Genomic DNA, 451,278 nt, shown 5'->3' on the forward strand with positions numbered 1-451,278 from the left:
GCAAGGCCGATGCCGCAGCGAAGGCCTATGATGCGGCGACCGGCGCCTACAAGGCGCATCGCGCCGTGATCGACGACATCGTCAAGAAGACCACCGATGCCAACACTGCTACCGAGGCTGGCGCGACCGCGACGGTCGGAACGCTTTCCATGGCGGTGTGGGGCGTGTCGGCGCTGGTCGTGATCGTGATCTGCGCCGGCCTGCTCGGCGTGGCCTTCGGCGTGGTTCGCCCGATCGGCGCCATGACGTTGGCGATGCAGCGGCTCGCCGGCGGCGATCTGGCTGCCGCCATTCCGTCAGCGTCGCGCAAGGACGAGATCGGCGCGATGGCCAAGGCGGTGCAGGTATTCAAGGATCATGCCGAGCGCGTCACGGCGATGGAGGCCGACCAGGCGGCGCAGCGCGCCCGCGCCGAGCAGGAGCGCAAGGCGGCGTTCGCCCGCATGGCCGACGAATTCGAGGCCACCGTGGGCAGCGTGGTGGGCGCCGTATCCGCCGTTTCCGACGACATCGAGGCGGCCGCCGGCACGCTCGGCGAATCCGCCAGAACCACCCGCACGCTGTCGGAAAGCGTTGCTTCCGCCTCCGAGCATTCGTCGAGGAGCGTCGGCTCGGCGGCGGCGGCGTCCGAGGAGATGGCGGCTTCCGTCAACGAGATCGGCCGGCAGGTCGAGGAGGCCAACCGCATTGCGAATGCCGCAGTCGGCCAGGCGCAGCGCACCAACGAGCTGGTGACGGCGCTGTCGGGCGCTGCCGGGCGCATCGGCGAGGTCGTCAAGATGATCACGGCGGTTGCCGAGCAGACCAACCTGCTGGCGCTCAATGCCACCATCGAGGCGGCACGCGCGGGCGATGCGGGCCGCGGCTTTGCGGTGGTGGCCTCGGAGGTCAAGGCGTTGTCGGCGCAGACCGCGAAGGCCACCGACGAGATCGGCAGCCAGATCACGCAGATGCAGGCTGCGACCGCCGACTCCGTCGCCGCGATCAAGGAGATCGGCGAGACGATCGTGCGCATCTCGGAAATCTCCGCGACCATTGCCGCCGCCGTCGAGGAGCAGGGCGCGGCGACCCAGGAGATCGCGCGCAGCGTGCAGCAGGCCGCCAGCGGCAGCGACGAAGTGCGCGAAAGTATGCAGCAGGTCAACCGCGGCGCCGTCGAAACCGGCAGCGCCGCCGACAAGGTGCGCAGCGCGTCGGACGCGTTGAGCAGCGAGACCGGACGGCTGACCGGAGAGATCCAGCGCTTCGTGGCAACCATCCGCGCGGCGTGAGGCCGCTCACAGCGATGCAGACAGAGGAGCGCCGGAATGGATCGTGAGATTGAGTTCCGGTGTCCGTACCAGGGCGTCGACGTGCGGCAGGTGCTGCGGGCCGCGCGCCCGGACGAACCTGAAGACGGCTATCAGGCCGTGCCCTGTCCGGCCTGCACGCGGCTGCATTTCGTTCACCGCAAGACCGGCCGGCTGCTCGGGCAGAGACTGTAGCCGTTGCAAGCACCGGAGCGGCTCGTCACATGCGCGTCACTCTCGGAGATCGCGGCACGGCATGCGCGCCATGCAAAATTGATGCACGATGCGCACTATTTGATCTCGCATTGCAGCGAGCCAATACTTATTTCTAGAGAAGGAAGGAGATTCGACCCAAGGACAACACTCCACAAAGGAGATATCCATGGCGAATGTTCTTACCTCAACTGGGGCCTGGCTTTCTGCCCCGACCAAAAAGACCCCGTTTTTCGCACGATTGTTTCGTGCCCACCTCGAAGCCCGTCAGCGGCACGCCGACCGCGTGGTCGCGCATTATCTGGCAGTCCACGGCAACAAGTTCACCGACGATGCCGAGCGCGAGATCGAGCGCCTGCTGTTCAGAGCGGGGCGATGACGATGATCCTCATTCTCATGCAACTGGCAAAGCTCGCGCGCTTCGCGGGCGAAGTCTGGCGCGACGCCCAACGCCTGCGCCGCGCAACTAGCGGCCCGGCCGAGGAGTAGGGCGGTTCGCCGCCGAACAAGCCGTAGGGCGGATTAGCGCATCGCGCGTAATCCGCCCTTGCGGACGGCGGATTACGCTTTCGCTAATCCGCCCTACGGGGACGACAAGAGGGGACTACGCCTTCTTCACGAATTCCGATTTCAGGTTCATCGCGCCGATGCCGTCGATCTTGCAGGCGATGTTGTGGCCGTCGGTCCCTTCCGTGAGGCGGATGTTGCGGACCTTGGTGCCGCCCTTGACGACCGACGAGGAGCCTTTCACTTTCAGGTCCTTCATCACGATGACGCTGTCGCCGTCGGCAAGCGCGTTGCCGTGGGCGTCGCGCACGCCTGCCTCTTGCGAGGTCTCGGCGGGGCTGCCGGCCGTAGCGCTCCATTCGTGGCCGCATTCCGGGCAGACCCAGAGCGCGCCGTCCTGATAGGCGTGCTCCGAATTGCATTCCGGGCATTTCATCGTGTCGTCCATCGATCTCATCCTTGGGCGGGCGCATCGCGCCGCAGGTTCATGGTCAGGTCAAACACCGGACGCCGGCAGCGGGGTCCGGTAGCGAAGGGATGGCGCCAAGCCGGCCGTCAGCCGAACAGCGCGGCATAGATGACATAGAACCAGCCGAAGATGCCGTGGATGATCGCCCACAGGATCGAATGGTTCTTGGTGTAGGAGATCGCGATGGCGAGCGCGGAGCCGAAGCCCACGCCGTATTTTGCGCCCTCGACCTGCACCCCGTAATAGCGATTTCCGTTCATGGGCGATCCCCTCGGTAGCGGGCCGGCGCGGCCGATCCGGCGCAGGTGCTACGCCTTGCCGCGGCGTTCGGCAAGGCCGGGGGCGCGGGGCGGCGGATTACGCTGTCGCCGATCCGCCCCGCGCGCTAAGCTGGCCTTGGGAGCTGAACCGCGTTTTCCAAAGAGCGAGAGAGCCCATGATCCAGCCCTTGCCCGAACTGACGCCCGTCAACCCGCCCAACCTCCGCTCGCGCCTCGTGACGGCCTCGGCGATGCCCTGGCAGCCGACGCGATTTCCGGGGATCGAGATGAAGATCCTCTATTCCGACGACGAGGGGCGCTCCACCATCCTGTTCAAAATGGCGCCGGGCGCCGTGGTGCCGCTGCACGAGCACACCGCGCTGGAGCAGACCTACATGCTCGAGGGCTCGCTGGAGGACGACGAGGGCGCCTGCCGCGCCGGCGACTTCGTGTGGCGGCCGGGCGGCAACATCCATGTCGCGCATGCGCCCAACGGGGCGATGTTTCTCGCGATCTTCAACCGGCCGAACCGGTTCTTCGACGGGACGAAGTTCTTCACGGAGGCGCCGTCGCTGCAGCCGCCGGCCCGTGTCGCCACCTCGAATGTCGTCTGGTGTTGATGGCGGTGCGTGGGGCGTAGGGCGGATTAGCGCAACGCGCGTAATCCGCCGCTTGGTCGGGCCGCGGTGGCGGATTACGCTGCGCTAATCCGCCCTACGAGCCGCGAAATGCAGGAGCCGCCCCGATGATCATCGATTCCCAGGTCCATGCCTATGAGGCCAACACGCCGAAGCGGCCGTGGCACAGCGTGCCGAACTGGCCCGCGCACGTCACCGGCGACGAGATGGTGGCGGCGATGGACAGGGTCGGCGTCGACGGCGCGATCTTCATCTCGGCGTATTCGCTGTACCGCTATGACGCGAGCTACGCCGTCGAGGTGCAGCGCGCGCATCCTGGCCGGATGGCCATCGTCAAGCCGCTCGACGCCGACGACCCCGGCGTGGAGGAGGTCGTCGCCGAATGGAAGAAGGTGCCGGGCGCGGTCGGCATCCGCATCATGCTGACGAAAGAGTGGGGCTGGGAGGTCGGCCATCCCGGCCTCGACCGCATCGCGCGCGCCGCCGTGCGCTACGACCTGCCGCTCAACCTGCATTGCTGGGACAATCTCGACAACGGCATCGCGCTGATCGACCGCCATCCCGACACGCGCTTCATCCTCGACCATCTCGGCATCCAGCAACCGCGCGTCCCGCCCGCGCCGCCAGAGCCGTGGGCGGCCCTGCCGAAGGTGCTGGAACTGGCCAAGCGCCGGAACGCCGTGATCAAGGTCAGCGGCGCCTGCACGCTGTCGAAGGAGCCATATCCGTTTGCCGACATCTGGGACCCGCTGGCCCGCCTGTTCGACGCCTGGGGCTTCGACCGCTGCCTGTGGGGCACCGACTGGACCCGCGCGGCCGCGGTGGTCAACTACGAGCAGGGTGTCGAGCCGTTCCGCATGACGGACCGGCTGAGCGAGCCTGAGCGCGCCATGCTGATGGGCGGGGCGTGTGCGAAGGCGTATCGGTGGGAGCCGAAGAAGGGTTAGGGCGCGACCACTCTGAGGGAACGTTTGTTTCGCTGCGGCGTTCCACATGAGGAGGAACTCGCCATGAAACTACGAAGATTGATTATCGCCGCAGCCGTGCTGCTGATGCCGGCCGCCGCACTGGCGGCGCCGGGCATCGTCACCACCACGGTCAGCCTGAGGGCAGGGCCCGGTGAAGGCTTTCCGACCGTCGACCGCATTCCCGGCGGCGCCCGTGTCAACATCCACGGGTGCCTCAGAGGCACCGCCTGGTGCGATGTGAGCTGGACGGACGATCGTGGCTGGGTGTCGTCGCAATATCTTCAATATCTCTACCGCGACCGCTACGTCTATCTGCCCGACTATGTCGACGAGATCGACGTTCCAGTCGTGCCGTTCGTGCTGGCCTCGTACTGGTCGAGTTACTATGCGGGACGTCCCTGGTATCATCGCCGCGCTCACTGGAGCGGCTACTGGCGATCGCATGAGCGCTTCGCCACGCGGTTGACGATCAACCCTTCGGCGGCCCGGATCGGCCGCGCGGCGGCAGCGCGCGACGCTGCGCGCCCCGACGCCAAGGCGCGCGTTGGCATCGAGGACAGGTCGCGTGCCCGTGTCGAGGAGCGGACGCGCACCGGTGTGACGGAGCGGAACCGCGCCGGCGCGACGGAACGCGTGACGCGGGAGAAGGACATCGTGACGCGCCGGGCCCGCGAAGGGAACGAGCGCACGGCGGTGCAGCCCCGCATGACGCGTGAGAGCCCGAGAGCGGCCGTGCGCGAGCAGCCCATGGACCGGGCTCGCGTCCGCACGCAGACGCCGCCGACCATGGCCCGCGGCCATGACGAACCGCGTGCGGCCGCGCCGCGCATCGATCGCGCGACGCCCCGCATGACGCAGCCCAATGCGGCGCGCGGCGGCGGTGGCCCGCCGATGAACGCCCGCGCGCAGATGCCGGCCCCATCGGCCCCGCGCGCAGCAGCGCCCGCGATGCAGCAGCCGCAGGGCGGAGGCGCCAACGCCGCGCCGCGCGGTGGCGGCGGACCGGGCGGTGGCGGAGGCCACGGTCAGGACAGGCGCTAACGAACGAAAAAGCCCGGCCTTGAGCCGGGCTTTTTTGGCACGGACTGGATGCGCGGTCGCGGTCGTCAACTACGAGCAGGGGGACGATGCTGTCCTTCCGGGACAAAGTGTCGAAAACAACCCCATGCAAAGTAGAAGCGGAGACAAAGAATCCATTTCGGTAAATCAGATTTTGCTTTACGCGTCGGGCAAATCAGGTGTACATTGCTCAATTGCGGCGCTCCCGTCTCCAGTCGCGCAGGATGGGTAGAGCGCAAGTGAAACCCATCAATGCACAGGCGATATGAAGATGATGGGTTTCGCCTTCGGCTCTACCCATCCTACGGGCTGTCCGGGATCGTTGCCCACGAGATAACGGACGATGAGATCAGGTTCGATTGCGAGCATGCCGCTGCTTCGCCTCAGCGGCGATCCTCGCCGCCATGTCCGCGATCGACTTTGCCGGCCCCTTGTAGGGCAGGGAACCGAACACGTCCTTCGGGCGGGTGGTGACGTCGCCGCGCCCGGGCGACCGGGATCGCCCCGATGAGGCTTCGCTAGTGCTCGCTCGCGCATTCGCGGTCCTCACCGTGCGATATGTCACAGACTGGCGCTCAGCGCATGCTTGTAGCTATCTGGAACCCGGCCTGGGTTTTGCACTGATTTGGGGCATTACATGCGATGGACCGCCTTCATCCTTGCGATCTGGCTGACAGCTGGATTGAACAGTCAGAGTGCGGCTCAGAACCGGGTGGCATTGGTCATCGGCAACGCCAAATATCAAAACGTTCCAAGCCTTGCGAATCCGGCAAACGACGCTGACGCGATTTCTGCGCTCTTGAAAAGCGCTGGATTTCAGTCCGTTGAGAAGGTTGAAAATCTGGGGGTTGGCGGTATGAGGCGGGCAATCCGTGACTTCTCGGATCGCACACGCGATGCCGAGATCGCGGTGATCTACTATGCCGGCCACGGCATTGAAGCCGGCGGCGTCAACTACCTTGTCCCGGTTGATGCGATGTTGCGTCGTGATCTCGATGTTGAGGACGAAACTGTTCCTCTCGATCGGCTGCTGCAAGTGATGGAGCCAGCGAAGCGGCTTCGTCTCGTCATCCTCGACGCTTGTCGCGACAACCCTTTCGTCAAATCAATGGCGCGTACGATGGCAAGTCGTGCAATCGGTCGAGGCTTGGCCCGAGTTGAGCCGACTTCTTCGGACACTCTGATCGCCTTTGCCGCGAAGGCGGGCATGACCGCAGCTGACGGCAGCCAGGTTCATAGCCCATTTACCGCGGCGCTCTTGAAGCATTTGGTTATCCCGGAGCTGGACGTTCGGCTCGCCCTGGGGCGAGTACGCGATGACGTGTTGAAGACGACTTCCGGGAAGCAAGAGCCGTTTGTTTATGGGTCGCTGGGTGGCAGCATTGTTACCTTGGCATCCTTGTCGAAGGACGAGAGAATGGAATCCGCTCCGTCCATTACCGATTCTGACAGCCTGGCCGCCCGCGACTACGAGGCTACGGCCAGAGTCGGCACGGTGGACGCATGGGATGCCTTCCTGGCCAAGCACCCGAAGGGGCTCTACTCCGATCTTGCGCGTTCGCAAAAAGCAAAACTTGGTGTGCCAGCAGCGAAGCCGTCAACGACGGTCAAAGACGTTCCGGACCAAAAGCCGCGCAAGAAGGAAAAGCAAAATAATACGAAGAGCGCGTCAGGAGGTACAGAAGTCGAATGCTGTCTGGCCTGGTATCGGCGCCACTATCCGGGCCAGACGAATATCATAAATGCCTGCGCTGCGCGGGTGGCGACAAATACCACACCGGGCTTTAGCTATTGTTCGTTGAAGCGCGGGCCGTAGGTCTACCCGACCACGTGCGTTCCGGGGAGACGCTACGGCTTAGCCGAATTACGGTGACAGTGCACAAATTACCATCGGAGTTAAGTGCACTGTCACCGTAATTTTTCTGATCAATTGATTTCGCAAGTGACGTTGCGCGCCTGCATATTCCTGAAGCGGCCATTGACACCGAAGGTGGCTGCATAAGCCTCGATCTCGTGGTGCCCGGGCTTCAGCTGAAAACCAACGGTCGCACTGCAGCTTCGCTGACTTGCCCGCACCGTGATGGTCGCAGTATAGGTCGGGTAACTCCGTATCGATTGAAGCGTATTCTCATCAATGACCCGGTAGGTCACGTTGGGGTCGGATCACGAACGACCCTTCGAGTTAAGTGCACTGTGTCGCTGACCAGACCCCGGTCGACGGCGTCGCCGAAGACCTCGGCTCGTCCGGCGTGAGGTAGAGTTGCGCGGGCACTGACTGGACCCGCGCCGCCGCGGTCGTCAATTGCGAGCAGGCGGTGGCGCCTTTTCATCGCGCAGTCCATAACCGAAACCAACGAGTCGTCAAACTGGCCTGAAGCGAGCACTGCATGCTACCATTGCGCGGACACTCGGCATCATCTCGTCGAGTGCGTCAGTCGAGGTGGAGCAATCCGAATGGCGGAAGTCCCGGAAAACCGTCCGGCTGCAGGCGGCAAACTAGATGCCCAGAAAATCGAAGAATATTCCGCGGAAGTTCAGGTCGATTGGGACACGTCGAACTGGTTTCGCTGGACGCTGACTGGCCGGATATTACCTGAACGCAGTGAGGTGTATTTCCAACCACGTACGGCGAAAGGGATTTCCGCGGCAGGCCGCTTCCAAGTCGAAATTTCCGCGGACAATTCTGAGCTGTTGGCTTATGTCGTCAGTGACAGGAGCAATCTGAGCTTGTTTGAGTTGATCGATATCGTTCGGACAACGGCCTCGTTTCCAGTGAATTACATCGCTTTCAAAAACCGGGGCGTTTACGAGATCGTGCTCGACCGATGTACAAATGACAGCACGGGCGAAGAGCTAGATCTGCCGATATTCGAACCGTTGTTCGATTCGCTCGATCCGGGGCTGTGCTTCACGCCAGCAGACGGCATGAAGCCTTTCTCGATACCGTATGAGCATGCCAACCATCAGCTTGTAACTGCCGTTCAAGATCTAACACACGCAATACGGCAACCGCGGCGTACGTTTGAGCATTGCAGGATGGCCGTGGAGGTCATGAGAAGTTACTTCGACCCAACGGAGATCAAGAAGGCGGACGCTCGCAGCATCGAGGGCGAGAAGCGGTTATGTGAGGTCCTTAAGGTGGAGCGCAACAGCTTGCTTAGGCTCGACGCGGTTGCCGCACGCAGCAGGCACGGCAATTTGGTCGTGTCCATGGACTGGCCACTGCGCAAGCGAGCGCTTGAGCTTGTTTGGGAAATCACAGCTCGATTTGCGCACTATGTCGAACATAAGATTTCGCCTGAAAACTGGAAGCTACTAGACGTCGAGATCGAGACCTACAACGCAAAGAAGATCTAACGGAGTGGGCATGGCCGATGGGAGCGGGGCCTTTCGGCCATCCCTTTGCTCTTCGAGTAGGGCGGGTTAGCCGAAGGGGTAATCCGCCGCCGTCCACGCCTGAACTGCGGTGTCGGCGGATTACGCTTCGCTAGTCCGCCCTACGCGCTCACAGCCCCGATGGTCGTTTCAGGCGCCTTGCCGCGGCATCCTGCTTCAGAGTCAATGGATCGATGTTCTGAAAATGGCGATCGCGCCACTTGAGCCGTCCAAGTGTCTTTGCAGGAATCACTTCCAGACCGTGCAAATAATGCGCATCATCGTCTATGAACCCGATAATCTGAGCGTGGCTACCGGGATTTAGAGCGGCAATCTGAGGCATTCCGCCGGAATACTTGTCTTCGGTTGAGAATAGAGCATCACAAAAGCCGGAAAAGAATGCGCTGCTTCTCGCGCCGACATCCGATGCCGTCCAGCGGTCAATGTGTTTTTTCACGGATGATTCACCGCTGCCGAGCACGGCTATGAGGCCCGTTGTCGAGGGAATGGGCAAGGATGTGCTTTGCCATTTCTTTCGTTTGCAACTATATGAGACGTGCCAAACCGCAAAATGCCGCTCCGCGTTCTCGCCCATTCGCAGGGCGTGTAGAATTGAGAAGTCTTGGTCGGGTGTGTCGCGCCGCCGCTCAAAGGATTTCTTTAAGGACGTGCAGATTACCGCATGTTTCTGTTCGGCGTTCGCATTGCTTTCAAATAGGACCCCATTGTCTATGGCGGACACTATCTGGGCGAGAACCAAACTTGGAAAAACTACGTCGCCGCAATAGGCGAACATGTGAGGCTCAATCCGGCAGGCGAATACCTTTCGACCACCATCCCAGTAAGTCGTATGAGAGCCCCATGTGATGCGGCTATCACTAGTGAAATATATCGAGGTCGGTTGTGAGGCTTGACCCGCACGGTGCACGGCCCAAGAGACGAGCATAGTCATCCTAAAGACTCCGAAGTCGCGGTCTTATGGAGCTAATGGCGCGAAAGATCGCGAGAATGGTTTTCGGCATCGCTTGGACTTCTTAATTAGAAAGGGCGGCCGTCAGCCGCCCTTTCGTCATTCAATCAATGGTCGCGGCGTCTTCTTGTCAGCTACACCCCGTCGTGCTTCCGCACGTATCGCACTTCATGCAGGTCCCGTTCCGCACCAGGGTGAAATTCCCGCACTCCGAGCACATCTCGCCTTCGTAGCCCTTGGCCTTGGCCTCGGCGCGGCGTTCGGCCTTGGAGGGGGCGGCGGCTGCGGCGCTGCCGGCCTTGCTCCATTGCAGGGCTTCCAGCTTCTCGGTGGGCGAGAGGTCGTGGCTCGCTTCCTGCTTCAGCGCGACGGCGCCTTCGATGGTGTCGCTGACGCGGCTGCTTGCGCCGTGGGCCAGCGCGGTGACGCGGCCGCCGGAGGAGTCGCCGCCGTCGGTTGACGGCAGCGAGCCGCCGCGCATCACCACGAGGTTGTCGGTGCGGGAGCGGGTCAGGCCCTTGGACAAGTATTTCGTGGCCTGCTGTCCCCCGGTTTCCGGCTCCTTGCCTTCCTCGACGCCCTTGCCGAGCGCGTCGAAGCCGCTCTCGTTGGGATCGACATGGGCCAGATCAAAGCGGCTCATGTAGCTCACCGCGAGCTCGCGGAAGACGTAGTCGAGGATCGACGTCGCATATTTGATGCTGTCGTTGCCCTGCACGGGACCCGCCGGCTCGAAGCGGGTGAAGGTGAAGGCGTCGACATATTCTTCCAGCGGCACGCCGTATTGCAGGCCGAGCGACACGGCAATCGCGAAGTTGTTGATGAAGGAGCGCAGTGCCGCGCCTTCCTTGTGCATGTCGATGAAGATCTCGCCGAGACGGCCGTCGTCATATTCGCCGGTTCGCAAGTATACCTTGTGGCCGCCGACCACCGCCTTCTGGGTGTAGCCCTTGCGGCGGTCGGGCATGCGCTCGCGCTCGCGCATCACGACGATGCGCTCGACCAGCTTCTCGACCACCTTCTCGGAGAATTGCGCGGCGCGCGCCGCCGTCGGCTTCTCGAACAGCTGCTCCACCGCATCGTCCTCGTCCTCATCGTCGCTGATGAGCTGCGAGTTCAGCGGTTGGGAGAGCTTCGAGCCGTCGCGGTAGAGCGCGTTGGCCTTCAGCGCCAGCTTCCAGGACAGGAGGTAAGCGGACTTGCAGTCCTCGACCGTGGCGTCCATGGGCATGTTGATGGTCTTGGAGATTGCACCCGAAATGAAGGGCTGCGAGGCTGCCATCATGCGGATGTGGCTCTCGACCGACAGGTAGCGCTTGCCGATCTTGCCGCAGGGATTGGCGCAGTCGAACACCGGATAGTGCTCGGCCTTCAGGTGCGGGGCGCCTTCCACGGTCATCGCGCCGCAGATGTGCACGTTGGCCGCCTCGATCTCGCGCTTGGTGAAGCCGAGGCCTGCAAGCAGGTCGAAGCCGGGGGCGGCGATCGCCTCCGAGGAAATGCCGAGCTGGTCGCGGATGAAGTCCTCGCCAAAGGTCCACTTGTTGAAGGCGAACTTGATGTCGAAGGCGGTCGGCAGGGCCTTCTCGACCTTGGCGATCGCTTCGTCGGTGAAGCCCTTGGCCTTCAGCGTCGGGGCATTGATGCCCGGCGCGTTGGACAGCGAGCCGTGGCCGACGGCATAGGCCTCGATCTCGGCGATCTCGCTCTCGCGATAGCCGAGCGCGCGAAGTGCTGCGGGCACCGCCTGGTTGATGATCTTGAAGTAGCCGCCGCCGGCGAGCTTCTTGAATTTTACGAGCGCGAAATCAGGCTCGATGCCCGTGGTGTCGCAATCCATGACGAGGCCGATCGTGCCGGTGGGCGCGACGACGGTGGTCTGGGCGTTGCGGTAGCCTGAGGCTTCGCCGAGCGCGAGCGCCTGGTCCCACGCCGCGACCGCATGCGTGACGATGTCTCCTTGCGGGCACGAAGCGTGGTCGAGCGGGACGGGATTCACCGCAAGCGCTTCATAGCCGGACGAATGGCCGTGGGCGGCGCGGCGGTGGTTGCGGATCACGCGCAGCATGTGCTGGGCGTTCTTCTTGTAGCCGGGGAAGGTGCCGAGCTCGGCGGCCATTTCCGCCGAGGTCTTGTAGGAAATGCCGGTCATGACCGCGGTCAGTGCGCCGCAGAGTGCGCGGCCTTCCTTTGAGTCATAGGGCAGGCCCATGGTCATCAGGAGGCCGCCGATATTGGCGAAGCCGAGGCCGAGGGTGCGGAACTCGTAGGAGAGCTCGGCGATCGCCTTGGACGGGAACTGCGCCATCATGACGGAGATTTCCAGCACGATGGTCCAGAGCCGGCAGAGGTGCTCGTAGGACTCGATGTCGAAGCGCTTGGCGGCGACATCGTAGAACGTCAGCAGGTTCGCCGAGGCGAGGTTGCAGGCGGTGTCGTCCAGGAACATGTATTCCGAGCACGGATTGGAGGCGCGGATGTCGCCGGACGCCTTGCAGGTGTGCCAGTCGTTCATGGTGGTGTTGAAGTGCAGGCCCGGGTCGGCGGAGGCCCATGCGGCGTAGCCGATCTTTTCCCAGAGATCCCTGGCCTTCAGCGTCTTGGTGATCTTCTTCGTGGTGCGGCCGACCAGGTTCCAGTCGCCGTCGGTTTCCACGGCGCGCAGGAAATCGTCCTTCAGCGAGACCGAGTTGTTGGAATTCTGGCCGGAGACGGTGAGATAGGCTTCCGAATCCCAGTCGGTGTCGTAGGTGTCGAAGGAAATTTCCTTGTAGCCCTGCTTGGCGAACTGGATCACCCGCTTGATGTAATTGTCGGGCACGAGGCTGCGGCGCGCGAGCTTGATTTCGCGGCGCAGCGCCGGGTTCTTCTCGGGGTCGAAACAATCATCGCCACTGCCTTCGCAGTTGACGCAGGCCTTCATCACGGCCTTGAGGTGCTTCTGGTTGATCTTGGAACCGGTGACGAGCGCCGCGACCTTCTGCTCCTCCTTCACCTTCCAGTCGATATAGGTCTCGATGTCGGGGTGATCGATGTCGACCACGACCATCTTGGCCGCGCGGCGCGTGGTGCCGCCGCTCTTGATGGCGCCCGCGGCGCGGTCGCCAATCTTGAGGAAGCTCATCAGGCCGCTCGAGCGGCCGCCGCCGGACAGGCGCTCGCCTTCGCCGCGCAGGCGGGAGAAGTTGGAGCCGGTGCCGGAGCCGTATTTGAACAGGCGCGCCTCGCGCACCCAGAGATCCATGATGCCGCCCTCGTTGACGAGGTCATCGCCGACGCCCTGGATGAAGCAGGCATGCGGCTGCGGATGCTCATAGGCCGACTTCGACTTGGTCAGCTTGCCGGTGAAGGGATCGACGTAATGGTGGCCCTGGCCGGGGCCGTCGACGCCATAGGCCCAGTGCAGGCCGGTGTTGAACCATTGCGGCGAGTTCGGCGCGACCATCTGCTTGGCGAGCTGCCAGCGCAGCTCGTCATAAAAAGCCAGGGCGTCGTCTTCGCTGGAGAAGTACTTGCCCTTCCAGCCCCAATAGGTCCAGCAGCCGGCGAGGCGATCGAACACCTGCTTCGCCGAGGTCTCGCTGACGAAGCGCTCTTTCTCCGGCAAATTGGCCATCGCCTCGGTGTCGGGCACCGAGCGCCACAGGAAGGAGGGCACGCTCTCTTCCTCGACCTTCTTCAGGCGCGCGGCGACGCCGGCCTTGCGGAAATATTTCTGCGCCAGCACGTCGGAGGCGACCTGCGACCAGAAGGTGGGCACTTCCACATTCTCGGCGCGGAACACGACGGAGCCGTCGGGGTTGCGGATTTCGGATGTCGTCAGCCTGAAATCAATCCCGGCATAGGGTGACTGGCCGGCGGTGGTGTTGCGGCGTTCGATTCGCATTGGTCGTGCCCCGTCTCTTTTCTGAGGCCGAAACCGCAACCTGGCGGCGCCGGCCATTGTTGTCCTTGAGCGGACCTCCCTGACGACAGCGCCCGCTATCGCCTCGATGCCCGCAGCTAAGCCGGTGGATCCGGCCTGTTTCTCTCAACCGTCAAACCGGTGGTTTCACCGTGTCTGCCGGCGGCACGCCCCAACCCTCAAATCCCTGAGGTTCGGCCCGTGCATTCAACGCCCCAACGCCACTTCCGTCACTTCTGAGCCGTTGCCGGCTCCAGGCCGGTTTTCCGGCCCGTTTTGGCGCCCCGAAAAGCCTCCGGATTTTGGGCAGACGAGCCCTTCACCCGCTGCCTCGACCGGCCGGCGGAGTGGTCAATTCGGAACCCTTTTGGGAGCGACCGGCGGGGACCCAAACACACTCGCGCCGAACAGGTTGAAAGCTAGGCCAAGTCCGTTACGCCCGTCAAGGATTAGTATGGGTTCCTGAATCAAATACTAAATATGGTGGAAAGGGGGGATAAACAGGGGCCAGTGCCGCGCCCGTGATGGAGGCAAGTATCAGTGAGTCCTCAGGGATTCCCAAGGGAAAAAAATCTTCGTTCGGGGTGTCCACAAGGCTTGGCCCCGCAGTTCACAGGGGAACTATTTTTGAGCCGCTACGGATTGCGTTTTGGGGACTCAGGTAGCTTTGCGGAGATTCTACGGGCTGCCATGTCCGGCCATCCGTGGTGAGGCGGCAAAAGAGTCGGCATGTTGCCCTTCGTTTCCGGGAATCAGCCGATCTCCATGACAGAATCAAAACCGGCCGCGCGAGCGCGGATCGCGCCCGCAGGCCTCCTGTTCCTCGCCATCACCTCGGTGGGCTGGGGGTTCAACTGGCCGGTCACGAAATACCTCCTGGGCGAGCTGCCGCCGCTGACCTTGCGCGGCGTCACCGGCGTGATCGGCGCGCTGCTGCTGGCGGCGTTTGCGCTGATCCGGCGCGAGAGCCTAGCGGTCGGCGAGGGGCAGTGGCCGCGGCTGGTGATGGCGGCGATCCTCAACGTCACCGGCTGGATGGTGCTGATGGGGTTGGCGCTGCTGTGGCTGCCGGCGAGCGAAGCGGCGCTGATCGCCTACACCATGCCGGTGTGGGCGGCGATGCTGGCCTGGCCGGTGCTGGGCGAGCGGCCGACCGTGCTGCGCACGCTGGCGCTGGTGATGGCGTTCGCAGGGCTGGCCTCGATCCTCGGCGGCAACGGCCTGATTGCGAGCACCGCGAAGATGCCGGGCATCATCATGGCGCTCGGCGGGGCGATCGGTTTTGCGCTCGGCACGGTGCTGGCCAAGAAACTGCCGATCCAGCTGCCGCCGGTCACCGCGGCGGCCTGGCAGATCGGCATCGGCTGCTTCCCGATCGCGATCGTCGGCCTTGCGATCGAGACCACGCATCTCGACAAGCTGACGGCCACCGGATGGTGGCTGCTGTTCTATTCGACGGTGATCCAGTTCTGCATCGCCTATGTCAGCTGGTTTGCCGCGCTTTCGCGGCTGCCGGCTTCCGTCGCCGCCATCGGCACCATGGCGGTGCCTGTCATCGGCGTGGTCGCCTCGGCGATTGCGCTCGGTGAGCCGCTCGGCCCCGGCCAGATCGCAGCACTGGTGCTGACGCTCGCCGCCGTCGTGCTGGCGACGCGGAGTTGAGGGTTTCGATCGGGCTTGCCACGAACTCGTCATGCCCGGGCTTGTCCCGGGCATCCACGTTCTTTGTGCCGCGGGATAAGGTCGTGGATGGCCGGGACAGGCCCGGCCATGACGATGTGGGGATCACGCCGCCGTGCGGGCAGGGGACGAGCGGGCGGTCTCCTCCATCTGCTTGCGCAGGGCGACGACGTCGAGGTCGCCGGTCAATTCGACATCGTCGAAGCTGACGATCTGGTCCCTGGCGACCGCACGCTTCAGCTTCACCTGGTGGGCAAGGCCGATCGGCAGGCCGCCGAGCGCGAGGCTTCTTGTTGCGGGAATCGCGTTGGCCCACACCGCATAGCCGCCCTCGCCATCGAGCATCTCGCCCGGCTTGAGGTCGCGCTTGGCGGTCGCTACCGCATCGCCCCGGAACTCCTTCGAGCAGCCGGTCGGCTCGTTGCGCAGCACGGCGGACAGCACGCTGATCGAGGTTTCGAGCCCGATCATGTGGAACGGCCGCCACATCGAGGCGTATTGGCCCGAGGGGTCGGTGAGCAGGCCGTATTGGTGGAAACAGGCCTTGGTGTAGTCGCTGGTGGCCTTGAAGGTGACGAACACGCCGTAGCGGATATTGTTGAACACCTCGCGCCCGTCAGGCTCCTGGCTGGCGGCGATATCGACGAGGCCGCTCTTCGGCAACCGTCCGCCGTCGGCAACGGGGCGGAACACGCGGGCAAGATCGTGCAGTCCGGCCGGCGGGAAGGCGAGGCCGTCGTCCGGGCAGTCGAGACCGGTGGCGTTGGCGACCGCCGCCATCTCGATCGCCGCCTTGGTGCCGTCGGTGAAGGAATTGTACATTTTCGGATTGAAGTCGCCCTTGGCGACTTCCTCCTCCGACCAGCCGAAGAAGCCCCAGACCGTGTCCGGCGTCGAATAGCGGTAGCGCGGTTCGAAGTTCATGCCCTTGCCGGCCGAGGTGAGCTCGAAGCCGCAGGCCCGCGCCCAGTCGACCAGTTCGCAGATGATGGCGGGCTGATCGCCATAGGCCATCGAATAGACCACGCCCTTGCGGCGGGCCCGCTCGGCGAGCACGGGGCCGCAGAGCACGTCGGCCTCGACGTTCACCATCACCACGTGCTTGCCCGCCTCGATGGCGGCGAGCCCGTGGCGGATGCCGGCGATCGGATGGCCGGTCGCCTCGATGATGCACTCGATCTCCTCGCATGCCGCAAGCGCCTTCGCGTCGTCCAGCACGCAGGTGCGGCCGGTCTTGACGGCCTCGCCCAGCGAGGCCGCCGAATAGCGCTCCTGCGGCCAGCCGACCCGGGCGAGCGATGCGCGCGCGCGGCCGACATCCAGATCGGCAATGCCGACCACATGCAGGCCGTCGATGCGTTGCGCCTGCGCCAGGATCATCGAGCCGAATTTGCCGGCGCCGATCAATCCGACGCGTACCGGCCGGCCGCCCGCGGCGCGCTGCGCGAGCAAGGTGTGAAGATTCATGCTGATGTTCCTCCGGGGATTGCCGCGTTGGCCGGACGCTAGAAGCGCGGTGCGCGCAGCACCATCCAGAATTCCAGAGGGATCGTTTAGACGCGCTACAAGGTCCTGTCGCGTTCGCTGCGCCAGATGTCGCGCTCGTGCTTCAGCCAGGCGAGGAAGGTCTTCACCTTGCCGAGCCGCAGATGATCGGGCGGGCAGGTGACCCATTGGGTGGTCAGCGAAAGCGCGGGAGGATTGCGTACCGGACAGACCAGCCGGCCGGCCTTCAGCTCGGTGGACATCATCAGGTCGCTCTCCAGCGCAATGCCGAAGCCTGCAGTCGCAGCATCGATCGCCATATGGGTGCGATCGAACGACACGCGGCGCCAGCGCTCGGTCGGAGCGACCCCGGCCAGTTCGAACCAGTGCGGCCACTGCGCCTGCGACTTCACCGAATGGATCAGGCGAAAGCGCAAGAGCTCGGCCGCATCCAGACTGCCGGCGGCGGCGACCTGCGGCGCGCAGACCGGGCGAAACCGCTCCTCGACGAGGCCCTCGACGAACAGGCCGGGCCACTGGCCGGTGCCGTGCCGGATCTCGAGGTCGACATTCTCGCGCTGAAACGTCGTCGGCTCGTTGGTGCCGTCGAGACGAAGCTCGATGTCCGGATGGGCGTCGATGAAGGAGGCGAGGCGCGGCAGCAGCCATTTGGTGGCAAGGCTCGGACTGGCACGCACCGTCAAGGCGGTGACGGAGCGGAAGCCGCGAATGCGCTGGGTGGCTTCGGCGATGCCCTCGATCTCGGCCTGGATCATTTCGAAATACCGCTCGCCGGCTTCGGTCAGCACGACGTTGCGGCCCGACTTGCCGATCAGCGTGGCGCCCAGGCTCACTTCCAGCGACTGGATCTGCTGACTGACGGCGGAAGGCGTCACCCCCAGTTCGTCCGCGGCACGCGTGACGCTGCCGGTTCGGGCGACGGCGTGGAAGACGCCGATGGCACGAAGGGGGATGTGCATGGCGAACTGTTAAGTCAGCCTAAACCAAAGCGCAAGCTGACCGCATTGTCCTTCACGAACATCGTTCTGGCCTGCCAGGGAAGCCTCCGGCTTTGCCGGCGGATACTTACCGAATGATCGTCGTCAGTGAGGAATAGCGCTTGCCGTGTCTTGCGTCGCCGGGCGTGAACTGGGCAAAGGCGTCGCTGACGCGCGCCGCCGGCGTGGTATTGCCGGCGAAGCGGAACTCGTTCCTCGCGCTCAGCTGCGGTGCGTAGAAGCTGGCGCGGTAATAATCGTCGTCGAAACGCGCTTCGCCGACGCCGAAGCAGGCGTCGCAGACGACGATGAGCGCGCAGACCCCCGCAACCGCGGCCGCGATCTCCTTGAGAACTGACATGCTGATGCCCCCGATTTTTCGGGAAGCATGCCCGCGGGCCTGCCAAGGTCAGGTTTACGCATCCGCGGCACTTGCGGGCAGGGTTTGCCTGGTCTGAGCGGATTGCAGACAATTTTATCGATTTGAGCGTGGCGCGCTCTCTCATCTCCCTCTCCCCGTTCTTACGGGGAGAGGGCGGGGTGAGGGGCTTTCACCACGAGTGTGGAACGCGGATGGACCTGTACCCCCTCACCCGGATCGCATTTCATGCGATCCGACCTCTCCCCGCAGGCGGGGAGAGGTGACAGTTCAGCTCCCCAGCGCCTGCCGCACCATCTGCGCCAGCGGGGCCTTGCGATACGGCTTTTGCAGCAGCAGCACGCCGGGATCGAGGCGGCCGTGATGCATGATGGTGTTGTCGGTATAGCCTGACGTGTAGAGCACCTTCATGCCGGGCCGGATCTTCTCTGCTTCCTCGGCGAGCTGGCGGCCGCTCATGCCGCCGGGCATGACGACGTCGGTGAACAGCAGGTCGAAGGGCTCGCCGTTCTTCAGGCGGGTGAGCGCCGACGGGCCATCAGCGGCGGCAACCGCATGGTAGCCGAGCCCCGTCAGTTGCGCGGTGACGAAGTTGCGCACCAGCGCGTCGTCCTCGACCACCAATATCGTCTCGCGGCCGCCGGCCGCCGGCTCGACGCGGCTCGCCGCTTTCTCCACCGCGCCTTCCGCCGGCGGCAGATAGAGGCGGATGGTGGTGCCGGCGCCTTCCTCGCTGTCGATGCGGATATGGCCGCCCGATTGCGTGACGAAGCCGTAGACCATCGACAGCCCCAGGCCCGACCCCTTGCCGACCTCCTTGGTCGTGAAGAACGGTTCGAACACCCTGTCGCGCACATGCGCCGGCATGCCGGTGCCGGTGTCGCCGACCGCGATCATGACGTAGCGGGGAGGGCCGGCGGCGGCGGGAGAGTCGAGGCCGCTCTCTGCATGCGTGACCATCCGCGTCTCCAGCGTCAGCTTGCCGCCCGATGGCATGGCGTCGCGCGCGTTGATCGCCATGTTGAGCACGGAATTGGCGAGTTGCGAGGCGTCGAGATAGGCCGCCGGCAGGTTCGGATCCAGCACGGTGACGATCTCGATCTGCTCGCCGAGCGTCGGCCGCATCAGTTTGGCGACGTCGGCGATGGCCGCATTGACGTCGATGTTGCGCGGATGCAGTTGCTGGCGCCGTGCGAAGGCCAGCAGATGCTCGATCAGCTCGGTGCAGCGCTGCGCCGCCTGGTCGATCAGGGCGGCGGTGGCCTGCAATTCGGGCTGGTCGCGCAGCCCCGCCGCCAGCGTTTCGGTGGTGCCGGTGATGACGGTGAGCATGTTGTTGAAGTCGTGGGCGACGCCGCCGGTGAGTTTGCCGATGGCTTCCAGTTTCTGCGCCTGCTGCAGCTTGCGCTCGGTTTCGCGCGAGGCGGTGATGTCGTGATAGACCAGCGCCGCGCCGCTGATCGCGCCCGACGCATCGCGCAGGGGCCTGCCGCTGACGACGAGATGAGGCTCGCTGCCATCGGGACGGCGCACGACGAACTCCATGTCGTCGCAGTCCTCGCCGCGCAAGGCACGCGCGGCGGCCAGCTCCGAGTCCGGAAAGGGCGTTACGCCATCGGGCCGGAAGATCGCGCTCGCCAGTGCGCGGAGCTGGTGGACATTCATGCCGGGGCGATAGCGCAGCATCTGCTCGGCGGCCGGGTTCGACAGCAGCACCTCGCCGTGGCGGTCGATCACCAGCACCGCCTCGGCCATGCTGCGGAAGGTGCTTTGCATGACCGACGACGAGCGCTGCAATTCCGCGTGCGCGGCGACCAGATGCGCGGTGCGCTCGGCGACCGCTGCCTCGAGCGACTCGTTGGTGGCGCGGGTGGCGTCAAGCGATTCCGCAAGCTCGCGGCGTGAGCGGGCGGCCTCGCGGATCAGGAGGCCGGCCAGCAGCAGGATCAGCGCCACGCCGCAGAGGTCGACGGCCAGCAGGATGCGGCCGGTCATTCGAGACTCCGCCGATTCCCGCGCCAGCCGCGCCCGTTCCTGGGCCAGCGCCTTTTCGAAATTGGCGCCCATGGCCCGCGTGGTGCTGCGCCCTTCGGCTCTCTCGATCACCGCGGCAATTCCGGCGGCATCGCCAGCCGCCTTCAGCCGGATCAAATCCGCGCTGATGGCAATCCGCCGCTCGACGATCGGTTTCGTTTCCGCAAGAATCCGCGCCTGGTCCGGATCGGCCCTCGTGTTGTCGAGCAGGCCGGCAAAGGCGGGCGCGATGCCGTCGCTGGCTTCGCGGAACTCGCGTTCGAAAACCGGATCGCCCGACAGCACGAAGCCGCGTGCCGCGCTCTCGGCCCGCCGGATCAACAGCTGCAGCCCGGAAATCTCCCGCAGCACGATCATGGAATGATCTACGGACGCCGCATCTCGCCGCGACTTGGCGTCGAGCCCGATCGATGTGCCGGTAATGACCAGGAGGATCGCTAGGCCGATTCCGAGGATGAACCGCTGCGACAGGATCGCCTTCTCATTTTTGCTGGGGATGCGCATTCACCATCGGCTTTGAGAGGCAGTCGTTGACGGCAGCCAGCAGCGCCTTCGGCGTGAAGGGCTTGCGCAGGCAGCATGTCGCGCCGAGTTCCAGCGTCATGCGCAGGAAATCGGGGGAGGAGCTGTCGGCGCTGGCGAAGGCGTAGCCGGACATCGCGATCAAGGGAATGGCGGGCGCGCGCTCGTGGAACATGCGGATCGATTCGAAGCCGCGCATGTGCGGCATGAAGATGTCGACGATCATGACGTCGAACGTGCCGGATGCGAGTTCGCGCATTCCCGCCTCACCGCCGTCGGCAACGGTGACTTGCATGCCCTGCCGTTGCAGGCAGACCTCGATGGCCATCGAGACCATCGGATCGTCATCGACCACCAGAACGTGTGGCAATAAGGCGTCCTTCGGAACGAGCTCAACTGCGCGAAGACTCCGCTAAAGTCCTTGCTGGACCAGCTTGGACCACGAATCACATTTTTCAACCGAAAAAAGTTGAGGCAAGTTAGATCGCGATGTCTGCACGATGGGGTGCATTGGCTGTTTGCGGCGCAGCGATTTCACTGTAGCCATGCATGTCGCGAAACTACTCCAGCGCTTCCATCCGGAATCCCTGCCACCCATGAGTGTTGTTCCAAGAACGAGCCGCGTCCGCCTTTCGGCGCTTGGCCTCGTGCTGCTCGCGGTGACCTCGGTCGGCTGGGGCCTCAACTTTCCGATCATGAAGTATCTGCTGTCGGAATGGCCGCCGCTGTCCTCGCGCGGGCTGAGCGGCATGGTCGGCGCGGCTGCGCTGGCGCTGGTCGCCGTGGTGCAGCGTCAGCGGCTGCTGGTCCCGCGCAGGATGCGGTTGCGGCTGGTGCTGGTATCGCTGCTCACGATCAGCTCCTGGGTCGCCTTCATGGGGCTGGCGCTGGTGTGGCTCGATGCGCGCGAGGCCGCGGTGCTCGCGATCTCGATTCCCGTGTGGGTGGCGCTGCTGGCGTGGCCGGTTCTCGGGGAACGGCTGTCGCCGGTTCGTGCCGCGGCGCTGACGGTGGCGCTCGGCGGCATCTTCATCCTGATTGGCGGCAACAGCATCGACGCCAGCATTGGAAAGCTGCCGGGACTGCTGATGGCGCTCGCCGGCGCGATCTGCGTCGGGCTCGGTACCGTGCTGACCAAGCATTTTCCGCTGGAGATGCCGCCGACGTCGCTCGCGGCATGGCAGATCGGCATCGGATGCCTGCCGGTGGCGATCATCGGACTCCTGCTCGAACAGCCGAATCCTGCCGCGCTGTCGGCGACCGGCTGGGCGTCGTTGGTCTACCTGACGCTGATCCAGTTCTGCCTGTGCTACGTTTGCTGGTTCGCCGCCCTCGAACGCCTGCCGGCGGCCACCGCCTCGATCGGCACCTTGCTCGTCCCTGTGGTCGGCGTGCTCTCGGCTGCCGCGATTCTGCACGAGCCGTTCGGCATGCGCGAGTTCATCGCGCTGGCCGTCGCGCTCGGTGGCGTCGCACTGGCGCTGCGGGCCCAATAGAAAGAGCGGCGCATCGAAACGCGCCGCTCCAGCCTGCTTCGAAATCAGGCCCTACGGGCAGGGATAGCGCTGGCCGTCATAGCCGAGAAAGGTGCCTGAGGCCGGGTCATAGGACCGGTAACGCTGCCTGCAATAGGCCACGTCGTCACCGCCCGGCGCCACGGCGACCGCGCTGTCGTCATAATTGCCGTCGTCGTAGTAGCTGTAACCGTTGCCATAGTAGTAGGGGTCGCCGTAGTAGGCGTAGCTGTTTGCCGCGAGAGCGCCGCCGACCAGGGCCCCGGCGGCCACGCCGGGCCAAAAGCCTCCGTGCGGACGGTGACGCCAGCCGCCGTTCCAGCTGCCGGCATAACGGTGACCGGCGGCTGCACCGGCAAAGCGCGCGGCCGGTGCCGCAGCGATGGGTGGACGGGCAAACCCGGCGCCGCCCGAAAATCGCGGAGCGCCGCCGATGGCGCCTGCGCGGAAGCCTCCGCCGCCACCGCCGACATGCATGCCGCCGCCGCCGCCGCCGAAGCTGCGCATACCGCCGCCACCGCCAAATCCGCCACGTCCAGCAGCATGGCTTTCGACCGGCGCGGCCATCGGCAACACCAGCGCCAGCGCCGCAACCGCACTCATCACTTTCAGATTGATCATTTTCGGCTCCATCTCCGGGATACAGGCCAACCCCTGACGAGGGGAGACGTTCCCGAGCCCCGCACCATTCGTGCGTGATCGCGAACCTGTCAGAACGCAACTGTATGGGCGATGAACGGATTGCGCTGATTCTGCGGCATTTCGCGCCGATTGATGCCTGAACAAGCGGTAATGTGCCGGGTCTGCGGCTGGACAATTCAGCCTGCCGATGGCATCAGGGCGAGACCTCTTCGAACGGCGGCCCGGATCGGATGAAACAGTTTTTGCTGAAATGCTTCACCTGGTGGAGCAGCCAGACCTTTGGCACGCAGCTCTGGACCTGGCGGTTCGGCGAGCTGGTGGGCCAGGACGATCAGGGCAACCGCTACTACCGTACCCGTGGCGGCGCGATCGACCCGACGCTCGGTTTCGAGCGGCGCTGGGTGATCTACAACGGCTACGCCGAGGCTTCGCGCATTCCGCCGGAATGGCACGGCTGGATGCATCACACCGTCGATGTGCCGCCGACGCAGGAAAACTACGCCGCCCGCGAATGGCAGAAGCCGCACGTGCCGAACATGACCGGCACCGCGCAGGCCTATCGCCCCTCCGGCTCCACGCTCACCTCCGGCCGCCGGCCTGCTGCTACCGGCGACTACCAGCCCTGGACGCCGGGAAGCTGATCTGACCTTTATTTGAGCGACGGGCCCGGCCGCGACTCTTGCGCGCCACGATAGGTGTATCTACACTTATTTCATGGCCAGAACCGGCGAACCCGACACGACAGATTACATGGCCACCGCCGGCTGCTTCTGCATGACCTCGAGGGAGGCTGCGCGCAAGATCACGCGGCTCTACGATTCCCGGATGCAGGAATCGGGAGTTCGGATCACCCAGTTCACCATCCTGTCGCAGCTGATGCTGCGCGGCGAAATGCCGATCGGCAAGCTTGCCGGGCTCCTGGGGATGGAGCGCACGACGCTGACGCGCAATCTGGCGCCGTTGGAAGAGCAGAAATGGATCACGGTGCGATCCGGTGACGATCCGCGCGCGCGCCTGATCGCGATCACCGCGCCGGGCAGGGCGGCGGTGCGGCGCGCTTTTCCCTATTGGTCGAGCGCGCAAGCCCAGGTCGGAAAGCTGCTCGGCAGCGAGGGCCAGGCGGCCTTGAAGCTCTTGGGTTCCAGGAATTTGGGATGAGGCAAACGCCATCGTCGGCAGACGCTCGTTCAGGCAAATAGGTGTAATTACACGTAAGGAGATATCATGCTCGACTTCATCGGAACCATCGTCCTGGCCGCGGCGATCATCGTGAGCATCAATGCGCTCGCTGGCGCGATGCCGATCAGCACATCCCAACGTCTCGCCCTTTCGGTCGGCGCCGGTCTGTGGACGGGTCTTGCTGCCGCGCTTGCGGGCGCAAAGCTGTTCAGTGGAGCAAATCCGATCGGGCCGCCGATGATCGGTACGGTAATTGTGTTTCCGCTGGTCGCGACGGCCGCTGCCGCAGCGATCTCGCCGTCCGTGCGTGCTTTGCTGCAGGGAATGCCGATGCCCTTCCTGATCGGTCTGAACTTCTGGCGCGTAGCAGGAGGATTTTTCCTCCTCCTCGCGGCCGAGGGCAGGCTTGGCGGACCATTTCCGTACTCGGCGGGCTGGGGCGAGATCATTACCGGAGCGTTGGCTTTGCCAGTGGCCTGGCTTGCGTTGCGCGGGCAAGGCAGCGCGCTGGTCTGGACCTGGAATGCATTCGGCATGTTCGATCTTGTAGCCGCGGTTACGCTCGGAATTGTTTCCGCGAACGGCTCGCCGCTGCAGATCATTCACGCCGGGCAAGGCTCGGAGGCGGTGCAGATGCTGCCATGGTCGCTGATTCCGACCGTGCTGGTGCCGATGTTCCTGATCGTGCACGGCGTCATCTTCGCCCGCCTTGCGCGGGCGACTTTGCGGGCTGCAAGCTGAATCGTTGCTGCGCTGCAATTGCCTGTGAACAACGGTAACAGCGGGGACGCGCATCATCGCGCCGTTGCGCGACCGGCGTGAATGCGGCTCAATGGTCCCATCTTACGGAGGTGGGAAACCACCGCGTCGGATCGGGCTCCGGATCGCGACCGTCCCGATGAGCAGCGGCCCCCGAGTAGGACACGGCCGGGAGATAGGCCCCCGGTGCAGAGGTTCTGAAATCGCCCGCTAATGTGGGGCTATCGTGAGACAGGAAAGGCCGTCTGGGCAACCAGGCGGCCTTTTTCTTTTTCTTTTAGGTGTGCGGATCAGGCGTGCTGCGCGAGCCGCTCGGCGGCGCGCCGATAATTCTCCATGCGGCGCTGTCGTGTCGGCGCCATCCGCTCCTGCAGCAGCGCGAGGATCTCCGCCGGCGCCGTCTCGGGCGAGCCCGCATTGAACGGCGGGGCGGGGTTGTATTCGAGCCGGAGCTGAATCGCCTCTGCTGTCTTGCGGTCGACCATGATCGAAACCAGCGTCAGCGCGAAATCGATGCCGGCGGTGACGCCGCCGCCGGTGACGCGGTTGCGGTCGGTGCAGACGCGGCTGTTGGTCGGGATGGCGCCGAACGGCGCGAGCGCCTCCATCGCCGACCAGTGAGTGGTCGCGCGATAGCCCTTCAAGAGACCAGCGGCGCCGAGCACGAGCGAGCCCGTACATACCGAGGTAATGTATTTGGCGCCTTCCGCCTGTTTCTTCAGGAAGGCCAGCATCTCCTCGTCATTGACCATGTCGTCGGTGCCGACGCCGCCGGGCACGCAGATCACGTCGAGCTGCGGGCAGTCGGCGAAGCTGACGGTCGGCGTGATCGCCATCACCGAGTCGCTCGCGACCGGCTCGATGCGTTTCCAGATCAGGTGCACTTTCGCGCCGGGCACGCTGGAAAACACCTGCAGGGGACCGGTGAAGTCGAGTTGGGTGACGCGCGGGAACAGCACAATTCCGATTTGAAGGGACATCGTCGGCCTCCTGATTTCGCTTGACGGGGCGACCATCGCATGGTGCCCTTCTGTCCGAAATGGCATTTTTCCCTCATTTCAGGACATTGGCAGGATGGGGTCATGATCGGCGTTCTGATCTTTCCGGACTTCCAGTTGCTCGATGCGGCGGGCCCGATCTCCGTCTTCGAGATCGCCGCGCGCTTCGCCGGCGGCGTGCCGGCGATCCGTGCGATGGCGATCGAGCCCGGCGCGGTGCGCAGTTCCTCCGGCGTGGAAATGGTCGCGCGCAGCACGAGGCCTTCGGCCGCGATCACGACCCTGATCGTCGCGGGAGGCGAGGGCACCCGCGCCGCGGCGGCTTGTTCGAAGACGTTGTCGTTCGTGCGCGGCATGGCAAGGCGCGGCGTCCGCGTCGCCAGCGTCTGTTCCGGCGCCTATATCCTTGCCGAAGCCGGGCTGCTCGACGGCAAGCGCGCCACCACGCATTGGCAGCGCACGCGGCATTTTGTTGCGACCTATCCCTGGGTGAAGCTCGAGCCCGACCAGATCTTCGTGCGCGACGGCGACGTCTGGACCTCGGCGGGCATCACCGCCGGCATCGATCTGTCGCTGGCGATGGTGGCGGAGGATTTCGGCGAGGAGGTCGCGCAGAAGACCGCGCGGCAGCTCGTGCTCTATCACCGGCGCTCCGGCGGGCAGTCGCAATTCTCCTCGCTGCTGGAACTGAAGGCGCCGACTGGGCGCTTTGCGCCGCTGCTCGCCTGGGCGCGCGAAAACCTCGACGCGCCGCTGACGGTGGAGGACATGGCCGAGCGCGCCGGCATGAGCGCGCGGCATTTTTCCCGCGCCTTCATCGCGGAAACCGGCACCACGCCGTCGAAGGCGGTGGAGAAGCTGCGCATCGAGGTCGCCAAGGCGCGGGTGCAGTCGTCGAGCGAGGCGATCGAGCGCGTCGCTGAGACCACCGGCTTTCGCGATCCCGAACGGATGCGCCGCGCCTTCATCCGCGCCTTCGGCCAGCCGCCGCAATCGCTGCGGCGCGCGGCAAGGGCGGGGTAGCGGCGACGTCTTGGATCAAGCCGCTCCACTGCGCAGACTGGGCGCACGTGGCGACCGAAGGCGGCGGATTTTGGAGCGGCTCAGCCGAACCGAATGATCACCTTGGGTTACGTCGTTTCAGCATGCTGTCGCTCGAATTGCCAAATTCGTTCGAAGCCCATCAACCGACAGAACTCGTCAAAGGCGTACATGTCGCCCGCCCACGATCTGCTGGAGCCCTTGGATCGAATCTCCTCGTAGATCGAACGCAGGGCTGCACCGGCCGCCAGAAGACCGGACGTCGGGAAAATCGCTATCTTGAACCCAAGATCCTCAAGTTCATTCTTGTCCAGAACCGGCGTGCGCCCGCCCTCGACCATGTTGGCGACGAGCGGCACATCGAACGTCCGCCCGATCCTGGCCATCTCCTCTTCGCTCTCCGGCGATTCGATGAAGAGAATGTCTGCGCCAGCCTTCAAGAAAGCCTCGCCGCGGCGCAGCGCTTCATCAAGTCCGAGCGAGGTGCGAGCATCCGTGCGGGCGATGACGAGGAAATCCCGGGAGGAACGAGCCTGCGTCGCGACCTTGATGCGGTTTACTGCATCTGCAAGCCGGACCACGCGCCGGCCCGGCGTGTGGCCGCATTTCTTGGGGAATTCCTGATCCTCGATCTGAATTGCCTGCGCGCCCGCGGCTTCATAGCCGCGCACCGTGAAATCCACGTTCAGCAGCCCGCCATAGCCAGTGTCGCCGTCCGCGATCAGCGCGGTTTTCGTTCCCGTGGCGATCTGATGCACGCGACCGACCATTTCCGTGTAGCTGGCGAGGCCAGCATCCGGCAGGCCGAGATGGGAAGCCACCACGCCAAAGCCGGTCATGTAAAGCGCGTCGAAGCCCATGCCGTCGGCGATGCGCGCTGAAATCATGTCGAACACACCGGGCGCTGAAATCAGACCGGGTTGCTTGATACGGGCGGACAGCATTTTGTTCACGTCTTTTTCCCCTCCGCTCGCCCAGGCCGGAAGCGTCAGGCGTAGCGCTTGCAAGAAACCAATATTGGAACGAAGTCAGTCCAGCTTGATGCCGGCGGATTTGATCAGTTCCGGCCAGCGCTTCTGCTCGACCTTGAGCAGGTCGTCGAACTGCTTGGCCGAGCCGCCCACGACCGCGGCTGCCTGGGACTGGGAAATGGCTGCGCTCACTGCGGGCACTTCAAGCACCTTGTTGAAGATGGTGTTGATGCGACTGACCAGCGCGGGATCCATCCCGGCGGGCGCCACGATGCCATGCCACAGATCGATCGAGAACCCGGGAATTGATTGAGTGGCAGGCGGCGTATCCGCAAGCTCGGGAATCTGCTTGGCGGGAAAACCGGCCACTGCGCGCACCTTGCCTTCCTTGATAAAGGGCATGCTTGTGGAGACCGTGACCGCTGCAACGTCTGTGTCGCCGCGCAGCAGGGATGTCGTCATTTCTGCGCCAGAGCGATAGGGGACGTTGACCATCTCAACCCCCGCGCGGCTGTTGAGATAGGCCATGAACAAATGGGTCCAATTGCCGATACCCGCAGAGGCATAATTGAATTTGCCGGGCTGCTGCTTCGCTGCAGCAATCAAATCTCCAAGCGTCTTGTAGGGGAGCGTCGGCCGCATCAATACGACGGTTGGCAGGTTGGCGACATGGATGATCGGCGTAAAGGCCCTCTCGGGGTCGTACGACAGCTTTGACTGCAAGGCGTGAGCGGCGGCATTGGCCCCGATCTCGGCGAGCAAGAGCACGTAACCGTCAGGCTTTTCCAACGCGACTTGCGCTGCGGCAAGCGTGCCTCCGGCACCCGGCCGGTTCTCGACCACGAGCGGCTGGCCATTGGCAAATTGCTGAAAGCCGTTCGACAAGTTGCGCGCCAGCGTATCGGCAGCTCCGCCGGCGCCGACGGGAACGATCAGCTTTACGGGGCGGTCCGGCCATTTTGCTGCCGGCTGCGCAAAGCCTGGCGTTGTGATGACCAGGAGCGCGATCGCGATCAGAAATTGGAGTGAGCGAACAATCATCGGCATCGCAGCAACCCTGTTTCAGGCCATGTGGTTGGAACCAATCTAGAAGACTTCAGCAGGAAGGCACAAGATGCTGCGATTGCGCGCATTGGTGAATTCGAGGCCCGAGGAGACACCATGCGCGCCGATGCTGCGCGACCCGAATGATGAATGCATGCCCCCCGATGGCGATGGCCTGCTCATGCCGGCCATCGCCATCGCACGCACGATCAGTTGTGCTTCTTCACCCAGATGCGCGCGCTCTGGACGGTTTGCGCCGCGTGGATGCGAGCCCGCTCGATCGGCCCGACGTGGCCGTCGGCCTTGGCCTGGTTTTCCAGGTTCTGCACGCGGGCCTGTCCCTGCTGCAGCCTCTGGTACTCGTTGAAGGTCAGTTCGCCCGACACCGCGCCGTTGTAGATGCGGTGCGCCTGCGCATTCTGCCGCGCATTGATCAGGGGCGTTCCGGCGAAGCTGGATGCCGAGGTGACGGCAAGCACCAGCGAAGCGAGAAGTACGGTCTTCATGGCAAGTCTCCCTCTGCTCTGTCTTGCTGACGGCGACGACACCATTGTCGGCGTTCGATCAGCGAGTGTGTTCAGCATGAAGGAGAGGCACGCGGGAAACTGTGCGAGCGGTCACGATGGAACGCAAATCCGCGCGGAGTTACCAACGTTTAATGCAGATGAATAATCTTGACAGTTTCGAAAGGGAGGAACCCGCGCCCGCCGCAATCGCTTCGGCGCGCGGCGAAGGCGCCTGCCTTGCTATCGCTTCTTCTTCTCGATCTTGGTGACGGTGTCGACGCCGCCGGACTGGGCGGCGGTGTAGCTGACCTGGTCGCCCGCATGCAGGCTGTCGAGCGAAACGCCCTGCACCTTGTATTGCTTCACGGTGCTGCCGCCGCCGGTTGTGCCAACGGTGCCGTTGCGGGGCTGCTGGATCGCGATCGTGCCGTTGATGCGGTCGATCTGCGTGATCATCCCCGTCTTGGCGTCCTGCGCCGGGGCCGCCGAACCGATCGAGGCGAGAACCGCTACGGCAAGCAGGGGCTTGATGATCTTCATGGCGACCTCCCGGGCTGGGCGAGTCGAGGATAACACAAAACGGCGATATGGGTTCCCTGTTTCCTCAGCGCGGCGGGTCGGGGTGCCAGCCAAGCACGGCCAGCATCACGAAGAAGCCGGCGACATAGCCAATGACGACGGGCCAGCCGTGGCGGACCCAGCTGCCGACCGATTTGGCTTCGGGGTACATGTTCGCGAGGGCGACGCCGGCGGACGAGCCGAACCAGATCATCGAGCCGCCGAACCCGACGGCATAGGCGAGGTAGCCCCAGTCGTAGCCGCCTTGCTTCAGCGCCAGCGCGGTCAGCGGGATATTGTCGAACACGGCGGAGACGAAGCCGAGGCCGAGGGCGGTTTGCCAGGAGGCTGCGGGCAGCTTTTCCACCGGCATCATCGAGGCAGCCGTCACCAGCGCGAGCAGGAAGACCGTGCCCTTGAAGGTCTCCGGCATGATCTTCCAGTCCGGCCGGCGCATGCCGGCGGTCGCGAGGATGACCACCCAGACGGCGAGACCGAGCACGGGGAGCTTGTCGAGCAGGAACGGGAATTTCAGATTGGCCGTGATGTTCGCCGCGAGCGCGGCGATCAGCATGGCCGCGACGATCAGCACGCGCGTCCAGTCGATCCGCAGTCCCGAGGGCGGATTCTTCACGATGGGGGAGTATTTCTGCTGCTGCATCGAGGCCGGCACCGCGAAGATCAGCATCGCCACGACGGCAGCGACATAGGCCTCGACCACGCTCAGCGGGCTGACGCCGTCGATCCACATCATGGTCGTCGTGGTGTCGCCGACGACGCTGCCGGAACCGCCGGCATTCGATGCGGCGACGATGGCGGCGAGATAGCCGATATGGACCTTGCCGCGGAATACATGCCGCGCAACCGTGCCGCCGATCAGCGCGGCTGCGATATTGTCGAGGAAGCTCGAGAGCACGAAGACGAGGACGAGAAGCACGAGGCCGCCCTTCCAGTCATCCGGCAGCAGTTGCGGCATCTCGTCCGGGATCCGGCTTTCCTCGAAATGGCGCGAGAGGATGGCAAAGCCCATCAGCAGCAGGAACAGGTTCGCCAGGATGACCCACTCGTGCTCGAGATGCACGAGGAGGCCGCCGAAGCCAGGCCCGGATTTGAAGCCCGTGAAGCCGAGCTTGTAGGCGATGATCGCAACCAGCCCGACGAGTGCGACCGCCAGGGTGTGACGGTGGAAAACGGCGACGCCGAGCAGGGTCAGGCCGAACAGGATGAAGTCGACCGGAATTCCAAAGACAATCAAGGTAACCTCGGCGTGTGCAGTGGCGGGAGAGGCGACTTCAAGCCACTCTCGCAACTAGCCACGGCAGCTTCAACGCGGTCACATGCCGCAATCGGTTCGACCTTGTGCCATCAGCCCTGCCGCCATCAGCCCTGCGCCTTCAGCCAGGCGCTGATCTCGGTGGCGGCGATATTGGCCTGGTTGAGCAGCTTGCCCATGGTGAAGAAGCCGTGGAACTGGCCCGGGAAGAAACGGTAGGTCACGACCACGCCGGCCTGCTTCAGCCGGTCGGCGTATTCGTTGCCCTCGTCGCGCAGCGGATCGGCGCCTGCAACCAGCACATAGGCGGGCGGCAGTCCGGCGAGCGTCGCACGCGCGGGCGAGGCGCGCCAGTCGTTGCGGTCGGCATCGCCCATGTAATGGTCGATGAACCATTTGATCACGGAATGCGTCAGCAGCAGGCTCGTCTCGGGCTCGCTGTGCGAGGGATGGTTCATGGCGAAATCGGTGGCGGGATAGATCAGCAGCTGTCCCGCCAGCGCCGGCCCCGTTTCCCGCGCGGCAAGCGCGGTGACCGCGGCGAGGTTGCCGCCGGCGCTGTCGCCGCCGACGAAAATCCGCGCCGCATCGACGCCCAGCTCCTTTGCGTGTGCGGCGACCCATTTCGTCGCGGCGATGGCGTCTTCGGGCGCGGCCGGAAATCTATGCTCCGGCGCAAGGCGATAATCGACGGAGATAACGATCAGTTCGCCCTCATAAGCGAGCTGGCGGCACGCCACATCGTGGGAGTCGAGATCGCCGATCACAAAGCCGCCGCCGTGGAAGAATACGAGGCAAGGCGCGAGGCCCGACGTGTTGCGCAGCCGCTTCGGCGTGTAGATGCGTGCGGGAATCGAGCCGTGCGGGGCAGGGATCGAGAGCGGCTTTACCGATTCCAGTTCCGGCGGCTCGGGATTGGTGGCAAAGCGCGCGGCGAGATACATCTCGCGGGCCTGCGCCGGCGTCCCGCTCTCGTAGGGCGGGCGGTTCGCCTCCAGGAAGGCGTTATAGACGGCTGCGGCATCGGGATCGAGAACGACGGGCATGAATATCCTGCTGCGTTGAGGTTCTGCGGTTCCTTGTGTCAGGCCGCGGTGCGGCCGCCATCCACGGTGTAATGCGAGCCGGAAACGTAGCTTGCGTCGTCGGAAGCGAGGAAGGCGACGATGGCGGCAACCTCGGAAGCCTGGCCGAGACGGCGCGCCGGAATCCGTTCGACGATCTTGTCCTGCGGCGGCGGCTCGTTACCGCCGGCGCGGCCCTGCAGGATGGTGGACAGCATCCGGCTGTCGATCAGGCCGGGGCAAACGCAATTGACGCGGACGCCGGTGCCGGTGCATTCCCACGCTGCGCTCTTGGTGAGCCCGATCACGGCATGCTTGCTGGCGCTGTAGACGGCGATCTGCGGCGAGCCCATCAGGCCTGCGATCGAGGCGGTGTTGATGATGCTGCCCTTCTTGTTCTTCAGCATGGTCGGCAGCACGTGCTTCATGCCGAGGAACACGCCGACGACGTTGACGTCGAGCACCCTGCGAAAGCTCTCCAGCGGATAGTCGGTGATCGGGCGGACCTCGCCCTCGATGCCGGCATTGTTGAAGAAGATGTCGATGGTGCCGAACTTGTCGAGCGCGGCGTGGACGTATTCGGCGACTTCCTCCTCCCGCGTGACGTCGGCCGTGACCAGCAGCGGATCGGCAGAGGCGGGCAGATCCTTGATCGCGGCCTTCAGCTCGGCCTTCCTGCGGTCCACCGCGACGATGCTGGCGCCGCGCCCGGCGAGCAGCCGCATGGTGGCGCTGCCGATGACGCCGGCCGCGCCGGTAACGACGGCGACCTTGCCGTCCAGTCGGATACGATCAGCCATTCTGGCGTTTCCCCTTGCTGTTCCGGTTGCCCCGGACTTTTCCGCGCGGCGGGACCGCACATTTTCGAGTGGAAAGACTATTCCATGCGAGGCAGGGGCTGGCTAGTGCCGCCGATTTGAAGTCCCTGCAGCGCAAGCGGCGGCACCGGTGCCGGGGAAACCGCCCTTTCCCCGCCGTATTCGGCGTGTTAACCGGAAGCCGCGCGAGCGGCTGATAAAGGTACACTGTCGCCCGATTCGCCCCTTTGAAGCCGCGAGATGTTTCGGACCATTGCCCTGACCGGTTTTGCGGCCCTGATAGCCGCCTCGACAATCGCGGTTGCGCCTCCGGCGCGCGCGCAGATTGGCAATATTTTCTCCGATCCGCCGCTGCGGCCGCCCGGCTCCATTCCGCGCGGACAGCAGCAACAGCAATTGCCCGACGACGACGAGCAGGTGCCGGAATTGCCGCGCGGCCGCCTTTTGCCGAGCCGACCGGCAGCGCCCGGGCAGGGTGTGCCGCCGCCCGGTGCCGTGCAGTCGCAGCCGCTGGCGCCGCCGCCGGGTACCACCGTGGTTCCGCAAGGCCAGCAGCCCGGCATCGCGGTACAGCCGCCGCAGCCGGGCGCGGCACCGCAACCCGGTGTCGCCAATGCGCCGGCCGGCGGACCGAACCCGTTGCCGGGATTGCCGCCGGGCCAGCGCCAGCCCAAGGGCGTGCCGCAGATGCCGGCGAGCATCCAGCCTGGTGACGAGGTGGTAAGCGAGCCGCCCTCGACCAAGGTCACCAACAAGAAGGCGACCTTCTCCGGCCTCGACAAGATCACCGGGCGCATCATCAATTTCGACGAGGATATCGGCGAGACCGTGCAGTTCGGCGCGCTGCGGGTGAAGACCAGTGTGTGCTACACGCGGCCATCCACCGAAGCCGCCAACACCAATGCGTTCGTCGAGGTCGACGAGATCACGCTGCAGGGCGAGGTGAAACGGATTTTCTCCGGCTGGATGTATGCGGCAAGTCCCGGCCTGCACGGTGTCGAGCATTCCGTCTACGACATCTGGCTCACCGACTGTAAGGGGCCGGACCAGACCATCGTCAGCGCGCAGCCGGATCCGCCGAAGCCGCCGCCCCCGGCGCAGCAGAAGCGTCCGCCGCCGCAGAAGCAGGCCGCGCCCCGTCCGCTGCCGCCGCCGGGATATGGGCAACCGCCGCCACCGCCGCCGCCCCAGCAGCAGCCGGGCGGCCTGTTCGGCATCTTCCGCTAGGCAGTCGCCGCGGCCGTTCTCGTCGGGCGGTCCGGTCTAGTCGAACGAATCGCAAGACCCGCGACGGCTGCGCTGGAAACCGTCGGCTTCGAAATTGTAGACTTGGCAAAGCCGGGCATGGCGGACCTTTCCTTCTCCGGTCCTGTAAGTGACGAATATCGTGAACCAGAGCCGGATGTCGGACACCCGCTTGAGCTGGTCCAAATCCCCGTCACTCAGTGTTGGAAACTTCTGGCGGAAACACCACCAGACCGGCCCGGCCGCGACTTCGAACGGACTGGCAGCATCATCCTCCCCGCACGGGCGAAATCCACCTCTCACATGGGGGCCGATTTGTGTGGGGATGGAGCTAGTCCATTCGAACCAGAAATGCGTATTTCCGGCGCGTTCCATCCAGATGGTCGATCCCGAGTAGTTGATGAGCAATACGCGGCCAGTGATGGGTGCGCCCGCCCGCAACGGGGCGTCCAGACTGACCCTCGACAGTTCGATGGCTTTCTGCTTGCGGTCGTCGCGGATGACCTTCCAGACGGCATCGAACGTCGCAATGGCGCTGGCAAGCACGACGCCCCATACGATCAACGCCGCCCACCGCTGCTTGTCCCAGCGCCTCAAGGCTTCAATCCCGCATGTTTCTCGTCGCAACCAGCTCGAGCGCGCGCGCGCCGCTGATCGGCTCGGCCGGAGGCAGCCTCCGGAAATCCGCCGGTTCGCCGGCGATCGCGTGGTCGAGCAGCGTGCGATAGCGGCGGCGGGGGATTTCCACCGCGCCGAAGCTGCGCAAATGCTCCGTGACGTATTGCGTGTCAAGCAGCTCGAAGCCGCCCGCGATCAGCCGTGCCACCAGATGCACCAGCGCGACCTTCGAGGCGTCGCGCGCGCGATGAAACATGCTCTCGCCGAAGAAGGCCCGGCCGAGGCTGACGCCGTAGAGCCCGCCGGCGAGATCGCCGTCCTGCCAGACCTCGACGCTATGGCAATGGCCGAGCTCATGCAGGCCGAAATAGAGATCGCGGATGCGCTTGTTGATCCAGGTGTCGTCGCGGCCCGGCTGCGGTGCCGCGCAGCCGGCCATCACCGCCTTGAACGCGGTGTCGGCCGTCACGGTAAAGACGTCCGAGCGCACCGTGCGGGCAAGGCGCGAGGCGACGCGAAATCCGTCGAGCGGGATCACGCCGCGCATTTCCGGCTCGACCCAGAACAGGGTCGGGTCGTCGGCACTCTCGGCCATCGGGAAAATCCCGCAGGCGTAGGCGCGCAGCAGCACTTCGGGGGTGATTTCGGAGGAGGCGGAGTCGCGTGACGTCATGGTCCGCGCAAGATAGCAGGGCGCTGGCGGCCTGTGCTAGAGTTCCGCACATGCCATTGCTCATCCGCGTCCCCGACGTCGAGGAGCTGCCGGCGCTGTCGGAGCTTTGCATGCGATCGAAGGCGGTGTGGGGCTACGATGCGGCCTTCATGGAGGCATGCCGGGGCGAGCTGTCGCTCCATCCGCGTGACCTCGCATCCTCGCGGATCGCGATTGCCGCGCGCGGCGGCAACGTCCTCGGCGTCGCCCAGGTCAGGATGGCCGGCGACGAGGCCGATCTGGTGAAATTGTTCGTGGAGCCGGCCGCGATGCGCAGCGGCGTGGGCCAGGCGCTGTTCGCCTGGGCGGTGGATGCGGCGCGCGCATCGGGGGCTGCGCGAATGACCATCGAGGCCGATCCGGACGCGGCGCCGTTCTATCGCCGCCTCGGTGCGCGCGACGCCGGCCTCGTGCCCTCGGGCTCGATTGCCGGGCGCATGCTGCCGAAGCTGGTGCTGGCGCTCTAGATTCTTCATTTGACGCGTTTTCTTCACGCGAACCGGTACCCGCCCACATCAAGTGCGGGGCAGCCTTCGCTGGAAAACGCTTTGGCTGCCGATCAGCCCGCCGCCGCGCTTGCAGCCTTGTCGGGGGCCGCAACGGCTCGGCCGAACCGCAGCAGGATGCGAGTTCCCGCATGTGCCGGATCGCGCTCGACGCACGCCTCGAGCTTCGACGCCATGGCGCTGACGATGCGCTGGCCCATGCCGGTGGAGCGCGGATTGCTCCTGGCGGCAAGGCCCACTCCGTCGTCGGCGATCGACAGCGCGAGTTCGTCGCCTTCGGCTTTCAACTCGACATGGATGGGGCCGGGACCGTCGGGATAGGCGTATTTCACGGCATTCATCACCAGCTCGTTGACGATGATGCCGATGGCGACCGCGCGGTCGGGATCGATCTCGACCGGCTCCGCCTTCAGCGTCAGGCGCGACATCCGGTTGCCTTCAGCTGAGCGGCGCAGATCTTCCAGCAGCGAGTCGAGATACTGGTTGAGCAGCACGCTCTTGAGGTCGTGCGAGGTGTAGAGGCGCCGGTGCACCTGCGCGACGGCGGCGACGCGTCCCATCGCATTGGTGAGCGCGGCCTTGACGTCCTGCTGTGTCGTCGAGCTTGCCTGCAGATGCAGCAGCGAGGCGATGATCTGCAGGCTGTTGCCGACGCGGTGATTGACCTCGCGCAGCAGCATCTCGCGCTCGGCAGCGAGCGCCTCGAAACGGTCGCGCGCGGCGTGCACCTCCGCTTCCGCCTCGTCGCGGGCGCGCTGCAGCTCGGCCTGCCGGATCGCGCCATGGGCGGCGACCTGCAGCAGGGGAATGAAGTCGCCGCCGGTATCCTTGACGAGATAGTCGGCAGCGCCGGCCTTCAGCGCGGTGACGGCGATGGCGGAATCCTGCGATGCCGTGACGAACACGACCGGCGGGGCGCCCGCGATCTGCATGATCCGCTCCAGCGTCTCCAGGCCGTCGAGCCCGGGCATGTACTGGTCGAGCGCGATCACGTCGATGTCGCCTTGCGCGAGGCGCTCGAGCCCCTGGCTTCCGCCTGCGGCATGCACGACGGTGAAGCCGTGCCGCGTCAGGCCGCGGTCGACCAGCCGGGCCAGCGCCGGGTCGTCGTCGATATAGAGCAGGGTCGGCGTCGCAGATGTCATGAAACGGCTTCGGGGACCTTGATGACGGAGAAGAACAGGCCGAGCTGGCGGATGGCGTTGGCAAAGCTTTCGTAATTCACGGGCTTGGTGATGTAGACATTGCAGCCCAGTTCGTAGCAGCGCTTGATCTCGTGGGAGTCGTCGGTGGTGGTCAGCACCACGACCGGCGTCGATTTCAGGAACGCGTTTTCCTTGATGCGCCTGAGGATGTCGATGCCGGTCATGTCGGGCAGGTTGAGATCGAGCAGCACCAGCAGCGCCTGTCCCTTGCGCGCGCTGCCGGTTCCATCCTTGCCGAACAGGTAGTCGACGGCCGATGTACCGTCCGTGAACGGCAGGATCTCGTTGTTGACGCCGGATCGCCGGATATTGCGTTCGATCAGGCGAGCGTGGCCCTCGTCGTCCTCGACCATGATGATGCTGACGGGATTAGTCATTACCGGTGTTCCTGACGCTTGCGTTCCAGTTGATCGGCAGCGTGACGGTGAAGGTGCTGCCGCGATCGGGTTCCGAGGCGACCGACATGGTCCCGCCCAGCCGCCGCACCAATGCACGGACATGTGCAAGTCCTATGCCCTGGCCGGGCTTGTCCTGAATTCCGGCGCGGCGGAACAGGTCGAAGATGCGCTGATGATCCCTGGCCTCGATGCCGCGGCCGTTGTCGATGACGTCGATGACCGCAAAGCCGAGCCTGGTGCGGCCGCGGATTTCGATTTCGCCGGGCACGCCGGGCTTGAGATATTTCAGGGCGTTGTCGATCAGGTTGGAAAAGATCTGCTCCAGTGCGAGGCGGTCGCTGACGATGTCGGGCAGGGTGGCGATGCGAATCCTGGCTTCGGCCTCGGCAGCCTGGTGCGCCACCGTCGTGCCGATATTCTCGATCAGTTCGCGCATGTTGATGCGCTCCGGTGAAAATTCGCGGCGGCCTTCGCGGGTGAGGTTGAGGATCGCCGTGATCAGGCGGTCCATCCTGGCGATGGAGGACTTGATGAAGCCCAGCGCTTCGGAAAAGTCCTCGGAGAGCCGCTTGTCCGGACCTTCCAGCTCCGGCTCGGCATTGTCGGTGGCATCTTCCGGCATCGACGGCGCCAGCGCCGCCACGCGCCCGAGACGCGCGATGCGCCTGAAGATGTCGGCACGCAGTTCATCGAGCTCGCTGGTGAAGCCCATGATGTTGACCAGCGGCGAGCGCAGGTCGTGGCTGACGATATAGGCGAAGCGCTGGATTTCGTCGTTGGCCTCGCGCAGATCGGCGGTACGCTCGGCCACGATGGCTTCCAGATTGAGGTTGGTGTCGCGCAATCTTGCCTCGGCCTCGTCGCGGGCGCGCGAGGAGCGCCGCAGCAGAAAGATCGACATGCCGGCCAGCGCGATCACCATGCCCGAGCCCGCGATGGTGACGCTGGAAGCCAACACCTGGCTGCGGTCGGCGGCGAGGGAGCGCGTTGCGAGCAGCCTCTCCTCCTCGCTGCGCATGGCGGCGCCGAGGTCGCGGATGGTCGCGCTGGTGCCGCCGGCGGCTGCCTCGCTCACCAGGGCGGTGGCGGCGGCGAAATCGTTCTGCCGCGCGAGATTAAGCTCGCGCTTGAACTGCTCGAGCCGCGTCGCGATCGCGTCGCGCAGCTTCCTGGCATTGTCGGCCTGAGCGGGGTTGTCGCCGGTCAAGTGCGCGACCTTGTCGGCATAGGGGAGGATCTTGGCGACGGCGGCCTCGTGATCCCCGAGAAATTCCGACCCTCGAGTCAGCAGGAAGCCGCGCGCGGCGCTTTCGGCGCGGCGGATCTCCAGCAGCAGCGCGTTGAGCTGACTCTCTGCCTCGACGGTATGGGTGACCCAGCCGCTGTCGTCGCGGGCCTTGTTGACCAGCAGGACCGAGGCGATGCTGACGGCGACCAGCACCAGAAATCCCGCCGAAAGCAGGATAATCTGGCCAATAGCGCGGCGGCGCGAGGCATCATTGATGGCAGAAGACGCGGGCAAGCGGGATTGTTGGCCCCTTCGGTGAGTCCCGAAGGCACAACGCGCGGCTTCCCGATTGGTTCCATCGGGCCGGGAACTTGTTTGGGGGGATCAGCCGACCTGCGGCTCGCCGGCCAGATAATGTTCCAGCCAGTGGATGTGATAGTCGCCGTCGATGATCGACTTTTCCCGGACTAGAGCGCGGAACAGCGGCAGCGTGGTCTCGATGCCGTCGACCACCATCTCGTCGAGCGCGCGGCGCAGCCGCATCAGGCACTCCTGCCGGGTCTTGCCGTGCACGATCAGCTTGCCGACCAGCGAGTCGTAATAGGGCGGGATCACGTAGCCCTGATAAACAGCGGAATCGATCCGGACGCCCAGGCCTCCCGGTGGGTGGAACTGGTTGATCCGGCCCGGCGAGGGACGGAAGGTCTGCGGGTTCTCCGCATTGATGCGGCATTCGATGGCGTGGCCGATAATCTGGACGTCTTCCTGCTTGGCCGGAAGGTCGCCGCCCGCGGCGATGCGGATCTGCTCCAGCACCAGGTCGATGTCGGTGATGCTCTCCGTGACGGGATGCTCGACCTGGATGCGGGTGTTCATTTCGATGAAATAGAACTCGCCGTCCTCGTAGAGGAATTCGATGGTGCCGACGCCGAGATATTTCATGTCCCGCATCGCCTTGGCGCAGGTCTCGCCGATCTTTGCGCGCGCAGCGGCGGAGAGAACCGGCGAGGGGCCTTCCTCCCAGACCTTCTGGTGGCGGCGCTGCAGCGAGCAGTCGCGCTCGCCGAGATGGATGGCGCCGCCGCGGCCGTCGCCGAGAATCTGGATCTCGATGTGGCGCGGTTTCTGCAGGTATTTTTCCAGATAGACCGAGGCGTCGCCGAAGGCGGATTTTGCCTCGTTGGACGCGGTGGAAAGCGCCATCATCAGATCGTCGGCGGTGTGGGCGACCTTCATGCCGCGGCCGCCGCCGCCGGCTGCGGCCTTCACCAGCACCGGAAAGCCGATGGACTCGGCAACAGCCATGGCTTCGTCGTCGGGGCTGATGGCGCCGTCGGAGCCGGGCACCACGGGAATGCCAAGGCGCTTGGCGGTTTTCTTGGCCTCGATCTTGTCGCCCATCAGGCGGATGTGCTCGGCCTTGGGGCCGATGAATTCCAGATTGTGCTCGGCCAGAATTTCGGCGAAGCGCGCGTTCTCCGACAGGAAGCCGTAGCCGGGATGCACGGCGTCCGCCCCGGTGATCTCGCAAGCGGCAAGCAGCGCGGGGATGTTGAGGTAGCTGTCCTTGGACGGCGGCGGGCCGATGCAGACGCTTTCGTCGGCGAGCCGTACATGCATGGCATCCGCGTCGGCGGTGGAATGCACCGCGACCGTCGAAATGCCGAGTTCCTTGCAGGCCCGGAGCACGCGAAGCGCAATCTCGCCGCGATTGGCTATGAGGATTTTATCGAACATGCGGTCCCAAAGGGCGAGTAGCGAATAGCGAATAGCGATTGGGGAAGGAGCGAACCATTCGCAATTCGCTACTCCCTATTCGCTCACTCAATGATCATGAGCGGCTCGCCGAACTCGACCGGCTGGCCGTCCTCGATGAGAATTTGCGTCACCGTGCCGGCGCGCGGCGATGGGATCTGGTTCATCGTCTTCATCGCCTCGATGATCAGCAGGGTCTGTCCGGCCGAAACGCGGGTGCCGACCTCGACGAACGGTTTTGCGCCGGGCTCCGGCGACCAATAGGCCGTGCCGACCATCGGCGAGGGCACTGCACCCGGATGCTTGGCGAGGTCGGCGATGGCGGCGGGAGTGACGGCGGCCGACGCCGGTGCGGCGGCTGCGGCCGGCATATAGGCCGTCGGTACCGAGGTTGCCACGTTGATGTTGCGCGCGACGCGCACGCGCAGGCCCGCGCGTTCAATCTCGATCTCGGTGAGGCTGGTCTCATCCAGCAGCAACGCGAGCTCGCGGATGAGCGCGCTGTCGTCGTGTTTGGAGGATTTGTCGGCAGGCTGGCGCGCCATGATCTTGATCCGAAACTTTCTGTCTGGTGACGGCGGAGTGCGTCAGGCGTTTAGGGGTTTTTGGATTTGGCGCCGATCTTGGCGGCAAGTCCCGATATTGCGAGCCGGTAGCCTTCGATACCGAAGCCGGTCAGGCTGGCAAAGGCGGCCATGGCGGTGAAGGAATGGTGCCGAAAACTCTCTCGGGCGTGAACGTTGGTGATGTGAACCTCCACCGTCGGGATGTTCACGCCCTTGATCGCGTCGTGCAGCGCAATCGAAGTGTGCGAATAGGCGGCGGCGTTGATGACGATGCCAGCTGCCTTCTTATTGTGTGCTTCGTGGATGATGTCGACCAGCTCGCCCTCGTGGTTGGACTGGCGGCAATCGGCCTTCAGCCCGTATTGCGCGGCGGTCTCGGCGCACAGCCTTTCGACGTCGGCCAGCGTGAAGCTGCCGTACTTCTCCGGCTCACGGATTCCCAGCAGATTGAGGTTGGGACCGTTGAGCACATAGATTGTTTCGGAAGGGGCCTTGGCCATCAAAATCCCGGCAAGGTGGCGGTGGGTGGGCCGCGTTATAGGTAACTACGGGGCCAAGGGGAAGCCTCTAAGGCTGCCGGAAGGCCCATTTGGGGCCTCATCCACTTGCCGAAAAACCCGGCAAAAGCTGTGGAAATCGTTCAATTAACCAATGCCGGAGGATGGTTTCGGCCGGGCCCCGCGGGCAGGCAAAAGGGGCGGGCATTGCGGCCCGCCCCCGATGTCCCTCACGAGTGGTCGTCAGGCATCGATGATGGCCACGATCGCATACGTGTTGGGGTCGATGATGACGATCTCATCCCTGACGAGGATGAACTTGTATCCGCGCCATTGCGGGTAGATCGTCACGACTTCGGCCGGCAGCGTGTGGAACTCGACCGTCCGCGGCACACGGGTGCCGACGGAAATCGAGAAGTTCACATTCGTCACCGGCGCGACGCGCTGCGACTTGATCACCGTCGTGATCTGGGTGCGTTGCTCGGTGCTCAGCTTGGCGCCTGCGCCAGCCTGACCGGTGGTGCTGGTCTGCGATCCGCTCTTGGTTTCAGCGTTGGTGCGGTCGCGGTCCATCGTGCCGCTCTTGTCGTCACGACCCTGGGCGCTTGCCGGCGCGTTCTTGTCGCGGCCCATACGGTCCTCACGGCCCATGCGGTCCTCGCGGCCCTGCGGGGCAGCGCCGCTCTTGTCGGGCGCCTGGCCGACCGTGCTCTTCTCGCGGCCCTCACGGCCCTCGGCCTTCATGTCCTTGGGGGCGTTGCTGCCCTTGAGGTCTTCGGCCTGTCTGGCAGCGCCGGGCGCAGCCTTTTCGGACTGGCTCGACTTCGTGCCGGACGGCGGCGCGGACTCACGGTGCTGCGGCGCCGGCTGCGCGGCACCAGCGCCCGCCGGAGGCGCGCCCTGCTGCACGGTGGAACCGGCGCCACCTTCGCGGCTCATGCCGCCTGGGCCCTGCGCATTCGCAAGACCGGTGCCGGCGATCAGCGCGGCCGCAGCCACCGAAATCAAGAAGCGATTCGTCATAGATCATTCCTCCAGTGAGTTCATTGCCCGGGCCGACAACGAAGCGAGAGAAGGGATGTTCCGGAACATCCGCGGTTTCCGCGGATTTCTTTGGTGAACGTGCGATGAACCGCAATGCCTGGAAAGCGACGCAAAAAAAAGGGCCGGCGCAAAGGCCGGCCTTTCAGGTAATTCTCGCGCCAGGACGTCAGCAGGTCGCCTTGCCGCAGCGGGCGTTGTTGATCTTCTCGCGCAGGCTCTCGACGCCGACCGCGCCGATCACGACCTGCTTGCCGATCACGTAGCTCGGCGTGCCGTTCATGCCGAGCGATTCCGCGAGCTTGAGGTTTTCCTCGAGCGTGGCCTTCACCTCCGGGCTGCCGAGATCCTTCTCCAGCTTCGCGATGTCGAGGCCGGCTTCCTTGGCCGCAGCAAGCGCGCGCGCCTTGTCGGCGGCGCCGCGACCGGTGAGCAGCTTCTGATGGAAGTCGAGATATTTCTTGCCGGTCGGGTCCTGCATGCGCACGGCGACCGCGACTTGCGCGGCCTCGACCGAGCCCTGGCTCAGCACCGGAAATTCCTTCAGCACCACCTTCAGCTTCGGATCGGCCTTCATCAGCTCGAGCATGTCGGCCATGGCGCGCTTGCAGTAACCGCAATTGTAGTCGAAGAACTCGACGAAGGTTACGTCACCGTCCCGGTTGCCGACGGTCACGCCGCGCGGCGAGTTGAAGATGAGCTCTGCGTTCCTGGCGATGGAGGCCTGGTGCTTCTCGGCATCGGCGGCGGCCTGCCGCTTGGAGAGCTCGTTCATCGCCTCCTCGAGCACCTCCGGGTGCGCGATCAAATACTCGCGGACGATCTTCTCGATGTCCTTGCGCTGGACGTCGGAGAAGCTCTGTGCCGGCGCAGCCTGCGGCGCCGCGCAAAGGGCGAGTGCGAGCAGGGCGGGGGCGAGCAGGCGGAACGAGGGCATTTGCTATCCTTTTCCAGAAATTGGCGAGGGGGCGGGGAATCCCCTGTTACTCGATACGTACTAACCCCGGCAAAGTTTACGGCTAGTTGTTTCTTTGTCCCGGCAGCGGCCTGGCGCTCACAATATCGTCAGCCTTGACCCAGCCCGGGGTGCCGATGGCGAAGCGCGTCTTGGCACGCGAGGCGAGTTCGCGGGCGGTCTTGCTGTCGCCGCGCAGATAGGCGGCCTGCGCCGAAGCGAGATCGGCCTGGGCATAGTCTCCCTTGCGGCCGTAGGCCATGGCGAGCTGGGAGAAGCCGAGCGGGGCTTCGGTCTCGCGGGAGGTCGCCGCACGCAGGATGCTGATGGCCTCGTCGGTGTGGGCGTTGCTGTTGGAGGCCACCAGCGCCTGCCCGAGCAGCATCTCGATGAGGGGCGCGCTGTTGGAGAGCTGAACCGCGCGCCGCAGCGGCGCGATCGCCTCCGCCGGCCGGCCGCCCTCGAGCAGCGCCTGGCCGCGCAACTCGTAGAAGTAGGGGTTGTTGGGGTGCTCCTGGATCAGCGCGTCGATCTGGGTGATCGCCGAGCGCAGATCGCCGTGGCGGTAGGTCACGATGGCGCGGGCGTAGCGCGCCGGCAGGCTGCTGTTGGATGACACATAGCGGCGATAGACGGTGTCCGGCCGCTCCATGAAGGCGGAGATCTTGGCGCGCACCATGTCGTGGCGCAGCTGCAGCGCCGCATCGTCCTTCTTGTCCCAGTAGGGGCTGGAACGCGCCAGCTCCTCCAGCGCGGCGACGCGCTCGGCCGGCATCGGGTGCGACTGCAGATAGGGATCGGCGCCGCGCGAGGCGAACAGGCTGTCACTGGTGAAACGCTTGAACGTCTCGTACATGCCGCGAGACGACTGGCTGGTGGCGTTGAGATATTTCACGCCGGCGCGGTCGGCGTTTTCCTCCTGCTGGCGCTGGTAGGAAAGCAGGTTGCGCCGGATCATTTCCTGCGGCGCCTGGATCGCTGCAACACCCGCCTGGCTCATTCCGCTGCTGGGACCGCCGGAGCGGGCGCCCGCGACCAGCGCGCCGGCGCCGAGCAGCATCGCGATGATCATCTGGGTCTGCGCGTTGGCAAGCTGCTCGCGGATCTTTGCGAGATGGCCGCCCGCCAGATGGCCGGTCTCGTGCGCGAGCACGCCGATGATCTGGTTCGGCGTCTCCGACTGCATGATCGCGCCGGTATTGACGAAGATGCGGCGGCCGTCGGCGACGAAGGCGTTGAAGCTCGCCTGGTTGATGATCACCATCTGGATGTTCTGCTTCTCGAGGCCTGCGGCGCGCAGGATCGGACGCGTGTAGTCGCGCAAGAGCTGCTCGGCCTCGGTATCCCGGATCACCGGAAGCCCCTGCGCCGAGGCGGCCGTCGGCGCGAGCGCGATCGCCGCCGCGGTGGCGAACGCGATGATCCTGGCGGACCGGCTACGGGGCGCGATGGGGAGCATGGAACGATCGATATTGATTGGCTGTGGCCTTAAGAGGCGATATGTCCTTAGAAGCCGCCGAATAAGGCTAGTTCGGGGCGCCAAAGCCCCGTTTTCGGCATATGCCGGGGTCAGATAGCAGATATCCATGCTCGATGCGACACTTAGAGATTTGGCCGGACGCCTGCTGAAGGCTTCTGGCCGCAGCGAAGTTCCGCCCTTCATGGTGATGGATGTGATGGCGGCGGCGGCGCGGATCGAGGCCGCAGGCGGCCATGTCATTCATATGGAAGTCGGCCAGCCCGCAGCGCCCGCGCCGAGGACGGCGATTGCGGCGGCGCATGCCGCGCTGGATCAGGCGCGGATCGACTACACCTCCGCGCTCGGCATTCCCTCGCTGCGCGCGCGCATCGCGCGGCATTATCGCGAGACCTATGGCTGCGAGGTCGACGCCGAGCGGATCGTGGTCACCACCGGCTCCTCCGGCGGTTTCATCCTGGCGTTCCTTTCGATGTTCGAGCCCGGCGACCGCGTCGCCGTGACGGTGCCCGGCTATCCGCCATACCGCCACATCCTCACCGCGCTCGGTTGCGAGCCGGTGCTGATCGAGACCACGCATGAAACCCGCCATGCGCTGACGGGCGAGGCGCTGCTTGCCGCCCATCGCAAGACGCCGCTGAAGGGCGTGCTGGTCGCAAGTCCCGCCAATCCGACCGGCACCATGATGTCGCGCGAGGCGTTGACGAGCCTGATGCGCGCCGCCGACGGCGCGGGCATCCGTTTCATTTCGGACGAGATCTATCACGGGCTCGACTACGCCTTTCCCGCGGTGACGGCGGCCGCACTCTCGGCCGACGCGCTCGTGATCAATTCCTTCTCGAAATATTTCTGCATGACCGGCTGGCGGGTCGGCTGGATGGTGGTGCCCGACGTGCTGGTGCGGCCGATCGAGCGGCTGCAGCAGAATCTGTCGATCTCGGTGCCGACGTTGTCGCAGATCGCGGCCGAAGCAGCCTTCGACGGGCGTGAGGAGATGGAGGCGATCAAGCACGGCTACGAGGAGAACCGCCGTATCCTGATCGAGGGCCTGCCGCGCGCCGGGCTGAGCAAGTTCCTGCCGGCGGATGGCGCATTTTACCTCTATGCCGACGTCTCCGATTTTACCGCCGACAGTTTCGAGTTCGCCAAGGCGATGCTGGAAAAGGCCGGGGTCGCCGCCACGCCGGGCGTCGATTTCGATCCGATCCACGGCCGCGCTTTCATCCGCTTCTCCTACGCGCGTTCTGCCGAGGAGATGCGGGAGGCCGTGACGCGGATCGCGCGCTGGCTCGGCTGAATCCCCGCAAAGCCTCGGCTCGATCGCCTTCTCGATCCCAAAAGAAAAACCGCCCGGTTCGGCCGGGCGGTTTTTTGTTGTTCGTGGTTGCGGTGGCTTAAAGCGCGATGAGATTGGGATGAATCGTCATCGCGCTTTAGGTTGTCGTTTGAGCACGATCTTTTCGGAAAACCGCTTCACGCTTTTCCGGATCGTGCTCTAGCCGCCGCCGAAGCGGCGCGACCACCAGCCGGCCTTGCGCGGCTGGTCGCCTGCGGCGGGAGCGTCCTCCGCGGGCGCGCCGGCCGATGCCGCAGGCTCCGCAGCCGCCGGCATCGCAGGCGCGGCCTCGGGTGCGGGGCTCGACATGAAGCTCACCTTCTCGCGCACGGTTGAACGGCGCCGCGCGGCTCTTTCCTCTGCCGCCGTTTCCTCCGGCGCGGGGGCCGGGGCTGCTGCTGCGGTTCGCTGCGGCGGCTCCACCGGTTCGGGCTGGAACCTCTCCACGGGCTCGCTCTGCTGCGCAATCGGCGGCGCCGGCTCTGAACGGCCATCGAAATCGGCAACCGCCTCGGCTGCTTCGAGCGCCGGGGGCGGCGCGAGTTCGTCGGCGATGGAGCCCGCAAGACCTTCCTCGCGTCCACCGCGCCGGCGGCGGCCGCCGCGGCGTCCACGGCGGCGCGGCCTCCGGTCGCCATTCTGACCCTGCTCGGCGCCGGCAAAGGCCGACTGCTCGTCCGATTCCTCTTCCTCGGAGAATCCGTCGTCGGTGATGCCGCCTTCGGTCGGCTCGGTCATCGCCGCCTGCACCACCTCGGTTTCGTCGCGGGGCTGTGCGCCTTCGCGCGCCTCGCCGCGGCCACGCCGCCGTCGCCGGCGCCGGCGCCGCTGTCCGTCGCCTTCGGCTTCGGCCGCTGCGGGCTGTTCGTCGGCGAGCCCCTCGGTCTCTTCGGTCTCGATCTCCGACTCGGTCTCGATATCGAAGCCGTCGTCCTCGTCCTCGACGTCGTCATCCTGCTGCGAGGGGAAGCTTGCCGCCTGCGCTGCGAGCAACGCCTTGGCCGCCTCCAGCGTATGCACCTGCTCGCCGCGGTCGATGACGAAGGATTGCTGGCCGCTGACGGCGGGATCGGCAACGACCGAAAGCGAAACCTTGAAACTGCTTTCGAGATCGCGCAGATGTCCGCGCTTGTGGTTGAGGACGTAGAGGGCGACGTCGGTGCGGGTACGCACATTGAGATTGTGGGTCGCGCCCTTCATCAAGATCTCTTCGATGCCGCGCAGCAGCTGCAGGGCCACCGAGGAGACCGAACGAACATGGCCGGTGCCGCCGCACTGCGCGCAGGGCTCGGTCGAGGATTCCAGCACGCTGGCACGGATGCGCTGGCGCGACATTTCCAAGAGGCCGAAATGCGAGATGCGGCCGACCTGGATGCGCGCGCGATCCTGACGCAGGCAATCGGACAGCTTCCGCTCCACCGAGCGGTTGTTGCGCTTCTCGTCCATGTCGATGAAATCGATGACGATCAGGCCGGCAAGGTCGCGCAGCCGGAGTTGCCGCGCCACTTCCTCGGCGGCCTCCAGATTGGTCTTCAGCGCGGTATCCTCGATGTGATGCTCGCGCGTCGAGCGACCGGAGTTGACGTCGATCGAGACCAGCGCCTCGGTCTGGTTGATGACGATGTAGCCGCCGGAGCGCAACTGCACGGTCGGCGAGAACATCGCGTCGAGCTGGCTTTCGACGCCCATCCGCGAGAACAGCGGCTGGCCGTCGCGATACTGCTTCACGGACTTCACGTTGGACGGCATCAGCATCTTCATGAAGTCGCGCGCTTCGCGGTAGCCGCTTTCGCCGGCTACCATGATGTCGTCGATCTCCTTGTTGTAGAGGTCGCGCAGCGAGCGCTTGATCAGCGAGCCTTCCTCGTAGACGAGGGTGGGGGCCTGCGACTTCAGCGTCATGTCGCGCACGGTTTCCCACATGCGGATCAGATATTCGAAGTCGCGCTTGATCTCGGGCTTGGTGCGGGAGGCGCCTGCTGTGCGCAGGATGATCCCCATGCCCTCGGGCACGTCGAGATCCTGCACCACTTCCTTCAGCCGCGAACGGTCCTGTGCGGAGGTGATCTTGCGGCTGATGCCGCCGCCGCGGGCGGTGTTGGGCATCAGCACGGCATAGCGGCCGGCGAGCGAGAGGTAGGTCGTCAGCGCCGCGCCCTTGTTGCCGCGCTCTTCCTTGACCACCTGCACCAGCATCACCTGGCGGCGCTTGATGACTTCCTGGATCTTGTACTGGCGGCGCGGGCGGAACGGCCGCTCCGGAACTTCTTCCAACACGTCGTCGCCGCCGACGGATTCGACCAGTTCCTCCTCGGCGTCCTCGCCGTCGTCCTCGTCGTCCTCGCCGGGTTCTTCACCGGGTGCTGCCGGAACGAACTCGCCGTGATGCACTTCGGCGGCTTCGTCATAGGCGTGCACGCCGTCGCCGGCATGCGCAACGTTTTCCTGCGCCTGTTCTTCGGCAGCGCGTTCCGGCTCGTGAGCGATCTCGACGCCCGGCTCCGGCGCGGCGGCTGCGGCGGATTCCTCCACGGCTGCGACGACCGGATCGGGCTGCGCCGGCGCGGGCGCCTCGTCCGACGCGGGCGCGGGCTCGTCATGGGCATGTTCGTGACCGCGATGGTCGTTGCCGTCATGATCATGATGGTGCTCATGGTCATGTTGCTCGCCGTGAGCTTCGCGGGCATGCGCGTCGTATTCGGGCTGCTCGCCATACGGCACATAGCCCTCGAATGGCTGTGCTTCCGCAGGCGCATTGGGGCCGGCGCCCTCGACGATCTCGCTGCGGACGCGGTCGCCATTGCCGCGGCGGCGCGCATTGCGGTGGCGCGAGCGGCGGCGGTGCGAACGGTTTTCGTTCTCCTCCTCGGCCTCGCGATGGGCGCGCTCGTCGGCCTCGATCAGCGCCTGACGGTCGGCGACCGGGATCTGGTAGTAGTCGGGATGGATTTCGCTGAAGGCGAGGAAGCCGTGCCGGTTGCCGCCATATTCGATGAAGGCGGCCTGCAGCGAAGGCTCTACTCGGGTGACCTTGGCGAGATAGATGTTGCCGCGCAGTTGTTTGCGCTGGGCGGTCTCGAAATCAAACTCTTCGACTCGATTGCCGCGAACCACGACGACCCGGGTCTCCTCCGGGTGGGTGGCATCGATCAACATTTTGTTGGGCATCTTGGAACTCATGACGGCGGCGGGCGCGTTTCATGGCGTGCGCAAGCTGCGCTGGCCTTGGACGCGACGGTCCACCTGATTCGGGGGTGAGGGGAAGGCCAAATCGCAACCCGGGGCGCCGCGCCGAACGGGATCGCACGAAAGCGGGGCGCCGCGGCGCGTTCGCTTCGTGGATCGGGGTCGGCAACACAGTCTGGCGCATCAAGCGTCGGCCCGTCTAAAAATAGGGGCGGCGAGGGTGCCGCCTGGTAGCTTGCTTTCGGTCCGGCGCGGCGCAAGCGCCTTGCCGGCGAATCGTACATCGCACCCCGAGGGGCAGGATGTTCGGCTGTGCCGTATCAAAAACCGTCCCTGGAGCAGAAAAGTGGCCTTGGGACGGGCCGCCGCTCGGGCTCGAAACCGCCGCTCCTTGACAGCCGCGCGCGGCGCTGGCTCTGGAGGGATCGGAAAACGCTGGAAATCTCCGGATCTGGAGCTTCCGGCGCGGCACCGGGAGGCTGAACGCGACACAACCGGGAAATAGCCGTCAGCAGCGTTTACATACGTGGATTGGGCGTAAGGTGCAAGGGAGCGTGGAACGAGCGTCGCTGGCGCGCAACACTCCCCGCTTTTGTCAGCGGGAACTTTAAGGTCCGATTAACCCTGTGGTTTTATTGCGGTAAAGGAGTCTCCTCCGGAGGCAGTGAATCGTTGGCGAGCCGCGCAAATCACCATGTTTTGCTGGGTTCCGCGCTGTTGTGCGCCGCAGCATTGGTGTGCCTGCAACCGGTCGCGGTCCGGGCCGCCGAAGGCCCGGCACCCATGCCAGCGGCGGTCTCGAACTTCCCGATCGCCTCGGATGCGCGGCTGGCGGGTGATGCCAGGCAAACCCGTTTCGTCCTCGATCTGGACAAGCCGATCCAGCACCGCGCCTTCGTGCTCGCCGATCCCTATCGGGTGGTGATCGACGTTCCCCAGGTCAGCTTCCAGCTTCCGGCCGGTGTCGGCACCGCGGGGCGGGGACTGATCAAGGCGTTCCGCTACGGGCTCGTCATGCCCGGCGGTTCGCGGATTGTGTTCGACCTCACCGGCCCGGCAAAGATCGCCAATTCCTATGTGCTCGAGGCCGCCAACGGCCAGCCGCCGCGGCTGGTGCTTGAGCTTGTGGAAGTCGACCGCGCGGCATTCCTGCAGTCGCTCGCCCAGGAACCCCGCCCCGAATTGCGGCCCGCCATTGCCGACGCCAATGCGGCTGTGACGCCGGCCAAGCCGGCAGGGCCTCCCGACAATCGTGCTGTGATCGTGATCGATCCCGGCCATGGCGGCCCGGACAACGGCACGCAGGCCGGCGGCAGCGAGTTCATGGAGAAGAATCTCGTCCTGACCTTTGGGCTCGCGCTGCGCGATCGCATCGAGAAGTCAGGCAAGTACCGGGTGGTAATGACCCGCAGCGACGACACGTTCATCCCGCTCGACGAGCGCGTCCGTATCGCGCGCAGCCATTCGGCGGCACTGCTGGTGTCGATCCATGCGGATGCGCTGCCGCGCGGCGAGGGCGATGCGCAGGGCGCGACCATCTACACCTTGTCCGAAAAGGCCTCCGACGCGAAGGCGGAGCGGCTGGCGGAAGCGGAAAACCGCTCGGACGCGATCGGCGGGGTGACGATGAGCGAAGAGCCTGTCGTCGCCGACATCCTGATCGACCTGGCGCAGCGGGAAACCCGAACCTTTTCCAATCGTTTCGCGCGAATTTTGATGGGCGAGATGAAGACCACGGTCAGGATGCATCAGCATCCCCTGAAATCGGCCGGCTTCCGGGTGTTGAAGGCGCCCGACGTGCCGTCGGTGCTGGTCGAACTCGGCTATGTCTCCAACAAGGGAGACCGCGAGCATCTGGTGTCGGAAAGCTGGCGCAACCGCACCGTCGGGGCAATGTCGCAGGCGATCGATGCGTTCCTGGCTAAACGTTTGGTAAGCGCGGGTCCAACTGAAGGGGCGGCGGTGCGGCTGCCGGTTAAGCCCTAGTTTGGCCACAGCCGCGGCCAATAAAAAACCGCTGAGAGGCTTGCGGAATCGGTCAAATTTCCCCGCCGGACCATGTATTGTCAGTCCGCGAACAGGCCCAGTTGGCGCGCGGGTTCACGAATTGAAGGAAACGCCGGGAAAAGCGGCGCTCAAGGGTTAGACCAGAGGTTAGGACGGAATATCGATAATGCGATTGCTCGTGCGATTTCTGGGTTTCCTGTTCGCTGCCGGAACTGTCGTGTTCCTTGTTGGCGTTGCCGCCACCGCCGGCCTGATCTGGCATTTCTCCAAGGACTTGCCCGACTATTCGCAACTTCAGGATTACGAGCCGCCGGTGATGACGCGCATCCACGCGTCCGACGGTTCGCTGCTCGGCGAATATTCCAAGGAACGCCGGCTGTATCTGCCGATCCAGGCGGTTCCCAAGATGGTCATCAACGCGTTCCTCGCCGCCGAGGACAAGAATTTCTACGAGCATGGCGGCCTGGACTTCGCGGGCCTGGCGCGCGCGGCGATCCTCTACGCGCAGAACTTCGGCTCCAACCGCCGCCCGCAAGGCGCCTCGACGATTACCCAGCAGGTCGCCAAGAACTTCCTGCTCACCAACGAGGTGTCGTTCGCCCGCAAGATCAAGGAAGCGCTGCTGGCGATGCGCATCGAGCGGACCTATTCCAAGGACCGCATCCTCGAACTGTACCTCAACGAAATCTATCTCGGCCTCGGCGCCTACGGCATCGCAGCCGCCTCGCTGGTCTACTTCGACAAGTCGGTGAACGAGCTCACCGTTGCGGAAGCCTCGTATCTCGCGGCGCTGCCGAAGGCGCCCGCGGCGCTGCATCCGGTGCGCAACCGCGACCGCGCCATCGAGCGGCGCAATTACGTCGTCGATCGCCTGGTCGAAAACGGCTGGATCAAGCAGGCCGACGCCGACAAGGCACGCAAGGAAGGCCTCAACGTCACCTCCCGCTCCAATGCAGCGCATGTCTTCGCCGGTGAATATTTCGCCGAGGAAGTCCGCCGCGACATCTTCGAGCGTTATGGCGAGAAGAAGCTCTATGAAGGCGGCCTCTCGGTCCGCACCACGCTCGATCCCAAGCTGCAGGTGATGGCGCGCAAGACCATGGTCGCCGGCCTCGTCAATTTCGACGAGGCGACCGGCTATCGCGGCGCGGTGCAGAAGCTCGACATCTCCGGCGATTGGGGCGTGAAGCTCGCCGACGTCAAATCATTGTCCGACATCTCGCCCTGGCGGATGGCGGTGGTGCTGGAGACCAGCGATCAGTCGGCACGGGTCGGCTTCCAGCCGGGCCGCGAGCTCGGCGGCGCCGTGAGCAAGGTCCGGCAGACCGGTATCGTCACGCTCGAGGGCGTGAAATGGGCCAAGCCCGCATCGGGACCGAACCGCTTCAAGGCGCCCACCAATGTCGCTTCCGTGCTGCAGCCCGGCGACGTGATCTATCTCGATCCGCTGTTCGGCAAGGACGGCAAGGAGATCGAGGGGCAATACCGGCTGCGGCAGCTGCCGGAAGTCTCCGGCGCCATGGTGGTGATGGATCCCTTGACCGGCCGCGTGCTCGCGATGGTCGGCGGCTTCTCCTTCGACCAGAGCCAGTTCAACCGCGCCACGCAGGCCTACCGGCAGCCGGGCTCTTCCTTCAAGCCGCTGGTCTATTCCACTGCGCTGGACAACGGCTATACGCCGTCCACCGTCGTGGTCGACGCCCCCATCGAAATCGACCAGGGGCAGGGCGCCGGCGTGTGGCGTCCGGAAAACTATTCGACCGGCAAGTATTACGGTCCGGTGACGCTGCGCGTGGCGCTGCAGCGTTCGCTCAACACCGTGACGGTGCGGCTCGCGCAGGACATCGGCATGCCGTTGATCGGTGAATATTCAAAGCGCTTCGGCGTCTATGACGAGCTGCCCAACTACCTTTCCTATGCGCTCGGTGCCGGCGAAACCACGGTCATGCGCATGGTCACGGCCTATTCGATGTTTGCCAATGGCGGCCGGCGCGTGAAGTCGACATTGATCGACCGCATCCAGGACCGCTATGGTCACACTATCTTCAAGCACGACCAGCGCGAATGCCGCGGCTGCGATGCGCCGGGCGGCTGGAAGAACCAGCAGGAGCCGGCGCTGGTCGACCGCCGCGAGCAGGTGCTGGACGCGATGACCGCCTACCAGATCACCTCCATGATGGAAGGTGTGGTGCAGGCCGGTACCGCCACCATCCTCAAGGAAGTCGGCAAGCCGATCGCTGGCAAGACTGGCACCACCAACGACGAGAAGGACGCCTGGTTCATCGGTTTCTCGCCGGACATCGCGGTGGGCGTCTATGTCGGCTACGACAAGCCGCGGCACCTCGGCAAGGGCGCCACCGGCGGCCATCTGGCCGCTCCCATCGTGAAGGACTTCCTCAAGCTCGCGCTCGCCGACAAGCAGCCGATTCCGTTCAAGGTTCCCGCCGGCATCAAGCTGGTCCGCGTCGACGCCAAGAGCGGCATGCGTGCCGGCTCCTATGAAGGCCGCGGCACCCTGCTGGAGGCCTTCAAGCCGGGCACCGCGCCGCCGGATAATTACAGTGTGATCGGCGTGGCCGATGCCGACGCCAACCGGCCGCTGATGGCGCCGCCGGATGCCGGCAGCATCATGCGTCCGGGCACCGGCGGATTGTGGTAGCCGGTTGCATCGGGCGGCTTGCCCCGCTACATCCCGCCTGCATTGCTGGAAACGGCCGGGAGAATCATGCGCGCCGAAATCGAACGCCTCGTTGAAGAGATCAAGCAGTCGGTCGGGCTGCTGAGGAGGCATCTTTGACGTCGAGAAATCGACGGCCCGACTGGCCGAGCTGAACAAGCTCGCCGAAGACCCCAATCTCTGGAACGATCCCCAGAAGGCCCAGAGGCTGATGCAGGAGCGCACCTCGCTGGAGGATGCGCTGTCCGGCATCGGCAAGGTCGAGCGCGACCTCGACGACAATATCGAGATGATCGCGCTCGGCGAGGAGGAGAACGACGCAGGCGTCGTGACCGAGGCCGAGAAGGCGCTGAAGGAATTGAAGAAGGAAGTCGCCCGGCGCGAGCTGGAAGCGCTGCTGTCGGGCGAAGCCGACAAGTTCGATTCCTATGTGGAGGTTCACGCCGGCGCGGGCGGCACCGAGAGCCAGGACTGGGCGCAGATGCTGTTGCGCATGTACACGCGCTGGGCGGAGAACCACGGCTTCAAGGTCGAGTTTCTCGAGGAACAGCAGGGCGAAGAAGCCGGCATCAAGTCAGCCACCATCCAGATTTCGGGCCACAACGCCTATGGCTGGCTGAAGACGGAAGCCGGGGTCCACCGCCTGGTGCGCATCTCGCCGTTCGATTCCAACGCGCGTCGGCACACCTCGTTTTCCTCGGTGCAGGTTTTCCCCGTCATCGACGACTCCATCAAGATCGAGATCAAGGAGTCGGATGTGCGCACTGACACCATGCGCTCGGGCGGTGCGGGCGGCCAGCACGTCAACAAGACGGAATCGGCCGTGCGCTTGACGCACATCCCGACCGGCATTGCCGTCGTCTGCCAGGCCGGTCGCTCGCAGCACAAGAACCGGGCGCAGGCCTGGGACATGCTGCGCGCCCGCCTGTACGAGATCGAGCTGAAGAAGCGCGAGGAGCAGGCCGCCGCCGACCAGGCCGCCAAGACCGACATCGGCTGGGGCCACCAGATCCGCTCCTACGTGCTGCAGCCCTATCAGATGGTGAAGGATCTTCGCACGGGCGTGCAGACCTCCGACACCTCTGGCGTGCTCAACGGCGACCTCGACGAGTTCATGGCCGCGACGCTGGCGCAACGCGCCTTCGGCACCGGGCCCGGCTCGGTCGAGGACGTGGATTAGCCGATGGCGCACGTCGCCTTCATCGGGCTGGGGCGGATGGGCCACGGCATGGCCGGCCGCTATCTCGATGCAGGTTTCGAGGTTGCGGTGTGGAACCGCAGCAGGGCGAAGGCGGACGACCTGGTCGCGCGCGGTGCGCGATGGGCCGCTGCGCCGGCGGATGCGGCGCTCGGCGCCGACGCCGTCATCACCATGGTGGCCGATGACGAAGCTTCCCGCGCGGTGTGGCTCGGCAACGACGGCGCCGCCGCCGGCATGAAGGCGGGTACGCTCGCCATCGAATGCTCGACGGTGTCGCACGCCCACGCGCTCGAGATGGCGCGCGAGCTGCGCTCCCGCGGCCTCGTCTACATCGACTGCCCCGTCACCGGCCTGCCGGAGGCAGCGGCCTCGGGAAAACTGACGCTGCTGGTCGGCGCCGAGGCGGCGGACCTGGAGAAGGCGCGGCCGTATCTCGCACCGCTCTGCACCACCATCCGCCATTTCGGCGCGGTCGGCACCGGCACCGTGTTCAAGCTGATCAACAACCTGATGGGCGCGGTGCAGATCGCCAGCCTCGCCGAGGGCGTGGCGATTGCGGAACAGGCTGGCCTCGACATGAATCTGGTGGCGGAAGCGCTGTCGACCGGCGCGGTGGCAAGTCCGCAGGTGATCCGCCATTCCAGACGCATGGTGGCGCGCGATTTCTCCGGCGCGTCGTTCACGGCAGCGCTGCGCCACAAGGATGCGGCATATGCGGTGCGGCTTGCCGAGGAGCTGCTGCCCGGCGTACCCGTTAGTCGCGCCGCGCTCGTGGCCTATGAAGAGGCGAAGGCCTCCGCGCCCGACGACGACGAAGGCAAGATGATCGAGATCGTCTCGCGGCCGAAGCAGAGCTAGTTCGGTCCATTTCCTGCGCTGCCTGCGGCGCGTGTCCGACGCCGATCCCTTTGCGATGGAGAGCATTGGATACTGATCGGTCCGGACGCTTGTGCAGCGCATCATTTGCAACCGCTGTTGACGACCGCATCGCGCCGGGCGACCCTGTCATCGAGGTGTCATACAAGGCGCTGCGGTCGGAGCGATGTCAGGCCAGATTCCCGTCTACGATCTCGACCATATTCACGATTGTTCCGCGTCCGAGCTGCGCCTGCGCCTTGGCGGCAAGGGCGCCGGCCTTGTCGAGATGCGCCAGAAGCTCGGGCTTCCGGTGCCCCACGCCTTCGTTCTTTCGACCGCGCTATGCCGCCAGTATCTCACATCGGGCTGGCCCGACGGCCTCGACGAGGTGATCGACCGGAAGCTTGCGGCGCTCGAAAGCGCGACGTGGCAAGGCTTCGGCGACAGCGAACGGCCGCTGCTGGTCTCCGTCCGTTCGGGCGCGCCGGTGTCGATGCCGGGGATGATGGATACGATCCTCAATCTCGGCGCCAACGCCGTGACGATAGCAGGCCTTGCCGCGCGAACCGGCGACGAGCGCTTCGCGCTCGATACCTGGGCACGCTTCTGCCGGATGTATGCCGGAACAGTGCTCGGCGTTGGACGCGAAAAGCTCGGTGAGAACCTGCCGCGCGAGGCATCTGCAGCGGTGCTGCGCGCGGATATCGACCGGGTGCGAGACATTTGCGCGCGGGAGGGGACGCCGATCCCGGACAATGCGCGCACGCAACTGCGCGGCGCGATCGAGGCCGTATTCCGTTCGAGCCGTTCGGAGCGCGCGCGGGTGTATTGCGAGCGCGAGGGGCTTGGCGAGGAGATGCCGACCGCAGTCCTGGTGCAAGCCATGGCGTTCGGAAATCTCGGCGTGTCGTCAGGCACCGGCGTCGCTTTCTCGCGCAATCCGTCGACCGGCGGAAACGAAACCTACGGTGACTTTCTCGCCAATGCCCAAGGCGAGGATGTTGTCGCCGGCATTCGTGCGAGTCGCCCGCTTGCGGCAATGCGCGAGACCCTGCCGGAGGTTCATGACGAGCTCGGCGAGGTGTTGCGCCGAATCGAGCGGCATTATCGCGACCTCTGCGACGTCGAATTCACGGTGCAGGAGGGGCGGCTGCAGATCCTGCAGGTGCGGGCCGGCAAGCGCTCCGCAATTGCCGCAGCTCGGATCGCGATCGATCTTGCGAATGAGGGGCTGATCTCGCGCGAAGAGGCCGTGCGCCGAGTGTCCGCGGAACAGCTGCGGCAGCTCAAGTCGATGGCCAGGGTGCGCGACGGCGCAACCGCGATTGCCTCGGGCGTCGCTGCGTCTCCGGGCGTGGTGTCGGGCGTCATCTGTCTTGACCCGGATCGTGTCGCCGATCTCGCGGCAGGCGGCAGCAACGTCATCCTGGTCCGGCCGACGACGTCGCCCGAGGATGTGCACGGGATGGCGCAGGCGGCGGGCATCGTCACCGCAACCGGGGGCATGGTGAGTCATGCGGCGCTGGTTGCGCGCGGTTGGGGCATCGCCGCGGTCTGCGGCGTCGAAGCCCTGCAGTTGGCGCCTGCCTTGAGCATCGCGGGAAAGCGGCTGGAGGTGGGCGCGCGCCTGACCATCGATGGCACAGCCGGAAAGATCTATCTCGGAGAATGCGTGGAGGCAGGACATGGGGAGCCGCCTGAACTCGAGACCCTGCGGCGTTGGGCGGCGGAAGCCGGGCTTCCGTTGGGTGGAGAAGAAGACATAGGAGCGGCGCCGGGGACAGACGCGGCCGAGGACAGCGGGACTTGCGACATCGGCGGCTTTGCCGTCGTTCGAGCGCTGGCGCTGCTTGGCTTTGCGACGGCCGAGCGCGTTGCCATTGCACTGGCCACGTCACCGGACGCCGTCGACGGGGTGCTGAAATCCTTGCCGCAGACTTACATCAGCAAAGCGCCGCGCGGCCTTCATGTGACCCCCGAAGGGCGCGCGTGGTTGCAGGGGCAGCTCAAGGCGGAGCGTGACAGCATCGATCGACGCGCGGCCGAACGGCTCTACGGGAATTTCATGGCGCTGGACGCACGCTTCAAGCAGCTCGTTGCCGACTGGCAGATCAAGCTGATTGGCGGCAGGCAGGTTCCGAATGATCACACTGACGCCGCCTACGACGCCGCGATCCGCGCGCGGCTCGCCGACTTCCACCAGGCGACGCTCGCCCTCTTGCCTGACATCCTGACGCTGGTGCCTCGCCTGAGGCCATTTGCGACGCGCCTTGCGCATGCGGCAAGAGCCGTTGCCGCGGGCGACTGCACCATGATCGCAAGCCCGTTGAAGGACAGCTATCACACCGCCTGGTTCGAGCTGCATGAGGAGCTGATTCATCTGGCCGGCCGGGATCGCGCAATCGAGGAGGCGAGGTCGGGCGGGTAAGAAAGCCGGAACAGGTCACATGGCCGGCAACAACAAGAACGGGCCGGACGCAGAGCTCACAGGGGAGGACTTCAAATGACAAGCACGCATTGGCTCGTCGAAGGCAGGATCGACCCGCGTTGGCCGATCAACACGCGCGGCAATATCGGCGAGGTCTTTCCGGAGGTTCTGACGCCGCTGTCCTACACTCTCGGCGTGCTCTCGGCCGAAGCCGGCTGGCGCGATGCCTACCGGCAGATGGGCGTCCTGCAGCGCAATGACTTCAAGAACGACGATCCCGTCATCATCGGGCTCTACGCCGGCTACGGTTATCTGAACGTCTCCTATCTGCGCATGATCGGCGTAAGGGCGCCGGGCTCCTCGCCCGAGGCGATCGATGCCACGCTGTTCGGTGAAGGCAACCCGCCGCCCTATGTGCCGCGCAAGGGTGACAAGAGCCTGTTGTCCACGCTGAAAATCCTGCTCACGGTGATCAAGGCGCTCGGGACCAAGTCCGAGCCGCGGGTGGTCGGGGAGAGTTACCGGCTGGTTGCCGACTGGGAAGCGAAGTGCCCGCCGCTCGATGCTCCGGACGAAGCGCTCTTGGCCTATATGGCCGCGTTTCCGCCGGTGTTCCGCCAGATCTTCCGCAACCACATCATGTCGAGCTCGGTCGCCGCTATCGTCTCGGGAATTCTTGCCGACGCCGCCAAGGCCGCGGGTGAACCTGGCCTGGCGACCCATTTGATCGGCGCGGCCGGCGACGTGCTGTCGGCCTCCTACGCGCAGGAGCTTTACGAGATCGCAAAGCTTGTCCGCGCCAGTCCGGCACTGACGACCGCTTTCGATGCCGGCACGTCGGGATTGTACGACCGGCTGAAGCCGATGCCCGAGGCTGCCGCGTTCAACAGTCAATTCGCGGCGTTCCTCGACCGCCACGGCCATCGCGGCCCGAACGACTGGGAGCTGTCGTCGCGTACCTGGGAGAACACCCCGGAACTGGCGCTGGTCGCGATCGATCGCATGCGGCTCGCAGGGCATGACCTCACGCCGGCGCTGCGGCTGAAGGACATGGAGGCCCGGCAGCTGGCAGCGATCGAAAAAGTGCTGCCGCACGTCAAGTTCATGGACAAGGGCAACGTCAGGAAAGCCGTCAAGGCGCTGCCGTACTGGTCGCGGGCCCGTGAGGCGACGCGCGATCGTGCGGTGCGTACGGGCGCCACATTGAAGCGCGTGTTCCGCGAGCTGGTGCGGCGCGCCGCGCAAAGGGGCGGCATCGAGGACCCGCGCATGGTCGCGATGCTGGGCTTCCACGACGAATTGCCGGAGTACCTCAGGGATCCGCGCAGACTCGTGCCCGTCATCAGGGAGCGCTGGGCGCTGCGCGAGCGGTTTGCCGCGGTGACGCCGCCGTTCTTCATCAACTCGCAGGACGAGGTGCCGGGGATCGAGGAGATGGAAGCTGCGCAAGGCAAGGACAGGCCAAAGGCTGTCGTGGCCGGCGACGTACTGAAGGGCGACGGCGGCTCGGCCGGCGTCGCGCGCGGCCGCGCCCGCATCGTGCTCGATCCCTCCGATGCACGCGGCCTCAATCCCGGCGACATACTGGTGGCCCCGATGACCGATCCCGCCTGGACGCCGTTGTTCCTCCCGGCGGGTGCGGTGGTCGTCAATGTCGGCGCACTCATGAGCCACGCCGTCATCGTCTCGCGCGAGCTCGGCATTCCCTGCGTGGTAGCGGTCGCGGCCGCCACCGATCGGATCGCCGATGGCACGATGATCGAGGTCGACGGCACCGCCGGCACGGTGCGTGTGCTCGAAACGTCTGCTGCAAGGGAGCCCGCCGATGTCCGCTCAGCCGCGGCGAAGTAAAGCGGGTTAGACCGCGCAGTCTTGCCGCCGAAACAGCCGTCGGAAATCGGGTGGACACCGGCTGTTGCCCGGTCTAGCCGTGGGCGCGAGATCACTCGTTGGCAGGAAGAATGGCAGCCCGCGACGGCCGGATTGATGCGCGCGACTGGTCGCTGCTTGCCGCACTGTCGGTGCTGTGGGGCGGCTCGTTCTTCTTCAACGGCCTCGTGCTGCGCGAGCTGCCGCCATTGACGCTGGTGCTGCTGCGCGTGGCGCTCGCCGCCATCATCCTGCTGCCGCTGCTTTGCGCGCATCGGCTGCCGTTTCCGAGGGGGTGGGTGGGCTGGCGGCCGTTCTTCCTCGTCGCCCTGTTCAACAATGTGCTGCCGTTCTCGCTGATCGTTACCGCGCAGACCTGGATCCCCAGCGGGCTGGCCTCCATCCTCAACGCCACCACGCCGCTGTTCACGGTGCTGGTGATGGCGGCGGCCGGTGAAGAGAAGCTTTTCCTCCGGCGGGTTGCCGGCGTGATCGCAGGCCTCATCGGCGTGATCATCCTGCGCGGCAGCGGATTGGACTTCGAGAGCGGGCAGGGGCTCGGCATCCTGCTTTGCCTTGCCGCGGCCCTCTGCTACGGCATTTCAGCGCTGATCGCGCGGCGCAGTCTCTCGGATTCGCCGCCGCTGGCCACCGCGACATTCCAGCTGATGGCATCGAGCCTGATGATGGCGGTCGTTGCCGGCATTTTCGAGCAGCCGTGGCGATTGCCGATGCCTGGCGCGGTGACGTGGCTCGCCGTGTTCGGCCTGGCCGCGCTATCGACGGCGCTGGCCTATATCGTGTTCTTCCGGATTCTGCGGCGCTCCGGCGCCACCAACGTCATGCTGGTGACGCTGCTGGTGCCGGTCACCGCCATCCTGCTCGGCTCGCTTGTGCTCGGCGAGCACATCTCACCGCGTGAAATCATCGGCGCGCTGGTGATCGGCAGCGCGCTGCTCCTGATCGACGGGCGCGTGCTGAAATATTTCGGGCGTTAGAGAGCGTTTTCAGGCGACGTGGATACCGGTTCGCGTGAAGAAAACGCGTCAAATCAAGAATCTGAAGCCTGCGCCTTCCGCCACTCGGCGAGCCAGCTCGTGAACCGTCCGCTGTCGCGCTCGCCGCCATGCCAGGCGGCGTGTACCGTGCCGTCATCGGCGACCATCAGCACGGCATCGAGCCCCTTGGAGCGGCGCAGCGTATCGACGGCCTGTTGCGGGGACTGCGCGATCGGCCCGGCCACGTTGAACGACGTGTTGACCGACATCTCGACGCCGACGCGGCGTCCCATGGCCTTCAGATAGGCATGGATAAGAGGATCGTCGGCCTCGCGCACGATCTGGATGCGGCCGGTGCCGTCGGCGTGGATGACGGCAGGAATTTTTTCACGCGCGCCCGGCTTCGAATGCGCCGTCAGCACCATGTAATTATAGGCGTTGTAGTCGGCATCGGACGCGCCCGGCAGCAGTTCGAAATACTTCCGGGCTGCTTCCAGTGTCGCCATCGGCGCCAGCGGCCGGATCGCCTCGCGGTACTTGACGCGCTCGTTCAGCCGTTCGCGCGCGTCGGCGTCACAGGGGTTGGCGAGGATCGAGCGGTGGCCGAGCGCACGCGGCCCGGTTTCGGCCGCGCCCTGGTAGATCGCGACGACGCCGCTCTGCGACACCATGTAAGCCATCAGATCGGCGATGGCGTTGAGGCCTTCCGCGGTCGAGATGTCGCCGACGCGTTGCGAGGCGACGTCGTCGGCCTGAAGGGCGGCTGCGATATCCGCCCCGGTCGGCGGCGCGCCGCAGTAGAAGGCGTGGGTCATCGGCGCGCCGCGCGGGCTGCCGGCCAGATGGGCGAACTGCCAGGCCGCGCCGATGACGACGCCGGGATCGCCGGGCACCGGCGGCACCCACAGATGCAGCCGCACCTTGCGGCCCTGGTTCTTCTCGAACCACGCCTCGTCGAAATGTTCGAGCAGGCGCATGTTGCCGATGGCGTTCAGCGCGACGCCGCCGGTCAACACCAGTCGGTGTGCGCCGGTCAGGCGCAGCAGGTGATCGACGACGTGGATCATCGCGTCTTCCAGCACCAGCTGTGTTGCGGCGGCCTTGTCGAGGCGGTCCTGGGTGTCGGGGCGGTGCTTGATGTCCTCGACGCGCAGCATCGCGTCCGGATTCCACAACTGTTCGGGCTTGAGCGGCTCTCCGAGGATGTCGATCAGCGGACGCTTGTAGGGTTTGAACGAGGGATCGTAGTACCAGTTCGCCATGGCGCGATTGAGCGAGATCTCGCCATTGGCCCCGAGATGCAGCACGTGCTTCAGCCGCGAATAGTAGGGATTGCTGCCGCGGTCCATGTCGCCCCAGGCGGCGGCGCCCATGTAGCGGCCCTCGCTGGAGAGCCAGGTCCAGCCGCCCTGGGTCGACGACACCACGCTGTAGAACATGCCCAGTGAATCGAACATGCTGTCGTTGCAGTAGAGCTGGCGCATCTCGCCGTCCTTGACGGAGTAGAGCGAGACCGAGCCCGTGTCGCCGGTACCGTCGAGCACGGCGACCGCAACCGGCTCGCCGTCATCGGCAAAAGGCGAGGCGGCATACGAGAACCAGGCGTGATTGCCATGGTGCGGCATGCAGATCAGCGGCACCGGATCGGCGAGTCCGAGCTGCTTTGCCAGAATTCTCGGCGAACGCGTCATCTGGTCGAGCCGGCGGCGGTCGAACGCGGTCGCATCGGCGACGCGGACCAGCGCGAGGCTTTGCGGCGCTTCCTCGAACATGCTGCGCGCGAGCATTCCGCCCAGCGCAAAATAGTCCCAGCTGGTCAGCCACGCATCGATATCGGCGATGTCGCGTCCCATGCCGCGCAGGGTCGCGACCATCGCATCGATCGATTGTGCCGGATATTCGGTGGTGTGCTTGTTGCCGGAAAAGCGTTCTTCCTCATTGTTGAGGATCAGCCGCGGGCCATGGGCCTGCGTCACCTCCACCAGTGCGACGCCGGAATTGTGCGTGCCCGGGAGCCCGAGGCCCGCGAGGTACACCGTCTCGCCGCGCGCAAGCTTGCCGCGCACATGGGCAATGCGTTCGCTCGCGAAATCGGAGCCGAGTTCGTGGAAACCGATCTTGCCCATCGTCTTGCGCGTGAGCCAGCGGGCGAGGCGAAAGCTCGCGGCGCCCAGCCGGGGATGACGCGGTCCGACACGTAGTTTCTGCACTTCCAAGCGACCTGCCTCAAGTCCGTCCGCCGATGTCGGCGCATACTCACCACAATTGGCTGTCCGCAACAACTCGTTTCGTTGTGCGGAATATGCCCGTCCTTGCCAGTCCGCTCCCGGCTTGTCACACTTGGCAAAAAACAAGCGGGAGGAAAACATGCTGCTGCACCGGACCGGACTCATTGCCCTCGTGTCATTGGTTTCCGTGGCGATGGCCACGTCCGCGTACGCGCAGAAGAAATACGATCCCGGCGCCAGCGATGCCGAGATCCGGATCGGCAACATCATGCCCTACAGCGGGCCGGCATCCGCCTACGGAACCATCGGCAAGGCCCAGGCGGCCTATTTCAACAAGATCAATGCCGAGGGCGGCATCAACGGCCGCAAGATCAATTTCATCAGCTATGACGACGCCTATTCGCCGCCAAAGGCCGTCGAGCAGGCCCGCAAGCTGGTCGAGAGCGACGAGGTTCTGCTGGTGTTCCAGCCGCTCGGCACGCCGTCCAACTCGGCGATCCAGAAATACATGAACGCGAAGAAGGTGCCGCAGCTCTTCGTCGCAACCGGCGCCACCAAATTTGGCGATCCGCAGAATTTCCCCTGGACCATGGGCTGGCAGCCCAACTACCAGAGCGAGGGGCGCATCTACGCCGCCTATATCAAGAAGAATTATCCGAACGGCAGGATCGCGGCGCTCTGGCAGAACGACGACGCCGGCAGGGACCAGATGAAGGGCCTGCGCGACGGTCTCGGCGACAAGGCGAACATGATCATCGCCGACAAGTCCTACGAGGTCTCCGACCCCACCATCGACTCCCAGATCGTGGCGCTGAAGGACTCCGGCGCGGATATTCTGATGACCTGGGCCGCACCGAAGGGCGCCGCACAGGCGATCCGCAAAGTGGCGGAACTCGGCTGGAAGCCGGTCTATTTCATCGGCAACGTCTCGACGTCGGTTGCGACCGTGCTGAAGCCCGCGGGCCTGGAAAACGCCAGGGGCATCATCTCGACCGCCTACATCAAGGATCCGACCGACCCGACCTGGAAGGACGATCCCGGCATCAAGGCGTGGTCGGCCTTCATGGAGAAGTATTATCCCGAGGGCGACAGGACCAACAACAACAACGTCTATGGCTACGCGACGGCCCAGACCATGGTGCAGGTGCTCAAGCAATGCGGCGACGATCTCACGCGCGAGAACGTCATGCGGCAGGCAGCGAGCCTGAAGGATTTCAGCAGCGACGTGCTGCTGCCCGGCATCAGGATCAACACCGGCAAGGACGATTTCTTTCCGATCGAGCAGATGCAGCTGATGCGCTTCAACGGCACGAGCTGGGAGCTGTTCGGCGAGATCATCTCCGGCGAAGTCGGGCACTAGCGCGAGCAGGCTCCGATTTGCTATCAATAGTTTCCATTCATAGCCGCCGAGGAAGTCATGCTCCGTATCGCCATTGCAGCCGTGACCATCATTGCGTTCGCATTGCCCGCCTCAGCAGCTACCGTGAAGAAGAAAGGCGGCAACTGCTACAAGTTCGATCAGGCAGGGCGAAAGCTATACTATCCCTGCTCTCAAAAACCCTCGATGCAGGACGAGATCGCCGCGCAGCAGCGGATCAAGGCGAACCAGCCCTCAGGGCCGACCACGCAGCAGTGCCAGATGGTCAATGGCAACCTGGTCTGCAGGTAGCCGCCTCTGATTATCCCGGGATGTCCGGCTCGACGAGCAGCGCGAGCTGGGCGAGCGACTGTTGCCAGCCGAGATAGCAGGCTTCGACCGGAATCACCTTCGGCAGGTTGGCCTGCTCGATGTTGATTTCGGTTCCGCAGGAAACCGGCCTCAGCGTTACGGTGACCTCGATGACCCCGGGCAGGTTGGGATCGTCGAAGCGATCGGTATAGCGGATGCGCTCGTTCGGCACGATCTCGAGATATTCGCCGCCGAACGAATGGCCGTTGCCCGTCGTGAAATTGCTGAACGACATGCGGAACGTGCCGCCGACCTTGGCTTCCATGTGGTGGACCTTGCAGGTGAAGCCGTAGGGCGGCAGCCATTTGGCCATGGCGTCCGCATCGAGGAAGGCGCGAAACACCTTCTCCGGCCTGGTGGCGAGGACGCGATGCAGACGCACGGTATTGCCTTCGGACATGACGTTGTTTCTCCCTGACTGAGCGGAGTGTATCGCAGGATTTGTAAGCTTGGCTCAGTCCCTGCCACGAGGACGCCCGGCCATCTGCCGTGCCGACACCGGTCCGGAGAAATTTACAGCAGCGGCGTGCAGCCGGGTTCCGCTTCGGAACAGGATGAACGGGGGAGGCGCTAGCCCGAGCTCAGCCGCACGCCCGCGCGCAGGAATTTCTGCGGGTCGACGGCGTCGCCGTCGATGCGGGTTTCGTAGTGCAGATGCGGGCCCGTCGAGCGGCCGGTGGAGCCGACCTCGCCGATGACCTGGCCGATCTTGACGATCTCGCCGACCTTGACGTTGATCGCGGAGAGATGGCCGTAGCGGGTGGAGAGCCCGTTGCCGTGATCGATCTCGACCATGCGGCCGTAACCGCCTTGCCAGCCGGACGTAACGACCTTGCCGTTGGCGGTGGCGCGGACGGGATCGCCGGTGGCCGCGCGGAAGTCGAGGCCGGTGTGCATCGCCGGCCGCCCCAGGAAGGGATCGCTGCGCACGCCGAAGCCGGAGGTGAATTCGACCTCGCCGATGACGGGCTTGCGGTAGGGCACCAGCGCCAGCGTGCGGTTCAATTTCTCGACCTGCACCCGGGTGATGTTGATGCGATAGAGCTGGCGGTCGAAGGCACTGGCGTCGGCGGTGAGCTTTACGGGAACGAAGGGGCCGCCGACGGCGCTGCGCGGCGCTGCCGCTTCCAGCTGCGCCATGTCGAGGCCGAGATCGTTGATGACGCCGCGCATGCGTCGCGCCCTTGATTCCAGACTATCTTCAACGGCAGAGAGCGCCGCCATTTGCCGCCGCTCGACCTGGTCGAGCGATGTCTGCAGCTTGACCACAACATGGTCGACCCCCTGGACCTTGGCGAATTGATTGGGCTGCGGCGCCACCACCCGCGGCGCGCGCGACTCCAGCCGCGCCTCGCGATCGGGCGGGGCCACGAAGATCACGGTGTCGCTGATCGGCGACGGTTTTGGCGTGCCGGCCGGCGAATCCGTGGATGCGCCGCGGCCGGTGGGACGAACCGAGCCGGTGATCGAGGCATCCGGGATGGCGCCGAGCGCGCTGGCACGGGTTTCCAGCGCGGTCTGGCGGCGCATGATCTGGTCGAGTTTCTGGTCGAACTGTTCCTGGTCGAGCAATTGCCGGCTCGCGGTGCGGTCGACGCGGGCGCGCAGCTCGGCGATACGGTCCTCGTAGGCGTATTGCATCTCGGCCTGGCGCGCGATCAGGCGGGTGAGGACGTCGTCACGGAACGCGAAATAGGTGGCGGTCGCCGCCGACCACATGCCCAGCAAGGTGACCGTGCCGACCCCGATCCAGAACACCACCGGTCCGAAGCGAACCTGCTTGCCGGCGTGCGTGATGGTGTAGCCGGCTTGCTTTTGCGCCGCATGTTGCGATGGCGGGCGGCGAGAGGAGGTACGGCCGTGATCCTGCGGATGGTGGTGCGGCTGGTACTCGGAATGATGACCGGAACGATGCGACATCGGCACTCCCGCGCCGGTCGGACACAATTCCGTACGGCTCAAATGGCGGAGCCGATTTGAACCCTGTCATGGTTAATTTTCAGGAAATGGAACCCCTCGCGGCTAAAGCGCCCGCGCTGCCTCCAGCACTGCTTCGGCGTGCCCGTCGACCCTGACATTGCGCCAGACACGGGCGACCCGGCCGTCGGCGCCGATCAGAACCGTCGTGCGAATGATCCCCATGAACGTCCTGCCATACAGCGATTTTTCGCCCCAGGCCCCATACGCTGCCAGCATCTCATGCCGTTCATCCGAGATCAGAGGAATCCCAAGCTGATGCTTGTTTCGGAACGCCTCCTGCGCCTTCACGGGGTCGGCCGAGACACCCAGCACGGCCGTGCCGGCCGAGGCGAACTCGCCCCTCAACCGCGTAAAGTCGATCGCCTCCCTGGTGCAGCCGGGCGTGTCTGCGCGCGGGTAGAAGAAAACCGCCAGCTTTTGCCCGGCGAAGTCGGACAGCGAGACCGAATCGCCGCCGTCGCGCGGCAGGCGGAAGGCCGGCGCCGGGGCGCCATCGGCGAGCACCGCCCCGGAGGGCGGCGCCTTTAACGGTTTCGATGCGGCTGTCTGCGATCCTCGTTTCCGGGGTGGGGCGGCGGCTTTTTTCGCCTTGGTCGCCTTGGTCCCGACCGCTTTTGCAGCCCGCGATTTCGCAGCCTTTGGTGAGCGAACACTCGCCGGCTTTGCGGCGGCGGTCTTGCGTGAGGTGCTGGGGGATTTCTTGCGCGTTTTCTTGGACATACGCCTTCCTTTCGACGCTTTCGGCGGCTCAACCAATGAGGTATTGCGGGTCTTGCCCTGGGATTCCGGATTCGCGCCGGCTGCTGGGCAAGTCTGATGACCTCGGAGTATGGTTACAAGGATTTCGAAGCACCATCCGTCCGCCCGTTAAAGGACTCGTTGGGGCCGGCAACGGCTCATAGTAAGAACCGGGGATTGGCAGCGATGCCGGCACAGGAGCGCTCGATGGGGATCGACGGGCGCGCCCTTGGCGGCGAGCCAACCCGCAATCAGCGCCAGCACCGAGAGGCAATGGCAAGGAATTCGTCGCCCCAAGGACCCCAGGCTGGAGCATCCCAGGCTGGTGGGCCCCAGACCGGATCGTATCCCCCATCGCGGCAAGGGCAGCCTCAGCAATCGCGCCGGCGTGCCGATTCGCCGGCGCAATGGGACGAGGCCGGCTGGGATCCCGAGCATGACGAGGCGGCCGGTCACCGCGCGCGCAAACTGCTGTCGGGCTCGGGCTCGGGCATCCACCGCATCGGCGACCGTGTCGGCGCGATGCGGCGCTGGATGATCGGCGAGCGCTGGGTGAAGCGGCTGGCGGTCGCGGTCGCAGCCCTCGCCGTCATCTTCGTGGTCTGCTTCGGCGGGTTGTGGTGGCGGCTTGGCGCCGGACCGATCAACCTCGATATCGCCACGCCCTGGCTCGCTTCGGCGATCGAGGAAAACATCGGTCACGGCAATGCCGTCGAGATCGGCGGCACCCAGATCGAACGCGCCGGGCGCATCCGCATCGCCGTGCGCATCCGCGACATCATCGTGCGCGACCGCGACCGTGCCATCGTCGCGACCGCGCCGAAGGCGGAAGTCAAACTGTCCGGCACCGCGCTGATGATGGGGCGGCTGCGCGCCGAGAGCCTCAATCTGGTCGATGCCGAGCTTGCGATCCGCATCACGCCCGACGGACAGGTCTCGGTGTCGGCGGGCGATACCGCAAAACCGCTGGCGACCGGTGTCGCCTCCAAGAAGGAGGCGGGCCTGCCGGCCACATTCCCGCGCCAGATCCCGGTGACGCCGCCCGCGGCAGGCGCGCCTGCGGCCACGGCGGACAGCACCCAGACCGGTATTCTGGCCGGCCTCGACTGGCTCGACAGCCTCAGCCTCACAGGTCTCGACGGACAGAACCTCAACGAGATCGGTCTCAAGAACGGCAATCTCCTGGTCGACGACCAGCAGCGCGGCAACAAATGGTCGTTCGAGAACATCAGCCTGAGCCTGCGCCGGCCGAGCAGCGGCGGTGTCGCGCTCAGCCTCGGCGAAGAAGGCGCAAGGCCGTGGTCGCTGCGCGTGGTCGTGGGGCCGCCCGCCAATGGCGTGCGCGCGGTCGACATCAAGGCCGACAAGGTGCCGACCGCCAACATCTTCCTGGCGATGCGCGTCAAGGACCTCACCTACAGCGCGGACCTGCCGTTGTCGGGCGAGCTGAAGGGCGAACTCGGCCGCGACGGCGTGCCGACCTATTTCCGCGGCAAGATCACCGCCGGCGCCGGCCACATCATCGACAGCGACACGCCGGATTACCCGATGGCGATCGACTCGGCCGAGATGAATGTCGAGTGGGATTCCAACCGCCGCGTGCTGGTGGCGCCGTTCAAGATCGTCTCCGGCGCCAACCGCGTGACGCTGCTGGCGCATCTGGAGCCGCCGAACGGCAACGTCAATGACTGGCAGGCCGGGCTTTCCGGCGGCACCATCGTGCTGCCCGGCGCCGAGGGTGAGCAGCCCCTGGTCTTCAATCGCATCTCCGTCGGATTCCGATTCGATATCGACAGGAAGCGCGTGCTGCTGACGCAGGCCGACTTCAGCAATGGCGAGATCAGCATCGCCGGCACCGGCGTGGTGGACTATTCGGGCGAGCCGCGGCTGCAGCTCGGTTTTGCCGGAACGCCGATGTCGGCCTCCGCGCTGAAGCGGATGTGGCCGATCCTGATCGTGCCCGAGCTGCGCGAATGGGTGATCGAACGGATCGAGAAGGGTCAGCTGCAGCGCATCGACATCGCGCTGAATTCGCCGGTGCGCAATCTCTCGCGCAAGGGGCCGCCGATTCCGGACGAGGGGCTCTCGGTCAATATCCTCGCCTCGGGCGTCACGGTGCGCCCGGTGGACCAGATGCCGGCGGTGCGCGACGCCGACCTCAAGGCCAGGGTGACGGGCCGCACTGCGCTGGTGAACATCGCGCAGGGCATCGCCGACACTCCGGCCGGGCGCAAGATCAATTTCACCGACTTCAGCTTCGAAGTGCCGGACATGGCGCCGAAGCCGTCGCCGGCAAAGGTCAGGGTGCGTGTCGACGGCCCCATTCCCGCGGCGGCCGAAATCCTGGCTTCCGAACGGCTGAGCGATCTCGGGGGCACCCTGGTCGATCCCGGTTCGAGCAAGGGCAATTTCTCCGCCATCATCAACATGGGCCTGCCGGTCAAGAACGCGATCACCAAGGCCGACACGACCTACAGCGTGACCGCCGACCTCACCGGTTTTGCCGCCGACAAGCTGGTGATGAACCAGAAGCTGGAGGCCAACGCGCTGAAGATATCGGCCAGCAATGCCGGCTATCAGGTGAAGGGCGACGTCAGGATCAACGGACAGCAGGCCTCGCTCGACTATCGCAAGCCGGCGGAGGGCGACGCCGACGTCAGGCTGTCGGCAACGCTCGACGATGCGAGCCGCGCCCGGCTCGGACTCGATCTCGGAACCGCGGTGTCGGGCGCGTTGCCGGTCAAGCTGATCGGCAAGATCGGCAGCGGCGATCATGACAGCCGCCTCGGCGTCGAGGCCGACCTCACCGCGCTCAGGCTCGACAACATCCTGCCCGGCTGGGTCAAGGTGCCCGGCAGGTCCGGCAAGGCCACCTTCAACGTGGTGCAGAAGCAGTCTTCGACACGCTTCGAGGACATCGTGGTGGAGGGCGGCGGCGTCTCCATCAAGGGATCGATGGAAATCGACCAGAACGGCGAACTGCTCAACGCCAACTTCCCGGTCTATTCGCCGACCGACGGCGACCGCACCTCGCTGCGCGCCGAGCGCGGCCAGGATGGCGTGGTGAAGGCGACGATGCGCGGCGACGTGTTCGACGGCCGCGGCTTCCTCAAGTCCGCGGTCTCGGGCCGCGAGCCGGAAGCCAAGAACAAATCCAAGAGCATCGATTTCGACGTCGATCTCAAGCTCGGCGCAGTGCAGGGCTTCAACGGCGAAGCGGTGCGCAGCATCGATTGCAAGTTCTCGCGCCGCAACGGCGCGATCCGCAATTTTGCGCTGAACGGCAAGCTCGGGCGCGATACGCCCGTCACCGCCGACCTGCGCGGCCGCGCGCAGGGGCGCGAGGTGATCTATCTCGAGACCAACGACGCCGGCGCTTTCTTCCGCTTCACCGACACCTATTCCAAGATGGTCGGCGGCCAGCTCGCGCTCGCGCTGGAGCCGCCGACGTCGGATCCCGGTCCCCGGGAAGGCCTGATGAATGTCGTCAATTTCATGGTCAAGGGCGAGGCGGCGCTCGAGCGCGTGGCGGCGGGCGGGCCGCCGGGAACGCAGAGCGGGGTGTCGTTCTCGCGGCTGCGCGCGGAATTCACCCGCAACAGCGGCCAGCTTACCGTTCGCGAGGGCGTGGTGAAGGGGCCGGCGATCGGTGCGACCATCGAGGGCAGCATCGATTATGTCGGCAACACCGTGCGCATGAGCGGCACTTTCGTGCCGATGTACGGGCTCAACAACATGTTCGGCCAGATTCCGATCGTCGGCCTGTTCCTCGGCGGCGGCAGCAACGAAGGCCTGATCGGCGTCACCTATGAGGTCGTAGGCACCCCGGGCCAGCCGGTGCTGCGCGTCAACCCGATCTCGGCAATGGCGCCCGGTGTGCTGCGCAAGATCTTCGAGTTCAACACCGGCAAGCAGAACAACCCGGTGGAATTCCCGCCGAACAATTGAGCCGCGCGTCGCGCGTCTATGGCGCCGGCATTCGCCAGGAAAGCATCGCGCGCAAGGTGTGCACCGTGCCGCCGGCGCTCACGTTGGTCCAGCCGGGTGCCGTCAGGTTGGTGAGCGTCTCCAGATGGGTGCCGCGATATTCTGCGCGCGCCGAGATCGTGTCGGTGAAGTAGCGCTCGAAGCCGCCGCCGAAGGTGGCGCCGTGATACTGCGGCGTCGGACCGGTGCCGGTCACACCGAACAGATCGTACGATATGGCACGCAGCGTGACGCCGCTGTAGCCGCCGAGCGCATAGACCAGCGTGTTCGGCGCAACCAGGTAGCCGACGCGCCCGCCGGCGGTCCAACTCCAGTTGACGGCGGCAAGATCGCTCGAGATGCTGCCGGTGCCGGTAGCCGTCGCGGTGAACCTGACGCCGCCATTGGTGGCGGCGTCGACCAGGCCGAAGGCGCCGATCACCCATTGCGGGGCGACCTGGCGGTCATAGCCGATCATCAGGGTGCCGCCGACATCGGCGCCGCCGAGGCCCGAGCCGTTGAAATCCACCTGGCCTGCAGCGGTGCCGGAAAGATGCGGCGCGATAGCATCGCCGCCGATGCCGGCGCCGATGTAGAAACCGGTCCAGGAGGGCGTCGCCATCCGTGTCGTCGTTGCAGCAGGCGCTACCGTGCCGAACTGGCCGAAGCGGTAGGCGGCGCCGATCCGGACCAGGTGCTGCGAAAAATCGTTGGTCCAAACCGCGTTGTTGATGGGATCGACGGTCGTCCCGCTGCCGAGCGCGACATAGCGATACTCGCCGCGAAGCGAGACGTTGCTTGTCAGCCGATATTCGGCGCCTGCGCCGACGGTGTACCCGCGCAGGGTCTGCGCCGGCTGATCCAGGAAGACAAGTGCCGGGCCGCCGACCGGAATGATGGTCATCGACCAATTGTTCACCTTCATCTCGCTGTAGCCGGCCAGGCCATACAGCAGGATATCCGGCGCCACCAGAAAGCCGGCGCGACCGCCGACGGTCCAGCCGTGATCGAGGCTCGGCATCGTGCCGGAAGCGCTAAAGGCGTTGAGGGGCCAGTTGGCCGACAGCGTCGTCCGCTGGCGCGACCAGTCGTAGTCGGCGAAGACACCGAGCACGATCTTCTGCGACACCTGCAGATCGGCGCCGACGAATGCGGAAAGACCGAGATCGGCTCCCTGCAATCCATCGAAGGTCAAACCCGGGCCGCCGCCGACGAGGAGGGCGGTCGACCGGCCGGCGAGGAAGTCGAAGCCGGCGCCGGCACCGACGTAGAACTGCGTCCAGCTTGCCACCGGCGTGGCCGTCGGAGCCTTCACCGGCAACCTCGGCAAGTCCGCCGCCGCTACAGGGGTTGCAATCATCCCGGCCAGCAGCGCGCCTGCTTGCATAGTTCGCAATGGCGCGGCGGCGCGGCGTACCGCGGTCCGGCCCTCAGTCTTCTTCATTTCCCACCCCAACGCCCAGAACGGTCGGCAAATCGCAGCCAGCCGCAGAATCCACGCAAAGTTAGTACGAAACCGCAAGCAGAATGTCCTGAAGCAAGCCGCGCATATTCTGAAATTTTTCTGATATTTGGCTCGCAGCCGCGTGGAAAACCATTTGACTGTTGCTGCGTCCCCCGCGCTAGCGCCGCAGCGCCGGCACCACGAGGAACGGAAGCATGCCGAGGATGACGTTTACCAGCGCGAACACGATGACCGCGTTGTAACCGTGGGTGTAGTCGTGGATCAGGCCGCCCGACCACGAACCGAAGGCCGAGCCGAGGCCGCTGCCGATCGAGATCGTGCCGAAGATCGTTCCGACCCGCTTGCCCTGGAAGAATCTTAGCGCGGTCGCGGTGATCAGCGGGCCGCGCGAGCCGATCATGCTGCCGAAGCAGACGACGAAGGCAGTAAGCAGCCAGTAGTTCGGATGCCACTGCAGCAGCCACAGGAAGAAGATCCCGATAATCGAGATGGCATAGCTGAACAGCACCGACGGCCGCCGGCCGATGATGCCGTCGAGGGTGGAAACACCGACCATGCCGATCGTCAGCACCACGCCGGAAAAACCCCAGGCGGTTGCCGCCTGCAGCGGATGGAAACCGGCGTCGATCAGGAAGGCGACGATCTGCGCCGAGATCGCGTACATGCCGACCGCGGTGAAGAAGAAGGTGGAGAACAGCGCCCAGAAGGCGTGGTGGCGCATGGCGCTTGCCAGCGTCCAGCCGCTGTCGACGACCTCGGCCTGCGCCTTCTGCACGACCGTCGGCGAGCCCCGCGCGAACAGCCGCCACGGCAAGAGCAGCAGCGGCACCACGAGGCAGAGCACGACGATGCCGAACCACTGATAGGAGGAGCGCCAGCCGATGTGATCGATCAGGAGCTGCGAGGCCGGCAACAGCACCAGCACGCCGCCGCCCATGGCGGAATAGACGACCGCCATCGCGGTCGGCAGTCGCGGCCCGAACCAGCGGCCGAGCAGGATCGAGTTCGGCACGTTGCCGACCAGCGCGATGCCGAGCCCGACGCAGAGACCGACGGTGAGCTGGAACTGCCACAGCGCTTGCGCATGCGATGCGGCGAGGAACGCGCCGCCGAGCAGCAGGAGCCCGAGCGCATACACGGTGCGCGGCCCGGAACGGTCGAACAGGCGGCCGACCAGCGGCGCGGTAAGCCCGCTCATCAGCCAGGACAGCGAGTAGACCGAGACGACCTGCGCGCGGTCCCAGCCGAAATTCTCCGAGATGGGTATCAGGAAGACCGTGAAGCTCTCGCCAAGGCCGCGGCCGAGCACCGACAGCGCAAAGCACAGCGCCAGCACGTTCAGCGCCACGCGCGCCGGCTTCAGCGGCCTGGCCGCCACATCCTCCCCCGGCGCGTCCCTTTGCGCGTCCTTTGGCGTGTTCTGGTCCATTGCGCGTAAGGAAGCGCCTCTTCGCGCAGGAAGAGCAGGGGTCTGTTGCGAATACGCCTATGCAGCGCGGGCTAGGCGCGCAGCAGCACGTGCCGCTTCTTGCCGAGCGAAAGTTTTATCACGCCTTCGCCGGTCAGGTTGGCCGGCGACAGCGTCATCTTCTCGTCGGTGACGGCGACGTCGTTGACACGGAGCCCGCCGCCCTTGATCTGCCGCCGCGCCTCGCCATTGGAGGCGACGAGCCCCGCCTTCACGAAAGCGGCGAGCACGCCGACGCCGGCGTCGAGTTCGCCGCGCGGAATTTCCACCGTCGGCAGGTTTTCCGCAATCGCGCCTTCCTCGAAGGTCTGCCGCGCGGTCTCGGCGGCCTGGTTGGCGGCGTCGCGGCCGTGGAGCAGGGCGGTCGCTTCCGTCGCCAGCACCTTCTTGGCCTCGTTGATCTCGCCGCCTTTGAGCGCCGCAAGCTTGGCGATCTCGGCCATCGGCAGGATGGTGAAGAGCTTCAGGAACTTGACGACGTCGGCATCCTCGGTGTTGCGCCAGTATTGCCAGAAATCATAGGGCGAGAACTCGTCGGCGTTCAGCCACACCGCGCCCTTGGCAGTCTTGCCCATCTTGTCGCCGGAAGCGGTGGTCAAGAGCGGCGTGGTCAGCGCGAATAGTTGCGGCGTGCCCATGCGGCGGCCGAGATCGACGCCGTTGACGATGTTGCCCCACTGGTCCGAGCCGCCCATCTGCAGCCGGCAGCCGACCCGGCGCGACAGTTCGACGAAATCGTAGGCCTGGCAGACCATGTAGTTGAACTCGATGAAGCTCATTTCCTGCTCGCGCTCGAGGCGCAGCCGCACGGAGTCCATGGTCAGCATGCGGTTGACCGAGAAATGCCGGCCGACGTCGCGCAGCATCTCGATCCAGTTCAGTTTGGTCAGCCACTCCGCATTGTCGAGCATGACGGCGTCGGAATGCCCGTTGCCATAGCGCAGCACCTTTGCGAACACGCCCCGGATGGAAGACTTGTTGGCCTCGATCTCCGCGACCGAGCGCAGCGCCCGCGTCTCGTCCTTGCCGGAGGGGTCGCCGACCATGGTGGTGCCGCCGCCCATCAGCGTGATCGGCTTGTTGCCGCTCTGCTGCAGCCAGTGCAGCATCATCATGGTCAGGTAATTGCCGATGTGCAGCGAGCGCGCGGTGCAGTCATAGCCGACATAGGCGGTCGCCTCGCCTTTGGCGGCGAGCGCGTCCAGCCCCTCGAAATCGGAGCATTGATGGATGAAGCCCCGTTCCTGTAAAATGTTCAGGAAATCCGATTTAAATGCAGTCATGTGTCGGCGACTCTGATCACTCTATTTTCACGGTTTTTCTTCACGCTAATTGTAACGAAATGCGGCGCCCGTTGCGAACTTGCTGCCGATTCATCGTCCGCTGTGGCATTATAAGATGTGCTCCTTTGGCACAAGCCGTGCTTCCCGGGGTAGGGCTCGCGAGGCCAAAACAATGATGTTGACCGCACTCGGTCTAATGAGCGGCACCTCGCTGGACGGGGTGGATGTCGCCTTGATCGAAACCGACGGCAAGCGGGTCCAGTCCTTCGGGCCCTGCAGCTACCGGCCCTATACCGACCGCGAGCGCAGCCTGCTGCGCCAGGCGCTGACGGAGGCCGTCAACCTGCCGCAGCGCGACGCCCGGCCGGGCATCCTGCGCGAGGCGGAGGAGGTCGTCACCAAGGCGCATGCCGAAGCGGTTGCCGCCTTCACCGCACAGAACCGCATCAGCCGGGAGGAGATCGACATCGTCGGCTTCCACGGCCAGACCGTCCTGCACCGGCCGGAGAAGCGGATGACGGTGCAGATCGGCGATGCGGCGGCGCTGGCGAAGGCGATCCATATCCCCGTGATGCATGATTTCCGCGCCGCCGATGTCGCCGCCGGCGGGCAGGGCGCGCCCTTTGTTCCCGTCTATCACCGCGCGCTGGCGCAATCGCTGGAGCGCGAAGGGCCGATCGCGGTGGTCAATATCGGCGGCGTCTCCAACATCACTTATATCGACGGCACCGACACGCTGATTGCATGCGACACCGGCCCCGGCAATGCGCTGCTCGACGACCACATGTTCCGCAGCATGAACCAGCGCTTCGACAAGGATGGCGAGTTCGCCGCCAAAGGCAGTGTCGACGAGGCCTGGGTGGCGCGCGCGCTGCAAATGCCGTTCTTCAGCCTGAAACCGCCGAAATCGCTCGACCGCAACGATTTCGCCTGCCTTAAGGTCGCCGACAAGGCGCCGGCCGATGGTGCCGCCACGCTGACCGCGTTCACCGCGGCCGCCATCGCCCGCATCGTGCCGCTGCTGCCGAAGCCGCCGAAGAGCTGGATTGTCTGCGGCGGCGGCGCGCGCAACCGCACCATGGTGCGGATGCTGCGCGAGCGGCTGGCGCCGGCCACCGTCGAGGTGGCCGAGACGCTCGGCTGGTCGTCGGACGCGCTGGAGGCGCAGGCCTTCGGCTTCCTGGCGGCGCGGGGCCTGAAAGGCCTGCCGCTGAGCTACCCCGCCACTACCGGCGTACCCATGCCCATGACCGGCGGGGTGATCGCGCGACCGTGAACTGGATGCAGATGCATCTACCTTGACGGATATATGCGATTGCATGTAATTTTACATGCGACTGCATTCACCGTCGAGGAACTGCCATGGCCGCGCCACTCAAGCTGATCAGCCACAAGCTTTGCCCTTATGTGCAGCGCGCGGTGATCGCGCTGACCGAGAAGGGCGTCCCGTTCGAGCGGATCGACATCGATCTCGCCAGCAAGCCGGACTGGTTCCTGAAGATTTCCCCGCTCGGCAAGACGCCGGTGCTGGTTGTCGGGGACAAGGCGATCTTCGAATCCGCCGTGATCCTGGAATATCTGGAGGAGACGCAAGGCTCTCCCCTGCACCCCGCGGATGCGCTCGAGCGCGCCGAGCATCGCGGCTGGATCGAGTTCGGCTCGGCGGTGCTCAACGACATCGCCGGCTTCTATGCCGCGAAGGACGAGGCGACGTTCAAGGCCAAAGCGGCACAGCTCGAAGAGAAATTGGCCCGGCTGGAGGCGCGCGTCGCGGCCGCGCCGTGGTTCGACGGCGAAAAATTCTCGCTGGTCGACGCCGTGTTCGGCCCGGTGTTCCGCTATTTCGACGTGTTCGACGCCATCGGCGATTTCGGCATTCTGGCCGGCAAACAGAAGCTCGCGCAGTGGCGCAGGAACCTCGCCGCGCGGCCGTCGGTACGCGGCGCCGTCAGCGCCGACTATCCGGCGCTGCTGCGTGATTTCATCGATCGCCGCCAATCCTGGCTATCGCAATTGCAGGCCGGCAAGCGCAAGGCGGCCTGATCAGAGTTCTGCGGCCATCTTCGCCAGCGTCGCGATCGTGTTGATGTTGCGCGCCGTGCCGGCCTTGGCGGCGGGGATCACCAGCTTCGATTGCCCCATGCCATCGCCGTAATGCACGTAGATCTCGCGGCGGCCGAGCTTGATCTCCTCGTCTTTCTGGCCGCGCACGCCGGCAAGCGTATCCGTTGGCGGCTTGCCGTCGAGGAAGATCGCGACCGTGCGGTTGGGAGCGGCCTTCGGGAAAGGATTGTCGGCCGCTACCTGCGCCATCTCCTCGGCGCTGCGCACGAGCACGCCGACCGGCTTGCCGGCATAGGCTGCCAGCCGCTTCTCGATCGCTGCCTTGATCGCGGCTTCCGACTTGCGGCTTGTGAAGACGACATTGCCGCTGGCGATATAGGTGCGCACCGCGCCGAAGCCGAGTTCCTCGCACATCGCCTTCAATTCGCTCATCGGCAGCTTGCCGGTGCCGCCGACATTGACGGCACGCAGCAGCGCGACAAACGCCGGCATGATCAGCGAACGTTGGCGAGACGCATGTCGAGATAGCCGGTGACCGCTTCCATCAGCGGCTCCAGCTTGCCGTCGAAGAAGTGGTTGGCGCCGGGGATGACCTGCTGGTCGATCACGATGCCCTTTTGCGTCTTCAGCTTCTCGACCAGCGTGTTGACGTCCTTGGGCGGCACCACCGCGTCCTTTTCGCCATGCACGATCAGCCCGGAGGACGGGCAGGGCGCGAGGAAGGAGAAGTCATAGAGATTGGCCGGCGGCGCGATCGAGATGAAGCCTTCGACCTCGGGGCGGCGCATCAGGAGCTGCATGCCGATCCAGGCGCCGAAGGAGAAGCCCGCGACCCAGCAGGCGCGCGCCTCCGGATTGATCGCCTGTGCCCAGTCCAGCGCGGACGCCGCATCCGACAATTCGCCGGTGCCGTGGTCGAACGAGCCCTGGCTGCGGCCGACGCCGCGAAAATTGAAGCGCAGCACCGAAAAGCCGCGATGCGCAAAGGCGTAGTAGCACTGGTAGACGATCTGGTGATTCATCGTGCCGTGAAACTGCGGATGCGGATGCAGGATCATGGCGATGGGCGCGTTCTTCTGCTTCGCCGGATGGTAGCGGCCTTCGAGGCGGCCGGCAGGACCGGTGAAAATCACTTCAGGCATTGGGGTTCCTTGATTGATATCGATCAATCAACCGGTTGGAGCGCACTCCGTTCGCGCTGCGCGAATGAAACGGCTCGTGAAATGATGGCGGGCGTCGCCTGGCGGCGCGGGTGGTGGGCCGCGTTCTAACATGACGCAAGGGGCAAAAAGCAAGGAAATTGTGCAGCCTGGCGGGCGGGAAACCGCTTCATGAGCTGGCCGTAAGGGGCTGGAAAACCGTTGAAATTCCATTCGGCGCGGACGCCTTCACTCCCTCAGGCGGAGGCGGCTGGCCGATCGAGCGAAGCAACCGTGCTGCGGTAGCGGCGGCTGCCGAAAACCGTGTGTCCGGAATCGAACGTTAGTTCGAAATCGCCCGACGGCTTCGACTGCACGGCGGTGACGCGGTCGAGGTTGGCGAGCCTCGTGCGGTGGATGCGCGCGAGGTTGAAGCGGGAAAGATCGCTTTCCGCCGCCGCGAGCGTGCCGCGGATGAGGTGACTGGAGCCGTCGGCGAGGCTGTATTCGATGTAATTGCCGGCAGAGCTGATCCAGAGAATGTCGCGCGGCTCGATGCGGATGCTGCGCGCGCCGTCGCGCAGCCAGATGGTTTGCGGCGTGGACGGCGGGCTCGCCGCTGGTGGTGCCGCCACCACCTGCAGCGCGCGGTGTGCCTCGCGCCTTGCATCCATCAGCCACATGCCGCCGCCGATCAGGAAGCAGGTTACGACGTCCTTGCGGAACTCGTAGAGCACCGTCGCCAGCGAGAAGCGGAAGTCGTAGGCGCCATCAGCCAGGAACATGACGAGCTTGCGCAGCCACACCATCCCCGTGATGTGCACGGCCGAAAAGGCGATGATGGTGGCGGCAGCGAGCGCGACGCGGACGGCCAGCGCCGGCTCGCGGCGGATGCGCCTGACGATGGCGAGCAGGGCCGGCGTCAGCAAAATGATGACCGCGATGCTGGTCATGTCCCAGAGCAGGGGCGTCCTGGGGTCATAGACTCCGCCGCGGCGGGCGATGTCGTCGGCGGTCGACAGCGCGCCGACGATTCCGATCACGACCGCAACCGCTGCGACCGCTGCATAGATCAGGCGGTCCTCGCCGATCATCCCGCGCAGCCAACCGCTCGTCCCGGCGGGCCTCGTCTCATCCCGCGGTACCCGGTTCTGATCCCAAACCGGCTTTTCAGCAGGCCGATCGGGCGCATCCTTGACGTCGGTCATGAGATTTCAGCGCACTTTTTCGGAGCCGGCCATGATGCAGGAAAGCATAGCACAGCCGTCGGATGTCGCGCCCGCTCGCCGCGTCGATCTCGACTGGGTACGGATCGGCGCCTTCGGGCTATTGATCCTCTATCACGTCGGCATGTTCTACGTGCCTTGGAACTGGCACATCAAGAGCGTCCACGCCGTCACCGCGCTGGAACCCTTGATGCTGGCGCTCAATCCATGGCGGCTGGCGCTGCTGTTCCTCGTCTCCGGCGTCGCCACCCGTTTCATGTTGCGAAAGACCGCTGCGGGAGCGCTGTTGCGCTCGCGCTCTTCGCGGCTACTCATTCCCCTGGTCTTCGGCATGCTCGTGATCGTGCCGCCGCAAGCGTACATCCAGATCGTCGAGGCGCTCGGATATCCCGATGGATTCCTAGACTTCTATCTGAAGCATTACTTCGCCTTCGGCAAAGAGTTCTGCCCAAAACCCTGCATCATCCTGCCGACCTGGAACCATCTGTGGTTCGTGGCCTATCTCTGGGTCTACACCATGGCGCTGGGCCTTTTCGTCCTGGCCATTCCCGGTGCGACCGCATGGATCGAGCGTTGGCTGGCGCCGCTATTGTCAGGCGTATGGCTGCTGGTCGTGCCGTCGCTGCTGTTTGCGGTCTTTCGCCTGACACTGCTTCCGAATTTTCCCTCGACCCATGCCCTGTTCGGCGACTGGTACAATCACGCGCTGTTTGCCGGCGTGTTCCTGCTCGGCTTCCTGCTGGCGCATGCCGCCTCATTCTGGGAGGCGACCGAACGCCGGCGCTGGATCGCGCTCGTCCTCGCGGTCGCCTTCTACGCGCTCTGGCTGTCGCTGCGGCCGCTCAGCGGCAGCGGCATGCCGGTCCGGCTTCTGATCGGGATCGCCTACGGCTTCTATCAGTGGCTCTGTATCGTCGCGGTGCTCGGCTTTGCGCGGCGTTGGCTGACGCGAGACTCAGCGGCGCGGCGCTACCTGACCGATGCGATCTTTCCCTATTACATCGTGCACCAGACCGCGATCATCGTCATTGCCCATGCGCTGCGCGGCAGCGGGCTGTCGGCCGGGCTCGAGGCGGCCACTATCATCGGCGGCACCGCGGCGGCGTGCGTCGTCACTTTCGAGATCGTGCGCCGCGTGGGCTGGCTGAGGCCGCTGTTCGGATTGAGGCGTGAGGCGGCCGGACCGGCCATGCCGATGCGGGCGCGCGGACAGGCGGCGAATTAACGATTTCGCCGTGCGAGGCGTACCGGCGCCGCCCGAAAGCGCTATATGGCTGGCATGGCCGAGCGCATCTATCTCGACTGGAACGCGACCACGCCGCTGCGCCCCGAGGCGAAGGCGGCGATCGCGCATGCGTGGGACACCGGCGGCAATCCCTCCTCCGTCCATGCCGAGGGCCGCCAAGCGCGCCAGCTGGTGGAGGATGCGCGCGCGGCCGTCGCAGCCGCCGTCGGTGCCGAGGCGGCGAACGTGATCTTCACCTCCGGCGGCACCGAGGCCAATTCGCTGGCGCTGACGCCGGGCCTGCGACGAAACAAGGGGCCGGCGGTGGAACGGCTGCTAATTTCCGCGATCGAGCATGCTTCCGTGTTGTCGGGCGGACGCTTTGCGGCTGAGGCGACCGCCCGCATCGGAGTCACGCGCACCGGTGTCGTCGACCTCGACCGCCTGCGCGCCTTGCTCGACGGCCCGCCGGCGCTGGTCTCCATCATGCTCGCCAACAACGAGACCGGCGCGATCCAGCCAGTGGCGGAGGCGGCCGGGATGGTTCACGCCGCGGGCGGGCTGCTGCATGTCGACGCGATCCAGGCGCTCGGCAAGATTCCCTTCGATCTCGCCTCCATTGGAGCCGATCTGGTGTCGCTCTCCGCGCACAAGATCGGCGGTCCCAAGGGGGTGGGCGCGCTGGTGCTGGCCGAGGGCGTGGAGGGTCTGGCGCCGCTGCTGCGCGGCGGCGGTCAGGAGAAGGGCCGCCGTGCCGGCACCGAGGACGTCGCCGGGATCGCCGGTTTCGGGGCAGCCGCCAAGGCGGCGCTGGCTTGCCGCGAGCGCGATGCGGCCCGGATGGAAGGGCGCCGGGAGCGCCTTGAAGCCGGCCTCCAGGCCACGCCCGGTACTGTGGTCTTCGCCGAGGAAGTTCAGCGGTTGCCAAATACCGTTCTGTTTGCCGTTCCCGGGCTAAGAGCCGAAACGGCTGTCATCGGCTTCGACCTCGCCGGTATCGCGGTATCGTCAGGCTCGGCTTGCTCGTCCGGCAAGGTCCAGCCCTCGCATGTCGTGGAGGCCATGGGTTTCGGCCCGGAACTGGCCTTGGGAGCGGTGCGGCTCAGTCTGGGCTGGTCTACGACCGAGGCAGACGTCGGCAGGGCCCTGGAGGCTTGGCGAAAGCTCGCCGATAGCTTACTTAGAGGACGAAGAAACACGGCTTGAACTGTTCTAAGCCGGTTTCGTCGGTGCATCGCACCGGACATACGACCTTGATCCACCGCGGTCCTTGAAACCGCGAGCGGAGGATGGAATGCCAGCCGTACAAGAGACGGTCGACCGGGTACGCCGGATCGACGTCGACCAGTATCGATATGGGTTCGAGACGGTTATCGAATCCGAGAAGGCCCCGAAGGGCCTTTCCGAAGATACGGTCCGCTTCATCTCAGCCAAGAAGAACGAGCCGGCCTGGATGCTGGAATGGCGGCTCGAGGCCTATCGCCGCTGGCTGACCATGACCGAGCCGACCTGGGCCCGCGTCGATTACCCCAGGATCGACTACCAGGATCTCTACTATTACTCGGCGCCGAAGCCGAAGAAGCAGCTCTCCTCGATCGACGAGATCGATCCGGAGATCCTCAAGACCTACGAGAAGCTCGGCATTCCCCTGCGCGAGGTCGCGGTGCTGGAAGGCGTGGTAAAGCCGCAGGCCGAAGGCGAGGAGGCCGCTCCCGCGCGCTCGAAGATCGCGGTCGACGCGGTGTTCGACTCCGTTTCCGTCGCTACCACCTTCAAGGAAGAGCTGAAGAAGGCCGGCGTGATCTTCATGCCGATCTCGGAAGCGATCCGCGAGCATCCGGAACTGGTGCAGAAGTACCTGGGCTCGGTGGTGCCGACCTCCGACAACTACTTCGCCACGCTGAACTCGGCCGTGTTCTCCGACGGCTCGTTCGTCTACGTGCCGCCGGGCGTGCGCTGCCCGATGGAGCTATCCACTTACTTCCGCATCAACGAGCGCAACACCGGCCAGTTCGAGCGTACGCTGATCATCGCCGACAAGGGTTCTTACGTCAGCTATCTCGAAGGCTGCACCGCGCCGCAGCGCGACGAGAACCAGCTGCATGCCGCGGTCGTCGAATTAGTCGCGCACGATGACGCCGAGATCAAATATTCGACGGTGCAGAACTGGTATCCCGGCAATTCGGAAGGCGTCGGCGGCATCTACAATTTCGTCACCAAGCGCGGCGACTGCCGCGGCGTCAATTCGAAGATTTCCTGGACCCAGGTCGAGACGGGATCCGCCATCACCTGGAAATATCCGAGCTGCATCCTGCGCGGCGACAACTCCCGCGGCGAGTTCTACTCGATCGCGATTTCGAACGGCTACCAGCAGGTCGATAGCGGCACCAAGATGATCCACCTCGGCAAGAACACGACCTCCAGGATCATCTCCAAGGGCATCGCCGCCGGCAAGTCGCAGAACACCTATCGCGGCCTCGTCACGGCGCACCGCAAGGCCACCGGCGCGCGCAACTACACCGCCTGCGACTCGCTCCTGATCGGCGACAAATGCGGCGCGCACACCGTTCCTTACGTGGAAGCGAAGAATTCGTCAGCCACCTTCGAGCACGAGGCGACGACGTCGAAAATCTCCGAGGACGTGCTGTTCTACTGCATCCAGCGCGGTCTTTCGCAGGAAGAAGCCGTCGGCCTCGTCGTCAACGGCTTCGTCAAGGACGTGCTGCAACAGCTGCCGATGGAGTTCGCCGTCGAGGCGCAGAAGCTGATCTCGATCAGCCTTGAAGGTTCAGTGGGATAGGCCCTCATCCTGAGGAGGCCGCGCAAGCGGCCGTCTCGAAGGATGGGTGGAAGGATTTCTGGCTACGTCCTTCGAGACGCGCCTTCGGCGCTCCTCAGGACGAGGGAAACAACGGAAGAAGATGATGTCTCTGCTCGAAGTAAAGAACCTGCAAGTCCGTGTCGAGGATCGCGAAATCCTCCACGGGCTGTCGCTCACTGTCAATCCGGGCGAGGTGCACGCGATCATGGGGCCGAACGGCTCCGGCAAGTCGACGCTGTCGCATGTCATCGCCGGCAAGCCCGGCTATGAGGTGACCGGCGGCGAGATCCTGTTCAAGGGCGAGAACCTGCTGGAGATGGCGCCGGACGAGCGCGCCGCCAAGGGCGTGTTCCTGGCGTTCCAGTACCCGGTCGAAATTCCCGGTGTCGCTACCATGAACTTCCTGCGCACCGCGTTGAATGCGCAACGCAAGGCGCGCGGCGAGAGCGAGTATTCGACGCCGGACTTCCTGAAGAAGGTTCGCGAGGTCGCCAAGTCGCTGAACATCCCGCAGGACATGCTCAAGCGCGGCGTCAATGTCGGCTTCTCCGGCGGCGAGAAGAAGCGCAACGAGATTCTTCAGATGGCGCTGTTCGAGCCGAGCCTGTGCATCCTCGACGAGATGGATTCCGGCCTCGACATCGACGCGCTGCGCATTGCGGCTGACGGCGTCAACGCGCTGCGCTCGCCGGACCGTGCGATGGTCGTCATCACCCATTATCAGCGGCTGCTCAACTACATCGTCCCCGACTTCGTGCACGTGATGTCGAAGGGCAGGGTGGTGAAGAGCGGCGGCAAGGAACTGGCGCTGGAGCTGGAAGAGTCCGGCTACGCCCGGTTCGAGGACGCGGCGTAGGCGCCGGGTGGATTTGCGATGAACGTAGCTTTGGCAAAGACCGATACCGGAAGCGCGCTCGAGGCGGCTCTTGCGGCCGCGCGCGAACGGCTGCCGGCCGGCGGCAAGGTCGCCGACATCAGGCGGCAGGCGCTCGATGCCTATGAGCGCACCGGCCTGCCGCACCGCCGGATTGAGGATTGGAAATACACCGACCTTCGCGTGCTAATGCGCGAAGTGTTGCCGCTGGCGGCGGCACCCGATGCAGCGGTGCTGAAGCGGGCGGAGGCCGCGCTGAAGACTGCCGCGATTGAGGGCACTCGCCGGCTGGTGCTGGTAGATGGCGCGTTCGCACCGGGGCTTTCGGAGACGAATGGTCTCGAGAAGGGCGTCAGCATCCGTTCCCTGCGCGAGGCGCTGGACGGCGGCGACGGCGCGCTGCAAGCGCAACTGTTTTCGCTCGATACGTCTAATCCCATGGTGGCGCTGAACAGCGCCATGCTCACTGACGGCGTCGTGATCGAGATCGCCGATGGCACCGTGCTGTCGCGGCCGCTCCATGTCGTCCATATCGCCGCCGGCGCGGCCGCGTCGTCGATGTTCACCCGCTCGCTGCTGCGTCTCGGCAAGAACGCATCCGCTACGCTGGTCGAGAGCTATGTCGCGGCTGACGGCACGAGGACCTATCAGGCGCATGACTCGCTGGTGATCGCAATCGGCGACCATTCCCGGCTCGATCACGTCCGCCTGGTCGAGGATGCGGCCGACGCCGTCAACATCTCCTCCTCCGCCGTCACGCTCGGCGCGCACGCGCATTTCAATATCTTCGGCATGGCCTCGGGCGCGGCCGTCAGCCGTTACCAGGCGACTATTGCCTTTGCCGGCGAGGGCTCGCGGGTCGAGACCAACGGTGTCAACCTGCTCAGGGGCCGCCAGCACGCCGACACCACGCTGCTGATGGACCATGCGGTGCCGAATTGCGCGAGCCGCGAAGTGTTCCGCGCCGTGATCGACGACAGCGCGCATTCGGTGTTCCAGGGCCGCATCATCGTCCGTCCCGACGCCCAGAAGACCGACGCCAAGATGATGACGCGGGCGTTGCTGTTGTCCGACGACGCCGAGGCCGACAACAAGCCGGAGTTGGAGATCTTCGCCGACGACGTCACCTGCGGCCATGGCGCCACGTCCGGCGCGCTGGACGAGAGCCTGCTGTTCTATCTGCGCGCCCGCGGGCTGCCGGAGAAGGACGCGCAGGCGCTGTTGATCCAGGCCTTTGTTGGCGAAGCCATCGAATCCATCGCCAACGACGCCTTGCGCGATCTGGCGGAGGCAACCGCGGGACGCTGGCTGAGGGCGCGCGCATGACGTTGCATCCCGCGGTCGCCAACGGTTCCTACGACGTCGCCCGCGTCCGCGAGGATTTTCCGGCGCTGGCGCTGAAGGTCTATGGCAAGCAGCTCGTCTATCTCGACAACGCGGCTTCCGCGCAGAAGCCGACCGCCGTGCTCAAGCGCATGACGGACGCCTATGAGCGCGAATACGCCAATGTGCATCGCGGCCTGCATTACCTCGCTAATGCCGCGACCGAGGCCTATGAGGGCGGCCGCACCAAGGTGGCGAAGTTCCTCAATGCGCGGCGCAACGAGGAGATCGTCTTCACCCGCAACGCCACCGAGGCGATCAACCTGGTGGCGTCCTCCTGGGGAGAGCCCAATATCGGCGAGGGCGACGAGATCGTCATCTCGATCATGGAGCACCATTCCAACATCGTGCCCTGGCATTTCCTCAGGGAGCGCCACGGCGCCGTGATCAAATGGGCGCCGGTCGATGACGACGGCAATTTCCTGATCGAGGAGTTCGAGAAACTGCTGGGACCGCGGACAAAGCTGGTCGCGATCACGCAGATGTCGAACGCGCTCGGCACCATCGTCCCGGTCAAGGAGGTCGTGAAGCTCGCGCATGACCGCGGCATTCCGGTGCTGGTGGACGGCAGCCAGGCTGCCGTGCACCTGGCCGCCGACGTGCAGGACATCGACTGCGACTTCTACGTCTTCACTGGCCACAAGCTGTACGGCCCGACCGGCATCGGCGTGCTCTACGCCAAGCACGAGCACCTCGTCGCCATGCGGCCCTTCAACGGCGGTGGCGAGATGATCCGCGAGGTGGCGCAGGACTGGGTCACCTATGGCGATCCCCCGCACAAGTTCGAGGCGGGCACGCCGGCGATCGTGGAATCGATCGGCCTCGGAGCGGCCATCGACTACGTCAATTCGATCGGCAAGGAACGCATCGCCGCGCATGAGCACGGCCTGCTCACTTATGCCCAGGAGCGGTTGCGCGAGATCAACTCGCTGCGCCTGATCGGCACCGCCCGCGACAAGGGGCCGGTGATCTCGTTCGAGCTGAAGGGCGCGCATGCCCACGACGTCGCCACCGTGATCGACCGTCAGGGTGTGGCGGTGCGTGCCGGAACCCATTGCGTGATGCCGCTTTTAGAGCGGTTCAAAGTCACAGCCACCTGCCGCGCTTCCTTCGGCATGTATAATACCAAGGAAGAAGTCGACCATCTGGTGCAGGCGCTGATCAAGGCGCGGGAACTGTTCGCATGACCGACACGGCCGAAGTCAAGACCGTCTCCATGGAAACCCAATCGGCGCTGCCGCCGGAGGAGACCGAGCAGCTCAGCGGCGAGATCGTAGCCGCGCTGAAGACGGTGTTCGACCCCGAGATTCCCGCCGACATCTACGAACTCGGCCTGATCTACAAGGTCGACCTCAAGGAAGATCGCAGCGTCGACATCATGATGACGCTGACCACGCCGAACTGCCCGGCGGCCGGCGAGCTGCCGACCATGGTCGAGAACGCGGTCGCCAGCGTCCCCGGTGTCGGGATCGTCAACGTCAACCTGGTCTGGGATCCGCCGTGGACGCCGGACCGGATGAGCGACGAGGCCCGCCTCGTGCTCAACATGTGGTGAGCTTAGCGTTAGGGATCCGAGATTTTCATTGAATTGCCGCTGGAGCTGACCAAATGACCGATATGCCTATTGCACCAGCCAAGCCGAAGCCGCGCCCCCGCCCGCAGGTGATGCGGCTGACGGACGCCGCGGCTGCGCGCATCGGCGAACTGACGAAGCGCGCCGATTCCGAGATCGTCGGCCTGCGCGTCGGCGTCAAGAACGGCGGTTGCGCCGGCCAGTCCTACACCGTCGAATATGCCCACGAGATCCGTGCCACCGACGAGGTGGTCGAGGACAAGGGCGTGAAGATCCTGGTCGATCCCAAGGCCGTGCTGTTCCTGCTCGGCACCGAGATGGACTACAAGGCTGACAAGATGCAGGCCCAGTTCGTCTTCAACAATCCGAACCAGATATCCGCCTGCGGCTGCGGCGAGTCCGTGCAGCTCAAGCCGGCCAAGGTATAGTCTCTCATCGCTTACTGACCTCATCCTGAGGAGCCGCGCGCTTGCGCGGCGTCTCGAAGGATGGACGCGGGCGATTCGGGGCCTCATGGTTCGAGACGCGCAAGATGCGCTCCTCACCATGAGGGGCCAGTATCCAGCGTGAGGCCATCATGGACCGCGATTTCCTCATCGACCTCTTCGCCGATTTCGGCCCGGTGACGATCCGCCCGATGTTTTCCGGCTACGGCATTTCCGCCGACGGCACCAACTTTGCGCTGGCGCTGCGCGCTGGCCTCTATTTCCGTGCCGATGAGGCGACCATTCCGCAATACGAGGCGGAAGGCTCAACGCCGTTCCAGTACCAGACGCGCGCCAAAACGGTGACGGTGAATTCCTACTGGCAATTGCCGGCGCGGCTGTTCGACGACACCGAGGAGCTCGGCGAATGGGCGAGGGCAGCGCTGGCCGCCGCCCGGCGCGCCGCGGTGAAGAAGCGCCCGAAGGCGCGGAAGGGCGCGAAGAAGGTCGCCACGACGAAAAAGGCCGCACCCAGGAAGGCTGCGGCCAAGAAGACGACTTCAAAGAAGACGAAGCGGAATCGTTAGGCCACCTGGGTGTGGCTGCCTTGCGTCTCGGCGCTGTATTCCGGATCGACTTCGCAGATCACGCGGTTGCGGCCGTTGCGCTTGGCGGCGTAGAGGCAGGCGTCGGCGCGTTCGATCAGCGAGTCCGTGTCGTCGCCTTCCTTCAGCATGGAGACGCCGACGGAGATCGTGACGCGGCCGAGAATCTCGCCGGTCGACTTCTTCTTCAGTTCCTTGGCCATCACGGCGCGGCGGATGTGGTCGGCCACCGTGAGCGCCTGGCGCAGGCCGGTATTGGGCAGCACGACCGCGAATTCCTCGCCGCCGTAGCGGGCGGTGATGTCCTGGCCCTTGATGGTCTGCTTCAGCGACATGCCGACCAGGCGCAGCACCTGGTCGCCGGTGAGATGGCCGTAGGAATCGTTGAACGACTTGAAATGGTCGATGTCGAACATCAGCAGCGACAGCGGCTCGCCGCTTTCCAGCGCAGCCGCAACGGCGGCCTCGATCGAGCGGTCGAAATATTTGCGATTTCCCAGCCCGGTGAGCGGATCGGTCAGGCTCTCGGCGCGGATCGCTTCCAGGCTGTGCTGGAGGTTGCTGATCTCGCTCTTCGACAGCGACAGCCGGTCTTCCAGCGCCCGGTTGGTCTCGCGCATGTCGCGCGTCGACTTCACCAGCGATTCGACGATCGACTTGAGCTGCTCGCGATTCTGTACCGACAAAAGCTTCTGGTTGGCGCCGTCGAGGCTGGCGCCGTAGCTCGCCGACATGCCCAGCGCTTCCGTGATCAGCCTCATCACGTCGTCGATCTCGCCGATCACGCGCGCGCCGACCTTGTCGATGCGGTCGCTTGTCTTGAGCTGGGAGAGATAGGTTTCGTAGATTTGTTCGAGATCGCTCTCGGTGAGCTTGCCGTTGCGCGACAACGTCTCGTTGATGATCTTGTTGAGGGCGGCGTTATAGCCGGTCGCGTAGACGTACCAGATTTCGTAGTTGCGAGGGATCGCGGTCTGGCGGAGCGACTTGATCTGGCCGAGCGCAATTTCGGCGAAGGCAAGTGTGCGTTCGTGTTCGTCGAGCGGCTTGACCACCGTTCCGTCCCCAATAGCGCGCGGTGCCGCCCAAGAGCCAGCAGCAATTACTAAATTATCGACGCTACGCTAACGGAGGAGAATGAACGGCCGGTTAAAGGGGGAACCGGCCGTTGTGCGTTGCGATCAGACGCGCGCGCGCACGGGGCGCAGCAGGAAGGCGGGAAGATGCGAATGATCCGCAGGCTCGATTTCCTCGCGCGGACCGCGTTGCGGCTCGGGCCGGCCGATCGAAGGTACGCGTGAGGGGGAAGCAGCCGCCGGAGTTTGCGGCTCCTGCGCGGGATGACGTCCGCCCTTGCCGGCATGGCGCTCGCCGCGGGCGTGTCGCTCACCGCTCTTGCGTTCGCCGCCAGCACGTTCGCCGCCGCCAGCGCGCTCGCTGCCATGCTTCTCGCTGCCGGAACGTTCGCCGCGCTCGCGGCGCGGCTTGCGGCCGCCGCGCGCACCGTCGCGGCCATGCTCGCGCTTGCGGTGCTCGCGCGGATGATCGCCATCTTCGGCTGCGTCGGCGTGGACTTCGTAGTCGCCGTCGGCACGCGGAATGCTCTGGCCGATCAGCTTCTCGATCGCGGCCATCGACTTGGTATCGAGCGAGGTGACGATCGAGATTGCGGTGCCGGGGCGCCCGGCGCGGCCGGTGCGGCCGACACGGTGCACGTAGTCGTCGGGATGATGGGGGACGTCGAAATTGAAGACGTGGCTGACCATGGGAATGTCGAGGCCGCGGGCGGCGACGTCGGAGGCAACCAGCAGGGGAATCTCGCCCTTGCGGAATTGCTCGAGCGCTGCGGTGCGCGCCGACTGATCCATGTCGCCGTGCAGGGCGCCGACGGCGAAGCCGTGCTTCTGCAGCGACTTGTAGACGACGGCGACTTCGCGCTTGCGGTTGCAGAAGATGATCGCGTTCTGGAGGTCCTTGGCGTCGCGCAGCAGGCGGCGCAGGATGTCGCGCTTCTGGTGCGCTTCGCGACCGGCCGGCACCTGGGACTGTGTCACGGTGACCGCGGTGGTCGCGGGCTTGGAAACCTCGATCCGCGCCGGATTGTGCAGGAAGGTCTCGGTGATGCGGGAAATTTCCGGCGGCATCGTCGCGGTGAAGAACAGCGTCTGCCGCGTGAAAGGCACCAGCTTGCAGATGCGTTCGATGTCGGGAATGAAGCCCATGTCCAGCATGCGGTCGGCTTCGTCGATCACCAGCAGCTCGACGCCGGTGAGAAGCAGGCCGCCGCGCTCGGTGTGGTCGAGCAGCCGGCCGGGTGTTGCGATCAGCACGTCGACGCCGCGCGTCAGCTTGGAGTCCTGGTCGCCGAAGGAGACGCCGCCGATCAGGAGCGCGACGTTGAGCTTCTGCCCGGCGCCGTATTTGTCGAACTGTTCCTTGACCTGGGCTGCGAGCTCGCGGGTCGGCTCCACGATCAGGGTGCGCGGCATGCGCGCCCGGGCGCGGCCCTTTTCGAGGATGGTGAGCATCGGCAGGACGAAGGCAGCGGTCTTGCCGGTGCCGGTCTGGGCGATGCCGAGCACGTCACGCCGCGCGAGGACGTGGGGGATCGCCTGTTCCTGGATGGGGGTAGGGGTGGTGTAACCGGTGGCCGCAACAGCGGCGAGAACCTTGTCGGACAAACCGAGATTGGAAAAAGACATTGAGCCTCTGATCGACACCGCCGTTCGGAATCGAAAGTAAAAAGGCTGTCGCGTTCGACCCCGAAACGGCGTGCTTTTAAGGAAGCTCAGGGGCTCTGACTTACGCAGACGAGCGGCTAACCCAGGGAATCGTATTTCGACCGAGGGCCGCGTTGAGCCGGAACATAGGGTCCAAATGGCCAAAGTCAATCTGGGAACCGTCCCAATAGCGGAAAAACCTTAATGTTTTCGCACAAATAACCGGCTTTTCGTCATTTTGCCTTCAAACAACGGGAGGATCGGATGCCTGCTGGGGGTTGCCTGAACCTCGCATGGGCGTTCCGCGACTATCAGGCGTGAAGCCGATACGGTGGCGAAGGCGCAGGCCGCAGGCGGGGATTTTGCGATGAGATGGATGAACTGGAAGATCGCGGCTGCGCTGTGCATGGCGGCCTTGTGCATGATGCTGGCCGTGCCTGCGCAGGCGGCCAAGCGTGTCGCGCTCGTCATCGGCAACAACGATTACAGGAACGTGCCCAAGCTGCAGAAGGCGGTCAACGACGCCCGCACCATGGGCGATACGCTCAAGCAGCTCGGCTTTTCCGTGATGGTGGCGGAGAACCAGACGCGCCAGGCCTTCAGCCAGACGCTGCTGGCCTTCGACAAGGCGGTCGAGCCCGGCGACACCGCCTTCTTCTTCTATGCCGGCCACGGTTTCGAGATCGCCGGTCAGAATTTCCTGCTGCCGACCGACGTGCCCGCGGCGACCGAGGGGCAGGAAGAGCTGGTGCGCGATTCCTCCGTCCTCGCCGACCGCATCATCGAGCGGCTGCAGAACAAGAAGGCGCGCACCGCGATCCTGGTGTTCGACGCCTGCCGCAACAACCCGTTCGAACGCGCCGGCACCCGCGCTGTCGCCGGCGGCGGCGGGCTGGCGCCGATGACGCAATTGCCGGAAGGCGTGTTCTCGGTGTTTTCCGCAGGTCCCCGCCAGACCGCGCTCGACCGGCTGTCCAACGACGACGCCAATCCCAATTCGGTGTTCACCCGCATCTTCGCCAGGGAGCTGACGCAGCCCGGCGTCAACCTCGTGCAGGTGGCCCAGCGCACGCGCCGGCTGGTCAGCGAGTCCGCCGAGACCGTCCGCCACAAGCAGGTGCCGGTCTATTTCGACCAGATGGTCGACGACGTCTTCCTCAACGGTGCGGCGAAATCCGACCCGCCGCCGGCGGTCGCGGCAAAGCCCGCCGAGCCGGCCCAGCAGGTGGCGGCGCTGACCCAGGTGCAGCGCATTGCCCCGCAGAACGACTCCGTCAACGCGCCGATCGCCGCCTTCTCGCGCCACAATGGCGGCTGGACCGTGGTGTTCTCGATCGCCGATCCCACGCTCGGGATTTCCTGGCGGCTGGGCGATGCCGGCCAGTTCCGCGAAACCGGCTTCATCGACACGCTCGATCCGCGCACCCGCAAGCGCATGCCCAATCCCTCGATCGAGCTCACCGCCGACCAGCCGGCCGCCACGATCCAGGTGCGCTACGTCGACGCCTCCGGCGAGACGCAGGGCCCGTTCCCGATCCGCTTCGACCCTGAGGCTGCGCTGTTGCGCGACCAGCGCAAGATCCTCGACATGACCGCGACCAGCTGGCTGTCGTTCCGCGACTTCAACGGGCTGCTGGTCTACTACACGCATTTGATGTCGTACCGCTGCGCGATCCGCGAGGCCCGCATCGGCATCGACAGTGCGATGCCGGACAAGGTGCTGAAAATGCCGCCCTGCGATCCCAGGGACCCGAGCGCCATTCCGCACGACGCCAATCCGTATTTGAAGCTTGCGCCCACTACGAGGTCGGTCTCGGTGGAGTTGACCTACCGCGACGGCAGCGTGTCGGAGATCAAGACCTTCCGGCGCTGACGCATTTCCCGTCATTGCGAGCCACTGATGTCATTCCGGGGCGATGCGAAGCATCGAACCCGGAATCTCGAGATTCCGGGTCTGGTCCTTCGGACCATCCCGGAATGACGACGGATGGAATGTTCGTTTGCGCTCGCAAATGACGAATTTGCCATTCCGGCCTATGCTCCATGCCGGAGGTCGCCATGTCGCAATCGACGAAAGTCCGCTGTTGCGTCGTCGTCGGCGGCGCGTGACCGTCACGACATCACCGAGAACCCGCCATCGACGGGGATCGCGGTGCCCGTGACGAAATCGGAGGCGGGCGAGGCGAGGAACACGGCGATCCCGGCGAAGTCGTCGATGTGCCCCCAGCGTCCGGCCGGCGTTCGGCCGAGGACCCGTTCATGCAGCCCCGCCACCTGCTGACGAGCGCCTTTCGTCAGATCCGTATCGATCCAGCCGGGCAGGATGGCGTTGACCTGGATGTTGTCGGGCGCCCACGCGCAGGCGCAGGAGCGCGAGAACTGCACGATGCCGCCCTTGCTGGCGGCATAGGCCGGCGCATAGCTGCCGGCAAAGATCGACATCATCGATCCGATGTTGATGACCTTGCCGCGGCCCGATGCCTTCAGCGCCGGGTAGGCCGCCTTCGAGCACAGGAAGGCGCTGGTCAGGTTGGTGTTCATCACGGTGTGCCATTCCTCGAGCTCCAGCAAATGCGTCGGCTTGCGGATGCTGGTGCCGGCGTTGTTGACGAGGATGTCGATCCGGCCGAGCTCGTTGCCGACCCGCTCGATCATCGCGGCCACCGCCGCCTTGTCGGTGACGTCGGTTGCGACCGCAATCGTCCTGACGCCGCGCTTGCGCAATTCCTCGACGGCGCTCGTGGACTTCGCCTCGTTGCGTCCGACCACCGCGATATCGGCGCCGGCGTCCGCCAGCCCGCGCGCCATGCCCAGACCAATGCCGCCATTGCCGCCGGTCACGATCGCGACGCGGCCGGTGAGATCGAAGAGTTTGGTTGTCATGTGGTGCGTTCCCTTGCTTCGTCATGCCCGGGCTTGTCCCGGGCATCCACGTTCCTTGCCGCCAGTGAAGAAGAAAGACGTGGATGGCCGGGTCAAGCCCGGCCATGACGCGTGGAGGGAGAAATCACTTCTTGCCCTGCCAGATCAGGATCAGCCCGACCGCGGAGAGCAGGGCGCCGTATTCCGCCCATTGCAGGCTGCCGATCATGAAACTCGATGCCGGCCAGGCGATCGCACCGGTGCCCTGGCCGATCCAGAGCAGGCCGATGGCCAGTGCGAGAAGGCCGACGATCAGCAGCGCCTTGCGCATGGGTTTGCTCCCCTTGTCGGCCGTACGCCGCTCCCAAGTGCATTACGCCTTCGATCCGGCCGGCGTGCAATCGGTTTCCGGACTCCGCCTTGAAGGGCGCCGGCAGCGAATCATGAAAAAAGCCCCGGCGCGATGCCGGGGCTTTCAGGACTGCAAGTCCGGGAGAGATCAGTACTTCGCGACCACGGCCGCGCCGGGCCAGCCGAACTTGTAGGTCAGGCGCGCCCGCACGATGTCGAGCTTGCCCTTCATGTCCCGCGTTTCGGGGGTGACGATGCAGCAGCCGCCGAAGTAATCGTCGAAGTGGCGGCGCGTGTCGAGTTCGACGTGGCGGTATTCGAAGCCGAGGATCCAGTTCGATGTCAGGGCGTAGTCGACGCCGGCTCCCGCATACCAGCCGTCGTGGCGGAGGCCGGAGCGGCCAATCTCGAGACCGGTCCCGCGGTTGAATACCGACGTGTCGAGCTTCGCCGAAGCATATCCGCCGGTGCCATAGAGCAGCCACTGGCTGGCCGGTGTGAAGCCGATCCTGGCGCCGACGGTCCAGAGCTCGTCGATTCGGCCGCGGCACGAGATCGCAAGGGGGGCGAGTTGTTGCACGCAGCTGGCATTCGCTCCGGCGTTGACGGCGGGCCATTTGTTGTCGAGCGTGAGGCCGCTGTAGTCGCCCTCGATGCCCAGCACCAGCTGGTTCCACTGATACTGGAACCCGGCGATGCCGCTGACGATCAGGCTGTCGCCCGTGGCGTTATGGTGGTTGAGGTTGGGCGTCGTCACATAGTCGCCGGTCACCTCGGTGCGGGCCCAGCCGGCAGCCCCGCCGACATAGAAGCCGCTCCAGTTTGCGACCGCGACGGCAGGCGGCGGCGCCTTTGTGTAGGGGCGGGCGGGCAAGTCAGCTGCGAGCGCCGATCCAGTAACCGCAACGAGCGCCGAAATGGCGGCGACGATTTTCTTCACTTTCGATATTCCCAAACAGGAGGCCAATGAATCTCAACTACCATGATCGATCGGAACAAGCTGTTGCGCCGGCATCACACCCGACGACTGAAGCATTGGCGGTCCCCAACGCGTCGCGGCGAAGGCACGCATGAAACACGCATGAAAAAAGCCCCGGCCGAGGCCGGGGCTTTCAGAACTCAAGTCCGGGTGAGATCAGTACTTCGCGACGACCGGTCCGCCCCAGTTGAAGCGCCAGACCAATTCGCTGCGGACCGTGTGGACCCACTTCTCGGAATCATAGGACACGTTGGGCGCGGGAAAGCCGCCTATTACCAACCGGAGCGGCTGAGATTGTCGATCAAAGTGGGAAGCGCGGTACTCAGTTTTCCAATACAGACCTGGCAAGAATCCCAGCGCGTATTCGTAACCAGAACCGAGGAACCAACCTTTGTGCGTGGCGGCTTCGGTATAGACACCGTTCGGGGCGAACGGGGGCCCAAAGACGTTGGTGTAGTTGGTTCGATCAAAGTGAGCTTCGGTGTAGCCGCCGCTGAAATAGGTCAGCAACTGCGGGGTCACGAGCACGCCGATCCGGCCTCCGACCGCCCATTGTGAACTCAGCTTTTCGTTGCCGACGGCGACGAACCAGAGGTCGTTGCGCCGTCCGTTGATATCGGAAAAGTCATAGTCGGCGAATGCGCCCACGACCACGCCCCATGCACCGGTGCTGAATTGGTAATCGCAGCCGCCCTGCACGGTACCGAACCAGCCTTTGCCGCTGTTGCTGAAGGTGTCGGTGACCTGGACGCGCGGTGGGCCATCGATATAGCCGGTGTTCTCCTGGTACCAGAGACCATAACCGCCGCCGCCGCCGACATAGCAGCCAGTCCAATTGGCAACTGCAACAGGGACCGGAGCAGCCGGTCGAGCCTTGACGGGCATGTCAGCGGCAATTGCCTGGCCAGCGAGTGCACCGGTCAAGGTCAGTGCGAGCACAAATTGCTTCATGTTCAATCCTCGATGCCTTCCGCGCTTGACGGCGCACGAAGGGCGTTCCTGATTCCCAAGTTCCGATCGGGGAACTATACAGCGTACCATCTAAGATTGCTGTTGCGGTGAGGGCACATCTTCCTGAAATGAAAAAGCCCCGGCGCGAGGCCGGGGCTTTCAGGACTTCAAGTCCGGGAGAGGTCAGTTCAGCTCAGTACTTGGCGACAACCGCGCCACCGCCGAAGTTGAAGCGGTAGACCAGCTCGCTGCGGACCGTGTGCACCTACTTCTCGGAGTCGTAGGACTCACCGATGCGGAGGCCGTTAGCCACGATGAGGGTCGGCTGGGTCTGGCGGTCGAAGTGAGCAGCGCGGTATTCCGTCTTCCAGTACAGGCCGGGCAGGAAGCTCAGCGCGTACTCGTAGCCGGATCCGATGAACCAGCCCTTGAAGGTGGCGCCGTCGGTGTAGAGGCCGTTGGCGACGTTGAAGGGCGGGCCGAACGCGTTGGTCCAGTTGGTGCGGTCGAACTTGGCTTCAGCGTAACCGCCGGAGAGGTAGCTCAGCAGGTTCGGGGTGATCAGCACGCCGACGCGGCCGCCGACGGCCCACTGCGAGCTCAGCTTCTCGTTACCGACGGCACCTCGAATGATGTCGTTGCGCCTGCCGTTGATGTCGGCGAAGTCATAGTCGGCGAAGGCGCCAACCACGACGCCCCACGGGCCGGTCGAGAACTGATAGTCGCAGCCGCCCTGCACGGTGCCGAACCAGCCCTTGCCACCGTTGGAATAGGTGTCGGTGAACTGGGTGCGCGGCGGACCGTCGATGTAGCCGGTGTTCTCCTGGTACCAGAGGCCGTAGCCGCCGCCGCCGCCGACGTAGCAGCCGGTCCAGCTGGCAACCGCCACGGGGGCGACCACCGGAGCCTTGGTGATACGAGCAGGCATATCGGCAGCAATTGCCTGCCCTGCGAATGCCGCGGTCGCGGCCAGTGCGAGCGCCAATTTCTTCATGTTCAATCCCCCAAAGTTCAGCGTCGAATTCGAACGCCCGGAATCCAGTATCTCGACTATACGCAAGTCCACCCGAAATGCTGTTGCCGCCAGGACACATCTTCCAGAAATGAAAAAAGCCCCGGCGCGAGGCCGGGGCTTTCAGGACTTCAAGTCCGGGAGAGGTCAGTTCAGCTCAGTACTTGGCGACAACCGCGCCACCGCCGAAGTTGAAGCGGTAGACCAGCTCGCTGCGGACCGTGTGGACCCACTTCTCGGAGTCGTAGGACTCACCGAAGCGGAGACCGTTAGCCACGATGAGGGTCGGCTGGGTCTGGCGGTCGAAGTGAGCAGCGCGGTATTCCGTCTTCCAGTACAGGCCGGGCATGAAGCCCAGCGCATACTCGTAGCCCGAGCCGATGAACCAGCCCTTGAAGGTGGCGCCGTCGGTGTAGAGGCCGTTCGCGGCGCCCGGGAAGGGCGGTCCGAACGCGTTGGTCCAGTTGGTCCGGTCGAACTTGGCTTCGGCATAACCGCCGGACAGGTAGCTCAGCAGGTTCGGGGTGATCAGCACGCCGACGCGGCCGCCGACAGCCCACTGCGAGCTCAGCTTCTCGGTACCAACAGCAGCCCGCATGATGTCGTTGCGGCGGCCGTTGATGTCGGCGAAGTCATAGTCGGCGAAGGCGCCAACCACGATGCCCCATGCGCCGGTCGAGAACTGATAGTCGCAGCCGCCCTGCACGGTGCCGAACCAGCCCTTGCCACCGTTGGAATAGGTGTCGGTGACCTGGACGCGCGGCGGTCCGTCGAAGTAGCCGGTGTTCTCCTGGTACCAGAGGCCGTAGCCGCCGCCGCCGCCGACGTAGCAGCCGGTCCAGCTGGCAACCGCCACGGGGGCGACCACCGGAGCCTTGGTGATACGAGCAGGCATATCAGCAGCAATTGCCTGCCCTGCGAATGCCGCGGTCGCGGCCAGTGCGAGCGCCAATTTCTTCATGTTCAATCCCTCAATATATGCGTCGGACTCGACGACCAGGTGGAGTGCGTTTCGCACTGATTCCCCAAACTCAGTAGGGCGACTATACGCAGTTCGTTCCGAAAAGCTGTTGCGAGCGAGGCACAGTTGTCCGGAAACGAACCAACGCGCGGGGCCCCAAAGTCACAGCCTTTTTCGCGTCAAAAACGGCCTAAACGGCTCTTTTTGTTGTGGTTTCGAGGCGCTGGTGCCCCGGCGGTGCACCTTGGTGCCGCGCGGTCTTCGGTGCGCCCGGCCGGATATGTGTCTTCCAGACCGCGAATCCCCAGCGGCCTGCAGGCGGTTCTATCCGGGACGGATGTCGGTGCAGACAATGGGATTGGCTGTCGTTCGGTCGTCCTGCTGCAATTCGCTTTTGACGAATTCGTCAAATCGTAAACTCTTCCTTGCCGCGCAGGGCAAATCACTGGCGCTTGTCTGCCTGGCCCGCGCCGCCGTGAGGGACGTTTGCGCGATCGTCACGGAACGTCGCGTCGTGAGAATGGGAGTGCATGTGCCGTAGTGGAGCCGCAAACACCGCTGTCGTCCTGGCGCAGGCCGGGACCCACACGCCGCGGCGGAAATTGTTTAGCGCTATGGTTGTCGGCTTTTCCCTCAACAACATCGCCTTGTGGTTATGGGCCCCGGCCTGCGCCGGGGCGACAGCGAGATTGTTGCTCCGCCGTTGAATACTTCGCTCGCAAAGACGGCGGATTGAGCGCCGCCTCAGACGTCCAGCAGATCCTCGCTGGCAAACTCGGCCTTGTCGGAGATGAAGGCGAAGCGTGCCTCGGCCTTGGTGCCCATCAGCCGCTCCACCGAATCGGCGGTGCCCTCGCGGTCGTCGGCGAGCAGCACCACGCGCAGCAGCGTGCGCTTGGCCGGGTCCATGGTGGTTTCCTTCAATTGCGCAGGCATCATTTCGCCCAGGCCCTTGAAGCGGCTGACCTCGACCTTAGCGTTGGCGTTGAACTCGCTCTTCATCAGCGCATCCCTGTGCGCGTCGTTGCGGGCATAGACCGACTTGCTGCCATGGGTCAGCTTGTAGAGCGGCGGCACCGCCAGATAGAGATGGCCCTCGTCGATCAGCCGCGGCATCTGCCGGTAGAAGAAGGTGATCAGCAGCGAAGCGATGTGGGCGCCGTCGACGTCGGCGTCGGTCATGATGATGATGCGCGAGTAGCGCAGATCCTCCTCGCGATACTGCGCGAGCGTGCCGCAGCCGATCGCCTGCATGAGGTCGGCGAGCTGCGCGTTGGCGGTGAACTTGTCCTTGCTCGCGGAGGCGACGTTGAGGATTTTCCCCTTCAGCGGCAGGATCGCCTGGGTCTTGCGGTCCCGCGCCTGCTTGGCGCTGCCGCCGGCCGAGTCGCCTTCGACGATGAAGAGTTCGGAGCCTTCCTGGGCGCTGTTGGTGCAGTCGGAAAGTTTTCCCGGCAGGCGCAGCTTCTTCACCGCGGTCTTGCGCGAGATTTCCTTTTCGGCGCGGCGGCGCAGCCGCTCCTCGGCGCGCTCGACCACGAAATCTAGCAGCCTGTTGGCCTGCAGGGGATTGCCCGACAGCCAGTGGTCGAAGGGATCCTTGATCGCCTGTTCGACGATGCGCTGCGCCTCCGCCGTGGCAAGCCGGTCCTTGGTCTGGCCCTGGAATTCCGGCTCGCGCACGAACACGGACAGCATGACGGCTGCACCCACCATCACGTCTTCGGAGGTGATGGAGGCGGCGCGCTTGCCCTGGCCGACGCGCTCGGCATGGTCCTTCAGGCCGCGCAGCAGCGCGCTGCGCATGCCGGATTCATGGGTGCCGCCGTCGGGCGTCGGCACCGTGTTGCAGTAGGAGGAGAGGAAACCGTCGGCATCCGCAGTCCAGGCCACCGCCCATTCGCAGGCGCCATGTGCGCCGTTGCGGCCGGACTTGCCGGAGAAGATATCCGGATGGACCAGCGTGTCGGCGTGGATTGCGGCGGCGAGATAGTCCTTCAGGCCGCCGGGGAAATGGAAGGTGTCCTCGGCGGGAACGTCCTCGACGCCCTTCAAGAACTCGGCCGCGCATTTCCAGCGGATTTCGACGCCGCCGAACAGATAGGCCTTCGAGCGCGTCATCTTGAACAGGCGCTGCGGCTTGAAGGTCGCCTTCGCGCCGAAGATATCGGCGTCCGGCTTGAAGCGGATGCGGGTGCCGCGGCGGTTGTTGATCTTGCCGAGGTCTTCCAGCTTGCCCTTGGGATGGCCGCGCTCGAAGCTCATGCGATAGAGTTTCTGGCTGCGCGCGACTTCCACCTCGAGGCGGGAGGACAGCGCATTCACCACGGACACGCCGACGCCGTGCAGGCCGCCGGAGGTCTCGTAGACCTTGGAGTCGAATTTGCCGCCCGAATGCAGCGTGCACATGATGACTTCGAGCGCCGACTTCTTCGGGAATTTCGGATGGGGGTCGACGGGAATGCCGCGGCCGTTGTCGGTTACGCTCAGGAAGCCGTCGGCGGAGAGCTCCACCTCGATGAAGGTGGCGTGTCCTGCCAGCGCCTCGTCCATGGAATTGTCGATGACCTCAGCGAACAAATGATGCAGCGCCTTTTCGTCGGTGCCGCCGATATACATGCCGGGCCGGCGCCGGACCGGCTCCAGGCCCTCCAGCACCTCGATATCGCGCGCGGTGTAGCCGGCTTCGGCGCCGCCGCCGCGCGCGGCCACCTTGAGGTCGGCCTTGCCCTTTGGACTGCCCTTGGGCTCGGGGCCACCAAAAAGATCGTTTTCCTTGGCTTTCGCCGCTGATTTCAATGATTTAGGCATGATTCTTCATATTTTGCGCGCGGATGCGGCTCGCGAATCGGTTGCTCTGACTATGCCACGCTTGGGCTTAAAAAGTGACGGCTGGGGACGACGGGGCCGCTCACGGCCAGAGCCGGGCTTTGTGACTTGAAGTTGGGCAAGCCGCTGGCTTACCAAGGGAACCAGCGGGGCCTGAGGGCAATTTGAGAACATGGAAGATTTCGCGCACTCGGTGGCAAGTTTCGTGCGCGAGCATCAGCATTGGGCCGCCCCGATCGTGCTGGTGCTGGCCTTCGGCGAGTCGCTGGCCTTCATCTCGCTGCTGGTGCCCGCCTGGGGCGCGCTGGTGGCAATCGGCGCGCTGATCGGGGTTTCCGGCATCAACTTCTGGCCGATCTGGCTTGCGGGTGGCATCGGCGCGGCACTGGGCGACTGGCTCTCCTACTGGTTCGGTTACAAGTACAAGGAGCACGTCGCACAGATGTGGCCCTTGTCGAAATTTCCCGAGATCCTGCCGCGCGGCGAGGCCTTTGTGCGGGACTGGGGCGTGCCCAGCATCTTCATCGGCCGTTTCTTCGGACCGCTGCGCGCCTCGGTGCCGCTCGCGGCCGGCATTTTCGAGATGCCGTACTGGCCGTTCCAGATCGCCAATTTCGTTTCGGCGCTGCTGTGGTCGGCGGTGCTGCTACTGTTCGGCGACGTGATCGCCATCGTCATGCAGCTGATCTGGCGCAGCGTCTGAGGTGTCAATCCGGGTTCGATGCCGCGCATCGCCCCGAATGACGGCATTGTGAACTTGACCGCCGGGGAAACCGGCCTTATGACCCGCGCCCATGACCAACGGTCCGACCATCGCCATCGCTCGCCGCCGCCGCGCCATCGCGGTATGGGCGGACGTTCGCGTCTGAGATCGTCGCCCCTGCCGCCGGATCCTTCCCGCGGCTTTTCTCCTTGCAAAAAACGCGGTCTGATCTGGCGGCTCCTTCGTCCAAAGCAGGAGTTTTGAGATGTATACGCCGCCCATGTTCAAGCCCGATCGCGCCGCGAGCCTTGCATTCGCGGAAGCGCGTGGATTCGGCACGGCCTGTGCGTGGGACGGCAAGCGCCCGATCGCTTCAAGCCTGCCGTTCTATCTGAGCTACGCCGGTGACGACACGCCGACCGCGTTGTTCCATGTCGCCCGTAACAATCCGCTGATAAGAGCCGCGGATGGTATGACACCCTGGGTGCTCGCGATCATCGGCGCGGATGCCTATGTCACGCCGGACTGGTATGTCTCAGTGGACCAGGTGCCGACCTGGCTCTATCAGGCGGTGCACCTGACCGGGCCGGTGCGGACGTTGAGCGAGGCGGAACTGGCGGTGCAGATCGACACGCTCAGCGCCAAGTTCGAGAATCGGCTGCTTCCAAAGAAGCCGTGGACGTCAGCGAAGATGACGGCGGCACGGCTGGAAGCGTTGAAGAAGGGCATTGTTGGGCTTTCCATGCAGGTGGAGGATGTCGAGGGCAGCTTCAAGCTGAACCAGCAGAAGTCCGAGGCCGATTACGCCGCGGTCGCGAGCGGCCTTGCGGCGATGCCCGACCATGATTCGCAGACCATCGCGCAGCTGATGCGCGAGACGCGGCCGCAGGCCTTTGCAGCAACAACCAACGAAACCGCTTCGCTCGAAGGGAGCATGTGATGAGCCTCTCCGAAGTCAACCAGAAGACCGCAGGCGCGGTCAGGAAGCCCACCGTGTTCGTCGATGGCGGCTCCGGCACCACCGGTCTCGGCATCGCCGAACGGCTGAAGCTGCAGAACGACATCGCGGTGAAGAATATCGCCGATGACAAGCGCAAGGATCCGGCCGCCAAGCGGGCGTTGATGGGGGAGGTCGACCTCGTCATCCTCTGCCTGCCCGACGATGCCGCCAAGGAGACGGTTGCGCTGATCGACAGCATGGGCGCCAAGGGTCCGCGGGTGCTCGACGCCTCGACGGCGCACCGCGTCGCGCCCGACTGGGCTTACGGCTTTCCGGAGCTGACGCCCGACCAGGCCGACAAGATCCGCACCGCGAAAAAGGTCTCCAACCCCGGCTGCTATCCGACCGGGGCGGTGGCGTTGCTGCGGCCGCTGGTCGATGCCGGCCTGCTGCCGGCTGACTATCCCGTCACCATCAATGCGGTGAGCGGTTATTCCGGCGGCGGCAAGTCCATGATCGAGAGCTTCGAGAGCGGTGCCGCGCCATCCTTCGAGCTCTACGGCCTCGGCTTCGAGCACAAGCATCTGCCGGAGACGCAGCTCTACTCGAAACTGACGCGGCGGCCGATTTTCGTGCCGTCGGTCGGCAACTACCGACAGGGCATGCTGGTCTCGGTGCCGCTGCATCTCGATACGCTGCCGGGCAAGCCCAGCGCGGCCGACCTGCACGCGGCGCTGGAGAAACGCTACGCCGGCAGCGCCTATGTCTCGGTCATGCCGCTGCAAAGCGAGGCCACCAAGAGCGGACGGCTGGAGCCCGAAGCACTCAACGAGACCAACCGGCTCGAGCTCTATGTCTTCGCCAGCGAGAAGCACCGGCAGGCGGTGCTGGTCGCCCGGCTCGACAATCTCGGCAAGGGCGCCTCGGGCGCGGCTGTCCAGAACATGCGGCTGATGCTGGGCCTGCCGGACAAGTAGCGGAGTCGCGCCGGTGGACGACGACACACTGCAATTCTACCGGCAGAATGCCGAGGCCTACGCGAAGCGCGAGATCACCTCGCGCCACGCGCGGCTGACGAAGTTTCTGGCGCTGCTGCCGCCGGGCGCCGCCATCCTCGAACTCGGATGCGGCGCCGGCGGCGATTCCGCCGAAATGCTTGCGAGGGGATTCGACGTCACGCCGACGGACGGCTCGCCCGAGATGGCCGAGGTCGCCTCGCGTCGCCTTGGCCGGCCGGTCAAGACGCTGCTGTTCCACGACATCGACGCGAACGAGGCCTATCACGGCGTCTGGGCCAATGCGTGCCTGCTGCATGTGCCGCGGGATCAACTGGCGAACGTGCTTTCGTTGATTCACCGTGCGCTAAAGCCGGGCGGCGCCTTTTACGCCAGCTACAAATCCGGCGATGGCGACGGCCGCGATACGCTCAATCGCTACTACAATTATCCGACCGCGGACTGGCTGCGCGCCACTTACGCGCAGGCCGGCGATTGGACCGATCTGTCGATCGAGACCGGCGAGGTCAGGGGCTTTGATGATGCGATGGCCGAAATGCTGTTCGTCCTCGCCCGCAAGAGCCCCTGAGTGGTCACAGCACCTTGAAAATCGCCAACGCCAGCACGGCTTGCGCAAGGAAGCCGACGGTGAAGGCCAGCGTGCGGAACACCGGCAGGCCGAGCGCATAGACGATTAGGTGCGCGACGCGCGACCAGAAATAGACGGCGCAGGCCAGCGCCGTCCATTTGGTGGAATAGTCGAGCTGGGAGAGGATCAGCACCAGCGGCGCGAAGATGACGAGGTTCTCCACCGCATTGTCGTGCGCGAACATCAGCCGGTTCGCCCATTCGGATTGCGGCTTGTCGTTGCGCGAGGGATTGGCCATCGCGCCGGCGAGGCCGCGCACCTGACAGCGGTTGATGATGTAGGGGACCCACAGGATTCCGGTCAGGATCACCGTGCACGTCAGCCAGAACAATTCGCGCGTCATCGCTTCCCCCTCATTTCAATTTCGAGTCCCGACCCGGCGGGATGATCGCTTATAGCGGAGCGGATCGTGATGCGCTACGCGCGGACGCGGACATAGCTGCCGGGTGCGTCCTCGATCGGCGGCAGGACGTTGCCGACGGGCCGCGCCGGAACTCGCTCGGCGTCGATGCTCTCGAGCCATTGCAGCCAGTCCGGCCACCACGAGCCCTTGTGCTCCACGGCGCCCTTCATCCATTCGGCGACGGAAGCGGCCTTGATGTTGTCGTTGGTCCAGTACTGGTACTTGCCGCCCGCCGGCGGATTGACGACGCCGGCGATGTGGCCGGAGCCGGACAGCACGTACTTCACGGGACCGCCGAAGAATTGCGAGCCGTAGAGCACGGATTCCGCGGGCGCGATGTGGTCCTCGCGCGTGGCCAGATTGTAGACCGGCACCTTCACCTTGGAGAGGTCCAGAAGAGTGTCTTCGAGCACCATGCTGCCGGTCGACAGGCGGTTGTCGAGATAGCAGTTGCGCAAGTAGTAGGAATGGTTCGCCGCCGGCATCCGCGTTGCATCCGAATTCCAGTGCAGGAGGTCGAAGGCGGAGGGCGGCTGGCCCTTGAGGTAGTTGTTGACGACATAGGACCAGATCAGGTCATTCGAGCGCAGCATGTTGAAGGCCATCGCCATCCTGCTGCCTTCGAGCACGCCCGATTCCTCCATGTCGCGTTCCAGCGCGGAAATCTGGTCCTCGTCGACGAAGACGAGGAGATCGCCGGCATGGGTGAAGTCGACCTGCGCGGCAAAGAACGTCGCCGACGCGATACGCTGCTGCCGGTTTGCCGCCAGATAGGCCAGCGTCGAGGCCAGCATGGTGCCGCCGACACAGTAGCCGGCCGTGTGCACCTTCATCTCGCCCGTCACCTTCTCGATGACGTCGATCGCGGCGAGGGGACCCTCCTTCATGTAGTCGGCCCACGTCTTCTTCCCGAGTTCCTTGTCGGGATTGACCCAGGAGATCACGAACACGGTGATGCCCTGGTCGACGCACCACTTGATGTAGGATTTTTCCGGGCGCAGATCGAGTATGTAGAACTTGTTGATCCAGGGCGGCACGATCAGGAGCGGCGTGCGCAGCACCGTCTCGGTGGACGGTGAATACTGGATCAGCTGCATCAGGTCGTTCTGGTAGATCACCTTGCCCGGCGTCGTCGCCATGTTGACGCCGACCTCGAGATTGGCGGGATCGGACTGGCGGATGCGCAGCGTGCCGCGCCCGGTCTCGATGTCCTCGGCCAGCATCTTCATGCCGCGCACGAGATTGTCGCCCTTGGAAGCCAGGGTCTCGCGCAGCACTTCCGGGTTGGTCAGCACGAAATTGCTCGGCGACAGCGCATTGGTGATCTGCTGGACGTAGAATTCCGCCTTCTTGCGGGTATGCGGGTCGAGGCCTTCGGCGTCGCGCACGAGATCGTGCGCCCATTGCGTCGTGAGCAGGTAGAGTTGCATGACGAAGTCGAAGAACTGGTTCGACTTCCATTCCGGATCCTGGAAACGCTTGTCGCGCGGCGACGGCTCGGCCGCGGGCTTGACCTCTGCCTCGCCGGCCATGCGGCGCGCCGCCGAGCCCCAGAGATCGAGATAGGCCTTGCCCATCTTGTGCTGGAGGTCGCTCGCGCGGTCCTTGTCCGCCATCCAGTATTCGGCGACGGACGAGAACGTCTTGATCACCTCGGTAAGTTCGCTCGGCGGCTTGTCCTTCACCTCGCCGGTCTCGCGCGGCTTCAAATACGCCGCCAGTGCCTGGCCAGAACTCTCCATCGCGCGCGCGATGTTCATCGCGAACGCCTGAGCGTCGAATTTGGGCTCAGTCTTGTCTTGGGTACCGACATCATTCATTGCGCCAACTTACCGATTTCATTTCGCTTCGTCACCGCAGGGAACGACAATCGCATCTCATTGGATTAATTCTGCGATCACTGTTGTTGCGCTGCGTCAAAGTTTCCCGATTCCGACATAATGAAGCCTCACCCATAGCCTCTGTTGTCCCTGCCTTAATCGTTTCGGGCGACATTGGTTTGACCCGATGTGCTAGAAGTCGCTGCAAGGCTCGGGCCAGCGGGACGAGAAACGCGCGTGACTTGGGATTCCGCGGATGCCGGTGGGTAGGACGACCAGGCTGCTGACGATGGGGGCGCTGCTTGCGGCAACGCTCGCGGCGGGCGGCTGTTCGACGCAAATCGCCGACTTGCCGGCGGTTGGGCTGCCAGCCGATGCGCCGGCGCGCCCGAAGGAGGTTGGTGCTTACCTTCCGGTGCACGATCTGCCGCCGGACCGCGCGGAGGCCGCGATGAAGCCCGACGAGCAGAAGAAGATCCAGGCTGAGTTGCTCGCCGCCCGCGACCGCCAGGCCTCCTCGGGGGCGCCCCAGAGCCCGCCCGCCCGATAGGGCTGAAATTGCGCGATTTGCGCTGGCATCGCGGGACTTGCGTGCTAAAACGTTCCCATTCAACGGTTCGGTGGTTTAACCCGGCCTAAATCCTTGATTGGGCGCGCTTTTGCGCGGAATCGGGTTCCGCCATGCCGTCAGCCGTGCCGGCCGCCCCAGAGGGCGCTGGCACCCGGAGCTTGAGACCAATGGAAGAATTTTACCGCATCCGACGCCTGCCGCCTTACGTGTTCGAGAAGGTCAACCAGGCCAAGGCGGCTGCGCGCAATGCGGGGGCCGATATCATCGACATGGGCATGGGCAATCCGGACCTGCCGGCGCCGCCCCATGTGCTGGAGAAGCTGAAGGAGACCCTGGGCAAGCCGCGGACCGACCGCTATTCGGCCTCGCGCGGCATCAACGGGCTGCGCAAGGCGCAAGCGGCATACTATGCGCGTCGGTTTGGCGTGAAGCTCAACCCGGATACCCAGATCGTCGCCACGCTCGGCTCCAAGGAAGGTTTTGCCAACGTCGCGCAGGCGATCACCGCGCCGGGCGACGTCGTGCTGTGCCCGAACCCGAGCTATCCCATCCACATGTTCGGCTTCCTGATGGCGGGTGGCGTGATCCGCTCGGTGCCGTCGGAGCCGACGCCGCAATTCTTCGAGATGGTGGAGCGTGCGATCATCCACTCGATCCCGAAGCCGATCGCGCTGATCGTCTGCTATCCCTCGAATCCGACCGCCTATGTCGCCGATCTCGATTTCTATCGCGATCTCGTCGCCTTCGCGAAGAAGCACGACATCTTCATCCTGTCCGATCTCGCCTATGCGGAAGTATATTTCGACGAGAAGAACCCGCCGCCGTCGGTGCTGCAGGTTCCCGGCGCGATCGACGTCACCGTCGAATTCACCTCGATGTCGAAGACTTTCTCGATGGCGGGCTGGCGCATGGGCTTTGCCGTGGGCAACGAGCGCATCATCGCTGCACTGGCGCGGGTGAAATCCTATCTCGATTACGGTGCGTTCACGCCGGTCCAGGTGGCGGCGACCGCCGCGCTGAACGGGCCGGAGGATTGCATCCGCGAAATGCGCGAAACCTATCGCAAGCGCAGGGATGCGCTGGTCGAATCGTTCGGCCGGGCCGGCTGGGACATCCCGCCGCCGCAGGCCTCGATGTTCGCCTGGGCGCCGCTGCCCAAGGCGTTCCAGGGCGTCGGCAGCATGGAATTCGCGACCCTGATGGTGGAAAAGTCCGGCGTCGTGGTCTCGCCCGGCGTCGCCTTCGGCGAGCATGGCGAGGGCTATGTCCGCATCGCCATGGTGGAAAACGAGCAGCGAATCCGCCAGGCCGCGCGCGGTGTGCGCCGCTTCCTTGAAAGCGGCATTGAAACGTTGCACAACGTGGTTCCTCTCGCCAACCGGCGCTAATCCTACCGGCAGGTTTACACAGGTCATGGTCGCACCCCTGAAAGTGGGTATTGCGGGGCTCGGCACCGTTGGCGCCGAAGTCGTCCGCCTCATCGAAGAGCAGGGCCGGATGCTGTCGGCGCGCAGCGGTCGCAGCATCCGCGTCGTCGCGGTGACGGCGCGCTCGAAGGTCAAGAAGCGCGGCGTCGACCTGCGCGGCATCGACTGGGCGAAGAGCCCGCTGGCGCTCGCCACCGATCCCAGGATCGACTGCTTCGTCGAACTGATGGGCGGTTCCGGCGATCCCGCATTCGCCGCGGTCGAGGCGGCGCTGAAGGCCGGTAAATCCGTGGTGACGGCCAACAAGGCGCTGATCGCCAGGCACGGCGTCCGGCTGGCCAGGGCCGCCGAGAAGCACGGCGGCGCCCTGAACTACGAGGCGGCCGTCGCCGGCGGCATTCCGATCATCAAGACGTTGCGCGAAGGCCTTGCCGGAACCAGCGTCAACCGCGTCTACGGCATCCTCAACGGCACCTGCAATTACATCCTGAGCCGGATGGAGCAGGAGGGCCTGACCTTTGCCGAATGTCTGAAGGACGCCCAGCGGCTCGGCTATGCCGAAGCCAATCCGTCGTTCGACGTCGACGGCCACGACACCGCGCAGAAGCTCGCGATCCTGGCGAGTCTTGCCTTCGGCACCAAGGTGTCGCAGAGCGCGATCTATGTCGAAGGCATATCGTCGATCAAGCCGGAAGATTTGCGCGCGGCCGAGGAGCTTGGCTACCGCGTGAAACTGCTCGGCGTGGCCGTGCGTACCGCCAAGGGCATCGAGCAGCGCGTGCACCCGACCATGGTGCCGAAGACCTCGTCGATCGCCCAGGTGATGGGCGTCACCAATGCCGTGACCATCGACGGCGAGGGCGTCCCGCCGATCACGCTGGTGGGGCCCGGCGCCGGCGGTGCTGCGACGGCAGCGTCCGTGATCGCCGACATTGCCGACGTGGCGCGCGGCGTCCGCGCGACGCCGTTCGGCCGGCCGGTGGAAAAGCTGCGGGACACCAAGAAGGCGCCGATGGAGCGCCATGAAGGCGGCTACTACATCCGCCTGATGGCGCGCGACGTGGCAGGCACCGCGGCCAGGATCGCGACGCATCTCGCCAAGGAGAAGATTTCGCTGGAATCGATCGTGCAGCGGCATCCGGATGGCGTCGATCCCACGGGAGAAGCGAAGCCCGGGCCGATGCCGATCATCCTGATTACCTACGCCACCCATGAAGACGCCGTGCACCGTGCGCTCGCCGCCGTGCAGAAGGACAAGATCATCAGCGGCCGGCCGCAGGTGATCCGGATCGAGAAGAACTAGCGCCGCGAAACCTTTTCGCGCGCGGGGATTGTTGGCGCGGACCGGGTGGTCCGCCGGGGACTTTGAGGAGTAATGAGATGTCGACGCATATTTCCGTTCCGCCGCAGTTGCTGCTCGAGCGCATCCTGACGCTCGAGATCGTGCGCGTGACGGAGCGGGCGGCAGTGTCGGCCGCGCGGCTGCGCGGCCACGGCCAGGAAAAGGCGGCTGATCAGGCCGCCGTCGATGCAATGCGGCGCGAGCTCAACAAGCTGCCGATCGAAGGCACTGTGGTGATCGGCGAGGGCGAGCGCGACGAGGCGCCGATGCTGTTCATCGGCGAGAAGGTCGGTCTCAACGCCGGCCCGCAGGTCGATATTGCCGTCGATCCGCTCGAAGGCACCACGCTGTGCGCCAAGAACATGCCGGGTGCGATCGCCACCATGGCGATGGCCGACGGCGGCACGCTGCTGCACGCGCCCGACGTCTACATGGAAAAGATCGCGATCGGCCCCGGCTACGCCAGGAACACGATCGATCTGGACGCGCCGCCGGCCGAGAACATCCAGCGCCTTGCCAAGGCCAAGGGCGTGCCGGCTTCCGCCATCACCGCGCTGGTGCTCGACCGTCCGCGTCACGCCGAGATCATTTCCGCGGTCCGTTCCACAGGTGCCGCGGTGCGCCTGATCACCGACGGCGACGTCGCCGGCGTGATCCATACCGCCTCGCCCGACGAGACCGGTGTCGACATCTACATGGGTACCGGCGGTGCGCCCGAGGGCGTTTTGGCAGCCGCTGCGTTGCGCTGCATCGGCGGACAGATGCAGTGCCGGCTCATCCTCGATACGGGCGAGAAGCGCGAGCGCGCCGCCAAGATGGGCGTGACGGATCCCCGCATGGTCTACGGCATCGAGGACATGGTGAAGGGCGATTGCCTGTTTGCGGCGACCGGCGTCACCACGGGCTCGCTGCTGACGGGCGTCAAGTTCCGGAAGGACAACGTGATCGAGACCGAGACGGTGGTGATGCGCTCGGTCACCGGCACGGTGCGCTACATCAAGGCCGAGCACCGCGAGCTGGCAAAATTCCACCTCGACTGACGGAGGCGGCGATGACGGGCGAGATCATCGTCCGGCCGGTGCGAGCGGATGATCGCGCCGCCTGGGAGCCGCTCTGGCAGGGCTATCTCACCTTCTACAAATCCTCGCTCGCGCCCGAAGTGACGGACGCGACCTGGCGGCGCTTCTTCGACCCGATCGAGCCGCTCCATGCGCTGGTCGCAGAACGCGACGGCAAGCTCGTCGGCCTCACGCATTATCTGCTGCACCGTTCGACCTGGGCGCCGGTCTGCTATTGCTACCTCGAAGATCTCTTCGTCGAGCCGTCGCTGCGCGGCGGCGGCACGGGCCGCAAGTTGATTGCGGCGGTGGAGGCTGCCGCGCGCGCAGCCGGCGCAAGCCGCCTGTACTGGATGACGCACGAGAGCAACGAAACCGCGCAAATGCTCTATAACAAGGTCGCCGACCGGCCGGGCTTTGTGCAGTATCGGAAGAAGCTCTAACGTCGTTCCGGGGCGCGCGAAGCGCGAACCACAGATGCGCAATTGCGCATCGGGGAACCCCGAGATTCCCGGTTCGATGCTGCGCATCGCCCCGGAATGACAACAAGAAAAGGGAGCGCGAATGTCAGACATCTCCGGTGTGAAGGCCCTCGTCTTCGACGTGTTCGGCACTTGCGTCGACTGGCGCACCAGCCTGATCGACGACTTCACGAAATGGTCGGCGAAGCGCGGCATCAAGGCGGACTGGACCGCCTTGGTCGACGGCTGGCGTGCGGTCTATGCGGCCTCGATGGACGAGGTGCGCAAGAACCCGCAGAACGGCTACGTCATCCTCGACGTGCTGCACCGCCGCTCGCTGGAAAAGCTGGTCGCGCAATTCGACATCAAGGGTCTCACCGAGGCCGACCTGCATTACCTCACGCTGGGCTGGCACCGCCTGCATTCATGGCCCGACACCAATGCCGGACTGGCGCGGCTGAAGACGAAATACATCATCTCGCCGCTCTCCAACGGCAATGTCGCACTGCTCACCAACATGGCGAAGTTCGCCGGCATGCCGTGGGACCTGATCATGTCGGCCGAGCTGTTCGAACACTACAAGCCCGATCCCGAGACTTATCTCGGCGCGGCAAGACTGCTTTGCCTGAAGCCGGAAGAGGTAATGATGGTCGCGGCCCACAACAACGACCTCAAGGCTGCGCAGAAGCAGGGATTGAAGACTGCCTTCGTCGCGCGCCCGACCGAATACGGCCCGCTCCAGAAATACGATTTCGAGGCCACGGGCGACTGGGACATCGTGGCCAGGGATTTCGGTGGGATAGCCGACCAGATGGGCTGCTAGCGCTGAGGCGTGCACTCATAGACGCGCGACGTCCGCTTTATTGGAGCAAAGCGGACATGTTTTGGAACCTGCGGCGACCTCTGCAAATGACCCAAAGCCGACATGTGACTGCTTGGACCCATGCCGAAAAACGCCTACTCTGACTGAGGGCTTCGGGAACGGAGCAATAATGAAGCGGCGAGACTTCATTGCGGCCAGTGCGGCGCTGCTCGTTTCGCCACGGCGTTCGCTGGCGCAGGGGCCACGTCGTCGGGTTGGCTTCCTCTCCACTGATGTGGGGGAGCCGACTGTTCAAAAAGCGTGGCGTGACGGGCTGCGAAATAACGGCTGGATCGATGGAACAAACCTGACCATCGAGTATCGTTTTGCCCCCTCTCAGGATCGTCTGCCAGCTTTCGCCGCCGAGCTGGTAGCTCTCAACCCCGATGTGCTTGTCGCTGCCGGCCCACAAGCAGCCGCAGCCCTGAAATCGGCAACCGCCAACATTCCAATTGTATTCGTGGCTTTTCCCTTTCCCGACAGGCTCGGCCTCGTCAAAAGCATGTCACATCCGGGCAGCAACTTGACGGGCCTTGCGGCCATCGTGCCCGGGTTCCCCGGCAAAGTCATAGAAACGCTGCGGGAAATGGTTCCTGCCGCCTCGAAGATTGCGGTCCTGGTCAATCCGGGAAGTCCAACTCACAGGCTGGTCGTAGCCGATGAACTACCCCCAACGGCCCAGAAACTAGGTATCGTTCTCCCGGTGGTAGAGGCGACAACGGCGGAGGAGCTCGACGTCGCCTTTGCCTCGGCCGCAGCCCAGCACGCCGACGCACTAAGTGTTTTTGGCGATGCCTTGACCATTACCAACGCCGCACGAGTTACCGCGCTGGCGGCGAAGCATCGCCTGCCCACGATTTATCTATTCCGACTATTCGCAACTCATGGCGGACTGATTTCATACGGCCCGGATTTTGCCGATTTGTTTATTCGTGCAGGCGGCTATGTCGATAAGATCCTCAAAGGCACCAAGCCTTCCGATCTTCCGGTTGAGCTGCCGACCAAATTCGAGTTGGTGATCAACATGAAGACAGCCAAGACGCTCGGCCTCACCGTGCCTCTCACGCTGCTCGCGCAGGCCGTCGAGGTGATCGACGATTAGTTTTGCTGCGGTGAATGAGTCCGTTGTTGGCCCTTAGCTGACGTGCGGCCGGCTCCGACCGAAGTCCGCTTATGGCCCTCAACGGGTTGCTCCCGCGCCTCCAGAAGGTACAGTTCTGGTGGTGAGGCGGACATCGCGTAGACGAAAATTGTACGGCGGTTTACGATTGCTCGCCCTAGCTCCCTGCAGCGAGGATCACGCCATACCAGCCGAGGCCCTTGTAGGTCTCGTAGCCCGGCGTGGCGTGGAACCCCACCAGCCTGCCGGAGCGGTCCTGATAGGAGCCGCAGCGTTTTCCGCCGAGCGAGAGCTGGATGCGTTCGGTGAGCAGGCCCTTGCCATCGGAGGCCGCGATCACGCGAAAATTCGAATCGACCAGCAGTACGCGGGCCTTGTCGGCGGCGCCGACGCGCACGCCCTGCACGATGGCGCGGGCCTGCGGCTCCCAGTCGAAATGGATTGCGAGCACGCCGGTCGGCTTGCCATTGGCCTTGCCGCCCTCCCGGACGCTGGCGCAATAGGTCGCGACCTGCGCATTGCCGAGCAAGGGCTGGCACTCGACGTCGCCGGCGACATAGTCGTCGCCGGAACGCAAAGCCCGCGCCTCGCGAAACCATTTTGTGCCGGCAACATTCTGGCCAGCGACGCGGAAGCGGTCGGAACGCCCGTTGGCAATGACGTTGCCTTCGAGATCGCAGAGCCAGAGATCGAGGTAGACGGTGTAGGCGCCGAGGATCACCGCCAGCCGCTCCGAGACATGCGCGACCGCGGCTGCACTCGGCACCGCCGCACAATCGACCACTGCCGAATCGGTCGCCCACCAGCGAACGTCGCAGGTTCGCTCATAGAGATTGCGGTCGATCAGCTCGATCGCATTGAGCGACAAGTCCACCATGCGTTCGCCGCGCGACCGGTCGGTCATGCGCGAGATCGAGTTCATCAGATCGCCGGTGCGGTTGGTGAGCTGCGTCTCCAGCTCGCGGGCTATCGCCTCGACCTGCTGGCCCACATTGCGCACTTCCTGCGCAACGACGGCAAAGCCTGCGCCCTGCGCGCCGGCGCGCGAACTCTCGATCAGCGCGTTCAGCGCCAGCATCTTCATCTGGTTGGTGATCTTCTGGATCGCCCTGGTCTTCTCGCAGGCAACCTCGTTCACCTCGGCCGTGAGCCGCTCGATCAGGGCGGAGATGTCGGCTTCATCCTCTGTGCTTGCGGAACCGGCGGGCTTTCTGGCGATCGATGTGGCGCGATGAAGGTCAAGCGCGACGGACATTGCAGGTACTTCCCCAGTCTTCTGTGCGCTTTGCCGTTTTCCTGTGGACCGACAGGGACTCGCGAGCGCGTATTTGGTGTCTTTGTCGCCAATCTTGCCTAACGACCGGTATAATTCCCGGCGCGCAGCAGGTAGTACTACGGAAGGCGGTTGCACGTTGTTTGTGCACGTCGCTTTTTTCGGCGACCGGTCGGGTGCGGCCGGTGGTCGCGCGCCTTGTCAAAATTTCCCTCGAAGGAGCCATGACGCTTCCTGCATCCGCATTGCCCGTCGAGGCGCCGCAGGCGTTCCTCGGCGTCGCCAGGTCCGCGACCGGCAAGCTGTGGCGCGACCGGCTCGACGCGCGCGGGCAGGCGCGGGCGCTTGCGATCGTGCAGCGCTACCAGCTGCCGGAAATGCTGGCGCGGGTGCTGGCGGGCCGCGATGTCGCAATCGATGCGGTCGAGGATTTTCTCGACCCGACCATCCGCAAATTGATGCCGGACCCCTTCACGGTCACGCAGATGGAGGGTGCGGCCAGGCGCATTGCGGATGCGGCAATGCGCGGCGAGAAGGTCGCGATCTTCGGCGACTACGACGTCGATGGTGCAACGTCTGCGGCGCTGCTCGCCTGGCATTTGCGCCATTGCGGCCTCGATCCGCTGATCCACATCCCGGACCGCCTGTTCGAGGGCTACGGCCCCAACACCGAAGCCGTGCGCATGCTGGCCGGCAAGGGCGCCACGCTGCTGGTGACGGTCGATTGCGGCACCACCAGCATCGAGCCGCTGGCGGAAGCGAAAAAGCTCGGCATGTCGGTCGTCGTCATCGACCACCACCAGTGCGGCGAGCAATTGCCCGAGGTCGACGCGCTGGTGAACCCCAACCGGCCGGACGATCTGTCCGGCCTCGGCTATCTTGCCGCGGTTGGGCTGGTGCTGGTCGCGCTGGTCGCCGTCAACCGCGAGCTGCGCCGGCGCGGCTTCTGGAGCGCCGAGATGCCGGAGCCGGATCTTCTCGGCATGCTGCATCACGTGGCGCTCGGCACCGTCGCCGACGTCGCGCCGCTGACGGGGCTCAATCGCGCCTTCGTCGCCAAGGGATTGATCGCGATGCGCCGGCGCGACCATGTCGGCCATACCGCGCTGATGGACGTGTCGCGGCTGAACGGCCCGCCGGAGGCCTGGCACCTCGGCTTCATGCTGGGCCCGCGCATCAATGCCGGCGGCCGCATCGGCCGGGCCGATCTCGGCGTGCGCCTCCTGCTGGAGGGCGACGTGTCGGAGGCCGCGCGCATCGCCGCCGAGCTCGACCGCCTCAACAGCGAGCGCCGCCTGATCGAGCAGGCCGCGGAAGCGCAGGCCGAAGCGGAGGCGCTGGCCTCGCTCGGCCTGGAGGACAAGGGCGCTGTCATCGTCACCGCATCCGAAGGCTGGCATCCCGGCGTGGTCGGCCTCGTTGCCGCGCGGCTGAAGGAGAAATTCGCGCGTCCCGCCTTCGCGATCGCGCTGGAGCCCGGCGGCATCGGTACCGGCTCGGGCCGCTCGATCCCGGGCGTCGATCTCGGCAAGGCGGTACGGCAGGCGGTGGAGGACGGGCTCCTGATGAAGGGCGGCGGCCACGCAATGGCCGCGGGCGTGACGCTGCGCAAGGAGCGGCTCGCCGAGTTCCGCGCCTACCTGGAAAGCGCGCTCGCCGCCGACGTCGCCAATTCCCGCCGCGAGCACGAGCTCTTCATCGACGGGGCGGTGAGTGCGCGAGCCATCACGCCGGAATTCGTGGGCACGCTCAATCGCGCCGGCCCCTTCGGCGCCGGCAATCCGGAGCCCGTGATCGCGCTGCCGGCCCACCAGCTCATCTTCGCCGACGAGGTGGGGCAATCGCATTTGCGGCTGCGCTTCAAGTCAGGCGACGGCGCCATCGTCAACGCCATGGCGTTCCGCGCGGTCGGGCAAAGGCTCGGCAACGCACTGGTGCAGAATCGCGGCCAGCAATTGCATGTCGCGGGTTCGCTCGCGGTAGACCGTTGGCAGGGAGCCGAACGTGTGCAAATGCGTGTGGTCGACGTCGCCGTGCCCGACGAAGGGCCGGCAATGATCAGGTAACAAGCAAGAAAAACATCGAGTTTGGGAGTGAAAATGGCAGGGCAGGTTGCAGGCAAGGTCGCGCTGGTCACGGGCGGGGCATCGGGAATTGGCGCGGCGGTTTGCGAGTTGCTGGCGCGCGAAGGCGCCTCGATCGCGGTGACCGATGTCGACGAGCTCAGGGGTCCGGAGCTGGTTGCCCGCATCAAGAAAGCCGGCGGCGAGGCGACGTTCTGGCATCAGGACGTCACCAGCGAAGCGCGATGGAGCGAAGTCGTGACCGAGGTGGTCGCCCGTTATGGCCGGCTCGACATACTCGTCTCCAATGCCGGCATCGGAATTGGCGTGCCCTCGATCACGCAGATGACGCTGGAGGACTGGCGGCGACAGACCGCGATCAATCTTGACGGTGTGTTCCTTTCGGTGAAGCACTGCCTGCCGGCAATGCGCAAGGGCGGCCGTGGCGGCTCGATCGTGCTGATGTCGTCGCTGGCTGGCTTGCAGGGCGCACAGACGCTCGCCGGCTACTGTGCGACCAAGGGTGGCGTGCGGTTGTTTGCCAAGGCGATCGCGTTGGAATGCGCCTCGTTCGGCGACGGCGTGCGCGTCAATTCCGTGCATCCCGGCATCATCGACACGCCGATCTGGGGCAAGATCCCGACCGAAGCCGCGGGGCGGGGACAGAACGCACCGATCGACCCCGACGAGCGCGCCAGACTTGCGACCCCGTTCGGCCGCGCCGGCCATGCCATGGAGATCGCCCAGGGCGTCCTGTATCTGGCGTCGGACGCGTCGAGCTATGTGACCGGAATGGAACTCGTCATCGACGGCGGCATGAATGCGGGTCGGTCGCTGCGGCTGCCCGACGCGCCTGCGCATCCGATCCCGGGACTTGCGCAGTAACTAGCCCGTCGCCTCTGTCATGGGGGGCCTATGCTTGACGATTAATTTCGCGGGCCAACGAATAGCTTGTGCTGCGCCCACCGCCTTCGTCTTTTTTGAGAATGCCCGCTTCCAGCAATTCAGTGATGTCGCGAAGAGCGCTATCGGGTGAGCATTTCTCTATCGTCGCGTATTTCGAAGAGGTGAGCTTGCCGGTGAAACCATCTAGCAGGCGGTTGATGATGTCGCGCTGGCGATTGTTTAATTTCGCCTGCGAATGCTCACGCCAGAAGGCGGCCTTAGCAAGAACGTTGGCGAGAATGGTCTCAGCGCCGTCAAAGGCGCGGTTAAGACATGCCAAAAACCACGAAAGCCATGGCGTGATATCGAGGCCACCTTTCTGTGTGCTCTCTAGAATGTTGTAGTAGTCATTGCGCTCCAGCCTGATCTGCGCGGACATGCTGTAGAAGCGTTGCTGGCTGTTCTCCGAACGGGCGAGCGCCATGTCAGCTATTGCGCGCGCGATGCGTCCATTGCCGTCTTCGAAAGGGTGGATGGTCACAAACCACAAATGAGCGAGCGCGGCACGAATGATGAGGTCCGTGTTATCCCTGGTTTCGAACCATTTCAGGAACGCTTTCATTTCAATGTCGAGGCGACTGGCCGCAGGCGCTTGGTAGTGAACCCTGGGATTGTTGGTGGAGACCTTTGAAACAACCTGCATGGGTCCTAGCTTGTCGTCGCGCCATGCGCCGACAGTAATTTTGCTAATGCCGCTGCGTCCTGTGGGGAACAGCGCGGCATGCCAACCAAACAAGCGTTCTTCGGTGAGGGGCTCGTCATATTTTTGGGTGGCGTCGAGCGTCATTTCGACGACGCCTTCAACATTGCGGTCGGGCGGGGCTAAAGCACCGATATCCATGCCGAGCCGTGATGCGATAGACGAGCGAACTTGATCCTTGTCGAGAACCTCGCCTTCAATCTCGCTGGATTTCAAAACGTCTGCGGTCAGGGTCTCAAGAATGGCTTCGCTTCGGAGCTGAAATCCAAGCCCCTGCATTTGACCAATGAGCCTGCCCTGCCGTTGCCAGGTCTCCGGCAATGGCTTGGTCAGAGCATCGCTATCCCAGGTAAAATCGGGCCATTCTTGGCGTTCATAGATGTAACCAGCCATAATCTCCGCACTCTTTGCGGAGATTATGCTTCTTATTCTCCGCAACACAAGAACAATCACCGCATAATGTGCGGAGATTAGGCCGACTTTCACCGCACGGAGGTCATCAAAGAGCCTGTAGCTGGAACATAGCATGAACAATATCTTCGTGCCGGTTCTAAGACATCGTATGAACGGGCGATGGGCCAAAAAAATCACCGATAGTCAGATGCTGGGTGAACTCGGAGAGACCGCGATCAAGAAGGAAGATCGTGCTCGAAACCGGCTTCCTCTACGAACGGCGTGGACGGCAGCTAGCCGCCTTGGCGCAACCGCGCCAGCACCTTCAGCCCGCCGTAACCATCGGCGGGCAACAGGCCCATCCTGGTCTGATAATCCCTGACCGCCTTCATGGTGTCGTTGCCCACGCGGCCGTCGGTGCCGCCGGTATCGAAGCCCGCTTTGGTCAGCCGCGTCTGCATTTCCTGGATTTCGGCAAGCGTCAGCGCGCGCTCCGAGCCCGGGAACGGCTGGATGAACGTCGGCCCGCCCAAAATGCGGTCGCCGAGATGGCAGATCGCCAGCGCGTAGTTCATCGAGGGATTGTAGCTCTTCACCGCGTTGAAGTTCGGTCCGAGCAGGAAGGTCGGGCCGCCAGCGACCGGCGTCCACAGCTGCGCCGAGGCGTTCGGCTGCGGGAACGGCTTGCCGTCGGCGCGGGTGACGCCGGCGCTCGTCCATGCCGCATAGGTGCGGCTGCCGCCGGATGCGCCACCGCCGCGCACTTCGTAGCCCCAGTGCTCGCCGCGGTGATACTTGCCGCGGTTGACCAGGTACTTTGCCGTCGAGCCAAGCGCGTCGTCGGGCTTGCCGAACGGCGAGACCTTGCCGTCGCGGTCGTAGTCGATGCCGACATTGAGCCAGACTTCCGGCATCCATTGCGTATGGCCCATCGCACCGGCCCAGGAGCCGCGCATTTCCTCCGGCGTGCTCCAGCCGCGGTCGACGATCTTCAGCGCGTTGATCAGTTCGGTTTCCCAATAGGCCTTGCGGCGCGGCTCGTTCCAAGCCAGTGCAGCGAGCGAGGGAAAGATCGGCCGCATGTGGTTCTGCTGCACCAGCGGATCGCCATAGGCGGATTCGACGCCCCACAGCGCCAGCAGCGTGCCGCGCTCGACGCCATAATCCTGCTCGATGCGCGCGAACAGCGGCTCGTTCCGGCGCAGCGCCTCGCGGCCGTTGATGAGGCGCCAGTCGGAAACGCGGCGGTTGATGTACTGCCAGACCTGCTCGTGGAACTCCGGCTGCTTCTGGAACTGCTTGAACACGCTCATGTCGGGCTCGATGCGGCCCATCACGCGCGTCCAGGTCGCATCGGAAATGCCCTTGGCGGATGCGCGGGCGCGGAAGGAGTCGCGCCAATGGTCGAAGCCGGGCGGGGCCGCGGCCAGCGCCGGGCTTGCGAACAGGGCGGTCGCACCGAACCCCGCCTGCAGCAGGGCGCGGCGGGTGGGCGAGAGCAGGGAATCAGGCTGTTTCATCGGGCCAGTGTAGCGGCGCAACCGGTCGGGGCCAAAAGCCGGGACGCCGCGGGAACTAGCTCTCCTGCAAATCTGTGGCGATTTTGGACAGCCAATGCCGCACCGTGGCCTGCGATTTCGCGTTCAACCCGGCCGCAAGCCGCCGTTCCAGTGCGAGCGCGTGACGGCGGCAGCTTTCCAGCAGCCGCCCGCCGCGGCGGGTCAGGGTCCACTGCAGCACGCGGCCGTGCACGGGATGCGGCGTCCTCGTAATTGCACCATCCCGTTCGAGGTTGCCGATGATGACGCCGACGGTCTGCGGCGTCAGCAGCGCCACGCGGGCGAGGTCGGCGCCGGACAGGCCCGGATAGGCGCGCAGCATGGTCAGCACGACGAATTGCGGCGGCGTCACGCCAAGGCCCGCCAGCGAGCGCTCCATCGAGAGCCGCGAGGCCGCCTGCGCCTGGCGCAGCAGATAGGCGAGGTAGCCTTGCTCGCCGCGCTTGCCCTGGCCGGGCGGCGGGGGGAGGATGGCCTTCCCGGTCCGCGTCCGCGAAAGCGGTTTGGCGCGGGACGGTTTTTCGCGCTTTTTCGATTTTCGCGGCGGCGGCTTTCGCGCGGGTTGCGATTTGCGGGCCGCCGGGGTTCCGGTCTTGCGAGACATATAAGAGCTCTTATAATAAATTAGAGCACTGATAACATGAGGTGATGTCGATGTCACATGCCCGCAGCGAATACACGGATTTCCAGAGTCTGGCTCCCGATGCCTTCAGCGCCGTTCGCGCGCTGAGCGCCATCGCCGCCAAGGCCGGCCTCGACAAGCAGCTGCTCGAGCTAATCAAGATCCGCGCGTCGCAGATCAACGGCTGCGCCTTCTGCCTGCAGTATCACATCCTGCAGGCCGAAGCGCTCGGGCTCGCCGAGGACAAGATCAACCTCGTTGCGGTCTGGCGCGAGGCGCCGCAGTTCTCGCCGCGCGAGCGCGCCGCGCTGGCATGGACGGAAGCGCTGACCGTGCTGCCGAACGGCGTCAGCGACGAGGTGTTTGCGCAGGCCAACGCCGAATTCGGCGAGAAAGAGTTGATGTACCTGACCTCGGCGGTCGCGGCGATCAACACCTGGAACCGGTTCGGCGCCGCCTACCGCTGGACGCCGCCGGCGCGGCAGAAGGCGAGTGCGGCCGCGAGCTGAACTGGCATCGCAGTTCGGGGCAGTCGCCGTCGCGCAAAGCTACTTTGCATGGGGTTGTTTTCGACATTTTGGTTGGGCCGGCTCCGCAGCTTCGTGGCGCAAAGCGACAATCGACCTGACCAGCCTAGTTCTCGCCGCCCTCGTGCGGGCCGGGCCCTACGGCCTCCATGGCGTGCGCAACCGCTGCGGCGGTCACAGGCTCGGTGCCGATCTCGCGCCCGCGGCCGCGGATCAGCCGCTCATAAGCCGAGACCAGCGTGGTGTAGGGATTGACCCAGAGCCAGCCGTCGCGCGTGAACACCTGGACGTCGAAGTGCAGATGGCGGCTCGTGCCGTTCGGACGGTCGAGATAGTTCGAGACCACGCCGATGGGCTCACCCTCGATGACGCGGCGGCCGTTGAGCAATCCTTCTGCGTCCATCGCCGACGGGTTCATGTGCATGTAGCGGAAGCGGATGTGCTCGGTGCGGGTGTTGATCTGCAGCGTCGCGGCCTGCTGCTTGGGGCTGCGGATGACGACGGCGTCGCGCACGGCGACGATCGCCTGCCGCTTGTCGTCGCAGCCCTCCGCGCTCTCTTCGGCCGTGCAGGACCCCGGCCTGATGTCCTGTCCCTGATGGCCGACGCCGCTGGCGCACTGGCCGACATTGAAGCTGCGGTCCTCGCAGAAATTATCGCGCCAGGGATAGGTGCCGCCGGCCAGCCTGGTCTTGTCGCGCCGTGCAAATTGCTGCGAGCGGACGGCGACGGGGACTCGCACCAGGGGAAAGCGGATCTGCGAATAGGCCGTGACGTCGGCGCGACCGGAGGTCCGGCGCGCCCCGGTCCGCGCAATGATGTCGCCGCTCCGGCGATAGGTGAATTCGGACGAGGCCGAGACCGGCCGCTCGGCGATGATGGAGGCGATATCCCTCCGCTGCCGCGACGGTTGGCCGCCCGCGACCCGCAGCGCCCTCAGGAAGCGCTCGGCGATCGGATAGGCCTCCCGGCAGGCCAGCCGCCGCGCCCGCGGCGTCGAATCCAGGCACTGGATCGAGACCACATAGGGCACGCCGAATTTGGTGAAGGCGTAGCGCACATAGCCTTCGCGAATGAAGCGGCGCATGTCCGGATATTGCGCCGACAGCGATTTGACCGGCTCGCCCTTGCCGCCGGCGGGGTCGGCGAGATCGTAGACCAGCAGCGAACCGGTGATCTGCACCTCGACCGGTCGTGCGAACGTCCGGTGCGGCAGGCCGTCGCCGGCGCCGGGGGCCAGCGAGAAGGTGGCATCGTAGCCGGAGAGCCCGGCATGGAAGACATCGACGGGCCGGAAGTCGGCCTGGTAGCGCGCGACATTGGCGGCATCGGCCGCGCCGCTCTGCCTCGCGTCGAGCCAGGCCGCCGCGTCGAACGGCAGCAGCACCGGAATGGGGCTGCGGCCGATGCCGGTGAATATCTCCGAAGTGATCGCATTGAGCTGCACCAGCGCCGGCATCGAGCGCGGGTCGGAAGCGGCAAAGCGCTGCTGGATGGCGAAGCTGAAGGTGGAGGTGGCGGCAGGCCGGCCGCTCACTTCGGTGCGGAACTGGTCGAGCGCGGCGCGCCATTCGACGCGCATCGCCGATATGGAAGGGGTGTGGAATTCGTCGGCCGCAACGAGGCCGCTGCCGGCCAGTTGCACGAGGAAGGCTGCCAGCAGGCGCAGGACGAACCGGTCAGCTCTCTTCCCCAACTCCCTCGCCCCCCGGCGAATTACCCCTTCAAGAGAGTCCTAGTCTAATCCTTTGCGCGCTCGACGTAAGACCCGTCCTCGATCATGACGACGATGCGTGTCCCGGCGGACACATGTGGCGGCACCGAGGTACGGACGCCATTGGAGAGGATTGCAGGCTTGTAGGAGGAAGACGCGGTCTGGCCCTTTGTGACCGGCTCGGTTTCCACCACCTCCAGCGTCGCGCGCTGCGGCATGGTGATCGCGACCGGGTTCATGTCGTGCAGCGAGAGCTTGACGGTCATGTTCTCCTGCAGATAGGGCGCGGCGTCGCCGACGATCTCCTTGGAGACCTGCACCTGATCGTAGGTGTCGGTATTCATGAAGTGAAAGCCGTCGGCATCTTCATAGAGGTAATTGAAATTGGTGTCCTCGACGGTGGCCTTCTCGACCTGGTCGGTGGTCTTGTAGCGCTCGGAGACCTTCACGCCGTCGCCGATACGGCGCATTTCGATCTGGCTGACGGGGGTTCCCTTGCCGGGATGGATGTTTTCGGCGCTGAGGACGACATAGAGCCGGCCGTCCTGCTCGATGACGTTGCCCTTGCGGATGGAACTGGCGATGACTTTCAAGGCTTTTTTTCCCGAATTGCTGGCTTCCGGCCGATCCGGGCAGGGTCTGCCCATGGCCTTGAGGAGGCGGTTTCGGGCCGCAACATACTGATTTGGCCTGCAGATGCTACCCTTTTCCGGCCCCTTTTTGGCGGGATTGCCGGCCCTTCGCGAGTAGGGAGCAGCACTCAGCTGCGGCTGGCCTTGGGCTTGGGTAATTTGCGCGCCTTGGCATTGTGTTCGGCGAAGACGGCGGGCACCGAGAATTTCCCGGTCCTGGTGTCGTAAAGACAACGCCAGCCCTCGATCCACGGGGTAGGCCTGTCATTGCCCTGGATGTCGAACTGCAGCGTGATCACGACATAGCGGCTATCGGGCCACTTCACGCCCAGCCAGGCATAGTTCTCTTCCATGCCCTTCAGCAGGTCCGCCCGCTGGTGATTGAGCTCGTCACGGTCATTGGGCATGCCCTTGGAGGCTGGCTGGGTGAAGAAATAGTCCCATGCGAGCTCGCCAAGCGGCTTCTTCGTTGCGGGCACGAACCGATTGCCCTCGCGCCTGTAGAGCAGCAGCGTTGCAAAGCCGGCGCCGGTGCCCTGCATGCGCACCAGCCATTGGCTGTTCGGGCTGAAGCGGAATCCGGCCGGATAGCCCGCGAGATCCTCGTTCTCGTCCCGATTGAGGAGGAAGGGGTTCTTGCGGTCCTTGTCGAAGATCCAGAATTGATAGCTGAAGCCGTCGTTTCCTCCGTCCCTGGAGTACTGCTCGATGGTCAGCGTCTCGTCGGGCGACTTGAACGTGTCTTCCGGGTCCGTCAACAGCTTCAGGTCGGGCCCCGGGCCTTCGGCACGCGCCGGCATCGACGCCATCGCGACGAGAAGTAGAACTGAGATTTCGTGTATCCAACCGCCGCGCATGGCCGATCCGTTCGATTTCCTGCGCGCATGGGACTCCCGAGCCCGGCAGGAGGTTCAGCGGGCAAGGACATGGACAAGGCGCGAGTCTTTGGACATGAAGGCTCAAAGAACATGGTCAATCGGGCCACAGTCTTCGCTGCTCCGAAAAGTCAAACAATATCAATGGTATTTCCGGATGCTTTCACTGATCGCTTGCGCTCCTCCGGCGCTGGCTTCTCCCGGACTTCCCGGTAATGGCCGGGCATGACCAGCCGTCGCCCTGGTGGTCGCCCGTGCGGCATGTCGATCGCAGGCCCTTCCTGCTGGCGCGTCGGGAAATCGCGCGTGCCGTCCGCGCCTGGTTCGACGAGCAGGGATTTGCGGAAGTGGAGACCGGCATCCTCCAGGTTTCGCCCGGCAACGAAACCCATCTTCACGCTCCGCGCACCGAGCTCGTGCGCGCCGATCGCAGCCGGGCGGTTCGTTATTTGCGCACCTCGCCGGAATTCGCCTGCAAGAAGCTGCTCGCCGCGGGTGAGCGGCGAATCTTCGAATTCGCACGCGTGTTCCGCGACCGCGAGCGTGGCGACCTGCACCTGCCGGAATTCACCATGCTGGAATGGTACCGCGCTAATGCCGGCTACGACGCCATCATGGCCGACACCATCGTAGTGATCGCGCATGCGGCGCAGGCGACCGGCATCGGTAACTTCTCGTTTCGCGGCAAGAGCTGCGATCCCTTCGCCGAGCCGGAACTGCTGACCGTGGCATCCGCCTTCGATCGCTGCGCGGGTATCGATTTGCTGGCAACGATCGATGGCGGGCAGGGTGATCGTGCGGCGCTCGCGGCGGCCGCAAAGGACCGCGTGCGCGTTACCGAAGACGACACCTGGTCGGATATTTTCAGCAAGGTGCTGGTCGAGCATGTCGAACCCCGGCTGGGGCAGGGGCGGCTGACGGTGCTGTTCGAATATCCGGCGCCGGAGGCCGCGCTTGCCCGCACCAAACCTTCCGATCCGCGCGTGGCCGAGCGGTTCGAGGTCTATGCCTGCGGCGTGGAGCTTGCCAACGGTTTCGGGGAGTTGACCGACGCGGCCGAACAGCGCCATCGTTTCACCGCGGCGATGGACGAAAAGCAGCGGCGTTACGGTGAACGCTACCCGCTGGACGATGAATTTCTCGACGCGGTCGCCCATATGCCGGAGGCGAGCGGCGTCGCGCTCGGCTTCGACCGGCTGGTGATGCTGGCCAGCGGGGCGTTGCGGATCGACCAGGTGGTGTGGACGCCGCCGGCGGGAGAGGCATGAACAGGATCGACCCCAAGCTTGCCGCTACCTTGCGCCAGCCGGCAGAGCTGGTGGCGCGAGGCCTTGCGCCGGTGTCGGCGCTTGCGGAACTGGAGAAGGTCGCCGCGCGCTACGCCATTGCCGTGACGCCCGGGATCGCCGCGCTGATCGAGCCGGACGATCCCGCCGATCCCATTGCGCGGCAGTTCATCCCGAGCGCGCAGGAGCTGGTGGTGGTGCCCGGCGAGAACGCCGATCCGATCGGCGACGACGCAAATTCGCCGGTCACCGGAATCGTGCACCGTTATCCCGATCGCGTGCTGTTCAAGCTGGTGCATGTCTGCGCGGTCTATTGCCGGTTCTGCTTCCGCCGCGAGATGGTCGGGCCGGGCAAGCCCAATGCGCTGTCCGATGACGCCTATCGCGCGGCGCTCGACTACATCCGTGCGCACGGCGAAATCTGGGAAGTGATCCTGACCGGCGGCGATCCGCTGATGCTGGCGCCGCGCCGGCTCGCCGAGATCATGGCCGATCTCGCCGCCATCGATCACGTCAGGATCGTCCGCATCCACACCCGCGTGCCCGTCGCCGATCCGGCGCGGGTGAGTGCGGAAATGGTCGCGGCGCTGAAGGTCAGTGGTGCCACGGCCTGGGTCGCCGTGCATGCCAACCATCCCCGTGAATTTTCTCCTGCGGCGCGTGCAGCTTGCGCGCGGCTGGCGGATGCCGGCATACCACTGGTCAGCCAATCCGTGCTGCTGCGCGGCGTCAATGACGATGCGGCGACGCTGGAAGCCTTGATGCGCAGTTTCGTCGAACTCAGGATCAAGCCGTATTATCTGCATCACGGCGATCTCGCGCCCGGAACCGCGCATCTGCGCACCACGCTCGAGCACGGGCAGGAACTGATGCGGACGTTGCGCGGGCGCGTGTCGGGCCTGTGCCAGCCGGAATATGTGCTGGATATCCCGGGAGGCCACGGCAAGGCGCCGGTCGGGCCGAGCTATTTGTCGCAGCCGGACTCGCCGCAACATGATAAGCTTGCGCAAGCGCGTTATCGCGTCGTCGATTATTGCGGCGAGGTCCATCTCTATCCGCCGCAGCAATCGTCATGACCGAGGAGGAAAGGCAGCCGGAGCCGCCGGAAGAGGGTAATCGCACCGTCGAGAACGCGGTCCTGGCCGGTTTCTTCGTTGTGCTGGTGGCCGCAGGTATCTGGTTGCTCGGCACCATGGCCGACGTGCGAAAGGCGCAGGATTGCGCTGCCCAGGGACGGCGAAACTGTGCAACAATCGAAGCGCCCGAACGGACACGCTAGTCTGACTCAAGAGTGAGTCGAATTGAGGAAAATGGGAGAAGCGGGATGCGCAAAACCCTTCTGTCGATGGCACTGGTGCTCCTGATCGGCGTACCCGGCAGCTACGCCCAGAGCGGCGGCGGATCATCGACTGCCGCGAAAAACTCATCGGGCGTGCCGACGGCGCCGGTCGGCCACCGCCAGCCGCGCGCGGCCGACTTTCCCGACGAGAAAACCAGTCTGAACAATCCGAACGATGTTCTGAGCAGGGAGAATGCCCTGCTCGACAAGAAGCTCAAGAGCATCTGCCGCGGCTGCTGAGCTAGCAGGGCACGCCGGACGCGCCCCGCTGTTGCCATTTCCGGGCTATGCCGACAATTCGCTCACCCCGCGGCCGTCCGCGCTGCCTCGCGTCGCAACCGCGTCGGCCAGCTGTTCCAGCGCGGTGACGGTCGTATCCCAGTCGATGCAGCCATCCGTGATGCTCTGCCCGTAGGTGAGCGGCTTGCCCGGCTGTACCTCCTGCCGGCCCGCAACGAGGTGGCTCTCGATCATCACACCGACAATGCGGCGTTCGCCGGCTGCAACCTGCCGGGCGATGTCGGCAACAACCTTGGGCTGGTTCTCCGGCTTCTTGTCGCTGTTGGCATGGCTGGTGTCGATCATGATCCGCGGCTTGACGCCGGCCTTTGCAAGATCGGCGGCCGCCGCCTCGACGCTGGCCGCGTCGTAGTTCGGCCGGCTGCCGCCGCGCAGGATGATGTGACAGTCCTCGTTGCCGGCGGTGGCCGCGATCGCCGAGCGTCCGCCCTTGGTCACCGCCATGAAGTGATGCGGGTGGGAAGCCGACTTCACGGCATCGGCCGCGATGCGCACATTGCCGTCGGTGCCGTTTTTGAAGCCGACCGGACATGAAAGGCCCGAAGCCAGCTCGCGGTGGGTCTGGCTTTCGGTGGTGCGAGCGCCGATGGCGGCCCAGCTGACGAGGTCGGCGATATACTGCGGCGTCGTCATGTCCAGGAATTCCGTGCCGGCGGGCAGGCCGAGATTGTTGACGGCGGACAGCACGCTGCGCGCCAGATGCAGGCCCTTGTTGATGTTGAAGCTGCCGTCGAGATCGGGATCGTTGATCAACCCCTTCCAGCCGACGGTGGTGCGCGGCTTCTCGAAATAGACGCGCATCACGATTTCCAGCCGGTCGGAGAGGCGCTCGCGCAAGGTGGACAGCCGCTCGGCGTAATCGATGGCGGCCGCGGTATCGTGGATGGAGCAGGGGCCGACCACGACCAGCAGCCGTTCATCGGTGCCGCCCAGGATGGCGTGGATGGCGTTGCGCGCCGCCATCACGACGCGCGTCGCGGTCAGCGTGCGCGGGATTTCCCGCATCACCTGCTCGGGTGTGGTGAGCTCCTTGAGCTCGCGGATACGAAGATCGTCGGTGGTGCTCAACATGGCAAAGTTCCTCTTGCTGTTCGGAGAACCTGCCGGCCAACAAAAAAGCCGCCAGGTCTGGCGGCTTGCTCGGATTCTGTGCTGCAACTTCTGTTTCAGAGTGCGCGCGATCCTCCCACCGCCAGCGAGCTGTCGTAGCTAAAGTACCAAAAATAGCTGGTGGCGCGGTTGATCATGGCCAGGCATGTAGCCCAGCCGCGTGCGCTTGTCATCCCCCAACTGCACGATCCCGAAGACAGTGTTGCCGATCGGTATCACGCCTTTCGGGCGGCGAGCGCCATGCCGATCAGGCTGGCGCCGCCGAACATCAGGTTGAGGCCGGCGAGCAGGCCGATGGCCCATTCGGCCGAGCCGGGGAGCCCTGCGAAGATCAGGCCGGCGATGACGATATCCATCGCGCCGCTGATCAGGAGCCACGACCAGCGCTCGGACAATTCGCGGCGATGCTCCATCGCATAGAGGATAGTGGCGACGCCCTCCGCCAGGAAATAGGCGCCGACCACGATGGTCAGCGTCAGCACGCCCTGCACGGGCTTTGCCAGCAACACCCCGCCTGCCAGCACGGCCAGCGCCGCCGATATCAGCGACCACCAGAAGCCCGGCATCTCCCGCGCCCAGAACGTCACGATCAGGCCGCCGATGCCGGTGATCAGGAACAGCCAGCCGAGCAGGATGGTCACCGCGAGACTTGCGAACTGAGGCACGATAATGGCGGCAAGGCCCATGATCGCCAGCAGGATGCCCTCGACCAGGAACGCCTTCCAGTGCGCCTGCACGGCCTCGCGCATCTTCGCCTGCAATTCGTTGAGGTCGTGGGGAAGGGTCATGAGGAATCTCCGGAGCCGGCTGCAGGGATGATGAGGACTATAGCTTGCGTCCTTCCGGCGCGGCCGAATTTATTCAGCCGCCCTGACCGGACATTGACGAAAATCCGTCGGAAGAGGCGCGCAAGCGGTTGCGGCCGAGGAAATAGACGGCGGTGGTGGCGGTCAGCAGCGCCACGCCGATCAGGATCGAGATCAGCCCGACCGATCCGGCCACTGCCGTCATGTTGCGCTCGGGATTGATCATCCAGCGATGCACCGCCCCGAGCACGAAGGCGAGGCCGGCAAACCCGGCGCCGCCGCCGAACACCAGCAGCGCCCACATTCGCCTGAGCTGGCTCAGCCGCTCGCGCGCCACTTTCGTGCGCGGCGCGTGATGGCGGCCGACGCGGCGCACCAGCCGGATGGCAAAAGCGATCGAGGAAAAGCCGATCAGGATGCTGGTGGCGCCGAGGGCGAGCCGCGCGGTGGATGAGAGATTGGAGGGCTGCTGCAGCATCAGCAGCGGAAAGTCGAACGCCGCGTGCAGCGCGATCGGCCCGAGTAGCACCATCGCCCAGCTCGAGATGCGCGCCCAGTCGCGGTTGTGGCGGTTGGCGCCGAGCGCCGTGCCGGAGCGCGCGATCGCCAGATAGGCGCCGGCGATGATGCCGAGCGCACCGTGGAAGGGCACCGTCAGCACGCTGCGCAGCAACGCCAGCGAGCGCCAGATGTCGGCATGTTGCACGAGATAGGCGAGGTTTTCATAGGCCGCAAAGCCGAGGCCCACAGCCGCGCCATAGACCACGGTGTCCATGGGATCGACGCCCCGGCTGCGGTAGCGCAGGCCCACGGCGGCGATCGCCAGCACCTTGACGATCTCCTCCGGCGTGGCGACGCCGAGCAGCGAATGAAGCACCTGCCCGAGCCAGGGACGGTCGGCGCTGGCAAGCACGATCTTGGCAAACGGTGCGCGCGCAAGGCCGAGCATGGAGATGCTGGCCGCGCCGAGGAAAAAGGCGGTCCATATCCGCAGCGGCGGGCCCGGCCGCTCGTCGGTCGCGATCACGAGCCACAGGAACAGCAGCGCCGGCGCGACCGCGGCGGTGCCGATCACGGTGGGGAGGGACTCAAGCAGCAGCATCACTCAAGGCAGATATGCCAGATTTGCATCGTTATCCACCGCGACGGCCGGAGGCAGGCGTGCGGCGGCACGCCGCGGCCAGCCCTGGCAGGCGAAATGCGCCGCCCGCCTCACTTTTTGACGTGGGCGACCATCTCCTCGAACATCCAGTAGCCGGTCACATAGGCGACGGTACCGATGGCCAGCAGGCCAAACGCCAGCCACACCCACAAGGGTGCGCCTTCCCGCTCTCGCTGTTTCATGGCTTCTCCCAAGCCCGGCAACGTATCCAATCCCCTCCGGGCGGCGGGAACAAGGGGTTACGCGGTCGCAACCGCAGATATCGCCGATTTTGCAACCCTCGACGGCTGCGCGCGGAGGGATTACGCTTGGTCCGTTGTGGCTCGGCAACATTGGAGCGTCACATGAACAGACTTTATTGGTTGGCGGCGGCAGCCGCGGTTGGGCTGGCTTTCCTGCCGGCAAACGATGTCTTTGCCCAGGGCACGGCGGCCGGCGCAGCCGCAGCCCCGGCGGCCGGCACGACAACCACAGCGCCGCCCCCGTCGCCTCCGGCGACCACGGCGGCTCCCGCCACGACAACGCCGCCGGCGGCCACGACAACGACGACCACAACCGCGCCGGCCGACAAGCCTGCGGCCACCGACGACAAGTCCGGCAAGAAGAAGACGGCCTCGAAGAAGGGCAGCCAGAGCGAGCTCGACCGCTCGGTCGACACCAAGACCGTGCCGTCACGCTACAAGAGCCAGATCCCGAAGGAATATCACGGCTATATTCCCTGGGGCCGCTAGCTGCCCACCAGGTCCGACGGGACCGGCGTAGCCGGGCCGACCGCATCTTTGCCGCCCTGGCTGCAGCGACGCGCTGGCAGCCCGACGGCAGGTTGGTGCGGCGGCCGCTGCCTGCCAGGGGCCATGGCGTCGGCTGCCGTGACGAGGCGTTCAAGCCGGATCAATTCGGAATCTTCAACACCTGGCCGGGATTGATGCGATCCGGGTCGTTGCCTATCGCCGCGCGATTGAGGTCGTAGATCCGCCTCCAACGTTCGGCATCGCCGAGCAGTTTCTTTGCGATGGATCGCAGCGTATCGCCGGGCCGCACTTCGTAGCGTTTGGCGACGGAGTAGATGAGCGTGACGTCGGCAAATACCTCGTCCTTCTCGAGGCGCTGGCGCAACGGATTGTCGAAACGCAGGGAAATATGCGGCACATCATCGTATTCGTCGATCCTGACATGCAGCAGCGAGATCGCTTGATAGAAATCGGGCGGGGTGATCGCGGGCAGGTCGGCGGCTGATGACCCCTTGGGCGCGCGGCGAAACAGGTTGCAGGTGGCGAACGCGAATTCTCCGTTCTTCTCCTTGATCAGGAACGCGCCGTCGACGTAACGGAAATTGTCTCCGCCATCGGACAGCGCCACGCAGCATCGGTAGGTGCGTTGTCCCGCAGTCTCCTTGGCGACCGGGACGATGCGGTGATGAAGGTTCGTGTCCCAGCCAAAGGTCGGATAGCCCGGCGTCGGTCCCAGCAAGGCGCATTGGTAGAAGCGATAAGCCTCCGTCCAGCGGATTCCCGGCGGGCTGTTTATCGCAGACGAACCCGGCGAGGCGACGGTCTTGCCGCCGATATTGATCCGGGCACGAAATTCGTAAGGGTCGCTCGAATTGACGCCACCATTGGCCCCCGCGAATACGACATCGACAAATCCCCTGGCCGGGATACTGAAATCGAAAGCCGCGTTGATGGGCGGGTTATCTGAGATCCAGCCGCTGTCGTAGGCGACCAGTCCGTCGACGAGCGTGACGACCTGGTTGTCGGCCCGATCGATGAAAACTCGACCCGTGGTTGTTCCAAAGGGAACGGCAACATAGGTCGTCATGCAATGCTCCTGAATGAAAAGAGGGGTCGTTCAAAGCCGCGCGGAAAGTGTAGGAGGGAGCTGGGCCGATGCAAGCGGGTTGCCGGGTTGTCCTCAAGCGCGGCTTCCCGCGGTGAGCAGCTTGCGGCATGTCTCGACGAACACCTCGGCGCCGGTGACGATATCTTCGTCCGCCGTGTTCTCGGTCCAGTGATGGCTGATGCCGCCGATCGACGGCACGAACAGCATGCCCGCCGGCATGATGGTGGCGAGGATCTGCGCGTCATGGCCGGCGCCGGACGGCATCCGCAGCGACTTGCCTCCGGCGAAGCCGGCGCTGGCGGCTTCGATGGCATCCTGGAAGGCCGCGTCCATCATGGCCGGCGCGCCGGTGCGGATCCGCTCCACGGTGACGCCGCAGGGACCGCGCGCGGTGGCCTCGGCGGCCATGCTGCGCAGCTTCTCCTCCAGCCGCTCGATCACGGTCGCGTCGGCATCGCGCATCTGGAACAGCATCTCGGCACGGCCGGGGATGATGCTGGGCGCGCCCGGATCGAGCGCGATACGGCCGGTGGTCCACACCGTGCGCTGCCCGCAGATCGCCGGGAAGGTCTCGTCGATCGCGACGCAGAAGCGTGCCAGTGCAAGCCCGGCGTCCTTGCGGATCGCCATCCGCGTGGTGCCGGCGTGGTTCTGCTCGCCGGTGAAGACGATGCGGTATTGCCAGATGCCGACGATGGAGGTGACGATGCCGATCTTCAAGGCCCCGCTTTCCAGTGTCTCGCCCTGTTCGATATGCGCCTCGAGATAGCCGATGTAGCGGCCGCGCACGGCCTTGAGGCGAGGGCGGCCCGAAAGGCCGACGGCTGCCAGCGCCTCGCGCATGCTGCGGTCGCTGTTGCGGTCGCGCGCCGCATCGATGTCGGCCTCGCTCACCGCGCCGACAAAGGAGCGGCTGCCGAGGAAATGGCCGAAATGGCCTTCCTCGTCGCACCATGAGGCGACCTCGACCGCGCCGTTCACGGCGGGATCGGGATTGAGCACGCGCGCGGCTTCCAGCGCGTAGACGACGCCGAGGGGGCCGTCGAGCCAGCCGGCGTAGTTCTGGCTCTCCAGATGGGAGCCCGCGAGCAGTTTTGGCCCCGCCTTCGTGCTGCTGCCGAGCACGTTGCCGATGCCGTCGACGACAGCGGTGAGCCCCGCTTCCGGCAGCTTTTGCCCCAGCCATTCGAGCGAGCGCGCATGCGGCTCGGAAAAAGTCGGCTTGTGTACGCCGCTCTTGTAGGCGCCGATGGCGCGCAACGCATTGAGGTCGGCGAGAACGCGGGCGCCGTTGGCTTGCGGGGGCGTGTCAGGCATGACGATGGCTTTCCTCGAACCGGCAGAGGCGTTCGGCAACATGCTGCGAGTTGGCGCGGCATGCAACTTTCGTTGCGGGCAATGTCGGGCCGGCTTGCGGCCGGCGGCAGGGGGTGAGAACGTGCTGCGATCAGACGCCGGAAAAAATCTGCGGACATCGGGGGAAACGGATGTTGTCGAGTTGTCCGACGGGTCCAATCCGGGCAGGGCGGCTCATGCTCGCCCATGCCGCGCTTGTCGCATACCTGGCCATGGCCTGCGGCAGCGTCTCGGCGCAACAGCGCGCGTTTGATTTCGCCGTGATCGGCGACATGCCCTACACCAAGGTCCAGGAGCGCGAGTATCAGCGCGTGCTCGAGGTGCTCAACGGCACCGAGCTCGCCTTCGTGGCCCATATCGGCGATTTTCAGTTCGACGCGCGGCCGTACAACCAGAACCCTGCGGCGGCCTCGATGCCGTGCGTGGAAGAGAACTACAAGGCGGTCCTGGCCTCGTTCCAGACCATCCGTCATCCCTTTATCCTGACGCCAGGCGACAACGACTGGACCGATTGCTGGCCGCTGCAAGCGCAGAAGGTCGATCCCCTCGAATTGCTGGCCGGGATCCGCGCGATGTTCTTCCCGGATGGCCGCAGTCTCGGGCAGCGGCCGCTTGCCGTGAAGAACCAGTCGGCCGATCCGCAATACGCAAAATTCCGGGAAAATCTCCGCTGGAGCCTCGGCGGCGTCACCTTCGTCACCCTTCACATCGTCGGCAGCAACGACAATTTCGGCCGCACGCCGGAGATGGACGCCGAGCATATCGAGCGCAAGGCTGCGAACATCGCCTGGATGAAGCAGGCGTTCGCCGAGGCCAGGGCGTCGAACAGCCTCGGCCTCGTCGTGCTGACGCAGGCAAACCCCGGCTTCGAGAACTTCTGGCCGCCTGCCGCCAAGACCCGCTACTTCATTCCGTTCATCCCGCGCGGGCAGACGCTTCCCAATCCCGCGACCGCCTACGGCGATTACATCCAGGCGCTTGCCGAGGAGCTCGAAGGCTTCGACAAGCCTGTAGCCTTGCTGCACGGCGACACCCACCTGTTCCGCATCGACAAGCCGCTCTACAGCAAGAAGACCAGCCGCCTTTTCGAGAACTTCACCCGCGTGGAGACGTTTGGCTGGCCTGACACCCATTGGGTCAGGATCACTATTGATCCCGGCGATCCCCAGCTCTTTCGCTTCAAGGCGGAGATCGTGCGCGAGAACGTCGTCAATCGCCGGAACTGACCGGGGGCGAGGGCTGCGCAAGACATGAAATTCCGTTCTCACGGCGCGGATTTCGCCTGAGCTTTGCCAATTCGTTGGCCCTCTTTTTGAAGAGGGCGCAGGGAAAGCCGGGCGCCGGCGGCACCCGCATCACCGTGTCGTGTGCGAAGAGTGCTACAAGAGATGCACACGGGTTTGACAGGTACAGCCAGGACATCCCGGCTTTCCCCGCGCAATGGTTTGGCGGCTTACTTCGTGCTCTCCCCGGTGAGCGGCCTTTATTGTCACCGTTGCCAGGCCGGCTCGCGCCGCACTGACGCCGCAGCGTCCCATCGCAACCCGCGCCAACGTTCGTGACGACCGCGAAGCGTCCCCTCATGGTGGCGCGGGCTGGGTGCAATCTAGTTCTGTTTTACGGAAACGTCAAGAGCAATTTCCGAAAAACCTGATTTTCTGTGCCTAGATATGGCTTGACTGAAATCGCGGGAGAAAATCAGGTTCCGGCTCTTCGTCCGGAATGCTGCACTGCGCCGAGGCGGGGCGGCGACGGTCGGCTCGAAGCCCCGTGCGACCACGTCGCTATCCCCTGCGACGTGTTGCTGTCTCCGATACTTGTCACGGGCCGCAAGGAGTGCATAGTTTCAGGTCATAAGAGCAAGCTGAGGGGTTGCATCATGTCTCGTTTCACCAGAACCGTATTTGCATGCGTTGTCGCCGCGGGACTTGCCGGCGGTTCCGTCATGACGCCGGCTTCCGCCGCGACGCCGCTGACCCCTGCCGAGAAGACCGCGCTGAAACAGGCGATCTCCTCCTGCAAGGCGGAGGCGAAGGGCAAGAAGGTGCCGTGGCTGCAGCGGCGGAAATACGTCAAGAACTGCGTGATCGAGGCGTTGAAGGACAAGCCCAATATCGACGTCGCGGCGCTGCTGAAGAATCATCCGGACATGAAGGATCTTCCGGCGGAGTCGGCGGACGCGATGTAAGCGGCGGGCGATTCCGTGAGAAAGGCCGCCTCCGGGCGGCCTTTTCTATGGACATGATCGGGCCCGCTGGCTTTGCCTTCGCGCGAGCGAATGACGGGCTGGCCTACCAGCTGAGCAGGCGCTGCGTGAGCCAGAGCGCCGCGAGATACAGCGAGCCGATGGCGGCGGCAAAGATCAGGGTGATCGGCCACAGGTTCGAACCCTGCGTCAGTGCGAACAGGCTGAACAGCAGGGCAGGCACCGTCAACAGCAGCGGCGCCGCTGCGGCCTTGCGCCAGCCGCCGCGCCATTGCGCCAGACTCATCGGCTGGATCACGAAATAGGCGGGCACACCGGCCATCGCGGCCATGCCGAGAAGCATGTACATCGCAGAAGTCACGGGGCTCGACGAACGGGAATGCGCAGCAGGAAGAGCAAATTCGCCGGCAGGAACAGGATCAGGGCATAGCCGAGGGGATCGCCTGGCAGTTTGAAGACGTAATATCCCAGCCACGCGATCAGCGCGGCGTTGAGGAGCAGGAGAACGGGGCGGAAGGACGCCATCATGTGTTCAGGGTAGGCGCGGCGGCTTAAGTGTTCGCTAAACGATTGGCGCAGGATTTATCGAAACGGATCGGAGGGCCTTTTTGACGCTCCTCGGCGAAGAGCGATTTGTGAGGTAAATCAATCGGTTTGAGGTCGCTCTGGAAGCAAATTCACGCGTTGCTTTTGGCCGCCTCGCCGAGCAAATTCGCGGTAACGTGGATGACGGAAGCGGATTGAGGTGATGGCGATGACGGCCAACGAGCAAATCGTTCGGGATTTCATTGCGGCGTGGTCGCGCCTCGACGTCAACGAGATCGTGGCGTTCTTTGCGCCCGATGGCACCTACCACAACATGATGAACAGGCCGGTCACCGGCCGCGATAACCTCCGGAAGTTTATCGGCGGGTTCATCAAGGATTGGACGGAGACCACTTGGGATGTCTTGAACCTTGTGTCGCACGGGGACGTCGTCATGGCTGAGCGTCTCGACAGAACCCGCGTCGCAAACAAGAGAGTCGATCTACCTTGCTGCGGTGTCTTCGAACTGTCGAACGGCAAGATCAAAATCTGGCGTGACTACTTCGATCTGGCGACTTACACGCGCGCAATCGTGCCGGCGAACTAACGATGCTGGGCCGACCGGACGGTCTTCAATATCAAGGGAAACGACTACCGGCTCGTCGTGGCCACGGATTTCGAGAAAGCTATCGTCTGGATCAAGTGGATCGGTACGCAATCCCGCCTAATCAATAGGTTTGCCAGTTTTTCTTTCCAGGATCGCGCATTGTTTCGTACTGACTATTTCGGTTTCTGGCAAACCGAGCTAGTGACCTTACGGGGTGACATTTTGCGTGTTATTTCGGCAACAGGCGTCCACAATAGTTGCGCGAGCTAGGATACAACTTTCGCGCAATGCTGTTTTTTGACAGGTAATGAACGACGCTTTTTTGATTGTTCGGGGTGATGGAAGTGAAGCATTTTGCCATCGTCGGGGCTGGACTGCTTTCGATTGCTGGATTTGTCGGTGCGGCATCTGGCGCTGACCTTCCTGCGCGGACTTATGCCAAGTCGCCTGCTGTTGTCGCACCCGTCTACGACTGGAGCGGCTTTTACATTGGTCTCAATGGCGGCGGCGCATCGGGCCGCGAGTGCTGGACCCTCACCAGCAATGCAGGTGTTGCGCTTGCGCCAACCCCGAGCGAGGGCTGTCACAGCGCGACCGGCGGCTTGGTCGGCGGTCAGGTTGGCTATCGTTGGCAGACTGCCAATTGGGTGTTCGGAGTGGAAGCCCAAGGTGATTGGGCTAATCTTACGGGATCAAACGCGAGCTTGACGGTGCTGATTCCAGCGACCAACCGGACCAAGATCGACGGCATCGGCCTCTTCACCGGCCAAGTCGGCTACGCCTGGAACAACATTCTCTGGTACGTCAAGGGCGGCGCTGCGGTCACCGATAACAAATACAGCACTTTTTTCACCGCAACCGGCGTCGTGTACAATCAGGCAAGCGATACCCGCTGGGGTGCCGCGGTCGGGACCGGAATTGAATTCGGCTTTGCGCCGAACTGGTTCGTAGGCGTTGAATACGACCACCTGTTCATGGGCAACCCTAACGTCACATTCCCGGCATCGAACATTGCGGTCACGCGCAGCGACAATATCCGCCAGGACGTGGACATAGGGACAGTGCGGGTGAGTTACCGCTTTGGTGGTCCCGTCGTCGCAAAGTACTGATCTCCCCGACTAGAAGAACTCAAAAGCCCCGGCATCGTCCGGGGCTTTTTGTGTGCGCCAGTGAAATCATGCCAATGTCTGTTCCGGGTCATAATCACACATCCGCATGTTCAATCGCGATGTTCGTTTTGCCTCATTGATCCGACATCTTCAGCCTGACGCCAGGCTGCGCGCGAGCCTTAAATCGTTGAGGTGGAGGTTCCAGCTTCTCGCAGTTTGCCAATTCGAAAAAAGCTGAACGCTATCAAATCGATTTCTGAGCTTTGGCGCTCCCTAGCGGAATCGAACCGCTCTCTCCACCGTGAAAGGGTGGCGTCCTAACCGATAGACGAAGGGAGCAAAACGTAAGGTAAATCAAGGCTTTGGGCTCATGATTTAACCCGGTTTGCCGTCGGCCGCGGCGAGGCCACGGCCAATTGCGAGCGAACGTATAGTGGCGTTTGCGAAAGCCGGCAAGTCGGGTGGCGGGCCTGTCGAATGGTTTCGGAAAGGGTTCCGGATGGGCGAAAACGGCAGGCATCCGGCAACGAAATTTAAAGCCGGAGCGCGTAAATCGATTTGAGTTTTAAGGAATGACCGCGATGGCGCTTGGAATGCACAAGTTAGGGGCGAAGAAACGCGAGGCGCGCAAGTCGCTGCGTCAGCCCGGCTGGATCACGCTGGAAGGCGGCTTTGCCGCGCGCGCCTGCGTGGTGGAGGATCTCTCCTCGTCCGGCGCAAAGCTCACGGTCGCGGACAACAACACGCTGCCGGCCAGGCTGCGGCTTGCCTTCACCCGCGATGCGCGGGGCGGCCGGCCCTGCGAGGTGGTCTGGCGCCGCGGCCGCACGGTGGGCGTGAAGTTCGTGCGCTGACGAAAGTTCGCGCTCCACAATATTTCCTCTCCTCGTCATGCCCGGGCTCGTCCCGGGCATCCACGTCCTTGTGGCCACGCAAGAGCAAAACGTGGATAGCCGGGACACCTAGCGCGAAGACGCGCTTCGCGCTCTTGCCCGGCCATGACGAGGTGAGAGATTGCCCCGCGCGTCACGACATCGGCGGCGCGATGAATTCTCGAAATCCCGGGCGGGCGGCGAACTGCGCGAACCAGCGCTCCATGTTGGGCTGCCTCGGCTTGACGACGCCCTCGACGCCGAACCAGCGCCGCGCGTAGGCGCCGAGTGCGATGTCGGCGATGGTGAACTGCTCGCCCTCGATGTAGCGGCGGTTTTCGAGCTGGGCTTCCACCACGCGCCACACCACGGCTTCCGCCTCGGCGTCCTTCTGCAGTGCCGCCATGTCGCGCTTGTCCGGCGGCGTGCGCACCAGTCCCCAGAACACGGGGCGGTCGACCGGCTGCAGCGTCGACAGCGTCCAGTCCAGCCAGCGGTCCACCGCGGCGCGGCCTCGGGCCGCCTGCGGATAGATCGGCGAGCCCTTGCCATAGGCGAGGTTGAGATAGCGCATGATGGAATTGGATTCCCACAGCACGTAGTCGCCGTCGACCAGCGTCGGGATGCGGCCGTTGGGATTCATCGCCAGATATTCCGGCGTGTCGTTCTTGCCGAAGGCCATGCCGGCGTCGATGCGTTCATAGGGGAGGTCGAGCTCGGCCAGGCACCACAGCACCTTCTGCACGTTGACCGAATTGGCCCGGCCCCAGATCGTCAGCTTTCCCGCCACGCCGCGCTCACCAGTGGCCGGTGTTGGGCATCGAGGTCCACGGTTCGGCGGGCGGCTTCGGCTCGCCCTTCTGCAGCAGCTCGATCGAGTGCAGATCGGGCGAGCGCACGAAGGCCATGTTGCCGTCGCGCGGCGGGCGGTTGATGGTGACGCCCATCTTCATCAGCTTCTCGCAGGTGGCGTAGATGTCGTCGACCTCATAGGCGAGATGGCCGAAATAGCGGTCCTCGCCGTATTTCTCCTCGTCCCAGTTGTAGGTGAGCTCGACCAGCGGCGCCCCGCGCGTGTTCGGCAGCTTCTTGAGGGTGTCGAGGTCTTCCGCGGCGCAGAGGAACAGCAGCGTGAAACGGCCCTTGTCGTTGTCGACCCGGCGCACTTCCTTCAGCCCCAGCGCGTCCCGGTAAAACTTCAGCGCGACATCGAGATTGCGCACGCGCAGCATGGTGTGGAGGTAACGCATGGGTAGGGCTCCCTGAAGGGTTTTTGTTGGTGGGGAATGAAATAGCAAAAGAATGCCGGGATGGGCAGGGGGCAACGGACCGATAGTAAGAGACGGCGGAAATTGGCTCCTTTATCGGACGAGGATGAGGGGGAACCTTTGGGACCTTGATGCGTTGATATGCATGGAAAATTTCGAGCACAAAGAGAAGCCGCCCGTCACGAAAGAAGAGCGTGAGGCGAAAAAGGAAAAGAGCCTTTGGGACGCGAAGAAGGCGCTCGCTGAGCGGAAGAAAGCCGATGATGCTTTCCGCGCAAACTTCGAGCGGCTGAAGGCGGAACGAAAGGCGCGAGAACAACTGGCTGGCGAGGGCGGTACCGCATCGTCCGGCTAGACTGGAAGGGCGGATGTTCCCCTTCCGCAAAGGCTCCCTCAATGGGAGCCTTTTAATTTTGTTGAGAGGCGCTCCAGAGCAACGTTTGGCCCGCCCGCCAGAGTGCGGCGGCCGTTCCGCACGCCCGCGTCAAGCCACCAGCGCCTTCAGCGTCGCGGCCTGCTCGAGGTTGTGAACCGCAATCGCCGTGTGGGTGTAGTCGCCCGCCTCGTTCGAATTCGCGATCCGGCGCAGCAGGTCGTCGCCCTTGATGACGTGCAGGCCGACGCCTTCGTGCGAGGGATAGATGCCGAGAACCACGTCGTGTCCGGCAATCACGGCGCGCAAGGCCAGCGCCTTGTCCTCGGACATCTGGATGAAGGCGCGGGTTTCGTCGGCGAGCCCGCGCAACTCGTCAAAATCGATCATACGCATACTCCACGCAACTGACTGCGGAATACTTGCCACGACATGTTTACCCAAACATGAAGGCAAGCCGGACTTGCGATCGTGCCGCCGAACATCCTGCACAAACGGACCCTGCCGCGTGCTCGCGCCAACGAAATGTTAAGGCATGGCCCGCGGCGATTTTTTCGATTCCGATTCGTTCTTTGCGAACGAAATGGAGTCAGATGCAGAACGTCTGCGGAGTAATGCGCCGGACTCGGCTCAGCAAGCGCCTGGGGATCGTCTTGATTCGCCGCGCGTCAAGATTTGACACCATCGCGCGTCAGTGCATCCTGTCCGGCCATGCGTCGGTTCAGGAATACGCGGCTCGCGAAAATGAGCAGCGGACATTATTGCGTGATACGCGACCTCGGTCTGGTGAAGGGCGGCAAGGGGCTGCGGCACCATGAGGTCGTGCTCGACCTGAGTTGGCGCGGCGCCCTGCAATTTGCGAAATCTGTACTGTCTGCAAAATCCGTCCTGCGGCCCCGCACCGATTGGCCGGAGGCATCCGTACAGGAGAGCGCGAGCGAGCCCGTGCTCGCGGCGCAGGTGGGGAGCGCGTCGCGACGCTGAGGGCGGCGCGCGGCCTGCGTTCAGGCCTTCACGTCCAAATGCTCTTCGTGTGCCGGGGCTTCCTTCAACTCCGCCAGCGCCTGGCGCTCGGCTTCGTTCTTGGCCGCGGCGACGTTCAGCACGTCTTCGCGGATGACGTGCGACGGGGCTTTCTCGGTCTGATCGGCAACGAGCTGGACTCGGGCTTGCGTCACCGCATGGGGAATGGGGTAGACAAGCATGGCGCTATACCTCCTTGTCCGTAGAATTCCCCGCCGCGCGTTTACGTTTTGTAAACAGATTGGGTTAACGCTCAAAGATGTCGCAGGGAACCGGCGGCCCGGCCGGCGCGTTACCGTTGCGACGATGGAGCGAGACCGCCATGCGCAGACTGGTGGCGCTGCTGGACGAGGAGCAGCGTGAAGCGTTGCAGGAACTGGCCGATTTTGGCGCCGCCGCATTCTCGGCAGGACTGGCGGTGGCCATGCTGAAGAGCACGGTCGACTTCGTCGCGCGCTTCCTCTGAGTGCCCGGCGCGGGCCTGCACGGTGAACGCAGCCTTACCCGGCGAGGAATAACCCTATTCAGTTAGGTTAAGGGCGGGATTGCGTTGCGCGCGATGAGTGGTGCGCTAGGTGTGGCTGTCAGGAAGCGCAGCCATGGTCCCTTCGTTTCACAATGCCGACCGACCTACCCATCGCCGGGTGATGGCGATCGGCCTGTTGTTCTGCGCAGCCTTCGTGATCATCAGCTTCTCGCTGCGCACGCCGCCGGAAAGCGATCGCGTGCTGGTCAAGGCCGACAAGCTGGTGCGCACCGCGGGCCAGGCGCAAAAGGCGAACTGACGCCTTCGCGTGTCTCCGGAGTTTCTTCCGCAGATTTGTTGAACGTCGCGATGCCGACAAAACCGGCATAGCCGATGACGTTGAGCAGAACTTCCATCCAGACCGGCATGACAAGACCCCTTTCGGGAAAAATGCCGAAGGGATCGCGTTCGTTCCGCCCGAAACCGAAAAACCCCACCGGCGTCCGGAGATGCCGATGGGGTCTTTCATGCTCTCACCCCTTTCGAGGCTGCTGCACTTGCGCGGACAACGGGCGAACCGCGCAATTCGTTCCCCGCAGATTGCAGATATTTAATGCGCGTGTTCCGCACGCGCGTCGGGTTCCCCGGAACGGCGGTGCGGGTCTTCACGTTGTCCCGGCGAACTGACGTGAGGAGGTTGCGATGAAAAAGACGCTGGCAACTCTGGCTGTGACCGCCGTGGTCGGCGCAGCCGCCGTGACAGCTCCGGCGCCCGCCGAGGCGCGCGGTCTTGGCCCGGGCCTGGCGTTCGGCCTTGCCGCGGGCGCGCTGGTGGCGGGTGCGGCCGCCGCGAACGCCTATCCGTATTACGGGCCGTATGGCTACTACGATTACGGACCGCGCTACTATGCGCCGGGTTACGCCTATTACGGCGGGCCGGTCTACTATCCGCGCCGCCACTACTACCGGCACCATCACCATTGGTAAGTCCAAACGAGAAAAGCCCGGAGCGAACCTCCGGGCTTTTTCGTGCCGGCCGATGCTTCAGTTCCAGAAGACGGGGCGGTTGAAGCCATCCCAGGCGCTCGAGAGCGTCGCGGCATAGAATTCCTCGCGCTCCTTCTCGAACTTTTTCTGCGTGGCGCGGAAGTGTGCGACCCGGGCAACGATTTCCTCGCGTTCGCGCGCTACCCAGTCCGGCTTCGTCTCGCTCATGTCCCATCCCTCTGGCTTTGAGTCGTCCCGCGCACCATTCGCGGCCGCGATTGGGGCGCGATTTTGAAGGCACGGTTGCGGGATTGTGGCCATGCACCGTGCGGGCGGTGCCAGCCGAAAGTGCTGCCGGTCCCGGAAGCAGGAGCGACCTGATCGGTCGGACGCGGGGCGCGGGGCCAGCCAACTGGCAATCGGGAAGGGCGCGGCTATAGTGGGCGGGCCCTCTTGCCTTGAGGAATTGTCCCGTGATCGCAACGGATCTGCGCAGCGGCGTCGAACGGCTCGGCGACATGATCGCGGAAGCCTCCGTCATCGTGCCCTTCACCGGCGCCGGTATTTCTACGGAATGCGGCATCCCCGACTTCCGCTCGCCCGGCGGTATCTGGACCAGGAATCGGCCGATCGACTTCAGCGAGTTCGTCGCCAGCCAGGAGGCCCGCGACGAGTCCTGGCGGCGGCGCTTTGCCATGGAACCGACTTTCGCGGCGGCGAAGCCGGGGCGGGGGCACCGCGCGCTGGCCTCGCTCTACCGGTCGGGAAAGTCGCCGGCGATCATCACCCAGAACATCGACAACCTGCACCAGGCGTCGGGCTTCAAGGCCGACGACGTCGTCGAGCTGCACGGCAACACGACCTATGCCCGCTGCATCGGCTGCGGAAAAGCCTATGATCTCAAATGGGTGAAGGCGCGCTTCGACGAGGAGGGCCGGGCGCCCGACTGCACGAGCTGCGGCGAGCCCGTAAAAACCGCAACCATCTCCTTCGGCCAGTCGATGCCGGAGGAGGAGATGCGCCGCGCCACCGAGCTGGCGCAGCAGTGCGATCTCTTCCTTGCCATCGGCTCGTCGCTGGTGGTGTGGCCGGCCGCGGGATTTCCGTTGATGGCCAAGCGCAATGGCGCGCGGCTGGTGATCATCAACCGCGAGCCGACCGAGCAGGACGACATCGCCGATCTCGTGCTGCGCTACGACATCGGCGAGACGCTCGGACCTTTTGTGGGCAATTGAAGGCCGAATCCGATTCGTGCCTGTGCAACCTGTTCATAGTTCCCCCCGAAAATGTTTTTTAGCTATGCGCCGCAAGCGCAAATGTTATCTTCGATTCGAGAAGATTCGCGCGGCGTTATCATGAGTTGTCATGGATGGGTGCGCGTTTCGGTGCCGTAGCGGACGGCACCGTCAACTTGGGTGTGGGGTCCGGGGTCATGGGGTCGGACGGATTTGAGTCCAAGAAGCTCGGTGGGACGCCAGGCGGGGCGGCACCTAACCGTCTTGGACCAGCGACGGAATTTCAAGGCGCGCAGCGTGACCCCGCACTCGACGCGCTCTCCGGCCTCGGCGATGCCGCCGCCAACCTCGTCGAAATCTCCGGCGTCATCAAGTGGTTCGACGCCTCCAAGGGCTATGGCTTCATCGTTCCCGACAATGGCTGGCCGGATGTGCTGCTGCACGTCACCGTGCTCAGGCGCGACGGCTATCAGACCGCCTATGAGGGTGCGCGGCTGGTGGTGGAATGTGTGCAGCGCGCCAAGGGCTACCAGGCCTTCCGCATCGTCTCGATGGATGAATCGACCGCGATCCACCCGGCGCAGATGCTGCCGCCGCGGACCCATGTCACGGTCACCCCGACCTCCGGGCTGGAGCGGGCGCAGGTCAAATGGTTCAACCGCCTGCGCGGCTTCGGCTTCCTGACCTGCGGCGAGGGCACGCCGGACATCTTCGTGCACATGGAGACGCTGCGCCGCTTCGGCATGACGGAGCTTCGCCCCGGCCAGTATGTGCTGGTGCGCTTCGGGCCGGGTTCCAAGGGCATGATGGCGGCGGAAATTCATCCGGAAACTGGGCCGTCGGCGCTGTCTTCCCATTGAGCCCTCGTTGCCACCAAAGCCCTTCTTCCCTGACGCGATTGTGAGCCTTGCCGCGCCGCGGGAACCACTGGCGCTTTCTGCAGTCGCCGGGTTAGGTTGGCGGTCGATTGGTATGGGCTGACTTGAGCATTTCCCGATGATTCCAGATCGAAATCCTGCCTGGCGCGCCGCACGCGTTTGGCTGGCGGTGGCGGTCCTTGCCGCCTTCGCTGCGCTTGCGGGCACCGGCGTCAAGGCGGCCAGCTTCAGCACGCTCGAGATTGCCACCAAATCCGGTGTGCAAATCTTCGCCGTCGAGATGGCGACGACCGAGGACGAGAAGCAGAAGGGGCTGATGTACCGGCGGGAGCTCGCCGACGGCAAGGGCATGCTGTTCGACTTCTCGCCGGAACAGCAGATATCGATGTGGATGAAGAACACCTACATCTCGCTCGACATGATCTTCATCCGCGCCGACGGCCGCATCCTGCGGATTGCGGAAAATACCGAGCCGGAGTCGACGAAAATCATCTCCTCCGGCGGCCTCGCCCGGGGTGTCCTGGAAGTGCCGGCCGGCACCGCCCAGAAATACGGCATCGCCCCCGGCGACCGGGTATCCCACCCGCTGTTCAGCAAGCGCTGAGGCGGGCCCTTCCGCCTTGCTGGCGGCGGGTGAAGCGTGTAGCTGTTCGGGCGAAAGTCGGGGTATAGCGCAGCCTGGTAGCGCGGCAGTTTTGGGTACTGCAGGTCGTTGGTTCGAATCCAGCTGCCCCGACCAAAAACCATCAGGTCAATGACGCAAGTTTGAGCGCAGGCGGCCGAACCCGTTCAGCGACGGCCATGCGCCATGCGCCGGCAGCCATGGACATGCCCTGCACGCAGCGGCACGATGACCAATGACAAGCTGGCGGCATCACCACATGGACGCGGGCGTTTTCCTGGATGAGCGAAGATCTCTGTTTTCTGTCGGCCGCCGACCTTCGCGCCCGCATCTTCAGCAAGAAGGTGTCTCCCGTCGAGGTCGCGCGCGCGGTGCTGGCCCGTGCGGAAGCGTTGCAGCCTGAACTGAACTGCTTCATCACGCTATGCGGCGAGGAGGCTTTGGCGGAAGCGCGCGCCGCGGAAGACAAGGTCATGGCGGGCGAGCCGCTCGGTCTGCTCCATGGTGTTCCCGTCACCGTCAAGGATATCGTCAACACCAAGGGTGTGAGGACGACCTTCGGTGCCGTTCCCTTCCGCAACAACGTGCCTGACCACGATGCGGTCGCCGTTGCCCGGCTGCGCGCACAGGGAGCAATCCTGATCGGCAAGACCACGACGCCGGAATTCGGAAGCAAGTGCCTGACCGACTCGCCGCTGTTCGGCCGCACGCGCAATGCGTGGGACGCGAGCCGCTCCAGCGGCGGCTCGAGCGGCGGCGCGGCCGTGGCGGTCGCGAGCGGCATCGCGCCGCTGGCGGTCGCGACCGATGGCGGGGGCTCGACGCGGATCCCGGCCGCGTGCAACGGCGTCGTTGGACTAAAGCAGAGCAACGGCGTCATCCCGCACAGCCAGGTACAGGATGCCTTCGGTAACCAGACCTATGTGACGCCGACGACGCGGAGCGTCGCCGATACCGCTCTGATGATGCAGGCAATGGCGGGAGAGGACGCTTCCGACCCCTGGTCAATCGGTGTTCCCGTTCCGGATTTCGTCGATCGCGCCGCCCCGCGCGGCGATCTGCGCGGGCAGAAGATTTTGTTTTGCCTGTCGCCGCCTGGGCGGCCAGTTGCCGCCGACGTCGCCGATGCCTTCAAGGCGGCGCTCGATCGGCTCGCCGGTCTTGGTGCGGAGCTGGAGGAATTTTCCGGCGCCGATTTCGACATCGAGCCGATCTGGCGCGCCATCAACCACACGGCCTGGCGGACGCGCTTCGAGAAACTGGCGGCCGATCACGGGGCCGACCTGAGCGAGGCATTCTTGAAGCAGCTCGCGCTCGCCACCAAAGTGAGCGGCGTTGATTACCAGCAAGCGATGTTCGACCGCACCGCACTGTTCCGGCGCGTGCAAGCGCTTCTTGGGCGCGCCGATCTGTTGGCGATGCCGACGCTGACCCGAACGGCGCTGCCGATCGACCAGGATCTGTTCGGTGCCATCGAAATCGACGAGCGAAGCTTCGACAATCTCCGGCCGCACTGGTTTCCCTGGACCATGCCGTTCAACATGACCGGGCATCCCGCGATCAGCCTGCCGTGCGGCTTCGGCCGCGACGGGCTGCCGATCGGTCTTCAGCTGGTCGGCCGTTTCCGCGGCGACGCAGAGCTGTTGCGTGCGAGCGCGCTGTTCGAGGCGACGCACGACCTGCTCGTCCGCCGGCCCGGTTGACATTCAGCGCGCAGAGCGCGCGGCTACGCGCCAGCTCTCTATCTTTGCTTGACGTAGCTGCAGCAGGCAACACGCGTGAAGCCCGACATGCCCCTTCACCCGCGAAGGGCTCGATCGGTGTCCTCGCATCGCGGCCGGGGCAGCCCGAGTTCGTCCCAAACATCCAGGAGGGCGCCCACGAGGCGATCGGTCAACGCATCATCGTGCAATGGCGACGGCGTGATCCGCAGGCGCTCCGAGCCCCGCGGCACGGTCGGGTAGTTGATCGGCTGGATGTAGATGCCGTGATAATAGAGCAGCAGATCGGAAGCCATCTTGCATGCCCCGGGATCGCCGACATGCAAGGGCACGATGTGGCTGTCGCCCGGCATTAGCGGCAGGCGGGCGGATCGCAGCGCCGATCTGAGCCGCGCGGCGCGATCCTGGTGGCGGTCTCTCTCCCATTGCGATGTCTTCAAATGCCGGATGGCGGCCGTTGCCGCCGCGCAGATCGGCGGCGGCAGGGCGGTGGTGAAGATGAAGCCCGGCGCATGGGAGCGTACGGCATCGATCACATTGGCGTTGGCGGCGATGTATCCGCCGAGGCAGCCGAAGGCTTTCGCGAGCGTCCCCTCGATGATGTCGATGCGCCGCATCGCGCCGTCGCGCTCGGCAATTCCGCCGCCGCGGGGCCCGTACATGCCGACGGCGTGAACCTCGTCGACATAGGTCAGCGCGCCGTAGCGCTCGGCGAGATCGCAGATGCGATGCAGCGGGGCGACGTCGCCATCCATCGAATAGAGGCTTTCGCACAGGATCAGCTTTGGTCGGCCGGGGGGCGCCGCTCGAAGCAATTGTTCGAGATGATCGACATCGTTGTGACGCCAGACCTGCCTTGCCGTTCCCGCCTTGCGCACCCCTTCGATCATCGAGTTGTGGTTGAGCGCATCCGAGAGCAGGAGGCAGTCGGGCAGCAGCTTCGCGATCGTGGAAATGCCGGTTTCGTTGGCGACGTAGCCGGAAGTGAAGACGAGCGCCGCTTCTTTCTCATGCAAGTCGGCCAGCTCGTGCTCCAGCTCGATCAGCGAATGGTTGGTGCCGGCAATGTTGCGCGTTCCGCCGGCGCCGGTACCCATGCGCGAGGCTGCGTCCATCATCGCGCCGACGACCTTCGGATGCTGGGCCATGCCGAGATAGTCGTTCGAGCACCAGATCACGACCTCGCGCGGACCATTGGGCGAATGCCAGATCGCCAGCGGAAACCGGCCCGCCAGCCGCTCGAGGTCGGCAAAGACACGATAGCGGCGCTCCTCGCGGAGCTGGTTCAGGGCGCGCTCGAAGAAGACATCGTAGTCGCGGGTCGACAACGGCGACTTGACGTGAAGGTTCATGGCGAAACCGCTCCGTTTCCTTGCATGCTTTCGATCAGTTGAACTGGTAGCTCCCCTGGACATAAACGCCGTAGCGGTCGGTCGTGTATTTCAGGAGCTGGTTGAATGAATCGACGGCCTCGGTGTTCAAGTGCCACCACCGCCCGCCGACACCGATGGCGAGGCCGTTTGCAAACCGGTACTTCAGCACGGTTTCGGCCTGAAAACCGGAACCGTGACCGCTGGCGGGATCGCGGCCGAACGTCAGATAATGAATGTCGGTGGCATGCTGCGACGTCCACGCATAGGCGATCTCGCCCTGCCAGTTCAGCCTGCCCCACAGCCGGGCATCGACGGCAATGCCGGCGCGGCCCGTTTCCCAGCGGTCCTGCTCGGTGACGACCTTCAGGGTCGACGGCAGCGCCGGGGTGCAGATCAACGGATTGCCGCCGATCTGGCGGCAACCCCTTGCGTCGACCGTCTCCTGCCAGTGATGGAATCCGACGAAGGCGCCGAACCGCAGCCCGTCGATCTGGAAGACATTGTAGCCGAGATCGATGCTCGCATAATGCAGCTGCCCGCTCGCACTGCTCGATGTCATCGAATAGGGATCGACGAAGGGCACATAATCCTCGTCGAAGAGCTTGCCGCCGGCGATCTTCCCGCCGCCGACATAGCCCTTCAGGAACATGTTGGCGAACGGACCATCGAGCCCGTCGACCCTGAAGAAAGCTTCGCCGGAATGCCCGGTCAGTCCGCCGTAGCTCAGGCGCGATACGCGGACCGAAGGTGTCGGGTCGGCGAAGTAGTCGTAGCGGTTCTTCGCCGAGCTGAGCCAGTAGCGCAGCCCGCCCTCGAAGGCGTAGTAGGGCAGGGCCGACCCGGGCGCTTTCAGCAGCGGTTCGGAACCGGGGTTCTGGCCGGCGGCCCGCATGGCCCCCGGTTGCGCCCACGCGCAGCTGACGGCCGCGCCACGGCAATTCGTCAGGCCTTCGGTGCCGAAGTCGCGGCGGATTCCGATCGTCGCGAAGATATCCCTGGTGACTGATTTCACGCCGGCCAGCGAGCCGTCCATGTATTTGTAGCCGATCTCGGTCTCGAAACTCAGGTCCTTCGACCAGAGATAATTGACGAGGAACGACGGCAGGATCGTCGTCTCCTTGAGGTCGGTGTTGACGCCGGTCCTGTATCCAAGCCGTAGCCGCGGGCTGACCGACAGGTCGGGTGTGACCGGATAGCGGGTATTGAGGTCGACTACGTAGACCCTGGAATCAGACAGGTTTGCATAGCGCAGCGCTGCCATGAACAGGTCCCCGGGCTTGAAAATGCTGTTGCCGGTGAGCTGCGTCGACAGATAGTACTCGAGGCCGCTCGCCGGTGTGCCGTCCACACCTCCCGAAGGCAACGTTCCGGTCAGATGCGTCACCGTCGCGTCGCCGCCGATCTGAAATCTCTCACTGATGGGCCGCGAGTAGCTGACCATGGCGGATTCGAAGGTCGGCGTGCGGTCGATCGCGAATTGCCTGATTTCGGCTGCCGTATTGAACTTCATCATGTCGTAGAGCGTCAGGAAAGGCTGCCCCTGCAGGGCATTCCAGGTCGAGAGGAAGGGAACCTTGCGATAGTCGAGCGCGGTGTTGATGACCGACTTGTCATCCAGCGTGTAGGTGCCGGAGAAGATTGCCGCGTTGAGCCGCTGGAAGTGAACGTCGTAGTCGATCGTCCCGAGCGCCGATTTGTTTATGTCGAAATATCGAAACTCGGCGCCGATCGCCTGACGGTCGATCATGCTGCGATCATACTGCGTGATGGCATACAGCGTCGTGTCCAACACCCCGAATACCTTCCCGAAATCGACGCTGGCGCCATAGAGCGTCTTGTCGTTGAGAAACGGCGCGTCGAAGCGGCTCCAGTTCGGCGAGCCGGCCAGAATGTTGAAGCGTACGGCGGGACTGTACATCCAGCTCAGCACGGCGCCGTCGAAGCGGCCGATCACGCCTCCGGTGTTGCGCGATTGCCGGCCGATGCTGGCCGTCAGGTCGTAGTCCTTGATGGTGTAGTCGAGCTGGGCCGTCGAGACACCGATCTTGTTGATCCCGGAATCGATCCGGTATTCGTCGGTGAGCGCAAGCTTGAACTTGGTCCTGACCTGGTCGTTGTCGGATGTTCCGAACATGTCGTAGTTCGTCAGCAGCGAGTTCTGATGCGAGCGGTGCGCGTCCGGGTCGGCATTCGGGTTCGGTGCGGTCGAGATGTCCTTGACCGTGCTGGTGCTGTCGTTGGTGATGTAGAACACCGACGCGCTTCCGGAGATCGACCAGCGTGTCTCGCCGGTCGGCGCCATCTTCTTCAGCTCGGCCGCAGTCGCCGGCGTGCCGAGCTGGCCGATGAGCTTGTCGGGCGCAGCACCTGCGGCGGTCAGCATTCCCGCCAGTCGCTGCCTGACCCGTTCGCTGCCTTCGCCGCTCGGATATCTGCGCAGATAGTCCTCGTATTCGACCCTCGCATCCGCGGTCTGTCCGGACTTCTGCAGTGCCACGCCGAGCAGTTCCTGGGCCTCGGCGCTCGATCGGTTCTCCGGGTATTTCAGGACCCTTCGCAGCAGTGTTGTCGCGCCCGCAAAGTTGCCTTTCCTGATCGCGGCGCGCGCCTCGTCCATCGAGGCTTCGATTACCCTGACATCGCCCTCCCTGAGCTTTCCGGCTCGACCGGCTCCATCGCGCGCGGGGGCTGCAAAGCCGCCAATCTTGCAGGCCGCCGCGGCTCCCTTCTTTGCAATCACGATGACGACCGACTCGAAGCTGCCGGACTGCACAACCTGATAGGACGTCGGACGCGCGAAGAGCACGTGAAGCACGGGACCGTCGGCCTCATCGAGCCCGACGAAGACCGACTGGATGCCTGCGGCAGCAGTATTTTCGACCCTCACTCCCTCGCGACGGGCCAGACGCCGCCCGACACCGGCATCCCGGTCGATGAGCTGGAGCGCGACACGCAGCTGATCACCGCGATCCGGCGGAAAATGGCCGAGATAGCGAACGCGGACGTGGAAATTCACGCGAAGCATGCTGCAATTGCCCGATGTCATCAGGTCGGCATTCGACACGAACTGATCGATCACGGGTTGCGCCTGCGTCCATGTGATTGGAAGCACGGATGCGAGCAGGAGCGCGCCGAAAAGCGCCGCACCCGCTCGCCTCAGCGCTTGCGAAGATGACGCCGATGCGCCGCGTGGCCTTTGGCCTATGGGGAGCAGGATACGCACGCGATCACCATCCACTGCCGTTGACGCGATGCGCTTTCGGACGGCGGGTCTGGATCGTCGTCAGAGATCTGTCGGTGTAGACATGGCAGGCGCCGGTGCAGTCCTTGAGTTCAGCCACCGTGTAGTTCATCGGCACGGGCTTCAGATACTTGGCGTGCTGCTGCGGCCGGAATTCCGCGGCGTGGCAGCCGGCGCAATCGGGCTTGTAGGCGGCGAACTTCCAGGCAACGACCTGCGAGTTGCCGCTGTGGCACTGGCCGCAGGCGATGGACGCGCCATGATTTGGATAGGCCGCGGACATGTGCCGATAGGTGGCCGAAGCCCAGCTCACGGTGCGGTGACAGCTGTCGCACGGCAGGCTCGTAACGAGGTGCTTCGGTCCCTTGCCGGTCGCAGAGCCGCCGTTGTGGCAATTGGCGCAGGGTACGGTCGTTGCACTGTGGTCGAAGCGTGCGCCGCCGAATGTCACCGTGCTCTTGTGACAGGTTTCGCACGCTGCATTGGTCGTGACGTGCCGGGCGGGCTTGCCGAGCGCCATTGTGCCGTTGTGGCAGGTGGCACAAGCGGCCGTCGTTCCGGTGTGGCTGAACCGCGCGCCGGCGAACGTCACCGTGCTCTTGTGGCAGGTCTCGCACGGTGCATTGGTTGCAACATGCCGTGCCGGCTTGCCGAGCGCCATTGTTCCGTTGTGGCAAGTGGCGCACGCGGCGGTCGTTCCGGTGTGGCTGAACCGCGCGCCGGCGAAGGTCGCCGTGCTCTTGTGGCAGCTCTCGCACGGCGCGCTGGTTGCGACGTGCCGCGCCGGCTTGCCGATCGCCATCGTTCCGTTGTGGCAGCTGGCGCATGCTGCGGTCGCACCGCTGTGGGTGAACCGCGCGCCGGCGAACGTCACCGTGCTCTTGTGGCAGGTCTCGCAAGGCGCGTTGGTCGCGACGTGCCGCGCCGGCTTGCCGATCGCCTTCGAGCCGTCGTGGCAAGATGCACATCGCCCGAACGCCGTGGCGTGGTTGAATCTCGCAAGGCCCGATGACGGACCGGCCGGCGGCAGTCCGGGCCTGAATTCCCCGATCTGGGGAATTGCAGGCGCCGCGCCCGGTTGCGTCGCCGGCGAGTTGATTGCCGGATTCCGGGTGGCAGTCTCTCCAGCCGGCCGCGGGCTCGGCGCGACCGATGGAGTGGCGAGCCCGGGCGTGGCCGTGGCCGACGGCGTGGCGGAGGGGGCCGACTTCGGCGCCCCCGGTACGACTGGAGCAACCTTGGCGAAGTTCGAGGTGCCCGGAACAGCCGCGGCCGACGGTGCTGTCGGAGTTGTCGCCGACGGAGCAAACTCCGCGGCCGACACCGGCTTGCTGTTGAAAAGAACACTTGCAGAAGGGCTCGGCGAGGCTGGCGTGACGACCGGCGCAGGCCTGGCTTGCGGTGATGGAGTTGCCTGCGCCTGGGGCTGCGTAGCGGCGGCCGTCGACGGGCCAGGCTGGGGAGCGGTGCTGCCCGATCCTGTCACGGAACGCACGACCGTGGTGACCGCCGTCACCGCGGACTGCATCGCCGATTTGACGACCGCCATGGTTGTCGATTTCGTTGCCGGCGCCAGTGCCTTGGCTGTCGTGGCGCAGCCGGCTGCGGGCTTCTGCGTCTTGTCCCAGCTCGTGAACGTCGTTGCCGCCTGGACGTGGCAGCAGCCGCAGTCCTGCGATTTTGCGCCGTGATCCGGTCCCTGCGCCCCTTTGGTTCCCTGACTCCTGTAGGCGCCGTTGTGGCAGGTGTCGCAGCGGATGGCGTGGACCGCGGCATGCGACATCGTGTAGGTCGCAAAACTTGTCGCGCTGTTCTTGTGGCAATTGCTGCACTGGACGCCGGTCACCGGGATGTGCGGCGGAGTCGTCATTCCCTTTGCAGTGCTGCCGTTGTGGCAACTCGAGCAGTTGGTGTCCGTCGCCGCATGCGCAAACGTGCCGCCGCTCCAGCTGGTGTATCCACCGCTGGCCGCCTTGGCGTGGCAACTGACGCAGTCCCTGCCGCTGGTGGCGACGTGTCCGGGATAGGAGGCGGTGCCGAAGGCGCCCTTGGTGCCCTGCGAGGTGTAGGAACCGTTGTGGCAGGAGTCGCAGCGGCTCGCGCTCACCGCTGAATGCGACATGGTATAGGTGGTGAAGTTGGCCGCGGTGTTGCTGTGGCAGCTGCTGCACTGGATGCCGGTCACCGGGATGTGCGGTGGGGTCGTCAGTCCCTTTGCGGTCTTGCCGTTGTGACAGCTGGAGCAGTTGGTGTCCGTCGCTGCATGGGCGAAGGTGCCACCGCTCCAACTCGAGTATCCGCCGCTGGCTGCCTTGGTGTGGCAGCTGGCGCAATCCTTGCCAGCGGTGACGACGTGGCCGGGATAGGACGCGGTGCCGAAGGCACCCTTGGTGCCCTGCGAGGTGTAGGAACCGTTGTGGCAGGAATCGCAGCGGCTCGCGCTCACCGCTGAATGCGACATGGTGTAGGTGGTGAAGCTCGCCGCGGTGTTGCTGTGACAGCTGCTGCACTGGACGCCGGTCACCGGTATATGTGGTGGCGTCGTCAGTCCCTTTGCGGTCTTGCCGTTGTGGCAGCTCGAGCAGTTGGTGTCGGTCGCCGCATGCGCAAAAGTGCCGCCGCTCCAGCTGGCAAAACCACCGCTCGCTGCCTTGGCGTGGCAGCTGACGCAATCCTTGCCGTTGGTCGCGACATGTCCGGGGTAGGAGGCGGTGCCGAAGGCACCCTTGGTGCCCTGCGAGGTGTAGGAACCATTGTGGCAGGAATCGCATCGCGCAGCCGCGACCGCCGTGTGGCTCATGGTGTAGGCGGTGAAGCTCGCCGCCGTGTTGCTGTGGCAGCTGCTGCACTGGACACCGGTCACCGGGATGTGCGGCGGAGTCGTCAGTCCGTTTGCGGTCTTGCCGTTGTGACAGCTCGAACAGTTGGTGTCCGTCGCCGCATGCGCAAACGTGCCGCCGCTCCAACTCGAGTATCCGCCGCTGGCGGCCTTGGCGTGACAGCTGACGCAGTCCTTGCCGTTGGTCGCCACGTGTCCGGGATAGGACGCGGTGCCGAAGGCGCCCTTGGTGCCTTGCGAGGTGTAGGAACCGTTGTGGCAGGAATCGCAGCGCGCAGCGGCGACTGCCGTGTGGCTCATGGTGTAGGTGGTGAAGCTCGTCGCCGTGTTGCTGTGGCAGCTGCTGCACTGGACACCGGTCACCGGGATGTGCGGCGGGGTCGTCATGCCGGTCGCGCTCTTGCCATTGTGGCAGCTCGAACAGTTGGTGTCGCCCGCCGCATGGGCGAAGGTGCCGCCGCTCCAGCTGGCAAAGCCGCTGCTCGCCGCCTTGGCGTGACAGCTGACGCAGTCCTTGCCACCGGTGGCGACGTGTCCGGGGTAGGAGGCGGTGCCAAGGGCACCCTTCGTGCCTTGCGAGGCGTAGGAACCGTTGTGGCAGGAATCGCAGCGCGCCGCCGCGACTGCGGTGTGCGACATGGTGTAGGTGGTGAAGCTCGCCGCCGTGTTGCTGTGGCAGCTGCTGCACTGGACGCCGGTCACCGGGATATGCGGCGGAGTCGTCAGTCCCTTTGCGGTGCTGCCGTTGTGGCAGTTCGAACAGTTGGTATCTCCCGCCGCATGCGCAAATGTGCCGCCGCTCCAGCTGGCAAAACCACCGCTGGCTGCCTTGGCGTGACAGCTGACGCAATCCTTGCCACCGGTCGCCACGTGGCCGGGATAGGAGGCGGTGCCGTAAGCTCCTTTGGTGCCTTGCGATGTGTAGGAGCCGTTATGGCAGGAGTCGCATCGCGCAGCCGCGACCGCCGTGTGCGACATGGTGTAGGTGGTGAAGCTCGCCGCAGTGTTGCTGTGGCAGCTGCTGCACTGGACACCGGTCACCGGGATATGGGGTGGCGTCGTCAGTCCCTTTGCGCTCTTGCCGTTGTGGCAGCTGGAGCAGTTGGTGTCGGTCGCCGCATGCGCAAACGTGCCGCCGCTCCAGCTGGCAAAGCCGCCGCTGGCGGCCTTGGCATGACAGCTGACGCAATCCTTGCCACCGGTCGCGACGTGTCCGGGATAGGACGCGGTGCCGAAGGCACCCTTGGTGCCCTGCGAGGTGTAGGAGCCGTTGTGGCAGGAATCGCATCGCGCAGCGGCGACTGCGGTATGCGACATGGTATAGGTGGTGAAGCTGGCCGCCGTGTTGCTGTGGCAGCTGCTGCACTGGATGCCGGTCACCGGGATATGTGGTGGCGTCGTCAGTCCCTTTGCAGTCTTGCCGTTGTGGCAGCTCGAACAGTTGGTGTCGCCCGCCGCATGCGCAAAGGTGCCGCCGCTCCAGCTGGCAAAACCACCGCTGGCGGCGTTGGTGTGGCAGCTGACGCAGTCCTTGCCGCTGGTGGTGACGTGTCCTGGATAGGACGCGGTGCCGAAGGCACCCTTGGTGCCCTGCGAGGTGTAGGAACCGTTGTGGCAGGAATCGCAGCGCGCAGTGGCGACAGCCGTGTGCGACATGGTATAGGTGGTGAAGCTCGCCGCGGTGTTGCTGTGGCAGCTGCTGCACTGGACACCGGTCACCGGGATGTGCGGCGGGGTCGTCAGTCCCTTCGCGGTGGTGCCGTTGTGACAGCTGGAGCAGTCGGTGGAGAACCCGGTGTGATCCATCCGCGCTTTCGTGCGGAAACTCGCCGTGGTCCTGTGACAGGACTCGCAGGGGGCGGCGGTCGCCAGATGCGTCGGTGGTTTCCCGATCGCCTTCCTGCCGTCGTGGCAGGCCGCACAGGGGGCCGTCGCCTGCGTATGGTCGATGACACGGATGTCGTTCCACACCGTCGTCTGATGACAGCCTTCGCACCGCGACGTCGTTTTCGGATGGCTTGGCGAACGGCCCGAGGTCAGCGCGCCGTTGTGGCAGCTGGCGCACTGGGTGGGAGTCGCCTTGAAGCGTCCGCCGACGTGACACGACTCGCATGGCGCCGTGCGGTGGCTGCCGGTGAGGGGATATCCGGTCGCGAAGTGGTCGAATGACGCCTGCGCCTGCACGGCATGGATTGCGACGAGCAATAGCCCGCAAGCAACGACTGTGCCCCCGGCCAGGGTGCGCAATCGACGCATCCAGCGCGCCAGTTTACTGCAGTAATCGTCCAACCCATGCTCCAATGCTTCAAATCGACCCATTTCCGGTGATGCGCGAATCGCTTTTCCGGATCCGCGTGGAGCGGCGCTACGCCTGCCGAGCCCCCGCGATTCCTTCGCTCCCTTTCTGCGCGTCACCGCGCGGCGCATCTTCGAGCCCGGCGAAATCATTTCGTCTGTGCGGGCGCGACCTGCTGGAAGGAGAGCTGAAAGCTGGCCGAAACGACGGCGAATCTGACTCGGAGCTGAACGCTTTGCCGCGTTTGCGCAACACGGGCGGAATAAACGCCCGCTGCTGCCTGCGTTATGCAGACGTGGCGATCGCAAGGTATTTTTGTGACATTTGGAAATGCCGCCGGGCGGGGCGGCAAACCGGGCGCTCGGAACGAATCTCAGTCAGTTCCTGATGTTGAGTTTGCGCCAACCGGTCGCAACATGGCATCGCTCGCAATCCTGGCCGAACGCGCCCCGGTGCACGTCAGCGCCGAGGTGGCAGCTGACGCAATTGGTTGCGAGCCTGAGATTGGGCGGCGACTTCGCCTTGTGACAGGCTTCGCACATCAACCGCTCATGGGCCCCGACCAGCGGAAATCTCGTCTGTCGCGCATGGTCGAAGCGCCAGCGAGCCCAGCCGTTCGGATTGTGGCAATTGCCGCAGGCCGTCCCCAATCGCCCTTGATGAAAATCCTTGTGGCACTTCTCGCAGGCAACGGGCGTATCCTTGTATGCGGGCGTGCGATGGCATTCCTCGCAGGCAACCGAGGCATGCAGTCCGATCAAGGGAAAGCGCGTCAGCTCATGATCGAATGACAGGTTCTTCCGCCAATCCGTGACGTTGTGACATCGCTCGCACCGCTCTCCCAGCCGGCCCTTGTGCGGATCCTGCTTGCGATGACAGGAGACGCAGGTCGTTGCGAGCTTGTCCCGGTAGAGATGGCCGGTGTGGCAGGTGTCGCATCCGACCCTGGCATGTCCGCCGCGCAGCGGAAACTTCGTCTTGTCGTGATTGAAATGCGAAGTCTTCCAGCTGTTCTGGTCGTGACAGGTCTCGCATTTGTCGCCATAGCGGTCGGCATGAATGTCCTGCAGCCGGTGGCATGACACGCAGGATGACGGCAGGTCCTTGTAGAGCTGGCCGGCATGGCAGGTCGCACAGGCGACCTTCCTGTGCGCGCCCTGGAGAGGGAACTTCGTCTTGCCGTGATCGAACGGCTTTGTCTCACGCCATTTCGTGGCGGTATGGCAATTGTCGCAACGCTCTCCCAGCCGGCCCTGATGCGGGTCGACCTTCCTGTGGCAATCGAAACAGATCGAAGACGTCTTGCGAAAGCTCTTCTTCTCAGCATGGCATCCGTCGCACGGTACGCGCTTGTGCGCGTCGACCAGCCTGAAATTCGTCTGATCGTGGTCGAATGTCTCGCGATCGAGCTGATTGATGTCGGCGCCGCGTCCCTTGTGTTCGGTGTGGCACTGGTTGCATTGCAATGTCGAGGCTCTGCGCTCCCGCCCGTGAAATCCCTTGTTCCGGGCGCGGTCGTCCGAGATTTCCTTGTGACAGTCGAGGCAGAGTCTTGTCTGCGAATGTCGTGAGAACGGCTCGTGGCATTTCGCGCATTGCGATTCGAGCTTGGCATGACCTTCCACCAGAGGGCCCGGCATCACCAGCTTCTCGATCAGGGACTGCGATATCGCCTGTCCCTGGAGCGCCAGCAAGACGCCTGCAATGACGAAAGTCGCCGCGTGCCGCTTCAACGCCGCATCTCCATCAATACTGGTGAACGGCCCAGACGTGAATGAGGCCGGTTGCCAGCATCAGGAAGAACAGAGGCAGGTGCAGCACGTGCCAGAGCGCGAAAAGCCGCTCGTAGAACGCGAGCTCGGCTGCCTTCAGCACCGCTTCCGAATAGAGCGTCACGAGCTCCACGATCCGTTGCTGCCTCGCGCGCCGTTGACGCCGGGACCAGCCGGATGTCCTTGCCTCGATACGGATGAGCCGGTTTGCCTCCGATAGAAGGCGGGCGCGGATCCGCCGTGCCCGCACCGCCAGCACCGCGCCGCCCCAAAGGCTCGTCAGCACGCTGGCTCGTACCTCACTGGCGATGCCGTCGCTGAACGCGTTCAACTCGCGCGAGACGAGGACTCCCACCTTCTCGTCGCCGAACTGGTGCTTGAGGTTGTCGGCTTCGGCGAGCAGCTCCCTTGCCCGGGCTCTGCTGCCGTGGAGGCCCATATGAATCTTGCCGTAGATGAACTTGCCGACGACGCCGCTGAAGGCGACGATCAGCATCGAGAACAGTGCAACGTTGCTGTTCAGCGGACCAAGCCGGAAGTTGGAATGGAACAGGATCAGCAGGGGCCCGGTCACCCCGAGCAGCATGTGGGTGCGGAACCAGAATCGCACCGAGCCGATTGGGCGGGCCGCCTTGAAGCGCTTGCGGAACGAATAGAGGAGCAGGCAGAGCATCGCGGTGCTGCCCGCGATTCCGAGCCAATAGCCGGGCCCGGCTTTCGGCGTGAGATATTCCTCGCCGCTCGCGAACCATCCTGCGGCGGCGATCAGCGCCACCAGCACAGCTGCGGCTGCGGGAAATGTGCGAGCGACCGGAAGCGCCGTGCGCGCCAGGCCGGTGGCGCCGGAAGATCTGGAAACAGAGAGGCCTGCGATCGACAAGTTTCATCGCCCCCGCGATTGTCATGATGGATTTTCCGGTCACCCTGAACAGCAGATGAGTCCGCATTACGTCCAATTTTCGGCACGAGAACGCAGGCAAGGAGCCTTATTTCCGCCAATGGCGGCCGGATAGGGTTGCGCATTCGGGCAGCGGCAACGCGTTGCGGCGTGCGGAGAGTCTTTCGAGTGTGTGTCGCCGCTTGTCCGGCGACGAGAGCAGGCCATGGCTATCGACGTCGTCATTGTCTACGCCGTGCCAATGCTCGCGGTCTGGGCCACCTATATCGTCGCGCGAAGGCGGGTCGAACGCCGCAGCATCGCCAGGCGCGCTGCTGCAAGAGAATCCGGATTGATGGAGCCGGCCTCGCTGCATCCGGTGATCGATCCGGCCCGGTGCATCGGTTGCGCATCATGCGTCAGAGCCTGCCCGGAAGGCGACATTCTCGGGATCATCGACGGCAAGGCGGAACTCGTGGAGCCGTCGCACTGCATCGGTCACGGCGCGTGCAAAGCTGCCTGTCCGGCGAATGCGATCACGCTTGTGTTCGGCACGGCGACGCGGGGAATCGATATTCCCAATGTCGACGAGAACTTCCAGACCAATGTTCCCGGCATGTTCATCGCGGGCGAACTGGGCGGAATGGGACTGGTTCGCAACGCGATCGAGCAGGGGCGTCAGGCGATCGAGGCCGTCGGGAAGATGGAGAAGGCGGACAAGCCGGACTTGCTCGATGTGGTCATCGTCGGCTGCGGACCTGCGGGATTTTCAGCAAGCCTCGCAGCGATGCAGCACAAGCTCCGCTTTGTCACGCTGGAGCAGGAATCCTTCGGCGGCACCGTCGCACATTTCCCCCGCGGCAAGCTGGTCATGACAGCGCCGTTCACGCTTCCGCTCGCCGGCAAGTTCAGCTTCACCGAATTGAGCAAAGAGGAGTTGATCGGCCTGTTTCAGGACATCGCCGGCAAGAGCGGGCTGACGGTCAAGACCGGCGAGCGCGTCGAAGCGGTGACGCGCGTCGATGGGGGTTTCGAGGTGAAGACTGGACGCGCCGCCTACAGGTCGCGCGCCGTCCTGCTGACCATCGGGCGGCGCGGCACGCCGCGCAGGCTCGATGTTCCCGGCGAAGAGCAGCCGAAGGTCGTCTATCGGCTGGTCGATCCCGAGCAGTACAGGGGACAGCATGTGCTCGTCGTCGGCGGCGGCGACGCCGCACTGGAAGCTGCCTGCGACATCGCCGAACAACCCGATACGGTGGTGACGCTGTCCCACCGCAGCGAATCCTTCAACCGGGCGAAGCCGAAGAACCGCGAACGGATCGCGGCTGCCGAGAAATCGGGACGGCTCAAGGTGTTGTTGTCGTCCTCCGTCAAGCGCATCGGCGCCGACGACGTCGAGCTGGAAGTCGCGAACGCGCCCCTGGCGATCGAGAATGACGCCGTGATCGGATGCCTCGGCGGCATATTGCCGACGGCTTTTCTTCAAAGCATCGGGATTGAGGTCGAAACCAAATATGGCACGGCTTGACGCAACAGGAGCCGTCGTTCCGCCGAGCGCTTTGGGGGGACGGACGATGGATCGCGGAGATCGGCGGCGCAGCGGGCTGCTTCGTGCTTTCGCCGGCCTTGCCATCATCTTGCTGGTTGCGTTCGACGCTCCGTATCGGGATCGCGCATATGCGGGTCAATCGCAACAGGGCGCCGTCGTCTCGCCATCGGGTGCAGTGAACGATGCGGAACCGGCAGAAGGCGGAGCGCAACTGGATACCGACGCCGGTCGACCGGTCAACGAGGCCATCCGGCTCGGCCAGTACGACACGGCACTGCGGTTGCTCATGCGCTCGGCGCGTGCGGGCGACGCCGATGCCCAGTACCGGCTTGCCTCGTTCTATCGCTCCGGCCTCGGAACCAGGCCGGACTCCGCGCAGGCATTCAGATGGATGAAGTCCAGCGCCGAAGCGGGCCACACCAAGGCTCAGTATAATGTGGCGACCATGTATCTCGCCGCGCGCGGCACGGCCTTCGATCCGGACAAGGCGCAGGAGTGGCTTCGCAAGGCCTCGGCTGCCGGTTATGCGCCGGCGAAGAGGATGCTCGCCGATATGGCAGCTCGTCCTCCCGAGCCGCCGCAAAGATCGTCGCCTGCCGCCGGACGAAGCCCTGCCGATCGGCCGTCGACGAATGCGGCACTGAAGGGCGCGCCGCAAATCGCCTCCCGCAACGGCCAGGCAGCAGTTATCGATGCGACCTTGCGGGGCCAGGTCGGTCCTTTGCGCGACCTGGTCGATGCGGGCGCCGATGTCAACGTCACCAACAACGAGGGCAATGCGGCCCTCGCCATCGCTGCATCCGCGGGGCAATCGCAGCTTGTCGACCTGCTTCTGTCGGCCGGCGCGGTCCTCGATGCGCGTAACCTGGCAGGCGAGACCGCGCTGATGCTTGCTGCGCGCGAGGGTCATTCCGACATCGTGAAGATGCTGCTTGCGAAGGGAGCGGATGCCTTCGTGAAGGCGGCAAACGGCGCGACGCCGGTCTCGATTGCGGTGAACAGCTGCAATGCAGATACCGTGTCTATCTTTGTCAGGCGGTCCGGAGGCCTGCTGCCGATTCGCGATGACGGAAGAACACTGCTCATGATGGCGGCGGGCTCTTGTCCCCAACCCGTCGTCGAGCTGCTTGCCACCGACCAGGCCACGATCAACGCTGTCGACGGGCAGCGGCGTACCGCACTCTGGCACGCAGCCGACCGCGGCAACCTGACGGCCATGCACGTCCTGGTTCGCAAGGGCGCCGACCTGCGTCTGGCGGATGCCGACGGCATGACGCCGTTCCTGAAGGCACTCGAGACCGGCAACGCGGACACCACACGGTACCTGCTGGAGCGCGGGGCCGACTCCAGGGCGGCAACGTCGAATGGAAACACGCCGCTCATTCTGGCGACACAGGCCGGCATGGCCGACGTGGTCCGGACATTGCTGGAGCGGCGGGCCGATCCAAATGCCCGAAACACCCGCGGCATCAGCCCCCTGATGATGGCCGCTTATGAAGGACACACGGAGATTGCGCGGATACTGATCGCGGGCGGCGCTGACAAGAACCTCAGAAACAAGAAGCGGGAAACCGCCGCCGATCTAGCCGCAACGAGCGGTCATGCCGAGATCGGCAAGCTGCTGCAATGAGCGGCTTTACATGGTGCGCACACATCGTCGGGATACGGATGCAGAAGCAGGGTAGCAAGCGACGGGAAATATAGTGCGGATGGTCGCCGACAAGATTTCGAAACATCGGCATCAGGATAATAACGAATTGCCGATCGATTAATGCCTCATTTGCAATCTCCTTTCGCAAGCGGCCACAACGCAATCAATGGCGATCGCGTGGGAGTGCCGGGTCCAGAGTGGTTGCGGTCGGGGGGACCAGGAAATGGCGGCAGAGGCCGGATCGTTCGCGCTTGTGCTGGCGCTGTTCATTTCGCTCGCGCAGTCGATCGTCCCGTTCGCCGGGACGCGGCGCCATGAAGCGGCGATTGCCGCATTTGTCCGGCAGGCCGCCCTGGGTCAGTTGCTGTTCATCGCGATCGCGTTCGGTTGCCTGACGTATGCGTTCGTGACGTCGGACTTTTCCGTGCGCCTTGTCGCCGCCAATTCACACACGCTGAAGCCGCTGATCTACAAGATTTCCGGCGTGTGGGGAAACCACGAAGGCTCGATGCTGCTGTGGGTCCTCATCTTGGCGCTGTTCGGCGCCGCCGTCGCGCTGTTCGGAGACAACTTGCCTGACCGGCTGCAAGCCAATGTGCTCGGCATCCATGGCATGACCGGCCTCGGCTTCCTCATCTTCGTTGTGGCAACGTCGAATCCGTTCGCGCGCCTGATCGATCCGCCGCCCGACGGCAACGGTCTCAACCCGATCCTCCAGGATCCGGGGCTCGCGATACATCCGCCGTTCCTTTATCTGGGTTATGTCGGATTTTCGATGGCGTTTTCCTTTTCCGTTGCCGCATTGATCGATGGAAAAGTGGACGCGTGCTGGGCGCGCTGGGTGCGGCCCTGGGTGCTCGCCGCCTGGTGCTTTCTCACGATCGGCATCACGCTTGGCAGCGCTTGGGCCTACTACACGCTGGGCTGGGGCGGCTGGTGGTTCTGGGATCCCGTCGAGAACGCGTCCTTCATGCCCTGGATTGTGGGCACCGCATTGCTGCATTCGGCCCTGGTCGTGGAGCGGCGCAACGCGCTGATGAGCTGGACCATCCTGCTCGGCATCCTGACGTTCTCGCTGAGCCTGATCGGAACTTTCCTCGTTCGATCCGGCGTGTTGACCAGCGTTCATTCCTTCGCCCAGGACCCGGCGCGCGGCGCCTTTATTCTCGCTTTGATCCTGATTGCCTCCGGCGGCGGGTTGACGCTGTTTGCAATCCGCGCGCCGAGCCTCAGGCAGGGCGCTCCCTTTGCACCGGTCAGCCGTGAGGGCGGCCTGACCCTCAACAACACCTTGCTCGTGGCCGCGGCTGCAACGGTGTTCATCGGCACGTTCTATCCGCTGGTCATCGACATGCTGGGTAATGACAAGATCTCGGTCGGTCCGCCCTACTACAACATGACGTTCGTCCCGATCATGGTGCCGCTTCTGCTGGCGATGCCGGTCGGTGCAATCCTCAAATGGAAGCGCGATAACCTTGCCGAGGCGCTGTCGCGGCTAAAATACCCCGCCTATGCGAGCCTGCTGGTCGGGATCGCCCTGCTGGGAATTTTCCTGGGGCGGCAGGCGATTGTCGCCTTCTTTTTGGGGCTGGCTGCCTGGCTCGTCCTGGGTTCGCTCGCTGCGCTCGCGCTTCGTCTTCGTCTTGGCAGTGTATCCCTGGATACGTCGCTCAGGCTTGCCCGCACTGCGCCACTGGCCTTCTACGGACTGATTATCGCGCATGCCGGCATGGGCGTGACCGTTGCCGGCATCACCGGCATGACAGCGTGGGCCACGGAGAAGATCGAGATGCTGCGGCCCGGGGAGGGGCTTGAGCTCTCCGGCTTCAATCTTCGCCTGCGGTCAGTCGCCGACGTCGCCGGACCGAATTACGACGCGGAGCGGGGCATTTTCGATATCTCCCGCAATGGACGCCCCATCGCCGAGTTGCACAGCGAGCGCCGCTTCTATCCCGTTCGGCAGCAACAGACGACCTCCGCAGGCATCCGGACAAATCTGCTTTCAAATCTCTACGTCACCCTGGGCGACGCCGATGGCAAGGGGGCGTGGGCCGTGAGATTCTACTACCACCCGTTCATGCCGCTGGTCTGGATCGGCGCGTTGGCGATGGCATTGGGCGGATTCGTCTCGCTTGCCGACCGCAGGCTTCGCGTCGGCGCACCGCAGCGGTCGTTCCAGCTGGCCGCCGCTCCCGCCGAATAGGATCGCGACATGCCGCGCCTTCAATATCTCTTGCCGATGGCAGCCTTCGTTCCGCTCATCGCCGGACTCGCTTTCAGCCTCGGCCTCGATCATCGCTCGCTGCCGTCGACATTGATCGATCGGCCGACGCCGGCCTTCAGCCTCGGCGCGCTCGACGGCGCGCGCGAAGGGCTTTCAAGCGCGGACCTCAGGGGGCGCGTGACGCTGCTCAACGTGTTCGCCTCATGGTGTGCCGGCTGCCGCGCCGAACATCCGGTGCTCATGAGGCTCGCGGCGGCTAACGAGCTTCCGATCTATGGGCTGAACTGGAAGGACAGGCGCACCGACGGTATCCGCTGGCTTGCAGCGAACAAGAGCCCGTATGCCCGCGTCGGGCTGGATGAGTCCGGGCGGACCGGGATCGACCTCGGAGTGACCGGTGTCCCCGAGACGTTCGTGATCGATCGCTCCGGCCGGATCCGTTACCGCTATCCCGGTCCTCTCACGGAGGAAGTGTGGCGCGAGTTGTTCGAGCCCTTGTTGAAGAGTTTGCGGGGCGAGCCATGATGCGAATGCACAAAGGCCGGCTGGCAACACTGTTCGGTATCGCCATGGGATGGCTCGTCGTAGCGACGGTGCCCTGCAGCGCGGTGCTGCCCGACGAGATGTTGCAGGATGCGGCACTCGAAGCACGCGCTCGCGCGCTCAGCCAGGAACTGCGCTGCGTCGTGTGCCAGAATCAAAGCATCGATGATTCCAATGCGCCGCTCGCCCGCGACCTGCGCGTTCTGCTCCGCGAGAGACTGTCGACCGGCGACAGCGATCGGCAGGCGGTCGATTTCATCGTGGCGCGCTATGGCAACTTCGTGCTGCTGAGACCGCCGCTCCAATGGAACACGTTGCTGCTCTGGATCGGGCCGCTTCTCATGTTGTTGATCGCATGCCTCGGATTCGGTCGCTATGTCCGGGCATCTGCGGCCAGGTTTGCCGGCGCAGAATCCTCGCCGCAGTTGAGCGACAAGGATCTGGAGCGCGTCCAGGCGATCCTTGAGGATGGGAGCTCCGCATGATGCTCTGGCTTGTCTTCACATCGATGATCGCCGTTGCAGCGGTGCTGGTTGCAACGCCGTTCATTCGCAGGTTCGAGCGGGTGCGGCTGGAATCTGCCGGGAATCTCGCCGTCTATCGCGATCAACTGCGGCAGGTCGAGAGTGACGTCGCACTGGGCGTCATCGATCCCGCGCAGGCCGAAGCGGCGGGTCTGGAGATCAAGCGCAAGATTCTTGCCGTTGGCCGGGCAGACGAGCCGGGGAGGTCGCCTCTTAGCCAGGCAGAGCGGAAGTTTGCGCTGACGGTGGTGACATCCATCGTGATCTTCGGATCGATCCTCTTGTATGCGATTGTCGGAAGCCCGGAGTTGCCGTCGACGTTGCCGGCGCAGGTGCGGCTCGAGCAACCGCCGGCCCCGCGGCGTTCGGCGGAGGCGGCGGCACAGCCGCAGGGATCGACGGCCGTCGAAGCGCTGGCCTCGCGAGCCGCGGCTCAGCCCCAGGCGGGGCTCGCCTCGGTCGATGAAATGATACAGCGGGTGGAGGCACGACTGCAGCGCAGCGCACAGGATGCCGACGGCTGGCGCATGCTGGGCTGGGCCTATTTCAGCATCGAGCGTTTCACCGACGCCGCGAATGCCTATTCCAGGGCGGTCGAGCTGCGTCCCGACTCCGCCGAGTACCGAAGCGCTCGCGGCGAGGCGCTTGTCAGGGGCGCGGATGGGACCGTGACTGCCCCGGCGAGGAAGGATTTTGACGAAGCGGTGAAGCTTGATCCGAAGGATGCGCGCGCCCGCTTCTTCATCGGTCTTGCGAAAGAGCAGGCCGGCGACAGGCAGGCTGCACTCGCTGACTGGAGCAAGCTGCTCGCGGAATCGGATGCGGCGGAACCCTGGCTTCCCGACCTGAGGGAACGCGTGGCCGAGCTGCAGCGCGAGCTGGCAGGCGCAAACACCGGCTCTTTGCCGACAAGACCGGACCTATCGGCAGACGCTCTGCGCGAGTTCCTGCAGTCCGAGAAATCGAAGCAGCGTGCGGCCGAAGCGCCCCGCCGCGAGCCCGGTCCCGAAGACGTCCGCAACGCCGGGAACATGGCGCCTCAGGATCGGGCAGCCATGATCCGGGGCATGGTCGAGGGGCTTGCAAGCCGGCTGGAGCAACAGCCGCGTGACGCCGAGGGCTGGATCAAGCTGGTGCGCTCGCGCGTCGTTCTTGGCGAGGCGGAGCTCGCCGACAAATCGCTCAGGCGGGCGCTTTCTGTGTTTTCCGAAGATGGGCCTGAACGCACGCAGATCGTCGATGCCGCCAGGCAGCTGGGGCTCAAGCCATGAGGGCATGATCGGGAAGCAGGATTCTTGGGAATTTTCTTGCAGCTATTGGCAACGCAACGGGGTGATTACCATTCGGATTCTTTTGGTGGAAGATGAGGCCGTATTCGCGCAACGGATCAGGGCAAACCTGACCGAGGCCGGATTCGTTACCGACCATGCGGCCGATGGAAACAAGGGTTGGATCCTGGGCGATACCCAGGCCTATGACGCCGCGATCCTCGATCTCGGCCTGCCGGCGCTTTCGGGCCTCGATATCCTGAAGCGATGGCGGCACGCGGGAAGCCGTCTCCCCGTCCTGATCCTGACCGGGCGCAGCGGCTGGGTCGAGCGGGTCAATGGGCTGAACGCGGGCGCCGACGACTACCTTGAAAAGCCGTTTCAGACCCAGGAACTCGTGGCGCGTCTCCGGGCCTTGCTGCGGAGATCGTCGGGCATGGCCGACCCCACCATCCGGTGCGGCGAACTCGAACTCGACACGACGACCGGCGTGGCGAGGAAAGCCGGCCGCAGCGTCGACCTCACCGCGCTCGAGTTGCGCATCCTCGAATACCTCATGCATCGCACCGAGCGCTTCGTGTCCCAGAGCGAGCTGCGGGACCACATCTACTCCGTCGAAGAGACGAGGGACACCAACGCAGTCGAAGTCCATATCGCGCGGCTACGAAAGAAGCTTGGCCGGGGGATCATCCGAACGGCCAGGGGGATGGGATACCGCATCGGATAGACCAATGTTGCGCCGGAATTTCCGCACCCGCTTGATTGTCGGGGCCGCACTCTGGATCGTTGTCGGACAGTGCATCACCGGGTTGATTCTTGCCTCGATGATGCGCGGCGTCGTCATTTCCCAGCTCGATCACGATTTGAGGGATCACACGGACGAGATCGCGGGTCTCGTCGATATCGACGAGCAGCGCGCGCCTGTCGTCCTGCGGGAGATCAGTGACGCGCGGTTCCGCCCTGCGCGATCCGGTTTCTACTGGCAGGTCCAGCAGCAAAGCGGCGCGACGCTGCGTTCGGCTTCCCTGCAGGAATCACTGTTCCTCCCCGATGGCCCGAGTTCGGCGGTTTCGCAGCCGGCCATTGTCGAAGGACCGACCGGCTCGATGCGATTGATGACGAAGCTTGTTCATCTGCATCAGCTGAACGAGCCGGTCGAGGTCCGGGTCGGCGCCGACGAGCGATTGATCGACGAGGAGATGGCCCGATTCCATTTGTCGCTGACCGCATCGCTCGGCATCATCGGACTCGGACTCTTTGCCGCCGCCTATATCCAGATCGCCTACGGCCTGCAGCCGTTGACGCGCATCCGCCACGCGGTCGCCGCGGTCCGCTCCGGCCGGACGCAACAGCTTCCCGTCGACCTGCCGGCGGAGGTCATGCCCCTGGTCATGGAGTTGAACGCGGTGATCTCCGCAAACCAGAGCATGGTGGAGCGCGCCCGCGTGCTCGCCGGTAACTTCGCCCACGCGCTGAAGATGCCGCTTGCAATCCTGACCGAGGAAGCCAGGGAGCTGAGGCGGCGGGGCCATGCCGGGACGGCGGATGTGCTGTTCGAGCAGTGTTCGCGCCTGACCCTTCTCATCGATTACCAGACGGCGCGCGCCCGCGCCTCCGCAGTGGCAAACACCGGAGCGTCGTCGGACCCTGCGAAGATCATCCGCGACGTGATCGGCGCCTGCGCCCGGTTACACGGCAACGGCACCAAGCGCTTCACCTTCGACGGACCGTCGGACCTTGTCGTTGCATGCGACCCCAACGACCTGACCGAGATGATCGGAAACCTGGTCGACAATGCCGGCAAATGGTCGCGCGCGCATGTTGCGGTGACGCTGATCGATTTCGGGGACGTTGTGCAAATCGCCGTCGAGGACGACGGACCGGGAATTCCGGCCGAACACCGCGAAGCCGTGTTCGGCGTCGGGATGCGGGTCGACGAGGACAAGCCGGGCACGGGATTGGGCCTGGCCATCGCCTATGACCTTGCAACCCTGTATGGCGGCCGGCTCTGGATCGAGACGTCGCATCTTGGCGGAGCGGCAGTGAACGTCACACTGACGAAGATCGCGGATATTTGCTGAGCCGGAGCAACCACTTGCAGCGGGAATTTGCGGCTCTGGGAACGATCTCGGACAATAAGTGACTGTTATCGAGAGGTATTTGCAGCGTGAGGCAAAGTAGCGACACACACCGAAACGCCGAATTGGGCCGCGAGGGGCGCGAGGGGCGGGTCGGGAGCCTTGATGCAGCTCAAGCGGCCCCGGGGTGGCAGCGGATAATCGTTAAGCAGAAAGAATAGATAAGCGAGCAGCCATCACGGCCGGCCCGCTCGATCTTCAAGTCTCGCCATGGCACCGCCCGATAACAGCATGAGGCCCGATCAACCGTCGCGGATGCAAAAGATCGCGCTTGGCCTGATGGCCGCCGCTGTCATTGGCACGCTGGTGCTCGAATGGATGTTCATACCATTCACCCAGGTCGACACCATTCCCTACAGCCAGTTCGAAAGCCTGGTCGCCGAAGGCAGTGTCACCGAGGTCACGATCGGTGCGGATACGATCCAGGGCAAGGTCAGGGACAAGCTGCCGAGCGGGAAATCCGCATTCATCACGGCGCGTGTCGATCCCGCGCTTGCCGAAAAGCTGGCAAGGAAGAATGTCGTCGTGACCGGCGTGCCGGCAGGCGGCCTGCTGCAGAGCATCCTCGGCTGGATATTTCCGATCCTGATGTTCTTCCTGGTGTGGCTGTGGCTGAGCCGGCGCGAGGGGGGCGTAGGCGGCCTGATGTCGATCGGCAAGTCGCGCGCCAAGGTCTACGCCGAGAAGGAGACCAAGGTCAGTTTTGCGGACGTCGCCGGTGTCGACGAGGCCAAGTTTGAATTGCAGGAGGTCGTTTCATTCCTCAAGGATCCAAGCAGCTATGGGCGGCTTGGGGCGCACGTTCCCAAGGGCATCCTGCTGGTGGGACCTCCCGGCACGGGCAAGACCCTGCTTGCGCGCGCCGTTGCCGGCGAAGCCGGGGTGCCGTTCTTCTCGATTTCCGGCTCGGAATTCGTGGAGATGTTCGTAGGCGTCGGCGCTGCGCGTGTGCGCGACCTGTTCGAGCAGGCGCGCAGTGCCGCGCCCTGCATCATCTTCATCGACGAGCTCGATGCGCTCGGCCGCAGCCGCGTTCCCGGTGCATTCGGCGGTTACGACGAGAAGGAACAGACCCTCAACCAGCTGCTCGCCGAGCTTGACGGCTTTGATCCCCGGGTCGGCGTCATCCTGCTCGCGGCCACCAACCGGCCCGAAATTCTCGATCCCGCGCTGCTGCGGGCGGGACGGTTCGACCGCCAGGTGCTGGTGGATCGTCCGGACAAGGGCGGCCGCGTTGCCATTCTCAAGGTGCATGTGCGGAAGGTCCAGCTCGGCAAGGACGTCGATCTGGACAAGATCGCGGGGCTGACCACCGGCTTCACCGGTGCCGACATCGCCAACCTGATCAATGAAGCGGCGATCGCCGCCACGCGACGGAACGGCGAAAATGTTACGTTCGACGACTTCACGGTCGCGATCGAGCGGATCGTGGCCGGCATCGAAAAGAAGAGCAGGGTGCTTGGCACGGACGAGCGGCGCCGGGTCGCCTATCACGAAATGGGCCACGCGCTGGTTGCCGCCAGCCTGTCCGGCGTCGATCCCGTGCAGAAAGTATCCATCGTGCCGCGCGGTGTCGGCGCGCTCGGCTATACCATGCAGCGCCCCACCGAGGACCGCTTCCTGCTTTCGACGAACGACCTGAAGAACCGGATAGCGGTGTTGATGGGAGGCCGCGCCTCCGAACGGCTGATCTACGACGGCGATGTGTCGACCGGCGCCGCAGACGACCTGCAGCGTGCGACGGAAATCGCCGTCGAGATGGTTACCAAGCATGGCATGGATTCCGTAGTGGGGCAGCGCACCTATGCGCCGCGGCCTCAGACTTTCCTGTCCGCCTCACAAGACCTCGCGGTCAGCGCGGCGGAAGCCACCGCGCGGGAAATCGATCTTGCCGTTCGACGGCTGGTCGAGGAGGGCGATGCCACGGCGCGGCAGATTCTCGAAAAGCGCAAGGCAGATCTCGACGCAGGGGTTGCCCTCCTGATCGCACACGAAACACTCACGGCGGAGGAGTTTGCTCCGCTTCGCTCCGCAGGCAGTCCCGGACCCGGTAAGGTCGCTCTGCGGGCTTGACCCGCCGGCCGCGGGCATCCTCGATCTCGGGAGACTGATCTGGCATGCAACACTCCGGTTCAGACAAGTTCTTCGCACCAGGCCCGCCCTCGAAGCGGCGAACCCCGCCTTCCGAACAGACCGATGAAGCGCCGGGCCTCGTCGAGAGCGAAGATGTCGACGTCGAACGTGAAGCTCCCCTGGGCGAAAACGAACCGGTCGAGCGAACTCCGCCCGACAGGCCAGGCTCGGAACCGCCGGCGTTCGAGGAATAGGCGCGGTTGGGGCGGAGGGCAGGCATGCACGGCAACCGGCGCAGAATTGTACGGCATGCTTCCAGCCTGAACCGCTACCAAAGCAAGCGCAATTTTCAGCGGTCGCCGGAGCCGAAGCCCGGTTCCAAGACCAAGCCCAAGACCAAGACCAGGCGCAGCGGCCGGCACCACGCGCGCCTTGCCTTCGTGGTGCAGAAGCACCGGGCGTCGCACCTTCACTATGATTTTCGCCTCGAGCTGGACGGCGTCCTGAAAAGCTGGGCGGTCCCGAAGGGGCCTTCGCTCGACCCGAAACAAAAGCGGCTCGCGATGCGGGTCGAGGATCACCCCCTCGCATATCGGACCTTCGAGGGCAGGATTCCGGAAGGCAATTACGGTGCCGGCGAAGTCATCGTGTGGGACAGAGGGACTTACCGCTGCGCGGAGGCGAGCGGGGAAGAGGCCGTACGCCGGCAGTTGCGCAAGGGGGCGCTGAAGATCGTCCTGCGCGGGCACAAGCTCAAAGGCGGGTTTGCACTGGTAAGGCTGGCTACGCCGCGGCGGTGGCTCCTGATCAAGTCGAGCGACCAATACGCGACACTGCGAGACGTCACGCGGGATGATCGATCGGTCAGGACGCATCGCAGGCTGGCCGACGCAGCGCCGTCCGGCGCACGCCGAAAGGCACATCGGCGATGACCGGGAAAAAGGCCAGGCAGCGGATTTCAAAGGCCGCGCTCAGCCCGATGCTGGCGACGCTGATCGACGCGCCGTTCGACGATCCCGACTGGATATTTGAAACCAAGTGGGACGGCTACCGGATCATTGCCCGGATTGACGACGGGAAGGTGAGCCTGCTGTCGCGCCGGGGCAAGGACGTCACGCGGGATTATCCGCGAATTGCTGCGGCACTCACAAGGCTCAGGCGCGCACGCCATGCCGCCATCGACGGCGAACTCGTCGCACTCGACAAACGCGGCCGGTCGCGGTTTCAGTTGCTGCAAAATGCCGCCAACACGCGAACGCGCCTGGTTTATTATGTCTTCGATCTGCTGTTCCTGAACGGCAAGGATTTGCGGCGACTCCCGCTCGTCGAGCGCAAACGCCAGCTGAAGTCGTTGCTCAGGCCGGGCAGGATGGTCCGCTACAGCAGGCACGTCAGGCGAACCGGCAAGGCCGCCTTTCGCAATGCCAGGCGGCGCGGCTACGAAGGCATCATGGCCAAACGCGCCGAAGGGCCATACGCATCCGGCAGGCGCACGCGGGAGTGGCTGAAGATCAAGACCGGGCTGCGTCAGGAGGTCGTGATCGTCGGATACACGCGGCCGCAACGCTCCCGGCAATATTTCGGCGCGCTGGTGCTTGCCGTGCGGCAGGCCGGCAAGTGGAAGTATGTCGGGCGCGCCGGGACAGGGTTCGATCGCGACAGCCTCAAGTCGATCCATGCCAAGCTCGCGCGGCTGCGCTCGGCGCGTAAGCCGATCGACGCCAGCGTTCCCGGCGAACGCTCGACAATTTGGGTCCGTCCGCGCCTGGTATGCGAGGTCAAATTCACGGAGTGGACTGCCGACGGGCAAATGCGGCACCCCGCCTTTGTCGGCCTGAGGACCGACAAGCCCGCACGGAGCGTGGTCCGGGAAAGGAGGGCGCTGGCATGAGCCCGGTCGAACTGAAGAATCTCGACAAGGTCTTCTGGCCGAAGGAGGGCTTCACCAAGGGAGACGTCGTTCGCTATTACGATCGGATGTCGAGCCTCATCCTGCCCTATCTGAGAGGGCGCCCGATGGTGCTGGTGCGCCATCCGAACGGCATCAAGGGCGCGAGCTTCTTTCAGAAGAACGTCGCTTCGATCCATCTGCCGTCATACGTCAAGACGGTCAGGATCCGGGCCCGGAGCACCGGACGGGACGTGCACTACATCGTCTGCAACAACAAGGCGACGCTGCTGTATCTGGCGAACCTCGGGTGCATCGAAATGCACACATGGGGCTCGCAGGTGAGGAAGCTTCATTGCCCCGGCTACATGGTGATCGATCTCGACCTGGGCGGAAATTCTTTCGCAGAGGTCGCGGCCGTCGCACGGGAAACGCGCAAGGTCATTGCCGCCGCAGGCGGGACCAGCCTGGTCAAGACCTCCGGCAAGCGGGGAATCCACGTCTACGTTCCGCTGCGGCCCATCTACGATTTCGACGAGGTCAGGTCGGTCGCAAGGCTGGTTGCCGAAATCGTCAACCGCCGCATGCCGAGGTTGACGACGACCTCTCCAAGGCTCAGCGGCCGCAGGAAGAAGATCTATCTCGACTGCGCCCGCAATGGCTTTGGCCAGACCACCGTCGCCCCGTATTCGCTGCGGGCGTTCGCCAAGGCGACGGTTTCGGCGCCGGTAGACTGGCGCGAATTGACGGGGGCCTGCAGTCCGGCGCGCTATAATTTGTGCTCGATGGCAAGGCGCGTCCGGATGAAGGGCGATCCCTGGCAGAAGGCCATGTGCAAGCCGAACAGCCTTCGCAAGCTCGAAGCCTCCCTCAGGAAGATGTTGTCGCCGGACAAGGCAGCCGGAGCGAGGGGCCGCGCGAAACCGGGAAGTCATCGGCGCCGTTAGTTTCCTACCGAAGCCGGCGAGGATCGAGCGCCTGCAACCGGCCCGGATCGAAAGGCGCAAGATCGATGCTGTGCGTCCGGCCGCCGGCGATCAGTTCGGCCAGGGCCTCGCCGGTGGCCGGTGCATTGAGGATTCCCCAGACGCTGTGGCCGGTGGCGACGTAAGCGCCCGCGGCTCCTGGGACCGGGCCGATCAGGGGCAGGCCGTCCTCGGTGACCGGACGGAAGCAGGACTGCCGGGCTGAGATCCGCTCGGGGCGGAAGGCGGGCGACAGCCGCCCGGCGATCGCCTGCAGGCGTTCGATGGCGCGCGGGTCCGGTGCGATGGCGGCCGGGTCGGTTGGAAGCGGCGACTGGTCGGAGAAGGCGGTGATGTGCGTGGTACCGTCGCCGCGGGGGAAGACTTCGATCGATACGGCCTCATGCCCCTCGTTCTGATATTCGAGAAACAGCGCGTCGGCCGGGACATCCGTGCCGGTGTCGTAGACAAGGCTCGGGCTTTGCAGGCCGTAGACAGCGGGCAGCGCCATCCATTGCGCCGCCAGCACCGACCACGGTCCCATCGCGATGACGACGGCATCGGACTCGATGGTGCCGTCGTCGACCGTTACACCCGTCACAGCAGTCCCATCTGCGTCGCGAACGAGGCCGGCGACGCGTCCCGCATGCAGCCTCGCGCCGAGACCTTGCGCAGCCTTCAGCATGGCCGCGGTGAAGCTGCGCGGCGGCACGATCGCGGTGGTTTTGGGTGTGCCGAGCCGAGAGGCGATGACGACCCCGTCGGAGAGCCAGCCGAGCTCGGAAGGCACATGGCGGTGCGGCGAATGCTCGCCGAGGACCACGCCGCCATAGGCATTCATGCGGCGGTAGCTCCAATCCGCTCCCACTTCCCTTGGCAGGGCAGCGTGAAGCTCAAAACTCCGCCGCGCCAGCGCATCGAGCGCTGTGCCGGCGCACCAGTCGAGTGCCAGAAAGCCGCCGGCCTTGCCGGAAGCGGCAGCGGCGACTTCCGTTCGTTCCACCACGCTGACGTCGATGCCGCGGCGACAGAGGAAATACGCGGTGCATGCGCCGATCACGCCGGCGCCGCAGATCACGACATGCATGGCGTCTCACTGGTCTGCGGCGCGACGGAGATCGGCCTGCCTCACGCCAGCGTATGCACGATGACCGGGCCCGCCATCGCCGTGGCAGGTCCGGTCAGCAGCGGCGCCAGATCCTTTTCGATCCAGGCAAGGGCCCGGCGGTTGGCTTCTTCGGCACCGGCGAAATTGTTGAACAGGCTGATCGCGGTGACGGTGTCGTCAGGGGCATAGACGACGTAGTAGCCCATGAAGCCCTCGACACCGCTGATGATCGGGATGGCGCCTTCCTTGATCCGGCGCGTCAGCTCTTCGGCCATGCCGGTCTTGGCTTTACCCTGGCGGATGGCGGCGTACATGCGGTCCTCCTTCCGGCTGTTGCCGCAACTGCAACGCATTGGCGTCAGCGTCGGCTGAAGGGAATGCTACGCCAAGGCCGGGCAAGGCACCATCGCCCCGAGGGCGGGCGGGGAATCTTCCCTCCAATTTGATCTGGCGCAAATCGGACCCGGCGAATCCGGATCATAGTGCAGCCTTTCCTACCCCTAGAGCATGACTGCCGGCCGCCTCAAAACGGCCGGCAATTTTTTTGCCCCGCCGGGAGGCGGCCGCCCCCGCGGAGCGGCGCTTGCCGGAACCGGACCGCCCCCTTATGACGTGCTTCCGCATCCCGGCATCCCCCGGCATGATCGGGCAAAAGCAGAGACGAAGTGCGTGGCTGGAAGCAATCGGGGCCGGGAAATCTTCAAATCGGCGGGTATTTCGCTGGCTATTGCGCTGGTGACGCTGGCGGGGCTGGAAATCGTGCTGCGCGTCGCCGATTTCCGGGAGCTGCGCGAGACGCTGACCGAGCGCTCGCTGGCCTATGACTATGACCCGGAACTCGGCTGGATGCCGCAGCCGGGCTCAGCGGCAACCGTGGAAACCTTCCGCACCACGCATTACAGGCACAACAGCCTCGGCCTGCGTGACGAGGAATTCAAGGCCGACGCGAGGCCGACCATCCTGTTCCTCGGTGACTCCTTCGTCTGGGGTCTGGATTCCGAAGCCGAGGAGCGCTTCAGCGATCTGCTGAAACCGAGAATTCCCGGCCACAAGATCCTGGCCGCCGGCGTGTCCGGCTACGGCACCGATCAGGAATATCTGCTGCTGCAAAAATTGTGGCCGAAGGTCAAACCCTCGGTCGTGGTCCTGATCTTCTGCGCCGACAACGACCGGCTGGATAACATGACCAGCCACCGCTACGAGAATTATCAAAAGCCCTACTTCGTGACCCGGCCGGACGGGTCGCTGGTGCTGGCAGGGCAGCCTGTCCCGAGATCCCATCTGCTGTACTACAGGGACAACTGGCTGGTGCGAAATCTCTGGCTGGCGCGGCTGGCGACCAACGCCTATGTGCGGCTGCGGCATCCCAGGGTGGAGGTGCCCGATCCCACCGAAAAGCTGATCGGGAAGATTCGTGAATTGGTCGAAGGCAACGGTGCCAGGTTCATGGTCGGGATTCAGACCACGGCCAGCGATCAGACACTGGTGCCATATCTCGAAGCCAACCGGATTCCGTTCGTGAAGCTGGAGGGTGCCGACTACATCAGGGAAGCCAAGAGCTGGGGCCCGCACTGGACGCCTGCGGGCCAGAAGGACGTGGCAGAGCGGATATTCGGGATGCTGTCCGCCAACAATGTCGTTCAGGCCAGGCCGGCGCGGTAGCGCGAGTTACAGCCACAGGATCTTCTTGCGGTAGTCGAGATCGGTCAGCAGCGGCGCCGCCGCCCCCTCGTGGAATACGGCGCCGCGCTCCAGCGCAAAGACGCGGTCGGCCAGCGCCAGCACGAGGTCGAGATTGTGCTCGACGATGATGATGGAGATGTGCTGCCGCAGGCGATCGAACACGCGGAAGAGTTCGAGGATGACGGCGGGCGCCAGGCCCTCGAAGGGCTCGTCGAGCAGCAGCAGCCGGACGTTGCCCGACATGGCGCGGGCGACTGCCACCATCTGCTGCTCGCCGCCGGAGAGGTAGTCTGCGGCAATGTCCATGCGCTCCTTCAGGCGCGGGAAGTAGCCGAGAATTTGCTCCTCGTTCCACACCGCGCCAGCGCTGCCGTCGGTCTTGCGGGCGAGGCGGCCGAGCGCGAGGTTCTCCCGCACCGTCATGCCGGCGAACAGGCCGCGGCCCTGCGGCACATAGCCGATGCCGAGGCGGGCGATATCGGGCGCGGCGAGGCGGGTGATGTCCCGGCCGGCGAATGCGATTTCGCCTGACGCCGCCGGCACCAGGCCTGCCAGCGTCTTCAGCAAAGTGGATTTGCCGGCGCCGTTGCGGCCGAGCAGGGCGACGATCTCGCCTTCGCGCACGTCGAGCGTGGCGTCATGCAGGATGTGGCTCTTGCCGTAGAAGGCGTTGACACCGGCAAAGCGCAGGATCGGCGCGGCATCCCGGCCCGCAGACAGCGTCGGGCTGTGGGCGACGGCAGGCGTTCCGGTGCCAGTATAGACTTCCTGCACCCGGCGATCGGCGCGCACCGCCTCGGGCGACCCGGTCATCAGGATCTCGCCCTGGTTCATCACGGTCACTTCGTGGGAGAAGCCGAGCACGCGGTCGATGTCGTGCTCGACGATCAGCACGGGAATGTTTTGCGCGACGTTCCTGACCAGGTTCGAGACTCGCTCTCGCTCGGCGGCGGCTAACCCCGCCAGGGGCTCGTCGAGCAGCAGGACCTGCGGCTTCGAGCCGAGTGCAATACCGAGATCGACCAGCCGCTGTCCGCCATAGGAGAGGTTGCCGCCCTCGATATTCTCGATGCCTTCCAGGCCGAGGAATTTGATGAGTTCGGCGGTCTCGGCGTGGACGCCGCGGTAATGGTCGATGTCGCGCCAGATGTCGAATCGGCCGGGCGCACGCGCCTGCAGCGACAGGCGCAGATTCTCGTAGATCGAAAGTCCCTTGAACAGGTTGGTAATCTGGAAGGAGCGGGCGAGGCCCTGGTGGCAGATCAGTTCCGACGGCACGCCCTGGATTTCCCGGCCGTGCAGGCGGATGGTGCCGGCATCCGGCGCGAAGAGGCCGGAGACGAGATTGAACAGCGTGGTCTTGCCGGCGCCGTTCGGACCGATCAGTGCGTGGATTTCGCCTGCGCGTACCTGAAGGCTGGCGTCGCGCACGGCGCGAATGCCTCCGAAGGATTTCGAGACGCCGATAACCTCAAGCACCGTGCCTTCGCCGGCGCGAGGCCGCAAGAACTCCGGCATGGGCAGGCCCTCGTAGATCCTGCGCCGGCTCATGGCCGCGGTTTCTTCCGGCGGCGGCCACCAGCGCCTGGCGAGCGTCGACCAGATGCCGACGAGGCCGCCCGGCGAATACAGCACGAAGGCGACGAACAACAGGCCGAACCAGAGCAGCCAGTTCGGTGTCCAGATCGACAGCAGTTCGCGGAACAGGATGAAGAACAGCGCGCCCAGCGCGGGCCCCAGCATGCTCTGCATGCCGCCGATCACGACGACCGCCAGCAGTTCGCCGGAGAAGGGGACGGAGACGGCCTCCGCCGAAACCAGATAGTTCTGGAAGCCGATCAGCCCGCCCGCGAAGCCGGTGACGACGGCCGAGATCACGAACACAGCGAGCTTGTAGCGCTCGACCGGATAGCCCTGGAAGCGGGCGCGCAGTTCGTTCTCGCGGATCGCCATCAGGACATGGCCGAACGGCGAGCGCACCAGACGGAGCAGCAGGAAGAGAACGCCAAGGCTCAGGATGGCGACAACGATGTAATAATGGAGCGCATTGTCGAGGCTGACGCCGCCGATGCTGCCGCGCTTGAGGCCGCCGAGGCCGTCCTCACCGCCGGTCAGGCTGGTCCAGCGGAAGGCGGTAGTGTAGGCGAGCGCGGCGAGCGCGAGCGTCAGCAGCGAGAAGTAGACACCGCGCCTGCGCAGGATCACCGCGCCGACGAAGGCGGACGCCGCCGCGACCACGATGGTGGAGAGAACCAGCGGCAGCCAGATCTGGCCGGGAAACCAGTTGAGCTGGATCAGGCCGGCGGCATAGGCGCCGATGCCGAACCAGGTGCCATGGCCGAAAGAGACGAGGCCGGTGTAGCCGATACAGAGATTGAGCCCCATCGCGGCGACCGCGAGCGCCACGATCATGGTGCCGGTGTTGTGGGAAAGGCCCATCGCCGCCAGCGCAAAGGGTAGCACGATCACGGCAAGGACCGCGATCAGCAGCGGGCGGTATTTTTGCGCCGAAGGGGTGATCATTCGAACTTCTCGATCCGCTCGCCGAGTAGTCCGCGCGGGCGGACCAGCAGCACCAGGAACATCAGGACGTAGATCGAGGCCTCGCCCGCGGCGGGCTCGAAATGGATGGTGATGCCGCGCACCACCCCGACCAGCAGCGCCGCGAGCACGACGCCCCAGAAGCTGCCGAGGCCGCCGATCACGACGACGACGAAGGCCACCGTGATGATCTCCGAGCCCATCGCGGGATGGACGATGGAGATCGGCGCAAAGAAGGCGCCGGCGAGCGCCGCCATGCCGACGCCGAGCATCACGACCGCGGTCATGTAGGGCTGCAACCGGATGCCCAGCGCAGCCACCATGTCGGGCCGCTGGATGCCCGCGCGCACCACGCGGCCGAACGAGGTCTTGTGCAGGAGCAGCCAGACCCCGAGCAGGATGGCCGCGACGACGGCGAGGATCAGCAAGCGGTAGCGCGAGAACAGGAAGTCGCCGACAAACACCGAGCCGCGGAACATCGGCGGGATCGAGGCCGGCAGCGGCGGCGATCCCCAGATGATGCGGATAGCCTGCTCCGCGACCATGGCAAGCCCGAAGGTCACGAGCAGGCTAAGGATCGGGTCCGAGGTGTAGAAGCGGCGCAGGATGAAGCGCTCGAAGAGGATGCCGAGCAGAGCCACCGCCACCGGTGAGAGCGCTACCGCGCCGCCGAAGCCCAATCGCTTGGTGATCTCGACCGAGATGTAGGCGCCGAGCGCGTAGAACGCGCCATGGGCGAGATTGACGATGCCGCCGACGCTGAAGATCAGCGACAGCCCGAGCGCGATCAGGAGGTAGTAGCCTCCGAGCACGAGGCCGTTGACCACCTGTTCCAGCAAGAAGGCGAATTGCATGGACGCTGCTTTGCCTCAAACAAAAGACGGCGCCGGCTGATTGGTGCCGGCGCCGCTGACGCCAACGAAGGGGAAAGTGGCGTCAAGCCTTCATTTCGCAGGGATTCTGCGCTTTCATCGGATAGATCGATTCCAGCGGCTCGTTCGCCACCGGCACCGGGGCGCCGAGCACCAGCATGTCCCATTTGTCCTTCATCTCGCCCTTCGGCTTCACCGTGAAGGGATAGGCCTCCTGCACGAGCTGATGATCCCAGGCGCGGAAGTAACCCTTGCGCGCCTTCATGATGTCGAACTGGGTTTCCTTCTCGAAATAGGCGATCAGCGCATCGGTCTCGGTCGACTTGGTGGTCTCGATCGCCTGCGCGATCAGCTTCAGCGTGACGTAGTCGATCCAGGCGTGGTTCTCCGGCGGCTTGTCGTATTTCTTGGTGAAGGCCGCGACGAAGGCCTTCGAAGCCGGATTGTCGAGGGTGTGATACCAGACGGTCGGCCAGGTGCCGGAGAGATTGCCTTCTCCCATCGCCCAGGCATCGCCGGTGTTGAGGTTGAAGCCGACCAGCGGGTAGGGGAAGCCGAACTCGGCATATTGCTTGACGAGGTTGGTGACCTGGTTGCCGGCGAGGTTGCAGCAGACCACATCGGGCTTGGCCTGGCGGATCTTCAGAAGGTACGGGCTGAAATCGGTGACGTCGGTGGCGATCAGCTCGTCGCCGATCAGCGTCGCATCATTGGCGCTGAAGAAGGCCTTTGCAGCCTTCAGGAGATCATGGCCGAAGATGTAGTCCGCCGTGAGCGTGACGAACTTCTTGCCCTTGACCAGGCCCTGCTGCTTCAGCGCGGTGCCGACCGCGTTCACCATCACGGTGTTGGGAATGTCGCAGTGGAAGGAGTAGCGGTTGCAGTTCTTGCCGCGCAGCGCGTCGGAGCGCGCGCCGGTCGAGAAGAACACCTTCTTGTTGCGCTCGGCGACCTGCATGATGGTGAGCGAGGAGGCCGACGAGATTTCGCCGAACAACAGCGCGGCGCCATCCTGCTCGATCATGCGCTGCGCCTTGGTGGCGGCTGTGGCGGGGTTGACCGAGTCCTCCGACATCAGGTCGACCTGCTTGCCCATGATGCCGCCGGCCGCATTGATCTCTTCGGCGGCGAGCTTCACGCCCAGTTGGGCATAGCCGCCGATCGCGCCGAGAAAGCCGGTCAGCGGCACCAGATGCCCGATTTTGATTTTCGCAGCCTGCGCCCGGACGATGGCCGGAAAACCCAGAGCCGACGCGCCGGCAAATGCGGCGCCGCCCTTCAACAACGTACGCCTGTTGTAGCTGACCATGGCTGTTCTCCCTCCCGTGGCGTTGCGACGTCCTGCCCAGATCGCGTATGCGACGATGTGAGAGGCGTTTCTCTATTATGGGAAGATATTTCCGGACCCAGCCGCCGCTGTCAACGCAAATTGCGTCGCAGGCAATCGGCCGACGCCGGAGAGGAGAGATCTAGCCCTTGGCGCCGAATTCGGCGGAAAGGCGAGTAGCCGCCGCCTGCACCTGTCTGGCGCGGGTCTTCAGCATCTCGTCGGTCATCCGCCACACGGGGCCGGAGATGCCGAGCGCGCCGATCACGTCGCCGGTGAAATTGAACACGGGAACTGCAACGCAGCGCACTTCCGCATTGAACTCGCCGTCGTCGACGGCAACCGCGCTGCGCCGGACTTCGGCGATCTCGCGCAGCAGCACGGAGGGGTCGGTGATCGATTTCTTGGTCGAGGGCTTCAACTCGACCCGTTCGAGGAAGCGCTTGAGTTGATCGGGTCGCAGCGACGCCAGGACAATCTTGCCGAGCGCGGTGCAATGGGCGGGACGGACCACGCCGACCCGGTCGGTCAATTGAAACGCGCCGGTGCCGCTGGTGCGGGCGATGACGACCACGGAATCGCCCATTCGCACGGCGAAATGGCCGCTTTCTCCGCTTTCCCGCGAAAGATCCTCCAGGATCGGCGTCGCCAGATTGACCATCTCGATCTCGTCGAGCGCGCTCGCGGCGAGCGCAAACAGCGGCCGGCCGACGCGGTAGCGCTTGGTGTCGCGCTCCTGCCTGATATAGCCGAGCGACACCATGGTCTTGGCGAGATGGAAGGTGGTGGAGTTGTGCAGGCCGACGCGCTTGCTGAGATCCGCAAGTCCGATGCCTTCGCGATGCCGCGCGATCTCCTCCAGGATGGCAAAGGCGCGGCCGAGCGACTGCACGCCGCCGCGGGCACGCTCCTCGGCCTCGTCGTCGATGGTCGGCTGGTTCGACTGCACCAGCCGCGCGATCGCCGGCTTGCGCGGCGCGGCGAGTTTGCCGCCGGTCTTTTCACCGGCCTTCTCGTTCGCCTTCTCGCTGACCCTGGCCTTGGTGCGTGCTTTCACTCTGGTCCTCTCCGCCTCAAACTGGCCTGCATCCAATCAGGCTGCCTCATCGTCCGAATGGCGACCGGCCGCGTCGCCGGCGCTCCTTCGACCATACCACAATAGCAATTGACGTATAGTATTATGAGAAATAGGGTCCGGCCATGTTTAACACCGCGCGGAAGAACGCGGGTGGCCGGCCCTCGAGCCGCAGGGAGAGAGTGATCCGATGCCGAGCAATGCGCTCAACGGCGCCCAAGTCATCGTCGACTACCTGATCCAGGAGAAGGTGCCGCAGGTGTTCGGCCTGTGCGGCCACGGCAACATCCAGTTCATCGACGCGCTCTACGAGCGATCGAGCGACATCAAGACCATTTCCGTGCACCACGAGAGCGTCGCGGGCTTCATGGCCGACGTGTACTACCGCGTCTCCGGCCGGCCGACTGCGACCTTCACCTCGTGCGGACCGGGCTCGGCGAATCTCCCGATCTCGCTGGGCAACGCCTTTCTCGACTCCGTGCCATTCCTGGCCGTGACCGGCAACGTGCCGACCAGCCAGTTCAACCGTGGCGCCTTCCAGGAACTGTACCGGCACTATCAGGCCGATTTTCCCTCCACCGTGCGCTCCTACTGCAAGAAGGTGTTCCAGCCCACGCGCGGCGAGATGGTCCCGCTGGCGGTGCGGCAGGCCTGGAAGACCATGGTGACGGGGCGTCCCGGTCCGGTGGTGCTCGACGTGCCCTTCGACGTGTTCATGGAGGCAGCCGCCGAAGAGGCGCCGGACGCGATCGCGTGGAACGCCAACATTTCCAGCCGCTGCGGCGCCGATCCCGAGGGCGTGGTCAAGGCGGTGGACATGCTGCTGTCGGCCGAGCGGCCGGTGATCATCGTCGGCCAGGGCGTGCGCTATGGCGGTGCGGCCGAGGAGTTGAAGCGGCTGGCGGAGCGGTTGCAGATTCCGGTGGCGGCGTCGGCTTCGGGGCTTGGCGCGCTCGACTGCAACCACCCGCTGGCGCTCGGGCTCGTCGCGCGTGCCGGGCACTACCAGGCCAATCACGCCGCGCGCCAGGCCGATGTGCTGCTCGCGCTCGGCATGCGCTTCGACGATCGCACCTCCAGCTCATGGATCCCGGGTTACTCCTTCACCATTCCGCCAACCAGGCTCATTCACGTCGACATCGATCCCGAAGAAATCGGCCGCAATTATCCGGTGGCACTGGGACTGATGGCCGATGTGCGCACCTTCCTGCGCCAGGTCCACGCCGAACTCGACCGCCGCGGCAATCTCGCGGCCAGGGCGGATGCGCGGCAAAAATGGCTGGGGCAGATCGACGTCTACCGCAAGGAGTGGGACCGCTTCGTCGCGCCGGGCTTTTCCGACGACTCCACGCCGGTCAATCCGCAGCGCGCCGCGCTCGAGATCGACAAGGCGCTGCCGGAAGACGCCATCCTCGTCAGCGACATCGGCGTGCACCACAACTGGCTGCTCGGCTTCTGCAAGCCGCGGCGGCCGGACTCGCTGATCGGCTCGATGGGCTTTGGCCCGATGGGATTTGGCGTGGCCGGCGTGATGGGCGCGAAGTTCGCAGCCCCGGATCGACCGTGCGTGTCGGTCTGCGGCGACGGCGCCTTTTTCATGCACGCCAACGTGCTGGGCACGGCGGTCGAATACAATCTGCCTGTGGTCTGGGTGGTCTGGAACAATTACGCCTATGCCTCGATCCGCGGCCTGCAGCGCGGCTATCTCGGCGGCCGGGAGCTTGCCACCGACTTCCATGATCCCCGTACCGGCCAGCGCTACAATCCGGATTTTGCCGCGATGGCGCGCTCCTGCGGCGTCGAGGGCGTACGGGTCGATCGCGCCGGCGACATCGGCGAGGCCATCCGCAAGGGCATTGCCGCCAACAAGCCGTATTTGATCGACGTCGATATCGCCGCCGACATCAATCCGGCGGGCGCCGGAGTTTGGGAGCTGCCGGGGCTGGGCCAGAGCAAGGCCGGCATCGGCACGCGCTATCAGCCGGTGTGACCGGCAGTGCGAACGGGGCATCCTACTTTGCATGGGGTTGTTTTCGCGATTTTGTGTTGAGGGGACAGAATGGTCTTGAAGGGCAAGAAGGTCGTCGTGGTCGGCGGCTCGTCGGGAATTGGGCTTGCGACCGCGGAAATGGCGAAGCAGGAAGGCGCCGATGTCATCGTTGCCTCGCGCAATGTGGCGAAGCTCGACGCTGTCGCCGAAAAGCTGAATGCGGTCGCGATCCCCGCCGACGTCACCAGCGACGCCAGCGTTACGGACCTGTTTCGCCGCTGCGGGCCGGTGGATCACGTCGTGGTCACCGCGGCGCAACTGCGCACCGGGCCGTTCAGGACGGTTGCGATGGACGACGTCCGCGGCACGATGGAAAGCAAGTTCTGGGGCGCGTGGCGGGTGGCGCGGTCGGCCGATATCCGACCCGGCGGATCGCTGACCCTGGTCACCGGCTTTCTCAGCGTGCGGCCGCGGCCCAATTCGGCCATCGTCGGTGCGGCCAACGGCGCGCTTGAATCGCTGGCGCGCGCGCTCGCGCTCGAACTCGCCCCGGTGCGGGTCAATGCGGTGTCGCCGGGCGTGATCGACACGCCGATCCGCGCCGCCATGCCGGAAGAGGCGCGGCGCGACATGCTGGCAAAGACGGCGGCAAGCCTGCCGGTCGGCCGGGTCGGGCAGGGCGAGGATATCGCGCGGCAGATAATCGCCTTCATGGCCAACGGCTTTGCCACGGGATCGATCGTCTATATCGACGGCGGCGCGCTGGTCAGCTGAGCCGGGCGCAGGCCGCGACAGGGAGCAGGAACATGGCTTCGGACAATGGCGCCTTCATTCGCAACATCGCCGAAGTGCCGTGGCGGGAATTCCCCAACCATTTTGGCGGCGCGCTGTCCAAGCCCCTGGTGATGCCGGAGACTGTGGGCTCGCGCCACATCGACTACCGCATCTCGATGTACCAGCCGATGGCGCATGTCGCGCGCCACAAGCACCTGATACAGGAGCAGATCTACCACGTGCTGGAAGGCGAGGGGCTGATGGAGATCGCGGGCAAGAACCATGTCGTGCGCAAGCACGATTTCATCTTCCTGCCGCCGGGCGTCGAGCACGCAATCTCGAATTCTGGATTGGTCGATCTCGTCTTTCTCGTGATCACCTCGCCGGTGACTGACGACGAGAAGCTGGTCTGACGCTGCGACTGCAACGCAAAATGAAATCGGGCGCACCGGATATCCGGCGCGCCCGATGTTCGGTCAGACCAAACAGATTTATTCGATCACCACCGGCAGACGGTGCGGCCCCAGCGGCGGCTCCAGTAGCAGCGCGGGCCGACATAGGCGCGCGGAGTGTAGTAATAGGCCCGGGGCGCGTAGTAGGCGCGCGGAGCGTAATAGGCTCGCGGTGCATAGCCGCGATAGCCCCAGCCGCGTCCACGCCAGGCCTGCGCCGGCGTCGTGGTCGCGCCAACCAGAATGGCCGACGCACTGACGGCGTAGAGGAACAGCAGTGCTATCGCTGCCAGGCAGCGCGTCAGCAAATTGTAGCGTTTGGCCATCGAGATCTCCCCGGTCACTTCCAACGCCTCAAACCGCATGACGCGATCCCATATACGCGCGAGATCGGGATTCGGTTCGAATGCGCCAAGATGATATTTTTGACGAAGGTTCTTGGAGTCGCGAGAGACTCTATTGAGACGGCAGAGTAAGGTCAAGCTCGCAACCCGTTCATCTACATTGCCTAATTCTGCCTGACGATGAACGGTAGATGAACGGCTGTGCGTCGCGGAAGCTGGCGGCAGGAGGAATGCCATCGTGCAACCCTAGTCTCGACGTCATCGTAAGCTTCAGCCCGAGAGTATTTCCCTCCAGAAAGTGCCAATGCCCAAACAACATACTTACGTCCTTGGTCTCAACACCTATGACCACGACGTCAGCGCGTGCCTGCTGCGCGACGGTGAGATCGCGTTTGCGATCGGCAAGGAGCGGCTGACACGCGAAAAGCACGCCACCGGCTTCTACAAGGAGGTGATCGACTATTGCCTCGATGCCGAGGGCATCACGCTCGCCGACGTCGATCTGGTCGTGCGCAATTGCTACATCATGCCGGTGCCCGACATGGAGGAGCGCCTGACCTATCAGGACATGCCGGGCTTCCTGCCGCCGCCCGAGCGCGAGCAGGCCGAACAGCACCCGTATTTCCGCTCTTCCTCCGACAAGGTCGTCTCGGTCTCGCACCATCTGGCGCATGCCTACAGCGCCTTCGCCGCCTCGCCCTTCGAGGAAGGGGTGGTCATGATCGTCGACGGCGTCGGCAGTTACCGCGCCGATGCGATGGAAAAACTCCCCGAGAATGACGCGGGAAACCCGCTCGCCCGGGAATCCGAGAGCTACTACCGCTTCTCCGGCACGCAGCTCGAATGCCTGAAGAAGGTCTGGCTGGAGCCGTCCCGCGGCATGCTCAACGAGGAATTCTACAGCATGCCGGGTCTCGGGGCGCTGTACAGCCGCGCCTCGACCTACGTGTTCGGCGACTGGAACAAGTGCGGCGAACTGATGGGGCTCGCGCCCTATGGCCGCCGCGACCAATTCAGGCATCTGCTCGAAATGGACGGCGGCGAATTGCGCGTGCCGTCCTGGAACGCTGAATTCAGGCAGCCCTACCTCGTGGGCGCCGGCGACTGGGAGAAGCACCCGTCGATGCGGCATTGGGAGGATCTGGCCTGGCGGGCGCAGGACGACACCGAAAACGTGCTGCTGGCGCGGACGCGCTGGCTGCGCGAAACCACGGGCGCGAAGAACCTTTGTATTGCCGGCGGCGTGGCGCTGAACTGCGTGGCCAACGGCCGGATCGCGCGCGAAGGCGGCTTCGAGAATGTCTGGATCCAGCCCGCGGCCGGCGACGACGGCATCGCAATCGGCTGCGCCTATTACGGCTGGCTCGAAGTGCTGAAGCAGCCGCGCACCCATGTGATGGAGCACGCCTATACCGGCCGTATCTATGGCGAGCACGAGATCGTCAATGCGCTGCAGAAGCCGCTGGTTCGCATCCAGATCAATGCGGTGCGCAGCGACGATATCTGCCGCGACACCGCAAGGCTGCTGGCCGACCAGAAGGTGATCGGCTGGTTCCAGGGGCCGTCCGAATTCGGGCCCCGCGCGCTCGGCAACCGCAGCCTGCTGGCCGATCCGCGCAAGGCCGAGATGAAGGACATCCTCAACAGCCGCGTCAAGCACCGGCAGGCGTTCCGGCCGTTCGCGCCGATCGTGCTGGCCGAGCGGATGAAGGACATTTTCGAAGGCGAGGAGGACTCGCCCTTCATGCTGATTGCCAAGCCCGTGCGGCCGGAGTGGCGCGACAAGATTCCCGGGATTGTGCATGTCGACGGCACCGCGCGGGTGCAGACCGTGCGCGAGGCGACCAATCCGAGGCTCTATCGCCTCTTGAAGGAATTCGACCGGCTGACCGGCGTGCCCGTGCTGATCAACACGTCGTTCAACGTCAAGGGCGAGCCGATCGTGGAAACCCCGCAGGATGCAATGATCTGCTTCCTGACGACGGGCATCGACCACCTTGTGCTGCACGACACGCTGATATCGAAGAATGCGATGCACCGCGTCGTCGCACCGCTGGTGAAGGTCTTCACCGACGTCGGCGCCGTGGTGGCGCAAAGCACGCAGGCGGCGTGAGCGACCGGCCATAGCCCCTCGTGGTGAGGAGCGCGTCTTCGCGCGTCTCGAACCATTTGGCCCGCATCGGGCCTCATCCTTCGAGACGCAGCGCGAGCGCCGCTACTCAGGATGAGGGATAGACTTGAGCGGCTCCCGCGATCACGCGGCGGTTGCTGCCGGCGCCTTCGGGGCGGGGGCCTTGGGCAGGGGCTTGTCCTGCCGCTTCGACCAGGAGATGTAATAGGCGACCAGCGTCATGATCGAGATGCCGGCGACGCTGACGAGAACCTGAACCAGGATCGAGCCCGAGCTCAGCGACAGCAGGAAGTGCGCCACGAAGGACAGGAATACGCCGACGCAGAACACCGCGAGCGACTGCTGGCCGCAGACCACGACCGGATCCCATATCTTCCATTCCAGCCCCGGCCAGTCCTTCGGCACGAAGCGCACCACCATGATCACGATGACCACGAAGTGGAGGAATCGGTAGGGCGCCAGGAAGGTCTTGTCGTTGTGCTTGAAGTGCGAATACAGAAAGTCCGGCAACAGCGCGCCGAAGTCCGGGAATTTGGCGGCCATGGTCATGACCAGCGCAAACAGCAAATAGGCAATGCAGAACCAAAGCGTGTATTTCGAGTTGACGATCGCGATCGACTTGCGGGCGCCGCCCATCGCGCACCAGGCGCCGAACACGAACAACACCTGCCAGGCCAGCGGATTGAAATACCAGGTCCCGGCGGGATAGGCGGTGAAGTTCCAGCCCATCTGGCGCGAAACCAGCCACAGCACGATCGAGATCACCATGGTGAGGTCGGGTTGGCGCAGCATGAACCACAGCACCGGCGGAAACAGGCCCATCAGCACGATGTAGAGCGGCAGCACGTCGAGATTGACCGGCTTGAACTTCAGCATGAGTCCTTGCCGCAGCGTCTCGGTGGCCTGGTCAACCAGGCCCGCCACGTTGAACTCGTTGATCATCTCGGAGTCGCCGAAGCGCAGCGCGAGATAGGTGATCGCGGCGATGTAGATCACGAACAGGATGATATGGGCGACGTAGAGTTGCCAGACCCGCTTGGTCAGGCGGGTGGCGCCGACGACGAAGCCACGGTCGAGCATCATCCGCGCATAGACGAAGGAGGCGGTGTAGCCGGAGATGAAAACGAACAGGTCGGCCGCGTCCGAAAACCCGTAATTCCGGGTCGTGATCCAGTTCACCACGTTGTCGGGGATATGATCGAGATAGATCGCCCAGTTGGCGACCCCGCGAAACAGGTCGAGCCGGAGGTCACGTCCTTTGTCGGGCAGGATGGCGTTGATTTTCATGGGGGCCGCTTCGAGGTGATGCTTTGGGAAAGGTAGCACGGGCGCCGCTGGTCCGGCCCGGATGGCAGATTGTCACAGCGCAGCATAATGACTATACCGGTCCGGAAAAAGCGATGACGTCGGGAATCACCGATCAAATCCCTGAAAGGTGTCTCTATACTATCCCGGCTGCTTTCGCCAAACGCCCGCAACCCGCCATCCACGAGGTCCGACCTTCCATGACCGCGCGCATTTTCAAGCCCGCCAAGAACGCGATGCAATCGGGTCGGGCCAAGACCAGGGAATGGCAATTGGACTATGAACCGGAGCAGCCGCGGGCGATCGAGCCCCTGATGGGCTGGACTTCCTCGGGCGACATGAAGCAGCAGCTCACCATCCGCTTCGACACCAAGGAGGATGCGGTCGCCTATTGCGAGCGCAAGGGAATTCCTTACCAGGTGATCGAGCCGAAGGCCTCGGCCCACCGCCAGGTCGCCTATGCCGACAATTTTGCGTTCCGCCGCGGCGAGCCCTGGACGCATTAGAATCCAGGGCGCACCCGCTGGTGCTGTGCTAATCGGCCGGGCGAGGGTGGGGCGCTTCGGGCAACGGAAGCGGCGCGTCCTTTGAAAGGCCGAGCACCGGATAGGTCCGGATGGTCTGCACCTCCGGCATGGCCGCGAATTGCAGCAATTGCCGGTGCATGGCCTCCACATTCGGCGCCAGGCATTTGAGCATGAAGTCGGCATCCCCCGATATTTGCGAGCACTGCTGGACATGCGGCAGCGCCGCAATCGAGGCTTCGAACGCCTGCACCGCCGTGCGCGCCTGGCTCTTCAACTGGATCAACACAAAGGAAGTTACCTCGTAGCCGAGGCGCCTTTCGTCCAGGGTTGCCCGGATCGCCCGGATAAAGCCCCGGCGGCGCAGGGATTTCATCCTCCGCTGGCACGGAGGTGGCGAGATGCCGACCCGCTCCGCCAATTCGTTGTTGCGGATGCGCCCGTCCTTTTGCAGCTCGGACAATATCTTCAGGTCGATCTCGTCCAGCGGCTCGTCGTCGGTCATGGTGGTTCGCCTCAGGCGCCGGTGGCCATGCGCGGCGTCTTGCGCTTGCCACGCGAGGCTGCCGTCGCCGGCATGACGCCCGAAAGCACGAGCTTCTCGTGGGCCTCTATGATGGCTTCCCTCGTCAGGCGGCCGCCCGGCCGGTACCAGCTGCAGAGGCCGGTGAGGAGGGCGATGATCGCAAAGGTCGCGACCTGGATGTCGGTCACCTCGAAAACGCCCTTGGCCACGCCGTCGGACAGAATGCCTCCCAGCCGCTGCTCATAAGCACCGCGCAGCTTCACGATCGCCTCGTAATTCCCCGGATCGAGGCTGCGCAGCTCGGAATTGGCAATGAAGACCTCGCGCTTCCGGCTCATGTGATAGGTGACGTGGAAGGCGACGAAGGCGCGGAGCCGCTCGACCGGCTCCTGCTTGCCATCCAGCGCGCGATCGAGCTGGCGCAGGAGCTCGTTGATGTGGTCCTGGATCAGGTCGAACAGCAGTTCCTGCTTGGTCGAGATGTGATTGTAGAGAGAGCCGGCCTGGATGCCGACCTCGGCGGCGAGCTGACGCAGGCTCATCGCCTCATAGCCGTGCTCGAAGATCAGGCGCAGCCCCGCTTTGCGGATCGCCTCCATGGTCCTGGGGCCGTATGAACCGATCGTGCGCGCCATGGGGTCCTCAGACGAGGGCATAAAAAAGCAAACGTACGTATCTTTATTGCATGAAATCATTGAAATTTCAATGCACTGCAGGCCGTTCTTGCGGCAACCAAATGACCCTCTTGAGATTGCTATTAAAAAACGTATGATCGTTTAATTCCCGGGGAAAGAAAATTGGCCTTCAGGACGGCGCGCGGCAAAGATGATACAGGCAGTCGCGCGCCGGTGCGAAGCGTTCCGTTTCGCCGTCCTGAAGCCAGCCCGACGCCTCCGCAGCAAAAAGAAAAGCGCCGCCCATGCCGCTTCATTCCACCATCGATCCATCGTCATCCGAATTCGCAGGCAATGCCGAAGTCATGCGCGGCCTTGTCGCTGAGCTCCGCGACAAGCTGAAGGAGGTTTCCGGCGGCGGCGGCGAGGTTTCCCGCAAGCGCCATACCTCGCGCGGCAAGATGCTGGCCCGCGACCGCGTCGACCTCCTGGTCGATCCCGGTACTGCCTTTCTGGAACTGTCGCCGCTGGCGGCCAACGGCCTCTATGGCGGGGACGTGCATTCGGCGAGCGTGATCACCGGGGTTGGCCGGGTTTCCGGCCGGGAATGCGTCATAGTCGCCAATGATGCGACCATCAAGGGCGGCACCTATTACCCGATGACGGTGAAGAAGCATCTGCGCGCGCAGGATATTGCGCGGCAGAACAATCTGCCCTGCATCTACATGGTCGATTCCGGCGGCGCGTTTCTGCCGTTGCAGGACGATATCTTTCCGGACGAGCGGCATTTCGGCCATATCTTCTACAACCAGGCGCAGATGTCATCGCTCGGCATTCCCCAGATTGCGATCGTGATGGGCTCCTGTACCGCGGGCGGCGCCTATGTGCCGGCGATGTCGGACGAGAGCATCATCGTGCGCAACCAGGGCACGATCTTCCTTGGCGGCCCGCCGCTGGTGAAGGCTGCGACCGGCGAGGTCGTCACCGCGGAAGAACTCGGCGGCGCCGACGTGCATTCGCGCCATTCCGGCGTCACCGACCATTATGCGCAGAATGATGCGCATGCGATCGGCATTGCGCGCCGCATCGTCGCCACGCTGAAGAAGCCGGCGCCTGCCGTGCTCAACATGCGCGAACCGCGTGAGCCGCTGTTTCCGGCCGAGGAAATCTATGGCGTGGTGTCCGCCCACGGCCGCAAGCCGTTCGACGTACACGACATCATCGCGCGCATCGTCGATGGCTCCGAATTTGATGAGTTCAAGAAACTCTATGGCACGACGCTGATCTGCGGTTTCGCCCACATCTGGGGCTATCCGGTCGGCATCATCGCCAACAACGGCATCCTGTTCAGCGAGAGTTCGCTGAAGGGGGCCCATTTCATCGAGTTGTGCTGCCAGCGCGGCATTCCCCTGGTGTTCCTGCAGAACATCACGGGCTTCATGGTCGGCAAGAAATACGAGGCCGGCGGCATCGCGCGGGACGGCGCCAAGCTGGTGACGGCGGTGGCAACCGCCGGCGTGCCGAAATTCACGGTGGTTATCGGCGGTTCGCACGGCGCCGGCAATTACGGCATGTGCGGACGCGCCTACTGCCCGCGCTTCCTCTGGATGTGGCCGAACGCGCGCATCTCGGTGATGGGCGGCGAGCAGGCCTCGATGGTGCTGAGCCAGGTGCGCCGCGACGGCATCGAGGCTAAGGGCGAGACTTGGTCTGCGGAGGAAGAGGAGAAATTCCGCGAACCGATCCGCGCCCAGTATGAGAAGCAGGGCAATCCGTATTACGCCACCGCGCGGCTGTGGGACGACGGCGTGATCGATCCGGCCGACACGCGGCTCGTGCTTGGGCTGGGGTTGTCGGCTGCGGCGAATGCGCCGATCGAGCCGACGAAGTTCGGCCTGTTCAGGATGTGACGATGAAGAGCAAGATGTACCACCGCTTCCGCACACTCCTGATCGCCAATCGCGGCGAGATCGCCTGTCGCGTCATCCGCACCGCGCGTGCCATGGGCCTGCGCACGGTCGCTGTCTATTCCGAGGCCGACGCAGGCGCGATGCATGTCGCGATGGCGGATTCCGCGGTGCTGCTCGGGCCGGCACGCGCGCGGGACAGCTATCTCCACATCGATGCCGTCATTGACGCGGCGAAGAAGACCGGCGCCGAAGCGATCCATCCAGGCTATGGCTTCCTGTCCGAGAACGCGGAATTCGCGGAAGCCTGCGCCAGGGCCGGCATCGTCTTCGTCGGCCCGACGGCCGCGATGATGACGGCAATGGGCTCGAAATCCGGCTCCAAACAGCTGATGGAGAAGGCCGGCGTTCCGCTGGTGCCCGGCTATCACGGCGACGCTCAGGACGAGGCCACGCTTGCGAAGGCCGCCGAGAAGGTCGGCTTCCCCGTGCTGGTCAAGGCGTCGGCCGGCGGCGGCGGCCGCGGCATGCGCGTGGTACGCTCCAGGGAAGAACTGGGACCGGCGATCGTCAGCGCCAAGCGCGAGGCCAAGGCAGCATTCGGCGACGACCGCATGTTGATCGAGAAATACGTCGACAATCCCCGCCATATCGAGGTGCAGATCATCGGCGACAGCCACGGCAACCTGCTGTCGCTGTTCGAGCGCGAATGCACGCTGCAGCGACGGCACCAGAAAGTGATCGAGGAAGCACCGTCGCCGACGCTCAACGCCAAACAGCGCGAGACGGTCTGCGAGGCGGCGCGCAAGGCGGCCGGCGCGGTGAATTATGTCGGCGCCGGCACCATCGAATTCGTCTCCGACGGCAAGGACGTGTTCTTCATCGAGATGAACACCCGCCTGCAGGTCGAGCATCCCGTGACCGAACTAATCACCGGCATCGATCTCGTCGAGTGGCAGCTTCGCGTTGCCTTTGGCGAAAAGTTGCCGCTGACCCAGGACCAGATCAGGCTCAACGGCCACGCCATCGAGGCGCGGGTCTACGCCGAAAACCCGCAAAAGAATTTCATGCCGTCGGTCGGCCGCATCAGGACCTGGCGCACGCCAGCCGAGACCGACGGCCTGCGTATCGATGCCGGCTATCGCAGCGGCGATGCGGTCTCGCCTTATTACGACGCCATGCTGGCAAAGGTGATCGCCTGGGCGCCGACGCGCGATGTCGCCATCGACAAGTTGAACCGCGGGTTGGAGGAAACCGACGTCCGCGGCATCGTCACCAACATTCCCTTCCTGTCCGCGCTGGTGACGCACCCCAAGGTGCGCTCCAACCACATCGATACCGGCTTCATCGAGCGCGAGCTGAAGAGCCTGACCGAGACCTCGCCGCCGGTGGGCGATCTCGAGCTCTGCGCGGCGGTCGCGGCCATCCTGGTTGACGAGCAGCAGGCGGTGCGCACGCAATCCCGTTCGCCGTGGCAGACCTTTGGCTGGCAGCCGGTTGGCCGCCGCCAGCGGGTGTTTTCGTTCCGCCAGGGGCCGGGCGCCGAGCACAAGGTGACGCTGCACTACGGAAAGGGCATGGCGACGCTGTCGGTCGGCAAGCGCGAGATCGCGCTTGCCTTCGCGCCTGTTGATGGCGGTTTCGACATGACCCTCGACGGGGTGAAGTCGCGCGTGGCGTCGGTCATCGAGGGCCACGAACTCTATTTGCGCACGGGCAACGGCCGCTTCGATCTGCATTGGGTCGATCCGTTCGGCGGCGAGACCGAGGAGCAGGTTGGCGAGGACAAGATCGTGGCGCCGTTGCCGGGGACCGTGGTGGCGCTGCTGGCGGAGGAAGGCGCCAAACTCGAGAAGGGCGCGGCAATTCTCACCCTGGAGGTCATGAAAATGGAGCAGACCCTGCGCGCGCCGTTTGCCGGCGTGCTGAAGAAGCTCAAATGCAAGGTCGGCGACATCGTCGGCGAGGGCGTCGAACTCGCCGAAATCGAGCCGGCTGCCTGAGCATGAGCGACGCCGTCCGCATCGTCGAGGTCGGGCCGCGCGACGGGCTGCAGAACGAGAAGACGGCGGTCAGCGTGGCCGATCGCATCGCCTTCATCGAGGCACTGATCGGTGCCGGGCTGAACCCGATCGAGGTTGGCGCCTTCGTCTCGCCCAAGGCGATCCCGCAGATGGTCGGGTCGGCCGAGGTGCTGCGCGGCGTCAGCGGCCACACCGGTACCGAATTCCATGTGCTGGTGCCCAACGAGAAGGGCTACGAGGCTTCGCAAGCCGCCGGCGCCAGGGCGATTGCGGTCTTCGCTGCGGCCTCGGAAGGGTTCTCGCGCGCCAACATCAATTGCACGGTCGCGGAATCGATCGAGCGCTTCAAGCCGGTGCTGGCGCGCGCCAAGGCCGGCGGCATCAAGGTGCGCGGCTATATTTCCTGCGTGCTCGGCTGCCCCTATGACGGCGAGATCAAGCCGCAGGCCGTGGTCGATGTCGCCAGGACGCTGTTCGATCTCGGCTGCTACGAAATCTCGCTCGGCGACACCATAGGCGTCGGCACGCCGGCCAAGGCGCGGCAGCTGTTGCGCGCGGTGGCGGGCGAGGTGCCCATGCCGAAACTCGCGATGCATTTCCACGACACCTACGGCCAGGCGCTCGCCAATCTCTATGCGGGCATGGAGGAAGGTTGTCGCGTGATCGACTCCGCCGCCGGCGGCCTCGGCGGTTGCCCCTATGCGCCCGGCGCCACCGGCAACGTCGCGACCGAGGACGTCGTCTACATGCTGGAGGGGATGGGGATCAGGACCGGCGTCGACATGGCGAAACTGGTGGCAGCGACCAACACGATCAGCAGGCTGATCGGCCGGCCGCCGCTCAGCCGCGTGGCGTCGGCGCTGAACGCGAAGGCGCGAAATTCGTAAGCTGGGCAAAGGCGCGTAGCGCCGTTCGCATCATTGCGGCTCGTTCTCTTGCAGGTGCCAGGAGCGGATTGCTCGTTCGCCCTGATTCGGAGCCGGACCATGCATCATGCGGCGACGTCGCTTGCAAGCTTCAGCAAGTTGGCTGAGGTTGCCGTCTTGGCACCGTAATCTTTCCAGGCGGTATCGCGCGCAATGTCGCGCCACTTGTTCACCGTGGCCACGTCGAGCTTGCTGACCCTGGCGCCGGCCTTCTCATAGACCTTGGCCACCTCGATATCGTCCTCCTGCGCGCCCTTCTTGCCGAAAGCCTCGAGCTCGGCACCGACGGTCATGATGATGTCCTGGTGGTTCCTGGGCAGCTTGCCGAAGATGGCCTTCGACATCAAAAGCGGCTCCATCATGAACCAGTAGGAGGCGTCCGCGCCCGACGTCAGGAACTTGGAGACTTCTTCGAGACGGAAGGAGATCAGGCTGGTTGAGGAGGTGATTCCTGCATCGCAAGCGCCCGTCTGCATCGCCGCGTAGATCTCGTTCGAGGGCATCGACAGCACAGCGGCGCCCGCGGCCTGCAGCACCATGTCCATCTCGCGCGAGCCGCCGCGCACCTTCAGTCCCTTGGCGTCCTCCGGCGCGACGATTGCCCTGGGGCGGCTGGCGACACCGCCGGCCTGCCAGACCCAGGTCAGGATGACGATGCCCTTGTCGGCGAGGAAGTCGGTCAGCACCTTGCCAACCGGGGACTTCTTCCACTTCAGGCCCTGGTCGTAGGTCGAGACCAAGCCCGGCATCAACCCGATATTGGTTTCCGGCACTTCGCCGCCGGCATAGGGCAGGGGATAGAGGCTGATATCCAACTCGCCCTTGCGCATCGCCGAGAACTGCGCGTTGGTCTTGATCAGCGAGGCGTTGGGATAGACCTCGGCCTTGATGTCGCCGCCCGAGCGCCTTGCCACCTCAGCCGCGAACATGCGGCACAGCCGGTCGCGGAAGTCGCCTTTGTCGATGGTGCCGCCGGGAAACTGATGCGAGATCTTCAGATTGGTGGCGGCGTGCGCGGTGCCGATCCCGAAACGCAGGATGGCAGGGGCGGCAACCGCGGTGGCAAGGATGTGGCGGCGTGTCACCATGAGCGTCTCATCTGACCGTTGACCTGCCGAGGGTGAAGCCGGGGCGCCGCCGCAAGCGGTACTCTTGCTGCGCCGCGCACCGGCCTTCGGAAAGGCCCGTGGCAGCGAAACCTGACGACAGGCGTCCAACGACAATCCTGCCGGATTCGCGTTGAGCCTGCAAAGGCGCCCTTCAAGAGTTCGTTACAAGGCCGAAATCGGGCGGACCGCGGGTAACAAACGGCCGGCCGGTTGCGTCGGGAGGACAGCGGCGAACGTCGCTTTCCACCCAACTGTCTCAAACAAGGACGACTTCCCCATGAATACCCGCTCCCGTATCGCGCTCGGCGTTTCCGCCGCCCTGGTTTCGCTCAGCCTCGCGCTCGCGCCTTCCTTCGCCGAAGACAAGATGATGAAGGGCGACGCGATGAAGAAGGAAGATTCCATGTCCAAGGATGCCACGAAGAAGGACGATGGCATGATGAAGAAGGACGGGATGAAGAACAACGCCATGTCGGATGGCATGAAGAAGGACGATGGCATGAAGAAGAACTGAGCCGGCCGGTTCTTCCCGCGGGTCCGCTGCGGCAACGCGGCGGGCCCGTGGTTTGACGCCTTGGCTTACTTCTTCTTCTTGCCGCGGTCCTTTCGCGCGGCGTAACGGGCGTCGCGCTTGGCCTTCTGTTCGGCTTCGAGCGCCTCCAGACGCGCGGCTTCTTGCTCTTTCTCCCGGGCGATCCGGGCCGCTTCGGCAACGGCGGCCTCGGCCTCGCGCTGCTTCCTCTCGGCCCTTTCGGCGTCGCGTGCCTCTCTGGCCTTGGCCCGGTTGGCGGCGGCTGCCGCCCGCTCGGCCTCGCGCGCCTTCACCGCGGGATCGTCCGCAGCCGGACGGGCGCGAAACTTTTCCAGGACTTTCTGTCGTGCCTCCGCCGCCGCTTTCTGACGGTCGGCAAAATTTGGTTCCTTGAAGCCGCTCATTGGGGCCCTGTTGCTCTCATAGCTGGTTCGATGGGATCGGACGCTGCCGATTTCGCCACTTCACTAAGTGAACCCGGGGCAAAATGCCAGCGTCCAACACGGAAGGCAGGGCAGGGGAGACTTCCGTGAATGGCAAATGGCCGAAGGTAATGCTGCTGAGCGCTGGGACCTCGCTCTGGCTGCTCTATGACATCACCACGGCGACCGAGGCGCCTTCGCCGGCGCTTGCCATTCTGCAATATGCCCTGTTGGCCTGCGCTTTGGTCGCGCTGGTCGGCTCCGCGGTGATGTACGCCACGGATCGCTGACGCGGCGGTATCCGGTTAGACGCTCCGCGTGACGGGACCGAGGATCCGGGACACCGTCGCCGTCGTCATCGCCACGCGGTCGGACATCCGCTGTTCCTGAAGCCGGTCGCGCGCCTTCTCCCTGATCATGAGGTCGATCAGCTCGAGCCGCCTCTTTTCGTCGACCGCCTCAGCCAGCAGCTTCCGGTAACGCGTATAGTCGTAGCCCGCGTCCTGCTTGCTCATCGTACGCCCCCGTACGCCCTTCCCCGAAAGGAAGTGTTTCCCAAGCGGCCTGCCGCCGCAACGGAATAGCGTGACTTGTCCCAAGGTTCCGCGCGGGTTGTCCGAGAGTGTTGCTGCGGCGCTTCGCCCCGGCTGGCCGAAAAGCCGATGGCTTGTGATCTCGATCACAATGGAAAGGGCGGGGAGCCCCTATGTTGGCTGCGGGCGCTGATGAGGAGCGCAAACAATGACTTTCAATTATCGCATATCCCGGCAAATCGCGGCCTGCGTCGTGGCCGCGACACTCGTCGCGGTGACGGCGGCGGTTGCGATGGGGCTTACCTATCCAGATCCGGTATCTAGCGGCGCGCTCGGGCCGGACTGGCAATGTACGCGGCTTGCCTTCGTGTTCACGTCCTGCACGCGTGTCGTGCGGCTCAAGACGGCTTCTGCCGAGGAGGGCAAAGCCCCGTCGTGCCGGCGGCCAGCCGCCTGGCGCAACGTCCTGGGCTTGCTGCGCTAGTGCAGATCGACCGAATGCAACCTCCGGAAGGCGTCAATCTGACACATCTACCCGTAGTTCTTCGGTGGCCGGAATTAACGGGAACGAAACGGCCGAAAAATATCGTGTCTGCGGGAAGCTTTATCCCGAAGGTATAGTTTTAGGATTTTTTAGTCTTTTTCCCGTAGTTTCCACGGCTGGTAACGCTTTGTCGTTTCCATAGAGAAAAAGACTGGAGCGGCCGCCGCTGTGCGGGTCGCCGGGGCAACAGCCCGCTCAAACTTTTCCATCCATCGATGAATTCGTGACCGAACGCATCTTCCTGCGGGGACCAGGCGTGTCTGTTGAACGGTTTCTCAAGCAACGGGCGGTCAGCATCGCCGTTGATGGCAGCTACACGCTGCCCAACTGGTACGATTGCGAGGGCAGGCTGCGCACCTTTGCCTGCCGGACCACGCGCGTTTCGCCGTTCCGCATGATCGTTGACGTGCCCGTGGTCGGCAAGGTCGGCGACCGGCTGAGTTCCTATTTCCGCGATTTCGGCAAATTCTCCGGCAGCATCAGCGACACCATGGACGGCAGCTTCCTGCTGGAGCTGGAAATGACGCGGCCGCAGCGCGAGCGGCTCGCCGACAAACTGACCTGGCTGGAAAAGAAGCAGGCCGATCCCAGCATGGCGGAGGCGCGGCAGCACCCACGCTTCCATCCGCCGAGTTCGCACACGACACTGACCCTGGCCGACGGCAACACTCACAGCTGCTTCATCATCGATCTCTCGCTGTCGGGCGTCGCCGTATCGTCGGAATTGCAGCCGCTGGTCGGCACGCCACTGGCCATCGGCGGCTGCGTTGGGCGGGTCATCCGGGTCTTCCACAGCGGCTTTGCCGTGCAGTTTGTCGAAGAGTACAGGCTTTCCGACCTCACGCGGCTGGTCTCGCGCGAGCTCGCGCCGGCAAGGACGTCGCAACCTGATAACGCCGAGGAGGTCCCGGCGTGAGCGCGGCAGAACGGCGTCAGAGCAGGCGCGTCGTGTTCGAGCATCCGGTAACGGCGCAATTGATGGCGATCGATGGCACGTGGCGGCGTGAATGCAGCATCTATGACGTATCCGAGGAGGGCGCCAAGCTGGCGGTCGGCTCCTCGATCGAGGGGCTGCAGCTGACCGAATTCTTCCTGGTGCTGTCCTCCACCGGCCTCGCCTACCGCCGCTGCAAGCTTGCCTGGGTGAACGGCGACCAGATCGGCGTCACGTTCCTGAAGCTGCGCGGCAAGAAGGGCGCCCGCCGCGACCGCGACCAGTACGTGAACTGAGGTCGTCCGGCTGGTCCAAGGGACTGAGCGCGCACCTTCGCGTGGACCTGCACGGCAATGGGTGCAGCATTCGAGCGTGCAAGTTCCTCGTCTGGAACAATGCTGGGTTCGCTCTCCAGCTCGCAGCGCACACGCCGCACGATTGCGCGCGCGCAACACTTGCGAAATTACCCACGCAACACCGGTGGATTCGTTCACGCGAGAATTGAACGGCTGCGGCCCGCGCTCATAATCCGCTTGGGGACGCGCAGTTACTTTCGATTCGGATCAAGCATATCGAACGTTAACAGCGGCAGCGGCTTCGCATGTTAGTCGGCAAGTGCGGCATCTCAAACCGCCAACCAGCATCCCCACGACGCGGAACAGAAACCCAAGGGGACGCACAGAATGATTTTCTGCAACACACGCCGGCTAACACTCACTCTCGCCATCGCCATGTCCGGGATTGCACTATCCGCATCGCCCGGGCTGGCGTTCTCCTCCGAAGCCCAGCAGATGTGTTCGGGCGACGCCATGCGGCTGTGCTCAGCCGAAATTCCCGACATCCCGCGGATCACCGCCTGTATGCATCGCAAGCGTGCGCAGATCAGTCCCGGTTGCCGGTCCGTGATGGACCGGGAAGTCGCCGCGGCCCGGAAGGCCAGGCGCGCGGCCGTCGGCGATTGATCTCAGGGTGCGCGGTGGCCGGTTCCCGCGCGCACCGTACCGGCGGCAATCGGCGGTGCCGCCGGCAAATCTCAGTGGCGACGGTAGCGATAACGGAGGCGGCGGGGAAAGTAGCCTTGAACTATCCTTGGCGCCCGTAGGCGTAACGCCAACCATAGCTCGTATAGGGATTGCCGGGTCCGTAGTTCTGGCAGTTGGCGTTCGGATAGAATTGGGCGCACCAGCCGGGGTTATAGATCACGTGCTGGGCTGAGGCCGGCGCTGCAAGTGCGAACAGCAAGGCGGCGGTAGCGATTGCCAGTCTGGCCATGGTGGAACACCTTTCTGGGTCTCAAAAAGGCCTGCATTCGAAAGAAGTGCCGGGACGGCGTTCTGGTTCCACGGCATGCCGGTCAAACCGGGCTTACGTCAGCGCCGGGGCAGATGCTTCGCGCGCCATCTCGGCCCTGGCCCGCGCATGTAATGAAGCTCGGGCCGGTAGCGGTCGAAGACGGTTCTTACCAGTTTGCGCCAGCGGATGTTGACGGCATCGAGGCTGTGACGAAGGGGCGGCTTCGGCGATGTCATCGGCGCCTCCGTTCAGTGCGGCTTGCCCAGCAAGGACGCAAAGGGCAGATCCAGTATCTGCGTGCCCAGTTCATCCCTGACGTGCAGGGTCCAGCCGCGCCAGTCTTCCAGCCCGGGCGTCATGATGAGCGAACGCACGAAAAGCTCGGCATAGGCGCGGGTGTCGGCAAAATCGTTCACGATCGCGGTGCAACGCTCGACCGATGCTCCCGCGGCATCGCAATAATGGAAGTGGACCTCAGTCATGGCTTCCTCCTGAAGCGGCTCACTCTCAAAGCCTAGCGCCGGGACGAACTGCCGGAAATTTCGGTCGATCACCTAAGGGCTGCTCCGGAGGAGAGCCGAGGATTGCCGTGTGCAGCCGCGAGCGCGGCCGGGATCCCCTTGTGCAAACGCGCCCGAAGCATCGCCTGTGTCGGAGGATGAGAATCGCTTACATTCAAGGCGGGGTAGGAAGCGGAGGGCATCATGAAGCTCGCTTCCTTCGAAACCATGCTGGTGCTGGCATCCCTGACAATGCTTGCGCTGGTCGTGATGGGCGGATGAATCTCCCGGCGTCATGAAGCAAGTGAGGGGCTGGCCGCGTCATGACCGCTATTGTCACCGTCACGCCGAATCCGTCCGTCGATCTCTCGACCACGGTGGAGCGCATTGTTCCCGTCCACAAGCTGCGCGGAACAACGCAGCGGCGCGATCCTGGCGGCGGCGGGATCAATGTCGCGCGCGTCGTGACGCGGCTCGGAGGCGATGTCGGCGCGATCTATCCCGCCGGCGGAGCGATGGGCGACTTGCTGCGCCGGCTGCTCGATGGCGAAGGCATCGCCAGCCGCGTGCTGCCGATTGCGGGGGAAACCCGCGAGGATTTTTTTGTCAGCGAGACCAGCACGGGTCAGCAATACCGCTTCATCCTGCCCGGCCCGCGGCTTGCCGAGGGAGAATGGAAGGCATGCCTGACGGCGGTGGCGGCGCTAGAACCATTTCCGCGCTTTGTGGTCGCCAGCGGAAGCCTGCCGGCCGGCGTGCCCGACGACTTCTATGCGCAGCTGGCGCGGATTGCGAAGCAGCGCGGCGCCGCTATGACCCTGGATACCTCCGGGGCGGCCCTTGCCGCCGCGGTTGCAGAAGGCGTCGACCTCATCAAGCCGAATTTGCGGGAAATGCGCGAGCTCGCGGGCGGCGAGGCGGACGCCCCGGCCGCCTGGGAAAAGGCCGCCAAGGCCCTAGTCGACAATGGGCGCGCGAAGATCGTGGCACTCACCATGGGCCATCTCGGGGCGGCGCTGGTGAGCCGTGAGGGGATCCTGCGTGCAAAGCCGATCGCCATCGCGCCGCTCAGCGCGGTCGGGGCCGGCGACAGTTTTCTCGGTGCGCTGGTAGCCGGTCTTGCCGCCGGCGCCGCGCCGGCCGACTGCTTCCGCGATGCGGTTGCCGCCGGTGCTGCCGCGCTGCTCAATCCCGGCACCGACCTTTGCCGGCCGGAAGACGTGGCCCGCCTGGCGAGGGACGTGGTGATCGAAGCCGCCTGAGGGCTGAAGCCGCACGAACTGTGGAGAGCTTGCGGCATCATCTGCGGTCCGGCCGCCGATCATCCAACCGGAAACCGTCACCATGTCAATGGCAGCCGTCCCGGAATCGGCTACGGTCTTTTCGGGGTGAGGAAGCGGAGAACCGTGATGAAGTTCGCTTCCTTCGAAAACGTGCTGCTGCTGGCGACGCTGATGATGTTCGCGGTGTTCCTGGCCTGGAGTTTCAAGATCATTGCCGCGTGGATGTGAGCGCGTTCTGCGAAGCGGTGTGCGCGACCGCCGGAGCAGGTTGTCTCAGTACTGAGCCATCAGAGCCCGCGGCGCTGCGAAACGTTGGCGTCCTTTTCTCAGGAACGCCTTGGGATAGCTGGCGGCGGCCGTGACAGGCGCCGTCAAAACGGCAATTGCGCTGGCCATCATCGTCCGGCGGAACATGGAAACCTCCCGATCTCAGAACCGATCCGGCTCTTGGTCGGTTGGGAGGTTGTCGCTGGTTCGCTGCATCCCGAAGCTGTGATCGGTAGCGGTAAGTTCCACCCGGAGCTTCCGGCAGAATCGCAGGCTTTCTTGAGCGTTTTCAGGTCCTTCGCGCCGACGAATGGCGCTAATTCCTTAGCAGCATACCGTCGAAAATCACGGCTCCGGTGACGTTGCTGGAGACATTGTGAGGCTGCCGGTCGCTCCAAGCGTCTGTCGCGGCCATGTGCCGACGCCGCCTTTGCCAGCCTGTATCCGCACCCGTGGCACCAGCAACCGACCGGTCCCGATCGGTTGCGTGAGATCAGATTCGATGGCTATCGGACGACAATGCATCGCGATGGGTGAGCGCGTGCGCAAGCTGCGCACACCATTCTTCGTCATCGACAGCGAGGCGGTCTGGTTCGACGGGCGCGACCTTGCGGATTCCGACAAGCCGCCATCGCGATGGCATGATCACGGAGCGAAGCTGCTGGCGTTCGATCTGCGAAGAGTGCCGGCAACGTGCCCGGCATTGTAAACTCAAGACCGCAAGCCTAAGCTGGAAGCCGATTTTGATGTGCGTCAAACGGTCGAGGCAAAGCGGCTAGTAGTGAAATCTCCCGAGCCGGCGTCGGAGCGCGACATGATGAGATGTGGTTTGAAATGGTTGATATTGACCGGTCTTGCCGCTGGTTTTGCTGCTTCGGCGCAGGCTGAAGACTTCGACATCGGCAAGTCGGAATTTCAGTCTTCATGCGCGAGTTGTCACGGTACGGATGCAAAGGGCAAAGGACCGGTCAGCACCCAGCTCAAGATACCGACTCCCGATTTGACGATGTTGGCCAAGAACAACAACGGGGTCTTTCCCACCAACGCCGTCTATGAAACCATAAATGGATTCAAATCAATCCCCGCTCATGGCACGCGCGATATGCCGATCTGGGGGGAGCGATTCAATCCCATTGTCAACCTGCCTCACCACGTCGATCTGTCTTACTGGAAGTTGGCCGGGCCGGACAAAAGCCCTGAAGTCGTCGTGCGAACACGCATCCTCGCTGTTATCGATTACCTGAATCGCGTTCAGCAAAAGTAGCAACCGAAGAGCATCCGGATGGCTGGCGTTGCCGCGCTGCAATCGCGCAAGCAACACGGGAAACGATAGTGGAAGACATCCTGAAAATCGGCCCCCAAGCGATTGCAAGGCCGAGAAGGTGGCGATCCCGGCAGGATTCGAACCTGCAACCCTCAGAGTAGAAATCTGATGCTCTATCCAGTTGAGCTACGGGACCGGACCGTTTGCGGCGGTGCAACCGGTCTTGTAACACTGCCAATATGAAAAATCCGCTGCGCCGCCAAGCCGGTATCGAACCGGCGGGCGCGCCGCGGCGACCAAGATGGGCGGTGGGCGGTCTTTGCGACGGTCCGGCCGCTGTTCATGTCGGCCGGAGGTGCGTTCCGGGCCGGCACAGGGACCGTTTGGCAATGCTTTGCGACTTCCTCGCATCTCCCTCCGCCCGCCATCAGCCCGTCACCTTTTCGCTGCCATTTATGCCTCGCGCGGCCTTCGTCCGCGGCCCAAGGAGCTTCCCCATGATCGGTTTGGTACGCGCCGCAGCACTGTGCGCAACGCTGGCGCTTGGCCTGAATTCTGCGCTGGCCGCGGACAAGAGCTTCAAGCGCGACGATCTCGCCGATTCCGCGATCAAGCTGGAGGCGGAGATCCGGAAGGAGGCGGGGCCGGTGGCCAAGACCTCGGCGACCCTGAAGACCGACGCCGACGCCGCCTTCAAGCGCAACGATTTCCGCAGCGGTCTCGACCTCCTCGGCAAGATCGCCGCCACGGCGCCGGAGGACAGCGGCAACTGGCTGCGGCTCGCCCGCACCATCTTCCAGATCCGTCCCGTCAACTCGACCGAACAGACGTTTCTGCTCGAGCGTGCTTCCACCGCCGCCTACATCGCCTATCAGCGCGCCGGCAATGCAGGCGAGGAGGCGGATGCCTTGGCGGTGCTTGGCCGGGCGCTGGCCGACCGCAAGCTGTGGCGCCCGGCGCTGGATGCGCTGCGGCTGTCGCTAGATATGCGCGAGGTCGCCGACGTCCGCGGACAGTATGAGAAAATGCGCGACGAGCATGGCTTCCGCCTGCTCGACTACAGCGTGGATTCCGATGGCGCTACCCCCAGGGCCTGCTTTCAGTTCTCGGAGGAGCTTGCAAAGCGAGTCGACTTCTCGCCCTTCGTGGCGCAGGCGGGCAGCGACAAGCCGGCGCTGTCCTCGGAAGGCAAGCAGCTCTGCGTCGAGGGGCTGAAGCACGGCGAGCGCTACAACATCAATCTGCGCGCCGGCATGCCTTCATCCGTGAGGGAGAGCCTGCCGAAATCGGCCGAGTTCAACATCTACGTGCGCGACCGGAAGCCGTTCGTTCGCTTCACGGGCCGCGCCTATGTGCTGCCGCGGACCGGCCAGCGCGGTATTCCGCTGGTGAGCGTCAATACGCCGGCGGTAAACGTCAACGTATTCCGGATCGGCGACCGCAATTTGATCAACACCGTGATCGGCGGCGATTTCCAGGGCACGCTTAGCCGCTACGAGCTCAGCGACCTCGGCGGCGAGCGCGGCGTCAAGGTGTGGTCGGGCGAGCTTGCCACTGCCACCACGCTGAACCAGGACGTCACCACGGCCTTCCCGGTCGACCAGGCGATCGGCGATTTGCAGCCGGGTGTCTATGTCATGACCGCGGCGCCGAAGAACCCGGGCAGCCAGGACGACTCTTCGCTGGCGACGCAATGGTTCATCGTCTCCGACATGGGCCTCACGGCTTTCTCCGGCAATGACGGCGTCCACGTCTTCGTCAATTCGCTGGCTTCGACGGATGCCGTTGCGAAAGCTGAAGTGCGGCTGATTGCGCGCAACAACGAGATTTTGGCCACCCGCAAGACCGACGATGCCGGCCATGTCCTGTTCGAGACGGGACTGGCGCGCGGCGAGGGCGGGTTGTCGCCGGCGATGCTGACGGTCATGAGTGAGAAGGTGGACTACGCCTTCCTCAGCCTGAAGAGCAATGCGTTCGACCTGTCCGACCGCGGCGTGGCAGGGCGCATCGTGCCTGCGGGCGCGGATGCCTTCGTCTATGCCGAGCGCGGCGTCTACCGCTCCAACGAGACCGTCTACCTCACCGCGCTATTGCGTAACGGGCAGGGCAATGCCGTCACGGGCACGCCGCTGACGCTGGTGATCGAGCGGCCGGATGGCGTCGAATACCGCCGCGCCGTGCTGCCCGACCAGGGCGCGGGCGGACGCTCCATGTCGATTGCACTCAATTCGGCGGTCCCGACCGGGACTTGGCGGGTGCGCGCCTTCACCGATCCCAAGGCCGCCTCGGTCGGCGAGACCACCTTCATGGTCGAGGATTACCTCCCGGAGAGAATCGAATTCTCCATTAGTTCCAAGGAGAAGATCATCAAGGCTGAAGCTCCGGTGGAGCTTAAGGTCGATGGCCGCTTCCTCTACGGGGCGCCGGCATCGGGCCTCCAGCTCGAGGGTGACATACTGGTGACATCGGCTTCGTCCGGCCGGCCGGGCTATCCCGGCTACCAGTTCGGCGTGGCGGACGAGGAGACCTCGGGCAACGAGCGCACCCCGATCGAGAATCTGCCGGTCGCCGACGCCAAGGGCGTTGCGACCTTCCCGGTCAGCCTTGCCAAGGCGCCGACCTCGACCCGGCCGCAGGAGGCGCAGATCTTCATCCGCATGGCGGAGACAGGCGGCCGTGCGGTCGAGCGCAAGCTGGTGCTGCCGGTGGCACCCGCAATCAACCTGATCGGTGTCAAGCCGCTGTTCGGCGACAAGAGCGTGGCCGAAGGCGACAAGGCCGAGTTCGACGTCATCTTCGTCGCGCCCGACGGCAAGCAGATTGCGCGTTCCGGCCTGCGCTACGAGCTGATGAAGATCGAGTCGCGCTATCAGTGGTATCGCCAGAACTCGTATTGGGAATACGAGCCGGTCAAATCGGTCAAGCGCGTCGCCGACGGCGATCTCAGTCTCACTGCCGATCAAGCGGCGCGGGTGTCGCTGCTGCCGCAACCGGGGCGCTATCGCCTCGACGTGAAATCGACGGAAGCCGACGGGGCGATCACCTCGGTGCAGTTCGATGTCGGCTGGTACTCCGAGGGCGGCGCCGACACGCCGGACCTGCTGGAGACCTCGATCGACAAGCCGGAATACCTTTCCGGCGACACCATGGTGGTGTCGGTCAATGCGCGTACCGCCGGCAAGCTCACCGTCAACGTGCTGGGCGACCGGCTGCTGACGACCCAAAGCGTCGACGTCAAGGCAGGCACCAGCCAGGTCAAGATCGCCGTTGGCAAGGATTGGGGCACCGGCGCCTATGTGCTGGCGACCTTGCGCCGTCCGCTCGATGCGGCAGCCCAACGCATGCCCGGCCGTGCGATCGGACTGAAATGGTTCGGCATCGACAAGAAAGCGCGGACGCTCGAAGTGAGCCTTGCGCCGCCGCCGCTGGTGCGCCCGGGCAGCGCACTGAAGATTCCGGTGAAGCTCGGCGGGCTCAACCCCGGCGAAGACGCCAAGGTCGTCGTTGCGGCCGTCGACGTCGGCATCCTCAATCTCACCAACTACAAGCCGCCGGCGCCGGACGATTTCTATCTCGGGCAGCGCCGTCTCACCGCGGAAGTCCGCGATCTCTACGGCCAGCTCATCGACGGCATGCAGGGCACGCGCGGCCAGATCAAGTCCGGCGGCGACGCCGGCGCGGAGCTGACCGGCAGCCCGCCGACGCAGAAGCCGCTGGCGCTCTATTCGGGTATCGTCACCGTCGGCGCCGACGGCTTGGCGGAAATCAGCTTTGAAATTCCGGAGTTCGCCGGCACCGCGCGGGTGATGGCGGTGGCATGGACCGCTACCAAGCTTGGCCGCGCCACCACCGACGTCACCGTGCGCGATCCCGTGGTGCTGACCGCGACCTTGCCGCGTTTCCTGCTCAATGGCGACAAGGGCACCATGAGCTTCGACGTCGACAACGTCGAAGGTGCGGCCGGCGACTACACCATTAACGTCAAGACCACGGGGCCGGTGAAGGTGACCGGCAATCCCGCCACGACGGTGAAGCTGGCCGAGAAGCAGCGCACCTCGCTGGCGTTGGCGCTCGACGCGGGTGGTGCCGGCACCGCCAATATCGATGTCGAGATCAAGGGCCCGAACGGGCTGACCCTGGCGCGGCACTACGCGCTCGACGTCAAGCCCGCGAACCAGATTCTGGCGCGCCGCTCGATCCGGACCCTGGCGAAGGGCGAGAGCCTGACGCTGACCGCGGACATGTTCTCGGATCTCGTGCCCGGGACGGGCAGTGCGTCGATCTCGGTCAGCCTCTCGACCGCGCTCGATGCCGCGACGATCCTGAAGGCGTTGGACCGCTATCCGCATGGCTGCTCCGAGCAGATCACCAGCCGCGCGATGCCGCTGCTCTATGTCAACGATCTCGCCGCCGGTGCCCATCTGGCAATGGATACCGCCGTCGACCAGCGCATCAGGGACTCGATCGAGCGGCTGCTGGCGCGTCAGGGCTCCAACGGCTCGTTCGGCCTGTGGTCGGCCGGCGGCGACGAGGCCTGGCTCGATGCCTACGTGACGGACTTTCTGACCCGCGCCCGGGAAAAGGGTTTTGCGGTGCCGGATGTGCTGTTCAAGAGCGCGCTCGACCGCATCCGTAACTCCGTCGTCAACGCCGAGGAGCCGGAGAAGAACGGCGGCCGCGATCTCGCCTATGGCCTCTATGTGCTGGCACGCAACGGCGCGGCTCCGATCGGAGACCTGCGCTATCTCGCCGATACGAAGCTCTCCTCGCTTGCCACCCCGATTGCGAAGTCGCAGCTCGCAGCGGCGCTGGCGCTGGTCGGTGACAAGGCGAGGGCGGAGCGGGTCTACGGCGCGGCCTTGGAAGCTCTGAACCCAAAACCGACCATCGAGTTCGGCCGCACCGACTATGGCAGCGCGCTGCGCGATGCTGCCGCGCTGGTGTCGCTCGCCAGCGAAGGCAACGCGCCGCGGGCGACGCTGACGCAAGCCGTCCAGCGGGTAGAAGCCGCGCGCGGGCTCACCCCGTACACTTCCACCCAGGAGAACGCCTGGATGGTGCTGGCGGCACGCGCGCTCGCCAAGGAGACGCTGGCGCTCGATATCGACGGTGCTCCGGTCAGGCAGGCGGTGTTCCGCAGCTACAAGGCTGCCGACATGGCCGGCAAGCCGATCCGGATCACCAACACCGGCGAGGCGCCGGTGCAGGCCGTGGTCTCGGTCTCCGGTTCGCCGGTCTCGCCCGAGCCGGCCGCCTCCAACGGCTTCAAGATCGAGCGCAGCTACCACACGCTCGACGGCAAGCCGGCCGACATCAGCAAGGCCAAGCAGAACGATCGCTTTGCCGTGGTTCTCAAGATCACCGAGGCCAAGCCGGAATACGGGCACATCATGGTGGCCGATTATCTGCCGGCCGGCTTCGAGATCGACAACCCGCGGCTGGTTTCCTCCGGCGACAGCGGCACGCTGGACTGGATCGAGGACGGCGAGGAGCCGGAAAACACCGAGTTCCGCGACGACCGCTTCACCGCGGCGATCGACCGCGCCACCGACGACCAGTCGATCTTCACGGTGGCCTACATCGTGCGCGCGGTATCGCCCGGCAAATACGTGCTGCCGCAGGCCTATGTCGAGGACATGTACAATCCCTCGCGCTATGGCCGCACCGCCACCGGTACTGTGGAGGTGCGCCCGGCGAAATGAGCGACGGCGTCGACCATACTCACTCTTCGTCATGCCCGGGCTTGCCCCGGGCATCCACGACTTCTCGTGAGGTCGGCAAAGCCGTGGATGGCCGGGTCAAGCCCGGCCATGACGCGCGGGGTGGGCGACTGCGCAAGGTGTTTCTGCGCGGCGCCGTTGCGTTTGCCGTCGTCTGCGTTGCGTTCGCCGGTTGGGTGATTTCGCTCGGTCCGTTGCCACTCGACCAGGCGAGACGCGTCTCCACGACCATCGTCGATCGAAACGGCAAGCTGCTCCGCGCCTATGCGATGGACGACGGGCGCTGGCGCTTGCCGGTCGATGCCAAACGAGACGTCGATCCGACCTATCTGAAGCTGCTGCTGGCCTTCGAGGACAAGCGCTTCCATTCCCACGCGGGCATCGATCCGCTGGCGCTGTCGCGTGCGGCGTTCCAGCTCGTCACCAGCGGGCATATCGTCTCCGGCGGCTCGACCATCACCATGCAGCTGGCGCGGCTGATGGAGCCGCGGCGGGAGCGGTCGGTCTACGCAAAGCTGCGCCAGATGGTTCGCGCGGTGGAGCTGGAGCGGCAGCTCAGCAAGGAGGAGATTCTCAATCTCTATCTCGCGCTGGCGCCATTCGGCGGCAATCTCGAGGGAATCCGCGCCGCTGCAATCGCCTATTTCGGCAAGGAGCCGAAGCGGCTGTCGCTGGCGGAAGCCGCACTGCTGGTGGCGCTGCCGCAATCGCCGGAAACCCGCCGCCTCGACCGCTATCCCGATGCCGCCCGCGCCGCGCGCGACAAGGTGCTCATCCGCATGGTGGAAGAGGGCATCGTCGGCAATGATGACGCTGCCCAGGCCCGGGCGACGGTGGTGCCGAAGCTGCGCAAGCCGATGCCGATCCTGGCGCCGCATTCCTCCGACCAGGCGATCGCGACGATCAAGGACACGCCGGTGATCCGGCTGACGCTGGATGCCAATCTGCAGAAGGTGCTGGAAGCGTTGGCGCGCGACCGCGCGCTGGCGCTCGGGCCCGGGATTTCGGTGGGCATCATCGCGGTCGACAATGAGAGCGGCGAGGTGCTCGCCCATGTCGGCTCGGCGGATTATTTCGACGAGCGTCGGGCAGGGCAGGTCGACATGACGCGTGCGGTGCGCTCGCCCGGCTCGACACTGAAGCCGTTCATCTATGGGCTCGCCTTCGAAGACGGTTTTGTGCACCCGGAAAGCCTGATCGACGACCGCCCCATTCGGTTTGGCTCCTACGCGCCGGAAAATTTCGACATGACGTTCCAGGGCACGGTGCCGGTGCGCCGGGCGCTGCAATTATCGTTGAACGTGCCCGCGATTGCGCTGCTCGACCGCGTCGGCTCGAGCCGGCTGTCGTCGCGGCTGAAACAGGCGGGCACCTCGCTGGTGCTGCCGAAGGACGAAGCGCCGGGTCTCGCCATGGGCCTTGGCGGCGTCGGCGTGACGCTGCAGGATCTGGCGCAGCTCTATGCCGGGCTGGCACGGCTCGGCACCACGCGGCCGCTGCGCGAGATCGCCAATGTCAGGGACGAGCGCGAGCCGATGCGGCTGATGGATCAGGCCGCCGCCTGGCAGATCGGCAATGTCCTGATCGGCACGCCGCCGCCCGAGAACGGCACGCATAACCGCATCGCCTTCAAGACCGGCACCAGCTACGGCTACCGCGACGCCTGGTCGGTCGGCTACGACGGCAAGATGACCATCGGAGTGTGGGTCGGCCGGCCCGACGGCGCGCCGGTGCCGGGACTGATCGGGCGGACGGCCGCGGCCCCCATCCTGTTCGATGCCTTTGCGCGCACCGGCAAGATTCCGGCACCGCTGGCCAAGGCGCCAAAGGGCGCGCTGGTCGCCAGCAACGCAAAACTGCCGCCGCCGTTGCGCCGGTTCCGCCCGATGGGCGAACTCGTGCGCACCGGCAGCGACCTCGCACCCCGGATCCAGTTTCCGCTCAACGGCTCGCGCATCGATATCGATCGCACCGGTGATGGCCAGAACGCGGCGATGCCGGTGAAGGTAGCCGGTGGTGTCTTGCCAATGACCGTCCTGGTGAACGGCGCTTCCGCCGGCGAGATCGACAGCCGCCGCCAGCGGCTGGTCGAACCGCCCGGGCCGGGCTTTGCCCGCCTCACCGTCATCGACGCCACGGGCGCGGCGGACACAGTTGTGATCAGAATCCAATAGATGCCCCCTAAGCGGTTGTGGGAACGTCGGTTTCAGCGTATGCGGAACCGATGGCCGAGACCTATGCCCGCCCCCGATTTGGCGAACCGCGTGAGCCGAAGAACCGGGTGAATCCGGGCAGCCGGCTCGCCCGCGTCATCGACTTCGTGGCGGCAAGCCACGCCCGCGCGGTAGCCTTCCTGCTGCTCTGCGCCATGCTGTTTTTCCTGCCGGGCTTCTTCACCATCCCGCCGATCGACCGCGACGAGGCGCGCTTTGCGCAGGCGACCAAGCAGATGGTGGAGAGCGGCGATTTCGTCGACATCCGCTTCCAGGACGATGTCCGCTACAAGAAGCCGGTCGGCATCTACTGGATGCAGGCGGCAGCTGTCGAAACGGCGTCGGCACTCGGCCTCGCCCGGCCGCAGGCCCGGATCTGGATCTACCGGATTCCATCCCTGATCGGCGCGGTCGGCGCGGTGCTCCTGACCTACTGGACGGCGCTCGCCTTTGTGACACGCCGCGGCGCTATCCTGGCCGCCCTGATCATGTGCTCGTCGGTGCTGCTCGGTGTCGAGGCGCGGCTCGCCAAGACCGATGCGATGCTGCTGCTGACGGTGATCGCCGCCATGGGCGCGATGGCACGCGTGTATCTCTCCTGGCAGCGCGGCGAGGATCCCGCGCATCCGCCGTGGAGCGGACCTGCGATCTTCTGGACGGCGCTGGCCGGCGGCATCCTGCTCAAGGGCCCGCTGATCCTGATGTTTGTCGGGCTCACCATCCTGATGCTCGCCATTCTCGACCGCAACGTTTCCTGGCTGTGGCGGCTGCGGCCGGTCTGGGGGCTGATGTGGACCCTCGTGCTGGTGCTGCCCTGGTTCGTCGCGATCTTCTGGCGCGCGGGTGATACGTTTTTCACCGACTCCGTCGGCGGCGACATGCTGGCGAAATTCGTCGGCCAGGAGTCCCATGGCGCGCCGCCGGGCGTTTATCTCCTGCTGTTCTGGGTGACGTTCGGGCCGGGCGCTGTGCTCGCCGGCCTTGCCGCGCCGGCGGTGTGGCGCGCGCGGCGCGAGCCCGGCGCGCAATATCTGCTGGCCTGGCTGATCCCGTCCTGGATCGTGTTCGAACTGGTGCTGACCAAGCTGCCGCACTACGTACTGCCGCTTTATCCGGCGATCGCGATCCTCGCGGTCGGCGCGCTGGAGCGGCGCGTGCTGTCGCGCGCGCCCTGGATCGTGCGCGGCACGGCCTGGTGGTTCGTGGTGCCCGCGGGCGCCTCGGTGCTCGCCATCGTCGGCGCGATCACGCTGACGCGGCAGCCGGTATTCTTCGCCTGGCCTTTCGTGGCGGCGGCGCTGATCTTCGGCCTGATCGCCTGGTGGCTCTATGACGATGGCCATGCCGAACGCTCGCTGCTCAACGCGGTGGTCGCATCCTTGTTCCTGTCATTCGCCACCTATGGCGCGGTGGCACCTGCGCTGGTGCGGCTGTTTCCGAGTCCCGAAATCGCGCGGGCGCTGCGTAACGTGCACTGCGTCGGCCCGAAGATCGCCGCGGCCGGATTCCATGAGCCGAGCCTGGTATTCATGACGGATACGTCCACGCTCCTGACCGACGGCTCGCGTGCGGCGGACTTCCTCGGCCAGGGTACCTGCCGCTTTGCGCTGGTCGAGTCGCGCTCGGAGCGCTATTTCGTGCAACGGGCCGAGGCGATCGGGTTGCGTTACAACGTGCTCACGCGGATCGAAGGCTTCAATTTCTCGCAGGGCAAGGCGATCTCGATCGCGATCTTCCGCTCCGAGGGAACGGAATAGAATGGCAGCGAAGGGAGCAGTACCGCCGCATTTTCTCGGGCGCTTTTTCGCTACGCTATACGCGTCGTTTGCCCAGCTCATGCGTTCGCCCTCGCATTCGCGCCGCGCCGAGGCGGGCCGCCGCGCCGCGCGCCACGCCCTGTGGCTGGTCGTCGGTCTCGGCGCCGCCATCATTGCCCTGATGTACGTGCTCGATGTCGCCGAAATCCGCCTGATGCCGCCGCGCGGCACCCCAGGTCTGTGGTGGGTGCGCATCCTCACCGATTTCGGCAAGTCAGCTTACGTGGCGTGGACGCTGTTCGCCCTGATGGCCTTGATGCTGATCGCTTCGGCCGCCATGCAGGGCACGGCGCGCTCGCTGCTGCTGGGGCTCGGCACGCGCCTGCAATTCCTGTTCTTCGCGGTGGTGACGCCGGCGCTGGTCGGCGACGTGCTGAAATGGGCGGTCGGGCGGGGCAGGCCGTTCGTCGGCGGCGAACCCAATGCCTTCAACTTCCGGCACTTCGGCGGCAGCGAGGCCTTCGCCAGTTTTCCATCCGGCCATGCCAACACGGCCTTCGCGCTGGCCTTTGCAGTATCGGCTCTGTGGCCGCAGACGCGCTTGTTCATGCTGGTCTATGCGCTCGTCATCTGCGCGACGCGGCTGGTCCTGCTGGCGCACCATCCGAGCGACGTGGTGGCGGGCGCCCTCGTCGGCGTGATCGGCGCCTTGGTGGTGCGCTACTGGTTTGCGGCACGTCGCCTCGGCTTTGCCATCGAGCGCGACGGCACCATTGTGGCGCTGCCCGGACCCTCCCTGGAACGCCTCAAAAGGGTTGCCCGGGGCGCGCCGGGTCCATAATAAGCCCCTCGCGCCGGCCCAACTGCCCCCGGCGGTCCAACCAACCGCGAGCGTCGATTTGCCTGCCTCCGAACCTGCTGTCTCCGTCGTCGTGCCCGTGCGCAACGAGGAGGACAATCTCGCGCCGCTGATTGCCGAAATCGCGGCCGCGCTCGATGGTCGCTGGGCTTACGAGATCGTCTACGTCAATGACGGCTCGACGGATTCGACCGGCGAGAAGCTTGCCGAGCTGAAGAAGACCTATACGCAGCTTCGTCAGATCAGGCATAGCGCTTCGGCCGGCCAGTCGGCCGCGGTGCGCAGCGGCGTGCGCGCGGCGCGCGGAGCAGTCGTGGCGACGCTCGACGGCGACGGCCAGAACAATCCCGCCTTTCTGCCGGACCTGATCGCGGCGGTCGAGAAGGGCAATGGCCGGGTCGGCCTTGCCGCCGGCCAGCGGGTGGGACGCAAGGATACCGGCTTCAAGAAGCTGCAATCGCGCATCGCGAACGCCGTGCGCAACGCGATCCTGCACGATGGCACCCGCGACACCGGATGCGGGCTGAAGGCGTTTCCGCGCGAGGTGTTCTTGGCGATGCCATACTTCGACGGGTTGCACCGGTTCCTGCCGGCGCTGGTGCGGCGCGAGGGGTATGACATCGCCTATGTCGACGTGATCGACCGTCCCCGGCATTCCGGCGTGTCGAATTATGGCTTCTTCGACCGGCTGTGGATCGGAATCATGGATCTTGCCGGTGTGTGGTGGCTGATCCGCCGCAAGAAGCCGACGCCGGTTGCGAGCGAGGTGCAGTGATGCTGATCCAGTACGGCCAGGCACTCGGCAATTATCTCTACGACGTCTTCGTCGCCAAGTTCGACTTCTGGCTGGCGTTCGGCCTGGTCGCGCAGCTGTTCTTCACCGCGCGCTTCCTGGTGCAGTGGATCGCCAGCGAGCGCGCCGGCAACAGCGTGGTGCCGATGGCGTTCTGGTTCTGCTCGATGGGGGGCGGGCTGATGACGCTGGTCTACGGCATCGTCAAGCGTGAGCCCGTGATCATCGTCGGACAGGCGCTGGCGACCGTCATCTACGTCAGGAACATCATGCTGATCTGGAAGAACCGCGGTAGCGGTTCGAAGACGCTGGATCGTTGAGGCCCGACTTCGTAAACGGGAAGGCGGCAAAAAATGCTAAATTGCAACCGATTGCGCTAGGCGAATTCCAACACCTGACCGCTATATCTTTAGCCTCTTTGAGTGGATCACCAGCGAGCGGGATCGGGAAAAAATGTTCGTCAATCGACGGAAGAGCGAGCGCGTCAACTGCAACAGGATCGCGAAAATCCAGTTTGGAACCGGTGCCTTGCCGCGCGACTGCCAAATCACCGACATCTCGGACGGCGGCGTCAAGGTGATCGCGGACTATCCGGAAATACCGCCGGAGTTCACTATCATCCTCGCCACCGGCCGGCCGCGCCAATGCCGCCTCGCATGGCGGATCGGCTGCGAATTCGGCGCCGAATTCATGGATCGGGCCTGAGTCGCCAGACTGCGGCGGGATGGGGGCCGGGTTCCACCCGGTTCCCGTAGCCTTCCCCGCCGGGAACTTAACCCAACGTTAGGCTTAAGCTGTGAGCATCCCCGGACCTCGCCCCGCGATGAGTCCCGAGTAGATGCACCCCAAATTTCCACGACAATTCGGCCAGATCAGGCGCCTTGCGCCCGCCGCTGCGTGCGTGATCCTGGCCGTGGTGCTCTCGGCCTGCCAGACCTCGGGCCCATCGGACATCACGGGTTCCCTCGGCGAGAAGGCGGATGCCAAAGCCTCCGACCCGCGCCGCGACCTCGACACTTATCGGGAGCGCTTCAAGGCCAATCCCAAGGACAGCGAGGCCGCGCTGAAATACGGCAAGGCGCTGCGCTCGACCGGGCAGAAATCGCAAGCGGTCGCCGTGCTGGAGCAGGCCTCGATGGCCAATCCCGGCAATGCCGCGCTGCTTGCCGGCTACGGCCGTGCGCTCGCCGACAATGGCAATTTCCAGCAGGCCTTCGATGTGCTCGGCCGCGCCCACAAGCCGGAGGATCCGGACTGGAGCATCCTGTCGGCGCAGGGTGCGAGCCTCGATCAGCTCGGCCGCTTCGACGAGGCCCGGCAATATTACGCCAGTGCGCTCAAGATCGTGCCCGACGAGCCCAGCGTGCTGTGCAATCTCGGGCTTTCCTACGTGCTGTCCAAGGACCTGCCGAAAGCGGAGGAAACGCTGCGCCGTGCCCATAGCCTGGCGGGCTCCGACATGCGCGTGCGCGCCAATCTTGCGCTCACGGTCGGCCTTCAGGGCCGCATGAGCGAGGCTGAAACCATCATGAAGGCTGACCTGCCGCCTGATGAAGCCAACGCCGGAGTGACCGCGCTGAAGCAGATGCTGGCGCGCAAGCAGGCGAGCGGTGGCGACAAGTTGCCCGTCGCCTCCACGAAGCAGTAACCGCTGACCGTTGAGCCCGCCGTGCGGCGCGTCAGGACGCGCGCCGCAGCTTCTTGATGATCGGCGAGAGGAACGACTCCTTCTTCTTGGGCTCGCTGCGGCCGGTCAGGCGCCGCGCCATTTGCTGGAACATCCTGGCCGCGCGGTGATTGGCGGAAACCTCCACAATCATCTGGCCGTTATTGGCTGCTTCCCCGAATGTCTTGGAGTCGAACGGGACGGTGGCGATCGGCTGGGTCTCGATCGTCTTGGCAAAAGCGCGCAGCTCGATCTCCGGCCGCTTGTGCATGCCGACCTGGTTGATGCAATAGAGCGGCGGGCGGTCATTGGGTCGCGCCGACTTCAGCATGTTCATCATGTTCTTGGTGTTGCGCATGTTGGCGAGATCCGGCTCGGCGACGATCAGGATGTCGTCGGCGCCGACCAGCGCGCGCCGAGTCCAGGCGGTCCACTGATGCGGCACGTCGAGGACGATGCAGGGCGTGGTCATGCGCAGCGTATCGAAGATGGAATCGAAGGCATCAGCCCCGAAATCATAGACCTGCTCGAGCGTCGCCGGCGCGGCGAGCAGGCTGAGATTGTCGGTGCATTTGGCGAGCAGGCGCTCCATGAAGGAGCTGTCGAGCCGGTCGGGCGAGAACACGGCGTTGGCGATGCCCTGCACCGGATCCTGGTTATAGTCGAGCCCGGCGGTACCGAAGGCAAGGTCGAGATCGATCACGACGGAATCGAGCGCCACGTCGCGCGCAATGTGCCAGGCGATGTTGTGGGCGACGGTGGAGGCGCCGACGCCGCCCTTGGCGCCGACCACGGCAATCATGCGGCCGACGGTGACGGCTTCCGATGCCGAGAACAGGCTGCAGATCGAGCGCACGACGTCGAGCACCTCGACCGGACCGATGACGTAATCGTTGACGCCGCGGCGGACCAGCTCGCGATAGGGCGTGATGTCGGCGGTGGTGCCGATGACGATGACGCGCGTGCCGGGATCGCAGACGCCGGCAAGCTCGTCGAGGCCGGCGAGGATGTCGGTGTGGCCCTCGGTCTCCAGGATGATCACGTTCGGCGTCGGGGCCTTGTGGTAGGCCTCGATCGCGGCCTCGATGCCGCCCATGTGAACCGAAAGGTGTGCCTTGGCGAGGCGGCGGTCCTCGGCTGCCGCGCGCGAGGTCGCGGCGGTCGCTTCGGTTACGCAAAAGACCTGCACCGACACGCGCGGCGCGGGCGAGATGTAATCGTCTGCCTTCGGCGGGTGAGGGGGATCGGCGTCTTCTGATTCTTGCTTGGAGCGTCTCATCATTTACCCGTGTCGCTCAGTTTGGCCTTGTCGGATTCCGGATAGATCGTCGTGGTCGAGACGCCCTTGCGATACTTCTCGAACGACGTCGTTCGGCGCATGGTATAGGCGGGGCTCTCCGGCCGCGGCTGCTCGAGGTCGGCGGGGTTGTCGACCATGGCGGCGAGGTTGCGCTGGGTGGCGCAGCCGAAATTGTAATACTGCTTGTTCTCGTTGTAGCCGGGGTTGTCGATTGACGGGCCGAGATCCGCGGGCCACAGACCGCACGGACCGGCTGTCGCCGAAATCTTGGGATAGCTGAGACGCACGGTCGCGAACCGCTGGGGGTCGTCGGGCGTGTAGTGATTGAGACGAATGGCGCTGGACGGCACGCCGGCTGCAGAAAGCGTGTGGCGGATTTCGCGCGCGGCGGATGCCGCGGCGCGCGCGTTCGGGGTGTTGACGGGGACGTCGACGACCACGCCACCGGTCCCCTCGCGGACCCAGCCATGGCCGAAGCCGGCGACATCGGCGCGCTGCGGACCGGAAAGGCCGCCGCGGCCGGCGCCGACAAAGACGACGATGGAGTGATTGCCTTCCTGCACCGCGATCGGATGGCGCTGGCGGTAGTCGTTGGGGACGCTGGCGGTCACGACTTCCGGCGACGTCCAGCATCCGCCGAGCGCCACGGAGATGGCGGCGAGGGCGAAGGTCGCGCGCAGCCTGCGATTTCTTGATGAGGTCGATGTCATGGTCGTGTTCCCCAGGCCGGACGAACCGTCAGTCGATGATGAAGCCGAAATAGCCGGGGTGGCCGGCGCCGGTCTCGACGCGGGCGGCAACGCCGTAAATCCGGTTGATGCGCGCCAGCAGCGTCGATTGCGCATCGTTGGCGGGCGCAAAGCCGTCGTCGGGACGCGACAGGTCCTTCTGCGCCACCGCGCGGACGACATAGGGCGTCACCAGCACCATCAGCTCGGTTTCGTTGTTGACGAAATCCTGGCTGCGGAACAGGCCGCCGAGAATGGGCAGCTGATCGAGGCCCGGCAGGCCGTTGACCGCCTGCTTGGTCTGCTGCTGGATCAGGCCGGCCATCGCCATCGAGCCGCCGGAGGGAATTTCCAGCGTAGAGTCGGCGCGGCGGGTGCGGATCGAAGGAATGGTGAGGGCGGTGCCGTTCTGGTTCAGCGTGATCGCGTTGTCGGTGGAGAGTTCCGAGACTTCGGTCATCACCCGGAGGCTGATGCGGCCCTCGGTCATCACCACGGGTGTGAAGTTCAGCGAGATGCCGAATTTCTTGTACTGAATCTGCGTGGTGCAGACATGCGTAACGGGATCGCAGGAATACCCCGCGGGAATCGGGAATTCGCCGCCCGCGATGAAAGTCGCCGCTTCGCCCGAGATCGCGGTGAGATTGGGCTCGGCCAGCGTGCGCACCACGCCGGCGCTTTCCATCGCGCGCATGGTGGCCTGCACCTGCGGCACGCCCTTGAGGATGGAGGCGGCCTGCAGACCGTTATCGGTGACCAGCGGGCGGCCGAAGGCGGTGAACGGGTTCGTATTGTTGAAGTTCACCACCGCGGTGCCGTAGTTCATGCTGGCGCTGATATCGACGCCCATCTGCTTGACGATGTCGCGGCGGACCTCGGCGACATGGACCTTCAGCATCACCTGATCGCGGCCGCGCACGACGATGGAGTTGACGACCTTGTCGGCGCTGCCGACCAGTTTGGTGGCGATATCGCCGGCCTGCTGCGCCTCGATCGGGCTCGACACCGAGCCGGTCAGGAGGACGCCGTCGCCGACGCCCTCGATCTGAACGCCGGCAACGCTGCGCAGCGCCGCGCGGATGCCGTTGAGGTCGCGCTTGATGGCGATGTCGTAGGAGGTGATCTGGTTGCCGTCGGCATCGAAGAACACGACGTTGGTCTGGCCGACCGCGGCGCCGATGATGTAGGCGCGCTGCGCCGAGCGGATCACGGCGTTGGCGATCTTTGGATCGGCGACCAGCACGTCCTTGGCCTCCCGCGGCAGGTCGATGACCACCGACTTGCCGACGCCGAGCGCCAGGAAGCGGGTCTTGACCGGGCCGATCGCGCCGGTGACCAGCGGGCCCTGATCGCCCGTGGCGGCGGCGGAAGCAGGCTGGCTGGTCTTGCCGGCGTCTTTGCCGGCCTCCGACTCAGCCGCGAAGGCCGGCCAGAGAGCCGGGGAGAGCGCCAGCGCGGCGACCGCCGAGAACGAAAGCATGCGAAGACGGGAGCTTCGCATCGGATTGTCACCGCATTTCCTGATGGGCATTGTACTGGTCACTTCTGTGTCGTCGTCGAGCTCTGCACGCCGTAGCGCACAACGTTGATGCTGGCGCCCTTCTTCGGGGCGGCTTCTTCTTCCGCATTGTTCTCGGCCATGTTGAGGTCGGCGATGGAGCGCAGCGCCAGCGACAGCGTGCCGGCCTGGCGCGCGCGCGCCAGCGTTTCGGCCTGCTCGGGCTTCAGCTCCAGCGTCACGGTCCTGCCGACCAGCGCGTTCTGGCCTTCCTTCTCCTTCGGCGCCTGGTCGATGGCGAGCACGCGCACATTGGGGAGAATGATCTCGGAATTGATGATGTCGGGCCCGCCCTTGTCGGCACTCTTTTCGCGACGGGTCAGGATGACGTCGACGCGGTCGTTCGGCAGGATGAACCCGCCGGCGCCGGTCTCGGCGGAGATTTCGGTCGAGATGGCGCGCATGCCGGTCGGCAGGATCGCGGCCATGAAGCCGGAGCCGTCGGCCCTCACCAGCTTGGGCTCGCGGATCGGTTCGCCGGCGATGAAAGGAGCGCGTGCGATCATGCCCGTGATCTGCTTGTTGGCGTCGGGACGATCGCCTCGCTTGATGAAGCTGCCGCTGGCGGCGGCGGACGGCCATGTCTGCCATTGCAGATCGTCGGACTTCACCGATTGGCCGAGGCCGATCTCGTTTTTGGCGACGAGTACCTCCACCGTCTGCAACTGCGCGACGGGCTGGGCAGGCATCTTCGCCGTGTCGTCCGTGCCGCGCGCGAGCCAGGCGGCGATGCCGCCGGCACCCAGCGCGATGGAAAGGACGGCGATCTGTGCGGTTTTCATACGCGTTACTGTCTACTCTCACGCCGTGAAGCCATGAGCCCCACGGCGGCCTCTCATCCCATCCCGGCATCGAGGACTAAGCGCCAAAGGTATATGGGCGCTTGCATGGCGGAACGCGGGCGCGGGAGATCGTCGCCATGGTGAACGGATCGTTATTCAATCGCACCGCGATCGAACAAAATGCCGTGACGGACAGTATTTCCACGGGATGTTGCGGCCGCGATGCGCGCGCGCAGCGGGAGGCGCCGCAATGGCGCCACGGGAGTTAACGATTGGTGTTGTCGGGCGCGGTTACTGCGCCGCCTTCAGTGCGGCGAATCCGCGGTCGAGATCGGCCTTGAGGTCGTCGACATTCTCGAGCCCGATATGCAGCCGCAGCGTCGGGCCGCCCGGAGACCATTTGGTCGCCGTGCGATAGCTGTCGCAGTCGAACGGGATGACCAGGCTTTCGAAGCCGCCCCAGGAATAACCCATGCCGAACAGCGTCACCGCATCGAGCAGGGCATCGACTGCCTTTTGCGGTACCGGCTTGAGCACAATGCTGAACAAGCCTGAGGCGCCGGTGAAATCGCGCTTCCAGATCGCATGGCCGGGATCGCTCTCGAGCCCGGGATGCAGCACGCGGGCCACTTCCGGCCGCGCGGCGAGCCAGCGCGCCATCTCGAGGCCGGAGCGATGGTGCTGCGCCAGCCGCACGGCCAGCGTGCGCGTGCCGCGCAGTGCCAGGTAGACGTCATCTGGTCCGGCACAGACGCCGAGCAGGCGGATCGTCTCCTGCACCATCGGCCACGCCTTCGCGTTGGCCGAGATGGTGCCGAACATGATGTCGGAATGCCCACCGATATATTTGGTGGCGGCCTGCATGCTGATGTCGACGCCGAGGTCGAGCGAACGGTGAAACAGCGGGGTCGCCCAGGTGTTGTCGTCGATCACGATCGCGCCGCGGGCATGCGCGACTTCCGCTATCGCGGGGATGTCGGGCATCTCGAAGGATTGCGAGCCCGGCGCCTCGACCAGGACTGCCCGTGTGTTCGGCTTGAACAGCCTCGCGATGCCGGCGCCGATTGCGGGATCGAAATAGGTGGTCTCGACGCCATAGCGCGCCAGCACGCCGTTGCAGAAATTGCGCGACGGGCGATAGACGTTGTCGCAGACCAGGAGATGGTCGCCCGCCTTCGTCACCGACAGGAGCGTGGTGGAGATCGCGGCAAGACCGGAGGGCGCGATGCCGACGCCCGCGCATTGCGGGCCCTCCAGCGCCATCATCACATCCTGCAATGCCCGCGTGGTGGGCGAGCCATGGCGGCCATAGGTGAATTCGCTGCGGTGCGCGTGCAGGTCGTCTGCGGTCGGATAGAGCACGGTCGAGCCGTGGAACACCGCCGGATTCACAAATCCCTTCTGTGCTATGGGATCGCGCCCGGCGGTCACCAGCCGGGTTTCGGCCTGTTGCGATGTCGATTTGCCGTCAGGCCCCGGAGATTTCATGCATTTGCACCAAAGACTTTTTGTCGCAACCGCAGCGCGCATTGCCCGATAAGGCGGCAGGCCGGGCCTATCTGGCTAATAACAGGACACAGAAGTCGGCCGTCAACCCCTTGACCCGGCTCGCCAGCCGCTATGTGATGGCCCCGACTATCCACGTCGCCGCAAGTTGAGGGGCCTGCTGCGACCGCAGATCCATTGCTGCACGGTCATCTCCGGCGGCGGCCGGCTTGGCCGGCCATTTGCAGCAAGGGATCCATCGGGTTGGCCCATTGTCGGACTTGCGGCGGCAGTGTTCCCCGGACGATCCTCGAAAGGCTTTGCCCATGAAACGCGTATCCCTGGTTCTCACCCTTGCTGCCGCCGCCCTTTCTGCACAGGCCGCGACCGCCCAGACTCTCAAGACCATCAAGGATCGCGGCTTGCTGTCCTGCGGCGTCAGCCAGGGCCTGCCGGGCTTTTCGTCGCCGGACGACAAGGGCAACTGGACCGGGCTCGACGTGGATATCTGCCGTGCGATCGCGGCGGCTGTCTTCAACGATCCCTCCAAGATCAAGTTCGTGCCGCTTTCCGCCAAGGATCGTTTCACCGCGCTGCAATCCGGCGAAATCGACGTGCTGTCGCGCAACACCACCTGGACCATTTCGCGCGATACTTCGCTCGGCGCGAATTTCACCGGCGTCACCTATTATGACGGACAGGGCTTCCTGGTGAAGAAGTCGCTGAAGGTGAAGTCCGCGCTGGAACTCAACAGTGCCTCGGTATGCGTGCAGACGGGAACCACCACCGAGCAGAACCTCGCCGACTACTTCAAGGGCAACAACATGAAGTACGAGGTGATCGCCTTCGCCGGCGCCGATGAAACCGTGAAGGCCTACGAGTCCGGCCGATGTGACGTGTACACGACCGACGCCTCGGGGCTCTACGCCCAACGCCTGAAACTCGCCAACCCCAACGATCACGAGATCTTGCCCGAGATCATTTCCAAGGAGCCGCTCGGCCCGATGGTCCGCCACGGCGACGATCAGTGGTTTGACATCGTCAAGTGGACCCTGTTTGCGATGCTCAACGCCGAGGAAATGGGCGTGACCCAGAAGAACGTCGACGAGATGGCCAAGTCCGACAAGCCGGACCTCAAGCGCTTGCTCGGCTCCGATGGTAATCTCGGCGAACAGCTCGGCCTGACCAAGGACTGGGTGATCCGCATCGTCAAGCAGGTCGGCAACTACGGCGAGTCGTTCGACCGGAACGTCGGCGCCGGCTCGAAGCTCCTCATCTCCCGCGGCCTGAACAACCTCTGGAACAAGGGCGGAATCCAGTACGCGCCGCCGATCCGCTGACCGGTAAAGCCGGGGGGCGCGGCGATGGCCATTGAAGCACGATCACCTCCGTCGCAGTTTGTCTTCAGGCTGCGACGCGCGCTCGGGGGGCGCGCGGGCTGGAATGGCGTCGTCTTCCAGATCCTGTTCGTCGCCGCGCTTGCCTGGCTCGCCTTTGAGATCGTCGAAAACGCGCGCGCCAATCTTGCCGCGCAGCGCATCACCTCCGGCTTCGGTTTTCTTACCAACAATGCCGGCTTTGACGTCAGTCAGGCCCTGATCTCCTATTCGGGCTCGGACAGCTACCTGCGTGTGTTCTTCGTCGGCCTGTTGAACACGCTGGTCGTGGCGGTGGTCGGCATTTTCTTCGCCACCATCCTCGGTTTCATGGTGGCGCTCGGCCGGCTCTCGCCGAACTGGCTGCTGTCGCGTATCGCCGGCGGCTATGTCGAGCTGATCCGCAATCTGCCGCCGCTGTTCCAGATCCTGTTCTGGTACAAGGCGGTGCTCTCCGCGCTGCCCAATCCGCGCCAGAGCTACTCGTTCTTCGATTGGTTCTTCCTCAGCAATCGCGGGCTGGTGATACCGAAAGCGGTCGGCAGCGCCGGGCTCTATCCATTTCTGGTTGCCGTTGCAGTTGCGGTTGTCGCAGCGTTCTTGCTGCGGCGACATGCGCGCAAGGAATTGTTCGACAAAGGCAGGAAGGTCACGATCTGGCCCTATGTGCTGGGCGTGCTCGTTGGATTGCCGCTGATGGCGATGCTGATCTTCGGCACGCCCTGTACGCTCGAGTTCCCGGCGCTGCGCGGTTTCAATTTCGCCGGCGGCTCGCGCGTCATTCCGGAATTCGTGGCACTCACGCTGGCGCTGTCAACGTATACAGCGGCCTTCATCGCCGAGATTGTGCGCGCGGGCATCATGTCCGTGCACAAGGGGCAGATGGAGGCGGGCTCCTCGCTCGGACTGTCGCGCGGCCAGACGCTGCGGCTGATCGTGGTGCCGCAGGCGATGCGGGTGATCCTGCCGCCGCTGACCAACCAGTATCTCAATCTGACGAAGAATTCCTCGCTCGCGGTCGCGATCGGTTATCCCGACCTCGTCTCGGTGTTCGCGGGCACGGCACTGAGCCAGACCGGGCAGGCTATCGAGATCATCTCGATCACCATGGGCGTCTATCTCCTGATCTCGCTCATCACCAGCGCGATCATGAGTCTGTACGGGTGGCGGCTTGACCGGAGCATGAGTAGATGAGCGCTCCCTTCTTCGTCCGCCAGGATCTGGTTCCCGAGCGTCCCGCGCCGGTGAAAACTACCGGCTTCATCGGCTTCCTGCGCACGCGCCTGTTCAACACGCCGACCAACATCCTGGTCACGATCGTCGCCGCGCTGCTGTTGTGGTTCACCGTCGTTCCCGCGATCGAATTCATGCTTGTCGATGCGGTGTGGACGGGCAAGGACCGCGACGCCTGCCTTGCGGAGAAGATCGGCCGGCCCGTCGGCGCGTGCTGGCCGTTCGTGACCGCGAAATTCAGCCAGTTCATCTACGGCTTCTATCCCGAGCCGGAGCGCTGGCGTGTGAACCTGACCTTCCTGCTGGCAGCCGTGCTGCTGATCCCGATGCTGATCCCGCGCCTGCCGGGCAAGAGCATCAATGCGGGGCTGTTCTTCATCGCCTTTCCGGTCGTCGCCTTCTTCCTGCTGCATGGCGGCGGGTTGAAGGGGTTGGGCGTCAGCTGGACCGCGAACATCCTGTCCGGCTTCGGCGACAGCATCGGGGAAGGCGGCCAGAAGCTGGTGGCCTTGAGCGCGTCATCGGCGATCGGCCCGCTGTTGTGGCTGATCGGCAAGTTTCTGGCCCTGCTCGGCACCGTGATTTCGTGGGTGCTGTGGCCGTTGACCTGGTTGCGCGACTTCATCCAGACCTTCAACCGGCCGGTATGGGCCGACCTGGTTGCGACCGCCGCAATCGTCTCCGGGTTGATGTTCTGGCTCGGCGGCGGCATGCGCGCAGGCGTTCGCCCGCTGGTCACCAGCCTCGTCATCTTCGCCTGCATCGGCATCCTGATTGCCGTCATGGGGCTCGACCGCGGCGGCCTGCCGGTGGTCGATACGCGGCTGTGGGGCGGCCTGCTGGTGACGCTGGTGGTGTCGGTGACGGGCATCGTCTCCTCGATGCCGGTCGGCATCGCACTCGCGCTCGGGCGTCGCTCGACCATTCCGCTGATCCGCATTTTCTCCGTCGCCTTCATCGAGTTCTGGCGCGGCGTGCCACTGATCACCGTGCTGTTCTTCGCCACCTACATGCTGCCGCTGTTCCTGCCCGGCAACTTCTCCGTGGATGGCCTCGTGCGCGCGCTGATCGGCATCGCGCTGTTCGCCGGCGCCTATCAGGCCGAGGTGATCCGCGGCGGCCTGGCGGCGATCCCGCGCGGGCAGGGGGAGGCGGCAAGCGCGCTCGGGCTATCGTTCTGGAAGACCACCGGCCTGATCGTGATGCCGCAGGCGCTGCGCCACGTCATCCCCGGCCTCGTCAACAGCTTCATCGCGCTGTTCAAGGATACTTCGCTGGTCTCGATCGTCGCGCTGTTCGACCTGCTCGGCCAGCTGCAGGCGGCTTTCAGCGATCCCGTGTGGTCGACACCGACGACGCTGTTCACGGGATTCGCCTTCACCGGACTGATCTACTTCGTCTTCTGTTTTGGCATGTCGCGTTACTCCCTGTTCGTCGAGAACAGGCTGAACGCGCATCGCCGCAACTGAGAAATGGCCATGGCCGAAAACTCGATCGTCAACATCAACAAGCTCAACAAGTGGTACGGAGACTTCCACGTGTTGCGCGACATCAACCTCGACGTGGCCAAGGGCGAGCGCATCGTGATCTGCGGGCCGTCCGGTTCCGGCAAGTCGACCCTGATCCGCTGCATCAACGCACTGGAGGAATTCCAGGAGGGCGAGATCACCGTCGAGGGCATCGAGCTCGGGCCTAACCTGCGTCGCGTCGACGAGGTACGCCGCGAGGTCGGCATGGTGTTCCAGAGCTTCAACCTGTTCCCGCATCTGACCGTGCTGGAGAACTGCACGCTGGCGCCGATCTGGGTGCGCAACATCCCCCAGAAGGATGCCGAGGCGACCGCCATGAAATATCTGGAGCGGGTCAAGATCCCGCATCAGGCCAGCAAGTATCCCGGCCAGATGTCAGGCGGCCAGCAGCAGCGCGTGGCGATTGCGCGGGCGCTGACCATGAATCCGAAGGTGATGCTGTTCGACGAGCCGACCTCCGCGCTCGACCCGGAAATGGTCAAGGAGGTGCTCGACACCATGGTCGATCTCGCCAGGGAAGGCATGACCATGCTGGTCGTCACCCACGAAATGGGATTTGCGCGCGAAGTCGCCAACCGCGTCGTGTTCATGGACGCCGGCCAGGTGATCGAGTCCAACACGCCGCAGGAATTCTTCGCCAACCCGCAGCACGCGCGGTCGAAGCTGTTTCTCAGCCAGATTCTGCGGCACTAGGCGAATAGCGAATGAGGAGTAGCGAGTAGGGATTCGCCATTCGCAACTCCCTATTCGCCACTCGCCGCTTCACACCTTCTCGAACGGCGGCTCGATCTTGCTGCGCTTCTCCAGCCATTCCGGCACGGGGAGGTTCTTCGAGCGCATGAAGTCCGGATTGAACAGCTTCGACTGATAGCGGTTGCCGTTGTCGGCAAGGATCGTGACGATGGTTTTGCCGGGGCCGAGCTGCCTGGCGAGCTTGATTGCGCCGGCGACATTGACGCCGGTCGAGCCGCCGAGACACAAGCCCTCGTGCTGAAGCAGGTCGTAGAGGATAGGCACCGATTCCTCGTCGGGGACGAGGAAGGCGTCATCGACCCGTGCTTCCCTGGTGACAGGCGTGACGCGGCCAAGGCCGATGCCTTCGGTGATGGAATCACCCGATGTCGATTTGGCTTCGCCGGTCCTGAACAGATTATACATCGCAAAGCCGGGCGGATCGGCGCATGCCGTCACGATGTTCTTGTTCTTCGATTTGAGGAACGATGTCGTTCCTGCGATCGTGCCGCCGGTACCGACTGAGCAGATAAATCCGTCGATCTTGCCGTCGGTCTGTTCCCAGATTTCCGGGCCGGTGGATTCGAAATGCGCTTTCGCGTTGTCGAGATTGTTCCACTGGTCGGCGAACAGCACGCCGTTCGGCTCGCTCTTGCGCAGCTGATCGGCCAGCCTGCGGCCGACATGCTGATAGTTGTTCGGATTGGAAAAGGGCAGTTGCGGGACTTCGACGAGTTCGGCGCCGCACAGCCGCAACATGTCCTTCTTTTCCTGGCTCTGGGTGTTGGGAATGAGGATCAGCGTGCGATAGCCCCGCGCGCTCGCGACAACCGCAAGCCCGATGCCGGTATTGCCGGCGGTCGATTCCACCACGAGGCCGCCGGGCTTCAGATCGCCGCGCTTCTCGGCTTCCAGGATCATCCATTTGCCCGCGCGGTCCTTGACGGACTGGCCGGGATTCATGAACTCGGCCTTGCCAAGGATGGTGCAGCCCGTCAGCTCGGAAGCATGCTTGAGCTTGATCAGCGGCGTGTTGCCGATCGCCTGGACGACGTCGTTGTTGAACTTCATATCGCGAAAAGCACCGGTTGTTTCCTCACCACGCGCGACCCTAAAGGACCGCCGCAGGGATCACAAGCCGATCGCATTGCGCGGCTGCTATCCGGATTTCGCGAAGACGACCTGGCGAACGTCGATATTTCCCGACAGGAATCCGGCCTCGCAATAGGAGAGGTAGTATTCCCACAATCGCCGGAACCGGTCGTCAAAGCCGAGCGGCATCAGCTTGGGCCATGCCTCGCGGAAATTGCTTCGCCACGTCGCGAGCGTCTTGGCATAATCTTCCCCGAAAATGCGTTCGCGAATGACGGGCACGCCAAAGGTCTCGCCGAGCGTCTTGAGCACCTGCGGCGATGGCAGCATGCCGCCCGGGAAAACGTAGCGCTGGATGAAATCCACCTCGCGACGGTAGCTCGGGAAAAGTTCGTCCTGGATGGTGATGGCCTGGATGCCGGCGAGGCCGCCGGGCAGCAGGCGGTCGCGCAATTGTGAGAAGTATTTTGGCCAGAACTGCTCCCCGACCGCTTCGATCATCTCGATGGAGGCGATGCGGTCATAGCAGCCGCGTTCGTCGCGATAGTCCTGCAACCTGATCTCGACCTTGTCGGCAAGGCCCGCTTCCTGGATGCGGCGTTGCGCGAAGTCGCGCTGCTCTCGGCTGATGGTGAGCCCGACGACCTTCGCTCCCTGTCGGGCGGCGAATTCGGCAAAGCCGCCCCAGCCGCAGCCGATCTCAAGCAGCTTCTGGCCAGGCTTCAGGTCGATCGCTTCCGACAGCCTGCGGTATTTGTTGGTTTGCGCCGAAGTCAGGTCCGTCGTGTGCTCCTCGAACAGTGCCGAGGAATAGGTCATGCTCGGATCGAGCCATGCCGAATAGAAGGCGTTGCCGATGTCGTAATGCGCGTAGATGTTGCGCCGCGCCTGCCGCCTTGTGTTGCGGTTGAACCAGTGCCTGACCACCTGGAAGTAACGCATCAGCGGTTTGCCGATTTGCATGGTCTGCATCCAGTCCTGGTTGACGCAAAACAGGAACAGGAATTGCGTCAGGTCCGGCGTGTCCCATTCGCCGCGCAGGTAGGCCTCGGCGATGCCGATGTCGCCGCCGCGGAGCAGGCGCGCCGCAAAAGCGAAATCGTGGACATTCATGGCGGCGACCGGTCCCGGCCCATTGCCGCCGAGCCGGACGGTGCGGCCGTCCGGCAAAGTCACGTCGAGCGTGCCGCGTTGAAGTCGGGAGCCGTAGCCGAGCGCCAGGCGGACCATGCGCGGCAGGTCCGTCAACAGTTCGTCCACCGTGTCCGAAGTGACCGTGATCAGATCAGCCATGGGCAGTCCACCGTGCTGCCCCAGGTCCGACATTTCCCCGTGACGGGACCGAATCAGCTTCGGCCCCCACCGGACCAAAGCGCCTTGGCGCGGGCAGGCAACGCCAGACTAGCATATTGGTTCCCTTCGCCAACCGGCAACGTGTCTGTCTTCGCAGTTGCGGCAGCGGGGCGCGGCACCAGTCGCACGCCTTTCAGCCACAGCCGCAGGGCTTGCCAGTGGATCGCTGCAACGATCTTCAGGGTGACCAGCGGCAGCGCGATGAACGAACGCATCAGCGCAGCCGTTGTGAGTGCCCCGCGCCGGCCGCTGAAGGTGGCGGAAAGCAGGGGACCTTCGCGGTCAGTTTCGAGGATGCGCAGCCGCACGGTTTCGGCGGGCGGCAAGATGCGGAAATGATAGCGCATCGCCATCTCGACAAACGGCGAAACGTAGAACTGCTTGTCCTGCTGCTGGCGGATACCGGCCGCGCTGGCCTCGCTGGGCCTGACCGGCAGCACGTAGGAGTGGATGTCGCCAAAGGTATTGCGCACTTCGTAGATGAGGAGTGCAAGGCCGCCATCGGCGCGATGGCAGAAATAGACCGACAGCGGGTTGAAGGCGAAGCCGAGCAGGCGCGGATAGCACAGCAGCTGGACCTTGCCGCCGGCAAGGTCGATGCCGTGGCCGGCGGCGCAAGCCTGTGCATGCGCACGCAGTGAGGAGCCGTCCCGCTTGCCGTGGTCGGCTTCGTTAAAGCTGTAGAGCGATGCCCGGTTGACGCCGAACAGCCGGGATTGCCGATCGGCGTCCTCAAGCCTGTCGAGGTCGATCAGGAGACTCATGACGCGGTAGCTGAAGCGATGGCCCTTTGGCTTCAGCCGCGCATGCATCACTTCGCCGAAATACAGTGCGGCCGCGTCTTCGTGTTCGTGTCTGGTGGTCGGCTGGACCATGGCTACTCCGCGGCTTCCGCGAGCTCCACCGGCAGCTCGCGCCACGGCGCGGTGGCGCCCAGCGCCTGCGCCACTTCGAGGCCGGAGCGCAGCCCGTCCTCATGGAAACCATAGCCGGTCCATGCGCCGCAGAACCAGGTGCGGCGCCGGCCCTGGATTTCGCCGAGCCGCTTCTGGGCGGCAAAGGCGGCGGCATTATATTGCGGGTGCTCGCAGATGTACTTGCCGAAGGTCATCGCGGGGTCGGGCTCGAACGGCGGATTGAGGCTGACGAACAGAGGTTTGGAATGGTCGATGCCCTGCAGGCGATTCATCCAGTAGGTCACCGCGACGTCGTTGACCGGCACGCCTTCGCGCTGCCAGCGCAGGAAATTCCATGACGCCCAGGCGTGCCGCCGTTTCGGCATCAAGCGCGCGTCGCGGTGCAGATAGACCGTGTTGGGCGCATAGCCGATGGCGCCGAGGATCGACCGCTCATCCGCGTCGGCATCGCAGAGCATATCGAGCGCCTGGTCGCTGTGTGCGGCGATGACCACGTGATCGTAGGTCGCCTGCCTGCCCTGGCTGTCGTGGACGACGACGCCGTTTGCCGTGCGCTCGACCGAGGTGACGCCACAGCCGAGCCGCAGCCGGTCGCCGAATGCCGCCGTCAGCTTCTCGACGTAGTTCCTGCTACCGCCCTTCACGGTACGCCAGACCGGACGGTCGTATTGCAGCAGGCGATGGTTGCTGAAGAAGGCGACAAAGTTCTCCGCCGGAAAGTTCAGCATCTGGTCGGCCGGGGCCGACCAGATCGCGGCGCCCATAGGAGCGAGATAGTCGGTGAGCAGGCGCGGGGCGAAGTGGTTGCGGCGAAAGTACTCGCCGAGCGTGATGCCGGCGAGCTTTCCAGCCTTGTGGTCGGCGACGCTCTGCTGGTTGAAGGTGAGGATGTCGCGCAGCATCCAGAGATAGGACGGCGACAGCAGATTGCGCGGCTGCGCGAACAGGCCGATGGCCATTTGAATCCAGTTCTCGCCGCCGCCTTTCCATTCGAAACGGCCGGCATCCGCCGTGACCGCAAAGCTCATGCAGCTTTCGACGGTTTCGACGCCGAGATGATCGAACAGGGCGGTGAGGCCGGGATAATTCAGCTCGTTGTAGACGATGAAGCCGGTATCGACGGAGATCGGCGTGCCGTCATAGTCGATCGAGACGGTATGGCTGTGGCCGCCCGGCCGAAGCTCGCGGTCATAGACGGTGACCGGATAGCGCTTCGACAAGGTCCAGGCCGCGGCATTGCCGGCAATTCCCGTTCCGATAACCGCGACCCGCATATTGCTGCCCCTCATTCTGCTGTGCAGCAGAGGTACGTCAGGCCGAGGGGTGGGGTTTCAAACGGGAGACGGGCCGGAACGGGGGAAAAGCCCCATGAAATCTTGGTAAGATTTGCCGGCCTCCGAGCCGCCCGGAATCGAAGAAATGCCTATGAAATAAGGACAAGTTGGCCGTCCCTGGTGCTGTTGCGCGCTTGCACCGACAACCGCCCTACGAGTGCCGCAGGACTGTCCGCCCCCCGGTCGCAGGGCTAGGATGACGGTCCAGGTTCCAATGCAAGCATCACCCTGTGAAATCGATGCAATTCAGCTCCCGTAATGCCGCCCGCGCCTTGGCCGGGACCGATTCGGCGCGGCTGTGCGCGGAAAAGGCATCCAGCGGAGCAAGGGTGTGACACAGACCCTTGCCGGGACGGCGTTTTCGGAGGCGTTGGGTGCCGCCTCGCGCCGCGCCGCGCGCTGGGTTGCGGCGCTCTGCCTGGCGCTCGGCTCGTCCGGCTGCCTGCTCACTTCAGATTTGCCCGATCCGGCGCTGGACGTGCCGCCGGGCTACAAGGCGGCGGGCACGAAGAATCCGATGGACGCGCCGCCGACGCTCGACTGGTGGCGCGGTTTCCGCTCGGGCGAGCTGACGACGCTGATGGAAGAAGCGCAGACGGTCAATCTCGACATTGCCGCCGCCACCGCGCGCTTCCTGCAGGCCGATGCCCAGGCGCGCGTCGCCGGCGCGCCGCTGTTTCCGTCTCTCTCCGGCACGGGTCAGGAGACCTATTCGCGCACCTCGGGCTCGAGTTCGTCCGGCCTCACCAATGGCGGACGCGAGATCGTAACCTATCAGGCCTCGTTGAGCGCCAGCTACGAGCTCGATTTCTGGGGCAAGAACCGCGATGCCGCACAGGCTACCGAAGAGACCGCGGTTGCCAGCCGCTTCGATCGCGATGTCGTGGCGCTGACGACGCTGACCAGCGTCGCCAACGCCTATTTCCAGGTGCTGGCGGCGCAGGACCGCCTGCGCGTCGCCGAGCGCAACATCGCCAGCGCCCAGCGCATTCTCGACGCGATCAAGCAGAGGCTGAGCGCCGGCACTGGCAACGATCTCGACGTCGCCCAGCAGGAGAGCGTGCTCGCCAACCAGCGCGCGCTGGTGCCGCCGCTCCGGCAGACCCTGCAGCAGAACATCAACGCACTGGCGACGCTGGTGTCGCGCCCGCCGGAAAGCATTAATGTCACCGGTGGCTCGCTGAACCGGATCGCGATTCCGCGGGTAACGCCGGGCCTGCCGTCCGAATTGTTGACGCAGCGGCCGGACATCAGGCGGCAGGAGGCGCAACTTGCTTCGGCCACCGCCAATATCGGCAATGCCCGCGCTCAGTTCTTTCCGAGCATCCAGCTGACCGGGAATGGCGGCTACCAGAGTTCGGCACTGGTCTCGCTGTTCCAGCCGCATGCCGCCTTCTTCCAGCTCGTCGGCAGCGCGGCGCAGCCGATCTTCGACGGCGGCAAGATCCTCGGCAATTTCCAGCTGGCAAAGGCCAAGCAGGACGAGCTGCTGCAAACCTATCGCAAGACCGTGGTCCAGGCCTTTGCCGACGTCGACACCGCGTTGACCAACGTTCGCGAAACCACCATCAGGTTGCGTCTGCAGCGCGATGTGGTCGCGTCCTCGCGGCGGGCCTACCAGCTTGCCGGTGACCAGTTGCGGGCAGGAACTGCCGACATCGTGACTGTGCTAAACGTGCAGACGACACTATTTCAGGCTGAAGACGCCTTGGTGCAGGTGCAACTGGCGCGGTTGCAGGCGATCGTCAGCCTTTATCAGGCGCTGGGGGGCGGCTGGGAGCCTAGGATGGAAAGGCCGGTCAATGCTCTTTAAGCCGGAGTTGAACGAAACCGCGAAGGCCGCAGGCAGGAGCGTGGTGCGCTCCGTGCTCCGGCGCAGCGTTTCGTTGCTGATCACTATGCTGATCCTCGGCGGTCTCGGTTACATCGGCTGGCTGGCTTGGCAGCAGAAGAGCAGCGTCCGCAACGCCAATGTGCGTCCGGATCTGCCGGTGCCGGTGCTGGCGGCAACGCCGCGCGTGCAGGATGTGCCGGTCTATCTCGAAGGCGTCGGCTCTGTCCGCGCGCTGAACACGGTCACGGTACGTGCGCAGGTCGACGGCAAGTTGATCGCCGTGAACTTCACCGAGGGTCAGGACGTCAAGAAGGGCGATGTGCTCGCCGAGATCGATCCGGCGATCTATCAGGCGCAGTACGACCAGGCCGTCGCCAAGAAGGCGCAGGACGAGGCGCTGCTGGTCAATCAGAAGCTCGATCTGGCGCGCTATCAGCAGCTCGCGGCTTCCAACGCCGGCTCCAAGCAACAGGCTGACACGCAAAGGGCACTGGTCGCCCAGCAGGAAGCGCTGATCAAGGCCGACCAGGCCGCGATCGACAACGCCGCCGCCACGCTCGGCTACACCAAGGTCATCGCGCCGATTTCCGGCCGCGCCGGCCTGCGCCAGGTCGACCAGGGTAACATCATTCGCGGCGCGGACGTTACGGGCCTCGTGGTCCTGACGCAGCTGCAGCCGATTGCGGTGTGGTTCAGCCTGCCGCAGCAGCAAATCGTGCGCGTCAACGTGGCCGCCGCCAAGGGCGCGCTTTCGGTCGACGTGTTCGGCAATGACGGCGTCACCGTCGTCGATACCGGCACGCTGAAGGGCATCGACAACCAGGTCGACCAGACCACCGGCACGCTGAAGCTGAAGGCCGAATTCCCCAATCCGAACTTTCAGCTTTGGCCGGGGCAGTTCGTCAACGTCCGACTGAGGGTGGAAACGATCCCGAAGGCGATCGTCATTCCGACCTCTGCGGTGCAGCGCGGACCCGTGGGAACCTTCAGCTACGTGATCGGGCCCGGCGAGATTGCGACCGCCAAGCCGATCGTGGTGACGCAGCAGAACGAGAACGATGCCGTCATCGCCAGCGGCATTGCGCCGACCGATCGCGTGGTGACGACCGGTTTCGCCAATCTCTCCGATGGCGCGAAGGTCTTCATCGGCAGGGACGATGCCGCGCCGGGTGCCGACCTCGCGCCGCGCAAGCGCAGCCGTGCGCCTGACGCCAAGGCGGGATCGTCCGGCGGCGCGAAGCAGTGACCGTCGATACTGACAGGACAAGCATGAGCGCGCAGCCATGAGCGTCTCGGAACCGTTCATCCGCCGGCCGATCGCGACCTCGCTGCTCGGGGTTGCGTTGCTGATCGGCGGTGCGCTGGGTTACTGGGCGCTGCCGGTATCGGCGCTGCCGCAGGTCGATTTCCCGACCGTGCAGGTGACGACACAGTTGCCCGGCGCAAGCCCGGACGTGGTGGCCTCGCTGATAACGGCGCCGCTGGAGCGGCAGCTCGGGCAAATCCCGTCGCTGTCGTCGATGCAGTCGACGAGCTCGTTCGGCGTCAGCCAGATATCGCTGCAGTTCGACCTCAACCGCGACATCGACGGCGCCACCCAGGACGTGCAGGCCGCAATCAATGCGGCCGCCGGCATCCTGCCGCGAACCCTGCCGTATCCGCCGACCTACGCCAAGGTCAACCCGGCGGATGCCCCGGTCATGACGCTGGCGCTGACGTCGGAGACGATCTCGCTACGGGCGATGAGCGACATCGCCGACACCATTCTAGGCCAGCGCCTGTCGCAGATTTCCGGCGTCGGCCGCGTCTCCATCCTCGGCGGCCTGAAACCTGCAGTGCGGGTGCAGGCCGATCTGGCGCGGCTCGCGGCCTACGGCATCTCCATGGAGGACCTGCGCAGCGCTATCGCAGGTGCCAATGTCTCGGGCCCGAAAGGATCGCTCGACGGCACCCAGCAATCCTACACCATCGCCGCCAACGACCAGATTGCGGCGGCGGAGGCCTACAAGCCCATCATCATCGCCTATCGCAACGGTTCGCCGGTTACCATCGGCGACGTCGCCGTCATCGTCGACGGGCTGGAAAACGACCGCACCGGCGGCTGGTACCAGGGCACGCCGGCCGTCATCATCGACATCCAGCGCCAGCCGGGCGCCAATGTCATCGAGGTGGTGCGGCTGATCCGCGCCGAGATTCCAAAGGTGCAGCGCGCGATCCCGGCCGGCGTCAACCTGCACATCGTCAGCGACCGCACGGTTACCATCCGCGCTTCCGTGCGCGACGTGCAGTTCACGCTGATCCTCAGCGTGGTGCTGGTGACGCTGGTGGTATTGCTGTTCCTCCGCTCGCTGCGCGCCACGATCATCGCGGGCGTAGCGCTGCCGCTGTCGCTCGTCACCAGCTTCGGCATCATGTATTTCGCCGGATTCTCCCTCGACAATCTGTCGCTGATGGCGCTGACGATCGGCACCGGATTCGTGGTCGACGACGCCATCGTCATGATCGAGAACATCGTCCGCCACATGGAGGACGGCGAGTCCGTGATGGAGGCTTCGCTGAAAGGCGCCAGCGAAATCGGCTTCACCGTGATTTCGCTGACGGTGTCGCTGATCGCGGTGTTCATTCCGCTCTTGTTCATGTCGGGCCTGGTCGGGCGCATGTTCCGCGAATTTGCGCTGACGCTGACCATCGCGGTGGTCACCTCGGCCATCGTGTCGCTGACGCTGACGCCGATGATGTGCTCGCGGATGCTGAAGCATCTCAACGAGGAGATCGCGGTTCCCGGCCTGGCTACGGTGAGCCGCGGCATCGACCGCATGGTCGCCTTCTACCACCGCACCCTGCTTTGGGTGCTGCAGCGGCAGCGCGCCACGCTGCTGGTGACGTTCGGCACCATCATCGCGACGCTGCTGATGTATGTGATCGCGCCGAAGGGCTTCCTGCCGCTGCAGGACACCGCCTCGATCACGGCGGTGACGGAGGCCGGACCCGACGTATCCTTTACCGAGATGAAGGCGCGGCAGGGCAGGGCGGCGGAAATCATCCAGGCCGATCCCGACGTGGTCGGGGTCGTCTCGGTGATTGGCGCCGGCTCCGTCAACCCGACCACCAATGTCGGGCGGCTGGTCATGACGCTGAAACCGCGCGGCGAGCGTCACGACGGCATTGCCGCGGTGGTCGCGCGGTTGAAGCAGCGCACGGCTTCGATTCCCGGCATGACGATCTATTTCCAGCCGGTGCAGGACGTGCAGATTTCGACGCAGTCGAGCCGTTCGCAGTACCAATACACGCTGACCGGCACCGATGCCGGCGAGGTCAGCGTCTGGGCCAACAGGTTGGTGGCCGAGATGCGGCGCGATGGCGTGTTCCGCGACGTCTCCTCCGAGGCGCAGGAAGGCGGCCTGCGCGCCTCCCTCGACATCAACCGCCAGCGCGCGGGCCAGCTCGGCGTCAGCCTGCAGGCGGTCAACGACACCCTCAACGACGCCTTCGCCCAGCGGCAGATTTCGACGATCTACGGTCAGGCCAACCAGTACCGCGTTGTGCTGGAGGCGCTGCCGATGTACCAGCGCGACCCGTCGGTGCTGTCGAAGCTCTATCTGCCGGGCGTGGCCGGCGCGCAGGTACCGCTGTCGGCGGTGGCGACGTTGACGCGCACTACCGCGCCGCTGGCGATCTCGCATCTGGCGCAGTTCCCGGCGGTCACGCTCAGCTTCAACCTCGCGCCGGGCGAGGCGCTCGGCGATGCCGTGGAGACGGTCAAGGCGATCGAGAAGTCGATTGGAATGCCCTCGAGCATCGTGGGCGTCTACGCCGGCGACGCGGCGGAATTTTCCAAATCGCTGGCGGGCCAACCCTGGCTGATCCTTGCCGCCATCGTCACCATCTACATCGTGCTCGGCGTGCTCTATGAGAGCTACATCCACCCGATCACCATCCTCTCGACGCTGCCTTCGGCCGGCGTCGGCGCCATCCTGGCGCTGATGCTTTTCGGACAGGATCTGTCGGTCATCGGCCTGATCGGCATCATTCTGCTGATGGGCATCGTCAAGAAGAACGCGATCATGATGATCGACTTCGCGCTGGAGGCCGAGCGCCACAAGGGCATGTCGCCGACCGACGCCATCGTCCAGGCATGCCTGCTGCGCTTCCGCCCGATCATGATGACGACGCTGGCCGCGCTGTTCGGCGCGCTGCCGCTCGCGGTCGAAAGCGGCACCGGCGCGGAGCTGCGCTTTCCGCTCGGCATCTCCATCATCGGCGGCCTGCTGCTCAGCCAGGTGCTCACGCTCTACACCACGCCCGTCATCTACCTTGCGCTCGACCGGCTCAATCGCCGCATCGAGAAGGCGGTGCCCGATCCGGGGCCGCCGGGCCCGACCGCCGCCGGCGCCACCGAGGGGATGCAGTGATGGCCTCGATCTCCGAGCCATTCATCCGAAGGCCCGTCGGCACCACGCTGCTGGCGATCGGATTGTTCCTGGTCGGGGTTGTCGCCTACGGAAACCTTCCCGTAGCTTCCGTGCCCAATGTCGACTTTCCCGTGATCCGGGTCTTTGCGTCGCGCCCGGGCGCCGATCCGTCGGTGATGGCCTCGACGGTGGCGGCACCGCTGGAGCGCAAGCTCGGCCAGATCGCGGGGCTCGATCAGATCACCTCGACCAGTTCACTCGGCCTGACCAGCATCATGCTGCAGTTCTCCATCGGCCGTAACATCGACCGTGCGGCGCGCGACGTGCAGGCCGCGATCAACGCCTCGCTTGCGGATTTGCCCAGCGACCTGCCGTCCTTGCCGCGCTTCCGCAAGGCGAACCCGTCCGCCGCGCCCGTGTTCGTGCTGGCGCTGACCTCGAAGACGATCTCGACCAGTGCGATGTACGACGTTGCCGACACCGTGATCGCGCAGCGCATCTCGCAGGTGCCGGGGGTGGGGGAGGTCAACGTCTCCGGCGCCGACCAACCGGCGGTGCGGATCGCGCTCAACCCGGTGGCGCTTTCCAAGGCGGGGATTGCGACCGACGATGTGCGGCAGGCCATCGTCGCAGCCAATCCGCTCGGTCCTGCCGGCATCTTCAACGGAGATCGGCAGAGCGAGACCATCTCGATCAACAAGCAGATGCGCACGGCCGCCGAGTTTCGCGACATCTTCATCAAGAGCTCGGCCGGCAATTTCGTGCGGCTGTCCGACGTCGCCGAGATCGAGGACGGCGTGCGCAACAGCCGCTCGATCGCATGGTTCAACCGCCAGGCGGCGGTGCTGATCCAGATCACCAAGCAGGGCGACGCCAACGTGATCGAGACGGTCGACCGCGTGCGCGCGCTGGTCCCGGAGCTGAAGCAGTGGATCCCGGCCGGGGTAGAGATATCGACCCTGGTCGACCGCACCGGGACGATCCGCGCCAGCGTGCTCGACATGCAGTTCACGCTGCTGGCGACCGTGTTCCTGGTGATGTTCGTCGTGTTTCTGTTCCTGCGCCGGACCACGCCGACCATCGCGGCCGGCGTCTCGGTGCCGCTGGCGCTCGCCGGAACCTGTGCCGGCATGTGGGTTGCCGGATTCTCCATCGACAATCTGTCGCTGATGGCGCTGGCGATCTCGGTCGGCTTCGTCGTCGACGATGCCATCGTCATGATCGAGAACATGTACCGTAACCTCGAGCAGGGCATGGCTCCCTATCCGGCGGCGCTGGAAGGCGCCAGGCAGATCGGCTTCACGGTGCTCTCCATCAGCCTCTCGCTGGTTGCCGCCTTCACGCCGCTGATATTCATGGACGGCATCGTGGGCAGGCTGCTCCGCGAATTCTCGCTGACGCTGACCTTTGCGATTGCGGTCTCCACCGTGGTCTCGCTGACGATCACGCCGATGATCTGCGCCCACTACATCAAGGAAGCGACCTCCGCCCGGGCGACCTGGTTCGACCGGGTGGTGGAGGGCACGCTGTCCGCGATCGTGCGCTTCTACGAATGGACGCTGCGCATCGTGCTCGGCTTTCCATATCTCACCCTGCTGGTGTTCTTCGCCACCATTGCGCTGACGGTGGTGCTCTATATCAAGACCCCGAAGGGCTATTTCCCGACCGACGATTCCGGCTTTGTGATCGGCGCAACCCGCGCGGCGCCCGACATCTCGTTCCAGGCGATGCTCAAGCTGCAGCAGCGGATGGCCGAGATCGTGATGGCGGATCCGGCAGTGGCCGGTGTCGGCTCGTCGCTCGGCAGCCCCGTCGGCCCCGGCGGCGGCACCTCCAACCGCGGCACGATGTACATCAGCCTGAAGCCGCCGGAGGAGCGCGGCGGCGCATCGACGGCACAGGTGATCGACCGCCTGCGCCGGGCGCTTTACCCGGTTCCGGGAATCCGCCTCTTCATGTTCGCCGCGCAGGACCTCCGGGCCGGCGGGCGGCAGAGCGATTCCGACTATCAATACACGCTCACCAGCACCGATCTCGACCTGCTGCAGAAATGGGCGCCGATCGTCGCCAAGCGGATGGAGACGGTCGAGGGGATCACCGATATTTCCGCCGACCGCGATCCCGGCGGGCTGCAATTGTCGCTGAAGATCGACCGGCAAAAGGCTTCCGCGCTCGGCGTGCGCGTGCAAGACATCGACAATGCGCTGAACAATGCGTTCGCGCAGCGCCAGATCTCGATGATCTATACCCAGCGCAACCAGTACATGACCGTGCTGGAGATCGATCCGAAATTCCAGCAGGATCCCTCCAACCTCGAGCGCATCTTCGTCGCCGGCGCCAACGACGCGCAGGTGCCGCTGTCGGCCGTCGTCCGCTACGAGCGCACCTTGTCGCCGCTCGCCGTGTTCCACTCGCAATCCTTCCCCTCGACCACGGTGTCGTTCAACCTCTTGCCCGACGTGCCGCTGGAAGTTGCGACTTACAACATCCAGCGCGCGGTGGAGGAACTGCACATGCCGGAGGGCATTCGCGGCAGTTTCGACGGCAATGCCGGCGACTTCAACAAGACCAGCGGCCGGCAGCCGCTGCTGATCCTGGGTGCGCTGGTGGCGATGTATATCGTGCTCGGCGTGCTCTATGAGAGCCTCGCGCACCCCATCACTATCATCTCGACCCTGCCGTCCGCAGGACTAGGAGCACTGCTTGCGTTGCAGATCACCGATACGCCGCTGACCGTGATCGCCTTTGTCGGCATCATTCTCCTGATCGGCATCGTCAAGAAGAACGGCATCATGATGGTCGACTTTGCGCTCGACGCCGAACGGCACCGCGGCCTTTCGTCGGCGGAGGCGATCTTCGAGGCCTGCAGCGTGCGCTTCCGCCCGATCCTGATGACGACCCTGGCGGCGATGTTCGCCGGCATCCCGTTGGTCATTGCGACCGGACCGGGCACCGAGCTGCGCCGGCCGCTCGGCATCACCATCATCGGCGGGCTCTTTGTGTCGCAGATCCTGACGCTCTACACCACGCCCGTGATCTATCTCCTGATCGACCGGCTGCGGCGGCGGTCCGAGCCGAGGCGGGTGGCCGCACCTGCGGAATAGTTCCAATTCAGGCCCGCCAAGCGTATAGCGGGCGCATGTCAGAACACGCCGAGACCATGGAGGCCATCGCGGACTGTCCGCATTGCGGCAAGCCGATGCCGCTCTGCATCTGCGACAGCGTCACGCCGATCGAGAACCGTATCGCGGTCCTGATCCTGCAGCATCCGCAAGAGCAGGACCGCGCGCTTGGCACGGCGCGGCTGACCGCGCGCCACTTCAAGGGTGCGGTGGTGAAGATCGGCCTGTCCTGGCCGAGCCTGTCGAAGGCGCTGGGGCGGCCTGCGCGCGATCCCTCGCGCTGGGCCGTGCTCTATCTCGGGTCCGCCAAGGTGAGCGAACTCGACACCGATGCCGAGATCGTCGCCATCAACCGCAAGGGCGAGGTGGAGCAGGGGCAGCGCGCGATTCTGAAAGACATCGAAGGCATCGTGCTGCTTGACGGCACCTGGAGCCAGGCCAAGGCGCTGTGGTGGCGCAATGCCTGGATGCTGAAGTGCCAGCGCGTGATCCTCGGGCCGCGGCAGCCTTCGCGCTACGGGCATCTGCGGAAGGAACCGCGCCGCGACGGGCTTTCCACCATCGAGGCCGCGGGCCTCGTGCTCGGCGCGCTGGAAAAGCGACCGGACATCGCGGCGACGCTGAACGCCAGCTTCGAGCGGATGCTGGCGCGCTACCGCGAGGTTCAACGCGACATGCCGGAACTCGCGCCCAAGCCGAAGAAGCGGGATTTTCGGCGTCGAAAGCGCGGCTGAGCTTCTTTCCCGCCTTTCTCGGCCACGCACATGGATTACACTGACCCGCGCTTCAACCAGGCCCTGTCCACGCTGGTGGTGGCGGCGGTGGCCGCTAACGCAATCGTCAGGAATTTGGTGCCGCCGGAGCGATCCGGCGGCGTTTCCTGTCGCTGTGGATGTTCGGAAGAGCCGGCGGAACAGGCTGGAGCAGCCTCGGTTGCCTATCCCCGACAGGGCGTATATGAGTGCCCGCGGTGGGGCCACGTGGCGGAGTGGTTACGCAGCGGTCTGCAAAACCGTTTACACCAGTTCAATTCTGGTCGTGGCCTCCATCCATATAATCAAGCACTTGGCTCGATTACATCAGAGGCCGTGGGAACTCCGGCGTCAGGACGCGGCGTGCCAGCCCTCGGGGAACGGGATCAGCGGCCAGGCCTTGCGATCATTGTCATTGGCGGCGCGCGGTAGCGGCTGTCGAAGCGGCAATGATTGGGCCACAAATTCCTCCTCAAAATCAGGCGCGATCGCCGTCTGTACGGCGTCCAGCAATAGGTCGAACTCAACTTCGCTCATGGCGCTCTCCCGCTTCTTGTCGCGGAAGGTCGCAAATCGGCTTTGTCTTCGGATTGAACGGATCGTTCGAATTTTAGCGATCCGGCCCCGGGCGACGACTTTGGTTACTGAAGTGTTGCTTTCCCCGTCGCGGAACCTACCCGTCCGTGGAAGAGGCCCAATGTGAGAAAAATCACATTCGGCGAAATTAATTTCCGGTATCGCCTGTGACTAGCAAAGGCGCCGCGCCGGCGCCAGCCTGATCCGGGAGACGCCGCCATGAAGCCGAGGTCTTTGCGTTTCGGAGCCTTCACCAGCCGTGCGCGCAAGGGTTGCACAATCGGCCTGTTTCTCTCCCTGTTTGCCGGCGGCACGGCCTTTGCGCAATACCAGGGTACGCCCGACCAGCGCCGCGCCTGTACCCCCGACGTTTACCGCCTTTGCGCCGGCGAGATCCCCAACGTGCGCGCCATCACCGCCTGCCTTCGCCGCAACAAGCCGAGCTTGAGCGAGGCCTGTCGCGCGGCATTCGATCAGGCGGCGCAATAAGCCATCCCGGCCGCGCCGCCGCTTTGGACGCAACCCCAGCCGTGGTACCGCTCTCCGATCGGGCCAACCGTTGTTGATCGGGAGCGTTGCATGAGCTTTTCCGGCGTCTTCGCGCGGCTGGTCGCGCTGATCGGCGGCGCCGCGCTGCTTTGGCGCCGGCTACAGGGCAAGCCGCCCGAGGCGGCATGGGGCAGCGCGCCGCAGATTCCGCAAGCCAGGCCTCAAGGTGCGATCCCGACGCTCAAGATGCCGACGGCGAGGGGATGGGCCGGCGGTCAACTGCCGCAGGCGGCGCCGGGGTTGAAGGTCAACGCGTTTGCCACCGGTCTCGACCATCCGCGCTGGATCGACGTGCTGCCCAATGGCGACGTGCTCGTCGCCGAATCGACGCAGATCGCCGGACGTCCGAGGTCGGTGTTTCACTACGCGATGCAGGCCACGATGCAGCGGGCCGACGCGCTTGGCGTCAGCGCGAACCGCATCACGCTGTTGCGCGACAGGGACGGCGACGGCGTTGCCGAAACGCGCGGAGCCTTCATGGAAGGCTTGAGCCAGCCGTTCGGCATGGCCCTCGTCGGCGACACTTTCTACGTCGGCAACACCGACGGTGTTGTCGCCTTTCCCTATTCGCACGGCGCAGACCGCATCAAGGCGCCGGGCCGCAAGCTCGTCGAGTTCAAGCCCGGCGGGCACTGGACGCGAAGCCTGCTGCCGAGCCCTGACGGCCGCAAGCTCTATGCGGGCGTGGGCTCCCTCACTAACATCGGCGAAATGGGCATGGAGGTCGAGGAGGGGCGGGCGGCCATCTACGAGCTCGACCTTGCCGGCGGGAGCAGCCGTATCTTCGCCGGTGGCCTGCGCAACGCGGTGGGCCTTGCATGGGAGCCAAACACCTGCGTGCTCTGGACCGTCGTTAACGAGCGCGATGGCCTCGGCGACGAGACGCCGCCCGATTATCTGACCTCGGTCCGCGACGGCGGATTCTACGGCTGGCCCTATTGTTACTGGGGCAAGACGGTGGACGATCGCGTGCCGCAGGATCCGGCTCTGGTCGCTCGCGCCATCACGCCCGACTATGCGCTGGGTGGGCACACGGCATCGCTCGGCCTGTGCTGGATGCCGGCAGGCACGCTTCCCGGTTTTCCCGACGGCATGGCGATCGGGCAGCACGGCTCATGGAATCGCAGCACGCTGAGCGGCTACAAGGTCGTGTTCGTGCCGTTCGAGAACGGGCGCCCGTCCGGGCCGGCGCGGGACATCCTGAGCGGCTTTCTCGCGCCCGACGAGCGCGAATCCTACGGCCGCCCCGTCGGCGTCACGCTCGGTCCTGACGGCTCGCTGCTGGTGGCCGATGACGTCGGCGACGTCATCTGGCGCGTCACGGGCGCGGGATAGCGCGATCGCTCGAGATTCCTGGGTGAGGCTTTGACTTTGGGGCCAAGACCGGGAAATCCCCTGTCGCGCAGCGGGTTTCCGGCCTTCCCTCGAGTCGGCCCGCAGCCGGCCAATTGGTCCTTTGCAACGGCAAAAGCCTTTGTTATACGCAGGCCGCTCGCGAACACCTGTTTCGCCTGTTCCCGGATAGCTCAGCGGTAGAGCATTCGACTGTTAATCGAATGGTCGCTGGTTCGAATCCAGCTCCGGGAGCCAACATATTTCTCGCCAATTCTCCAGGGTGCGACGGCGGATTCGGCCGAAGGCCATGTTGCGTTTTCACCCCTGTTGATCCAAAAGGTGACCGGTTTTCGCTTCGATTTCGGGGTTCTGCCAATGTCCGGTTTCTCGACGGCGCGCCAGAAAATGGTCGATTGCCAGGTGCGCCCCAGTGACGTCACCGACAGCCGGATTCTCGATGCCATGCAGAGCGTGCCGCGCGAGGCGTTTGTGCCGGCTGCACAGCAGCCGCTGGCCTATCTCGACCTCGATCTGGATGTCGGCGGCGGAGGAACCAGACGCTGTCTGCTCAAGGCGGCGCTGACGGCGAAATTGCTGCAGGCGGCCGAGATCAAGAGCACGGACAATGTGCTCGTGGTCGGCGCGGCCTCCGGTTATGTGGCTGCCCTGGTGGCGAAGATTGCAGCCAGGGTGACGGCGACAGAGAGCGATTCGGGGCTTGCGTCGAAAGCGGCCGCCACGCTCGCCGGTCTTGGGCTTTCCAATGTTACCGTTCGCACGGCTGCTGCCGCCGACGGCGGGCCGGAATCTGCGCCTTACGACGTCATCGTCCTCAATGGCGCCACCGAAATCGCGCCGGAAAGGCTGTTCGGCCAGCTTGCGGAAGGCGGCCGTCTGGTTGGTGTGTTTGCAACGACCAGGCCGTCGCGCGCGATGGCGGTCACGCACTCGCGCGGCGATTTCGGGCACCGCACGCTGTTCGACGCGGCAGCGCCTGTACTACCTGGCATGGAACGCCTCGCCGAATTCGTTTTCTAGGCGCTTTTCCGCCCTCGGCCGCTGCCATTTCCGCCCCGCGCGACTGTTAAATCCTGTTCCAAATCAGAAGTGTGGCCGGATTGCCCCACTGCGGAGAGTTTCGGCGTTGCCCGCTTGTCTGGGTGTTCCGTCACGACTAGCTGCAGAATAAGGTGAGCCGGGACTCACCTGCAGGGGTGGCGCCTGCCCATGCCTTTTTGGGTGGGCGAAAGAAGAATGATTGGATTTTTGGGGATGCGTGGGACGAAGGTTTTCGCCGGAGCTGCGGCTTCGGCCCTTCTGATGGCTTTGCTGGGGCCGGTGCCCGCGCTCGCCGACACGATCGAGGCCGCGCTGGTGCGCGCCTATCAGACCAACCCGGCGCTCAACGCGCAGCGCGCGCAGGTGCGCGTCACCGACGAAAACGTGCCGCAGGCGCTTTCGGGCTACCGTCCGAAAGTGGCGCTCACGGCAAGTGCGGGTTATCAATACAATCATACGCTCAGCACCGCTGGCGGCACGCCGACGGCTCTCGTGCGCTCACAGGTTCACGGCGCCAACGCGCCGCACAGCGCTGGCATGACCGTCTCGCAGACCTTGTTCAACGGCCAGCAGACCGCGAACCGGACCCGCGCAGCGGAGAGCCAGGTGTCCGCAGCGCGCGAGGCGCTGCGCGTGCTCGAGCAAACCGTGCTGCTCCAGGCTGCCACCATCTACATGGACTACCTGCGCGACTCCGCCATCGTCGAGGTTCAGCGCAGCAACGTGCGCGTGCTCGAGCAGACGCTGAAGCAAACCAAGGACCGCTTCAATGTCGGCGAGGTCACCCGCACCGACGTCGCGCAGTCCGAGGCGCAGCTTGCCGCCGGCAAGACGCAGCAGCTGACCGCTGAATCCAACCTCACCACGACCCGCGCCAATTTCCGCCGCATCGTCGGCAGCGAGCCGGTGGCGCTGGCGCCGGGCTCGCCGGTCGACCGCTATTTGCCATCGACGCTGGTCGCCGCCATCGAGCTCGCGTTGACCGAAAACCCGAGCGTCACCTCGGCGATGTTTGGCATCGATGTCAGCTACCTCCAGGTCAAGGTGGCCGAAGGCGCCTTGTTCCCGACCGTGACCTTGCAGGCTTCGGCGACCCACAACAGCGAGCAGACGCTGACGATCCAGCGCACGTTCACGGCTGCTGCGGTCGCGCAAATATCGATACCGGTCTATCAGGGCGGCGCCGAATTTTCGCTGATCCGCCAGTCGAAAGAGACGCTGGCGCAGCAACGGCTCGTGCTGGAACAGACCCGCGACCAGGCGCGCGCCAACGTGGTGCAGGCCTGGGGCCAGCTCGAGGCCGGCAAGGCGCAAGTGCAGTCGGCGCAGTCGCAGGTGACGGCGTCCGAGATCGCGCTGAACGGCGTCCGCGAGGAGGCCAAGGCCGGCCAGCGCACCACGCTCGACGTGCTCAATGCGCAGCAGGCGCTGGTCAACGCGCGCGTGGCGCTCGTCACCGCGCAGCACGACCGCGTCGTCGCCTCCTATTCGGTGCTCAACTCGGTCGGCCGCCTGTCGCCGATCGTGATGAACCTGCCCACCGAAACCTATGATTCCAGCGTGCACTATCACCAGGTGCGCGACAGCTGGCTCGGCGTGCGCACGCCTTCCGGCCAGTAGACAACGCAGCCGCTCCCGTATCCCTCCGGGGCTGCGCCTTGCTTGCACAATTGCCGCCATGACGTAGCCTTGTTCGAGGCAGCGAAGCGATTCGCGGCGCACGATTCGTTGCCTGACCGTCGCGATTCGGCGTCTTGACGGAACAGGGGGCGAAGCGCGCGATCCGCTGCGGGGCGTTCGATCTTGGGGACAAGTCCGGCCCATTCCATGAAATTGCCGGACCGCTATTTTCGGGACCGGCAAATCAGAGGTCGCTTGGTGTAAGATTCGCCGTTGATGATGTGGAGTCGGAGATGACGCAGCCTGCAAAGGTCCAAGAGCCCTCGATGGAGGAGATTCTGGCGTCGATCCGTCGTATCATCGCCGATGACGAGGCCAAGCCCGGCGACAAGCCTGCTGCCGCCGCGGCGCCCGCCGCACCGCCTTCCAAGCCCGCGATGAAGGACATTCCGCCTTCGGCGATTCCGGCTGCGCAGCCCGCTGCCAAGGCGGCCCCGGCGCCGGTTCCGAAGCCCGCGCCGCCTCCACCGCCCGCGCCTGCCGCGAGCAACAGCCAGGACGACATCGATGCGATGCTGGCGAGCCTCGAGGAGGACACTGCGCCCGAGGAGGTGAGACCGCCGCAGCCCGACGGCGACGTGTTCGAACTCACCGACGAGATGGCGCTGCCCGAGCCGGCGCCCGCGCCACCGCCGGCCGCTTCCTTCAGCAGGATCGAGCCACAGGACGATCTGGAATTCACTGAGGCGAGGGCGGCGCAGCGTCAGCCAATGCCCGAGCCGTCGCCGGTGGAAATGCCGGGGCCGATCCTGTCGCGCACGACGGTGAGCGCCGTGGAGTCCGCCTTCAACACGCTGGCCCACACCGTACTCAGCAACAACGCGCGGACGCTCGAAGACCTGGTCAAGGAAATGCTGCGCCCGATGCTGAAATCCTGGCTCGACGACAACCTGCCCGGGCTGGTGGAGCGCATCGTCAAGGCCGAGATCGAGCGGGTATCCCGCGGCCGTTAGCCTCGGCGCATGGCCCCGAAAAGTGCATACCGGTTTTCGGATCAGGTCATGCGCGGAAAAGAGGGGCCAAAGCCCCGATTCAGCCATCCATTCGGGCTTAATCCGGTCCTTTCGGGGCGGTAGCGTGTTGACTTGCGCGGCTGCGGCGGCTCTTTACCCCTCAAATCTCCAAACCCTTGCCGTGTCATGATCGAGAAGAACTACCAGCCCGCCGACATTGAAAGCCGCATGGCCCAGATCTGGGAGGAGAGCGGCGCGTTCCGGGCCGGCCGGCCCGAGCGCAAGGATGCGCCCACCTTCACCATCGTGATCCCGCCGCCGAATGTGACGGGCTCGCTGCACATGGGGCACGCGCTCAACAACACGCTGCAGGACATTCTCTGCCGCTTCGAGCGCATGCGCGGCAAGGACGTGCTGTGGCAGCCCGGCACGGACCATGCCGGCATCGCCACGCAGATGGTGGTCGAGCGCCAGTTGATGGAGCGGCAGGAGCCCGGCCGCCGCGACATGGGCCGCGCGAAATTTCTCGAGCGGGTCTGGCGGTGGAAAGCCGAGAGCGGCGGCACCATTGTCAACCAGCTCAAGCGCCTCGGTGCCTCCTGCGACTGGTCGCGCGAGCGCTTCACCATGGACGAGGGCCTGTCCAAGGCCGTCATCAAGGTATTCGTCGAACTGCACCGCCAGGGCCTGATCTACAAGGACAAGCGGCTGGTCAACTGGGATCCGAAACTGCTCACCGCGATCTCCGATCTCGAAGTGCAGCAGGTCGAGGTCAAGGGCAGCCTGTGGTACTTGCGCTATCCGATCGAAGGCCGCCAATTCGATCCGGCCGATCCCAAGACATTCGTCGTGGTCGCCACCACGCGGCCCGAGACCATGCTGGGCGACACCGGCGTGGCCGTGCATCCGGAGGACGAGCGCTACACCGATCTCGTCGGCATGCATGTGATCCTGCCGCTGGTCGGCCGCAGGATTCCGATCGTCGCCGACGAGTATTCCGATCCCGACAAGGGGTCGGGTGCGGTGAAGATCACGCCGGCACACGACTTCAACGACTTCGATGTCGGCAACCGCCACAGCCTGCCGCGCATCAACGTCTTCGACAAGGAGGGCCGCGTCTCCCTGATCGAAAACGAGGACTATCTGCGCGGGCTACCTGAGGGCGCGCTGATGCTCGCCGAAGAGCTGCACAACGTCGATCGCTACGCCGCGCGCAAGAAGATCGTCGCGCGGCTGGAGGACTTTGGCTTCGTCGAGAAGGTCGAGCCGAACACGCATATGGTGCCGCACGGCGACCGCTCCAACGTCGTCATCGAGCCGTATCTGACCGACCAGTGGTACGTCGACGCCAAGACGCTGGCGCAGCCCGCCATCGCGGCGGTGCGTTCCGGCGCCACGACCTTCGTGCCGAAGAATTGGGAAAAGACCTATTTCGACTGGATGGAGAACATCCAGCCCTGGTGCATCTCGCGCCAGCTCTGGTGGGGCCATCAGATTCCGGCCTGGTACGGGCCCGACGGCAAGGTCTTCGTCGCCGAAACCGAGGAAGAAGCGGTCGGCAACGCGCTCGGCTATTACGTCGAGCAGGAAGTGATCACGCCGGAGCAGGGCGAGGAGATGGCGCGCGACCCGGCGAAGCGCGAAGGATTTATCGTTCGCGACGAGGATGTGCTCGATACCTGGTTCTCTTCCGGACTGTGGCCGTTCTCGACGCTCGGCTGGCCCGATGAGACACCGGAGCTGCAGCGCTATTACCCCACCAGCACGCTGGTGACCGGTTTCGACATCATCTTCTTCTGGGTCGCCCGCATGATGATGCTCGGCATCCATTTCATGGATGAGGTGCCTTTCTCCACCGTCTACATCCACGCCCTCGTCCGCGACGAGAAGGGCGCCAAGATGTCGAAGTCGAAAGGCAACGTCATCGACCCCCTGCATCTCGTCGACGAATACGGCGCGGACGCGCTGCGCTTCACGCTGGCGGCGATGGCCGCGCAGGGCCGCGACATCAAGCTCTCGACCCAGCGTGTCGAGGGCTATCGCAATTTCGCGACCAAGCTGTGGAACGCCTGCCGCTTCGCCGAGATGAACGGCTGCTCCTTGCCCGGAGATTTCGATCCGACGCAGGCGAAGCAGACCCTGAACCGCTGGATCGCGCACGAAGCCTCGCGCACGACCCGCGAAGTCAGCGAGGCGATCGAGGCTTATCGCTTCAACGATGCGGCGGGCGCGATCTACCGCTTCGTCTGGAACGTTTATTGCGACTGGTATCTGGAGCTCGCAAAGCCCGTGCTGCTCGGCGAGGACGGTCCGGCCAAGGCCGAGACCCGCGCCATGATCGCCTGGGCGCGCGACGAGATCCTGAAACTGCTGCATCCCTTCATGCCCTTCATCACCGAGGAGCTGTGGGCGGTGACGGCCAAACGCGACACGCTGCTGGTGCTGACGCCCTGGCCGCGCAAGGCGGGCAGCCTGTCGTCGGAAGAACTGGCGCAGGTTGTGACCACGAACCCGAGCGATGCGCTGATCCCCACGGTGATCCTCGAACTCGATGCCGGCGAGTTCAGCGATCCCGAAGCGGAAGCGGAGATCGGCTGGGTAGTCGATCTCGTCACCGCGATCCGCTCGGTGCGGGCGGAGATGAACATCCCGCCGGCGACGCTGACGCCGCTGGTGCTGGCGGCGGCATCCGCCGAGACCAAGGCGCGTGCGCAGCGCTGGAACGACGTCGTCAAGCGCTTGTCGCGGCTGTCGGACATTTCGTTCGCGGACAGCGCGCCGGAAGGCGCGGTGCAGGTGCTGGTTCGCGGCGAGGTCGCCGCGCTTCCGCTGAAGGGCGTGATCGACCTCGCCGCCGAGCGCGCGCGGCTGGAGAAGGAAATCGGCAAGGCCGACGGCGACATCAAGCGCGTCGACGCCAAGCTCGCCAACGAGAAATTCGTCGCCAACGCGCCGGAAGAGATCGTCGAGGAAGAGAAGGAAAAGCGCGAGGCAGCTCTGGCGCGCAAGACGAAATTGCAGGAAGCGCTGGAGCGCCTGAAGAAGGCGTCGTAGACGACGACATTTCCACCGTCATTGCGAGGAGCGAAGCGACGAAGCAATCCATGCTTTCGCGTGGCAAGATGGATTGCCGCTTCGCTCGCAATGACGACTGGGATAGATTGATTGCATGCTCGACCACGTCTCCATCACCGTCTCCGATATCGCCGCCGCCGAGCGCTTCTACGACGCGATCATGAAGGCGCTCGGCGTGGTCAAGGTCGGCCGCCGCGATGACTGGCTCGGCTATGGCGAGCGCGCCCGGCCATCCTATCCAGACCGCGTCTACATTTCGATCCGCAAGGGCGAGAGGCCGGAGGAAGCCTTCGGCCGCCACTGGTGCTTCAAGGCGCGCTGGCAGAGCCATGTCGATGCATTCTGGGATGCCGGCATCGCGGCCGGCGGAGCCGACGACGGGCCGCCGGGACTGCGCAGCTATCACGCCTCCTACTATGCGGCGTTCCTCCGCGACCCCGACGGCAACCGCCTCGAAGCGGTCTGCCACCATCCGGTGTAGGCATGCAAGCAGGGCGCCCGAGCCGGACTGCATTGGGCGCAGCGATGCATCGCGCCGTGCACCAGACGCTGGAGGGCGGTACGATCTTCGCCGACCCCTACGCGTTGCAAATCCTCGATGACGAAGCGCGCGCAAATCTGCCCGCGATGGCTGCGGATCCCGCGCACCGGCCCATGCGGCTGTTCATAGCTGCGCGGAGCCGGTTCTCTGAAGAGGCGATGGCGACCTGTGTTGCGCGCGGCGTGCGTCAGGTCGTCATTCTTGGAGCGGGGCTCGACACGTTCGCACTGCGCAACCCGCATGCCGGCATCACCGTCTACGAAATCGATTATCCCGCGACCCAGGCGTGGAAGCGTGAACGCCTGACCCAAACAGGTGTCGCGCTGCCGCCGTCGCTGACATTTGCGCCCATCGATTTCGAAAGGCAAAGCCTTGGCAAAGGGCTGTCGGCATCTGGCTTCCGCGCTGACGAACCGGCCTTTTTCCAGTGGCTCGGCGTCACGCCGTATCTGACGCGGGAGGCCATCGTTTCCACGCTCGATTTTGTCGCCAGCATCGCCGGCTCCGAGTCGTATTCGAGTACGCGGAGCCGTTTGAGAACTACCCGCCGGCCATGCGCGCCAATCTTGTCGCAATTGCCGAAAGCGCTGCCGCACGCGGCGAACCTTGGCTCAGCCTGTTTGATCCTTCTGACATGGCCGCATTGATGCAGGCCCGGCATTTTTCCGAGTTCGAGGACGTCACGCGCGCCGAACTCGCTGCGCGCTACTATGGAGAACTGGGGCAGGGGCTGCCAGCAGGCCCGGGTCCGCATATGGTGCGCGCGGCTTCGCGCTAACGTGGAAACCGTTTGCTCAGGAATTTCGAGCCCTTCAGCCCGTAGCGCCATGGCAGCTCCACCGCCTTGGTGATGCCGATCCGCACGCCCGCCACGATCTCGGGCGTCGCAGTGCGCGCGAACAGCGCAATCGGCGGCCTGTCGAGCGGCAACTCGCTGTGCTTGATGGTGATGCCGAGCGCCTCGCAGAGCTTGCCGGGTCCCGAGCAGAGCGCGCGCACTTCGTCCACGCCACGCCGGCGCCGCATTGCGGCGAGCCCGTGGGTCGGCTCCAGCGCGCGGATCAGCACGGCGCTGGCCGAGCCTTCCTCCTCGCAGACGAAATTGGCGCACCAGTGGATGCCGTAGGAGCGGTAGACGTAGGAGAAGCCGGCCGGGCCGAACATCACGCGGTTGCGCGGCGTCGGTCCGCGGTAGGAATGCGCGGCCGGATCGGTGTGATGATAGGCCTCCACCTCGACGATGATGCCGCCGACGCCGCCAACCAGGAACGTCGCGCCGATCAGGTCGGGGGCGACCTCATGGACGCTGCGGTCGAAGAACGCGCGTTTCAGCGGTTTGCCGGGGGCAGGGGCGGCCGTACCGGCGGATTTCGAAGCTGGAGCCATTTTGAGGTGGGAATCGGGTCGGAACTGGCTGGAAAGCTCGCCCGACCATGCCATGTTCTGCTAGCTTCGGCGATGCCCAGTTGCGGCGTGCGCCAACACGGATTAGCTAAGAACTCTCGTTACTTGCAAGATCGCCATGGTCACCATCGTCGATACCCTGTCCAACACACCGCTGCGCCCGCGTCACCCCGAAAAGGCGAACCGGGCCGATAACACGTCGCCGCCGAAACCGGACTGGATCAGGGTGCGCGCGCCCAACACCCGCGGCTACGCCGATACCCGCAACATCGTGAAGGAGAACGGCCTCGTCACGGTGTGCGAGGAGGCGGGCTGCCCGAACATCGGCGAGTGCTGGGACAAGAAGCACGCCACCTTCATGATCATGGGCGACACCTGCACCCGGGCCTGCGCCTTCTGCAACGTCAAGACCGGCATGCCCGGCGCGCTCGACGCCGATGAGCCCGAGCACGTCGCGGAAGCAACCTTCAAGCTCGGGCTGAAGCACGTCGTCGTCACCTCTGTGGACCGCGACGATCTCGCCGATGGCGGCGCCGAACATTTTGCCCGGACCATCCGCGCCATCCGCGCGCGCTGCCCGAACACGACCATCGAAATCCTTACTCCGGACTTTTTGCGCAAGGACGGCGCATTGGAGGTGGTGGTTGCGGCCAAGCCCGACGTGTTCAATCACAACCTGGAAACCGTGCCGTCGCGCTATCTCACCGTGCGGCCGGGCGCGCGCTATTTTCACTCCATCCGGCTGTTGCAGCGGGTCAAGGAGCTCGATCCGACGCTGTTCACGAAGTCCGGCATCATGGTTGGCCTCGGGGAGGAGCGCCACGAGGTGCTGCAGGTGATGGACGATTTGCGCTCGGCCGATGTCGATTTCCTCACCATCGGTCAATATCTGCAGCCGACCCGCAAGCATCACGCCGTGATGCGCTACGTCACGCCGGACGAATTCTCGGGCTATGAGAAGGTCGCCTACACCAAGGGCTTTCTGATGGTGTCGGCCAGCCCGCTGACCCGCTCGTCGCATCACGCGGGCGAGGATTTTGCAAAGCTCCAGGCAGCGCGCGCGGCGCAAGCCCGCTAGGTCCGATGCCGCGGTTTTCCAGCAAGCGCCGGGTGCAGCACAGCGCGCTCCAGATGTTCGACCTCGTCGCCGATGTCGAGCGCTATCCGGAGTTCGTGCCGCTATGCGAGTCGCTGAGGATCCGGCAGCGCAAGGATAAGCCCAACGGCACAGAGATTTTGGTGGCCGACATGACCGTGTCGTTCAAGCTGGTTCGGGAGTCCTTCACCAGCGAAGTTGTGCTCGACCGTCCCAACCTGAAGATCGCGGCGAGGTACTTGAAGGGACCGTTCTCCAGCCTTGAAAACCGCTGGGCCTTCGAGCCGGGGTCCGAAACCGAATGCGATGTGGCCTTCTTCCTGGCCTACGAATTCAAGAGCCGCATGCTGGCGATGCTGATGGGCGCGATGTTCGATGCGGCGTTTGCACGGTTCGCGTCGGCGTTCGAGAAGCGGGCGGACCAGGTGTACGGAAAACCCAAGGCGGCTTCGTAGGAACGCAAGGTCAATCCTTTCGCGCGGGAAAATCTAGTTCGCGAGCTCAAGTAACGAATGGGTAAGCGCAGAGATCACGCCGTCCGCTTCTGTCCGATCGCCTCGAACTTCGCCTTCTGCTCGTCGTTCAACGTGGCATAGAACTCGCCGAGCGCGACGCTCACGAGATAGATCGCTTGCTGCATGGCCTCAAGCCGCGCGTCCGCTGCGTCAAGGCGAGCGGGTGGAGTCGTCGTGTCCGTCGGCGGGCACGCACTCAGGATCCCGATCGCCATGGCATTGGCGTCCTGCAGCGACTTGAGTGCGGTGCGCTGCGTGTCGTTCAGGTTCAGCCTGGCTTCGATCTCGGCGGCCGGCCATTGCAAGGCGGTTGATTGCGCCGGCCCGCAGGCGGCCGCGTCCGGGCCGGCGTCCGCCGGCGCAGTCTTGCGCCGATCGGCGGCAAGGGCGTTGAGCCGCACTTCCTGCTCGTCATCCAGCAGGTCGTAGAATTTCGTCAGCGGTTGCTGCAATGCTGACTGCACCGCGATCATCGTTCCGATGCGCTGCTGCATGATGGCGAGTCGCTCGGGCGCCGTCGGCGCCGCCTGCGTCGGGCAGGACGAACGGATCATGTGAGCGGCCATGATCAATGCCTTGGCAAGGTCGTCCAGAGCTGCGCGCTGCGCCTCGTTGTTCGGCTGAACGGCCTGCTGGAGTTCGCCGACGAGGCCGCCGACTTCGCGGCTGTCGTCGCCGCAGAGCTGTTGCAGCAACGGGACCCGGCGCTGACTACGGCCGGCCGGACGGGTCGAGGAAAAGGCGGCAAGATCGGCGCGGCCGTACGGCGCAAAAATCCCGGCATAGATGTCCGGATAGCCGTAGTTCCAGAAGCCGGTGCCGTCACCGAGGATGGCGTAGTCATGCACGTCGTAGATCGCGAAGGGCCAGAACAGCGGTCCGACCCAGCCATAGCTGCCGTCGCTGTGGCGCCACCAGCCGTCCGCGGCGACCTTGGGCAAGCCGGCCAGTGCCGCAACCGCGACGATCTGCCGGCGCGCCGCCGGATCGGCAGGTCCTGCCGCCATGGCCTTGCGGATGTCCTGAGGCCTGAGAGCCGCCGTTCGCATTTTGCCATGGCGGGCATGGCTGCGCGCGTGCCGCATCCGTCCGAGCGACAATACGCGTCCTACCGCCATCTTCGCGACGCCGATGGGATTGATGCCAATGCGCATCCTGGCCGGGGCTTCGGTCGGCAGCAGCGTCGTCAGCAAGAGGGCGGCAATTCCGGCAATTCCAATGCGCCACCTCGACATGGCACCCTCCCGGCGGAAAGCCTCGTCGCGTCACCGTGGACATCTACAGACAGATGACGCGGGGCGGAACCGAAAGTTCCCCGAGAGTGAGCTATCCCGCCGAAAACCGGCAAGAATCGGGTCGGTCGTCGCGTTTGCGGCGAACAGCGTTTCCAGTCATCACCGCGAGCCGAGGGGATGGCCAGATCCGCCACTCCGCAGCCACAGGCCGCGCGCCCTGTTCAGCAGGTCGGCAAGATCGGCCGCCCTGAGCTCCCATCCATTGCCGAGTGATCCCTCGACTTCAGGCAATTGCTGATCGGCGTGGCTGAGCACGCCGTTCCGCTCGCCGTCCGTGAAATTAAAACCGACGTGCTTCAAAATCGTCTTGCCGGTGGGCCGGTAGGGGCGAAAATCCCTGACTTCGCTCCAGCTCCAGCTGTCGGTTCCGCGCATGCCCTGAAAGAAAATCCCCTCGGGCGTCAGCATCAGCGTGTCCGGACGAAACAGGCGCCATCCGAAGACGGGGATGCCGAGGGCGAAAAAGCCCGCTACGAGGTAAGCGATCACGGGATTTTCCTCGGGATCTCTCGCCATCATTATTCCGGTCGCCACGAAGCCGACGACAATCAGCAACATGCCGGCGGCTACCATGCGAGAGGAGCGAATGATGATGGGCGGTTGACCGAGACTGCCCTGCATCTCGTCAGCCCCGCGGCGGCCGCCGCCGCTTTGCCGTCGCCCGCCGTGGGCTACGCGCCACGCGCGGGCGCAGCCGGCTTGCCGCCTCCCGTTGCGGCTTCTTCGCGGCCTGCGGCCCGCGCGCCAGCTCCGTCAGCATCCGTAATGCCTCCACCACCGAGCGCAGGCGCACGGCGGTGCGGCCGATGGCGCCAAAACGGTGCTCGCGGTGGAGGATGCGGCCGTCGCGGGCGGCGACGGCAAAATGCACCAGCCCCACCGGCTTGCCGGGCGTGGCACCACCGGGGCCGGCGATGCCGGTGATGGCGACAGCAAGGTCGACGCCGGCGCGTTCCAGCGCGCCGACCGCCATCTGCGTGGCCGTTTCCTTGCTGACCGCGCCGAAGGTCGAAAGCGTAGTGGCCTTCACGCCCAGCATCGCGCGCTTGGCGTCGTTGGAATAGGTGACGAAGCCGCGGTCGATCACGTCGGACGAGCCGGGGATGTCGGTCAGCGCGCCCGCGACCAGGCCGCCGGTACAGGATTCTGCGGTGGCAATGGTCAGCTTGCGCATCCGGCAGAGATCGAGCAGCGAGCGGGACAATGCGCGGGCGTCGCTGCCGCTCATCTTACTCGCTCCAGGGAAGTCGGATGGTGGCACTCGCGGTCGCCGCGATGCCTTCCTCGCGGCCGGTAAAGCCCAGCCGCTCGCTGGTCGTTGCCTTCACGGCGATGCGCGAGATGTCGATGCCGGATATCTCTGCGATCTTGGCGCGCATGGTGTCGCGCAAGGGGCCGATCTTCGGCCGCTCGCAGATCATCGTCACCTCGAGATTGGCGATGCGGCCGCCGCGCGCGGTGACGCGTTCCACTGCGTATTTCAGGAAGCGGTCGGAAGAGGCGCCTTTCCACTTGGGATCGCTCGGCGGGAAGTGCGAGCCGATGTCGCCGTCGGCCAGCGCGCCCAGGATGGCGTCGACCAGCGCATGCAGGCCGACATCGCCGTCGGAATGGGCGAGAAAACCCTTGGCGTGGGGCACGCGCACGCCGCAGATCATCACGTGATCGCCCTCGCCGAAGGCGTGCACGTCGTAGCCGGTGCCGGTCCTGATGTCGCCGAGCGTTGCTGCCAGGCGCGCTTCCTCGCGGACGAAGTCTTCGGGCGTGGTGAGCTTCATGTTCGCAGGATCGCCTTCAAAGGTCGCCACCGTCAATCCCGCCCATTCGGCGAGCGCGGCGTCGTCTGTGAAATCGTTGCGGCCTTCGCGCACCGCGCGACGGTGCGCTTCGAGAATGACGTCGTAGCGAAAGGCCTGCGGCGTCTGCGCGATGCGCAGCCGCGCACGCTCGGGCGTCGCCTCGACGTCGCCGGCCGCGCCAACCAGCTTGATCGTATCCGCAACCGCGACCGCGGGGATCGCCGCACCGGTCCGGCCCGCGGCGTCGATCGCACGGGAGATCACGGCTTCCGTCACGAAGGGGCGGGCTGCGTCGTGGATCAGCACGATATCGGGCCTGGCGCTCGCCAGCGCCTCGAGGCCGGCACAGACCGATTCCTGGCGCGTCGCGCCGCCATTGGCGGGCGGCGCATGGCGGAGCGCGCTCACGGCCTCGTTGAACACGGCAATGTCGTCGGGGTTCACCACCGGCTGCACGGTCATCACGTCGGGATGCCGGCAGAACGCCGCCATGGCCCGGAATATTACGGTCTGGCCACCGACCGTGCGGTACTGCTTGGGTCCGCCCGCACCGGCGCGAAGCCCGCGCCCGGCGGCGACGAGGATGGCTGCGGTGCGCTCAGGTCTGGGCATGCGTCTTCAAGGACTTGTCGGGCGAATCGATATTGCTGGATGAGCCGTGACCGGCTCGAAAGGCCGCACAGCCCTTACCATGCCAGGCCTGCAAAGCCAGCGGTTTAGCCATGTCTGTGGGAAAACCCATTCTTGTTGCAGTGCACTTGCACAAATGGTAGATTTGTCTAAAGTGTAGGCATGAAACTTGACTGCACAAGAATTGTGCTCAAAATGCGTAGCGGCCGACGCAATGGCGCGCTCGGCAGAGAAACGAGAACCCCGTGACCGGCCCGGACCGCGCAGGCCCTAAACCATTGAAAATAGGTGATATTGAGCTCGCCAACCGGGTTCTCCTGGCGCCGATGTCCGGCGTCACTGACGCTCCCTTCCGCCGACTCACGGCCCACCTGGGTGCCGGCCTCGTCGTCTCCGAGATGACCGCCAGCGATGACCTCGTGAACGGCAAGCCGATGTCCCGGCTTCGCTGCGAGGCCGCCGGTATCGGCGCCCACGTGGTCCAGCTGGCGGGCTGCGAAACCCGCTGGATGGCCGAGGGCGCGCGGATTGCGGAAGCCGCCGGCGCCGACATCATCGACATCAACATGGGTTGCCCGGCGCGGCACGTCACCGGCGGCCAGTCCGGTTCGGCGCTGATGCGCGATCTCGACCATGCCATGACGCTGGTTGAAGCGACGGTCTCGGCCGTGAAGGTGCCGGTGACGCTGAAGATGCGGCTCGGCTGGGACGAGCGTTCGCTCAACGCGCCCGAGCTTGCGCGTCGCGCGGAGGAGGCGGGCGTGCAGATGGTGACGGTTCACGGCCGCACGCGCTGCCAGTTCTACAAGGGCGAGGCGGATTGGTCGGCGGTGCGTGCGGTGAGGGAAGCGGTGTCGATTCCGCTGGTCGTCAATGGCGACATCACCTCGTTCGAGAAGGCGGTCAGCGCGCTGGAAAAATCCGGCGCCAACGCCGTGATGGTCGGCCGTGGCGCCCAAGGCCAGCCTTGGCTGCCCGGGCAGATCGGCCGGCGGCTCGAGACCGGAGTCGCTGAAGCGGTGCCTCCGCTCGCCGAACAGCTCAAGCATGTCCGAGCGCTCTATGAAGAAATTTGCCGCCATTACGGCCTGCGCGTCGGCCTTCGCCATGCGCGAAAGCATCTCGGCTGGGCGCTCGATGTGGCCGCGCAATACGGCAGCGTGCCGGCGGCGAAGCTGAAAGGCTGGCGCCAGCGCATCCTCACCTCGGAAGAGCCGTCCAGCGTGCACCGCGCGCTTGGGGAGGCCTTTGACGATTTTGCATGGAGTGCTGCTGCATGAATTCCGCCGCAGAATTTCGCAGGCCCGTGCCGCCGCTCGGCGAAGCCATCCTGAACGCGCTGCCCAATCCGGTGCTGCTGGTCGCGCCCGACGGCAAGATCGTGGACGCCAACATCGCCGCCGAATCCTTCTTCGAGATTTCGACCCAGTTCCTGAAGCGGCAGTCGCTGAAGGAACTGGTGCCGTTCGGCAGCCCGCTGCTGGCGCTGATCGACCAGGTGCGCGCCTCCGGCTCGCCGGTCAACGAATACAAGGTCGATCTCGGCACGCCCCGCATCGGCGGCGACCGCCAGGTCGACCTGCATGTCGCGCCGCTGGCGGAGCGGCCCGGCCATATCGTCGTCATGCTGCAGGAACGCACCATCGCCGACAAGATGGACCGCCAGCTCACGCACCGCAGCGCCGCGCGCTCGGTGATTGCGCTCGCCGCGATGCTGGCGCATGAGATCAAGAATCCGCTCTCCGGCATTCGCGGCGCGGCACAGCTGCTGGAACAGCAGGCCTCTTCGGAAGACCGCATGCTGACGCGGCTGATCTGCGACGAGGCCGACCGCATCGTCACCCTGGTCGACCGCATGGAAGTGTTCGGCGACGACCGCCCGGTGGCGCGCGGACCCGTCAACATCCATTCCGTGCTCGACCACGTGAAGCGGCTCGCGCAATCGGGCTTTGCCCGCAACGTCAAGTTCGTCGAGGATTACGATCCGTCGCTGCCGCCGGTGCTCGCCAACCAGGATCAGCTGATCCAGGTGTTCCTCAATCTCGTGAAGAACGCCGCCGAGGCGGTCGCCGATCTCGGCAGCGATGCGGAAATCCAGCTCACCACCGCCTTCCGCCCGGGCGTGCGCCTGTCGGTGCCCGGCAAGAAGACGCGCGTGTCGCTGCCGCTGGAATTCTGCGTCAAGGACAACGGCTCCGGCGTGCCGGAAGACCTCTTGCCGAACCTGTTCGATCCCTTCGTTACGACCAAGCAGACCGGCAGCGGGCTCGGCCTTGCGCTGGTCGCCAAGATCGTCGGCGATCACGGCGGGATCATCGAATGCGAGTCGCAGCCGCGCAAGACCACGTTCCGCGTGCTGATGCCGATGTACAGCACCACCAAACCACCACCCGACCAGAGCAAACGCGACGACGTTCCGGGTACGCCGGCGCCTGCCTCACAGGACTCAAGATGAGGAAAGATAAATGGCCGTAGGTAGCATCCTAGTCGCAGACGACGACACCGCCATCCGCACGGTGCTCAATCAGGCGCTTTCCCGCGCCGGGTATGAGGTTCGGCTGACCGGCAACGCGGCCACGCTGTGGCGCTGGGTCAGCCAGGGCGAGGGCGACCTCGTCATCACCGACGTCGTGATGCCCGACGAGAACGCGTTCGATCTCCTGCCGCGCATCAAGAAGATGCGGCCGAACCTGCCGGTCATCGTGATGAGCGCGCAGAACACCTTCATGACCGCGATCCGCGCCTCCGAGCGCGGCGCGTACGAATATCTGCCCAAGCCGTTCGACCTGAAGGAGCTGATCACCATCGTCGGCCGCGCGCTGGCCGAGCCGAAGGAGAGGGTGACGAGCGCCGAGGACGAATCCGAGTTCGATGCGATCCCGCTGGTCGGCCGCTCGCCGGCGATGCAGGAAATCTACCGCGTGCTGGCGCGGCTGATGCAGACCGACCTCACGGTGATGATCTCCGGCGAATCCGGCACCGGCAAGGAGCTGGTGGCGCGCGCGCTGCACGACTACGGCAAGCGCCGCAACGGCCCGTTCGTCGCCGTCAACATGGCGGCGATCCCGCGCGATCTCATTGAATCCGAACTGTTCGGCCATGAGCGCGGCGCGTTCACCGGCGCCAACACCCGCGCCTCCGGCCGCTTCGAGCAGGCCGAGGGCGGCACGCTGTTCCTCGACGAAATCGGCGACATGCCGATGGAGGCGCAGACGCGTCTTCTGCGCGTGCTGCAGCAGGGCGAATACACCACCGTCGGCGGCCGCACCCCGATCAAGACCGACGTGCGCATCGTGGCCGCCTCGAACAAGGATTTGCGCATCCTGATCCAGCAGGGCCTGTTCCGCGAAGACCTGTTCTTCCGCCTCAACGTGGTGCCGCTGCGGCTGCCGCCGCTGCGTGAACGCATCGAGGATCTGCCCGACCTGATCCGGCACTTCTTCTCGCTGGCCGAGAAGGACGGGCTGCCGCCGAAGAAGCTCGATGCCCAGGCACTGGAGCGGCTGAAGCAGCACCGCTGGCCGGGTAACGTGCGCGAGCTGGAGAATCTCGCGCGCCGGCTGGCGGCACTCTACCCGCAGGATGTCATCACAGCCTCCGTCATCGACGGAGAGCTCGCGCCACCGGCCGTTTCGGCCAGCGGCGGCAGCAGCCAGGCGGTGGATAATCTCGGCGGTGCGGTGGAGGCGTATCTGTCCTCGCACTTCTCCGGCTTTCCGAACGGCATGCCGCCGCCCGGCCTCTATCACCGCATCCTCAAGGAGATCGAGATTCCGCTGCTGACGGCCGCGCTGGCGGCCACCCGTGGCAACCAAATCCGCGCTGCCGACCTGCTCGGGCTCAACCGAAATACGCTGCGCAAGAAGATCAGGGATCTCGATATCCAGGTCTATCGGAGCGGGGGGTAGGCAACCCCCGGTTCCCATCCCTGTTGATGGGACAAGTCCCGCGAGAAAGAGCGCCGCGGAATTGTCGCAATTCGGCAACATTGTGATATGATTGCATCAGTCCGCGGGCAGGCGGACTGACCCGTCAGCTCACCCTTTGCCCTTGATGACCAGCGCAGAAACCGCAGCAGTTCAATTGGACGACCCTTCGCTCGCCCGGCCGAAAGGCTGGTCGATCCGCCGTTGGCTCGGGCCGGTGGCGGTGGCGCTGGCGCTGTTCTCGGCCTTCCTGACCTTCATCGTGCTGACCGGGCTCACGCCGATCGAGCCGAAGCGCAACGTCGTCTACGGCTTCCTGCTGATCAATGCCGCGACCATCCTGGTGCTGGTCGGCATCATCGTCCGCGAAGTCTGGAAAGTCGTGCAGGCTCGCCGGCGCGGCAGCGCGGCTGCGCGGCTGCATATCCAGGTGGTCAGCCTGTTCTCGATCATCGCGGTGCTGCCGGCGGTGCTGGTCGCCATCGTCGCCAACGTCACCATCGACCGCGGCCTCGACCGTCTGTTCTCCGGGCCGACCCGCGAGGTGATCCAGAACTCGCTGATCGTGGCGAATGCCTATCTGCACGAGCACGCGCAGCTTATCCGCGGCGACATCCTGGGCATGTCCAACGACATCGCCCACGCCCGGCCGCTGTTCGATCTCGACCGCTCCAGCTTCCGCCAGGGTCTCACGGCGAGCGCCGCCTCGCGCAACCTGCCGGGTGCGATGCTGATCGACAAGGACGCCACCATCCTGGAAAGCGCGCAGACCGGTATTCAACAGGCCTTCACGACGCCGGAGCCGGACTTCCTCAAGGGCGTGGACGACAACGAACCTCAGATCGCGGTCTTCATCGAGGCCAATTACGTCGCGGCCGTCATTCGCCTGCGCAACTTCACCGATACGTTCCTCTATGTCGCCCGCGTGCTCGATCCCCGCGTGGTGGCGCAACTGCGCCAGACCCAGGCCAGCGTCGCCGAATACGCGGCGCTGGAATCGCGCAAGCTCGGCATCCAGGTGGCGTTTGCGCTGATGTTTGCGGTGATCGCGCTGACCATCCTGATGGCCTCGGTGCTGATCGGGCTGAACTTCGCCAATCGCCTGGTGGCGCCGATCCGCCGCCTGATGAGCGCGGCCAACATCGTCTCGACCGGCGATCTCAACGTCCAGGTGCCCGTGCTGAAATCGGAAGGCGACCTCGCCCAGCTCGGCGAAACCTTCAACAAGATGACGCAGGAGCTGCGCAGCCAGCGCGACGAACTGGTCAATGCCTCCGAGCTGATCGACAGCCGCCGCCGCTTCATCGAGGCGGTGCTGTCCTCGGCCAGCGCCGGCATCATCGGCGTCGATGCGTCGGGCAGCATCGGAATCCTCAACCGTTCTGCGGAAAAGCTGATCGGAAAGGCGGAGTCCGAGGTGCTGGACCATCCGCTTTCCGAAGTGCTGCCCGAACTCGACGACATGATGAAGACGGCGCGCGAGGGCACGCAGAAGCTGGTGCAGGGCCAGATCACCATCAATCGCGACGGCCACGAGTCCAACCTGTCGGTCCGGGTCAGCGCCGAGCAGACCAGCCAGTCCCGGGACAGCTATATCATCACGCTGGACGACATTACCGATCTCGTCGCTGCCCAGCGCACCTCGGCCTGGGGCGATGTCGCCCGCCGCATCGCGCACGAGATCAAGAACCCGCTGACGCCGATCCAGCTCTCGGCCGAGCGCATCCGCCGGAGATTTGGCCGCACCGTCACCGAGGCCAAGGACAAGGAAATCTTCGAGCAGTGCACCGACACCATTGTGCGCCAGGTCGACGACATCAGGCGCATGGTCGACGAGTTCGCGCGTTTTGCGCGCATGCCCAAGCCCGTGATGGAAGGCGAGGACGTCGCCGACGTCGTCCGCCAGGCGGTGTTCCTGATGAAGGTCGCCCATCCCGAGCTCGACATCGAGGCCGATATCAGGCAGGACCCGATGCACGCCCAGTTCGACCGCCGCCTGATCTCGCAGGCGCTGACCAACATCATCAAGAACGCCACCGAGGCGATCGAGCAGGTGCCGCCGGAAGACCTCGGCAAGGGACGCATCGACGTCGTCGCCCAGCGCGAGGCTGACGATATCCTGATCGACGTCATCGACAATGGCATCGGCCTGCCCAAGGTGGCGCGGCAGCGCCTGCTGGAGCCCTACGTGACGACCCGCCAGAAGGGCACCGGGCTGGGGCTGGCGATCGTCGGCCGCGTGCTCGAAGACCATGGTGGCCGCATCGAGCTCAAGGATGCTTCCGACTTCCGGCCCGGCCAGCGCGGCGCCTGGATGCGGCTGCGCTTTGCCGTCACCGGGCAGGCGAAGAAGTCGGGCGAACAGGATCAGGAGACAAAGCCGCCGGTTTCTGAAACCAGTGCGGCGGTACCGACGACCAATGATGAAGACAAAATCCAAGAAAAGCCTGAAGAAAAAATTCAGGCCGCAACCGGCAGCTGACAAGACAGGTGTAACCCATGGCCAGTGACATTCTGATTGTCGATGACGAAGCCGATATCCGTGACCTCGTGGCCGGCATCCTCGACGACGAGGGGTTTTCCACGCGCACCGCGCGCGATTCCGATTCGGCGCTCGCCGAGATCGCCAACCGCCGGCCGCATCTGGTGTTCCTCGACATCTGGCTGCAGGGCTCCAAGCTCGACGGCCTGCAGCTGCTGGAGCAGATCAAGAAGGACAACGCCGATCTGCCGGTCGTGATGATTTCCGGCCATGGCAACATCGAAACGGCAGTCGCAGCCATCAAGCGCGGCGCCTACGACTTCATCGAAAAGCCGTTCAAGTCCGACCGGCTGATCCTGGTCGCCAATCGCGCGCTGGAAACCTCGCGGCTGAAACGCGAGGTGAAGGAGCTGAAGCAGCTCGCACCTGCCGCCAGCGTGCTGACCGGCCGCTCCGCCTGCATGAACCAGCTGCGCCAGACCATCGACCGCGCCGCCAAGGCCAACAGCCGCATCATGATCGTCGGTCCCTCCGGCGCCGGCAAGGAACTGGCGGCCCGCACGCTGCACAACATGTCGAGCCGCGCCGACGGTCCCTTCGTGGTGATCAACGCCGCCGCCATCACGCCGGAGCGGATGGAGGTCGAACTGTTCGGCGTCGAGCAGACCAATGGCGGCGAGTCGCGCAAGGCCGGCGCGCTGGAAGAGGCGCATGGCGGCACCCTGTTCATCGACGAAATCGCGGACATGCCGCGCGAGACCCAGAACAAGATTCTGCGGGTGCTGGTCGACCAGACCTTCCAGCGTGCCGGCGGCACCGCGAAGGTGAGCGTCGACGTGCGCATCATTTCCTCCACCGCGCGCAACCTGGAAGAGGAGATCGCGGCGGGGCATTTCCGCGAGGATCTCTATCACCGCCTCTCGGTGGTGCCGATCCGTGTGCCGCCGCTGTCGGAGCGGCGCGAGGACATCCCCGAACTGATCGACTACTTCATGGACCAGATTTCGGCGGCCACCGGCCTGCCGAAGCGGCAGATCGGCCAGGACGCGATGGCGGTGCTGCAGTCGCATGTCTGGCCGGGCAACGTCCGCCAGCTCCGCAACAATGTGGAGCGCGTGATGATTCTGGCGAGCGGCGGGCCTGAGGTCATCATCACCGCCGACATGCTGCCGCCGGACGTCGGCTCCATGGTTCCGGCCATGCCCACCAGCAACAATGGCGAGCACATCATGGGCCTGCCGCTGCGGGAGGCGAGGGAGGTGTTCGAGCGGGATTACCTGATCGCCCAGATCAGCCGCTTCTCCGGCAACATCTCTCGCACAGCGGAATTCGTCGGCATGGAACGCTCGGCGCTTCATCGCAAGCTGAAGGCGCTCGGGGTCGGCTAGCGGAGAGATTCGCCCGGCGTCGATGATTCCGCGATGGAGCGGCCGCGTACCGGTCCATGCAGATGCTTGGGAATATTCGTCTCTTTTTGAGGCTTTAGGGAGAAATGCCGCCACGTTCAGCGCGCGGGGGGTGCGAACTCGCTTGCCTAAAATCTGCGCCTGTCTTCTAATTGTGCCGCCGCACCTCAGGAGGGGGATCTCAAGGGGAAGGCGGCACCCGGCTGATGGCTCCAACAGAGGGCTGCGGCCGGTTCAAAAATAAAAAACTGCGGGATAAAAAATGGCGGCAGACCGCGCACAAAACCTACAAGACACCTTCCTTAATCACGTTCGCAAAACCAAGACGCCACTGACGATCTTTCTGGTCAATGGAGTGAAACTGCAGGGGATTGTCACCTGGTTCGACAATTTCTGTCTTCTGCTCCGGCGCGACGGTCACTCGCAGCTTGTCTACAAGCATGCGATCTCGACCATCATGCCCGGCGCTCCGATCCAGTTGTTCGAGGGCGGCGAGGATACGGCTTGAGAGTGATCTGATTGGAACCCCGAATTTTCGACGGGGGGGCCGACCGTCCGCGGTCGGGAGGGGACAAGGCGACAGGGCGGGTGATTGTCATCGGCCCTTATCTGCGCATGCGCCGCGGCGAGGCCGACGCGCAAACAGATGCGGCTGTCCGCGATTCCGAGGCAAGGCTGGAGGAAGCCAAGGGTCTGGCGCGCGCCATCGATCTGACGGTGGTCGACGCGCTCATTGCACCGATCGCGCAGATCAGGCCGGCGACCTATCTCGGCAAGGGCAAGGTCGAGGAGGTACTCGGCCTCATCAAGGGCAACGACATCGAACTCGCAGTGATGGATTGCGCGCTGTCGCCGATCCAGCAGCGCAATCTCGAGAAGGCGTGGGGCGCCAAGGTGCTCGACCGCACCGGCCTCATCCTGGAAATCTTCGGCCGCCGCGCCAAGACCAAGGAAGGCGCGCTGCAGGTCGAGCTCGCCCATCTCAACTACCAGCGCAGCCGGCTGGTGCGCTCTTGGACCCATCTGGAGCGCCAGCGCGGCGGCTTCGGCTTCATGGGCGGCCCCGGCGAAACCCAGATCGAGGCCGACCGCCGCCTGATTGGCGACCGCATCGCGCGGCTGGAGAACGAACTGAAGAAGGTGCAGGCGACGCGGCGGCTGCATCGCGCCGGGCGCCAGCGCGTGCCGTATCGCGTCGTGGCTCTGGTCGGCTACACCAATGCCGGCAAGTCGACCTTGTTCAACCGGCTGACGCGCGCGGATGTGCAAGCGGCCGACATGCTGTTCGCGACGCTGGATCCGACGCTGCGTGCGCTCACCCTGCCGCACGGCGGCAAGGCCATGCTGTCCGACACCGTCGGCTTCATCTCCAACCTGCCGACGCAGCTCGTCGCCGCCTTCCGCGCCACGCTGGAGGAGGTGCTGGAGGCCGACATCATCCTGCACGTCCGCGACATCTCGCATGAGGACGCCGAAGCCCAGGAGCGCGACGTCGACGCCGTGCTGCGCCAGCTCGGCATCGATCCCGCCGCCGGCTCGGGCCAGCGCATCATCGAGGTCTGGAACAAGATCGACCGCTTCGATCCCGAAGAGCGCGAGAACCTGAAGAACATCGCCGCGCGCCGCCCGCCGGAACGGCCGTGCTTCCTGGTCTCGGCTACCTCAGGCGAGGGGATCGATGCGCTGCTAGCCGCCATCGAGGATCGCCTCGCCGCGAGCCGCACCACGCTCGATCTGTCGATCGACGCCGCCGACGGCGCAGGCATCAGCTGGCTGCACCGCAATGCCGAGGTGCTGAACAAGGAACTGCACGACGGCCGCTTCGCCATGACCGTGCGCGTAGACGAGACCAAGCGGGACATCGTGGTCAATCGGTTCGCGGCCGTGCCGCACGTAGCGTGACTCTTCTGCCGTAGGGTGGGCAAAGGCGCGCTTGCGCCGTGCCCACCTTCGCCAGAGCAGCCTTGAAGGTGGGCACGCTTTTCTTTGCCCACCCTACGCGTTCTATCGCCACGCCTTGAACGCCATGAACAGCGCCATCGCGGCGATGATGACGATCATCGACAGCCGCAGCCGGTCCGGGCTGACGCGGTTGGCGAAGCGGGCGCCGATATCGGTGCCAATCCACAGGCCTGCGATCAGGGCGGCGATGGCGAGCCACGGCAGCTCGGTGCCCTGCTGCACATAGAGCAGCGCCGCTGGCAGCGTCACCGGCAACGCGGTGACGGCAAGGCTCATCGCCTGCGCGCGGTGCTGCGAGAGTCCTGCGATGCCAGCCATCAGCGCGGTGATGGCGAGGCCGCCGCCGATGCCGAGAAAGCCGGATGACCAGCCGGCGACGGCGCCGATCGCGCCGAGCGTTGCCCAATGCAGCGGGACGTCCTCCGGTACATCGTCCGCACCGTTGTTCCCTGAGCGCTGCGAACGCAGCAGCATGATTGCAAGCAGGATGACGAGGTAGGCGACAAAGCACCATTGCAGGGCGCGATCCGGGACATGAACAGCAAAAAGTGCACCGACGCAGCCGCCGACGCCGAAGCCGGCCGCGAGCCAGATCAGCCAGCGCAAGGAGATGCGATGGCCGCTGCGGCTGTAGTTGCGCACGCCGGACAGGCTGGTCGGCACGATCTGCGCCACCAGCGAGATGCCCTGCGCTATGTGCTGCTCCTTGCCGAGGATGAGGATCAGGAGCGGCACCAGAACGCCGCCAGCGGTGACGCCGAGAAAGCCGGAGAACAAGCCGCCGGCCAGCCCGGTGACGAGTCCGCCGATGATCTCGGCGAAATTCATCCGCGCTCGCTACGTTGGGCCGGCGTGGGTGGCCGCGCGGCGAGCTTCGCCTCATCCCACAGCGCGTCCATTTCTTCCAGCGTCGCTTCCTCCAGCGTGCGGCCTTTTGCGGCGAGCGCGCGCTCGATATAGGCAAAACGCTTCTCGAACTTGGCATTGGCGCCGCGCAGCGCCATCTCGGGATTGGCGTCGACGTGACGGGCGAGGTTGACCACGGCGAACAGGAGGTCGCCGGTCTCTTCCGCCAGTTCGGCCTTGTCGCCGCCGTCGAGCGCGGCTTCGATCTCGTCGGCTTCCTCGCGGATCTTGTTGAGCACGGCGCGCGGGTCGTTCCAGTCGAAGCCGACGGTTGAGGCCTTGCGCTGCAGGTCGAGTGCGCGGGCGAGCGCAGGCAGCCCGGCCTTGACGCTGTAGAGCAGCGATTTGTGCGCAGCTTCCTCCGGCGGCCGCCGCGCGGCGCGTTCGGCCTTCTCCTCGGCCTTGATGCGATCCCAGTTCTCGGCGACATGGCCCGAGGTGACCACGCCGTTCTCGTCGCCGAACACGTGCGGATGGCGCCGGATCATCTTGCGCGTCACCGCCTCGACCACGTCGCCGAAGGCAAAGGCGTTCTGCTCTTCCGCCATGCGGGCGTGATAGACCACCTGCAGCAGCAGGTCGCCGAGCTCGTCCTTGAGGTCGTCGAGATCGCCGCGCGCGATCGCCTCCGCCACCTCATAGGCCTCCTCGATCGTGTAGGGGGCGATGGTCGCAAAATTCTGCTCGAGGTCCCAGGGGCAGCCGGTGACCGGCGTGCGCAGCGCCGCCATCACTTCGATCAGTCCAAGAATGTCGCGGGAAGGTTTCATGAGTTCGCCGGGTTCGCGGATTTTCTCCCTTATGCCGCATCGTGTCCGGCGATCCCAGCGAAACCGCTGCATTGGCCTGTGGATCGGGGAATGCTAAGGGGCGGGTCATGTACAACCAGGAAACCGCTTTGGTCCTGTTCTCGGGCGGACAGGACTCCACCACTTGCCTTGCCTGGGCGCTCGAGCGCTTTGCGCGCGTCGAAATGCTCGGCTTTGCCTATGGCCAGCGCCACGCCATTGAGCTCGATTGCCGGGAACGGCTGCTGGCCGGCATTCGCGCGGCGCGCCCCGACTGGGTCGCCAAGCTCGGCGAGAGCCATACGCTGGACATTCCCACGCTCGCCGAGATCTCCGACACCGCGCTGACGCGCGACGTCGAGATCAGGATGGGCGAGGACGGCCTGCCGAATACATTCGTGCCCGGCCGCAACCTGGTGTTCCTGACCTTTGCCGCGGCGCTGGCGTATCGGCGCGGCATCCGCCACATTGTCGGCGGCATGTGCGAGACCGACTATTCCGGCTATCCCGATTGCCGCGACGAGACCATCAAGGCGCTGCAGACTGCGCTCAACCTCGGCATGGCGAAGAACTTCGAGCTGCACACGCCGCTGATGTGGCTTGACAAGGCCTCGACCTGGAAGCTCGCGCACGATCTCGGCGGGGCAGGGCTGGTCGATTTGATCCGCGAGCATTCCCACACCTGCTATCTCGGCGAACGCGGCACGCAGCACGATTGGGGTTTTGGTTGCGGCGAATGCCCGGCCTGCAGCCTGCGGGCGAGGGGCTGGCGGGAGTATGCGGGAAGGGGGTAAGCTTGCCGGAAGCGGGAACCCAGCGGGAGATGCGATATGATCGTCACCATCGTCACCTTCAATCTCGCGACGCCCACGACGCTCGCCGAGATGAAGAAGACATTTCAGTCGACGGCCCCGAAATATCAGGGGCTCGCCGGGCTCTTGCGCAAGAACTATTTCGTCAGTGAGGACGGCAGGCGCGCCGGCGGAATCTATGTCTGGCAATCGCGCGCCGATGCCGATCGCGTCTACACGGCCGAATGGCGCAAGTTCGTGGAAGGCAAATATGGCGTGCCGCCGCAGATCGAGTATCTGCATTCGCCCGTGATGGTGGACAACCGCGAGGGTACGATCAGCGTGGCGGCCTAACTGGGCGCACATGCCGGACGATCCATCAGCAGATATACGGCAAACCAGTACGGCATCCGGCCTGGCGGCGAGGCTGGTCGCCTGGGCCGGGAGGGTTGGTGCCGGCCCCCGCGAGAGCAGCGACGTCGCGCTGCAGCGGCAACTGCTTGTCCTGCTGGGCGTCGGCACCCTGCCATTGACGGCACTGTGGTCGGCGATCTACTTCGCGGCCGGAGCGCCGCTGGCGGCCGCCGTGCCGGCAACCTATACCGTCGTCGCGCCCATCAACACGCTGATCTTCAGCTGGACGCGCAATCTGCGCGTCTACCGCTTCTCCCAGCTCCTGATGACCCTGATATTGCCGTGGCTGGTGACGATCAGCCTCGGCGGCTTCAGGGAATCCAGCGCGGTGATCATCTGGGCCGCGCTCTGTCCGCTGATATCCCTGCTGGTCGAAGGGCTTCGCGAAACCGTGCTGTGGATCGTGGGCTTCGTCCTGCTCCTTGTCGCAACCGCAATCGTGCAGCCCTACCTCGTTCCTGTCGGGCTGCCGGATGCCTTCGTCACCTGGTTCTTCGTGCTCAACCTGGGCACGGTGATCGGCATCGTGTTCGTGTTCATGCACTACTTTGTCGGGCAGCGGAACTATTTCCAGGAGCGCTCGGAGACGCTGCTGCTCAACATCCTTCCCAGGGAGATCGCCGAAGCGCTGAAGGTCAACCGGAGCACCATTGCCGCGCATTATGACGCGGCGAGCGTTCTTTTCGCGGATGTCGTCGAATTCACGCCGATGGCGGCGACCATGAGCCCGCTGCGCCTCGTCAATCTGCTCAATGACGTCTTCCAGTGTTTCGACGATCTCGTCGAGAAGTACGATCTCGAAAAGATCAAGACGATCGGCGACTGCTACATGGTAGCCGCCGGCGTTCCCCGCGAGCGGCCCGATCATGCAGCCGTCCTGGTGCAGCTCGCACTCGACATGCGGGAGGAGGTGGCGACCCGTTCGTTCGGCGACCGCAAGCTGGCGTTCCGGATCGGCATCAACTCCGGCCCCGTGGTGGCTGGCGTCATCGGCCGCAAGAAGTTCATCTACGACCTCTGGGGCTCGACGGTGAACATGGCGAGCCGAATGGAATCGCACGGCGAGCGCGGGATCGTTCAGATCACGCGCAATACCTTCGAACTGGTCGAGGACCAGTTCGACTGCGAGCCCAGGGGGACGATCAACGTGAAGGGCGCCGGTCCGATCGAGGTCTGGCACGTGGTCGGCCCGAAGGCGGCGCGCCGGGCCATGACGGCCTGACGTCTAGCCAAAATCCTCCGCCGTCAGCTCGATCGGCTTGCCGTGGGGCGTGCGGTCGGCGGCGTGATCCCAGGCGTGGCGGTAGCGATGCAGCAGCTCCGTCGTCGCCACCCCCTTGGCGGCGACGAGGCGCTCCAGCGTCGCCAGCCAGTGCCGGTAGTAGGTCTCGCCGGTATCGGGGTCGCCGGCGGCCTGGGCGCGCTTGATCTCGGCGCCGAGCGTCTCCGCCCATTCCTTCCAGGAGAACACGCCGGCCTCGTGCAGCGCCAGCGCCATGGCGAAGGCGCGCGCCTCCCAGGGCTCGCGGAACACGGGACCATCCTCGTCGCGCGGCACGCCGGGCACGGCGACCGCGGCATGCATGGCCTGACTTGGAGTTAGTCTTGGCGTCAATTCCATCAGGCGCGCTCCAGATAGGGTTCCCAGGCATCGACGGAGACGGAGAGGGTGGGATCGCCCTCCTTGCCCCACAGCTCGCGCCCGTCGAAACGCACGGTGTAGAGCCAGTGCGGATCCTCGCCCCGGCCCAGCGAATTGACGTCGGGAAAGACGTGGCAGCCGTGGTTGCTCTCGATGGTGCCAAGGCGGCCGCGGACATAGTGCGGCAGGCGCGTATGCGTCACGGGGTGGATGTCCTTCATCCGCACGACGTCGCCGACGTTGAACAGCGCCGGCGCGGATGGCGTGCGCTCGGTCGGCCCGCCGCGGCGGATCGCCGGCGTCACTTCCTGCGGCGCAACCGGCTTCACGCCGGGCTTTGGCGGTGCGAGCACCCGGCCTGCCTCGATCTCCTCGTGGGTCACCAGCCCGCGCTCGATCATCAGCGTCTCGAGGCCGGCGAGCCAGAGTTCGTAGTAGGTCTTGCTCAGATAGTCCTGTGGCGGGCGGTTCTCGCGGGCAAAGCGCGTCATGTCGATGTTCCAGCCGCCGGGCCGCGCCATCGCCAACGTCAGCGCAAAAGCGCGGCGCTCCCATTCCGCGTGAAACACCGGTTCGTCCGGTTCGGGCACCACGGGCCCAAACCCCTTGACGCCGCCCATGTCATGCGCGCCGTCCATCAGGAAACCTCGCCTGGCTGCTTCGGCAATCCCGTGCCGATCATGCTGTCGCGGGTGACGAGCGCGGCGAGCTTTTCCTCGCTCCAGCCCTCGGTGCCCTCGGGCCGCATCGGCAGCACGAGGTAGCGGATTTCGGCGGTGGAATCCCAGACGCGGATCTTGGTCGCGTCGGGCAGGGTCACGCCAAAATCCTTCAACACGCCGCGCGGGTCGGAAACGGCGCGGGAACGGTAGGGCGCGGACTTGTACCAGACCGGCGGCAGCCCCAGCACCGGATGCGGGTAGCAGGAGCATAGCGTGCACACGACCATGTTGTGCTGGCCGGGCGTGTTCTCGACCACCACCATGTGCTCGCCCTGGCGGCCGGAATAATCGAGTTCGGCGATCGCAGCCGTGGCGTCCTTCAGGAGCCGCGCGCGATAGTCGGGATCGGTCCAGGCCTTGGCCACCACGCGGATGCCGTTGCGCGGGCCGATCTTCTTCTCATAGAGATCGATTAGGAGGTCGAGCGAGGCCGGATCGACATAGCCTTTTTCGGTCAGGATCGATTCCAGCGCGCGGACGCGCAGCTCCGTTTCCGAAAGCTCGGAATGATCGTGATCGTGGTGATGATGGTCGTGGTCGTGCCCGGACATGGGTGGGAAGATAGAGCATGATCCGGAAAAGTGGAGACCGGTTTTCCGAAAAGCATGCCCTCGGGCTCGACCCGGGGGATCATGCTCTCAAACAGAGATCGGCGCAAAAACCGGGCTATGTCGAGGCAGAGACTGCTGATAGCATTTCACCCATGGGGACGAGGGCAGCACGCGCCGCCGGGGTGGCGGCATTGGCGATTCTGCCGTGGCTCGCGGACGAGGCGAGGGCGGCCAACAACGCCTATGCGGTCGATGCCGCCGATATCGGCGAGGCCGGCTCCTGCAAGATCGAGAGCTGGCTGTCGATGGCCACCAACACCGATTTCACCGCCGTCGCCAATCCCTCCTGCGTGGTCGATCCGTTCAAGCTCAAGCCGGTCGAGCTGAGCATGCTGACGAACCGCGCCAAAAGCGACGGCGAGTGGGGCACCTCCGTCGCGCCCAAGGCCAAGGTGAACCTGATGCCGACCGGCGTCGGACGGCTCGGCCTCTCCTTCTACGCCGCCGGTGCCTTCGATGTCGCGACCGGCGAAAACCTCACGGTGCAGGCGGTGATTCCGGCAACGTACCGCCTCTCGGAGACCATGCGCATCAACCTCAATGGCGGCTGGCTTTGGGACCGCACGACTGACAAGCATTTTGCGCTTTACGGTATCGGCTTCGACTGGAAATTCACCGACACGCTGCAATGGACCATCGAGGCGTTCGGCCAGGCCGGCAGCGCGGATGCGCCGAGCGCGTTGCGGCCGCGCTTCCAGACCGGATTGCGCTATCGGCCGAGCGAAATCTTCTCCGTGGACGTCATCCTCGGCCATAACATCACCGGCGAAGGCGCGAGCTGGATCACCATCGGCACCACGATCCGCTTTCCCGTCGAAAGCGCGCAGCCCGAGCACAAGCGCACGGGTCATCTGTAAGACCAACCAAGAAAAGCGAGCAGGGAGGTTTGCGTTGTCCGAGTTTGTCACCATCGAGAAGGGGCATGGCCCCGACGGTCGCATCGCCATCGTCCGGTTCGACCGCGGCGACGGCGTCAACGCCCTGTCGCCGGAAGCGATGCGGCAGCTGACCAACGCCGCGCGCAGCTTCGAGGACGATGCCTCGACCTCGGTCGTGGTGCTGACCGGAAGCGAAAAATCCTTCACCGCCGGGTTCGATCTCAAGGATCCCGAAGGCAGGGCGCGCCGCGCCATGGACCTGGGCACGTTGCGCCGGCACCTGAAGCTCGGGCCGCGCATGACGCGCGCCTGGCAGGAGATGGAGCAGATCACCATCGGCGCCATCGAGGGCTTCTGCATCGGCGGCGGCGTGGCGCTGGCCGTCGCGCTCGACTTCCGCGTCATGGCGCGCAGCGCCCATCTGCGCGTGCCGGAGATCGGGCTCGGCATGAACATGAGCTGGCAGAGCGTGCCGCGCATGCTGCACCTGATCGGCCCGGCCCGCACCAAGCAGGCCGTGATCCTGGCCGACCAGCGCATCACCGCGGACGAAGCCTATGAATGGGGCCTGGTGGAGCAGGTGGCCGATCCCGGCAAGGCCTTCGATGTGGCCATGGAGCTCGCCGCAAAGATCGCCGACCAGCCGCCGCTCTCGGTCGCCATGACCAAGCTCACCGTCAACCGCCTCGCGCACGCGCTCGACGATCTCGCCAGCCACATGGACGTCGACCAGTTCGCGCTGGCAAGCCTGACCGAAGACCACAAGGAAGGCGTTGCCGCGTTTCTGGAGCGGCGCAAGCCGAAGTTCAGGGGACGGTAGGTCGGGCGTGCGACGGCGCTCATCCAAACCCCAGTCTCCATATCCACGATTCGCATAAGGTATATTATGGAATATAAATATATACAATTGGATCAGATAGTTAAGGCGGAATCCTTAATGTCGATAGCGGCTTTGGCTCCGCCCGAGGCATCGGGCCCTGCTGCGCCCAGCGCGATCATGGATGACCAAACGGCGCCGGCTTCGTAAGGTGCCGCACAAGAGACTGTCGCCTGGAGGAAATGCAGATGAGCGCGAACCAGTACAGCATCGGATTGGACAAGAACCCGGCCAATTACGTGCCGCTGACGCCGCTGAGCTTCCTGGCGCGCTCCGCCGCCGTTTACCCGGACCATGTCAGCGCCGTCTATGAAGGCCGCAGCTTCACCTGGTCGGAAACCTATGCGCGCTGCCGGCGCTTCGCGTCCTGGCTCACCGGCCGCGGCATCGGCACCGGCGATACGGTCGCGGCGATGCTGCCGAACATTCCGGCGATGAACGAGCTGCACTTTGCCGTCCCGATGACCGGCGGCGTGCTGAACGCGCTCAACATCCGTCTCGACGCGCCTTCGATTGCCTTCCAGCTCGATCACGGCGGCGCAAAAATCATCGTGGTCGATCCCGAATTCTGCACCGTGATTGTGGAAGCCTTGTCGCTGATGAAAGGCCCAAAGCCTTTCGTCGTCGACGTCGACGATGCGTCGTTTGCCGGCGGCCGGCGCATCGGCGCCATCGAGTATGAAGCGGCCGTGGCCCAGGGCGATCCGAACTTCGTGGCACGACTGCCGGCGGATGAATGGGACGCGATTGCGCTGTCCTATACCTCGGGCACGACAGGCAATCCCAAGGGCGTCGTCACGCATCACCGCGGCGCGTATCTGAACGCCGTCAGCAACATCCTCGCAGGCAACCTTGGCCAGCATCCGGTGTATCTCTGGACGCTGCCGATGTTCCACTGCAACGGCTGGTGCTTTCCCTGGACCGTGGCGGCCTCAGCCGGCGTCAATGTCTGCCTGCGCAAGGTTGATCCGGCAAAGATCTTCGAGCTGATCCCCGCGCACGGCGTCACCCACATGTGCGGCGCGCCGATCGTCTACAACACCCTGATCAACGCGTCCGGCGCGCCCAAGGGCGCCAAGGCCAGGCCCGTGGTCGGCCTGATTGCGGGTGCGGCGCCGCCGGTCGCGGTGCTGGAGGGCGCCGAGAGCATCGGCATCAAGCTCACCCATGTCTATGGGCTCACCGAGGTCTATGGCCCCGCCTCCGTCTGCGCCGAGCAGCCGGGCTGGGACGAACTCTCGCCGGAAGCGCGCGCGCAGATGAAGCGCCGGCAGGGCGTGCCCTACCCGCTGGAGGAAGCCGTCACCGTGCTCGATCCCGAGACCATGCGCGAGGTGCCGCGCGACGGCGAAACCATCGGCGAGGTGATGTTCCGCGGCAATATCGTGATGAAGGGCTATCTGAAGAACGAGAAAGCGACCAGGGAAGCGTTTGCCGGCGGCTGGTTTCACACCGGCGATCTCGGCGTGCTCGACGAGCACGGCTACGTCATCATCAAGGACCGCTCCAAGGACATCATCATCTCCGGCGGCGAGAACATTTCCTCGGTCGAGGTCGAGGACGTCCTCTACAAGCACCCGGCCGTGCTGTTCGCCGCCGTGGTGGCAAAGCCCGACGCGAAATGGGGCGAGGTGCCTTGCGCCTTCATCGAGCTGAAGGAAGGTGCCAAGGCCACGGAAGCCGAGATCATCGCCTATTGCCGCACCCATATGTCAGGCTTCAAGACGCCGAAGGCTGTCGTGTTCGGCGCCATCCCGAAGACGTCCACGGGCAAGATCCAGAAATTCCTGCTGCGCAACCAGGTGGAGTCGGCCAAGGCGATTTCGGCCTGATCTTTGGCGTCATTCCGGGCTGGTCCGACCAGACCCGGAATCTCGAGATTCCGGGTTCGACGCTTCGCATCGCCCCGGAATGACGGGTTCAAGGCTCACGCCCTCTTCCGCAGTGGCACGGCATCGCCTACCGCGTCGGTCGCACTATACGCACTATATTCCGGCCTCAGAAGCCTACCTTGAGGCCTGCACGCGCGCCGTGAAAGAGGACCGAGGACGTGGGCACCGAACTGTCCGCGATGAGGCCGGCGTTCAGGTAGTATTGCTGCGCCTGCGACACGCCGGTCAGCCACAGCGCCTGGTAGCCGGCAAACACCTCGGCGCGCGCACCAATCTTGTAGATCAGGGTCGGCGAAACCTCGATAAGGCCGGCGAAGTTCGTCGTAGACACCGTGTCATTGTACACGTTTGCGAATACACCCGCTCCATCGACGGTGTTCATGACGCGATTGCGCGAGATGTTGTTCGCGAAGATGCCACCCTTGGCGACCAGTCCAAGGGAGAACGCCGGGCTGAAATCGTAGCGGGCATCGAATCCCAGCTGTGCGCCGTAGAGGTCGTTGCGCGCGTTGACGTTGAGATAGCCTAGCCATCTCGTACCGATCCCATCGTCGTCGCTGAACACGTTCATCGTGCTGCCTAAATGGACATAGCGGAATCCGGCCAGCACATCGACCCTTGCGTTTGGTCCGCCCAACGCGACACGCCGGCGATAATTCCCTTCGGCGCCCCAAATCTCCGAATTGAGGTTCACGTCGATGCGGCGCGAACCGCTGAATATGTCGATCGCCGTCCCGCCGATCGTCGGGGCGATGTTGACGCCGGGATAGCCGACGGCCGTACCCAGGAATCGCGCATCCAGACTGTCGGTCGGGCTCCTTGCAGACGCGGACGACCCGGTCCCCGTGAGGAAGAATCCGGACATCTCGATGCTGCTCAAGGGGTCGATCGCTACGCCGACGGTGAAGCGTGCGCCGGGCTTCCAGTCGCGGTCCTGGTCCGCGAAGAACCTCTGATCGGTGCCGCTGTGGCGAGCGAACTCGAACCGGTTCGTGCTTTGGGTCATGTACAGGGCTTCGAGCCCGACCCAGACGGCCGGGCCTGCGGCCACCTGCGGCTGGACGGGAGCCTTGACCGGGAGGTCAGCAGCCAGTGCGGACCCGCTCACGGCAAGCCCAATTGCAATTCCTGCAACCATCCGATTCATCGAATTCTCCCGTCACGTACTGCGTAATTCTTACTGCAAACCCGGGAAAAGAGAGCGCATGGCCCCCAAGAAAGGCATCGGAAAAGCCTGAAAGATACCGGGTGTTGCCTGAACAACACATCGATTGCCCTACGCCCTCTTCCGCAGCGGCACGGCATCGTCCGCGGCGTCGTTGCGATATTCGAGGATGTCGCCGGGCTGGCAGTCGAGCGCCTCGCAGATCAGCGCAAGCGTGTCGAAGCGCACGCCCTTCACCTTGCCACTCTTCAACAGCGAGACGTTCTGCTCGGTGATGCCGATGCGCTCGGCGAGTTCCTTCGAGCGCATCTTGCGCCGTGCCAGCATGACGTCGAGATTGACGACGATCGGCATGGCGCGGCTCACACGAAGGAGGCGTGTTCGTCGGCGATCCGCGTCGCCTCGACCATCACCCAGGCGACCGCCAGCAGCACGCCGCCTATGATCAGCGCGAGATAGTCGTTGGTCGACAGCGCGATCCCGAGCTGACGGCTGCCCGGCGGATTGCTGAACGTGAAGGCCAGCAGCAGCGCGGTCGACGAGACGGGTCCGAGCACCGCCTGCGCCAGCACGCTGCCCGCAAAGTTGCGCAGGCGGCGGGCGCTGGTCAGCGTGAACACGCGCCCCTCGGCAAAATCCGCAAACAGCGCGCGCGCCTGCCACAGGCCGAACAGCAGCACACCGACGGGAATGGCCATGACAGCAGCGCCCGCGGCAACGCGGTCCGGCGTCAGCGCGAGGTCGCGCCCGGCCTCGCCCAGCCGCGCCAGCAGCAGATTGCGCGTCCATTCGGGGATGACGAACACGAGACACATCGCGACGCCGATCAGCACCATCCCGAGTGTGGTGACGATCACCATGGCATTGGAGAAGCGGCGCAGGCGGTTGGAATTGGCGAAAGCGGGCATGGTCTGCTCCTACCATTGACGCGACATCTAATTATCGTATTACAATAAGAAATCATCGTCAAGGAGGGTTGTTTTGATGGATTATGGGCCCCTGCTCCACGCTTGCCTGCGCGCCTGCGTCGCCCTCGCCCTCGCCGGTTGCGGCCATATGCCGGTCACGTCGATGGTGAAGCTTGCCCGGGTCGATTTCGAGACGTCGGACCCCGCGCAGCTGCGCGCCGCGATCAAGCTGCCGCGTGCCTTGCGGCCGCGGCCGAACGGCGTGTCGCTCCGCATCGCCGTGCGCGTCGGCCGCGCGCCGGAGGAAGCGCGCGATTTTGTGCTGCGTGAATTGCCGGCGCCTTCGGAGCTTGCGCGTGAGGCAGGCGCCGACAGCCACGTCTTTGCCTACCGCATCGACGAGGCCGACCTGCCCCGCCTCACAGCATTTCGCACCGAACTGATTGCGAAAAAGAGCAGCGGCGAGCGCGGCTCGATCTCGATTTCGGTACAGCCGCAGGCCTGCAGGGCGAGCGAGTTGCCGGACGGTCCCGTCCATCTCACCAGCTATCTGCGAACGGCGGAGACCGGTGCCTATGTCACGCTCGCGCGCGACGTCGATCTGCGGACGCTGGCGCCTGAGCATGCCATCGTGGACAAAATCCCGCGCTGTGCGTCCTAGCCGAGCCTTTGCCGCATCCCGTCATGGGCCGGCACCACGCCCTCCGGCAGGCTCAGCCGCAGCACCTCGTAATCGAGGTCGGAATGCATGTTGGTGATGACGGCACGCTTCGGCTTGAAGCGCGCGATCCAGGACAGCGCATCGTCGACGGAGAAGTGGCTGGGATGCGGCGCATACCGCAGCCCGTCGATGATCCAGAGGTCGAGATCTTTCAGCGCCGGCCAGCTCTTTTCCGGGATATCGCTGACGTCGGGCGTGTAGGCGGCATCGCCGATGCGATAGCCGAGCGAGGGGATGCTGCCGTGCTGCACGTCGAAGGCGGTGAGCGTGATCGCCCCGCCCTTCCCCAGGATTTCCTGGCTTTCGCCGGCCTCGATCGAATGCCGGGTCAGGATCGGCGGGTACTCGCTGCCTTCGGGCGTGATGAAGCAGTAGGAGAACCGCGCCATGATGTCCTTGGCGGTCGACATGTTGAAGTAGGTCGGGATGCGCCGCCGCTGGTGCAGCACCACCGAGCGCAGATCGTCGATGCCGTGGGTCTGGTCGGCATGCTCGTGGGTCAGGAACACCGCGTCAAGATGATCGACATCGGCATCAATGAGCTGCTCGCGCAGATCGGGCGAAGTGTCGATCACGACGCGGGTGACGCCGTCGCCCGATTTCCGCTCCGCCAGCAGCGAGCAGCGGCGGCGGCGGTTCCTGGGGTTGTTGGGATCGCAGCGCCCCCAGCCGAGCGCCGGGCGCGGCACGCCGGCGGAGGAGCCGCAGCCGAGGATCGTCAGTGTCAGCGTCATGCCGCAGCCTTTGCCGCCGGCACCTTGGAGAACAGCCGGAAGAAGTTTTCCGTGGTCTGCCGCGAAATTTCCTCGAGGCTGACACCCCGTGTCTCTGCCAGCACCCTGGCGACCTCGACGACATAGGACGGCTCGTTGCGCTTGCCGCGATGCTTGCCGGGCGCCAGATACGGCGCGTCGGTTTCCACCATGATGCGGTCGGTGGGCAACTCAGCCGCCAGCGCCCGCAGGGCCTCCGACTTCTTGAAGGTCAGGATGCCCGTGAACGAGATCGACAGGCCGAGCCCGATCGCCTTCATCGCGAGCTCCCGCCCGCCGGTGTAGCAATGCAGCACGGCCTTGAACGGCCCCTTGGCGATTTCTTCCTCGAGGATGCGGCCGCAATCCTCGTCCGCCTCGCGGGTGTGGATCACCAGCGGCAGGCCGGTGGCGCGGGCCGCTGCAATATGGGCGCGGAAGCCGCGCGCCTGCGCCTCGCGCGAGCCGTATTGGTAGAAGTAATCGAGGCCCGCCTCGCCCAGCGCCACAACTTTCGGATGCCTTGTGAGTTCGATGAGTTCGGACGCCGCAATGCCGTCTTCCTCGTCGGCTTCGTGCGGATGCGTGCCGACGGAACAATAGACATTGGGAAAGCGCTCGGCGATCGCGAGCAGCGCGGCCTGCCGCCTCACCCGCGTCGAGATCGTGACGATGCGCCCGACGCCGGCGGCTTCCGCGCGCGCGACAATGGCGTCGAGGTCCTCGGCGAAGTCCTTGAAATCGAGGTGGCAGTGGCTGTCGACGAGCATGTTTCTATGGGCCGTCGGTTGGCTCTTTCGGCTCGACATAACGCGGGAACACGCCGACTGGTGCCGGCAGCGCCGTGCCCGGTGCGATGCGTCTGGCGCCGCCGAGCGCCGTGAAATTGCGTTCGCCTGCGGGGACGCCGAGGCTGTCGAGCAGCTTGTCGGCGGACGCCGGCATCACCGGCAGCGCCAGGATCGCGATCTGCCGCACCACTTCGGCGGTGACATAGAGCACCGTCTTCTGCCGCGCCGGATCGGTCTTGGCCAGCGCCCACGGCGCCTCGCCCGCAAAGTAGCGGTTGGCTTCGGCCACCACAGCCCACACGGCGTTGAGCCATTGATGGATCTGCTGCGTCGCCATGGCGGTGCGCGCAATTCCGATCATGCCGTCGGCCTGCGCCAGGATCGCCTTGTCATTGTCGGTGAATTCGCCGGGCTCCGGCAGCACGCCGCCGAGTTGTTTCGCGATCATCGACAGCGAGCGCTGCGCCAGATTGCCGAGGTCGTTGGCGAGATCGGCATTGATCCGCGCCACGATGGCCTCGTGGTTGTAGTTGCCGTCCTGCCCGAACGGCACCTCGCGCAGGAAGAAGTAGCGCACCTGGTCGACGCCGTACTGCTTGGCGAGGTTGAAGGGGTCGACGACATTGCCGACCGACTTCGACATCTTCTCGCCCCTGTTGAACAGGAAGCCGTGGGCATAGACGCGCTTCTGCACGGGCACGCCGGCTGACATCAGGAAAGCCGGCCAGTACACCGCATGGAAGCGGATGATGTCCTTGCCGATGATGTGCACGTCCGCCGGCCAGTAGCGCCAGCGCGGATCGGTCTCATCGGGAAAGCCGACGCCGGTGATGTAGTTGGTCAGCGCGTCGACCCAGACATACATCACGTGCTCGGGGTCGTTCGGCACTTTCACGCCCCAGTCGAAGGTGGTGCGCGAGATCGAGAGATCCTTCAACCCGCCTTTGACGAAGCTCATCACCTCGTTGCGGCGCGAATCCGGTCCGATGAAATCGGGCTGGCTTTCGTACAGCGCGAGCAGCCTGTCCTGGTAGGCGGACAGCCGGAAGAAATAGCTCTTTTCCTCGACCCACTCGACCGGCGTCCCCTGTGGGCCGCGGCGCACGTTGTCCTCGCCGACGGTGGTTTCTTCCGCGTCGTAATAGGCCTCGTCGCGCACCGAATACCAGCCGGCATAGGTGTCGACATAGATGTCGCCGTTCTGCTGCATCCGGTTCCAGACCACCTGCACCGATTTGTGATGCGCGGGCTCCGTGGTGCGGATGAAGCGGTCGAAGGAAACGTTGAGGGTCTCGTCCATCTCGCGGAAGCGCGCGGCGTTGCGGTCTGCGAGCTGGGCCGCCGTCATGCCCTCGGCCGCGGCGGTCTGGATCATCTTCTGGCCATGCTCGTCGGTGCCGGTCAGGAAGAACACGTCCTTGCCGTCGAGGCGCTGGAAGCGTGCGATGGCATCGGTTGCGATCGCCTCATAGGCGTGGCCGATATGCGGCTGGCCGTTCGGATAGGCGATGGCGGTCGTGATGTAGAAGAGGTTGCTGCGCGAAGCCGTCGCCGGCTTTGCGGCCGGCGCGGGCCTGACGGCCGGTGCAGGCTTGGGCTTCGGTGCTGCCGCTTTGGGTGCAGGCTTAGGCGCAGCTGGCGGCGGCGCCTTCCTGGCTTTCGGCGCAGCAGCTGATTTGCGAGCCTTCGCCTTCTTTGCAGATTTCTTTGCTGATTTCTTGGCGGCCTTCTTCGGAGCCGCCTTCGTTGCGGACTTCCTGGCTTTCTTGGTCGACTTCTTCGCCTTCTTCACGGCAGCCTTCTGGGCGCGCTTCTTCGTTGCGGCGGCCGTCGTCTTCTTCGCCTTTTTCTTCTTCGAAGATTTCGTCTTCCTGGCCACCACGAATTCCTTTGTCGCCTGAACGGGATTTGTTGCGCTTGCGATTCGCCGGTCTAGCGTGTCGCTTCCGCGAGCTGCGAAAACACCGAGAAAACGAAGGGCTTTCGCTCGAGATTGTAGTCTGCGGTATCGCGCGCCGCGCGGGCGATCTTTTCCCATACCTCCGCCAGCCGTGCAAGGCGCGGCAGGTTCGCATTGGCGTCGGAATCCGCGTGCAGGCGCTCGCTCACCCAGTGTTCGACGCCGTCGACGAAGGCTGCGAGCGCGACACGGTCGCTGAGGGGAAGTGACTCGCCGAGCGCGTGCAGTTCCCGCGGATCGACCTGCGGCAACCTCGCCAACAGCGCGGCGGTGCGCTGCTGCAGTTTCAGCGCATCGCCGCCGAGCAGCGTCAGCGCCCGTGACACGCTGCCTTCGGAAGCCTCGGCCGCTTCAAGCAGCGCCGGATCGTCCGCGTCGATATCCGCCGCACGGGCCGCGGCGCGCACCACGTCGCCGGTCGCAAGCGGGCGCAGCGGCAGCTTACGACAGCGCGACAAGATGGTCGGCAGTACCCGCGCCGGTGCGTGGCTGACCAGCAGGAACAGCGATTGCTGCGGCGGCTCCTCGAGGATCTTCAGCAGCGCGTTGGCTGCGTTCGGATTGAGTTCGTCGACGGTATCGACGATGCACACCCGCCAGCCCTCGACGGCCGCGGTCGAGCCGAAAAAGGAGATGGTCTCGCGCGTCTCATCGACCGTGATCACCGTGCGCAGCACGCCGCGATCGTTCAGCCCGCGCTCCAGCACCAGAAGTCCGCCATGCGCGCCGGCGGCAACCTGGCGCGCGATCGGGTCGCCGGGATCGAGCGCCAGCGACTGCGCGCGCTGCACGGCCGGCGCCTGCGCATTGCGATGGGCCAGCACGAAGCGCGCCATCCGGTAGGCCAGCGTCGCCTTGCCGATGCCCGGCGCGCCGCCGATCAGCCAGGCGTGTGGAATCCGGCCGCCACGATAGGCGTTCAGCAGCGCCGGCTCCGCCTCGCGATGCCCGAACAGGTCGCTGGTCTCGCGCGGATGTCTGACGGCAATCTCTTCTGCGGTCTTGCGCGCGTTCATGCCGGCGATGCCGTGGTCGCCGCCGCGAAAAGATGGTCGCGCAAGGCGGTCCACACCTGGGCTGCGACCGCATCCGGGCTGGCGGAAGCATCGATCAGGACGCAGCGTTCGGGATCCTCCGCCGCGATCTGGCGATAGGCGTCGCGCAGATCCTGGTGAAAGTTGATGTCCTCGGACTCGAAGCGATCCGGCTCGCCCGCACCGCGCCGCGCCGCCGCCCGATTCAACCCGACCTCGACGGGAACGTCGAGGATGATGGTCAGGTCCGGCTTGAGATCGCCGATGGTGACCCGCTGCATGGCATTGAGCACGCCGGGCGAGACGTTGCCGAGCCGGCCCTGGTAGGCGCGCGTGGAATCGGAGAAGCGGTCGCACAGCACCCAGGTGCCCTGGCTCAGCGCCGGCTGGATCACGGTGCGGACGTGGTCGTCGCGGGCGGCGGCAAACAGCAGTGTCTCCGCGTCGGGCCCGAGCAGCCTGCCCATCCCCGACAGCACGAGATGGCGGATGATCTCGGCGCCCGGCGAACCGCCGGGCTCGCGGGTGACGATGGCACGCAGTTTTGCTGCCGCCAGCCGCTCCGCCAGCAGCTTGATCTGGGTGGATTTCCCCGAGCCCTCCCCGCCCTCGAAGGAGATGAACTTGCCGCGCCCGCCCGGCCGCTTGACTGAAGCTGCCTCACCCATGGTTCACAGCTTCTCGGCGCTGGCGCGGAACATGCCGACGACGAGTTCGCTCGCGCCGTCGATGGCGCGGCGGATGGTCGAACCGGCGCCGACGGCTTCGGCGGCATAGACCGGCGTCTCCATCGCGACATTGGCGCCGCGCCAGACGCGGACCACGCCGACCTGCTGGCCTTCCTTGATGGGCGCGCGCACCGGGCCGCTGTAGACGATGCGCGCGATCAGCTTTTCGCTGCCGGTCTTCGGCACCATCACCTTGATTGGCTCGCGGCTGGCGAGCTTGACCGAGCGGCTTTCTCCGCCGAAGACCTTGGCGTAACCGACAAACTGCTTCTCGGCGAACAGCGTTCGCGCCTCGAAATTGCGAAAACCCCATTCCAGCATCTTCTTGGCTTCCTGGGCGCGGTCATCGGGATCGTCGAGACCATTGATCACGACGATCAGCCGGATGCCGTTCTGCACGGCCGAGCCCACCATGCCGTAGCCGCCTTCCTTGGTGTAGCCGGTCTTCAGCCCGTCGGCGCCGTTGAGCGAATTGAGCAGCGGATTGCGGTTTTGCTGCCGGATTTTGTTCCAGGTGAATTCGCGCTCGTTGAACAGCTTGTAGAACTCGGGAAAATCCAGGATCAGGTGCCGCGCGAGCTTCGCCAGCTCCCGCACCGTCATCTTGTTGTTGGGATCGGGCAGGCCGCTGGCGTTGCCGAAGGTGGACTTCGTCAGGCCCAGCTCGCGTGCCCGCTTGGTCATGTAATCGTTGGCGAACATCCGTTCGTTGCCGGCCATGCCTTCAGCGAGCGCGATGCAGGAATCGTTGCCGCTCTGGATGATCGCGCCATGCAAGAGGTCGTCGACCGGCACTTTGCTGTTGATCGCCGCAAACATGGTCGAGCCGCCGGATGGCGCGCCGCCCCTGCGCCAGGCCCCCTCGCTGATACGGAACTCGTCGGTGAGCTTGACCTTGCCTTCCTTGATCGCGTTGAAGACGACCTCGACCGTCATCAGCTTCATCATGCTGGAGGGCGGGCGCAGCTCGTCGGCGTTCTTCTCGAACAGGATGCTGCCGCTTGTCGCCTCCATCAGGATCGCCGTCGGCGCGTCGCCGTCGAAGGCGTGCTCGTCCTTCTTGCCGCCCTGCACGCTGTTGTTGGCCGCGTAGACCGCCCCGCCGCACGCGACCGCCGCCACCAGCAAAGCCGCCATAAGAACTCGCCAAACGGGCCGGATCGACCGGAATCTGTGCAAAAACGGAGGTTTGGCGGCCATTGCTCAAGTCCCTGCGGAGCGGCGTTCTAACAGTTGGAGGGGATGGGAACAACACGGCTTTTGCCGGGCGCTCCCTCCGGCCCGATTCGATTGCGGCTGCCCCGGAACGACCCTATCGTGCGGCTCCCCGCCCCCACAACCGGTACGGAAAATCCATGTCATCTTCGCGCACGATCGCGATCAACGGGATCGAGATGTTCATGCTCGAGCAGGGCGAAGGTCCGCTGGTCGTGCTCTGTCATGGCTGGCCGGAGCTGTCCTATTCCTGGCGGCACCAGATTCCCGCCCTGGCGGCGGCAGGCTTTCACGTCGTGGCGCCCGACATGCGCGGCTTCGGCCGTACCACCGCGCCGGCAGAGGTCGAAGCCTACAGCATCTTCCACAACGTCGGCGACATCGTCGCGCTGGTCGCAGCCCTCGGCGAGAAGCAGGCCGTCGTGGTCGGCCATGACTGGGGTGCACCGGTCGCCTGGCACTGCGCCATGTTCCGCCCGGACATCTTCACCAAGGTCGCAGGACTGAGCGTCCCGCCGCCGGTACGAGGGCGGGGTCGGCCGCTGGAGACACTGCGCCAGGGCGGCATCACCAATTTCTACTGGCAGTATTTTCAGCCGCCCGGCGTCGCCGAAGCCGAGTTCGAGCGCGACGTCGCGCTCACCATGCGCACGCTGCTCGTGGGCCGCGACGATGCCGATCCTGCCGCGCATCAGTTCGTCGAGGAAGGCAAAGGTTTTCTTGGCCAAGGCAATCGTGACGTACCGCTGCCGGACTGGCTAACCGAAGCGGACCTCGCCTACTTCGCCAAAATCTATGCGCAGTCCGGTTTCCGGGGTGGGCTGAACTGGTATCGCAATCTCGATCGCAACTGGGAGCTGACCGCAGCCTGGCAGGATGCGACTATCAATCAACCCTCGCTGTTTCTGGCGGGCTCCAAGGACGGCGTCATCACGGGCCTGATTGGCGCCAAGCGCGTTGCAGAACTGGAGCGGGTGCTGACCGATCTGAAAGCAAAAATCATCCTCGACGGCGCCGGACACTGGGTGCAGCAGGAGCGTCCCGACGAGGTCAATGCGGCGCTGATCGATTTCCTGGCAGTTCCAGGGAAAACCTAGTACAGCCCGCGCCCGCTGAGGATCTCGCGCGGGCCCCGCGGATCGATGGGGGCAAAGGCTGTGGGCTGCGAGGCGAAGCGCTCGTCGGCCTCATAGGAAACGGTACGCGGATTTTCTATCGCGCGGCCGCGGGAACGGCTCGATGCCGACATTTCAGACGTCGCGTTGATCGACGCATAGTCGGCCGAGGTGTTCCCGAGACTGTAGGGGCGCCCTTCCGGCAGGGGCACATCGCCCCGGATTGCCCGGCCGCCGGACGGCAGTTCCGGTACGAACGGGCGGGCGGCGGCAACCCGCACGGTGGACGGCGCCGGCGCCGGCGTACCTGTGCGCAGTGTGGCCAGCAGCTGGCGATCGTCGGTACCTTCCAGCGGCGCCCGGCCGACATATTCGACCCGGACCCTGGCGACGCCATTGCTTTTGAATTCAAGGAGTTCGGCGGCTTTGTTCGAGACGTCAATGAGGCGGTTGCCATGATAGGGCCCGCGGTCATTGACCCGGACGATCAGCGACTTGCCGTTCCGGATATTGGTGACGCGGGCATAGGACGGGATCGGCAGGGTCGGATGCGCCGCGGTGAGCGCGGTCATGTCGAAGACCTCGCCATTGGCGGTCAGCCGGCCGTGGAAGTCGTCGCCGTACCAGGAGGCCATGCCCTCGGCGCGGTAGTTCGGGTCCTCCTCGGGAACATAGACCCGGCCTGCCACCGTATAGGGCTTGCCGACGCGATAGGTGCCGCCGCCCCTTGGCACGGGGTCGCCGAGCGCCACCACGCGCGGGCTCGAGGACACCCCGTATTTGGGATCGACGCGTTTGGCGAATTTGTCCGAAGAGGCGCAGTTGGCCAGCACAAGGCAAGTGACGACCGCAGCCGCGCCTTGCGCCGCCCGGAAAACCGGATCTGATCGCCGAATCCCCATCGCCCCAAACTACCATTCCACCCGGCTGCTTGCCCCGTCAAAGGGCTGCGTGCAGCCTCGAACGCCGGATGCGTGCCCCACCTCCGCATCGGATGATGACGATAGCGCAACCCGAACGCGGCGGAAATGGGGAGAGCCTTTCCGTGGTGAATCAATCCTTGCCTGCTTTTCCCGTCGAAATACGGGTTCGAGCCGCGATTTGCTGTCCCGCTTCCGGACAGAGTGTTGCGGCAAAACCTCACTCCGCCCCGATCTCATTTGGCTGCCGTGAATCTTTTTGACTGTGCAAGGCTGCGGTCGTTTGGTCGTAGCCGGGGCGGGAAGGAAATTTTGCAATGATCGAGACGGTGACAGCGGTTTTGGGATTGGTCAGCGCGGGCATTTTCCTCGCGCATGCGTTCGACTTCTATCGCTCCCGGGCCTGAGACTGCTGAAGCAAAGCAAGCGACTGCTCGTTCAAGGAACCTGTTCCGAAATCTTTAATCAATTCGGTCCAGCATCGAGAGTGGCAGGTGTTTCATGCGCAACCAAGATGCAGTTTCCGGCGGGTTCCTGGCCCTGACCACGGCAAGCCTCGTGCTGCTGTGCTCGAGCCTTCTGGCCTTCGCCCTGGCCTGACGCAGGTTTCGCCGATTCCGATCGGCCCTGCCGTTTCGGCTCCCATCGAGCCGCCGCTTTTCACGTCCCTTCCCTCTGCTATCGAACGCTCCGGGGACTTTCGCGGCTTCGCCCGCTTTGCTAAGTGCCAGACACGCACGGAAGGGTGGCCGAGTGGTTTAAGGCACCGGTCTTGAAAACCGGCGTGCCTGCAAGGGCACCGTGGGTTCGAATCCCACCCCTTCCGCCAAAGACGTAGTTTAGCCGCGCAAACCCACGACTGATTTTGACGCCCTGTCCGCAACGCTCATGCGGGGCTGACCACGGGGGGTGGCGCTGCAACGCTCCTCGACAGCGCGCCAAATCAAATGAAGCCTCCCGTTTGGAGGGAACGCCGCCACGGGGGGCTCTGGACTGGCTTCAATAGTGCGCCCGCCAAGAGATTACTTTCGGCGAGATGTCCAGCCCGGGGAATCGTGGCCCTTAGCGAGTGTCAGCCTCGTTGATCATTTGGTTACGAAAGGCGCCAAGGTCACCAAGCATATTCGTCCGCATTTCCGAGCAGACGGCCGCGAGAAGCTGCGGATCCAGGCGAGTCCTGCGCACCTTTCTTCTGGCATGCGTCTTGAGATAATGAACCGAGTTGTGCTGCAATTCGAAAATCGCGCGTTCGACCTGCTCCTCGGCGGTCCTCTCCATGAAGTGAAGACTTCCCTGTAGGGCCTTGCGGGGGCCGTAGGGGTATGGCGCCGCTAGATGGTAATGGCCCTCAGGTCCGTAGCAATCGAACTTCGCGATCTCCGATCCGTGAACGACCAGGAACGCCGCCGGCCCAGCTCGAGCGATCATCCCCTCGGACGCGGGAACCTCAGCCCAATAGGTCTCCGCGAAACAACCGTTTCCAAGCTCGTATCGGACCAGGTTCTTCCGATAGGCGATTTGATCGGGCATCCCCGTGAGCCAAAAGTATCTTCGATCGCTCACCTGATGCCACCAATGGCTGGGGACTCGTCGCGTGAAGAAATGAAACCACGGCCACCATTGCCGCGGCAGCACGCGCTTCGCATGGTTGGCAGGCAGCAGCATGGCCGGGCTCCTACAAAGGCGGTTCTGCGTCACTACGGACGCTTCAGGGATAGTGAAATCCCTGAAAACGTCTGTTGATCATTTGCTTAGCACAATCACCTCGGCGAGGTCTGGTCCGATGCCATCGAGTTAGCCGGTCTCCCCGAATTGCATTCGCCTCTCACATCAATCCGAGCCATGGCGAAGCGGAGGCGCAGAATATTCTCGTGGGCAAACCGCAGATGGTGTGCAGCCCTGCTTTTTCCGTTTTCATATTCGTCGGGAGTGCTGCTATTTCATGCGGCCCTGATCCTGTTTCGCTTGAACGGACCAGCAGCGCTTCACCTCAATGTCTACCTGTCGGGCTATCGGTTGCTTGTGCTGGCCGGGTTCTGTCGCGCGCGGCTGGCGCAACGGTAGCGCGGCTGAGCCTTGCGGACATCGCCATTCAACACTTGGGCGCGCCAGGAATTTATGGTCTCCAAATCGCCATTTCTCCGGCAAATTGAAGTCGCAACATTCAGGGATCATCTCCCCGCGCATGGGGAGAGTGATCGATGGCCTACAAGATCGTCGCACAGAAGGATGATACCACCGTTCGCAGCGAACGGAGCAGTCTGCTGATTGCCGCGGCTAAGGCGCGCATCTGGGCCGAGGAAGGCTGGGACGTCTCGGTCACCGATGGCGAAGGTAACAAGCTGGATCGCGCCGAACTCGATGGTCTGTTCGCCGCCTGAAGCATGTTTCGAAAAAGCGCGAAGCCTGTTCCGAAAGGATCGGGCTCTAGCGAAAACCCCAGCTGACCCGCGTGCGGCGCAGTAGCAGTTGCAACCTTACCATGGTTGGCACGGTGTGTCGGCACGCGCTAGCTTTTCTCCAGAGCGAGTGCGGTGGGCAGAATGGCAAAGAAGCGCGTTTCCAGCATTGAGTTGACCTGGCTCATCGTCGAGCAGATGAAGGACGACGGCAATTTCCAGAAGGGATTGTCGGTCGCCGTCATTCCCGATTCCCGGCTTGGCTGGCGCGCCGTCGTCGAAGCAAGAGCCCAGAGGCGTATGACCCCGCGCGCCCAGCGGCGCTTTGCGGCCATGCAGAAGGAACTGCAGGAAACCTACGCGTTGAGCGGCGATTGAAGCTGCATCTAGAAGGCAATCCAGGGTCTGTCCTTCCGAATCCCCGACTGGCGCCGCGACCCTGGCGTCTATCCCCGCCGGCCTGTGCTGGCGGGGCAACGGGGGCAAAAGAGGCCGTTCCCCGGGGAGAGCTCGAAGTAAGCCGTAAAGCCATTGCGCGGGAAAGGCCGGGCTGTCCCGGCTGTACCTTTAGTTCAACCCGTGTGCATTTTCTGTAGCACTCTTCGCACACGGGACTGCGGGCGCAGTCGGCGCCCGGCCTTCCCTGCGCCCTCTTCACAAGAGGGGGCCGACGAGATGCACAACCCGGGAAAATCATGCCGCGGGATCGTGGACGCTTGGCCCAACGCATGATTGAAGCGGTTTTCCCTGCGACACGCGAAGCGTCTCATGTCGCTTTGGTCGCCTCAACCGGGCTTGTATTCCGCGACCCGGTGCCGCCGGGCAGGCCGTGGCCTTTATCGCCGCCGCGGCCTAAAGTCGGGCATCGGTAAGTTCCTGTCCTTCGATATCCCGCTGCTTCCGGAGTTCTCGTTGACCACCCGCCGCCGTGTGCTCCCCCTGCTCTGCCTTTCGCTCTTCGCCCTTGGCGATATCGCGCTTTCGATCCCGGCCCGGGCGCAGGGCGCCCTTGCCGTCGAGGTCGCCAAGCCGGTGTCGCTGCCGGACATCGCGATCGGCTCGCCCAAGGCGACGGTGACCATCACCGAATATGCCTCGATGAGCTGCCCGCATTGCGCCGCCTGGGGCGAGAATGTGTTTCCGATGCTGCGCTCGCGTTACATCGATACCGGCAAGGTGCGCTTCGTGTTCCGTGAATTCCCGCTCGACATCAAGGCGGCCGGCGCCTCGATGCTGGCGCGCTGCATCGCCAAGGGCGACGGCGAGCGATACTTCGCCGTGATTGCGACCATGTACCAGCAGCTCGATCCGCTGCTCGCCCGCACCAAGGATACCCTGATCCAGATCGGCAAGCTCAATGGCATGAGCGAGCAGGAGGTGGCGAACTGCGAAACCGATCAATCCCTGCTCGACAAATTGAAGGCGGACCAGAAATTCGCGTTCGAGACGCTGAAGGTGGATTCCACGCCGACTTTCTTCGTCAACGGCCAGCGGCTCAAGGGCGCCATGTCCTTCGAGGAGCTGGAGGCGATCATCAAGCCGATGCTGAAGCGCTGACAGCCGGCGCTTCCCTGCTCATGCCGCAAACAGCCGCACCGGCTGCTCGAAACCCTTGAGGGAAAAATCCCGCCCCTCACCGCTCACCATGCCGCTGCTGCGGTCTCGTACCGCCGAAGTCACGAGGATTTCGCCGGATTTCGCGGTTGCCTGTGCCCGCGCCGCGCGGTTTACCACCGTACCGACGGCGGTGAGGTCGCGGTGCGACTGGCCGAACTCGCCGAAATTGGTATCGCCGGAGTCGATCCCGATGCCGATGCCGAGTTCGACGTCCCCAGCGCCGATTGTCTCCAGCAGCGCGTCGCGACGCTCGGCAAAGCGTTGCTGGATCGCGCGCGCAGCAAGCAGCGCCTGGGCCGCGTGGTCCCCCTGCTTGACCGGAAAATTGAAGATCGCGAGCACGGCATCGCCAATCGTCTTGTTGAGCAGGCCGTCATGGCGCCAGATCGCCGCGGCGCAGTCGTCGTAGAAGGCGTCCAGCAAGGAGGTCAGCCCCGCTTGCCCGATGTTCTGGGTCAGCGTGGTGTAGCCGCGCAGATCTGCGAACATGATGGTGGCGTCGATCGTGACCGCGCGCGCCTTCATGATCCTGGAGAAGGCCATCTCGCAGATCGTGCAGGTATTGGGGTTCATGCGGCTCGGCTTGACGCCGAACACCCGGAACGGAATCGAGAACGGCCCACGCAAGGCGATCGGCACATGGAGGTTCTGCCAGCAGCCCAGACACAGCGTGGCAGGTTCCGGGGTCATCGCATTCCCTCACAGGCGTCGGATCAGTCTATCACCGCGCACGCCCCGTGGTGCGGGATTTTGCGAAGTCAGGCCGGCGTCGGGTCGGCGGCTGCGCGCCTGGCGGCTTGCGGCGCCTCGACGAAGGTCACCCCGATCCGGTTCTGCTGGATCCAGGCGATGCGGCACTCGCGCACGATGGAGGCGTCGTTGGCCATCACCAGGCGGAAGCGCTGCGGCACGAAGGCGGGCTCGTTGACCTCGATGGCACAACCCTCGGCCGAGATATTGAGCATGGTGCAATGCATCACCGATCCGCCCGACGACACGAAGGCGGGTTCGTTGATCTCGGTTCGCGGAAACCTGCGACGCTCTTCCATTCCGTTCAGCCTGCTCTGGTCGGTACGCCGACCATAGCGGCAAAGATTAAAGAAACCGCTCAGGCAGCGGCGGGTCCCGGCGGCGAAAACGAGGAAGTCGATGCGTTTGGCCAATTTGTGCGCGAGTCGAGTGCGATCATGCTATCAGAGATAGCCGATCAGCGACCGATCCAGACAGTCCGGAGCGCGCATGCGGGTTCGCGCAAAATGTCTTCGTCTCGCCTTGGGTTCGACATCAGTTTGACCGGCCGCGCGACGACCGAACGCGTCGAAGCGATGCGCGCATGCAACACCCGCCGGTCGAAAGGCAAGTTCCCCATAAGGCCCCGAGTAAGCCATTACTCGGGCGCGAGTCCGTCAGCGTTTGATCATGATTGGACGCAGATTGGAGGAGCCGCGCCGCTGCGGCAGGATAGCCGGGTGCCGCGCCTCTCAACCTACCCCAGGGCAATGGTGCCCGGCTATTCGCAGCGGCGGCGCAGCCCGATTTCAGCGCGCAAGGCGGTATCAATCCAGCCCGCGCTCGTGGCTCAGCCGCACCATCTCGTTGATGAAGTACTGCTTCTGCTTGTCGTCGAGGCTCAAAAACAGCGGCTCGGCGGCATCGGCCACGTTGCGCTGGTCGACGGCGCGGTCGTTGAGGAATTGCGCCTCGTTGCGCATCTGCTCGATGATGTCGTCGGGCGGATCGCGCTTGGCCCGCGCGATGCGCAGGTTCAGCCGCTCTGCGCCGTTGTTGCCGAGATAATGCATGGCGCTGTTGAAGGCGCTCCAGTGCTTCTCCTGCTCGGGCGTCAGGTTCAGCTCCTTCTTGATCCGCTCGATGTTGGCGTCGCTGTTGGAAACCATCTGCGCGGCGGTGAGCGCCGGCGCGCCCGCTTGGGTCAGCACCTGCGGCTGCTTGCCGGCCTTGGCGGCCGCCGTCTTCGCCGTCTTCGACTTGGACGCGTCAGACTTGTCGGACTTTGCAGCATCGGGCTTGGCGGCATCCTTTGCAGCATCTTGTTTGGCCGCCGGGTGCGCGGGCGCGGCCTTCTGATTTGTATTGCCACCGCCGGTAACCGCGCCGACGACGCCCCCAACTGCGCCGACCACGCCGCCGATGGCGCCACCAAGCACGCCGCCGATCGGGCCGGCCGCCTTGTTGCCCTCGCGCGCGCCTTTCTGCGCGCCCTCGACCAGGCCTTGTGCGTAAAGGGTCGCCGGGCCGAGCGCGACCGATGCGCCCACAAGCATCACGGCGGTGACGCCGACGACGAAACGCAATCGCGATTGCGTGCGTGCGATCGGTTCATGACTGCTCATTAATTGATCTCCTCGGTCGTTCCAGAGAACTGGCGTGTGCGGGTCATTGCGGCGGGAATCTGCGGAGGCCTGAGATTACCGCCACGGCGGCGAATTCGTCTACCGCTGCGCTCTTCGGTTCCGCAGCGGGAAAAACTTGTGAGGCGAACAAGTTACACACGCCGTACCCAGCCGGCGGCCGATCGCGATGCATTTGGTTGCGGATCATGATTGCGGATCATCGTCGCTCGTGTGCAGCGCAATATGCGACGGAGAGATTATTGACGATCGTACAAGCAACCAATCGCCGCGACGCAGTGCCGCGGATTTGTACACAACGTTAGTTCAATGAAGGCGCCAAAGCTGCTTTCTCGACAGATGCGAACAATTCTGCTCTGATCTCACTACAAAATCTCCGCTGCCGCACCGCGTTTCGACGTTAGATGTGCAGGACGGAAGGAGACAAAAAAAGCAAGAATTTGGCACAGCAAAGAGGAAACGCCATGTCCCGGAAGAAGCTCTCTCGCCGACAATTCGTTGCTGCCACTGCGATGACATCTGCTGCGATGATCACCGCGCCCTATGTCCGCGGCGCCCATGCCGCCGGCAAGCTCTCGATCGGATTCTGGGACCATTGGGTGCCCGGCGCCAACAAGGCTTCCACCGACATCGTCAATGCCTGGGCCGAGAAAGAGAAGGTCGAGGTTCAGATCGACTACATCCCGAGTCAGGGCAACAAGATCCTGCTGACCATCGCAGCCGAAGCGCAGGCCAAGTCCGGCCACGACATTCTCGCGATGCCGACCTGGCTGCCGCATGCGCATACCGAACAACTCGAGCCCATGAACGATCTCATGGGCGACCTCATCAAGCAGAACGGCGAACCGAACGGCACCGTGAAATACCTCGGCCAGGCCAAGGGCAAATGGCACGCGGTTCCCGCCAGCGTCGGCAGCCAGATCAAGGGGCCCTGCTCCCGCATCGATCTGATGAAGAAGCATGCCGGCATCGACGTGCAGGCACTTTATCCCGCCGGCCAGGCGCCCAAGGCCGACAGCTGGACCCTCGATACGTTCCTGAAGGCCGCTGAGGCTTGCCACAAAGGTGGCGTGCCTTTCGGCATCGGACTTGGCGAGACCAGCGACAATGTCGACACAGCAGGCGCGATCTTCCACTCCTTTGGCGCGGCCCTCGTCGATGAGAAGGGCAACCTCACCGTCAAGACCGACGCGGTGCGACAGGCACTCGAATACTACAAGAAGCTGATCGCCTTCCTGCCGCCGGATGCCGGCGCATGGGACGACTCTTCGAACAACAAATGGCTGGTCTCCGGCAGGGGTGCATTGATCATGAACCCGCCGAGCGCCTGGGCGGTTGCCAGGCGCGACGCGCCGCAGGTCGCCGAGCAGTGCTGGACTCACGGCTTCCCGTCGGGGCCCAAGGGCCGCTTTGCGCCGTACATCGGCTACTTCTGGGGCACCTGGGCGTTCTCCAAGAACAAGGAAGCGGCCAAGAGCGTGCTCAGAGCCCTTTCGCAGGCGGATGCGATCGAGAAGATGTGCGTGGCGAGCGGCGGCTACGACCTGCCCTGCTACGAAAAGCTGACCACGTTGAAGGTCTGGCAGGAGGAAGCGCCGCCCAAGGGCACGCTCTACCACTACCCGAACCCGCATAACCACCAGACGCTCTCGATCGCTGCATCACCCGCGCCGCCGAAGATCGCCCAGCAGATCTATACGCAGGCGACGCTGACCAAGATGTGCCTGCGCCATGCGCAGGGCGAAGCGATGGAAAAGACACTCGCGTGGGCCGAAGGCGAGTGCGAAGGCTTCATGCGGAGCTGACGGACGGGATACATGGCGGCCTGTCGATGGCAGGCCGCCAGTCCGCGATCAATCGCGGACTCCCGGGGAAGCCAATAGAAACGTGACAGGGGTGAAAACAGACCATGGCTGACGTCGCATTGCAGCCGAACCGCGCCGCAACCGCGCAAGCCGCGCGCAAACGCTCCAGTCTGCAGAGTGTGCTCCAGCGCAAATCGACAATAGCGTTCCTGATGGCGCTGCCGCTGATCCTGCTGATCGCGACCCTGGTGATCTATCCCGCCTTTTACGCGTTGCACCTGGCGACGTTGAACAAGTCGATGGCGCGCTTCGTCGGGCTTGGCAATTTCGAGTTCCTGTTCAAGCGCGAGACGTTCTGGCTCGTCGTCAAGCAGTCCTGCATCTTTGCGATCACGGCTGTGATGTTCAAGGCGCTGCTCGGCTTCATCATCGCGCATTTCGTCCACAACATCCCGGCCAAAGGCCAGCGCAAATGGCGCGGCATGCTGCTGGTGCCGTGGGTGATCCCGCCGGCGATGAGCACGCTGGCCTGGCTGTGGCTGTTCGATCCCTCCTACAGCGCGTTCAATTACACGTTGTCGTTCTTCGGAATCGGGCCGATCCCGTGGACCGGCGATGCCTATTGGGCGCGTTTCTCGGTGATCCTCGTCAACATCTGGGTTGGCGCGCCCTTCTTCATGATCATGTATCTCGCGGCACTGAAATCCGTGCCGGACCAGCTCTACGAGGCCGCCGCCATCGACGGCGCCAACTGGTGGCAGCGCATCTGGTACGTGACGCTGCCGATGATGCGGAACATCATCGCGATCACGACGCTGTTCTCGCTGATCGTCACCTTCGCCAACTTCGACATCGTCCGCATCCTGACCGCGGGCGGCCCGCTCGATCATACCCACATCTTCGCGACATGGGCGTTCCGGGTCGGCATCGAGGGCAGCGACATTCCGCTGGGTGCCAGCGTCTCTCTCTTCATGGTGCCGATCCTGGCGGTCGCAGCGATCTTCATCCTGCGCGATATCTCCAAACGCGGGAATGAAGCCTGATGACCACGTTGACCATCGACAAGGCCGGACCGACCCGCAAGGCCAAGTACGGCAGCATGAGCCGCGACCGCGCCTGGGCGCTGCGCTGGTCGTATTTCTTCCTGATCATTTTTGCGATCTTCTCGCTGACGCCGCCGATCTACATGCTGATCACGTCGCTGAAGAGCAGCGCGGAGATTTCTGCGGCGACCAATCCGTGGTGGGTGTTTCACCCGACGCTCGAAAACTACGTGGGGCTGCTGACCTCGAACCAGTTCCTGCGCTTCTTCTGGAACTCGGCGATGGTCTCGATCTTCGTGGTCACCATCACCATGCTGATCTCGGTGCCGGCGGCTTTCGCGCTGGCGCGGATGCGGTTCTGGGGTTCAACGGTTCTCGCTACCGGCGTCTTTCTGACCTATCTCATTCCGGAGACGTTGCTCTTCATTCCGCTGTTCAAGATGTTCGCGGTGTTCGGCGACTTCACCGGCATCCAGCTCATCAACAAGTGGTATGTGCTGCTGATCCTGTATCCGACCCTGACGGTGCCGTTCTGCACCTGGATCATGATCGGCTATTTCGCCTCGATCCCGAAGGAGCTCGATGAAGCTGCCATCATCGACGGCGCGTCCTGGTTCCAGACCCTGACGCGGATATTCATTCCGGTGGCGCTGCCCGGCCTGATCGCGGCGACGATCTTCGCCTTCACGGTCTCCTGGGCGCAATTCCTCTATCCGCTGGTGTTCACGACGTCGACCGACCAGCTGGTGATGCCGGTCGGCATCATCACCACCCTGATCAAGGGCGACGTCTTCAACTGGGGACAGATCATGACGGGCGCCCTGCTCGGCGCCGCGCCTCCGCTGATCATCTACGCATTCCTGATGGACTACTACATTGCCGGCCTCACCGCCGGTGCGACAAAGGGTTGAGGGACTCATGGCCGAAGTAAATCTGCGCAAGGTCGTCAAACGTTACGACGAGGTCGAGGCGGTGCGCGGTATCGATCTCGACATCGCCGACCATGAGTTCGTCGTTCTCGTCGGCCCGTCCGGTTGCGGCAAGTCCACCACGCTGCGGATGATCGCCGGGCTGGAGGATATCTCCGACGGAGACATCATGATCGGCGGCGACGTCGTCAACGACGTGCCGCCGAAGGACCGCGACATCGCGATGGTGTTCCAGAACTACGCGCTGTATCCGCACATGACGGTCGCGGAGAACATGTCGTTCGGACTCCGGTTGAAGCGCTACCCGAAGGCCGAGATCAAGGCGCGGGTCGACGAGGCCGCACGCATGCTCGACATCGTCGAGCTGATCGACCGCAAGCCGAAGCAGCTGTCCGGCGGCCAGCGCCAGCGCGTCGCCATGGGCCGCGCCATCGTGCGCAATCCGAAGGTGTTTCTGTTCGACGAGCCGCTGTCGAACCTCGACGCCAAGCTGCGCGTGCAGATGCGTATCGAGATCAAGAAGGTGCACCAGAAGGTGCGTACCACGACGGTCTACGTCACCCACGACCAGGTCGAGGCCATGACCCTCGCCGACCGGGTCGTCGTGATGAACCACGGCCGCATCGAACAGATCGGTACCCCGACCGAGCTCTATCACAAGCCGGCGACGCGCTTTGTCGCGAGTTTCATCGGATCTCCGGCGATGAATTTCATCCCGTGCCGGCTCGAAGATGCCGGCGGCAAGGTGCAGATCCGCCTCAGCGACAAGATCGTCTTCCCGCTGCCGGCGGCGCAAGCGGCGCGGTACCAGAAAATTCCGCGTACCGATAAATTGCTGCTCGGCATTCGCCCCGAGCATGTCACCGAGGCAAGCGCGCATGTCGAGCCCGGCATCGAGCCGTTCGATGCCGTGCTCGATGTCACCGAACCGATGGGCATGGAGACGCTGATCTATTTCACGATGCAGGGCGCCCAGGTCTGCGGCCGGGTCAATCCCAATGCCGGCGCGAAGGATGGCGCCCCGCTCCGATTGGCAGTGGACCTCAATAATATGCATTTGCTAAACGAGGTGACCGGCGCCGTCCTTTGACGGCGCACAAGGCATCACCAAGGGCAGGAAATGGCGTCCAACAAGAAGAAGATTTTCATCACGGAGTCGTTCTCGCAGGCCGGCCGGGTACTTCTCGGCGAACGCGACGACATCGAGATGGTCGAATTCCCCAACATGATTTCGGCCGGTGATTTCCAGGCGAAGCTGCGCGAGCACGCCCCGGTTCACGGCGTGGCACTCGGCGCTACCCGCTTCGGCGAGACCGAGCTCGAGGCATCCGGCGACATGAAGGTGGTGACGCGCATCGGTGTCGGCTTCGACGCCGTCGACATTCCGGCGCTGAGCAAACGCAAGGTGCCGCTGATGGTGGCGGGCACCGCCAACTCACCGTCGGTCGCCGAGCAGGCGCTGTTCATGATGCTGACGCTCGCCAAGCGCGCGAGCGAGATGGATTCCATCGTCAAGGACAACAAGTGGTCCGCCCGGCTTGGCGCATTGCCCTACGATCTCTTTGGCAAGACCGTGCTGATCGTGGGCTTCGGCCGTATCGGCACCCGCACCGCCAAGCGCTGCCTTGCCATGGAAATGAATGTCCTGATCTACGATCCCTACAAATCTGCGGTCGACATCAAGGCCGCAGGCTGTGAGCCTGTCGCCGATCTCGACGCAGCCCTGCCGCGTGCCGACTTCGTCAGCATCCATTGCCCGAAGAATCCTGAAACGGTCGGGATGTTCAGCGCGGCACGGATCAGGTTGATGAAGCCGACCGCCTATCTCGTCAACACCGCCCGCGGCGGCATCATCGACGAGAAGGCGCTGCACCAGGCTCTGGTGTCGAAGAAACTCGCCGGCGCCGGCCTCGACGTGTTCGAGCAGGAGCCGCCGCCGGCCGACAATCCCTTGCTTGCCTTGCAGAACGTCATCACGGCGCCGCATGTCGCCGGCGTGACGCGGGAGGCGGTCGATCGCATGAGCGAGCAGACCGCGCGCAACATCCTCAGCGCGCTCGACGGCACGCCGATCCGGGCGAACGTGATCAATCAGGACGTGCTCGGCTGATCGTTTTTCGCGGACCAGCGCCCGGCGGCTCGCCGGGCGCCTTGCATTGAAACGGGTGTTCCATGGCCTTCAAGGAATTCGGCAAGCATGACGCGGTCGGCCTCGCCGACCTCGTGCGCAGGAAGCAGGTCAGCGCGCAGGAACTGCTCGATGAGGCGATCGCCCGCACCGCAAAGGTGGACCCCCAGATCAACGCCGTCGTGGTCAAGCACTACGACTATGCGAAGAAGCAGGTCGACAAGGGCCTCCCCGATGGCCCCTTCACCGGAGTACCGTTCCTGCTGAAGGATCTCGACCTGCTGCAGGGCACGATCACCACTTTCGGCGCCAGCATCTATCGCAACAACGTCGCCGACCATAGCGGTACCCTCGCCCAGCGCTTTCTCGATACCGGCGTTGCGATCTTCGGCAAGAGCGCCAGTCCGGAATTCGGACTGATGCCGACCACGGAATCGCGGCTGTTCGGCGCGACCCGCAATCCCTGGAATCTCGCGCATTCTTCCGGCGGGTCGTCGGGCGGCGCGGCGGCGGCCGTTGCGGCGCGCATCCTGCCGATGGCGCATGCCAGCGACGGCGGCGGCTCGATCCGTATCCCCGCTTCCGCTTCCGGCGTGTTCGGCCTGAAGCCGACCCGCGCGCGCAATCCGCTCGGGCCCGACCGCGGCGAAGGCTGGGGCGGCTTCTCCTGCGGCCACGTCGTGAGCATCAGCGTGCGCGACAGCGCGGTCATGATGGATGCCGTGCACGGCCCCGAGACCACGAGCCTCTATGTCGCGCCGCCGCCGGAGCGGCCGTTCTCGCAGGAAGTCGGCCGCGATCCCGGCCGCCTGCGCATCGCCTTCACCGACCGCTCGCCGCATGGCGAGGCCATCGACCCCGAAGTCGCCGCTGCCGTGCGTGACGTCGCCGCGATGCTGGGCAAGCTCGGCCACCATGTCGAGGAACGCGCGCCAAAGCTTCCGGCCGATCCGGCCGCTGTCATGGCGGTCATCGTCGGCGCCAACACCGCGCTTACCGTGCGGATGGCTGAAGCAATGTTCGGCCGACAGATGACGGGCGACGACTTCGAAGCCCTGACCATGGCGATGAGCCACAATGCGCAGAAGACCAATGCCACCGATTACGTCGCAGCCCAGCTTGACGCCTTCCGTATCGCCCGCTCGCTCGCGGAATTCTTCGAAAGCTGCGACGTCTTCCTGTGTCCGACGCTGTGCGCGCCGCCGGTGAAGATCGGCGAGCTCAACACGATGTCGAACGACCTCTCGCATATCGGTCCGATCCTGCACCGCTACATGCCTGCCACTTCGATGTTCAACATGTCCGGCCAGCCTGCGATGAGTGTACCGCTCGCGTGGAACAAGGCTGGATTACCGCTCGGCATGATGTTCTCAGCCAGGCTCGGCGATGAGGCGACCTTATTCCGCCTCGCGGGCCAGCTTGAGCAGACGCGGCCCTGGAGGGACAAATTGCCGCCGGTATGCGCGTAAGCTGGCCGCGTCGCGGCCAAAACTCAGCCTCATTCGCACGCGAGGAAGGGCGACCGGCGCGGCAACGGGGACACCGGTTCCGCTGACGGAGTTCATATCCGGAGGCCTGATCGTGGATAGCAGCGATCCGACTGACCATGCGCTGGCGGCCATCGCCAGCATTCGTGAAAATGCCGACGACGATGCCGCTCTGCAGCCGCAAAGCGACGCGGAAAAGCACGCCATTGCGGTGATCGAAGACAAGCCGCTGGCACCTGAACAGCCGGACGATGGCGACAGCTATTTCAAGGTGGGCCCGGGGCCGATGGCGTCGATTCGCTTCAAATGGTCGGTGCGGCGTGGCGAGAACGACGACTATTTCGTCGACGAAACTATCGGGGAAAATTCGGCCCCGATCACATCGGGGCCGATGAGCCGCGAGGCCGCAGTCAAGATGGTCGACGATCGCGAAGCCGATGCGCGCCGGCGGTTTGATGATCTGCGCAACGAGATGGCCGGGCGCAGCGCCATCGCCAACGTATTGCGGGGCGACAAGGGCGAAGCCTGAACGTCGCGATCTGGATAGCGGAACCTGCGACTTTTGCGTGGAATTGACGGCATTTCGGGGCGATCCTAGATTCGCCCGCAGATCGGATTGAACCGAAGCCGCGCGGTGACGACTTATGGTTTGAAAGTGACCTAGGTCACGCTGCTTGAAGCCGCCAACGTCTAGAGCTTCGGGCGGGATTCCCTGTTCAGGAGGTCGTTATGAAAAAGCTCTTGGCTGTCGCCGCCCTGTTGCTGGCGAGCAGCGCAGCACAGGCCCAGTACTCCTTCGAATATGGGGGCAAGACCATCCGCGTCGACCCCGACCGCGGAACCGTGCAAATTCCGGGCGTTTACGACAACACCAAGAAGGCCAAGAAGGGCGACGAGGCACCGGCCGCCAAATCGAAGCAACCGGAGAAGACGACCACGACCACGGCTGCCCCGCCGCCCGCAGCCCCGGTTGAGCAGCAGCCGGCTGTGGCCGTAGCGCCGCCTGCCCCAGCCCCAGTGCCCGCGCCTGCTCCTGTGCCAGCGCCTGCCACGGTGGCCGCGCCGGCCATCCAGGCGCCGATCCCGCCACCGCTCGCTGCCACCGGCGATCAGTCAACGGCGACCGCGGCAGCTGCGCCGACCGTCAATCCTGCCGCTCCGGCCATGAGCGCGCCGCCGCCCGGTCAGCAAAGCGTTTTGCCGCCGCCGCCTGCTGCGGCACCGCCGCCGCCAGCGCCTACGGCCGCCACAGTACCGCCTGTGTCAGCTTCCATTGCCCCGCCGCCGGCCCCGAGACCGGCGCCCGCGGTAGCCGGCAACACGCCAATCGGCGTCTGGCTGACCGAGGAGAAGGAAGGCAAGGTCCGCATCGAGCAATGTGGCGCCAACCTCTGCGGCTATTCCGTGGACAAGAAGACCAACCAGAATAGCGAACAGGTGCTGATCAACATGAAGCCCGGCAAGGACAAGTGGAGCGGCCGGATCCTCGATCCCAATACCGGCAGCACCTACGACTCCACGATCGCGATGAAGGGCACCGACACCCTGCGCGTGCAGGGCTGCGCCTTCGGCGGCGTGTTCTGCGGCGGCCAGACCTGGACACGGGTGAACTAGCCGTCAGTCGGATACCGGCCATTCCAAGGGCCCCGCCCGATCGGCGGGGCCTTTTTCATGCGTGACAGCCATCACGGTCGCCGATTGCCCGGCATGACACCTTCCGCTCCGAGAGACACTAACGGGGGAAAGGTGATTCCCATGAGCGCATTTCAAAAAGCCAAGCTGACCAGCATGCTGCTCGCCAGCGTTCTGCTGGCAACGCCGGCTGCGGCCAGCACCTCGTTTGACGGGCAGTGGAGCGTGCAGATCGCTTCATCCAGTTCCGCCTGCACCAACGGTGCATCGGTGTCGATCGGGATCAACAACGGCGAGGTCGCATCGAACACCTCGGCGGTGACGGCCTCCGGCCGTGTGGCCGAAGCCGGCACGATCAACGTGACCCTGAGCACCGGCATCAAACGTGCGGTCGGCTTCGGCAGGCTGAGCGGCTCATCCGGGTCAGGCACCTGGCGTGCGGCTGCGTGCTCGGGCACCTGGACCGCGCAGCGCAACTGACCGTGCGACGTCGCGCCGGCCTCGCGATCACGCCGACGGCGCGACGTTGTACTCGGCGTCGGTGACGTGCTCCATCCAGGTGACGTAACTGCCGTCGAGCGCTTCCTGCATGGCAATGTGGGTCATCGCGTTGTTTGGCGCGGCGCCGTGCCAGTGCTTCTCGCCCGGCGGAATCCAGACCACGTCGCCCGGCCGGATTTCCCGCACCGGCCCGCCCTTGGCCTGCACGCGGCCAATGCCTGAAATCACGTACAGGGTCTGGCCGAGCGGATGCGTGTGCCACGCCGTTCGCGCGCCAGGCTCGAATGACACGCGGTTCGAGGCCAGCCGCGCGGGGGCCGGCGTCTGGATGATCGGATCCTGCAGCACTGTGCCGGTGAAGGATTCCTTCGGGGCCCGGCGTGTCGGGCGGGTGCCGGCGAGATGAATTTCCATGGGCTTGTCTCTCCCTGACGATGTTATTTCTTGCTTGCGGCGTAGCGCGCCTTGGTCTCGGCGTTCATGGGATAGAGGCCGGGCAGCGCTGCGCCGTTGTTTACCTCGTTGACGATCCAGGCTTCCATCCGCTCCTGTTCCGGTCCTTCGGAGAGGATGGTATCGAGCTGCGCCTGCGGGATCAGCACGGCGCCGTCCTGGTCGGCGACCACGATGTCGTTGGGAAATATAGCGACCCCGCCGCAGCCGATCGGCTCGCCCCAGCCGACGAAGGTCAGGCCAGCGACCGACGGCGGCGCCGCATAGCCGTTGCACCATACCGGAAGATTGGTGCCGAGCACGCCCTCGACATCGCGCACGACGCCGTCGGTGATGAGCGCAGTGACGCCGCGCTTGACCATGCGCGCGCAGAGGATGTCGCCGAAGATGCCGGCATCGCTCACGCCCATGGCATCCACCACGGCAATGCATCCCGCCGGCATGGCCTCGATCGCGGTGCGCGTCGAGATCGGCGACGACCAGGATTCCGGCGTGGCGAGATCTTCGCGCGCAGGCACGAAGCGCAGCGTGAACGCGCGCCCGACCAGCCGCGTCTGTCCCGGATGCAGCGGCTTGGTGCCGCGCATCCAGACGTTCCGCAGGCCTTTCTTGAGCAGCACGGTCGTGATGGTGGCGGTAGATATCCTGGAAAGCGTTGCGATCTGCTCGGGGGACAGGGACATCGAAAAGACGGGCTCCGGTGGGAAAGAAGTTGCGGCCGCATCTTGCGGGGAAGGAGGTTCGCGTCAAGGGCAGTGCGATCAACCCTGCTTATCGCCAGCATGCTGTTTAATTTATTGAAGTTGCACGAACTTTTTCACAGAACGAATTCCACTCCGGCCTGAAACGCGCTAGCTTGCGAGGCAGGAATCCGGAAGGCCATGGTCGAAATCAATACCCTCCCCCGCCTCCTGCCGAGCGGCGACAGCGCCATCACGGTGGAGTATTCCCGCGACATCGACGATGGCGCCAATCGCAGCGTCCTTTCGCTCGATCGTGCGCTGGCGCGCGCGCCGATCGCGGGCGTGATCGAGGCCGTGCCGACCTATCGCTCGCTGCTGGTGCATTACGACCCCGTGCAGATCGACTACGACTCATTGAGCCAGCGTCTGCTCGCGCTGGCGCGATCGCCGGCCGAGGCGAGCCCGAGCACGCGGCGCTGGCGCATCCCCGTTGCCTACGGCGGCGAGCACGGCGCCGATCTCGAGGATGTGGCGAAATCGCTCAACACCACGCCCGATGACATCGTGGCGCGGCACGTCGCGGGCAATTATCGCGTGGCGATGATCGGCTTTACGCCCGGCTGGTCGTATCTCAGCGGGCTCGACAAGTCGTTGCACATGCCGCGACGGCAAAATCCGCGGCTGCTGACGCCGGCCGGCACGATCTCCATCGGCGGGGTGCAGACGGGCGTGCAGTGCCTCGCCGGACCCAGCGGCTGGCACCTTCTCGGCCGCACGCCGGTGCGCACCTATCAGTTACACCGCGATCCCACCTTCCTGCTCGAACCCGGTGATTACGTTACGTTTTCGCAGATTGACGCCCGGAGCTTTGCGGAGCAGGACCGCGCCGCGGAAGCGGGCAAAATCATCGCCGAGCTCGTCGCCTGATGCCGAAGCTCGTCATTGCCTCGATCGGTCCCGCAAGCTCGGTCCAGGACGGCGGCCGTCCGGGTTCGCAGCGTTATGGTCTCACGCCCAGCGGCGCGATGGATCGTCTCGCTCTGGCCGCGGCCAATACGCTGGTCGGCAACGCGCCGTTTGCGGCAGCCATCGAGGTCGGCCCGTTCGGAGCGGCCTTCATCGCGCGCGGCGGTTCTGTTCGCGTTGCATTGTCGGGCGCGCAACGCAGTGCCGACATCGCAAAGCGGCCGGTTGCGGTCGACAGCTCGATGACGCTGGCGGACGGCGAGACGCTGACGCTCGGCTTTGCGCGCAACGGCTCCTTCAGCTATCTCGCGATCGAAGGCGGCATTTCGGGCGAGCCGATGTTCGGCAGTCTGTCCGTGAATGCGCGCGCCGGTCTCGGCAGTCCCTACCCGCGCCCGCTGCAGGCCGGCGACGAATTGCAGGCGGCACCTGCAAGCGGGGCACCGGAGCGCCGCATCGAATTGCCCGATGTCCCGGACGCACCGATCCGCATCGTGTTCGGTCCGCAGGACGACGAATTCTCCGACGAGGCCAAGGCGCTGTTTCTGGCCAGCGACTGGAAAATCTCCGCGACCAGCGACCGCATGGGTTACCGGCTCGAAGGCCCCGTCATCAGGCATCTGCACGGCCACAACATTGTTTCCGACGGCACGGTGAACGGCAGCATCCAGGTGCCCGGCAACGGCCAGCCGATCGTGCTGATGCCGGACCGCGGCACCAGCGGCGGCTATCCCAAGATTGCCACCGTCATCACAGCCGATTTCGGCCGCTTCGCGCAGATTTCCGCCGGCCGCAGTTTCCGCTTCAAGGCCCTCAGCATCGCCGAGGCACAGGCCGAGGCGAAGAAGTTCGCCGACCTTGTGCGTACCCTGCCCGACCGCCTGCGCGCGGACGGCGCCGAATTCAACATCGAAGCCCTGGCCGATGCTAACGTGGCAGGCCACGCCGTGAGCGCCGTGGACGCCGGAACCTGGCATCCATATGCCTGGACAGAAAGCGAGCAAGCACCATGAAGACAGTCGATCTCAACTGCGATCTCGGCGAGGGTTTTGGCGCCTGGGAAATGGGCAACGACGCCGCCATGATCGAGCTTGCAACCTCGGTCAATGTCGCCTGCGGCTTCCATGCCGGCGATCCCGACATCATGCGCCGTACGGTCGAGCTTGCCAAAGCGCGCGGCGTCGGCGTCGGCGCGCATCCCGGCTATCGCGATCTGCACGGCTTCGGGCGCCGCCCGATGCCGGGGCTGACGTCGCGGGAGATCGAGAACCTGATCGCCTATCAGATCGGCGCGCTGCAGGCGATTGCGACGGCGGCCGGCTACAAGGTCACCCATGTCAAGGCGCATGGCGCGATCTCCAACGTCGCCTGCGAGGACGACATGACGGCGAAGGCAATCGCCGATGGCATCAAGGCGGTCGATCCCAATCTGATCTTCGTGGTGCTGGCGAACTCAAAGCTCGTGAAAGCCGGCGAGAACGCCAATTTGCCGATGGTGCACGAGGTCTTCGCCGACCGCGCCTATGAGGACAACGGCACGCTGGTGTCGCGCAAGAAACCCGGTGCGGTGCTGCATGACGCCAAGGCGATCGCCGATCGCGTGGTGCGGATGGTGCAGGACGGCGCGGTTGTCTCCGTCACCGGCAAGGTCATCAAGATGCGCACGGACACGGTCTGCATCCACGGCGACACGCCCGGCGCCGTCGAGATCGCGCGCGGTGTGCGTGCGGCGTTGAAGGCTGCCGGAATCGACGTGGCGCCGTTCAAGAAGCCGAATTGAATCTGACGGCTGGCGATGGAGTCTCGAGTCGTGCTCGAAGTATGATTTGCGTGCCCTAGCGGTCCATTGAGAGATTGTTAAGGGTCTTCCTAAAGCCAAACTTTCCGAATGGTTGATAGGCGTAGCTCTCTATCCCTTAACGTCCTCACGGGTTTGAAAGCATGTTTCGCAAATCTGCCTCGCTTTTGATTGCCGCCGTTGCGGTTGCAGCTCTTCCCAGCACCGCCTACGCCTTCTGTGACAGCTGCTACATTCCGCCGCCGCAGCCCTGCACCACCTGCTATCAATTGCAGAGCGTGCCGCCGCAATACCGCACGGTGCAGGAAACCGTGATGGTCTCCCCGGGCGCCGTGGTCGCGCACCGCACGCCGGCGCAGTATCGCACCGTCATGGTGCCGAAAACGGTGATGGTCGCGCCGGAAGGCGTCGCCTATGAGCGCATTCCGCCGCGCTATGCCACGCAGCAGCGCGTCGAGATGGTGTCGCCGGGCTATTCCTACTACGCGCCTGTCGCGCCGCGCTGCGCCACCTGCGGTTACTGAAGATTCTTGGTCTTGAGCATGATCTTATCCGAAAACCGGTTTCCGCTTTTCGGGATCATGTTCTAGTAGCCGATCGCCGCGCCGTCGCTACGCGGATCGGAGCCGCCGCTCAACAGGCGGTCCTCCGGTCCGATCGTGATTCCATGGGCGTGGCCGGCCTGCTCGTTCCAAGCGCCCCAGCGATGGATGGAATGGCCGCGCCGCTCCAGCGCATCGATGGTCTCGGCGGAAAAGCGGCTTTCCATGTAGAGCGTATCGCGTGCCTCGCCGAGCCCGAAGCGGCCGGACAGGAAGCGCGGCAGTTCGAGCGCCTCCTGGATGTCGAGGCCGTAATCGATCATCGCGGTGTAGAGCTGCAGCTGGATCTGCGGCTGGCCGTCCGCACCCATGCAGCCGAGCACCGTGGAGAGCTTGCCATTTCGCTTCGCCATCGAGGCGATCAGCGTGTGCAGCGGGATCTTTCCGGGCGCCAGACAATTGGGATGATCGGGATCGAGCGAGAAATAAGCGCTGCGGTTCTGCAGGATCACACCGGTGCTCCCCGCAGTCACGCATGACCCGAAGGCACCGTAAAGGCTCTGGATCAGCGAGGCGGCATTGCCATGCCGGTCGACGGCGGCGATGTAGACGGTGTCACCGTTCAGGCTGCCCCAGGATGGCACCTGATCCCAGCGCAACGCCCTGGCCGGATCGATCAGTCCAAGACGCCTCCCGGCATAGTCCGGGGAAATGAGCGTCCCGATCGGGATATCCGCGAAAGCGGGATCGGCGAGCAGCACATCCCGGTCGTGGTAAGCGATCTGCTTGGCCTGCACGAGCAGGTGCAGGCGGTCCGGGCCAAGCAAGTCCTTTGGCTCAAACGATTCCAGCAGGTTGAGCATCTCGATGACGGTAAAGCCCTGGGTGGGCGGCGGCGTGTTGAAGATCGTGAAATCGCGATAGCGGCCGACCAGCGGCTTGCCCCATGTCGCGCCTTGCTGCGCCAGATCGGCCGGCTCGAAAAATCCGCCCTGCTCCCGCGAGAAGCGCGCCATCTCGGCGGCCACAGGCCCTTCATGGAAGCCCGCGCGTCCGCGCTCGGCGATCGCCTGCAGCGTATTCGCAAGGTTCGGGTTGGCGAGCGTGGTTCCCCGCCGCGGCATCGCGCCGTCGGGAAAGAACAGCGCCGCGGTCTCGTGGTGCTGCAGCAGATCTTCGCGCATCATGTCGATGAAAGCGGCCAGACGCGCCGTCACCGGAAAGCCGTCGCGCGCATATCCGATGGAGACCTCGAGCACGCGCGCCAGCGGCAAGCGGCCGTGAACATCGTGGGCCGCGATCCAGCTTGCCACGCCTCCGGGCACCGTCAGCGTGGCCGGAACGATCCCCCGCAGCGGGATTTCGCGCAGTCCTCGTTTCTCGAGAGCTGCCGGCGACGCGCCGGCTGCCGCCTTGCCGCCGCCATTGAGATAGCTGATTTCGCCGCTGCCGCCGTCGTGGATCAGCCAGAAGGCGTCGCCGCCAAGGCCCGTCATGTGGGGATAGACGACCGCCAGCACGGCGCTAGTCGCAATGGCGGCATCGATGGCGGAGCCACCGGCGCGCAGCACATCAACGCCGGCGCTGGACGCCAGCGAATGCGGCGACGTCACCATGCCCTGGGTCGCCAGCGTTGCGGGCCGGCCGGTGTTGATATCGAACGGCATCCCGTCCTCAGCCCCGGATCATGCGACTTTCCCTCGCGTTCCCCGCGCGGGCACCTTGATCGTGCCATCGCTCACCCAGGCGTCGAAGATTTCGAGCGCCCGTTCCGAAAACGCCTTGTCGTTGATGTGCGCGTCGACTTCGGTCATGCGGACCGGAGGCACGATGGATTTGCGGGCCTCATCCAGGAAAGCCGCGAGTCCCTCCGGATCGTGGGTCGGCCCGCCCGGCTTGTCCCACTCCTCGAGGCCCTTGGCCGGCAGCAGGAAATGCACGGGGCCTCTCGATTGCGAAAGCCGTCTTCCGATCTCGCGCGCGGTCTCCCGCCGCTCCTCGGCGTTCAGCACCGAGGACTTTATCAACCGGTTGTGGGCGTGGAACTGCCGATTTGCAAATCGCGCCGGCAACTCCTGCGATCCCACGAAGTCGATGAGGTCCATGCATCCGGGAGCCACGATCTGGGGAATGCCGCTGCGGCCGGCATTGAGCAACCTGTCGGGTCCCGAATTGACGGCCGAGCCGAACATCCAGTTGCCGAGCTCCTGCGGAGCAAAGTCCATCACGGCAGCAAAGCCGCCCCCGGCGGCGATGCTCTCGAAGGCCATGCCGCCCATGCCGGTGGCATGAAAGATCGCAACTTCAAAACCCCTGTTCTCGAGTTCAGGCTTCAGCCACTTCATGTAGGCCAGGCATGAACTGCCGAAACTGGTCATGCCGACGACCGGCCTTTCGGACTGCGCCGGCTCGGCTGCCCGCGCCGCGCCGAGCACGGCGCCGGCCGCCTGGCTGAGCGACGACTTGCAGATCGCATTGAGCCCGTAGAGACCGCCGGCCCACAGGATCATCTGGATATCGGCCGAAAGCCGGTCGGCAGGGATCAGCGGCGAAAAGGCGACGGTCGAGATGATGTATTTGGGCACGCCAATGGCGAGCGCGCGGGCGCAATCGAGCGCAAGGTCGGTGCCCATCGTACCGCCCATGGCGATCATGCCGTCGATCCTGCCCTCGCGATGCAGCTTGCTTGTCAGCTCGGCTGCGCCGCGGGCCATGATCTGCATCGCCTCGTTCTCGTCGCCGGCGGCCACGGCGGCGTCGATCGATGATCCCGCGGCGGCAGCGACTTCGTGCTTGCTGACCGAAACAGGCGCATTGGGCTCGCCGAGCACGGAGACGTCCATGGTCAGCGTCGCGCCGCCCTGGCGCTCGATGCAGTCGCCTAGGAAGCTGAGCTCATCGGACTTGGTATCGAAGGTGCCGATGATGAGTATGGTCTTCCGCTCGTTCACAACTGTATCCACGCCGCCTTGAGGTCCGAATATTTGTCGAGCGCGTGAAGCGACTTGTCCCGGCCGAAGCCGGATTGCTTGAAGCCGCCCAGGGGCACCGTGATGTCGGTGCCGCCATAGGCGTTGACATGCACGACGCCCGCTCGGATTTCCCTGACCATACGATGGGCGCGCGACAGACTGGATGTCCAGACAGCGGCGGCAAGGCCGTAATCCGTTGCGTTCGCAAGGCGGATCGCCTCGTCCGCGTCCTTGAACCGCATCACGGCCAGGACGGGGCCGAACACCTCCTCCCGGGCCAGCTGCATGCCCGGCGTAACGTCGCAGAAGATCGTCGGCGCCATGTAGTAGCCGCCCGTATTCTGCAATATGCGCTCGCCACCGGTGACGAGTGTCGCGCCCTCGCGCGTCGCGCCGTCGACGAAGCGCAGATTTCTTGCCAGCTGGTCGGCGCCACAGACGGCTCCGATGTCGCTGGAGAGGTCGAGCGGGTCGCCGACACGAAGCCTTGCGGTCGCAGCCTTCAGTTTGTCCATGAAACGATCGTAGATCGACGCTTCCACCAGCAGGCGCGAGCCTGCGACGCAGACCTGGCCCGAATTGCGAAAAATGCCGGAGGCGGCGACGTTCGCCGCACGATCGAGATCGGGCGCATCCGCGAAGACGATGTTCGGCGACTTGCCGCCGAGCTCGAGGTGGACGCGCTTTAGGTTGGATTCGGCCGACGCTTTCATCAGCTGCCGCCCGACCCCGCCGGAGCCGGTAAAGGCAATGCAGTCCACGTCCATGTGCCTGGCCAGCGCCTCCCCCGCCACGCGGCCGGTTCCGGTGACGACATTGAGCACGCCATCGGGCAGTCCGGCGGCGGTGGCAAGCTCCGCGAGCTTCAGCAGCGACAGCGAGGCAAGTTCGGAGGGCTTGACGACGACGCTGTTGCCGGCCGCCAGCGCCGGGGCGATCTTCCAGGCGCCGATCATCAGCGGAAAGTTCCAGGGAACGATCACGCCGACGACACCAAGGGGCTCGTGGTGCACGAGCCCGAGCACGCCGGGCGGTGTGGGCGCAATCTCGCCATAGACCTTGTCGATCGCCTCCGCGTAATACCTGAATGTCTGCGCCGCGCTGAGCGGTTCGGCCTTGTAGGCCATGGCGATTTCGGTGCCGTTGTCGCGAACCCCGAGCACCGCGAGTTCGAGCGCGTGTTGCTCGATCAGGTCGGCCAGTCGCAGCATCCGCTTCTTGCGATCCGCCGGGGCAGCGCGCGACCAGGCGCCATCCTCGAAACGCGAGCGCGCGATTGCGACGGCGATCTCCACATCGCGCGCCGAGCCGTTTGGGATCGTCGTGATCTCCGAGCCGTCGATCGGGCTGATGACCGGAAGCGGCTCAGCCTGCTCGGCGGTCGCCCGGCCGGCAATCCAGTGCGCCTGTGGCGGCACGGCAATGGTGCGCAGTCGGTCGATATCGGCTTGTTGCACCTGGTTCGCTCCCCTGGCGAATCCCGCCCCGAATGATCGGTTCACTATTTGCACCGATATTGATAATAGATTGCCGCCGGCCTCCGGATTTGTCAAACTGGCTTCAGTCGCAACTTGTTGGCGACATTGGATGCGGACCAAATGCAGACCGTCGACAAGGCGATGAAGCTCCTCGGTTACTTCTCGGTTGCCGAGCCGGAGATCGGACTGAGCGAACTCGCGCGCCTCGCATCATTCGACAAGGCCGCAACACGGCGCTTTCTCGTCGCGCTGGCCAACCATGGCTTCATCGAGCAGGACGGCGACACGCGCAAATACCGGCTTGGTCCGGCGTTTCTGCGGCTGGCGCGGATACGCGAGGCGACGCGTCCGCTGGCGCGCATGGTGCAGCACTCGCTCGACGAACTCAGCCGGGCCACGGGCGAGACGGCCCACGGTTCGATGTTTTCCGGCGAGGATCTCTCGATCATCGGCATCGCCGAGCCGCAGCGCCCGACGCGCGTATCGGTCGACGCCTCCCAACCGCTGCCGCTGCACGCTACGGCATCGGGCCTCGCCTGCCTCGCCTTCCTCGATGAAGAAACGGCGCGGCAGATTCTTGCGGGCACGTCGCTGCGCAAACATACGGATCATACCTGCGTGTCGAAGCGCGAACTCAAGGCCGCGATCGCCGAGACGCGGGAGCGCGGCTACAGCATGGCCGTTCGCACCTTCGACGACGACGTCATCAGCATCGCGGCACCGATCTTCGGCGCAACCGGGATCGCCATCGGCGCAATTTCCGTCGCCTCGGTCGCCTCGCGCTTCGGCAGGGAGTCCGAACGGCGTATCGCTGGCCCAGTGCTGAAGGCGGCCGCAGGCGTTTCCGAAGCAACGGGCGGCATTATCCATCCGGCAGTTGCCGCCGCCATCGATCGGCACCGCGCATGAACGAACTGGCCCGGGCGCTGGTGCTGGATTTCGGCGGCGTCATCTCGCGCACGATCTTCGAGACCCAGCCGGAGAACGAACGGGCGCTTGGGTTACCGCCTGGCACGCTCAACTGGCGCGGCCCCTTCGATCCCTCTGGCGATCCGCTGTGGCGCGCGATGCAGGCTGGCGAGATATCCGAACGCGACTATTATTTTACCCGCGCGCGGGAAACCGGGCGCCTGGTCGGCGAGGACTGGTCGAGCCTGCCGCAATTCCTGCAGCGCATCCGCGGTGCCGATCCGAAATCGGCGATCCGTCCGGAAGCAATCGCGGCGATCGAATCGGTGAAGCAGGCCGACGCGAAACTCGCCATCCTCTCCAACGAGCTTGATCTGTTCTATGGCCCCGACTTCCGGGCGAAGCTGCCGTTCCTCGCCGACATCGACCTGATCGTGGACGCGACCCATACCGGAATTCTCAAGCCCGATCCGCGCGCCTATGCTTTCGTCACCGAAGGACTGACGCTTGCCGCCGAGATCTGCGTGTTCGTGGACGACCAGATCAGGAACGTCCGCGGCGCCGAGGCCGCGGGCTTCCGCACCATCCACTTCGACGTCACGCGCCCGGCCGAAAGCTACCGGGCGGCGTTAATTCATTTCGGACTTTGAGCGGAGCACAAATCCCATGCGCGATTCCAATTTCCTGGTCGAGAACAATGCCCGGCATGTCTGGCATCCGATGGCGCATCCCGGCGAGATGCGGGCGCAGCCGCCGAAAATCGTGCATGAAGCCGAGGGCGTCGAGGTGATCGACATACACGGCCACCGTCTGCTCGACGCCGTCGGCGGCCTCTGGAATGTCAATCTCGGCTATTCCTGCGAGCCCGTGAAAAAGGCGATGCGCGATCAGCTCGACCGGTTGCCCTACTACTCGGCGTTTCGCGGCTCGACCACCTCGCCTTTGATCGAACTTTCGTTCGAACTGGTCGAGTGGTTCAAGCCGGATGGCATGGCGCGCGCGTTCCTGACCTCGGGTGGATCGGACTCGGTCGAAACCTGTCTCCGCCTGGCGCGGCAGTACCACAAGCTGAACGGTCAGCCCGAGCGCACGAAATACATCGCGCTGAAGAAAGGCTATCACGGCACGCATTTCGGTGCAGCATCGGTCAACGGCAACCAGAATTTCCGCCGCCAGTACGAGCCGCTGCTGCCGGGATGCTTCCACATCCCCGCTCCCTGGACCTATCGCAATCCCTTTGGAACGGAAGACGCGGCCCTGATTGCCGAGCGCTGCGCGGCACTGCTGGAGGACGAGATCGCTTTCCAGGGCGCGGACACCATCGCCGCCTTCATCATGGAGCCTGTGTTGGGCGCCGGCGGCGTGATCGTGCCGCATGAGAGCTTCATGGGCCGGGTCCGCGAAATCTGCAGCCGGCACGGCATCCTCCTCATCGCCGACGAGGTGATTACCGGCTTCGGGCGCACCGGCGCCTGGACGGGCTCACGGCTGTGGGGCGTCAAGCCGGACCTGATGTCGACGGCCAAGGCCGTCACCAACGGTTATTTTCCGCTCGGCGCGGTGATGATCGGCGAAGAGCTGGTGGACGCCTTTGAGACCGACAAGTCCAGCAAGGCATCGATCGGGCACGGCTATACCTATTCCGGCCATCCCGTGGGCGCCGCTGCGGCCCTTGCGGCGCTTGCGGAAACCACGCGCCTGGACGTCGCGAAGAATGCCGCACTGCGCGGCGCTGAACTGATGGCGGGTCTGGAAAAGCTCAAGGCCAAACATGCACTGGTGGGCGACGTGCGCGGCAAAGGTCTGATGGCGGCGCTCGAGCTTGTGTCCGATCGCACGCAGAAGACGCCGGCGTCCAAGGAGGTGCTGCAGCGCGTGTTCGAGACGGCCTATGAGCGCGGCGTGATGGTTCGCACGTCGGGGAATATCATCATTCTCTCCCCGCCCCTGATCATTACGGCGAACGATGTCGCCAGGATCATCGGCGCGCTCGATGCGGCACTGGCATCGGCATAGGCGGGGGATGAAGCGAAGCTGAAGCGTCCGGCGGGACCGCCGGCGCTGTGATCAGAAGGGATGCACTGAAAGCGTGCCGAACACCACGGCGGCGATGAGGGCAAGCGAGCTGTAGATTGCCACCGTGTGCAGTCGCCTCTCCGTCCTCAGGGCCATCAGACGCGGATGAATGGGAAGGCGGGTATCCGCCGATAGTTCGCGCACGGTCGATCTCCAACGCAGCATTTGCGTCATAAGAGAAGATCGAAGGGCGGCGAATGCAATAAGCCTGCGAAAATAGCGATACGGGCGCTTTCGCGGGCTGAAATTGCAGTGAAACCTTCTCTCGCTCGGATTCGCGCGAGAATATTCTTCGGACAGATTGGGCCGGATTGGGCCTAATCAGGGGATATCCTGCGGGAAGCGACCTGTCAGGCCTGCCGATGCCTGATCGCGAAGGCCGCCAGATGGCCGGCGATGTCGTCGGGATTGAACGGCGGTCCCGCGAAGGCGCCGATGGCGCCGGGGGCCTCGGCGGCCTGCCCGGCGCGCCCAAGCGCGGCGTCGTAGAGGTCCGGCCGGAACACGCCCATGGCGGTCTTCAGCGCCTCAAGGCTGTAAGCGGTCTGCCCCCAGCGCACCATCTGGGCGTAGAGCCAGGCCGCCTGCACAGGATCCGGTCGTGCGGCGCCCTCCCGTCCCACCAGCAGATACCGGCCGCTCTGGCGCATGGTGCCGTCGGGCGAGATCTTCAGCCGGCCGTCCAGCGTGCGCTGGATGACCTCGGCATCCACCCCGATGCGTTCCGGCTGGGACAGCAGCTGCGCGGCCTCGGCGCGATTCTCCGGTTGCTCGATGAATTCGGCCGCGCGCGAAGCCGCGCGAACCAGCGCCGCAAGGACGTCAGGGTTCTTTTCCGACCAGTTCTGGCGCACGGCCAGCACCTTCTCGACCGCGCGCACCAGGATGTCGGAGACGAAATGCAGGATGTGGCCGACACCGAGATCGACGGCCACCGAATTCCAGGGCGCGCCGACGCAGAACGCATCGACCTGTCCGCTGGCGAGGCTGTCGACCATGTAGGGCGGCGGCAGCACCACCAGCCGCACATCCTCGTCCGGATCGACGCCGCCGGCCGCCATCCAGAACCGCAGCTGGTAATTGTGGGTGGAAAACGGAAACGTCATGCCGAAGGTCAGCGGCTCGGCGCCGCTCTTCTTCCGCTTGGCGACGACGCGCGCGAGCGCCGTGGCGGTCGCCATCGGATCGAGAGGCTCGCCCTCGATTTCGGCCATGATCGCGGCATGCAGGGCGGGCGATACCGTGATCGCATTGCCGTTCAGACCGAGATTGAAGGGGGCCGCGATCGGCACCTTGATATGGCCGAGCCCGAGGCTGGAGGCGATCGCAACGGGCGCGAGCAGATGGGCGGCGTCGAACAGGCCGATATTGAGCTTGTCGCGGACGTTCGACCACGACACCTCCCGCACCAGGGTGATGTCGAGACCTTCGGCGGCGGCAAAACCCTTGTCCACAGCCACGATGAGCGCGGCCGCGTCGACCAGCGGAATGAAGCCGATACGAAGGGGCGTACTCATTTCAGCATCTCCGACGCAGTGATGATCGACTGGGCGATCTCGCTGATTTTCTTCTTCTCGCGCATTGCGGTAGAGCGCAGCAGCACATAGGCCTCGTCCTCGTTGAGGCCCTTCACCTTCATCAAAATACCCTTGGCGCGGTCGATTACCTTGCGGTCCTCGAGCGCGGACTTGGTGCGGTCGAGTTCATCCTGCAGCTTGGCAAAGGCGTTGAAGCGGGAGATGCAGAGGTCGAGGATCGGCTTGATCCGCTCCTTTTTCAGCCCGTCGACGATATAGGCGGAAACACCGGCCTCGACGGAAGCCTGGATCGAGGCGGCGTCGCTCTGGTCGACGAACATGGCGATCGGCCGGCGCACCGCGCGGCTGACCTGGAACATCTGCTCCAGCACGTCACGGCTGGGGTTTTCGAGGTCGATCAGGATGACGTCGGGGTCCAGCGCAAAAATCTGCGCCAAAAGGCTCTGCATTTCGCTGATATGCACGACGCCGGTAAATCCCGCCTCCCGCAACCCCTCTTCCAGGATCGCGGCACGGATCGGGCTCTCGTCGACTATGACGATCTTCGGAGACGATTCGGCGCTCATCGTTCACCCATAACCCGGAACCGCATCCTTACAGCAGCCAGAACCCCGCCGCAAAGCCTTGTAATTGCGACCGAATGGGACTAGCTCCAGCCCATCAATCAGGCAATCGAAAACATGCAGCAGGCCTCCGCGCCCAAAGTCAGCTTTGTTTCGCTCGGATGCCCCAAGGCGCTGGTGGATTCAGAGCGGATCATCACCCGCCTGCGCGCGGAGGGCTATGAGCTTGCGCGCAAGCATGACGGCGCCGATCTCGTCATCGTCAACACCTGCGGCTTCCTCGACAGCGCCAAGAAAGAATCGCTTTCGGCCATCGGCGAGGCCATGGCCGAGAATGGCAAGGTGATCGTCACCGGCTGCATGGGCGCCGAGCCCGAGCAGATCGAGGCTGCCTATCCCGGCGTGCTTTCCATCACCGGCCCGCAGCAATATGAGAGCGTGCTGGAGGCCGTGCACCGCGCGGTGCCGCCGGCGCACAATCCTCATATCGACCTGGTGCCGCCGCAAGGCGTCAAGCTGACGCCGCGGCACTACGCCTATTTGAAGATTTCCGAAGGCTGCAACAACCGCTGCAGCTTTTGCATCATCCCGAAACTGCGCGGCGACCTGGTATCGCGCCCGGCCAACGACGTGCTGCGCGAGGCGGAGCGGCTGGTGAAGGCCGGCGTTAAGGAGCTGCTGGTCATCTCGCAGGATACGTCGGCCTATGGCGTGGACATCAAATATGCCGCGAGCCCCTGGCAGGATCGCGAGGTCCGCGCAAGGTTCTTCGATCTCGCAAAGGAGCTTGGCGAACTCGGCGCCTGGGTGCGGCTGCAATATGTCTACCCTTACCCGCATGTCGATGAGGTCATCGCCCTGATGACCGAGGGCAAGGTGCTGCCCTATCTCGACATCCCCTTCCAGCACGCAAGCCCGGAAGTCCTCAAAGCCATGAAGCGCCCGGCGGCGCAGGAGAAGACGCTGGCGCGGATCAAATCCTGGCGCGAGGCCTGTCCCGAACTGACGCTGCGCTCGACCTTCATCGTCGGCTTCCCCGGCGAGACCGATTCCGACTTTGCCTGTCTGCTCGACTGGCTGGAAGAAGCCGAGATCGATCGCCTCGGCTGCTTCAAATACGAGCCCGTCGCGGGCGCGGCCTCGAACGCGATCGGAAATCCCGTGCCCGACGAGGTCAAGCAGGAACGCTGGAACGCGCTGATGGCGCGCCAGCAGAAGATCTCGGCGCGCCGCCTGAAGCGCAAGGTCGGCACACGGCAGCAGGTGATCGTCGACGAGGTCGGGCCAACGGTGGCAAAAGGCCGGTCAAAGGCCGACGCGCCGGAGATCGACGGCACCGTCTATCTGTCGAGCCGCCGGCCGTTGAAGGTCGGCGAAATCGTCACCGCGAAGATCGAGCGCGCCGACGAGTATGATCTGCACGGCAGCGTCGCCGGGTTCTAGTTCCCGTTCAACATGTCGTAGTTGACCGCCATGTAGCCGGTGAGCTCGTCGCGAACGACGGCGGCGGGATGAATGAGCGCGACTTCCTGCGCCATTACGCCGACATGGACGGCATCGCTCCAGCGATATTTGTAGGCGCAAATGCCAAGCCCGTCGCTGCGCCTCGCCACAAGCGTGATGTCGCGCTTGAGGCCGGGCATCCTAAGGAAAGAACAACGCAGAATCATAGCGGGCATTGGTGTCGTTACCCCAGGCACCGCCACCGTGGACGCCCGCGTAGCCGCCGGTCCATGGCGTCGCACCTGCGCCCGGCATGAACTTCCAGCTGATGCCGGCCATCACGGCCTGGAACTGCGCGTTCTGGTTCGCCCGTTGCGAGACGACGATGGCGGCCGGCGGTGACGAACCCGCAATGCCCAGCGATCCCAGGTCGACATACTGATATTGCAGGCTGAGGATGACGCTCGGCTGCAACAGGTATTTCGCGCCGACACCGCCCACCCATCCAACCCTGGTCTCCGAGGCTTGCGAGGAGACGGACGTGTTCAGCGTCTGGAAGAAACTGTCGATCCTGACCTGGCCAAAGGCAAGTCCGCCGGTGGCGTAGACCATGAACGGCCCGTTTGCGACGCCCAGAATGCCGCGAGCCGTGCCGTACCAATCGATCTGCGAAGACGTTCTCGCGGCATCGGTCGGGTTCGGCGGATTTCCGACGGGATAGACCAGCCCGCCGTTCATCGAACTCTTGAGTCCGGTGCCCTGCAGATCGGTCTCGAAGCCGAACACTGCCGAGCCTTGTTGCCAAGTGTAGCCGCCATGCGCACCCACCACCCAGCTTGCGGCGCTCGCCGAATTCGATCCGGATCCGGGATTGGCCACAGCAGCTCCGCCGATGGCCGGTTCGACATGCAAGAGCGGCCATGCCATGGCGCAAGCTGCAACCGCGATCATCCGCGAAAGACGTGACATCAGCCCTCTCCTCGCCAGGTTCAGTGCCTATGGCCAACCCGACGTTCGAGTCGGAACACTAGGGCTGGCGGATTCCCGCCACAACGGCCGCGACGGACCATGCCTCCGGACCCATTGACACAGCCGTTGTTTTGCCTTGTATCCCCATGTATTCATTCCGGTATTCGGCTGTTGCTGAAAAGGCTCAGCGTCCCCGAATTCGCTCTGCGGTCCGCAGCGCCAGCGCGTGAATGGTCAGCGTCGGCGCTTCTCCGCCGCCCGACGAGGGAAAGACGCTTGCATCCGCGATCCAGAGATTGCGCCATCGGTGGCTGCGGCCGAAGGCGTCGACTACCGAATTGCCGGGATCACTGCCCATCCGGCAGGTGCCAAACACGTGGGTTGCGACGAACCAGTCCCAGCTGGAGTAGCTTTCATAGATGCGCTCGGCGCCGCTGGCGGCCAACAGTTCATGCGATTTCTTCACCATGAATCGCAGGCGTGCGATCTCCGACTCGCCGAGCGAAGTTGCGATGCGCGCCAGCGGCATCCCGAACCGGTCGCGCACATCCGGATCGAGGTCGATACGGCTGTCGCGATTGGGCAGCCTTTCGCCGATGGCGCCGACATGCAACGCATGGCCCCACAGCCGCCGCACCGATTGCGCGTGAGCGCGCCCCCAGCCCGGGATCGCGCGCAATGCGAAGGCAGAAAGCCCGCCAAGCTCGCTCTCGCCGGCGCCGTTGTAGAACCGGCAGCCGCCGATCACGCCCGGGATTGCGTCGGGCGCGTTGAAGTCCCATGAAATGGCATCGCTCGGCAGGCCGCGTCGTCCGTGCTGCGGCTCCGGATGTAGCGCCCCGACCGAAGTGAACAAGGTGTCCATGAAGTTCTGTCCGACCTCGCCGCTTTCGTTGGCGAGTCCGTCGGATGCCAGCAAGAGCCGCGGCGTCTCGACGGCGCCGCAGGCAAGCACGAGGCTGGGACAGGCGATGCGCTCCGTACTGCCGTCCGCCTTTCCGACCAGGATCGCCGCGACCCGGTCGTCCTGGCCGGCCTCGATGCGGATCACGGCACTCTGCGGCCGGATCGTGCAGCGGCCAGTCGCGAGTGCGGCATGGATGAAGGTGACGTCGGCGCTTCCCTTGTCGGCGCGCGGACAGCCCTTGTTGCACGCGCCGCAATAGTTGCAGGGCGGACGCCCGTTCCATGTTTGCGACAACGCGGCCCGGCTGTTGGCCTGCCAGTTCAGGCCAAGCGCCGCTGCACCCTTGCCGAGTGTTTGCGCGGCGTATGACAGCGGATGCTGCGGCAGAGGAAATGGTCGGGAGCGCCATCGCGCGCCCTGACTCTCCGGCCCGGCGACGCCGATCAGTTGCTCGGCTTCGCTGTAGTAACGCTCGAGTTCGGCGTATTCGAGCGGCCAGTCGGCGGCGACGCCGAACCGGCTCTTCATTTTCATCGCGGCCGGATGCAGGCGATGCGCCTCGCCAGTGAAGTGCAAGGTGGTGCCGCCGATACCGCGAACGTGGCTGTATTTGTCCATCAGCCGTATGCCATTCGTCACCATCGGCCCGAGGCCGCGGCTTCCGGACACCAACAGCGGCTCCTGGCCGGCCAGCTTCTGTCCCGGCGCAAACGTGACCTTTCCGACGCTGTCGGGCTTTTCCGGAAACTCGCGCGTTTCCCAGTCGGCCTCCGTCAAAGGATAATCGGTCGACGGATCGAAGCGCGGCCCCGCATCTAGCAAGAGCACGGATAATCCGCGCCGGCACAGTCCATAGGCCGCCGCGGCACCGCCGGCGCCAGCGCCAACCACCACCACGTCCCAATTGGTGTCGCCGCTCAACGCGGGCGCTCCTGGAAGTCGGCAAAGCCGTCGGGCTGCGGCGGGCCGGTAAAGGCGAAGGTCTTTCTGATCGCGGGCTCCGAGTAATAGGCCGTCCCGATGTGCTGGCGCAGCGCGAACACGAACGGACGGATGCCCTCGTCCGCCGATGCAAACGCTGCGTCAATCGCGGCCAGCCTTGCTGCTTCGTCGAGCGCCGCAAAGCCGGCGGCGCCGCGAGAGGCGGCATATCGATCGAGCCACGCTACGCCCTTGCCGATCGACGGCCCAAGGTCGGACATTGCCAGCAAACGCTCGTGCAGTCCGAGAGCAGACGCAGCTGGAAGACCATCGCCGCCGGGAAACATGGTGTCCGCGACGGCCGCCATCGTCGGCGTCGCTGCTGGCTGCCCCAGCGCCGCGACGGCTCGCCGCAGCATCGCGCCGCTGCCCAGCGCGAGAGCGCCCAGAAAGGCCACCACTGTTCGTCGCTTCATCGCAGCCTCCGTTTGCCGGCGAGGCTAGTGCAGGATCGGTGCGAGGTTAATGGCGGATTCCGGCTCCTCCCGTACTGAGCCGCCAACAGACTGCCTTGACAGCGCCGCTGCTTCGGCTGTATGAGCGCGCCCCATGATGCTGAACCGGACCATCCGCCGCGCCGCCGACCGCCGTCGTACCCACGACGATGCGGGCGCGCGCCATGTCCGACGACTTCGCTGAACAGCTAGATCAGCCAGGTTTTCGAGAAGGCCGCACCCGCAAGGTGCGGCCTTCTCGCTTTTCGGCCTGCCCTTTCACCTGAAAACCCAAGAGGAGATCGACATGACCCACGCCACCCATTCGTTCGACGCGCTGATGGACATCACCGCGCGCCCTCAGGTCGTGTTCGTCCGCGGCAAGGGCAGCTATCTCTGGGACGAAAGCGGCAAGCGCTATCTCGACTTCATGCAGGGCTGGGCGGTGAACTGTCTCGGCCACTCGCCCGACGTCATCGCCGACGCGCTGGTCGTGCAGTCAGCGTCGCTGCTGACGCCGAGCCCGGCGTTCTACAACGCGCCGAGCCTGAAACTCGCCAAGGCGCTGGTCGAGAAGAGCTGCTTCGACCAGGTGTTCTTTGCCAACTCGGGAGCCGAAGCTAACGAGGGCGCGATCAAGCTCGCGCGCAAATACGGCTCGCTGCACAGAGGCGGCGCGCACGAGATCATCACCTTCGAGGGCGGCTTCCACGGCCGGACGCTTGCGACCATGTCGGCCTCCGGCAAGAAGGCGTTCGAGCCGCTGTTCGAACCGAAGGTCGCCGGCTTCCGCAAGGCGAAGCTGAACGATCTCGACTCGGTCAAGGCGCTGATTTCGCCAGCGACCGTGGCCGTGATGCTGGAGCCGATCCAGGGCGAAGCCGGCGTGTGGCCGGCGACCGACCAGTTCCTGCAGGAATTGCGGGCGCTGACGAAGGAACACGGCTTGCTCTTGATCTTCGACGAGATCCAGACCGGCGTCGGCCGCACGGGAAAGCTGTTCCACTACGAGCACGCCGGGATCGAGCCCGACATCATGACGCTCGGCAAGGGCATCGGCGGCGGCGTGCCGCTCGCGGTGCTTCTCGCCACCGAACGAGCCTCCTGCTTCGAGCATGGCGACCAGGGTGGCACGTTCAACGGCAATCCGCTGATGTGTGCGGCAGGATCCGCGGTGCTCGCAGAGGTCAGCAAACCGGAATTCCTGAAGGCGGCCACCGATGCCGGGCAGTTCCTGGCCAGCGAGTTGCAAAAGCTCTCGGCGCGGCACGGCCTCGGCGAGGTCCGCGGCCGCGGGCTGCTGCTGGCGCTCGACCTGAAGCTGCCGATCGGCGCCTCGATCGTCGCGCAGGCGTTCCATTCCGGCCTGCTGCTGAACTCGCCGCAGCCGGACGCGCTGCGCTTCATGCCGGCGCTGAACGTCACGCGGTCGGAGATATCGGAGATGATCGACGGCCTCGATGCGATCCTGACCGAGGCCGGCGTGGCGCGGCGGGTGGCTTAGCCACCGTCATTGCGAGCGAAGCGAAGCAATCCACATCTCCGCACGGGGAAGATGGATTGCTTCGTCGCGGAGCTTGTCATCGGGCGCGCTTTCGCGCGACCCGTTGTCCTCGCAATGACAGAAACGATTAGGGCCGCAGTATCACCGCGCCCGTGGTCGCCCGGTTCTCGAGATCGGTATGCGCCCTCGCCGCATCCTTCAGCGCGTAGGCGTGGTTGATCGGCACATGCAGCTTGCCATTGATGACGGCAGCAAAAATGGTGTCGGCACCCTCGAGCAATTCCTTGCGGGTCGCGACATAGTCGTTGAGTTTCGGCCGGGTTGCGAACAGCGAGCCGTGGTTGTTGAGCTCGGCGATCGCAAAGGGAGGCACCGGTCCCGAGGCGTTGCCGAAGCTCACGAACAGGCCGCGCCGCTTCAGGCACGACAGCGATCCCGGGAAGGTCGCCTTGCCGACGCCGTCATAGACGACATCGCATAGTTCGTTGCGGCTGATCTGCTTCACCCGCTCGACGAAATCCTCTTCGTTGTAGTTGATGACGTGGTCGCAGCCATTGCTGAGCGCAAGGTCGACCTTCGCCTTGGAGCCGACTGTGCCGATGACGTGGGCGCCGAGCGCCCTCGCCCATTGGCAGGCCAAGAGACCGATGCCGCCGGCCGCGGCATGGATCAGCACGCGATGGCCGGGCTCGATCCTGAAGGTCTTGTGCAGTAGATACCAGACCGTCAGCCCCTTGAGCATCAGCACCGCGCCCTGCTCATAGGTGATGTGGTCGGGCAACTTGACCAGCTTGTCCCAGGGGATGTTGCGCTCGGACGCGTAGCCGCCGAGATTGAAATAATAGGCGACGCGGTCGCCGGGATGAAAATTGGTGACGCCCGGCCCGACCGCGACGACCTCGCCGGCCGCCTCGTTGCCGGCGATGAAGGGCAGCCCCGGCGCCTTGTAGAGGCCGGTGCGGAAATAGACGTCGATGAAGTTGAGCCCGACGGCATGCTGGCGAATCCGCACTTCGCCCGGTCCCGGCGCAGGAACGTCCACGCTTTCATAGGTCAGGACTTCCGGACCTCCCACCTTGTGAACGCGGACGGCCTTGGTCATGGCGTCTTCTCCCTTGTCTTCGCCCGATTCGAAACGAACGCCTGCGGGCAGGCCTTGTCAATCGACGCCATGGTCGCGGGGTTGCCTATTTGCTGACCTTTGCCTTTCTCCGGTTACGCCTGGCGAGCACGTTGAAGAACTCCACCGCGGCCGAGAAGGTGATGGCGAAGTAGATATAGCCGCGCGGGATGTGGAATTTGAATCCGTCCGCCACCAGCGCCACGCCGATCAGCACCAGGAAAGCAAGCGCCAGCATTTTTGTCGTCGGGTGCTCCGCGACGAAGCGCGCGACGGGTCCGGAAGAGACGTACATGATCACGCAGGCGATCACGACCGCGGCAACCATGATCTCCAGATCCTGCGCCATGCCGATCGCGGTGATGATGGAGTCCAGCGAGAATACGATGTCGATGACGATGATCTGCATGATCACCCAGAAGAAGGCGTTCGCAGCAGACCTTTCCTCCCTTCCGTGCTGAAAGGCATCGATCTCGGTGTGGATCTCGTGGGTCGCCTTTGCGATCAGGAACATGCCGCCCGCGATCAGGATGATGTCGCGCCAGGACAGCGCAACGTTCTTCACGGTAAGCACCGGTTCGGTCAGGCCGATCAGCCAGACCAGCAGGCTGAGCAGGACGATCCGGAACACCAGCGCGAGCAACAGCCCGATCTGCCGCGCGCGCGTCGCATGCGGCTCGGGGATGCGCGACACCAGCACCGAGATGAAGATGACGTTGTCGATGCCGAGGACGATTTCGAGCGCCGTCAGGGTCAGCAGCGCCGCCCAGGCTTCCGGGCTGGTCAGGAGTTCGATCATGCCTTCAACGATTTGATCAGACGGATGGCGGCGTTGCTGCCGAGGACATAGGCCCCGATGGCGCAAAGGCCGAAGGTGATGGGAAGCCCGACATTGAAGTCGTAGACCAGCGTGATGATGGCGAGCACGGCCCAGGCCGCGAGCAGCCAAAGCGTCAGCCAGCGCAGGCGGACGACGCGAAAGGGATGCAGCACGTGGATCGGCACGAAGGTGAGCACGATCAGGGCGGCGACGGCCAGCGTCGAGGGGATGGGCGACATGTGCAGCAGGAACAGATAGAACGCCACAGCGTTCCACAGCGCCGGAAATCCGCGGAAGTGATTGTCGGTCGCCTTCATGCGCCGATCGGCGAAATAAAGCGCGCTGGAGACGACGATGCCGATCCCCAGGATCGGCGCGGCAAGCGGCAGCAGCATTCCGCTGGCGGTGATCGCGTAGGCCGGGACGAATACATACGTCAGGAAGTCGACGACGAGGTCGAGGACGTCGCCCGACCAGTTCGGCTGCAGCCGCACCACGTCGAGCCGCCGCGCGATCGGGCCATCGATGGCATCGATGACGAGCGCAATGCCAAGCCAGACGAACATGTTGGTCCAGTGCTCGCGCACCGCTTCAAGCATCGCGATCAGCGCGACGCCCGCGCCCAGCGCCGTGAAGATGTGCACAGAGAACGCGGCCGCGCGCATCCGCAACGGGGATTGTGACGAGATTGGCGGGCTGGTCTGGTCCATGGGTCGGGCAGTGCTATCAGGAATCATGCGGATTTGCACATCGGCGGTTGCGGCGTTCGGCCGCGCAATTCCCGGGAACCTTTTGAATGAATCCAAGCCTTGAAATTACCGCTGCGAGCGTCAATTGTCCCTGTCATGAACGATGCTTCCATGACTTTCGACACGGTCGTCGTGGGCGGCGGGCCCGCCGGCCTTACGGCTGCGATTGCGCTTGCGGAGGCGGGCGCCAGGACCGCCCTGCTCGCCCGCCACGTGCCCTACGCGGACAATCGCACTACGGCGCTGCTTGGGGCTTCCGTGGATTTGCTCGATCGGCTCGATGTCTGGCGGCGTTGCCGGGAGAGCGCCGCGCCGCTCAAGGTAATGCGGCTCGTCGACGATACCGGGCGCCTGATCCGTGCGCCCGAGGTCCGTTTTGTGTCGGAGGAAATCGGCCTCGACCAGTTCGGCTACAATATCGACAACCGCACGCTGGTCGCCGCGCTGGAGGCGCGCGCCGCGGAACTGCCCGGCCTGACGCGGGTGGACGACGAGGCGACGACGGTGGTGCCGGAAGACAGTGTTGTCGCCATCGTCACCCGTCAGGACAAGACGCTTGGAGCGCGTCTGGTGATCGGGTCCGACGGACGACAATCATTGTGCCGCGATGCCGCCGATATCGAGGTGCGGCGGCGCGACCTCCACCAGGCGGCGCTCACGTTCAACATCAGTCATTCAAGACCGCACAAGAACGTCTCTACCGAATTCCATACGCCCCAGGGGCCCTGCGTGTTCGTTCCCCTGCCCGGCAACCGCTGCAGCGTCGTCTGGGTCGCCGCACCGAACGAAGCCGAGCGGCTGATGGCGCTGAGTGATGAGCAGCTTTCGGAGGCGGTCGAGAAGCAGTCGCACTCCATCCTCGGCCGTACCAATGTCGAACCCGGCCGGCACAAATTCCCGCTCGCCATCGAGCGGCCGACGGCGATCGCCAGAAACCGAATCGCGCTGGTCGGCGAATCCGCCCATGTCGTACCGCCGATCGGCGCGCAGGGGCTCAACATGGGCCTGCGCGATGCCGCCGACCTCGCCGAGATCGTGCGCGAGGCGCTCGGTCTCGGCGAAGACCCCGGCGCGGCGCCGGTATTGCAGCGCTACGCCGCCGCTCGGCGCAGCGACATCGCGAGCCGCACCTTCGCGATCGACGTCGCCAACCGCTCCCTGCTTTCCGACCTGCTGCCGGTGCAGACCGCGCGCGCCGCCGGCCTGCATCTGATCGGCGCGGTCGGGCCGCTCCGCCGCCTTGCCATGCGTGAAGGGCTGGCGCCCTCCTGGAGGATCTAGGGGAAGACAAGTCGTCCGGTCTGGATGAACCACATCACGCTGGTGAGCGTGACGACGGAGGCAAAGGTTCCGATCAGCACGGCGACCGACGCCGGCTCGATCCAGGTGTCGTTCTGGCGCGCCATCACGAACACGTTGAGCGCGGGCGGCAGCGCCGCCATCAGCAGTGCGGTCGCCGCCCATGGCTGCGCGAACGGCCCGAAGGCCAGCATCAATCCGAAAGCGAGCAGCGGATGAACCAAGAGCTTGACGGCGATCACGCCGGGCACTTCCCACGGCACGCGCTCGAATGAGCGCAGTGCGACAGTGACGCCCAGCGCGAACAATGCGGTCGGCGCGGCCGCGTTTTGCAGGAATTGCAGCGTATTGTTGAGTGCCACCGGAAATTCGATGTGCAGGGCCGCGCATAGCGCGCCAAGACAGGCCGACATGATCAGCGGGTTCAGCACGATCTGCTTCACCACCACGCCCAGCGCATGCAGCAGCGAGGGATGCTCGCGGTCGGTCAGTTCGATCATGAACGGCACGATCGAGAACAGGAAAATGCTGTCGCAGCAGAAGATCAGCGCGGTCGGCGCCGCCGCCTTGTTGCCGAGCACGGCCAGCGCCAGTCCGGGGCCCATATAGCCAACATTGCCGTAGGCGCCGGCGAGCCCGGCGATTGTCGCCTCGCGCAGCGTCAGCTTGCCGATCAGCTTGCCAACGAGCATGGCCAGCGCGAACGCGAGCATTGTGCCGAGCGTGGTTGCGATCAGGAACGGCGGGTTGTTGAGCTCGGCGAACGGCGTGCGCGACATGATCCCGAACAGCAGCGCCGGCAGCGACACGTAGAGCAGAAAGAAGTTCATCCAGGCGAGGCCCGACTCCGGCAGCGCCTTGGCTTTCCCGCAGGCATAGCCAATGAAAATCAGACCGAAATAGGGAAGCGCCAGATTGAGGATATCGATCATGAGGAGGCGGGATTTCCTGAATGTTTTCCGAAGTATGGCGCCGGGTCTTGCTACGCCGGAGAAGGTTAATTCGTCCACATGCCCCTAGCATCGGCCACAATCATGGTCTATCGACGAAGCCATGATTAAAGCGCGTACCGCCAAATTCCAGATCGGGCAGATTGTCCGCCACCGGGTGTTTTCCTTCCGGGGCGTGATCTTCGACATCGATCCCGAATTCAACAACACCGAGGAATGGTGGCTGTCGATTCCGGAAGAGGTGCGGCCGCACAAGGACCAGCCGTTCTATCACCTGCTCGCGGAAAACTCGGAGACCGAATACGTCGCCTACGTCTCGGAGCAGAACCTGCTGCCCGACGAGTCCGGCGAACCGATCCGCCATTCGCAGGTCGCCGAGATCTTCATCAAGGACAAGTCCGGCGCATACCGTCCGCGCAACCCGTCGTTGAATTAGGCCCGCATTCCCTGCAACAGAAAAGGCGCCCCACCGGGCGCCTTTTCGTTTGCTCTGTCGGCGTTGCTTACTTCGCCGCCGGATTGGGCTGACCGCCGGGAGGCTGGCTCTGCTCGAGCTTCTTGCGGGCATCCTCGGCGCGCTTCTGCAGCTCTTCCTGCAGCTTCTTCTGGTTTTCCTCGAACACCTTCGGATCGGTCGGCGGGCCGTCATAGGCCTTGGCAAATTCGCCGGCCAGCGGTAGCGGCAGCGTCAACGGCGCGCCGTTGGAGTTGATCGCCTGCACCACGAGGTTCTGGCCTTTCTTCAAGGCCGCGATCGTTTCGGGGGTTGCCTCGTAGTCGGACATGCAGCCGTTCTGGAAGCAGATCACGTAAGGCGACTGCTGCGGCTGGTTGCTGTCGATGATGATGCGGGTGCCGTGGACGAGCTGCATGCCGAGCGGCAGTGTCACGCGGAGAATCTTTTTCGGCTCGCCCTCCGGCTCGATGATGACGGCGGCGATCACCGGCTGGCCGGACTCGATGCGGCCGTCCTTGCCGGTAAAGCAGACCTGCTTGGCCCCGGTTTCCTGGCCCTTGAGGCAGAACTTGGTCCAGGGCGCGTAGATCAGCTGGATCTGCTGCTCCTGGGGCTGCTGAGCGGGGGCCTGGGCTGCGGGCTGGCCTGCCGGCGCCTGTTGTTGGGCGGCAGGAGCCTTCGGCGCAGCCTTGGGGGCGGCCGGGGCCTTCGGGGCCGCTTTGGGGGCCGCCGGCGCAGGGGCGCCGGGTGCCGGGGCCGGTGTCTGGGCCTGGGCGAAGGAAACCGCCAGCGAAGCCGACAAAGTGGTCGCCGCCAACAAGGCGAAAGCCCGCCCGCGCGGCCGGGCCGAGGCGGCCAAGATACGGAAATTCATTGCGGAAAACCCTTTCTGAAGCCAGGCGCCCGAACCGCTGCGGGCACCAAATCCCTGCGCCGTTTTGGGCGGCTGTCTCGTAGCCAATTGAGGCGGTTGCGTGACCTGTTCCGCCGTCTTGATCAATTGCCCGCCTTCAATACAGCGGCGGACGAAAAGATCAATGCCGACAAGCGTCTTGGATCGATGCCACAGCGATGCCCGCAGCCCTATGGTAAAGCTTCGCGGGTGAGGAATTTCGAATCAGACCGGCGCAGGAAAGCGCCCCTCTTCCGGTACGCCGCCATTCGCCTTGCGGCCTTGTTCCTGCCGGCGGTTGCCGTCTTGCCGGACCGGCTGGCAGCCGCGGAGAGCTACGCCATCGCCATGCATGGCGCGCCAAGGCTGCCGGCCGAATTTGCCCACATGCCCTATGCCAATCCCGCGGCGCCCAAGGGCGGCCGGGTAATCTGGGGGCTCTCCGGTACTTTTGACAGCCTCAATCCGCTGATCGTACGCGGGCTCGCGGTGCAGCAGATGCGCGGCTATGTGATCGAAAGCCTGATGGCGCGCGGCAACGACGAGGCCTTCACCCTCTACGGCCTGCTGGCGAAAACGGTCGAGACCGACGATGCCAGGACTTACGTCACCTTCCGTTTGGATCCACGCGCGCGTTTTTCCGACGGCAAGCCCGTCACCGCCGAGGACGTGCTGTTCTCCTGGGCGCTCCTGCGCGACAAGGGTCGCCCGAACCACCGCCAGTACTATGCCAAGGTTGCCAAGGCCGAGGCGCCCGATCCGCTGACGGTGCGGTTCGATCTCGCCGGCGCCAATGACCGTGAGCTGCCGCTGATCCTCGGATTGATGCCGATCCTGCCGCGTCATGCCGTCGATCCCGCGACATTCGAGGAAACCACGATGACCGGACCGGTCGGATCCGGGCCCTATCGCGTCACGGCCGTGCGTCCGGGAGCCAGTGTCACTTTGACCCGGAACCCCGATTATTGGGGCCGCGACGTGCCGGCCAATCGCGGCCTGTGGAATTTCGACGAGGTCAGGCTCGACTTCTATCGCGAGGCCAACGGCCAGTTCGAGGCGTTCAAGCGCGGCCTCTATGATTTCCGGGTCGAGCACGAGCCGTTGCGCTGGCACGACGGCTACGACTTTCCCGCGGCCCGCAGCGGCGAGTTGATCCGCGACACGATCAGGCCCGGGGTTCCGCAGCCATCCGAATTCCTCGTGTTCAATACCCGCCGGCCGGTCTTCTCCGACATCCGTGTGCGCCGCGCGCTGACGCTGCTGTTCGATTTCGAATGGATCAACAAGAACTACTTTTTCGGACTATACGGCCGCAAGGCGGGCTTCTTCGCCGGCTCGGAGCTCTCGGCCTACGAGCGTGCGCCCGACGACCGCGAGCGGGAATTGCTGGTGCCGTACGCCGCGCGCATGGCGCCGGAGATTGTTGACGGCAGCTATCGCCTGCCCGTCACCGACGGATCGGGACGCGATCGAACGACGCTGCGCACGGCGCTGGCGCTGCTGTCCGAAGCCGGTTACGACCTTGATGGCACCGTGCTGCGGCAACGCACGACCAGGACGCCCCTCTCCTTCGAAATACTGGTGACCACGCGCGACCAGGAGCGCATTGCGCTCGCCTATCAGCGCGATCTCAAGCGCGCCGGCGTCGAGGCCACAATCCGTGCGGTCGATCCCGTACAGTTCGACCAGCGCCGTCTCGGCTACGAGTTCGACATGCTCCAGAATCGCTGGGACCAGTCGCTCTCGCCGGGCAACGAGCAGTCGTTCTACTGGGGTACCGAAGCCGCCGACATTCCCGGCACCCGCAATTACATGGGCGCCAAGGACCCCGCGATCGATGCGCTGATCGCGGCGATCCTGGAGGCGCGGGAGCGGCCGGCTTTCGTCTCGGCGGTGCGGGCGCTGGACCGGGTCCTGATGTCGGGCTTCTACGCTATCCCCCTGTTTAACGTGCCCGAGCAATGGATTGCCCGCTGGAATCGGATAGAACGGCCTTCGGCCACCGCGTTGACTGGCTATTTGCCGGAAACATGGTGGCGGAAGGCGGACCAGCCGCAAGCCGATCCGCGGAATTGATGCCAATGAAGCGATGCAGCCGAAGTCCGTGACCCATCCCAACGCCTCGCCGACGCTCGACGTACTCTTTCAGCGCTGCCTTTCGCGCCAGCCGGAGGCATTGGCGCTGGTCGACCCCCTCAACAAGCAACGTATCAGCGGCCAGCCCCCGAAGCGGCTGACCTTCGCGCAGGCCGATCGCGCGATTTCGGCGCTGGCGGCGCATTTCATCGAATCCGGCCTGCCGGCCAATTCGGTCATCGCGGTGCAACTGCCGAACACCATCGAATTCGCGCTGACGGCGCTGGCCGCCCATCGCGCCGGCCTTGTGGTTGCGGCGCTGCCGCTGCTGTGGCGGCAGGCGGAATTGACGGTTGCGCTGAACCGCACCGGCGCGCGGGCAGTCGTCACCGCGAGCCGGATCGACGGCGTCTCCCACGCCGACATCGCCATGAATGCTGCCGCGGAATGTTTCTCCATCCGCCACGTTTGCGGCTTTGGCGACGACCTGCCGGAAGGCATGGCCTCGCTCGACCGCGCCATTGCCGCGGAGTCCCCGACCACGCGTCCTTTGATCCAGGACGGCCGCAAGGCCGCGCTGGTCTCGTTCGATGTGACATCAGACGGTTTCCGCGCAGTGCCGCGCACCCATCTCAGCGTGATCGCCGGAGGCCTGGCGCTATCGCTGGAAAGCGACGTGCCGCAGGGTGCCACCATCATGTCGGCGTTCACGCCCTGCTCTTTCGCAGGCGTCGCCTCGTCGCTGGCGATGTGGCTACTGACCGGCGGAACGCTGGTGCTGCATCATCCCTTCGACGGCGAGACGCTGGAGCGGCAGATCAACGAGGCTTCCTGCGATACGCTGGTGGCGCCCGCACAGCTCGCGTTGCGACTCGACGAGTTGGATCTGTCGGCGCGCATGCCGGGCCTGCGCAATGTGATCGGACTCTGGCGGGCGCCGGAACAGGTCGCCTCCAGCGCGACCTGGAGCGCCCGGACCGCAAGCCTCACCGACGTCTATCTGTTCGGTGAAGCCGGCATTTTCGGCGCACGGCGCGGTGCGGATGGCGCGCCGGCCGCGATCAAACCCGGGCCGCATGGCGCGCCGCGCGAGCTGCCGGGCTCGGCCATCTCAGGCGAAATCCTGCTGACTCCGCGGGGAACGCTGGGTCTGCGCGGGCCGATGGTCACCGTCGCCGCCTATGCGCCGCCGCCTCCGGCGAGCGACTCGCTGATCCCCGCACCGCCGCGTGACTATGTCGACACCGACTACGGGGCGCGTCTCGATCGTGCCACCGGAGCCATCAACATCACCGCTCCGCCTTCCGGGATCATGGCAGTCGGCGGCTACCGCTTCCTCGCGCAGGATTTGCAGGAATGGGCCAAGCGCCTCGGCCAGGGGGCGCTGCTCACGGCGCTGCCCGACCGCATGAGCGGGCATCGGTTGGCCGGCCGGGCTCCGGACAATTCACGCGCTCGCGAGGCGCTTTCAGAATTGGGCCTTAACCCGCTGATGGTAGAGGCTTTTCGCGACCGGTCGAGCGCCACCTGAGCTGAGTCTGCAAGCCGCCGTTGACGTCGCATTAAGCCTGCAAACCTAGGATCGCGGTCTCCGTCAGAGGTCACGCGTTCCCGATGTCCCAGCAAGGCCCGATCCTCATCGTCTCGAACGGCGGAAGGCCGGCATTCGCATCGGCGCTGCATGAGACAAAGCTGTTTCCGGTCGTCGACAGCGATTGGACCGACGCCGTGCGCGCCGTCGAGCAATTGCGCCCCGGCGTCGTGCTCGTCGCTTGCCGCGGCATGAACAAGCCTGCCCTTGAATCCCTGAGAAGGCAGATCGCCGCCCGTGAACCCTATCTGCCGCTGATTGCGGTCGATCCCGAAACCAGCTTGCCAGACAACGCGATTCCCTTCGCGCACAGCGACGATCGTCCCGAGCGCCTGCTGGCGCGCATCAGCGCTGCCCTGCGCGTGCGTTCGCTGCATGCGACCGTCATGCGCCGCCTGGACCCGCCACGGCGCGTGGCGATGTCGGATATCGATCCCGCGCGCGATGCGACCGTGCTGCTGATCGGACGTGGCGGTGCCTATCCTGCGCTTTCGGTGGCCCTCGGCGAACGCATGGGCCTGGTCGGCGCGCTCAGCATCGAGGCCGCCGCAAAGCATCTCAGCAGCCGCGACATCAACGGCATCGTGCTGGCGGAAGGATTCACCCCGCGCGTAGTCGAGGCCTTCCTCACCGTGCTGACCGAGGATGCACGTTTCCGCAACCTGCCCGTCATCGTGACGTCAGCCAACGTTCGGGGAGCTTGCGAACTCGCCAATCTCGAGATCGTTGCTGCCGAGCCCGCCCGCGTCGCCGCTTCGACATTGCCGATGGTACGCCAGCATGCCTTCGAAGGGCATCTGAGCCGGACGCTGCGTTCGATCGACGCCAATGGACTGATCGACGCCCGCACGGGTCTCCTGACCCGCGCCGCCTTCGAACGTGATTTTGCCGACGCCGTGCACCAGAGCCAGTCGCGCGGCGGCGGCCTGTCGGTAGCGCGCTTTGCGTTCGATCCCGCGCATCCCCGCGCACAATTCGACGGCGCGCGGATCATCAGCCGCCTGATGCGCCAGAGCGACTTTGGCGTTGCGCAGGAGGATGGATCGGTCTTCGTCGTCTTTGCGGAAACGGATTTGCGCAATGCGCACATGATTGCGCGGCGACTGTCGGCGGTGATGCGGCATACCGGACACGGCAAGCGCGACGCGCGTTCGGAACCGGTCGTCACCGTGGCGACATTGCTGCCGAACGATTCCGCCAAATCGCTGCTGGCCCGGCTCGCCGACGACGCGCAACGCGCGGCCTCCTGAAGTTTCACGCCGCCTTCTTGCTCTCGGCAAGATTGGAAAGCTGGCGCAGGATTTCCGTGGTGCCGGCAAGCCGCTCCTCCGGCGTCTCCCAGTCCTGGAAGAACACCACCTTCATGTCCGGTCGCACCTTGGCGGCCTGACCGTGCTGGCGGATGAAGGCAACCAGCCGATCCGGCTGCGCAAAACTGTTGTCGCGGAAGGAAAGCACCGCGCCCTTCGGACCGGCGTCGACCTTCTCGACATTGGCTCTTCGGCAATAGGCCTTGATGGCGGCAACCTTGAACAGATAACGCACCTCGTCCGGCAGCGCGCCAAAGCGATCGCGCATCTCGGCGGCGAAATTGTCGATCTCCTCGTCGGTGTCGAGATCGGCCAACCGCCGGTAGAGCGACAGCCGTACCGCGAGATCGCTGACGTAATCCTCCGGGATCAGCACCGGCATGCCGATGGTGATCTGCGGCGACCAGCGGTCGGCGGCGGGCTCGGAGACGCCGGCCTTGAGGTTGACGATCGCCTCTTCCAGCATCGACTGGTACAGCTCGAAGCCGACTTCCTTGATGTGGCCGGACTGCTCCTCGCCGAGCAGATTGCCGGCGCCGCGGATGTCGAGATCGTGGGAGGCGAGCTGGAATCCCGCGCCGAGGTTTTCCAGCGATTGCAGCACTTTCAGCCGCCGCTCCGCCTGTACCGTGATCTTCTGCTGCGCCGGCAACGTGAACAGCGCATAGGCGCGCAGTTTCGAGCGCCCCACCCGGCCGCGCAGCTGATAGAGCTGGGCAAGGCCGAACATGTCGGCGCGGTGCACGATCAGGGTATTGGCGTTGGGAATGTCGAGCCCGGACTCGATGATCGTGGTGGAGAGCAGGACGTCGTACTTGCCGTCGTAAAACGCCGCCATGATGTCCTCGATCACGGTCGGTCCCATCTGGCCGTGGGCGACCGCAACCTTCATCTCCGGCACGTTCTTGTCGAGGAAATCCTTGACGCCGGCGAGATCCTCGATCCGCGGCACGACATAGAACGCCTGGCCGCCGCGATAGCGCTCGCGCAGCAGGGCCTCGCGGATCATCAGGGGATCGTGCGGGGCGACGAAGGTGCGCACCGCCAGCCGGTCCACCGGAGGCGAAGCGATGATCGAGAGCTCGCGCACACCCGTCAGCGCCAGTTGCAGCGTGCGCGGGATCGGCGTGGCGGAAAGCGTCAGCACATGGACCTGCGCGCGCAGTTGCTTCAGGCGCTCCTTGTGACCGACGCCAAAATGCTGTTCCTCGTCGACGATGAGCAGGCCGAGGTCGCGAAACTTGATCGACTTGCCCAGCAGCGCGTGGGTGCCGACCACGATGTCCACCCCGCCCTCGGCGAGGTCCTTCTTGACCTGGTTCAGCTCCTTGGCCGGGATCAACCGCGAAGCCTGGGCGACATTGACCGGAAATCCGCGGAAGCGATCGGCAAACGTCTTGCTGTGCTGGCGCGCGAGTAGCGTGGTCGGCACCACCACGGCGACCTGTTTGCCTTCGAGGGCGGTGGCGAAGGCCGCGCGCAGCGCCACCTCGGTCTTGCCGAAACCGACGTCGCCGCAGATCAGGCGGTCCATCGGCCGTCCGCTTTCGAGATCTCTCAGCGTGGCGTTGATGGCGTTGAGCTGGTCCTCGGTTTCCTCATAGGGGAAGCGCGCGCAGAACTCGTCATAGGCATGCGTCTGCACCGGAAATTTCGGCGCCTCGTGCAGCATGCGCTCGGCGGCGATCTTGATCAGCTCGCCCGCGATCTCGCGGATGCGGTTCTTCAGCTTCGCCTTGCGTGTCTGCCAGCCGCTGCCGCCGAGCCGGTCCAGTTCGACCTTGGTCTCGTCGGAGCCATAGCGCGACAAGAGTTCGATGTTTTCGACCGGCAGGAACAGCTTTGTCTCGTTGGCATAGTGCAGCTCGAGGCAGTCGTGCGGCGCACCAGCGACTTCCAGGGTCTGGAGCCCGACAAAGCGGCCGATGCCGTGATCGACGTGAACCACGATGTCGCCGGCGGAAAGGCTGGTGACCTCGGAGATGAAATTGTCGAGCTTGCGGCTCGCCTTGCGCGGCCGCACCAGGCGGTCGCCCAGAATGTCCTGCTCGCTGATGACTGCGACGCTGTCGGTCTCGAAGCCGCTTTCCATGCCGAGCACGGCGAGCATCGCCTCGTTGCGCGGCGTCGCCTGCACCATGCGCCAGGTGTTGACGCTGGTGATGTGGGCGAGCTTGTGATCGGCCAGCATGCTCGCCATGCGGTCGCGGGAGCCTTCGCTCCACAGCGTGATCACGACCTTCTTGCGCTGCGCCTGCAGGGTGTGGACATGGGCGACGACGGCCTCGAACACGTTGACCGAGGAGTCCGCCCGTTCCGGCGTGAAATTGCGGCCCTGCCGCGCGCCGGCGTCGAACACATCGGCTGCGCCCTCAGGCATCGCAAACGGCGTCAGCCGCGCCAGCGCGGACTCGCCGAGGTGCCGTTTCCATTCGTCTTCGGTCAGATACAGCCGGTCTGGCGGCAGCGGCTTGTAGATCGCGCCACCCCCGGGATGCTCCATGGCTTCACGGCGCGCCTCGTAATAATCGGCGATCTGCTTGAAGCGTTCGCTTGCGGCGTCCTCGCCCTGCGGCTCGATCGCCACCGGCGCGCCGTCGAGATAGTCGAACAGCGTGTCCATCCGCTCCTGGAACAGCGGCAGCCAGTGTTCCATGCCGGCATGGCGGCGGCCCTCGGTGACGGCCTCATAGAGCGTGTCGTCGCGTACGGGCGCGCCAAAGGCCGCAACATAACCCATCCGGAAGCGGCGGATGGTTTCGGTGACGAGCTGGAATTCCGAGACGGGCACCAGGTCGAGCCCGCGCATGTCCAGCATGGTGCGCTGGGTTTCGGCATCGAAGCTGCGGATCGACTCCAGCGAATCGCCGAAGAAGTCGAACCGCACGGGCATGTCGAGCCCGGCCGGAAACAGGTCGAGGATGCCGCCGCGCACGGCATATTCGCCGGGCTCGCGCACGGTGGAGGAACGGCTGTAGCCATTGTGCTCGAGCCAGGCGACGATCGAATCCATCGGCACCACGTTGCCCGGCGCGACCGAGAGCGCCTGCGCTGCGACGGTGTCGCGCGAGGGCACGCGCTGCGTGATCGCGTTGACCGTCGTCAGCACGATCAGCGGCTTGTCGCTGCCGGTCAGGCGGGACAGCTTTGCCAGTGTCGTGAGGCGTTGCGCCAGGACGCCGCCATGCGGCGAGACGCGGTCATAGGGCTGGCAGTCCCAGGCCGGGAACTGCATCACCGGCAAGTCCGGCGCGAAGAATTCCAGCGAGCGGGCCAGCTGCTGCATGCGCGGTCCGTCGCGGCAGACCACCGCAAGGCTCACTGCCGGCGGGTTCGGCCGCGCCGCAATGGCGCGCGCCAGATCCGACGCGACGAGCCCTTCGGCGCCCTCGGCGACGTTTGCAAAGGTCAGCGCGCGGCCGGGTGCGAGCAGCGCAGCGGGAGATTTGGCCGGCGATTTCATGCGTCCGGGTCCACCGCGCGAAAGGCCTTGATCCGGTCGAACAGCGCACTCGCATGTTCCCCCGCCAGCGGCATATCGCCGGTCAGTGCGGCATAGAGATCGGGATCGGGCACCTCGATCAGGCGCTCCAGCGTGCCCATCTCGTCGTCCGTGAGGTCAGCGATCTCGGCATCGGCAAAGCGGCCGAGGATCAGATCCATCTCGCGGGTGCCGCGGTGCCAGCAGCGAAACAGCAGCCGTTTGCGGCGGTCGTCCAGTCCGCCGCTCGATCTCGTCGTACCCGTCATTTTTTCCAGCCCAGTCCAACGCCAAAAGCCCGGACGTGCCGGGCGGGGTTGATATAGCGAGACCGGACGCCGATGTCAGCCCTTCCGGCTCCGGAATTAACCGGTTCAGATCGTCATTGCCGGGCTTGACCCGGCAATCCATCCTCTTTGAAAGATGGGTGCGCGGGTCAAGCCCGCGCGTGACGGATTGTGTACGCCGGAACATCGATGCGCCCTGCTCTGCTCAATCCGCTGTTTGCGCCGGTCACGAGCCTTCCGGGCGTCGGTCCGAAGCAGGACAAGCTGCTGCGCTACCTGCTCGACCGCAGCGAGACGCCGCGGCTGGTCGATCTCCTGATGCATCTGCCGGCGAGCGTCATCGACCGCCGCGCGCGACCGAAAATCCGCGAGGCTTCGCCCGGGACCGTGGTGACGCTGGAGGTCACCGTCGACCGCCATCGCCCGCCCCCGCCGCGCAATTCGCGCGCGCCCTATCTCGTCTACGCCAGCGACGATACCGGCGACGTGGTGCTGACCTTCTTCCGCGCCAAGCCCGGTTATGTCGAAAAACTGTTGCCGGTAGGCAGCCGGCGCTACGTCTCGGGCACGCTGCAGTTCTACGACGGCATGCCGCAAATGGTGCATCCCGACCGCATCGTGGACGAGGCCGCCTTCGCGCAACTCTCCGGTATCGATCCCGTCTATCCCCTGACCGAGGGGCTTGCGCTGGGCTCGCTGCGCCGGGCGGTCGGGCAGGCGCTGCAGAAGCTGCCGGCGCTGCCGGAATGGATCGGCCCGGAGGTGATCCGTCGCTGCAAGTTCCCGCCGGTCGCGGAGGCGCTGCGTCGCGTGCACCAGCCGGTCGAACTGACGGATATCCTGCCCGACGGCCCCTTCTGGTCGCGCCTCGCCTTCGACGAGCTGCTCGCCGGCCAGCTCGCGCTGGCGCTGATCCGCGCGCAGCTGCGCCGGCCCGCCGGCGACCGCAATGCCGGCGACGGTCACCTGCGAAAGAGAATCATCGACGCGCTGCCGTATGCGCTGACCACTTCGCAACGGCAGGCGGTTGCCGCCATCACCGACGATTTGCGCCAGCCGGTGCGCATGCTGCGGCTGCTGCAGGGCGATGTCGGCTCCGGCAAGACCGTCGTGGCGCTGCTTGCGGCTGCCGCCGTGACCGAGGTCGGCAAGCAGGCGGCGCTGATGGCGCCAACGGAAATTTTGGCACGCCAGCACATCAAGACCATTGCGCCGCTTGCCGAGCGCGCGGGCTTGCGCGTCGCCATCCTGACCGGTCGCGAGAAAGGCAAGGAGCGTCGTGACCTCCTCACCCGGCTGGAAGCCGGCGAGATCGATCTGCTGGTCGGCACCCACGCCCTGATCCAGGACGATGTGGTCTACAAGGCGCTGGCGCTGGCCATCGTCGACGAGCAGCACCGTTTTGGCGTGCGGGAGCGGTTGGCACTGACGTCCAAAGGCGAAGCGGTCGACGTGCTGGTGCTGAGCGCCACGCCGATCCCGCGAACGCTGGTGCTGACCTATTTCGGCGACATGGATGTTTCCGAGTTGCGCGAGAAGCCGGCCGGCCGCCAGCCGATCGACACCCGCGCCGTGCCGCTCAGCCGGCTCGAGGAAGTGACGGACGGCATCGGCCGCGCGCTGAAATCCGGCAAGCGGGCCTACTGGATCTGCCCGCTGGTCGAGGAATCCGAGGCGGAGGGCACCGAACACCTCACCAACGCGACCAAGCGGTTCGAGAGCCTGCAAAAACGGTTTGGCGACGCGGTCGGGCTCGTTCATGGGCAGATGAAGGGCACCGACAAGGATCGCGTGATGGCGCAGTTCGCGTCGGGCGAGATCGGTCTGCTTGTCGCCACCACCGTGGTCGAGGTCGGCGTCGATGTTCCCGCTGCCTCCATCATGGTGATCGAGAACGCCGAGCGCTTCGGACTGGCGCAATTGCACCAGCTGCGCGGCCGCATCGGCCGCGGCTCGGAGGCCTCGACTTGCCTCCTGCTCTACAAGGAGCCGCTCAACGAGATGTCGAAGGCCCGGCTGAACGTGATCCGCGAGACCACCGACGGCTTCCGGATCGCCGAGGAGGATCTGAAGCTGCGCGGCGAGGGCGACGTGCTCGGCGTCCGCCAGAGCGGCCTGCCCGGCTACCACATCGCGCGCTCGGAGGTGCACGGCCAGCTGATCACGCAGGCGCGCGACGAGGCATTGCGCATCATGAAGGACAACCCGAAGCTGACGGGCGAACGCGGCGAGGCGCTGCGCTGCCTGCTCTATCTGTTCGAGCGCGACGAGGCCGTGCCGCTGATCGGCGCCGGCTAATCCACCTTCGCCGGCTGCGGCTGCAGCGAGGCGTCGTTGGCCACGCGCGCCGCATTGGCCATGCCGGCGAGCGCGGCGATCTTCTTCTGCTGTTCGGAGCCGGGCTGCACCACGCCCGCGGACATGATCAGCGTCGCGGCAGCCTCGGCCGACATCTCGACCTCGATCACCTTGGTCTTCGGCACGTAGAAAAAAAAGCCGGTGGTCGGGTTCGGCGAGCACGGCAGGAACACCGAGAGGTGCTCTTCCTTGCCCGGCAGATGGGCCGATACCTCCGCGCTCGGCGGCTGCGAGATCAGCACGATCGACCACATGCCCGGCGCGGGAAATTCGACGAGCCCCACGCGGCGGAAGCTCGACCCGTTGCCGGAAAACAGCGTCTCGAACACCTGCTTGAGGCTGCGATAGATCGCGCGCACCACGGGCATGCGGTCGAGCAGGCGCTCGCCCCAATCGACCAGCTTGCGGCCGACCAAATTGGCGGCGAGGAAGCCGAGCAAGGTCAGCGCGAACACCGCGATGATCAGGCCGGTGCCAGGCAGGGGAAACGGCAGGTAGGTTTCCGGCCGGTAGGCGACCGGCACGAACGGCCGCACCAGCCCGTCGACCCAGGTCACGAACCACCAGGTGAGGTAGAACGTGATCGCGATCGGGCCTGCGACAATCAGGCCGGTCAGGAAATAGTTGCGGAAGCGGGCCATCAGCCCGGGCGGGGCTTCGTCCGGCGGCAACTCGGCCGGGGTCAGGGTCGGCAATTCTTCGCGGTTCATGCGGTTCCAGGCAGGCCGGACGGGCCCTGTACAAACACCAGCTAAGCCATCCTAGCAGGTTTTTGAAGGGGCAAGCGTCGCCCCTACCGATGTAGGTCTGTCGCATAGACTGATTGTTTTCATCGGCAGCCTGCCACAAACTCGTCATGGCCGGGCTTGTCCCGGCCATCCACGACCTTTCCCGCCGCAAAAACGTGGATGCCCGGGACAAGCCCGGGCATGACGATGTGGAAACGTCTGCGCGAAAGCGCGCAGGGTCAAATGCGATACCCCCTACTCGACCGTGACCGATTTCGCGAGATTCCGGGGCTGGTCGACGTCGGTGCCCATGATCACGGCGGTGTGGTAGGCGAGTAGCTGCACCGGGACGGCATAGACCATTGGGGTGAAAGCCGCCGCCATGTCGGGCAGCACGATCGTCACCAGCGACTCGATGGTGGCTTCCGCCGCCCCCTTGGCATCCGTCATCAGGATGATCTTGCCGCCGCGGGCGGCGACCTCCTGCATGTTGGAGACGGTCTTCTCGAACACGCGATCGTGCGGCGCGATCACCACGACGGGCATGTTCTCGTCGATCAGTGCAATGGGTCCGTGCTTGAGCTCGCCGGCGGCATAGCCCTCGGCGTGGATGTAGGAGATTTCCTTCAACTTCAGCGCGCCTTCCAGCGCCAGCGGATAGCTGGTGCCGCGGCCGAGATAGAGCACGTCCTTCGATTTCGCGATTTCCCGTGCGAGCTTCTCGATCTGCGCTTCCGTCGTCAGCGCCGCAGCCATCAGCCGCGGCACCTCGACCAGGCCATGCACCAGCTTGATCTCGTCGTCATCAGACAGATGCCCGCGCGCCTTGCCGGCCGCAATCGACAGCGCCGCCAGCACCATGAGCTGGCAGGTGAAGGCTTTTGTGGAGGCAACGCCGATCTCGGGGCCGGCGATGGTCGGCAGCACCGTCTCGGCCTCGCGCGCGATCGTCGAGCTCGGCACGTTGACGACGGCGAGCGTGTGGACGCCCTGCTCTTTCGCGTAGCGCAGCGCGGCCAGCGTGTCGGCGGTCTCGCCGGACTGCGAGATGAAGATGGCGAGATCGCCCTTGCGCAGGGGCACCTCGCGGTAGCGAAATTCGGAGGCGACGTCGATCTCGACCGGCACGCGGCCGAACCGCTCCAGCCAGTACTTGGCGATAAAGCCCGCATAGCTCGCCGTGCCGCAGGCAACGATCGAGATACGCTGGATATCCCTGAAGTCGAACGGCAGCCTGACCGGCATCGCCACCCGCTCGGTCGCCATGTCGACATAGCGCGCCAGCGTGTGGCCGACGACTTCCGGCTGCTCGTGGATTTCCTTGGCCATGAAGTGGCGGTAGTTCGCCTTGTCCACCAGCGAGGTCGCCGCGGAATGCTTTGTCGCCTCGCGCTGCACGACGGCGTCGGTCTTGTCGTAGATGGTGGCGCCCTTGCGCGTCAGCACCACCCAGTCGCCGTCCTCGAGATAGGCGATGGTGTCGGTGAACGGTCCGAGCGCAATCGCATCCGAGCCCAGATACATCTCGCCTTCGCCGTAACCGATAGCGAGCGGCGGACCATTGCGCGCGCCGATCATCAGGTCGTCCTCGCCCGCGAAGATGAAGCCGAGCGCGAACGCGCCGCGCAGCTGCGACAGCGCCGCGCGCACCGCCTCGACCGGCTTGACGCCGCGCTTCAGCATGTCGTCGACGAGGTGCAGCACGATCTCGGTGTCGGTCTCGGTCTTGAAGACCGTGCCCTTCTTCTCCAGCGCCTCGCGCAGCTCGCGGAAATTCTCGATGATACCGTTATGGACGACGGCGACGCGCTCGGTCGAATGCGGATGCGCGTTGTTTTCGGTCGGCTTGCCGTGGGTGGCCCAGCGGGTGTGGCCGATGCCGGTATGGCCGGCGAGCGGCCTGGCCTCGAGCGTGGCTTCGAGGTTCTTCAATTTGCCTTCGGCGCGGCGGCGATCGAGCTTCTTGCCCTCCAGCGTGGCGACGCCTGCGGAATCATAGCCGCGATATTCCAGCCGCTTGAGCGAATCAACCAGCAGCTCCGCGACGGGAGCACGACCCAAAATGCCGACAATGCCGCACATGCGGTGCAATACCCCAAATCGAAAGCGAGCGCGCCGCTTTCTTAACGAAATTCGGCCGCGTCGAGGAACTCAATATTTGTTGCGTATTGAGACAGGGTTAAGTCGAAACCTTAATCGAGGGAAGAAAAACATGCGCTCGCGTTCCCGCGGCATGGTTTTCGCCCGGGGTTTTGCAAACTCGTCGGCCCTCCCCAAGTAGAGGGCGCAGGGAAGGCCGGGCGCCGGCGGCACCCGCAATCCACCGTGTGCAATAGGTAGTGGAAGAACGCACACGGGTTTGACAGGTACAGCCAGGACATCCCGGCCTTCCCCGCGCAATGGTTTGACGGCTTACTTCGTGCTCTCCCCGGTGAGCGGCCTTTATTGTCACCGTTGCCAGGCCCGCACAGGCGGGCCGGATAGACGCCAGGGTCGCGGCGCCAGGACCACACGACTTCGCCGAACGCGGCTAGCGTTTCGTCGGGTGAAGGATCACCTGACGCCGGCAGCGTCCCATCGCAACCCGCACCACGTTCCGTGACGATCGCGCAAACGTCCCTCATGGCGGCGCGGGCTGGGGTGATCGATACCGTAAATCAGAATTCTGGTAAAGGGAAATCTTTTTGGTTTTGGGGCTTGACGGGTTTTGGCTGATTTGCCCGTCGTGTCGGTTTTGCAACAATGGCATCAATGAACGGTTGAGCTAAGGGGCGCCACTAGCGGATGTCACCGTCGCCTGATTCCTTTCCGGGGCGCCATTTCAGGTGGCGGGCTTGTCAGCCGGTTGGACTCCGAGTTGTTCGGGTTCAAATGGAAGCTCTGGTTCAGTTTCCGGCTTCGACCGGAACGCCTCTTGTGCGCTCTGCACACGCTTTTCCGCTTCTTGGAAGAGTTCGTCGGGATTGTTCGCGATCATAGTGCGAGACACAATTTGATCAAGTTGCTCTCGGGCCAGCACCAAGACTCCCAGACGCTCTGCTTGTTCAAGATCTGCCTGCAATTCCGCGCGTGGAAGCGTGGACACCATAATAGGCAGCAATTTGAGATGTCCACTGTTCGACTTGTCGAGACGATCCCGCAAGATCACATGCCGCGCCACCAACTTCGCCAATTTGTCCCCGGCCTTGAGCAACCCGACCGTACATTCCACAATCGCGAGGTGCCCTTGCGGTGTGACGAGCACAACGTCCGAAAAATCCTGCGTCCGTGCTGTCGACCCCAATTGAACCGTGCTGAAGCCGAGCATCCAAAACATCCAGGCAACCGCGGCCTCTAAATCCCGAGCGTCATAGCTTTTGCCCCGGGGCCGTCCCATAAACTCCGTAAGAATCGTTAGCCCCGGATCAAATGTTTCGACCACCACACGACGAGCATTCTGCGACGTTGTCGGGTCGGTGATGAACCAATGCGTTTGCGCAACTCCATTGTAGATCGCGTAGCAGTGCAACAATGCCGCCTTACTTACTGCAAGATCAAATGTGCCAACCTGCCTCTCTGGCTCCTGCGTCCAAACAAACTGCGAACCTGCAAGCGAGCCACGCTTTACTGTTGTTCCGGGATTAATCTCGCGATAGCCGACTGAGACTTTTTTTGCATCCAGCGTAGGCGCTAGTCGAATTGCGATATGTGCCTTATCCTCAGTAATTCGACACTCATCTCCATCGAAACCCATGACAGGCGTAGCAATAACTTCGACCGTGATGAAGTCATTAAACAATCCACCCAATCCGTATTCCGAAAGAAGCTCTTGAACAGTGTCGAAAGGGATCGGCGAACTTCGCAATTCCCAATCGAGTACCGATGGGTTCGCAGATAACAGCTGTGCTGCGCCAGTGATCTTCAAGACGTTGAGACGAGATTGTGATTGCAATGCTGCGGGATGAAGCGGCGTGAAAGATGCCGCGCGACTCGGAAAAAGAAGCGTTCCGTGAGGCGTAGTCAAATAGCCTTCACCAAGCTCCTTGATCACCTCCCGGTACGTCTTGCCGACGTCCGATAATTTGAAGTGCCCGGCCCTTACATTCTCAGATTCGAAATGAGTCAGCGGTATCGGCGATTGAAAAGGCCGCAGCCACAACATGCCTTGTGCCAGCACGAAATCATTGCCAAGACGCGTAGCAACATAAGTAAACGAGTTCTCGAGATAGCCGGACTCCCATGGGCTGATAGCCGCGAGGAAATTTCTAACGTGGGCCTCTCCATGAACGTCGAACGCCATGTCGTTATCTCATTTGCTCACTCTTCGCGCATCATCCGAGCCTCTTGTGACAGGGTTAAGTGGAAGGCTTTTTAGCCCCGTCACTCGCCGCTCTTTTGAGTCTTCCCGCCCGTCTTCAGCTCACGATACCGCGTCGCGCCGCCCTCGCGGATGGTCTGCGGGCTGCGCTCCACCGCCATCGCATTGTCGGGCACGTCCTTGGTGATGACCGAGCCCGAGCCAATATAGGCGCCGCTGCCGATTTTGACGGGTGCCACCAGCGAGGAATTGGTGCCGATGAAGGCGCCGGCGCCGATCGTGGTCTTGTGCTTGGCGAAGCCGTCATAGTTGCAGGTGATGGTGCCGGCGCCGATGTTGGCTTTGGCGCCGACATGGGCGTCGCCGATGTAGGAGAGATGGTTGACCTTGACGCCGGCTTCCAGCGTCGCAGCCTTCATCTCCACGAAATTGCCGACCTTCGAGCCCTCGCCGAGCGAGTTGCCTGGCCGCAACCGCGCGTAAGGCCCGATCTGCGCGTTCTTGCCGATTTGGGATTGCACGATGTGCGAGAAGGAATGGATGACGGCGCCGTCGTCGATGGTCACGCCGGGGCCGATCACCACGAATGGCTCGATGGTGACGTCGCGGCCGAATTTGGTGTCGGCGGCGAGAAACACCGTTTCCGGTGCAACCAGCGTGACGCCGGCATCGAGCGCCGCCTTGCGTAATTTCGCCTGCATGACGCCCTCCGCTTCCGCCAGCTGCGCCTTGGTGTTGATGCCGCGTACTTCGTCTTCGCCGGTTTCGATCACGACGGCCTCCAATCCCATATCCCTCACGATGGTGACGGCATCGACGAGGTAATACTCGCCCTTGCTGTTGGCATTTCCGATCTTGTCCAGAATCTGCAGCGCATGGCGGCCGTCGAACGCCATCACGCCGGCATTGCACAGCGTGATCCTGCGCTCCTCGGCGCTGGCATCGGCCTGCTCGCGGATCGCAACCAACTTGCCGTTCTCGATCAGCAGCCGGCCATAGCCGGTCGGATCGGCGGCGCGGAACCCGAGCACCGCGAGCGCTGCGCCCTTGGCCAGCGGCGCCCGCATCCGCGCGAACGTTTCGGCCGAGATCAGCGGCGTGTCGCCGAACGCGATCAGCAGGTCGTCGGCGCCGCGCGCGATCGCCTCGCGCGCCGCCAGAACCGCATGCGCGGTTCCCAGCCGCTCGCGCTGGACGAAGGTCGAGGCATCCGGCCGCAGCCGCTTTGCCTCGGCCTCGACGGCGGCGTGATCGGGGCCGACCACGACGGCGAGCGAAGTTCCCTGCCCCTGCGGCGCGGCCTGCAACACATGCGACAGCAGCGATTGCCCGGCCACGGGATGCAGCACCTTGGGCAGTGCCGACCGCATGCGCGTTCCCTCGCCGGCGGCGAGCACGACGGTGAGACTGGAACGGGCGGTCATTCGAATCCCTGGGGTCCAAGCAAAAGGCGCCGCCGTCTTAATGCGTTTTTGCGTGCAAGGGAAAGGCGATTCGCTACCGGGAATGCTGGCGGATTCAGGGTGACGGCGGATTTCCTGATATCTTTCCCTTTGATTCGGCAGGCCTCGAGGAGGGCCAACCATTTTTGGCCAAGAATTCCGACCATCTCGCCGGCCTTGAAGCCCAAGATACCGGCGGTCTGTTCAGCTCACTGCTGGCCGAGGAAGACGGTTACGACCGCCGCCGCACCCTGTGGCGCGTCGCTTCCTGGGGTGTCGGATCCGTTGCGGCCCTCGTCATTGCCGTGATGGCCAACCAGGCATCGCTCGGCTGGCGGCGCGACCAGGCCGCGACCGCCGACCTGGTGCAGCAGGCCAACCGGCTGCAGGCCGCGACGCGGGAAAGCCAGAACGAGGCGCGGCGGCTCGCCTCCGCCGTAGAAACGCTGAACAGCGACCGCGACCGCCTCTACACGCGCGTCACCGTGCTGGAACAGGGGCTCGATTCCGTCACTGGCGCCATCGCCAGACAAAATGCACCTGTGGTCGCTTCCGCGCAGCCCGACGCGCAGCCTGCCGTGCAGGCTCCCGCCCCGGTCATAGCGCCGGTCGCGACCAAGCCGGCGGCGCAGGGCGAGAGGGCCGCCGCCGCTGCCAGCGCCGAGCCGTCGCCCGCCAGCACCTCGGCCATCAAGGACGTCGCGACCAGGCCGGCGGCGATGCCGGCGACGCCGCTGGTCGAAACCAAGTCCATGATGGCGCCGCCGGATCCGGCTGCCGGAAAACTGATCGAGACGTCGAAGCCGGCCAGCGCCATCGCAACAGAGCCCATCCCTGCCGTGGTCGCGGCCGCACCGCCGGGCGAAAGCGCCGAGCAGGATGCGGCGGACGCGGCCCTGCCAAAGGTCCAGCGCACCGAATTCGGCGTCGATGTCGGCGGCGCCAATTCGATTGCCGGCTTGCGCGCCCTGTGGCGCGGGTTGCTGAAGTCACGGTCGAATGCGCCGCTGGCGGCGTTGCAACCGCTCATCGTGATACGCGAAGGCAGCGGCGGCCGCGGCATGCAATTGCGACTGGTCGCAGGTCCCCTCGGCGATGCCGCGGCGGCAGCGAAAATCTGCGCGGTGCTGATCGAGAACGACCGCGACTGCGAAACCGCCGTGTATGACGGCCAGCGCCTCGCGCTGAAGGCCGAGGATGCGCCGCCGGCGGCTGCAAAGCCGGCTGTCGTTGCGCCGCCGGCGACGCGCAAGAAGAACGCAGCCCAAAAACGTGCGGCGGCCGAGGAGCCGGCGAAGAAGCCGGAGGCTGCGACGTCGTCGAGCTGGTCGTCCTTTTTCAGCGGCAAGAAGAACTGACAGAGTCAGTTTGCGTCATGCCCGGCCTTGTGCCGGGCATCCACGTCTTTGTAGCCAAAAGCAAGAAAGGCGTGGATGGCCGGGACAAGCCCGGCCATGACGGCGAGTTCGGTTGCTCCCAATCTGCCAAGATATATCGCCACGCCTTGTCCTGCACGGAGAACCCCGGCATATTCCGCGCATGAAAAAGATCCCGTTCCGGCTAACCCCGTACCAGGTGCAATTCCTGCTCGTCGTCGGCTTCGTCACCGTCGGTTATGCGCTGTATCTGCGTTATCTCGCCGTCGAATACTCGCCGGTGGCGCTGGCATGCGATGCAGGGCTTCAGAGCGTGCTGTGCAAGATGCGCTCGCTTGCGACCTATCTGTTCAAGCACTCGGTGTTCGGCACCGTCGCACTGATCATCGCCGCGCTGCACGTGATGCGGCCGTCGATCGTGCTGTTGACCGGGGGCCTGGTCGCCGCAGGCCTCGGCATCGTGCTCTACAACATCACGCTGTCGGGGATTGCGATCGGCCTGCTCATTTTGGGCTTTGCCCGGCCCGCGCCCGCCACAGCGTGAGCGCAAACAGCAGGTACATCGCGCACGTCCACATCGATTGCCAGTTGTCGCGGCCCTCGTTGATTCCGATGTAGATCGCGGCCATGGCAAGCAGGCCCGCGTACACCGATTCCGCGATCGGCCGTACGCCCGCCTGGGGACGGTTCAGCACCATCAGGCCCATGAACGGCACCACCGCCATGGTCAGCGATGCATAGGGAAAGTCGCGATAGCGCGGATCGAAGGCGAAGCCGAGCGCGGTCTCGGCTGCGATCACCGCCGTGATTCCGAGCGCAAGGCCGAGCAGGATCGTGAGCGCCGAGTCCGTTCTGTAATCGCGCGGACCAAGCAGCTCCAGCAGCGTCGGCAACGGCCGCCCCGCCATCAGCGCATTGGCGCACAATATCGGTGACGCCGTCGCGGCGGCGAGCAGTGCACCCCATTTCAGCCAGCCGCCCCAGCCGTAGCTCTCATAGAACATCTTGTCGGCGGCAATGCCGAGCAGGCTGCCGGCCACGGTCGCCGAGATCGCCACCGCGATCCAGGAAATCAGGCGCGGCGTCCACGGCCGCCGCCGCAGGGTAAGGATCGCGGCGAGGAAAGTGAGCGCGCTCAACACCATTCCCGATACCATCTGCAGCTTCCATAGCGGGAAGTTGCTGACAGCTGTTCCCGGCGGATATTTCACGCCGCGCCGGAAGGCGTCGAACAGTCCCCAGTAGCCGCCCACGGTGCCCTCGAGCTGGCGTTTCCAGGGCTGGTCATAGGCTTCGATCAGGTTGACCCGGAATCCGTCGCGCTTGGCCAGGTCTAGGATCTCCGAGACGACGCGGGCCTGGCTGGTCCGTGACGGCAGCGCGCCCTCCCGCATCCGGCCCTGGCTCGGCCAGCCGGTCTCCCCGATCAGGATCTCCTTGCCCGGAAACGCCACCGCCATCCGCCGGCGGATGGAATCGACATGCGAGGCCGCGAACTTGGCCTTGATCGGATAATCCTCCCAATATGGAAGGATGTGGATGGTGACGAAGTCGACGGCCTCGTAGATCTCGCGGTTCTTCAGCCAGAATTCCCAGACGTCGGCATAGGTGACGGGCACCTGAACCTGCGACTTCACGCTGCGGATATTGGCGACGAGATCGGCGGTGGTCATCTCACCGCGCAGCAGCACCTCGTTGCCGACGACGAGCGAGGTGATGGTTCCGGGATAGCTCTTGGCGAGCTGTACGGCGGTCGATATCTGGGCAAGGTTCTTGAAGCGATTGCTGCCGAGCCAGATGCCCTGGATGACCTTGAGGCCCAGTTTGGCGGCCAGCGCCGGCACCTGGTCCAGCCCGCTCTCGATGGAGTAGGTGCGGACGCAATCGGTCACCTTGGCCAGTTGCGCCAGATCCTCGGCGATCTGTTCCGGGGATATCTGGGTGCCCTCGACCAGCGGCGTCTGCGCGCCCCGGAACGGCGCATAGGACACGCATTGCAGCTTGGCGTTGGGGTCGATCGGCGCGCGCGCCAGATTGATCGGCGTGGCCAGCCACCACCACACCGCAGCAATCGTACCAAGGGAAATCAGGAAGAGCGCCAGCGGCGTGCGAAGAGAAATCGGTTCCATCCTCCGGGCGAAGCCCGTCGATTAGCGTCTCGACCGCCATCTGCCAAGTGCGCGGTTGCGACAATGCGCAATCAATTGCCGCCGGGCGGTTTTACCACGGCGAGATAAAGTTGTGAGTTTGCTGGACAAAATCCAAAATTTTAGTCATGGGAATCCGGTGCCGTTTCCGCCGCATTGAGGGCCCATTCGAACGGCATCAAGCCCGTGCGCCCGGGTCCTGGCGCTGGACGTCCAACCAATCGGGGAAAGTATGCGTCGCCGGGTACATAAGTTTCAGAGTGTGGTCCTGCGTCCAGTCTTGCGTATTTTGGCCCCGGCCGCCCTGGCCATCCTGATCGGATCGGCCGGTGCCTTCGCCCAGAGCGGCGCCCCGGCCCCCCAGGACCAGCAGGGCAAGACCCCGCCGGACAGCAAATCGGCCGACGCCATCCGGGATAACGAGCGCAAGGCCGCCGAGTTCGTCGAAGCCCAGCAAGCCATCAATGGCCCCGGCGGCAACCCCGAATGCGTCTGGCTGGGCCGCCGCGTCGTCCGCCTGATGTGGCTGGACGATCTCGATACCGCCTTCCGCCACCTCGACCTCTACGACCGTTTCGGCTGCCCCGGCGGCCACGTCCAGGCGAGCTTCCGCTGCCTGACCCGTTTTGGCGCCCAGATCGACGACAAAGTGCCGCGCAGCCTCGATACCCGCATCCATGCCTGCTGGATCAATCCGGGCGCCCAGCCCCAGACGGCCGCCGCCCCGGCTCCGGCGCCTGCCACGTCGGGCAGCGCCGCGCCTCCTGCGCCCGCCCCTTCGCCCACCGCCGCGCCGGCGGCCCCTGCGAAATAGGCTCCGCCGTTGGGCCTGTGCATGAACGCTGCCTGAACGGCTGCGCCCTCAAAAGGCCATGGCGCCATACCAGTTGTCTAATCGCGTGGCAGGACTATCCTGAAGCAGCCGCGATGCCGGTCGAACCTAGGGGACGGGTTCGCTTGAACTAATCTAGCCCCGTATGGTTTGGTTTGCGATGCGCGCCGTCGTCGCTGTTGTTCTGTTCGTCACCGCCGTTCATGCCGCACTTTGGGGCCTCCTGCAGGACAAGCAGGCGGCGCCTGACTTCCATGGCATGCTGCCGAGCGTTTCCTATGCGCCGTTCGACGGAACCGGCCACCCCGATGTCGACAACATCCCCACCGTCGAGAAAATCCGTGCCGACCTGAAGAAGCTCGCCACGATGACGAGGGCGATCCGGCTCTATTCGTCCACCGGAGGCGTGGAACTGGTGCCGCCGATCGCCGCCGAATTCGGCCTCAAGGTCATGGTCGGCGCCTGGATCGACAAGAATGTCGACCGCAACGAGCGCGAGATCGACGCCGCGATCCAGCTTGCCCGGCGCAACAGCAACGTCATCGGCGTCGTGGTCGGCAACGAGGTCATCTACCGCGGCGAGCAGAAGGTCGACGACCTCGTCGAAATGATCAAGCGGGTCAAGAAATCGGTCAGCGTGCCCGTGACCACGGGCGAGATCTGGCACGTCTGGCGCGAGTTCCCGAGGCTTGCCAACAACGTCGATTTCATCGCCGCGCACGTGCTGCCCTATTGGGAAAACTTCACCGACAAGCAGGCGGTCGACCAGGCCGTCGATCGCTTCAACCTGCTGCGCGACCTGTTTCCGGGCAAGCGGGTGGTGATTGCCGAATTCGGCTGGCCGAGCGCCGGCTACAACCTGCTCAACGCCGTTCCCGGCCAGTTCGAGCAGGCCTCGGTGCTGCGCAACTTCGTCAAGCGCGCCGAAGCCATCGGCATGGACTACAACATCGTCGAGGCGATCGATCAGCCCTGGAAATTCTTCGAAGGCGGCGTCGGCCCCTACTGGGGAATCCTCAACGCCGCGCGCGAGCCGAAGTTCGCCTGGACCGGGCCGATCGTCAATCCGGACTATTGGAAGCTTGCCACCATCGCCCTTCTCGTCGGCATCCTGATGTCGCTTCCGATCCTGCGGCTAAGCGAACCGACGGTGATGCAGGCCCTGGTCCTGTCGGCCACGGCCAACGGCGTCGGCGCCTGGGCCGCCACCGTGTTCTCCTACTGGAACACGCACTATTTCGTCTGGGGTTCGGCCTTCGCGCTGGGGCTTGGCATGGTGCTTCTTGTCCCGCTCGTCCTCATTGCCATGGCGCGGATCGAGGAAATCGCAGCCGTTGCCTTCGGCCGCGGCCCGCGCCGGCTGGTTACCAAGAGTGCGCCGCTGGCGCCTGCGACTATCGGCGAGAACGTCGCCTTCCCCAAGGTGTCAATCCACGTCCCCGCCTATTACGAGCCGGTGGAGATGCTGAAGCAGACGCTCGATGCGGTGTCGCGGCTGGACTATCCGAACTTCGAATGCGTGGTCATCATCAACAACACCCCGGATCCGGAATTCTGGCAGCCGATCCAGGACCACTGCCGCTCGCTCGGCGAGCGATTCAAGTTCATCAACGCCGAGAAGGTTCAGGGCTTCAAGGCTGGCGCGCTGCGCATCGCCATGGACCGCACCGCAGCCGATGCCGAGATCATCGGCATCATCGACGCCGACTATGTCGTGCATCCGGACTGGCTGAAGGATCTGGTGCCGCTGTTCGCCGATCCCCGCGTCGGCCTCGTGCAGGCACCGCAGGAGCATCGCGACGGCGACCGCTCGCTGATGCACTACATCATGAACGGCGAATATGCCGGGTTCTTCGACATCGGCATGGTCCAGCGCAACGAGTTCAACGCCATCATCGTGCACGGCACGATGTGCCTGATCCGCCGCGCCGCGATGGACATGGCCGGCGGCTGGTCGAGCGACACGATCTGCGAGGACACCGATCTCGGCTTGTCCATCATGCAGCAGGGCTGGCTCACCCACTACACCAACACCCGCTATGGCGAGGGGCTGCTGCCCGACACCTATGAGGCCTTCAAGAAGCAGCGTCACCGCTGGGCCTATGGCGGCTTCCAGATCGTCAAGAAGCACTGGCGGCGCTTCCTGCCCGGCGCAAGCCGCCTCACCCAGGATCAGCGCCGCGAATTCGGCCTCGGCTGGCTGAACTGGCTGGGCGCAGAAAGCCTCGGCGTGGTGGTCGCCATCCTCAATTTGATCTGGGTGCCGATCGTCGCCTTCGCCGACATCGCCATCCCCGACAAGATCCTGACGCTGCCGATCATGGCCGCCTTCGTGGTGTCGCTGCTGCATTTCCTGGCGCTGTATCGCCTGCGGGTAAACGTGAAGGTGCCGCAGATGCTGGGGGCCATGATCGCAGCGATGAGCGTGCAATGGACGGTGTCGCGGGCGGTGGCCCAGGGCCTCATTACCGAGCACCTGCCGTTTGCCCGCACCTCCAAGGGCGGACTGTCGCGAATGTCGATCGAATTCCAGGCGTTCTGGGAGGCCGTGATCGGCGTGCTGCTGCTGGCCGGCGCCGCCGTTCTGGTGGTGACGAACGGCACCAAGCAGGTGCGCGAGATCTACATCTTCGCCGCCGTGCTGGTGCTGGAAAGCCTGCCGTTCCTGTCGGCGGTTGCCATTGCGATCCTGGAGAATTCGCGCATCAACGAGTTCGCGTTCTGGCGCAACAGCGCGGTGCGGGCCGCCGAACTGATCGGTCTGCGCCCGGTCTCATTGCCCACCGCGGTTCCGAGCTCGCAGCCGGTCACGAGCGAAATCCAGCGCGAGGCCGGCCGATTGGCCGTGGAAGAACGGGCCGCCGCCCCTTGAAGAGGCGGCGGTAACCACCGATTTCGACTGTATGATTCCAGACCGGACGGCACCGCGCCGGCGGGTCCTTGCGCTATTGACCCGGGGGGGTCTGGCCCCTACACAGCCCGGGCCGGAGCACGATCCGGAGCGTAAAGTGAGCGCGTAGCTCAGGCGGTAGAGCACGTGACTTTTAATCATGGGGTCGAGGGTTCGAGTCCCTCCGCGCTCACCAATTTTCGGCCACAACGTCAAACCTTTAGAAGGTCGCCCGCGGCAAGCGCGGCGGCAACGTGCGCCCTTAACCGGCGGCATGCGGCCTCAGTAAACATCCTGACATGACAATTGAAGCTCATCGTAGTTCCCTGACCTCCTCTGGTCGGGCGATGGAATGCGATGACAACGGTGAAGACGGTTTGGGTTTGCATCGATCCCGCCAGGAGTCCGGGCGACGATGATCACATCAAGGTCTTTGATAGCGCCGATGCGGCGGAGGCCTGGATGGCCGAGCGCATCCCTGAAGGCTTCGCCGTCGAATGTCCGGTGCTGAGTGATGGCGCCTCCTGACAGTGCGCGGCCCAGCCATCCAATCGACGTCTTCGCTCTTTTTGATTGCCGCAAAGCTGGGTAGCATCCGGGCGGGTCCCGCCCCGCCTTGCGGGAGTCGACTCAGCCGTACCCCGGGAATGGGAGGCCACGCCATGTCGAAAAAGGGGATTACTGGCCACGACGAGTGGGTCGTCACGGAATCGCTGGCGACCGCCCTGATCGCGCTGGAACAGCTCGAGCCCAAGCATCAGCCGGCCAAGCACATGGACGATATCCGGAAACTCCTGGTGGCCGGCTGCCAGCCCGGGACCATCAACCTGCATCTGGCGCAGGCCAAGTGCAGGCTGTTCCCTGACGCCGATCGGACGAGCATCTATCGCGAGTATGGGCTGGAGGATACCGAGGTCTGACCCGTCGCCCAAATAGCCGAGCGATCGCTCTCTGGGGTGAGGTTTTGAAGGCGATGCCCGGCTATCTGGCCGCGCGGCGGTGCGGCTTTTTTAGTTAAACAGCAATGCTTTAAGGAATTATCCTCAATCAAGCTCGCAAGGTCCGCGGCAGAGCCCGGTCGTCTGGGTCTTTAGCGTAACAGACGCCACGCATTCGCATTGGTCGTACAAGAGGTACCTCACCAAGCGCTGGCGCGCGCGGGACTCCGTCGCCCCCTGATCAGCCGCCCATCCCCGTGATTTCACGGGTTTTCTGGCGAAGCGGGAGCGCGACTCAGGATTGAGTCGCAACTTCAGGTAAAAGCAAATCCGCCGTCAAAAAAATCGTCCTACGCTGCTATTCGCTGGACTGTGACTTTCTCGCAATAGTCGCGCCCCCGGCAATCTTCATAGCGTCGCCCTCAGTTCCGTAGAACTACGGACGGATTGCAGTGCTGCGTACCCTCTTGACGGAGATTGCCCATGATCAGGAAAACGATTGCCACCGCGGCGGCCCTTCTTGCCACTACTGTTGCAGGTTATGCTGCGGACCTTCCCGTAAAGGTCCTTTCTCCGGCTCCGATCTGGAGCTGGACCGGCTTCTACGGCGGCGTTCACGTCGGCGCCGGCTGGGGAACCACCGAATCCACGCTGACAGGGGCGTCGGCCCCGGGCCTTGGGGCAATAGCTTTCACGTTCCCCTTCTCGCAGAACAGCCGTAGCGGCATCCTGGGCGGCGTGCAGGCCGGGTACAACTGGCAGTCCGGCTGGGCGGTCTTCGGCGTCCAGGGGGACTTCGCCGGCGCCGACATCAAGGGCACCACGCCCTGCGTCGTCATCCTGTCATGCACCACCACGAGCCACTGGTTGGCCACGGTTTCGGGCCGTCTCGGCGCGGTCGTGCTGGATCGCGGTCTCGTCTACGCCAAGGGCGGCGTCGCCTGGCTGAACTCGACGCACGCGGTCAGCGCGCCCGCCCTGCTCGGCGGTGGTGGCGGTCTAACTCAAATCACGAGCGCAGACAGCACCGCATTCGGCTGGCTGGTCGGTTTCGGCACCGAGTGGATGATCACCAAGAACTGGACCGCGTTCGTCGAATACAACTACATCGAGTTCGAAAAGAAGAACGAGGCCTTCAATATCGCATTTGCAGGTGCGCCTGCATTCACGATCAACGCGGACCTCAAGAACAAGCTCTCGGTCGCCAAGGCCGGCGTGAACTACAAGTTTGATTGGGGCAGGTAACCAGCCTGAACCACACTCTCTCCAGCGAAAACTCAAGCCCTAGGGCGATCCCCCTGGGGTTTTTTGTTTGGCGGAAAGGGTTTGCCGGCTGAGCTAGATGCCGAGCACCCAGACGGCCACGATGGTGCCGAGAACGGCCAGCCCGCTGATCGTCCAGCCGGTGGCATAAGCCGCACCGTCCGTCTCCGGCCGGTCCACCATTGAGTCATGCCAGTTGGTCATTACGCGACCTCCGAGACCTTGCCTCTCGTCGGTATGTCCCGGACGGAGGCAAAAGGTTCAACGGAAGAACGCGAAGCCCGGCCCGGCGGTTCCCACGGCCGGGCCGAGAGGCGTGGCCTGTCGGCGTTTACAGGCGGACGCCCGTCGTGGCGAAGGCTTCCGAGACCGGCTCCTGCACCTTGTTGAGGACGCCGGCCCACGCGATCGCGATCACGACTGCCGTGACCAGTGAGAGAAGAAAGGCTTTCATGGCGTCTTGCTCCTCACCTATTCCGCGGGCGCCGCCGCGGGACGCGCATCGGTCCCTGCGGCTTTCTGCTGCTCCAGCCAAAGGCTGTGGTGCTCCTTGGCCCAGTTGACGTCGACATTGCCGGTTCCCATGGCCTCGAAGGCGCCCTCCATGCCGATGGAGCCGATGTATATGTGCGCCAGCATCGCCGCGACAAACAGCACGGCCACGATCGAATGCACGACCTGGGCGACCTGCATGCCTTCGATCCCAGCGGTGTAGAACGGGAACATCAGGAGATAGCCGGTGATCGCAACGGCGCCGCCGCCGAGCACGACGATCCAGTAGATCATCTTCTGGCCGGCGTTGAAGTGCTTGGCCGGCGGATGGTCATGACCGAGCAGGCCGCCCCCGCGCTTGATCCATTCGACGTCCGTCTTGTCCGGGATATTGCCCGCGATCCACATCAGGAAGATCAGGATCACGCCGATGGTGAAGGGGAAGCTCAGATAGTTGTGCCCGTATTTGGCCCATTGCGACCAGTCGGAGAACGCCTCAAGCCCGATCAGCGGGATCAAGAGCGGACGGCCGAAGGTGATGTTCAGTCCTGAGATCGCAAGGACGATGAAACAAGTCGCCGTCATCCAGTGCACCAGGCGTTCGAACGCGTTGAAGCGCACGACGGTGCGGCCGGATCGCCCGCTCTCGAGCCTGACCTGGCCGCGGGTGAGATAGAAGATCACCAGGACGGCCAGCATGCCGAGGATGACGATGCCGCCGATCCAGCGCAGCGTCACCTCGTGGAAATTGCGCCAGTCGCGCCCTGGCTGCTCCAGCATGCCGGAGCGCTTGTCGGGAATGCTGACCCGGCCCTGGATCCGGTTCAGCTCCTGGAGGAGCTGCTGCTCCTTTACCGAGCTGGCCGTCGGATTGACCGAGCTCGGCTGCTGGGCCTGGACCGGCGCTGCGAGCGCAACCAGAAGCAACAACGCCCAAGTTCCCAGCGTCGCCCCGAGCGCGAGGCGAAAAAGTCGTCCAAGAGATGCCATCACCCTGCTCCATTCCACAGGTGCCGTTCCGGTCAGGCCGGAACGGCATCAACTCATCGTCACGCCGCCTGAGCCGTCTCAGGTGTCGATCGACTCTCGATAGGCCGTCTTCCAGCCCCATGCGCCCGAACCGTAACCGCGCTTGGTAACGCGCTCCTTGTAGATCTGGGCGATGATCTCGCCGTCGCCGGCGAGCAGCGACTTGGTCGAGCACATTTCCGCACACAGCGGCAGCTTGCCTTCGGCCAAGCGGTTGGCGCCGTACTTTTCGTACTCCGCCTTGCTGCCGTCGGCTTCGGGGCCGCCGGCGCAGAAGGTGCACTTGTCCATCTTGCCGCGCGAGCCGAAATTGCCGACCTTGGGATATTGCGGCGCGCCGAACGGGCACGCATAGAAGCAATAGCCGCAGCCGATGCAGAGGTCCTTGGAGTGCAGCACCACGGCATCCGCCGTGGTGTAGAAGCAGTTCACCGGACAGACCGCCGCGCAGGGCGCGTCGGTGCAGTGCATGCAGGCCATCGAGACCGAGCGCTCGCCCGGCTTGCCGTCATTGATGGTGACGACGCGGCGCCGGTTGATGCCCCAAGGCACCTCGTGCTCGTTCTTGCAGGCGGTCACGCAGGCGTTGCATTCGATGCAACGGTCAGCGTCGCAGAGAAATTTCATCCGAGCCATGACGCTGTCTCCTTAAGCTGCCCGAACCTGGCACAGGGTGGCCTTTGGCTCCTGCATGCCGGTGACCGGATCGAAGCCGTAGGTAGTGATGCCGTTGACGCTTTCGCCGAGCACCACGGGATCGGCGCCCTTCGGATAGTTGCCGCGTTGGTCGACGCCCTGGAACCAGCCCGCAAAGTGGAATGGACACCAGGTGACGCCCTTGCCGACACGCTCGGTGACGAGCGCTTTCATCCGGGCTTTCGAACTGTGCTCGGCGCCGGTCACCCAGACCCATGCCCCGTCCTTGATGCCGCGTTCGGCGGCATCCGACGGGTTGATCTCGATGAACATGTCCTGCTGCAGCTCGGCGAGCCACTTGTTGGAGCGCGTCTCCTCGCCGCCGCCTTCATATTCGACCAGACGGCCGGAGGTGAGGATCAGCGGGAACTGCTTTGCAATCCCCTTGTCCACTGCAGCCTTCTGCACGTCGAAGCCGATATTGGGCATGCGGAACTGCCGCGCGTTCGGCAGCGTCGGATATTTCGCGACGAGTTCCGGACGCGGCGTGTAGATCGGCTCACGGTGGGTCGGGATCGCGTCCGGCAGGCCGAACGCATTGGCGCGCGCCTTGCCGTTGCCATAGGGCACGCAGCCGTGCTCGATGGCGACGCGCTGGATGCCGCCCGACAGGTCGAGCGCCCAGGACACCGCATCGGGATTGGCTGCGTTGACCTTTTGGATGACCGCGAGTTCCGCCTCGGTCAGGTCCTTGTCCCAGCCCAGCTTCTTCAGAACGCCGAGAGTGAACTCGGGATAGCCGTCCTTGATCTCGGAATCCTTTGAGTAATAGCCGTTGCCGAGCAGGCTGACCTTGCGCTTGGTGCCGTCGGGCAGCGTCTCCTCGCGCTCCACGCCGAAACGCGGGCGGAAGGTACCGCCGCCTTCCTTGACAGAGAGGTTGGTGTTGTAGAGCAGCGGCGTGCCGGGATGCTTGAATTCCGGCGTTCCCCAGCACGGCCATGGCAGGCCGTAATAGTCACCCTTGTTCGGCCCGGTCGTGGCCTTCTGGGTGAGCATGTCGAAGTCTTTCTGGTTCACCATGTGCGACTTCAGCCGCTCGGGCGACTGGCCGCAATAGCCGGTGGACCAGCCGCCCCGGTTGATCTCCCGGAGAATGTCCTCGACGACGGGCACGTTGTTCTCAACCTTGATGTTCTTGAACAGCGTGTCGGCGAAGCCGAGCTTCTTGGCGAGGAGATACATCACCTCGTTGTCGTCCTTGGACTCGAAGATCGGCTTGACGATCCGCTCGCCCCACTGGATGGCCCGGTTGGACGACGTGCGCGAGCCGTCGGTCTCGTAGCTGGTGGCGATCGGCAGCAGATAGGTGTTGTTCTTGCGCGCCGGCGCCAGCGCGGCCCAGGTGGTCGGATGCGGGTCCGCGACCACCAGCAGCTCGAGCGCCTCGATGCCCTTCTGGGCATCTGGCATGCGGGTCACGGTGTTGCCGCAGTGGCCGAACACCATCATCGCCTTGATATTGTCCTTCTGGGACACGTCCTTCTTGTCGTACAGCGTCGCGTCGAACCAGCGGGTCGACGGGATGCCGGGCGTGTTCATGGTGTTGGTCACCTTGCCATCCGCCGCCGTGTTCTTGTCGAAACGGTCGACGAACCACTCGTAGGGCACCTCCCAGACGCGCGACCAGTGCCGCCAGGCGCCTTCGACGAGGCCGTAATAGAGCGGCAGCGTCACGACATCGAGGCCGAGGTCGGTGGCTCCCTGCACGTTGGTATGGCCGCGGAAGATGTTGGCCCCGGTGCCGGGCGCGCCGACGTTGCCGGTGGCCAGCAGCGCGATGCAGAACGCACGCACGTTGGCCGTGCCGACGGTGTGCTGGGTCGCGCCCATGCACCAGATCAGCGTCGATGGCTTTTGGGTCGCGAACATCTTGGCGACACGCTCTAGCTGCGCACCGGGCACGCCGGTCACCTGCTCGACCACGTCGGGCGGATATTTCTCGACCTCCTTGCGGATGTCGTCCATGCCGTAGACGCGCTGTTCGATGAATTGCTTGTCTTCCCAGCCGTTCTTGAAGACGTGCCAGAGCATGCCCCAGATCACGGCAATGTCCGTGCCGGAGCGGATGCGCACATATTCGGTCGCATGTGCCGCGGTGCGGGTCATGCGCGGATCGATCACGACCATGTTGGCGCGCTGCAGTTCCTTGCCTTCCAGCACGTGCTGCAGCGACACCGGATGCGCCTCGGCGGGATTGCCGCCCATGATCACGATGGTCTTGGAATTGCGGATATCGGTGTAGCTGTTGGTCATCGCGCCGTAGCCCCAGGTGTTGGCTACGCCGGCGACCGTGGTCGAATGGCAGATACGCGCCTGGTGGTCGATGTTGTTGGTGCCCCAGAATGCGCCGAACTTGCGGAACAGGTAGGCGCCTTCGTTGGTGAACTTGGCGGAACCAAGCCAATAGACGGAGTCGGCGCCGCTCTTGCCGCGAATCTGGTTTATCTTGTCGCCGATCTCGTTGATCGCGACGTCCCAGGAGATGCGGGTCCACTGCCCGTCCACCAGCTTCATCGGATAGCGCAGGCGGCGGTCGCCATGCACGAGTTCGCGGGTTGCAGCACCCTTGGCGCAATGCGAGCCGCGGTTGATCGGCGAATCCCAGCCGGGTTCCTGTCCGACCCACACGCCGTTGACGACTTCACCGATCACGGTGCAGCCGACGGAGCAGTGGGTGCAGATGTTTTTCTTGGAGACGGCGCCTGCCGTCAGCGGTCCGACAACCGCGGCTTCCGCTTTACGGACGCTGCCGACCTGCAGCGCGCTCAGCGCGGCAAGTCCGCCGCCGGCAAGGCCGGAGCGGCGCAGGAAGGTACGGCGATCGAGGCCGGTGGCCTGTCCGGCCAGCGCCTCGGCGACGCTGCCGCGGGAAGCGGTTTCGGAACGCGCGCGATGTGTTTTCTTGATCAGCACGGCGACCTCCCTCAGCCCGGATAGCGGTTGACGCGATAAAACGTCTTGATGTGATCGGTTTCCTTGTAGCGCGCCTTGCGCTTCTCATCGATGTTCTCGCCGTCGGCGAGCGCCGACCCCGCAAGCGGTGCGGCCACCGCCGCGCCCGCGCCGACGGCACCGATGCCGACCTTGCGAAGGAAGTCGCGTCGTCCGACTGCCGTTTTCTTTTCGTCCTTCATCGTATCCCTCCCGGACCAGGTCGCGCTGGTCAGTTGGCGAATTTGAAAGCTTCGGTTTCGATTTCCATGAACAGGCGGCCGTGCGAGCCGACCGTCCGGTAGAATTTCGCGGCGTCTGCCTTCTCCAGATCGGCGAACATCCGGCCCATCCAGGGCGCGATGTGCTTGTCGAAGAACTTGCGCTGCTGCTCATGCGACGCCGCGAAGCGGCCGTTGGCAAATCCGGCCATGATCTCGCACAGCGTGGCGGCGTTGTCCTCAGGCTCCGGATTGTTCTCAGCCCGCTCGATGCCGAAGGCCGCGAGATCGCCGCGCAGGCGCGCCAGCGGCCGCTCGTGCAGGAAGCCGGTCAGATAGTAGGAGGCATAGGGCAGGATTTCGCCGCGGCCGACCCCGATGAAGAGATCGAAATATTCACGCTCGACGGCGCTGCCGACCGCATCCTGCGCAGCCGCGGCGAGTGCCGCATGGGCACGGCCGAGCGGCGTATCGTCGCCTTCGAGCTTCGCGATCGCGCCAAGCAGTTTCTTCGAGGGCGGCGCAGACAGCAGCGATGCAAGCAACAGGTATTGGTGGGCGCGACCGGCATCGACGGGATCGATTTCCTGGTTGGATGCGGCCCGTTCGCTTTCGTCGTAGATATCCGGGCGAAGCTCGCGACGCGAAATGCCGGTTGCGGCCTCAACCGCAATCACACGTTGAGCCGGCACCCGGTTCCAGTTGGAAACCGAAGGCTGGGCAATGCCGATTTTCCGGGCAAGTTCGGCGACGCCGCCTGCCTTGTCGATTGCGCGCGCTAGACCGGGATCCCGCACATGGACCTCCGTCCCCCCGACCGATTCATTTTGGTCCCGCTTTTGGATTTAGTTTTGTTCTAAAGAGACTAGGCGCGCACCGGAACGGGGTCAATCGATTCGAAATAGCCTGCGACTATGCCTTTGGTCGCAAACATCAGCTTGGCAAAGCGCCGCCATGCGTGCGCCGCCGGACCGGCTCAACATCGCCATCTTCATCGGAAGCTTCCGGTTGCGCTGCAACAACGGGTTCCGCCTGCACATCAGGAGATGAGTTTGCGCTGACGGCAACATGCGGCAGCGCTGCGGATGCGGAAACGTCCGGCTCTTGATCGGGTTTTTGTTGAACTTGTTCCTTCTCGGGCAACTCCGACGCAAGTTTCTCCGCAGTTTCGCGCACACCGCCGATCACTCGCTCGACCATGGCGCCGATCTGTTCCGCCGTACCGTCCAGCGCACCGAAACCGGGGATCGCGTCGGGATCGGTAAAATCCCATGCATTTTCGGCCAGCCCGACAAAGTCGCGGATGGCGGGATCGGCAGCCCATGCGCGACGAAGCGCCGCATGGCTCAGCTCGGCGGGGATTCCCTTGCGCAGGAATCCGGTGATGTCGGTCGCCGCGGTGATCGAATCGAGCGATGGCAGTTGCGAAAGATCAACCTCGGGCTCAGGCGGTGCGACGGGCGGTGTCGTTGCCGCTTCAGCCGGCAGCGGCGCCTGATCGACGGTCTTGGCCTCCTGCTTGCGGCGCGACCAGCGCTTGAGGAATTCCTCGTCGCTCATTCCTGTCCGCCTTCGGGTTGACGGCGCGCGAGCGCTTCCGGATTGGCGCGATCGCGCTTGCGCTTGACGAACTCCCGTTCGACGTGGTGCTCGGCGACAAAGTTTTCAACCGCCTCCCGCACGACGTCCGGCATGGCAACCGTCTCGACGAGATTGGCGCCCGCCTCCGTAAAGGCCTCGCCCTCCGCAGGATCGGCTGTGACTGCGGCCAGCGTATATGGCCACTCACCCTCCGCCGGGCTCAGCACGACCCAGAGCATCGGTTCACCGGTTGCGAGATTGTCGCGGTAGCGCGCCGTCTCGGAGCGATGGAATTCGATGATCCGGCTGCCGGCATAGAACAGCACGGTCTCGCCTTCCTCGCGCAGCACGCTCCACGCCGCCATGTCCGGCGCATCAGGCAAGATGCCGACGGGGCGCCACAGGAAATCGATCCAGGGCGAATCCGCCTTGCGGCGCTCGACGACGACGCCGACCACAATTTGCGACAGCGGCGCGGCACTCATGTGGCGGCCTCCAGGTGCCGGATTGGCAATCCCGTCAGCAGGTTCTGCGGCTTCAGCCGCACCAGCTTCTGCGCGGACATCGCCATGATCAGATAGATCGGTTCGCGCCCCACTTCCTCCAGCACCAGTGCCGGATCGGCAAAGGACAGACGGTAAAGCCCGAGGATGCGGCCATTGGTCTCCTCGTCGAGGGCGTCGCCACGCCAGAGCCTGTCGCCGATGGCCGTCGCATCCGTGTCCAGCCCGACATACCAGGTGAGCCTGGCGTCGCGCAGCTCGGTCAGCGGCTCGATCGAGACATCGATCCCCAGCAAATGCGACAGCCAGCGCGTCATCACGGTCGCCAGTGCCGCCTGCCCGCGGCGCCCGGCGGTGAGATCGAGACCCATGTCGAACTGGTCGCTGCGGTGCCAGTAATGTGCGGCATTGTCCTCATCGAGCACCTCGACCTCGACGTCATGGACCGCGCCCAGCATCGACATCAGCGACAGCACCGGCGTCGGGCTGGTGCCGCCGATCACCTCGGCATCGCCCAGCAACGCCGCATTCTCGTGCAGCATCAGCCGCTGGGTCCGGAAGAACAGTTCGGCGGCGCGCAGCACGAAGGGGTCTTCGCAGCCGTCCAGCGCGTTGCGCAGGATGACATGGACGAGCTGGTTGACGAACAGCGGCGGCAGATGGACCGAGCCGGCGCGGACCAGCGCAAGATAGGCCGCCTCCAGCGTTGCATGCCTTAGCAGGAGATCGCGGAACGCCAGCACGAATTGCCAGTTTTCGCGCGCATCGGCATCGGTGATTCCCGCAACTTCGCTTGCCGCCACCGTGCGGCGCGGCTCTGCCAGCAGCTCACGATGCAGCCGCCGCTCGACGGCACAGGCGTCCTCCGGCGGCATCAGTTCCGGCCGCACGAAATAGGCCTTCAGGAATTCGTCGGTCACGACCAGCCCGCCGCTGTCGTTGCGGTCGAGCAGATGATGGCCGCAGGAGATCCAGAAATCGTTCATCGCCGCCGCGGCTCCAGAGTCATGTCGGCAAGACTGAGTTGATGGTCCGCCTCGGTGTCGTCGTCGATCTCCATGAACGAGAACGCCTTGCTGTGACGATCCTGCCCCTCCTTCAACTGCAGCCGGCGGAAGGATTCCCGCACCTCGCCATCGCTGACCGCGCGGTGGACCGCAATCAGGCTGGAAATGGGATGTGTGCACAGCGATTCCGCGAAGGCGACCTCCTCTTCCGCCGCAGGACGCGCGGTCGCAAAGTCGGGCGCGCCGAATTTGTCCACGAGTTGCCCGGCAAGTAGCTCGACCAGCGCGCGACGATCGTCCTCCGTGGCGGGGACGATCTGGACCAGCGTCGACCAGCCCCAGGATTGCACGCCCAGGAAGCCGCCGCGGAAGGCCGTGCGGTCCTTTCCCGTCAGTGCCGCCGGGTCGCGGTCGTAGAAGCGGAAAGCGCCCGACACCGCCCAGTCGCCGGGCTCCGCGGCGGCGTCGAACACGAACGTGTCGGAAGGATCGAGCGCGATGGTGCGCAACAGCTTCACAGCCGCGGCCCTCCGGTCTTCGGATCGAGCCAACTCGGTCTGGCCAGCGCCTGGGCCAGATCGATCGGCGTCGCCTTCTCTGCCCCGATCCGCTGCACCACGAAATCGCCATTGGCTTCGATGCGCCGGCTGGTCTGCGGCTGCCGCTCGATCAGGCCGAGATATTGGTGGGCGAGGCTGGAAAAACCGTCGACCTGCCAGCGGTCGAAAGCAACCATCAGGTGGCGGGCAAAACTCTCCGTCACGTCTGCCGCACCGATCTCGCCAAAGCCTTCTTCCTGCAGGGCGGAGGCGAGCGGATGGACGCCGGCCTCGGTTTCCGTCATCGCCACCGTGCGGATCATGGCACCGAACACCAGCCAGGGCGGCGTTTCGTCTTCACGCGTGGATTTCGGCCAGCCCAGCCGCCCGCCGCCCACCAGCCCGCCGTCGACGCGGACCGCATCGGGCCAGTCGATCGTCACCGGCTTGTTCGGCGGCGCATAGGCGCGCAGCGCATCCGCCAGCGCCACCATGCCGGCATAGAAGGCGCGGCGCGCGGTGTGCAGGGATTCGGTCGGCTCGAGCACCACGGCAAACTCGGCGAGATCGAACCGCCCGACATAGACCAGGGTTCCAGCGCCGCTCTGCCCGGCGATCGCTAGCGCATGCGCAAATGCCTCGCCGCTCTCGCGCAGCCGGACCAAAGTATAAGGCGGCGGCAGATCGATGCGTTCGGTAACGGTTTCGCGCGTTCGTGCAGTCGGCAAAAGGTTGCTCCGGCTTCCTTTTTTCTGTTTAGAATGATTATACGAGCCGGGCGGCCGGGGCGAGTCCGCAAATCCGGTGTTCCAATCAACTCAGGGAGTGAGTAGCCGAGCATGGCGCATCCGCCCAGGAAGATACTGATGTGCTCTTGCGAGGACACGATGCGGCTGGATACGGCCGCCGTGGAGCGCGGCTGCCGCAACAGCGAGATCAAGACCTTCCGGCATTTGTGCCGCGCCGAGATCGACCGGTTCCGCGATGCCGCGAATGCGGAAGGACCGCTGACCGTTGCCTGCACGCAGGAAGCGCCGCTGTTCGGCAATGAAGCCGGCGAGCGCCCGGAGCCGATCGAATTCGTCAATGTCAGGGAAACCGCCGGCTGGTCGAAGCAAGGCGCGGGCGCCGGGCCGAAGATGGCGGCCCTGCTCGCGGCCGCCGCGGAGCCCGTGCCGCAAATTCCCTTCGTCACCCTGTCGAGTGACGGCGTGATCCTGATCTATGGCCGCGATGAGGCCGCAATCGAGGCCGGCAAGCTACTCGCCGATCATCTCGACGTCACCGTGATGATCGCGAACCCGTCCGGCATCACGCCGCCGTCGCCCAGCGCATTCCCGGTGGTCAAGGGAACCATCCGCAATGCCGGCGGCCATTTCGGCGCCTTCGAGCTCACCATCGACAATTTTGCCGCGCCCCGTCCCTCCTCGCGCGACGCGTTCGAGTTCGACGCGACGCGCAATGGTGCGACGTCGCGTTGCGATCTCGTGCTCGATCTCTCCGGCGGCCCAGCGCTCTTCCCCGCCCACGACCTGCGCGACGGCTATCTGCGGGCGGATCCGAAGGATCCGGCGGCGGTGCTGCGCGCCGTATTGAAGGCGCGCGACCTCGTCGGCAGCTTCGACAAGCCGCAATACATCAACTTCACCGCCGAGCTCTGTGCGCATTCGCGCTCGAAACTGACCGGCTGCCACCGCTGTCTCGATCTCTGCCCGACCGGCGCGATCGTGCCCAACGGCGATCATGTCAGGATCAGTGCGGAAATTTGCGCCGGCTGCGGCCAGTGCGCCGCCGCCTGCCCCACAAGCGCGGCCTCCTATGCATTGCCGCCGGCCGATGCCCTGCTGCACAAGCTGCGCGCCATGTTGCAGGCCTATCAGCAGGCCGGCGGCACCAAGCCGGTCATGCTGCTGCACGACGGCCAGCATGGCACGGCGCTGATCGACGCGCTGGCGCGCCACGGCGATGGCCTGCCGGCGAACGTGCTGCCGCTGGCGGTAAACGAAATCACGCAAGTGGGACTGGAAGCGATCGTCGCTGCCTTTGCCTATGGCGCCGCCGGCGTGCGCTTCCTGCTGCGGGCAAAGCCGCTGCACGACATCGCGGGGCTGGCGCAGACCATCGCCATGGCGGACGCGATCCTTGCGGGCCTCGGCCTTGCCGGCCGCCGCGTCGCCACCATCGAGACCGACGATCCCGATGCGCTGGGCGATGCGCTCTACAACCTCGATCCGGGAGCAGCCGTAGCGCAGCCCGCGACGTTCCGCACCGTCGGCAAGCGGCGCGACGTCCTGCGCTTTGCGCTTTCCGAGCTGCATCGCGTGGCGCCCGCGCCGGTCGACATCATCGCGCTCCCCGAGGGAGCGCCGCTAGGCACGGTCAATGTCAACGTCGAAGGCTGCACGCTGTGCCTGTCCTGCGTGTCGGCCTGCCCGACCGGCGCACTGCTCGACGATCCCGACCGTCCCGCGCTGAAATTCGTCGAGGATGCCTGCGTGCAGTGCGGGCTGTGCAAGGCGACCTGCCCCGAGAAGGTCATTTCGCTGCAGCCGCAGATCGACTTCCGCGCCAGCCGCGCCACCGCGCGCCTGATCAAGGAGGAAGAACCCGCGCTCTGCATCCGCTGCAGCAAGCCGTTCGGCGTCAAGAGCACGATCGAGAAGGTCGCCGCCAAGCTCGAGGGCCGGCACTGGATGTACCCGGCCGCCGCCGGCCGCGCCGATGCGATCCGCATGTGCGCCGACTGCCGCGTCATCACCATGAGCGAGCAGCAGTTCGATCCCTTTGCCGGCGTGCCCGAACGACCCGTGCCGCGCACGACGGACGACTACCTGCGCGACCGCGACAAGAAGTGAGATAAGAGACCGGCCTGACCTTACCGGGCCCCTTCCGCGACCATCGCCAAGCCGTTACGATGTCCGCAACCATCCGGGGGAGATGGCATGCTCGGACGGGGCGTCACGGCAAGACCCACGCGGCGACACGGCTTGCTGCCGTGCTGGTTGCTTGCTTGTGGAATCGCATTCATCAGCTCAGCCGCCAACGCGGGCGATCGGCTTGCCCTCGTGATCGGCAACGGCGCCTATTCGAACGCGCCGCGGCTGGCCAATCCGGCAAACGACGCTGCCGACATCGCGCAATCCCTGCGCAGCATCGGCTTTGAGATCGTCGAAGGCCGCGACCTCGACAAGCGAACCATGGAGCAGAAAATCGTCGAGTTCGGTCACAAGCTCGACGGCGCCAACCTCGCGCTGTTCTTCTACGCGGGGCACGGCTTGCAGGTCAGCGGACAGAACTATCTGGTGCCGATCGACGCAAAACTCCAGCGCGCCGGAGACCTCTCGTTTGAAACGATCAACGTCAACCAGGTGCTGGCGCAGATGGAGGCCGAGAAGCGGGTCAACCTCGTGTTCCTCGATGCCTGCCGCGACAATCCGCTGGCGCGTTCGTTCGCGCGCACCCTCGGGGATACCCGGTCGGCAAGCGTCGGGCGGGGGCTCGCCTCGATCCAGAGCGCGGTCGGGACCATGATCGCCTACGCGACGCAGCCGGACAACACGGCGCTCGACGGCACCGGTCGCAACAGTCCATTCACCGCGGCGCTGCTGAAGCATGTCGCCACACCGGGCCTCGAGGTCCGCAGCATGATGACGCGAGTCCGTGCCGACGTGCTGGCAGCCACACGGGACAGGCAACTGCCGTGGGATCATTCCTCCCTCATCGGCGAAGTCGTACTCGCACCGGCCGTCGCGACCGCCGCTGCGATACCGCCGCAGGCTGCGCCCTCCTCGGCTCCGCCCCCGGCAACGGGACCTGCCACACCGCCTGCTCCGCCACAATCGAGCGAAGCCGAGCGCGCCTGGGCGATAACCAAGGATACGACCAGCCGGGCCGTGCTGCAGGCCTTCATCAAGCGCCATGGCAAGACGATCTACGGCGAAATGGCGAGTGCGAGGCTGAAGGAACTCGAACAGCAGGCGCCCAAACCGCAGGAGCAAAAAGCACCGGAGCCAAAGCCGCAGGACAAGGTCGCGCTGGTGCCGCAGGCCCAGACGCGCAGTGCCGGACCGAAGGTCTTCGAGAACCCGACCATCAACGGCGTCCGTGTCGATCGTTGCATGAAGTGGGGACCGACGGGCTGCGGCGCACCGGCCGCGAATTACTGGTGCCGCTCGAAGGGATTTGCCAAGGCGACCGACTCCGAATGGAAAACCGGCCCACCCACGATCTTCCAGGATCCGGAAAGTTCGGTGAGGGTGTGCGACTATTTCTTCTGCGGCGGATTTACCAAAGTGGTCTGCGAATAATATTTGCTTTGCTGTATGGCGGCTTACTTCGCCGTCGCGCGGCTAAGGAAATCGGTGAGCGCCTTGCGGTCCTCCGGTGATCCGATGCGTTGCTCGGGCATCTTGGTGCCGGGCGTGTAGGCGTTGGGACCGACCTCGAACAATTGCGACACCGTCTCCGGCGTCCACACGATGTTCATGTTCCTCAGCGCCTCGGAAAAGCGGTAATCCGGCAGCGAGGCGATCTTGCGCCCGAACAGGCCGGCCAGCGTCGGCCCTGCGCGCGGACCGTCCTTTTCCGAAAGCGTGTGACAGGCGACGCAGGCGCGGAAAACTTCCGCGCCGTGATCTCCGGCATAGGCCGCGAGCGGATCGCCCACTGCCCCCTGCTGCGGCGAACCGACGGGGTTGCCGGTCTGCGCGTTCCAGCGCCGGATCGTGGCGTCGGCGCCGCCCGTCAGCAGCGTCGCTCCGTCAGGCATGAAGGCGACCGACCACACTGGTAGTCCCGGCCCCACCAGCGCGCTGATCAGGCTGCGCGTCTTGCGGTCGATCAGGTTGACCGTGCCGCCGATGCCGGCGGCCGCCACGCGCGCGCCGTCGGGCGAGATTGCCAGCGCAATGATCGGCGTGGTTCCGGCCTGAGCTTCCCCGGCCTCCTTCGCACCCGGCGCAAGGAACCGTACCTTGCCGTCCGCGCCGCCGGTGACGATCTCGCCGTCGGGCGCGACCGCGACCGCATTGAGCGGCGCCGGCAGTGTGACGATGTCAGGCGGCCCATCCGCCACCGGCCAGATGCGGACGGTCAGGTCGTAACCGACGCTGACCAGCGATTTGCCGTCAGGTGTAAACGCAACGCCGTTGACGTTTTGCGCATGACCTTCGAGCACGCGGCTGGCGCCGCCGCGCAGCGGCCACAGCCGCGCCGTGCCGTCCCAGGCAGCGGAAGCCAGTGTTGCGCCATCGGGAGCAACCGCCAGCGCCACGATCGGCGCAGTATGGCCTTCCAGCACTTCATCGGGCTGCTGGCGGCCGGACGTCCACAGCGCGATCTTCGCATCCGCGCCGGCGGTTGCCATGCGGCCGTCGCCAAGGAACGCGACGGCATTGACGGCATCGGCGTGGAACCGCAGCACCTGCTCTGCCGATCCGCCCGCCAGCGACCAGCGGATCGCGGCGGTATCGAAACTGCCGGAAAGGACGTTCTTGCCGTCAGCCGAAATCGCAATCGAGCGGACCGGGCCGCCATGGCCGGCGAGCTGCGCCTGCGCAACAGGCGCAACCGCCAGCAACGCAGCCGCGATGAGGCAAGAGATCGGAATCCGTCTTGTCGGCACGTCGTGGGCTGCTCGCAGGATGGGGAACGCGGATAGCGCGCATACTGCACAACTGCCGGACGCCATGGAAGGCCCGGCCCCGGCGATCACAAGGCCGCGACGAATATGTGTTCGCTAGGCCTGCAATTGCCCGGTCAGCCGGCCGTGGAATGCGAGGCTGCGTGGATCCAGGCCAGTGAAGGTGATGACGCGGCCATGCGCGCGATACTTCGTCTCGACCGCATCCAGCGCTGCGACGCTGGAGGCGTCCCAGATCTGGGAATGGGTGAGATCGACCGTGACCTCCTTGGGGTCGAGCGCGTAGGAGAAGCGCTCGACGAGATCGTTGCTGGAGCCGAAGAACAGCGGCCCGTGCACGGCATAGCGGACGGCACTGCCGTCCTCGCTCGGCGTGCGCTCGACCCGGATGACATGGGCAACGCGGCGGGCGAACAGCACCATGGCGAGCAGCACGCCGCCGGCGATGCCGAAGGCGAGATTGCCGGTTGCAACCGTGATGATCACGGTCGTCACCAGAACCGCTGTCTCTGATTTCGGCATGCGCTTGAGCGTCGAGGGCATCACGCTGTGCCAGTCGAACGTCTTCAGCGCCGCAATCATCATCACGGCGGCGAGCGCCACCAGCGGGATCTGCGCCATCAGGCCGCTCAGCACGGTCACGAGCACGAGCAGCACGATCGCCGCTGCGGCAGTGGATATCCGCGAGCGTCCGCCGCCGATCTTCACGTTGACGACGGTCTGCGCGATCATGGCGCATCCGGCGATGCCGCCGTAGAAGCCGGCTGCGATATTGGCGACGCCGAGCGCCCAGGATTCCCTGCCCTTGTGCGAGCGGGTGTCGGTGACGTCGTCGACCAGTTTTGCGGTGAGCAGCGTCTCCAGCAGCCCGACAAAGGCGACGCTGAGCGCGGTCGGCCAGATGATACTGAGCGTCGCCAAATTGAGCGGCACCGTGAATTGCGTGATTCCAGGGAGGCCGGGCGCCATCGCGCCGCCGTTGCCGCCGACATTGGGCACGGTGAGATGGCCTGACATGACGATCGCGGTGACAATGACGATGGCGATCAGCGACGCCGGAACGATCGTGATGACCCGCGGCGCCAGCAGCACGATCGCAATCGTCAGCGCAAACAGGGGATAGACGATCCAAGGCACGTTCAGAATGTGCGGCACCTGCGCGAAGAAGATCAGGATGCCCAGCGAGTTGACGAAACCGATCATCACCGAGCGCGGGATGAAGCGCGTCAGCCGCGCCATGCCGAGCAGGCCGAAGGCGATCTGGATGACGCCTGCCAGCAGGATGGTCGGCAGGATGTAGCCGGTGCCGTAGGTCTTCACCATCGGCCCGATCACCAGCGCGATCGAGCCCGCCGCGGCCGTCACCATCGCCGGCCGCCCGCCGAGCACGGACATCACAAGCCCGAGCACGACCGAGGAGAACAGCGCGACCTTGGGGTCGACGCCGGAGACGAAGGAGAACGAGATCACCTCGGGGATCAACGCCAGAGCGGTCACGACGCCCGCCAGCGTCTCGCGGGTGAACTCCCGCGGCGAGGTCAGCACCGAGCCGATCGAGGGCGAATCCTCGACGGCCGTCTGCGCCGTGCGATCGGAGATCGCGGTCATTTCCCTCTCCCGTTCAACTGCGCATTGTCAGCTTGCCGGCCCGCGCGCGACACAGCGGAAGCCGATGTGACATGTCGATGAATCCACGCTCTCGCCCTGCCGCGCGGCAGGTCGGGCGCGCAGGCAGTAGTTGGGCGCACAGAGATGCGAACCGCCCTTCACCACCTTCAGCGCCAGACGTGGATCCGGTTCCTGGCGCTGGCAGCAGGATTTCTCGGCGCCGCCCGAGGGCGCGTAGGGCGTGGTGGTCCACTCCCAGACATTGCCGCACATGTCGTGCAGCCCGTAGCCGTTCGGCGGGAAAGCATCGACAGGCGAAGTGCCCTCGAAACCGTCCTCGGCGAGGTTCTCGAAGGGAAAGCGCCCTTGCCATGTGTTGGAGAGATAGCGGCCCTCGGGATTGGCGGCATCGCCCCACGGATAGGCGGCGCCCTCAAGCCCGCCGCGCGCGGCAAACTCCCATTCCACCTCGCTGGGCAACGCCTTGCCTGCCCACGCCGCATAGGCCTGGGCGTCCTCGTAGTTGACGTGCACGACGGGATGATTGTCCCTTTGGGCGATCGAGCTGTTCGGCCCGTTCGGATGCCGCCAGTCCGCGCCGGGCAAATAGGCCCACCACGCGCGGTGGTCTCGCAGGCTGACCGGCCGTGGCGGCTTGACGAACACCAGCGAGCCCGGAACGAGAAACTCCTCCGCCGCGTCCGGATACATTTCCCGGCTCGGCGTGCGCTCGGAGAAGGTGATGTAACCCGTCGCCTCGACGAAGCGGCGAAACTGGGCGTTGGTCACGGGATGGCGGTCGATCCAGAAGCCATCCGTCGTCTCGGGGCGGACCGGCCGCTCCTCGCGGTAGAAGGCATTCGAGCCCATCAGAAAAGTCCCGCCGGGAATCCAGACCATGCCTTCCCGGCGGGTAACGCCAGCGGAGCGAGGGGCGGCCGACGCGTGGCCGTTCAGCGACGCTTCGTGCTTCGAACAACAATGTGTTGCAACCTGCTCCACGGCCCCTGCTCTCACTGATTGACGTCAGTACTGCTTCGGCACGAAGTCGAGCGGCGCTCCGGGCGGAATCAGTTGCTCCTTCTTCGCGCTGTCCTCGAACGCGCGCACCACGCGGTGCGCATGCTGCATCACCCACCAGCGCACATAGCGCTGGTTCACCGCCTCACGCTCCTTGGGGTCTTCCTTCAGGTGGGTGATGCGGGCGAAGCCGAGCGGCAGTTCCGGATCGTGGAAATGCTGCTGCCGCTTGAAGTTGATCTTGAAGTCCTTCCACTTCACCGCGTGCAGTTCGTCCTTGAGCCAGACGATGCAGGACTCGCGATTGGAAGCTTCCTGCTTGCCGAGGAAGAACGGGGTCTGATCGGTGCCGTCGATCAGGCGGTCCTTCGGCGGCTCGCAGCCGGCGAACTTCAGCAGCGTCGTGAACATGTCGGTGACATGCACCATCTCGTTGCTCTCGATCCCTGCCGGGACATGGCCGGGCCAGCGGATCAGCAGCGGCGTGCGGATGCCGCCTTCGGCGGAAGAGAAGTAGGAGCCGTCGAAGAAGCCGCCGGTGCCGCGGCCGGCCAGGTGATCCTCCGCGCCGTTGTCGCCGCACATCACGACGATAGTGTTGTCGCGCACGCCGAGCCGGTCGAGCGTATCGAGCAGCACGCCGAAGTCATGGTCGAGCATCAGGAGGCAGTCTCCCCAGTCGCCGTTGTCGCTCTTGCCGACGAATTCGTCGCGCGGGCTCATCGGGAAGTGCATCAGCGAGTGGTTGAAGTAGCAGTAGAAGGGCTTGTCGTCCTTGACCGCCTTCTCCATGAACTTGATGGCGCGCTTCTGGTATTCGAGGTCGCAGGTCTTCTTGGTCTCCATGGTGAGTTGCTGGTCCTTGATCGGCCATGCGCCCTTGCCCTTCACGCCCTCATGCATGTGCGAGTAGCCGTCGCGTTCGGGATCGTAGTGCGGATCTTCCAGCCACATGCATTCGTCATAGGTGCGCAGCGGCCCGTACCATTCGTCGAAACCGTGATCGGTGGGGAAACGGCCGTCTTCGGCGCCGATGTGCCACTTGCCGTAGATCGACGAGGTGTAGCCGGCTTCCGCCAGGATCGAGGCGATGGTGCGTTCCCAGGTGACGATGCCGCCGCCATTGCCGCCGAGCGCAATGGTGTGGTTGCCCGAGCGGATCGGGAAGCGCCCGGTCATCAGCGCCGAGCGGGTCGGCGTGCATTGCGGCTCCACGACGTAGTGCGTGAGCTTCATGCCTTCCTTGGCGAATGTGTCCATCCGCCTGGTGTCGGCGCCGCGCAGGCGTCCGCCGCCGTAGCAGCCGAGTTCGCCCATGCCGAGATTGTCGACGTGGAAGAAGAGAATGTTCGGTTTCTTTGCCATAGTAGCTCCGTTGGTGGCGTGGTTCACGCCGGGTCTTTGATCTTGGTTTGCGCGGCGCCTGCGGAATGGCTCTCCTGCCATTTCGGACCGGGTCCACGCATGTAGTGCTGCTCGGGGCGGTATCTGCGGCCAAGCATCGCCGCGAGCCGGCGCCACATCGCCGCGAGCGGCGCGCCGAGCTCGGCTGTGCCGGGCTTGTCGGCATGAAAAATGCTTGTTCTCTTTGCCATCAATCGCTCCGATCGACTGGCGCGAGGACGCACCAATCCCTTAACGACGCGGGTCGCGCGTCATCTTGTTTCCGTCTCGTTTCGCTCCCTGGCGGGCAGCGAAGTCTTGCGTGTCAGTAAAGTTCGCCCACTCCTTTCGGTCCCACTTTCATTCCAAAGCCGGACAGACCGCGGTCCTTGATCTCCGGGGCCATGGCGGCGAGCGACTCTTCGCGGATCAGCCCCTTGAGCTCCTGGACCAGGTTCATGAACTCGGGCGTGTCGGTCATTTCAGGCGTGCGCGGCCGCGGCAGCGGCACCTTGATCTCCGCCTTGATGCGTCCAGGCCGGGCCGTCATCACGTAGATACGGTCGGACAGGAAAATCGATTCCTCGATGTCATGGGTGATGAACAGCACGGAGATGCGGAACTGCTGCCAGATGTTGGTCAGGATCTCCTGCATCACCACGCGGGTCTGCGTGTCGAGCGCGCCGAACGGCTCGTCCATCAGGAGCACCTGCGGACTGGTTGCCAGCGCGCGGACGATGCCGATGCGCTGCTTCATGCCGCCGGAAAGCTGGTCGGGGTAATGGTTCTCGAACGACAGCAGCCCCGCCAGATCGAGCAGCGAGCGCGCCGTGGCGTTGCGCCTGTTCTGGTCGACGCCGGCCATCTTCAGGCCGAATTCGACGTTCTTGCGCACCGACAGCCAGGGAAACAGCGAGTATTGCTGGAACACGACGCCGCGGTCCGAACCCGGCTTCGTGATCTTCTTGCCGTCGAGCAGCGCCTCCCCCCGGGTCGGCTTGACGAAGCCGGCGACGATGCTGAGCAAGGTGGACTTGCCGCAACCGGACGGCCCGATCAGGGAAACGAATTCGCCGGGCTGCACGTTGATCGAGACTTCCTTGACGGCGACGATTTCGCTTTCATCGCTGCCGAAGGTGACTCCCGTATTGCGGATGTCGATGCACCCCTTCGAGGTGTCGGCGTGTGCTTCTGCAACGCTCATCTGTTGCCTCCGGGTGCGTAGGAGAGCCACGGCATCAGGAAGTAGCCGACCAGACGGATGACGCCGCTGCAGGCGAGACCGAGAACGCCGATCGTGATCATGCCGAGCATGATCGCGGGGTAATCCACCAGCGAATAGGCTTCCCAGGTGAAGTAGCCGACGCCGAATTGGCCGGAGATCATTTCCGCCGCGATCAGCGACACCCAGGCGACGCCCATGCCGACCGCAAGGCCGGTGAAAATGTGCGGCAGCGAGCCCGGCAGGATCACGTTCCAGAACAGCTGTGCTTCGTTGGCGCCAAGGCAGCGCCCGGCACGGACCAGCACGCCATCCAGCGAATGAACGCCATGGATGGTGTTGAGCAGGATCGGGAAGAACGCGCCGATGAAGGTGATGAAGACGATCGCTGCCTCGTTGTTCGGCCAAAGCATGATCGACATCGGCACCCAGGCGATGGCCGGGATCGGCCGCAGGATTTCCACGCATGGCATGCACAGGTCGCGCACGCGCTCGTACTTGCCGATCAGCAGGCCCAGCGGCACGCCGATGGCGATGGCGATGAAGAAGCCGGTCAGGATGCGCCGGACACTGATGGCGATGTTGACGAGGTACTTGTTCGAAAGGCCGACCTGGGTGAGCTGGTGGAACACCTCGGCGGGCGTCGGCACGTTCTTGAAGCGGATGTAGAACTCGAAGCGGTACTTGGTTCCAAGATACCAGACCAGGAACAGCGCCCCGATCGAGATGCAACCGAGCAACAGCGTGATGATGCGGTCGCGTGTGACGTGCTTGAGGAGCGAGCGCGCGACGGTGCGGAACGACAGGGTCGGGACCACCTCCGGCTCGGCAGCGGCCGGCCCGGCTGCGGGGGCAGGCGCCGCCTGCCCCTCCGCCACTGGCGCTTCCGGCTTTTCAGGCGTGGATGTCATCATGCTCTCGACGATCCGATGGGGATCGAGTTGTCCTGCCGGGATCGGGATTGCCGCAACCTTCGCTCGCGCCATGTTGCTCATCGGGCGATCGCTATTGTCCGACGTTGATGGCCGTGAGAGCTTCGGTGAAGGTGGCGAGCTTGCCGCCGTTCTTGGCAGCAAAGGCCTCGGCGTCCTTCTTCAGCAGGAACGGCACCACGACTGGGTTCTTGGCATCCGGCTTGATGGAGTAGAAGGCGGCGTCGGCGAACACCTTGATGCCGAGTTCATGGTCGACGAGATAGACGGCGTTGAACTTCTTGCCTTCCTTCGTGAACTTCTTGACGCCGAGCAGCGCGCAGACCGGCGACGAGAACGGCACGATGTCGCCGCCCTGGATCCATACCTCGCCGACGAGCTTGGGATCGTTGACCGGGACGTTGCAGACGGGGTCCGTGCCGGTGACGTTGTAGGTGTCGAAGGACGCGAGCTGCTTGTCGTAGTCGAGCCCGAGCTCCTTGTAGGTGGCGCGGATATAGCTGTCGTTGACCCACGCTCCCATGTCGAGCGGCTTGATCATGTTGAGCTTCTGCAGGATCGCGTAGCTGCCGCCGGCGGACTCGATCAATAGCTTCTTGATGGTGGGGTCCAGCGTGTGCACGCCGCCCGGGCCGAGGAAGATGTAGACCACTTCCTTGTTGATCTTGGTCCATTCCTCGATCTTCTCGGCGGCGAGCTTCGGATTCTTGCGCATCCATTCGTTCGCCTCGATCAGCGACTTGAGATAGGCCGTGACGATCTCCGGATACTTCTCGGCAAAGTCCTTGCGCACGGTCACGCCGTGGAAGGTCGGAACCTTGGTCTCGGCGCCGTCGTAGATCTTGCGGGCAAACCCCTTGAACGGCAGCAGTTCGGCAAACGGAACGAAGTCGCCATGCGCGTCGATGCGCTTTTCCTGGAGATTGGTGGTGCCGACCTCGGGCGATTGAGAAACCAGGCTCCAGAAATCCGGCGGCAGGCCGCGCTTCTGCAGCGAGGTCACCATCATGCCGTGCGCGGCAGAGCCGAAGGGAACGGAGACGTTCTTGCCCTTGAGATCGCTGAGTTCGTAGAACGGCGAGTCCTTGTGGACGACAATGCCGTTGCCGCCGCCGACGGCGTTGTAGGCGATGATGGCAATGAGCTGGGTCGGATTGTTGGTGTTCTGGCCGGTGGCGCCGTTCACCATCAACGGATAATCGCCCATCATACCGATCTGGATGTTGTTGGCCATCATGCCGTTGGTGATCGGCGGGCCCGACGTCGCATTCTGCCAGGACAGCTTGTACTGGAAGTCCTTGTACTTGCCGGTCTTCGGCAGGTTCTTCTCGAGCAGGCCGAGTTCCTTGATGACGACGCCGCCGGTTACGGTGTTGGTCGTCGTGTTCTGCGTGCCGATGCCGATCTCCAACACCTCCGCGCGCAGATTCACCGGAGAGAGCATGACTGCCGCCGCCACGCACCACGGGGCGACCCTGGAACCGCAAGACATGAGTGTAGCGACATTCATCTCGTTAACCCCTTAGATTGCTGCGGATTTGCGGGAGAGCAACTCGCCATTGGGCTGCGCTCGGTACTCTCGCAGTTGCAAAGGCCAAGCCAGTTTGCGCCTTGCCTGCGCGACAGGTTGTCCCTGCCCGGCGCATGCGAAGCACCGAATTAACGAAGAAAGAAACGGCGGCGACGAAGCCCACTCGCGAACTCCTCAAGACGACTGGATTGCCGTGCTCGACCTGAGTTCTGGGCGTGGAAAGGATTTCCTGAAACAAGGAACGGTGACGGCGCGCAAATCCTTGCCGAAAAAGTTCGGCTGCTTAAGAAATAGCCAGAAACAACGCAGGTTATGATGAAATCTTGGGCGACATGGCGTTCGTGCGAGCAGATCGCGAACCCCTCGAATCGATCCGCCGCGTCGACCCCTGTCAGTCGGCCTCGTCCTGCAGACCGCTCTTTGTGGCCTTGCCATCGCGCATCTTCATCAACGGCGCGCCGTCCTTGATGAGAATGTTGGTGCCCTGTGCATCGAGCACGCCCATCTCGGAAAGGCGCTTCAGCGCAGTCGTCACCCATTGCCGCGTCACGCCGATCATGTTGGCGAGATCGGCGTGCGTGAAGGATGCGGCGATCAGCGTGCCGCCGCGCTCTTCGACGCCATAGAGATCGCCGAGGTGCAGAAGCAGATGCGCCAAGCGCTCGGTCGGCGAACGCGTGCCGAGCATCTGCGCCAGCGACGAATAGCAGCGGCCCTTGAAACTGAGGCCTTCAATGATGCCGAGTGCCAGCGCAGGAATCTTGATCACCATTTGCCGCAGCACGTCTCCCGGCAAATGCAGCACGCTGCTGTTGATCGCGGCTGCACCGGACCAGACATGGATGCCACGATTGAACACGTCGGGGCCGCCGACGAAATTGCCGGGATGCCAGTAGGCGAGCGTGATCTCGCGCCCGGAGGGCCCGATATAGAAGACGCGAATACGGCCGCTCTCGATCAGATAGATGCCGTCCTGCTGGCCCCCTTGCGAAAACACCGGCGCGCCGCGGTAAAACACCTTGCGCTTGCCGGCGCTGACGACTTGCTGGATTTCCGCTTCCGTGAGGCCGAGGAACAGCGGCGCGGGGCCGCCTCCCCGCGCCTCCTCGTCGGGCATCAGCATGGCGCCGAAGCGCGCCTGGTCTGCCCAGCCGAGATTCGTCCCCGTCGTCCAGGTGGATACGCGCTTGCCGGTCAACAGGGCCTCCATGCGGCAATCCCTAGCAAATCCTGCGCCAGCCCTTATCCGGTCAAGCCGCGCCACATGGCGGCTCCATTCAGGCCCGCGCAAAAGGCCGGCAGGATACCTATATTGATTGCGTCTCCCCCGGGATCTTCCATTGCTCTACCTCGAACTTGCCATCGTAACCGTCCTGATCGTCATCAACGGCCTTCTGTCGATGTCGGAACTTGCGATCGTGTCGTCGCGGCCAATGCGGCTGGCGGGGATGGTCGAGAAGGGCGTGCGCGGCTCGCGGCGCGCGCTGGCGCTTGCTTCCGATCCCGGAAAATTCCTGTCCACGGTGCAGATCGGCATCACGCTGATCGGCGTGCTCTCGGGCGCGTTCTCCGGCGCGACGCTCGGGCAGCGGCTATCGCTTGGGCTGGTCGACCTCGGCTTCTCCCAGGGCGCAGCCGATGCCATCGGCGTCGGCCTCGTCGTCGGGGTCATCACCTATGCCTCGCTGATCGTGGGCGAACTCGTGCCGAAGCAGATCGCGCTGCGCGATCCCGAGTCCATCGCGGTCAAGGTCGCGCCCGCGATGAGCCTGATGGCCACGATTTCCCTGCCGCTGGTCTGGCTGCTCGATCGCTCCGGCAAGGCCCTGCTCTGGCTGCTCGGTCATCGCGGCGAGGCGGAAGGACGCGTCAGCGAGGAGGAAATCCGCACGCTCGTGATGGAGGCCGAACATGCCGGCGTGCTCGAGCCCGGCGAGAAGGAAATGATCGCCGGCGTGATGCGGCTCGGCGACCTTCCGGTCGGCGCCGTGATGACGCCGCGGCATGAGGTGAGCCTGATCGACCTTGCCGATCCCCTGCCCGTGACCATGGCGAACCTGCAGAACACCAATCATTCGCGCTGCGTCGTGTTCGACGGCGACCGCAACAGCGCGGTCGGGGTCGTGCGGGCCAAGGACCTGCTCGATACCTATCTCGCAGGCCGGACGCCGGACATCCGCGCGTTGGTGCGCGAGGCGCCGATCATTCCCGAATCGCTCGATGCGCGCGACGTGGTCGCGATCCTCCGCCACGCGGCGGCACACATGGGGCTCGTGCACGACGAATACGGCGTGTTTCGGGGTGTCGTCACCAGCAGCGACATTCTGCAAGCGATCATCGGCGCGTTCAGCACCGAACACGGTCCGGCCGAGCCGGCCTTTGTCAGGCGCGACGACGGCTCCTATCTGATCTCCGGCTGGATGCCCGCACTGGAATTTGCCGACCTGCTCGGGATCGCAATGCCGCCATCACGGCCCTACCAGACCTTTGCCGGATTCCTGCTGCATGAGTTCGGCGTCATCCCCGAGGTCGGCGACAAGATTGCGGTCGGCAACTGGCAGTTCGAGGTTGTCGACATGGACGGCCGGCGCATCGACAAGGTGCTGGTGGGCCGGCGCGAGAAGGCCTGATCCTGCCGTGGCTTGTATCCATTGCTTCGAGCGCCCTGCCGCATGCTGCGGAACCGGATCGTGCCGCCTGTTGATAACCCCCGCCCCGCGATTCCGGCTCGCAAGACTTGCGCCGCCGCCGTGCTATCGACAGTTCGACTGAACCGGACGGATAGAACCATGCGGATTACCCTCGTCGGCTCCCGCCATTTCGGCGTGGCAACTTTCAACATGCTGCGCGAGCACGGCGTCGAGATCGCAAGGGTCGTGGTCCATGACGGCGAGGACCGGCTTGCCGCCGCTGCCGGGGCCGCCGGCATCGAGGTCGCGGTGCAGGCCAATCCCAGGCTCGTGGTCGCTTCCGAGATCGCACCGAAGACCGATCTCATCGTCACCGCCCACAGCCATGCCCGCATCGGCAGGGATGCGCTGGCCGCGTCGAAACACGGCGGTATCGGCTATCATCCCTCGCTGCTGCCGCGCCATCGCGGCATCGCTGCGATCGAGTGGACCATCAAGGAAGGCGATCCGATTGCCGGCGGCACGATCTATCATCTTGCCGACCGCATGGATGCCGGCGCGATCGCGGCGCAGGACTGGGTCTTCGTCAAGAAGGGCGAGACGGCACGCGAGTTGTGGGAGCGTGCGCTGGCGCCGCTCGGCCTGCGCCTGCTCGCCGAGGTGATCGATTCCGCCAAGGCCAATGGCTCGCTTCCGGCCAAGCCGCAGGACGAGCAATTCGCCACGCTTGCGCCGGCGCTGGAACCCGCCAGCCACTGACCCCCGGCAACGATCGGAATCCTGCGCATTCCGGCCCTTTCCGGAGCGGGTTCCCGTGCCCCTTATCTGGAACCAAAATCAATCATAAGTGTCTGCAGCATCGGGAACTTTACGATTTGTTGCATCGCATCAAATTTTCGTCACAATGTTCCCCAATAAGCGCCGCCGACCCCCCAAATCAAGGACCCCCAATCATGCGTCGCAACCGCATCCGCCCACTCGTTTGTGCCACCCTTTTCACCATTGCCGCCTCGGCTCCCGCGTTTGCCGGACATCCCTATGACGGCCAGTGGAACGTTACCGTGATCACCAAGAACGGGAGCTGCGAGCCTTCGACCTCTTCGACCCTGACGATCAGCGACGGCCGGGTCGCCGCGGCCGGCGCCGCCATTTCCGGCACCATCGGACGCGAGGGACTTGTGCGAGTCTCGATCAATGGTGCATATGCGAACGGTCAACTCAGTGGCAACTCCGGATCAGGGAAGTGGAATGGCGCATCAGCGGGTGTACCGTGCAGCGGTCGATGGGAAGCATCCCGTCTCTAAGGCCAGCCGACTAGCTGAAACCTTCGCGTATTCGCGGCGGCTCGCATTTGCGGCCGCCGCTTTTTTTGCCGCTTCGACCGCCGTCGGTCATGCGCAGCAATCTGGGCCGTTTGCCGGCATGGCCGGCAACTGGGCGGGCGGCGGCACCGTCACGCTGGATGACGGTTCGCGCGAACGCATCCGTTGCCGCGCATCCTACAAGGTCTACGGCATGGAAATGGCGATGACGCTCACCTGCGCCAGCGATGCCTACAAGTTCAACCTGGCGGCCAACGTCGTTGACGGCGGCGGTCAGGTTACCGGCACCTGGACCGAGTCCAGCCGTAACGTCGGCGGCTCCCTGCAGGGCCGCGGCGGCCATGGCAATTTCCAGGTCGTCGCAAGCGCGGCCGGCTTCAATGCGAACATCTCGCTGCGCACCTCCGGCAACAAGCAGTCGATTGCAATGCGTGCTGATGCCCAGTTCAGGGCTGCGGACATTTCGCTTTCGAAATAGTCTCGCAGGCACGAAGCAAATCACGCCCCGGCTGGTCAGAAGCCGGGGCGTCTTGCTGTGCGCGGCTCGCTGTTCTTCAGCTCGTCTTCGGCTTCTCGAGCTTGGCCGCGGTTTCCCTGATGGTCTTCGCGATCAGCAGCGCCTGCTCTTTGTTGAACGCAAAATCCTGAACGCCCTTGTGGGTGGTGAGCGACAGCACCATGATGTCGGGCTGCTGCTCCGGCCAGCCCGTGGCAAAGCCCAGGACGATATCGGCGGTGGTCTTTCGCGTGGTGTTCATGATGCAGGACTTCCTTCACGCCGCCGGAACGAAGGCGGTGACTTCGATTTCGACTTTGGCGCGCTCGTCGACGAGTCCGCCGATGTAGAGCAGCGTCGAGGGCGGAAAATTCCTGCCCAGCGTCTCCTTCCAGGCGGCGCCGATGCCGGCGCCAGCGGCCTCATACTCGCTCTTGCTGGTGAGATACCAGGTCAGCCGCACGATGTGCTGCGGCCCCGCGCCGGCTTCGGCAAGCAGCCGGATGATCCGCTTCAGCGCGGCTCCGGCCTGGCTGGCGAGATCAGGGGCGTAGTCGCCCTTCTCGTCGCCGCCGGTCTGGCCGGCCAGCACGATCCATTTGCCGGGGCCGTCGACCACGACGCCGTGCGAAAAGCCGCGCGGTTTCGACCAATCGGCCGGTTGGAGGACACGCATGCGCTTGTTTCCTTCCGAGACTGGCGCTTCCTTAGCACCGATCAGGGCCATGATCCCACAGCGAAATTAAGCCGCGCGCAGGGCTGCGTCAGCAGATTTGCCCGTTGCAAAGGCAGGCCGGGTCTCTCATACCGGCCTGCCCGCTCGCAAACACTTCTCCGATGGATCGCACCCCCTCCAAAACAATGGCCGCGCTGTGGATGGCCGGCTGGCTCGCCCTGATGCTGATGATCGCGGTCGCCGGCCGCGAGGCATTGCGCGAGATGAATGTGTTCCAGCTGATCCTGATCCGCTCCAGCGTGGGGCTTCTGCTGCTCTATCCCCTGATTCACCGCGCCGGCGGTTTTTCTGCCGTCAGGACGCAGCGTCTGCCGCTGCACCTCGGACGCAACGTCATCCATTTCGGCGCGCAGCTCGGCTGGTTCTTTGCGTTGACGCTGATCCCGATCGGCCAGGTGGTGGCGATCGAGTTCACCATGCCGATCTGGACCGCCATCCTCGCCGCGATGTTTCTCGGCGAGCGCATGACGATCTGGAAGTCTTGCGCCATCGCGCTCGGCCTCGTCGGCGTCGTCGTGATCGTGCGGCCCGCCACCAGCGAGATCAATCCGGGTCAGTTGATCGCACTCGCCGCCGCCGTCGGCTTCGGCATTTCCATCGCGATGGTGAAGTCGCTGACGCGCACCGAACAGACGGTATCGATCGTCTTCTACATGGCCGCGGTGCAGATTGCCGGCAGCCTGTTGCCCGGCCTCTATGCCTGGAGCTGGCCGTCGCCGGCCGCGTGGGGCTGGGCGCTCGCGGTGGCATTCTGCGGCACCTACTCGCACTACTGCATGACGCGGGCGATGCTGTATGCCGATGCCACCGTCGTGATCCCGATGGACTTCCTGCGGGTTCCCCTCACGGCGCTCGCGGGCTGGCTGCTCTATTCGGAGCGGCTCGATGCCTTCACCGTGTTCGGCGCGGCGCTGATCCTCACCGGAAATCTTGTGAACCTGCGGGCATCGACCCCGGCTCCCGTGCGTCCCGCCGCCTGAGCGGGCGGTCGGCATCATGCCAATACCGTTGGCACGAATTCCAGAGCCATTTTCACGGCATTTGTGATCCAAATCACGCAACTTCGCTGGCCGCATCCCTAACGTCGTTGCCAATCGGAGGCGGTCGCTCAAATCGGGGTTATCCGGGCCGATTTTTGTGGCGCGATGGGTGGCATTATCGTGTATCGTTCGACACAAGCGTTACCGCCAAGGTGTTTCGATTCTACAGGGGCATTTCAGATGCGCTACATCACCCTTCTCCTTTCCCTGATCTGCATGGCGCTGACCGTGAATTCCGCGCAGGCCGACCGCCGCGTCGCCTTTGTCGTCGGCAACGGCGCCTACAAGAACGTGGCTCCGCTGCCCAATCCGTCGGTCGACGCCAAGGCCATGGCCGCCGCGCTGCGCAATGTCGGCTTCGAGGTCGTCGAAGGCGTCAACCTCACCCGCGACAAGATGACCGAGCGGTTGCTCGACTTCGGCAAGAAGGCGCAAGGAGCCGACGTCGCCGTGTTCTTCTACGCCGGCCACGGCATCGCGATCTCCGGCACCAACTATCTGCTGCCGATCGACGCCGACATCAAATCCGAGATGGACGTCAAGCTCGGCGCCGCCATCAACATCGACCTCACGCTCGACCAGACCATGGGCGACGCCAAGGTCAAGCTGGTATTCCTCGACGCCTGCCGCGACAACCCGTTCGCCGCCAAGATCAAGTCGAACTCAGCGACCCGCAGCGTCAACGTGGGCAGCGGTCTTGCCGAGATGAAGTCCGGTGAAGGCACGCTGATCGCGTTCGCGACCGGTCCAGGCCAGACCGCGCTTGACGGCACCGAAGGCGGCAACAGCCCCTTCACCCGCGCGCTCCTCGCCAACGTCACCCAGCCCGGCGTCGAGATCCAGCAGGCGATGACCAAGGTCCGCGCCCAGGTCAACGAGGAGACCAACAAGGGCCAGCTGCCCTGGGGTCACACCAACCTGATCGGCACCGTCTACCTGAACGGCGCGCCTGCGCCGGCAGCCCCGGGCGCCGCCGCACCGGCCCAGCAGCAGGTCGCGCTGGCGCCCAACGCCGAGGTCGAAGTCGAGTTCTGGCGCTCGATCAAGGACTCCAACAAGGCCGAGGAGTTCAAGGCCTATCTGACCAACTATCCGAACGGCCAGTTCCGTTCGCTGGCGCAGTCGCGCGTCGCCTCCCTCGAGCAGGGCGGCAACAAGCCCGATGCCACGCGCAACCTGTCCGCCGGGATCGATCCCGCCGTCTTCACCGAGGAATCGAGCCAGCTCAGCGAGGACCAGATCGGCCTCGACAAGGGCCAGCGCCGCGACGTGCAGCGCCGCCTCAACGGTCTCGGCTTCGACACCAAGGTCACCGGCATCTTCAACCAGGACACCCGCAACGTGATCACCCGCTGGCAGGCCGCCCGCGGCTATCCGAAGAGCGGTTACCTCAACAGGCTGCAGCACAGGGCGCTGCTCTCGGAAATCATCGCGACGCAGCCGGCGACGGCCTCGTCGAGCAGCGATGACGACGAGAAGCCCGCGCCGCGCAAGCGCGCCAGCGGTGGTGGCGGCGGTGGGGGCTCAGCACCGGCACCGCGCCAGAGCGGCGGCGGCGGCGATCCCGCCCATATGGGCCGCTTCATGGGCGGCGTGGTCGGCGGCATCCTGCGCTGATCCACCCTCACCCAGCAATCAACAGAAAAGCCCGGGCCTCGGCCCGGGCTTTTTCAATTGCGCCTGCTGGCAAGCGGCCTACTTGCCCGCCGCCTTGCGCAGCGCCTCGTTGATGCGGTCCTGCCAGCCGGGGCCGCCTGCCTGAAAATGCTCCAGCACGTCCTGGTCGAGGCGCAGCGTCACCTGCTCCTTCACGCCGGGCGCCACGTTCTTCTTCGGGGGGGCCTCGGCGACCTTGGTGGTGGCGCGCTTGAAGGCGGCCTCCGCTTCGCTGCGGGCGTCGTTGAGGGTGCGCGGCCGGCGCGGCTGGTCGGACATGGTCAGATCCCTTCGAACAGAGCGGTGGAAAGGTAGCGCTCGGAGAACGACGGCACGATGGCCAGCACGGTCTTGCCGGCCGCCTCCGGCCGCTTGCCGACCTGCAGCGCGGCAGCGATCGCAGCGCCCGAGGAAATGCCGCCGGGGATGCCTTCGTTGCGCGCCAGCGCGCGCGAGGTCTCGATCGCGGTCGCGCTGTTGACCTTGACGATCTCGTCGATCACGGAACGGTCGAGAATATCGGGCACGAAGCCCGCGCCGATGCCCTGGATCTTGTGCGGCGTATGCTGGCCGCCCGACAGCACCGGGCTCTCCTCCGGCTCGACCGCCACGATCTTCAGCGACGGTTTGCGCGGCTTCAGCACCTGGCCGACGCCGGTGATGGTGCCGCCGGTGCCGACGCCGGCGACGAAGAAATCGATATTGCCGCCGGTATCGTTCCAGATCTCCTCCGCCGTGGTGCGGCGGTGCACTTCGGGATTGGCGAGGTTCTTGAACTGCTGCGGCATCACGGAATTCGGCGTCGAGCGGATCAGTTCCTCGGCGGTGGCGATGGCGCCCTTCATGCCCTGCGCCGCCGGCGTCAGGATGATCTCGGCGCCGAGGAACGCCAGCATCTTGCGCCGCTCGATCGACATCGATTCCGGCATCACCAGCTTCAGCCGGTAGCCGCGCGCGGCCGCGACAAAGGCGAGCGCAATGCCGGTATTGCCCGAGGTCGGCTCGATCAGCACGGTGTCGGCGTTGACGATGCCCGCCTTCTCCATCGCAATGATCATCGCAGCCCCGATGCGGTCCTTCACGCTTGCCGCCGGATTGAAATATTCGAGCTTGGCGAGGATGGTGGCGCCGACGCCGTGCATTTTCGGCAGTTTGTTCAGGCGGACAATCGGCGTGTCGCCGATGGCATCGACGATGGAGTCGAACACCCGGCCGCGGCCGGGACGGTGCAGTGCAGCGTTTGGTGTCGGCGCATCCATTGCTGGAATTCCTTGGCTGGTTTGTCCGGGAGATTTGGGCTGTTTCCTACTTAGGTGCAGTGCGGTGCAACGTGCAAGAAGGAAACGCCGGAACGCAAAATTCGCTGCAATGCAAAACAGTTAGAATGAGAAATAACGTGAAACCAACGTATTTGTGTTGCGACAACGTCAAAGAAGTCGTCTTATACTTTGGTCGCTAGCGCATGATCCTGTGCGGCTTTGTCCGATCATGGCGAGGGCACTGGTTTCCCGGTTCTGAACGCAAGGAGGTCAACGATGGCAGCTGTTGCTGAAGTCCTGTCGACCGTCGCGTCTCAACCCGATCCGCGCGGGTGCGAGCTTCCCACCTGCCCGGTGTGTGCGGATTCCATGGTGGCTGCGGAAGCTTCCGCCTATCTGAGCGACCACGTGATCTCGTATCTCTGGACCTGCGATACCTGCGGCTACGGCTTCGTCACCAGGCATGCGCTGAAGAAATTCGCTTGTAACTAAGCCACGACTCATTGTGGAGCGATGTCACCGCGCGCCCAGTCGGCGCGCGTTTGACTCCGGAAATCCTCGAACGTGCCGTTTGAGATCGCCGCGCGCATGTCGCGCATCAGCCGCTGGTAATAGGCGACGTTGATTTCCGACAGCAGCATCGCGCCCAGCGTCTCGCCCGACCTGACGAGATGATGCAGATAGGCGCGCGAGATGTTGCGCGTCGACGGCCAGTCGCTTTCCGCATCCAGCGGCCGGGGATCGTCGGCATGGCGCGCATTGCGCAGGTTGATCTGGCCGTAGCGCGTGAACGCCATGCCGTGGCGGCCGTTGCGGGTGGGCATCACGCAGTCGAACATGTCGATGCCGCGCGCGACCGCCTCCAGCAGGTCTTCGGGTGTCCCCACGCCCATCAGGTAGCGCGGACGATCCGCCGGCAATTCCGGCGCCGTCACCTCGATCATGGCCAGCATCACTACCTGCGGCTCGCCCACCGCCAGTCCCCCGATCGCGTAGCCATGGAAACCGACGTCGATCAGCCCGCGTGCGCTGGCCTTGCGCAATTCGGGCACGTCGCCGCCCTGCACGATGCCGAACAGCATGTAGCCTTCGGGCGCACTTTCGAACGCGCGCCTGGAGCGTTCGGCCCAGCGCAGCGATAGCTGCATCGCGCGCTCGATGTCGCCGCGCTCCGCCGGCAGACGCACGCACTCGTCCATCTGCATGGCGATGTCCGAGCCCAGCAGCCGCTGCACTTCGATCGAGCGCTCCGGCGACAGCTCCACCCTGGCGCCGTCGATATGCGAGCGGAAGGTCACCGCCTGCTCGCTCACCTTGCGCAGATCGGACAAGGACATCACCTGAAAGCCGCCGGAATCGGTCAGCATCGGCCCGCCCCAGCCGGTAAATCTTTGCAGGCCGCCGAGCGCGGCGATCCGCTCGGCGCCCGGCCGCAGCATCAGATGGTAGGTATTGCCGAGCACGATATCGGCGCCCGCCTCCCGAACCTCGCGCCAGTGCATGCCCTTCATGGCGCCGGCCGTGCCGACCGGCATGAAGGCTGGCGTGCGCACCACGCCATGCGGCGTGGTCAGGCGCCCGGTTCGCGCCGCGCCGTCGCTCGCCAGCAGCTCAAAGTGGTTGGGAAGGCTCATGTGGAGGCCTTATGGCGCGACAGCCATGCCGGATTCAACCGGTTTGGGGCCGATTTACCCCGTTGACGCCGGCAAATCTCTCCCCCATAAGACCGCGCCATGACGCTGACTGCGAAAACCACGACCAAAACCACCAAGCCCTTTGGGGGCTCGGGAGTTGTGCGCGCGCAGTAAGCCTGGACCGCATATCTTCACCCGAAGCCCCGCCTGCAAAGGTCCGGGGCTTTTTTGTTGCCCGCACGAACCCGAAAGAAGAGGAGAACCAAAGTGAGTAACGATCCCGTCGTAGCGATTGTCGGCGTGACCGGCGCTGTCGGAGCCGAGTTCATCGCCACCATGGACCGCCGCTATTTCCGCGTCGGTAAGCTCAAGGCATTGGCCAGCGCCCGTTCCGCCGGCAAGACCGTCGCCTTCCGCGGCAAGCAGGTCGTGATCGAGGAACTCACCGAGCACGCCTTCGGGGGCGTGGACATCGCCCTGTTCTCGGCGGGCGGCAGCATTTCCCGCAAGTATGCGCCGATCGCGGTCCGGGCCGGCGCGGTCGTGGTCGACAACTCCTCCGCCTTCCGCATGGACCCGAACGTGCCGCTGGTGATCCCCGAGATCAACGCCGGCCGCATCAGGGATCACAGGGGCATCATCGCCAACCCCAACTGCGCCGCCATCACCGCGCTGGTGCCGCTGTGGCCGATCCACCGCCAGAACCGCATCAAGCGTGTCATCATCGCGACCTACCAGGCCGCGAGCGGCGCCGGTGCGGCCGCGATGGACGAACTCGTGGAATCCACCCGCGCCAGCCTCGAGAGGCGCAGCTACCAGCAGAAGGTGCTGCCGCACCCCTACGCCTTCAACCTGTTCAGCCACAACACCGCGATCGATCCCGATACCGGCTACAACGACGAGGAGACCAAGGTCATCCAGGAGACCCGCAAGATCTTCGAGGACGACAAGATCGCAGTCGGCGTCACCTGCGTCCGCGTGCCGGTGCTGCGTGCCCATTGCGAGGCGATCACCTTCGAATGCGAGCGGCCGATCAGCGAGGACGACGTCCGCGCCATCCTGGCCGGCGCACCGGGCGTGAAGATCGTCGACGATCGCGCGAAGAACTACTTCCCGATGCCGATCGACGCCTCCGGGCAGGACGATGTGCTGGTGGGTCGCATCCGGAAGGACCTCAGCGATCCCTCCGGTCACTCGATCTCGATGTTCGTCGCGGCCGATCAGCTCCTGAAGGGTGCCGCATTGAACGCGATCCAGATCGCCGAACTGCTGCCGCAGCGCGCGATGGCGTGAGGTGAGGTTGTAGGGTGGGCAAAGGCGCGCAAGCGCCGTGCCCACCTTCAAGAGCGTGCCTGTGAGGGTGGGCACGCTTGCGCTTTGCCCACCCTACGTATCCTCGATCCCGTGCGGCTCCCGCGCGCGGAACAGCAGGCACGCATCGCCATACGAATAGAAGCGATAGCCGCCCGCAATCGCATGCGCATAGGCCTGCTTCATCGCATGCAATCCCGCAAATGCCGACACCAACATGAACAGGGTCGAGCGGGGCAAATGGAAGTTGGTGAGCAGGATATCGACTGCGCGAAACCGGTAGCCCGGCGTGATGAAGATCGCGGTCTCGCCGGCAAAGGGCTGGATCGTGCCGTCCTCATGCGCCGCGCTCTCCAGCAGGCGCAGCGAAGTCGTGCCGACCGCCACGATACGCCCGCCTTTCGCGCGCGCCTCGTTGAGCTTGCGCGCCGTCGGAGCGGACACGGTTCCCCATTCCGAATGCATGCGGTGCCCGGCGGTGTCGTCGACCTTCACCGGCAGGAACGTGCCTGCCCCGACATGCAGGGTGACGCGGCTGATCTCGACGCCGCGGCCGCGCAGCGCCGCTTCCAGCGCAGGCGTGAAATGCAACCCCGCAGTCGGCGCGGCCACCGCGCCCTCGTTCGCCGCGAACATGGTCTGGTAGTCGGCAGCGTCCCGCTCGTCCGCCGTACGTCTGGAAGCGATGTAAGGCGGCAGCGGCGTCACGCCGAGATCCGAGATCGCCTGGTCCAGCGCCGGTCCATGGAAGGAGAATGACAACGTCACCTCGCCATCGGCTCCCTTGGCCTCGACCTCTGCATCGAGATGGCCGAGCAGGCAGACCTTTCCCTCATTGCCGAAACGGATGCGGTCGCCGCTCGCGAGCTTCTTGGCCGGCTTCACCAGCGCCTGCCAGCGCGAGCCGTCGAGCCGCTTGATCAAGGTGGCCTCGATCTTCGGCTCGGTCTCGCGTCCGATGCGCCGGCCCTTTAGCTGCGCCGGGATCACCCGGGTGTCGTTGACCACGAGCTGGTCGCCGGGCTCCAGCCATTGCGGCAGATCCGACACGAGGCGGTCGCGCAGCACGCCGTCGCCCTGCACCACCAGCATCTTCGCGGAGTCGCGCGGGCTCACTGGGCGCAGCGCGATGCGCTCGGGGGGAAGGTCGAAATCGAAGAGGTCGGTGCGCATTCAATCGACACGCTGCCGAACCCTCATCCTGAGGAGCGCGAAGCGCGTCTCGAAGGATGAGGCCCGGAATGTATAGTCAGTGGCCTCATGGTTCGAGACGCTTGCTTCGCAAGCTCCTCACCACGAGGAGAAGCATCAGGCGTCGAGCGCCATCTTCGCCTTGACGATCTTGTCGGGCTCGCGCACCGGCTCGCCGCGCTTGATCTTGTCGACGTTCTCCATGCCCTCGGTGACCTTGCCCCACACCGTGTACTGGCGATTGAGGAAGGAGGCATCGTCGAAGCAGATGAAGAACTGGCTGTCGGCGGAATCCGGGCTCGCCGCGCGCGCCATCGAGGCGGTGCCGCGGACATGCGGCTCGCTGTTGAACTCGGCCTTCAGCTTCTTGCCGGAGCCGCCGGTGCCGGTGCCCTGCGGACAGCCGGTCTGCGCCATGAAGCCGTCGATCACGCGGTGGAACACGATGCCGTCGTAAAAGCCATCCCGCACCAGCTCCTTGATGCGCGCGACATGGCCCGGCGCCAGGTCCGGACGCATCTCGATCTTCACGGGGCCCTGGGTGGTCTCGAGGATCAGGGTATTTTCGGTGTCAGCCATGCTCGTCTCTCTGGTTTGGGTGAAGTCTTGCGTGTCCAAAATCTGATCGCGAAGGGCCGGCCGGCGACGGCGCCGCCCAGTCCTTGCGAAAATGGCAATGGCGTGCAGCGCTGCAACGCTTCCATGGCGGCGATCCGGTAGGCCAGGCGGTCATTGTCGGACGCCCCTTCCGTCTCGTAGGTGACCCGCGGCCGGCCCAGAATGGCGCCCTCGCGGTTGAAGCTCACAATGACCGTGATGTCCACCGGCCTGGCCTGCGAGCGCGGCGGCGGCTTCCAGCACCGGTGCAGCCGCTCGATCACGTCCCTGATACTGTCGAGCGGCTCGGCCCGTGCCTGCAAAGGCAAGGCCAGCAGCAGCGCCGCAAACCACAAGGCTGGTTTGCCGCGCCGCGCCACCTCTGGCTCACTTGATGTCGGATGCGACCTGCACCTTCACCATCTTGTCCGGATTGGCCGGGGGCTCGCCCTTGTTGATCTTGTCGACGACGTCCATGCCCTGCACGACATCGCCGATCACGGTGTACTTGCCGTTGAGAAAGGAGGCATCGGCAAAGCAGATGAAGAACTGCGCGTTCGCGCTGTCGACGCTGTCGCCGCGCCGTGCCATGCCGACCACGCCGCGCTTGAAGGGCGTGGAGGAAAATTCCTGCTTCAGCATCGGGTATTTCGAGCCGCCGGTGCCGTTGAATTTCTCGCCGTCGCCGGTCTGCGCCATGAAACCGTCGATGACGCGGTGGAACGGCACGTTGTTGTAGAAGCCGTCGCGGGCGAGCTGCTTGATGCGTGCGGCATGGCCGGGCGCGAGGTCGGCGCGCAGCGCGATGACGATGCGGCCCTTGCTGGAGTCGATCACGATGGCATTGGCCTTGTCGAGATTGGCCGGCAGCGGCTGGGCGAGCGCGGGAGCCGCGCAGACCAGCGCGGCGAAAAGGGCGAGGACTCGGATCATGGAAACTCCGGAGCTGATGAACGATTAGGGCGCTGACGTCGCGTCAGCCGAATTTGGCCTTCAGGGCTTTGGCGACCGCAGGCGGCACAAAGGCGGAGACGTCGCCGCCCATGCCCGCGATCTGGCGTACCAGTGTGGCGGTGATCGGGCGGACAGCGACCGAGGCCGGCAGGAACACGGTATGGACTTCCGGCGCCATGGTCTCGTTCATGCCCGCGATCTGCATCTCGTAGTCGAGATCGGTGCCGTCGCGCAGACCCCGAATCATGATGGTGGCGCCGGCCTTCTGGGCCGCCGTCACGGTCAGGTTGTCGTAGGTATTGCAGTCGAAGGCGCAGCCGGCCTTCTGGGCGATCGGTCCGAACACCGCCCGGACCATGTCCAGGCGCTCCTCGGTCGAAAACAGCGGCTTCTTGCCGGGATGCACCCCGATCGAGACGATCAGTTTGTCGCAGAGGGTGACGGCATGCCGGACCACGTCCTGGTGGCCGTTCGTGACGGGATCGAAGGAGCCGGGATAAAGCGCGATACGGGGCATATGCCCCCTCTAGCCTGCCCGGCCCAAGCCGGCAAGGTTCCCTGACCCCGGCCCAAAGGGCGGAAATCTATTTTGCCTCGGCCAATGAACCACTTGGCCTCCCGGCGCGTCTTCCAGGGCAGGTAATGATTGTTTCGTCCCGGCCGCCGGCACGAAACAAAACCGGCGCCGGACGAAACCATTTTCCGCATTGGAGAAGACGTCCCGAAACCGGGCTTGGTTACTTAGTCCACCAACGAAACGACGGGCCCGCCGAGGCCCATGACGGGGGACAGTCATGATCAAGGCAATTTCCGCGGTGGCCGTTGCCGCCTTCATCGCCGCCGCGCTCACCATTCTCCCCGGTTTTGCCCCGCAAGTCGAAGCCAGCGTTCCCGTGGCGCTTGCGAAGGGCGACCGCCTCGACATCAAGCAGGTCGGCCGCGCGTGCTCCGAACAGGCCTGGCCGAATTTCGAAGCCTCCTGCCTGCGCGGCGCCGGCAACAAGTTGGTGGTGCGCGAAGCTCGCCTGGTGACGGCCGACCGCACGCCGTAACTCACTGCCTGCCTACCCCTACTTCCACGTTGCTCTGAATCGAAATCCCCGGGATGCCCCCCGGGGATTTTCGTTTTCGGGCGCTGCGATACGAAACGACGGCGATCGACAAGGCCACCTGAGCGGCTCGCAACGCGCTATTCGCCGTTTCCGTTGCCGTTCTCTTCCTCGCCGATGTGCTCGACCGAGACGACATGCTCGTCCTCCGCGGTGTCGAACACGATCACGCCCTGGGTCGAGCGGCCGGCGATGCGGATGTCCTCGACCGGGCAGCGGATCAGCTGGCCCTTGTCGGTGACCAGCATGATCTGGTCGCTGTCCTCCACGGGGAACGAGGCGACCAGCTTGCCGTTGCGGTTGTTGACGCTCATGGCGACGATGCCTTTGCCGCCGCGGCCGGTGGTGCGGTACTCGTAGGACGAGGTGCGCTTGCCGTAGCCGTTGACGGAAACGGTGAGCACCACCTGCTCCGCCGCCGACATTTCGGCATAACGCTCCTGCGACAGCTGGATCGCATCCGATGCCTCTTCGGCCTCGGCCTCGGTGCCCTCCTCCGCCGCCGCCTCGCCCGCCACCGCGCGGCGCATCTTCAGATACGCCGAGCGCTCGTCCGATGTGGCCTCGACATGGCGCAGGATCGCCAGCGAAATCAGCGTGTCGCCTTTCGCAAGCGCAATGCCGCGCACGCCCATCGAGGTGCGGCCGGTGAAGACGCGCACGTCGGTGACGGGGAAGCGGATGCACTGGCCGCCGGCGGCGGTCAGTAGCACGTCGTCGCGCTCGGTGCAGATCTGCACGTCGACGATGGACTCGCCATCCTCCAGCTTCATGGCGATGATGCCGGAACGGCGGACGTCGACGAAGTCGGACAGCTTGTTGCGGCGGACGGTGCCGCCGGTCGTGGCGAACATCACGTCGAGATTACCCCAGGAGGATTCATCCTCCGGCAGCGGCATGATGGTGGTGATACGCTCGCCCTGCTCCAGCGGCAGGATGTTGATCAGGGCCTTGCCGCGCGCATTCGGCGCCGCCATCGGCAGCCGCCAGACCTTTTCCTTGTAGACCTGGCCGCGCGAGGAGAAGAACAGCACCGGGGTATGCGTGGAGGCCACGAACAGCCGGCTGACGAAATCCTCGTCGCGGGTCTGCATGCCGGCGCGGCCCTTGCCGCCGCGGCGCTGCGCCCGGTAGGTCGAGAGCGGCACGCGCTTGACGTAGCCGGCGTGGGAGACGGTGACGACCATGTCCTCGCGCTGGATCAGGTCCTCGTCCTCGACCTCGTCTTCCTGCTCGACGATCACGGTCTTGCGCGGGGTTGCGAAATCGCTCTTCACATCGGCGAGTTCGGCCTTGACGATCGCTTGCACCCGAGCGCGCGAGCGCAGGATATCGAGGTAGTCGGCGATTTCGACCGCGAGCTTGTCGAGTTCTTCGGAAATTTCCTCGCGGCCAAGCGCGGTAAGCCGCTGCAGCCTGAGATCGAGAATGGCCTTGGCCTGCTCGAACGACAGCCGCGCGGTGCCGTCCTCGGCCAGCCTATGGCGCGGATCGTCGATCAGGGTGATCATGGCGGCGACGTCCCGCGCCGGCCAGTCGCGCGACATCAGGGTGTCTCGCGCGGTGTTCGGATCGGGCGAGGTGCGGATGACGCGAATGACCTCGTCGATGTTGGCGACCGCGATCGCGAGACCAACCAGGATGTGGGCGCGGTCGCGGGCCTTGTTGAGCAAGAACTTGGTGCGGCGGGTGACGACCTGTTCGCGGAAAGCGATGAAGGTGGTCAGAAAATCCTTCAGGTTCATCACCTGCGGCCGGCCGCCATCGAGCGCCAGCATGTTGGCGGCAAAGTTGGTCTGCAGCGGCGTGAAGCGGTAGAGCTGGTTCAGCACCACGTCGGGAACGGTGTCGCGCTTCAGCTCGACGACCACGCGGAAGCCGTCGCGGTCGGATTCGTCGCGCAGGTCCGCGATGCCCTCGATCTTCTTTTCGCGGATCAGGTCGGCGATGCGCTCCACCATGGTGGCCTTGTTCACCTGGTAGGGAATTTCCGAGATGACGATGGCTTCGCGATCCTTGCGGATCGTGTCGATCGATACCTTGCCGCGCATCACGATCGAGCCGCGGCCGAGATGATAGGCTGAACGGATACCCTGGCGTCCGAGGATGACGCCACCGGTCGGAAAATCCGGTCCCGGGACGATGTTGATGAGGTCGTCGATCCCCAGCGCCGGGTTATCGATCAGCGCCACGCAGGCGTCGACGATTTCGCCGAGATTGTGCGGCGGGATGTTGGTTGCCATGCCGACCGCGATGCCGCCGGCGCCGTTGACGAGGAGGTTCGGAAACTTCGCCGGCAGAACCGACGGCTCTTTCTCGGAATTGTCGTAGTTGGGCTGGAAATCGACCGTGTCCTTGTCGATATCACCGAGAACCGCGAGGGCCGATCGCGTCAGGCGCGCTTCGGTATACCGATAAGCCGCCGGTGGATCGCCATCGACCGAGCCGAAATTGCCCTGGCCGTCGATCAGCGGCACGCGCATGGAAAATTCCTGCGCCATTCGCACCATCGCGTCGTAGATCGACTGGTCGCCGTGCGGATGATATTTGCCGATCACGTCACCGACGACGCGGGCCGACTTCACGTATTTTTTGTCCGGCGTGTGTCCTTGCTCGTACATCGAGTACAGGATGCGGCGGTGCACCGGCTTCAAGCCGTCGCGCGCATCCGGCAGCGCACGCGCCACGATCACGCTCATGGCGTAATCGAGGTAAGAGCGCTTCATCTCGTCGAGGATGGACACGGGACGAATATCTGATGGCGCCGGCGGCTCGCCGGGCTTGTCGTCTTCGTTATCGGACAAAGGGGAATCCGTCAGTTCAAGGCGTTGGAATCATATAGCTGATTTGGCGCCTTCAAACCACTTTTTAAAGCCCGCGCAAAGCGCTTTTTCCCCTCGTTTTTTCATGGACTTACGGGCGCCGCGGACACCTCTGAAGCAGCCTCCAGAAACGTGCTTCGGGAACCGCGGAATCGGGCAGCCTTTCAGGACCCGAAGACCACCGTATGCATGATCCGCCCGGGCATGAAGGTGAACAGCCCGGCGATGATGAGCGCGCCCCCAAACAGCCAGAGCATCGTGATCTTGTGCCGCCGCACGTTGTGCCGCCGCGCCGCCATGACGGCGACCACCAGCATCGCGGGCACCCAGATCGATAACAGGTGGATCGGACTCCATGGGCCGACCAGGCGGATCTCGTGGATCCACAGCGATGAGATTGCCACGACAGCCATCAATGCCACCCAGATCCAGCCGAGCGTCCGGTGCGGCAGCGTGCCCTTGGGCGCGGCGAGCTGCACCACGCCCAGCCCAAAGGCCGCCATGGCGGCAAAGGCATGGACGGGGATGGCGGGGGCGGCATCGAGCAGCGGCTTGAGGCTCATGGCGGGCTCTCGCGGTCGGCTCCCCCAAGGGAACGGTTGGGTCAAACTCCTTATGTAAATATCATTAACATTCGAAGCGATCAAAGCGACTGCCACCCAAAACCGCTGCTGGCTTCGGACAGGAATTCCATCTGGCTACAAGGCAAAGCTGCAAGCTTGGATCAGGCGCTTACAAGACGTAAACGCCTGCAGTCACGAAAGAAATTCTCGCGCTTCGGAAGCCTAAGAGGCCGGCCGTTCAGAACGGGATGTCGTCGTTCATGTCGCTGTTGCGCGAACCGCCTGCAGCCGCGACGCGGCGCGGGGCCGGGCTCGAACTGCCGAAGTCGCCGCTGCCCTCGTCGGCAAAGCTGCCGCCACCGCCGCCGCGGCCGTCGAGCATGGTGAGGGTCGAGTTGAAGCCCTGCAGCACCACCTCCGTGGAGTATTTCTCGACCCCGCTCTGGTCGGTCCATTTGCGGGTCTGCAGCTGGCCCTCGATATAAACCTTGGCGCCCTTCTTCAGGTACTGCTCGGCGACCTTGCACAGCCCCTCGTTGAAGATCACGACGCGGTGCCACTCGGTCTTTTCCTTGCGCTCGCCGGTGGCCTTGTCGCGCCAGGTCTCCGAGGTCGCCACGCTGAGATTGGCGATCGGACGCCCGTCCTGGGTACGCCGGATTTCCGGATCCTTGCCCAGATTGCCGACCAGGATCACCTTGTTCACACTTCCCGCCATCGCCGCTCTCCACGCTCCAATCACTGGTCAACCGGGCCGGCACCTTCATGGCCAGCTCGCCGCGCCCGCCCGCCGACCTATACGCTCAACGGCGGGGCTTTCCCTAAGCTCCAGCCGAGGGCATCCCGGTTATCCACATATAGCACTGAACCGCCCGATGTTCCAGTTTTGTTCCGGATTCTTGCCGGAGGCCCGACGAACTCCCCGGGACCGGGACGGAACCCCGGCTCGACCGATTCGGGTCGCGGGAATTTCTAAACAAATCATTAACTTGTTCCGACATCACTTCGTTGCCGAGTGTTGCATTTGGGAGACGGCCTCCAGCGGCAGAATCCTGTAAATTCATCGATGGATGGACTTGGCGCTCGCGCCGAAAAACCGCTTCGGGACCAACGGAAGCGGAAAAGAACCGGAGAGAGAGAGATGAAGAAGTTTCTGCTCGGTATTGCCGGCGTCATTGCGCTGGTTGCACCGGCCTCTGCCGCGGATCTCGCTGCGCGTCCTTACGCGAAGGCGCCCGCGATGATTGCCGCCGTGTACGACTGGAGCGGTTTCTACATCGGCGCCAACGGCGGCTGGGGTTCGAGCCACAAGTGCTGGGACCTGCAGAACGGCCTTGGTGTTTTCGTCGCGAGCGATGGTTGCCACGACGCCACCGGCGGAGTTGCTGGCGGCCAGATCGGCTACCGCTGGCAGGCCGGCACCTGGGTGTTCGGTGTCGAAGGCCAGGGTAACTGGGCCGACCTCAAGGGCCGCAATGTTGCTGTCACTGCTCCCGCCTTCACCAATGAATCGAAGATCGGCGCGTTCGGCCTGCTGACCGGCCAGGTCGGCTATGCCGCCAACAACGTGCTGCTCTACGTCAAGGGCGGCGCCGCTGTCACCGATGACCGCTTCCGGACCTACTTCACGGGCACCAACGTGCCCGTCACCAACACCGTCAGCGATACCCGCTGGGGCGGCGTCGTCGGCGCCGGCCTTGAGTTCGGCTTCTCCCCGAACTGGTCGGCAGCGATCGAATACGACCACCTGTTCATGGGCAGCCGCACCTACACCTTCAACAACAACGGCAACTTCGCCGCAGCCGGAACGTTCTTTGCGCAGGAGCGCGTCAAGCAGGACGTCGACCTCGTCACGGTCCGCGTGAACTATCGCTGGGGCGGCCCGGTCGTCGCGAAGTACTGAGCTTCGCCAAAACTTTCTCTCTCCTGAAGGCCGGCCTCGTGCCGGCCTTTTTGTTTGCATGACCTGCGGCATCCGCGACAACGCCGCTGCTGCTGCCGCCTGCCGCCACGCCGCAAACTAACCGTTGATGATTCGCGCGCGGCACTGGAAAATGCCGCCCGTTCTTCCTACGTTCCAGCATATCCTTGGCGTCTGAGCCCGGAACAACCGGCTGCGCGCCCCACGGCATGATCCGGAAAAGTGGAGGCCGGTTTTCCGATCAGATCATGCGCAACAACAACGGCGCGGATCGCGCGCTTGGGAATGCCGATATGGATGAAGTGCTCCGCGCCAAGCGCCAACAGAACGCGTCCTCCTCGCGCGCCATCACCATTCGCGGCGCGCGCGAGCACAATCTGAAGAACATCGACGTCGAGATTCCCCGCGACAAGCTCGTGGTGTTTACGGGTCTCTCCGGCTCCGGCAAATCCTCGCTCGCCTTCGACACCATCTATGCCGAGGGCCAGCGCCGCTACGTGGAGTCGCTCTCCGCCTATGCGCGCCAGTTCCTGGAGATGATGCAGAAGCCGGACGTCGACCAGATCGACGGCCTGTCGCCGGCGATCTCGATCGAGCAGAAGACGACGTCGAAGAACCCGCGCTCCACCGTCGGCACCGTCACCGAGATCTACGACTACATGCGCCTGCTCTGGGCCCGCGTCGGCGTGCCCTATTCGCCCGCGACGGGCCTGCCGATCGAGAGCCAGGTGGTCTCGCAGATGGTGGACCGCGTGCTGGCGCTGCCGGAGGGCACGCGGCTCTATCTGCTGGCGCCGGTCGTGCGCGGACGCAAGGGCGAGTACAAGAAGGAGCTCGCCGAATACCTCAAGAAGGGTTTCCAGCGCGTCAAGATCGACGGCACCTTCCACGAGCTCGCCAGCGCGCCGACGCTCGACAAGAAATTCCCGCACGACATAGACGTCGTCGTCGACCGCATCGTGGTGCGCGCCGACATCGGCCAGCGCCTCGCCGAGAGCTTCGAGACCGCGCTGAAGCTCGCCGAAGGCCTCGCCGTCATCGAATACGCCGACGCGCCGGCGGCCACCGCCGAGGACAGCAAGAAGAAGACCGCGAAAATCCACGACAAGAGCGGACCCGAGCGCATCCTGTTCTCGGAAAAATTCGCCTGTCCGGTTTCCGGCTTCACCATTCCCGAGATCGAGCCGCGGCTGTTCTCGTTCAACAATCCCTATGGCGCCTGCCCGGAATGCGGCGGCCTCGGCGTCGAGCAGCACATCGACGAGGATCTCGTCATCCCCGACAAGGAGATGACCTTGCGCAAGGGCGCGATCGCGCCCTGGGCCAAATCGTCCTCGCCCTATTATTTGCAGACGCTGACCGCGCTCGGCAAGCACTACAAGTTCACGCTGGACACCGCGTGGAAGGATCTGCCGAAGAAGGTGCAGGCCGTCCTGCTCACCGGCTCCGGCGAGGAGGCGATCAAGTTCTCCTATGAGGACGGCGTCCGCTCCTACGACACCAAGAAGCCGTTCGAGGGCGTGATCACCAATCTCGAGCGCCGCTACCGCGAGACCGAAAGCGAGTGGGCGCGCGAGGAGCTGGCAAAGTATTTCTCCGACGTGCCCTGCGCCGGCTGCCACGGCCACCGCCTCAAGCCGGAGGCGCTGTGCGTCAAGATCGGCGGCAAGCATATCGGCGACATCTCCGAGCTCTCGGTGAAGCGCGCCGGCGAATGGTTCGAGAGCGTGCCGGCTTCGCTCAACGCCCAGCAGAACGAGATCGCCGGCCGCGTGCTCAAGGAAATCCGCGAGCGCCTCACCTTCCTGCTCGACGTCGGCCTCAATTACCTGACGCTGTCGCGCGCCTCCGGCACGCTGTCCGGCGGCGAAAGCCAGCGCATCCGGCTGGCCTCGCAGATCGGCTCCGGCCTGACCGGCGTGCTCTACGTGCTTGACGAGCCCTCGATCGGCCTGCACCAGCGCGACAATGCCCGGCTGCTCGAAACCCTCAAGAGACTGCGCGACCTCGGCAATACCGTGATCGTGGTCGAGCATGACGAGGACGCTATCCGGCTCGCCGATTACGTCCTCGACATCGGCCCCGGCGCCGGCATGCATGGCGGCCACATCGTGGCGGAGGGCACGCCTTCAGACATCATGCGCAACGCCAATTCGCTGACCGGCAAATATCTCACCGGCGAGCTGGCGGTCGATATCCCCGAGCGGCGGCCGCCCAACCATCGCCGCACCCTCAAGGTGGTGAACGCGCGCGGCAATAACCTGAAGAACGTCTCGGCGGAAATCCCGCTCGGCCTGTTCACCTGCGTCACCGGCGTGTCCGGCGGCGGCAAGTCGACGCTGCTGATCGACACGCTCTACCGGGCGATTGCCCGCAAGCTCAACAACGCCAGCGAGGGCGCCGCGCCGCACGACCGCATCGAGGGCCTCGAGCATATCGACAAGATCATCGACATCGACCAATCGCCGATCGGCCGCACCCCGCGCTCCAACCCCGCGACCTATACCGGCGCCTTCACGCCGATCCGCGAATGGTTCGCGGGCCTGCCGGAAGCCAAGGCACGCGGCTACGAGCCCGGGCGCTTCTCCTTCAACGTCAAGGGCGGCCGCTGCGAGGCCTGCCAGGGCGACGGCGTCATCAAGATCGAGATGCACTTTCTGCCCGACGTCTACGTCACCTGCGACACCTGCAAGGGCAAGCGCTACAACCGCGAGACCCTGGAGGTCCTGTTCAAGGGCAAGAGCATCGCCGACGTGCTCGACATGACCGTGGAAGAGGCCGCCGAGTTCTTCAAGGCCGTGCCGCGCGTGCGCGACACCTTCCAGACCCTGCACCGCGTCGGCCTGGACTATATCCACGTCGGCCAGCAGGCCACGACCTTGTCGGGCGGCGAGGCCCAACGCGTCAAACTGGCAAAAGAATTGTCAAAGCGCGCCACCGGCCGCACGCTCTATATCCTGGACGAGCCCACCACCGGCCTGCACTTCCACGACGTCAAGAAACTGCTGGAAGTGCTGCACGAGCTGGTCGCACAGGGCAACACCGTGGTCGTGATCGAGCACAATCTCGAAGTCATCAAGACCGCCGACTGGGTCATCGACCTCGGCCCCGAAGGCGGCGACGGCGGCGGCGAGATCGTCGCCTGGGGCCCGCCGGAGGACATCGTCAAGGCGCCGCGGAGCTACACCGGCAAATTCCTGGCCCCGGTGCTGAAGAAGGCCGGCGGTAAGCCGCGGAAGAGCAGCGGGGCGAGCGAAGCGGCGGAGTAGACTGAATCAAGACGCAAAGGTGGTCATGAGCGACACATTGCGCCGCGTGCAGGATTTGGTGACGCGTGGCGAATACTTGATATCGCGACATGGCTTTCGCGAACTCCTGGCGGATGATATCCTGATCGAAGATGTCCTTGCCGGCGTGGATCGAGCACTACTTCTTGAAGACTATCCCGACTCACGCAAGGAACCCTCTGTCCTGGTCCTGCAGCGCGACGGCGATGGCCGGCCGGTTCATGTGATGTGGGGCATACCCAGGAACCAAGGTACGCCCGCAGTCTTGGTGACGGCCTATCGGCCGCTACCCGAACTTTGGTCCGACGACTTTTATGAAGCGAAACAAGCGATGACCCGGAAGTCCAAGGAGTTCATTCACGAAGGCAGGTTCGCCGCGGAAGTCCCGGTCGATTTGATCGAGGACGAAACTGCGTGGTCGCCATATCTGTCGCCTGACGACGCGCGCAAGCTCGATGCAGTGCGCCTGGCATTGCGCCGGGGCGACGTCTCAGAGGCCGCAAAATACGGTCGCATCTTTGAGCTGACTCCCGTCGCGGCAAAATAGGGGCCGCCATGCGGGTTTGCTATTTTGTATCATGCCTCTTCGCGCTCATCGCTCTCGCCGTTTCCACACCAGTCACGGCCGAGCCGCAATCCTTCACCCCCTGGACCATGCCCCAGGTCAGCGCCCTGCCGCGCGATGCCCGCGGCCAATTGATCCGCGACGGACGCGACCTCATGCTGGCGACCTACGCGCTTATCGGCCCCAACGTGGCCGATGCTGGGAAGCGGTTCGCCGGCAACAACCTCGCCTGCACCAACTGCCACCTCGACGGCGGGACGACGAAATTCGGCCTGCCGCTGTTCGGCATCTACAACGACTTCCCCGCCTACAGCGCCCGCACCGGCGCTCCGATCAGCATCGAGGATCGCATCAACAGCTGCATGACCCGCAGCATGAACGGACGCGCCCTGCCCAACGATGCGCCCGAGATGCGCGCGATGGTGGCTTATGTCGAATTCCTGTCGACCGGCGTGCCCGCGGGCCAGCAGGTGCCGGGCCTCGGCGCCGGCAAGATGAAGGAGCTGAAGCGGGCGGCCGACCCCCAGCGGGGCAGCGCCGTCTACGCCCGCTCCTGCGCCGCCTGCCACAAGCCCGACGGCGCCGGCGTGCTCAGGGATCGCGGTGCGCCCGAGCTCGGCTACATGCTGCCGCCGGTGTGGGGCCCCGACAGCTACAACGACGGCGCCGGCATGGCGCGGCTGATCAACTTCGCAAACTTCGTCCATTTCAACATGCCGCACGGCGCCGACTATTTGAATCCGCAGCTGACGCCCGAGCAGGCATGGGACGTCGCAGCCTATGTGCTGTCGCAGCCGCGCCCGCACCGCGCAGGCCTGGACAAGGATTTTCCCGATCTGCTCGACAAGCCGGTCGACGCGCCCTATGGCCCCTACGCCGACGGTTTTGGCGAGAAACAGCACAAATACGGACCGTTCGGTCCGATCCGCGACGCCATCAAAAAACTGAAGTCCGCCGCCTCCAGGAAGCCGTGAAGGCGGCTTCCGCGGGCAACTGGCGAGATGGTCAGGCCGCATCCGCGGGGCGCACCCGCCTGACGATCTCGGCGCCCTTTTCGCGCTCGACCACGCCGATGTCATACTGGCCCTGCAGATCCAGCCAGAATTGCGCGCTGTTGCCGAAATAGCGGCCGAGCCGGACTGCCGTGTCAGCCGTGATCGCGCGACGAAAATTCAGAATGTCCGTAATTCGGCCGGACGGCACGCCGATGTCCAGCGAGAGCCGGTTGGCGCTGAGCTTTCGCGCTCCCATTTCGCGTTTGAGAAAACGTCCTGGATGTATGACGGGGGCCATGCTGTTCAGCCTCTGAGATAATCCGCTGCAAAGGCTCGTGCGGCATGGACGTCATCCGGCATAAGCCGCGGATGATCGGCAGGGATCGCATCGATCGCCATATCCGCCCCGAGCTTGCGCACGACAAGCTCAACCGGAATACGCGTACCGCGAACCACCGGCTTGCCATCCATGATATCAGGGTTGATCTCGATCCGCTCGTGCGACATGGGTCTCTTCCTGTAATTTCGATCAAGCATATCAGACAGCTCCATCCTCGTCAGCGCCACCGCTTGCCAGCATGCCACCCTACTCCCTCGCCATCTTCGACCTCGACGGCACGCTGGCCGACAGCTTTCCGTGGTTCCTGCGCAACGTGAACGGTGTCGCCGACCGCTTCGGCTTTCGCCGCATCGAGGACGGGGACGTCGAGTCGCTGCGCCATGCCGGCTCGCGCGAAATCCTGAAGCGGCTCGAAGTTCAGCTGTGGAAGCTGCCCGCCATCGCGCGGCACATGCGGCGGATGAAGGCCGCGCATCTCGCCGACATTCCGCTGTTTCCGGGCACGGGGGCGATGCTGCAAAGCCTGCGCGATGGCGGCCTCACGCTGGCGCTGGTCAGTTCCGACCACGAGGCCAACGCGCGGCGGCAGCTTGGCGAGGCGGCTGCGCTGTTTTCGCATTTCGATTGCGGCGCCTCGCTGTTCGGTAAGGCCAGGAAATTCCGCCGCGTCGTGCGGCGCGCCGGCTTCACCGTGGCGCAGGCAATCTCGGTGGGCGACGAGGTCCGCGACATCGAGGCGGCGCGTGCCGCCGGCATCGCCTGCGGCGCGGTGATGTGGGGCTATGCCGCGCCGAACGCGCTGCGTGGACTCGCGCCGGAGATCGTGTTCGAGCGGATGGAAGACATTGCGCCGCGGTTGGTCGCGGGGACCGCGGGCCGTAGGGCGGATTAGCGTTCCCGCCCTCGGTCGCTCGGCATGCCATGCCGCGAGCGTAATCCGCCGACAGGTTTGGCGGGTTACGGCTTCGCCTAACCCGCCCTACGAACCCCATCAACCTTGCGGCGGATACGCACGATGATGTCGAGCCGGGAAATCTCGTGCCCCGGCAGCGCCTCCGGCATTCTCTCCACCACGAGGTTCTCGGGCACGTCGATCAGGATGTCCTCGCCTTCGAGATAGAAATGCGGGTGCACGCTGGTATCGGTGTCGAAGAAGCATCGCGAACCGTCCGGACCGACCCGGCGTAACAGCCCGACCTGGGTGAACTGGTTCAGCGTGTTGTAGACGGTCGCCAGCGACAGCTGCATGCCGGCCGCCGCCGCCTCGGCATAGAGCATCTCGGCCGTGACATGCCGGTTCATCCCGGCAAACAGCAGCTGGCCGAGCATCATGCGCTGCCGCGTCGGTCTGAGGCCTGCATCGCGCAGCAACTCCTGGACGTCCCCGGCCGTACAATCGGCGCAGATATCCCCGCAGGCGGCTTCCAGCTGGGCGACGCCGTTCAGTTCATCGGTCAGGACATCCATCGCAGGGCCTTGTCATGCGTATTGCTGCAACTTGATCGCAAAATCGCCCGGACATCCTTGACAAGGGTCAAGCCAGCGCAGCGCCTTCGTGACCCCAAAGCAACATGCGCGATATTCCCTGCAGAGGAACAGCAATTGTAATCCCCGCGAGCGCGCCGATGGCGTAGGCTTGCTTCACCCGGGCTGGGGGCATTTCGATCGCGACTTCGTTGCGGGATCCCGGGTGGCCGCCGGATCCTCGTGGGTTCGGCGGCCGGTTCATTTGCAGGCGGCGGGCCGTCTACGCTCCCGCGATGGCGCCTTCAACGAAGCCCGTCGGGTCCTGACAGAACTCGCGCATCACCTTGAAATGATCGGTCTGCTCCACCGTCACCGGCTCCAGCGCGTGTTTCGTCAATCGCAGCAGCCGCGCGTTGGGATAGGCCATCAGCATCGGCGAATGCGTCGCCATCACCACCTGGCAGATAGTGGAATTCTCCATCCGGTGCAGCAGCTTCAGGAAATCGATTTGCCGCGCCGGCGACAGCGCGGATTCCGGCTCATCGAAGATGAAGATGCCTTGCTTCTGGCAGCGCTCCTCGAAGAAGCGCATGAAACCTTCGCCATGGGAGTAGGAGAGGAAGTCAGCCGCCGTACTTCCGACCTCGTCCAGATATCGCGCGACGGAGAAGAAGCTCTCAGCGCGAAAGAACCAGCCATTGGTGATCTTCGGCAGCCAGCCGGCCCGCAGCGCATTCGATAGGTCCCCACCGCCTACCTCGATCGCATTGGAATGATCGACCGCGCGGTAGCCCTTGCCCCCACCCGCCTCGTCATAGCCGGCAAGTACTGCGATGCCTTCGAGCAGAGTCGATTTGCCGGCGCCGTTCTCGCCAACGATGATGGTGATGGGCCTGTCGAAATTGACTTCGAAATCGTCGCTCAGAAAAGACAGGGAGTATGGGTAGGCCTTGCGATCCTCGATCCGCGACGGATCGAGCCACACGCGCCGCAGATACGGCGCGGGCATATTGATCGGGCGATTTTTTCGAGCCATGCATCCAGTCTCCAGCGGCAGCCAGCTGCAACTTCCAGTGGATAGAAGCATCGCATATCCATGGGAACACAACAAGAACGCTCGTCGAGCTCTCTTCCAAATATGGTTTCCTCTGCAATTTCAAATAGATATGGAGCATCTATCGGGGCAGACATTCCAATAATCAGAATAACCGCTCGACTATTACGTAAATCAGAACTCTCTTGCCCTCAGCCCGCGCCGCCATGAGGGGACGCTTCGCGGTCGTCACGAACGTTGGCGCGGGGGCGAAGGCCGGGGCGACAAGAGTCTACCTCCCCGCCTCCAGCGGGATACTGTAGGGTGGGCAAAGCGCAAGCGTGCCCACCTTCACGACCGCGTCGTCGACGGTGGGCACGGCGCATGCGCGCCTTTGCCCACCCTACAAATTGCGCGTCAGGGTCTCCCCGCCTCCAGCGGCTCGAGTACCAGCTCCATCGTCATCAGCACGGGATTGTCGCCGCGGACCAGCCGCCCCTCGGCAAGCCCGCCGAGATAGTCCACCAGCGCGACGTCGAGCTGCGCCTCCAGTGCGCCGCTCCTGCCCGGTGCGATCTCGCCGGAGCCGATCAGCAGCTCGGTGGCGAACGGCACCACGGTTTTGCCATCGGCGAAGCGCGCGCCGATGATGCTGCCGACGCCGCCGCGCAGCCGCGCATGGCCGATGCCACGCTGCCTGCAGAACGCCTCCAGGCAGCCGGCAAAATCCTGGTTGGGCCGCAGCCGCAGCGCAAAGGCCGGCCGCGTATTCCCCGGCGCGGTAGCTGCCCGCGCCACCGGGCCGAACAGCTTGAACCCGGTCTCGGGATCCGGCTCGGCCAGGAAGACCGCGCCGTCGATGCCGAAGGCGTCGACCTCGAAGGGTTCGGCGACGATGGTCTCCTCGGGGAGAATGTGCCCGCCATTGACGTGACCGTCAGCCTCGGTCCACAGCGCATGGCAATGAAAGAACGGCGCGCCATCGCGTTCGCCCAGCGTCATCGCGCCCATCCTCAGCTGCGTCACGCCGGCCGGCCGGAACGTGTCGCTGTAGAAGGCCGCATGGTCCGGCGTCTTCGACAGCGCCGGCATCACATAGGCGAACGGCCCGAGCGCGCCGCCGCGCATGTTCAGGACGCCGCCGGCAAAGCCTGCATCCGCAAAGCCGCGGCGAGCGGCTTCCAGCAAGGGAGTGCCGGCTTGCATGGTGAAGGAAAACGCGCGGCCCCGCGCCTCCACGCACTGGATGCGTTCGGCCACGGGCAGGCCGGGCTGCTCGATCCGCCGCATCCCTCAGGTACCGGTCTTGGCGATGTCGGCGAGCAGCCCGCGCGCCTCGAGCTCGTCGCGCACCATCCGCTTCGGCACCTTGCCATAGCCGGATTTCGGCAGCGCCTCCCAGAAGAAGAAGCGCTTCGGCATCTTGTAGCGCGGCACCTTCGGCGCCAGGAACGCCGCCAACTCCGCCTCGCTCACGGGTTTTGCGCCCTCGCGCGCGACGCAGACGGCAACGCCCACCTCGCCCCAGAACGGATCGGGCACACCGAGGACCGCGACCTCGCCGACCGCGGGATGGGTGAGGATCTTCTCCTCCACCTCGCGCGGATAGATGTTGGAGCCGCCGGAGATGTACATGTCGGAGGCGCGGCCGGTGATGTAGACAAAACCCTCCGCGTCGACATGACCGAGATCGCCGGTGCGGAACCAGCCGTCGCGGAACGCCTTCGCATTGGCTTCGGGGTTGTCGTAGTAGCCCGCAAATACGCCAGGACCGATCACGCAGATCTCGCCGGTCTCGAAAGGCTTCAACTCGTGGCCGTTGTCGTCCTGGATCGAGACCTGCATGCCCGTGCGCTCGAAGCCGCAGGTGCCGATCCGCGCACGCGGCCCGTCCTCGGGATCATGCAGCGCCGGCGGCAGCACCGTGATGTTGCCGGTGACCTCGCCGAGCCCGAAATACTGCACCAGCACGCCGCCGAGCTTGCTCAGCGCCGCCTTCTGGTCCTCGCGATACATCGGCGCACCCGCATAGATGACATAGCGCAGCGAGGAATGGTCGTGCTTGTCGGCGGCGGGATGCTCGACCAGCATTTTCAGAATGGTCGGCACGGTGAAGATGTTGGTGACCTTATGGGTCTCGATCAGCCGGTAGGCTTCCGCGATATCGAACTTTTCCGTCGGCAACAGGATCGTCGGCACGCCGCGCGCGGCCTGCACCAGCTGGTGCACGCCGGCGCCATGCGACAGCGGCGCCACCACCAGCGAAGCGTCGTTCTCGGTGGTGCCGGGCATGAGGTCGGCAAGATGGTTGGTGACGACAAAGGCCATCTGGCCGTGGGTCAGCACCGCCGCCTTGGAGCGGCCGGTGGTGCCGGAGGTGAAGAAGAACCAGCAGGGATCGTTGTAGTCGACCTTGGCCTCCTCCACCCTGGCCTCCGCATGCGCGGCGATCGCCTCCGCCACGGTGCGTTCGCCGAAAGCGCCGGTGTCACCGATCCGCCAGGTGAAGGCGAGCGCGGAGCTTGCCGCCTTCACGGCTTCCGCATGCTCTGGAAAGTCACCATGGCAGAGAAAGCCCTTCGCGCCGGAGGCGGTGGCGAGATAGGCGACCTCGTCCGGCATCAGGCGGAAATTGGTCGGCACCCAGACCGCGCCGAGCCGGAAGGCGGCGAACATCGACCAGAACATCTCGTCGCAATTCTTGGAATGCACGAGGAGGCGGTCGCCCTTGGCGATGCCCCGCGCGGCCAGCGCGGCGGCCAGAGCGGTGACCTTCGCCTCAATCTCGCGCCAGGTGAAGCTGCGGTCGCCCCAGATGAATCCGGCCCGGTCGCCATGCCGCCGCGCATTCTGGGTGAGCAGGTAGGCGAGGTTCATCACCCGGTTCGACATGCGGGCGAGCCCGCCGGCGGGCGCGGAAGCAGCAGTGTTGTCGGTCATCTCGTTATCAGCCGTTATGTCGGGCATTGTTCTGATTGGCGGGCGTTTCATGCCGACGATAGCAGAGAGGTCACCCCGCGCAACGGGCGAGCCGCATCGGGAAGCCGTGCCCTACCTCTCCATCCATTCCGGTTCGCGAGTTGGGATCTCTGCGGTCTCCTTGACCGAGGACAGCACGATGATGGTCTCGGTGCGCTCCACGCCGGGAGCGGCCTTGACCACCCTGGCAAGCAACCCTTCGAGCATGCGCGTGTTCTTCACCCGCACCTTCAGCATGTAGTTCCAGGCGCCGGTGACATGGTGCACCTCCATGATGACGGGCTGCCCGGTTAATTTCTTCAGAAATGCCTTTTCCGCCTCCGGCTTGCTCAGGGCCACATAGACGAACGCGAGCAGATCGTAGCCCATCGCCTCCGCCGATATCCGCGCATGATAGCCGGCAATCAGGCCGCGCTCGCCGAGCTTGCGGATGCGCTCGTTGACGGAGGACGCGGCGAGCCCGACCTGCGCGGCCAGCTGCGCCTGGGGCGTGCGCGCGTCCTTTTGCAGCAGCTCGATCAGCGCAAGATCCGTCTCGTCCAGTTCCGCCATGAGCATTTTGTCCGGGTGATGTAGATCACACGACCCTACCAAACCGAATGTTGTTCGGCAATTGACGGTGAACCAGCGGCGCCGGGATGTCCACCAACCCCGTGCAATCAGGACGGCCGCATCCCGCGAACGCCCGTTGCGGCAAACGCTCCGCGCCCCCGGCGCCGGACCAACCGACCAGCAGAGAGGAACTACCATGAAGAAGCTTGTGCTCGGCCTTGCGGCCGCCATCGCGATCGCTGCGGCCTCGATCTCCCCCGCCGGCGCGCTGACCATTCTCAAACCGACCGGCTGCTGCGGCGGCTGGACCCCGCAACCGCATTGGGGCTTCGGCGGCGGCCTATCCGTCGGCATCGGCATCGACCCCGGCTTCAGCGCCGGCTACAGCAGCGACTGCTACTTCATCCGTCGCACGGTGCTCGTCCCCGGCGTCGGCCTCGTGAAGAAGCGTCAGATGGTTTGCGGCTGATCGCTTCCGGCAGCGCAACTCACCAGAGGCGCCGGTTCGTTCCGGCGCCTCGCGCGTTGTCATCGTCCCCGGCGATCGTTCTATTGCCCGTGCTTCAGCAGATCCTGGTCGCTGAGATTCCAGTCCTGCCACAACTGCAGCGCGCCGAGCAGCACCACGAGGACGCCGAGCAGCGCGTGCCAACACAGCATCGCGGTGTCGTTGGCGTAGCCGAAGATCGCGGGCGAGGCGATCAGCCACAAGCCGAGCACGATTTCGGCAACCTCCTCCCAGCGTTGCAGCGCGACATATTCGAGCTGGGCAAGCCCAAGCACGATAATGCCGACGACGAATGCGTTGAGAACCATGAGGCTGCGATCGGCGTCGGCCACCGCTTGGGATGTCGGGAACCACGGCGATATCACGATCAGCATGCCGAGCAGCATGCCGCACCAGTCTTCCCATGTCCGGTGGATACCCAAAAGTCGAAAGTCCGACATTGTAGACCTCCCTGCAAAAGAGGCATACGTCAGCGGCCGGCGAGCACCACGCACCGATTGTCGGGCGACCGGGCCGGCCGCATCGGGGGCGTATGTCTTGTTGAAGACGTGGGAACCTTTTCGGTTCCTGCAAGGGCGGCCGGGAACAATCTTGCAGGCCGGACGAAGCAAAATGACAGACAGGGTGACATGATCGATACGTTCAGCAACAACTGGATCAAGCACCGCTTCGAAGGGGAATTGGAATGACTGCCGTCCGCGACAACAAGGCCCTGGGCCGCTTCGAACTCGACGTGGAGGGCGATCTGGCGTTCGCCAATTATCGCGTGACGCCGCAGGCGATCATCATCACCCACACCGAGACCCCGCGCGCGCTGCGCGGCCGCGGCATCGGCTCTGAACTGATCAAGGGTTCGCTCGACCTGATCCGGGCCGACGGCCACAAGGTGATCGCCGGCTGCGGCTTCGTCGCGGACTATCTCTACAGGCACCCGGAATATGCGGACCTGATGGCCTGACCTGCCCCTTCCCGCAATCAGCCGCAATTGCGCCGCGCGGGCCGCCGTGCAATCGCACTCGACCACAAGAACAATCAGGGAAACGCGCCAATGACCGCTTCACCGCCGGAAGGCTTTCAACTGTTCTGGGTAACCGACGGCTTCATCGGTCACAACGGCCCCTACTACTGGCGCAAGGACGAGGCAGGCACAGTCGATTTCGGCTTCCAGACCGATGCCCGCCACGGCAATCCCAACGGCGTGCTGCATGGCGGCGCGGTCTTGTCCTTCATCGACACCATCCTCGGCCATGCCGTGGTCAACGGCGCCGGGAAAAAGTGCGCCACCATCTCGCTGGACAGCCGCTTCATCGGCACGGCCGCGCCGGGCGCCTGGATCGGCGGGCGCACCACGCTGCGCAAGCTGACGCGCAGCTTCGCCTTCGTCGATGCCGAGGCATTCGAGGGCGACAAGCTGCTGGTCACGGCGACCGCGATCTTTCGTGTTTTCGATTCCTGATATGTCATGCCCGGAAAGCAAGAAAGGCCCGCGCCGAGCGCGGGCCTTCCTGTCTCGCAGCGCAGGTGTCAGTGCTTGATCTCCGGCGGCAGCTTGCCGCCGTTGGCGGCGAGCTTGGTCATCACCTGCTTGTGCAGCCAGATGTTCATGCTGGCGGAATCATTGGTGTCGCCGGTGTAGCCGAGCTCCTTGGCGAGCTGCTTGCGCGCGTTGAGGCTCGAATCGATGTCGAGCGCCTTCATCAGGTCGACGATGGAGTGCTTCCAGTCGAGCTTTTCCCCCTTGGCGGCAACCGCCTTGTCGAGAATGGGAGCAACGTCGACCGTCTGCGCCGGTGCCGCACCGGGCGCTGCGGCCGCGCCGCCGGATGCCGCACCGCCTGCCGGCGTCGCGCTGGCCTTGCTGCCGAAGATCGCGTTCATGATCGTTCCGAAAATACTCATCGTTCGCTCCCAAATAAACTTGAAGATGCCGTGGAGGTTCGTGGCGCTTTGGTGGATTGCCGGCAGCACCCGGCCGGGGGTCGCATCAGAACTCTACTCCACAGGCAGCCGGGTTGCCAATGCGACAATCACCGAAGCTTGAGCAAGACAATGGCCGCAATTGAGAGTACGCTGCACGCAACAGTTCGCGACATGGCCAGTTCGGTTTGCTTTCGCGTCTGGCCTGATCGTGATCGCTTTACGGGAACGGCGCAGCGGTGCCATTCGCGTGGCACGGGATTGCGGCCATCTCCCCAAAGGGAGCCAACGACCATGGCCACGCCATATCAAGGAAATGTCACAAATGTCGGTGCAGCCGATGGTGCCGGACCTGTTGTCCGCGCGATCGGTATTGCCGACCTGCATCGCGCCCTTCAACGTGGCTGGGAGGACTTCAAGGCGGTACCGAGCCACGCCATCATCCTCTGCGTGATCTATCCCGTCATCGGCCTCGTGCTGGCGCGGCTGGTACACGGTTATTCCGTGCTGCCGCTGCTGTTCCCGCTTGCAGCCGGCTTTGCGCTGCTCGGCCCGTTCGCAGCCATCGGCCTCTATGAACTCAGCCGCCGCCGCGAGGCCGGCGAGCCGGCATCCGCCTGGGATGCATTCGAGGTATTCCGCTCGCCGTCGTTCGGCGCCATGCTCGGACTCGGCGCGCTCCTGCTTTCGCTGTTCGTGGCCTGGATCATGACGGCACAGGCGGTCTATACCGCCGCCTTCGGCCATGAGACGGCTGCCAACATTCCTGACTTCGCCAACCACGTGCTCTCGACCGCGCAGGGCTGGTGGCTGATCGTCGTTGGCTGCGGCGTCGGCTTCCTGTTCGCGCTGGCTACGCTGTGCATCAGCGTGATCTCCTTCCCGCTGATGCTCGACCGCCATGCCGGCGCCGGCGAAGCGATCGCCACGTCGATCCGCGCGGTGTTGCGCAATCCCCTTCCGATGGCCGCGTGGGGCCTGATCGTTGCCGCGCTGCTGGTTCTGGGCTCGCTGCCGTTCTTCCTCGGGCTCGCCGTCGTGATCCCCCTGCTCGGCCACGCCACATGGCACCTCTATCGCGAGGTGATCGTTCCGGATCCCGCCGCGCGCCCGGTGATCCCGCCCGCGCGGCCGCGCAAGCCGGCGGCGGATTTTCCGGCCAATCTGTTCCCGTGGAAGCGTAGCTGATCGCGATTGATCGTCGCGACCGCGCCGCCGGTCGATTGTCGACCGGCGGCTGTGCGCTGCCCATGAACAAGGCGTAAAGGAAGAGGATACGCTTGTGAACGCCAGCGCAGGATAACAGCCTTGTTTTGGCCGCTCTTGCCCCGAACATTCGCTGCGGCTGCAACACGAATAGCGAGAACGAGTCGATCTTGGAGCGCCCTGCCCGATGAATTCAGGCTTTTCCCTTAAAGCCCTTGCGTTGAGCGCGCTGCTCGCAATCCCGGCAGGACCGGCGTTTGCCTTGGCCTGCGGCACCGGGACGTTCGAGGTCTGGCTCGAGGATTTCAAGAAGGAAGCAGCATCCAAGGGCATCTCGCCGCCGGTCATCGCAACGAGCCTTACCGGGCTGACGCTCGACAAGGCCGTGATCGCGCGCGACCAGAATCAGAAGGTGTTTTCGCAGAGCTTCGAAGAGTTTTCCGGCCGCATGGTGCCTCCCCGCCTCACCCGCGGCTCCAACATGCTCAAGCAATATGGATCGGTGCTCGGGCGGATCGAGCAGACCTATGGCGTGCCCGGCGAAGTCATCGTGGCGATCTGGGGCCTGGAGACCGACTACGGCGTCAACCTCGGCAAGTTCCAGACGCTGCGCTCGCTGGCCTCGCTCGCCTATGACTGCCGCCGCTCCGACCTGTTCAAGGCCGAGTTGATGGACGCGCTGCGCGTTATCGATCGCGGCGATATCCCGCCGCAGGACCTGCGCGGCGCCTGGGCCGGCGAAATCGGCCAGACCCAGTTCATGCCGTCGAGCTACATCAAGTATGCCGTGGATTTCGACGGCAACGGGCGGCGTGACCTCCTGCGCAGCGTGCCCGACGTGCTGGCCTCGACCGCGAATTACCTCGCCAGCAAGGGCTGGCAGCGCGGCAAGGACTGGGAGCCCGGTAGCGCCAATTTTGCCGTCATCAAGGAATGGAACAAGAGCGAGGTCTACTCGAGGACCATCGGCTATTTCGCCAGCCAGCTCGCGCGGGCGCCTTGAGTATCCCTCCATAGATTGAATATATTTTCAGTTTATGGTTCCAACTACATGCGAATCACGCATGCGAAATGCTCCCGCACCGTCAGCCGGACGGCGCTCCTGGGAGGAAAGCCTTTGCGACAAGGCGGTCCGATGCCAGTCAGGGGACGTGTCGCGATTGCGACAATCTCTATATATTTCAACAAGATTTGATCTGCCTCAAGGACCTGCCGTCGCATCCGCCCGCCGCGTGCACCGCCGCGTCAAAGAGTTAAGCGCTCCTTACTCCAGCCATGCACCCTAGGTTTAGCTGCATCGCACCATTCGAACTACTGCGACGCAACACAGTCTCCTATATTCATTTCAACGATTTGGCCGCTGATTAAGGGCTGAATCGAACTACGAAGGAGACTACCAATGCTGCTCTCGCTCATCCGCATGATCCAGGCGTTCCGGGACTATCAGCGCAATGTCGCCGAACTGTCCCAGCTCAGCGATCGCGAACTGTCCGACATCGGACTCGATCGCTCGGACATTCCGCGCGTTGCAGCCGGCACCTACAACGGCTGAAACTCGTTCAGCCCGGAAATGAACGGATAACGCCCGCCTCGTGCGGGCGTTGTCGTCTCCGGAGCAGCCTGCGCAGGTGCGCTAACCGTCAAAACGCGCTAACCCTGCGCGCCATGACAACCCCCAAATCAACTTCCGGCCCCGTGCATATTGTCGGCGCGGGCTTGGCCGGCTCGGAAGCCGCCTGGCAGGTCGCCAATGCCGGTACGCCAGTGGTGCTGCATGAGATGCGCCCGCAGCGGATGACCGAGGCCCACCGCACCGAGGGCTGCGCCGAGCTGGTCTGCTCCAACTCCTTCCGCTCCGACGACGCCGCCAACAATGCGGTCGGCCTGCTGCACGCCGAAATGCGCAAGCTCGGCTCGCTGATCATGCGCGCGGCGGATGCCAACCAGGTGCCCGCCGGCGGCGCGCTGGCGGTCGACCGCGACGGGTTCTCCGCCGCCGTGACCAGGGCGCTGCACGAGCATCCCCTGATCGAGATCGCCCGCGGCGAGATCGCAGGGCTCCCGCCCGCGGAATGGCACAACGTCATCGTTGCGACCGGCCCCCTCACCTCGGCACCGCTGGCGGATGCGATCCGGCAGCTGACCGACGAGAGCGCGCTGGCGTTTTTCGATGCCATCGCGCCGATCGTTCATCGCGATTCCATCGCCATGAACGTGGCCTGGTTCCAGTCGCGCTACGACAAGGTCGGGCCCGGCGGCACCGGCGCCGACTACATCAACTGCCCGATGACCAGGGAGCAGTACGACGCCTTTGTCGCGGCGCTGCTCGAGGGCGAGAAGGTCGACTTCAAGGATTGGGAGACCAACACGCCCTATTTCGACGGCTGTCTGCCGGTCGAAGTGATGGCCGAACGCGGCCACGAGACGCTGCGGCATGGACCGATGAAGCCGGTCGGGCTCACCAACCCGCACAATCCGACCGTCAAGCCGTATGCGATCGTGCAGCTGCGCCAGGACAACAAGCTTGGCACGCTCTACAACATCGTCGGCTTCCAGACCAAGCTGAAGCATGGCGCGCAGCAGCGCGTATTCCGCACCATTCCCGGGCTGGAGAATGCCGAGTTCGCCCGGCTCGGCGGCCTGCATCGCAACACCTTCCTCAACTCGCCAAAACTGCTCGATCAGCAGCTGCGGCTGCGAGCGCAGCCGCGGCTGCGCTTCGCCGGCCAGATGACGGGCTGCGAGGGCTATGTGGAATCCGCCAGCATCGGCCTGATCGCCGGCCTCTATGCGGCGGCCAATGCGCGCACGCAGGAGCTGGCACCGCCGCCATCGACGACTGCGCTTGGCTCGCTGCTCGGCCACATCACCGGCGGCCATATCGAGACCATCGACAGCGGCCCGCGCTCGTTCCAGCCGATGAACATCAATTTCGGCCTGTTCCCGCCGCTGGCGAGCCCGCCGACCAAAAAGCCCGACGGATCCCGACTGCGCGGCAACGAGAAGACGGTGGCGAAGAAGCAGGCCATGAGCGCCCGCGCACTCGCCGATCTCGACCGCTGGATCGCCGACCATCTGCGCGTCGCGGCGGCGGCGTGAGCGTCCCATGAGCCTGCCGAAAGACGACGCCGCTGAGCTTGCGGCACGCTGGCGTGACGGTGTGCTGCTCAAGCGCGACGTGTTTTCCATTGTCGAGCGCGGCCGCTTCCGGACCGACGGCGGAGAAGTCGACGGCGTGCTGCGCCGGCTCGACGAGTTGCCATGGTGGTCCCGGGGACTGGCGCTGCACCTGTTCTCGCGCGAACGGCGTGCGCTGGAACGTGCCCGCGACCTCGATGTCGGCCCAAGCCTGCTGTGGTCCGGCCGGCGCGCACTGGTGCGCGGCTTCATCGACGGCGTGGCGCTGCATCTGGCCAAGCCGCATGGCGACGTCGCCTATTTCCGCTCCGCCAAACGAGCATTGCACCGGCTGCACCGCGCCGGCATCTGCCACAATGATCTCGCCAAGGAACAGAACTGGCTGGTCAGCCGCGACGGCCGCGCCTACCTGACCGATTTCCAGCTCGCCGCCTGTTTCTCCCGGCGCACCTGGCTGTTCCGCGTCGCGGCCTATGAAGACATCAGGCATATGCTGAAGCACAAGCGCAGCTACGCGCCGGAAGCGTTGACGCCGAAGGAACGAAAACTCCTCGCACGCAAGTCGGTGGTGGCGAGCGTCTGGCTGAAAACCGGCAAGAAGGTCTATCAAGCCATCACCCGCGGCCTGTTCAACTTCAGGGATCGCGAGGGCGGCGGCAAGCGGCTGGTCAACGACGCGCCCGTGCTGGCCGAACTGATCCGCAAGAACCCCGCCGTGCGCGATACCGCCATCGTCGCCTTTGCCGACCGCCGCAGCGGCGTCGGGCTCTATGCCTTCGTCGAGGCCGATCAGGTTTCGCTGGAGACGCAGCTGCGCGACGAACTCGCCTCCGCCAGGGGCGCAAAGCCGCCGGAGCATATCCAGGTGGTCCACGCCCTTCCACGCGATGCGTCGGGCCAGCCGCGTACCGAGATCCTGCAGTTGGTTGCAATGAATCAGCTCGATTTGATCGAGCCGATGATGAAGAGCGACGAGGATCGCGCCTTCCTCCGGGATATCCTCGATAGCCGCAAGAATCTGCGCGACCGCTTCAATTTCGAGGCGGACCTGCCGTCGACCTGAACGAGCTCATTCGCCCCGAAACTCCGGGGAGCGCGAAGCCCGCCACAGCGCCCACAGCATCCGCAAGCGCGGCATCCGCCGCAGCACGAAGGGATCGTTGTCGCGGCGTTCCATGCGCTTGATATCGCGGCGGACCAGCGCCAGCGGCAGGAAGGCGGGACGCACCTCCTTCGGCACGTGCGCCAGCAGCGACAGCGCCGTCTTCAGGTGCTTGCTTGCCTCGTCGACCAGCTGATCGATCGCGGCGCGGGCCTGCGGCGTCTGCTTGCCCGCGAACACCTCTTCAACGTTACTGCCGTGCTGGTGCAGGAATTGCTGCGGCAGGAACAGCTGTCGCCGGGCGGTGTCCTGCGGCAGCGAGTTGAGGACCTCCACCATTCCATAGGCAAGGCCGGCATGGCGCGCGACGTGGTCGATCGCCTCCGACGGCCGCGCCAGGATGCGGGCGCAGCAGGCAAACAGCGTCGAGGCCGTGTCGTTGGCATAGCCCTCCAGCGCGGACAGCGACGGCATCGGATCGTTGTAGAGATCGAACTCGTGCTCGATGATGAGCTGCACCAGCCGCTCGACCGGGAGCCGCCAGGTCTGGATCGTCCACAGCAATTCGGAGGCGACCGGATTGCCCTCGATGCCGCCATGGTCGTGGCCAGCCAGCATGTCCGTCCACCATTGCAGCCGCATCTCGCCGGGCAACGGCTGGCTCACCTGGTCGCGCACGCGCGATATCTCGACATTGAAGGCGTAGATCGCCAGCATCGGCCGGCGATGCACGCCCGGCAGGAACAGCGTCGAGGCATAACGCGGGAAGTCGTGGCTGCGCACGAGCTCGGCGCAGAAGGTGGCGGCGTCTCTCGGCTGGCCGGCCATCGCTCAGGGCACCGCGATCAGTGCGGCCGCGACGCGGCGCCGCTCGCCCAGCATGATGTTGTAGGTGCGGATTGCCGGCCCCGTTTGCATCGGATCCAGCACGATCCTGACCGCACGCAGCTCCTCGCGCAAGCCACGCGGCGGCACCCACACATCGGCTCCGGTGCCGACGACAAGCGTGTCGATGCCGTTGGCGGCCTCAAACACCTTTGCGAGGGAATAGCGGTCGATCTGCTCGGGTTTCGTGACATCCCAGGCCCAGATCGCATCCGGCAGGCAGAGCAGCGATCCCCGATGCGACATGTCGGCAAAGGCAAAGCCGCCCTTGCCATAGGCTTCGATCGGCGCCGACCTCGGGAAGTGCAGACCGTCCGAGGCACCCGACATGGCTTACTTCTTTGCCGGCGCGCCCGGCTTGCCCGGCTTTTCGGCCGGCGTATCCGGGGCGTCGGTCCGGTTGGTGCCGACGCCGAGATAGATCAGGATGGGCGCGGCGATGAAGATCGAGGTGTAGGTGCCGACCAGCACGACGCCGAACATCATGACGGCCGTGAAGCTGTGGATGGCGTGGCCGCCGAACAGCAGCAGCGCCAGCAAGGCCAGCGTCACCGTGACGTGGGTGATGATCGAGCGCGACAGCGTCGAGTTGATGGACTCGTTGAGCAGCTGCGGCATCGGCATCTTCTTGTAGCGCCGCAGCATTTCGCGGATGCGGTCATAGATGACGACGGTGTCGTTGAGCGAGTAGCCGAGAATCGTCAGCAGCGCCGCGATACTGGTGAGATCGAAATCGACCTGGGTGATCGACATGAAACCGATGGTCAGCACGATGTCGTGCACGTTGGCGATCATGGCGCCGAGCGCGAACTGCCATTCGAAGCGGAACCAGAGATAGATCAGGATGCTGACGATCGCGAGCATCAGCCCGAGCATGCCGTAGGCGAGCAGCTCGCCGGAAACGCGCGGACCCACCACTTCGACGCGGCGGTATTCGACGGTGTCGCCAAGCGAGCCGCGGATCTTGTCCACTGCGGCCTGCTGGGCCTTGTCGCCGCCCGGCTGCTCCGCCACGCGCAGCAGCACGTCGGCAGGCCCGCCGAATTGCTGCAACTGAACCTCGCCGAGGCCGAGATTGCCGAGCGTGGCACGCATTTGCGCGATATCGGCGGTGCCGGACTTGGCACGAACCTCCATCAAAGTGCCGCCCCTGAAATCGATGCCGAAATTCAGCCCATGGGTGAAGAACAGCACGATCGCCACGATCGACAGCGTCGCCGAGATCGGGAACGAGATGCGGCGGAACTGGGTGAAGTCGAAATGCGTGTCGTCGGGAACGATGCGCAGCGACGGCAGCAAGTTGAAGATGCTGACCACGGTCAGCACCGCAATCAGGACACCGAGAGCAACGAGAACGAATTGGGTAGTGGTCACTGCCGGCCCCTAGATCGGCACGGATTTCGGCCGCTTCCACTGCACCCACCACGCCACGATCAGGCGGGTCAGGGTGAAGGCGGTGAACACCGTGGTGATGATGCCGATGCCGAGCGTCACGGCGAAGCCGCGCACCGGGCCGGTGCCGATATAGAACAGCACCGCAGCGGCGATGAAGGTGGTGATGTTGGAGTCGAGAATGGTGGCGAGCGCCCGGGTGAAGCCGGCGTCGATTGCCGAGATCGGGCTGCGCCCGCCGCGCAACTCCTCGCGGATGCGCTCGTAGATCAGCACGTTTGAGTCCACGGCAATGCCGACGGTCAGCACGATGCCGGCGATGCCTGGCAGGGTCAGCGTGGCGTTGAGCAGCGACAGGATGCCGAAGATCATGGCGACGTTGATGGTGACCGCGATGTTGGCGAACACGCCGAACAGGCGGTAGGTCACCAGCATGAACACGATCACCAGGATGGAGCCGACATAGGCGGCGAGTTCGCCCTTCTCGATCGAGTCCTGGCCGAGGCCGGGACCGACGGTGCGCTCTTCCACGACGGTGAGCGGCGCCGGCAGCGCGCCGGCGCGCAGCAGGATCGCCAGGTCATTGGCGGACTGCACGGTGAAGCTGCCGGAAATCTGGCCCTGCCCGCCGGTGATGGGCTCGCGGATCACGGGCGCGGAGATCACCTTGTTGTCGAGCACGATGGCGAACGGCAGTCCGACATTCTCGGTGGTCGCCTGCGCGAACTTGCGCGCGCCCGCGGTGTTGAACTTGAAGGAAACGATCGGTTCTCCCGAGCGCTGGTCGAAGCCCGGCTGCGCATCGGTGAGATCGCCGCCGGAGACGAGGATCTGCTTCTTGACGACCTGGGGTGAATCCGTCTTGGTCGCGCTCTGCAACAACTCGGAGTCCGCAGGCGCCCTGCCCGCTTGAGCCTGATCCGGCGACACGCTGGTGTCGACCATCCGGAATTCCATCTTGGCGGTCTTGCCGAGAATTTCCTTCAGGCGCGTCGGATCCTGCAAGCCGGGCACCTGCACCAGGATGCGGTCGGTGCCCTGGCGCTGGATGATGGGCTCGACGGTGCCAAGCTCGTTGACGCGGCGTTCGACGATCTGGATCGATTGCTCGATGGTCTTGCGCATGCGATCGAGCATCGCGGGCTGCGTCACGGCGATGCGGATCACGCTGCTGCCGGCTTCCGACACTTCGAGATCGCGCTGGCCGGTACCGCCCATCAGGCCTCCGAGCGGCTGCGACATGTCGCGCAGTTTGGACAGCGCGGTGGCCACGTCGGTGTCCTTGCTGATGCGGACCTCGACGGCGTCGTTGCGCACGTTGAGGCCGGTGTAGCCGATCCTGGCCTCGCGCAGCACCTTGCGCGCCTCGTCGCGGACGGCGTCGAGCCGGTCCTTCTTCACCGAGTTGGCATCGACCTCGAGCAGCAGATAGGAGCCGCCCTGCAGGTCGAGGCCCAGCACCAGGCGCCGCTGCGCCCAGGCCGGCCAGGACTTGACGGTGGCTTCAGGGAAGAAGTTCGGAACGGCGCAAAGACACACGACCAGCGCCGTGATGACGATCGCCAGCGCCTTCCACCGGGTAAAATACAGCATCGGGTTGACCCGTCAGAGAACGAACATGCGGCGCGAAGATCAGCTCGAGGCCGCTTCGTCCTTGGCTTCGGATTTTTCCTTGGCCGGCTCGCCCTTGGCGCGCACGCCCGAGATCATCTGGCGCATCTGGCGCACCCGGACGCCGTCGGAGATTTCGAACTCGATCTGATCGTCATCGACCACCTTGGTGACCTTGCCGACCAGGCCGCCCGAGGTGACGACCGTGTCGCCGCGGCGGATGTTCTTCACCAGTTCCTGGTGATCCTTCATCTTCTTCTGCTGCGGACGCAGGATCAGGAAGTACATGATCACGAAGATCAGCGCGAACGGCAGCAGCGACATCAGCATGCTGTTGGCGTCGCCGCCGGCTGCGGCCTGGGCATACGCTGGAGTGATCAGCATCGGGGATTCCTTAAGGGCTAAGACGGGGATGAACCGGCAGCGCCAGGGCGCCTGGTCCGGTCCGGGGGCAAATTCGCGCGGACTATAGCTGTCGCGGTCCCAATTGCAACGCTGGGGCGCCCTTTCATTTAGGCCGCTTGCGGGAGCCGCCAAGGCCCGATAAGGCTGCGCTATCAGGAACTTGAGCGATGGCCAAAAAACCCAATAAAACCGCGGCAAAAGCCGCCTCCCGCAGGCCCGCCAAGGCCGCCAAAACCACCGCGACAAAACGCCCTCCGGATGCGTTAACGGATGGCCACGCCGCGCGGATTGCGGAGGCGCTGGAAGCCATAGCCGCGCAGCTGTCGGCCAATGCCCCAGCCGCCAATTCCGCTGATTCCCTGAACAGCGCCGACGCCTTCGTCTGGCACCCGGACGGGCGGCTATCGCCGGTGCCAAAGGTCAGCCGGGTCGAGATCGGGCTCCTCAAGGGCATCGACCGGATGCGCGACATCCTGATCGAGAACACCGAGCGCTTCGCCAACGGCCTGCCCGCCAATAATGCGCTCCTGTGGGGCGCGCGCGGCATGGGCAAGTCGTCGCTGGTCAAGGCGGCGCATGCCAGCATCAATGTCGGCCGCAAGCCGGCCGACCGGTTGAAACTGATCGAGATTCACCGTGAGGACATCGAGAGCCTGCCGGCGCTGATGGACCTGCTGCGCTCGTCCAGCTTCTGCTTCATCGTGTTCTGCGACGACCTCTCATTCGACGGCAACGACGCTTCCTACAAGTCGCTGAAGGCGGTGCTCGAAGGCGGCATCGAGGGCCGGCCGGAAAACGTCATCCTCTACGCCACCTCGAACCGGCGGCATTTGTTGTCGCGGGAGATGATCGAGAACGAGCGCTCCACCGCGATCAATCCGGGAGAGGCCGTCGAGGAGAAGGTGTCGCTGTCCGACCGCTTCGGCCTGTGGCTCGGCTTCCACCGCTGCAGCCAGGATGAATATCTGGCGATGGTCAAAGGCTATTGCAGCCATTTCGGCATCAAGCTCGCCGAGGAGGAACTGGAACGCGAAGCGCTGGAATGGTCGACCACCCGCGGCTCCCGCTCCGGCCGCGTCGCCTGGCAGTTCACGCAGGAGCTGGCGGGACGGCTTGGGGTAAGGCTGGCGGGCAAGTGATCCGTCAGTCGGGCTGACTGCGCTCGCGCGCCAGCGGTACCAACAACAGCCCGATCAGCGCGACAGCTGCCAGCATGGCCCAGGCTTCGTTGGCGCTGATGGCGAGCGCGGCCTTGTCGATGGCGGAAATCACCGACGCGTCGGAGAGGCTGGATGGCAGCCGGTCGAGCCCGATCGCGGTGGCTGTGGCGGCATCGCCCGCCGCAAGGCGCGCGCGAAGGGCCTCGGCGTGGCCGCTGCTGCGCCCGTAGAGGATCGTGTCGATCAGGGCGATGCCGACCGCGCCGCCGAGATTGCGCATCATGTTGAACAGGCCGCTGGCGTCGGGCACCTGCTTGTGCGGCAGCATTTCCAGCGCGAGCCGCGTCGGCGGCAACAGGCAAAACATCGCCGCAAAGCCGCGCAGCACTTGCGGCCAGAACATCTCGTCATAGTCGGCCGTGCGGCTCTCGAAGGCGCTCAGGCCGAGGCCGACCGCAAACAATGCGAAGCCGAACGCCGACAGCAGGCGTGGATTCACCCGGCTCTCCAGCAAGCCCGCGATCGGCGCCGCGGCAAGTTGGGCCGCACCGGTCACCAGCATGATTTCGCCGATCCGCAGCGCATCGTGCTGGCGGACATAGGCCAGGAACACGGGCATCAGATAGACCGCGCCGAACAGGCCGACGCCGAGGCAGAAACTAAGAGCACACCCGATCGCGAACGGGCGCGTCCGGAACGTCGCAAGCTCCACAATCGGCTGCACCGCCTTGCGCGTCCGGATGACAAACAGCGCACCGGTCACGATGACCAGCACGAAGAGCCCGAGGCAGGCGGCTGAAAACCAGCCGGATGCAGGGGCCTGCTTCAAACCGATCTCAAGCGCGGCCAGCGCCAGCGCCATCAACGCCAGTGAGAGCGCGTCGAACCGCACGAGATTGTTCAGCCGCGCCCTGCCCCAAGGCAGCAAGGCCGCCGTCCCGACGACAATGATGATGCCCGGGGCAACATTGATCAGGAACAGCCATTGCCAGGAATAATGGTAGGTGATCCAGCCGCCGACCACGGGTCCGACCGTCGGGCCGAGCACGGCGGTGACACCGGCGATGGTGCCGGCGATCGGATGCTGGCGCGCGGGGAACAGCAGGAAGATGCCGGTGAACACCGCCGGGATCAGCGTGCCGCCGGCAAATCCCTGGATGATGCGAAAGACCACCAGCGAGGCGAAATTTCCCGAAAAGGCGCAGCCGAGCGAGGCCAGCGTGAACACGGTGGTCGAGATGACGAACAACCAGCGCAGCGTCAGCACGCGCGTCAGCCATCCCGTCAGGGGAATCGCGATCACCTCGGCGATGAGATAGGCGGTCTGGATCCAGCTCATCGCGTCCGGCGAGATCGCCAACGCCGCCTGGATCGACGGCAACGACGTCGCGACCACCTGGATGTCCAGGATCGCCATGAACATGCCGAGGCACATCAGCACGAAGCCGAACCACGTGCCGACCTTCGCACTGGTCGTACGCCAGACCGTCATTGCAGACCGTGGGTTGGTTTCATGTGATCGGCGCGCAGTTCCGCGGCCGCCGGAATCTGACAAGTGAGAGGAACAATCAATCGGTTGAAAATTGGCCGGGCCGATCCATAACCGAGCCGGCCAGGGATGTACATCCGCGAGCGATCAGCCGCCGGCAGGGTACCTGCGGCGTTCCGCCACCGCTGAAATACGGTCATCGCGCGAGCGGGGTTGCCCAAATCGCGCCATGCCGCCTCAAGCGCCGTTGAGGAATTGCAGCGGGTCAACCGGGGACGATCCCTTGCGGATCTCGAAGTGGAGCTGCGGCGAGCCCACCTCACCCGATTGACCCGATTTGGCAATGATCTGGCCGCGCTTGATGGTGTCCCCGCGCTTCACCAGCAGTTCACTCGCATGGGCATATGCGGTGACGTAACCGTTGGAGTGCCGCACCAGGATCAGATTGCCATAACCCTTGAGCTCGTTTCCGGAATAGGCGACCACGCCGTCTTCGGCGGCTTTCACCGGCGTGCCTTCGGGGACGGCGACGTTGATGCCGTCATTGGACTTGCCGTTGGTCTTGGCGCCGTAGCCGGTAATCACCTTGCCGCGCACCGGCCAGCGGAACGACGGCAGCGCGCTGGTGGTCTCGCTGGGCTTCGCAGCCGCCGCAGGCTCGGCGGGCTTTTCCTCGACCAGCACATTCGACTGCGCGAGGCGTGCGCTCTGCTGCGGCGCTGCGGGGGTAACCGCGCGCGTGGCGGGCGGCGCGAGAGCCGCGACCTGCTGGGCGGGAACGGCGGGGACCGGCTCGGCCGCAGCGCTCCTGCTGCCGGGCACGGTGAGTTTCATGCCGATGCTGAGTTTGGCCGACTGGTCGAGATTGTTGGCCCGGGCGAGCTCGCCGACCGGCACATGATTGCGGCGGGCGATGCTGTGCAGCGTATCGCCGCGGTTGACGATGTGAACGCTCGATGCAGCCGCAACGGGCCTGCTGGCAGGCGGCGCAACGGCGGGCGCGGGCGCAGCCGCCGCGGTCGTGGCCGGGCGCGGAATGATCAACTGCTGACCGGGCGAGAGCGCGCGCGGACCCTTGTAGCCATTGGCCTGCAGGATCGCTGCGGTCGAGACGTTGTAGCGCCTGGCCAGGATGTCCAGCGTATCGCTGGTGCCGACGATGATGGTGGTGCCGCCCTGGGCGGGCGCGTTACGGGTCGCCGCCACCGATTTCGGTCCGACGCTGCCCGTGGTCTCGAGCTGCGGCTGTTGCGGCGGCGCGTAGGATGAAAGCCCCCGCCCGCCTCCGGACACGCCATGGCTCGGCACGGGATAGGATTGCGGCGCGGCGACCTGCGGCGGCGGTGTGTGCGGGCGGGAATATTGCGGCAGCTCGCGGCGCTCGACAGCTGCGGTCGGCACCGAAGCCGTGGCTTCGGGCTGGGAGGCAAAGGGATTTGAAAAATTACTGGCCTGAAAGCGGGTCGAGGTATCGGCGCTGCAGCCCGCAAATCCAAACGCCACCAGCGCCAGTGCCGCGACCTGCGGCACCCGGCGCGAGCGAAGCAACTCGACGACACGGGACATGGTTACTCACTCGTACGCAACAAAATACTGTTTTGAGTAAACACGTCCCGAGTAAACAACGACTTAACCCCCGGATAAGGCCTTGGAAGGAACGGCCAATCCGGCGTTTCGGAATCGCTGATGCGGCTTGTTAGAGTTCGCGGGCAATCCCCGGTAAAGCCGGCACAAAGCGCACGTCGACCAGCTCCTTGCGGTCGAAACCGGCCTCGGTCCTGGTCACCCTCACCAGGGTCTGGGTGCCGTGATGGGGGCCGACCGGAGCGATCAGCACGCCGCCCGGCTCCAGCCGTTCGAGCAGCTTTTCGGGGATGGTTTCCATCGCCGCCGTCACGATGATGCGGTCGAAGCTGCCGAGACTTTCCGGGAGGTCGAAGCCGTCGCCGAGGATCACCTCGACATTGTCGTAACCGAGTTTTGCGAGCCGCTTGCGGGCGGTGTCCGCCAGCGTCCGGAAACGTTCGATGCTCACCACCTCCCGGCAGAGCTTTGACAGCACGGCGGCCTGGTAACCCGAGCCGGTGCCGATCTCGAGGACGCGGTGCTGCTTCTGCAGGCCGAGCTGCTCGGTCATGTAAGCGACCACGAAGGGCTGGCTGATGGTCTGCCCGCATTCGATGCCGAGCGCGCTGTCGCGGTAGGCGTAGGCGATGTCGCCCTTCTCCACGAACGCTTCGCGCGGCACCTCCTCCATGGTGCGCAGCACCGCCTGGTCGCTGATGCCGCGCCGCCGCAGCGTCAGCTGAAACATCATCTTTTCCGGCGGGGGTTGCGGGGCGACGGCCATGGCGGGTCTCGATGAGCGGTTGTTGCAGTACTTATGGGGTGAGGCGATTTGACCAGACGTTTTCGGAGGGAAATCCTGCTTTTCCCCTGTTCCCGATCCGGAACCTTTTCGCAGCCAGGGCGTTAAGGGCTGCGGCAATATATCTCCATCGGCCGGGCGGCGTGCGTGGCACAACTATGCCGGCGCCCCCTCCACATTGCGCGCACGGGCTTTATTTGCCAACCTCGACAGCAGGAAGTCAGGGATTCCAGCGATGACAGCGACGCGCCCGGTGGGCGGTTCTGTGTTCCTCGTCGAAGACGAGGTGATGATCCGGATGATGGTCGCCGACATGCTCGAGGAACTCGGCTACCGCGTCGCGGCCGAGGCCGGCGAGATCGGCGAGGCCGTGAAGCTCGCCCAGACCACGGATTTCGACTTCGCCATCCTCGATGTCAACGTCAACGGCAAGGTGATCTCGCCCGTTGCCGACCTGATCAAGGCGCGCAACCGCCCGTTCATCTTCGCGACCGGTTACGGCTCCTCGGGCCTGCCCGAGGAGTACCGCGACCGCCCGGCGCTGCAGAAGCCGTTTCAGCTGGAAACGCTGGCGCGGATGATCGCTGCCACCCTCAAGGACGCCGCGGCGTAACCCTTCGCGCGTGTCCGATGGCGGCGCATGGCGGGGCTGGACACTGAATCGCGAAAACAACCCCATGCAAAGTAGGAAAGTGCCCCGGTTCACGCCGCACCGGACGATGCTTCGCATCGCCGGGGACGCACTGCATCCCGGGCACGAGCCCTATTTCAGCGTCCTGGTCAGCGCTTCCGAGAACGCTTCGTCCGTGCGGTCGAGCCGCAGCGGCGTCACCGAGACGTAGTAGGCCGCGAGCGCAGCAAGGTCGGTGCCCTCGGCTGGCGTGTCCATGACGGCGGCACGCTCGAAGCCGATCCAGAAATAGGGATTGCCGCGGCCGTCGCGCCGCTGGTCGATCTTGAGGAAACCGAGATTGCGCTTGCCCTGCCGCGTCACGCGCACGCCGCGCACCTGCTCCGGCGCGCAGGCAGGAAAGTTGATGTTGATGACGGTGTTCTTCGGCACGCCCTCTTTCAGCACCTTGTGCAGGATCTCGGGCCCGAATTTCAGCGCCGTCTCCCACAACGGCTTTTCACGCGTCTCCATCGAGAATTCCTGCGACAGCGCGAACGACGGCAATCCCAGGATGGTGCCCTCGAGCGCGCCGGCAATGGTGCCGGAATAGACCACGTCTTCAGCGACGTTGCGCCCGCGGTTCACGCCGGACAGCACGACATCGGGCATCTTGTCGCCGAGGATGTGGCGCGCGCCCATGATGACGCAATCGGTCGGCGTGCCCCGCACGGCGAAATGGCGCGGGCCGACTTCGCGCAGCCGCAAGGGATCGTTCAGCGACAGCGAATGCGACACGCCGGATTGATCGAGCTCCGGCGCCACGACCCAGACGTCGCCGGACAGCGCACGCGCAATTTCCTCGACGACCTTCAGGCCCGGCGCGTGAATGCCATCATCATTGGTGCAGAGAATTCGCATGCTTTTTCAGGGCCTTTTCGCTCGATTCCCTAAAGCGCGATGATGAATTCATCGCGCTTTAGCTCTTTGTTTGAGCATGACCTTTTCGGAAAACCGCTTCACACTTTCCCGGATCATGCTTGCGCGAGGTGCCGGTTTATCCGGCTATCGAGACCAACGCAAACCGATCAAAACACGGCGAACCGGCGATATCGGCGGTACCCGCAGGGGCCCAATTCGTGCTATCGGTCGCCATTCCCGGTGGCTATTGGCATTGCGTTTGATTTTTCGGACGGCTTTGGGATTTCGTCGTGACCCGCCTTTCGACCGTGACGGCAATTGCGATGTGCAGCGCCCTGCTCGCGCCGCTCGCGGGGCATGCCCAATCCAACCAGGAGCCTCCCGCAAGCCAATCGCGCCAGCTCACCAAAACGCCGCGCGATGATCTGCCTGCGGCCGCGCCGGTCGCCATTCCCGCTGCGCCACCCGCCGCCCCCCTTGCTGCTTCGCCGGCCGCGGCGCCCGTCGCCGCACCTCCCGTCGCCGCTCCCGTCGCTCCGCCGCTTGCCGCCCCGGCCGTCGCCATCCTCTGTGACGGCGGCACGGCGACCGGCGGCACATGCGCCTGCCCCGGCGGCTACGCGCTGCTTCCGGCGACAACAGGCAACGGCGGCACCTGCGTCCGCAGCAATGCCGAGAACTGCCGCGGCGGCGTGCTGACGGTGGCGGGCGTCTGCCTCTGCGACGGCCGGGTCACGATGTCGGGGGAAACCTATGAGCTCGAATACCTCGGCGGCAAATGCGTGCCGAAGCGATGTCCTGACAGGAGTTACCTCAGGGAAGGCAAATGCGTCGCCAGCAACGATGCGCGCTTCTCCTTCACCTGCCGCACCGGCTACATCCCCGACGATACGGCGTCGAGCACGGCCGCAACCGGCCTGCGCTGTGTGCCGGACCCGACCTTCTGTCCGGCCGAGGCGAAGCGGAAGGACGGCGCCTGCACGAAATCATCGGCGATCGCCATCGACTGTTTCGAAGGCCGCTGCACCTGCGGCCCCAACGCGGAGTGGGCGAACTATCTCTGCCAGTGCACCGCGCCCTATCGCAATGTGAATGGCGCTTGCGTGGCGGCTTCCACCGCATCCGTGGACGACAAGGGCAAGCCCGAACTGCAATCGGCCGAGCCATCGCCCAAGCGCAAGGCATGCCCCCGCGGCACGGTGCGCACGCAATCCGGCAGTTGCGTCGCCGCACAGCCGAGGCTGCCGAGCGCGGGCGAACTCGGCGTCTACTACGAGCGCGCCCAGCGCTATCAGGGCTTTCCGGCGCAGCAACCAGACAATATGCGCTGACCAGCTAGAGCGTGATGAGATTGTGTTGAACGGTGCGGCACAGGGAATACACCTCTCCCTTGGGAGAGGTCGGCGCGTAGCGCCGGGTGAGGGATTACGGTCTCACGAGGGCACCTGAACCCCTCACCCGGATCGCTTGCGCGATCCGACCTCTCCCTTCGGGAGAGGTGAAGGAACTGGCTCTCCGATTAAACCTCGAACCACCTTGCTCTAATCAGCTAGCGCTGCCGCCGCGCGCGCCACACCCGCAGCAGCTTTCCGGAATGCGATGGCATTCGCATCTCCAAAAATAATGGAGCCGGCTCCGGCGGCTTCACCGGCTCCGGTGCAGGCTCCGCCGTAGCCTTGAGCGGTGCCGGCGGCTGCGGCGCTGCATCCATAGCGTTCGCCTGCTGCAGCAGCGTTTCGACCGGCAGCGGTGGCGCCGCGGGCCTGGGCGGCGGCCGCGGGTGGCGCGCACGCGCGAGATCGAGCCCCTTGTTGAAATCGTCGGGGTTGAACCATTTCTGCCCGCGCACGGCGTCGAGCAGATCGTCGTCCCACAGGCGTTCGATCGCGATGTCGAATTCGCCGCCGTGCTTCTGGTTGATCGCCTGCATCCCGAATCCGGTGACCGCCCATTGCCGCCCGATCCAGAAGATGTCGCGATGCAACGCCATTTCGCACGCTTCGCTTTGAACTCGATTACTCGATGACTTTGAGGCCGCCCATATAGGGTTGCAGCACGTCGGGCACGGCGATCGAGCCGCCCTGCTGCTGATAGGTTTCCATCACGGCGATCAGCGCCCGGCCGACGGCGGTGCCGGAGCCATTCAGCGTGTGCACGAAGCGCGGCTTGCCGTCGGGGCCGCGCGAGCGCGCATCCATGCGCCGCGCCTGGAAATCGCCGCACACCGAGCAGCTCGAGATTTCGCGGAACGCGCCGCCCTCGCCCTGCCCGGGCATCCAGACCTCGATGTCGTAGGTCTTTTGCGCGGAGAAGCCCATGTCACCGGCGCACAGCGTCATCACGCGGTAATGCAGGTCGAGCCGGCGCAGCACTTCCTCCGCGCAGGCAAGCATCCGCTCCAGTTCGTCCTTGCTGGTCTCGGGGGTCGCGACCGACACCAGTTCGACCTTGCTGAACTGGTGCTGGCGGATCATGCCGCGGGTGTCGCGCCCGGCCGCACCCGCCTCCGCGCGGAAGCACGGCGTCAGCGCGGTCACCCGCATCGGCAGCTCTTTTTCGTCGAGGATGGATTCGCGGACGAGATTGGTGAGCGAGACCTCGGCGGTCGGGATGAGTCCGAGGCGCTGGCTGCGCAGCTCCTCGATCGGCGCGGTCAGCAGTTCGCCCTTGATCGCCCAGAACTGATCGTCCTCGAATTTCGGCAGCTGCCCGGTGCCGAACATCACGTCGTTGCGCACCAGCAGCGGCGGGTTGATCTCGGTATAGCCATGCTCGTTGGTGTGGAGATCGAGCATAAACTGCCCGATGGCACGCTCCAGCCGCGCCAGTCCCTTCTTGAGCACGACAAAGCGTGCGCCGGACAATTTTGCGGCCGCCTCGAAGTCCATGTAGCCGAGCGCGCCGCCGAGATCGTCATGCGGCCTGGGCGCAAAGCCGTATTCGCGCGCCTTGCCGAACACATGGTGCTGCACATTGCCGTGCTCGTCGGTACCGTCGGGGACTTCGTCGAGCGGCAGGTTCGGGATTGCCGACAGTTCGCGCGCGAGCTCCTCGTCGGCCGTCTTCGCGGCGGCCTCGAGCTCGGGCATTCTGGTCTTGAGCTCGGCGACTTCAGCCATCAACTTGTTGGCGCGCGCCTCGTCCTTTGCCTTCTTGGCCTCGCCGATTTCCTTAGACGCCGCATTGCGCCGCGCCTGCGCCTGCTCGGAGGCCAGGATCGCCGCGCGGCGCTTCTCGTCGATCGCCAGCAGCGACGGCGACAACGGCTGTAGCCCACGCCGTTTCAGGCCGGCGTCGAAGGCTTGCGGGTTGTCGCGAATGGCTTTGATGTCGTGCATGGTCGGCAGTTCCTGGCGTCATGGCCGGGGATAGCCGTCTGAAGGACGGCGTCGCTTACGCTCGCCTATGCCCGGCCATCCACGCCTTTGCCGCGTTAGATCAAGTCGTGGATGCCCGGGTCAAGCCCGGGCATGACGAATCATGGGAAGTACGTCGGATGATAGGCAAAAGGCGGCTGATCCGCCCTATTCCGCAGGATTGGCGGCCGACGGCGCGCCGGCGGAGGCCGAGTTGCTAGCGGTAGCCTTCTTTTCCACGATCTGCACGGCGAAGATGGCGCCCTCGTAGAGGACGAGCAGCGGGATCGCCAGCGAGGCCTGGCTCAGCACGTCCGGCGGGGTCAGCACGGCAGCGATAACGAAGGCGATGACGATGAAGTAACGCCGCTTTTCGCGCAGCATCTTCGACGTGACGATGCCGATCCGCCCGAGCAGCGTCAGGATCACCGGCAGCTGGAAGGCGATACCGAAGGCGAAGATCAGCGACATCATCAGCGAGAGATATTCGCCGACCTTGGGCAACAGCTGGATCTGCGCACTCTCCTCGCCGCCGATCTGCTGCATGCCGAGCGAGAAGCGCACCAGCATCGGCAACACCAGGAAATAGACCAGCATCGCGCCCAGCACGAAGAACACGGGCGTGGCGACCAGGTACGGCAGGAAGGCGTTGCGCTCGTGCTTGTAGAGGCCGGGCGCCACGAACTTGTAGATTTGCGTCGCCACGATCGGGAACGAGATGAAGGCGGCGCCGAACAGCGCGAGCTTCAGCTGGGTGATGAAATATTCGAGCAGGGCCGTGTAGATGAATTTCGAGTTCTCGGCGCCCGCCACCCAGACGAACGGCCAGACCAGCACGTTGTAGATCTGCTTGGCGAAGAAGAAGCAGAGGATGAAAGCGACGGCAAAGCCGAGCAGCGCCTTGATCAGCCGCGAGCGCAGCTCGATCAGGTGATCCATCAACGGCGCCTTGCTGGCCTCGATGTCTTCGGCGCTCATGACGCTTTGGCTTCCTTCGGCGCGTCGGCCGCGGCGGCCTGCTCCTGCGGCAAGGCTTCCGTCTCGCGGGCCATGCCGAGCTGCAGCGGCGGCTCAACATGCGTTTCAGCTTCAACGAAGGTCTGCGGAGTCGGGGCTGCCGGCTCTGTCGGCGTCACCGGCGCATCGCCTGGCGATGTCGCGGGCTCACCGATGGCGCCGGCGACTTGCGCATCGGCCGGCTTGTCGATGGCGAGCGCGTCGGTGACGTCCTTCTGCAACTCGGTCATCACGTTGGCGCCGCTGAAGCTGGTGGCGGCTTCCTTGACCTCGTCAAAGGTCTTCTTGATGTCGGCCATTTCGGCCTCGCGCATGGCTTCCTGGAACTGGCCCTGGAATTCGGCGGCCATCTTGCGGGCCTTGCCGATCCACTGGCCGACCATGCGCAGCACGCCGGGCAATTCCTTCGGGCCGATGGCAATCAGCGCGACGACCGCGATGACAACCAGTTCACTCCACCCGATATCGAACATGAAAGATTCCGCTCACGCGCAAAGCCCGTCAAAACCCCAATTCCATTAGCAGGATTTGAGGGCGCCCGCGGCTTTTCTCAACCGATCCCGATGGCTGGATCAGACCACTTTGCTGCCGACGTCGGACCGCGCCGCGGTGGGCGCCGGGGATGCATTGTGGTCGATCGTCTTGACAGGCTCGGCGGGCTTTTCCGCCTCGTCGTCCTTCATGCCCTTCTTGAAGGCCTTGATGCCGTTGGCGACGTCGCCCATCAGGTCGGAAATCTTGCCGCGCCCGAACAACAGCAGGACCACTGCGATCACCACGATCCAGTGCCAAATGCTCAGCGAACCCATCCTGCAACCCTCCAAACATGCGGGGCCGGCGCCGGCCCAGGCTTTGAGCGGAAGGTAGGCCCGAAGGGTGCCGAAAACAAGGACTTAGGCCGCGGCAAATCGCTGTCGGAGCTACGTATTATTGCTACCGTTAACCCGCGGAAAGTTGAGGTGTGGGAACTAGTTGCCCTCGCCTTTTTCAGGCTCTTTCTCGGGTTCCGGCGCAGGCGCCAGCAGCAATTCGAGGGTATCGCCGGGCTCCAGCGCATCCTCGTCCTCGCGCAGCGCCGGATCGTCCGACGGGTTGGGCACGTTGAAGCCGGTCGGCAGCCGGGAATCCAGCAGGCCCGTGCCCTTCAACTCGTCGAGACCGGGCAGATCGGAAAGCTGCTCCAGGCTGAACTGGGTCAGGAACGCCTCGGTGGTGCCGAAGGTCAGCGGACGGCCGGGAGTCTTGCGGCGGCCGCGCGGGCGGATCCAGCCGGTCTCCAGCAGCACGTCGAGCGTGCCCTTGGAGGTGACCACGCCGCGGATTTCCTCGATCTCGGCGCGCGTCACCGGCTGGTGATAGGCGATGATGGCGAGCACCTCGATCGCCGCGCGCGACAGCCGCCGCGTCTCCGTGCTCTCGCGCGTCATCAGCCATGACAGATCGCCGGCGGTGCGGAACGTCCATTTGTTGGCGACGCGCACTAGGTTGACGCCGCGCGGCGCATATTCGGCCTGCAGCTGCGCCAGCGCTTCCTTGATGTCGACGCCGTCGGGCATGCGCTTGGCAAGGGTGGCCTGATCGATCGGCTCGGCGGACGCAAACAGCAGCGCCTCCAGCAGCCGCAGCTCCTCGGGCCGCGCCTGCGGATCGGCCGGTGTCGCCTCGTCGTCAGCCACGCGTTTCTCCGCCAGGCTTGCCATGGCCAAATCTCCTTCTTGCACTTGCCGGAGCTCCGGTACTGATTGAATCAGAACCGGAGCTCCGGATTCTCGACTTGACGCGTTTTCTTCACGCGAACCGGTGTCCACTTCGCTTGAAAACGCTCTAGACCGGAACTTCCGGCGCGGGGTTGACTGCCTGCGGCGGACGTTTCCGGAAGTACAGAGGCGCGAACGCCTGTTTCTGGTTCAGCTCCATCTCGCCCTCGCGCACGAGCTCGAGCGCCGAAGCGAAGCTCGAGGCGAACACGGTCGCACGCTGCGAGGGGTCGACCACGTATTGCATCAGGAGCTCATCGAGGCAGCTCCAGTCCTCGGCCATGCCGACCAGCCGCTCCAGCGAAGCGCGCGCTTCCGACAGCGACCACACGGTCCGCCTGGCGAGGTGCACGCTGGCGAGCACGCGCTGCTGGCGCTGCGCGGAATAGGCCGTGAGCAGGTCGTAGAGCGTCGCGGTGTAGCGGGGATGACGGATCTCCGCGATGTTTTCCGGATTGCCGCGCGGAAAAATATCGCGCTGGAACTGGGGCCGGTTCATCAGCCGGTTCGCGGCTTCGCGGATGGCTTCCAGCCGGCGCAGGCGGTTGGCCAGCGCAGTCGCCATCTCCTCGGCGCTCGGCCCGTCCGGCGAGGGCGGCTCGGGCAGCAGCAGGCGCGATTTCAGATAGGCGAGCCAGGCCGCCATCACGAGATAGTCGCCGGCGAGCTCTAGCCGGATCTTTCGCGCGTGCTCGATGAAGGCGAGATACTGGTCGGCGAGCGCCAGGATCGAAATCTTGGAGAGGTCGACCTTCTGCTGCCGCGCCAGTGTCAGCAACAGGTCGAGCGGACCCTCATAGCCGCCGACATCGACCACCAGCTCCGGTTCGCCCTCGGCGATTTCGGCCGGACGCCCGGTCTCAAACGACAGAATTTCCGCGGTCATGCCACCCCCGCCTGTTCGACCAACGCGTCCAGTTCGACCCGCGCCGCCTTGCGGTCGAACGGCACCGGCGGCTTGCGCGACGCCAGCGCCTTGACGGCGCGCTGCAGCGCCTTGCCCGACAGTTCCGGCGTTTGGCTGGCGACCTCGCGCATCTCGTCGAGCTTGCCGTTGCAATGCAGGACCATGTCGCAGCCGGCGGCGACGATGGCCCGCGTCCGCTCGGCGATCGACCCCGCCAGCGCGTTCATGGAAACATCGTCACTCATCAACAAACCCTGGAACCCGATACGACCGCGAATCACCTGCTCGATGATTGTCGCAGAAGTCGTCGCCGGTTGGGCGGGGTCCAGCGCGCTAAACACAACATGTGCGGTCATCGCCATCGGCAAGTCGTTCAAGGGGATAAACGCGGCGAAATCGGTCCGTTCCAGCTCTGCGCGCGGCGTATCGACCGTCGGCAGGCGGAAATGGCTGTCCGCCGTCGCCCGCCCGTGTCCGGGAATGTGCTTCAGGACGGGCAGGACGCCGCCCTGCTGCAGCCCCTCGGTGACCGCCCGGGCGATGTCAGCCACCTTGGCCGGCTCGGTTCCATAGGCCCGGTTGCCGATCACATTGTCGGCGCCCGCGACCGGCACATCCGCCAGCGGCAGGCAATCCACGGTAATGCCGAGCTCGGCGAGATCGGCCGCAATCAGCCGGTTGCTGAGCCGTGCTGCCTTCAGCCCCAGCGCGGGGTCGCGATCGTAGAGGGAGCCGAATACCGCCCCCGGCGGATAGGCCGGCCAAAGCGGCGGACCCAGCCGCTGCACCCGGCCGCCTTCCTGGTCGATCAGGACCGGTGCATCGGCCTCGCCCACGGTCGCGCGCAATTCGCCAACCAGCCGAGCGACTTGGGCCGGCGTATCGACATTGCGCTTGAACAGGATGAAGCCCCACGGCCGCACGGCGCGAATGAAATCGCGCTCGGCGCCGGTCAGCTCCAGTCCAGATACGCCCGTGATGAATGCGCGGTTCGACATGGGGCGGGTTTGCCCTCCGCCGCCCCGGGGGTCAAGGAAACCGCGCTCAATTGCTTTGGATGACGCACTGCCCGCCGGCAGTCTTCAGGTTGCTGCAGAACTGGGCAGCCTCGTCCCGGGTACCGAAGGGTCCGACCATGGCACGGTAGAACACGCCCTTCTCGCCCAGATCCGCCCGCTTGATCAGCGGCGGACGCGAGCCCAGCACGTTCGGGAACTTGCCCTGCAGCGACCGGTAGGAGGCCTGCGCGTCGGCCTCGGTCTTCTGCGAGGAAACCTGGACCACGTAGCCGCCGCCGGCGGCAGGCGCCGGTGCCGGCGCCGGGTTGACGGCAGCGACCCGCGCGGGCGGCTCGGCTGCGGCCGGAGCGCCGGGAGTAAGCGACAGCGGCGCGTTGGCGCTGGCATTGGCTGACGTCGGCGGGTTGCGTGGCGCTGCGGCGGGCGGCGGCGCGGCCGGCGCCTGCGTCCGCGGGGCTGCGACCTGCGCGGGAGGTGCGCCCGGCCTCGGCGGGCTACCTGCGGGCAGGCCCGCGTCCGCTGCGTCGCCCTTCACCGAGAGCGTCTTGATCCGCCGCGGCTCGCTGTTCGCCAACGTGCCGTTGGCGGCAGCCGTCGGAGGCGGCGGGGTATTCGGGGTGACACTCGCCGGCGACGGCGGATTGGCATTCTGGTTCAGCGGCGGGAACACCACGCGAGGCCCGGAGCGCGCATTGACGTCGACCGGCGTCTCTTCACGCGGAACGATCTTCTCCTTGCCATCGCCGAACGTCATGCGGTCCGGCGACTTCGGCGCAGTATCGGATTGCGCCGGCACGACCTTGGTCGGGCTGTTGTCGGCCTTGATGATCGGCGGCTCGCCGCTGCGCGGAGAGCCGATGAAATTGCGATAGGCGAATGCGGCGCCGGTACCGACCACGGCAAGCGCAAGCACGGCCGCGACAGTGATCATGCCGCCGCGCTTGCGCGGCGGCTCCTCCGGCTCCTCGTCATAGGCGCCCTGATAGGCATAGGGATCGTCGGGATAGGCGGGATCGCGCTGGTAGTCCTGCCCGGCCTCGATCTGGCCATACAGCGCATCGTCGTAGCGCGAGGGATCGGGCTGCGCCTGCTCGGCATATTGCGGCTCGTCCTGGTATTGATACTGCGCGTGCTGTTGCGGCGGCGGCGCAGCCTGCTGCGCGCCATAGCGGTGCAACGGGTGCACCGGGGCCGGCTGGTAATCCGCTTCGTCGTCATATTGCGGCGGCGGAGGCGGCGCCGGCTGCTGCGATCTCGCATTGGCGCGCTGCATCCATGGCGGCGGACCCGCGGGAGGCTCGGGCTCCGGCTCATATTGCTCGGGCTCATACTGCTCGGGCTGGTATTGCTCGGGCTGATACTGCGGCGTCTCGTATTGCGGCGCCTGGTAGCGCTGCGCGGCCTGCGGCTGCGCCTTCACATTGGCGCGGCCCATTGCGAAGGGATCGGTCTGGCCGATCAGGCGCGCCAGTTCCGCCAACGGATCGCTTTCGGCCTTCTGGCCATGCTGATCCGCGCCGCGGCCATAGTCATCATGGGCGGGAAACGGTCGGTCCTGATATCGATCAGCCATCGGCTACGATGCATCCCCTCCAGGAAGGAGCCAAATCGTACTTCAAACGAATGGCCGCCTGCCAGTTGCCGCGGACATCCCCATGCGCGCGGCCGTCTACCCCTAGCTACCTTAAAGCTACCTCATCTCGGTCGGAGCGTGGACGCCCAGTACGGCCAATCCCGATGCCAGAACCGAAACGACGCCCTGAACCATAGCCAGGCGCGCCTTTGTAAGCTCTGCATCATGATTGATAATGAAGCGTAAATGGGGCAAATCGCGGCCCTTTGTCCAAAGTGCATGAAATTCGCTGGCTAAATCATACAGGTAAAAGGCGATTCGGTGTGGCTCATGTGCCGTGGCGGCTGCCTCCACCGTACGGGGGTAGACCGCCAGCCGCTTCAAAAGATCGAGTTCCGCGCCCTCCGTCAGCCGCTCCACCGCGGCACCCGCGAGATAGGCGATGCGGGCCCCCGCCTCCTCCGGCAGGTCCGGCACCACCTCCTCCCGCGCATTGCGGAAGATGGAATGGCCGCGGGCATGGCCGTACTGGACGTAGAACACCGCGTTGTCCCTCGACTGCTCGATCACCTTGGCGAGGTCGAAATCGAGCACGGCGTCGTTCTTGCGGAACAGCATCATGAACCGCACCGCGTCGGAGCCGACCTCGTCCACCACTTCCCGCAGCGTGATGAAATCGCCGGAACGTTTCGACATCCTCACCTGCTCGCCGTTGCGCAGCAGGCGGACGAGCTGAACGATCTTGACGTCGAGCGCGGCCTTGCCGCCGGTGATCGCCTTGATGGCGGCCTGCACGCGCTTGATGTAGCCGCCATGGTCGGCGCCCCACACGTCGATCAGATCGCGAAACCCGCGGTCGTACTTGTTCTTGTGATAGGCGATGTCGGAGGCGAAATAGGTGTAGGAGCCGTCCGACTTGATCAGCGGACGATCGACGTCGTCGCCATAGGCGGTGGCACGGAACAGCGTCTGGACGCGGTCCTCGTAATCCTCGACCGGCTTGCCCTTCGGCGGCGGCAGGCTGCCTTCGTAGATGTCGCCCTTGGCGCGCAGGAAATCGATGGTCTCGGCGACCTTGTTGTTGCCGGCCTCGATCAGCGAGCGCTCGGAGAAGAACACCTCGTGCTGGATGTTGAGCGCGGCGAGATCGCCCTTGATCGCGTCCATCATCATTGCGATCGCCTTGTTGCGGACGACCGGCAGCCAGGCGGCTTCATTCATCGCCTTGAGCTTGTCGCCATGCTCCTGCGCCAGCGCCTCGCCGACCGGCTTGAGATAGTCGCCGGGATAGAGGCCTTCGGGTATCTCGCCGATGTTCTCGCCGAGCGCCTCGCGGTAGCGCAGGAATGCCGAGCGCGCGAGCACGTCGACCTGCGCGCCGGCATCGTTGATATAGTATTCGCGCGTGACCTCGAAGCCCGCAAATTGCAGCAGGTTTGACAGCGCATCGCCGAACACCGCGCCGCGGCAATGGCCGACATGCATCGGGCCGGTCGGATTGGCGGAGACGTATTCGACATTGACCTTCTGCGCCGCGCCGGCCGCGCTCTGGCCGTAGGCGGCGCCCTCGCGCAGCACGCTGCGCAATTCGACAATCCAGGCCGATGGCTTCAGGGTCAGGTTGATGAAGCCGGGTCCGGCGACATCGACCGCCGAGATCAGATCGTCCGCGCGCAGCTTTTCCGCGATCCTGTCGGCGAGTTCGCGCGGTTTCGCTCTGGCGTCCTTGGCGAGCACCATGGCGGCGTTGGTCGCCATGTCGCCGTGAGTGGCGTCGCGCGGCGGTTCCACGACCACGCGCGAGAAATCGATATCCGCAGGCCAGCCGCCCTCGGCGGCAAGGGTCGCGCAAACCGCGTGAACGCGCGCCAAAACGGCGGCAAACAGGTGCTGGGACGGGGATTTCCCAGCGGTTTTTTCAGCGGATTGTTCAGCCATGGGGCCGCCGCCTAACGCAAATCCGGGGTCGAGTCAAAAAGCCTTTGGTGCTCGATCAGCGCGTAGCGGTCGGTCATCCCGGCGATGAAATTGCCGATCCGGCGGGCACGCTCCGTCTCGGTCTCCTCGCCCGTGGCATCCAGCCAATCCGTCGGCAGATCGCCGGGCGACTTCCGGTAGCGCTCGAACAGGTCGATGACGATCTGCTCGGCCTCCCCCATCACCCGCATCACCCGCGTATGGCGGTACATGCGCTGAAACAGGAACGCCTTGATCTCGGCTTCGGCCCTGGCGATTTCGGCGGGAAAGGCGATCAGCGCCTGCTTCCGGGTCCGCACGTCCTGCGCCGATTGCGGCTGTGCCGTCGCGATACGCTGGCCGGCCTCGGCCATGACGGCGCCGATCAGATAGGAAATCAGCTCGCGCACCAGTTCGGCCCCGCGCCTGATGTCGTCGAGGCGGGGATAGTGCCTTGCGGTTTCGGCGATGATGTCCGAGATCAGCGGCACCACCTTGAGATCGTCGACGCGAAACAGACCCGCACGAAGGCCGTCGTCGATGTCATGGGCGTCATAGGCGATGTCGTCGGCAATCGCAGCGACCTGCGCCTCCATCGAGGCAAAGCTCCAGAGTTCGAGGTCGAAGTTCCTGACGTAATCGGCGATGCCGGCGGGGACGCCGTGCTCGCGATACGATCCGATCGGCGAGCCATCGCGCTCGGTCAGCGGGCCGTTGTGCTTGACGATGCCCTCGAGCGATTCCCAGGTCAGGTTCAGCCCGTCGAAATCAGGGTAGCGGTGCTCCAGCGCGGTGACCACGCGCAGCGCCTGCGCATTGTGGTCGAAGCCGCCGTGATCCCTGAGGCAGGCGTCCAGCGCCCGCTCCCCGGCATGGCCGAACGGGGGATGGCCGAGGTCGTGGGCCAGCGCCAGGGTCTCGGTGAGGTCTTCGTCCAGCCCGAGCTGGCGGGCCAGCGCGCGGGCGATCTGGGCTACTTCCAGCGAATGGGTCAGCCGGGTGCGGTAATGGTCGCCCTCGTGGAACACGAAGACCTGGGTCTTGTGCTTGAGCCGCCGGAAGGCGTTGGAATGGATCACCCGGTCGCAATCCCTCCGGAACGGGCTCCGGGTGCGACTCGGCGGCTCCGCGAACAGCCGCCCGCGGCTGCCGTCGGGGTCGCAGGCAAAGGGCGCGCGCGGGGCAGCCATTCCGACCGTCACGGCAATTTAATCCTTATCCATTTGATTCCGCTTGTCCGCGCACTTAACTATGGAGGGCGCGGGATACCAAATGAATTGGGTATGACGCCGGGAGACTTTGCAATGACTGCTGCCATCACCGTCAGCGAGCGGGCTGCCCGCCGGATCGGCGAGATCCTCAAGGGCGAAGGCGAAGGCGCCATGCTGCGCATCAGCGTCGAGGGCGGCGGCTGCTCGGGCTTCCAGTACAAGTTCGATGTCGACCGTGCCAGGACCGAGGACGACCTCGTGATATCGCGCGAGGACGCCGTGGTGCTGGTCGATTCCGCTTCCGTGCCGTTCCTGGCGGGATCGGAAGTCGACTTCGTCGACGACCTGATCGGCGCCTCGTTCCGGGTGGTCAACCCGAACGCCACCGCCTCCTGCGGCTGCGGCACCAGCTTCTCGATCTGATCCCCTATTTCGAAGCGAACAGCGCCCTGGCATTGGCGTTGGCGATTTGGGCCGCGATTTTCGGCGGCAGCTGATCGAGCCATGCCCGGTAGCCGGCGATGATGTCGCCATAGCTTGCCCAGCGCTCGGATATCCAGGTATCGGAGCCGACCAGGAAGCGGTCGGGGAATTTCTCGAACAGGGCGCGCCACTCCGCCGTCAGCTTGCCGCCGCCGTCGACGATGCCGCTGCGGTAGGACAGCTCGCCCCACAGTTTGGGATATTTGGTCAAGAGCGCCGCGACCCGGTCGGTCGACAGCCCGAAGCCCGTATGCGCCCAGATGATCTGCGCGCGCGGATTGTGCCGCATCAGGATCTCGACCGCCTCATCGTCGGCATGGGCGTGCAGATAGAGATTGTTGGCGACCGCGAAATCGACAACCTTCTTCACCACCTCGGTATCGGCCGCACGGCCCGAGATGTGGAATTCGCCGATGCCGCGGTAGTAGCCGCGCTTGAACTCTTCGTGCACGAGCTCCAGTGTCAGGGGATCGCCGAACCAGGTCTGGATGTCGGCGCGCACCTTGTAGGGGCGGATGAACGGCACCACCCACAGGCCCTCGGGCCTGGCATCCATCAGCGCATGCGTGCCGGTGTTTGGGCGGCTGGTGGCCAAGATGCCGGTGACGCGGTTCTTGCGGAACAGCTCCAGCACCTGGTCGACCTGGTAGTAGGGCTTCGGCTCCCAATTGTAGTGCAGATGCGCGTCGAAGATCTCGATCGGCTCGGCGGCGGCGGCATCGCGCGCATGTCCCGCAAGCAGCGCGATGGCGGCGAAGGCCACGGCCGCCCGCATTGCCCTGCCCGCTCCGCTCATTCGGCCGCCACCACGCGCGGCGGCTTGGCTTCGCCGGTGTCTTCTTCCTGCGGCTCGAGGCGGCGCTTGAGACGGCGGTCGATGCGGTCGAGATAGATGTAGACCACCGGCGTGATGTAGAGCGTCAGCAGCTGCGACAGGCAGAGACCGCCGACGACGGCGATGCCCAGCGGCTGCCGCAGCTCGGCGCCGGCGCCGGCGCCGATCGCGATCGGCAGCGTGCCGAAGATCGCGGCAAAGGTCGTCATCATGATCGGGCGGAAGCGCAGCAGCGCCGCCTCTCGGATGGCGTGCTCGGCCGAGAGGCCGACGCGGCGGCGCTCCAGCGCGAAGTCGACCATCATGATCGCGTTCTTCTTGACGATGCCGACCAGCATCACGATGCCGATCATGGCGATGACGGACATTTCCATGTTGAACGCCATCAGGGTCAGGATCGCGCCGATACCGGCGGACGGCAGGCCCGAAATGATCGTGATCGGGTGAATGAAGCTTTCGTAGAGGATGCCGAGGATGACGAAGGCTGCGAACACGGCGGCGAGGATCAGCACGCCCTGCCCGCGCAGCGAATCCTGGAACACCTGCGCGGTGCCGGAGAAGCCGGTCGCAATCGTCACCGGCAGGTTGGAGGCCTGTTCGAGCGCAGTGATCTTGTCCACGGCATAGCCGAGCGAAACGCCCGGCGCGAGATTGAACGAGATCGTCACCGCCGGCTGCTGGCCCTGGTGGTTGATCTGCAGCGGACCGACGCTCGGCACCAGCTTTGCCACCGCGTCCAGCGGAATGGTCTGGCCGCTCGCCGTCTTCATGTAGAGCTTCGACAGGTCGGACGGGTCGACCTTGAACCGCGCCTCCGCCTCCAGAATGATCTGGTAGTCGTTCGACGGCATGTAGATGGTGCCGACCTGGCGCGTGCCGAACGCGTTGTAGAGCTGGTTGCGGACCTGATCGACGGTGACGCCGTAGATCGCCGCCTTCTCGCGGTCGATGTCGACCGTCATCTGCGGGTTCTTGATGTAGAGGTCGGTCGTGACGTCGAGCAGACCCGGGATCTTCTCGATCCTTTCACGCATCTCCGGCGCGATGCGATAAAGC

Annotated in this window: 424 protein-coding genes and 7 tRNA genes (2 of these 431 cut by a window edge); 213 read left to right on the forward strand and 218 right to left on the reverse strand. The window is 64.8% G+C overall.

Going from position 1 to position 451,278, the window contains the following annotated elements:
* The 3 genes from HZB49_RS07755 to HZB49_RS07765 all read left to right on the forward strand — a co-directional run.
* A protein-coding gene (locus tag HZB49_RS07755) for a HAMP domain-containing methyl-accepting chemotaxis protein (RefSeq protein ID WP_291609919.1) crosses the window boundary here: on the forward strand, window positions 1-1,271 show its 3' portion. 418 nt of this gene lie to the left of the window's left edge; only the last 1,271 of its 1,689 coding nucleotides appear in the window; its start codon lies beyond the left edge, outside the window; its stop codon occupies window positions 1,269-1,271.
* 36 nt (window positions 1,272-1,307) lie between these two features.
* A complete protein-coding gene (locus HZB49_RS07760) occupies window positions 1,308-1,484 on the forward strand; it encodes a hypothetical protein (RefSeq protein WP_291609920.1) in 177 nt (58 codons plus the stop codon).
* Window positions 1,485-1,671: 187 nt separating this feature from the next.
* Entirely contained in the window at window positions 1,672-1,881 is a 210-nt protein-coding gene (locus tag HZB49_RS07765; RefSeq protein ID WP_291609921.1) for a hypothetical protein, read from the forward strand.
* Window positions 1,882-2,106: 225 nt separating this feature from the next.
* Here HZB49_RS07765 and HZB49_RS07770 read toward each other — a convergent pair whose 3' ends face one another.
* Window positions 2,107-2,457, reverse strand: a complete 351-nt coding sequence (locus HZB49_RS07770; protein ID WP_291609922.1) for a zinc ribbon domain-containing protein YjdM — start codon at window positions 2,455-2,457, stop codon at window positions 2,107-2,109.
* Between the two features lie 107 nt (window positions 2,458-2,564).
* Entirely contained in the window at window positions 2,565-2,738 is a 174-nt protein-coding gene (locus tag HZB49_RS07775) for a hypothetical protein (protein ID WP_291609923.1), read from the reverse strand.
* A gap of 176 nt (window positions 2,739-2,914) precedes the next feature.
* On the opposite strand from HZB49_RS07775, the gene HZB49_RS07780 reads away from it, so the two are divergent.
* From HZB49_RS07780 to HZB49_RS07795, 4 genes are all read left to right on the forward strand, one after another.
* Window positions 2,915-3,358 (forward strand): cupin domain-containing protein, encoded by a 444-nt coding sequence (locus tag HZB49_RS07780; RefSeq protein WP_291609924.1) that lies wholly within the window; start codon window positions 2,915-2,917, stop codon window positions 3,356-3,358.
* A gap of 125 nt (window positions 3,359-3,483) precedes the next feature.
* Complete coding sequence (locus tag HZB49_RS07785) at window positions 3,484-4,323, forward strand: amidohydrolase family protein (protein ID WP_291609925.1); 840 nt, start codon at window positions 3,484-3,486, stop codon at window positions 4,321-4,323.
* Between the two features lie 63 nt (window positions 4,324-4,386).
* The gene (locus HZB49_RS07790) at window positions 4,387-5,385 is read left to right on the forward strand and encodes an SH3 domain-containing protein (protein ID WP_291609926.1); all 999 of its coding nucleotides are present in this window, start codon (window positions 4,387-4,389) and stop codon (window positions 5,383-5,385) included.
* Between the two features lie 655 nt (window positions 5,386-6,040).
* Window positions 6,041-7,219 (forward strand): caspase family protein, encoded by a 1,179-nt coding sequence (locus tag HZB49_RS07795; RefSeq protein WP_291609927.1) that lies wholly within the window; start codon window positions 6,041-6,043, stop codon window positions 7,217-7,219.
* Window positions 7,220-7,329: 110 nt separating this feature from the next.
* Here HZB49_RS07795 and HZB49_RS07800 read toward each other — a convergent pair whose 3' ends face one another.
* Window positions 7,330-7,554, reverse strand: a complete 225-nt coding sequence (locus HZB49_RS07800; protein WP_291609928.1) for a hypothetical protein — start codon at window positions 7,552-7,554, stop codon at window positions 7,330-7,332.
* A 303-nt stretch (window positions 7,555-7,857) separates the two neighbouring features.
* Between HZB49_RS07800 and HZB49_RS07805 the strand changes: the two genes are divergently transcribed.
* Window positions 7,858-8,760: a hypothetical protein gene (locus HZB49_RS07805; protein WP_291609929.1), complete on the forward strand. Its 903-nt coding sequence runs from the start codon at window positions 7,858-7,860 to the stop codon at window positions 8,758-8,760.
* A 148-nt stretch (window positions 8,761-8,908) separates the two neighbouring features.
* On the opposite strand, the gene HZB49_RS07810 is transcribed toward HZB49_RS07805, so the two are convergent.
* Both HZB49_RS07810 and HZB49_RS07815 read right to left on the reverse strand, forming a co-directional pair.
* Entirely contained in the window at window positions 8,909-9,730 is an 822-nt protein-coding gene (locus HZB49_RS07810) for a hypothetical protein (protein ID WP_291609930.1), read from the reverse strand.
* 148 nt (window positions 9,731-9,878) lie between these two features.
* A complete protein-coding gene (locus tag HZB49_RS07815; protein WP_291609931.1) occupies window positions 9,879-13,634 on the reverse strand; it encodes a vitamin B12-dependent ribonucleotide reductase in 3,756 nt (1,251 codons plus the stop codon).
* Window positions 13,635-14,417: 783 nt separating this feature from the next.
* Here HZB49_RS07815 and HZB49_RS07820 point away from each other — a divergent pair.
* Complete coding sequence (locus HZB49_RS07820) at window positions 14,418-15,314, forward strand: DMT family transporter (protein WP_291609932.1); 897 nt, start codon at window positions 14,418-14,420, stop codon at window positions 15,312-15,314.
* A gap of 123 nt (window positions 15,315-15,437) precedes the next feature.
* Here the strand turns inward: HZB49_RS07820 and HZB49_RS07825 are convergent, their stop codons facing one another.
* From HZB49_RS07825 to HZB49_RS07845, 5 genes are all read right to left on the reverse strand, one after another.
* Window positions 15,438-16,799 (reverse strand): Gfo/Idh/MocA family oxidoreductase, encoded by a 1,362-nt coding sequence (locus tag HZB49_RS07825; RefSeq protein WP_291609933.1) that lies wholly within the window; start codon window positions 16,797-16,799, stop codon window positions 15,438-15,440.
* A gap of 95 nt (window positions 16,800-16,894) precedes the next feature.
* The gene (locus tag HZB49_RS07830) at window positions 16,895-17,797 is read right to left on the reverse strand and encodes a LysR substrate-binding domain-containing protein (protein WP_291609934.1); all 903 of its coding nucleotides are present in this window, start codon (window positions 17,795-17,797) and stop codon (window positions 16,895-16,897) included.
* 106 nt (window positions 17,798-17,903) lie between these two features.
* Window positions 17,904-18,176 carry a hypothetical protein gene (locus HZB49_RS07835; protein WP_291609935.1) on the reverse strand — a complete coding sequence of 91 codons (273 nt, stop codon included), beginning with the start codon at window positions 18,174-18,176 and terminating at the stop codon, window positions 17,904-17,906.
* 288 nt (window positions 18,177-18,464) lie between these two features.
* Window positions 18,465-20,732, reverse strand: a complete 2,268-nt coding sequence (locus HZB49_RS07840) for a CHASE3 domain-containing protein (RefSeq protein ID WP_291609936.1) — start codon at window positions 20,730-20,732, stop codon at window positions 18,465-18,467.
* Window positions 20,710-21,120 carry a response regulator gene (locus HZB49_RS07845; RefSeq protein ID WP_291609937.1) on the reverse strand — a complete coding sequence of 137 codons (411 nt, stop codon included), beginning with the start codon at window positions 21,118-21,120 and terminating at the stop codon, window positions 20,710-20,712. The genes HZB49_RS07840 and HZB49_RS07845 overlap by 23 nt, the downstream gene beginning before the upstream one ends.
* Window positions 21,121-21,346: 226 nt before the next feature.
* On the opposite strand from HZB49_RS07845, the gene HZB49_RS07850 reads away from it, so the two are divergent.
* The gene (locus tag HZB49_RS07850) at window positions 21,347-22,246 is read left to right on the forward strand and encodes a DMT family transporter (protein ID WP_291609938.1); all 900 of its coding nucleotides are present in this window, start codon (window positions 21,347-21,349) and stop codon (window positions 22,244-22,246) included.
* A gap of 51 nt (window positions 22,247-22,297) precedes the next feature.
* Here the strand turns inward: HZB49_RS07850 and HZB49_RS07855 are convergent, their stop codons facing one another.
* Window positions 22,298-22,885: a BA14K family protein gene (locus tag HZB49_RS07855; protein ID WP_291609939.1), complete on the reverse strand. Its 588-nt coding sequence runs from the start codon at window positions 22,883-22,885 to the stop codon at window positions 22,298-22,300.
* A 251-nt stretch (window positions 22,886-23,136) separates the two neighbouring features.
* On the opposite strand from HZB49_RS07855, the gene HZB49_RS07860 reads away from it, so the two are divergent.
* From HZB49_RS07860 to HZB49_RS07870, 3 genes are all read left to right on the forward strand, one after another.
* Window positions 23,137-23,547, forward strand: a complete 411-nt coding sequence (locus tag HZB49_RS07860; protein WP_291609940.1) for an NADH:ubiquinone oxidoreductase subunit NDUFA12 — start codon at window positions 23,137-23,139, stop codon at window positions 23,545-23,547.
* Window positions 23,548-23,656: 109 nt separating this feature from the next.
* Complete coding sequence (locus HZB49_RS07865; RefSeq protein ID WP_291609941.1) at window positions 23,657-24,064, forward strand: MarR family winged helix-turn-helix transcriptional regulator; 408 nt, start codon at window positions 23,657-23,659, stop codon at window positions 24,062-24,064.
* A gap of 66 nt (window positions 24,065-24,130) precedes the next feature.
* Window positions 24,131-24,826 (forward strand): hypothetical protein, encoded by a 696-nt coding sequence (locus HZB49_RS07870; RefSeq protein ID WP_291609942.1) that lies wholly within the window; start codon window positions 24,131-24,133, stop codon window positions 24,824-24,826.
* Between the two features lie 308 nt (window positions 24,827-25,134).
* Here HZB49_RS07870 and HZB49_RS07875 read toward each other — a convergent pair whose 3' ends face one another.
* Complete coding sequence (locus HZB49_RS07875; RefSeq protein ID WP_291609943.1) at window positions 25,135-25,824, reverse strand: DJ-1/PfpI family protein; 690 nt, start codon at window positions 25,822-25,824, stop codon at window positions 25,135-25,137.
* 102 nt (window positions 25,825-25,926) lie between these two features.
* Here HZB49_RS07875 and HZB49_RS07880 point away from each other — a divergent pair, with 102 nt between their 5' ends.
* Complete coding sequence (locus tag HZB49_RS07880; RefSeq protein WP_291609944.1) at window positions 25,927-26,865, forward strand: GlxA family transcriptional regulator; 939 nt, start codon at window positions 25,927-25,929, stop codon at window positions 26,863-26,865.
* Between the two features lie 107 nt (window positions 26,866-26,972).
* Here the strand turns inward: HZB49_RS07880 and HZB49_RS07885 are convergent, their stop codons facing one another.
* From HZB49_RS07885 to HZB49_RS07915, 7 genes are all read right to left on the reverse strand, one after another.
* Window positions 26,973-27,827: an isocitrate lyase/PEP mutase family protein gene (locus tag HZB49_RS07885; RefSeq protein ID WP_291611138.1), complete on the reverse strand. Its 855-nt coding sequence runs from the start codon at window positions 27,825-27,827 to the stop codon at window positions 26,973-26,975.
* Between the two features lie 84 nt (window positions 27,828-27,911).
* Complete coding sequence (locus tag HZB49_RS07890) at window positions 27,912-28,739, reverse strand: tripartite tricarboxylate transporter substrate-binding protein (protein WP_291609945.1); 828 nt, start codon at window positions 28,737-28,739, stop codon at window positions 27,912-27,914.
* 368 nt (window positions 28,740-29,107) lie between these two features.
* On the reverse strand, window positions 29,108-29,404 hold the full coding sequence (locus tag HZB49_RS07895) for a hypothetical protein (RefSeq protein WP_291609946.1): 297 nt from the start codon (window positions 29,402-29,404) through the stop codon (window positions 29,108-29,110).
* A 240-nt stretch (window positions 29,405-29,644) separates the two neighbouring features.
* Window positions 29,645-29,944 carry a copper-binding protein gene (locus HZB49_RS07900; protein WP_291609947.1) on the reverse strand — a complete coding sequence of 100 codons (300 nt, stop codon included), beginning with the start codon at window positions 29,942-29,944 and terminating at the stop codon, window positions 29,645-29,647.
* Between the two features lie 64 nt (window positions 29,945-30,008).
* Window positions 30,009-31,217, reverse strand: coding sequence for a citrate transporter (locus HZB49_RS07905; RefSeq protein WP_291609948.1), 1,209 nt, complete (start codon window positions 31,215-31,217; stop codon window positions 30,009-30,011).
* A 125-nt stretch (window positions 31,218-31,342) separates the two neighbouring features.
* Complete coding sequence (locus tag HZB49_RS07910) at window positions 31,343-32,281, reverse strand: alpha/beta hydrolase (RefSeq protein WP_291609949.1); 939 nt, start codon at window positions 32,279-32,281, stop codon at window positions 31,343-31,345.
* Window positions 32,282-32,319: 38 nt separating this feature from the next.
* Window positions 32,320-33,099: an SDR family oxidoreductase gene (locus tag HZB49_RS07915; protein WP_291609950.1), complete on the reverse strand. Its 780-nt coding sequence runs from the start codon at window positions 33,097-33,099 to the stop codon at window positions 32,320-32,322.
* Between the two features lie 258 nt (window positions 33,100-33,357).
* Here HZB49_RS07915 and HZB49_RS07920 point away from each other — a divergent pair, with 258 nt between their 5' ends.
* Window positions 33,358-34,344: a DUF2155 domain-containing protein gene (locus HZB49_RS07920; RefSeq protein ID WP_365857039.1), complete on the forward strand. Its 987-nt coding sequence runs from the start codon at window positions 33,358-33,360 to the stop codon at window positions 34,342-34,344.
* A 36-nt stretch (window positions 34,345-34,380) separates the two neighbouring features.
* Here HZB49_RS07920 and HZB49_RS07925 read toward each other — a convergent pair whose 3' ends face one another.
* Both HZB49_RS07925 and aat read right to left on the reverse strand, forming a co-directional pair.
* A complete protein-coding gene (locus tag HZB49_RS07925) occupies window positions 34,381-34,959 on the reverse strand; it encodes a hypothetical protein (protein ID WP_291609951.1) in 579 nt (192 codons plus the stop codon).
* A 4-nt stretch (window positions 34,960-34,963) separates the two neighbouring features.
* Window positions 34,964-35,653: a leucyl/phenylalanyl-tRNA--protein transferase gene (gene aat / locus HZB49_RS07930; protein WP_291609952.1), complete on the reverse strand. Its 690-nt coding sequence runs from the start codon at window positions 35,651-35,653 to the stop codon at window positions 34,964-34,966.
* A gap of 50 nt (window positions 35,654-35,703) precedes the next feature.
* On the opposite strand from aat, the gene HZB49_RS07935 reads away from it, so the two are divergent.
* Complete coding sequence (locus tag HZB49_RS07935; protein ID WP_291609953.1) at window positions 35,704-36,159, forward strand: GNAT family N-acetyltransferase; 456 nt, start codon at window positions 35,704-35,706, stop codon at window positions 36,157-36,159.
* 92 nt (window positions 36,160-36,251) lie between these two features.
* On the opposite strand, the gene HZB49_RS07940 is transcribed toward HZB49_RS07935, so the two are convergent.
* The 9 genes from HZB49_RS07940 to HZB49_RS07980 form a co-directional block, all read right to left on the reverse strand.
* On the reverse strand, window positions 36,252-37,343 hold the full coding sequence (locus HZB49_RS07940) for a response regulator (protein WP_291609954.1): 1,092 nt from the start codon (window positions 37,341-37,343) through the stop codon (window positions 36,252-36,254).
* A complete protein-coding gene (locus tag HZB49_RS07945) occupies window positions 37,340-37,780 on the reverse strand; it encodes a response regulator (RefSeq protein ID WP_291609955.1) in 441 nt (146 codons plus the stop codon). The genes HZB49_RS07940 and HZB49_RS07945 overlap by 4 nt, the downstream gene beginning before the upstream one ends.
* Window positions 37,773-39,323 carry a CHASE3 domain-containing protein gene (locus HZB49_RS07950; protein WP_291609956.1) on the reverse strand — a complete coding sequence of 517 codons (1,551 nt, stop codon included), beginning with the start codon at window positions 39,321-39,323 and terminating at the stop codon, window positions 37,773-37,775. Before HZB49_RS07950 ends, HZB49_RS07945 begins: the two co-directional genes overlap by 8 nt.
* A gap of 90 nt (window positions 39,324-39,413) precedes the next feature.
* Window positions 39,414-40,766 (reverse strand): acetyl-CoA carboxylase biotin carboxylase subunit, encoded by a 1,353-nt coding sequence (accC, locus tag HZB49_RS07955; RefSeq protein WP_291609957.1) that lies wholly within the window; start codon window positions 40,764-40,766, stop codon window positions 39,414-39,416.
* An 83-nt stretch (window positions 40,767-40,849) separates the two neighbouring features.
* On the reverse strand, window positions 40,850-41,329 hold the full coding sequence (accB, locus tag HZB49_RS07960) for an acetyl-CoA carboxylase biotin carboxyl carrier protein (RefSeq protein ID WP_291609958.1): 480 nt from the start codon (window positions 41,327-41,329) through the stop codon (window positions 40,850-40,852).
* Window positions 41,330-41,379: 50 nt separating this feature from the next.
* Window positions 41,380-41,850 (reverse strand): type II 3-dehydroquinate dehydratase, encoded by a 471-nt coding sequence (gene aroQ / locus HZB49_RS07965; RefSeq protein WP_291609959.1) that lies wholly within the window; start codon window positions 41,848-41,850, stop codon window positions 41,380-41,382.
* Between the two features lie 240 nt (window positions 41,851-42,090).
* Window positions 42,091-42,870 carry a DUF1236 domain-containing protein gene (locus tag HZB49_RS07970; protein ID WP_291609960.1) on the reverse strand — a complete coding sequence of 260 codons (780 nt, stop codon included), beginning with the start codon at window positions 42,868-42,870 and terminating at the stop codon, window positions 42,091-42,093.
* A 187-nt stretch (window positions 42,871-43,057) separates the two neighbouring features.
* Window positions 43,058-43,825, reverse strand: coding sequence for a DsbA family protein (locus tag HZB49_RS07975; protein WP_291609961.1), 768 nt, complete (start codon window positions 43,823-43,825; stop codon window positions 43,058-43,060).
* A gap of 82 nt (window positions 43,826-43,907) precedes the next feature.
* Window positions 43,908-45,302, reverse strand: coding sequence for a M48 family metalloprotease (locus HZB49_RS07980; protein WP_291609962.1), 1,395 nt, complete (start codon window positions 45,300-45,302; stop codon window positions 43,908-43,910).
* A 127-nt stretch (window positions 45,303-45,429) separates the two neighbouring features.
* Here HZB49_RS07980 and HZB49_RS07985 point away from each other — a divergent pair, with 127 nt between their 5' ends.
* Complete coding sequence (locus HZB49_RS07985) at window positions 45,430-46,617, forward strand: aminotransferase class I/II-fold pyridoxal phosphate-dependent enzyme (protein ID WP_291609963.1); 1,188 nt, start codon at window positions 45,430-45,432, stop codon at window positions 46,615-46,617.
* A 198-nt stretch (window positions 46,618-46,815) separates the two neighbouring features.
* Here the strand turns inward: HZB49_RS07985 and HZB49_RS07990 are convergent, their stop codons facing one another.
* Window positions 46,816-49,824, reverse strand: a complete 3,009-nt coding sequence (locus HZB49_RS07990; RefSeq protein ID WP_291609964.1) for a ribonuclease E/G — start codon at window positions 49,822-49,824, stop codon at window positions 46,816-46,818.
* 690 nt (window positions 49,825-50,514) lie between these two features.
* On the opposite strand from HZB49_RS07990, the gene HZB49_RS07995 reads away from it, so the two are divergent.
* The 7 genes from HZB49_RS07995 (at window position 50,515) to HZB49_RS08025 (ending at window position 61,880) form a co-directional block, all read left to right on the forward strand.
* Window positions 50,515-51,828 (forward strand): N-acetylmuramoyl-L-alanine amidase, encoded by a 1,314-nt coding sequence (locus HZB49_RS07995; protein ID WP_291609965.1) that lies wholly within the window; start codon window positions 50,515-50,517, stop codon window positions 51,826-51,828.
* A 187-nt stretch (window positions 51,829-52,015) separates the two neighbouring features.
* Window positions 52,016-54,508 (forward strand): penicillin-binding protein 1A, encoded by a 2,493-nt coding sequence (locus HZB49_RS08000; RefSeq protein ID WP_291609966.1) that lies wholly within the window; start codon window positions 52,016-52,018, stop codon window positions 54,506-54,508.
* A gap of 66 nt (window positions 54,509-54,574) precedes the next feature.
* Window positions 54,575-55,706, forward strand: a protein-coding gene (prfB, locus tag HZB49_RS08005) for a peptide chain release factor 2 (protein WP_291609967.1) whose coding sequence is annotated in 2 segments (ribosomal slippage) — window positions 54,575-54,643 and window positions 54,645-55,706 — 1,131 coding nt in all. Because the reading frame shifts where the segments join, the coding sequence is not laid out codon by codon here.
* A 3-nt stretch (window positions 55,707-55,709) separates the two neighbouring features.
* Entirely contained in the window at window positions 55,710-56,585 is an 876-nt protein-coding gene (locus HZB49_RS08010) for an NAD(P)-dependent oxidoreductase (protein WP_291609968.1), read from the forward strand.
* A 184-nt stretch (window positions 56,586-56,769) separates the two neighbouring features.
* On the forward strand, window positions 56,770-59,013 hold the full coding sequence (locus HZB49_RS08015; RefSeq protein WP_291609969.1) for a pyruvate, phosphate dikinase: 2,244 nt from the start codon (window positions 56,770-56,772) through the stop codon (window positions 59,011-59,013).
* 75 nt (window positions 59,014-59,088) lie between these two features.
* Window positions 59,089-60,864, forward strand: coding sequence for a PEP-utilizing enzyme (locus HZB49_RS08020; protein WP_291609970.1), 1,776 nt, complete (start codon window positions 59,089-59,091; stop codon window positions 60,862-60,864).
* A gap of 110 nt (window positions 60,865-60,974) precedes the next feature.
* A complete protein-coding gene (locus HZB49_RS08025) occupies window positions 60,975-61,880 on the forward strand; it encodes a DMT family transporter (protein WP_291609971.1) in 906 nt (301 codons plus the stop codon).
* 53 nt (window positions 61,881-61,933) lie between these two features.
* Here the strand turns inward: HZB49_RS08025 and HZB49_RS08030 are convergent, their stop codons facing one another.
* On the reverse strand, window positions 61,934-64,090 hold the full coding sequence (locus tag HZB49_RS08030) for a carbamoyltransferase C-terminal domain-containing protein (RefSeq protein WP_291611140.1): 2,157 nt from the start codon (window positions 64,088-64,090) through the stop codon (window positions 61,934-61,936).
* 157 nt (window positions 64,091-64,247) lie between these two features.
* On the opposite strand from HZB49_RS08030, the gene HZB49_RS08035 reads away from it, so the two are divergent.
* Both HZB49_RS08035 and HZB49_RS08040 read left to right on the forward strand, forming a co-directional pair.
* On the forward strand, window positions 64,248-65,468 hold the full coding sequence (locus HZB49_RS08035) for an ABC transporter substrate-binding protein (RefSeq protein ID WP_291609972.1): 1,221 nt from the start codon (window positions 64,248-64,250) through the stop codon (window positions 65,466-65,468).
* Window positions 65,469-65,525: 57 nt separating this feature from the next.
* On the forward strand, window positions 65,526-65,777 hold the full coding sequence (locus HZB49_RS08040; RefSeq protein WP_291609973.1) for a hypothetical protein: 252 nt from the start codon (window positions 65,526-65,528) through the stop codon (window positions 65,775-65,777).
* A gap of 10 nt (window positions 65,778-65,787) precedes the next feature.
* Here HZB49_RS08040 and HZB49_RS08045 read toward each other — a convergent pair whose 3' ends face one another.
* From HZB49_RS08045 to HZB49_RS08055, 3 genes are all read right to left on the reverse strand, one after another.
* Window positions 65,788-66,237, reverse strand: coding sequence for an SRPBCC family protein (locus tag HZB49_RS08045; RefSeq protein ID WP_291609974.1), 450 nt, complete (start codon window positions 66,235-66,237; stop codon window positions 65,788-65,790).
* A gap of 170 nt (window positions 66,238-66,407) precedes the next feature.
* Window positions 66,408-67,757, reverse strand: a complete 1,350-nt coding sequence (locus HZB49_RS08050) for a peptidoglycan DD-metalloendopeptidase family protein (protein ID WP_291609975.1) — start codon at window positions 67,755-67,757, stop codon at window positions 66,408-66,410.
* 102 nt (window positions 67,758-67,859) lie between these two features.
* The gene (locus HZB49_RS08055) at window positions 67,860-68,537 is read right to left on the reverse strand and encodes a peroxiredoxin (RefSeq protein WP_291609976.1); all 678 of its coding nucleotides are present in this window, start codon (window positions 68,535-68,537) and stop codon (window positions 67,860-67,862) included.
* A 204-nt stretch (window positions 68,538-68,741) separates the two neighbouring features.
* Here HZB49_RS08055 and HZB49_RS08060 point away from each other — a divergent pair, with 204 nt between their 5' ends.
* Complete coding sequence (locus HZB49_RS08060) at window positions 68,742-72,503, forward strand: DUF3971 domain-containing protein (RefSeq protein WP_291609977.1); 3,762 nt, start codon at window positions 68,742-68,744, stop codon at window positions 72,501-72,503.
* Between the two features lie 16 nt (window positions 72,504-72,519).
* Here the strand turns inward: HZB49_RS08060 and HZB49_RS08065 are convergent, their stop codons facing one another.
* The 3 genes from HZB49_RS08065 to tyrS all read right to left on the reverse strand — a co-directional run bounded on the left by HZB49_RS08065 (window position 72,520) and on the right by tyrS (window position 76,737).
* Window positions 72,520-73,965, reverse strand: a complete 1,446-nt coding sequence (locus tag HZB49_RS08065; RefSeq protein WP_365857058.1) for an outer membrane beta-barrel protein — start codon at window positions 73,963-73,965, stop codon at window positions 72,520-72,522.
* A 178-nt stretch (window positions 73,966-74,143) separates the two neighbouring features.
* Window positions 74,144-75,415, reverse strand: a complete 1,272-nt coding sequence (locus HZB49_RS08070; RefSeq protein WP_291609978.1) for an MFS transporter — start codon at window positions 75,413-75,415, stop codon at window positions 74,144-74,146.
* Window positions 75,416-75,486: 71 nt separating this feature from the next.
* Entirely contained in the window at window positions 75,487-76,737 is a 1,251-nt protein-coding gene (tyrS, locus tag HZB49_RS08075) for a tyrosine--tRNA ligase (RefSeq protein WP_291609979.1), read from the reverse strand.
* 172 nt (window positions 76,738-76,909) lie between these two features.
* Between tyrS and HZB49_RS08080 the strand changes: the two genes are divergently transcribed.
* Together HZB49_RS08080 and HZB49_RS08085 are read left to right on the forward strand one after the other, a co-directional pair.
* Window positions 76,910-78,013 carry an anhydro-N-acetylmuramic acid kinase gene (locus tag HZB49_RS08080; protein WP_291609980.1) on the forward strand — a complete coding sequence of 368 codons (1,104 nt, stop codon included), beginning with the start codon at window positions 76,910-76,912 and terminating at the stop codon, window positions 78,011-78,013.
* Window positions 78,014-78,099: 86 nt separating this feature from the next.
* Complete coding sequence (locus HZB49_RS08085; RefSeq protein WP_291609981.1) at window positions 78,100-78,780, forward strand: glutathione S-transferase family protein; 681 nt, start codon at window positions 78,100-78,102, stop codon at window positions 78,778-78,780.
* On the opposite strand, the gene HZB49_RS08090 is transcribed toward HZB49_RS08085, so the two are convergent.
* From HZB49_RS08090 to HZB49_RS08100, 3 genes are all read right to left on the reverse strand, one after another.
* Window positions 78,781-79,293: a DUF1697 domain-containing protein gene (locus tag HZB49_RS08090; RefSeq protein ID WP_291609982.1), complete on the reverse strand. Its 513-nt coding sequence runs from the start codon at window positions 79,291-79,293 to the stop codon at window positions 78,781-78,783.
* Window positions 79,294-79,295: 2 nt separating this feature from the next.
* A complete protein-coding gene (locus HZB49_RS08095) occupies window positions 79,296-79,943 on the reverse strand; it encodes an alpha/beta hydrolase (RefSeq protein WP_291609983.1) in 648 nt (215 codons plus the stop codon).
* A gap of 254 nt (window positions 79,944-80,197) precedes the next feature.
* Window positions 80,198-81,148, reverse strand: coding sequence for a LytTR family DNA-binding domain-containing protein (locus tag HZB49_RS08100; RefSeq protein ID WP_291609984.1), 951 nt, complete (start codon window positions 81,146-81,148; stop codon window positions 80,198-80,200).
* Between the two features lie 31 nt (window positions 81,149-81,179).
* Here HZB49_RS08100 and HZB49_RS08105 point away from each other — a divergent pair, with 31 nt between their 5' ends.
* From HZB49_RS08105 to HZB49_RS08145, 9 genes are all read left to right on the forward strand, one after another.
* On the forward strand, window positions 81,180-82,391 hold the full coding sequence (locus tag HZB49_RS08105) for an acyltransferase family protein (RefSeq protein ID WP_291609985.1): 1,212 nt from the start codon (window positions 81,180-81,182) through the stop codon (window positions 82,389-82,391).
* 54 nt (window positions 82,392-82,445) lie between these two features.
* Complete coding sequence (locus HZB49_RS08110) at window positions 82,446-83,597, forward strand: cysteine desulfurase family protein (RefSeq protein WP_291611144.1); 1,152 nt, start codon at window positions 82,446-82,448, stop codon at window positions 83,595-83,597.
* A gap of 88 nt (window positions 83,598-83,685) precedes the next feature.
* Window positions 83,686-85,191 (forward strand): Fe-S cluster assembly protein SufB, encoded by a 1,506-nt coding sequence (sufB, locus tag HZB49_RS08115; RefSeq protein WP_291609986.1) that lies wholly within the window; start codon window positions 83,686-83,688, stop codon window positions 85,189-85,191.
* 124 nt (window positions 85,192-85,315) lie between these two features.
* On the forward strand, window positions 85,316-86,068 hold the full coding sequence (gene sufC, locus HZB49_RS08120; protein WP_291609987.1) for a Fe-S cluster assembly ATPase SufC: 753 nt from the start codon (window positions 85,316-85,318) through the stop codon (window positions 86,066-86,068).
* Window positions 86,069-86,086: 18 nt separating this feature from the next.
* Window positions 86,087-87,412, forward strand: a complete 1,326-nt coding sequence (sufD, locus tag HZB49_RS08125) for a Fe-S cluster assembly protein SufD (protein WP_291609988.1) — start codon at window positions 86,087-86,089, stop codon at window positions 87,410-87,412.
* Window positions 87,409-88,656, forward strand: coding sequence for a cysteine desulfurase (locus HZB49_RS08130; protein WP_291609989.1), 1,248 nt, complete (start codon window positions 87,409-87,411; stop codon window positions 88,654-88,656). Before sufD ends, HZB49_RS08130 begins: the two co-directional genes overlap by 4 nt.
* Complete coding sequence (locus HZB49_RS08135) at window positions 88,653-89,024, forward strand: SUF system Fe-S cluster assembly protein (protein WP_291609990.1); 372 nt, start codon at window positions 88,653-88,655, stop codon at window positions 89,022-89,024. Before HZB49_RS08130 ends, HZB49_RS08135 begins: the two co-directional genes overlap by 4 nt.
* 53 nt (window positions 89,025-89,077) lie before the next feature.
* Window positions 89,078-89,470 (forward strand): iron-sulfur cluster assembly accessory protein, encoded by a 393-nt coding sequence (locus HZB49_RS08140; protein WP_291609991.1) that lies wholly within the window; start codon window positions 89,078-89,080, stop codon window positions 89,468-89,470.
* A 149-nt stretch (window positions 89,471-89,619) separates the two neighbouring features.
* Window positions 89,620-90,054: a TfoX/Sxy family protein gene (locus tag HZB49_RS08145; RefSeq protein ID WP_291609992.1), complete on the forward strand. Its 435-nt coding sequence runs from the start codon at window positions 89,620-89,622 to the stop codon at window positions 90,052-90,054.
* Here HZB49_RS08145 and HZB49_RS08150 read toward each other — a convergent pair.
* Window positions 90,051-91,127, reverse strand: a complete 1,077-nt coding sequence (locus HZB49_RS08150) for a GGDEF domain-containing protein (protein ID WP_291609993.1) — start codon at window positions 91,125-91,127, stop codon at window positions 90,051-90,053. The genes HZB49_RS08145 and HZB49_RS08150 overlap by 4 nt on opposite strands.
* A gap of 126 nt (window positions 91,128-91,253) precedes the next feature.
* Window positions 91,254-92,774, reverse strand: a complete 1,521-nt coding sequence (locus tag HZB49_RS08155; RefSeq protein ID WP_291609994.1) for a DEAD/DEAH box helicase — start codon at window positions 92,772-92,774, stop codon at window positions 91,254-91,256.
* 394 nt (window positions 92,775-93,168) lie between these two features.
* On the opposite strand from HZB49_RS08155, the gene HZB49_RS08160 reads away from it, so the two are divergent.
* Complete coding sequence (locus HZB49_RS08160; protein WP_291611146.1) at window positions 93,169-94,665, forward strand: caspase family protein; 1,497 nt, start codon at window positions 93,169-93,171, stop codon at window positions 94,663-94,665.
* Between the two features lie 239 nt (window positions 94,666-94,904).
* On the opposite strand, the gene HZB49_RS08165 is transcribed toward HZB49_RS08160, so the two are convergent.
* From HZB49_RS08165 to parE, 7 genes are all read right to left on the reverse strand, one after another.
* Window positions 94,905-95,675 (reverse strand): glucose 1-dehydrogenase, encoded by a 771-nt coding sequence (locus tag HZB49_RS08165; RefSeq protein WP_291609995.1) that lies wholly within the window; start codon window positions 95,673-95,675, stop codon window positions 94,905-94,907.
* A gap of 124 nt (window positions 95,676-95,799) precedes the next feature.
* Complete coding sequence (locus tag HZB49_RS08170) at window positions 95,800-95,985, reverse strand: hypothetical protein (RefSeq protein ID WP_291609996.1); 186 nt, start codon at window positions 95,983-95,985, stop codon at window positions 95,800-95,802.
* Between the two features lie 168 nt (window positions 95,986-96,153).
* The gene (locus tag HZB49_RS08175) at window positions 96,154-96,945 is read right to left on the reverse strand and encodes an outer membrane beta-barrel protein (protein ID WP_291609997.1); all 792 of its coding nucleotides are present in this window, start codon (window positions 96,943-96,945) and stop codon (window positions 96,154-96,156) included.
* 195 nt (window positions 96,946-97,140) lie between these two features.
* On the reverse strand, window positions 97,141-97,935 hold the full coding sequence (locus tag HZB49_RS08180; protein WP_291609998.1) for a porin family protein: 795 nt from the start codon (window positions 97,933-97,935) through the stop codon (window positions 97,141-97,143).
* 265 nt (window positions 97,936-98,200) lie between these two features.
* The gene (locus HZB49_RS08185) at window positions 98,201-98,929 is read right to left on the reverse strand and encodes a porin family protein (RefSeq protein ID WP_291609999.1); all 729 of its coding nucleotides are present in this window, start codon (window positions 98,927-98,929) and stop codon (window positions 98,201-98,203) included.
* Window positions 98,930-99,104: 175 nt separating this feature from the next.
* Window positions 99,105-99,908, reverse strand: coding sequence for a porin family protein (locus tag HZB49_RS08190; protein ID WP_291610000.1), 804 nt, complete (start codon window positions 99,906-99,908; stop codon window positions 99,105-99,107).
* Between the two features lie 744 nt (window positions 99,909-100,652).
* On the reverse strand, window positions 100,653-102,719 hold the full coding sequence (gene parE / locus HZB49_RS08195; protein ID WP_291610001.1) for a DNA topoisomerase IV subunit B: 2,067 nt from the start codon (window positions 102,717-102,719) through the stop codon (window positions 100,653-100,655).
* A 190-nt stretch (window positions 102,720-102,909) separates the two neighbouring features.
* On the opposite strand from parE, the gene HZB49_RS08200 reads away from it, so the two are divergent.
* The 4 genes from HZB49_RS08200 (at window position 102,910) to HZB49_RS08215 (ending at window position 105,964) form a co-directional block, all read left to right on the forward strand.
* Entirely contained in the window at window positions 102,910-103,440 is a 531-nt protein-coding gene (locus HZB49_RS08200; RefSeq protein WP_291610002.1) for a DedA family protein, read from the forward strand.
* Window positions 103,441-103,705: 265 nt separating this feature from the next.
* A complete protein-coding gene (locus HZB49_RS08205; protein ID WP_291610003.1) occupies window positions 103,706-104,380 on the forward strand; it encodes an FMN-binding negative transcriptional regulator in 675 nt (224 codons plus the stop codon).
* The gene (argC, locus tag HZB49_RS08210) at window positions 104,380-105,357 is read left to right on the forward strand and encodes an N-acetyl-gamma-glutamyl-phosphate reductase (protein ID WP_291610004.1); all 978 of its coding nucleotides are present in this window, start codon (window positions 104,380-104,382) and stop codon (window positions 105,355-105,357) included. The genes HZB49_RS08205 and argC overlap by 1 nt, the downstream gene beginning before the upstream one ends.
* A 13-nt stretch (window positions 105,358-105,370) precedes the next feature.
* Entirely contained in the window at window positions 105,371-105,964 is a 594-nt protein-coding gene (locus HZB49_RS08215) for a class I SAM-dependent methyltransferase (RefSeq protein ID WP_291610005.1), read from the forward strand.
* 4 nt (window positions 105,965-105,968) lie between these two features.
* Here the strand turns inward: HZB49_RS08215 and HZB49_RS08220 are convergent, their stop codons facing one another.
* Together HZB49_RS08220 and phaC are read right to left on the reverse strand one after the other, a co-directional pair.
* Window positions 105,969-106,367: an MAPEG family protein gene (locus tag HZB49_RS08220; RefSeq protein WP_291610006.1), complete on the reverse strand. Its 399-nt coding sequence runs from the start codon at window positions 106,365-106,367 to the stop codon at window positions 105,969-105,971.
* 74 nt (window positions 106,368-106,441) lie between these two features.
* On the reverse strand, window positions 106,442-108,247 hold the full coding sequence (phaC, locus tag HZB49_RS08225; RefSeq protein ID WP_291610007.1) for a class I poly(R)-hydroxyalkanoic acid synthase: 1,806 nt from the start codon (window positions 108,245-108,247) through the stop codon (window positions 106,442-106,444).
* A gap of 256 nt (window positions 108,248-108,503) precedes the next feature.
* Between phaC and HZB49_RS08230 the strand changes: the two genes are divergently transcribed.
* From HZB49_RS08230 to HZB49_RS08260, 7 genes are all read left to right on the forward strand, one after another.
* Window positions 108,504-108,797: a hypothetical protein gene (locus tag HZB49_RS08230; protein WP_291610008.1), complete on the forward strand. Its 294-nt coding sequence runs from the start codon at window positions 108,504-108,506 to the stop codon at window positions 108,795-108,797.
* A gap of 188 nt (window positions 108,798-108,985) precedes the next feature.
* Window positions 108,986-110,206, forward strand: coding sequence for an LL-diaminopimelate aminotransferase (locus HZB49_RS08235; RefSeq protein ID WP_291610009.1), 1,221 nt, complete (start codon window positions 108,986-108,988; stop codon window positions 110,204-110,206).
* A 25-nt stretch (window positions 110,207-110,231) separates the two neighbouring features.
* A complete protein-coding gene (locus HZB49_RS08240) occupies window positions 110,232-111,548 on the forward strand; it encodes a homoserine dehydrogenase (RefSeq protein ID WP_291610010.1) in 1,317 nt (438 codons plus the stop codon).
* A gap of 77 nt (window positions 111,549-111,625) precedes the next feature.
* Complete coding sequence (gene glpX, locus HZB49_RS08245) at window positions 111,626-112,627, forward strand: class II fructose-bisphosphatase (protein ID WP_291610011.1); 1,002 nt, start codon at window positions 111,626-111,628, stop codon at window positions 112,625-112,627.
* An 11-nt stretch (window positions 112,628-112,638) separates the two neighbouring features.
* The gene (locus HZB49_RS08250) at window positions 112,639-113,088 is read left to right on the forward strand and encodes a GNAT family N-acetyltransferase (RefSeq protein ID WP_291610012.1); all 450 of its coding nucleotides are present in this window, start codon (window positions 112,639-112,641) and stop codon (window positions 113,086-113,088) included.
* Between the two features lie 121 nt (window positions 113,089-113,209).
* Complete coding sequence (locus HZB49_RS08255) at window positions 113,210-113,929, forward strand: haloacid dehalogenase type II (RefSeq protein ID WP_291610013.1); 720 nt, start codon at window positions 113,210-113,212, stop codon at window positions 113,927-113,929.
* A gap of 169 nt (window positions 113,930-114,098) precedes the next feature.
* Window positions 114,099-115,070 carry an ABC transporter substrate-binding protein gene (locus HZB49_RS08260; protein WP_291610014.1) on the forward strand — a complete coding sequence of 324 codons (972 nt, stop codon included), beginning with the start codon at window positions 114,099-114,101 and terminating at the stop codon, window positions 115,068-115,070.
* 175 nt (window positions 115,071-115,245) lie between these two features.
* On the opposite strand, the gene HZB49_RS08265 is transcribed toward HZB49_RS08260, so the two are convergent.
* On the reverse strand, window positions 115,246-116,343 hold the full coding sequence (locus HZB49_RS08265; protein ID WP_291610015.1) for a methyl-accepting chemotaxis protein: 1,098 nt from the start codon (window positions 116,341-116,343) through the stop codon (window positions 115,246-115,248).
* A 242-nt stretch (window positions 116,344-116,585) separates the two neighbouring features.
* Between HZB49_RS08265 and recJ the strand changes: the two genes are divergently transcribed.
* Both recJ and HZB49_RS08275 read left to right on the forward strand, forming a co-directional pair.
* Window positions 116,586-118,427: a single-stranded-DNA-specific exonuclease RecJ gene (gene recJ, locus HZB49_RS08270; protein ID WP_291610016.1), complete on the forward strand. Its 1,842-nt coding sequence runs from the start codon at window positions 116,586-116,588 to the stop codon at window positions 118,425-118,427.
* A 33-nt stretch (window positions 118,428-118,460) separates the two neighbouring features.
* On the forward strand, window positions 118,461-119,309 hold the full coding sequence (locus tag HZB49_RS08275; protein ID WP_291610017.1) for a glucose 1-dehydrogenase: 849 nt from the start codon (window positions 118,461-118,463) through the stop codon (window positions 119,307-119,309).
* A 28-nt stretch (window positions 119,310-119,337) separates the two neighbouring features.
* Here HZB49_RS08275 and HZB49_RS08280 read toward each other — a convergent pair whose 3' ends face one another.
* From HZB49_RS08280 to HZB49_RS08290, 3 genes are all read right to left on the reverse strand, one after another.
* Complete coding sequence (locus HZB49_RS08280) at window positions 119,338-120,462, reverse strand: Fic family protein (protein WP_291610018.1); 1,125 nt, start codon at window positions 120,460-120,462, stop codon at window positions 119,338-119,340.
* Window positions 120,463-120,755: 293 nt separating this feature from the next.
* Window positions 120,756-121,982: a lytic murein transglycosylase gene (locus HZB49_RS08285; RefSeq protein WP_291610019.1), complete on the reverse strand. Its 1,227-nt coding sequence runs from the start codon at window positions 121,980-121,982 to the stop codon at window positions 120,756-120,758.
* Between the two features lie 55 nt (window positions 121,983-122,037).
* A complete protein-coding gene (locus HZB49_RS08290) occupies window positions 122,038-122,625 on the reverse strand; it encodes a MarR family transcriptional regulator (protein WP_291610020.1) in 588 nt (195 codons plus the stop codon).
* Window positions 122,626-122,675: 50 nt separating this feature from the next.
* On the opposite strand from HZB49_RS08290, the gene HZB49_RS08295 reads away from it, so the two are divergent.
* Window positions 122,676-123,152 carry a carboxymuconolactone decarboxylase family protein gene (locus HZB49_RS08295; protein ID WP_291610021.1) on the forward strand — a complete coding sequence of 159 codons (477 nt, stop codon included), beginning with the start codon at window positions 122,676-122,678 and terminating at the stop codon, window positions 123,150-123,152.
* A gap of 124 nt (window positions 123,153-123,276) precedes the next feature.
* Here the strand turns inward: HZB49_RS08295 and HZB49_RS08300 are convergent, their stop codons facing one another.
* From HZB49_RS08300 to HZB49_RS08310, 3 genes are all read right to left on the reverse strand, one after another.
* Window positions 123,277-124,866 carry a M23 family peptidase gene (locus tag HZB49_RS08300; protein WP_291610022.1) on the reverse strand — a complete coding sequence of 530 codons (1,590 nt, stop codon included), beginning with the start codon at window positions 124,864-124,866 and terminating at the stop codon, window positions 123,277-123,279.
* A gap of 44 nt (window positions 124,867-124,910) precedes the next feature.
* Window positions 124,911-125,477, reverse strand: coding sequence for an elongation factor P (efp, locus tag HZB49_RS08305; protein ID WP_291610023.1), 567 nt, complete (start codon window positions 125,475-125,477; stop codon window positions 124,911-124,913).
* 167 nt (window positions 125,478-125,644) lie between these two features.
* Window positions 125,645-126,316 (reverse strand): hypothetical protein, encoded by a 672-nt coding sequence (locus tag HZB49_RS08310; protein WP_291610024.1) that lies wholly within the window; start codon window positions 126,314-126,316, stop codon window positions 125,645-125,647.
* Between the two features lie 290 nt (window positions 126,317-126,606).
* On the opposite strand from HZB49_RS08310, the gene epmA reads away from it, so the two are divergent.
* The 4 genes from epmA to HZB49_RS08330 are packed head-to-tail and all read left to right on the forward strand — an operon-like array spanning window position 126,607 to window position 129,256.
* Window positions 126,607-127,659, forward strand: a complete 1,053-nt coding sequence (epmA, locus tag HZB49_RS08315) for an EF-P lysine aminoacylase EpmA (RefSeq protein WP_291610025.1) — start codon at window positions 126,607-126,609, stop codon at window positions 127,657-127,659.
* The gene (locus HZB49_RS08320) at window positions 127,656-128,753 is read left to right on the forward strand and encodes a lysine-2,3-aminomutase-like protein (protein ID WP_291610026.1); all 1,098 of its coding nucleotides are present in this window, start codon (window positions 127,656-127,658) and stop codon (window positions 128,751-128,753) included. Before epmA ends, HZB49_RS08320 begins: the two co-directional genes overlap by 4 nt.
* On the forward strand, window positions 128,750-128,956 hold the full coding sequence (locus tag HZB49_RS08325; protein WP_291610027.1) for a hypothetical protein: 207 nt from the start codon (window positions 128,750-128,752) through the stop codon (window positions 128,954-128,956). Before HZB49_RS08320 ends, HZB49_RS08325 begins: the two co-directional genes overlap by 4 nt.
* A 45-nt stretch (window positions 128,957-129,001) precedes the next feature.
* The gene (locus tag HZB49_RS08330) at window positions 129,002-129,256 is read left to right on the forward strand and encodes a hypothetical protein (protein WP_291610028.1); all 255 of its coding nucleotides are present in this window, start codon (window positions 129,002-129,004) and stop codon (window positions 129,254-129,256) included.
* 45 nt (window positions 129,257-129,301) lie between these two features.
* Here the strand turns inward: HZB49_RS08330 and HZB49_RS08335 are convergent, their stop codons facing one another.
* From HZB49_RS08335 to HZB49_RS08350, 4 genes are all read right to left on the reverse strand, one after another.
* Window positions 129,302-130,387 (reverse strand): 3-deoxy-7-phosphoheptulonate synthase, encoded by a 1,086-nt coding sequence (locus HZB49_RS08335; protein WP_291610029.1) that lies wholly within the window; start codon window positions 130,385-130,387, stop codon window positions 129,302-129,304.
* Between the two features lie 254 nt (window positions 130,388-130,641).
* Window positions 130,642-131,214 carry an HdeD family acid-resistance protein gene (locus tag HZB49_RS08340; protein WP_291610030.1) on the reverse strand — a complete coding sequence of 191 codons (573 nt, stop codon included), beginning with the start codon at window positions 131,212-131,214 and terminating at the stop codon, window positions 130,642-130,644.
* A 73-nt stretch (window positions 131,215-131,287) separates the two neighbouring features.
* On the reverse strand, window positions 131,288-132,334 hold the full coding sequence (locus tag HZB49_RS08345; protein ID WP_291611148.1) for a PrsW family glutamic-type intramembrane protease: 1,047 nt from the start codon (window positions 132,332-132,334) through the stop codon (window positions 131,288-131,290).
* A 110-nt stretch (window positions 132,335-132,444) separates the two neighbouring features.
* Window positions 132,445-132,576, reverse strand: coding sequence for a hypothetical protein (locus HZB49_RS08350; protein WP_291610031.1), 132 nt, complete (start codon window positions 132,574-132,576; stop codon window positions 132,445-132,447).
* A 162-nt stretch (window positions 132,577-132,738) separates the two neighbouring features.
* Here HZB49_RS08350 and HZB49_RS08355 point away from each other — a divergent pair, with 162 nt between their 5' ends.
* Complete coding sequence (locus tag HZB49_RS08355) at window positions 132,739-133,125, forward strand: hypothetical protein (RefSeq protein ID WP_291610033.1); 387 nt, start codon at window positions 132,739-132,741, stop codon at window positions 133,123-133,125.
* Between the two features lie 160 nt (window positions 133,126-133,285).
* Here HZB49_RS08355 and HZB49_RS08360 read toward each other — a convergent pair whose 3' ends face one another.
* Window positions 133,286-134,212, reverse strand: coding sequence for a LysM peptidoglycan-binding domain-containing protein (locus tag HZB49_RS08360; protein WP_291610035.1), 927 nt, complete (start codon window positions 134,210-134,212; stop codon window positions 133,286-133,288).
* A 93-nt stretch (window positions 134,213-134,305) separates the two neighbouring features.
* Window positions 134,306-135,550: a Zn-dependent hydrolase gene (locus HZB49_RS08365; protein ID WP_291610036.1), complete on the reverse strand. Its 1,245-nt coding sequence runs from the start codon at window positions 135,548-135,550 to the stop codon at window positions 134,306-134,308.
* A 215-nt stretch (window positions 135,551-135,765) separates the two neighbouring features.
* Here HZB49_RS08365 and HZB49_RS08370 point away from each other — a divergent pair, with 215 nt between their 5' ends.
* Both HZB49_RS08370 and HZB49_RS08375 read left to right on the forward strand, forming a co-directional pair.
* The gene (locus HZB49_RS08370; protein WP_291610038.1) at window positions 135,766-136,815 is read left to right on the forward strand and encodes a hypothetical protein; all 1,050 of its coding nucleotides are present in this window, start codon (window positions 135,766-135,768) and stop codon (window positions 136,813-136,815) included.
* A 653-nt stretch (window positions 136,816-137,468) separates the two neighbouring features.
* The gene (locus tag HZB49_RS08375; protein ID WP_291610040.1) at window positions 137,469-137,777 is read left to right on the forward strand and encodes a hypothetical protein; all 309 of its coding nucleotides are present in this window, start codon (window positions 137,469-137,471) and stop codon (window positions 137,775-137,777) included.
* A gap of 103 nt (window positions 137,778-137,880) precedes the next feature.
* Here HZB49_RS08375 and HZB49_RS08380 read toward each other — a convergent pair whose 3' ends face one another.
* Both HZB49_RS08380 and HZB49_RS08385 read right to left on the reverse strand, forming a co-directional pair.
* Window positions 137,881-138,144, reverse strand: a complete 264-nt coding sequence (locus tag HZB49_RS08380) for a hypothetical protein (RefSeq protein ID WP_291610042.1) — start codon at window positions 138,142-138,144, stop codon at window positions 137,881-137,883.
* Between the two features lie 8 nt (window positions 138,145-138,152).
* A complete protein-coding gene (locus HZB49_RS08385; protein ID WP_291610044.1) occupies window positions 138,153-138,320 on the reverse strand; it encodes a hypothetical protein in 168 nt (55 codons plus the stop codon).
* A 223-nt stretch (window positions 138,321-138,543) separates the two neighbouring features.
* Here HZB49_RS08385 and HZB49_RS08390 point away from each other — a divergent pair, with 223 nt between their 5' ends.
* From HZB49_RS08390 to HZB49_RS08400, 3 genes are all read left to right on the forward strand, one after another.
* The gene (locus HZB49_RS08390) at window positions 138,544-138,927 is read left to right on the forward strand and encodes a limonene-1,2-epoxide hydrolase family protein (RefSeq protein ID WP_291610046.1); all 384 of its coding nucleotides are present in this window, start codon (window positions 138,544-138,546) and stop codon (window positions 138,925-138,927) included.
* Window positions 138,928-138,984: 57 nt separating this feature from the next.
* The gene (locus HZB49_RS08395; protein WP_291610048.1) at window positions 138,985-139,197 is read left to right on the forward strand and encodes a hypothetical protein; all 213 of its coding nucleotides are present in this window, start codon (window positions 138,985-138,987) and stop codon (window positions 139,195-139,197) included.
* Between the two features lie 68 nt (window positions 139,198-139,265).
* Window positions 139,266-140,036: an outer membrane beta-barrel protein gene (locus HZB49_RS08400; protein WP_291610050.1), complete on the forward strand. Its 771-nt coding sequence runs from the start codon at window positions 139,266-139,268 to the stop codon at window positions 140,034-140,036.
* A gap of 264 nt (window positions 140,037-140,300) precedes the next feature.
* Here HZB49_RS08400 and HZB49_RS08405 read toward each other — a convergent pair.
* A tRNA-Glu gene (locus HZB49_RS08405) sits at window positions 140,301-140,375 on the reverse strand.
* 242 nt (window positions 140,376-140,617) lie between these two features.
* On the opposite strand from HZB49_RS08405, the gene HZB49_RS08410 reads away from it, so the two are divergent.
* Window positions 140,618-140,890, forward strand: coding sequence for a PilZ domain-containing protein (locus tag HZB49_RS08410; protein WP_291610052.1), 273 nt, complete (start codon window positions 140,618-140,620; stop codon window positions 140,888-140,890).
* A gap of 172 nt (window positions 140,891-141,062) precedes the next feature.
* Here HZB49_RS08410 and HZB49_RS08415 read toward each other — a convergent pair whose 3' ends face one another.
* Window positions 141,063-141,698 (reverse strand): glutathione S-transferase family protein, encoded by a 636-nt coding sequence (locus HZB49_RS08415; protein ID WP_291610054.1) that lies wholly within the window; start codon window positions 141,696-141,698, stop codon window positions 141,063-141,065.
* Between the two features lie 7 nt (window positions 141,699-141,705).
* Complete coding sequence (locus tag HZB49_RS08420) at window positions 141,706-142,158, reverse strand: VOC family protein (protein ID WP_291610056.1); 453 nt, start codon at window positions 142,156-142,158, stop codon at window positions 141,706-141,708.
* A 163-nt stretch (window positions 142,159-142,321) separates the two neighbouring features.
* Between HZB49_RS08420 and HZB49_RS08425 the strand changes: the two genes are divergently transcribed.
* Window positions 142,322-142,531, forward strand: coding sequence for a hypothetical protein (locus tag HZB49_RS08425; protein WP_291610058.1), 210 nt, complete (start codon window positions 142,322-142,324; stop codon window positions 142,529-142,531).
* A gap of 129 nt (window positions 142,532-142,660) precedes the next feature.
* Here the strand turns inward: HZB49_RS08425 and HZB49_RS08430 are convergent, their stop codons facing one another.
* Window positions 142,661-142,939: a hypothetical protein gene (locus HZB49_RS08430; protein WP_291610060.1), complete on the reverse strand. Its 279-nt coding sequence runs from the start codon at window positions 142,937-142,939 to the stop codon at window positions 142,661-142,663.
* A gap of 375 nt (window positions 142,940-143,314) precedes the next feature.
* Between HZB49_RS08430 and HZB49_RS08435 the strand changes: the two genes are divergently transcribed.
* The gene (locus HZB49_RS08435; protein ID WP_291610063.1) at window positions 143,315-143,533 is read left to right on the forward strand and encodes a hypothetical protein; all 219 of its coding nucleotides are present in this window, start codon (window positions 143,315-143,317) and stop codon (window positions 143,531-143,533) included.
* Window positions 143,534-143,553: 20 nt separating this feature from the next.
* On the opposite strand, the gene HZB49_RS08440 is transcribed toward HZB49_RS08435, so the two are convergent.
* On the reverse strand, window positions 143,554-143,754 hold the full coding sequence (locus HZB49_RS08440; RefSeq protein WP_291610065.1) for a hypothetical protein: 201 nt from the start codon (window positions 143,752-143,754) through the stop codon (window positions 143,554-143,556).
* Window positions 143,755-143,894: 140 nt separating this feature from the next.
* On the opposite strand from HZB49_RS08440, the gene HZB49_RS08445 reads away from it, so the two are divergent.
* The 3 genes from HZB49_RS08445 to HZB49_RS08455 all read left to right on the forward strand — a co-directional run bounded on the left by HZB49_RS08445 (window position 143,895) and on the right by HZB49_RS08455 (window position 145,025).
* Window positions 143,895-144,038 (forward strand): hypothetical protein, encoded by a 144-nt coding sequence (locus HZB49_RS08445; protein ID WP_291610067.1) that lies wholly within the window; start codon window positions 143,895-143,897, stop codon window positions 144,036-144,038.
* A 133-nt stretch (window positions 144,039-144,171) separates the two neighbouring features.
* The gene (locus tag HZB49_RS08450) at window positions 144,172-144,357 is read left to right on the forward strand and encodes a hypothetical protein (protein ID WP_291610069.1); all 186 of its coding nucleotides are present in this window, start codon (window positions 144,172-144,174) and stop codon (window positions 144,355-144,357) included.
* Window positions 144,358-144,740: 383 nt separating this feature from the next.
* Window positions 144,741-145,025 (forward strand): hypothetical protein, encoded by a 285-nt coding sequence (locus HZB49_RS08455; protein ID WP_291610071.1) that lies wholly within the window; start codon window positions 144,741-144,743, stop codon window positions 145,023-145,025.
* A gap of 57 nt (window positions 145,026-145,082) precedes the next feature.
* Here the strand turns inward: HZB49_RS08455 and HZB49_RS08460 are convergent, their stop codons facing one another.
* A complete protein-coding gene (locus HZB49_RS08460) occupies window positions 145,083-145,253 on the reverse strand; it encodes a hypothetical protein (RefSeq protein ID WP_291610073.1) in 171 nt (56 codons plus the stop codon).
* A gap of 245 nt (window positions 145,254-145,498) precedes the next feature.
* On the opposite strand from HZB49_RS08460, the gene HZB49_RS08465 reads away from it, so the two are divergent.
* The 5 genes from HZB49_RS08465 to HZB49_RS08485 all read left to right on the forward strand — a co-directional run bounded on the left by HZB49_RS08465 (window position 145,499) and on the right by HZB49_RS08485 (window position 149,463).
* A complete protein-coding gene (locus HZB49_RS08465) occupies window positions 145,499-146,260 on the forward strand; it encodes a Sir2 family NAD-dependent protein deacetylase (protein WP_291610076.1) in 762 nt (253 codons plus the stop codon).
* Between the two features lie 197 nt (window positions 146,261-146,457).
* Window positions 146,458-147,120, forward strand: coding sequence for a cold-shock protein (locus HZB49_RS08470; protein WP_291611150.1), 663 nt, complete (start codon window positions 146,458-146,460; stop codon window positions 147,118-147,120).
* Between the two features lie 136 nt (window positions 147,121-147,256).
* Window positions 147,257-147,742 carry a DUF192 domain-containing protein gene (locus tag HZB49_RS08475; protein ID WP_291610077.1) on the forward strand — a complete coding sequence of 162 codons (486 nt, stop codon included), beginning with the start codon at window positions 147,257-147,259 and terminating at the stop codon, window positions 147,740-147,742.
* A 58-nt stretch (window positions 147,743-147,800) separates the two neighbouring features.
* Window positions 147,801-147,877 (forward strand) — tRNA-Pro (locus HZB49_RS08480).
* Between the two features lie 164 nt (window positions 147,878-148,041).
* On the forward strand, window positions 148,042-149,463 hold the full coding sequence (locus HZB49_RS08485) for an amidase (protein ID WP_291610078.1): 1,422 nt from the start codon (window positions 148,042-148,044) through the stop codon (window positions 149,461-149,463).
* A gap of 95 nt (window positions 149,464-149,558) precedes the next feature.
* Here HZB49_RS08485 and hemA read toward each other — a convergent pair whose 3' ends face one another.
* The 5 genes from hemA to HZB49_RS08510 form a co-directional block, all read right to left on the reverse strand.
* Window positions 149,559-150,833, reverse strand: coding sequence for a 5-aminolevulinate synthase (gene hemA, locus HZB49_RS08490; protein WP_291610080.1), 1,275 nt, complete (start codon window positions 150,831-150,833; stop codon window positions 149,559-149,561).
* A 34-nt stretch (window positions 150,834-150,867) separates the two neighbouring features.
* Window positions 150,868-153,933: a hypothetical protein gene (locus HZB49_RS08495; protein WP_291610083.1), complete on the reverse strand. Its 3,066-nt coding sequence runs from the start codon at window positions 153,931-153,933 to the stop codon at window positions 150,868-150,870.
* A 148-nt stretch (window positions 153,934-154,081) separates the two neighbouring features.
* On the reverse strand, window positions 154,082-159,181 hold the full coding sequence (locus HZB49_RS08500; protein WP_291610084.1) for a hypothetical protein: 5,100 nt from the start codon (window positions 159,179-159,181) through the stop codon (window positions 154,082-154,084).
* A 426-nt stretch (window positions 159,182-159,607) separates the two neighbouring features.
* Window positions 159,608-160,963, reverse strand: a complete 1,356-nt coding sequence (locus HZB49_RS08505; RefSeq protein ID WP_291610086.1) for a cytochrome c3 family protein — start codon at window positions 160,961-160,963, stop codon at window positions 159,608-159,610.
* A 13-nt stretch (window positions 160,964-160,976) separates the two neighbouring features.
* Window positions 160,977-161,777: a pyridine nucleotide-disulfide oxidoreductase gene (locus HZB49_RS08510; RefSeq protein WP_291610088.1), complete on the reverse strand. Its 801-nt coding sequence runs from the start codon at window positions 161,775-161,777 to the stop codon at window positions 160,977-160,979.
* A 328-nt stretch (window positions 161,778-162,105) separates the two neighbouring features.
* Between HZB49_RS08510 and HZB49_RS08515 the strand changes: the two genes are divergently transcribed.
* The 12 genes from HZB49_RS08515 (at window position 162,106) to ligD (HZB49_RS08570) (ending at window position 176,684) form a co-directional block, all read left to right on the forward strand.
* On the forward strand, window positions 162,106-163,407 hold the full coding sequence (locus HZB49_RS08515) for an NAD(P)-binding domain-containing protein (protein ID WP_291610090.1): 1,302 nt from the start codon (window positions 162,106-162,108) through the stop codon (window positions 163,405-163,407).
* Between the two features lie 46 nt (window positions 163,408-163,453).
* The gene (locus HZB49_RS08520) at window positions 163,454-165,058 is read left to right on the forward strand and encodes an ankyrin repeat domain-containing protein (protein ID WP_291610091.1); all 1,605 of its coding nucleotides are present in this window, start codon (window positions 163,454-163,456) and stop codon (window positions 165,056-165,058) included.
* 244 nt (window positions 165,059-165,302) lie between these two features.
* Window positions 165,303-167,282 (forward strand): heme lyase CcmF/NrfE family subunit, encoded by a 1,980-nt coding sequence (locus tag HZB49_RS08525; RefSeq protein WP_291611152.1) that lies wholly within the window; start codon window positions 165,303-165,305, stop codon window positions 167,280-167,282.
* Between the two features lie 9 nt (window positions 167,283-167,291).
* A complete protein-coding gene (locus tag HZB49_RS08530; RefSeq protein WP_291610093.1) occupies window positions 167,292-167,828 on the forward strand; it encodes a DsbE family thiol:disulfide interchange protein in 537 nt (178 codons plus the stop codon).
* Between the two features lie 44 nt (window positions 167,829-167,872).
* Window positions 167,873-168,331: a cytochrome c-type biogenesis protein gene (locus HZB49_RS08535; RefSeq protein WP_291611154.1), complete on the forward strand. Its 459-nt coding sequence runs from the start codon at window positions 167,873-167,875 to the stop codon at window positions 168,329-168,331.
* A complete protein-coding gene (ccmI, locus tag HZB49_RS08540) occupies window positions 168,328-169,641 on the forward strand; it encodes a c-type cytochrome biogenesis protein CcmI (protein WP_291610095.1) in 1,314 nt (437 codons plus the stop codon). The genes HZB49_RS08535 and ccmI overlap by 4 nt, the downstream gene beginning before the upstream one ends.
* A 4-nt stretch (window positions 169,642-169,645) precedes the next feature.
* Window positions 169,646-170,365 (forward strand): response regulator transcription factor, encoded by a 720-nt coding sequence (locus tag HZB49_RS08545; RefSeq protein ID WP_291610097.1) that lies wholly within the window; start codon window positions 169,646-169,648, stop codon window positions 170,363-170,365.
* A 4-nt stretch (window positions 170,366-170,369) separates the two neighbouring features.
* Window positions 170,370-171,719 carry a HAMP domain-containing sensor histidine kinase gene (locus tag HZB49_RS08550; protein ID WP_291610099.1) on the forward strand — a complete coding sequence of 450 codons (1,350 nt, stop codon included), beginning with the start codon at window positions 170,370-170,372 and terminating at the stop codon, window positions 171,717-171,719.
* A gap of 288 nt (window positions 171,720-172,007) precedes the next feature.
* Window positions 172,008-173,849 (forward strand): ATP-dependent zinc metalloprotease FtsH, encoded by a 1,842-nt coding sequence (ftsH, locus tag HZB49_RS08555; protein ID WP_291610101.1) that lies wholly within the window; start codon window positions 172,008-172,010, stop codon window positions 173,847-173,849.
* A 278-nt stretch (window positions 173,850-174,127) separates the two neighbouring features.
* Window positions 174,128-174,781 carry a DNA polymerase ligase N-terminal domain-containing protein gene (locus tag HZB49_RS08560; protein ID WP_291610103.1) on the forward strand — a complete coding sequence of 218 codons (654 nt, stop codon included), beginning with the start codon at window positions 174,128-174,130 and terminating at the stop codon, window positions 174,779-174,781.
* A complete protein-coding gene (gene ligD / locus HZB49_RS08565) occupies window positions 174,778-175,740 on the forward strand; it encodes a non-homologous end-joining DNA ligase (RefSeq protein WP_291610105.1) in 963 nt (320 codons plus the stop codon). Before HZB49_RS08560 ends, ligD (HZB49_RS08565) begins: the two co-directional genes overlap by 4 nt.
* Window positions 175,737-176,684: a non-homologous end-joining DNA ligase gene (gene ligD, locus HZB49_RS08570; RefSeq protein ID WP_291610107.1), complete on the forward strand. Its 948-nt coding sequence runs from the start codon at window positions 175,737-175,739 to the stop codon at window positions 176,682-176,684. The genes ligD (HZB49_RS08565) and ligD (HZB49_RS08570) overlap by 4 nt, the downstream gene beginning before the upstream one ends.
* Before the next feature lie 4 nt (window positions 176,685-176,688).
* Here ligD (HZB49_RS08570) and HZB49_RS08575 read toward each other — a convergent pair whose 3' ends face one another.
* The gene (locus HZB49_RS08575; RefSeq protein ID WP_291610109.1) at window positions 176,689-177,789 is read right to left on the reverse strand and encodes an FAD-dependent oxidoreductase; all 1,101 of its coding nucleotides are present in this window, start codon (window positions 177,787-177,789) and stop codon (window positions 176,689-176,691) included.
* A gap of 41 nt (window positions 177,790-177,830) precedes the next feature.
* Complete coding sequence (locus tag HZB49_RS08580; RefSeq protein WP_291610111.1) at window positions 177,831-178,124, reverse strand: antibiotic biosynthesis monooxygenase; 294 nt, start codon at window positions 178,122-178,124, stop codon at window positions 177,831-177,833.
* Window positions 178,125-178,479: 355 nt separating this feature from the next.
* Here HZB49_RS08580 and HZB49_RS08585 point away from each other — a divergent pair, with 355 nt between their 5' ends.
* Entirely contained in the window at window positions 178,480-179,472 is a 993-nt protein-coding gene (locus HZB49_RS08585; RefSeq protein ID WP_291610113.1) for an SGNH/GDSL hydrolase family protein, read from the forward strand.
* 6 nt (window positions 179,473-179,478) lie between these two features.
* Here HZB49_RS08585 and HZB49_RS08590 read toward each other — a convergent pair whose 3' ends face one another.
* The 4 genes from HZB49_RS08590 to HZB49_RS08605 all read right to left on the reverse strand — a co-directional run bounded on the left by HZB49_RS08590 (window position 179,479) and on the right by HZB49_RS08605 (window position 185,290).
* Window positions 179,479-182,016, reverse strand: a complete 2,538-nt coding sequence (locus HZB49_RS08590; RefSeq protein WP_291610115.1) for a branched-chain amino acid ABC transporter ATP-binding protein/permease — start codon at window positions 182,014-182,016, stop codon at window positions 179,479-179,481.
* Window positions 182,013-182,888 (reverse strand): branched-chain amino acid ABC transporter permease, encoded by an 876-nt coding sequence (locus tag HZB49_RS08595; RefSeq protein ID WP_291610117.1) that lies wholly within the window; start codon window positions 182,886-182,888, stop codon window positions 182,013-182,015. Before HZB49_RS08595 ends, HZB49_RS08590 begins: the two co-directional genes overlap by 4 nt.
* 82 nt (window positions 182,889-182,970) lie before the next feature.
* Window positions 182,971-184,215, reverse strand: coding sequence for an ABC transporter substrate-binding protein (locus HZB49_RS08600; protein ID WP_291610119.1), 1,245 nt, complete (start codon window positions 184,213-184,215; stop codon window positions 182,971-182,973).
* Between the two features lie 160 nt (window positions 184,216-184,375).
* Window positions 184,376-185,290 (reverse strand): IclR family transcriptional regulator, encoded by a 915-nt coding sequence (locus HZB49_RS08605; RefSeq protein ID WP_291610122.1) that lies wholly within the window; start codon window positions 185,288-185,290, stop codon window positions 184,376-184,378.
* 208 nt (window positions 185,291-185,498) lie between these two features.
* Here HZB49_RS08605 and HZB49_RS08610 point away from each other — a divergent pair, with 208 nt between their 5' ends.
* The 3 genes from HZB49_RS08610 (at window position 185,499) to HZB49_RS08620 (ending at window position 188,485) form a co-directional block, all read left to right on the forward strand.
* Window positions 185,499-187,298 carry a thiamine pyrophosphate-binding protein gene (locus HZB49_RS08610; RefSeq protein ID WP_291610124.1) on the forward strand — a complete coding sequence of 600 codons (1,800 nt, stop codon included), beginning with the start codon at window positions 185,499-185,501 and terminating at the stop codon, window positions 187,296-187,298.
* A gap of 69 nt (window positions 187,299-187,367) precedes the next feature.
* Window positions 187,368-188,072, forward strand: a complete 705-nt coding sequence (locus tag HZB49_RS08615; RefSeq protein ID WP_291610126.1) for an SDR family oxidoreductase — start codon at window positions 187,368-187,370, stop codon at window positions 188,070-188,072.
* Window positions 188,073-188,104: 32 nt separating this feature from the next.
* Window positions 188,105-188,485: a cupin domain-containing protein gene (locus HZB49_RS08620; RefSeq protein ID WP_291610128.1), complete on the forward strand. Its 381-nt coding sequence runs from the start codon at window positions 188,105-188,107 to the stop codon at window positions 188,483-188,485.
* 86 nt (window positions 188,486-188,571) lie between these two features.
* On the opposite strand, the gene HZB49_RS08625 is transcribed toward HZB49_RS08620, so the two are convergent.
* Window positions 188,572-188,850, reverse strand: coding sequence for a hypothetical protein (locus HZB49_RS08625; protein WP_291610130.1), 279 nt, complete (start codon window positions 188,848-188,850; stop codon window positions 188,572-188,574).
* Between the two features lie 322 nt (window positions 188,851-189,172).
* On the opposite strand from HZB49_RS08625, the gene HZB49_RS08630 reads away from it, so the two are divergent.
* A complete protein-coding gene (locus tag HZB49_RS08630) occupies window positions 189,173-190,981 on the forward strand; it encodes a carbamoyltransferase C-terminal domain-containing protein (RefSeq protein ID WP_291610132.1) in 1,809 nt (602 codons plus the stop codon).
* 141 nt (window positions 190,982-191,122) lie between these two features.
* On the opposite strand, the gene HZB49_RS08635 is transcribed toward HZB49_RS08630, so the two are convergent.
* Window positions 191,123-192,286 (reverse strand): OpgC domain-containing protein, encoded by a 1,164-nt coding sequence (locus tag HZB49_RS08635; RefSeq protein WP_291610134.1) that lies wholly within the window; start codon window positions 192,284-192,286, stop codon window positions 191,123-191,125.
* A 218-nt stretch (window positions 192,287-192,504) separates the two neighbouring features.
* Between HZB49_RS08635 and HZB49_RS08640 the strand changes: the two genes are divergently transcribed.
* Window positions 192,505-192,810, forward strand: a complete 306-nt coding sequence (locus tag HZB49_RS08640) for an ETC complex I subunit (RefSeq protein ID WP_291610136.1) — start codon at window positions 192,505-192,507, stop codon at window positions 192,808-192,810.
* Window positions 192,811-192,838: 28 nt separating this feature from the next.
* Here the strand turns inward: HZB49_RS08640 and HZB49_RS08645 are convergent, their stop codons facing one another.
* Both HZB49_RS08645 and HZB49_RS08650 read right to left on the reverse strand, forming a co-directional pair.
* Window positions 192,839-193,333, reverse strand: coding sequence for an Lrp/AsnC family transcriptional regulator (locus tag HZB49_RS08645; RefSeq protein ID WP_291610138.1), 495 nt, complete (start codon window positions 193,331-193,333; stop codon window positions 192,839-192,841).
* Between the two features lie 11 nt (window positions 193,334-193,344).
* The gene (locus HZB49_RS08650) at window positions 193,345-193,989 is read right to left on the reverse strand and encodes a TetR/AcrR family transcriptional regulator (protein WP_291610140.1); all 645 of its coding nucleotides are present in this window, start codon (window positions 193,987-193,989) and stop codon (window positions 193,345-193,347) included.
* A gap of 284 nt (window positions 193,990-194,273) precedes the next feature.
* Here HZB49_RS08650 and HZB49_RS08655 point away from each other — a divergent pair, with 284 nt between their 5' ends.
* The 3 genes from HZB49_RS08655 to HZB49_RS08665 are packed head-to-tail and all read left to right on the forward strand — an operon-like array spanning window position 194,274 to window position 198,786.
* A complete protein-coding gene (locus tag HZB49_RS08655; protein WP_291610143.1) occupies window positions 194,274-195,878 on the forward strand; it encodes a carboxyl transferase domain-containing protein in 1,605 nt (534 codons plus the stop codon).
* Window positions 195,879-195,880: 2 nt separating this feature from the next.
* Window positions 195,881-197,878, forward strand: a complete 1,998-nt coding sequence (locus HZB49_RS08660; protein ID WP_291610146.1) for an acetyl/propionyl/methylcrotonyl-CoA carboxylase subunit alpha — start codon at window positions 195,881-195,883, stop codon at window positions 197,876-197,878.
* Between the two features lie 2 nt (window positions 197,879-197,880).
* Window positions 197,881-198,786 carry a hydroxymethylglutaryl-CoA lyase gene (locus HZB49_RS08665; RefSeq protein WP_291610147.1) on the forward strand — a complete coding sequence of 302 codons (906 nt, stop codon included), beginning with the start codon at window positions 197,881-197,883 and terminating at the stop codon, window positions 198,784-198,786.
* 104 nt (window positions 198,787-198,890) lie between these two features.
* Here HZB49_RS08665 and dctP read toward each other — a convergent pair whose 3' ends face one another.
* Window positions 198,891-199,913: a TRAP transporter substrate-binding protein DctP gene (dctP, locus tag HZB49_RS08670; RefSeq protein WP_291610149.1), complete on the reverse strand. Its 1,023-nt coding sequence runs from the start codon at window positions 199,911-199,913 to the stop codon at window positions 198,891-198,893.
* Between the two features lie 298 nt (window positions 199,914-200,211).
* Here dctP and HZB49_RS08675 point away from each other — a divergent pair, with 298 nt between their 5' ends.
* Window positions 200,212-200,448 carry a pentapeptide MXKDX repeat protein gene (locus HZB49_RS08675; protein WP_291610151.1) on the forward strand — a complete coding sequence of 79 codons (237 nt, stop codon included), beginning with the start codon at window positions 200,212-200,214 and terminating at the stop codon, window positions 200,446-200,448.
* A gap of 65 nt (window positions 200,449-200,513) precedes the next feature.
* Here the strand turns inward: HZB49_RS08675 and HZB49_RS08680 are convergent, their stop codons facing one another.
* Complete coding sequence (locus HZB49_RS08680; RefSeq protein WP_291610153.1) at window positions 200,514-200,870, reverse strand: DUF6481 family protein; 357 nt, start codon at window positions 200,868-200,870, stop codon at window positions 200,514-200,516.
* Window positions 200,871-200,995: 125 nt separating this feature from the next.
* Between HZB49_RS08680 and HZB49_RS08685 the strand changes: the two genes are divergently transcribed.
* Window positions 200,996-201,178 (forward strand): hypothetical protein, encoded by a 183-nt coding sequence (locus tag HZB49_RS08685; RefSeq protein WP_291610155.1) that lies wholly within the window; start codon window positions 200,996-200,998, stop codon window positions 201,176-201,178.
* Window positions 201,179-201,193: 15 nt separating this feature from the next.
* Here the strand turns inward: HZB49_RS08685 and HZB49_RS08690 are convergent, their stop codons facing one another.
* Complete coding sequence (locus HZB49_RS08690) at window positions 201,194-201,403, reverse strand: hypothetical protein (RefSeq protein ID WP_291610156.1); 210 nt, start codon at window positions 201,401-201,403, stop codon at window positions 201,194-201,196.
* A gap of 226 nt (window positions 201,404-201,629) precedes the next feature.
* On the opposite strand from HZB49_RS08690, the gene HZB49_RS08695 reads away from it, so the two are divergent.
* The 4 genes from HZB49_RS08695 (at window position 201,630) to HZB49_RS08710 (ending at window position 203,861) form a co-directional block, all read left to right on the forward strand.
* Window positions 201,630-201,905: a hypothetical protein gene (locus HZB49_RS08695; protein ID WP_291610158.1), complete on the forward strand. Its 276-nt coding sequence runs from the start codon at window positions 201,630-201,632 to the stop codon at window positions 201,903-201,905.
* Between the two features lie 316 nt (window positions 201,906-202,221).
* Entirely contained in the window at window positions 202,222-202,881 is a 660-nt protein-coding gene (locus HZB49_RS08700) for a PilZ domain-containing protein (RefSeq protein WP_291610159.1), read from the forward strand.
* Window positions 202,878-203,195, forward strand: a complete 318-nt coding sequence (locus HZB49_RS08705) for a PilZ domain-containing protein (protein ID WP_291610162.1) — start codon at window positions 202,878-202,880, stop codon at window positions 203,193-203,195. The genes HZB49_RS08700 and HZB49_RS08705 overlap by 4 nt, the downstream gene beginning before the upstream one ends.
* 435 nt (window positions 203,196-203,630) lie before the next feature.
* The gene (locus HZB49_RS08710; protein ID WP_291611156.1) at window positions 203,631-203,861 is read left to right on the forward strand and encodes a hypothetical protein; all 231 of its coding nucleotides are present in this window, start codon (window positions 203,631-203,633) and stop codon (window positions 203,859-203,861) included.
* A 121-nt stretch (window positions 203,862-203,982) separates the two neighbouring features.
* On the opposite strand, the gene HZB49_RS08715 is transcribed toward HZB49_RS08710, so the two are convergent.
* Both HZB49_RS08715 and HZB49_RS08720 read right to left on the reverse strand, forming a co-directional pair.
* Window positions 203,983-204,171 (reverse strand): hypothetical protein, encoded by a 189-nt coding sequence (locus tag HZB49_RS08715; protein WP_291610164.1) that lies wholly within the window; start codon window positions 204,169-204,171, stop codon window positions 203,983-203,985.
* 269 nt (window positions 204,172-204,440) lie between these two features.
* Complete coding sequence (locus HZB49_RS08720) at window positions 204,441-204,674, reverse strand: hypothetical protein (RefSeq protein ID WP_291610166.1); 234 nt, start codon at window positions 204,672-204,674, stop codon at window positions 204,441-204,443.
* 341 nt (window positions 204,675-205,015) lie between these two features.
* On the opposite strand from HZB49_RS08720, the gene HZB49_RS08725 reads away from it, so the two are divergent.
* Window positions 205,016-205,954, forward strand: a complete 939-nt coding sequence (locus tag HZB49_RS08725; RefSeq protein ID WP_291610168.1) for a 1-phosphofructokinase family hexose kinase — start codon at window positions 205,016-205,018, stop codon at window positions 205,952-205,954.
* Between the two features lie 294 nt (window positions 205,955-206,248).
* On the opposite strand, the gene HZB49_RS08730 is transcribed toward HZB49_RS08725, so the two are convergent.
* Window positions 206,249-206,389 (reverse strand): hypothetical protein, encoded by a 141-nt coding sequence (locus HZB49_RS08730; protein WP_291610170.1) that lies wholly within the window; start codon window positions 206,387-206,389, stop codon window positions 206,249-206,251.
* Between the two features lie 355 nt (window positions 206,390-206,744).
* On the opposite strand from HZB49_RS08730, the gene HZB49_RS08735 reads away from it, so the two are divergent.
* Together HZB49_RS08735 and HZB49_RS08740 are read left to right on the forward strand one after the other, a co-directional pair.
* Window positions 206,745-206,951, forward strand: a complete 207-nt coding sequence (locus HZB49_RS08735; RefSeq protein ID WP_291610173.1) for a hypothetical protein — start codon at window positions 206,745-206,747, stop codon at window positions 206,949-206,951.
* Window positions 206,952-207,023: 72 nt separating this feature from the next.
* Window positions 207,024-207,506, forward strand: a complete 483-nt coding sequence (locus HZB49_RS08740) for a cytochrome c (RefSeq protein WP_291610175.1) — start codon at window positions 207,024-207,026, stop codon at window positions 207,504-207,506.
* Between the two features lie 119 nt (window positions 207,507-207,625).
* On the opposite strand, the gene HZB49_RS08745 is transcribed toward HZB49_RS08740, so the two are convergent.
* Window positions 207,626-207,702 (reverse strand) — tRNA-Arg (locus HZB49_RS08745).
* A 301-nt stretch (window positions 207,703-208,003) separates the two neighbouring features.
* On the opposite strand from HZB49_RS08745, the gene HZB49_RS08750 reads away from it, so the two are divergent.
* The 8 genes from HZB49_RS08750 (at window position 208,004) to HZB49_RS08785 (ending at window position 220,496) form a co-directional block, all read left to right on the forward strand.
* The gene (locus HZB49_RS08750) at window positions 208,004-213,208 is read left to right on the forward strand and encodes an alpha-2-macroglobulin (protein WP_291610177.1); all 5,205 of its coding nucleotides are present in this window, start codon (window positions 208,004-208,006) and stop codon (window positions 213,206-213,208) included.
* An 83-nt stretch (window positions 213,209-213,291) separates the two neighbouring features.
* Window positions 213,292-215,400 carry a penicillin-binding protein 1C gene (gene pbpC, locus HZB49_RS08755; RefSeq protein WP_291610179.1) on the forward strand — a complete coding sequence of 703 codons (2,109 nt, stop codon included), beginning with the start codon at window positions 213,292-213,294 and terminating at the stop codon, window positions 215,398-215,400.
* A 50-nt stretch (window positions 215,401-215,450) separates the two neighbouring features.
* Window positions 215,451-217,196: a glycosyltransferase family 39 protein gene (locus HZB49_RS08760; protein ID WP_291610181.1), complete on the forward strand. Its 1,746-nt coding sequence runs from the start codon at window positions 215,451-215,453 to the stop codon at window positions 217,194-217,196.
* Window position 217,197: 1 nt separating this feature from the next.
* A complete protein-coding gene (locus HZB49_RS08765) occupies window positions 217,198-218,037 on the forward strand; it encodes a phosphatase PAP2 family protein (RefSeq protein ID WP_291610183.1) in 840 nt (279 codons plus the stop codon).
* Window positions 218,038-218,095: 58 nt separating this feature from the next.
* Entirely contained in the window at window positions 218,096-218,830 is a 735-nt protein-coding gene (locus tag HZB49_RS08770; RefSeq protein WP_291610185.1) for a glycosyltransferase family 2 protein, read from the forward strand.
* Window positions 218,830-219,168 (forward strand): lipid-A-disaccharide synthase N-terminal domain-containing protein, encoded by a 339-nt coding sequence (locus HZB49_RS08775; protein ID WP_291610187.1) that lies wholly within the window; start codon window positions 218,830-218,832, stop codon window positions 219,166-219,168. Before HZB49_RS08770 ends, HZB49_RS08775 begins: the two co-directional genes overlap by 1 nt.
* Window positions 219,169-219,301: 133 nt before the next feature.
* Entirely contained in the window at window positions 219,302-219,553 is a 252-nt protein-coding gene (locus HZB49_RS08780; RefSeq protein ID WP_291610189.1) for a PilZ domain-containing protein, read from the forward strand.
* 133 nt (window positions 219,554-219,686) lie between these two features.
* Entirely contained in the window at window positions 219,687-220,496 is an 810-nt protein-coding gene (locus HZB49_RS08785) for a tetratricopeptide repeat protein (protein WP_291610191.1), read from the forward strand.
* Window positions 220,497-220,527: 31 nt separating this feature from the next.
* Here HZB49_RS08785 and HZB49_RS08790 read toward each other — a convergent pair whose 3' ends face one another.
* From HZB49_RS08790 to metC, 5 genes are all read right to left on the reverse strand, one after another.
* Window positions 220,528-221,796 (reverse strand): AAA family ATPase, encoded by a 1,269-nt coding sequence (locus tag HZB49_RS08790; protein WP_291610193.1) that lies wholly within the window; start codon window positions 221,794-221,796, stop codon window positions 220,528-220,530.
* Complete coding sequence (locus HZB49_RS08795; RefSeq protein WP_291610195.1) at window positions 221,793-222,524, reverse strand: CpaD family pilus assembly protein; 732 nt, start codon at window positions 222,522-222,524, stop codon at window positions 221,793-221,795. The genes HZB49_RS08790 and HZB49_RS08795 overlap by 4 nt, the downstream gene beginning before the upstream one ends.
* Before the next feature lie 28 nt (window positions 222,525-222,552).
* Window positions 222,553-224,022 carry a type II and III secretion system protein family protein gene (locus HZB49_RS08800; RefSeq protein WP_291610197.1) on the reverse strand — a complete coding sequence of 490 codons (1,470 nt, stop codon included), beginning with the start codon at window positions 224,020-224,022 and terminating at the stop codon, window positions 222,553-222,555.
* A gap of 59 nt (window positions 224,023-224,081) precedes the next feature.
* Window positions 224,082-224,882, reverse strand: coding sequence for a Flp pilus assembly protein CpaB (cpaB, locus tag HZB49_RS08805; protein ID WP_291610199.1), 801 nt, complete (start codon window positions 224,880-224,882; stop codon window positions 224,082-224,084).
* A gap of 291 nt (window positions 224,883-225,173) precedes the next feature.
* A complete protein-coding gene (gene metC, locus HZB49_RS08810; protein ID WP_291610201.1) occupies window positions 225,174-226,370 on the reverse strand; it encodes a cystathionine beta-lyase in 1,197 nt (398 codons plus the stop codon).
* A 323-nt stretch (window positions 226,371-226,693) separates the two neighbouring features.
* On the opposite strand from metC, the gene HZB49_RS08815 reads away from it, so the two are divergent.
* Genes HZB49_RS08815 through HZB49_RS08830 form a run of 4 tightly spaced genes read left to right on the forward strand, consistent with a single transcriptional unit; the run spans window position 226,694 to window position 231,198 of the window.
* Window positions 226,694-227,707, forward strand: coding sequence for an amino acid ABC transporter substrate-binding protein (locus HZB49_RS08815; RefSeq protein ID WP_291610203.1), 1,014 nt, complete (start codon window positions 226,694-226,696; stop codon window positions 227,705-227,707).
* A 24-nt stretch (window positions 227,708-227,731) separates the two neighbouring features.
* Window positions 227,732-228,937 carry an ABC transporter permease subunit gene (locus HZB49_RS08820; RefSeq protein ID WP_291610205.1) on the forward strand — a complete coding sequence of 402 codons (1,206 nt, stop codon included), beginning with the start codon at window positions 227,732-227,734 and terminating at the stop codon, window positions 228,935-228,937.
* Window positions 228,934-230,445 carry an amino acid ABC transporter permease gene (locus HZB49_RS08825; protein WP_291610207.1) on the forward strand — a complete coding sequence of 504 codons (1,512 nt, stop codon included), beginning with the start codon at window positions 228,934-228,936 and terminating at the stop codon, window positions 230,443-230,445. Before HZB49_RS08820 ends, HZB49_RS08825 begins: the two co-directional genes overlap by 4 nt.
* 9 nt (window positions 230,446-230,454) lie before the next feature.
* Window positions 230,455-231,198: an amino acid ABC transporter ATP-binding protein gene (locus HZB49_RS08830; protein WP_291610209.1), complete on the forward strand. Its 744-nt coding sequence runs from the start codon at window positions 230,455-230,457 to the stop codon at window positions 231,196-231,198.
* A gap of 69 nt (window positions 231,199-231,267) precedes the next feature.
* Here HZB49_RS08830 and HZB49_RS08835 read toward each other — a convergent pair whose 3' ends face one another.
* From HZB49_RS08835 to HZB49_RS08850, 4 genes are all read right to left on the reverse strand, one after another.
* Window positions 231,268-232,308, reverse strand: a complete 1,041-nt coding sequence (locus tag HZB49_RS08835) for a cysteine synthase A (protein WP_291610211.1) — start codon at window positions 232,306-232,308, stop codon at window positions 231,268-231,270.
* An 87-nt stretch (window positions 232,309-232,395) separates the two neighbouring features.
* Window positions 232,396-233,622: a cyclopropane-fatty-acyl-phospholipid synthase family protein gene (locus tag HZB49_RS08840; protein ID WP_291610213.1), complete on the reverse strand. Its 1,227-nt coding sequence runs from the start codon at window positions 233,620-233,622 to the stop codon at window positions 232,396-232,398.
* Between the two features lie 53 nt (window positions 233,623-233,675).
* Entirely contained in the window at window positions 233,676-234,557 is an 882-nt protein-coding gene (locus HZB49_RS08845; protein WP_291610215.1) for a DUF1365 domain-containing protein, read from the reverse strand.
* A gap of 2 nt (window positions 234,558-234,559) precedes the next feature.
* The gene (locus tag HZB49_RS08850) at window positions 234,560-235,873 is read right to left on the reverse strand and encodes an FAD-dependent oxidoreductase (RefSeq protein WP_291610217.1); all 1,314 of its coding nucleotides are present in this window, start codon (window positions 235,871-235,873) and stop codon (window positions 234,560-234,562) included.
* 430 nt (window positions 235,874-236,303) lie between these two features.
* Between HZB49_RS08850 and HZB49_RS08855 the strand changes: the two genes are divergently transcribed.
* From HZB49_RS08855 to HZB49_RS08880, 6 genes are all read left to right on the forward strand, one after another.
* Window positions 236,304-237,746: an efflux transporter outer membrane subunit gene (locus HZB49_RS08855; protein WP_291611157.1), complete on the forward strand. Its 1,443-nt coding sequence runs from the start codon at window positions 236,304-236,306 to the stop codon at window positions 237,744-237,746.
* Window positions 237,736-239,013 carry an efflux RND transporter periplasmic adaptor subunit gene (locus HZB49_RS08860; RefSeq protein WP_291610219.1) on the forward strand — a complete coding sequence of 426 codons (1,278 nt, stop codon included), beginning with the start codon at window positions 237,736-237,738 and terminating at the stop codon, window positions 239,011-239,013. Before HZB49_RS08855 ends, HZB49_RS08860 begins: the two co-directional genes overlap by 11 nt.
* 37 nt (window positions 239,014-239,050) lie before the next feature.
* The gene (locus HZB49_RS08865) at window positions 239,051-242,179 is read left to right on the forward strand and encodes an efflux RND transporter permease subunit (RefSeq protein ID WP_291610221.1); all 3,129 of its coding nucleotides are present in this window, start codon (window positions 239,051-239,053) and stop codon (window positions 242,177-242,179) included.
* Window positions 242,179-245,283: an efflux RND transporter permease subunit gene (locus tag HZB49_RS08870; RefSeq protein ID WP_291610223.1), complete on the forward strand. Its 3,105-nt coding sequence runs from the start codon at window positions 242,179-242,181 to the stop codon at window positions 245,281-245,283. The genes HZB49_RS08865 and HZB49_RS08870 overlap by 1 nt, the downstream gene beginning before the upstream one ends.
* A gap of 35 nt (window positions 245,284-245,318) precedes the next feature.
* Complete coding sequence (locus tag HZB49_RS08875) at window positions 245,319-246,035, forward strand: tRNA-uridine aminocarboxypropyltransferase (protein WP_291610225.1); 717 nt, start codon at window positions 245,319-245,321, stop codon at window positions 246,033-246,035.
* Between the two features lie 240 nt (window positions 246,036-246,275).
* Window positions 246,276-246,349 (forward strand) — tRNA-Cys (locus HZB49_RS08880).
* Between the two features lie 55 nt (window positions 246,350-246,404).
* Here the strand turns inward: HZB49_RS08880 and HZB49_RS08885 are convergent.
* Window positions 246,405-246,590: a hypothetical protein gene (locus tag HZB49_RS08885; protein ID WP_291610227.1), complete on the reverse strand. Its 186-nt coding sequence runs from the start codon at window positions 246,588-246,590 to the stop codon at window positions 246,405-246,407.
* Between the two features lie 258 nt (window positions 246,591-246,848).
* Between HZB49_RS08885 and HZB49_RS08890 the strand changes: the two genes are divergently transcribed.
* The 10 genes from HZB49_RS08890 to HZB49_RS30035 all read left to right on the forward strand — a co-directional run bounded on the left by HZB49_RS08890 (window position 246,849) and on the right by HZB49_RS30035 (window position 256,599).
* Entirely contained in the window at window positions 246,849-247,118 is a 270-nt protein-coding gene (locus tag HZB49_RS08890; protein ID WP_291610229.1) for a hypothetical protein, read from the forward strand.
* A 90-nt stretch (window positions 247,119-247,208) separates the two neighbouring features.
* Window positions 247,209-248,513, forward strand: coding sequence for a sorbosone dehydrogenase family protein (locus HZB49_RS08895; protein WP_291610231.1), 1,305 nt, complete (start codon window positions 247,209-247,211; stop codon window positions 248,511-248,513).
* Between the two features lie 180 nt (window positions 248,514-248,693).
* A tRNA-Asn gene (locus HZB49_RS08900) sits at window positions 248,694-248,768 on the forward strand.
* Between the two features lie 120 nt (window positions 248,769-248,888).
* Window positions 248,889-249,551: a protein-L-isoaspartate O-methyltransferase gene (locus tag HZB49_RS08905; RefSeq protein ID WP_291610233.1), complete on the forward strand. Its 663-nt coding sequence runs from the start codon at window positions 248,889-248,891 to the stop codon at window positions 249,549-249,551.
* Window positions 249,552-249,785: 234 nt separating this feature from the next.
* Window positions 249,786-251,192, forward strand: a complete 1,407-nt coding sequence (locus HZB49_RS08910) for a TolC family outer membrane protein (RefSeq protein WP_291610235.1) — start codon at window positions 249,786-249,788, stop codon at window positions 251,190-251,192.
* A gap of 293 nt (window positions 251,193-251,485) precedes the next feature.
* A complete protein-coding gene (locus tag HZB49_RS08915) occupies window positions 251,486-252,205 on the forward strand; it encodes a DUF2497 domain-containing protein (protein ID WP_291610237.1) in 720 nt (239 codons plus the stop codon).
* A 186-nt stretch (window positions 252,206-252,391) separates the two neighbouring features.
* The gene (locus HZB49_RS08920; protein WP_291610239.1) at window positions 252,392-255,259 is read left to right on the forward strand and encodes a valine--tRNA ligase; all 2,868 of its coding nucleotides are present in this window, start codon (window positions 252,392-252,394) and stop codon (window positions 255,257-255,259) included.
* A 115-nt stretch (window positions 255,260-255,374) separates the two neighbouring features.
* Window positions 255,375-255,761, forward strand: coding sequence for a VOC family protein (locus HZB49_RS08925; RefSeq protein ID WP_291610242.1), 387 nt, complete (start codon window positions 255,375-255,377; stop codon window positions 255,759-255,761).
* Between the two features lie 44 nt (window positions 255,762-255,805).
* Window positions 255,806-256,468, forward strand: coding sequence for a class I SAM-dependent methyltransferase (locus HZB49_RS08930; RefSeq protein ID WP_365857160.1), 663 nt, complete (start codon window positions 255,806-255,808; stop codon window positions 256,466-256,468).
* On the forward strand, window positions 256,456-256,599 hold the full coding sequence (locus HZB49_RS30035; RefSeq protein ID WP_365857163.1) for a hypothetical protein: 144 nt from the start codon (window positions 256,456-256,458) through the stop codon (window positions 256,597-256,599). Before HZB49_RS08930 ends, HZB49_RS30035 begins: the two co-directional genes overlap by 13 nt.
* On the opposite strand, the gene HZB49_RS08935 is transcribed toward HZB49_RS30035, so the two are convergent.
* Window positions 256,596-257,207, reverse strand: a complete 612-nt coding sequence (locus tag HZB49_RS08935) for a DNA-3-methyladenine glycosylase (protein ID WP_291610244.1) — start codon at window positions 257,205-257,207, stop codon at window positions 256,596-256,598. The two genes, HZB49_RS30035 and HZB49_RS08935, sit on opposite strands and share 4 nt — an antisense overlap.
* 136 nt (window positions 257,208-257,343) lie before the next feature.
* Here HZB49_RS08935 and lipA point away from each other — a divergent pair, with 136 nt between their 5' ends.
* Together lipA and HZB49_RS08945 are read left to right on the forward strand one after the other, a co-directional pair.
* The gene (lipA, locus tag HZB49_RS08940; protein ID WP_291610246.1) at window positions 257,344-258,303 is read left to right on the forward strand and encodes a lipoyl synthase; all 960 of its coding nucleotides are present in this window, start codon (window positions 257,344-257,346) and stop codon (window positions 258,301-258,303) included.
* A gap of 5 nt (window positions 258,304-258,308) precedes the next feature.
* Window positions 258,309-258,776 carry a type II toxin-antitoxin system RatA family toxin gene (locus HZB49_RS08945; protein ID WP_291610247.1) on the forward strand — a complete coding sequence of 156 codons (468 nt, stop codon included), beginning with the start codon at window positions 258,309-258,311 and terminating at the stop codon, window positions 258,774-258,776.
* Between the two features lie 74 nt (window positions 258,777-258,850).
* Here the strand turns inward: HZB49_RS08945 and HZB49_RS08950 are convergent, their stop codons facing one another.
* The 4 genes from HZB49_RS08950 to HZB49_RS08965 all read right to left on the reverse strand — a co-directional run bounded on the left by HZB49_RS08950 (window position 258,851) and on the right by HZB49_RS08965 (window position 262,542).
* Window positions 258,851-260,071 carry a Spy/CpxP family protein refolding chaperone gene (locus tag HZB49_RS08950; protein ID WP_291610248.1) on the reverse strand — a complete coding sequence of 407 codons (1,221 nt, stop codon included), beginning with the start codon at window positions 260,069-260,071 and terminating at the stop codon, window positions 258,851-258,853.
* Window positions 260,072-260,230: 159 nt separating this feature from the next.
* Window positions 260,231-260,689 (reverse strand): hypothetical protein, encoded by a 459-nt coding sequence (locus HZB49_RS08955; protein ID WP_291610249.1) that lies wholly within the window; start codon window positions 260,687-260,689, stop codon window positions 260,231-260,233.
* Window positions 260,690-260,756: 67 nt separating this feature from the next.
* Window positions 260,757-261,359: a CinA family protein gene (locus HZB49_RS08960; RefSeq protein ID WP_291610250.1), complete on the reverse strand. Its 603-nt coding sequence runs from the start codon at window positions 261,357-261,359 to the stop codon at window positions 260,757-260,759.
* A gap of 1 nt (window position 261,360) precedes the next feature.
* Window positions 261,361-262,542, reverse strand: a complete 1,182-nt coding sequence (locus HZB49_RS08965) for a bifunctional 2-C-methyl-D-erythritol 4-phosphate cytidylyltransferase/2-C-methyl-D-erythritol 2,4-cyclodiphosphate synthase (protein ID WP_291610251.1) — start codon at window positions 262,540-262,542, stop codon at window positions 261,361-261,363.
* A 296-nt stretch (window positions 262,543-262,838) separates the two neighbouring features.
* Here HZB49_RS08965 and dusB point away from each other — a divergent pair, with 296 nt between their 5' ends.
* The 7 genes from dusB to hflX all read left to right on the forward strand — a co-directional run bounded on the left by dusB (window position 262,839) and on the right by hflX (window position 272,276).
* Window positions 262,839-263,840: a tRNA dihydrouridine synthase DusB gene (gene dusB / locus HZB49_RS08970; RefSeq protein ID WP_291610252.1), complete on the forward strand. Its 1,002-nt coding sequence runs from the start codon at window positions 262,839-262,841 to the stop codon at window positions 263,838-263,840.
* Complete coding sequence (locus HZB49_RS08975) at window positions 263,837-265,015, forward strand: nitrogen regulation protein NR(II) (RefSeq protein ID WP_291610253.1); 1,179 nt, start codon at window positions 263,837-263,839, stop codon at window positions 265,013-265,015. The genes dusB and HZB49_RS08975 overlap by 4 nt, the downstream gene beginning before the upstream one ends.
* A 10-nt stretch (window positions 265,016-265,025) precedes the next feature.
* Window positions 265,026-266,468, forward strand: a complete 1,443-nt coding sequence (gene ntrC / locus HZB49_RS08980; protein ID WP_291610255.1) for a nitrogen regulation protein NR(I) — start codon at window positions 265,026-265,028, stop codon at window positions 266,466-266,468.
* 145 nt (window positions 266,469-266,613) lie between these two features.
* Window positions 266,614-268,968, forward strand: a complete 2,355-nt coding sequence (locus HZB49_RS08985) for a PAS domain-containing sensor histidine kinase (RefSeq protein WP_291610257.1) — start codon at window positions 266,614-266,616, stop codon at window positions 268,966-268,968.
* Between the two features lie 17 nt (window positions 268,969-268,985).
* Window positions 268,986-270,356, forward strand: a complete 1,371-nt coding sequence (locus HZB49_RS08990) for a sigma-54 dependent transcriptional regulator (RefSeq protein ID WP_291610259.1) — start codon at window positions 268,986-268,988, stop codon at window positions 270,354-270,356.
* Between the two features lie 280 nt (window positions 270,357-270,636).
* Window positions 270,637-270,882, forward strand: coding sequence for an RNA chaperone Hfq (gene hfq, locus HZB49_RS08995; protein WP_291610262.1), 246 nt, complete (start codon window positions 270,637-270,639; stop codon window positions 270,880-270,882).
* Between the two features lie 11 nt (window positions 270,883-270,893).
* Window positions 270,894-272,276 carry a GTPase HflX gene (gene hflX / locus HZB49_RS09000; protein WP_291610264.1) on the forward strand — a complete coding sequence of 461 codons (1,383 nt, stop codon included), beginning with the start codon at window positions 270,894-270,896 and terminating at the stop codon, window positions 272,274-272,276.
* A gap of 102 nt (window positions 272,277-272,378) precedes the next feature.
* On the opposite strand, the gene HZB49_RS09005 is transcribed toward hflX, so the two are convergent.
* Both HZB49_RS09005 and mazG read right to left on the reverse strand, forming a co-directional pair.
* Window positions 272,379-273,164 carry a sulfite exporter TauE/SafE family protein gene (locus HZB49_RS09005; protein WP_291610266.1) on the reverse strand — a complete coding sequence of 262 codons (786 nt, stop codon included), beginning with the start codon at window positions 273,162-273,164 and terminating at the stop codon, window positions 272,379-272,381.
* Window positions 273,161-274,012 carry a nucleoside triphosphate pyrophosphohydrolase gene (gene mazG, locus HZB49_RS09010; protein WP_291610268.1) on the reverse strand — a complete coding sequence of 284 codons (852 nt, stop codon included), beginning with the start codon at window positions 274,010-274,012 and terminating at the stop codon, window positions 273,161-273,163. Before mazG ends, HZB49_RS09005 begins: the two co-directional genes overlap by 4 nt.
* 107 nt (window positions 274,013-274,119) lie before the next feature.
* On the opposite strand from mazG, the gene queC reads away from it, so the two are divergent.
* The 3 genes from queC to HZB49_RS09025 are packed head-to-tail and all read left to right on the forward strand — an operon-like array spanning window position 274,120 to window position 276,457.
* Window positions 274,120-274,824 carry a 7-cyano-7-deazaguanine synthase QueC gene (gene queC, locus HZB49_RS09015; protein WP_291610270.1) on the forward strand — a complete coding sequence of 235 codons (705 nt, stop codon included), beginning with the start codon at window positions 274,120-274,122 and terminating at the stop codon, window positions 274,822-274,824.
* Between the two features lie 36 nt (window positions 274,825-274,860).
* Window positions 274,861-275,175, forward strand: coding sequence for a YdhR family protein (locus HZB49_RS09020; protein ID WP_291610272.1), 315 nt, complete (start codon window positions 274,861-274,863; stop codon window positions 275,173-275,175).
* Between the two features lie 10 nt (window positions 275,176-275,185).
* The gene (locus HZB49_RS09025) at window positions 275,186-276,457 is read left to right on the forward strand and encodes an adenylate/guanylate cyclase domain-containing protein (protein WP_291610274.1); all 1,272 of its coding nucleotides are present in this window, start codon (window positions 275,186-275,188) and stop codon (window positions 276,455-276,457) included.
* Between the two features lie 3 nt (window positions 276,458-276,460).
* On the opposite strand, the gene HZB49_RS09030 is transcribed toward HZB49_RS09025, so the two are convergent.
* Genes HZB49_RS09030 through nthA form a run of 3 tightly spaced genes read right to left on the reverse strand, consistent with a single transcriptional unit; the run spans window position 276,461 to window position 278,150 of the window.
* Complete coding sequence (locus HZB49_RS09030) at window positions 276,461-276,856, reverse strand: nitrile hydratase accessory protein (protein WP_291610276.1); 396 nt, start codon at window positions 276,854-276,856, stop codon at window positions 276,461-276,463.
* Window positions 276,856-277,515, reverse strand: coding sequence for a nitrile hydratase subunit beta (gene nthB / locus HZB49_RS09035; protein WP_291610277.1), 660 nt, complete (start codon window positions 277,513-277,515; stop codon window positions 276,856-276,858). Before nthB ends, HZB49_RS09030 begins: the two co-directional genes overlap by 1 nt.
* Entirely contained in the window at window positions 277,515-278,150 is a 636-nt protein-coding gene (gene nthA / locus HZB49_RS09040) for a nitrile hydratase subunit alpha (RefSeq protein ID WP_291610279.1), read from the reverse strand. The genes nthB and nthA overlap by 1 nt, the downstream gene beginning before the upstream one ends.
* A 152-nt stretch (window positions 278,151-278,302) precedes the next feature.
* On the opposite strand from nthA, the gene HZB49_RS09045 reads away from it, so the two are divergent.
* The 3 genes from HZB49_RS09045 to HZB49_RS09055 all read left to right on the forward strand — a co-directional run bounded on the left by HZB49_RS09045 (window position 278,303) and on the right by HZB49_RS09055 (window position 281,797).
* Window positions 278,303-279,067 (forward strand): hypothetical protein, encoded by a 765-nt coding sequence (locus HZB49_RS09045; RefSeq protein ID WP_291610281.1) that lies wholly within the window; start codon window positions 278,303-278,305, stop codon window positions 279,065-279,067.
* A 34-nt stretch (window positions 279,068-279,101) separates the two neighbouring features.
* Window positions 279,102-279,908 (forward strand): enoyl-CoA hydratase/isomerase family protein, encoded by an 807-nt coding sequence (locus HZB49_RS09050; protein WP_291610283.1) that lies wholly within the window; start codon window positions 279,102-279,104, stop codon window positions 279,906-279,908.
* Window positions 279,909-280,153: 245 nt separating this feature from the next.
* Window positions 280,154-281,797, forward strand: a complete 1,644-nt coding sequence (locus HZB49_RS09055; RefSeq protein WP_291610285.1) for an acyl-CoA synthetase — start codon at window positions 280,154-280,156, stop codon at window positions 281,795-281,797.
* Between the two features lie 166 nt (window positions 281,798-281,963).
* Here the strand turns inward: HZB49_RS09055 and HZB49_RS09060 are convergent, their stop codons facing one another.
* The 3 genes from HZB49_RS09060 to HZB49_RS09070 form a co-directional block, all read right to left on the reverse strand.
* A complete protein-coding gene (locus tag HZB49_RS09060) occupies window positions 281,964-283,004 on the reverse strand; it encodes a BBP7 family outer membrane beta-barrel protein (protein ID WP_291610287.1) in 1,041 nt (346 codons plus the stop codon).
* 129 nt (window positions 283,005-283,133) lie between these two features.
* Window positions 283,134-283,376, reverse strand: coding sequence for a helix-turn-helix transcriptional regulator (locus tag HZB49_RS09065; RefSeq protein WP_291610289.1), 243 nt, complete (start codon window positions 283,374-283,376; stop codon window positions 283,134-283,136).
* Window positions 283,377-283,384: 8 nt separating this feature from the next.
* Window positions 283,385-283,930, reverse strand: coding sequence for a DUF2975 domain-containing protein (locus tag HZB49_RS09070; RefSeq protein WP_291610291.1), 546 nt, complete (start codon window positions 283,928-283,930; stop codon window positions 283,385-283,387).
* A gap of 76 nt (window positions 283,931-284,006) precedes the next feature.
* On the opposite strand from HZB49_RS09070, the gene HZB49_RS09075 reads away from it, so the two are divergent.
* Window positions 284,007-284,591, forward strand: coding sequence for a hypothetical protein (locus tag HZB49_RS09075; RefSeq protein WP_291610292.1), 585 nt, complete (start codon window positions 284,007-284,009; stop codon window positions 284,589-284,591).
* Here the strand turns inward: HZB49_RS09075 and HZB49_RS09080 are convergent.
* From HZB49_RS09080 to HZB49_RS09105, 6 genes are read right to left on the reverse strand one after another with little or no spacing between them, the layout of a single operon-like run.
* Window positions 284,588-285,385 carry an MBL fold metallo-hydrolase gene (locus tag HZB49_RS09080; RefSeq protein ID WP_291610294.1) on the reverse strand — a complete coding sequence of 266 codons (798 nt, stop codon included), beginning with the start codon at window positions 285,383-285,385 and terminating at the stop codon, window positions 284,588-284,590. The two genes, HZB49_RS09075 and HZB49_RS09080, sit on opposite strands and share 4 nt — an antisense overlap.
* Window positions 285,382-286,173 (reverse strand): TatD family hydrolase, encoded by a 792-nt coding sequence (locus HZB49_RS09085; RefSeq protein WP_291610295.1) that lies wholly within the window; start codon window positions 286,171-286,173, stop codon window positions 285,382-285,384. Before HZB49_RS09085 ends, HZB49_RS09080 begins: the two co-directional genes overlap by 4 nt.
* Window positions 286,174-286,177: 4 nt before the next feature.
* A complete protein-coding gene (gene metG / locus HZB49_RS09090; RefSeq protein ID WP_365857183.1) occupies window positions 286,178-288,073 on the reverse strand; it encodes a methionine--tRNA ligase in 1,896 nt (631 codons plus the stop codon).
* A gap of 53 nt (window positions 288,074-288,126) precedes the next feature.
* On the reverse strand, window positions 288,127-289,170 hold the full coding sequence (locus HZB49_RS09095; RefSeq protein WP_291610298.1) for a DNA polymerase III subunit delta': 1,044 nt from the start codon (window positions 289,168-289,170) through the stop codon (window positions 288,127-288,129).
* Window positions 289,167-289,856 (reverse strand): dTMP kinase, encoded by a 690-nt coding sequence (gene tmk, locus HZB49_RS09100; RefSeq protein WP_291610300.1) that lies wholly within the window; start codon window positions 289,854-289,856, stop codon window positions 289,167-289,169. The genes HZB49_RS09095 and tmk overlap by 4 nt, the downstream gene beginning before the upstream one ends.
* Before the next feature lie 3 nt (window positions 289,857-289,859).
* Window positions 289,860-291,116 (reverse strand): D-alanyl-D-alanine carboxypeptidase family protein, encoded by a 1,257-nt coding sequence (locus HZB49_RS09105; protein ID WP_291610302.1) that lies wholly within the window; start codon window positions 291,114-291,116, stop codon window positions 289,860-289,862.
* Window positions 291,117-291,271: 155 nt separating this feature from the next.
* Here HZB49_RS09105 and HZB49_RS09110 point away from each other — a divergent pair, with 155 nt between their 5' ends.
* Window positions 291,272-292,228: an alpha/beta hydrolase gene (locus HZB49_RS09110; RefSeq protein ID WP_291610304.1), complete on the forward strand. Its 957-nt coding sequence runs from the start codon at window positions 291,272-291,274 to the stop codon at window positions 292,226-292,228.
* Here HZB49_RS09110 and HZB49_RS09115 read toward each other — a convergent pair.
* The gene (locus tag HZB49_RS09115; protein ID WP_291610306.1) at window positions 292,225-293,148 is read right to left on the reverse strand and encodes a septal ring lytic transglycosylase RlpA family protein; all 924 of its coding nucleotides are present in this window, start codon (window positions 293,146-293,148) and stop codon (window positions 292,225-292,227) included. The genes HZB49_RS09110 and HZB49_RS09115 overlap by 4 nt on opposite strands.
* A 757-nt stretch (window positions 293,149-293,905) precedes the next feature.
* On the opposite strand from HZB49_RS09115, the gene HZB49_RS09120 reads away from it, so the two are divergent.
* Window positions 293,906-293,995, forward strand: a tRNA-Ser gene (locus tag HZB49_RS09120).
* A gap of 233 nt (window positions 293,996-294,228) precedes the next feature.
* Here the strand turns inward: HZB49_RS09120 and HZB49_RS09125 are convergent.
* Window positions 294,229-294,831, reverse strand: a complete 603-nt coding sequence (locus HZB49_RS09125) for a hypothetical protein (protein WP_291610308.1) — start codon at window positions 294,829-294,831, stop codon at window positions 294,229-294,231.
* A gap of 536 nt (window positions 294,832-295,367) precedes the next feature.
* On the opposite strand from HZB49_RS09125, the gene HZB49_RS09130 reads away from it, so the two are divergent.
* From HZB49_RS09130 to HZB49_RS09140, 3 genes are all read left to right on the forward strand, one after another.
* A complete protein-coding gene (locus tag HZB49_RS09130) occupies window positions 295,368-295,547 on the forward strand; it encodes a hypothetical protein (RefSeq protein ID WP_291610310.1) in 180 nt (59 codons plus the stop codon).
* A gap of 162 nt (window positions 295,548-295,709) precedes the next feature.
* A complete protein-coding gene (locus tag HZB49_RS09135; protein WP_291610312.1) occupies window positions 295,710-295,943 on the forward strand; it encodes a hypothetical protein in 234 nt (77 codons plus the stop codon).
* Between the two features lie 534 nt (window positions 295,944-296,477).
* Window positions 296,478-297,122, forward strand: coding sequence for a DsbA family protein (locus HZB49_RS09140; RefSeq protein WP_291610315.1), 645 nt, complete (start codon window positions 296,478-296,480; stop codon window positions 297,120-297,122).
* An 18-nt stretch (window positions 297,123-297,140) separates the two neighbouring features.
* Here HZB49_RS09140 and HZB49_RS09145 read toward each other — a convergent pair whose 3' ends face one another.
* The 3 genes from HZB49_RS09145 to HZB49_RS09155 all read right to left on the reverse strand — a co-directional run bounded on the left by HZB49_RS09145 (window position 297,141) and on the right by HZB49_RS09155 (window position 299,467).
* Window positions 297,141-297,872 (reverse strand): adenylate/guanylate cyclase domain-containing protein, encoded by a 732-nt coding sequence (locus HZB49_RS09145; RefSeq protein ID WP_291610317.1) that lies wholly within the window; start codon window positions 297,870-297,872, stop codon window positions 297,141-297,143.
* 68 nt (window positions 297,873-297,940) lie between these two features.
* Window positions 297,941-298,231 carry a PilZ domain-containing protein gene (locus HZB49_RS09150; RefSeq protein WP_291610319.1) on the reverse strand — a complete coding sequence of 97 codons (291 nt, stop codon included), beginning with the start codon at window positions 298,229-298,231 and terminating at the stop codon, window positions 297,941-297,943.
* A gap of 507 nt (window positions 298,232-298,738) precedes the next feature.
* Window positions 298,739-299,467, reverse strand: coding sequence for a Spy/CpxP family protein refolding chaperone (locus HZB49_RS09155; RefSeq protein ID WP_291611159.1), 729 nt, complete (start codon window positions 299,465-299,467; stop codon window positions 298,739-298,741).
* A gap of 551 nt (window positions 299,468-300,018) precedes the next feature.
* On the opposite strand from HZB49_RS09155, the gene HZB49_RS09160 reads away from it, so the two are divergent.
* The 9 genes from HZB49_RS09160 (at window position 300,019) to HZB49_RS09200 (ending at window position 309,058) form a co-directional block, all read left to right on the forward strand.
* Window positions 300,019-301,359, forward strand: a complete 1,341-nt coding sequence (locus HZB49_RS09160) for an extracellular solute-binding protein (RefSeq protein WP_291610321.1) — start codon at window positions 300,019-300,021, stop codon at window positions 301,357-301,359.
* A 104-nt stretch (window positions 301,360-301,463) separates the two neighbouring features.
* Window positions 301,464-302,402, forward strand: coding sequence for a sugar ABC transporter permease (locus HZB49_RS09165; RefSeq protein ID WP_291610323.1), 939 nt, complete (start codon window positions 301,464-301,466; stop codon window positions 302,400-302,402).
* A complete protein-coding gene (locus tag HZB49_RS09170) occupies window positions 302,402-303,313 on the forward strand; it encodes a carbohydrate ABC transporter permease (RefSeq protein WP_291610325.1) in 912 nt (303 codons plus the stop codon). Before HZB49_RS09165 ends, HZB49_RS09170 begins: the two co-directional genes overlap by 1 nt.
* A 7-nt stretch (window positions 303,314-303,320) precedes the next feature.
* Complete coding sequence (gene ugpC / locus HZB49_RS09175; RefSeq protein ID WP_291610327.1) at window positions 303,321-304,421, forward strand: sn-glycerol-3-phosphate ABC transporter ATP-binding protein UgpC; 1,101 nt, start codon at window positions 303,321-303,323, stop codon at window positions 304,419-304,421.
* 30 nt (window positions 304,422-304,451) lie between these two features.
* Entirely contained in the window at window positions 304,452-305,441 is a 990-nt protein-coding gene (locus HZB49_RS09180) for a hydroxyacid dehydrogenase (RefSeq protein ID WP_291610329.1), read from the forward strand.
* Between the two features lie 62 nt (window positions 305,442-305,503).
* Window positions 305,504-306,928: an amidase gene (locus HZB49_RS09185; protein WP_291610331.1), complete on the forward strand. Its 1,425-nt coding sequence runs from the start codon at window positions 305,504-305,506 to the stop codon at window positions 306,926-306,928.
* Between the two features lie 112 nt (window positions 306,929-307,040).
* On the forward strand, window positions 307,041-307,475 hold the full coding sequence (locus HZB49_RS09190) for a hypothetical protein (protein WP_291610333.1): 435 nt from the start codon (window positions 307,041-307,043) through the stop codon (window positions 307,473-307,475).
* 200 nt (window positions 307,476-307,675) lie between these two features.
* Complete coding sequence (locus HZB49_RS09195; RefSeq protein ID WP_291610335.1) at window positions 307,676-308,560, forward strand: DUF2147 domain-containing protein; 885 nt, start codon at window positions 307,676-307,678, stop codon at window positions 308,558-308,560.
* Window positions 308,561-308,701: 141 nt separating this feature from the next.
* Window positions 308,702-309,058, forward strand: coding sequence for a hypothetical protein (locus tag HZB49_RS09200; RefSeq protein WP_291610337.1), 357 nt, complete (start codon window positions 308,702-308,704; stop codon window positions 309,056-309,058).
* Between the two features lie 27 nt (window positions 309,059-309,085).
* Here HZB49_RS09200 and HZB49_RS09205 read toward each other — a convergent pair whose 3' ends face one another.
* Window positions 309,086-309,493: a cupin domain-containing protein gene (locus HZB49_RS09205; RefSeq protein ID WP_291610339.1), complete on the reverse strand. Its 408-nt coding sequence runs from the start codon at window positions 309,491-309,493 to the stop codon at window positions 309,086-309,088.
* 23 nt (window positions 309,494-309,516) lie between these two features.
* Entirely contained in the window at window positions 309,517-310,215 is a 699-nt protein-coding gene (locus HZB49_RS09210) for a ribonuclease activity regulator RraA (RefSeq protein ID WP_291610342.1), read from the reverse strand.
* A gap of 198 nt (window positions 310,216-310,413) precedes the next feature.
* On the opposite strand from HZB49_RS09210, the gene pxpB reads away from it, so the two are divergent.
* The 4 genes from pxpB (at window position 310,414) to HZB49_RS09230 (ending at window position 313,503) form a co-directional block, all read left to right on the forward strand.
* Window positions 310,414-311,142, forward strand: a complete 729-nt coding sequence (pxpB, locus tag HZB49_RS09215) for a 5-oxoprolinase subunit PxpB (protein WP_291610344.1) — start codon at window positions 310,414-310,416, stop codon at window positions 311,140-311,142.
* On the forward strand, window positions 311,142-312,194 hold the full coding sequence (locus HZB49_RS09220) for a biotin-dependent carboxyltransferase family protein (protein WP_291610346.1): 1,053 nt from the start codon (window positions 311,142-311,144) through the stop codon (window positions 312,192-312,194). Before pxpB ends, HZB49_RS09220 begins: the two co-directional genes overlap by 1 nt.
* The gene (locus tag HZB49_RS09225; RefSeq protein ID WP_291610348.1) at window positions 312,191-312,961 is read left to right on the forward strand and encodes a 5-oxoprolinase subunit PxpA; all 771 of its coding nucleotides are present in this window, start codon (window positions 312,191-312,193) and stop codon (window positions 312,959-312,961) included. The genes HZB49_RS09220 and HZB49_RS09225 overlap by 4 nt, the downstream gene beginning before the upstream one ends.
* 161 nt (window positions 312,962-313,122) lie before the next feature.
* On the forward strand, window positions 313,123-313,503 hold the full coding sequence (locus HZB49_RS09230) for a hypothetical protein (RefSeq protein ID WP_291610350.1): 381 nt from the start codon (window positions 313,123-313,125) through the stop codon (window positions 313,501-313,503).
* Between the two features lie 62 nt (window positions 313,504-313,565).
* Here HZB49_RS09230 and ggt read toward each other — a convergent pair whose 3' ends face one another.
* Genes ggt through HZB49_RS09245 form a run of 3 tightly spaced genes read right to left on the reverse strand, consistent with a single transcriptional unit; the run spans window position 313,566 to window position 317,950 of the window.
* Window positions 313,566-315,188, reverse strand: a complete 1,623-nt coding sequence (gene ggt, locus HZB49_RS09235) for a gamma-glutamyltransferase (RefSeq protein WP_291610352.1) — start codon at window positions 315,186-315,188, stop codon at window positions 313,566-313,568.
* Between the two features lie 18 nt (window positions 315,189-315,206).
* Window positions 315,207-316,472, reverse strand: a complete 1,266-nt coding sequence (locus HZB49_RS09240; protein WP_291610355.1) for a Tm-1-like ATP-binding domain-containing protein — start codon at window positions 316,470-316,472, stop codon at window positions 315,207-315,209.
* The gene (locus tag HZB49_RS09245) at window positions 316,469-317,950 is read right to left on the reverse strand and encodes an aldehyde dehydrogenase (RefSeq protein WP_291610357.1); all 1,482 of its coding nucleotides are present in this window, start codon (window positions 317,948-317,950) and stop codon (window positions 316,469-316,471) included. Before HZB49_RS09245 ends, HZB49_RS09240 begins: the two co-directional genes overlap by 4 nt.
* A gap of 141 nt (window positions 317,951-318,091) precedes the next feature.
* Between HZB49_RS09245 and HZB49_RS09250 the strand changes: the two genes are divergently transcribed.
* Genes HZB49_RS09250 through HZB49_RS09260 form a run of 3 tightly spaced genes read left to right on the forward strand, consistent with a single transcriptional unit; the run spans window position 318,092 to window position 320,896 of the window.
* On the forward strand, window positions 318,092-318,880 hold the full coding sequence (locus HZB49_RS09250) for an IclR family transcriptional regulator (protein ID WP_291610359.1): 789 nt from the start codon (window positions 318,092-318,094) through the stop codon (window positions 318,878-318,880).
* Window positions 318,877-319,530: an HAD-IA family hydrolase gene (locus tag HZB49_RS09255; RefSeq protein ID WP_291610361.1), complete on the forward strand. Its 654-nt coding sequence runs from the start codon at window positions 318,877-318,879 to the stop codon at window positions 319,528-319,530. Before HZB49_RS09250 ends, HZB49_RS09255 begins: the two co-directional genes overlap by 4 nt.
* Window positions 319,531-319,546: 16 nt before the next feature.
* The gene (locus HZB49_RS09260) at window positions 319,547-320,896 is read left to right on the forward strand and encodes an aminotransferase class III-fold pyridoxal phosphate-dependent enzyme (RefSeq protein ID WP_291610364.1); all 1,350 of its coding nucleotides are present in this window, start codon (window positions 319,547-319,549) and stop codon (window positions 320,894-320,896) included.
* Window positions 320,897-320,947: 51 nt separating this feature from the next.
* Here the strand turns inward: HZB49_RS09260 and HZB49_RS09265 are convergent, their stop codons facing one another.
* The 3 genes from HZB49_RS09265 to HZB49_RS09275 all read right to left on the reverse strand — a co-directional run bounded on the left by HZB49_RS09265 (window position 320,948) and on the right by HZB49_RS09275 (window position 323,060).
* Window positions 320,948-321,100: a hypothetical protein gene (locus tag HZB49_RS09265; RefSeq protein ID WP_291610366.1), complete on the reverse strand. Its 153-nt coding sequence runs from the start codon at window positions 321,098-321,100 to the stop codon at window positions 320,948-320,950.
* Window positions 321,101-321,306: 206 nt separating this feature from the next.
* Window positions 321,307-322,473, reverse strand: coding sequence for a CmpA/NrtA family ABC transporter substrate-binding protein (locus tag HZB49_RS09270; RefSeq protein ID WP_291610367.1), 1,167 nt, complete (start codon window positions 322,471-322,473; stop codon window positions 321,307-321,309).
* Entirely contained in the window at window positions 322,470-323,060 is a 591-nt protein-coding gene (locus HZB49_RS09275; protein ID WP_291610369.1) for an ANTAR domain-containing protein, read from the reverse strand. The genes HZB49_RS09270 and HZB49_RS09275 overlap by 4 nt, the downstream gene beginning before the upstream one ends.
* A gap of 114 nt (window positions 323,061-323,174) precedes the next feature.
* On the opposite strand from HZB49_RS09275, the gene rimO reads away from it, so the two are divergent.
* Window positions 323,175-324,500, forward strand: coding sequence for a 30S ribosomal protein S12 methylthiotransferase RimO (rimO, locus tag HZB49_RS09280; protein ID WP_291610371.1), 1,326 nt, complete (start codon window positions 323,175-323,177; stop codon window positions 324,498-324,500).
* On the opposite strand, the gene HZB49_RS09285 is transcribed toward rimO, so the two are convergent.
* From HZB49_RS09285 to HZB49_RS09300, 4 genes are all read right to left on the reverse strand, one after another.
* Window positions 324,497-324,700, reverse strand: coding sequence for a hypothetical protein (locus HZB49_RS09285; protein WP_291610374.1), 204 nt, complete (start codon window positions 324,698-324,700; stop codon window positions 324,497-324,499). The genes rimO and HZB49_RS09285 overlap by 4 nt on opposite strands.
* A 1-nt stretch (window position 324,701) precedes the next feature.
* On the reverse strand, window positions 324,702-325,469 hold the full coding sequence (locus HZB49_RS09290) for an outer membrane beta-barrel protein (protein ID WP_291610377.1): 768 nt from the start codon (window positions 325,467-325,469) through the stop codon (window positions 324,702-324,704).
* Window positions 325,470-325,653: 184 nt separating this feature from the next.
* Complete coding sequence (locus HZB49_RS09295) at window positions 325,654-327,297, reverse strand: GMC family oxidoreductase (protein ID WP_291610379.1); 1,644 nt, start codon at window positions 327,295-327,297, stop codon at window positions 325,654-325,656.
* On the reverse strand, window positions 327,294-327,773 hold the full coding sequence (locus HZB49_RS09300) for a gluconate 2-dehydrogenase subunit 3 family protein (protein WP_291610381.1): 480 nt from the start codon (window positions 327,771-327,773) through the stop codon (window positions 327,294-327,296). Before HZB49_RS09300 ends, HZB49_RS09295 begins: the two co-directional genes overlap by 4 nt.
* Before the next feature lie 325 nt (window positions 327,774-328,098).
* Here HZB49_RS09300 and HZB49_RS09305 point away from each other — a divergent pair, with 325 nt between their 5' ends.
* Window positions 328,099-329,295, forward strand: coding sequence for an acetylornithine transaminase (locus HZB49_RS09305; RefSeq protein WP_291610383.1), 1,197 nt, complete (start codon window positions 328,099-328,101; stop codon window positions 329,293-329,295).
* Window positions 329,296-329,422: 127 nt separating this feature from the next.
* Here HZB49_RS09305 and HZB49_RS09310 read toward each other — a convergent pair whose 3' ends face one another.
* From HZB49_RS09310 to pcsA, 3 genes are all read right to left on the reverse strand, one after another.
* Window positions 329,423-330,397: a quinone oxidoreductase gene (locus tag HZB49_RS09310; protein WP_291610385.1), complete on the reverse strand. Its 975-nt coding sequence runs from the start codon at window positions 330,395-330,397 to the stop codon at window positions 329,423-329,425.
* An 85-nt stretch (window positions 330,398-330,482) separates the two neighbouring features.
* The gene (locus tag HZB49_RS09315; RefSeq protein ID WP_291610387.1) at window positions 330,483-331,214 is read right to left on the reverse strand and encodes a TerC family protein; all 732 of its coding nucleotides are present in this window, start codon (window positions 331,212-331,214) and stop codon (window positions 330,483-330,485) included.
* Window positions 331,211-331,945: a phosphatidylcholine synthase gene (gene pcsA, locus HZB49_RS09320; RefSeq protein ID WP_291610388.1), complete on the reverse strand. Its 735-nt coding sequence runs from the start codon at window positions 331,943-331,945 to the stop codon at window positions 331,211-331,213. The genes HZB49_RS09315 and pcsA overlap by 4 nt, the downstream gene beginning before the upstream one ends.
* 135 nt (window positions 331,946-332,080) lie before the next feature.
* On the opposite strand from pcsA, the gene HZB49_RS09325 reads away from it, so the two are divergent.
* A complete protein-coding gene (locus tag HZB49_RS09325; protein ID WP_291610390.1) occupies window positions 332,081-333,265 on the forward strand; it encodes a UbiH/UbiF family hydroxylase in 1,185 nt (394 codons plus the stop codon).
* On the opposite strand, the gene HZB49_RS09330 is transcribed toward HZB49_RS09325, so the two are convergent.
* Window positions 333,262-334,215 carry an AEC family transporter gene (locus HZB49_RS09330; protein ID WP_291610391.1) on the reverse strand — a complete coding sequence of 318 codons (954 nt, stop codon included), beginning with the start codon at window positions 334,213-334,215 and terminating at the stop codon, window positions 333,262-333,264. The two genes, HZB49_RS09325 and HZB49_RS09330, sit on opposite strands and share 4 nt — an antisense overlap.
* 121 nt (window positions 334,216-334,336) lie before the next feature.
* Between HZB49_RS09330 and hspQ the strand changes: the two genes are divergently transcribed.
* Window positions 334,337-334,669 carry a heat shock protein HspQ gene (gene hspQ / locus HZB49_RS09335; RefSeq protein WP_291610394.1) on the forward strand — a complete coding sequence of 111 codons (333 nt, stop codon included), beginning with the start codon at window positions 334,337-334,339 and terminating at the stop codon, window positions 334,667-334,669.
* Window positions 334,670-334,736: 67 nt separating this feature from the next.
* Here hspQ and HZB49_RS09340 read toward each other — a convergent pair whose 3' ends face one another.
* Window positions 334,737-335,564: an invasion associated locus B family protein gene (locus HZB49_RS09340; protein WP_291611161.1), complete on the reverse strand. Its 828-nt coding sequence runs from the start codon at window positions 335,562-335,564 to the stop codon at window positions 334,737-334,739.
* A gap of 366 nt (window positions 335,565-335,930) precedes the next feature.
* Between HZB49_RS09340 and HZB49_RS09345 the strand changes: the two genes are divergently transcribed.
* The 3 genes from HZB49_RS09345 to HZB49_RS09355 all read left to right on the forward strand — a co-directional run bounded on the left by HZB49_RS09345 (window position 335,931) and on the right by HZB49_RS09355 (window position 340,499).
* Entirely contained in the window at window positions 335,931-337,658 is a 1,728-nt protein-coding gene (locus tag HZB49_RS09345) for an extracellular solute-binding protein (protein WP_291611163.1), read from the forward strand.
* 13 nt (window positions 337,659-337,671) lie between these two features.
* A complete protein-coding gene (locus HZB49_RS09350) occupies window positions 337,672-339,189 on the forward strand; it encodes a class I adenylate-forming enzyme family protein (protein ID WP_291610396.1) in 1,518 nt (505 codons plus the stop codon).
* Window positions 339,190-339,272: 83 nt separating this feature from the next.
* The gene (locus HZB49_RS09355) at window positions 339,273-340,499 is read left to right on the forward strand and encodes a GGDEF domain-containing protein (protein WP_291610398.1); all 1,227 of its coding nucleotides are present in this window, start codon (window positions 339,273-339,275) and stop codon (window positions 340,497-340,499) included.
* Between the two features lie 4 nt (window positions 340,500-340,503).
* Here HZB49_RS09355 and mfd read toward each other — a convergent pair whose 3' ends face one another.
* Entirely contained in the window at window positions 340,504-344,022 is a 3,519-nt protein-coding gene (mfd, locus tag HZB49_RS09360; protein WP_291610399.1) for a transcription-repair coupling factor, read from the reverse strand.
* Window positions 344,019-344,309 (reverse strand): succinate dehydrogenase assembly factor 2, encoded by a 291-nt coding sequence (locus HZB49_RS09365; RefSeq protein WP_291610401.1) that lies wholly within the window; start codon window positions 344,307-344,309, stop codon window positions 344,019-344,021. Before HZB49_RS09365 ends, mfd begins: the two co-directional genes overlap by 4 nt.
* 207 nt (window positions 344,310-344,516) lie before the next feature.
* On the opposite strand from HZB49_RS09365, the gene recG reads away from it, so the two are divergent.
* Window positions 344,517-346,625, forward strand: a complete 2,109-nt coding sequence (gene recG, locus HZB49_RS09370) for an ATP-dependent DNA helicase RecG (protein WP_291610403.1) — start codon at window positions 344,517-344,519, stop codon at window positions 346,623-346,625.
* Here recG and HZB49_RS09375 read toward each other — a convergent pair.
* From HZB49_RS09375 to glmU, 4 genes are all read right to left on the reverse strand, one after another.
* The gene (locus HZB49_RS09375) at window positions 346,622-347,395 is read right to left on the reverse strand and encodes a DUF502 domain-containing protein (protein WP_291610406.1); all 774 of its coding nucleotides are present in this window, start codon (window positions 347,393-347,395) and stop codon (window positions 346,622-346,624) included. The genes recG and HZB49_RS09375 overlap by 4 nt on opposite strands.
* A 273-nt stretch (window positions 347,396-347,668) precedes the next feature.
* Window positions 347,669-349,495, reverse strand: a complete 1,827-nt coding sequence (gene glmS, locus HZB49_RS09380) for a glutamine--fructose-6-phosphate transaminase (isomerizing) (RefSeq protein ID WP_291610408.1) — start codon at window positions 349,493-349,495, stop codon at window positions 347,669-347,671.
* Between the two features lie 739 nt (window positions 349,496-350,234).
* Window positions 350,235-351,692, reverse strand: a complete 1,458-nt coding sequence (locus HZB49_RS09385; RefSeq protein ID WP_291610409.1) for a hypothetical protein — start codon at window positions 351,690-351,692, stop codon at window positions 350,235-350,237.
* A gap of 80 nt (window positions 351,693-351,772) precedes the next feature.
* Window positions 351,773-353,134: a bifunctional UDP-N-acetylglucosamine diphosphorylase/glucosamine-1-phosphate N-acetyltransferase GlmU gene (gene glmU, locus HZB49_RS09390; RefSeq protein ID WP_291610411.1), complete on the reverse strand. Its 1,362-nt coding sequence runs from the start codon at window positions 353,132-353,134 to the stop codon at window positions 351,773-351,775.
* A gap of 164 nt (window positions 353,135-353,298) precedes the next feature.
* On the opposite strand from glmU, the gene HZB49_RS09395 reads away from it, so the two are divergent.
* Entirely contained in the window at window positions 353,299-354,510 is a 1,212-nt protein-coding gene (locus tag HZB49_RS09395) for a hypothetical protein (RefSeq protein WP_291610414.1), read from the forward strand.
* A gap of 181 nt (window positions 354,511-354,691) precedes the next feature.
* Entirely contained in the window at window positions 354,692-355,072 is a 381-nt protein-coding gene (locus HZB49_RS09400; RefSeq protein WP_291610415.1) for a hypothetical protein, read from the forward strand.
* Here the strand turns inward: HZB49_RS09400 and HZB49_RS09405 are convergent.
* Window positions 355,032-356,657: a beta-(1-6) glucans synthase gene (locus tag HZB49_RS09405; protein ID WP_291610417.1), complete on the reverse strand. Its 1,626-nt coding sequence runs from the start codon at window positions 356,655-356,657 to the stop codon at window positions 355,032-355,034. The genes HZB49_RS09400 and HZB49_RS09405 overlap by 41 nt on opposite strands.
* Before the next feature lie 250 nt (window positions 356,658-356,907).
* Between HZB49_RS09405 and HZB49_RS09410 the strand changes: the two genes are divergently transcribed.
* From HZB49_RS09410 to HZB49_RS09435, 6 genes are all read left to right on the forward strand, one after another.
* A complete protein-coding gene (locus HZB49_RS09410) occupies window positions 356,908-357,489 on the forward strand; it encodes a beta-1-3, beta-1-6-glucan biosynthesis protein (RefSeq protein WP_291610419.1) in 582 nt (193 codons plus the stop codon).
* Between the two features lie 178 nt (window positions 357,490-357,667).
* The gene (locus tag HZB49_RS09415) at window positions 357,668-360,379 is read left to right on the forward strand and encodes a glycosyltransferase (protein WP_291610421.1); all 2,712 of its coding nucleotides are present in this window, start codon (window positions 357,668-357,670) and stop codon (window positions 360,377-360,379) included.
* 138 nt (window positions 360,380-360,517) lie between these two features.
* A tRNA-Lys gene (locus tag HZB49_RS09420) sits at window positions 360,518-360,593 on the forward strand.
* A gap of 161 nt (window positions 360,594-360,754) precedes the next feature.
* Window positions 360,755-360,925 carry a hypothetical protein gene (locus HZB49_RS09425; protein WP_291610423.1) on the forward strand — a complete coding sequence of 57 codons (171 nt, stop codon included), beginning with the start codon at window positions 360,755-360,757 and terminating at the stop codon, window positions 360,923-360,925.
* A 134-nt stretch (window positions 360,926-361,059) separates the two neighbouring features.
* Window positions 361,060-361,317, forward strand: a complete 258-nt coding sequence (locus tag HZB49_RS09430; protein ID WP_291610425.1) for a hypothetical protein — start codon at window positions 361,060-361,062, stop codon at window positions 361,315-361,317.
* Window positions 361,318-361,818: 501 nt separating this feature from the next.
* Window positions 361,819-362,580, forward strand: coding sequence for an outer membrane beta-barrel protein (locus tag HZB49_RS09435; RefSeq protein WP_291610428.1), 762 nt, complete (start codon window positions 361,819-361,821; stop codon window positions 362,578-362,580).
* Window positions 362,581-362,673: 93 nt separating this feature from the next.
* Here the strand turns inward: HZB49_RS09435 and HZB49_RS09440 are convergent, their stop codons facing one another.
* From HZB49_RS09440 to HZB49_RS09495, 12 genes are all read right to left on the reverse strand, one after another.
* Window positions 362,674-362,802: a hypothetical protein gene (locus HZB49_RS09440; protein WP_291610430.1), complete on the reverse strand. Its 129-nt coding sequence runs from the start codon at window positions 362,800-362,802 to the stop codon at window positions 362,674-362,676.
* A gap of 127 nt (window positions 362,803-362,929) precedes the next feature.
* A complete protein-coding gene (locus tag HZB49_RS09445) occupies window positions 362,930-363,052 on the reverse strand; it encodes a hypothetical protein (protein ID WP_291610432.1) in 123 nt (40 codons plus the stop codon).
* A 17-nt stretch (window positions 363,053-363,069) separates the two neighbouring features.
* Window positions 363,070-364,080, reverse strand: a complete 1,011-nt coding sequence (locus HZB49_RS09450) for a formate dehydrogenase subunit gamma (RefSeq protein ID WP_291610433.1) — start codon at window positions 364,078-364,080, stop codon at window positions 363,070-363,072.
* Between the two features lie 78 nt (window positions 364,081-364,158).
* The gene (gene fdh3B / locus HZB49_RS09455) at window positions 364,159-364,755 is read right to left on the reverse strand and encodes a formate dehydrogenase FDH3 subunit beta (protein WP_291610437.1); all 597 of its coding nucleotides are present in this window, start codon (window positions 364,753-364,755) and stop codon (window positions 364,159-364,161) included.
* Between the two features lie 12 nt (window positions 364,756-364,767).
* A complete protein-coding gene (locus HZB49_RS09460) occupies window positions 364,768-367,731 on the reverse strand; it encodes a formate dehydrogenase subunit alpha (protein WP_291610439.1) in 2,964 nt (987 codons plus the stop codon).
* A gap of 11 nt (window positions 367,732-367,742) precedes the next feature.
* Window positions 367,743-367,952 (reverse strand): twin-arginine translocation signal domain-containing protein, encoded by a 210-nt coding sequence (locus HZB49_RS09465; RefSeq protein WP_291610441.1) that lies wholly within the window; start codon window positions 367,950-367,952, stop codon window positions 367,743-367,745.
* A 29-nt stretch (window positions 367,953-367,981) separates the two neighbouring features.
* The gene (locus HZB49_RS09470; RefSeq protein ID WP_291610443.1) at window positions 367,982-368,767 is read right to left on the reverse strand and encodes a molecular chaperone TorD family protein; all 786 of its coding nucleotides are present in this window, start codon (window positions 368,765-368,767) and stop codon (window positions 367,982-367,984) included.
* Between the two features lie 136 nt (window positions 368,768-368,903).
* Window positions 368,904-369,530, reverse strand: a complete 627-nt coding sequence (locus HZB49_RS09475; protein ID WP_291610445.1) for a DUF3306 domain-containing protein — start codon at window positions 369,528-369,530, stop codon at window positions 368,904-368,906.
* Window positions 369,527-370,036, reverse strand: a complete 510-nt coding sequence (locus HZB49_RS09480) for a DUF3305 domain-containing protein (protein ID WP_291610447.1) — start codon at window positions 370,034-370,036, stop codon at window positions 369,527-369,529. The genes HZB49_RS09475 and HZB49_RS09480 overlap by 4 nt, the downstream gene beginning before the upstream one ends.
* A complete protein-coding gene (locus HZB49_RS09485) occupies window positions 370,033-371,040 on the reverse strand; it encodes a DUF6352 family protein (RefSeq protein WP_291610449.1) in 1,008 nt (335 codons plus the stop codon). The genes HZB49_RS09480 and HZB49_RS09485 overlap by 4 nt, the downstream gene beginning before the upstream one ends.
* Window positions 371,037-371,579 (reverse strand): DUF6505 family protein, encoded by a 543-nt coding sequence (locus HZB49_RS09490; protein ID WP_291610451.1) that lies wholly within the window; start codon window positions 371,577-371,579, stop codon window positions 371,037-371,039. The genes HZB49_RS09485 and HZB49_RS09490 overlap by 4 nt, the downstream gene beginning before the upstream one ends.
* The gene (locus HZB49_RS09495; protein ID WP_291610453.1) at window positions 371,576-372,328 is read right to left on the reverse strand and encodes a biotin/lipoate--protein ligase family protein; all 753 of its coding nucleotides are present in this window, start codon (window positions 372,326-372,328) and stop codon (window positions 371,576-371,578) included. The genes HZB49_RS09490 and HZB49_RS09495 overlap by 4 nt, the downstream gene beginning before the upstream one ends.
* A 159-nt stretch (window positions 372,329-372,487) precedes the next feature.
* On the opposite strand from HZB49_RS09495, the gene HZB49_RS09500 reads away from it, so the two are divergent.
* Window positions 372,488-374,455, forward strand: a complete 1,968-nt coding sequence (locus HZB49_RS09500; protein ID WP_291610455.1) for a 4Fe-4S binding protein — start codon at window positions 372,488-372,490, stop codon at window positions 374,453-374,455.
* Window positions 374,456-374,542: 87 nt separating this feature from the next.
* Window positions 374,543-375,907: a caspase domain-containing protein gene (locus HZB49_RS09505; RefSeq protein WP_291610457.1), complete on the forward strand. Its 1,365-nt coding sequence runs from the start codon at window positions 374,543-374,545 to the stop codon at window positions 375,905-375,907.
* Window positions 375,908-375,930: 23 nt separating this feature from the next.
* Here HZB49_RS09505 and HZB49_RS09510 read toward each other — a convergent pair whose 3' ends face one another.
* The 9 genes from HZB49_RS09510 to HZB49_RS09550 form a co-directional block, all read right to left on the reverse strand.
* Window positions 375,931-377,223, reverse strand: coding sequence for a c-type cytochrome (locus HZB49_RS09510; RefSeq protein WP_365857234.1), 1,293 nt, complete (start codon window positions 377,221-377,223; stop codon window positions 375,931-375,933).
* Between the two features lie 114 nt (window positions 377,224-377,337).
* Window positions 377,338-378,849 carry a SulP family inorganic anion transporter gene (locus tag HZB49_RS09515; protein ID WP_291610459.1) on the reverse strand — a complete coding sequence of 504 codons (1,512 nt, stop codon included), beginning with the start codon at window positions 378,847-378,849 and terminating at the stop codon, window positions 377,338-377,340.
* Window positions 378,850-378,876: 27 nt separating this feature from the next.
* Window positions 378,877-379,749: a formylglycine-generating enzyme family protein gene (locus tag HZB49_RS09520; protein WP_291610461.1), complete on the reverse strand. Its 873-nt coding sequence runs from the start codon at window positions 379,747-379,749 to the stop codon at window positions 378,877-378,879.
* A 126-nt stretch (window positions 379,750-379,875) separates the two neighbouring features.
* The gene (locus HZB49_RS09525) at window positions 379,876-381,234 is read right to left on the reverse strand and encodes an arylsulfatase (RefSeq protein WP_291610463.1); all 1,359 of its coding nucleotides are present in this window, start codon (window positions 381,232-381,234) and stop codon (window positions 379,876-379,878) included.
* A gap of 23 nt (window positions 381,235-381,257) precedes the next feature.
* Window positions 381,258-381,464, reverse strand: coding sequence for a hypothetical protein (locus HZB49_RS09530; protein WP_291610465.1), 207 nt, complete (start codon window positions 381,462-381,464; stop codon window positions 381,258-381,260).
* Between the two features lie 113 nt (window positions 381,465-381,577).
* Window positions 381,578-382,456, reverse strand: a complete 879-nt coding sequence (locus HZB49_RS09535) for an ABC transporter ATP-binding protein (protein ID WP_291610467.1) — start codon at window positions 382,454-382,456, stop codon at window positions 381,578-381,580.
* Complete coding sequence (locus HZB49_RS09540) at window positions 382,453-383,460, reverse strand: ABC transporter permease (protein ID WP_291610469.1); 1,008 nt, start codon at window positions 383,458-383,460, stop codon at window positions 382,453-382,455. Before HZB49_RS09540 ends, HZB49_RS09535 begins: the two co-directional genes overlap by 4 nt.
* Window positions 383,461-383,479: 19 nt before the next feature.
* The gene (locus HZB49_RS09545; protein ID WP_291610471.1) at window positions 383,480-384,850 is read right to left on the reverse strand and encodes an ABC transporter substrate-binding protein; all 1,371 of its coding nucleotides are present in this window, start codon (window positions 384,848-384,850) and stop codon (window positions 383,480-383,482) included.
* 478 nt (window positions 384,851-385,328) lie between these two features.
* On the reverse strand, window positions 385,329-386,060 hold the full coding sequence (locus HZB49_RS09550; RefSeq protein ID WP_291611167.1) for a Crp/Fnr family transcriptional regulator: 732 nt from the start codon (window positions 386,058-386,060) through the stop codon (window positions 385,329-385,331).
* Window positions 386,061-386,277: 217 nt separating this feature from the next.
* Between HZB49_RS09550 and HZB49_RS09555 the strand changes: the two genes are divergently transcribed.
* From HZB49_RS09555 to HZB49_RS09570, 4 genes are all read left to right on the forward strand, one after another.
* Window positions 386,278-387,567 carry a hemolysin family protein gene (locus HZB49_RS09555; RefSeq protein WP_291610473.1) on the forward strand — a complete coding sequence of 430 codons (1,290 nt, stop codon included), beginning with the start codon at window positions 386,278-386,280 and terminating at the stop codon, window positions 387,565-387,567.
* Between the two features lie 159 nt (window positions 387,568-387,726).
* A complete protein-coding gene (locus HZB49_RS09560) occupies window positions 387,727-388,326 on the forward strand; it encodes a formyltransferase family protein (RefSeq protein ID WP_291610475.1) in 600 nt (199 codons plus the stop codon).
* 194 nt (window positions 388,327-388,520) lie between these two features.
* The gene (locus tag HZB49_RS09565) at window positions 388,521-388,871 is read left to right on the forward strand and encodes a hypothetical protein (RefSeq protein WP_291610477.1); all 351 of its coding nucleotides are present in this window, start codon (window positions 388,521-388,523) and stop codon (window positions 388,869-388,871) included.
* Window positions 388,816-389,367: a hypothetical protein gene (locus HZB49_RS09570; protein ID WP_291610479.1), complete on the forward strand. Its 552-nt coding sequence runs from the start codon at window positions 388,816-388,818 to the stop codon at window positions 389,365-389,367. Before HZB49_RS09565 ends, HZB49_RS09570 begins: the two co-directional genes overlap by 56 nt.
* Window positions 389,368-389,443: 76 nt before the next feature.
* On the opposite strand, the gene HZB49_RS09575 is transcribed toward HZB49_RS09570, so the two are convergent.
* Both HZB49_RS09575 and HZB49_RS09580 read right to left on the reverse strand, forming a co-directional pair.
* Window positions 389,444-389,647, reverse strand: coding sequence for a hypothetical protein (locus HZB49_RS09575; RefSeq protein WP_291610481.1), 204 nt, complete (start codon window positions 389,645-389,647; stop codon window positions 389,444-389,446).
* 15 nt (window positions 389,648-389,662) lie between these two features.
* On the reverse strand, window positions 389,663-390,061 hold the full coding sequence (locus tag HZB49_RS09580) for a RidA family protein (protein WP_291610483.1): 399 nt from the start codon (window positions 390,059-390,061) through the stop codon (window positions 389,663-389,665).
* A 161-nt stretch (window positions 390,062-390,222) separates the two neighbouring features.
* On the opposite strand from HZB49_RS09580, the gene HZB49_RS09585 reads away from it, so the two are divergent.
* Together HZB49_RS09585 and HZB49_RS09590 are read left to right on the forward strand one after the other, a co-directional pair.
* Window positions 390,223-391,101, forward strand: coding sequence for a DMT family transporter (locus HZB49_RS09585; protein ID WP_291610486.1), 879 nt, complete (start codon window positions 390,223-390,225; stop codon window positions 391,099-391,101).
* Window positions 391,102-391,341: 240 nt separating this feature from the next.
* Window positions 391,342-392,778, forward strand: coding sequence for a caspase family protein (locus HZB49_RS09590; protein WP_291610487.1), 1,437 nt, complete (start codon window positions 391,342-391,344; stop codon window positions 392,776-392,778).
* A 78-nt stretch (window positions 392,779-392,856) separates the two neighbouring features.
* Here the strand turns inward: HZB49_RS09590 and HZB49_RS09595 are convergent, their stop codons facing one another.
* Window positions 392,857-393,096 carry a BrnA antitoxin family protein gene (locus HZB49_RS09595; RefSeq protein ID WP_291610489.1) on the reverse strand — a complete coding sequence of 80 codons (240 nt, stop codon included), beginning with the start codon at window positions 393,094-393,096 and terminating at the stop codon, window positions 392,857-392,859.
* Window positions 393,097-393,098: 2 nt separating this feature from the next.
* Entirely contained in the window at window positions 393,099-394,076 is a 978-nt protein-coding gene (cysK, locus tag HZB49_RS09600) for a cysteine synthase A (protein ID WP_291610491.1), read from the reverse strand.
* 276 nt (window positions 394,077-394,352) lie between these two features.
* Here cysK and HZB49_RS09605 point away from each other — a divergent pair, with 276 nt between their 5' ends.
* Entirely contained in the window at window positions 394,353-394,568 is a 216-nt protein-coding gene (locus HZB49_RS09605) for a hypothetical protein (protein ID WP_291610493.1), read from the forward strand.
* Between the two features lie 8 nt (window positions 394,569-394,576).
* Here the strand turns inward: HZB49_RS09605 and tgt are convergent, their stop codons facing one another.
* Complete coding sequence (tgt, locus tag HZB49_RS09610) at window positions 394,577-395,710, reverse strand: tRNA guanosine(34) transglycosylase Tgt (protein WP_291610496.1); 1,134 nt, start codon at window positions 395,708-395,710, stop codon at window positions 394,577-394,579.
* Window positions 395,711-395,977: 267 nt separating this feature from the next.
* Between tgt and HZB49_RS09615 the strand changes: the two genes are divergently transcribed.
* Complete coding sequence (locus tag HZB49_RS09615) at window positions 395,978-397,003, forward strand: aspartate-semialdehyde dehydrogenase (protein WP_291610498.1); 1,026 nt, start codon at window positions 395,978-395,980, stop codon at window positions 397,001-397,003.
* Between the two features lie 93 nt (window positions 397,004-397,096).
* On the opposite strand, the gene queA is transcribed toward HZB49_RS09615, so the two are convergent.
* The 5 genes from queA to coaD form a co-directional block, all read right to left on the reverse strand.
* Window positions 397,097-398,194: a tRNA preQ1(34) S-adenosylmethionine ribosyltransferase-isomerase QueA gene (gene queA, locus HZB49_RS09620; RefSeq protein WP_291610500.1), complete on the reverse strand. Its 1,098-nt coding sequence runs from the start codon at window positions 398,192-398,194 to the stop codon at window positions 397,097-397,099.
* A 135-nt stretch (window positions 398,195-398,329) separates the two neighbouring features.
* Window positions 398,330-398,791 carry a peptidylprolyl isomerase gene (locus HZB49_RS09625; RefSeq protein ID WP_291610502.1) on the reverse strand — a complete coding sequence of 154 codons (462 nt, stop codon included), beginning with the start codon at window positions 398,789-398,791 and terminating at the stop codon, window positions 398,330-398,332.
* A complete protein-coding gene (locus tag HZB49_RS09630) occupies window positions 398,767-399,189 on the reverse strand; it encodes a hypothetical protein (RefSeq protein WP_291610504.1) in 423 nt (140 codons plus the stop codon). Before HZB49_RS09630 ends, HZB49_RS09625 begins: the two co-directional genes overlap by 25 nt.
* Window positions 399,190-399,196: 7 nt before the next feature.
* A complete protein-coding gene (locus HZB49_RS09635; RefSeq protein WP_291610506.1) occupies window positions 399,197-399,742 on the reverse strand; it encodes a peptidylprolyl isomerase in 546 nt (181 codons plus the stop codon).
* Between the two features lie 43 nt (window positions 399,743-399,785).
* Entirely contained in the window at window positions 399,786-400,280 is a 495-nt protein-coding gene (coaD, locus tag HZB49_RS09640; protein ID WP_291610507.1) for a pantetheine-phosphate adenylyltransferase, read from the reverse strand.
* Between the two features lie 277 nt (window positions 400,281-400,557).
* Here coaD and HZB49_RS09645 point away from each other — a divergent pair, with 277 nt between their 5' ends.
* A complete protein-coding gene (locus HZB49_RS09645) occupies window positions 400,558-400,815 on the forward strand; it encodes a hypothetical protein (RefSeq protein WP_291610509.1) in 258 nt (85 codons plus the stop codon).
* A gap of 137 nt (window positions 400,816-400,952) precedes the next feature.
* On the opposite strand, the gene gyrA is transcribed toward HZB49_RS09645, so the two are convergent.
* The 3 genes from gyrA to HZB49_RS09660 form a co-directional block, all read right to left on the reverse strand.
* Window positions 400,953-403,676, reverse strand: a complete 2,724-nt coding sequence (gene gyrA / locus HZB49_RS09650) for a DNA gyrase subunit A (protein ID WP_291610511.1) — start codon at window positions 403,674-403,676, stop codon at window positions 400,953-400,955.
* 182 nt (window positions 403,677-403,858) lie between these two features.
* On the reverse strand, window positions 403,859-404,257 hold the full coding sequence (locus tag HZB49_RS09655) for a DUF2306 domain-containing protein (protein ID WP_291610512.1): 399 nt from the start codon (window positions 404,255-404,257) through the stop codon (window positions 403,859-403,861).
* Window positions 404,258-404,495: 238 nt separating this feature from the next.
* Complete coding sequence (locus tag HZB49_RS09660) at window positions 404,496-404,975, reverse strand: single-stranded DNA-binding protein (protein ID WP_291610514.1); 480 nt, start codon at window positions 404,973-404,975, stop codon at window positions 404,496-404,498.
* A 423-nt stretch (window positions 404,976-405,398) separates the two neighbouring features.
* On the opposite strand from HZB49_RS09660, the gene HZB49_RS09665 reads away from it, so the two are divergent.
* From HZB49_RS09665 to HZB49_RS09680, 4 genes are all read left to right on the forward strand, one after another.
* On the forward strand, window positions 405,399-406,160 hold the full coding sequence (locus HZB49_RS09665; protein ID WP_291610516.1) for an outer membrane beta-barrel protein: 762 nt from the start codon (window positions 405,399-405,401) through the stop codon (window positions 406,158-406,160).
* A gap of 311 nt (window positions 406,161-406,471) precedes the next feature.
* Entirely contained in the window at window positions 406,472-409,447 is a 2,976-nt protein-coding gene (gene uvrA, locus HZB49_RS09670; RefSeq protein WP_291610518.1) for an excinuclease ABC subunit UvrA, read from the forward strand.
* 25 nt (window positions 409,448-409,472) lie between these two features.
* Window positions 409,473-410,012, forward strand: a complete 540-nt coding sequence (locus HZB49_RS09675; protein ID WP_291610520.1) for a DUF4258 domain-containing protein — start codon at window positions 409,473-409,475, stop codon at window positions 410,010-410,012.
* Window positions 410,013-410,119: 107 nt separating this feature from the next.
* Window positions 410,120-411,004, forward strand: a complete 885-nt coding sequence (locus tag HZB49_RS09680; RefSeq protein ID WP_291610522.1) for a c-type cytochrome — start codon at window positions 410,120-410,122, stop codon at window positions 411,002-411,004.
* A 31-nt stretch (window positions 411,005-411,035) separates the two neighbouring features.
* On the opposite strand, the gene HZB49_RS09685 is transcribed toward HZB49_RS09680, so the two are convergent.
* The gene (locus HZB49_RS09685) at window positions 411,036-411,323 is read right to left on the reverse strand and encodes a HigA family addiction module antitoxin (protein WP_291610524.1); all 288 of its coding nucleotides are present in this window, start codon (window positions 411,321-411,323) and stop codon (window positions 411,036-411,038) included.
* Between the two features lie 5 nt (window positions 411,324-411,328).
* Window positions 411,329-411,532 carry a DUF433 domain-containing protein gene (locus HZB49_RS09690; protein WP_291610525.1) on the reverse strand — a complete coding sequence of 68 codons (204 nt, stop codon included), beginning with the start codon at window positions 411,530-411,532 and terminating at the stop codon, window positions 411,329-411,331.
* 71 nt (window positions 411,533-411,603) lie between these two features.
* Here HZB49_RS09690 and HZB49_RS09695 point away from each other — a divergent pair, with 71 nt between their 5' ends.
* A complete protein-coding gene (locus tag HZB49_RS09695) occupies window positions 411,604-412,257 on the forward strand; it encodes an HAD hydrolase-like protein (RefSeq protein WP_291610527.1) in 654 nt (217 codons plus the stop codon).
* A 77-nt stretch (window positions 412,258-412,334) separates the two neighbouring features.
* Here the strand turns inward: HZB49_RS09695 and irr are convergent, their stop codons facing one another.
* The 5 genes from irr to HZB49_RS09720 form a co-directional block, all read right to left on the reverse strand.
* Window positions 412,335-412,832, reverse strand: a complete 498-nt coding sequence (gene irr, locus HZB49_RS09700; protein WP_291610529.1) for a Fur family transcriptional regulator Irr — start codon at window positions 412,830-412,832, stop codon at window positions 412,335-412,337.
* Between the two features lie 280 nt (window positions 412,833-413,112).
* Window positions 413,113-413,868: an AAA family ATPase gene (locus HZB49_RS09705; RefSeq protein ID WP_291610531.1), complete on the reverse strand. Its 756-nt coding sequence runs from the start codon at window positions 413,866-413,868 to the stop codon at window positions 413,113-413,115.
* A gap of 414 nt (window positions 413,869-414,282) precedes the next feature.
* Complete coding sequence (locus HZB49_RS09710) at window positions 414,283-415,155, reverse strand: DUF296 domain-containing protein (protein ID WP_291610533.1); 873 nt, start codon at window positions 415,153-415,155, stop codon at window positions 414,283-414,285.
* A 3-nt stretch (window positions 415,156-415,158) separates the two neighbouring features.
* Window positions 415,159-416,805 (reverse strand): acyl-CoA synthetase, encoded by a 1,647-nt coding sequence (locus HZB49_RS09715; RefSeq protein WP_291610535.1) that lies wholly within the window; start codon window positions 416,803-416,805, stop codon window positions 415,159-415,161.
* 111 nt (window positions 416,806-416,916) lie between these two features.
* Window positions 416,917-417,396, reverse strand: a complete 480-nt coding sequence (locus tag HZB49_RS09720) for an Lrp/AsnC family transcriptional regulator (protein WP_291610537.1) — start codon at window positions 417,394-417,396, stop codon at window positions 416,917-416,919.
* A 196-nt stretch (window positions 417,397-417,592) separates the two neighbouring features.
* Between HZB49_RS09720 and HZB49_RS09725 the strand changes: the two genes are divergently transcribed.
* On the forward strand, window positions 417,593-417,865 hold the full coding sequence (locus tag HZB49_RS09725; RefSeq protein WP_291610539.1) for a hypothetical protein: 273 nt from the start codon (window positions 417,593-417,595) through the stop codon (window positions 417,863-417,865).
* Between the two features lie 80 nt (window positions 417,866-417,945).
* Here HZB49_RS09725 and HZB49_RS09730 read toward each other — a convergent pair whose 3' ends face one another.
* Window positions 417,946-418,344, reverse strand: a complete 399-nt coding sequence (locus HZB49_RS09730; RefSeq protein WP_291610541.1) for an SPW repeat protein — start codon at window positions 418,342-418,344, stop codon at window positions 417,946-417,948.
* Between the two features lie 245 nt (window positions 418,345-418,589).
* On the opposite strand from HZB49_RS09730, the gene HZB49_RS09735 reads away from it, so the two are divergent.
* Window positions 418,590-418,862 (forward strand): GNAT family N-acetyltransferase, encoded by a 273-nt coding sequence (locus HZB49_RS09735; RefSeq protein WP_291610543.1) that lies wholly within the window; start codon window positions 418,590-418,592, stop codon window positions 418,860-418,862.
* A 90-nt stretch (window positions 418,863-418,952) separates the two neighbouring features.
* Window positions 418,953-419,360, forward strand: coding sequence for a PaaI family thioesterase (locus tag HZB49_RS09740; RefSeq protein WP_291610545.1), 408 nt, complete (start codon window positions 418,953-418,955; stop codon window positions 419,358-419,360).
* A 68-nt stretch (window positions 419,361-419,428) separates the two neighbouring features.
* Here HZB49_RS09740 and HZB49_RS09745 read toward each other — a convergent pair whose 3' ends face one another.
* Window positions 419,429-419,803, reverse strand: a complete 375-nt coding sequence (locus tag HZB49_RS09745; RefSeq protein ID WP_291610547.1) for a DUF3597 domain-containing protein — start codon at window positions 419,801-419,803, stop codon at window positions 419,429-419,431.
* Window positions 419,804-420,115: 312 nt separating this feature from the next.
* Here HZB49_RS09745 and HZB49_RS09750 point away from each other — a divergent pair, with 312 nt between their 5' ends.
* The 5 genes from HZB49_RS09750 to HZB49_RS09770 all read left to right on the forward strand — a co-directional run bounded on the left by HZB49_RS09750 (window position 420,116) and on the right by HZB49_RS09770 (window position 425,228).
* Window positions 420,116-421,009: a DUF2189 domain-containing protein gene (locus tag HZB49_RS09750; RefSeq protein ID WP_291610549.1), complete on the forward strand. Its 894-nt coding sequence runs from the start codon at window positions 420,116-420,118 to the stop codon at window positions 421,007-421,009.
* Window positions 421,010-421,214: 205 nt separating this feature from the next.
* Entirely contained in the window at window positions 421,215-422,030 is an 816-nt protein-coding gene (locus HZB49_RS09755; protein WP_291610551.1) for a lytic murein transglycosylase, read from the forward strand.
* Window positions 422,031-422,426: 396 nt separating this feature from the next.
* Complete coding sequence (locus tag HZB49_RS09760) at window positions 422,427-422,579, forward strand: DUF1127 domain-containing protein (protein ID WP_291610553.1); 153 nt, start codon at window positions 422,427-422,429, stop codon at window positions 422,577-422,579.
* A gap of 113 nt (window positions 422,580-422,692) precedes the next feature.
* Entirely contained in the window at window positions 422,693-424,126 is a 1,434-nt protein-coding gene (gene trmFO, locus HZB49_RS09765; RefSeq protein ID WP_291610555.1) for a methylenetetrahydrofolate--tRNA-(uracil(54)-C(5))-methyltransferase (FADH(2)-oxidizing) TrmFO, read from the forward strand.
* A 7-nt stretch (window positions 424,127-424,133) separates the two neighbouring features.
* Window positions 424,134-425,228, forward strand: coding sequence for a serine/threonine protein kinase (locus HZB49_RS09770; protein WP_291610557.1), 1,095 nt, complete (start codon window positions 424,134-424,136; stop codon window positions 425,226-425,228).
* A gap of 6 nt (window positions 425,229-425,234) precedes the next feature.
* On the opposite strand, the gene HZB49_RS09775 is transcribed toward HZB49_RS09770, so the two are convergent.
* From HZB49_RS09775 to yajC, 5 genes are read right to left on the reverse strand one after another with little or no spacing between them, the layout of a single operon-like run.
* A complete protein-coding gene (locus tag HZB49_RS09775; protein WP_291610559.1) occupies window positions 425,235-426,095 on the reverse strand; it encodes a phytoene/squalene synthase family protein in 861 nt (286 codons plus the stop codon).
* A 3-nt stretch (window positions 426,096-426,098) separates the two neighbouring features.
* Window positions 426,099-426,482, reverse strand: coding sequence for an MTH938/NDUFAF3 family protein (locus HZB49_RS09780; protein ID WP_291610561.1), 384 nt, complete (start codon window positions 426,480-426,482; stop codon window positions 426,099-426,101).
* A gap of 3 nt (window positions 426,483-426,485) precedes the next feature.
* On the reverse strand, window positions 426,486-427,526 hold the full coding sequence (gene secF, locus HZB49_RS09785; RefSeq protein ID WP_291610562.1) for a protein translocase subunit SecF: 1,041 nt from the start codon (window positions 427,524-427,526) through the stop codon (window positions 426,486-426,488).
* A 9-nt stretch (window positions 427,527-427,535) separates the two neighbouring features.
* Entirely contained in the window at window positions 427,536-429,137 is a 1,602-nt protein-coding gene (secD, locus tag HZB49_RS09790) for a protein translocase subunit SecD (RefSeq protein WP_291610563.1), read from the reverse strand.
* 39 nt (window positions 429,138-429,176) lie between these two features.
* Complete coding sequence (gene yajC, locus HZB49_RS09795) at window positions 429,177-429,539, reverse strand: preprotein translocase subunit YajC (protein ID WP_291610565.1); 363 nt, start codon at window positions 429,537-429,539, stop codon at window positions 429,177-429,179.
* A 188-nt stretch (window positions 429,540-429,727) separates the two neighbouring features.
* Here yajC and HZB49_RS09800 point away from each other — a divergent pair, with 188 nt between their 5' ends.
* Window positions 429,728-430,699 carry an ATP-binding protein gene (locus HZB49_RS09800; RefSeq protein WP_291610566.1) on the forward strand — a complete coding sequence of 324 codons (972 nt, stop codon included), beginning with the start codon at window positions 429,728-429,730 and terminating at the stop codon, window positions 430,697-430,699.
* A gap of 4 nt (window positions 430,700-430,703) precedes the next feature.
* On the opposite strand, the gene HZB49_RS09805 is transcribed toward HZB49_RS09800, so the two are convergent.
* From HZB49_RS09805 to HZB49_RS09815, 3 genes are all read right to left on the reverse strand, one after another.
* Window positions 430,704-432,212, reverse strand: a complete 1,509-nt coding sequence (locus HZB49_RS09805) for a DHA2 family efflux MFS transporter permease subunit (protein ID WP_291610568.1) — start codon at window positions 432,210-432,212, stop codon at window positions 430,704-430,706.
* 234 nt (window positions 432,213-432,446) lie between these two features.
* The gene (locus HZB49_RS09810; protein WP_291610570.1) at window positions 432,447-433,775 is read right to left on the reverse strand and encodes a LysM peptidoglycan-binding domain-containing M23 family metallopeptidase; all 1,329 of its coding nucleotides are present in this window, start codon (window positions 433,773-433,775) and stop codon (window positions 432,447-432,449) included.
* 130 nt (window positions 433,776-433,905) lie between these two features.
* Complete coding sequence (locus tag HZB49_RS09815) at window positions 433,906-434,559, reverse strand: protein-L-isoaspartate(D-aspartate) O-methyltransferase (protein ID WP_291610572.1); 654 nt, start codon at window positions 434,557-434,559, stop codon at window positions 433,906-433,908.
* 253 nt (window positions 434,560-434,812) lie between these two features.
* Here HZB49_RS09815 and HZB49_RS09820 point away from each other — a divergent pair, with 253 nt between their 5' ends.
* Entirely contained in the window at window positions 434,813-435,190 is a 378-nt protein-coding gene (locus HZB49_RS09820) for a response regulator (protein ID WP_291610574.1), read from the forward strand.
* Between the two features lie 150 nt (window positions 435,191-435,340).
* Here the strand turns inward: HZB49_RS09820 and surE are convergent, their stop codons facing one another.
* Complete coding sequence (surE, locus tag HZB49_RS09825; protein ID WP_291610576.1) at window positions 435,341-436,108, reverse strand: 5'/3'-nucleotidase SurE; 768 nt, start codon at window positions 436,106-436,108, stop codon at window positions 435,341-435,343.
* A gap of 290 nt (window positions 436,109-436,398) precedes the next feature.
* Here surE and HZB49_RS09830 point away from each other — a divergent pair, with 290 nt between their 5' ends.
* Window positions 436,399-437,439 (forward strand): hypothetical protein, encoded by a 1,041-nt coding sequence (locus tag HZB49_RS09830; RefSeq protein WP_291610578.1) that lies wholly within the window; start codon window positions 436,399-436,401, stop codon window positions 437,437-437,439.
* Between the two features lie 218 nt (window positions 437,440-437,657).
* Here HZB49_RS09830 and HZB49_RS09835 read toward each other — a convergent pair whose 3' ends face one another.
* The 11 genes from HZB49_RS09835 to HZB49_RS09885 all read right to left on the reverse strand — a co-directional run bounded on the left by HZB49_RS09835 (window position 437,658) and on the right by HZB49_RS09885 (window position 448,895).
* Window positions 437,658-438,098: a hypothetical protein gene (locus HZB49_RS09835; protein ID WP_291610580.1), complete on the reverse strand. Its 441-nt coding sequence runs from the start codon at window positions 438,096-438,098 to the stop codon at window positions 437,658-437,660.
* Between the two features lie 25 nt (window positions 438,099-438,123).
* On the reverse strand, window positions 438,124-439,446 hold the full coding sequence (gene serS / locus HZB49_RS09840; RefSeq protein WP_291610582.1) for a serine--tRNA ligase: 1,323 nt from the start codon (window positions 439,444-439,446) through the stop codon (window positions 438,124-438,126).
* Between the two features lie 186 nt (window positions 439,447-439,632).
* Window positions 439,633-440,442 carry a twin-arginine translocase subunit TatC gene (gene tatC / locus HZB49_RS09845; RefSeq protein WP_291610584.1) on the reverse strand — a complete coding sequence of 270 codons (810 nt, stop codon included), beginning with the start codon at window positions 440,440-440,442 and terminating at the stop codon, window positions 439,633-439,635.
* Window positions 440,439-440,954, reverse strand: a complete 516-nt coding sequence (gene tatB / locus HZB49_RS09850) for a Sec-independent protein translocase protein TatB (protein WP_291610586.1) — start codon at window positions 440,952-440,954, stop codon at window positions 440,439-440,441. The genes tatC and tatB overlap by 4 nt, the downstream gene beginning before the upstream one ends.
* Window positions 440,955-441,053: 99 nt before the next feature.
* Window positions 441,054-441,290, reverse strand: coding sequence for a twin-arginine translocase TatA/TatE family subunit (locus tag HZB49_RS09855; protein WP_291610588.1), 237 nt, complete (start codon window positions 441,288-441,290; stop codon window positions 441,054-441,056).
* Between the two features lie 159 nt (window positions 441,291-441,449).
* Entirely contained in the window at window positions 441,450-442,181 is a 732-nt protein-coding gene (gene scpB / locus HZB49_RS09860) for an SMC-Scp complex subunit ScpB (RefSeq protein WP_291610590.1), read from the reverse strand.
* A 124-nt stretch (window positions 442,182-442,305) separates the two neighbouring features.
* Entirely contained in the window at window positions 442,306-443,124 is an 819-nt protein-coding gene (locus HZB49_RS09865) for a ScpA family protein (protein ID WP_291610593.1), read from the reverse strand.
* Entirely contained in the window at window positions 443,121-444,143 is a 1,023-nt protein-coding gene (gene nagZ, locus HZB49_RS09870; protein WP_291610595.1) for a beta-N-acetylhexosaminidase, read from the reverse strand. The genes HZB49_RS09865 and nagZ overlap by 4 nt, the downstream gene beginning before the upstream one ends.
* 46 nt (window positions 444,144-444,189) lie before the next feature.
* On the reverse strand, window positions 444,190-445,737 hold the full coding sequence (locus tag HZB49_RS09875; RefSeq protein ID WP_291610597.1) for an SPOR domain-containing protein: 1,548 nt from the start codon (window positions 445,735-445,737) through the stop codon (window positions 444,190-444,192).
* A 117-nt stretch (window positions 445,738-445,854) separates the two neighbouring features.
* Window positions 445,855-447,675: an arginine--tRNA ligase gene (gene argS / locus HZB49_RS09880; RefSeq protein ID WP_291610599.1), complete on the reverse strand. Its 1,821-nt coding sequence runs from the start codon at window positions 447,673-447,675 to the stop codon at window positions 445,855-445,857.
* 11 nt (window positions 447,676-447,686) lie between these two features.
* Entirely contained in the window at window positions 447,687-448,895 is a 1,209-nt protein-coding gene (locus HZB49_RS09885; protein ID WP_291610602.1) for a deoxyguanosinetriphosphate triphosphohydrolase, read from the reverse strand.
* Window positions 448,896-448,997: 102 nt separating this feature from the next.
* On the opposite strand from HZB49_RS09885, the gene erpA reads away from it, so the two are divergent.
* Window positions 448,998-449,327, forward strand: coding sequence for an iron-sulfur cluster insertion protein ErpA (erpA, locus tag HZB49_RS09890; RefSeq protein WP_291610604.1), 330 nt, complete (start codon window positions 448,998-449,000; stop codon window positions 449,325-449,327).
* Between the two features lie 4 nt (window positions 449,328-449,331).
* Here the strand turns inward: erpA and HZB49_RS09895 are convergent, their stop codons facing one another.
* The gene (locus HZB49_RS09895) at window positions 449,332-450,162 is read right to left on the reverse strand and encodes an amidohydrolase family protein (protein WP_291610606.1); all 831 of its coding nucleotides are present in this window, start codon (window positions 450,160-450,162) and stop codon (window positions 449,332-449,334) included.
* A gap of 17 nt (window positions 450,163-450,179) precedes the next feature.
* Window positions 450,180-451,278 carry the 3' end of an efflux RND transporter permease subunit gene (locus tag HZB49_RS09900; RefSeq protein WP_291610608.1) on the reverse strand. 2,030 nt of this gene lie beyond the right edge of the window, so 1,099 of the gene's 3,129 nt are visible here — the last part of the coding sequence; the start codon falls outside the window, past its right edge — the gene reads right to left on this strand; its stop codon occupies window positions 450,180-450,182.

The sequence above is a fragment of the Bradyrhizobium sp. genome (assembly GCF_016219575.1).
Taxonomy (GTDB): domain Bacteria; phylum Pseudomonadota; class Alphaproteobacteria; order Rhizobiales; family Xanthobacteraceae; genus Bradyrhizobium.

Coding starts and splice junctions, on each gene's coding strand:
- HZB49_RS07760 (WP_291609920.1), top strand. CDS start 1,308: ATGGATCGTGAGATTGAGTTCCGGTGTCCGTACCAGGGCGTCGACGTG.
- HZB49_RS07765 (WP_291609921.1), top strand. CDS start 1,672: ATGGCGAATGTTCTTACCTCAACTGGGGCCTGGCTTTCTGCCCCGACC.
- HZB49_RS07770 (WP_291609922.1), bottom strand. CDS start 2,457: ATGGACGACACGATGAAATGCCCGGAATGCAATTCGGAGCACGCCTAT.
- HZB49_RS07775 (WP_291609923.1), bottom strand. CDS start 2,738: ATGAACGGAAATCGCTATTACGGGGTGCAGGTCGAGGGCGCAAAATAC.
- HZB49_RS07780 (WP_291609924.1), top strand. CDS start 2,915: ATGATCCAGCCCTTGCCCGAACTGACGCCCGTCAACCCGCCCAACCTC.
- HZB49_RS07785 (WP_291609925.1), top strand. CDS start 3,484: ATGATCATCGATTCCCAGGTCCATGCCTATGAGGCCAACACGCCGAAG.
- HZB49_RS07790 (WP_291609926.1), top strand. CDS start 4,387: ATGAAACTACGAAGATTGATTATCGCCGCAGCCGTGCTGCTGATGCCG.
- HZB49_RS07795 (WP_291609927.1), top strand. CDS start 6,041: ATGCGATGGACCGCCTTCATCCTTGCGATCTGGCTGACAGCTGGATTG.
- HZB49_RS07805 (WP_291609929.1), top strand. CDS start 7,858: ATGGCGGAAGTCCCGGAAAACCGTCCGGCTGCAGGCGGCAAACTAGAT.
- HZB49_RS07810 (WP_291609930.1), bottom strand. CDS start 9,730: ATGACTATGCTCGTCTCTTGGGCCGTGCACCGTGCGGGTCAAGCCTCA.
- HZB49_RS07815 (WP_291609931.1), bottom strand. CDS start 13,634: ATGCGAATCGAACGCCGCAACACCACCGCCGGCCAGTCACCCTATGCC.
- HZB49_RS07820 (WP_291609932.1), top strand. CDS start 14,418: ATGACAGAATCAAAACCGGCCGCGCGAGCGCGGATCGCGCCCGCAGGC.
- HZB49_RS07825 (WP_291609933.1), bottom strand. CDS start 16,799: ATGAATCTTCACACCTTGCTCGCGCAGCGCGCCGCGGGCGGCCGGCCG.
- HZB49_RS07830 (WP_291609934.1), bottom strand. CDS start 17,797: ATGCACATCCCCCTTCGTGCCATCGGCGTCTTCCACGCCGTCGCCCGA.
- HZB49_RS07835 (WP_291609935.1), bottom strand. CDS start 18,176: ATGTCAGTTCTCAAGGAGATCGCGGCCGCGGTTGCGGGGGTCTGCGCG.
- HZB49_RS07840 (WP_291609936.1), bottom strand. CDS start 20,732: ATGCGCATCCCCAGCAAAAATGAGAAGGCGATCCTGTCGCAGCGGTTC.
- HZB49_RS07850 (WP_291609938.1), top strand. CDS start 21,347: ATGAGTGTTGTTCCAAGAACGAGCCGCGTCCGCCTTTCGGCGCTTGGC.
- HZB49_RS07855 (WP_291609939.1), bottom strand. CDS start 22,885: ATGATCAATCTGAAAGTGATGAGTGCGGTTGCGGCGCTGGCGCTGGTG.
- HZB49_RS07860 (WP_291609940.1), top strand. CDS start 23,137: ATGAAACAGTTTTTGCTGAAATGCTTCACCTGGTGGAGCAGCCAGACC.
- HZB49_RS07865 (WP_291609941.1), top strand. CDS start 23,657: ATGGCCACCGCCGGCTGCTTCTGCATGACCTCGAGGGAGGCTGCGCGC.
- HZB49_RS07870 (WP_291609942.1), top strand. CDS start 24,131: ATGCTCGACTTCATCGGAACCATCGTCCTGGCCGCGGCGATCATCGTG.
- HZB49_RS07875 (WP_291609943.1), bottom strand. CDS start 25,824: ATGTCCCTTCAAATCGGAATTGTGCTGTTCCCGCGCGTCACCCAACTC.
- HZB49_RS07880 (WP_291609944.1), top strand. CDS start 25,927: ATGATCGGCGTTCTGATCTTTCCGGACTTCCAGTTGCTCGATGCGGCG.
- HZB49_RS07885 (WP_291611138.1), bottom strand. CDS start 27,827: ATGCTGTCCGCCCGTATCAAGCAACCCGGTCTGATTTCAGCGCCCGGT.
- HZB49_RS07895 (WP_291609946.1), bottom strand. CDS start 29,404: ATGAAGACCGTACTTCTCGCTTCGCTGGTGCTTGCCGTCACCTCGGCA.
- HZB49_RS07900 (WP_291609947.1), bottom strand. CDS start 29,944: ATGAAGATCATCAAGCCCCTGCTTGCCGTAGCGGTTCTCGCCTCGATC.
- HZB49_RS07910 (WP_291609949.1), bottom strand. CDS start 32,281: ATGCCCGTCGTTCTCGATCCCGATGCCGCAGCCGTCTATAACGCCTTC.
- HZB49_RS07915 (WP_291609950.1), bottom strand. CDS start 33,099: ATGGCTGATCGTATCCGACTGGACGGCAAGGTCGCCGTCGTTACCGGC.
- HZB49_RS07920 (WP_365857039.1), top strand. CDS start 33,358: ATGTTTCGGACCATTGCCCTGACCGGTTTTGCGGCCCTGATAGCCGCC.
- aat (WP_291609952.1), bottom strand. CDS start 35,653: ATGACGTCACGCGACTCCGCCTCCTCCGAAATCACCCCCGAAGTGCTG.
- HZB49_RS07935 (WP_291609953.1), top strand. CDS start 35,704: ATGCCATTGCTCATCCGCGTCCCCGACGTCGAGGAGCTGCCGGCGCTG.
- HZB49_RS07940 (WP_291609954.1), bottom strand. CDS start 37,343: ATGACATCTGCGACGCCGACCCTGCTCTATATCGACGACGACCCGGCG.
- HZB49_RS07945 (WP_291609955.1), bottom strand. CDS start 37,780: ATGACTAATCCCGTCAGCATCATCATGGTCGAGGACGACGAGGGCCAC.
- accC (WP_291609957.1), bottom strand. CDS start 40,766: ATGTTCGATAAAATCCTCATAGCCAATCGCGGCGAGATTGCGCTTCGC.
- accB (WP_291609958.1), bottom strand. CDS start 41,329: ATGGCGCGCCAGCCTGCCGACAAATCCTCCAAACACGACGACAGCGCG.
- aroQ (WP_291609959.1), bottom strand. CDS start 41,850: ATGGCCAAGGCCCCTTCCGAAACAATCTATGTGCTCAACGGTCCCAAC.
- HZB49_RS07970 (WP_291609960.1), bottom strand. CDS start 42,870: ATGACGAATCGCTTCTTGATTTCGGTGGCTGCGGCCGCGCTGATCGCC.
- HZB49_RS07975 (WP_291609961.1), bottom strand. CDS start 43,825: ATGCCCTCGTTCCGCCTGCTCGCCCCCGCCCTGCTCGCACTCGCCCTT.
- HZB49_RS07980 (WP_291609962.1), bottom strand. CDS start 45,302: ATGCTCCCCATCGCGCCCCGTAGCCGGTCCGCCAGGATCATCGCGTTC.
- HZB49_RS07985 (WP_291609963.1), top strand. CDS start 45,430: ATGCTCGATGCGACACTTAGAGATTTGGCCGGACGCCTGCTGAAGGCT.
- HZB49_RS07990 (WP_291609964.1), bottom strand. CDS start 49,824: ATGCCCAACAAAATGTTGATCGATGCCACCCACCCGGAGGAGACCCGG.
- HZB49_RS08000 (WP_291609966.1), top strand. CDS start 52,016: ATGCGATTGCTCGTGCGATTTCTGGGTTTCCTGTTCGCTGCCGGAACT.
- HZB49_RS08010 (WP_291609968.1), top strand. CDS start 55,710: ATGGCGCACGTCGCCTTCATCGGGCTGGGGCGGATGGGCCACGGCATG.
- HZB49_RS08015 (WP_291609969.1), top strand. CDS start 56,770: ATGTCAGGCCAGATTCCCGTCTACGATCTCGACCATATTCACGATTGT.
- HZB49_RS08020 (WP_291609970.1), top strand. CDS start 59,089: ATGACAAGCACGCATTGGCTCGTCGAAGGCAGGATCGACCCGCGTTGG.
- HZB49_RS08025 (WP_291609971.1), top strand. CDS start 60,975: ATGGCAGCCCGCGACGGCCGGATTGATGCGCGCGACTGGTCGCTGCTT.
- HZB49_RS08035 (WP_291609972.1), top strand. CDS start 64,248: ATGCTGCTGCACCGGACCGGACTCATTGCCCTCGTGTCATTGGTTTCC.
- HZB49_RS08040 (WP_291609973.1), top strand. CDS start 65,526: ATGCTCCGTATCGCCATTGCAGCCGTGACCATCATTGCGTTCGCATTG.
- HZB49_RS08045 (WP_291609974.1), bottom strand. CDS start 66,237: ATGTCCGAAGGCAATACCGTGCGTCTGCATCGCGTCCTCGCCACCAGG.
- HZB49_RS08050 (WP_291609975.1), bottom strand. CDS start 67,757: ATGTCGCATCGTTCCGGTCATCATTCCGAGTACCAGCCGCACCACCAT.
- HZB49_RS08055 (WP_291609976.1), bottom strand. CDS start 68,537: ATGTCCAAGAAAACGCGCAAGAAATCCCCCAGCACCTCACGCAAGACC.
- HZB49_RS08060 (WP_291609977.1), top strand. CDS start 68,742: ATGCCGGCACAGGAGCGCTCGATGGGGATCGACGGGCGCGCCCTTGGC.
- HZB49_RS08065 (WP_365857058.1), bottom strand. CDS start 73,965: ATGAAGAAGACTGAGGGCCGGACCGCGGTACGCCGCGCCGCCGCGCCA.
- HZB49_RS08070 (WP_291609978.1), bottom strand. CDS start 75,415: ATGGACCAGAACACGCCAAAGGACGCGCAAAGGGACGCGCCGGGGGAG.
- tyrS (WP_291609979.1), bottom strand. CDS start 76,737: ATGACTGCATTTAAATCGGATTTCCTGAACATTTTACAGGAACGGGGC.
- HZB49_RS08080 (WP_291609980.1), top strand. CDS start 76,910: ATGATGTTGACCGCACTCGGTCTAATGAGCGGCACCTCGCTGGACGGG.
- HZB49_RS08085 (WP_291609981.1), top strand. CDS start 78,100: ATGGCCGCGCCACTCAAGCTGATCAGCCACAAGCTTTGCCCTTATGTG.
- HZB49_RS08090 (WP_291609982.1), bottom strand. CDS start 79,293: ATGCCGGCGTTTGTCGCGCTGCTGCGTGCCGTCAATGTCGGCGGCACC.
- HZB49_RS08095 (WP_291609983.1), bottom strand. CDS start 79,943: ATGCCTGAAGTGATTTTCACCGGTCCTGCCGGCCGCCTCGAAGGCCGC.
- HZB49_RS08100 (WP_291609984.1), bottom strand. CDS start 81,148: ATGACCGACGTCAAGGATGCGCCCGATCGGCCTGCTGAAAAGCCGGTT.
- HZB49_RS08105 (WP_291609985.1), top strand. CDS start 81,180: ATGATGCAGGAAAGCATAGCACAGCCGTCGGATGTCGCGCCCGCTCGC.
- HZB49_RS08110 (WP_291611144.1), top strand. CDS start 82,446: ATGGCCGAGCGCATCTATCTCGACTGGAACGCGACCACGCCGCTGCGC.
- sufB (WP_291609986.1), top strand. CDS start 83,686: ATGCCAGCCGTACAAGAGACGGTCGACCGGGTACGCCGGATCGACGTC.
- sufC (WP_291609987.1), top strand. CDS start 85,316: ATGTCTCTGCTCGAAGTAAAGAACCTGCAAGTCCGTGTCGAGGATCGC.
- sufD (WP_291609988.1), top strand. CDS start 86,087: ATGAACGTAGCTTTGGCAAAGACCGATACCGGAAGCGCGCTCGAGGCG.
- HZB49_RS08130 (WP_291609989.1), top strand. CDS start 87,409: ATGACGTTGCATCCCGCGGTCGCCAACGGTTCCTACGACGTCGCCCGC.
- HZB49_RS08135 (WP_291609990.1), top strand. CDS start 88,653: ATGACCGACACGGCCGAAGTCAAGACCGTCTCCATGGAAACCCAATCG.
- HZB49_RS08140 (WP_291609991.1), top strand. CDS start 89,078: ATGACCGATATGCCTATTGCACCAGCCAAGCCGAAGCCGCGCCCCCGC.
- HZB49_RS08145 (WP_291609992.1), top strand. CDS start 89,620: ATGGACCGCGATTTCCTCATCGACCTCTTCGCCGATTTCGGCCCGGTG.
- HZB49_RS08155 (WP_291609994.1), bottom strand. CDS start 92,774: ATGTCTTTTTCCAATCTCGGTTTGTCCGACAAGGTTCTCGCCGCTGTT.
- HZB49_RS08160 (WP_291611146.1), top strand. CDS start 93,169: ATGAACTGGAAGATCGCGGCTGCGCTGTGCATGGCGGCCTTGTGCATG.
- HZB49_RS08165 (WP_291609995.1), bottom strand. CDS start 95,675: ATGACAACCAAACTCTTCGATCTCACCGGCCGCGTCGCGATCGTGACC.
- HZB49_RS08170 (WP_291609996.1), bottom strand. CDS start 95,985: ATGCGCAAGGCGCTGCTGATCGTCGGCCTTCTCGCACTGGCCATCGGC.
- HZB49_RS08180 (WP_291609998.1), bottom strand. CDS start 97,935: ATGAAGCAATTTGTGCTCGCACTGACCTTGACCGGTGCACTCGCTGGC.
- HZB49_RS08185 (WP_291609999.1), bottom strand. CDS start 98,929: ATGAAGAAATTGGCGCTCGCACTGGCCGCGACCGCGGCATTCGCAGGG.
- HZB49_RS08190 (WP_291610000.1), bottom strand. CDS start 99,908: ATGAAGAAATTGGCGCTCGCACTGGCCGCGACCGCGGCATTCGCAGGG.
- parE (WP_291610001.1), bottom strand. CDS start 102,719: ATGCCTAAATCATTGAAATCAGCGGCGAAAGCCAAGGAAAACGATCTT.
- HZB49_RS08200 (WP_291610002.1), top strand. CDS start 102,910: ATGGAAGATTTCGCGCACTCGGTGGCAAGTTTCGTGCGCGAGCATCAG.
- HZB49_RS08205 (WP_291610003.1), top strand. CDS start 103,706: ATGTATACGCCGCCCATGTTCAAGCCCGATCGCGCCGCGAGCCTTGCA.
- argC (WP_291610004.1), top strand. CDS start 104,380: ATGAGCCTCTCCGAAGTCAACCAGAAGACCGCAGGCGCGGTCAGGAAG.
- HZB49_RS08220 (WP_291610006.1), bottom strand. CDS start 106,367: ATGACGCGCGAATTGTTCTGGCTGACGTGCACGGTGATCCTGACCGGA.
- phaC (WP_291610007.1), bottom strand. CDS start 108,247: ATGAATGATGTCGGTACCCAAGACAAGACTGAGCCCAAATTCGACGCT.
- HZB49_RS08230 (WP_291610008.1), top strand. CDS start 108,504: ATGCCGGTGGGTAGGACGACCAGGCTGCTGACGATGGGGGCGCTGCTT.
- HZB49_RS08235 (WP_291610009.1), top strand. CDS start 108,986: ATGGAAGAATTTTACCGCATCCGACGCCTGCCGCCTTACGTGTTCGAG.
- HZB49_RS08240 (WP_291610010.1), top strand. CDS start 110,232: ATGGTCGCACCCCTGAAAGTGGGTATTGCGGGGCTCGGCACCGTTGGC.
- glpX (WP_291610011.1), top strand. CDS start 111,626: ATGTCGACGCATATTTCCGTTCCGCCGCAGTTGCTGCTCGAGCGCATC.
- HZB49_RS08250 (WP_291610012.1), top strand. CDS start 112,639: ATGACGGGCGAGATCATCGTCCGGCCGGTGCGAGCGGATGATCGCGCC.
- HZB49_RS08255 (WP_291610013.1), top strand. CDS start 113,210: ATGTCAGACATCTCCGGTGTGAAGGCCCTCGTCTTCGACGTGTTCGGC.
- HZB49_RS08260 (WP_291610014.1), top strand. CDS start 114,099: ATGAAGCGGCGAGACTTCATTGCGGCCAGTGCGGCGCTGCTCGTTTCG.
- HZB49_RS08265 (WP_291610015.1), bottom strand. CDS start 116,343: ATGTCCGTCGCGCTTGACCTTCATCGCGCCACATCGATCGCCAGAAAG.
- recJ (WP_291610016.1), top strand. CDS start 116,586: ATGACGCTTCCTGCATCCGCATTGCCCGTCGAGGCGCCGCAGGCGTTC.
- HZB49_RS08275 (WP_291610017.1), top strand. CDS start 118,461: ATGGCAGGGCAGGTTGCAGGCAAGGTCGCGCTGGTCACGGGCGGGGCA.
- HZB49_RS08280 (WP_291610018.1), bottom strand. CDS start 120,462: ATGGCTGGTTACATCTATGAACGCCAAGAATGGCCCGATTTTACCTGG.
- HZB49_RS08285 (WP_291610019.1), bottom strand. CDS start 121,982: ATGAAACAGCCTGATTCCCTGCTCTCGCCCACCCGCCGCGCCCTGCTG.
- HZB49_RS08290 (WP_291610020.1), bottom strand. CDS start 122,625: ATGTCTCGCAAGACCGGAACCCCGGCGGCCCGCAAATCGCAACCCGCG.
- HZB49_RS08295 (WP_291610021.1), top strand. CDS start 122,676: ATGTCACATGCCCGCAGCGAATACACGGATTTCCAGAGTCTGGCTCCC.
- HZB49_RS08310 (WP_291610024.1), bottom strand. CDS start 126,316: ATGCCGGCGCGTGCCGAAGGCCCGGGGCCCGACCTGAAGCTGTTGACG.
- epmA (WP_291610025.1), top strand. CDS start 126,607: ATGGCCGGGCATGACCAGCCGTCGCCCTGGTGGTCGCCCGTGCGGCAT.
- HZB49_RS08320 (WP_291610026.1), top strand. CDS start 127,656: ATGAACAGGATCGACCCCAAGCTTGCCGCTACCTTGCGCCAGCCGGCA.
- HZB49_RS08325 (WP_291610027.1), top strand. CDS start 128,750: ATGACCGAGGAGGAAAGGCAGCCGGAGCCGCCGGAAGAGGGTAATCGC.
- HZB49_RS08330 (WP_291610028.1), top strand. CDS start 129,002: ATGCGCAAAACCCTTCTGTCGATGGCACTGGTGCTCCTGATCGGCGTA.
- HZB49_RS08335 (WP_291610029.1), bottom strand. CDS start 130,387: ATGTTGAGCACCACCGACGATCTTCGTATCCGCGAGCTCAAGGAGCTC.
- HZB49_RS08340 (WP_291610030.1), bottom strand. CDS start 131,214: ATGACCCTTCCCCACGACCTCAACGAATTGCAGGCGAAGATGCGCGAG.
- HZB49_RS08345 (WP_291611148.1), bottom strand. CDS start 132,334: ATGCTGCTGCTTGAGTCCCTCCCCACCGTGATCGGCACCGCCGCGGTC.
- HZB49_RS08350 (WP_291610031.1), bottom strand. CDS start 132,576: ATGAAACAGCGAGAGCGGGAAGGCGCACCCTTGTGGGTGTGGCTGGCG.
- HZB49_RS08355 (WP_291610033.1), top strand. CDS start 132,739: ATGAACAGACTTTATTGGTTGGCGGCGGCAGCCGCGGTTGGGCTGGCT.
- HZB49_RS08360 (WP_291610035.1), bottom strand. CDS start 134,212: ATGACGACCTATGTTGCCGTTCCCTTTGGAACAACCACGGGTCGAGTT.
- HZB49_RS08365 (WP_291610036.1), bottom strand. CDS start 135,550: ATGCCTGACACGCCCCCGCAAGCCAACGGCGCCCGCGTTCTCGCCGAC.
- HZB49_RS08370 (WP_291610038.1), top strand. CDS start 135,766: ATGCTCGCCCATGCCGCGCTTGTCGCATACCTGGCCATGGCCTGCGGC.
- HZB49_RS08375 (WP_291610040.1), top strand. CDS start 137,469: ATGTCTCGTTTCACCAGAACCGTATTTGCATGCGTTGTCGCCGCGGGA.
- HZB49_RS08380 (WP_291610042.1), bottom strand. CDS start 138,144: ATGTACATGCTTCTCGGCATGGCCGCGATGGCCGGTGTGCCCGCCTAT.
- HZB49_RS08385 (WP_291610044.1), bottom strand. CDS start 138,320: ATGGCGTCCTTCCGCCCCGTTCTCCTGCTCCTCAACGCCGCGCTGATC.
- HZB49_RS08390 (WP_291610046.1), top strand. CDS start 138,544: ATGGCGATGACGGCCAACGAGCAAATCGTTCGGGATTTCATTGCGGCG.
- HZB49_RS08400 (WP_291610050.1), top strand. CDS start 139,266: ATGGAAGTGAAGCATTTTGCCATCGTCGGGGCTGGACTGCTTTCGATT.
- HZB49_RS08410 (WP_291610052.1), top strand. CDS start 140,618: ATGGCGCTTGGAATGCACAAGTTAGGGGCGAAGAAACGCGAGGCGCGC.
- HZB49_RS08420 (WP_291610056.1), bottom strand. CDS start 142,158: ATGCGTTACCTCCACACCATGCTGCGCGTGCGCAATCTCGATGTCGCG.
- HZB49_RS08425 (WP_291610058.1), top strand. CDS start 142,322: ATGGAAAATTTCGAGCACAAAGAGAAGCCGCCCGTCACGAAAGAAGAG.
- HZB49_RS08430 (WP_291610060.1), bottom strand. CDS start 142,939: ATGATCGATTTTGACGAGTTGCGCGGGCTCGCCGACGAAACCCGCGCC.
- HZB49_RS08440 (WP_291610065.1), bottom strand. CDS start 143,754: ATGCTTGTCTACCCCATTCCCCATGCGGTGACGCAAGCCCGAGTCCAG.
- HZB49_RS08445 (WP_291610067.1), top strand. CDS start 143,895: ATGCGCAGACTGGTGGCGCTGCTGGACGAGGAGCAGCGTGAAGCGTTG.
- HZB49_RS08450 (WP_291610069.1), top strand. CDS start 144,172: ATGGTCCCTTCGTTTCACAATGCCGACCGACCTACCCATCGCCGGGTG.
- HZB49_RS08455 (WP_291610071.1), top strand. CDS start 144,741: ATGAAAAAGACGCTGGCAACTCTGGCTGTGACCGCCGTGGTCGGCGCA.
- HZB49_RS08460 (WP_291610073.1), bottom strand. CDS start 145,253: ATGAGCGAGACGAAGCCGGACTGGGTAGCGCGCGAACGCGAGGAAATC.
- HZB49_RS08470 (WP_291611150.1), top strand. CDS start 146,458: ATGGGGTCGGACGGATTTGAGTCCAAGAAGCTCGGTGGGACGCCAGGC.
- HZB49_RS08475 (WP_291610077.1), top strand. CDS start 147,257: ATGATTCCAGATCGAAATCCTGCCTGGCGCGCCGCACGCGTTTGGCTG.
- HZB49_RS08485 (WP_291610078.1), top strand. CDS start 148,042: ATGAGCGAAGATCTCTGTTTTCTGTCGGCCGCCGACCTTCGCGCCCGC.
- hemA (WP_291610080.1), bottom strand. CDS start 150,833: ATGAACCTTCACGTCAAGTCGCCGTTGTCGACCCGCGACTACGATGTC.
- HZB49_RS08515 (WP_291610090.1), top strand. CDS start 162,106: ATGGCTATCGACGTCGTCATTGTCTACGCCGTGCCAATGCTCGCGGTC.
- HZB49_RS08520 (WP_291610091.1), top strand. CDS start 163,454: ATGGATCGCGGAGATCGGCGGCGCAGCGGGCTGCTTCGTGCTTTCGCC.
- HZB49_RS08525 (WP_291611152.1), top strand. CDS start 165,303: ATGGCGGCAGAGGCCGGATCGTTCGCGCTTGTGCTGGCGCTGTTCATT.
- HZB49_RS08530 (WP_291610093.1), top strand. CDS start 167,292: ATGCCGCGCCTTCAATATCTCTTGCCGATGGCAGCCTTCGTTCCGCTC.
- HZB49_RS08535 (WP_291611154.1), top strand. CDS start 167,873: ATGGGATGGCTCGTCGTAGCGACGGTGCCCTGCAGCGCGGTGCTGCCC.
- ccmI (WP_291610095.1), top strand. CDS start 168,328: ATGATGCTCTGGCTTGTCTTCACATCGATGATCGCCGTTGCAGCGGTG.
- HZB49_RS08545 (WP_291610097.1), top strand. CDS start 169,646: ATGATCGGGAAGCAGGATTCTTGGGAATTTTCTTGCAGCTATTGGCAA.
- HZB49_RS08550 (WP_291610099.1), top strand. CDS start 170,370: ATGTTGCGCCGGAATTTCCGCACCCGCTTGATTGTCGGGGCCGCACTC.
- ftsH (WP_291610101.1), top strand. CDS start 172,008: ATGAGGCCCGATCAACCGTCGCGGATGCAAAAGATCGCGCTTGGCCTG.
- HZB49_RS08560 (WP_291610103.1), top strand. CDS start 174,128: ATGCACGGCAACCGGCGCAGAATTGTACGGCATGCTTCCAGCCTGAAC.
- ligD (WP_291610105.1), top strand. CDS start 174,778: ATGACCGGGAAAAAGGCCAGGCAGCGGATTTCAAAGGCCGCGCTCAGC.
- ligD (WP_291610107.1), top strand. CDS start 175,737: ATGAGCCCGGTCGAACTGAAGAATCTCGACAAGGTCTTCTGGCCGAAG.
- HZB49_RS08575 (WP_291610109.1), bottom strand. CDS start 177,789: ATGCATGTCGTGATCTGCGGCGCCGGCGTGATCGGCGCATGCACCGCG.
- HZB49_RS08580 (WP_291610111.1), bottom strand. CDS start 178,124: ATGTACGCCGCCATCCGCCAGGGTAAAGCCAAGACCGGCATGGCCGAA.
- HZB49_RS08590 (WP_291610115.1), bottom strand. CDS start 182,016: ATGATCACCCCTTCGGCGCAAAAATACCGCCCGCTGCTGATCGCGGTC.
- HZB49_RS08595 (WP_291610117.1), bottom strand. CDS start 182,888: ATGCAATTCGCCTTCTTGCTGGAACAGGTGGTCAACGGCCTCGTGCTC.
- HZB49_RS08600 (WP_291610119.1), bottom strand. CDS start 184,215: ATGGTCAGCTACAACAGGCGTACGTTGTTGAAGGGCGGCGCCGCATTT.
- HZB49_RS08610 (WP_291610124.1), top strand. CDS start 185,499: ATGCCGAGCAATGCGCTCAACGGCGCCCAAGTCATCGTCGACTACCTG.
- HZB49_RS08615 (WP_291610126.1), top strand. CDS start 187,368: ATGGTCTTGAAGGGCAAGAAGGTCGTCGTGGTCGGCGGCTCGTCGGGA.
- HZB49_RS08620 (WP_291610128.1), top strand. CDS start 188,105: ATGGCTTCGGACAATGGCGCCTTCATTCGCAACATCGCCGAAGTGCCG.
- HZB49_RS08625 (WP_291610130.1), bottom strand. CDS start 188,850: ATGGCCAAACGCTACAATTTGCTGACGCGCTGCCTGGCAGCGATAGCA.
- HZB49_RS08630 (WP_291610132.1), top strand. CDS start 189,173: ATGCCCAAACAACATACTTACGTCCTTGGTCTCAACACCTATGACCAC.
- HZB49_RS08635 (WP_291610134.1), bottom strand. CDS start 192,286: ATGAAAATCAACGCCATCCTGCCCGACAAAGGACGTGACCTCCGGCTC.
- HZB49_RS08640 (WP_291610136.1), top strand. CDS start 192,505: ATGACCGCGCGCATTTTCAAGCCCGCCAAGAACGCGATGCAATCGGGT.
- HZB49_RS08645 (WP_291610138.1), bottom strand. CDS start 193,333: ATGACCGACGACGAGCCGCTGGACGAGATCGACCTGAAGATATTGTCC.
- HZB49_RS08650 (WP_291610140.1), bottom strand. CDS start 193,989: ATGGCGCGCACGATCGGTTCATACGGCCCCAGGACCATGGAGGCGATC.
- HZB49_RS08655 (WP_291610143.1), top strand. CDS start 194,274: ATGCCGCTTCATTCCACCATCGATCCATCGTCATCCGAATTCGCAGGC.
- HZB49_RS08660 (WP_291610146.1), top strand. CDS start 195,881: ATGAAGAGCAAGATGTACCACCGCTTCCGCACACTCCTGATCGCCAAT.
- HZB49_RS08665 (WP_291610147.1), top strand. CDS start 197,881: ATGAGCGACGCCGTCCGCATCGTCGAGGTCGGGCCGCGCGACGGGCTG.
- dctP (WP_291610149.1), bottom strand. CDS start 199,913: ATGGTGACACGCCGCCACATCCTTGCCACCGCGGTTGCCGCCCCTGCC.
- HZB49_RS08675 (WP_291610151.1), top strand. CDS start 200,212: ATGAATACCCGCTCCCGTATCGCGCTCGGCGTTTCCGCCGCCCTGGTT.
- HZB49_RS08680 (WP_291610153.1), bottom strand. CDS start 200,870: ATGAGCGGCTTCAAGGAACCAAATTTTGCCGACCGTCAGAAAGCGGCG.
- HZB49_RS08690 (WP_291610156.1), bottom strand. CDS start 201,403: ATGAGCAAGCAGGACGCGGGCTACGACTATACGCGTTACCGGAAGCTG.
- HZB49_RS08695 (WP_291610158.1), top strand. CDS start 201,630: ATGACTTTCAATTATCGCATATCCCGGCAAATCGCGGCCTGCGTCGTG.
- HZB49_RS08710 (WP_291611156.1), top strand. CDS start 203,631: ATGTCCGGGATTGCACTATCCGCATCGCCCGGGCTGGCGTTCTCCTCC.
- HZB49_RS08715 (WP_291610164.1), bottom strand. CDS start 204,171: ATGGCCAGACTGGCAATCGCTACCGCCGCCTTGCTGTTCGCACTTGCA.
- HZB49_RS08720 (WP_291610166.1), bottom strand. CDS start 204,674: ATGACTGAGGTCCACTTCCATTATTGCGATGCCGCGGGAGCATCGGTC.
- HZB49_RS08725 (WP_291610168.1), top strand. CDS start 205,016: ATGACCGCTATTGTCACCGTCACGCCGAATCCGTCCGTCGATCTCTCG.
- HZB49_RS08730 (WP_291610170.1), bottom strand. CDS start 206,389: ATGTTCCGCCGGACGATGATGGCCAGCGCAATTGCCGTTTTGACGGCG.
- HZB49_RS08735 (WP_291610173.1), top strand. CDS start 206,745: ATGGCTATCGGACGACAATGCATCGCGATGGGTGAGCGCGTGCGCAAG.
- HZB49_RS08750 (WP_291610177.1), top strand. CDS start 208,004: ATGATCGGTTTGGTACGCGCCGCAGCACTGTGCGCAACGCTGGCGCTT.
- HZB49_RS08760 (WP_291610181.1), top strand. CDS start 215,451: ATGGCCGAGACCTATGCCCGCCCCCGATTTGGCGAACCGCGTGAGCCG.
- HZB49_RS08765 (WP_291610183.1), top strand. CDS start 217,198: ATGGCAGCGAAGGGAGCAGTACCGCCGCATTTTCTCGGGCGCTTTTTC.
- HZB49_RS08775 (WP_291610187.1), top strand. CDS start 218,830: ATGCTGATCCAGTACGGCCAGGCACTCGGCAATTATCTCTACGACGTC.
- HZB49_RS08780 (WP_291610189.1), top strand. CDS start 219,302: ATGTTCGTCAATCGACGGAAGAGCGAGCGCGTCAACTGCAACAGGATC.
- HZB49_RS08785 (WP_291610191.1), top strand. CDS start 219,687: ATGCACCCCAAATTTCCACGACAATTCGGCCAGATCAGGCGCCTTGCG.
- HZB49_RS08790 (WP_291610193.1), bottom strand. CDS start 221,796: ATGATGAGACGCTCCAAGCAAGAATCAGAAGACGCCGATCCCCCTCAC.
- HZB49_RS08795 (WP_291610195.1), bottom strand. CDS start 222,524: ATGACATCGACCTCATCAAGAAATCGCAGGCTGCGCGCGACCTTCGCC.
- HZB49_RS08800 (WP_291610197.1), bottom strand. CDS start 224,022: ATGCTTTCGTTCTCGGCGGTCGCCGCGCTGGCGCTCTCCCCGGCTCTC.
- cpaB (WP_291610199.1), bottom strand. CDS start 224,882: ATGAAAACCGCACAGATCGCCGTCCTTTCCATCGCGCTGGGTGCCGGC.
- metC (WP_291610201.1), bottom strand. CDS start 226,370: ATGAAATCTCCGGGGCCTGACGGCAAATCGACATCGCAACAGGCCGAA.
- HZB49_RS08815 (WP_291610203.1), top strand. CDS start 226,694: ATGAAACGCGTATCCCTGGTTCTCACCCTTGCTGCCGCCGCCCTTTCT.
- HZB49_RS08820 (WP_291610205.1), top strand. CDS start 227,732: ATGGCCATTGAAGCACGATCACCTCCGTCGCAGTTTGTCTTCAGGCTG.
- HZB49_RS08825 (WP_291610207.1), top strand. CDS start 228,934: ATGAGCGCTCCCTTCTTCGTCCGCCAGGATCTGGTTCCCGAGCGTCCC.
- HZB49_RS08830 (WP_291610209.1), top strand. CDS start 230,455: ATGGCCGAAAACTCGATCGTCAACATCAACAAGCTCAACAAGTGGTAC.
- HZB49_RS08835 (WP_291610211.1), bottom strand. CDS start 232,308: ATGAAGTTCAACAACGACGTCGTCCAGGCGATCGGCAACACGCCGCTG.
- HZB49_RS08840 (WP_291610213.1), bottom strand. CDS start 233,622: ATGGCTGATCTGATCACGGTCACTTCGGACACGGTGGACGAACTGTTG.
- HZB49_RS08845 (WP_291610215.1), bottom strand. CDS start 234,557: ATGGTCCAGCCGACCACCAGACACGAACACGAAGACGCGGCCGCACTG.
- HZB49_RS08850 (WP_291610217.1), bottom strand. CDS start 235,873: ATGCGGGTCGCGGTTATCGGAACGGGAATTGCCGGCAATGCCGCGGCC.
- HZB49_RS08860 (WP_291610219.1), top strand. CDS start 237,736: ATGCTCTTTAAGCCGGAGTTGAACGAAACCGCGAAGGCCGCAGGCAGG.
- HZB49_RS08865 (WP_291610221.1), top strand. CDS start 239,051: ATGAGCGTCTCGGAACCGTTCATCCGCCGGCCGATCGCGACCTCGCTG.
- HZB49_RS08870 (WP_291610223.1), top strand. CDS start 242,179: ATGGCCTCGATCTCCGAGCCATTCATCCGAAGGCCCGTCGGCACCACG.
- HZB49_RS08875 (WP_291610225.1), top strand. CDS start 245,319: ATGTCAGAACACGCCGAGACCATGGAGGCCATCGCGGACTGTCCGCAT.
- HZB49_RS08885 (WP_291610227.1), bottom strand. CDS start 246,590: ATGAGCGAAGTTGAGTTCGACCTATTGCTGGACGCCGTACAGACGGCG.
- HZB49_RS08890 (WP_291610229.1), top strand. CDS start 246,849: ATGAAGCCGAGGTCTTTGCGTTTCGGAGCCTTCACCAGCCGTGCGCGC.
- HZB49_RS08895 (WP_291610231.1), top strand. CDS start 247,209: ATGAGCTTTTCCGGCGTCTTCGCGCGGCTGGTCGCGCTGATCGGCGGC.
- HZB49_RS08905 (WP_291610233.1), top strand. CDS start 248,889: ATGTCCGGTTTCTCGACGGCGCGCCAGAAAATGGTCGATTGCCAGGTG.
- HZB49_RS08910 (WP_291610235.1), top strand. CDS start 249,786: ATGCGTGGGACGAAGGTTTTCGCCGGAGCTGCGGCTTCGGCCCTTCTG.
- HZB49_RS08915 (WP_291610237.1), top strand. CDS start 251,486: ATGACGCAGCCTGCAAAGGTCCAAGAGCCCTCGATGGAGGAGATTCTG.
- HZB49_RS08920 (WP_291610239.1), top strand. CDS start 252,392: ATGATCGAGAAGAACTACCAGCCCGCCGACATTGAAAGCCGCATGGCC.
- HZB49_RS08925 (WP_291610242.1), top strand. CDS start 255,375: ATGCTCGACCACGTCTCCATCACCGTCTCCGATATCGCCGCCGCCGAG.
- HZB49_RS08930 (WP_365857160.1), top strand. CDS start 255,806: ATGCATCGCGCCGTGCACCAGACGCTGGAGGGCGGTACGATCTTCGCC.
- HZB49_RS30035 (WP_365857163.1), top strand. CDS start 256,456: ATGGCCGCATTGATGCAGGCCCGGCATTTTTCCGAGTTCGAGGACGTC.
- HZB49_RS08935 (WP_291610244.1), bottom strand. CDS start 257,207: ATGGCTCCAGCTTCGAAATCCGCCGGTACGGCCGCCCCTGCCCCCGGC.
- lipA (WP_291610246.1), top strand. CDS start 257,344: ATGGTCACCATCGTCGATACCCTGTCCAACACACCGCTGCGCCCGCGT.
- HZB49_RS08945 (WP_291610247.1), top strand. CDS start 258,309: ATGCCGCGGTTTTCCAGCAAGCGCCGGGTGCAGCACAGCGCGCTCCAG.
- HZB49_RS08950 (WP_291610248.1), bottom strand. CDS start 260,071: ATGTCGAGGTGGCGCATTGGAATTGCCGGAATTGCCGCCCTCTTGCTG.
- HZB49_RS08955 (WP_291610249.1), bottom strand. CDS start 260,689: ATGTTGCTGATTGTCGTCGGCTTCGTGGCGACCGGAATAATGATGGCG.
- HZB49_RS08960 (WP_291610250.1), bottom strand. CDS start 261,359: ATGAGCGGCAGCGACGCCCGCGCATTGTCCCGCTCGCTGCTCGATCTC.
- HZB49_RS08965 (WP_291610251.1), bottom strand. CDS start 262,542: ATGCCCAGACCTGAGCGCACCGCAGCCATCCTCGTCGCCGCCGGGCGC.
- HZB49_RS08975 (WP_291610253.1), top strand. CDS start 263,837: ATGAATTCCGCCGCAGAATTTCGCAGGCCCGTGCCGCCGCTCGGCGAA.
- ntrC (WP_291610255.1), top strand. CDS start 265,026: ATGGCCGTAGGTAGCATCCTAGTCGCAGACGACGACACCGCCATCCGC.
- HZB49_RS08985 (WP_291610257.1), top strand. CDS start 266,614: ATGACCAGCGCAGAAACCGCAGCAGTTCAATTGGACGACCCTTCGCTC.
- HZB49_RS08990 (WP_291610259.1), top strand. CDS start 268,986: ATGGCCAGTGACATTCTGATTGTCGATGACGAAGCCGATATCCGTGAC.
- hfq (WP_291610262.1), top strand. CDS start 270,637: ATGGCGGCAGACCGCGCACAAAACCTACAAGACACCTTCCTTAATCAC.
- HZB49_RS09005 (WP_291610266.1), bottom strand. CDS start 273,164: ATGAATTTCGCCGAGATCATCGGCGGACTCGTCACCGGGCTGGCCGGC.
- mazG (WP_291610268.1), bottom strand. CDS start 274,012: ATGAAACCTTCCCGCGACATTCTTGGACTGATCGAAGTGATGGCGGCG.
- queC (WP_291610270.1), top strand. CDS start 274,120: ATGTACAACCAGGAAACCGCTTTGGTCCTGTTCTCGGGCGGACAGGAC.
- HZB49_RS09020 (WP_291610272.1), top strand. CDS start 274,861: ATGATCGTCACCATCGTCACCTTCAATCTCGCGACGCCCACGACGCTC.
- HZB49_RS09025 (WP_291610274.1), top strand. CDS start 275,186: ATGCCGGACGATCCATCAGCAGATATACGGCAAACCAGTACGGCATCC.
- HZB49_RS09030 (WP_291610276.1), bottom strand. CDS start 276,856: ATGGAATTGACGCCAAGACTAACTCCAAGTCAGGCCATGCATGCCGCG.
- nthB (WP_291610277.1), bottom strand. CDS start 277,515: ATGGACGGCGCGCATGACATGGGCGGCGTCAAGGGGTTTGGGCCCGTG.
- nthA (WP_291610279.1), bottom strand. CDS start 278,150: ATGTCCGGGCACGACCACGACCATCATCACCACGATCACGATCATTCC.
- HZB49_RS09045 (WP_291610281.1), top strand. CDS start 278,303: ATGGGGACGAGGGCAGCACGCGCCGCCGGGGTGGCGGCATTGGCGATT.
- HZB49_RS09055 (WP_291610285.1), top strand. CDS start 280,154: ATGAGCGCGAACCAGTACAGCATCGGATTGGACAAGAACCCGGCCAAT.
- HZB49_RS09060 (WP_291610287.1), bottom strand. CDS start 283,004: ATGAATCGGATGGTTGCAGGAATTGCAATTGGGCTTGCCGTGAGCGGG.
- HZB49_RS09065 (WP_291610289.1), bottom strand. CDS start 283,376: ATGCCGATCGTCGTCAATCTCGACGTCATGCTGGCACGGCGCAAGATG.
- HZB49_RS09070 (WP_291610291.1), bottom strand. CDS start 283,930: ATGCCCGCTTTCGCCAATTCCAACCGCCTGCGCCGCTTCTCCAATGCC.
- HZB49_RS09075 (WP_291610292.1), top strand. CDS start 284,007: ATGGATTATGGGCCCCTGCTCCACGCTTGCCTGCGCGCCTGCGTCGCC.
- HZB49_RS09080 (WP_291610294.1), bottom strand. CDS start 285,385: ATGACGCTGACACTGACGATCCTCGGCTGCGGCTCCTCCGCCGGCGTG.
- HZB49_RS09085 (WP_291610295.1), bottom strand. CDS start 286,173: ATGCTCGTCGACAGCCACTGCCACCTCGATTTCAAGGACTTCGCCGAG.
- HZB49_RS09095 (WP_291610298.1), bottom strand. CDS start 289,170: ATGAACGCGCGCAAGACCGCAGAAGAGATTGCCGTCAGACATCCGCGC.
- tmk (WP_291610300.1), bottom strand. CDS start 289,856: ATGGGTGAGGCAGCTTCAGTCAAGCGGCCGGGCGGGCGCGGCAAGTTC.
- HZB49_RS09105 (WP_291610302.1), bottom strand. CDS start 291,116: ATGGCCGCCAAACCTCCGTTTTTGCACAGATTCCGGTCGATCCGGCCC.
- HZB49_RS09110 (WP_291610304.1), top strand. CDS start 291,272: ATGTCATCTTCGCGCACGATCGCGATCAACGGGATCGAGATGTTCATG.
- HZB49_RS09115 (WP_291610306.1), bottom strand. CDS start 293,148: ATGGGGATTCGGCGATCAGATCCGGTTTTCCGGGCGGCGCAAGGCGCG.
- HZB49_RS09125 (WP_291610308.1), bottom strand. CDS start 294,831: ATGCTGCTGCCTGCCAACCATGCGAAGCGCGTGCTGCCGCGGCAATGG.
- HZB49_RS09130 (WP_291610310.1), top strand. CDS start 295,368: ATGGCCTACAAGATCGTCGCACAGAAGGATGATACCACCGTTCGCAGC.
- HZB49_RS09135 (WP_291610312.1), top strand. CDS start 295,710: ATGGCAAAGAAGCGCGTTTCCAGCATTGAGTTGACCTGGCTCATCGTC.
- HZB49_RS09145 (WP_291610317.1), bottom strand. CDS start 297,872: ATGACCCCGGAACCTGCCACGCTGTGTCTGGGCTGCTGGCAGAACCTC.
- HZB49_RS09150 (WP_291610319.1), bottom strand. CDS start 298,231: ATGGAAGAGCGTCGCAGGTTTCCGCGAACCGAGATCAACGAACCCGCC.
- HZB49_RS09155 (WP_291611159.1), bottom strand. CDS start 299,467: ATGCTTGTGGGCGCATCGGTCGCGCTCGGCCCGGCGACCCTTTACGCA.
- HZB49_RS09160 (WP_291610321.1), top strand. CDS start 300,019: ATGTCCCGGAAGAAGCTCTCTCGCCGACAATTCGTTGCTGCCACTGCG.
- HZB49_RS09165 (WP_291610323.1), top strand. CDS start 301,464: ATGGCTGACGTCGCATTGCAGCCGAACCGCGCCGCAACCGCGCAAGCC.
- HZB49_RS09170 (WP_291610325.1), top strand. CDS start 302,402: ATGACCACGTTGACCATCGACAAGGCCGGACCGACCCGCAAGGCCAAG.
- ugpC (WP_291610327.1), top strand. CDS start 303,321: ATGGCCGAAGTAAATCTGCGCAAGGTCGTCAAACGTTACGACGAGGTC.
- HZB49_RS09180 (WP_291610329.1), top strand. CDS start 304,452: ATGGCGTCCAACAAGAAGAAGATTTTCATCACGGAGTCGTTCTCGCAG.
- HZB49_RS09185 (WP_291610331.1), top strand. CDS start 305,504: ATGGCCTTCAAGGAATTCGGCAAGCATGACGCGGTCGGCCTCGCCGAC.
- HZB49_RS09195 (WP_291610335.1), top strand. CDS start 307,676: ATGAAAAAGCTCTTGGCTGTCGCCGCCCTGTTGCTGGCGAGCAGCGCA.
- HZB49_RS09200 (WP_291610337.1), top strand. CDS start 308,702: ATGAGCGCATTTCAAAAAGCCAAGCTGACCAGCATGCTGCTCGCCAGC.
- HZB49_RS09205 (WP_291610339.1), bottom strand. CDS start 309,493: ATGGAAATTCATCTCGCCGGCACCCGCCCGACACGCCGGGCCCCGAAG.
- HZB49_RS09210 (WP_291610342.1), bottom strand. CDS start 310,215: ATGTCCCTGTCCCCCGAGCAGATCGCAACGCTTTCCAGGATATCTACC.
- pxpB (WP_291610344.1), top strand. CDS start 310,414: ATGGTCGAAATCAATACCCTCCCCCGCCTCCTGCCGAGCGGCGACAGC.
- HZB49_RS09220 (WP_291610346.1), top strand. CDS start 311,142: ATGCCGAAGCTCGTCATTGCCTCGATCGGTCCCGCAAGCTCGGTCCAG.
- HZB49_RS09225 (WP_291610348.1), top strand. CDS start 312,191: ATGAAGACAGTCGATCTCAACTGCGATCTCGGCGAGGGTTTTGGCGCC.
- HZB49_RS09230 (WP_291610350.1), top strand. CDS start 313,123: ATGTTTCGCAAATCTGCCTCGCTTTTGATTGCCGCCGTTGCGGTTGCA.
- ggt (WP_291610352.1), bottom strand. CDS start 315,188: ATGCCGTTCGATATCAACACCGGCCGGCCCGCAACGCTGGCGACCCAG.
- HZB49_RS09250 (WP_291610359.1), top strand. CDS start 318,092: ATGCAGACCGTCGACAAGGCGATGAAGCTCCTCGGTTACTTCTCGGTT.
- HZB49_RS09255 (WP_291610361.1), top strand. CDS start 318,877: ATGAACGAACTGGCCCGGGCGCTGGTGCTGGATTTCGGCGGCGTCATC.
- HZB49_RS09260 (WP_291610364.1), top strand. CDS start 319,547: ATGCGCGATTCCAATTTCCTGGTCGAGAACAATGCCCGGCATGTCTGG.
- HZB49_RS09270 (WP_291610367.1), bottom strand. CDS start 322,473: ATGAGTACGCCCCTTCGTATCGGCTTCATTCCGCTGGTCGACGCGGCC.
- HZB49_RS09275 (WP_291610369.1), bottom strand. CDS start 323,060: ATGAGCGCCGAATCGTCTCCGAAGATCGTCATAGTCGACGAGAGCCCG.
- rimO (WP_291610371.1), top strand. CDS start 323,175: ATGCAGCAGGCCTCCGCGCCCAAAGTCAGCTTTGTTTCGCTCGGATGC.
- HZB49_RS09285 (WP_291610374.1), bottom strand. CDS start 324,700: ATGCCCGGCCTCAAGCGCGACATCACGCTTGTGGCGAGGCGCAGCGAC.
- HZB49_RS09290 (WP_291610377.1), bottom strand. CDS start 325,469: ATGTCACGTCTTTCGCGGATGATCGCGGTTGCAGCTTGCGCCATGGCA.
- HZB49_RS09300 (WP_291610381.1), bottom strand. CDS start 327,773: ATGAAGCGACGAACAGTGGTGGCCTTTCTGGGCGCTCTCGCGCTGGGC.
- HZB49_RS09305 (WP_291610383.1), top strand. CDS start 328,099: ATGACCCACGCCACCCATTCGTTCGACGCGCTGATGGACATCACCGCG.
- HZB49_RS09310 (WP_291610385.1), bottom strand. CDS start 330,397: ATGACCAAGGCCGTCCGCGTTCACAAGGTGGGAGGTCCGGAAGTCCTG.
- HZB49_RS09315 (WP_291610387.1), bottom strand. CDS start 331,214: ATGATCGAACTCCTGACCAGCCCGGAAGCCTGGGCGGCGCTGCTGACC.
- pcsA (WP_291610388.1), bottom strand. CDS start 331,945: ATGGACCAGACCAGCCCGCCAATCTCGTCACAATCCCCGTTGCGGATG.
- HZB49_RS09325 (WP_291610390.1), top strand. CDS start 332,081: ATGAACGATGCTTCCATGACTTTCGACACGGTCGTCGTGGGCGGCGGG.
- HZB49_RS09330 (WP_291610391.1), bottom strand. CDS start 334,215: ATGATCGATATCCTCAATCTGGCGCTTCCCTATTTCGGTCTGATTTTC.
- hspQ (WP_291610394.1), top strand. CDS start 334,337: ATGATTAAAGCGCGTACCGCCAAATTCCAGATCGGGCAGATTGTCCGC.
- HZB49_RS09340 (WP_291611161.1), bottom strand. CDS start 335,564: ATGAATTTCCGTATCTTGGCCGCCTCGGCCCGGCCGCGCGGGCGGGCT.
- HZB49_RS09345 (WP_291611163.1), top strand. CDS start 335,931: ATGCATGGCGCGCCAAGGCTGCCGGCCGAATTTGCCCACATGCCCTAT.
- HZB49_RS09350 (WP_291610396.1), top strand. CDS start 337,672: ATGCAGCCGAAGTCCGTGACCCATCCCAACGCCTCGCCGACGCTCGAC.
- HZB49_RS09355 (WP_291610398.1), top strand. CDS start 339,273: ATGTCCCAGCAAGGCCCGATCCTCATCGTCTCGAACGGCGGAAGGCCG.
- mfd (WP_291610399.1), bottom strand. CDS start 344,022: ATGAAATCGCCGGCCAAATCTCCCGCTGCGCTGCTCGCACCCGGCCGC.
- HZB49_RS09365 (WP_291610401.1), bottom strand. CDS start 344,309: ATGACGGGTACGACGAGATCGAGCGGCGGACTGGACGACCGCCGCAAA.
- recG (WP_291610403.1), top strand. CDS start 344,517: ATGCGCCCTGCTCTGCTCAATCCGCTGTTTGCGCCGGTCACGAGCCTT.
- HZB49_RS09375 (WP_291610406.1), bottom strand. CDS start 347,395: ATGAACCGCGAAGAATTGCCGACCCTGACCCCGGCCGAGTTGCCGCCG.
- glmS (WP_291610408.1), bottom strand. CDS start 349,495: ATGTGCGGCATTGTCGGCATTTTGGGTCGTGCTCCCGTCGCGGAGCTG.
- HZB49_RS09385 (WP_291610409.1), bottom strand. CDS start 351,692: ATGGCGTTCGACGTTCATGGAGAGGCCCACGTTAGAAATTTCCTCGCG.
- glmU (WP_291610411.1), bottom strand. CDS start 353,134: ATGACCGCCCGTTCCAGTCTCACCGTCGTGCTCGCCGCCGGCGAGGGA.
- HZB49_RS09400 (WP_291610415.1), top strand. CDS start 354,692: ATGAAAAAGATCCCGTTCCGGCTAACCCCGTACCAGGTGCAATTCCTG.
- HZB49_RS09405 (WP_291610417.1), bottom strand. CDS start 356,657: ATGGAACCGATTTCTCTTCGCACGCCGCTGGCGCTCTTCCTGATTTCC.
- HZB49_RS09410 (WP_291610419.1), top strand. CDS start 356,908: ATGCGTCGCCGGGTACATAAGTTTCAGAGTGTGGTCCTGCGTCCAGTC.
- HZB49_RS09415 (WP_291610421.1), top strand. CDS start 357,668: ATGCGCGCCGTCGTCGCTGTTGTTCTGTTCGTCACCGCCGTTCATGCC.
- HZB49_RS09425 (WP_291610423.1), top strand. CDS start 360,755: ATGACAACGGTGAAGACGGTTTGGGTTTGCATCGATCCCGCCAGGAGT.
- HZB49_RS09430 (WP_291610425.1), top strand. CDS start 361,060: ATGTCGAAAAAGGGGATTACTGGCCACGACGAGTGGGTCGTCACGGAA.
- HZB49_RS09435 (WP_291610428.1), top strand. CDS start 361,819: ATGATCAGGAAAACGATTGCCACCGCGGCGGCCCTTCTTGCCACTACT.
- HZB49_RS09440 (WP_291610430.1), bottom strand. CDS start 362,802: ATGACCAACTGGCATGACTCAATGGTGGACCGGCCGGAGACGGACGGT.
- HZB49_RS09445 (WP_291610432.1), bottom strand. CDS start 363,052: ATGAAAGCCTTTCTTCTCTCACTGGTCACGGCAGTCGTGATCGCGATC.
- HZB49_RS09450 (WP_291610433.1), bottom strand. CDS start 364,080: ATGGCATCTCTTGGACGACTTTTTCGCCTCGCGCTCGGGGCGACGCTG.
- fdh3B (WP_291610437.1), bottom strand. CDS start 364,755: ATGGCTCGGATGAAATTTCTCTGCGACGCTGACCGTTGCATCGAATGC.
- HZB49_RS09465 (WP_291610441.1), bottom strand. CDS start 367,952: ATGAAGGACGAAAAGAAAACGGCAGTCGGACGACGCGACTTCCTTCGC.
- HZB49_RS09475 (WP_291610445.1), bottom strand. CDS start 369,530: ATGAGCGACGAGGAATTCCTCAAGCGCTGGTCGCGCCGCAAGCAGGAG.
- HZB49_RS09480 (WP_291610447.1), bottom strand. CDS start 370,036: ATGAGTGCCGCGCCGCTGTCGCAAATTGTGGTCGGCGTCGTCGTCGAG.
- HZB49_RS09485 (WP_291610449.1), bottom strand. CDS start 371,040: ATGAACGATTTCTGGATCTCCTGCGGCCATCATCTGCTCGACCGCAAC.
- HZB49_RS09500 (WP_291610455.1), top strand. CDS start 372,488: ATGCGGCTGGATACGGCCGCCGTGGAGCGCGGCTGCCGCAACAGCGAG.
- HZB49_RS09505 (WP_291610457.1), top strand. CDS start 374,543: ATGCTCGGACGGGGCGTCACGGCAAGACCCACGCGGCGACACGGCTTG.
- HZB49_RS09515 (WP_291610459.1), bottom strand. CDS start 378,849: ATGACCGCGATCTCCGATCGCACGGCGCAGACGGCCGTCGAGGATTCG.
- HZB49_RS09520 (WP_291610461.1), bottom strand. CDS start 379,749: ATGGTCTGGATTCCCGGCGGGACTTTTCTGATGGGCTCGAATGCCTTC.
- HZB49_RS09525 (WP_291610463.1), bottom strand. CDS start 381,234: ATGGCAAAGAAACCGAACATTCTCTTCTTCCACGTCGACAATCTCGGC.
- HZB49_RS09530 (WP_291610465.1), bottom strand. CDS start 381,464: ATGGCAAAGAGAACAAGCATTTTTCATGCCGACAAGCCCGGCACAGCC.
- HZB49_RS09535 (WP_291610467.1), bottom strand. CDS start 382,456: ATGAGCGTTGCAGAAGCACACGCCGACACCTCGAAGGGGTGCATCGAC.
- HZB49_RS09540 (WP_291610469.1), bottom strand. CDS start 383,460: ATGGCGCGAGCGAAGGTTGCGGCAATCCCGATCCCGGCAGGACAACTC.
- HZB49_RS09545 (WP_291610471.1), bottom strand. CDS start 384,850: ATGCTCTCTCCGGTGAATCTGCGCGCGGAGGTGTTGGAGATCGGCATC.
- HZB49_RS09550 (WP_291611167.1), bottom strand. CDS start 386,060: ATGCTGATGCCCGACGAGGAGGCGCGGGGAGGCGGCCCCGCGCCGCTG.
- HZB49_RS09560 (WP_291610475.1), top strand. CDS start 387,727: ATGCGGATTACCCTCGTCGGCTCCCGCCATTTCGGCGTGGCAACTTTC.
- HZB49_RS09565 (WP_291610477.1), top strand. CDS start 388,521: ATGCGTCGCAACCGCATCCGCCCACTCGTTTGTGCCACCCTTTTCACC.
- HZB49_RS09570 (WP_291610479.1), top strand. CDS start 388,816: ATGGCGCATCAGCGGGTGTACCGTGCAGCGGTCGATGGGAAGCATCCC.
- HZB49_RS09575 (WP_291610481.1), bottom strand. CDS start 389,647: ATGAACACCACGCGAAAGACCACCGCCGATATCGTCCTGGGCTTTGCC.
- HZB49_RS09580 (WP_291610483.1), bottom strand. CDS start 390,061: ATGCGTGTCCTCCAACCGGCCGATTGGTCGAAACCGCGCGGCTTTTCG.
- HZB49_RS09585 (WP_291610486.1), top strand. CDS start 390,223: ATGGATCGCACCCCCTCCAAAACAATGGCCGCGCTGTGGATGGCCGGC.
- HZB49_RS09590 (WP_291610487.1), top strand. CDS start 391,342: ATGCGCTACATCACCCTTCTCCTTTCCCTGATCTGCATGGCGCTGACC.
- HZB49_RS09595 (WP_291610489.1), bottom strand. CDS start 393,096: ATGTCCGACCAGCCGCGCCGGCCGCGCACCCTCAACGACGCCCGCAGC.
- cysK (WP_291610491.1), bottom strand. CDS start 394,076: ATGGATGCGCCGACACCAAACGCTGCACTGCACCGTCCCGGCCGCGGC.
- HZB49_RS09605 (WP_291610493.1), top strand. CDS start 394,353: ATGGCAGCTGTTGCTGAAGTCCTGTCGACCGTCGCGTCTCAACCCGAT.
- tgt (WP_291610496.1), bottom strand. CDS start 395,710: ATGAGCCTTCCCAACCACTTTGAGCTGCTGGCGAGCGACGGCGCGGCG.
- queA (WP_291610500.1), bottom strand. CDS start 398,194: ATGCGCACCGACCTCTTCGATTTCGACCTTCCCCCCGAGCGCATCGCG.
- HZB49_RS09625 (WP_291610502.1), bottom strand. CDS start 398,791: ATGGCTGACACCGAAAATACCCTGATCCTCGAGACCACCCAGGGCCCC.
- HZB49_RS09635 (WP_291610506.1), bottom strand. CDS start 399,742: ATGATCCGAGTCCTCGCCCTTTTCGCCGCGCTGGTCTGCGCGGCTCCC.
- coaD (WP_291610507.1), bottom strand. CDS start 400,280: ATGCCCCGTATCGCGCTTTATCCCGGCTCCTTCGATCCCGTCACGAAC.
- HZB49_RS09645 (WP_291610509.1), top strand. CDS start 400,558: ATGATCAAGGCAATTTCCGCGGTGGCCGTTGCCGCCTTCATCGCCGCC.
- HZB49_RS09655 (WP_291610512.1), bottom strand. CDS start 404,257: ATGAGCCTCAAGCCGCTGCTCGATGCCGCCCCCGCCATCCCCGTCCAT.
- HZB49_RS09660 (WP_291610514.1), bottom strand. CDS start 404,975: ATGGCGGGAAGTGTGAACAAGGTGATCCTGGTCGGCAATCTGGGCAAG.
- HZB49_RS09665 (WP_291610516.1), top strand. CDS start 405,399: ATGAAGAAGTTTCTGCTCGGTATTGCCGGCGTCATTGCGCTGGTTGCA.
- uvrA (WP_291610518.1), top strand. CDS start 406,472: ATGGATGAAGTGCTCCGCGCCAAGCGCCAACAGAACGCGTCCTCCTCG.
- HZB49_RS09675 (WP_291610520.1), top strand. CDS start 409,473: ATGAGCGACACATTGCGCCGCGTGCAGGATTTGGTGACGCGTGGCGAA.
- HZB49_RS09680 (WP_291610522.1), top strand. CDS start 410,120: ATGCCCCAGGTCAGCGCCCTGCCGCGCGATGCCCGCGGCCAATTGATC.
- HZB49_RS09685 (WP_291610524.1), bottom strand. CDS start 411,323: ATGGCCCCCGTCATACATCCAGGACGTTTTCTCAAACGCGAAATGGGA.
- HZB49_RS09690 (WP_291610525.1), bottom strand. CDS start 411,532: ATGTCGCACGAGCGGATCGAGATCAACCCTGATATCATGGATGGCAAG.
- HZB49_RS09695 (WP_291610527.1), top strand. CDS start 411,604: ATGCCACCCTACTCCCTCGCCATCTTCGACCTCGACGGCACGCTGGCC.
- irr (WP_291610529.1), bottom strand. CDS start 412,832: ATGGATGTCCTGACCGATGAACTGAACGGCGTCGCCCAGCTGGAAGCC.
- HZB49_RS09705 (WP_291610531.1), bottom strand. CDS start 413,868: ATGGCTCGAAAAAATCGCCCGATCAATATGCCCGCGCCGTATCTGCGG.
- HZB49_RS09710 (WP_291610533.1), bottom strand. CDS start 415,155: ATGCGGCGGATCGAGCAGCCCGGCCTGCCCGTGGCCGAACGCATCCAG.
- HZB49_RS09715 (WP_291610535.1), bottom strand. CDS start 416,805: ATGACCGACAACACTGCTGCTTCCGCGCCCGCCGGCGGGCTCGCCCGC.
- HZB49_RS09720 (WP_291610537.1), bottom strand. CDS start 417,396: ATGGCGGAACTGGACGAGACGGATCTTGCGCTGATCGAGCTGCTGCAA.
- HZB49_RS09725 (WP_291610539.1), top strand. CDS start 417,593: ATGAAGAAGCTTGTGCTCGGCCTTGCGGCCGCCATCGCGATCGCTGCG.
- HZB49_RS09730 (WP_291610541.1), bottom strand. CDS start 418,344: ATGTCGGACTTTCGACTTTTGGGTATCCACCGGACATGGGAAGACTGG.
- HZB49_RS09735 (WP_291610543.1), top strand. CDS start 418,590: ATGACTGCCGTCCGCGACAACAAGGCCCTGGGCCGCTTCGAACTCGAC.
- HZB49_RS09740 (WP_291610545.1), top strand. CDS start 418,953: ATGACCGCTTCACCGCCGGAAGGCTTTCAACTGTTCTGGGTAACCGAC.
- HZB49_RS09745 (WP_291610547.1), bottom strand. CDS start 419,803: ATGAGTATTTTCGGAACGATCATGAACGCGATCTTCGGCAGCAAGGCC.
- HZB49_RS09750 (WP_291610549.1), top strand. CDS start 420,116: ATGGCCACGCCATATCAAGGAAATGTCACAAATGTCGGTGCAGCCGAT.
- HZB49_RS09755 (WP_291610551.1), top strand. CDS start 421,215: ATGAATTCAGGCTTTTCCCTTAAAGCCCTTGCGTTGAGCGCGCTGCTC.
- HZB49_RS09760 (WP_291610553.1), top strand. CDS start 422,427: ATGCTGCTCTCGCTCATCCGCATGATCCAGGCGTTCCGGGACTATCAG.
- trmFO (WP_291610555.1), top strand. CDS start 422,693: ATGACAACCCCCAAATCAACTTCCGGCCCCGTGCATATTGTCGGCGCG.
- HZB49_RS09770 (WP_291610557.1), top strand. CDS start 424,134: ATGAGCCTGCCGAAAGACGACGCCGCTGAGCTTGCGGCACGCTGGCGT.
- HZB49_RS09775 (WP_291610559.1), bottom strand. CDS start 426,095: ATGGCCGGCCAGCCGAGAGACGCCGCCACCTTCTGCGCCGAGCTCGTG.
- HZB49_RS09780 (WP_291610561.1), bottom strand. CDS start 426,482: ATGTCGGGTGCCTCGGACGGTCTGCACTTCCCGAGGTCGGCGCCGATC.
- secD (WP_291610563.1), bottom strand. CDS start 429,137: ATGCTGTATTTTACCCGGTGGAAGGCGCTGGCGATCGTCATCACGGCG.
- yajC (WP_291610565.1), bottom strand. CDS start 429,539: ATGCTGATCACTCCAGCGTATGCCCAGGCCGCAGCCGGCGGCGACGCC.
- HZB49_RS09800 (WP_291610566.1), top strand. CDS start 429,728: ATGGCCAAAAAACCCAATAAAACCGCGGCAAAAGCCGCCTCCCGCAGG.
- HZB49_RS09805 (WP_291610568.1), bottom strand. CDS start 432,212: ATGACGGTCTGGCGTACGACCAGTGCGAAGGTCGGCACGTGGTTCGGC.
- HZB49_RS09810 (WP_291610570.1), bottom strand. CDS start 433,775: ATGTCCCGTGTCGTCGAGTTGCTTCGCTCGCGCCGGGTGCCGCAGGTC.
- HZB49_RS09815 (WP_291610572.1), bottom strand. CDS start 434,559: ATGGCCGTCGCCCCGCAACCCCCGCCGGAAAAGATGATGTTTCAGCTG.
- HZB49_RS09820 (WP_291610574.1), top strand. CDS start 434,813: ATGACAGCGACGCGCCCGGTGGGCGGTTCTGTGTTCCTCGTCGAAGAC.
- surE (WP_291610576.1), bottom strand. CDS start 436,108: ATGCGAATTCTCTGCACCAATGATGATGGCATTCACGCGCCGGGCCTG.
- HZB49_RS09835 (WP_291610580.1), bottom strand. CDS start 438,098: ATGGCGTTGCATCGCGACATCTTCTGGATCGGGCGGCAATGGGCGGTC.
- serS (WP_291610582.1), bottom strand. CDS start 439,446: ATGCACGACATCAAAGCCATTCGCGACAACCCGCAAGCCTTCGACGCC.
- tatC (WP_291610584.1), bottom strand. CDS start 440,442: ATGAGCGCCGAAGACATCGAGGCCAGCAAGGCGCCGTTGATGGATCAC.
- tatB (WP_291610586.1), bottom strand. CDS start 440,954: ATGTTCGATATCGGGTGGAGTGAACTGGTTGTCATCGCGGTCGTCGCG.
- HZB49_RS09855 (WP_291610588.1), bottom strand. CDS start 441,290: ATGGGTTCGCTGAGCATTTGGCACTGGATCGTGGTGATCGCAGTGGTC.
- scpB (WP_291610590.1), bottom strand. CDS start 442,181: ATGGCAAGCCTGGCGGAGAAACGCGTGGCTGACGACGAGGCGACACCG.
- HZB49_RS09865 (WP_291610593.1), bottom strand. CDS start 443,124: ATGACCGCGGAAATTCTGTCGTTTGAGACCGGGCGTCCGGCCGAAATC.
- nagZ (WP_291610595.1), bottom strand. CDS start 444,143: ATGTCGAACCGCGCATTCATCACGGGCGTATCTGGACTGGAGCTGACC.
- HZB49_RS09875 (WP_291610597.1), bottom strand. CDS start 445,737: ATGGCTGATCGATATCAGGACCGACCGTTTCCCGCCCATGATGACTAT.
- argS (WP_291610599.1), bottom strand. CDS start 447,675: ATGGCTGAACAATCCGCTGAAAAAACCGCTGGGAAATCCCCGTCCCAG.
- erpA (WP_291610604.1), top strand. CDS start 448,998: ATGACTGCTGCCATCACCGTCAGCGAGCGGGCTGCCCGCCGGATCGGC.
- HZB49_RS09895 (WP_291610606.1), bottom strand. CDS start 450,162: ATGCGGGCGGCCGTGGCCTTCGCCGCCATCGCGCTGCTTGCGGGACAT.